This window comes from Streptomyces mirabilis (assembly GCF_018310535.1).
GTDB lineage: Bacteria > Actinomycetota > Actinomycetes > Streptomycetales > Streptomycetaceae > Streptomyces.
In genome coordinates this window covers 1,719,897-2,181,269 of record NZ_CP074102.1, presented here as the reverse complement: position 1 = coordinate 2,181,269, position 461,373 = coordinate 1,719,897, and the positions used below count along the sequence as shown (strand labels likewise).

The following is a 461,373-nucleotide window of genomic DNA, read 5'->3' as shown; positions in this document are numbered from 1 at the left end:
GGGCTTCCTCCCCCGCCGGCGGGGGAGATCGTCGATCGCCCACTGCTGGAGGGCCTTGCGCAGCCACTGCTGGGAGATGTCCTCGAAGTGGAGAAATCCCCTGCCCAGCCCGAAGGCGGCGCCGTCCCAGGTGTCCTTGTGCCGTTCGGTCTCGGGCGACAAGCCGAAGCGGCCGAGGTGCTTGAGGAAGCCGACTGCCATCCGCTTGCCGCTCATCGTCATCGTTCCGGGATCGAGGTCCTTGATCGAAGGGAGCTGCTGGGAGCGGACGGCATCGACGAGCGGACGAAGTTCCTGATCCTTCTGTTTGACTCCCTTGGCGTTGCGGTCATGCAGGCAGTAGAGAACCTCGGCGATCACCTGGTCGGGCAGACCGCGCAGGCTCACGACGCCGTGCTCGACCACTGCCGGTGCGGTCCGGTGCCAGAGTTCCTCGTCCTCCAGCCGGCCGGTGCGGCGCAAGATGTTGCGTGTCTGGCGGTGCGGCGGGCAGTATTCGCCGTTGCCGCGGTCCCGGTAGCAGGCCGCCACCACGCAGGGCCCGAGGCTCTCGAACGGCTGCAGGCCCGGCAGCAGCAGGAACTCCTCGATCGTCACGCGGTGGATCTTCTGCTGCTGGTAGCAGTGCGCATCGCAGAGGGCGATGCGCGTCGTCCTGCGCGGCCGGGCGCATCCTGGCACCAGGCAGGGCTGGGTGCCGATCGACCGCCAGTTGTGCTTGGCCGTGGCCACGAATTCCTCGAGTGACTGCCCCGACTCCTTCTTTCTCCGGTCGCAGCCTCGGCAAAGGGCCCGCTCACGAGAGGTGTAGGACATCTTGTCGCAGCCCTTAACGGGGCAGATTGGGGCACCAAGGAGCGCGTGGGAGCGCGGGAAGGTGATGATCCGAACGGAAGGATCCCAGCCGATGAGCTGGAGAAACTCCTGCGTCACCTTTCTCATCAGAGCTTCTTCGGGCGCCGGCTCCGGCTCCGGCAGGGCGACAGTCGCTGTGGTCACCGGCCCCCCTCCAGGAACTCGCGCGGCGAGGGAACCCGCTCGACCGCCTCCCGGAGCCTCGACGGCTTGGGGTGCAGATAGGGGCGGGCCGACTCCGGGCTCTTCTGACCCAAGAGGGCCTGCACCTCGTCCAAGCTGCCGCCGGCATCGGCCACGTTGCTGGCCATCGCATGCCGGCCCATGCGCGGCGTGACCACCCGGCCCAGCCCTGCCCGGCGGGACAAGGACTCGCAGAGCTCACCGATCGCATCCGTGGTGATCGGTGAGCCATAGGGCGGGCGGAAGAGATTGACGAGCAGGAAGTCGCTGCCGCCCGAGCCCAGCACCTCGTGCCGTTCCAAGGCGTACTGGTCGAACGCCATCACCACCAGGTGGTCCACCGGCATGGCCCACGACTTCTTGGACTTCGACCAGGCGCCGTTCTCGTTCTGCCGACGCGTGACGTGAACGTGGGCGCCCTCGACCGAGCACCCCAGGGCCCGGGAGTCCATCATCAGATGAGGATCGTTGCGGTGCAGGCCGGCGACCTGACCCGGCCGCAGACCGACACGGGTCAGGAGCAGCAGCGTCAGCCGGTCGCGGGCAGAACGACAGGATAGGAACATCGCCACGACCTCCTCGTCGCTGGCCCGGTCGATGTCCGTCTCCGGCTCCTGGACCCGGTGCCTGGCCCGCATCCGATGGCGCATGCCCCCGCTCTCCGGTCGGGCCGCCGCCGGCAGGTCCACGGCGTCGCCGATCTCGTAGAGCTGTTCCAGCACCCAACCGGGGGCCGCTTTGTTCGCCAACGCATGGAGGAGGAACATCCGCACCGCGGTGAGCACCTTGTTGATCCGGATCTCACCGCGTACCGGCTTGGATCCCGGACCCGGCACCACGACCCGACGTGAACCGCCCCTGCCTGGCGTCCACTTGAGCCAGATCATGAACAGCCCCATGTCTCGGGCCGCGGTCCGCCAGTCGCGCCGGGTGAGCAGGCACCACAGCAGAAACAGGCAGATGCCCTCCGCGTACGCCTTCGTCGTCGTCTCCGCACGACCACGCGCCAAGCGCAGTTCCTGCAGGAAGCGATCCGGCTCCTCGACGACGCCCAAGTCGTCGTCCACGACAGTCCAGTACCGGGTGCCCGACGGGAGCACCACAGGGAATGCACGCACTTCTTCCCCTAACTCCATGACTCGATCTGCACGACCAGCCACAGAGCCACACCCCCCGAGAACTGTCGCAGCACCCTCAACGAGAGGGCCACGCACGACGTCACACCACCGCTGGGGAACCCCCAGAGAACGCCGCGCTCACCCGGGGGACCGTGGTCGTCGAGGCCGCGTACCGCAGTGGCGCGCTGGTCACGGCGCGGGCGGCGCAGCGGCTGGGGCGGTTCGCGATGGGGGTGCCGGGCCCCGTCACCAGCGGGCTGTCGGCCGGGGTGCACGAGCTGCTGCGCGGGGAAGCGGTCCTGGTCACGGACGCCGCGGACGTCGCCGAACTGGTGGGCGACATGGGTGAGCTGGCCCCGGACCGGCGCGGGCCCGTGCTGCCGCGCGACCTGCTGGATCCGGGGGCCGGACGTGTGCTGGCCGCGCTGCCGGCACGCGGTCTGGCGGGGGCGGAGGACATCGCCCGCGGGGCGGGGACCACCACGGACGACGCGGTCGGGAGGCTGTACGAACTCCGATCACTTGGTTTCGTCGAACGACACGGCGACGGCTGGAAGTTGACACGCCAGGCAATGATCTCGGGTCCGCGTTGATCGTCGCGGGTGCTGACCGAGCGTGTTCGGCCGTCCGGGCGAACGCCGACAGCCTTGGCAATTCCCGCAGTTGATGTCTCTCAATGATCACGGAGGGCGACGAACGTGCCCCCGAGGGACGCACAGCGGAACGTATCTGCGCACGGCTGATCCGCTCAGCTTCGCGCACTGCGACGCCCCAGTCACGCTACGCTCACGTGAATTCCGACGCAGGACAGGCAACTCGACATCAGCGCGACAGCTCACCCAGGTACCCCCAGTTCACGGCAGAACGGCACAAGGCGACGAATGCCCCAGCACACCTCCGGGTCCGATCGGGCGGCGATCCCCCCAGCCGCCCGCGACGGCGGTAGCGTGCGCCCGCCCGCTCCCTCGACGCTCGACGAGCTGTGGCGGTCGTACAAGGCGACGGGGGACGAGCGGCTGCGCGAGCAGTTGATCCTGCACTACTCGCCGCTGGTGAAGTACGTCGCGGGGCGGGTGAGCGTGGGTCTGCCGGCCAATGTGGAGCAGGCCGACTTCGTCTCGTCGGGGGTGTTCGGGCTGATCGACGCGATCGAGAAGTTCGACATCGAGCGGGAGATCAAGTTCGAGACGTACGCGATCACGCGGATCCGGGGTGCGATGATCGACGAGTTGCGGGCGCTGGACTGGATCCCCCGGTCCGTGCGGCAGAAGGCACGCAATGTGGAGCGGGCGTACGCGACGCTCGAGGCGCGGCTGCGGCGGACGCCGTCGGAGGGAGAGGTGGCCTCCGAGATGGGGATCGGGGTGGAGGAACTCCACGCGGTCTTCAGCCAGTTGTCGCTGGCCAACGTGGTGGCGCTGGAGGAGTTGCTGCACGTCGGCGGTGAGGGCGGTGGCCGGCTGAGTCTGATGGACACGCTGGAGGACACCGCGGCGGACAATCCGGTGGAGGTCGCCGAGGACCGGGAGCTGCGGAGGTTTCTGGCACGGGCGATCAACACGCTGCCGGAGCGGGAGAAGACCGTGGTCACGCTCTACTACTACGAGGGTCTGACGCTCGCGGAGATCGGGAACGTGCTGGGAGTCACGGAGAGCCGGGTGAGCCAGATCCACACCAAATCGGTGCTGCAGTTGCGCGCCAAGCTGGCGAGTTTCGGGCGCTGACCTCGAGCGGGGCAAGCTGCTGAATCGTCCCTGCCTGGTCACTCTCCCTCGCTGGCGCGTTCCATTCGGGTGGTGGGAGTGACTGCCGTCCCGGGCGGTCCGTCCGTAAAGTGGAGGGCGTGCCAAGGATTCGAGCGGCCTCCGTGGCCGAGCACCGGTCGATGCAGCGAGCCGCCCTGCTGGACGCGGCCCGGTCCCTGCTGTCCGAGGGCGGGACGGAGGCGCTGACCTTCCCGGCCCTCGCCGAACGCACGGGGCTCGCGCGGTCCTCCGTGTACGAGTACTTCCGGTCCCGGGCGGCCGTGGTAGAAGAACTGTGCGAGGTGGACTTTCCGGTCTGGGCCGCGGAGGTCTCGGCGGCGATGGCCGCGGCGGACGGGCCCGAGGACAAGGTCGAGGCGTATGTCCGGCAGCAGTTGGCGCTGGTCGGGGACCGGCGGCACCGGGCTGTCGTGGCCATCTCCGCGAGTGAGCTCGATGCCGGGGCCCGGGAGAAGATCCGCGCGGCGCACGGCGGGCTGGTAGCGATGATCGGCGACGCGCTGCGGCAGATGGGCCACGCCGAGCCTCGGCTGGCCGCGATGCTCCTTCAGGGCGTGGTCGACGCGGCGGTCCGGAGGATCGAGCTGGGGGCCGCGGAAGAGCCTGGCGCGATCACGGATGCCGCGGTGGTGATGGCACTACGGGGCGTACGGGGCTGAGCCCCTGCACGCCTGGTGCCCGGCGGCGGGGCGGACGGCACGGCCCGGCAGTGTGTGAAGCGCCGCTCCCCCTTGCGGACGGAGACGCCTCTCCTGGGCCAGCCCATGCCGACCGGCGGGCAGCGCTTCGGGCGCCCGTCGCCCATGCCCACGCGAGGCTGACTCCGCGCGAGCCGTGCGCCCGGGCCTGAAGCGTGGCCGCGGGCGGTGGTTTCCTCGACTCTCACGGCAGGAGGCTCAGGGGCCCGGACGGCTGTCGCTGCGCGCTCGTCACCGGGAGCAGGCGGGACGGGCCCCTGTGCAGGAGCCAGGGCGGGAGCAGGGCCAGGGGGTTCAAGTAGGTTCTGTCTCTTCGCAGGCCCCAGTGCAGACATGACGTTCCGCAGTGGGCGTCGCCCGGTTCGAGCGTGCCCAGTACCTCGCCGGCGGCCACCTCGTCGCCCTGGTGCACCGTCACCCGTACGGGGGTGAAGGTCGTGCGCAGGGGCGGAGCGCCCGTGCCCGTCAGTTCGACGGCGACCACTCCACGGCCCGCGACCCGCCCCGCGAAGGAGACGCGGCCCGGCGCGACGGATCGGACCGGGGTGCCCGGGGGTGCCGCGAGATCCACCCCGCGATGGCCACGGGCGTACGGCGTCGCAGGCGGGTCCCAGCCCCGCAGGACCGAGGGGCGCAGACCCACCGGCCAGAGGCGGGCGAGCTGCGGAACCGTCGCGTCGGGGGCCGGTGGACCGGCGGGAGGCGGCGGCGCCGGACCGTTCGCCCGGGCCAGGGCTGAGGGGGTCAGCGCACCCAGCACGGTCACCGTCATTCCCAACAGCAACCCCAGCCACGTGCGCACACATCGTTTCGCTCGCATGCGAGAACGGTCCCGCATCTGACGGATCATGGCCGGGATCTGTGGACCACCGGCCGGTTGTGGACAGCGGCGTCACCCTGCACCTTCCGGGTCCCGTACACTTCTCGTGGCGATCCGGGTCACCGGGTCGACTTCGCACGCCCCGACACCCGGCCATCAAAAGCCGGTGTCAGCGCCCCTCGGTCCCTCGTGGCAAGGCGCATCGCGGGCGTCAGGCGCGAGTGCCGTCCGGCACACGCGGCACAACCGAGAACACCAAGGAGAACGGCCATGGCCGTCGTCACGATGCGGGAGCTGCTGGAAAGCGGCGTCCACTTCGGTCACCAGACCCGTCGCTGGAACCCGAAGATGAAGCGCTTCATCTTCACGGAGCGCAACGGCATCTACATCATCGACCTGCTCCAGTCGCTGTCGTACATCGACCGCGCCTACGAGTTCGTCAAGGAGACCGTCGCCCACGGCGGCACGGTCATGTTCGTCGGCACGAAGAAGCAGGCGCAGGAGGCCATCGCCGAGCAGGCCACCCGTGTCGGCATGCCCTACGTCAACCAGCGCTGGCTGGGCGGCATGCTCACCAACTTCTCCACCGTCTACAAGCGTCTGCAGCGCCTCAAGGAGCTCGAGCAGATCGACTTCGAGGACGTCGCCGCTTCCGGTCTCACCAAGAAGGAGCTTCTCGTGCTCTCGCGCGAGAAGGCCAAGCTGGAGAAGACCCTCGGTGGTATCCGCGAGATGCAGAAGGTGCCCAGCGCCGTCTGGATCGTGGACACCAAGAAGGAGCACATCGCGGTCGGCGAGGCCCGGAAGCTCAACATCCCGGTCGTCGCCATCCTCGACACCAACTGTGACCCCGACGAGGTCGACTACAAGATCCCGGGCAACGACGACGCGATCCGCTCCGTCACCCTGCTCACCCGCGTGATCGCCGACGCCGTCGCCGAGGGCCTCATCTCCCGCTCCGGTGCCGGCAAGGCCGAGGGTGACAAGGCCGCGGGCGAGCCGCTCGCCGCGTGGGAGCGCGACCTGCTCGAGGGCGAGAAGAAGGCCGACGACGCCGAGGTCCAGACCTCCGCCGAGACGGAGAAGGTCGCCGACGCCGAGCAGGCCGAGGTTGTCGCCGAGGCCGAGGCCGAGGCCGAGGCCGTTGTCGATGCCCCGGCCGCCGAGGCCCCCGTCGCCGAGGCCCCGGCCGCGGACGCCGAGCAGGCCTGACCCCTCACCCCTTCGGGTCACGAACGGCGGGGGCACACCGAGCCCCCGCCGTTCGGCCCGTAGATCTTCAGACTTCGAGAGAGATTCCAGGAATCATGGCGAACTACACCGCCGCCGACGTCAAGAAGCTCCGTGAGCTCACCGGCGCCGGCATGATGGACTGCAAGAAGGCGCTGGACGAGGCCGACGGCAACGTCGACAAGGCCGTCGAGGCGCTGCGCATCAAGGGCCAGAAGGGCGTCGCCAAGCGCGAAGGCCGCTCCGCCGAGAACGGCGCCGTGGTCTCCATCATCGCTGACGACAACACCTCCGGTGTCCTGGTCGAGCTGAAGTGCGAGACGGACTTCGTCGCCAAGGGTGAGAAGTTCCAGACCGTCGCCAACGAGATCGCCCAGCACGTCGTCAAGACCTCCCCGGCCGACCTCGAGGCGCTCCTCGGCTCCGAGATCGAGCCCGGCAAGACGGTTCAGGCGTTCGTCGACGAGGCCAACGCCAACCTGGGCGAGAAGATCGTCCTGGACCGCTTCGCCCAGTTCTCCGGCGCCTACGTGACTGCGTACATGCACCGCACCATGCCCGACCTGCCCCCGCAGATCGGTGTCCTGGTCGAGCTGGACAAGGCCGACGCCGACCTCGCCAAGGGTGTCGCGCAGCACATCGCCGCCTTCGCGCCGAAGTACCTCTCCAAGGAGGACGTCCCGGCCGAGGTCGTCGAGTCCGAGCGCCGCGTCGCCGAGGAGACCACCCGCGCCGAGGGCAAGCCCGAGGCGGCCCTCCCGAAGATCGTCGAGGGTCGCGTCAACGGCTTCTTCAAGGAGGCCACCCTCCTCGGTCAGCCGTACGCGCTCGACAACAAGAAGTCCGTCCAGAAGGTCCTGGACGAGGCCGGTGTCACCCTGAAGCGCTTCGTGCGCATCAAGGTCGGCATCTGAGTCCGTACCGCGATCGACGCGCGACCCCTATAGGGTCGGCAGCAGTCGTCCGCGTACGCCGACACGCGCGCGTGCGTGACGGACGACAGCAGATCTGACGAGGAGGCCATTGCCGCGTATGGGAGACAACACCCCACCGGCAATGGCCTTCTTCGTATGTGCACCATGAGGAGATCTCCATGACCACCACCCAGGCCGACAAGGGCGAGAAGACCGACGACGGCAAAGGCGCGGGCCGCTTTCTGCTGAAGCTTTCCGGCGAGGCGTTCGCCGGCGGCGGCGGACTGGGCGTCGACCCCGACGTGGTGCACAAGATCGCCCGCGAGATCGCGGCCGTCGTGCGCGACGGCGCCCAGATCGCCGTCGTCATCGGCGGCGGCAACTTCTTCCGCGGCGCCGAGCTCCAGCAGCGCGGCATGGACCGGGCCCGCTCCGACTACATGGGGATGCTCGGCACGGTCATGAACTGCCTCGCCCTCCAGGACTTCCTGGAGAAGGAGGGCATCGACAGCCGCGTGCAGACCGCCATCACCATGGGCCAGGTCGCCGAGCCGTACATCCCGCTGCGTGCCGTACGGCACCTGGAGAAGGGCCGTGTGGTCATCTTCGGCGCCGGTATGGGCATGCCGTACTTCTCCACCGACACCACCGCCGCCCAGCGTGCCCTGGAGATCGACGCCGAGGCCCTGCTGATGGGCAAGAACGGCGTGGACGGGGTCTACGACTCCGACCCCAAGACCAACCCCGAGGCCGTCAAGTTCGACTCGCTCGGCTACGGCGAGGTCATCACGCGCGACCTCAAGGTCGCCGACATGACCGCCATCACGCTGTGCCGCGACAACAAGCTGCCGATCCTGGTCTTCGAGCTCCTGGCGGAGGGCAATATCGCGCGGGCCGTCAAGGGTGAGAAGATCGGCACACTCGTGGGTGACCAAAGCGGCCGGGCCTGACCGGGACCGACCTCGGCCGGGGACAAGCCCGGGCCGAGGATGGACCCTGACCGGGGGATGGACAATGTCCTGCCGGTCCGGAACCGTGCAGGAATAAGACGCGACGCAGCCGGCCGCCACCCCGACGAGGAGCAGCTGCCGGGCCTACTCAAGACACGCAGGAGCAAGTGGTGATCGAAGAGACCCTCCTCGAGGCCGAGGAGAAGATGGAGAAGGCCGTCGTGGTCGCCAAGGAGGACTTCGCCGCGATCCGCACCGGCCGTGCGCACCCGGCGATGTTCAACAAGATCGTGGCCGACTACTACGGCGCGCTGACGCCGATCAACCAGCTGGCCTCGTTCTCGGTGCCGGAGCCGCGCATGGCCGTGGTGACCCCGTTCGACAAGAGCGCGATGCGCAACATCGAGCAGGCGATCCGCGACTCCGACCTGGGCGTCAACCCGAGCAACGACGGCAACATCATCCGGGTGGTGTTCCCCGAGCTGACCGAGGAGCGCCGCAAGGACTACATCAAGGTCGCCAAGACCAAGGGCGAGGACGCCAAGGTGTCCATCCGCTCGGTCCGCCGCAAGGCCAAGGACGCCATCGACAAGCTGATCAAGGACGGCGAGGTCGGCGAGGACGAGGGCCGCCGCGCGGAGAAGGAGCTCGACGACACCACCGCGAAGTACGTCGCACAGGTGGACGAGCTCCTGAAGCACAAGGAAGCGGAGCTGCTCGAGGTCTGATGAACGACTCTTCCTGGGGGGCGCCGCCACAAGCCGGGTACTGGGGGCCGTCCGAGCAGGGGCCTGTCCAGGGGGCAGCCCCGGCGGGTCCCGCATACGATGCGCATAACGCGCAGCAGACTCGCCCCATGCCCATCGTGCCCGACGTACCCGCACACGGCGGAGACCAGGATGACGACCGGGGGGCCGCTCGGCTGAGTGGCCCCCTGTTCCGCGACGACACCCCGTCGGCGGGATCCCTCGGGACCCCGTCGCAGAAGCCGCAGGAGCCCATGCCCAGCCCCGTCCCACAGCCCGCCCCCGCACCGCAGAAGAAGAGTGCGGGACGCGATCTGGGTGCCGCGATAGGGGTCGGCGTCGGGCTCGGTGCGGTGATCGTCGCGTCGTTGTTCGTCGTCAAGGCCGTGTTCGTCGGGGTCATAGCGGTCGCCGTGGTGGTGGGCCTGTGGGAGCTCACGTCACGGCTCGAGGAACGCAAGGGCATCAAGGCGCCGCTCGTCCCGCTGGCGGTGGGCGGTGCGGCGATGGTCGTCTCCGGTTATGTCCGGGGCGCCGAGGGCGCATGGGTGGCGATGGCGCTCACCGCGCTGGCGGTCCTGGCCTGGCGGATGACGGAACCGCCCGAGGGCTATCTCAAGGACGTCACGGCGGGCGTCTTCGCGGCCTTCTACGTGCCGTTCCTGGCGACGTTCGTGGCCATGATGCTGACCGCCGACGACGGTCCGCGCCGCGTCCTGACGTTCCTGCTGCTGACGGTCGTCAGCGACACGGGCGCGTACGCGATCGGCTGGCGCTTCGGCAAGCACAAGCTGGCGCCGCGTATCAGCCCCGGCAAGACCCGTGAGGGCCTGTTCGGAGCGGTCACCTTCGCGATGGTCGGGGGCGCTCTGTGCATGCAGTACCTGATCGAGGACGGCACGTGGTGGCAGGGGCTGATCCTGGGCTTCGCGGTCGCGGCCACCGCCACGCTCGGCGACCTCGGCGAGTCCATGATCAAGCGGGACCTGGGCATCAAGGACATGGGCACCCTGCTACCGGGCCACGGCGGCATCATGGACCGGCTGGACTCGCTGCTGCCGACGGCGCCGGTGGTCTGGCTACTGCTGGTGCTCTTCGTGGGATCCGGCTGACCTGCACACATGTCAGTGAGGGGCTCGTCGTCCACCGGGCGGCGGGCCCCTTTTCGCAGCGTGGCCGACGGGTCGGCGTCAGTGGTGGCCCAGTCCACCGCTGCCGAACGAGCCGCTCCCGCCGTCGTGCCAGCGCTCTCGCTTCTGCGACGGGCTCGTGCGGGTCGACATGTGGGTCAGCTCGTACGGGGTGAGAGCGTGCTGGCCCTTGGCCACCTTGGGTATCTCGGCGGGCTCCCGGATCTCCCGCATCTCGCGGACCGGGCCGCCCTGCGGCATGTGCGGCTGTTCCTCGGCGCGGGGCAGACGCGGTGCGCGGGTCCGCATACGGCAGCTCAGCCAGAAGCTGCCGGCCAGGAGCGTGATGAGTGCCACGGCGATCAGGAACAGCGCGAGGCTGATCAGACCGCTGGGCTCCGCCAAATACATCGATGCATTACTCATATCAGGCAAATACCCGCAAATTACCCATCGAACCGGCCGCTCCGACCACACCGAACGCCGACGGAACCGTCGACGGTCACCCCGGAAACTCGGGCCGCGCGGCACCCCCATCGATCTGCGACACCGATATGGCCATGCCTGGGTCCGGAGGACTGGCAGCCGTCGGATGCGAACAGGCAACTCACCTGCACACTTCCCGCCGAAGCGCAATCCAAAAGGGCGCCGTCAGCGTACTGATATAGAGAGCCTCAACCTGGGGGTACGCCCGGGTCGGCTGGTTCCCGTGCAGCGGGGATCTTGGCTGCAAGACGTGATCCTCGTATGTACGAGGCGATGCCTGCGACCGCGCCGCTCCTCCCTTGCGGCTGTGGCTATCCGTCTCGTCCCGCTGAGAGTTGCGCGAGACGATGGAAGGAAAGGTGCATCCATCATGCGAGCACAACGTGCGAGGCGTCTCGCCGCAGTGTCCGCGGCCGGCATTCTGATGGCCGGCGGCGCTGCGATCGGAGCAGCAAGCACGGCCGCAGCAGCAGCCCCTGCCGTGCACACCCATGTGACCACCGACTCGTGCGGCGACCGCGGTGACTGGGGCGGAGGCTGCTTCGATCAACACTTCGACCACAACGGGTTCCGCTTTGACCACAACGGGTTCCGCTTCGATCAACGCTTCGACCACAACGGGTTCCGCTTCGATCACCGCTTCGACGACCACGGGTTCTTCCTCAACCGCGGAGGCGTCCTGATCTTCGTGCTCTAGCACTCCCTTCGAGTCCCCAACCAGGCCATCTCATACCAATGACCTGACCTGCATGAACGCGGCCGAGGTCAGGTTGGGATCTTGTCCTGACCTGGTTGGGACGAAGAGGCCGTGGTCTCAATTGGGGCCCGCCATTGGGGCCCGCCACACATTCCGGGTCGGTCTGTCGACGTCCGTCGAGGTCCGGCAGGCCCGCTGACCAGGCATGTGAGCCTCAAGGCGAACGTCAGCGGACGCCCCCGGACCAAGATCGGACAACTCGTAATGTGAACAGCTACGGGGGTTTGTCGCTGCCTATGCCTACTTCGAGCAGCCAGTCGGGTATCTGCGGTCGTACCTGCTCGCCGTGTCGCCGCTCGGCCTCCCGCTGTTCGATGTCGGCGATGCGTCGCTGTACCCGCGTGAGGGAGAGGATCAGCCACGTTTCCCTTAGCCGGCAGGGTGTGTGCGCCGGGCCGTCCCTGGGCCGTCCGAGGAGGGCCCATGACGACCAGAGACGACCAATGACGATCACCCTGCACGGCTCGCGGCCCAGTTCACGCAATTCGATCTGCGACACTGGTATGGCCATGCCTAAGCCCGGAGAACTCACATTCGTCGCCCCCCGCGGAGCCAAGAAGCCGCCGCGGCACCTCGCCGACCTCACGCCCGCCGAGCGCAAAGAGGCGGTTGCCGCGATCGGTGAGAAGCCGTTTCGCGCCAAGCAGCTCTCGCAGCACTACTTCGCGCGGTTCGCGCACGACCCCGCGGAGTGGACGGACATCCCGGCCGCCGCGCGCGGCAAGCTCCAGGAGGCGCTGCTTCCCGAGCTGATGACGGTCGTGCGGCATCTGTCGACCGACCAGGACACCACCCGCAAGACCCTGTGGCGCCTGTTCGACGGCACGCTCGTAGAGTCCGTGCTGATGCGCTACCCGGACCGGGTGACCATGTGCATCAGCTCGCAGGCGGGCTGCGGGATGAACTGCCCGTTCTGCGCCACCGGACAGGCCGGGCTGGACCGGAACCTGTCCACGGGCGAGATCGTGCACCAGATCGTGGACGGGATGCGGGCCCTCCGGGACGGCGAGATCCCGGGCGGTCCGGCGCGGCTGAGCAACATCGTCTTCATGGGCATGGGCGAGCCGCTCGCCAACTACAAGCGGGTCGTGGGCGCCATCCGCGCGCTCACCGACCCCGAGCCGGACGGGCTCGGGCTCTCGCAGCGCGGGATCACCGTGTCGACGGTCGGGCTGGTGCCCGCCATCCACCGGTTCTCCGACGAGGGCTTCAAGTGCCGTCTCGCCATCTCGCTGCACGCCCCTGACGACGAGCTGCGCGACGCCCTCGTCCCCGTCAACACGCGGTGGAAGGTGCGCGAGGTGCTCGACGCCGGTTGGGAGTACGCGGCCAAGTCCGGACGCCGGCTGTCCATCGAGTACGCCCTCATCCGGGACATCAACGACCAGGCATGGCGTGGTGACAGGCTCGGGCGGCTGCTCAAGGGCAAGCCCGTGCACGTCAACCTCATCCCGCTGAACCCGACGCCGGGCTCGAAGTGGACCGCCTCGCGGCCCGAGGACGAGAAGGCGTTCGTCGAGGCGATCGCGGCTCACGGGGTGCCGGTGACCGTCCGGGACACCCGGGGCCAGGAGATCGACGGGGCATGCGGACAGCTGGCCGCGACCGAGCGATAGTCTGATCGGCGGCAGTGCCCGGCGGTGCCCTTTTCAGTCGGTGCCGGCTAGTGCCGGCCACTGTCAGTCAATGCAATTTCATATTCCGACATCTTCATATTCCGACAGGGGAGCGCCACAGCGCTGAGAGTGCGGTAGCCGGAGCACCGGTGGGCCGCAGACCCTCTGAACCTTGCCCAGGTCATTCTGGGTAGGAAGTTCGGGCATCACTCAAGCTGTTGCGCCCTGCCCGGGAACCTTCCGAGGATCCCGGGCAGGGCCGCGTCTCTTCCTGGTCATCCCAGGAGGAATTCAGTGATCACCAAGAGGACGACCACGGCCATCGTCATCGGGCTGGGCCTCGTCACGCTGTCCGCGTGCGGGTCCTCCGACAGCGGCGGCGCCGGGGACTCCAAGACCGTCACGCTCGTCAGCCACGACTCGTGGGCCGTGTCGAAGAGCGTGCTGCAGGACTTCGAGAAGCAGTCAGGGTACAAGGTCAGGGTCCTCAAGGACGGCGACGCCGGGCAGGCCGTCAACAAGGCCATCCTCACCAAGGACAACCCGCAGGGCGACGTCTTCTTCGGCGTCGACAACACCCTGCTGTCCCGTGCGCTCGACAACGGGCTGTTCCAGTCGTACGAGGCCAAGGGCTCCGACCAGATCGTCCAGCAGTACCGGATCGACCAGGACAAGCACCGGGTCACGCCCATCGACTCCGGTGACATCTGCGTCAACTACGACAAGGCCTACTTCAGCAAGCACAAGCTGGCCCCGCCCACCTCGTTCGACGACCTGATCAAGCCCGCGTACAAGAACCTCCTCGTCACCGAGAACGCGTCCACGTCCTCGCCCGGCCTCGGCTTCCTGCTCGGGACCGCCGCGAAGTACGGCGACGACGGGTGGCAGGACTACTGGAAGAAGCTCAGGGCCAACGGCGTGAAGGTGGTCGACGGCTGGGAGCAGGCCTACAACGACGAATTCTCCGGGTCCGCGGGAGGCAAGAAGGCCAAGGCCGACCGGCCGCTGGTCGTCTCGTACGCCTCCTCCCCGCCCGCCGAGGTGATCTACGCCGACCCGAAGCCGAAGACCGCGCCGACCGGGGTCGCGAGCGGCACCTGCTTCCGCCAGGTCGAGTACGCGGGGCTGCTGAACAACGCGAAGAACACCAAGGGCGGCAAGGCGCTCCTCGACTTCCTCATCAGCGTCGAATTCCAGGACGACATGCCGCTGAACATGTTCGTGTACCCGGTCCGCGAGACCGCCCGGGTGCCCGAGGAGTTCGTGAAGTTCGGCCCGCAGGCCGAGCACCCCGAGACCCTGGCCCCCGCCAAGATCGCCGACAACCGTGACCAGTGGGTCAAGTCGTGGACCTCGCTCGTACTGAAGTAGCGCCTCGAAGGAGCCGCAAGGAGAGCGCGACGCGGATCGGGCTGATGGCCCTGCCCGTCGCGTTCTTCGCCGTCTTCTTCGCCTACCCCGTCGCCGCGATCGTCGCCCGCGGCCTCAAGATCGACGGGGTCTGGCGGTTCGGACGGATCGGTGAGGTGCTCGCGCAGTCCGACATCCGGCACGTCCTGTGGTTCACCACCTGGCAGGCGCTCGCCTCCACGGCGCTCACGCTGCTGATCGCGCTCCCCGGCGCGTATGTCTTCGCGCGCTTCGACTTCAGGGGCAAGCAGGTGCTGCGGGCGGTGGTGACGGTCCCGTTCGTGCTGCCGACGGTCGTGGTCGGTACGGCGTTCCTGGCCCTGGTGGGCCGGGGCGGACTCCTCGACCAGCTGTGGGGCGTACGGCTGGACACCACCGTCTGGGCGATTCTGCTCGCGCACGTCTTCTTCAACTACGCGGTGGTCGTACGGACCGTCGGCGGGCTCTGGTCGCAGCTCGACCCGCGTCAGGAGGAGGCCGCGCGGATGCTGGGTGCCTCCCGGTTCGCGGCCTGGCGCAAGGTGACGCTGCCGGCGCTGAGCCCGGCCGTGGCCGCCGCAGCGCTGATGGTCTTCCTCTTCACCTTCACCTCGTTCGGTGTGGTGCAGATCCTCGGCGGGCCGACCTTCTCCACCCTCGAGGTCGAGATCTACCGGCAGACCTCGGAGATCTTCGACCTCGCGACCGCGGCGGTGCTGACGATCGTCCAGTTCGTGGCGGTCGGCGCGATCCTCGCCGTGCACGCCTGGACCGTACGCCGCCGGGAGACCGCCCTGCGCCTGGTGGCTCCGGAGGTGACCGTGCGCCGACCCCGCGGGGCCGGGCAGTGGGCGCTGTTGGGCGGGGTCCTGGCGAGCATCCTCGTTCTTCTCGTCCTGCCGCTCGGGGTACTGGTCCAGCGGTCCCTGGACGTACCCGGCGGCTACGGATTCGCGTACTACAAGGCGTTGACCTCGGCCGACAGCGGCATCTTCCTGGTGGCGCCGATCGCGGCGATCGGCAACTCGCTGGAGTACGCGCTGGCCGCCACCGCCATCGCCGTCGTGATCGGCGGTCTGGCGGCCGCCGCGCTCACCCGGCGGACCGGGCGTCTCGTACGGGGCTTCGACGCGTTGCTGATGCTGCCGCTCGGCGTGTCCGCCGTGACCGTCGGGTTCGGCTTCCTGATCGCGCTCGACGAACCGCCGCTGGATCTGCGTTCCTCCTGGATCCTGGTGCCGCTCGCGCAGGCGCTGGTGGGCGTCCCCTTCGTCGTACGCACCATGCTGCCGGTGCTGCGGGCGGTGGACGGACGGCTCCGGGAGGCCGCCGCCGTCCTCGGAGCGTCGCCCTGGCGGGTGTGGCGGGAGGTCGACCTGCCGATGGTGCGGCGGGCGCTGCTGATCGCGGCGGGGTTCGCCTTCGCCGTGTCGTTGGGCGAGTTCGGGGCGACGGTCTTCATCGCGCGGCCTGACAACCCCACCCTGCCGGTTGCCGTGGCCCGGCTGCTCGGGCGTGCCGGTGACCTCAACTACGGCCAGGCGATGGCCCTTTCGACGATCTTGATGGTGGTGTGCGCGGTGGCCCTGTTGCTGTTGGAGCGCATCCGCACCGACCGGACGGGGGAGTTCTGATGGCGCGACTCGCGAAGCAAGCGACACAGGCGGCGGAGGCGGCAGAGCCGGCGCAGAAGACGCGGGAGGCGCGGGAGCGGATGCCGACGGAGCATTCCCGCGCGCGGAACGCCCTGCTGAGGGTCGAGGCCGCGACCGTACGCTTCGGCGGTCGGCCGGTACTCGACGCCGTCGGCCTCGACGTCGCCGAGCACGAGATCGTGTGTGTGCTCGGACCGAGCGGCAGCGGCAAGTCCACGCTGCTGCGCGCGGTGGCCGGACTGCAGTCGCTCGACGCGGGCCGCGTGCTCCTGGCGGGACGCGACCAGGCCGGGGTGCCCGCGCACAAGCGGGGCGTCGGGCTGATGTTCCAGGACCACCAGCTCTTCCCGCAGCGGGACGTGGGCGGCAATGTCGCCTTCGGGCTGCGCATGCACGGCGCGTCGAAGGACCAACAGGCCGCACGGGTCCAGGAGCTGCTGGAGCTGGTCGGGCTGCCCGGGGCCCAGGCGCGCGCTGTCGCCGCCCTCTCGGGTGGTGAGCAGCAGCGGGTCGCGCTGGCCCGTGCACTCGCCCCGCGCCCCCGGCTGCTGATGCTCGACGAGCCGCTCGGCCAGCTGGACCGCTCGCTGCGGGAGCGGCTCGTCGTGGAACTCCGGCAGCTCTTCGGCGAGTTGGGCACGACCGTGCTCGCCGTCACCCACGACCAGGGCGAGGCCTTCGCGCTCGCCGACCGGGTCGTGGTGATGCGCGAGGGAAGGATCGCCCAGTCCGGCACGCCACTTGAGGTCTGGACGCACCCGGCGGACGAGTTCGTGGCCCGTTTCCTCGGCTTCGACAACGTGGTCGCGGCGACGGTGCGCGATCGGCTCGCGGACACCCCGTGGGGGAAGGTCCCGGTGCCGGAGGGTACCGCGCAGGGCCCCGGCACCCTCCTCGTACGGCCCGCGGGCGTGCGGCTGGTCGCCCCCGCGGACGGGCTGCGCTGCACCGTGGCCGCACGCACCTTCCGGGGCACCCACGTCGCCGTACAGCTGAAGCCGGAAGGCGCGCCGCCCATCGAGGCGGCGTGCGCGCTGCGGGAGGCGCCCGCGCCTGGCGACGAGGTCGGCGTGGCATTCGAGGCAGCTGAAATCGTGGTGCTCGGGGAGCCGTCGGCGCCATAGGGTGCGGATCATGACGCCACTCGCACATGACCGCTACTGCGACGCGATCGAAGTGGAGGTGCGGCGACTGAGGGACGTGGTGACGTCCGGGGCCGACCTGTCCGCGACCGTGCCGACCTGCCCGGACTGGTCGCTGGAGCGGCTCGTGCGGCACACGGGCGGGGCGCTGCGCTGGGTCGAGCTCATCGTCCGCACGAAGGCGCAGGAGAACGTCCACGACGAGCGGGTGCCGCTCCTTGAGGGACCCGCCGCCGAGGGCGACCCCGCCGCGCTGGACGCCTGGCTCGCCGAGACCGGCGAGATGCTCGTCGCCGCGCTGCGCGAGGCGGGGCCCGACACCAAGGTGTGGGCCTGGGCCGGGGACCTCAGCTCCGGCTTCTGGGCCCGCCGGATGACGCACGAGCTGGTGATCCACCGCGCCGACGCGACGCTGGCGGCCGGGCTGCCGTACGAGGTGGCGCCCGATGTGGCCGCGGACGCGATCGACGAGTGGCTGGGGATCATCGAGTTCGTGCAGCGGACGCGGCCGCACGATGCCGCCGCGGCCGAACTGCGCGGACCGGGCCGCAGCATCCACCTGCACGCCACCGACACCCCGCCCGAACTCGACGCCGAGTGGGTCGTCGAGCTCACCGAGGAGGGCGTCACCTGGCGCCGGGACCACGAGAAGGCGACCGTCGCGCTGCGCGGCCCGCTCACCGACATCCTGCTTGCCTTCTACCGCCGACTGCCGCTGGACGACGGGCGGTTGGAGGTGCTGGGGGAGCGGGAGCTACTGGACTTCTGGCTGGAGCGGGCGACCTTCGGCTAGCCGGCGCACCCGGACAGGCGTGTGGCCCGCCCCCTTCGAGAGGGACGGGCCACACGTTTCACGCGGACGTACGGTGTGCGGTTCAGCTCGACTTCGAGGCGCCGCGGCGACGCATGCCGAAGAACACCGCTCCGCCGCCGACCAGCACGAGGGCACCGGCGATACCGGCGATCATCGGCGTGTTGGAGTTCGCACCGGTCTCGGCGAGGTTGGAGCTACCGGCCGCGGGGGACGGGGCGTTGTCGCCCGGCGTCGCGGGGGCGGCGCTGCTCTCCGACTCCGACGGGTTCGCGGAAGGCGTCCCCGAGGAAGCGGGCGAGGACGGGGTCTTCGACGGCTTCGGGGTCTCCGAGGCCGACGGCGAGGGCGACTCGGTCGCGCAGGCCGTGGACGGAGCGGTCACGTTCTCCTTGATGTCCGCGTCGACCTGGTTACCGGCCTTGACGTGGACGCGGTACGTGGCGTTCGGCTTCCAGTCCTCGGCGAAGGTGATGGTGACGCCTTGGCGCGAGCCCTGGACTTCCTGCTCGCCGACCTTCTTCGCGTCGGCGCCATTGGACTCCAGGAACACGGAGACGGTCGCCTTGGCGCCGGAAGCATCCACGTCCGTGACGGAGATGATGCCCTTGGTGCCGTCGCACTTGGCTTCGGCGGAGAACTCACTGATGTTGCAAGCAAGGGCGTTGCCGGCGGCACCGAGCGCGAGCGCGGCGGTGGCGGAGGCAACACCGAGGATTCGCACGGAACGTGCGGTACGGCGAGATATGGACACGATTGCCCTTCACAGAATGCGCAACTGCGGGGGGTTTAAGGGGGGTTCTGCTGTGTCAACAGGGCCCCCTCGGGCCCCACAGGTTTATAAGTGCCGCCTAAGGGCTGTCAATGCATATGCCCTGCCGTGCCGTCGGCTTTGCCTTGTCATTAACCGCCGAGGCGTTTGAGCGCCTCCGGCGCCTCCTGGATCCGGTCCACCAGTGCGATCCGGGACTCCATCGACCGTTCACGGGCAAGGGATTGGAGAAGGGGCCAAGTGGGGTGTTTTTCGGTCCAATGCGCACGGTTCACAAGAACCATGGGGGTGGGCTCACCGCGCGACTCGTAGTAGTTCGGGGTCGCGTTGTCGAAGATCTCCTGTACGGTCCCGGCGGCGCCCGGCAGGAAGACGACACCCGCGTTCGAACGGGCCAACAGCCCGTCCTCCCGGGTCGCGTTGGCGAAGTACTTGGCAATGTGGGCGGCGAAGGCGTTCGGCGGTTCGTGGCCGTAGAACCAGGTCGGGATGCCGACGGAGGGGCCGCCGCCCGGCCAGCGCTCGCGCACGGCGAAGGCGGCGCGCGCCCAGTCGCCGATGGAGGGGGTGAACGACGGTGCCTCGGCGAGGAGCCGGAGCGCCTCGGTGAGCATCTCGTCGTCGAACGGGGCGGCGTACGCGCCGAGGTTCGCGGCCTCCATCGCGCCGGGGCCGCCGCCGGTGGCGACCGTGAGCCCGGCACGCGCCAGTTCGCGCCCCAGGCGTGCGGCGCCCTCGTAGGCCTCCGTGCCGCGTGCCATCGCGTGACCGCCCATCACGCCCACGACTCGGGTGCCGACGAGGAGTTCGTCGAGCGCGTCCGACACCGAGTCGTCGTGGATCGCGCGCAGCATCGACGCGAAGATGTCGCCGTCGGCCTTGGTCTGCTGGAACCAGACGTACGCGCGGGCGTCCGGGGTCGCCTCGTAACCCGTGTCGAGCGACGCGAAGAGTTCGTCCGGGGAGTAGAGCGACCCGCGGTAGGGGTCGAAGGGCAGTCCGGGTATGGGCGGAAAGACGAGCGCGCCGGTGGCCCGTACCCGTGCAGCCGCCTCGGGGTCCATCGGGCAGCCGAGGAAGACGGCTCCCGCGGTGTCCACGGCGAGCAGGGCATCCGTACGGTCCGTCAGATCCACGGCCTGGACGCGGAACCGGGCGAGCGAGCCGTACTCCGAGACGACCTTGTCGAACTCGGCGAGGGACTCGATCTCGTGGTCATGGGCGGCGTGAAGGGGAGTTGGCTGCACGCGGCCATGCTAGGGGTGGGTCCTTCGGCGGTGGGCGGCGGTCTCCCCTCCTGGAGCGAGGCTCCCACCTTTGAGGGGGACACATGCGTGGGTGTCCCCCCTCCGGGGGGGCTCAGCTCTGGACCGCGGCCGGGTCCATCCACATGACTTCCCAGGTGTGGCCGTCCAGGTCGTCGAAGGTGCGGCCGTACATGAAGCCGTGGTCCTGGGCCTCCCGGGTCCCCGAGCCGCCCGCCGCGAGGGCCTTGTCGCAGAGCTCGTCGACCTTCTCGCGGCTCTCGGCGCTCAGACACAGCAGCACCTCGCTGGTCTTCGTCGGGTCCGCGATCTCCTTCTTCGTGAAGTCCGTGTAGCGCTGCTTGCTCAGCAGCATCGCGATGATCGTGTCGCTGATGACGACACAGGCGCAGTCGTCCGTCGTGAACTGCGGGTTGATCGTGTAGCCGAGCTCGGTGAAGAACTTCTTCGAGGTGTCGACGTCGTTCACGGCGAGGTTCACGAAGATCATCTGCTGGTACATGAGGGGTCTCTCCCGGTGAGGGTGAAGTGATGCGGTGCCGTTCGCAGAGGTAGACCGCTCCTCCGCGCGGAACTCATCGCTCGCCGGGAAAGAAATGGGAAGGAGGCGGGAAGGAAGGGGGAAGGAAACGCGTACGCGTGCTCAGCGCACCAGCGGCACCGCCGCCAGTTCCGCGACCACCCAGGTCAGCGGGCCGAACGTGGCGAGCAGCGCGCCCGCGCGGAGCAGCGCGGCGCCCCTCAGCACCGTGGTCGGTGCCCCCATGCGCAGCAGCGCCGCCGTGGTGTCGGCGCGCGCGTGCTTGGCTTCGATCGCCGACGTCAGCAGGGTCGCGACGGTGCACCCGGCCACGAGCAGCGCTCCGAGCGTGCTGAGCGGACCGAACGAGGGCCGCGCCCCCGAGTACACCGTCGCCATGGCGTACGCGCCGGACGCGACCGCGCATACCACGCCGAGCGGGCGCCCGATGCGCCGGGCCTCCTCCTGCAGGACGCGCCCGGCGAGCAGCCGCAGCACGCCGGGGCGTACGGCCTGGAGCAGCCGCCCGCACAGGTGCGTGATCGCGGGGGCGGCCAGCATCAGCCCGAGCGCGGTCAGGGACCAGCCGCCGAACACCCGGGCGGGGCCGCCCGTGAAACGGCCAGGCAGCGCCAGGCCGGGTCCCGAACGGCTCGCGTACGCCTCCACGGCAAGGCCCGCCGCGAGGACGGCGGTGCCCCAGGGCAGTCCCCCGGGGGTGGGCAGCGGAGGGGCGGGCTGCTGCGGATCCAGCGGGCGCCCTGGCTGGTCGGCGTACGGGCCGGACTTGGCGCGTGTACGGGACGGCTCATGGGGGGAGTCGCCGTCGGCGCCCGGCCGTCGGGGACGGGTCGGCCGGGGACTCCGCGGTCGCAGCGCCACCGCGCTCGCCAGGGAGGCGGCCAGCGGGACCAGCAGCAGCAGGGTCACGGCCGCGGGCAGCGGCAGCGGGTAGTCGGCGGCGAGGAAGGCCGCCTCGCCGCCGTCGAAGGACATGCCGGGCAGGTCGCCGCGCAGGTGCAGGAAGACGAGCAGCGCGAGCATCGAGCCGAGCGTGGTCGACAGGGCGGTGGTGACCGCCGAGATCGCCATCAGCCGGCCGGGGCCGAGTCCGATCGCCGCGAGCCCGGGGCGTGGCCGGGTCCCCGGGTCCGTACGGGCGACCGCGACCGCGAAGTGCACGGTGGCGGCGGCGGGCGCGAGGCACCACAGGAGCCGCAGCAGCGCGCCGGCCGAGGGGTCCGGGTGCGCCAGCGCGTACCCCAGCGTGCACAGCAGCAGGAAGCCGGTGCCCGCCGAGGCGGCGACGACAAGAAGTCTGCGCAGCTGGACGAGGGAGTGGGCCCCGCGGGCTAGACGGAGAGCGAGCACGCGGCCCGGCCTTCCGCCTCGACGACCGGGGGCAGGTGGAGGGTGTTCACGCGCCGTCCGTCGAGCAGCGACACGGTGCGGTCGGCGAGGGCCGCGGTGTCCGCGTAGTGCGTGGCGAGGACGACCGTGATGCCGTGGGAGCGGGCCGCCGAGGTGAGGGTGCGCAGGACGTGGGCGCCGTCGGCGCGGTGCAGCGGGGCGGACGGTTCGTCGGCGAAGAGCACCTTGGGGGAGAGGGCGAGCGCCCGGGCGATGGCGACGCGCTGCCGCTCGGTCTGGAGCAGGGCGTGCGGGCGTTTGCGGGCGCAGTCGCGGATGTCGAGGCGTTCCAGCCACTCGAGGGCGGCGGTCTTGGCGGCCCGGCGGCCACAGCCACGCAGCATCAGGGGCAGCGCCGCGTTCTCCCAGGCGTTCAGTTCCGGTACGAGGACGGGCGTGGGGTCGATCCAGCCGAAGCGGTCGCGGCGCAGCCGTTCGCGGGTGACGGGGTCCATGGTGTGCACCGGCGTGCTGTTGAACCAGACCTCGCCCTGCTGGGGCAGCAGCTGCCCCGACAGACACCGGAGCAGGGTCGTCTTGCCGCTGCCGCGTGGGCCGCCGACGGCGAGGATCTCGCCGTCGCGGATGCCGAGCGAGACACCGCTGAGCGCGGGCGAGCCGTTGTGCTTGACGTGCAGGGCGCGTGCCCAGAGCACGTCGTTGTCCGGCGGGGCCACCATCGCGTACACCTCGTTCAGATCAGATTTGCGCTGCCAATCCCCCGGACGAGGGAACGAAGGCAGGGCCGATCGGTCACTGGGCACGCTAGGGAGTCGGGGCCGCCAGGCCGGACAGCACGCGGCCCCGAGGCGCCCATTCTCACTCGAACGGGCGCCACCGGGGCCGTTGTTGATCATCCCGGAGGAAGATCAGAGCTTTGTCCACGCCTCCGTCAGCACCTGACGGACGATCCCCTCGATCTCGTCGAAGGTCGACTGGTCGGAGATCAGCGGCGGCGACAGCTGGATGACCGGGTCACCGCGGTCGTCGGCGCGGCAGTAGAGGCCGTACTCGAAGAGCTTCTTGGAGACGAAGCCGTAGAGCACGCGCTCCGACTCCTCGTCCGTGAAGGTCTCCTTGGTGGCCTTGTCCTTCACCAGCTCGATGCCGTAGAAGAAGCCGTTGCCGCGGACGTCACCGACGATCGGCAGGTCGTGCAGCTTCTGCAGGGTCTGCAGGAAGTTGGCCTCGTTGTCGAGCACGTGCTGGTTGAGGCCCTCACGCTCGAAGATGTCGAGGTTGGTGAGCGCCACGGCCGCGGAGACCGGGTGGCCGCCGAAGGTGTAGCCGTGCAGGAAGGTGTTGTCGCCCTTGTAGAACGGCTCGGCGATCCGGTCCGAGACGATGGCGGCACCGATGGGGGAGTAGCCCGAGGTCATGCCCTTGGCGCAGGTGATGATGTCCGGGACGTAGCCGAACTTGTCACAGGCGAACATCGTGCCGAGGCGGCCGAAGGCGCAGATGACCTCGTCGGAGACGAGCAGCACGTCGTACTTGTCGCAGATCTCGCGCACGCGCTGGAAGTAGCCGGGCGGCGGCGGGAAGCAGCCGCCGGCGTTCTGCACCGGCTCCAGGAAGACCGCGGCGACGGTCTCCGGGCCCTCGAACAGGATCTCCTGCTCGATCTGGTCGGCGGCCCAGCGGCCGAAGGCCTCCGGGTCGTCGCCGTGGATCGGGGCGCGGTAGATGTTCGTGTTCGGCACCTTGTGCGCGCCCGGGACGAGCGGCTCGAAGGGGGCCTTCAGAGCCGGCAGGCCCGTGATGGACAGGGCGCCCTGCGGGGTGCCGTGGTAGGCGACCGCACGCGAGATGACCTTGTACTTCGTGTAGTTGCCGGTGAGCTTGTGGTACTGCTTGGCGAGCTTCCACGCGGTCTCGACGGCCTCGCCACCGCCGGTGGTGAAGAAGACCTTGTTCAGGTCGCCCGGAGCGTAGTGCGCGAGGCGCTCGGCGAGCTCGACGGCCTTGGGGTGGGCGTAGGACCACACCGGGAAGAAGGCCAGCTCCTGCGCCTGCTTGAACGCCGTCTCCGCGAGCTCGGTGCGGCCGTGGCCCGCCTGGACCACGAACAGGCCCGCGAGACCGTCGAGGTAGCGCTTGCCCTTGTCGTCGTAGATGTAGGTGCCCTCACCACGGACGATGGTGGGAACGGGCGCGTTCTCGTACGAGGACATGCGGGTGAAGTGCATCCACAAGTGGTCGTACGCGGTCTTGCTCAGGTCCTGTGTGCTCACGGCTATCGGGTTCCCCACATGTAGGTCTGCTTCTTGAGCTTCAGATAGACGAAGCTCTCGGTGGAGCGCACCCCGGGCAGGGCCCGGATGCGTTTGTTGATGACGTCCAGCAGGTGGTCGTCGTCCTCGCAGACGATCTCCGCGAGGATGTCGAACGAGCCCGCGGTCATCACCACGTACTCGACTTCCGACATGGCGGTCAGCGCGTCGGCCACCGGATCGAGGTCGCCCTCGACATTGACGCCGACCATCGCCTGCCTGCGGAAGCCCACGGTGAGCGGGTCCGTGACGGCGACGATCTGCATCACGCCCTGGTCGAGCAGCTTCTGGACGCGCTGACGCACGGCCGCCTCGGACAGGCCGACGGCCTTGCCGATCGCGGCGTACGGACGGCGTCCGTCCTGCTGGAGCTGCTCGATGATGGCGAGGGATACGGAGTCCAGCTGGGGACTGCCGTTCCTGGACTCGCGGGTGGAGTCCCTGGGGTCTGCGCTTCGACTGGCCACGAGCTCACTGTGCACGACGTCTCGACGGTTCCGCAAGGCCGTAGCGATGAAATTCGTTGTTTACGAGGTCGTAGCTTGCGGATTTCGCAGTCAAGGGGTGACCGGGGGTGTTGAAAACGTGGGCCCACGGATTAGGGTGGGTGTCTCAGCGATTGGACACCTGAACTTGGAGGGCCGGCAGTGAGCACCGAGCTGCGTCGTCTGCGCAATTACATCGACGGTGAGTTCCGGGACGCCGCCGACGGGCGGACCACCGAGGTCGTCAATCCCGCGACCGGCGAGGCGTACGCGAGCGCGCCGCTGTCCGGTCAGGCCGACGTGGACGCCGCCATGGCGGCCGCCGCGGCGGCCTTCCCGGCTTGGCGCGACCAGACCCCGGCCGAGCGTCAGAAGGCCCTCCTGAAGATCGCGGACGCGTTCGAGGAGCGGGCCGAGGAACTGATCGCCGCCGAGGTCGAGAACACCGGCAAGCCGATCGGGCTGACCCGGTCCGAGGAAATCCCGCCCATGGTCGACCAGATCCGCTTCTTCGCGGGCGCGGCGCGGATGCTCGAGGGCCGCTCGGCCGGCGAGTACATGGAGGGGATGACCTCCATCATCCGCCGCGAGCCGATCGGTGTCTGCGCGCAGGTCGCGCCGTGGAACTACCCGATGATGATGGCGGTGTGGAAGTTCGCCCCGGCGCTCGCGGCGGGCAACACGGTCGTCCTGAAGCCCTCGGACACCACCCCCGCCTCCACCGTTCTGATCGCCGACATCATCGGCGGCATCCTGCCCAAGGGCGTCTTCAACGTCATCTGCGGCGACCGCGAGACCGGCCGCGCGATGGTCGAGCACCCGACCCCGGCGATGGCCTCCATCACGGGCTCCGTACGCGCGGGTATGTCCGTCGCCGAGTCGGCGTCCAAGGACCTCAAGCGGGTCCACCTGGAGCTGGGCGGCAAGGCCCCGGTCGTGGTCTTCGAGGACACCGACATCGCCAAGGCCGTCGAGGACATCTCGGTCGCGGGCTTCTTCAACGCGGGCCAGGACTGTACGGCCGCCACCCGCGTCCTCGTCCAGGAGTCCATCCACGACGAGTTCGTCGCCGCACTCGCCAAGGCCGCCGCCGAGACGAAGACCGGCCAGCCGGACGACGAGGACGTGCTCTACGGCCCGCTCAACAACCCGAACCAGCTCAAGCAGGTCGCCGGGTTCATCGAGCGCCTGCCCGCGCACGCCAAGGTCGAGGCGGGCGGCCAGCAGGTCGGCGACAAGGGCTACTTCTACGCCGCGACCGTCGTCTCCGGCCTCAAGCAGGACGACGAGATCATCCAGAACGAGGTCTTCGGGCCGGTCATCACCGTCCAGTCCTTCACGGACGAGGCCCAGGCCATCGAGTGGGCCAACGGCGTCGACTACGCCCTCGCCTCCTCGGTCTGGACGAAGGACCACGGCCGCGCGATGCGCCTGTCGAAGTCCCTCGACTTCGGCTGCGTGTGGATCAACACCCACATCCCGCTGGTCGCCGAGATGCCGCACGGCGGCTTCAAGAAATCCGGCTACGGCAAGGACCTGTCGGCGTACGGCTTCGACGACTACACGCGGATCAAGCACGTGATGACGTCGCTGGACGCGTAGTTCGTACGGTGTGAACCGTGCGGCCCCGGACGGAAGTTGATCCCGTCCGGGGCCGCGGTGTTCCCCCCTCGCGATGGTCAGGCGTGCCGACTGCCGCTGGTCGTGAGTGACGGGAGGCCCGGGTCACCGGGGGTTCCGGGCTCGATGCGCAGGGACCTGCCCGGGCCCGTGCCCGCTCCCTTGCCCGGTTCGGGCAGCGGCGGCAGGCCGGAGGGGTCCGGGAAGGTGATGCCGGCCTTCTTCAGGATCGGCGCGCAGGTGTTCAGGGCGCCCTTGTAGGCATCCGACGTGGGGTCGAGGTCTTTGCCGGTCACCTTCACGTCCAGCCGTGCGTGTCCGCTTCCGTCCTCGGACGCGTGGAATCCGGGGAAGTACTTCTGCCCCTCCCCGTCCTCCTGGTGGTGGGGCGGTGGTGCTGACGGGATCCAGAGAAGCGGGAGCGCGGTTACGGCACGGGAACGGCGGTGCTTATGACGGTGTAACCGCCCGCTCGCCACACTGACCGGCATGCGTGTGCTGGTGGTCGAGGACCACGAAGAGCTCGCCGAGACCGTGGCCGCCGGGCTGCGCCGTGAGGTGGCCGTGCGAGGCAGCCCTACGAGGTAGCCGCACCAGGCAACTGCCCGGTAACCAGGCGATCGACAGGGTGTCGGGTCGGCGTGCGACCGCTCGACGCAGCGTCCATTGTCCGCGCGGAGTCGCAGCAGGCATGCTGCCGGGGTGCCAGAGATTCGGAAGACCTCGCCCCGCTCCCGCCGGTCCCTGTTGCGCGTCCTGGGCGGGGGTGCGGCGCTCGGGGCCCTCGCGGGCTGCGGGGTGCCCGCCGCGTACGTGTCACCCGGTGACCGCGCCGGAGCCGACATCTCGGCCCGCGACAAGCGGCTGACCTGGGCGAACTGGCCGCTCTACATAGACACCGACGACAAGGACCACACGAAGCGGCCCACGCTGGACGCCTTCCGCAAGCGCACCGGGATCTCCGTCGACTACATCGAGGAGATCAACGACAACGACGAGTTCTTCGGCAAGATCAGCCCGTCCCTGATGAACCACCAGCGGACCGGCCGCGACCTGATCGTCATCAGCGACTGGATGTGCGCGCGCTTCGTCCGGCTCGGCTGGGTGCAGGAGATGGACCGCGCCAGGCAGCCGAACGTCGCCATATACCTCGACCCGCTGCTGAGCCGGCCCGCGTTCGACCCGGGCCGCAAGTCCACCGTGCCGTGGCAGTCCGGTATCACCGGCATCGCGTACAACCGCCGCAAGCTCGGCCGCGAGATCAACCACGTCTCGGACCTGTGGGCCCCCGACCTCAAGGGCAGGGTCACCCTGCTCTCCGGCCTCGACGAGGCGTTCGCGCTGCTCATGCAAGGCAACGGCGTCGACATCACCCGGTGGAAGGCCGACGACTTCCACAAGATCTGCGACCAGGTCGAGAAGTATGTGCACAGCGGCCAGATCCGCCGCTTCACGGGCAACGACTACACCAAGGACCTGGTCAGCGGTGACGTACTGGCCTGCCAGGCGTACTCGGGCGACGTGATCCAACTCCAGGCGGACAACCCGGACATCCGCTTCGTCGTCCCCGAGGAGGGCGCCGAGCTGTGGTCCGACTCGCTGATGATCCCCAACCTGGCCCGCCACAAGGCCAACGCCGAGAAGCTCGTCGACTACTACTACGAGCCCGAGGTCGCCGCCGAACTGGCGTCCTGGGTCAACTACGTCTGCCCGGTCCCGGCAGCCCAGCACGTCCTCGCCTCCTCCAAGGACGAGGACACCGCCGCCCTCGCCGAGAACCCGCTGATCTTCCCGAACGCCACCATGCGGAAGCGGCTGGCGATCGCGCGCGACATCACGTCCACGGAACGCACGGAGTTCGCCAAGCGCTGGAACACGATCGCGGGCCTCTGACGGCCCTGCGACGGACGACGCTCCGATCCGGAGCCAGGCCTGGTGGAACGCCATGCGCGCCGGCAGGCCGCTCACCTCGTCCGAGGTGGCGTCGCGCAGCTCCGCTATGCGCTCTGCTCACCGCTGGTGATTGCGGTGTCCGGCTGGTGGTCCTGGTCGTCCTGGTCGAGGGTGGCGGCCCAGCTGGCGAGGAGTTTGAGGCTGTCGTGGGACGGGGTGCCGGGCTCGGCGCTGAGCGCGGTGAGGGTGAGGCCGGGGTCGGTCGGGATGGGCATGGCCTCGAAGGGGAGGGAGAGTTCGCCGACCGCGGGGTGGTGGAAGCGCTTGACGCCGGTCTGGTGCAGTCGCACGTCGTGGGCGGCCCACAGGGTACGGAACTTCTCGCTGCGGGTGGAGAGTTCACCGACGAGGTCGGTCAGGTCCCGGTTGTACGGGTCGCGTCCCGCCTCGGTGCGCAGCAGCGCCACCGCTCCGGCGGCCTGGGCCTCCAGCCGGGGCAGGAAGTCGGCCGCGCCGGGGTTGAGGAACTCGTACCGGGCGAGGTTCACGGGCCGGGCCGGGTCGGCGAACACCGGGTCGTACAGTGCGCGGCCCAGCCGGTTGGTGGCCAGGATGTCCAGGCGGCCGTTGCGGATGAAGGCGGGTGCCTCGGTCATCGCGTCGAGCAGGTGCTGCAGGGCGGGCCGGATCGGCTGCGGGGTCCGGCGGCGGGGTGCGCGGCGGGTGGTGTTGGCGGTGCGGGCCAGGTCGTCGAGGTGGGCGCGCTCGGCTTCGTCGAGCTGGAGGGCGCGGGCGAGGGAGTCGAGGACGGTCTCGGAGACGCCGGAAAGGTTGCCGCGCTCCAGGCGGGCGTAGTACTCGGCGCTGACGCCGGCGAGCAGCGCGACTTCTTCCCTGCGCAGCCCCTTGACGCGCCGGTTGCCGCTGTAGGCGGGCAGCCCCGCCTGCTGGGGCGTGATCTTGGCACGACGGCTGGTCAGGAACTCGCGCACCTCGCTTCGGTTGTCCATGGCTTCGAGGCTACGTCGGCTTTCTCGGCGGTGTCTCCGGCGGTGGGGTGTACTGCCAGTACACGTATCAACGAGTTCTTCCACGCGCGTGTGACCCGCGGTTCCATCGGTTGTGGCGCGATCGGCGCCAGGCCGACCGGCCCGGTCGGCCGGAGCGTCGTCCGGGTGGCGGCGGCCGTGCCTTGCGGGCGGAATGAAACCCCGGCGCGGTGTCGCCCACCCGTCTGACGGCGTGCCGATGAGCGCCGTCGCGCACCGTGGAAAGGACAGGAACGATGACGGAGAAGACCCGGCCGGGCCCGCGGGAGCTGTTCGGGGACGTCGCTCCCGCGCTGGCCGCCTACAGCGAGGACGTGCTGTTCGGGCAGGCGTGGAAGAGCCCGGAGCTGTCGCCGAGGGACCGCAGCCTGGTGACCGTGGCCAGCCTCATCACCAGTGGCAGCAGCGAGCAGCTCACCTTCCACCTCCCCTTGGCCAAGCAGAACGGCGTGACCGAGGCGGAACTCATCGAGACGATCACCCACATGGCGTTCTACGCCGGATGGCCCAAGGCGATGTCCGCCCTGACGGTGGCCCGGGAGCTGTTCCGCTCGTCCTGACCCCGTCCCACCACCTGCGGGACCTCGTTCTCGTCACCCACTCACGGCCGCCCTGCGGCGGCCGACGCAAGGAGTACCACCATGGAGATCCTCAAGCAGCCGGCGACCATGAAGCTGCCCGCGCAGATGTTCACCGGCGACGCCTGGGCGGACGTGATCCACCGGGGCGAGGAGCCCTCCCGGGCGCGGGCCAACATGGTCCGCTTCGCCCCCGGTGCCCGCACCGCCTGGCACAGCCACGGCCTGGGCCAGACCCTGCACGTCGTGTCCGGAGTCGCCCTGATCGGTACCCGGGACGGCGTGATCATCGAGGCCCACCCGGGCGACACCATCGGTTGCCCGCCCGGCGAGGAGCACTGGCACGGGGCGACCCCGGACCAGTTCATGGAGCACCTCGCGCTGTGGGAGGGCGACGAGGTCAACTGGCTGGAGCACGTCACCGACGCCGAGTACGACGGCCCGCGCACCAGCACCCGTACCTCGCACTGACCACAGCTGACAGGAGCGCAAGCGTCAGCAGCGACCGGGGACGGCACACCCCACACGGTGGCGGTGATCACGCTCGCGGGAGATCGCCGAGCGGAACCGCCACGTGCCTCCTCGACAACGCCGTGGCTGCCGAACCGATGCTTCCCCGACCCGAAGAACCTCGCCCCCGCCGACGCGGTGATCCGGACGGTCGCCGCCTGTGTGTGCGGCTCCGACCTGTGGGACCACCGTGGCATCAACGAGGTCGCCCAGCCCACACCGATCGGCCACGAGTACGTCGGCGTGGTCGAGGAGACCGGCTCGGAGGTGCGGGACATCGAGCCGGGGCAGTTCGTCATCGGCTCCTTCTTCGCCTCCGACAACACCTGCCCCGTGTGCCACGCCGGCTACCAGACCTCGTGCCCGCACAAGGAGTTCGTGGGCGGCTGCCAGGCCGAGTACATCCGTATCCCGCTCGCCGACGGCACCCTGGTCGCCCTCCAGGACGCCGCCGACGACCTGGTCCGCCCGCTGTCGACATCGCCCTCGACCTGGTTTCGGGGGAAGGAGATTTCCTCGGCCCTGTGAGCCCCGCTTGCGTGACCGCCGATGACCTGATCGAGGTGCAGACCTTGTCGGTCAGGATTCCCGCGCGGGCCGCCCTGGACCTTCTTGAAGGCGACCTTGGCGTCCGGGTGCCCGAACTGCTGAGCAGTGTTCGCCTCGACATCGACAGGGTCGGGGCCCTGGTCACACCGGTACGGCGTGGGTGAGGTCCGCGCTCGTCGGCGGAGGCGCCGAGCAACGCCGTCGGTGCCCGCCGGAACGGGCTCCGACGGCTTTGCCAGCTCTTTACAACCCGCTCTCCCGCTGCCTCGTCTCTTCGCACGATCCGTAACTCAGCCCGCCGGGTCACCGGGCGGGCGGACCGACGAAAGAGAGCGATTCATGCGCCGAACTGTCCTCAGCACCATGGCACTCGCGTGCACCGCCGTGCTGGCGAGCACGGTGCCCGCGTTCGCCAGTGGGGCGAGCCCGGTCCCGACGGTCCGTCCGACCGCCACCGCCGCCCCCTCCCAGGCGCCGACCGGCAGCGCCACCCCGAGCGCCGCCCCGAGCGCGGTGCCGACCACCCGCCCTGCCTCCGGCACCCCGTCCCCGGTTCCGAGCGTCGGCACGCCGACCCGGGCGCCGTCCCCGGGCCAGGTCGCCGTCGTGCCGAAGGGAGCGCCCGACACCGGTGTGGCGCCCACGGCGTCGAAGTCCGGAGGCCAGGGCGGCCTGATCGGCGGGGGTGCCGCCGCGGCGTTCGTCATGGGTGGCGCGGCGGTCTTCGTCGTACGTCGCCGGCGGGCGACCGGGGAATGACCTCGCTCTCCAGGCGCGCCTTCGTCACCGCGGCGACGGCCTCGCTGCTCGTGAGCTGCGGCGGCCACGGAACCGACTCGACCGCACCCGAACAGCCCGGGAGCACGCCGGTGCCCTCGCGGACCTCCGCCAAGGCCCCGCAACACCTCGGGCGTTCGGTCCCGGTCGGGTTGCGGATCCCGGCCATCGGGGTCGACACCCCGGTCATGCAGCTGGGGCTGGCCGCGGACGGCAGCGTCCAGGTGCCCCCGATCACGGCGCACGACCGGGCGGGCTGGTACCGGAACTCGCCGACGCCGGGGCAGACCGGTCCGTCGGTGATCCTCGGCCATGTCACGGTCGGCGCCTACGGGGACGGAGTCTTCCGTCGTCTCGCGCAGTTGCGGAAGGGCGACCGGATCACGGCGCGTCTGGAGAACGGCACGACGGCGGCGTTCACCGTCACCACCGTACGGACGGTCGCCAAGGCCGACTTCCCGTCGGACGAGGTGTACGGGGACGTGGACCGTCCCGAGCTGCGGCTCGTCACGTGCGGAGGAGCCCGTACCGGTACGGGCTACCTCGACAACGTGATCGTCTTCGCCGCGCTGAGTTCAGCGGCGCCCTGACCCGCCGGGACCGAGTCCGGGCCGATGGAACGTACGCCGTCGGCCCGGGCTCTTCCCCCACGAGTGCCCGCACGACACGGATGCCCGCACGACACGAGTGCCCGCACGACGTCACGACCATGGAGAGCTTTGAAACGGTCCCGCGAGAAGGCCGCGTCCGAGCTGTTCGCCGCCCTCTATCCGCGCCTCGCCGGCTGGTGCCGCCGTCTCGTCGACGACGACGAGACGGCCCACGAGATCGCCTCGGAGGCGTTCACCCGGCTCTGGGCCCGCTGGACCTCCGTGGCGGAGCCCCGGGGCTTCCTCTACGTCACCGCGGCCAACCTCGTCCGGGACCACTGGCGCAAGCTGGAGCGCGAACGCAGGGCCGTACACCGTGCCACCGCCGAGGCCGCCGTCCGCCCCCACACCGAACAGTCCGACCCGTCCGTACGCCTGCTCGTGCAGTCGCTGCCGGAACGACTGCGCGTCCCGATCCTCCTGCACTACTACGCTGACATGCCGATCCGGGAGGTGTCCGTGCTGACCGGACGCAAGGAAGGAACCATCAAGGCCGACCTCCACGCGGCCCGCGAACTGCTCCGCGCCCACCTGAGGAGAAGCCTTGATCACACACTCTGACGAGGGTCCGGACTTCGAACCCGACGACCCGCTCGCCGTCATCCTGCGGCCCGCCTCCGACTACCTCGGCCCGCCTACCGGCCGCTACGAGGCGATCCGCCGCGGCGCGGCCCGCCGTCGGCTGCTGCGTGCCGCGGTCGGGGTCGGGTCGGTGTGCGCCGTCGCCGCCCTCGTCGCGCTGCCGGTCCGCCTGTCGACGTCCCAGGCACCCGCGTCCCCGACGGTCCCGCTCGCCCCGCCGCCCTCCGAGGGTCGTCCTTCGTCCGTGCCCCCCAGCCCGTCGGCGTCCCCCGTGCCCGTCACCCCCAGTCGCACCCCGGGGAGCCGGACGGCCAGTCCCACCCCCGGGAGCCGGACGGCCGGCCCCACCCAGACGGCCCGGACGACCGGCCGCGTCACGACCCAACCGGCCGTCCCCACCCCGGCACCGTCGTCGACACCGACCACGCCCGTCGCCCAGCCGTCGATCGCGCCGAGCGGCTCTCCCCGCCATTGACCGGACGCCCCTCACTCCGTTGACTAATCAATGGAGTGTCGATACAGGGTGTTAATTTGGAGAAATGGCTCTGCGCAACGCGGTGATGGCCGCGCTTCTGGAGGGCGAGGCGTCCGGATACGACCTCGCGAAGGGGTTCGAGGCCTCGGTCGCCAACTTCTGGATGGCCACCCCCCAGCAGATCTACCGCGAGCTGGAGCGCATGGACGGCGAAGGGCTCATCTCCGCCCGCGTCGTACAGCAGGAACGTCGGCCCAACAAGCGGCTCTTCTCGCTCACCGAGGCCGGACTTGACGCGATGCGCGCCTACACGGCCGAAGTCCCCAGCAAGCCGACGGCGATCCGGGACGAGCTGATGGTCAAGGTGAGTTGCGTCGACATCGGGGACGCCGAAGCCGTACGGGCCGGGGTCGTCGAGCGTGTGGAGCGGGCCGGCGCCAAGCTGGCCCGCTACCGGCGCGCGCAGGAGCGCATGCTGGCCGGCCGCAGCGAGGAGGAGTACCTGGCCACCGTCGAACGTGTGGGCCCCTATCTCACCCTGCTCGGCGGCATGGCCTTGGAGCAGGCGAACCTCCAGTGGGGCGAGACGGTCCTGAGGAGACTCGACCAGCGGGCCGAGGCCCTCGGCGCCCGGGCTCGCGGCTGACGCTCCGGGTATCCCGTGCCCGTTCTGGGCGGGGTCAGCGGCCCGGATCGTAGGCGAGTTGCTTGACCAGGCGCAGGGTCAGGGCGGTTTCGACGGCCTGGACGCCGTCCAGGGCGCCGATCTTCTCGCTCAGATACGTGTACAGCTCCGCGCTGTTGCGGTAGACGGTCGAGGCGACGATGTTGGCCTGGCCCGTGGTCGCCGCGGCGAAGCGCACCTCGGGATGCGCGGCGAGCGCCCGTCCGACATCGGCGAGTGCGGCCGGCGCCACGGTGAGCCACAGCATGGCCTCCACGTCGTGGCCGAGGGGTTCCTGGTCGAACTGGACGTCGAAGTAGAGCACCCCGGTGGCCCGCATGCGCTCCAGACGCCGCTTGACCACGGACTCCGACTGACCGGTGGCCGCCTGGAGTTCGGTGAGCGTGGCGCGCCCGTCCCGGACGAGTACAGCCAGCAGCGCCTCGTCGGCCGCCTCCAGCGTGAGGGCGTCGGTGACCGGCTCGACCGGCGGTGGGCGCAGGGCCGCCTGCTGGTCGGGGGCGAGTCCGTTGGCCTTGTTGAGCCAGTCCAGCTGTCCGCCGTAGAACGAGTGCAGCACGCAGTGGGCGCTGACCGAGACCACACGGGGGGTGCGCTGCAACCGGTCGAAGAGCAGTTCGTCCCGGGCCTGCCGGCTGCGCGGCTTCATCGCGCACATCACCTCGGTGCCGCCGGAGATCAGCGAGACGTACGAGGTGTCGGGGCGCCGGGCGAGTGCGCCCGCCAACTGTTCGGCCACGTCCGGGGTGCAGCGCAGCCGGACGATCCAGTTGGTGCGGCCGAGTCGGCTCTCGTCGATCACGCCGAGCACCCGCAGGCGTGCCGTGGTGCGCAACCGCCGCATGCGCCGGGCGACGGTCTGGTCGGAGACCCCGAGCACCTCCGCGATCCGGATGAGCGGCGCCCGTCCGTCGATCTGGAGGCACTGGAGCAGTTTCAGGTCGAGTGGGTCGAGCGCGCGGGACGGCATCGACTCCGCCTCCTCTCGCTCCATGTGGACTCCCGGAGTCAATGATCGAGCACGACGGCGAGGCCCGGGACCTGTGTGGTCCCGGGCCTCGCACGGGCGCCCGTTCCGTCCCCACGAAAGGGCGCTCTCAGGGCCTGTCCGGCGGACCATGCCGCAGACGCGCCCTGGTGCCGGGGTCAGCCGCGCTGCCCCAGCAGGGGCTCCGCCGCCCCGGTCTCCTGCGGCGCCGCCGGGGCGGCGCCGGATCCGGCCACCGGCCTGGTGGCCGGCTGCCGCGGGCTGCGCAGCAGGACGGCACCGACCGCCGCGGCGACCAGGGTCAGCACCGCGGCGATGATCAGGCACAGGTGGAGGCCGTCGAGGAAGGCCTCGGACAGGGCGCCCAGGGCACGGCCCCGGTCGGCGCCCAGGTTCATGCTCGCGACCGCGCCCAGGCCGTTCGCGTCCACCGCGGAGGTGACGCTCCGTACCGTCGTCGCGGGCAGACCGACGTCGGTGAGGTGGCCCGGCAGGGTTTGCACGGCCTTGGTGGACAGCACGGCGCCGAGGACGGCCGGGCCGAGCGCGCCGCCGACCTGCCGGAACGCGCTGTTCCCGGCGGCCGCCATACCGGCCTGGCGCAGCGGTACGGAGGCGACGGCCGCTGCCGTCATGGGAGTGATGACGAAGCCCAGGCCGAGGCCCAGCAGGGCCAGCCGCCAGGCCAGCGAACCGAACGAGGTACCGGCGTCGATGGACGTCAGCGACAGCAGCGAGGCCGCGGTCACCAGCAGCCCGCCGGTGATCAGGACGCGGGGCGACACCTTGTGCATCAGCCGTCCGGCCGGTGCCCCGACGAGGATGCACATCAGCGTGACCATCAGCATCCGGGCCGCCGCCTCCAGGGTGCTGAGCTGCTGCACCATGCCGAAGTAGAGGCTGAGGGCGAAGAAGAAGCCGATGAGGCCCAGGAAGCTGATCATGGCGACGAGCGTCGTGGCGGTGAAGGCGGGGCTGCGGAAGAGCGTCAGGTCCAGCATCGGGCTGTCACTGCGCCGCTCCACCAGGACGAACGCGACGGCCGCGACCGCCGCCGCCACCAGGGCCACGATCACCTTCACGTCGGTGAAGGAGCCGGCGCCGCCCTCGATGACGCCGTAGACCAGCGCGGTGATCGCCACCGCGGCGGTGATCTGGCCGGGCCAGTCCAGACGTCGTGAGCCGGGGGCGCGCGAGTCGGTCACCAGCCGGGCCGCGAAGGCCATCGCGAGGAGCGAGGCCGGGACGGGCAGCAGATAGATCCAGCGCCAGGAGAAGTGCTCCAGTATCAGTCCCGCGATCACCGGGCCGACGGCCAGCGCCGCCATCAGGGCGGTGGCCCACAACCCGACGAACTTGCCGCGCTCGCGGTGGTCGGGCACCGCGTGGCTGATCAGCGCCAGCGTCGTGGGCAGCAGCGCGGCGGCGCCCAGACCGGCGAAGGCCTGGCCCACCCAGAGGACCTCGACCGACCGCGCGCACAGCGCGATCGCCGCACCCACCGCGCTGAACGCGAGACCCGCCTGGAAGACCTTCTTGCGGCCGTGGACGTCGCCGAAGACACCGGCGGTCAGAATCAGCGCGGCCATGGGCAGCACGAACGCGTCCGAGACCCAGGACAGTTGGGCGGTCGACGTGTGCAGCGCCCGCTGGATGGTCGGCAGGCTCACCGAGACGGTGGTCACCGGAAGATACGCGACGAACACGCCCACGCAGGCCATGACGAGCGTGGCCGCCCGCCGTTCCCGCGGCTCGTTCGCCGTTGTCGTGACGTTCACGGAACTCTCTCTCCCCCCGCGGCGCACCGCACCGCGATCGCTTGATACGGCGCTCACCTTCGGGGCCGGCTGCGGGCCGGGGCCAGCCACGGCGGGGGAAACCTGGAAATTCGACATTCCGGACCCGGTTTCGCGGGATTTCCGTGATTGCTGTCAGGAGGTGTGAGGCCGCCGACCCGGCGACCCGCACGGCGGATAGGTTCGCGGGTATGACGACGACATCGCAAGAAGCCTTCCTGCGGGCCTTCCACGCCGAGCGGCCGGCGGTGACGGTGGACGCGTTCGCCGGTGGCCGTGCGCCGGACGGCCGGTCCAGCTACGAGATCTTGTGCGACCGGGTCGCCGGACACGGTCGGGTGCTGGATCTCGGTTGCGGCGACGGCCTGTTGCTCGAACTGCTCGCCCGGACCGAGGGACGGCGGCCGGCCGGGGTGGACCTCTCCCCGGAAGCCCTGGCGCTGGCGCGACGCCGACCGCTGCCCGCCGGGACGACGCTGTCGGAGAGCCGGGCCCAGCACCTTCCCTTCGCCGACGACACCTTCGACGCCTGCGTCTCCCACATGGCGCTGATGCTGATGGGCGAGGTGGAACAGGTGGCCGCGGAATTGGCCCGGGTGTTGCGCCCCGGGGGCATGCTGGCGTGCGTGATCGGCGGCGGCGCCGTGGGCGGTGAGGCGTACGAGCTGTTCGTCGGGCTGTTGCGGTCCGCGGTCGAGACGGCTCCCGCCGGGCAGCGCATCCCCGCCCTCGGGGACCGCAGGACCCGCAGCCGTGCGGGGCTCGACAGCGTCCTCGCGCCGGTCGGATTCGCCCCGGTCGACTGGGAGACCGTCCCCATCGACCTGAGCGGTCCGGTGGAACAGGTGTGGGAAGCCCTGGCGGGTGTCTATGACGTCGGCCCACTCGACGCGGCCACCGTGGAGTCCCTGCGTGCGGCCTTCCTCACCGGGGCGAAGAAGCTCACGGCGCAAAACGGGGTCGTCCCGTGCGGGATGAACGTGCATCTCGTGACGACGAACCTGACGACTACTTGAGTGCCGCCATCGCGATGCGCAGGGCGACCGGGTTCATCTCCTCGCCCTTCGCGTCCGTGGCGTTGACCGAGTAGACGAGCGTGCGGGAGAGATCGCGGGTGGCCGCCATGACCGCCGTGTATCCGTACCGCCCGCCCGACTTGAGCCAGTAGACCCGCCCGCCGTACTCGAAGCGCTCGAGCCCGGCGCTCATGGTGGCCCCGTCGATGCGCGACGGAACCGTGAACATCTCCTTCAGCTGTGGCTCCGGGACCAGGTCGCCACGGAAGAGGTGGGTGGTCAGCCGCTCAAGGTCCGCCGTCGTGGAGATCATGTCGCCCGCCGCCCAGCGGTCCGCCTGGTTCCACTCGGTCACGTCGACGAACTCCGTCGTGCCGTCCGCCCGCTTCACTGCCTGGTAGCCGAAGTTGTGCGGCCCCCGGATGCGCGGATCGGTACCGGGGAAGTACGTGTGCAGCATCCCGGCGGGCCGCAGCACGCGCCGGGCGGCCTCGGAGGCGTACGAGTGCCCTGTGACCTTCTCGATCAGCATGCCGAGGATCGTGTAGTTGATGTTCAGGTAGTGCTGCCGCTTGCCGGGGCAGAACTCCGGCCCCTTCGCCACCGCGGAGGCGACGACCTGCCTGGGCGTGAGCGTGTCGAAGCGGTGTGCGTACGCGTCCGCGAAGGAGTCGCCGAAGCCGTCACCCGCCTGGATCCCGCTGGTGTGGTTCAGCAACTGGCGTACGGAGACGGGCTTGAAGGCGGGCGACAGCAGCCCGGGGAGATAGCGCTGCGCGGGCGCGCCCAGATCGACCCTGCCCTCGGCCGCGAGTTGCAGCACGACCGCCGCCGTGACCACCTTCGTCGTCGAACCGGCCCGGAAGAGCGCGTCCGGGTCCGCCGCGCGGCCGCTCGCCAGGTCGTGCACTCCGCCGCTCCCGAGCCAGCGGCCGTCGGTGCCCCCGACGCGTACGAGCGCGGCCGTCGCGTCGGCGTCCGGCAGCCCCGCGAGCGCGGCGCGCAGGGCGCCGGCGTCCGGTCCGGTCGTGACCGTGGCCGCCGTGGCCGTCCGTGGCGGGGTGGAGGATGCGGCGACGGCGGGCACGGCCAGCGGGCCGGCCGTCAGGCCCAGCACGAGGGCGGTGGCGACGGCGGTGACGGTTCGGGGGCGGGCGGGCATCTGCGGCTCCTGGTGTGGACGGGACGGTGAGATCATCCTGCGGTCGCCCACCCGTTCCCGGATCCTCCCCGAGGACGGCCCGGCCCCTGGCGCCGACCCGGTTCAACTGCCTTGCCCCATAAGGGTGTTGTGGGGGATAGCCCTTAGGTGGGGTGCGGCGAACGTTTCGTTGGCCGGGAAGGGAAAAAAACTGTTATCGCGGAGGGCGGCCCTCCGTCTCCTGTGTGTCAGGACCCGACGAACGGCTGTGATCTGCGGCATAGCGCGCGGACAGGCTTGCCGGGGTGGGGGATCCTGCACTCCCGCCCGTGTGTGCCAAGTGGCAGGGGCGGTCACCGTGACACCGGAGGGGACGTACGTGGACGGGCGGCAGTGGCGCTCCATCATCGCGGCCGCGCAGGCCGGCGACCGGCGCGCACTCGACGAACTCGTCGCGGGCTGGCTCCCGCTCGTCTACAACATCGTCGGCCGCGCCCTGAACGGTCACGCGGACGTCGACGACGTCGTGCAGGAGACCATGCTGCGCGCCGTCGGCAACCTCGGCGCGCTGCGCGACCCGGACAGCTTCCGGTCCTGGCTGGTCGCCATCACCATGCGGCAGATACGGGAGCGCTCGCGCCGCCGGACGGCCGAGCCGCTGGCCGACGGCGCCGGCGAACAGGCCGCCGACTTCGCCGAACTGACCGTGCTGCGACTTCAGTTGGAGGGGCAGCGGCGCGAGGTCGCGGAGGCGGTGCGCTGGCTCGACGACGAGGACCGCCAGTTGCTCTCGCTGTGGTGGCTGGAGGTCGCGGGCGAACTCACCCGGCGCGAGCTGGCGGCGGCGGTCGGGATCAGCAGGCAGCACGCGGCGGTGCGGGTGCAGCGGATGAAGCAGCGGCTGGAGACCGCACGGGACATCGTGCGGGCGCTCGACGGCGACCACCCCGGCGCGGGCAACTCCCCCTGCCCCGACCTGCGGTTGGTGACCGCCCGCTGGGACGGACGGCCCGACTCGGTGTGGCGCAAGCGGGTGGCCCGGCACATCCGGGGCTGCGCGTACTGCTCGGGCGCCCGCGAGGCCGTCGTACCGGCCGAACGCCTCCTCGTCGGGATCGCCCTCGTCCCGCTGCCGGTCGGTTTCACGCTGTCGCTCGCGCTCGGCGGCAAGACGGCGGTCGCCGCCACCTCCGTCGGTTGGTCCGCCAAGCTCCTCGGCCTGCTCACCAAGCCCGCCGTCGCCGTCACGGCCGGCGCCACTCTCGCGGCGGGCGGCCTGTACGTCGTCACCCGGACGCCCGACGACCCGCCCCCGGCCCTCGCCGCGCCCACGGCGGCGAGCACCGCACGCCCACCGTCGGGACGTACGGGCGAGCCGTCCGCCTCCCCGGCCCCCTCACCGTCCCCCTCCGCCTCCCCGTCACCGTCTCCGTCGCCCTCGAAGACCCGCGTCCAGCTCTACGGCACCGTCGTCGACGCCGTCGACAGCGCGCCCGCCGCCAGCGCGCTCCCGGCGGCGCTGCCCCGGCGCGCCGAGAAGGGTGTCACCGCCACCGGCGCGCCCGCCACGGGCCTCACCCATCGCGGGGAGACGGTCACCCTCAGCGGGCAGGGCTACTTCCGGGTCCGCTGGCAGGTCCTGCCCCAGCAGCGCACCGGCGCGCTGCTCATGCCGACCTGGACCGGGCTGAGCGGCAAGCTCTTCCACGTCGCCTCGGGCGGCGGTCACCGCATGGACGACGTGCAGTCGGGCTCGACGGACGGCACGACCTGGATGGGCGGCCCGTCCGTGGGCTACGCCGTCCTGCCCTCCGGCACCCAACAGATGTGGCAGAACGAGTACTTCTGGATCGACGGCACCGTCACCCTCCACCAGAACGAGGGCCCCGCCGACTACAACCTCTTCGTCCAGACCTCGACCTGGGACAAGGTGACCGAGGACGTCCGCACCGGCCCCGCCCAGGGCGTGATCCGCTACGGCCTCGTCCGTGACAACGGCAAGGACACCGCCCCGGTGCCGCAGTACCTGACCCGCTCGACCCCCGCCGACCCGGCGACGGTGAGCCGGCGCTCGCAGGTCACTTCCTGACTCCCTCTCCGGCTCACCGCGGCACGCCGACTCAGGCCTTGCGCAGCGCGCACAGCGCGTCGATGCGGTTCGTGGTGATCGAATCCACCCCCATGTCCAACAGCCGGCGCATGGAACGGCGGGTGTCGGGTGTCCAGACGGAGAGCAGATGGCCGCCGCGGTGGACGCGGGCCGTGAGGGCGCGGTCGACCAGGCTGAATCGGTAGTTGATCCAGCGCGGCCGTACGGCTTCGAGGAGGGCCGGGCGCGGCGGTGCGAGACTCGTCCAGGTCAGCGCGATCTCGGCGGCGGGGTCGGTGGCGCGCACCGCCAGCATGGCCGGGGCGCCCGCGCAGTAGTACACCCGGTCCTGGGCCCCGCACTCCCGGATGACGTCGATGATCCTGCGTACGGCAGCGCCGTCGGGCTCTCCCGGCAGATCGACCAGGACCCGGCTGTCCTTGGTCGCCTCGAGGGCCTCCGCGAGCGTCGGCACCCCGCCGCCCGTGAGCCCTCGCACCTCGTCCGAGGAGAGCGACCTGAGCGGCCGCTCCAGCTCCCACAGCCGTTTCAGCGTCTCGTCGTGCAGCAGCACGGGCACCTTGTCGCGGGTCAGCCGTACGTCGATCTCGACCGCGTCCGCGCCCAGTTGGAGCGCGGAACGCAGCGAGTCGAGGGTGTTCTCGCGGACGCGATAGGGGTCGCCGCGGTGGGCCACGGCAGTCACGGTGCGCATGGGCCCATTGTGCTGGTCGCTCAGGGTGTGAGCCACGCCGAGGCGTAGGTGTCGATCTCCTCGGCGAGGCGCGTCTTGCCGGCCGGGTCGAGGAAGGACGCCTCCACCGCGTTCTTGGCGAGCGCGGCGAGGCCGAGTTCGTCGAGGTCGAGGAGACGGGCGGCGACCGCGTACTCGTTGTTGAGGTCGGTGCCGAACATCGGCGGGTCGTCGGAGTTGATCGTGACGAGGACCCCGGCCCGGGTGAACTCCTTTATGGGGTGCTCGTCGAGGGTGCGGACCGCGCGGGTGGCGATGTTGGAGGTCGGGCAGACCTCCAGCGCGATGCGGTGCTCGGCGAGGTGGGCGAGCAGCTTCGGGTCCTGCGCGGAGCTGGTGCCGTGTCCGATGCGCTCGGCGCGCAGTTCGTTCAGCGCGTCCCAGACGGTCTCCGGCCCGGTCGTCTCACCCGCGTGCGGCACCGAGCGCAGTCCGGCCGCGATCGCCTGGTCGAAGTACGGCTTGAACTGCGGCCGCGGTACGCCGATTTCGGGGCCGCCGAGCCCGAAGGAGACCAGCCCCTCCGGCCGCAGCCGGTCGTCGGTCGCGAGCCGCAGGGTCTCCTCGGCCGACTCGAGCCCCGCCTCGCCGGGAATGTCGAAGCACCAGCGCAGGACCACCCCGAACTCGGCCTCCGCCGCCTTGCGGGCGTCCTCGATGGCGTCCATGAAGGCACGCTCGTCGATGCCGCGGCGGGTGGAGGACCACGGGGTGATGGTCAGCTCGGCGTAACGGACCTGCTGCCGGGCCATGTCCCGGGCGACCTCGTACGTCAGCAGGCGTACGTCCTCGGGTGTGCGGATCAGGTCGACGACGGACAGGTACACCTGGATGAAGTGGGCGAAGTCCGTGAACGTGAAGTAGTCCGCGAGGGCCTCGGGGTCCGTCGGCACCTGGGAGTCGGGGTGGCGGGCGGCGAGGGCGGAGACGATGCGGGGGGAGGCGGATCCGACGTGGTGCACGTGCAGTTCGGCCTTGGGCAGTCCGGCGATGAAGGTGTGCAGGTCGCGGACGCCCTCGCGGGTGCTGAGCTGGTCGGTCAAGGATTCCTCCCCGGAACGGCGCCCCCGGACCGTGGTCGGGGGACGCGGGTGATCGGCTGATCGGTGATTCGAGGATCATCGTAGGCCGCCACTCACGGGGTGAACCTTCGGGCCGTAGCATGACGGCAGGTACGACAGAGGAGGGGACCTCACGCATGTCCGAGGACGCGCAGGCGCCACAGGTGCCGCAGGACGCCGCCGCGACCCCGTGGGCGTCCCCGGACCGGTCGGCTCCGCCGCCGACGCAGATCGACGTGCCGTTGGCCGTCGGTTCCGAGGACGCGATACCCGGCGGGAACCCCCCGCCGGGTTCCCCGCCCGGCGGCCCCCTGGACAACGGCGCCGCCAGCCCGCGACCCGAGCCGAACCCCTGGGCCCCGCCCGCGGACCAGGCACCCTCCCGCGCGCCCGGTGCTCCCACACCCCCCTCGGTGCACAACCAGCCGACGGTCGTCGCCCTCCCCGGGCCGGGCACCCCGAGCCACCCCCAGTCCCCGCCCCAGTCCTGGGACAACCCCTTCGCGTCCCCCCAGCCCGCCCCCGGAGAGCCGGTCCCCCCGCCGCCCATCGCTCCCGAGGGCCCCGGCCAGGTCCCGTACGGCTACGGATACGGCTACCCGGCCTACCCCGCGCCGGGAGCCGGCTACCCGGGCGCCCCCGGCTACGGCTGGCCGATGATGCACCCGGTGCCGAGCAACGGCATGGGCACCGCCGGGCTGGTGCTCGGCATCATCTCGGCCGTCGTCTTCTGTCTGTGGCCGGTCGCGATCATCCTGGGGATCCTCGCGGTGACCTTCGGCGTGCTGGGGCGACGCAAGGCGCGCCGCGGCGAGGCGAACAACCCCGGTCAGGCGCTGGCCGGGATCATCTGCGGAGCCGTCGGCATCGCGCTCGGCATCGCGATGATCGTGGTCTTCTTCGTCCTCCCGGACGACAGCGGTGACAGCGACCCGTTCAGCGGAGACGACGGCTACTCCACTTCACTCGTCGTGCCGCACCTCGGCTAGATCACCAACCGCTCCCGCGCCTGACCTAGTTCTCCCGGAGGAGCCGCTCCCGCGCCTCCATCAAGGCGAATCCCAGCAGGTTCGGGCCCCGCCACCGCTCGGGATCCGCCGCCCGCTCGTCGTCCGCCGCGAGTCCTATGCCCCAGACCCGGTCCATCGGGCTGGCCTCGACCAGCACCCGTGCACCGGTGCCCAGCAGGAACGCGCGCAGCTCGGGGTGGGCGGCGAACTTGTGCACGCTGCCCTCGACGACGATCCCGAAGCGCTCCCGCTCCCATAGCGCCTCGTCGAAGCCGCGCACGAGCCGCCCCGTCTTCTTGGCGAGCGCGGGGCTGGACGCCTCGATCGCGCGCCGCTCCGCCTCCGCGTCGCCGAAGAGCCGTGCCTTGCCCGCCATCATCCAGTGCTCGGCGGTCGCGTAGGAGACACCGTCCACCTCGAACGGTGACGGCCACCACTGGCTCAGACAGCTCGCACTCACCTGACCGTCCGGCCGCGGGCGGTGGCCCCAGAAGTGCAGGTACTTGACTCTCGCCCCCGAGCGGACCGCGCTGACCAGCGCTTCCCAAGAATCGATCTTCGCCATGCACGCCACTTTGGCACGCACCACTGACATTCCGTCCCGCCTTTTCCATGGGGACTCGACACCTGGTCGACAGATTCCGTCGCGTAACCAAAAGGCAACAACGGAATCACTTGTTGGAGTCCCTTTGCTCTGTCAGGATCGGCACTCAAATCGAGCTGGAGCTACGCCCACCCCCGCGGCAGTGGGGAGAACGGCGGAGGAGAGCGACATGCACAATCCGGGCCATCGCTTCCAGGCGCAGGACCGTTTCGCGGAAGGCGCGCAGTACATCGCGGGCCGACTGACCAAGGGCACTTCGGGCCGTACGCACGCGGTCGTCGACCCCGCCACCGGCGACGAGGTCTACACGTTCGAGCTGGCGAGCACCGTCGACGTGGACGCGGCCGTCGCCGCCGCCCGTGAGGCGTTCCCCGGCTGGGCGGGCGCCACTCCCGGCGAGCGCTCCGACGCCCTGCACCGCTTCGCCGCCGTGCTCGCCGACCGCGCCGAGGAGTTCGCCCGGGCGGAGTCGCTCCAGTGCGGAAAGCCCCTCAAGCTGACCCGCGAGTTCGACGTGCCCGGCACCATCGACAACACCGCCTTCTTCGCGGGCGCGGCCCGGCATCTGCAGGGGCAGTCGGCGGGCGAGTACTCCGGCGACCACACCTCGTACGTACGCCGCGAGCCCATCGGTGTCGTCGGCTCCATCGCGCCCTGGAACTACCCCCTCCAGATGGCCGCCTGGAAGATCCTCCCGGCGATCGCCGCGGGCAACACGATCGTGCTGAAGCCCGCCGAGCTGACCCCGCTGACCTCGCTGCTCTTCGCCATGGCCGCCACCGAGGCGGGCATCCCGGACGGCGTGATCAACATCGTGACGGGGGCCGGCAAGGACGCCGGTGAGCACCTCGTCGGCCACCCCGACGTGGCGATGACCTCCTTCACCGGGTCCACCGCGGTCGGCAAACGCGTCGCCGAGATCGCCACCTCGACCGTCAAGCGGCTCCATCTGGAACTGGGCGGCAAGGCCCCGTTCGTGGTCTTCGACGACGCGGACCTGGACGCCGCCGTGAACGGCGCGGTCGCGGGCTCGCTCATCAACACCGGGCAGGACTGCACGGCCGCCACGCGCGCGTATGTGCAAAGGCCCCTCTACGAAGAGTTCGTGTCCAGGACGGCCGCCCTGATGGCGAGCGTCCGCCTCGGCGACCCGTTCGCCTCCGGCACCGACCTCGGCCCGCTGATCTCGCACGCCCAGCGCGACCGCGTGGCCGGATTCGTCGACCGGGCCCGCGGCTACGCGCGTGTGGTGACCGGCGGAGAGATCCCCGCAGAGCTCAAGGACGGCGCCTACTACCGGCCCACGCTCGTCGCCGACGCTCCCCAGGACAGCGAGATCGTCCAGTCCGAGATCTTCGGTCCCGTCCTGGTGGTGCTCCCCTTCGACAGCGACGACGAGGGAATCAGGCTCGCCAACGACACTCCGTACGGTCTCGCCGCCTCCGCGTGGAGCCGGGACGTGTACCGGGCCAACCGTGCGACCCGCGAGATCAAGGCGGGCTGCGTGTGGGTCAACGACCACATTCCGATCATCAGCGAGATGCCGCACGGCGGCTACAAGGCGTCCGGCTTCGGCAAGGACATGTCGGCGTACTCGTTCGAGGAGTACACCCAGATCAAGCACGTCATGTTCGACAACACCGCGGTCGCCAGGAAGGACTGGCACCGCACGATCTTCGGGGACCGGCCCTAGTCGATCCGGAGCCGGCCGCGCGTCGGCTTCCGACTATCGCCGAGTGGCAGACCAGGCCGAGAGACCACGGCCGCGACCCTTCCGAAAGGGCATCACGAGCATGGAGCAGTACGAGCCGGACCGCCTCTCCCCGGCCCAAGTGGCCGCCATGCGGCGCAGTTTCAGGAATGGCAGGGCCGCGCTCAGCCGCCGCTCGCTGCTGCGCGCCTCCGCGGGCGGCGCGCTCGCCGTCGGCGGGCTCGGCGCGCTGAGCGGCTGCGGGATCCCGGCCGCGGGCAAGACCCAGGGCGGCGTCTCCGCCGACGACCACTCGGCCAAGGAGAAGGTCATCGACTTCTCCAACTGGCCCGAGTACATCGACGTGGACGACAGCGGCAAGCACCGTCCCACGCTCGACGCCTTCGCCAAGCGGACCGGTATCCAGGTCAAGTACACCGAGGACATCAACGACAACGACGAGTTCTTCGGCAAGGTCCAGCCGCAGCTCGCCGCGGGTCAGGACACCGGCCGCGACCTCATAGTGGTCACCGACTGGCTGGCCGCCCGCATGATCCGTCTGGGCTACGTCCAGAAACTGGACGCGTCCAACCTGCCGCACGCCTTCGCCAACCTGTCGGACCAGTTCCGCAGCCCCGACTGGGACCCCGGCCGGGCGTACTCGTACCCGTGGCAGGGCATCTCGACCGTCATCGCATACAACAAGAAAGCGCTCGACGGCGTCGAAGTGAAGTCGGTCTCCGACCTGCTCGACAACCCCAAACTCAAGGGCCGCGTCGGCTTCCTGACCGAGATGCGCGACAGCATCGGCATGACCATGCTCGACATGGGCAAGGACCCGGCGAAGTTCACCGACGACGACTACGACGCGGTGATCGCCCGCCTCCAGAAGGCCGTCGACAAGGGCCAGATCCGCCGCTTCACGGGCAACGACTACACGTCGGACCTCACCAAGGGCGACTTCGCCGCATGCGTCGCCTGGGCCGGTGACATCGTCCAGCTCCAGGCGGACAGCCCTGACGTCGGTTATGTGATCCCGGACAGCGGCTACATGACGTCGACCGACAACATGCTGATCCCCAACAAGGCGCGCCACAAGACGAACGCCGAGCGGCTCATCGACTACTACTACGAGCTCGAACCGGCCGCCGAACTCGCCGCCTACATCAACTACGTGAGCCCGGTCGCGGGAGTGCAGCCCTATCTCGCCAAGATCGACAAGTCGGCGGCGGACAACCCGCTGATCATTCCCGACAAGGCCATGCAGGCCAAGTCCCACGCCTTCCGCTCACTGAGCTCGAAGGAAGAGACGGCCTACCAGCAGAAGTTCGCGAAGCTCACAGGGGCGTGACGCCTCCGGCGGCCGAGCGGTCGCGACCCGCGCGGCGACCGCGTCCCCGCCTGGAACCAAAGACGACCCCGACATCCAGGGACCACACCATGACGACAGACAACGGCGGCGACGTCCGCCTCTCCGGGATCAGCAAGACGTACGGCTCCTTCACGGCCGTCCACCCGCTCGACCTGACCGTCCCCGAGGGCTCCTTCTTCGCTCTCCTCGGGGCGTCGGGCTGCGGCAAGACCACCACCCTGCGGATGATCGCGGGCCTGGAGGAACCTTCCTCCGGCACCGTCTTCCTCGGCGACCAGGAAGTGACCCACCTGCCCCCGTACAAGCGGCCGGTGAACACCGTCTTCCAGTCCTACGCCCTCTTCCCGCACCTCGACATCTTCGAGAACGTCGCCTTCGGCCTGCGCCGGCGCGGCATCAAGTCGGTGAAGAAGCAGGTCGAGGACATGCTGGAGCTCGTCCAGCTCGGCGAGCAGGCCCGCAAGAAGCCGCACCAGCTCTCCGGCGGCCAGCAGCAGCGCGTCGCCGTGGCCCGCGCCCTGATCAACCACCCCAAGGTGCTGCTCCTCGACGAACCGCTCGGCGCCCTCGACCTCAAGCTGCGCCGTCAGATGCAGCTGGAGCTCAAGCGCATCCAGACCGAGGTCGGCATCACCTTCGTGCACGTCACGCACGACCAGGAGGAGGCCATGACGATGGCCGACACGGTCGCCGTGATGAACGCGGGCCGCGTCGAGCAACTCGGCGCCCCCGCCGACCTCTACGAGAACCCGCAGACCACGTTCGTCGCCAACTTCCTCGGCACCTCGAACCTCATCGAGGCCGCCGTCGACAGCAAGAGCGGCGACGACATCGTCCTGGCGGCGGGCGGCGGCAAGCTGCTTCTGCCGCAGTCGCGATGTTCGGCGCCCACGACGACCGGCGGCAAGGTCCTGGTCGGAGTCCGCCCCGAGAAGATATCGCTCACGCACGTCGACGACGCGGGTCAGATCCCGGACGGCCGGAACCGGATCACCGGCAGGATCGCCGACTCCAGCTTCATCGGCGTCTCCACGCAGTACGTCATCGACAGTGCCGTCTGCCCCGAGTTCGAGGTCTACTCCCAGAACATCGACCGCGACGCCCGGCTCGCCCCCGGCGCCGAGGTGGTCCTGCACTGGAGCCCGGCGCACACCTTCGGTCTCGACGCGGCGCAGGACATCGACGCCGGCGTCGAGACCGTCGAGGAGGAGGCCGCCTGATGGCCAGCGTCACCGAGGCGCCACTCCTCGCGCCGCAGCCCGACAAGAAGCCGCCCCGCAAGCGCGGCCGCCTCGTCCCGTACTGGCTGCTCCTGCCCGGCATCCTCTGGCTGCTGATCTTCTTCGCGCTGCCGATGGTCTACCAGGCCTCCACGTCCGTGCAGACGGGCTCCCTGGAGGAGGGCTTCAAGGTCACCTGGCACTTCCAGACGTACTGGAACGCGCTGTCCGACTACTGGCCCCAGTTCCTGCGCTCGGTGCTGTACGCGGGCGCCGCGACGATCCTGTGCCTGGTGCTCGGCTACCCGCTGGCGTATCTGATCGCCTTCCGCGCGGGCCGCTGGCGCAATGTCGTGCTGATCCTGGTCATCGCGCCGTTCTTCACCAGCTTCCTGATCCGCACGCTCGCCTGGAAGACGATCCTCGCGGACGGCGGCCCGGTCGTCGGCGCACTCAACACCCTGCACGTCCTGGACGTCACCAACTGGCTCGGCTTCACCTCCGGCGACCGCGTCCTGGCCACACCACTCGCGGTGGTCTGCGGCCTCACGTACAACTTCCTGCCCTTCATGATCCTGCCGCTCTACACCTCGCTGGAGCGCATCGACGGACGCCTCCACGAGGCGGCGGGCGACCTGTACGCGAAGCCGTTCACGACCTTCCGCAAGGTCACCTTCCCGCTGTCGATGCCCGGCGTGGTCTCCGGCACGCTGCTGACCTTCATCCCGGCCAGCGGTGACTACGTGAACGCCGACCTGCTCGGCTCCACGGACACCCGGATGGTCGGCAACGTCATCCAGACGCAGTTCCTGCGGATCCTCGACTATCCGACGGCCGCCGCGCTCTCGTTCATCCTCATGGCCGCGATCCTCATCATGGTCACCCTCTACATCCGCAAGTCCGGGACGGAGGATCTGGTCTAAATGGCCTTCGTACGCTGGTTCAAGCGGAATCTCGTCGTCATCGGTGGACTGCTGACGCTGGGATATCTGCTGCTGCCCAATGTCATCGTCACGGTGTTCTCCTTCAACAAACCGAAGGGGCGCTTCAACTACGAGTGGCAGCAGTTCTCCCTGGACGCCTGGCGCGACCCGTGCGGCGTCGCCGACATGTGCGGCTCGCTCTCGATCAGCCTCCAGATCGCCGTCTGGGCGACCATCGGGGCCACGATCCTCGGCACGATGATCGCCTTCGCTCTCGTGCGCTACCGCTTCCGGGCGCGCGGCGCGGTGAACTCGCTGATCTTCCTGCCGATGGCGATGCCCGAGGTCGTCATGGCCGCCTCGCTGCTCACCCTCTTCCTCAACCTGGGTGCTCAGCTGGGTTTCTGGACGATCCTGATAGCCCACATCATGTTCTGCCTCAGCTTCGTCGTGACGGCCGTCAAGGCGCGTGTGATGTCGATGGACCCGCGCCTGGAGCAGGCGGCACAGGACCTCTACGCCGGCCCGGTGCAGACGTTCCTGCGCGTCACCCTGCCCATCGCGGCCCCCGGAATCGCGGCGGGCGCGCTACTCGCCTTCGCGCTCTCCTTCGACGACTTCATCATCACCAACTTCAACGCGGGCTCGACCGTCACCTTCCCCATGTTCGTGTGGGGTTCGGCGCAGCGCGGAACACCCGTTCAGATCAATGTCATCGGTACGACCATGTTCATCGTCGCCGTACTGTTCGTCCTGGCCGGAATGGTCATCAGCAACCGCCGCAACAAGCAAAAGGCATAGTAAAAGGCATCGCGGAAGGCATAACCCACAGAGAAGTTTCGGTGGGTAATTCAGCTGTAGGGAGTTGAAATCATGGCCCCAAGCGCCATGACCCGTTGGACCACGTCTCTTTCCGAAGCCCAGCCGGTTCCGTACTGGCTGGACGACCCCGGCAAGCCCCACCCCGAGCCCGCTCTCACCGGCGCCGAGACCTGCGACCTGCTCGTCGTCGGCGGTGGCTACAGCGGACTGTGGACCGCGCTCATCGCCAAGGAGCGCGACCCGCAGCGTGAGGTGGTGCTCCTGGAGGGCCGCGAGGTGGGCTGGGCCGCCTCGGGCCGCAACGGCGGCTTCTGCGCCGCGTCCCTGACCCACGGCCTGGCCAACGGACTCACTCGCTGGCCGGACGAGATCAGGAAGCTGGAGGAGCTGGGCGCCCGCAACCTCGACGAGATCGAGGCGGCCGTCGCCCGCTACTCCCTCGACTGCGACTTCGAGCGCTCCGGCGAGATCGACGTCGCCACCGAGCCGCACCAGGCGGCCGAACTGCGCGAATGGCACGAGGAGCTGCGGGACCGGGGCCTGGCGGACGGCATCGAGTTCCTGGACGCCGACGCGGTCCGCGAACAGGTCGACTCGCCGACCTTCCTCGCGGGTCTGCACGACCGCCGCGGCGTCGCCATGCTCCACCCCGCCAAACTCGCCTGGGGCCTGAAGCGGGCCTGCCTGCGGCTCGGGGTGCGGGTGCACGAGCACACGCCCGCGCTCGCCCTGAAGGCGTACGGCGCCGGCATGGCCGTACGCACCCCGTACGGTTCCGTCCGCGCCCGCAAGGTGGCACTCGCCACCAACATCTTCCCGAACCTGGTCAAGCGGGTGCGCGCGTACACCGTCCCGGTCTACGACTACGCGCTGATGACCGAACCCCTGACCGCCGACCAGCTGGCGTCCGTCGGCTGGAAGAACCGGCAGGGCCTCGGGGACTCGGCGAACCAGTTCCACTACTTCCGGCTCTCCGCCGACAACCGCATCCTGTGGGGCGGTTACGACGCGATCTACCCGTACGGCGGCCGGGTGCGCGCCGAGTACGACGACCGCCCGGAGACGTACGCGAAGCTCGCCGGGCACTTCTTCACCTGCTTCCCGCAGCTGGAGGGAGTCCGCTTCACCCACGCCTGGGGCGGCGCGATCGACACCTGCTCGCGCTTCTCGGCCTTCTTCGGCACGGCGCACCAGGGGAGGGTCGCCTACGCGGCCGGGTACACGGGTCTGGGCGTGGGCGCGACCCGGTTCGGCGCGGACGTGATGCTCGACCTGCTGGCGGGGGAGCGCACCGAGCGCACGGAACTGGAGATGGTCCGCAAGAAGCCCCTGCCGTTCCCGCCCGAGCCCTTCGCCTGGACGGGCATCGCGCTCACCAAGTGGTCGCTGGCGCGGGCGGACGCCCACGGCGGGCGGCGCAATCTCTGGCTGAAGACGATGGACAAGCTGGGACTGGGCTTCGACAGCTGAGCCGTGCCGGCGGGGCGTGCGCCGCGGTGGCTGATCCACAGACGTGCGCCCAGCTCATCCACTGTGATCCGGTTCACCACCAACAAGTGGCGGAACCCGCGTAATGCCCGGCCCGAACCTCCCTCCTCTCTGTGACGCGACCAGCGTCGACACGAGGAGGGGGGTTCCGCCATGACAGGGGCCGAGACGGCGGTCGAGTGGCTGGCATCCGTTGCGCCGGATCCCGAGGCCTGCCGCCGGGAATGGGAGCGCAATCCGCAGGGGGTCGCGCTGCTGCCGGCCGGCAGGCTCTGGGACGTACTGATCCTGCCGGGCGAGCTCGGCTATCCCACGCTCGACGTGCTGATCCGGGTGATCGACCAACTCGGTCCGGTGCTCGTCGACTTCGGCGACGCCCGGACGGGTTTCTTCGTGCCGCCCGGCACCGCGGCGCGCTGGCTCGGCACGGGGGTGCGCACGGCGGGGCGCGGTACGTGGATCGTGGTGCCGTACCCGGGACGGACCACCGGCGGGGTCCGCTGGCTGATCCCGCCGGACGGCACCGGGACGCTCACCGATCCGGCGCTGCTGGAACTGGCCATGCACGAGGCGGCGGCGGGCATCGCCGGAAACGAGGATCGATAGCCGCCACGGGGACGGCCCCCGGTAACGGCCAAAGGTCTTGACAACAGGATTGGTCTGGACCAAGTTGGGCCCGCTCCACCCTCCTGAATTCCCCCATGCCCGGAGGCAGTTGTGGATCGCACCGAACGCACCAGACCGTCCACGCGTCAGAGGCTGCTCGCCGTGTGCACGGCCACCGTTCTGGCCGTACCCGGCCTCGCCGCACTCTCTTCGGCCGCCCGCGCGGCCGACGCGGACCTGGTCAGGAACGGCGGATTCGAGGCGGGCCTCGACGGCTGGACCTGTACGGCGGGCGCCGTCGTCAACTCACCTGTACGGAGCGGCAGTTCGGCGTTGCGGGCGACCCCGGCCGGCAGCGACTACGCGCAGTGCTCCCAGACGGTGACCGTCAAACCCGACTCCCAGTACACCCTCGCCGGATACGTCCGGGGCAGTTACGTCTACCTCGGCGCGAGCGGCACCGGCACCACCGACGTCTCCACCTGGACCCAGTCCGCCCCCGACTGGCAGCAGCTCACCACCACCTTCCGCACCGGCCCGTCCACCACCAAGGTCACCCTCTACACCCACGGTTGGTACGGCACCGGCGCGTACTACGCCGACGACGTCTCCCTCGTCGGCCCCGGCGCCGATCCGGGACAGCCCCCGGCCGCGCCCACCGGCCTGGCCGTCGGCACGGTCACGTCCTCCACCGTCGCCCTGTCCTGGTCACCGGTCACCGGCGCGACGGGCTACGCCGTCTACCGCGACGGGGTGAAGGTCCAGACGGCCACCGACACCTCGACCACCGTGAGCGGCCTCGCGCCCTCGACGGCGTACGCCTTCCAGGTCGCGGCGGTGAACGACGCGGGGGAGTCGGCGAAGTCGGCGACGGCCACGGCGACGACGTCCACGGGCTCGGGAGGCTCCACCGGGCACGCCCTGGTCGGCTACCTCCACGCGAGCTTCGCCAACGGCTCCGGCTACACCCGCATGGCCGACGTCCCCGACAGCTGGGACATCATCGACCTGGCCTTCGGTGAGCCGACCTCCACCACCTCCGGCGACATCCGTTTCACCCGCTGCCCCGTCACCGAGTGCCCGACCGCCGAGAGCGACGCCGACTTCAAGGCCGCGATCAAGGCCAAGCAGGCCGCGGGCAAGAAGGTGCTGATCTCGATCGGCGGCCAGAACGGGCAGGTGCAGTTGACGACGACGGCCGCCCGCGACACCTTCGTGTCCTCCGTCTCGAAGATCATCGACACCTACGGCCTGGACGGCCTGGACATCGACTTCGAGGGCCATTCGCTCTCCCTGGACGCGAACGACACCAACTTCAAGAGCCCGACCACACCGGTGATCGTGAACCTGATCTCGGCCCTGAAGACCCTGAAGGCCAAGTACGGCGCCAAGTTCGTCCTGACGATGGCCCCGGAGACCTTCTTCGTCCAGCTCGGCTACCAGTACTACGGCACGGGCAAGTGGGGCGGCCAGGACCCGCGGGCCGGCGCCTACCTCCCCGTCATCTACGCCCTGCGCGACGACCTGACCCTTCTGCACGTCCAGGACTACAACTCCGGGTCGATCATGGGCCTCGACAACCAGTACCACTCCATGGGCGGCGCCGACTTCCACATCGCGATGACCGACATGCTGCTGACCGGCTTCCCGGTCGCGGGCGACGCGAACAACGTCTTCCCGCCCCTGCGGCCGGACCAGGTGGCGATCGGCATGCCGGCGTCGACGAACGCGGGCAACGGTTACGTCGCGCCGTCCGAGGTCACCAAGACCCTGGACTGCCTGACCAAGAAGACCAACTGCGGCTCGTACGCCACGCACGGCACCTGGCCGGGGCTGCGCGGCCTGATGACGTGGTCGATCAACTGGGACCGCTTCGGAAGCTGGGAGTTCCAGCGGACGTTCGACGGCTATTTCGGCTGACGGCCGTTTCGGCCGAGGAAGAGCCGGAGCAAGAGCAGCAGCACCGCGCAGAGGCACCAACTGGCCGCCACGTCCAGCGGCCAGTGGTAGCCCCGCCGGACCAGGCCGAAGGCGACTCCCAGGTTCAGGGCGAGACAGCCGACGAGCAGAGCGCGGCGGGCCCCGGCCCCCCGCAGCCACGGAATCAGCACCAGGGCCGCACCGCCGTACGCGATGACGGCGGTGGCGGTGTGGCCCGAGGGATAGAAGCCCGTGCCAGGGCCCATGACCGGCGGGCCCGGCCGGGCGACCAGCTCTTTCAAAGGCACGATCAATGCCGGAACGACCGCCATCAAGGCCGCCGCCGCGAGGGACGGCAGCCACCAGTGCTCCCGCCCGGCCGCGCGGGCCCGCCACGCCACGTACCCGAGCACGACGGCCAGGACCGGCACCGCGACCGTGACATTGCCCAGGTCGGCCAGCAGTTCGGAGACGCGGTCGGGGTGGACGAGACGGCCGCTGAGGCGTTCGTCCGCGCGGGCGAGGGGGCCGTGGGCCGCGACCTGCCAGGTGATCAGCGCGAAGAGGAGGGCCGGAAGCCCGAGGAAGCCGAGAAGTCCGGAACGCCCGAGGAGGAAGGTCGGCCGCCCCGGAACAGGGGGGGTAGTTCCGAGGCGGCCGTCCAGATCGGGTCGTCGCGCGCCCCGGGGGGTTTGGGGCGTGCGACTGTCCGATCGGTGAGGAGATCCGGAGCCGGAAGCTCCGGGTGTGTGCGCGAGGGCACGACCAGGGCGAAGCTGGGGAGGCCTCGACCCGGTGTCACCCACAGTCCCCTGTGGGCGGGGTGTATCTCTCATCTGGGTAGAACCTACGGCAGGGGATCCGGCTCCGACAGGCGGAATCGCGTCCCGTCATGCACCTCGCACACGTTCTTCACACGCTCTGACCCCGGTCGCCGCAGCCCCGGAACCAAGCGGAGTCCGCTCGGGGCGGCCGTCCTGGTTCCGGGGCTGCGGCGGGTGGGGCGTCAGATACGGGCGAAGGCCTGCTCGATGATGTCGAGGCCCTCGTTCAGCAGGTCCTCACCGATGACCAGCGGCGGCAGGAAGCGGAGGACATTGCCGTAGGTGCCACAGGTCAGGACCAGCAGGCCCTCCTGGTGGCAGGCCTTGGCGAGCGCGGCGGTCGCCTCCGCGTTGGGCTCCTTGGTGGCGCGGTCCTTGACCAGCTCGATGGCGATCATGCCGCCACGGCCGCGGACGTCGCCGATGACGTCGAACTTCTCGGCCATCGCGCCGAGGCGGGCCTTCATGACGGCCTCGATGTTCTTCGCCTTGGCGTTGAGGTCGAGCTCCTTCATCGTCTCGATCGCGCCGAGCGCGCCCGCGCAGGCCACGGGGTTGCCGCCGTAGGTGCCGCCCAGGCCACCCGCGTGCGCGGCGTCCATGATCTCGGCGCGGCCGGTCACGGCGGCGAGCGGCAGACCGCCCGCGATGCCCTTGGCCGTGGTGATCAGGTCCGGGACGATGCCCTCGTCCTCGCACGCGAACCACTGGCCAGTGCGGCAGAAGCCGGACTGGATCTCGTCCGCGACGAAGACGATGCCGTTGTCCTTGGCGAACTTGCTGATGGCGGGAAGGAAGCCCTTCGCGGGCTCGATGAAGCCGCCCTCGCCGAGCACCGGCTCGATGATGATCGCGGCGACGTTATCGGCGCCGATCTGCTTGTTGATCATGTCGATCGCCTGGGCGGAGGCCTCGGCGCCGGCGTTCTCCGGGCCGGTCAGCCAGCGGTAGCCGTACGCCACCGGCACCCGGTAGACCTCGGGCGCGAACGGGCCGAAGCCGTGCTTGTACGGCATGTTCTTGGCGGTCAGCGCCATCGTGAGGTTCGTACGGCCGTGGTAGCCGTGGTCGAAGACGACGACGGCCTGGCGCTTGGTGTACGCACGGGCGATCTTGACGGCGTTCTCGACGGCCTCGGCGCCCGAGTTGAACAGGGCGGACTTCTTGACGTGGTCACCCGGCGTGAGCTCGGCCAGCGCCTCGGCGACGGCGACGTAGCCCTCGTACGGCGTGACCATGAAACAGGTGTGGGTGAAGTCCTGGAGCTGCGCGGAGGCCCGGCGTACGACGGCCTCGGCGCTCGCGCCGACGGAGGTCACGGCGATTCCGGAGCCGAAGTCGATCAGACGGTTGCCGTCGACGTCCTCGATGATGCCGCCGCCGGCGCGCGTGGTGAAGACAGGGAGCACCGAACCCACACCGGCCGCGACCGCGGCGGTGCGTCGGGCCTGCAGTTCCTGCGACTTCGGGCCGGGGATGGCGGTGACGACGCGGCGCTCCTGCGGAAGTGCGGTCATGAGGGGCTCCCTGATGATCTTGCGAACCGGACGGCCCCGCGGCGGACGGGGTGCGCCGGGCGGGGTGTTTTCGGACTCTTGACTTCTTTCTTCGCAGGCTAGGGCCGGGAACGGAGGGTCGGCATGCTCCATGTGGGCGTTGTCGGAGGAATCCGTTGTCCGCGGTGGACATAGAGGGGCGGGAGGCTGATGGTCCCGGTCCGCCACCGCTCCGCCCGGGGAAGGCGCGGACCCGGCCGCGTAAACGGTGAACTCCCCCCGCGGGGGCACTAGATTGACTCGCGGACGAAGCACGGCGCGGCTGGTCAGGGGGCAGGGCGATGGACAGCGACGGGACGCAGGACGCGCGGGGCGGGCATACCGGTGCCGTGCCGGGGCCCGCCGTGCCGCCGCCACCCGGGCCTCCGCCACCTGGAGTACCCCCCGTACCGAGGGGAACGCCGCCGCGGCCCACGGGTCTGCCGTCCGTGCCGGAGCAGTCCCCGGCCCCCCGGCCCACCGTCGCGGACTGGCTCAACAAGCCGCGACCCGCCGCTGGACCCGGGATCTGGCGGTACGGATACCGGGTGCGTCACCCGTCGAAGGGGCGGGAGCGGCTCTCGCCGGTCACGATCGTCGGGCTCGCGGTCCCGCTCGTGGTGGCACTGGTCGTCTGGTCGCTGTGGCGCCACGGCAGCGTCCCCTACATGTGGGTCGTGCTGAAGGTGTTCACACCGGACGACTGGTGGTGGAGCGGCACCACCTCGCCCAAGGTGTGGCAGGGGGCGGAGGCCGTCGAGGTCTACAACGGGGTCTTCTTCGGCGTGCTGGTCTACACCATGGGCCGGCTGGGGAGCTGGCCCGAGGTCGTCCGCCACTACGTCACCGCCCGGCCCCAGCCCCTGCGCGCCGCCCTCGCCGCGCTGGGCGCACTGATCGCCCTGACGTTCGTCTTCCCGAACGCCTTCCCCGGAGTCGGCTGGGACGCCCTGCCGGTCGTCGCCCCGCTGTTCTCCCTCGTGGCCCTGGTCTCCGGCGGCTATGACCTGTTCCAGTCGCAGCTGATCACCGACGGGCTCTACACGCTGATCACCCTGCTCGTGGTGTGGCCGTTCGCCCGTATCGGCGCCTGGCGGAGATACGCCAGGGAGTGGCTCGCCGCCCGAGCCGCGCGCAACGAGGCACAGGAGGCCGGCAGCGCGAAGTTCGCGCCGGACCTGCCCGCCGCCCAGTGGCCCGAACTCCGTGACGCCGGACAGCACGAGGCGGCGGAGCTGCTCACCGCCGAAGTGCTCGGCGGTCGGATGAACGACGTGGACTGCGCCCGGGTGCGGCGCGCGTGGACCACGGCGAAATGGGACGCCACGCGCCTGGCCGCCTTCGTCGACACCGTGCTACGACGGGGCGGGGCGGCCTGGACGCATCCCTCCGGGGCCCGGGACCTGCCCGCCCGCACCGCGGCGCACGACGTGCTCGCGGGGCAGGTGCGCATCGGGCGGTGGACGACCGGGGACCGTACCCCGGAGGCCTACGACGGCGGGGGCGCGGCCCTCGACCCGGAGGCCCTGGGCACCTCCCTGCTCGCCGTCGGGCCGTCCGGCTCCGGGAAGACCCGGCACCTGGTCGGCCCCGTCGTCGAGTCGCTCGCCCTGCAGGCGCTCACCGGGCGGTGCGCCGTCGTCGCGGTCGCCGCCGCCGGGACGCCGCTCGGCCCGGACTCGGCCTTCGACGTCGTGGTGAAGATCGGCGACCCCGCCTCCGTCCACGACCTCGATCTGTACGCGGACTCCGACGACCCCGACGAAGCGGCCTCCTTCCTCGCCGAAGGGCTGGCCGGGGACCTCGACGCGGTGGCCGGCCAGCGGGCCACCACCGCGCTCGCCCAACTCCTCGGCCCCTACCGGGCCGTGCACGGCACGTTCCCGCCCATGTCCGTCCTGCGGGAACTCCTGGAAGGCGTACCGGCGGCCCTGACCGCCCTGCACCAAGCCCTCTCGGGACCGCAGCACGCCGGAATGCGCCGCGAACTGGAAGCCCGCATGAGGCAGGTCGGCAGCCCGTCCGACGCGGGCCCGGCGCTCGCCGACCGGCTGGCGCTCCTGGACCGGCCGGCATTCGCCGACTTCTTCGGCGCGGGCGGCACCACCCGCGCCTTCTCGCTGCGCGCCGTGGCCCACCATCCGCTGCGGGTGCGCATCGACCTGCCCGAGCACGGACACGAGGAGGCCGCCCGGCTGCTCGCCCGGCTCGTACTGGCCCAGTTCACCGCCGTCGTACGAGGCGGCGAGCGCCCGCACTTCGCCTGCCTGGTCCTCGACGACGCCACCGGAACGCTGACGCCCGACTCCGTACGCCGCATCCAGCGCCTGCGCTCCCAGAACGCGGGGGTGGTGCTCGCCCTGCGCACGATCGGCGACATCCCCGAGGCGCTGCACGGGCCGCTGTACGGCGCCGTGGGCTGTCGGATGGCGTTCTCCGGCGTCACGACCTGGGACGGCAGCCGCTTCGCCCACGCCTGGGGCACGGAGTGGGTCGAAACCCGCGACGTGGCCAAGCACACCGTCTTCGCGGATCAGCCGATGACCCGGGCCATCCACGCCCTGCGCAAGCTGGTCACCGGAAAGGCCGTCACCACGGACGCGGTGACCATAAGGAAGGTCGAGCGGGAGCGGTGGTCGGCGTCCGAGCTGGCGCACGAGGTGCCGCCGGGGCACGCGGTACTGTCGCTCACCACGGTGGGGGGAGAGCACGCGCCGCCGTTGCTGGTGGATCTGCGGAGCTAGGGCCTCCGGACACAAGGTCACCGGCGGACCGTACGGTGAGGCAGAATCGACATAGGTCGTTCATACGTTGCGGCCAAAAGATCACACCGTCCGTGACCGTCGAAGATCCTGTGAAGACCTGAAGGTCCCATGCGCCCCACGCTCGCCTCGATCGTCCACCACTCCGCGCTCAAACTGACCGTGCGGGCGGGCGAGGACCGTCTGGACGTACCCGTCCGCTGGGCCCACGTCAGCGAGCTCGCCGACCCCGTGCCGTACATGGAGGGCGGGGAACTGCTGCTGATCACCGCGCTCCAGCTGGACGCGGAGGATCCGGACGTCATGCGGCGCTATGTGAAGCGGCTGGTGGGAGCCGGAGTCGTCGGGCTCGGCTTCGCCGTCGGGGTCAACTACGACGAGATCCCGAAGGCCCTGGTCGACGCGGCGGAGGAAGAGGGCCTGCCGCTCCTGGAGGTCCCCCGCCGCACCCCCTTCCTGGCCATCAGCAAGGCGGTGTCGGCCGCGATCGCCGCGGACCAGTACCGGGCCGTGACGGCGGGCTTCGCCGCGCAGCGCGAACTGACGAAGCAGGCCCTGAACGACGGCCCCGAGGGGCTGCTGTCGGCGCTCGCAGGACAGGTGGACGGCTGGGCGGCCCTGTACGACGCGTCCGGCGCCGTCGTCGCCACCGCGCCCGAGTGGGCCGGGCGGCGGGCCGCGCGGCTCACCCCCGACGTGGAACGGCTGCGGGAGCGCCCCGCGCCCGCCAGCTCCGTCGTCGGCGGCGAGGACCGCGTGGAACTCCACTCCCTCGGCACCGGCCGCCGCCCCCGCGCCGCGCTCGCCGTCGGAACGGCCGCCGCCCTCGGCACCGCCGAGCGCTACGCCGTGCACTCCGCGATCGCACTGCTGACCCTCACCACCGAACGCTCACGGTCGCTGCACGCCGGCGAACAGCGCATCGGGGCGGCGGTGCTGCGCATGCTGCTCGCCGGGCAGCCCGAGCACGCGCGGACCGTGGCCGGAGACCTCTACGGGGAACTGCTCGACGCGCCCTTCCGGCTGATCCTCGCCGAGTCGGCGTCCGCTTCGGCGGCGCGGGCGCACGCGGACGGGCACGCGCGCGTGGCCGCCGCGAAACCGTCCAAGGCCCCCGTCGTGGTGCCGGACCCGACGAACGGCGACCCGCTCGGCGGGCTCGCCGAGATCGTCGAGTCGGCCGCCGCCCGCTCCGGCGAGTCCGTGCTCGTCGTGCCCGACGGGGAGCGGCTGGTCGTGCTCGCCGTGGACGGAGGCGCGGCGGTGACGGCGTGCGGGGAGTACGCGGCCGCGCTGGACGCCGCGCGGATCGCTACCCGGGAGCAGCCCGTCGGCGACGAGGACGAACTGGTCGTCGGGTTGTCGGCGCCCGCCGGGCCGATCGCCGCGGCCGCCGCATACAAGCAGGCCGAGCAGGCGCTGTCCGTGGCCCGGCGGCGGGGGCGGTCGCTGGTCGAGCACGAGGAGCTGGCCGCGGGGTCCGTGCTGCCGTTGCTCGCCGATGATGCGGTGCGGGCGTTCGCGGACGGGTTGCTCCGCCCGCTGCACGAGCACGACGCCACCGGGCGGGGGGATCTGGTCGCCTCGCTGCGGGCGTGGCTGTCCCGGCACGGCCAGTGGGACGCCGCCGCCGCCGACCTGGGTGTGCACCGGCACACCCTGCGTTACCGGATGCGACGCGTCGAGGAGATCCTCGGCCGCTCCCTCGACGACCCCGACGTCCGCATGGAACTGTGGCTGGCGCTGAAGGCGACGGCGGCGGCGGGGGAGTAGGAACGCCGGGTGAGTTCTTCGTCCGCGGGTCGGCGGGGGTTGCCCGCGCAGTTCCCCGCGCCTCTGAAGGGGCGCGGGGAACTGCGCGGTCTTTCGGGGGTCCGGGGGCGGAGCCCCCGTGGGATGGGACGGGTAGGGGCGGCGGGGGCGAGGGAAACCCGGCGGTCACCTCGATCGTGCCAAAGCGGAGTGCCACGACCCGGTACTGCTACGTCCCGGACAAACGACCTCCCGCCGCCCCGGCCCTACCGTGGACCACGAACGCCAAGGACTCCTCAACCTCGGAAGGGCCGGGAATCGACATGACTTCCACCCACGCCTTCTGGCTCGCCGGCCGCCAGGCCACCGGTGAGACCACCTTCGATGTCACCTCGCCGTGGGACGGCCGGGTCGTCGGTCAGGTCAGCGTCCCGACCGAGGCACAGGTCGAGGAGGCCGTCGCCGCCGCGTACGCCGTACGCGACGAGTTCGCCGCCACCCCCGCCCACGTCCGCGCCGCCGCCCTCGACCACGTGAGCAAGCGCCTGGTCGAGCGCACCGAGGAGATCGCGCAGCTCATCTCCGCCGAGAACGGCAAGCCGATCAAGTGGGCCCGCGGCGAGGTCGGCCGCGCGGTGTCCGTCTTCCGGTTCGCCGCCGAGGAGGCCCGCCGCTTCAACGGCGGCGAGGCCCAGCGCCTCGACACCGACCTCGGCGGCCAGGGCCGCCTGGCCCTCACCCGCCGCTTCCCGAAGGGCGTCGTCCTCGGCATCGCGCCCTTCAACTTCCCTCTCAACCTGTGCGCCCACAAGATCGCCCCGGCCATCGCCGCCGGCGCGCCGATCATCCTGAAGCCGGCGCCCGCGACCCCGCTCTCCGGCCTGATCATCGGTGACCTGCTCGCCGAGACGGAGCTGCCGGCCGGCTCCTGGTCGATCCTCCCGGTCTCCAACGACCGGATGCCCGCCCTCGTCCAGGACGAGCGGCTCCCGGTCATCTCCTTCACCGGGTCCGAGAAGGTCGGCTACGCGATCATGGACTCGGTGCCGCGCAAGCACTGCACCCTGGAACTCGGCGGCAACGGCGCGGCCGTCGTCCTCGGCGACTGGGCGAGCGACGAGGACCTGGACTGGGCCGCGACCCGCATCGCCACCTTCTCCAACTACCAGGGCGGCCAGTCCTGCATCTCCGTGCAGCGCGTGATCGCGGACGCGTCGGTGTACGAGCGGCTGCTGCCGCGCATCGTCGCCGCCGTCGAGGCCCAGGTCACCGGCGACCCGTCCGACGACAAGACGGACGTCGGCCCGCTGGTCAGCGAGGACGCCGCCCAGCGCGTGGAGTCCTGGGTCGACGAGGCCGTCCGGTCCGGCGCCACCCTCCTCACCGGCGGCAAGCGCGACGGTGCCTCCTACGCGCCGACCGTGCTCGCCGACGTACCGGCCGAGGCGACGATCTCCTGCGAGGAGGTCTTCGGACCGGTCCTCACCGTGCGCAGGGTGGACGGGGAGGCGGAGGCCTTCGCCGCCGTCAACGACTCCAAGTACGGCCTCCAGGCAGGCGTGTTCACGCACGACCTGCAGGTCGCCTTCCGCGCCCACCGCGCGCTGGAGGTCGGTGGCGTGGTCGTCGGCGACGTGCCGTCCTACCGTGCCGACCAGATGCCCTACGGCGGTGTGAAGCAGTCCGGTGTCGGCCGCGAGGGCGTCAAGTTCGCGATGGACGACTACACGTACGAGCGGGTCCTCGTGCTGACGGGCCTCGCGCTCTAAGGAGCACGAGAGTTTCAGAGGCGCGACAGTCGACGGCCGGAACCCACTGTGCGGGGGTTCCGGCCGTCGGCGTCGGCATCCTCATCCGCCCGGCACAGCAGACCGTCGGCTACCGAGGCGTCACGGTGAAGCGGTGAGCACCGGCGTGCAGAGCGGTGAGCGTCACGTAGCCGTCGACGACCTTCACGTCACCACGTGCGGCGCGGTGTCCGTCCCACACCTTGTCCCCGTTGACGCGCACCACCACGTCCTTGGCCGGTTGGGGGAGGACGACCACACCGACGGTGTGCTTCGGAGCGTGGACGGTCAGATCGAACCGTGCGCGGGAGTTGGTCCACGCGACCCCCAGCGGACCGTGCGGGGTGGGCAGTTCACCTTGCGCCCAGGCAACGCTCCCCAGGTGGGGACGCACCTCCCACTCGGTGTATCCCGGCGAGGTCGGCCGGCCGCCCAGGAGCTCGTGCGTCAGAGCCGGCAGAACTCCCGTCGACCACCCGTGGGCCATGCTGGTGAAACCGCCCTCGTAGAGCGACCCGTTGGGACCGATGCCCTCCCAGTTGGTGACGCCCGGGTCATGGCTGTCCATCCAGCCGTAGGTGCGCCGGATCTGGTCCAGTGCGGAGTCCGCGTGCCCGGTGAGGAAGCGGGCGACGATCTCCGGGTATGAGGTGAACGCGTACACGCGCTGCGAGGCGCCACCGAAAATGGTGTCGTTGTCCATGAACGCATTGCCGTAACGCAGCTGCGTGGTGGCATCGAGATGTGCGAGAGCGCTGGTGGCACGCTCGGAGTCGGCGACCCCCGCGGTGATGGCGATGGCATTGCCGTCCTGGGCGTGCCGGACCGGGCCGGTCGCGGAGTCGAGGTAGGCGCCCGCCGACTCGTCCCACAGATGGGTGTTGACCGCCTGGGTGACGTCGTCGGCGCGTCGCGCCCATCGTGTCGCGTCCGCGTCGTGCCCGAGCCACCGTGCCAGGCGCGCCGCGTCGTTGAGGGCCTGGACGTAGAGAGCGTTGTAGTAGGTGATCCGGCCGGTGCGGTCCAGGAAGGCGTAGTCGCCGTAGCCCGCGGTGTCGTTGAGTCCCTTGCTGAGCAGTCCGGCCGTGTCGGTGACGCCGGGATACCACGCGTCCAGGACCTTCAGCAGGTTCGGGTAGTAGTGGGCGGCGTAGGCCCGGTCCCCGGTGTACAGGACGTAGTCCCAGCTGCAGGTCACCCACCACAGGGGATAGTCGAACAGGTGAAGGTCGTAATGGGCGATGGATGCCGGGGGGATCCAGCCGTCGGCCCGCTGGTGGTCGGCGAGGTCCGCCAGGACGTTGCGCGCCGCGACCGCGGCGTCGTCGTGCGTGAGGTAAAGGGTCCGCGCGGACACCGCGAGGTCGCCGACGTAGGGGTCGCGGTCCCGCTTGGCGCCGTCCTGCAGAACCAGCCTTCCCTCGAGCGACTCGCTCCAGGCGTTGCGAGGATCGACGTCGTCACGGCGGAACGTGTCGGTGACGAGCTCGTTGGTGTACGACGCGCCGTACCAGTAGCGGTTCAAGTCCTCCTCGGAGCACTCGAACCAGCCACGGTAGGTATCCGGTGTCCCCAGATAGGCGCTGAACTCCAGGGCGACGGAATCGACCGCGACCGTGCCCCAGGGCTGCGCCGCGGGGGCGTCGGTGGTCAGGGCGTCCAGAGTGATCTTCAGGTACCGGAATCCGTGCAGTCCGTCCGCGTAGACCTTGTCCCCGGCCTGGAAGCCCTTGCGGTCGAGCCAGTCGGCGCCCTGGGCGGGAACGGCGAACTGGTCGGTTCCCTGGCCCGCTCCGCCGGCCTGGTCGGAGCGCGTGAAGTCGGAGCGGTCGCTCAAGAACTGCTTCGTCTCCGAAAACGCCAGGCGCACCCCAGGAGAGTTGTCGGAGGCCGAGGCGAAGCGGAGACGCGGATACCCCACGACGACCTTGCCGAAGTCGAGGGTCACACTCGGCGCGGCAACCACCGCGATCGGCTCGGGCCACACCTCGTTGACACGGGTGAAAGCGCCGTGTGGCGTGTCCTGGACCGCGGTCACCGTGATACGGATCCGGGTGGTGGTCACCGCCGCCGCGAACGGCACCGCACACTGGACGACATCGTTGTCTGCGATCGTGGCGACGGTCCGCCACTGCTCGTCCTGCCAGGCCTCGACAGTGAAATCGGTCGGCACGCCATCGCTGTTGGAGACGAGTGTGAGACCGGACAGCTCCTTCGGCGCAGGCAGCGTGATGGTCAGCGTGTCGGGTCCGGCGGCAATCGTGTCGTCGTTCCAGAACGTGTCCGGGTCTCCGTCGATGGCGTTGTCGGCCACGTAGGTGCGCGGCTTGCCGTCGTTGCCGTTGTTGCCGGCGTGTGCGGAGGACGCCTCGGCAACCGTTCCCTCGGGCCAGCTGGGCGGGACCGCCGGCTTCTCACGGTGCAGGACGGTCGCGGCCCCGCCCGCTCGCAGCAGGGCGTCGGGCCGTCGTACATCGCCGGTGGTGGCGATGACGTGGACCGGCCGCACGGTGGGGGAGGAGGGCGCCTGCACGTAGCGGTGCCAGGATCTGCTCCCCCCGGCTGCCCCGGGCGTGTCTTTTCCCAGGGGAGTCGCGCCGACTGACGCGGCCGCCGTTCCGGAAACAGTGACGGACAGTGCCACGGCACTGGCTCCCGCCACCACCACTGCGCGCCGGCCGGGGCCTGGCTGCGAAGCCTGCTCGTCACTCGGGCTCATGTTGCCTCATCTCTCATATTGATTGAAACGATTCAATCCCGGGGGGTGACGTGAAGCTATCGCAGGGCGTTCCCGCCGTACAGAGGTTGCACAGGGCGGGCCGCTCTCCGTGTAGGAATGGGTGGAAATGACCTGCCACCGCCCTGCGGAAGCCGCTGTGCGGCGTCGTCCAGGGCGGTGGTGAACAACCCCTTCCCCGCGCCCGCCACGCCCGCTGCCGCCGCGAGCCGGACATTCGCCACGGCCGGTGCGATGACATGGAATACCGGATCACGGGCCGCCGCGGCGCGGACACTCAAACGTTTCACGGGCTCGCTGGAACCGCGGTCGGCGGACGTTCCCCCTCCCCGCACGAAGGGCCCGGCACCGATGCCTTCCGGTGCCGGGCCCCTGGTGGTCGGCCTGTCCGGACCCTCAACCGGAGAAGTCGACCCGCGCGAGCCGCAGTGGGCCGCGCAGCCTGAGACGCAGGTGGTGCACACCGTCGGCCGCGAACTCGGCGCCGGTGGTGGTGTAGTCGTACGGGCCCTTCGTCCCGGCGAAGGTGACCGTCGCGAGTGACGGGCCCCTGTCCAGCGACACCTCGACGACTCCTTCGCCGGATGCCTCGACATCGACCCGCGTGACACCGCTTCCGAAGTCGCAGTCGCGGTAGGCGAGTTCGCTCGTCGCGTCGGCCCTCGGCGTCACCGCGTCGCCCGACACCTTCGTACGGTCGACGATCTCGATGTCCCGCTGTTCGTCGAAGTCGACTGCGTTCAGGCCGAGTTCGCTCACCGGGCGGGGGGCGGCGGGCTCGCCGGCGAGGTCGGTCGTGGTGCGCAGACGGATGTCCTCGCTGGATGCGCCCGCGAGGAGTTCGTACGCGCCCGGCTCCAGACGGGGCCTGCCGACCGCCACGTCCCAGAACTCCAGTGCGGAGAAGGGGAGTTCGAAGGTCAGCCGCTCCGAGGTGCCGGGGGCGAGGTGGAGGCGCCGGTGGGCCAGCAGCTCGCGGCGGGGGCGCGGCACCGACGGGTCCACGGCGCGCGCGTAGACCTGGGCCACCTCGTCCGCGGGCGCCTCGCCCGTGTTGGTGACCGTGAAGGAGACCTTCAGTGCGGCTTGCGCCTCGGTGACCTCCAGATCCTCGTACGCGAACGTCGTGTACGCGAGACCGTGGCCGAACGGGAACAGTGGGGTGCCCTCGAAGTACAGATACGTCTGGCGGCCGCCGATCACGTCGTAGTCGAGCAGGTCGGGCAGGTCCGTGTCGGAGGCGTACCAGGTCTGCGGGAGGCGGCCCGCGGGGGAGACGTCGCCGGCCAGGACGCGGGCCAGGGCGGTGCCCGCCGCCTGGCCGCCGTGGGCGGTCCACAGGACGGCGGGGAGGTCGGTGGGGTCCACCGCGTAGGGGTACGCCGAGACCAGGGCGAGGACGGTGTCCGGGTTCGCGGCGCGGGCGGCGCGCAGCAGGCGCTCCTGGTGGGCGGGGAGCCGGAGGGTGGTGCGGTCCTGCGTCTCGCGGCCGTTGATGTGCGGGTCGTTGCCCGCCACGACCACGACGACGTCGGCCGCCTGGGCCACGCGGGCCACGGCGTCCTCGCCGCGCTCGGTGAACTCCAGCTCGAAAATCTCCGGGGCGTCGTCGGCAACCCTGACGCCGTCGGCGGCGACGGAGAGGTGTCCACCCGTCCCGACATGCCTCAGGAGGTGGCCGCTCCCATGGGATCCGGAGCGGGAACCCGCCGGTTCGAGGCGGAACGTCTCCTGGACGACCCAGCCGCCCGGCTGGTCGGCGGACGCGCGGAGGTAGCCGTCCTCGGCCGAGAGGTAGCGGCCGTCGGGAGCCCGCAGGGTCAGCAGCCCCTCGCCCCAGTCGATCAGCGCGAGGTCGGTGCCGGTGGCGTCGGTGGTGAGGGGCGGCAGGTCCGTGCGGCCCGCGAGCAGGGCCGGGTCCAGCGCGCCCTCGGCGCCGCGCACCTCGTCGTCCGCGTCCCCGGCGAGGGGCACCGACAGATACGAACCGGAGGAGGTCCTCAGGCGTACGCGGTCCACGCCCTCGGCGAAGTCGACGTGCTCGGCGCCGAAGCGCTCGTACAGGCCCTCCAGCGGTGTGGAGCGCTGGATGAGTGTGCCGCTGTACCAGTCGAGCTTGCACTCGTCGGCGAGGAGGCCCACGACGGCGACGCGCACGCCCGGGCGCAGTGGCAGCAGGCCGTCGTTCTTGAGGAGGACGATTGCCTGCTCGGCCGCTTCCCGGGCGAGCGCGCGGTGGGCCGGGGTGTCGAAGTCCGAGACGCCGGCATGGGGGTCCGTGTGCGGGTCGAACTCGCCGAGCCGGAAGCGGATCGCGAGCTGGCGGCGGACGGCCGCGTCGATGTCCGCCTCGCTCAACAGGCCCTTCTCCAAGGCCCCTCGGACCCGGTCCACGATCTTCGAACCGTCCGTGCCGTGGTCCGTGAAGCTGTCGACCCCGGCGAGGATCGCGGCGGCGGTCGCCTCCTCGTGGGTGTCGAAGTAGTGCTCGGAGTCGACCAGGTTGGAGGGGGCACCCGCGTCGGAGCACACCAGGAGGTCCTGGTCCGTCCAGGTACGCAGGTGTTCCCGGAGGTATGGGGAGACGTGGTTGGGGCGGCCGTTGACCAGGTTGTACGCCGGCATCACGCCCGCCACCGCGCCCGCCTCGACGGTCGCGCGGAAGGCCCGCAGGTCGTACTCGTGCAGCACGCGCGGGCGGACCGAGGAGGAGGTGGTGTCCCTGGCCGTCTCGTTGTTGTGGGCGAGCCAGTGCTTGAGGACGGGGGCCGTGCGCCAGTGGTCGGGGTGGTCGCCGCGCAGACCCCGGGTGTACGCCGTGGCGATCGCGGAGGTGAGCTTCGGGTCCTCCGAGTAGCCCTCCTCGTTGCGGCCCCACAGCGGGTGGCGCAGCAGATTGACCGTGGGGGACCAGACGTTGAGGCCCACCCGGTCGTCGCGGGCACGCATCGCGCGGACCTCGGTCGAGACCGCCTCGCCGACGCGGCGTACGAGTTCGTCGTTCCAGGTCGCGCCGAGGCCGACGGCCTGGGGGAAGACCGTCGCCGGGCCCATCCAGGCCACACCGTGCAGCGCTTCCTGGCCGGTGCGGAACGCGGCCACCCCGAGCCGTTCCACGGCGGGCGCGAACTGGTGCAGGAACGCGATGCGCTCGTCGAGCGTGAGCCGCGCCAGCAGATCGTCGATGCGCTTCGCGAACGGCAGCCGCGGATCGCGAAAAGGCGGCGTAGGCGGCGTTTGTGCGGTCACGTGGTGATCCCTTTGCGGTGGAGCGACGGGGTGCTTTCGAAGCGCTTCGATGCTCGATCGCCCGAGGGGCGGGTGTCAAGACACCTCGACGCAACAACTCCGTTTCCTCATTGGCATTTCAAGCGCCGGATGAGTCCGGTCCAGTCCTCCACACCTCCGAGGAATCTTGGAATCGGCTCTTGTGCACCCCCAGGTGTTCACTTAACCTCGCAGCAACATCGAAGCGCTTCGACTAGTGGGGCGGCTCCCTCGGGAGCACGCAGTCCTCCACGCAGTCCTCCGAGGACCGCTTCGGCTCAGCCAGTTCCACTCAAGACACCGCAGCCGACGGCTCCACCGCCGGGTGTCCTGCTGTGCGCCATGAAGGGTTGACGCAATGACGCCGAACGCCGCCACCTCCGCCACCTCCGCTCCCAGCCGGAGAAGCTTCCTCGCCTCCACGGCGGTCGCCGCCGCGGCGGTCGCGGGAGGGATGCCGCTGCTCGCCGCCTGCGGCGGCTCGGACAGCGGCTCGGGCGGGGGCACGTCGGCGGGCAAGAACGCCAAGAAGCTGCTGCCGGCCTACGTCGCGACCAATGTGGTGACCCCTGACATCGCCGCCAAGAACGGCTCCGCGGTCGGCTTCACCAGCAAGCTCGACATCGCGTCCCTGAAGACCTCGGTGCCGAAGAAGCTCGGCAAGGGCGGCAAGGTCAGCATCATGTCGCCGTTCTGGGGTTCCCCGCCGAAGGGGGACAACGCCTACTACAAGGCGATGAACGACCTGATCGGTGTCGACGTCCAGTGGCAGAACCAGGACGGCAACACCTACGACCAGAAGCTCGGCGCGGTCCTGGCCTCCAGTGACATCCCGGACGTCGTGGTCATCCCCGGCTGGAACATGGGCGGCAAGATACCCAGCGCCATCATCGGCAAGTTCGCGGACCTCGGCCCGTACCTCTCCGGGGACGCGATCAAGGAGTACCCGAACCTCGCGGCGATTCCGACGGACGCCTGGCAGCGCTCCCTCTTCGGCGGCAAACTGCGCGGCCTGCCGCAGCCGGCTCCGTACGTCACCGGCATCGTGCCCCTGTACCGCAAGGACATCTTCGACAAGGAGGGGTACGAAATCCCCACCTCGGCCGACGAGTTCACGGCGCTGTGCAAGGAGATCACCAACGCCAAGGCCAAACGGTGGGCCTGCCTCGACATGAAGTGGACCGCCTTCCAGTCCTTCGGTGTGCTCTCGGGCAGTGAGAAGCCGCTCGGCTGGAACCTCGTCGACGGCAAGATGGTCTACCGCATCGAGACCCAGGAGTACCTCGAAGCGCTGGAGTGGACCCGCAAGCTGTTCGCCGCCGGATACGTCCACCCGGACGCCAAGCTGGGCAAGAGCGCGGCCACCGACCCGGGCCCCAAGTTCGCGGCCGGCGAGTTCCTCATCTACGCCCAGAACATCTCGCAGTGGTGGAGCCGCACCGCCGAACAGGCCACCCAGAACCCGGACTACAAGATCTGGGGCATGGACATCTTCGGCCACGACGGCGGTGCCCCGACCCTCTGGGCCGAGCAGCCGGCCGGCATCTTCGCCTTCGTCAGCAAGAAGGCCTCCGAGTCCGTGATCCGTGACGTGCTCGCCGTCGCGAACGTCACCGCCGCGCCGTACGGCACCAAGGAGTACATGCTCACCAACTACGGAGTCGAGGGCACCCACTACACCGTCAAGAACGGCGTTCCCACCAAGACCGACCAGGGCAACAACGAGGTCATCAACGCCTACGTCATGGTCGCGAGCCCCACCGCGACCATCGCCCACCCCGACTTCCCCGAGGTCGCCAAGGCACAGGTCGAGTGGCAGCAGCGGATGGGCGCCTTCACCAAGAAGTCCTCCTTCTACGGCATGCAGATCACCGAGCCCTCCCGCTACACCAACCTCTCCAACGACTTCGAGCAGCTGGAGGACGACATCGTCCGCGGCCGCAAGAAGATCAGCGACATGCAGCAGGCCGTCTCCGACTGGAAGAGCAAGGGCGGCGACAAACTGCGCGACTGGTACAAGAAGCTGCTCGACGAGAACGGCTCGGCGACGAGCTGACCGGGCACCGAGGCAAGGAGAACGGCCGTGTCCCACAGCACGGTGCCTCGGAGCGGGACCGAGGCCGACACGACAGGGAAGACCCCGGTGGCGTCCGGCGGCGCCACCGGTTCCCGGGAGAAACGCCCCTCCGGGAAGGTGAGCCTGCGGCTCAGGTTCAGACGCGACCGCGTCCTGCTCCTGATGACGCTGCCGGCGGTCCTGCTGGTCCTGCTCTTCAACTATGTGCCGATCCTCGGCAACATCGTCGCCTTCCAGGACTACGACCCGTACATCAGCGACAACGGCATCGTCTCCATGCTGCACAGCCCCTGGGTGGGCATCGAGAACTTCCAGCGGGTCTTCGCGGACTCGGCGTTCTGGAGTGCCGTGCAGAACACCCTCGTGCTGTTCTTCCTCCAGCTCGCCTTGTACTTCCCGATCCCGATCGTGCTCGCGCTGCTCATCAACAGCGTGGTCAGGCCCAGGGTCCGGGCGCTCTCGCAGGCCATCCTCTACCTGCCGCACTTCTTCTCCTGGGTGCTGGTCATCGCCGTCTTCCAGCAGCTCTTCGGCGGCGCCGGAATTCTCTCGCAGCTGCTGCGGCAGCACGGGTACGACGGTCTCGACATCATGACCGACCCCCACACCTTCAAGTTCCTGATCACCGCGGAGAGCGTGTGGAAGGACGCCGGTTGGGGGATCATCGTCTTCCTCGCCGCGCTGTCCTCGGTCAGCCCGGACCTGTACGAGGCCGCCGCGATGGACGGCGCGGGTCGCTGGCGCCGCATGTGGCACGTCACGCTGCCCGCGCTGCGCCCGGTGATCGCCCTGCTGTTGGTGCTCCGCGTCGGTGACGCCCTCACCGTCGGCTTCGAACAGATCCTGCTCCAGCGCGACGCCGTCGGACCAGGAGCGGCGGAGGTCCTCGACACCTTCGTCTGGTGGAACGGCGTCCGCAACCAGGACTTCGGCTACGCGGCGGCCGCCGGACTGATCAAGGGCGTGGTCAGCCTCGGCCTGGTCCTCGCCGCGAACAAGGTGGCCCATCTCATGGGCGAGCAGGGGGTGTACAAGAAGTGACCGCCGTCATCGACAAACCCGTGCGCGGCCCCGGCCGCCTGGCCGCGCCGCCCCGGCCGGTGTGGGAGGAGGAGCCCAGCAAGGCAGGCCTCGCGGGCAAGGGACTCGTGCTGAGCCTCGCCTGCCTGGGGATCTTCTTCCCGCTGTGGATCGTCATCGTCACCAGCCTCTCCTCACGGAAGACCATCGACGAGGCCGGCGGCCTGGTGATGGTGCCCAAGGGCATCACCTTCGTCGCCTACAAGGAACTCCTCAGCGGCGGCCAGGTCACCCGCGCCTCGGTCATCAGCATCCTGATCACCCTCGTCGGCACGCTGTTCTCCATGGCGGTGTCCGTCCTGTGCGCCTACGGCCTCTCCCGCATCGGCTCGCTCGGCCACCGCTGGATCCTGATGACGCTGCTGGCGACCATGTTCTTCAGCGCCGGTCTCATCCCGACCTATCTGCTGGTGCAGTCGCTGGGCCTGACCGACAGCTATCTCGCGCTGATCCTCCCGAGCGCGATCAGCGTCTTCAACATCCTGGTGCTGCGCGGCTTCTTCATGGGCATCTCACAGGAACTCATTGACAGCGCCCGCATCGACGGCGCCGGTGACCTCCGCATTCTGTTGCGGATCGTCATGCCGCTCTCCCGCGCCGTCCTCGCGGTGATCACCCTCTTCTACGCCGTCGGGTACTGGAGCGCCTGGTTCAACGCCTCGCTCTACCTCAACGACCAGGACATGATGCCGCTGCAGAACGTCATGATCCAGCTCGTGCAGAAGCAGGAGGCCCCGGTGGGCCTCGGCCAGGCCATCAAGACCGGCCAACTGTCGGGCCTGGCCGTGCAGATGGCGGTCATGGTGATGGCGTTGCTGCCGGTGGCTGTGTTGTCGCCGTTCGTGCAGCGGCATTTCAAGAAGGGCATGTTGACGGGCGCGGTGAAGGGCTGACCGGCGCCTGTTGAAGAGGACTCTCCGGTTGTTCGGCGACCGCGGGTCGTCCGTGGCCGGCCGCGCCCACGCGGCGGGGCCGCATATCGATACAGCCCCGCGCCCCTCAGGTAACTCCCCTGACCGTCTCTCCGTAGAACGAGGTATGTCATGCACGCGTCCCGACTGAGCCGCCGGGCCGTTCTCGCCGGGAGTGCCGCCACCGCGCTCACCACCGTGGCGCTCCCCCAGGGCCGCGCGCACGCCGCCGAGGCCACCGCCGCCACCCCCTCCTACCGCTGGCGCAACGCCGTCATCGGCGGTACCGGGTTCATCACCGGGGTGCTGTTCCACCCGGCCGTACGAGGGCTCGCCTACGCCCGGACCGATATCGGCGGCGCCTACCGCTGGGACGAGCGCACCGCCCGCTGGACCCCGCTCATCGACCACCTCGGCTGGGACGACTGGAACCTGCTCGGTGTCGAGTCGCTCGCGGTCGACCCCGCGCACCCGGACCGGCTCTACCTCGCCCTCGGCACCTACGCCCAGTCGTGGGCCGGCAACGGCGCGGTCCTGCGCTCCTACGACCGCGGCGCCACCTGGACCCGCAGCGACCTGGACGTGAAGCTCGGCGCCAACGAGGACGGGCGAGGGGCCGGGGAGCGGCTCCTCGTCGACCCGCGCGACGGCGACACCCTGTGGCTGGGGACCAGACACGACGGGCTGCTCAAGTCCACCGACCGGGGCGCCACCTGGGCAGGCGTGAGTACCTTCCCGGCGAAGGCGAACTCCGCCGGGCAGGGCATCACGTTCCTCGTCGCGGCCGGGCGCGCCGTCTACGCCGGCTGGGGCGACGGCGACGGCACCACGGACACGGCGAACCTGTACCGCACCTCCGACGGCACGACCTGGGAGGCCGTCCCGGGGCAGCCGTCCGGCACCGCCGCCAAGGTCCCGCTCCGCGCCGCGTACGACCGGCACACCCGCGAGCTGTACGTGACGTACGGCGACGCGCCCGGCCCAGGCGGCCAGTCCGACGGCAGCGTGCACAAGCTGCGCACGGCGACCGGGAAGTGGACCGAGGTCACTCCGGTGAAGCCGGGTGGCACGACGGCTGGGGGCACCGCCCACGCGTTGAGCAGTGGGGGAGGCTCGGCGGACACCTTCGCCTACGGCGGTGTCGCCGTCGACGCCCGCCGCGCGGGCACCGTCGTCGTCTCCACCAACAACCGGTGGGCCGACGGCGACACCGTGTTCCGGTCCACCGACGGTGGCCGTACCTGGGCGTCCCTGAAGGACGTGGCTGTCTTCGACGTGTCCGAGACTCCTTTCCTCGACTGGGGAGACGACCAGCCGAAGTTCGGCTGGTGGATCCAGGCGCTCGCCCTCGACCCGTACGACTCGAAGCACCTCGTGTACGGGACCGGCGCGACCCTCTACGGCACCCGCGACCTCAGACGCTGGGCGCCGCGGATCCGTGGTCTGGAGGAGGCGGCCGTGCGCCGGCTGATCTCGCCTCCGGCCGGGGAGGCGCATCTGATCAGCGGACTCGGGGACATCGGCGTGATGTACCACGAGCGGCTCACGGCGTCTCCGTCACGCGGCATGGCGACGAATCCCGTGTTCGGGTCGGCGACGGGACTCGCGCAGGCCGCGGCCAAGCCGTCGTACGTCGTCCGGACGGGCTGGGGCGACCACGGCAACGGCGCGTATTCCCACGACGGCGGGCGGACCTGGGCGCCCTTCACGGCCCAGCCCGACATCGCCACGAACGCACCGGGGCCGATCGCCACCAGCGCCGACGGCAGTACGCTGCTGTGGTCCTTCGTGCACTGGGACGGCACGAAGTACGCAGCCCACCGCTCGGCGGACAACGGCGCGACCTGGTCCGAGGTCTCCTCCTTCCCGAAGGGCGCCACGCCGGTCGCCGACCCGGCCGACCCGACGCTCTTCTACGCGTACGACACCGACACAGGAACGCTATACGCCAGCACTGACAGTGGCCGTTCCTTCACCGCCCGTGCCGGTGGACTGCCCTCCGGGGACGACCAGTTCCAGCTGGCAGCCGCACCCGGGCGCAGCGGTGACCTGTGGCTGAGCGTGAAGTGGAACGGGCTCTACCGGTCCACCGACGGTGGCGTCACCTTCGCCAAGGTCGCCAGCTGCTGGGCCTCGTACACCCTCGGTTTCGGAAAGGCGGCCGACGGCGCCGACTACCCGGCCGTCTATCAGGTCGGCTCCACGGAGACGATCACCGCCGTCTACCGCTCCGACGACGCGGCCGAGACCTGGGTGCGGATCAACGACGACGCCCACCAGTGGGGCTGGATCGGCGAGGTCATCACCGGAGACCCGCGTGTGTACGGCCGTGTGTACCTCGGTACGAACGGGCGCGGCATCCAGTACGGGGAGCAGGTCTGATGCCGACGCTCGCTGACGCCACCCGCGGCCGCGTCCTCTTCGGCGGCGACTACAACCCCGAGCAGTGGCCGGAGGAGCTCTGGCAGGAGGACGTACGGCTCATGAAGGAGGCCGGCGTCAACTCCGTCACCGTCGGCGTCTTCTCCTGGGCCAAGCTCGAACCGGCACCCGGCGCAAGGGAGTTCGGCTGGCTCGACCGGCTCATGGACCTGATGCACGACAACGGCATCGGAGTCATCCTCGCCACCCCCACCTCCTCGCCCCCGCCCTGGATGGGCCGGCTCCACCCGGAGACCCTGCCCCGCGACGCGGACGGCCGTGTCGAGTGGTGGGGCGGCCGCCAGCACTTCGCCCACTCCAGCGCCGTCTACCGGCGCCACGCCGCCGCCATCACCGAGGACCTCGCCGCCCGCTACGGCGGCCATCCCGCCCTCACGATGTGGCACATCAACAACGAGTACTGCACCTACGACTGGGGCGACGAGGCGGCGGCCGCCTTCCGACGCTGGCTCCAGGGCAAGTACGACACGCTCGACGCCCTCAACACCGCCTGGGGCACCGCCTTCTGGAGCCAGGGCTACGACGCCTGGGAAGGCGTCCTCCCGCCGCGCCACGCCCACTACATGAACAATCCGACCCAGGTCCTCGACTTCAAGCGCTTCACCTCCGACGCCCTCCTGGAGTGCTACCTCGCCGAACGCGACATCGTCGCCCGGCACACCCCGCACGTCCCCGTGACCACCAACTTCATGCCGTTCTGGCAGGGCCAGGACGCCTGGGCGTGGGCCGAGCGGGAGGACGTGGTCTCCGTCGACATCTATCCGGACCCGCGCGACCCGCTCGGCGCCCAGTACGGCGCGCTCATCCACGACATGACCCGCTCGCAGGCCCGCGGCGGACCCTGGATGGTCATGGAGCAGGCGGCGGGGCCCGTGAACTGGCGTGGTGTGAACCACCCGAAGCCCCACGGGCTCAACCGGCTCTGGTCCCTCCAGGCCGTCGCCCGCGGCGCGGACGCCGTCTGCTATTTCCAGTGGCGGCAGTCCCGGCAGGGCGCCGAGAAGTTCCACTCCGGGATGGTCGGCCACGCGGGGGAGCGAGGCCGCACCTTCCAGGAGGTCAAGCGGATCGGGGCCGAACTCGCCCTGCTGAGCGCCAAGGTGACGGATACACGGGTCGTCGGCGCCGATGTCGCCGTACTGCTGGACTGGAACGCCTGGTGGGCGAGTCAGCAGGACGGGCGGCTGTCCTGCGAGGTCGACCACCAGAGCGTCGTACGCGCCTGGCACCGCGCGCTCTGGGAGGCGAACATCACCGCCTCCTTCGCCCACCCCGAGCACGACCTGTCCGCGTACAAGCTGGTCGTCGTCCCTCAGCTGTATCTGCTGACGGACAGGGCGATCGACAACCTCGTGGGGTACGTACGCGGCGGTGGCACCCTCGTCTCCGGCTTCCTGACCGGCGTCGCCGACCAGGACGACCGGGTGCGGCCCGGAGGCATGGACGAGCGGCTGCGCGAACTCTTCGGCATCCGCACCCTGCACGAGTGGTGGCCGCTGGACGCCGACGAGAAGGTCGAGGCCGAGGGCTTCCGGGGCACGCTGTGGTCCGAGGAGATCGAGGCCCAGGACGACACCTACGTGATCGTCCCGTACAAGGGCGGTGAGCTGGACGGTCTTCCGGCCGTACTGCGCAAGGGCCGCGCCTGGTACCTGTCCACCCTCCCCGAGCCCGAGGCGCTGTGGCCGCTGCTCGCCGGGATCGCCGAGGACGCGGGAGTACGGCCGCCGCTCGACCACCTCCCGGTGGACGTGGAGGCGGTACGCCGGGGCGAACTCCTCTTCCTGCTCCACCACGGGCGGGACTCGGTGACCGTGCCGGTGCCGGGACGCCATCGCGACCTGCTGACCGGCCAGGACGTCGTCGATGCCGTGGAGCTGGGGCGGTACGGGGTCGTCGTACTGGAGGCAGCGCCATGAACGAGCCCGTGAGCGGCTCCACGGACTCTCCCGTCCACGGCTCCACCGACGCTCCCGTCCACGGCACCTGGGAGCCCGCCCCCGCCGCCCGCTGGGAGGACGCCTTCTTGAGCGGGAACGGCCGACACGGCGCCATGGTGTTCGGTGATCCGAACGACGACCGGGTCATCGTCAACCACCACTCCCTGGTCCGCCCGAACGGCAGTGAGGACGCCCGGCCGCCCGAGCTGGCCGAACGGCTGAAGAGCGTCCAGGACCGGTTACTGGCCGGTGACGTCGACGCCGGGGAGGATTTCACCGACGGGCGACCGCTGCTGTGGGTGCAGCCCTTCCACCCGGCCTTCCAGGTGCGGCTGCGCCGGGCTCCACGGGAGTCGCGCGCGTACCGGCGCGAGGTCGACTTCACCACCGGTGTCGTCCGCGCCGAGTGCGGGGACCGGCGCAGCGAGGTCTTCGTGTCGCGCGCGGACGACGTCATCGTCCAGCACGTGACCGAGGCCGACCTCACCGTTAACGTGACGCTCGACCACCGACTGCCGGGCGCCCCACCGGACGTGACGGCAGGTCACAGTTCCGTCCTCACCGCCGAGGGCGCTCTCCTCACCCTGCGGGCCCGCTATCCGGGCAGCGAGCGGGCGTACACCGGGGTGACGCTCGCCGTGGTCACCGGTGGCCGGACGCTCACCGCACCGCCCGGGATACGGGTCGAGGGCGCGCGTTCGGTGCTGCTGCTCACGCGGGTACGGCGGCACAAGGGGGAGTGGGACACGCTCGCCGAGGCCCGTGAGCTGCGTGCCCTGCTGCCCGACGGCGAGGAGGACGCGTACGACCGTCTCCTCACCCGGCACACCGCCCTGCACCGACCCGCCTACCTGCGGGCGGGCTTGGAGCTGGACGCCGACCCGGCCGAACGGGCGCTCCCCGGCTCGGAGTTGGTCCGCCGTCCGAAGAGCCCCGCCCTGCTCGAACGGCTCTTCGCGGCCGGTCGTCACCACCTGCTGTCCGCCGCCGGAATGCTGCCGCCACGGCTGACCGGGCTGTGGACCGGCGACTGGGACACCGCCTGGTCGGGAGCCTTCACCACCGATGCCAACGTCAATCTCCAGACGGCGTCGGCCGCCGCCGCGGCGCTCCCGGAGGTGTCCGAGGCCCATGCCGCTCTGATCCACGGCCAGTTGCCGCACTGGCGCGACAACGCCCGGGCGATCTTCGGCACCCGGGGTGTCGTCGCCCCCGCGCACACCGACGGCGAGTCCGGGCACATCTACCACCTCAGCCGCGAGTACCCGCTGCACGTGTGGACCGCGGGCGCCGACTGGCTGCTGAAGCCCCTCGTGGACCACGACGAGACGCGCGGCGCACGCGACCCGCGCCTGTCCGCCGCGCTCGCCGAAGTGGCTTACTTCTACGAGGACTTCCTCACCCGGACCGACGAGAACGGCCACGTCGTGATCGTGCCGTCGTACTCGCCGGAGAACCGGCCCGCCACCGCGCGCTGGATCACGCTCAACGCCGCCATGGACCTCTCCGCGGCGCGCCACGCCCTCCGCACGGCCGCCGACCATCACCCCGGACCCGACGCCGAGCGCTGGCGCGCGCTCGCCGACCGGCTGCCGCCGCACCGCGTCAACGCCGACGGGGCACTCGCCGAGTGGGCCTGGCCCGGCCTCGACGACACCTACGACCACCGGCACCTCAGCCACCTCTACGGCGTCTGGCCGCTCGACGAGATCAACCCGTACGACACCCCCGAGCTCGCCGCGGCGGCACACCGCGCCCTCGTACTGCGCGGCGCCGAGAACGACTCCGCGCACGGCCACCTGCACCACGCCCTGGTGGCGGCCCGGCTGCGGGACGCCCAGCGGGTGGCGGGAGCCCTCGACAACGTCCTGGCCGGGGACTTCTTCCATGTCTCCCTGATGAGCGGCCACTACCCGAACCGGCACGTCTACAACGCGGACGCCGCCCACACGCTCCCCGCCGTGCTCATCGAGATGCTCGTCCAGTCCACGCCCGGACGGCTGGTCCTCTTCCCCGCGCTCCCCACGGCGTACCCGAGCGGCCGGCTCCACGGCATCCGCACCCGGTTCGGCGCCGAGGTCGACCTGACCTGGAGTCCCGAGGAGCGCTCGGCCGTCATCCGCCCCACCCGCACCACGCGGATCGATCTCAGGACTTCCGCCGGCGCGCGACCGCTCTCCCTGAGCGCCGGAGAAGACTGCGTCCTCACCCTGGGGCCGCAGTAGCACCCGCAGTTCCCCCCACCCATGGAAGGGACACCATGGCAACACGGACACTCGGCAGGGCCGCCAAGGCCCTGCTGGCCCCCGCGCTCGCGCTCGGCGCCACCGTCGGCCTCGCCTCCGCCCCCGCCCAGGCGGCCGTCTGGAGCTCCTGCGAGCAGTACGGGAACACCAGCCTCAACGGGTACACGCTCTACAACAACATCTGGGGCTCCGGCGCGGGAAGCCAGTGCATCTGGGCCAACTCCGGTACCAACTGGGGTGTTTGGGCCAACCACCCCAACACCGGTGGCATCAAGTCGTACCCGAACGCCAAGAAGGTGATCAACAAGTCGATCACCTCGCTCGGCTCGCTCAGCAGCGGCTACAACGTCACGGTCCCGTCGTCCGGCGCGTACAACACGTCGTACGACATCTGGGACACCGGCTACAAGTACGAGGTCATGCTCTGGGTGAACAAGACCGGAGCCGTCGGCCCGCTCGGCACCTCGCAGGGCACCCTCACCCTCGGCGGCCACACCTGGACCGTCTACAAGGGCAACAACGGATCCAACGACGTCTTCTCCTTCGTGCGCACCTCGAACTCCACCTCCGGCACCGTCGACGTCCTGCCGATCCTCAAGTGGATCAAGGACACCAAGGGATGGTTCGGCAACGTGACCATCGGCGACCTGCAGTTCGGCTTCGAGATAACGTCCTCGTCCGGCGGTCTGGACTTCGCTACCAACAGCCTGTCGGTCAGCAGTAGTTGACCGACGCTCCAGGAGGCATCAGCGGCCCGGTCCCCGCGTCGCGAGGGGGCCGGGCCGTCGCGATACGAGCCGCGCGGCACCGGCACACCCGGTGCCGGCCAGCGCGAAGCCCAACACGCTGGGGTTCAGGTAGTCGGGAACGGCGTCGGTGACATAGCTGTCCCCGTCCCCCGTCTCGCAGACGAACCGGAGGGGCAGATAGCGCACCGTGTAGTCCACGATGCCGGGGTCCTGCGCCCACTCCTCCCAGCCCGGTGTACGACACGGCCGCAGCGGTGCCGAGTCGGCGCCGTTCTCCTCCGCGTCCATGACCGCGCCGACCAGATGGAGCAGGCCCCACACGTACAGAACGGCCGTGGCGGCCCCCATGAGGGCGGCGACAACGCGGAGCCACACCACGCGGTCGGCCTGCCGCAGGCCGATCCGGCCGAGGGTGCCGAAGCAGTACCCGACGAAGGCGAAGGCCGCGACCAGGCTCCCCGGGACGAGCGGCAGGAGCAGGTACACCATCCGGTGACTTCAGCAGCCCAAGATCGCCTCGGCTGTGATGGAGGCCATAGTTCCGGCAACAGTAGCGTCACAGATCATGCGGGGGAGGCTCGCCCGGCCTCCCCCGCACGCGCGCGGCTACTCCGCCACAGGCAGCCGCGCCCCGTCCCGCAGGAACAGCGGGATGCGATCCAGAGGGGCGTCGACGGTGACGGCCGCGCCGCCCTCGTACGTCTCACCGGTCCACGCGTCGGTCCACCAGGCGCCCGCCGGAAGGTACGCCGTACGCACTGTCGCGCCCGCCGTGAGCACGGGCGCGACCAGGAGGTCGGAGCCGAAGAGGTAGGAGTCGTCGACCGACCAGGCCGCGTGGTCCTCGGGGAACTCGAGGAACAGCGGGCGCATCACCGGCAGCCCCTCCTCGTGGGCCTCCCGCATGACAGCCAGCACATAGGGCTTCAGACGCTCGCGCAGCCGCAGATACTTCTCCAGGATCGCGCCGGCCTCCTCGCCGTACGACCAGACCTCGTTCGGGCCACCGGTCATGTCGGGGCCCAGCGGCATACCGGGGTCGCGGAAGCCGTGCAGGCGCATCAGCGGGGAGAGCGCGCCGAACTGGAACCAGCGGACCATCACCTCGCGGTACGCCGGGTCGTCGGGGTCGCCGCCGTGGAAGCCGCCGATGTCGGTGTTCCACCAGGGGATGCCGGAGAGCGCGGTGTTGAGGCCCGCGGCGATCTGGCGGCGCAGGGTCGCGAAGTCGGTGCCGATGTCGCCGGACCACAGGGCGGCGCCGTAGCGCTGACTGCCCGCCCACGCCGAGCGGTTGAGAGTGACGACCTCGGTCTCGCCGACAGCGAGCATGCCCTCGTAGAAGGTGCGGGCGTTCTCACGGGGGTAGAGGTTGCCGACCTCCAGACCCGGGCCCGCGTGGTAGCGCAGGTTCTCCTGGAAGCCCGGCTTCAGCTCCGGCTCGCAGGCGTCCAGCCAGAAGGCCGAAATACCGTACGGGTCAAGGTAGTTGTCCTTCACGCGCGACCACAGGAAGTCACGGGCCTCGGGGTTCGTCGCGTCGTAGAAGGCCACCTGGACGGTGGAGGCGACCTCTTTGTCGGGCCAGTCGGCGTGGGCCATCGGGCCGTACTCGGTGCCGATGAAGTAGCCGCGCTGCTCCATGAGCGGGTGGTTCTCGGAGAGCGGGGAGACCGACGGCCAGACGGACACGACCAGCTTGACGCCGAGTTCGGCGAGCTCGCGCTGCATCGCCGCCGGGTCCGGCCACTCCGCCGGGTCGAACTTCCAGTCGCCCAGGTGGGTCCAGTGGAAGAAGTCGCAGACGATGGCGGACAGGGGCAGTCCCCGTCGCTTGTACTCCCGTGCCACGTCGAGGAGTTCGTCCTGCGTGCGGTAGCGCAGCTTGCACTGCCAGAAGCCGGCCGCCCACTCGGGCAGCATCGGCGTACGGCCGGTGGCGGCGCTGTAGCGGCGCTGGGCGTCGGCCGGGGTGCCCGCGGTGATCCAGTAGTCGAGCTGGCGGGCCGAGTCGGCGACCCAGCGGGTGCCGTTGCCCGCGAGCTCGACCCGGCCGATCGCGGGGGAGTTCCACAGGAACGTGTACCCGCGGCTGGACGTGAGCACCGGGACGGTGACCTCGGCGTTGCGCTGGACCAGGTCCAGGACCGCGCCCTTCTGGTCGAACAGTCCGTGCTGGTGCTGGCCGAGGCCGTACAGCTTCTCGCCCTCGTAGGCGGCGAAGCGCTGTTCCAGGCGGTGGCGGCCGTTTCCCGTCGGGGTGTACAGGCGCGGGCCGGGCCACCAGAAGTGAGCGCGCTCCTCGGCGAGGAGTTCCGTGCCGTCGGCCGTGCGGAGGAAGCGGAGCAGGCCCTCGGCGCCGACCTCGACGGTCAGTGCGCCGACCGTCAACCGGCCCTCACCGTCCTGGATCTTGACGGTGCTCTCGGTCACCTGCGGCTCGTCGAGGAGCGCGCCGGGGAGGCCTTCGAGTACGGGGCCGCCCAGGCGTGCGCGGACCCGGACCGCGTCCGGGCCCCAGGGCTCGATACGGACGGTCTCCTGACGGCCGCTCCACTCCAGCGCGCCGTCCCGCTCACGGAACGTGCCGACGGTCGGGGAGGACTGCGCGAGGCTGACCGCGCCTGACTGGGTCTGGGTTTCGGCAGGCTGATTCACGGGGGCGCTCCTGAAGGAATGCAGACATGAGGAATGCAGACATGCAGACATGGGGGTGCCCGGCGAGGAGGGCACAACGCTGGGGCAGTGCGGTGTGATGCGGTGCGGTGAAGGGGGTGGGACGGGGAGTGGCGTGGCCGGGCCCCGGTCAGGCGGCGGTCGGCGCCGGGCCCGTGCTGGCCCGTACCGTCAACTCGGGTGCGATGAGCACGACTTCGTCCTTGCCGTGCCCTTCCAACTTGGCGATCAGATGCTCCACGGCGAGCCGGCCCATCTCCTGCGCAGGGATGGCGACCGAGGTCAGCCGCACCGAGGCCTGTGTCGCGACCTGGTCCGGGCAGATCGCGATCACCGACATGTCCTCGGGGACGGCCCGGCCCTGCTGGCGCAACAGCGCGAGCAGCGGTTCGACCGCGGACTCGTTCTGCACGACGAAGCCCGTGGTGCCGGGGCGCTCGTCGAGGATGCGGGCGAGGGTCAGGGCCATCGCGTCGTACCCTCCCTCGCAGGGGCGGTGCAGCACGCGCAGGCCCAACTCCCTCGAACGGGACCGGAGCCCGTCGAGGGTGCGCTCGGCGAAGCCGGTGTGCCGCTCGTAGACCGCGGGGGCCTCGCCGATGACAGCGATGTCACGGTGGCCCAGCAGCGCGAGGTGCTCGGCGCACAGCGCGCCCGTCGCGCCGAAGTCGAGATCGACGCAGGTCAGGCCGGAGGTGTCGGCGGGCAGGCCGATCAGTACGGAGGGCTGGTCCGTCTGGCGCAGCAGCGGGAGCCGTTCGTCGTCGAGCTCCACGTCCATCAGGATCATCGCGTCGGCGAGCCCGCTGCCGGTGACGCGGCGCACGGCGTCGGGACCCTCCTCGCCGGTGAGCAGGAGCACGTCGTAGCCGTGCGTGCGGGCGTGGGTCGCCACCGCGATGGCGATCTCCATCATCACGGGTACGTACATGTCGGTACGGAGCGGAACCATCAGCGCGATGATGTTGGACCGGCTGCTCGCCAGGGCCCGGGCGCCCGCGTTCGGGTGGTAGCCGAGCTCCTGGATGCTCTGCTCGACCCGGTGCCGGGTGCTCGCGGAGATGGACCGCTTGCCGCTGAGGACATAGCTCACCGTGCTCGCCGAGACTCCGGCGTGCTGGGCGACCTCGGCGAGGGTGACCATCCAGCTCTCCAAGCATTGTGTGAAGCGCTTCGACAGTGCGCATTGCGGACAAGGGCGTGTGAGGGTGGCTCGACAGTAGCTCGACGGGTGGTGGGTGTCCATAGGTTGTCGAAGCGCTTCGACTGGATTCTTGCGGTGCGGGTCGGGAGTCGTGGTCGTGCCGCGCGACGGCATGTTCGCCGTGCCGTGCTCGGGCGTGTTTCCAGTGTCGTGCGCCGGTAGGTTTCGCGCGCCGGACTTCGCCGTGCGGCGGCAACCTTTCGAGCGCCGGTGGTCACTGAGAAGGCGTACGCAGACCGTTTTCCGGAAGGACCTTCGATGCAACACCGCCGACCGCGCCTGTCCAAGAAGGCGAAGACGATGCTCGCGGGAACGGTGGCGCTCGCGGCCGCCGCGGGTGTCACCGTCGCCCAGGCGGGCGAGGCCAGCAAGAAGTGCGGCGCCTTCGACACCGTCACGATGGGCAAGTACTACGTCAACAACAATCTCTGGGGGCAGGACGACGGCACGGGCACCCAGTGCGTCTGGGACACCTCGCGCTCCGGCGACTCCATCGGCTGGGGCACGACCTACACCTGGACCAGCAAGACCGGCAAGGAGAACAGCGTCAAGTCGTACGCCAGTACCGTGCTCGGCTGGCACTGGGGCTGGAAGACCGACAAGGCGGCCACCGAACTGCCCGTCCGGGTCGGCGACCGCAAGCCGGTCAGGACCAGCTGGGAGTTTTCGGTCAGTTCCAACCCCGGCACCATGAACGTCGCGTACGACCTGTGGCTGCACGCCAAGAACAACGCGGACTGGCAGGACCAGCCCACCGACGAAATCATGGTCTGGCTCAACCGGCAGGGCGGTGCGGGCCCCCTCGGCACCAAGTACGGCAGCGTGAGCCTCGACGGCGCCATGTGGGACATCTACCAGGGCGACATCGGCTGGAAGGTGTACTCCTTCGTCCGCCGCACCAACACCACCAAGGCCTCCCTCGACCTCGACGACTTCACTCAGGCCCTGGTCCGCCGCAAGCTGCTCGGCAACGACAAGTACCTCTCCGGCGTCGAGTCGGGCAGCGAGGTCTTCCGCGGTTCGGGACGGCTGGACACCAAGGCGTACTCCGTCGACATCGGCTGACATCCACCGACATCGGCCGGCATCGGCCCAAACCCATGGGGTACACGTTCACGCGAATGCGCGCGAGGACTGGTGGGCTCACCCGTATTCGGGTAAATACGATCGAGTAGAACCGATCGGTAACGAAGGTCCCCAAGATCCCTATGCGCGGCGAGGTGAGCCTCATGTCCGCAACACCCCACCAGCCCACCGTCACTGAACGTGAGGCACGTCAGGTCGCGGAGGCGGCCCGCGAACAGGACTGGCGCAAGCCCAGCTTCGCCAAGGAACTGTTCCTCGGCCGCTTCCGCCTCGACCTGATCCACCCGCACCCCATGCCCGCCGAGGACGACGTACAGCGCGGCGAGGAGTTCCTCGCCAAGCTGCGCGACTTCTGCGAGACGAAGATCGACCCGGCCCGTATCGAGCGCGAGGCACAGATCCCGGACGAGGTCATCGACGGCCTCAAGGACCTCGGCGCCCTCGGCATGAAGATCGACACCAAGTACGGAGGCCTCGGCCTCACCCAGGTGTACTACAACAAGGCGCTCGCCCTCGTCGGCTCCGCGAACCCGGCGATCGGCGCCCTGCTGTCCGCGCACCAGTCGATCGGCGTACCGCAGCCGCTGAAGCTCTTCGGCACCCAGGAGCAGAAGGACGTCTTCCTGCCGCGCTGCGCCCGCACCGACATCTCGGCCTTCCTCCTCACGGAGCCGGACGTCGGCTCCGACCCGGCGCGGCTCGCCACGACCGCCGTACCGGACGGCGACGAGTACGTCCTCGACGGGGTGAAGCTCTGGACGACCAACGGCGTCGTCGCCGACCTGCTCGTCGTCATGGCGCGCGTCCCGAAGTCCGAGGGCCACAAGGGCGGCATCACGGCGTTCGTGGTGGAGGCCGGCTCCGAGGGCGTCACCGTCGAGAACCGCAACGCCTTCATGGGCCTGCGCGGCCTGGAGAACGGCGTCACCCGCTTCCACCAGGTCCGCGTCCCGGCCGCGAACCGGATCGGCCCGGAGGGTGCGGGCCTGAAGATCGCCCTCACCACCCTCAACACCGGCCGCCTCTCACTGCCCGCCATGTGCGTCGGCGCGGGCAAGTGGTGTCTGAAGATCGCCCGCGAATGGTCGGCGGCCCGCGAGCAGTGGGGCAAGCCGGTCGCCTTCCACGAGGCCGTCGGCTCCAAGATCTCCTTCATCGCGGCCACCACCTTCGCCCTCGAAGCCGTCGTCGACCTGTCCTCCCAGATGGCCGACGAGAACCGCAACGACATCCGCATCGAGGCCGCCCTCGCCAAGCTGTACGGCTCCGAGATGGGCTGCCTGATGGCCGACGAACTGGTCCAGATCCGCGGTGGCCGCGGCTTCGAGACCGCCGAGTCGCTGGCGGCGCGCGGCGAGCGGGCGGTGCCCGCCGAGCAGATCCTGCGCGACCTGCGCATCAACCGGATCTTCGAGGGCTCCACGGAGATCATGCACCTGCTGATCGCCCGCGAGGCCGTCGACGCCCACCTGTCGGTCGCCGGTGACCTCATCGACCCCGACAAGTCCCTCTCGGACAAGGCGAAGGCAGGCGCGAACGCGGGTGTCTTCTACGCCAAGTGGCTGCCGAAACTGGTCGCGGGCCCGGGTCAGCTCCCGCGCTCGTACGGCGAGTTCAACCGGCACGTGGATCTCTCCCCGCATCTGCGCTACGTCGAGCGCAACGCCCGCAAGCTCGCCCGCTCCACCTTCTACGCCATGTCCCGCTGGCAGGGTCGGATGGAGACCAAGCAGGGCTTCCTGGGCCGGATCGTCGACATCGGCGCCGAGCTCTTCGCGATGAGCGCGGCCTGCGTCCGCGCCGAACATCTGCGCCTCACCGGGCAGCACGGCCGCGAGGCCTACCAGCTCGCCGACGCCTTCTGCCGTCAGTCCCGCATCCGCGTCGACGAACTCTTCGGCCGCCTGTGGAGCAACACCGACGACCTCGACCGCAAGGTCGTCAAGGGCGTACTGGCGGGTACGTACGAGTGGCTGGAGCAGGGCGTGATCGATCCGTCCGGGGAAGGCCCCTGGATCGCCGACGCGACACCCGGCCCGAGCCGGAAGGAAAACGTCCACCGCCCCATTCGCTGACCTTTTCCCCAGGAATTCACTGCCGTCCCGGTTCGCCATTCCGACGCTTGCCGCACCGAATATGTGCGTCGACAATGAGGAGAATGGCGAACGGGGACGGCAGATGCGCCAAGGAATCGGGGAAGAACACGGTCACGGCCTTTCCGCGCAGCTGACGCGCGCCCGCGCCGAGGCCCGGCGTCAGCTCGACGAACCGGATCTCGTACGGGCCCTGCGGACCGTCCGCAAAGAGGTGCGTCCGCTGGCGCAGAAGCTGCGCGAAGCCGCGCCCGAGACCTTCGAGGCGCACCGCGACGCCCTCGCGGTTCTCCTCAACGACTGCGCGCTCGCCCTGGTCGACACGGAGCCGCGCCCGCCGGTGCCCTCCTTCGACGCCGTACGGATCCGGCGCATCGACCTCCGTGACGTCGACGGTCTGCTGGACGCCGGACGGCCGGGGGAACGGCCCGTCATCCAGCAACTCTTCCGCAGCGCACTCGACGTGGTCGACGATCCCGTCCTGCGCGAGGTGATCACAGCGAATCAGCAGGGCGTCCACATTCTGCAACGAGCCAATCACTGGATTCGGATGCTCGTGGACGCCGTTTAGTTCTGGGGGAATTCCTATGCCGGGCAAAGGTCTGGACGTCATCACCGGCAGGATCATGCGGGCCGGCGAGGGCCGTGTGCTGCGCAGGCTCCAGCGCGTCGTCGATCAGGTCAACTCCTTGGACGAGGAGTTCAGGGCCTTGTCGGACGAGGAACTCCAGTCCCTCACCCCGGAGTTCAAGCAGCGCCACGCCGACGGCGAGAGCCTGGACGACCTGCTGCCGGAGGCCTTCGCCGCGATGCGCGAGGCGGCCCGGCGCACCCTGGGCATGCGCCACTTCGACGTCCAGGTGATGGGTGGCGCGGCGCTGCACCTCGGCGACATCGCGGAGATGCAGACGGGGGAGGGCAAGACCCTCGTCGCCACCCTCCCCGTCTATCTGAACGCCCTGTCAGGCAAGGGAGTCCACCTCGTCACGGTCAACGACTACCTCGCCGAGCGCGACGCCGAGTGGATGGGCCGGGCCTACCGCTTCCTGGGCCTGACCGTCGGTGTCATCAAGTCCGAGTCGACGCCCGCCGCGCGCCGCGCCCAGTACGCCTGCGACATCACCTACGGCACCAACACCGAGTTCGGCTTCGACTACCTGCGCGACAACATGGCCTGGTCGAGGGACGAACTCGTGCAGCGCGGCCACCACTTCGCGATCGTCGACGAGGCCGACTCCATCCTCATCGACGAGGCCCGCACCCCGCTGATCATCTCCGGTCCCGCCGACCAGCCCACCCGGTGGTACGAGGCCTTCGCGGGGCTCGTACGACGGATGAAGGGCGTCCGCGTCCAGGAGGAGCTCTTCACCCGGCCGGCCGAGAAGGAGGAACTGGCGGCGCTGCGGGCCACGTACGACTACGAGTACGACCCCAAGAAGCGCACCGTCGCGATCCTGGACCGGGGCGTCGAGTACCTCCAGGACCAGCTCGGCATCGAGAGTCTGTACGAGTCCGACCACACCTCCCTCATCGGGCACCTCAACAACGCCCTGAAGGCCAAGGAGCACTTCAAGAGGGACAAGGACTACGTGGTCGTGGACGGCGAGGTGCTGATCGTCGACGAGCACACCGGCCGTATCCTCGCGGGCCGCCGCTACAACGAGGGGCTGCACCAGGCGATCGAGGCGAAGGAAGGGGTGACGATCAAGGACGAGAACCAGACCCTCGCCACGATCACCCTGCAGAACTTCTTCCGTCTCTACGAGAAGCTCGCCGGCATGACCGGCACGGCGATGACGGAGGCGGCCGAGTTCCACCAGATCTACCAGCTCCAGGTCGTGCCGATCCCGACCAACCGGCCCCCGAAGCGCGCCGACGACCCCGACCAGATCTACCGCACCGTGGACGCCAAGTACGCCGCGATCGTGGCGGACATCGCCGAGCGGCACGCCCAGGGGCAGCCGGTCCTCGTCGGCACCACGTCGGTGGAGAAGTCCGAACTGCTCTCCGCGCTGCTCAGGAAGCGCGGTGTCCGGCACGAGGTGCTCAACGCCAAGAACCACCAGCGCGAGGCCCAGATCGTGGCCCAGGCGGGCCGCAAGGGCGCCGTCACCGTCGCCACCAACATGGCGGGCCGCGGTACCGACATCATGCTCGGCGGCAATCCCGAGTCCCTCATAGCCGCCGAGCTGGAGAAGCGCGAACTCACCGAGGAGGAGCACCCCGACGCCTGCCGCGAGGTGCGCGAGCGCGTCACCGCCGAGGTCGGGGCGGCGTACGAGGAGGTCAAGGAGCTCGGCGGGCTCTATGTGCTGGGCACCGAACGCCACGAGTCCCGCCGTATCGACAACCAACTGCGCGGCCGCTCCGGACGCCAGGGCGACAACGGCGCCTCCCGCTTCTACCTCTCCCTGGAGGACGACCTGATGCGCCTGTTCCGCGCCCAGGTTGTGGACCGCGTGATGTCCATGGCGAACGTCCCCGACGACATCCCCATCGAGAACAAGATGGTCACCCGCGCCATCGCCTCCGCCCAGGCCCAGGTCGAGCAGCAGCACTTCGAGTCCCGCAAGGACGTCCTGAAGTTCGACGAGGTGCTCAACCGGCAGCGCACCCTCATCTACGCCGAGCGCCGCCGCGTCCTGGCGGGGGAGGACCTGCGCGAACAGCTCCTGCACTTCATGGACGACACCGTGCGGGCGTACATCGAACAGGAGACCAGCGAGGGCTTCCCCGAGGAATGGGACCTGGAGCGGCTGTGGGGCGCCTTCAAACAGCTCTATCCGGTACGGGTCACGATCGAGGACCTGGAGGAGGCGGCCGGCGAACGCGCCGACCTCACCGCCGACGACCTGACCGAGGCCATGACCCGGGACATCCACGACCGCTACGAGGACCGCGAGACCGAACTCGGCGCCGACGCCCTGCGCGACCTCGAACGCCTCGTCGTCCTCAACGTCCTCGACCGCAAATGGCGCGAGCACCTCTACGAGATGGACTACCTCCGCGACGGCATCGGTCTGCGCTGGACGCTCGGCCGGGAACCCATCGTCGAGTACGAGCGCGAGGGCTTCGACATGTACGGCGCGATGACCGACGCCATCAAGGAGGAGTCCGTCGGCTACGTCTTCAACCTGGACGCCTCCGGCGGTGCGCCCGGGACCCTCGAACGCCGCGACCGGGTCGAGGACCTGCACTTCACGGCCCCCACCATGGACACGGCGGAGGGCGTGGTCGAGGGCGACTTCGCCCCGGCGGACGCCGACGCGCCCGCGACCGCGCCCGCGACTGCTCCCGCGGCAGCCCCCGCGGCAGCCCCCGCGCCCGCCGCCGCGCCGTCACGCGGCGGCTCGCGCCCCGGCAGGTCCAAGGCGCGGCGCCGCCGCAAGCGGTGAGGACGCGGGGGCCGGCAGGGGAGGCAGGGGCTAGCAGTACTTGTCGCTGGGGTCCCGCGTCGTCCACGAGCACGCGTCGACCTTGCCGCCGTTCGCCTTGGTGAGCGTGGCGGTGTCGCTGGTGTTGTTCCAGACGTACGCGCGGCGGTTCTGGTACTTGTCCCCCGCGGTGTCCCTACCGCTGCCCGTGTGCACCTTCATGGTCTTGTGCGCCCCGATCTTCACGTTCGGGAAGGTGTACCTGTGGTTCGAGACGTCCTTCAGGATCCAGCCCTTGAGTGAGATCGCCGCCGAACTGGTGTTCTTGATCTGCACCCACTCGGCGTTGAGGCTCGCGTTGGAGCGGTTGTCCGAACCGGGGCTGTCGAACCAGACGTGGTAGATGGTCACACCGCCGGCCGCCTGCGCCGGCGTGCTGAGAAGAAACGTGCCTGTCAGTGCCACGGCGCCCGCGAGCGCGGGCAGGGCAGCGCGTATCCGCATGAGAACCCCCCAGGGTGTCGCCCCCCGGCCGGTCGTCCACCGGCCAGTGAGAGTGACGACGTGCATGAAGTGCTATCACATGATCTTCACGCTGGTTTCACAAAGGGCGATTTCACTTCCTCCGGTACGTCGGGGTGCTAATGGGGTCAGAAGAGAGGAGAAGCGAGGAGAAGAGGGGAGCCCTGTCCTGTGTGGGTCGCGCAGCGGCCACAATGGGGGGATGAGCGACAGTCCAGCCCCCCTCGCTGATCCGCATCTCGTCTTCGACCCCGTGGACGGAGTCCGGGATGTCGTGATCCTCGGCTCCACCGGCTCGATCGGCACCCAGGCCATCGACCTCGTGCTGCGCAACCCCGACCGGTTCCGGGTCACCGCGCTCTCCGCCGCCGGCGGCAGGGTCGGGCTGCTCGCGGAGCAGGCCCACCGGCTGCGCGTACGCACGGTCGCGGTCGCGCGCGAGGACGTCGTACCGGCGCTGCGGGAGGCGCTCACGGCCGAGTACGCACCCGGTGAGACCCTTCCCGAGATCCTGGCCGGCGCGGACGCCGCCACCCGGCTCGCCGCCTCCGACTGCCACACCGTCCTCAACGGCATCACCGGCTCCATCGGCCTCGCCCCCACCCTCGCCGCCCTGGAAGCGGGCCGCACCCTCGCGCTCGCCAACAAGGAATCGCTCATCGTCGGCGGCCCGCTGGTGAAGGCGCTGGCCAAGCCCGGCCAGATCATCCCGGTCGACTCCGAGCACGCGGCGCTCTTCCAGGCACTGGCGGCCGGTACGCGCGCCGATGTGCGCAAGCTGGTCGTGACCGCCTCCGGCGGACCCTTCCGGGGGCGTACGAAGGCGGAGCTGGCGAACGTCACTCCCGCCGAGGCCCTCGCGCACCCGACCTGGGCCATGGGCCCGGTGATCACCATCAACTCCGCGACCTTGGTCAACAAGGGGCTGGAAGTCATCGAGGCGCACCTCCTCTACGACATTCCCTTCGATCGCATTGAGGTGGTCGTGCACCCGCAGTCGTATGTCCACTCGATGGTTGAGTACACGGACGGATCGACACTGGCCCAGGCGACGCCCCCCGACATGCGGGGACCGATCGCCATCGGTCTCGGCTGGCCCGAACGCGTCCCGGACGCGGCGCCCGCCTTCGACTGGACCAAGGCGTCGAGCTGGGAGTTCTTCCCGCTCGACAACGACGCGTTCCCCTCCGTCGGGCTCGCCCGGCACGTGGGGCAGCTCGCGGGCACGGCCCCGGCGGTGTTCAATGCCGCCAACGAGGAGTGCGTGGACGCGTTCCTGAACGGCGCCCTGCCGTTCAACGGGATCATGGAGACCGTCACCCGGGTGGTTGAGGAACACGGCACACCCGGAACGGGAACTTCCCTGACCGTGGCGGACGTCCTCGAAGCGGAGACCTGGGCACGCGCCCGGGCCCGTGAACTGACCGCACAGACGGCACGGACAGCACCAATGGCACAGACGACAACCGCGGAGGCTCGTGCATGACGACCCTGATGATGATCCTCGGCATAGTCGTCTTCGCGGTCGGCCTGCTCATCTCGATCGCCTGGCACGAGCTGGGACATCTGTCGACGGCCAAGCTCTTCGGCATCCGTGTGCCGCAGTACATGGTCGGCTTCGGGCCGACCATCTGGTCGCGGAAGAAGGGCGACACCGAGTACGGGGTGAAGGCGGTCCCGCTCGGCGGCTACATCCGCATGATCGGGATGTTCCCGCCCGGCCCGGACGGCCGTATCGAGGCGCGCTCCACCTCCCCCTTCCGGGGCATGATCGAGGACGCCAGGTCGGCCGCCTTCGAGGAGCTCCAGCCCGGCGACGAGACCCGCCTCTTCTACACGCGCAAGCCGTGGAAGCGCGTGATCGTGATGTTCGCGGGCCCGTTCATGAACCTCGTCCTGGCCGTCGCGATCTTCCTCGGCGTGATGATGACGTTCGGGGTGCAGACCCAGACCACCACGGTCGGCAAGGTCTCGGACTGTGTCATCCAGCAGAGCGAGAACCGGTCGAAGTGCGCGGCGAGCGACCAGGCCGCGCCCGCCAAGGCCGCCGGGCTCAAGGGCGGCGACAAGATCGTCGCGTTCAACGGCAAGGCGATCGACGACTGGGCGGCGCTGCAGTCCGACATCCGCTCCAACCCCGGCAAGGACGTCACGCTCACCGTCGAGCGCAAGGGTCAGAAGGTCGACCTGACGGCTCACCTGATCAAGAACCAGGTCAGCAAGACCGACGGCAACGGCGGCTATGTCGAGGGCAAGTACGTGTACGCCGGCTTCCTCGGCTTCACGCCCGCCTCCGGCATCGTCCAGCAGTCGTTCGGCCAGTCCGTGAACCGCATGGGCGACATGATGCAGAACGGCGTCGAGTCGCTCGTCTCGCTGCCCGGCAAGATCCCCGACCTGTGGAACGCGGCCTTCGGCGACGGCCCGCGCAAGGCGGACTCCCCGATGGGCGTGGTCGGCGCGGCACGTATCGGCGGTGATGTCTTCACCCTCGACATCCCGGCATCGCAGCAGGTCGCGATGATGCTGCTGCTGGTCGCGGGGTTCAACCTCTCCCTGTTCCTGTTCAACATGCTTCCGCTGCTCCCGCTCGACGGCGGGCACATCGCGGGCGCGCTGTGGGAGTCGCTGCGGCGGAACGCGGCGAAGGTGCTGAGGCGGCCGGACCCGGGCCCGTTCGACGTGGCGAAGCTGATGCCGGTGGCCTATGTGGTGGCTGGAATCTTCGTCTGCTTCACGATCCTCGTCCTGATCGCGGACGTTGTTAACCCGGTGAAAATCTCCTAGGCGGTCTCTTGGCAGGACACCGTTCGTGGCGGCCGGGCACCCTGGGTGTCCGGCCGCCATCCGTTGGGTGGGTTTAGGGGCGTGATGTGCCCGGGCGTGCGCCGGTGCCGTAATCTCGGAGCCTGGAGCCCACGATTCCGGGACCTTGATCCACAACTTGGGGTTGCACAGCAGATGACTGCGATTTCTCTCGGCATGCCGTCCGTTCCGACCAAGCTCGCCGAGCGTCGGAAGAGCCGGCAGATCCAGGTCGGAACCGTGGCCGTGGGTGGAGACGCACCCGTCTCGGTGCAGTCGATGACGACCACGCGTACGTCGGACATCGGCGCCACGCTGCAGCAGATCGCCGAGCTGACGGCCTCCGGCTGCCAGATCGTACGGGTGGCGTGCCCGACCCAGGACGACGCCGACGCCCTCGCCACGATCGCCCGCAAGTCGCAGATCCCGGTCATCGCGGACATCCACTTCCAGCCGAAGTACGTCTTCGCGGCGATCAACGCGGGCTGCGCGGCCGTCCGTGTGAACCCCGGCAACATCAAGCAGTTCGACGACCAGGTCAAGGAGATCGCGCGGGCCGCGAAGGACACCGGCACCCCGATCCGGATCGGCGTCAACGCGGGCTCGCTCGACAAGCGGCTCCTCCAGAAGTACGGCAAGGCGACCCCCGAGGCGCTCGTCGAGTCCGCCCTCTGGGAGGCGTCCCTCTTCGAGGAGCACGACTTCCGGGACATCAAGATCTCGGTCAAGCACAACGACCCGGTGGTCATGGTCAACGCGTACCGCCAGCTGGCGGCGGCGTGCGACTACCCCCTGCACCTCGGTGTGACGGAGGCGGGTCCCGCCTTCCAGGGCACGATCAAGTCGGCGGTGGCGTTCGGAGCGCTGCTCTCCGAGGGCATCGGCGACACGATCCGGGTGTCCCTTTCGGCGCCGCCCGCCGAGGAGGTCAAGGTCGGTCTCCAGATCCTGGAGTCGCTGAACCTCAAGCAGCGGGGCCTGGAGATCGTGTCCTGCCCGTCCTGCGGGCGTGCCCAGGTCGACGTGTACAAGTTGGCGGAAGAGGTCACCGCCGGTCTGACGGGCATGGAGGTCCCCCTCCGCGTCGCCGTCATGGGCTGCGTCGTGAACGGTCCGGGCGAGGCCCGCGAGGCCGACCTCGGCGTCGCCTCCGGCAACGGCAAGGGGCAGATCTTCGTCAAGGGCGAGGTCATCAAGACGGTCCCCGAGTCGAAGATCGTCGAGACGCTCATCGAGGAAGCGATGAAGCTTGCCGAGCAGATGGAGGCCGACGGGATCGCCTCCGGCGAGCCCTCGGTGTCGGTAGCGGGCTGACCCACGGGCGGCACCGTTCGAGCAGGGGCCCATCATCCCCAGGGGCTCTGCCCCTTCAACCCCGCCAGGGGCGCTGCGCCCCCTGGCCCCCGCATCGGCCTGAAACGGCCTCGTCCTCAAACGCCGGACGGGCTGAATGGTGCGGGCCGGGGTGGGTGGCGGGCGGGCCTCGCTCTCGAACGCCGGGCGACCCGGGGCTTTTAGGGGCGCGGGGAACCGCGCGCCCGGCCCCCGCCGGCCGTCAGCCGAAGAACTTCGGGCGGCCGGGGGATGTGGGGCGCAGCCCCGCCCCAGGGGTGCGAGGAACGGCGCGACCGGCCCCCACGCACCGCAGACAAACGACCCCGGACGAACGGGGATCCGGGACGGAGCCCCGGTCCAGGGGGCGCGGGGAACTGCGCGCACCGCGCCCACCGGTCCGCGGCCGAAGCCCCGGCCGGTACAAGGGGCGGCGAGGCACAACCTCGCCAGGTACAGTGCGGAGATCAGCAGACCGTATGGTGAGGCCCCCGCACGTGTTGACCCAGACCACCACCAGGGTCCTCGAACCGAGTGACCTGGACGCCGCGCTCGCCGTCCTCGACCGCGACCCGGTCGCGAACGCGTTCGTCGCGTCGCGGGTACAGGTCGCGGGCCTCGACCCCTGGCGGCTCGGCGGCGAGATGTGGGGCTGGTACGAGGACGGCATGCTGCGGTCCCTCTGCTACGCGGGCGCCAACCTGGTCCCGATCTGCGCCACCCCCCGCGCCGTCCGCGGCTTCGCCGACCGGGCGAGAAGGGCCGGCCGCCGCTGTTCCTCGATCGTCGGCCCCGTCGAGGCCACCGCCCAGCTGTGGCGGCTGCTCGAACCCAGCTGGGGCCCGGCCCGCGAGGTCCGCGCCCACCAGCCCCTGATGGTCACCGACCGGCTCCCCGCCGACATCGCCCCGGATCCGTACGTCCGCCGCATCCGCAAGGACGAGATGGAAACGATCATGCCGGCGTGCGTGGCGATGTTCACCGAGGAGGTGGGCGTCTCACCGCTCGCCGGTGACGGCGGCCTGCTCTACCAGGCGCGGGTGGCCGAACTCGTCGGCACCGGCCGTTCGTTCGCCCGTCTCGACCAGAACGGCAAGGTCGTCTTCAAGGCCGAGATCGGCGCCGCCACCCGGCAGGCCTGCCAGGTCCAGGGTGTGTGGGTCGCCCCCGAGTACCGGGGGCAGGGGCTGGCGGCCCCGGGCATGGCGGCGGTCATGCGCTACGCCCTCGCCGACGTCGCCCCGCTCGTCAGCCTCTACGTCAACGACTTCAACACCCCGGCCCGGGCGACGTACCACCGTGTCGGCTTCCAGGAGATCGGCGCGTTCATGAGCGTGCTGTTCTAGCGCTCGCAGGGCCGCGGGGAACTCCTTGACCGGCGCCAGACCGGTTCTCGACCGGCCCCCGGCCGGGCCGCATCGGACACAACCTCCCGTAGTCCCGGCGCAATCCGGCGAAGCGCCCCGGTAGTCTCCCCGGCATGCTGCGCTTTCCCGGTCAGGGCCCCCGCAACCCCGACGACGTGGTCGTCGGCCCGCTGGATCTCGCGGCGCGCGTCGACGAGGCGCTCGCCGTGCAGGCCCTCGCCTTCGGGCTCGGCGCCGACGAGATCGCCGTACGCCGCCAGATCGTGCTGCGTCACCTCACCTACCCCGGAGCCCGCGCACTCGGCGCGACGACGGTCGACGGACGGCTCGTCGGCTTCGTCTACGGCATGCCCAACGACCGCACCCACTGGTGGTCCACCGTCGTGGAACCGTATCTGCGCGCCCAGGGACGCGACGCCTGGCTCGACCACTCCTTCGTGATCACCGAGCTGCACGTCCACCCGCACTACCAGAACCACGGCCTGGGCCGGTCCCTGATCACCGGCATCACGGACAGCGCCACCGAACCCCGCTCGATCCTCTCCGCCATCGACACCGACAGCCCGGCCCGCGGCCTGTACCGCTCCCTCGGGTACGAGGACCTCGCGCGGCAGGTTCTCTTCCCCAGCGCACCCAAGCCGTACGCCGTCATGGGCGCCCCGCTGCCCCTGCGCAGGCGCTGAGCGCCTGGGCCTGCCCTCCGGCCGGGGGACCAACCGATTTCCACCGGGATGGGCCGCCCGGCTAACCTCCTAGCCATCACCCTTACGCAGCAGGAGTCGAGAACCATGGCCCAGGTCCAGCGCATGTCCCGTTTGATGGTCAAGACACTGCGTGACGACCCGGCGGACGCCGAGACGCTCAGCCACAAGCTGCTCGTCCGCGCCGGCTACGTACGCCGCAACTCCGCCGGCATCTGGACCTGGCTGCCGCTCGGCAAGAAGGTCCTCGACAACATCTCCCGGGTGGTGCGCGAGGAGATGGACGCCATCGGGGCGCAGGAGGTCCTCCTGCCGGCCCTGCTCCCGAAGGAGCCCTACGAGGCCTCCGCCCGCTGGGAGGAGTACGGCGACCTCCTCTTCCGCCTGAAGGACCGCAAGGGCGGTGAGTACCTGCTCGGCCCGACCCACGAGGAGATCTTCACGCTCGTCGTGAAGGACCAGGTCGCGTCCTACAAGGACCTGCCGGTCATGCTGTACCAGATCCAGACGAAGTACCGCGACGAGGCCCGCCCGCGCTCCGGCGTGCTGCGCGGCCGCGAGTTCCAGATGAAGGACTCGTACTCCTTCGACACGACGGACGAGGGCCTCGCGGAGTCGTACGCGCTGCACCGCGCCGCCTACCAGAAGATCTTCGCCCGCCTGGGCCTGGACTACCGCATCGTGTCGGCCGTCTCGGGCGCCATGGGCGGCTCGGCGTCGGAGGAGTTCCTCGCGCCCGCCGCGGCCGGTGAGGACACGTTCGTGGACTGCCCGTCCTGCGACTACGCGGCCAACACGGAGGCCGTCACCTTCGCCCTGAAGCCGGTGGACGGTTCCGGCGTCGGCCCGGTCGAGGAGCTGGACACCCCCGACACCCCCACCATCGAGACGCTCGCCGAGCACCTCGGCGTCCCGGCTTCCGCCACCCTCAAGAACCTCCTGGTCAAGGTCGACGGCGAGATCGTGGCCGTAGGCGTCCCCGGCAACCGCGAGGTCGACCTCGGCAAGCTGGGCGAGCACCTCGCCCCTGCCGTCGTCGAACTCGTCACCGCCGAGGACTTCGAGGGCCGCGGTGACCTCGTCCGCGGTTACGTCGGCCCGCAGGGCCTGGAGAAGGTCCGCTACATCGCCGACCCGCGGGTGGCCCCCGGCACGGCCTGGATCACCGGCGCCAACAAGGTCAACACGCACGCGAAGAACGTCGTGGCCGGCCGCGACTTCGAGGTCGACGACTACCTGGACGTCGTCGTGGTGGAAGAGGGCGACCCGTGCCCCAAGTGCGGCACCGGCCTCAAGCTGGACCGCGCCATCGAGATCGGCCACATCTTCCAGCTCGGCCGCAAGTACGCCGACACCTTCCAGCTCGACGTCCTCGGCCAGCAGGGCAAGCCGGTCCGCGTGACCATGGGCTCGTACGGCATCGGCGTCTCCCGCGCGGTCGCGGCGCTCGCCGAGCAGTCGGCCGACGGGCAGGGGCTGTGCTGGCCCAAGGAGATCGCTCCCGCCGACGTCCACGTCGTCGCCGCCGGCAAGGCTCTGCAGACCGAGCTCGCCCTCGACGTGTCCGAGAAGCTCGGCGCGGCGGGCGTACGCGTCCTCGTGGACGACCGCGCCGGGGTCTCCCCGGGCGTGAAGTTCACGGACGCCGAGCTCATCGGCGTACCGAAGATCCTGGTGGCCGGGCGCCGCTCGGCCGAGGGCGTCCTCGAGCTGAAGGACCGCCGCACCGGCGAGCGCGAGGAGCTGACCGTGGACGAGGCGATCGCTCGCCTGGCGGCCGAGTAACAGAACCGGCCGAGTAGCCGAACTGCTTGAAGTCTGTAATTAAAGACGTCTCTCAGAGACTTCTTCCGAGGCGTACGGGTGCCTCACAGACTTCTCTCAGGCTGTTCCCCGACCGTAGGACGTGACAGAGCGTCATTCGGAGGGGAGCAGCCATGACAGGCAGCGAGCGGGGGGCCGCCGCGGCGGTCCGCAGAGGAGCGCGGCGCACGGCGGCCGCCGCGGCGGCGGTCACGCTGGCGGCGGCAGCCGGGGTCTTCGCCCTGGTCGGCACGATGCAGGCGGACGCGGACGCGGACACGGCTGCGAGCGGCACGACGAGTACGACGAGTACGACGAGTACGACGAGTGCGACGAGTACGGAGTCGTCCGGTTCGGGGTCGTCCGGTTCGGGGTCGTCGACCACGGGCAGCGACAGCGATTCGAGCGGCAGTGCGGACTCGACCCTTCAGGCCCCCTCGGACAACCCCACCTCCTCCAGCGGCGGCTCCGCCGACTCCACCTCGGGGGCGTCGTGATGGCCACGCTCACCCGCCGCACCACGGCCGCCGCCGACTGGCGCGCCCTCGGCACCAGCGTCCGCCTGGTCACCACCGACCCGGCCCTGCTGGACTCCTGCAACCTGCTGCTCGCCCGGCACCTCGCCGAGGTCGACGCCGCGTGCAGCCGGTTCCGTCAGGACTCGGAACTGGTGGCCCTCGACCACGCACAGGGCCGCCCGGTCAGGGTCAGCCCGCTGCTCGGCGAGGCGCTGGCCGTCGCCCTGCGCGCCGCCGCCGCGACCGACGGGGCCGTCGATCCCACGGTCGGCTCGGCCATCGGCGCTCTCGGCTACGACCGCGACTTCCGGCTGGTCCAGGAGGACGACCGCCCGGTCCGGCTCACCGTCCGCCCGGTCCCGGGCTGGCGCGCGGTGACCCTGGACCGCGCGACCGACACGGTCACCGTCCCGGCCGGGGTCCACCTCGACCTGGGCGCCACGGCCAAGGCCTGGGCCGCCGACAAGGCCGCCGCCCTGCTCGCCGAGGCGGCGGGCTGCGGAGTCCTGGTGAGCCTGGGCGGCGACACGGCCGTGGCCGGCGAACCCCCGGCAGGCGGCTGGCGCATCCGCGTCCAGGACGCCACGGGCGCGGTCGAGGAGACACCCGCGCCGGGGACGTACGCCACGGTCGCCATCCGGAGCGGCGGCCTCGCGACCTCCGGCACCACCACCCGCCGCTGGCGCCGGGGCGCCCACGACCTCCACCACATCGTCGACCCGTACACCGGCCTGCCCGCCGAGACCCCCTGGCGCACGGTCTCCGTGGCCGCCGCGACCTGCGCCGACGCCAACGCGGCCGGCACGGCGGCCCTGGTCAAGGGCGCGGGCGCGGAACGGTGGCTGGCAAGGCTCGGCCTGCCCGCACGTCTGGTGGCCAAGGACGGCACGGTGGTGACGACTCCGGGCTGGCCGACTTCCGACCAGACCCGGCCCGGACCCGAGGCCGCCGCATGAGCGACTCCTCCCTCCTCTGGTACGCCAACAGAGCCACCGGAGCGGTCAGCCTGGTCCTGTTCACCGTCGTCGTACTCCTGGGCATCGCCGTACGTCTGCGCGGCAGACTCCCCGGCCTCCCGAGATTCGGGACGGTCCAGCTGCACCGCGCCCTCTCCCTCTCCGCAACCGTCTTCCTGGCCCTGCACATCACGGCCGCGGTCGTCGACAGCTATGTGAGCATCAGCCTCCTCGATGTCCTCGTCCCGTTCGCCTCCACCTACCAACCCCTCTGGCTGGGCCTCGGCACAGTGGCCCTCGATCTGATGGTGGCGGTACTGATCACCAGCCTGCTCCGCGCCCGCGTCGGGCACCGCGCCTGGCGCGCCGTCCACTGGCTGGCCTATGCCTCCTGGCCGATCGCGCTCATCCACGGCATCGGCATCGGCACGGACACCGGCGCCGGCTGGATGCTGTGGCTGACGATCTCCTGTGTGGCCGCGGTCCTCACGGCCTTCGGCATCCGCGTCGCCCACGCGGCCCGAGCCTCCGGGCGAACCCCCTCCACCCTGCTCCGTACGGCCGAAGCCCGTACGCCCGAAGGAGCCCGCCCATGACCACGACCATGACCACGACCACGACCGCGACCACGACCGCGACCGCGACGACGACCATGGCCACCACCTTTACGGACATCTACATGCCACCTCGCCTGCTCGCCCCCGGTAGCGCCCCGGCCGGCTTCACCACCCACGAGCAGCGCTACGGCCCGGTCGTGCACGGAGACCCGGCCCAACTGCTGCGCACGGTCGCCGAGTCCGGGCTCACCGGCCGCGGCGGCGCCGCATTCCCCACGTACCGCAAGCTGGTCTCGGTCGCCGAGGCGGGCCGCCGCACCGGTCGCACCCCGGTCGTCGTCGCCAACGGCGCGGAGGGCGAGCCCGCGAGCGCGAAGGACAGGACACTGCTGTGGCTGTCGCCCCATCTCGTCCTGGACGGGCTGCAGTTGGCGGCCGAGGCGGTCGGCGCGGGGGAGGCGTACCTCGCGGTCGAGGACCACGCCACGCCCCTCGAAGCGGCGCTCGCCGAGCGACGGGACCCGCTGCGGGTACGCACGGTACGCGTCCCGAAGCGCTTCCTGTCCGGCCAGTCCTCGGCCCTCACCCAGTACGTCTCCGGACACGCGGCCCTCCCGCGCCACCAGCGGCCCCCGGTGCGTGAACAGGGCGTGCACCGCGCGCCGACGCTCGTCCAGAACGTCGAGACGCTCGCCCACCTCGCCCTGATCGCCCGCTACGGCGCCGACTGGTTCCGCTCGGTGGGCACCCCGGCCGAGCCGGGCAGCGCCCTGTGCACGGTGCATGTGCCCGGCCGCGAGGTACGGGTCGTCGAAGCCCCCTTCGGGATGCCGCTGCACCGTCTCCTCCCGCTGGACGGCATCGGCGCGGTCCTGGTCGGCGGCTACCACGGCACCTGGCTCCCGGCCGCCGAGGCCGCGACCCGCACGCTGACCGTCGCCGACCTCGGCGCGGGCGTGCTCGCCGCGCTGCCCACAGGCCGCTGCGGTCTCGCCGAGACCGCCCGTGTGCTGCGCCACCTGGCCCTCGAGTCGGCGGGCCAGTGCGGACCTTGCCTCAACGGTCTGCCCCGTATCGCCGCCGCCTTCCAGACCCTGGCCGCACCCGGTCCGCAGGGCGGCACCCGCGACGACATCGCCCGCCTGGCCGGACTCGTCGAGGGCCGCGGCGCCTGCCACCACCCCGACGGCACGGTCCGCCTGGTGCGCAGCGCGCTCACGACCTTCGCCGCCGAACTCGACGCGCACGCCGCGGGCCACTGCACGGCGACCGACCACACCCCGCTGCTGCCCGTCCCCGCGAACAGGAACTGACATGGCCCGCCACGCCCACCGCACCGACCGTGCGGACCGCACGCACCGCCTGGATGTCGACTGGACCGCCTGCCAGGGCCACGGCCTGTGCGCGGAACTCCTCCCCGAACACATCACGCTCGACGAGTGGGGCTACCCGCTCCTGGGCGAGGCCCCCCTTCCATCCACCACCCTGAAACGCGCCCGCAGAGCCGCCGCCGACTGCCCGGTACTGGCCCTCGAACTCGCCACCACACAGGGAAGTCAGGGCTAGACAGGGGCGGTCAGAGCCAGCCCGCGAACTCCAGCAGCAGCTCCGCGTCCTGCGGACGCCCGACCCGCCCCGCCCGTACGCCGGACTCGACCGCCCGGAACAACGTCCAGCCCCGCAGCCGCTCCTGGTCCACCTCCAGGGACTCGGCGAGCCGCTTGACCCGTCGCCGTGTGATCGACGATCCGGAAGGGGACGCGATCAGGTCCTCCACCCGGTCCCGGACCAGCCGGGCCAGGTCGAAGGCGCACTCGCCGACCACCGGGTCCGGGCCCACGGCCAGCCAGGGCATGCGCTCACCGGCGAGCACCTTGCTCTGCCGGAAGGTGCCGTGCAGCAACCGCTCCTCGGGCAGGCCGGCGAGGAGCTCCTCGCGAGCCGCGAGCGCCGCGTCGACCAGGGGCGCGACCTCGGTGTCGGCGCTCGCCGCCGCCCGCATCGCCTCGGCCTGCCGCCCGGTCCGCTCGGCGACGGTCTCGAAGACATGGGTGGCGGGCGGTTCGACCCACAGCCGCCGCAGCGTCCCGGCCGCCTCCAGCAGAGCCTTCGCCTCCGGCAGCGAACGCACGGACAGATCGGGACGCAGGCGCTCCAACAGCAGTACGCCGTGGGTGTCGCCCTGCGCGTCGGCGGGGTTGAGGAGCTGTACGGCGCCGCGTCCGTCCCAGTGGGCGAGCGCGGCCCGCTCGCTCTCCGGACGGGCCCGCGGCGGCGCCAGCTTCAGCACGGCGGGCGTCCCGTCGGCCCGCCGGACGAGCAGGACAAGGCTGCTGCGGCCGCCGGGTGCCTGCACCCGCTCCACGGTCAACTCGCGTAGATCGACCGCCTGTTGCGCCAGCACGGGCAGCTTGTCCAGCCACTCGCCCGTCCCGTCGGACCCGCCGGAGCCGTTGGACCCGCTCCGCTGCGTCTCGCCGAGTGCCCGTACCAGGCGCCGCGGCGGTTCGAAGGCCATGCGCGAGTCCATTGCGCGAGGTGTTCCTTTCCAGCTGGTCCAAGTCGTCCAGGTCGTCTCGTCCGGGCCGTCAGGGGCGCGTCACGAGGGCGACGGCGTTGCCGCGGCAGGGGTGGCCGAGGGGGCCGCCCGCTCGGCGAGACCAGGGAAGGCTACGCTCTCCCCGCGCCAGCGCACCGCCCGCACCGCCGCCTCCCGCAGCGCCTCGGCGGCCGTGCGCCGCCGATCGCCCGAGGAGGCGCGTACGAGATCGGAGTACGCCCCGGCGACGCGGTCCTCCAAGTCGGCCGCGAGCTGCACGGCCGCGGCGGAGTCCTTCACGGCGAACGGCAGCGCGTACGCCGCCGCGGAGACCTCCGGCCTGCCGCCCAGGTCCCGTACGGCGCGCGCGAGTTCGTCGCGCCGGGCCCGATGGGCGTCGTACGCCGAGCGGGCCTCGCCCCGGCGTCCCTTGTCGATCCTGCCGCCGACGACTCCGTACCCGTAGACGACGGCGTGCTCGGCGGCGAGCGCGGCCTGCAACGCGCCGAGTTCGGCTCGCTCGGCCTCCTTGGTGCTCTTTGTGTCCTCGGTCGTGCTCACTTGGCACCCTCCGTCAGCAGGAACGCGTGTGCGGCGCCGGCCGCGGCCACCGAGGCCAGCAGCCTGGCCAGCTCGCCCGGGACCGTCAGCAGGGCCTTCGTCCGCTGGTCGGCCAAGGTGCGCTCGGCGGTGGCGAGGTCGGCGAGGGCGTCCTTCTCCTGGGCGGGCACGGCGGGGGAGGGGCTGGGGTGCGCCGAGGCGGAAGCCGACGGCGAGCCGGTGGCGGAGGGCCGGCTGCCGGCGGTTCCGCTGCTCCCGAACGCCTTCGCGTGCCGTACGACCTCCGCCCGCAGCGGCTTCAGCCGGGCCGCCAGTGGGGGATGGGCGGTGATCACGGCGGCGTAGCGTGCCGCGAGCGACTCGCTGTCGCGGGCCGCACGCGCGCGCGCACGGTCCGCGGCCGAGGGAGTCTCGACCGTGGTGTCGGTGGACGACTCGGGGGCGGAACAGCCCACGAGCACGAAGGTGCCCGCGGCGGAGGCGAACAGGCTCCTTCGGCGCGGCCCCGAGGGGGAGCGCGGCGGCAGGGTGAACGGCACGGCAGACGTCCTCGGAAGGCTCGTACGAAAGGGAGGGCGGCACGCCCGTGATCACGGTACCCGTGCCCCACCCGATCACCCCCCAGGGGCTCGCCACCGCGGCTCAGCCCCCCCGGGGGCGGGGGACGGTGGACGGCAACACCCTCTGCGACCGGATACCCTTTGACCAGACACACGACCAACCCACAACAGCACACGCGGCCGAGGAGTCACCCGGATGAGCACCACCCAGAGCGAGAGGCTGCGAGTACTGCTGGAACCGCTCGTCAGCTCTCAGGGCCTCGACCTCGAAGAGGTCGAAGTGGACTCGGTCGGACGTAAGCGTGTGCTGCGTGTTGTCGTCGATTCGGACGAAGGCGCCGATCTGGACGCGATCGCCGATGTGAGCCGCGCGCTCTCGGTGAAGCTCGACGAGACGGACGCGATGGGCGAGGGCGAGTACACCCTCGAGGTCGGAACCCCCGGTGCCGAGCGCGAGCTCAAGGAGCACCGTCACTACGTACGCGCCACGGACCGCCTGGTGAAGTTCCAGCTGGGGGACGGCGACGAGTTGGTCGCGAGAATCCTCGGCGTGGACGAAGAAGGAGTCGATGTCGAGGTGCCGGGCGTGAAGGGGCGCAAGCCCACCGCCAAGCGGCTCGCCTTCCAGGACATCGCCAAGGCCCGCGTCCAGGTCGAGTTCAACCGTAAGAACAAGAACGAAGAGAACGCAGAGGAGGCGTAGCCGTGGACATCGACATGAGTGCCCTGCGGGGCTTGGTACGGGAGAAGGAGATCTCCTTCGACCTGCTGGTCGGGGCGATCGAGTCGGCCCTCCTCATCGCCTACCACCGCACCGAGGGAAGCCGCCGCCACGCGCGCGTCAAGCTCGACCGGGAGACCGGCCATGTGACCGTGTGGGCGAAGGAGGACCCCGAGGACCTGGAGGAGGGGCAGGAGGTACGCGAGTTCGACGACACCCCGTCGGGGTTCGGCCGGATCGCCGCGACCACCGCCAAGCAGGTCATCCTGCAGCGCCTGCGGGACGCCGAGGACGACGCGACGCTCGGTGAGTACGCCGGGCGTGAGGGCGACATCGTCACGGGTGTCGTACAGCAGGGGCGCGACCCCAAGAACGTGCTCGTCGACATCGGCAAGCTGGAGGCCATCCTGCCGGTGCAGGAGCAGGTCCCGGGAGAGACGTATCAGCACGGGCTGCGGCTGCGCTCGTACGTCGTTCGGGTGGCGAAGGGCGTGCGCGGTCCGTCCGTCACCCTGTCGCGTACGCACCCCAATCTGGTGAAGAAGCTCTTCGCGCTGGAGGTCCCGGAGATCGCCGACGGTTCCGTCGAGATCTCCGCGATCGCACGCGAGGCCGGTCACCGTACGAAGATCGCCGTCCGGTCCACCCGTTCGGGTCTGAACGCCAAGGGCGCCTGCATCGGCCCCATGGGCGGCCGGGTGCGCAACGTGATGGCCGAGCTGAACGGCGAGAAGATCGACATCGTCGACTGGTCGGACGACCCGGCCGAGATGGTGGCGAACGCGCTCTCCCCGGCCCGCGTCTCGAAGGTCGAGGTCGTGGACCTCGCGGCCCGCTCCGCCCGCGTGACCGTCCCGGACTACCAGCTGTCGCTGGCGATCGGCAAGGAGGGCCAGAACGCCCGCCTCGCGGCCCGCCTCACCGGCTGGCGCATCGACATCCGTCCGGACACCGAGCAGCCGTCCGACGAGACAGCTCGGCGCGGCGCGGACCAGCACCGGGAATAGTTCTGAGCCGCAAGTGGCTTAGATCACGACAACAACCGTTCGATTCTTGCCCCAAAGGGGTGAGGTCGGTGCGGGGAGGTAGACTTAAGAGTGTCTGGCCGGACGCGAGCCCGCGCATGCCCTGAACGCACCTGTGTGGGGTGCCGGGAGCGAGCGGCCAAGACTGATCTGCTGCGGATCGTGGCGGTCGAGGGCGAATGTGTCCCCGATCATCGCGGTACGCTGCCCGGCCGGGGCGCATATGTGCACCCCGCCCTGGTCTGTTTCGACCTGGCGGTACGCCGCCGGGCGTTCCCGCGGGCGCTGCGTGCCCCGGGACCGCTCGACACAGCGGCGTTGCGCCTCTGCGTCGAGCAGGCAACACCGTAAGGAGCGTCGTACGGAACCCCCGTGCGGCCCTGGTACCCCGCGAGTTGGAAGTAGGTCGAGATTGCGATGAGCACTCGATGAGCACGCGATGAGTACGCCCATGAAGTAGCGACGGTCCGGACGCAACCCGGACCTAAAAGGAGCGAAGTGGCTAAGGTCCGGGTATACGAACTCGCCAAGGAGTTCGGGGTTGAGAGCAAGGTCGTCATGGCCAAGCTCCAAGAGCTCGGTGAATTCGTCCGTTCGGCGTCCTCGACGATCGAGGCGCCCGTTGTACGCAAACTGACTGACGCCCTCCAGCAGGGCAGCGGTGGCGGCAAGCCCGCCTCCGCCCGTAAGGCTGCCCCGGCGAAGCCGGGTGCCCCCTCTCCGGCGCAGGCTGCCCGTCCGGCCGCCCCGCGCCCGCCGGCCCCGAAGCCGGCCGTGGCCGAGCGCCCCGCTGCGCCGGTCACTCCGGCTGCGTCGGCTGCTCCGGTCACTCCGGCTGCACCGGGTCCGCGCCCGACCCCGGGTCCCAAGCCCGCACCGAAGCCCGCTCCGGCGGCTCCGGCTCCGGTCGCGGCCGAGTTCACCGCGCCCCCGTCGGCTCCCGCGGCTCCCGCCGCAGGTCCCCGTCCGGGCGCCCCGCGTCCCGGTGGCCAGGCCCCGCGTCCCGGCGGTGCCCGTCCGGCCGGTGGTCCCGGCCAGGGTGGTCAGGGTCGCGGCGACCGTCCCGAGCGCGGCGACCGTCAGGGCGCCCCGCGTCCCGGCGGCCAGGCCCCGCGTCCCGGTGCTCGTCCGGCCGGCCCGCGTCCGGGCAACAACCCGTTCACCTCTGGTGGCTCCACCGGCATGGCGCGCCCGCAGGCGCCCCGTCCGGGCGGTGCCCCGCGCCCCGGTGGCGACCGTCCCGGCGGCGCTCCGCGTCCGCAGGGCGCGGGTCAGGACCGTGGTCCCCGTCCCCAGGGCGGTCCCGGCGGCGCTCCGCGTCCGCAGGGCGGTCCGGGCGGTGCCCGTCCGACTCCGGGTGGCATGCCTCGTCCGCAGGGCGGCGCTCCGCGTCCCGGCGGTGGCCCCGCCGGTAACCGTCCCAACCCCGGCATGATGCCGCAGCGTCCCGCTGCGGGCAGTCCCCGTCCCGGTGGTGGCCCCGGTGGCCGCGGTCCCGGTGGCGGCGGCGGTCGTCCCGGTGGTCCCGGTGGCGGCGGCGGTCGTCCGGGCGGCGGCGGCTTCGCCGGTCGTCCCGGTGGCGGCGGTGGCGGCTTCGCGGGTCGTCCCGCTGGTCCCGGCGGTGGCGGCGGTGGCGGTTTCGCCGGTCGTCCCGGTGGTCCCGGCGGTGGCGGCGGTGGCCGTCCCGGCTTCGGCGGTCGTCCCGGTGGTCCGGGTGGCCGTGGTGGCACGCAGGGTGCGTTCGGCCGTCCCGGCGGTCCGGCGCGTCGTGGTCGCAAGTCGAAGCGGCAGAGGCGCCAGGAGTACGAGGCCATGCAGGCCCCGTCGGTCGGCGGCGTGATGCTGCCTCGCGGCAACGGACAGTCCGTCCGCCTGTCGCGCGGTGCGTCCCTCACCGACTTCGCGGAGAAGATCGGCGCCAACCCGGCGTCGCTCGTCGGCGTGATGATGAACCTCGGCGAGATGGTCACTGCCACGCAGTCCGTCTCCGACGAGACGCTGAAGCTCCTCGCGGACGAGATGAACTTCGTCCTCGAGATCGTCAGCCCCGAGGAGGAGGACCGCGAGCTGCTCGAGTCCTTCGACATCGAGTTCGGCGAGGACGAGGGTGGCGAGGAGTTCCTCGTCGCACGTCCGCCGGTCGTGACCGTCATGGGTCACGTCGACCACGGTAAGACCCGCCTCCTCGACACCATCCGCAAGACGAACGTCGTCGCGGGCGAGGCCGGCGGTATCACGCAGCACATCGGTGCGTACCAGGTCACGACCCAGGTCAACGAAGAAGAGCGCAAGATCACCTTCATCGACACCCCGGGTCACGAGGCGTTCACCGCCATGCGTGCCCGTGGTGCGAAGTCGACCGACATCGCGATCCTCGTGGTGGCGGCCAACGACGGTGTGATGCCCCAGACGATCGAGGCGCTGAACCACGCCAAGGCGGCCGACGTGCCGATCGTGGTCGCGGTCAACAAGATCGACGTCGAGGGTGCCGACCCGACCAAGGTGCGCGGTCAGCTCACCGAGTTCGGTCTGGTGGCCGAGGAGTACGGCGGCGACACGATGTTCGTCGACATCTCCGCCAAGCAGGGCCTCAACATCGAGGAGCTGCTGGAGGCCGTGGTCCTGACCGCGGACGCCTCGCTCGACCTGCGGGCCAACCCGGAGCAGGACGCGCAGGGCATCGCGATCGAGTCCCACCTCGACCGTGGCCGCGGCGCCGTCGCGACCGTCCTGGTCCAGCGAGGCACCCTGCGGGTCGGCGACACCATGGTGGTCGGCGACGCGTACGGCCGTGTCCGCGCGATGCTCGACGACAAGGGCGAGAACGTGGAAGAGGCGGGTCCCTCGACCCCGGTCCTCGTCCTCGGTCTCACCAACGTCCCGGGCGCCGGCGACAACTTCCTGGTTGTCGACGAGGACCGCACGGCGCGTCAGATCGCCGAGAAGCGCGCGGCGCGTGAGCGCAACGCCAACTTCGCCCGCCGGGGTGTCCGGTTCTCCCTGGAGAACCTGGACGAGGCCCTCAAGGCCGGTCTGGTGCAGGAACTCAACCTCATCATCAAGGGCGACGCGTCCGGTTCGGTGGAGGCTCTCGAGTCCTCGCTGCTCCAGCTCGACGTCGGCGACGAGGTCGACATCCGTGTCCTGCACCGCGGTGTGGGTGCGGTCACCGAGTCGGACATCAACCTGGCGACCGGCTCCGACGCGATCGTCATCGGCTTCAACGTCCGCGCTGCGGGCCGCGCGGCGCAGATGGCGGAGCGCGAGGGCGTCGACGTCCGGTACTACTCGGTGATCTACCAGGCCATCGAGGAGATCGAGGCGGCCCTCAAGGGCATGCTCAAGCCGGAGTACGAGGAGGTCGAGCTCGGCACGGCGGAGATCCGCGAGGTCTTCAAGTCGTCCAAGCTGGGCAACATCGCCGGTGTCCTGGTCCGCTCGGGCGAGGTCAAGCGCAACACCAAGGCGCGCCTCGTCCGCGACGGCAAGGTCATCGCGGAGAACCTCAACATCTCCGGTCTGCGTCGCTTCAAGGACGACGTCACCGAGATCCGCGAAGGCTTCGAGGGTGGTATCAACCTCGGAAACTTCAACGACATCAAGGTCGACGACGTCATCGCGACGTACGAGATGCGCGAGAAGCCGCGGTCGTAACGCAGTGGCTTGAGCTGGCCGACGGTGAGAAGTCACCGTCGGCCAGCTTGCCGTTTAAAAGATCGCGCAGTTCCCCGCGCCCCTTTCAGGGACGCGGGGAACTGCGCGAACGGCCCCCACCGGTGCGGGGGCGGAAACTCCGTCGAGCGAGCCAGGGGTTCGTTGTACGGTTCTGATGTCCCTGCCAAGCGCATTGGCAGGCCATCTACCCCGTACCGGCGGGACATCCGGTTACACATGTATGTGGGGACGCTGTCCTTCGATCTGCTCCTCGGCGATGTGCACTCGCTCAAGGAGAAACGCTCTCTAGTCCGGCCGATCGTCGCTGAACTCCAGCGGAAGTACGCGGTGAGCGTGGCGGAGACGGGCAACCAGGACCTTCATCGCAGGGCCGAGATCGGCCTGGCGATGGTCTCCGGAGACACCGAGCACCTCACCGACGTACTGGACCGGTGCGAGCGGCTCGTCGCGGCGCGACCGGAGGTGGAGCTGCTGTCGGTACGGCGCAGACTTCATACAGACGAAGACTGACGGAACAAGCAAGGCGAAGAAGGAGACGGACCAGTGGCCGACAACGCGCGTGCCAAGAGGCTGGCGGACCTCATCCGAGAGGTGGTGGCCCAGAAGCTGCAGCGTGGGATCAAGGACCCGCGGCTCGGCACCCATGTCACCATCACGGACACCCGGGTCACCGGGGACCTCCGGGAGGCGACCGTCTTCTACACGGTCTACGGGGACGACGAGGAGCGCGCGGCCGCGGCCGCGGGCCTGGAGAGCGCCAAGGGCGTGCTCCGCTCGGCGGTCGGCGCGGCGGCGGGCGTGAAGTTCACGCCGACGCTGACCTTCGTCGCGGACGCCCTGCCGGACACCGCCAAGACGATCGAGGACCTGCTCGACAAGGCGCGGGCCTCGGACGCGAAGGTGCGCGAGGTCTCGGCCGGTGCCACCTTCGCCGGTGACGCGGACCCGTACAAGAAGCCGGGCGAGGACGACGAGACGGACGGCGACGCCGCGGAATGACGCAGAAGACCAAGACGCCCGACGGGCTTGTCATCGTCGACAAGCCGTCGGGCTTCACTTCGCACGACGTGGTCGCCAAGATGCGCGGGATCGCCAGGACCCGCCGCGTCGGACATGCCGGCACCCTCGACCCCATGGCGACGGGTGTGCTCGTCCTCGGCGTCGAGAAGGCGACCAAGCTCCTCGGGCACCTCGCGCTCACCGAGAAGGAGTACCTGGGGACGATCCGGCTCGGCCAGGACACGCTGACCGACGACGCCGAGGGCGACATCACCTCGTCCACCGACGCCTCCAGGGTGACCAGGGAGGCCATCGACGCCGGGATCGCCAAGCTCACCGGCCGGATCATGCAGGTGCCGTCCAAGGTCAGTGCCATCAAGATCGACGGCGTGCGCTCGTACAAGCGGGCACGCGAAGGCGAGGACTTCGAGATCCCGGCCCGCCCGGTGACGGTCTCCTCGTTCGCGGTGTACGACATCCGGGACGCCGTGGCCGAGGACGGCACGCCGGTGCTCGACCTGGTCGTCTCCGTGGTCTGCTCGTCCGGGACGTACATCCGGGCGCTCGCCCGGGACCTGGGCGCGGACCTGGGGGTCGGCGGTCACCTCACCGCCCTGCGCCGCACCCGCGTCGGCCCGTACAAGCTCGACTCCGCGCGCACCCTCGACCAGCTCCAGGAGGAGCTGACCGTGATGCCGATCGCCGAGGCCGCCGCGGCCGCGTTCCCGCGCTGGGACGTGGACACCAAGCGGGCCCGGCTGCTGCTCAACGGCGTACGCCTGGAGATCCCCGAGGAGTACGCGGGGGTCGGCGCGGTGGCCGTGTTCGACGCCGAGGGCCAGTTCCTCGCGCTGGTGGAGGAACAGAAGGGCAAGGCGAAGAGCCTCGCCGTGTTCGGCTGAGGCCGACGCCTGTTCGTGCTCGGGCACCTGCCCGTGGAGCGGCGGTCACGGGGTTTCGTGCCCGCCGCTCCACGGTCCCCCCTCGGTTCCCCCACCCAAGGGTGTATCCATCCGCTCTGCCCTATTCACCCCTTCGGGCAGGCGCTCGGAGTGAACCGAGGGAGCGGAAGGGGGCGCGTTTCTCGCGTGATCTGTCCCGCTGATCATTTGGCGCCTACCGTCGGAAGAAGGAGCACGGCGGGGAGGTTCGAGCATGGCGGGACGGGGCCCGCGGGCCGGGAACGAGCAGACACCGGACGACGCCCGCGGCGCGCGGGACGAGATCCTGGTGCGCGTCTGCGACCTGGCCGGACGTCCGCGCGGCGTGGGTTTCGTCGCCGACCACCACGGCACGGTGATCACCAGCCACGAGGCCGTCGACGGTCTGGCCCGCCTCGTGCTGCACGCCCCCGGCGACCGCAGCTGTGTGGTGACCGCCGACGCCGTGACCCCGCTCCCCGAAACCGATCTGGCGCTCGTACGCACCGAGGGCCTCGGCCTCGACCCGCTCCCCGTCACCGTGCGCGAGAGGGTCGAGACCGGCACGTATGTCAGGATCCCCGCGGGCGGCTGGCGCGAGGCCCGGGTGCTGGGCAGCACCACCGTGACGTACGCGGCGACCGATCGCTTCCATCGCCTCGACGAGGCACTGGAGTTGGCGATCGGCACGGCCGGCGCGGACGCGCTCCGGCTGGGCGGCGGGGCGGCCGGGGGACCGGTCCTCGACGCCTCGACCGGGGCGGTGATCGGGGTGCTCGGCACCGCGCTGCACACCGAGCACCGGGCGGCGGGTTTCGCGGTCCTCCTGCACACTCCCGGCGACGCGGGTCCGCTCGCCGAACTCCTCGACCGCAACGCCACCACGGTCCCCGCGTACGGGGCCGATCTCAATCCGGCAGGCGTACTCGAACTCACGGCGACCTCGGTGGGCTCGGACGGCCCCGGGGCCGCGACCTCGCCGGGCACCGGCGGCGCGGCGCCCGCCACCGTGGAACGGGCCGCCGTCGTACGGGAGTTCGCGTCCTTCGAGAGCGGCCCGGCCGCCGTCCTCGGACTCGTCGGCCCACCCGGCAGCGGCCGTACGACGGAACTCGCGGCGCTCGCCGCCCGCCGCACCCGCGGCGCCGCGCCGGCCCCCACGCTCTGGCTGCGCGGCGCCGACCTCCTCGCCACGGACACCTCCGTCGCCGACGCGGCCACCCGGGCGCTGGAGCGGGCGGGGCGGATCGTGGCGGCCCCGGAGGAGGGGGCGCGCCGGGAGCCTGGGGTGCTGCCGCCCGGCGGGTACGACGGAGAGCTCGGCGACATCGGTCCCGACCGGCTGGCCCGGGCCGCCGGACGGCCACTGCTGTTCCTCCTCGACGGACCGGAGGAGATGCCGCCCGACCTCGCCCGCCGGTTGCCCGAGTGGACCGCGGGCACGGCCGAGTGGTTGCGGGCGAGCGGGGCGCGGCTCGTCGTCGCCTGCCGCGCCGAGTACTGGGAGCAGGCGGGGGTCCAGTTCCCGGCGGAGTCGCTGCACCGGGCCGGTACCGACCCGGAGCCGTCGCTTCCACCCTGCGTCCGGCTGGGCGGGCTGACCGAGGACGAGGCGCGGCGGGTCCGTGCGCGGGCCGGGATCCCCGAGGGTGCGCTGGCGGCCGACGAGGCGCGGCATCCGCTGACGTTGCGGCTGCTGGCGGAGGTGCGCGCCGCGCTGCCTGACGCGCCGACCCGGCCACTCGACCGGGACGAGGTCTTCGCCGCCCATCTGGACCTGATGTGCCTGCGCGTCGCGCTCCGGCTCGCGTCGGCGAACGGGCTGCGCGGCACGGCCGTACGAAGGCTCGCCGCCCAGGTCTCCGGCCAGGTGCACGAGGCCGCGCGGCGCTGCCTGGGGCCCGGCCAGGGCCAGCTGGACCGCACGTCCTTCGAGGCCGTCTTCCCCTGGGGTCCCACCCCGGGGCGTATCACCGGCTGGGCCTCCGCCGTCCTCACCGAGGGCCTCCTGGTCCCCGCCGGGAGCGGCTACCGGTTCGCCCACGAGGAGTTCGCCGACTGGATCCAGGGCACCCACCTGGATGTGGACCCGGCCCTGCACGCCCTGGTCCACCGGCGCCGCGAAGCCTGGCGTACCGAGCGGGTACCGGCCCAGCGGACGCCCACACACCCATCCGCCCAGAGCCGTTCCGTGCCCGTCCCGCGCCACCGCATCGGCCCCGTCGTACAGGCCCTACTCCTGCTGGCCCGGCACCAGGGCGCCGGTGCGCTGGCCCGCCGCCTCGAAGACCTCGTCGAGGCCGTCGACGACCTGCTGGCGGAGGAATCCGCCCGGACTGGGGACGCCACCCCGACCGGAGACGGTGCCCCGACCGGAGACGGCACCTGGTGGGCCACCCACCTCCTCGCCGATGTCCTGGTGCGCGTACCCGACGCGACCCCGTACGCCGGGGTGCTCCGGCTGCTCGCCGAGCGGATCGTGGCGTGGCGGACCGAAGGCCGGGGTGTGCCGGCGGAATTCGGGCCCTCCTTCTGGGAGGCGCTGCCGCTGCCGGAGGCGGAGCGGTTCGATCTGCTCAGGCGCCTGGTCGTCGCGGACGGGGCGCCGCGTCAGGCGAGCCCGGCCGAGGGGTCCCGCACCGCCTCCGGCGCCCACCGCCGCCGTCCCCCGGAGGCCCCGCGCTACCTGGACGCCGTCGCCCGACTCCTCGCAGCCGACCCCACCGCCGTACAACCCCACCTCACCCCCTGGTTCGACGACGACCGGCCGCTGCCCGCGACGCCCCACGCGACCGTGGCGACCGCCGCGCAGGCCCTGCTGTACGCGCACCGGCGGCGCGCCCTGGACGACCTCGCGGAGGCCCTGGTCGACCGCGCCCACCAGCGCGGGGACGAACTGCTGGCCGCGCTCGCCGAGGAGGAACCCTCGGCCGTGTGCCGGGCGGTGGACCGGTGGGCGCACGACGAGCGCCCGGCCCGGCGGGTGGCGGCGATGGCGTACGGGCTGCGCGCCGCGCCGCATGTGCGCACCGAGGCCGACCGCGAGCTGCTGCGCTACGCGGCGCTGACCCTGCTCGCCAGCCCCGCCGACCGCACGCTGCACGGTGGCGCGCTCGGCCTGCTCGTACGGGACCCGTGGACGCGGGCCCGGTACCTGCCGCAGGCGCTGGAGCGCTTCGCCGCGGGCGATCCGCGGCTGCCCGCCGCTGCGCTGGTCGCCGCCCTGAACACGCATCCCGACCCGGTGCTCGAAGCCTTTCGGGTCCGGCTGCGACAGCCGGGCGCGGACACCTCGGAGGCGCTGCGCACGCTCGCCGACGTCACCACGCCCGCGCTCGCCCGCCGTGTCGGCGTGCTGGTCAGGGAAGTGGTGGAGCTGTGCCCCGAGGCCGCCGCGCACGTGGCCGCCTACGTCGATCGGCGCCTCGAACACGGATTCGCGGCACGATCCGTCCTTTTCCCGCTGGTCACGGGTCTGCTGGTCGGCTGCCCGGCTCCGGTGCGGGCGGCCCTCGCGGCCGTCCTGGCGGCGCCGGGCAGCCGGGACTGCGGCCCGTTGCGGCGCGAGCTGCTGGACCTGCTGCTCGCGCACGAGCAGGACCCGGCCGTCCTCGACACCCTGCTGCGGGCCGCCGCGGACGGCGCGGCCCGCCGGGGCGAGGAACCCACCCGTGAGTTGGTGCACCGCACGGGCCTGCTCCTCGTCCGCACCCCGGCCGGAGCCACCGGATTCGACCGCGGTCTGGTCGAGCTGGCCCGTCAGGTCCCCGGCTTCGCGACCCTGGTGGCACGCTGGCTGACCGGCTCCCCCGACGAGTGGGCCGGGGTGGTCGGCCCGAGCACCCGCCGCGTGATCGAGAACCTCGCCGGGGTACGGGTTCCGGCCTGAACCGTGCGCGATGCGTCACACCCCGATGCCGATGCGAACCGAGCGCACTCGGCATGGCACCCTTAGAGCTGCGAATGAGGCAATGACGGACACGGGTTCGACAAGGAGCGGTCACAGTGCAGCGCTGGCGTGGCTTGGAGGACATCCCCGAGGACTGGGGGCGCAGCGTCGTCACCATCGGTTCCTACGACGGGGTGCACCGCGGACACCAGCTGATCATCAAGCATGCCGTGGACCGCGCCCGTGAGCTGGGCGTTCCCTCCGTCATGGTGACCTTCGACCCGCACCCCAGCGAGGTCGTGCGCCCCGGCAGCCACCCCCCGCTGCTCGCCCCGCACCACCGCCGCGCCGAGCTGTGCGCCGAGCTGGGTGTGGACGCGCTGCTCATCCTCCCCTTCACCACCGAGTTCTCGAAGCTGTCGCCCGCCGACTTCGTGGTGAAGGTCCTCGTCGACAAGCTGCACGCCAAGGCCGTCGTCGAGGGCCCGAACTTCCGTTTCGGCCACAAGGCCGCCGGCAATGTCGACTTCCTGCGCGAGCAGGGCAAGACGTACGACTTCGACGTCGAGGTGGTGGAGCTGTACGTGAGCGGTTCCGCCGGGGGCGGCGAGCCCTTCTCCTCGACCCTGACTCGGCGGCTGGTCGCCGAGGGCGATGTCGAGGGCGCGCGCGAGATCCTGGGCCGCCCGCACCGCGTCGAGGGGATCGTCGTCCGCGGCGCCCAGCGCGGCCGCGAGCTCGGCTTCCCCACCGCCAACGTCGAGACCCTCCCGCACACCGCGATCCCCGCCGACGGCGTCTACGCCGGCTGGCTGCACGTCGGGGGCGAGGCGATGCCCGCCGCGATCTCCGTCGGTACGAACCCGCAGTTCGACGGCACCGAGCGCACGGTGGAGGCGTACGCCATCGACCGCGTCGGCCTCGACCTGTACGGCCTGCATGTCGCCGTCGACTTCCTCGCCTACGTCCGCGGCATGGCCAAGTTCGACTCCATCGAGGCGCTGCTGGAAGCCATCGCGGACGATGTGAAGCGCTCGCGCGAGCTGATCGAGGCGTACGAAGGGGAGTGACTCCGTCGTACGCGGCAGGGGCGCCGGTGCTTTCAAAGGCACCGAGCGCCCCTTTTCACGTACTGAGTGCCCAGCTACACGCCATCTGCCTCACGTACTGAGTGCCCAGCCGCACGCCACCTGCTTCACGTATCGAGCCGTGCCCAGTGGCATGCCACCTGCGCTTCGCCGCTGCCGTTCAGTACCTCCAGGTCCTCGCCCCGGCACGCGTCCGCGACGCCGGCCCGTTCGGCCTCTCCGCTCGCCAGGATCTGGCAGCGTGCGTGGAAGCGGCAGCCGGCGGGGATGCGGGAGGGGTCCGGGGGTTCGCCGGTGAGGACCACCGGGTCGCCCGGGGCCTCCGGGAGGACGGACAACAGGGCCTGGGTGTACGGATGCCGGGGCGCGGTCAGGACCTTCTCCACCTCACCGGTCTCCACGATCCGGCCCAGGTACATCACCGCGACCCGGTCGGCGATGTTCCATGCCAGCCCCAGGTCGTGGGTCACCACCAGGGCGGACAGGCCGAGTTCGGTGCGCAGCCGCAGGAGCAGGGCGAGGATCTCGCCGCGTACCGACGCGTCGAGGGAGGCCACCGGCTCGTCGGCGACGATGAGTTCGGGCTCCAGGACCAGCGCGCCCGCGATGACGACGCGCTGGCGCTGGCCGCCGGACAGCTCGTGCGGGTAGCGCAGGAAGAAGCGCTCCGGCGGGCGCAGACCGGCCCGGGAGAGGGCTTCGGCGACCGCCGCCCGCTCGTCGCCGCCGTACCTGTGGATGCGCAGTCCCTCGGCCACCGCGTCGTACACCGTGTGCCGGGGGTTGAGCGAGCCGCTGGGATCCTGCAGGACCAGCTGGACGCGCTTGCGGTAGGCCTTGAGGGCGCGTGCGGAGTAGTCGAGCGGCCTTCCGTCGAAGGTGACGCGACCGTCCGTCGGCGGGACCAGACCGAGCAGGGAGCGGGCCAACGTCGTCTTGCCGCAGCCCGACTCACCGACCAGGGCGACGATCTCGCCGGGGCGGATGTCGAGGTCGACCCCGTCCACGGCACGCGCGCGGGCGGCGCCGTGACGTCCGGGGAAGGCGATGTGCAGGCCCTCGGCCCGGAGCAGAGGAGCCGCGGTCACCGGGGGCACAGGGGTGGTGGTCATGGGGCGCTGCTCCTGGCTTCTTCGGCCGGGGTGCCCGGCTCGGGGACGGTCGCGCCGACGTGCACACAGGCGGCCCAGCGCCCCGCACCCGCCTCCCGCAGTGCCTGATCCTCGCTCGCGCAGCTGTCCAGCGCCACCGCACACCGAGGGTGGAACGTACAGCCGGACGGCAGCGCCGACGGGTCCGGTGGATCGCCCGGCAGCCCGCGCGGCGCGAACCGCGAGGCGGCGTCGCCGATGCGCGGGAACGCCGCCGACAGTGCCTTGCCGTACGGGTGCCGGGCCGCCTCGTACACGTGCCGGGCCGGGCCCTCCTCGACGACACGGCCCGCGTACATCACCGCGAGCCGGTCGCAGGTGTCGGCCAGCACCGCGAGGTCGTGACTGATCATGACCAGGCCCAACTCCTGTTCGGCGACGAGCTGTTCGATCAGACGCAGGATCTGGGCCTGGATCATCACGTCGAGGGCCGTCGTCGGTTCGTCGGCGATGACGAGCCGGGGGTCGCAGGCCAGGGCCATGGCGATCATGACGCGTTGGCGCTGCCCGCCGGACAGCTCGTGCGGGTAGGCGCTCGCGCGGGCGGCGGGCAGACCCACGTGCTCCAGCAGCTCGCCGGTCTTCTTCTTCGCGCCCGCCGGGGTCGCCTTCTTGTGGAGCAGGATCGGCTCGGCGATCTGGTCGCCGATACGGTGCACGGCGTTGAGGGAGTGCATCGCGCCCTGGAAGACGATCGAGGCGCCCGCCCAGCGGACCGCCCGTACCCGGCCCCACTTCATCGTCAGCACGTCCTCGCCGTCGAGCAGGATCTCCCCGCTCGTACGGGTGCCCGTGGGCAGCAGCCGCAGCAGTGCGAGCGCCAGCGTGGACTTGCCGCAGCCGGACTCGCCCGCGATACCGAGCTTCTGGCCCGCGTCGAGGGAGAGGTCCACGCCGCGCACCGCGGCCGCCCCGCCCGCGTACGTCACCTCGAGGTTCCTGACCTCCAGCAGACGCCGCTTCGCCGGAGTGCTCATCGGGTCACCCCCAGCTTGGGGTTGAGGACCGACTCGACCGCGCGTCCGCACAGCGTGAACGCCAGCGCCACCACCGCGATCGCGACCCCCGGCGGTACCAGGTACCACCACTTGCCCGCGCTGACCGCGCCCGCCTCCCGCGCGTCCTGGAGCAGCCCGCCCCAGGACACGACCGTCGGATCGCCGAGCCCGAGAAAGGCGAGGGTCGCCTCGGCGAGGATCGCGGAGGAGATGATCAGGGTGGTCTGCGCCAGCACCAGCGGCATCACATTGGGCAGCACGTGCCGGGACATGATGTGCCAGTGCCCGCCGCCGAGCGCCTTCGCACGCTCGATGTAGGGCCGCGACTCCACGGCGAGGGTCTGCGCCCGCACCAGCCGGGCCGTCGTCGGCCAGGTGGTGACGCCGATCGCCAGGATGATCGTGCCGATGGAACGCGACATCACGGTCATCAGCGCGATCGCGAGCACCAGCGTCGGCATCACCAGGAACCAGTCCGTGATCCGCATGATCACGGTCGAGTACCAGCCGCGGAAGTGGCCCGCGGTGATCCCGATGAGCGCACCGATCGCGACGGAGAGCACGGCCGCGAGCAGCCCGACGAGCAGCGAGACCCGGGCACCCCACACCACGAGCCCGAGCAGATTGCGCCCGAACTGGTCGGTGCCGAGCGGGAATCGGGCACTGGGGCTCTCCATGGGGCCGCCAGGCGCGTCGGTCACGCTCTGCACGTCGGAGCCGACGGTCAGCGGCGCGGTCAGGGCGATCAGCGCGAAGAGGGAGAGGGCGGCCAGTCCGAAGACGCCCGCCCGGTGGGTGCGGTACTGCCGCCAGAAGCGGGCGGCGGAGTGGCGGCGGCGCTGCCAGGCGAGGGTGCGAGGGCCCTTCGCCGTGGTCGCAGCGGCGTTCTCGGCCGCCGTGGATTCGGTTGTCATCGGCCCACCCGTGGGTCCAGCAGCGGATAGATCAGATCGGCCAGGGTGTTCATCACGATCACCGCCGAGGCGAAGACGAAGAACAGCCCCTGGACCAGCGGCAGATCGGGCACGCTCAGCGCCTGGTAGAAGAGCCCGCCCAGGCCCGGCCAGGAGAAGACGGTCTCGACGAGGATCACTCCCGCGACCGTCCGGCCGAGGTTGATGAAGATGAGGGTGACGGTCGGCAGCAGCGCGTTCGGCACGGCATGCCGACGGCGGACGAGATCGTCTCTCAGGCCCTTCGCGCGCGCCGTCGTCAGATAGTCGCTGCCCATCTCGTCGAGCAGCGCCGAGCGGGTGACCAGCAGGGTCTGCCCGTACTCGACGGCGACCAGCGTCACCACCGGCAGGATCAGATGGTGGGCGACATCGAGAACGTACGCGAAGCCCTCCTTGCCCCCCGACTCCATGCCGCCGGTCGGGAACAGGCCCGGGATCGGGCCCATGCCCACCGAGAAGACGATGATGAGCAGCAGGCCGAGCCAGAAGGACGGGATCGAGTACAACGTCAGGGCCAGACCGGTGTTGAGGCGGTCGCTCGTGCCGCCGTTGCGCCAGGCGGAGCGGGTGCCGATGAAGATGCCGAGTGCGGTGTAGAGCACGAACGCCGTGCCGGTGAGCAGGAGGGTGTTCGGCAGCGCTTCGGAGATCTTGTCGATGACGGGGGCCCGGAACTGGTACGAGGTGCCCAGGTCGCCGGTGAGCGCCTTGCCGCAGTAGTCGGTGAACTGCTGCCACAGCGGCAGGTCGAGCCCGAACTCCTCGCGGTAGTGGGCGAGTTGCTCGGCGGATACCTGACGGCCGCCCGTCATGTACTTCACCGGATCGCCGGGGATGAGCCGGAAGAGGAAGAAGCTGGTGACGAGGACGGCCAGCAGCGAGACGGCCGCGCCGCCCAACTTGCCCGCCACATACCGTAGATACGCGGTGGTGGTGCGCGCCCGTGGCCCGCGGACCGACGGCCCGGCCAGGGCCGGACCGTCGGTCGCCTCGACCAGCGAGGGTGTTGCCTCAGCGGTCATGAACTACTCATTCGCTCGTACGTTCATGGGGTGCCCGTGGGGGTCGGGGGACGGGTGACAGGGGAGGTCTACTCGCGGTCCTCGGCCGTGGCACGGCGCCGCATCGCGAAGAACGCCCCGACGCCCGCGAGAACGACGACGCCCGCGACGATGCCGATGATGACGCCCGTCGAGCTCGAACCGTCGGAGGACGCACCGGAGGCGTCGGCCGGAACCGCCGACCACCAGCTCCAGTAACCGTCCTGGCCGTAGATGTTGCCCGCGGCCCTGGGCATTGTCTCGATCGACTTGATCTGGTCGGTGCGGTAGGCCTCGACCGCGTTCGGGTACGCCATGACGTTCATGTACCCGGTCTCGTAGAGCCGCGACTCCATCTGCTTGACGATGTCCGCCCGCTTGGCGGTGTCGTACTCGGCGAGCTGCTGGTCGTACAGCTCGTCGTACTTCTTGTCGCAGATGAAGTTGTCCGTGGCGCCCGTGTCCTTGGGAGTGGCGGGCAGCGCCCCGCAGGTGTGGATGGACAGCACGAAGTCGGGGTCCGGGTTGACGGACCAGCCGTCGAAGGCCAGATCGTACTTGCCGGCCAGCCAGGGGTCGGTCACGTTGTCGAGGCAGTTGAGGGTGACGCCGATGCCCAGCTTGCCGAACCACTCCTTCACGTACTGTCCGACCGCCTTGTCGTTCGGGTCGGTGGCGTGACAGAGGATCCGGTAATCGATCGGCTTGCCGTTCTTCTCGACGCGCTTGCCGTCGGCATTCTTCTTGTAGCCCGCCGCGTCGAGGAGCTGGGCCGCCTTGGCCGGGTCGTACGCGCGCTCCTGGCCCGCCGACGGCTTCCAGTAGTACGTGGAGAAGCGCGGCGGGATGTATCCCTCGCCCTCGACGGCGTGGCCCTGGAAGACCTTGTCGATGAGGGTCTTCCGGTCGATCGCCATGAAGAGCGCCTGGCGCACCTTCTGGTTCAGCAGCGACTCGGCGCCGTCACCGAAGTGCTTGCCGTCCTTGGACTGGGCGCCGGGGTTCGTGGCGAGGGCGTAGAAGCGACGGCCCGGAGCGTCGTTGACCTTGATGTTCGGCTCGCCCTTGAGGGACGCAGCCTGGGCGGGGGTCAGCGCGGGGGAGCCCGCGACGAAGGAGACCTCGCCCTTGCGCAGGGCGGCCACCGCGGCGTCCTGGTCCTTGAAGTACTTGAAGACCAGCTCGTCGAACTTGGGGGCGCCGCGCCAGAAGGTCTTGTTCGGCTTCAGCCGCACATAGCTGTCGGCCTTGTAGTCGGTCAGGACGAACGGCCCGTTGCCGACGATCGGGAAGCTCTGGTCGTTGTTGAACTTCGAGAAGTCCTTGACCTTCTCCCAGATGTGCTGGGGGACGATCGGCACATCGAGCGCGCCCATCGTGGCCTGCGGCTTCTTCAGCTCGATGACGAGCTGGGTGGGGCTCGGGGCGGTGACCTTCCTGAAGTTGGTGACGAAGCTTCCGTTGGCGGTGGCCGCGCCCTGGTCCGTCATCATCTTGTTGAACGTCCACGCCGCGTCCGCGGCGGTGGCCTGCTGACCGTCCGACCACTTGGAGTTCGAGCGGATCGTGTAGGTCCAGGTGAGCTTGTCGGCGGACGGCTCCCACTTGGTGGCCAGGCCCGGGACGGTGTGGTTGTCCGCGGGGTCGTAGTTGGTCAGGTACTCGTACATGAGCCGGTGGATGCTCGTACTGAGCAGGCGCGAGGCCAGGAAGGGGCTCAGCGAGTCGACGCTCTGCGCGACCGCGACGGTGAGGACTTTCTTGCTCTCCTTGGCCTGCTGGCTCCCCTTGGCCTGGGCCTGTTGCGGGGCCGGGTTGAGCGGGGTCGCGAGACCGGCGGAGAGGGTGAGCGCGGCGGCGGCTGCGGCGGCGAGGAGCCGGGGGCGCAGACGTCCTCTGTTGGGCTGATCGTGTCTGTTCATGGGTCGGTGACCTCGCGTCATCGCTCGCACAGGGATGGCTGGTTGACCTACTGGATCAGGGTGATCGGGGGACGCCGGCGGGATTGATGTGTGTGTCTATCAGCGGCGGTCTCGGCGCGTCAACGGCGCGTGAACCCCGTGTGGCCTGCGGAAATAACGAGTTGGCGCGGATTTTTCGCTCATTGGTTCAGACCGGTGAAGCCCTCCTGGCCAGGGGGTGACGCCCTGTTGCGTGCCTGGACACGCGAAAGCCCGCACCCTGGGGGAAGGGCGCGGGCCTCGGCGAGAAACGGTGCCCTTGAAGGGCCCGATCGGGTTACCGATGTCCGGTTGTCGACGTCTGGCGTCGATGGCCGGTTACTGCTGTGGGGGTGCGGGCGGGGGAGGGGTCTGAGAGGGCTGGCCCTGGTACGGCGGGTAGGGCTGACCCGGCTGACCCGGCTGACCCGGCTGACCCGGCTGACCCGGCTGGCCGGGCTGGAACTGCTGGCCCGGCTGCGGATAGGCCTGGCCGGGCTGTGGGGGTCCCGCGTACGGCTGGCCCGGCTGCTGGGGATAAGGCTGCTGCCCCGGCATCGGCGCTCCAGGCACTCCCTGCGGGTAGGGGTACTGACCCGGCATCGGCGGGGCGGCCACCGGCGGCGGGTTGCCGTCGTTCGTCCACAGCCCGTGCGACTGCTGGTGCCGGACGATGTCCTCGGCGACCAGCGCGGACAGGTTGAAGTACGCCTCCCGCACCTTGGGCCGCATCATGTCGAGGTCGACCTCGGCACCCGCGGCCAGGTGCTCGTCGAAGGGCACGACCACGACACCACGGCAGCGCGTCTCGAAGTGGCCGACGATGTCCTCCACCTTGATCATCTTTCCGGTCTCGCGGACACCGGAGATGACGGTGATGGAACGCGACACCAGTTCCGCGTACCCGTGCGCCGACAGCCAGTCCAGCGTCGTACTGGCGCTGCTGGCACCGTCGACGGACGGAGTGGAGATGATGATGAGCTGGTCGGCGAGGTCGAGCACCCCACGCATGGCGCTGTACAGCAGACCGGTGCCCGAGTCGGTCAGGATGATCGGGTACTGCTTGCCCAGGACGTCGATCGCGCGCCGGTAGTCCTCGTCGTTGAAGGTCGTGGAGACGGCCGGGTCGACGTCGTTGGCGATGATCTCCAGACCGGAGGCGGCCTGTGAGGTGAACCGCCGGATGTCCATGTACGAGTTCAGGTACGGGATCGCCTGCACGAGGTCACGGATGGTGGCCCCGGTCTCGCGGCGCACCCGGCGCCCGAGCGTGCCCGCGTCCGGGTTGGCGTCGATCGCGAGGATCTTGTCCTGCCGCTCGGTGGCGAGCGTGGAGCCGAGCGCGGTGGTGGTCGTCGTCTTGCCGACACCGCCCTTGAGGCTGATGACGGCGATCCGGTAGCACGACAGCACCGGCGTCCGGATCAGCTCCAACTTCCGCTGCCGCTCGGCCTCTTCCTTCTTCCCGCCGAGCTTGAACCGCGAGGAGCCGCCGGAGGGGCGACCGCTCTTGGCCTTCTGCTTCTTGTTGTTGAGCAGCCGGTCGGAGGACAACTCCACCGCGGCCGTGTACCCGAGCGGGGCGGCGGCCGGGTTGGTGGGCTGACGCTGGTCGTGCTGGATGGGCTGCGGCCAGGCGGTTCCGGTACGGGGGTCCACCGGCGGCTGGGGCTGCGCCTGCTGGGCCTCCGGCTGCGGTCCCGGGTGGGGCTGCTGCGGGAAGCCGTAGCTGCCCTGCTGGGGCGCGTTCGGAGCCGGGGGCTGGGGGAAGCCGTAGCCCGACTGCGGGCCGGGGGCCTGCGGTGCGGGGGGCTGGGGCGGGTTGGCCCGCGGCGCGTCGGTCTGTGGCGCGGCGGCCTGCGGTGGGGTCGGCTGGGGAGCGGGGGCGCCCGTCTGCGGGAACCCGTAGCCGCTCTGCTGCGGTCCCGGCTGGGACGGGACGGGGGCGCCCGTCTGCGGGAACCCGTAACCGGTCGGCGGGGCCGGGGGGTTGGGCGCGGCGGGAGCCGGGATCCCGGGGTGCGGGAAGCCGTAACCGTCCTGCGGCGCGGGCGGGGCGGGCGGCGCGGGAGTGTCGGCGACCGGCGGGGCCACGGGGCCCGGCGCGGGCGGCGTGCCCTGCGGATGCCATGCGGCGGGCGCGGGCTGCGGAGCCTGCGGCTGGAACGGCGGCTGCGGCTGGGCGACCGGCGGTTGCGGCGGGACCGCCGGCTGGGCGGGCGGCGGTCCCGGGTGGGGCTGCTGCTGGGACTGCTGATGGGGGAAGCCGTAGCCACCTTGCTGGGGCGGCACGGTCGGCTGTCCCTGCGCGGCGGTGGGCTGCGGCGGGACGGGGGCCTGTCCCTGCGCGGCCGTCGGTTGCGGCTGCTGAGGGGGCCCGGGCTGCGGTGGCACGACCGGCTGGGGCGAGGGCCACTGGGCCGCGGGGGCCGGGGCGGCGGGCTGGTAGGCGGGCGGCAGCGGCGGCAGTCCGCTCTGCGGCATCGGCGGGGGAGCCCAGGCGGTCGCGGCGGCCTGCGCGTCCTGCGCTATGTCGGTCCCGGCGTTCGGCGAGGTGTCCTGGGGCCAGTCGTCGAAGACATCGGCCTCCTGCGCCGCCGCGTCCGGGGTTACGGGGGCCTCGGGAGCGGAGTCCTGAGGCGCGGTCTCCGCCGTCGCGGCAGCAACGAGCCGCTCGCCCTCCGCGTCAGCGGCACCCTCGGTACCCACGGCACCCTCGACGTCGCCGTCCGAGGCACCCGCGGGCTCCTTGAAGCCACCGTCGGCTGCTGCCGCCGCTGCGGCGTCCTCGGAGTCGTCGTCGCCCGCGTCGGCCGGTACCTCCGAGGCCTCGGCCTCACCGAGCGGTCCGTCTTCACCACCGGTCGGGTCCGTCTTGTCGGCCCCGACGTCCGTGGACTCCTGCCCGTGTCCCGCGGCGGACTCAGTGGCGTCGGAGCCGTCGCCCGCAGGGGCGGTGCCGGAGCCGTCGTGCTCGCTCGTGCCCGCGTTCGCGCCTTCCGTCGACGGGGGCACCTCCCCGCCTGCCGCGGCCTCACCGGAGGCAGGGGCAAACTGCTGCTCCCCGACCGGCACGGCGGGCGCGCTCAGTTCGAAGTCACCGCCGGTCGTGTCCTCGCCTTCCGGTCGGTCACCGACCGACTCGCCCTCGGCGCCGGCGGTGTCCCCGGCCGGGCCGGCGGCCGTTTCCTCGGCGGCTCGGGCCGCGGCCTCCCGCTCAGCGAAGTCACGCTTGAGCGCGGCAGCGGAGAACCTCATGGTCGCGCCGCTCTCGATGTCACCGCTCCCGAGACCGGCCTCGTCGGCCGGTACGGTCGGCGGCGTCCAGGCAGGCTGCGATCCGGACGCGGGCACGGCCGGAGACACCGGCGCTGCCGGCGGAACGGGCGCTGCCGGCGGAACCGGTGCGGCCGGGTCGAACGACACCGGCGCAGCGGACGGCGCGGGAGGAGCCGGGGGAGGTGGAGTCGGCGAGGTCTGGGCCGAATGGCCCGACGCGTTCTGCGTGTACCAGGCGGGCGGCGCGTAGTCGATGGTGAACTCGCCCGTCGCCTCGACGGCGGACTCCGCGTCGGACTGGTCATCGCCGGGTGTGGCCCAGCCCCCGCGGATCCCGTCCCGATCGCTGTTCACAATTCCTCCTGGTGTGGTCAAGCACCCTCAATGCCGTGCTGACGCGACCGTTCGCTTCGCGTCTCACTTCGCGTCTGTTCGTGCGAAGCGCGGGCGGGTCCGTCGACGGGTGGGTCGAGGGATACGGGTCGCGCCCGGTCCCAGCCTAATCACCACGAGCGCCACGACGGCAGGCCCGTCCGCCCCTCCGCACGGGTCCGCTCCGTCACACCTTGCCCAGAAGCGGCGTACGCACGCGTCAAGGGAGTAAACAAAACGGGCAATCGTGGTGAACAAGCCGGGCGCGACAAGGGGGAAATCATTCCCAAAGGTCCAATTGCGGACCGATGTTGAGTCGGTGATGCCCGGGGGCGCCGGGTCAGTCCATCCTGCGCGGCGTACCGAACAATCCGGTCTCGGCGTCCGTGGGCTGAGTCATCACGTACTGCCGGTCGCGGTCGGCGCACCAGAGCGTGACCCCGTCGGCGAGCGTGGGCAGCGAGTCCACATCGCCTCGGGGCAGCGCCAACGCCCGCCCGATTTCAGCGGCTTCGTCCGGTGAGACCCGCTGCACGCCGACGAGCCGCGCCTGCCGCAGCAACCGGGGGGCCACCGGGCTGAGATACGGCAACAGCGTCAGCACCGACTGCCAGGGGCCGGAGACCACACGCCCGCGCGGCGGCCGCATCCCGCAGTCGCGCACCACCAACACCGGGTTGCCGGCCGAGGAGCCCTGCGGGGGAACCCGCCCCACGTCGTGCACGCTCATGCCGTTCTGCCCGCCGCCCATGGCGTGCACCATCTGCATCCAGGCCGGCGCCCGTCCCGTCTCCACGGCGACGCGCGCCCCCGTGGCCGCCGCTCTCAGCGCGAGCACCTGCGCGGTCCAGAGACCGCCGATCAGGACGACGTCGTACGGCGTCGGCCGGTTGAGCCCCAGCACGGCGGGCTGCCCCTCGGCGTCCACCCCGATGACGACCCCGTCGTCCCCGATGGGCAGCGCGAGCGAGTCGACCTCTTCCACGGACAGCGAGTGCCGCCCGTGCCGGGGCCCGATCAGCCCGAACCCGCTGCGCAGACGCCCACGCCCACGCTCCGCGAGCGAGTCCGGGGAGCCGGCCGATGCGGCCCCCGAAGCTCCACGAGCTCCCGGATCCCCCGAAGCCCCGGACGGCCCCGAAGCCCCGAACCCACCCGGATTCCCGTTCCCGTACGCCCCCGAGGCGGTGGCTCCACCTGTGGTCATGGCCATCAGCGAACACCCCCGAGAGGCAGCGTGGCGAGCACACCGGGCAGCTGCTCGCGATCGAGCCGGGCCAGCCCCGTGCCGGCCTGGCGGGCGGCGTGCTCCAACGAGCGGCGCGCCGCGACCAGTTCGTCGTCGCTGCGGCCGGTCACCCGCATATGCCCGCACAGCGACACTTCTTGGCGCTCCCCGCGCCGCAGCGTCAGGCTGAAGGTGGTGGCCAGCGCGGGCACGGCCGTGAGCAGCGCGACGAGTTGCGGCAGGGAAGGTCCACCGCCACCGCCCAGTTGGGGCCAGCGCCGCACCCAGTACGTCGTGTGTCTGCGGTTGTCGCAGCGCCAGCTGCGGCCGGACTCCTCGGTCCGCCGCGCGGGCAGGTCGGTGCGTCCCGCCTCGGCCGTCACCAGAGGGTTGGCACACGCCGAGGTCGCCACCGCCGCCGTCAACTCCTCCTCATTGAGCACCGTGGTACGAAAACCCGCCCCCGTGAGCCGACTCGCGAGATGGTCCGCGGCGCGCACGACGCACTTCTGCGCCCCGACGAGTCCACCCCCGCGCGCGGCCACCGCCTCCGGGCACAGCTCCGGATCGAGCTTCAACGCGATCCAGGTGATGCGCACGGCGGGCGCTCCGGTCTGCTCCTGCAGCGGCGCGTAGTTGCTGACGGCCACGGACTGCTGCGGTAGGTGCAACGCGGGCGCGGGCTGCGTGTGCAGCACGATCTGTGCCGACTCCAGATGGATGTCGTCCACGTCCAGCGTGTCCCGCACCAGCCCGAGCGGGAGCGGCTGACGGCTCCGCTCGGCGCGCAGCGCGGTCGCGTCGGCCTCCACCTGAAGGACGGCGGTCACGAACGTACCGTCCCCGATCACGCCGACGGGCCGCCGGTCCTGCGCGCTGTAGGCGGAGGTCCGCAGGCCCGGATCGCACTCCACGGCGGGGGCGAGACCGGGCTCCGTCCCGGGCGGTATCGGCGTACTCACCGCGCGCCGCTGCCGCGCCCGCAACGCCCGTGCCGTGGCGAGCCATTCGGGCAACGAGCGGCCCCGGCGCCGTATGAAGGCGAGGAGGACGAGTGCGACCGCGACGACAGCGGCCGGCATCAGCGCGAACGGACCGACGATCCACCCGACGAGCAGCGCGGCGGCGGCGATTTCCAGCAGAACGATCCGTTGCAACCGGAACGACCCCGACTGCCCGGGACGCACCTTGAGATGCAGCGCCCCCGTCTGCCCCTGAGCCCTCGCGGGCGGCGCGGACCGCTGCGACCGGGGTGCCGAGGAGCCTTGCTCCCGCGACCGGTCACGCGACCGGAACCGCGTTCCGGAAGCCATCACTGCATCCCCCCGTTTTCCTTACAACTCATTGGAACAACGCCACCACACAGGGCCCTTGAAGGCCCCGATACCCTACCCGCTCCACAGGACCGATCCCTTACCAGGCATAGTAGGGGGCCGGTCTGACAACGGAGGGCGGGGGACGGTGTACCCCCGAGCGCCGCCAGGCGATACACGGGGAGAATCAGGCACACATGGCATCTCGGCGGGACCAGCTCAACGCCTACACCTTCGCGAAGCGACGCATGCTCGCGTCCTTCGTCCAGTCGTCTCCCGACGGTTCGGAGGAAGGGGCGCCGCGTCCGTTGCGGGCCGTGCTGCCGGGCACCCTCGTCGGCGTGATCATCATGGCCGCGTTCGGGGCGTGGGGGATGTTCAAACCGACCGCCCCGCAGGGCTGGGACGCCGTCGGCGAGAAGGTGATCATCGCCAGCAAGTCCACCACCCGATACGTGGTCCTCAAGACCGACGGCAAGGTCCAACTGCACCCGGTCCTCAACATGGCGTCCGCGAAGCTCCTGCTCAAGACGGGCAAGGGCGACGTCGTCACCGTCGACGAGTCCATCCTCGACAGGGGCACCATCCCGCGCGGGGTCACCATCGGCATCCCCTACGCCCCCGACCGGCTTCCCGCCGCCTCCGAGGCGGGCTCCACGAAGCGCTGGGCCGTCTGCGAACGCCCGAGCGCGGGCGGCAGGTCCATCCAGAAGGCCGCGTTCGTCCTGGCCTCACGCGACATGGACAAGACCGAGGGAAGCAAGCAGAAGCTGCGGGGCGGCGAACTGCTGTACGTCGTAGGCCCGGACAAGACCCGCTACATCGTCGACGCGAGCGGCACGTCGTACGAGGTCGACAAGAACGACGAGTTGCTGCTGCGCACGCTCGTCGGCTCCGGCCGCGAACCACAGCGGGTGTCCAAGGAGTGGCTGGAGACCCTGCACCCGGGCGACCCCATCACCTTCCCGAAGGTCGTGGGGCAGATCGGCACCGCCGCCGGTGTCCAGGGCAGCCTGTCCGACGAGGCGAACAAGGTCGGCATGGTGCTCAAGGCACCCAACGGTGCGACCGAGCAGTACTACGTCGTGGAGCAGGGAAAGGTGGCTCCTGTCTCGGACTTCACCGCCAAGCTGCTTCTGAACAGCAGCGACCTGGTCAGCCTCGGCCAGGCCGGCAAGGCTCTCGACGTCAGTGCCGGAGCCTTCGTTCCCAATGCGGCCGGGTTCGCGACGGACCACACCTGGCCGAGCCGCATGCCCGTTCCCGTCAACGAGGCGGACGCATCGGACGGGCACCGCAACACCGTCTGCAACGTCCTGCGCGACGTCGACAAGGCCAAGGGCGGGACGACGCTGAGCACTTGGGCGGGCACGGACTTCCCTGCCACCCTCCCGACCGGTTCCTCCAGCGCGTACGTCACTCCTGGCTCCGGTCAGCTCTACCGCCAGTTCCAGGGCGAGGAGACAACGGCGGGTGGTGTCTTCCTGGTCACCGACACCGGCCTGCGCTATGCGATGCAGTCCAACGACGACAGCGCCACGAGTGACGCGGGCATCGGCACTACTGCCAAGGAGCGCAAGCAACTCGAGCAGGAAGCCCGCCTGGCCCAGATCAGCCTCGGCTACTCCGACGTGGACCCGGCGCCCATCCCGGCCGCCTGGTCCAAGTTCCTGCCCACCGGCCCCCGTCTGTCGACATCGGCGGCACGCCAGCCGCAGGGTTCGTAAGGGGGAGTCCATGTCGTACGCACCGGCCGCAAGGCCTCTTCGTACCGTGGTCGTCATGGCCGCGACGATGCTCGCTTCCACTGCCACCGTCGCCCTCGCGCCGCTCGCGTCCGCGGACACGTCCACGGACCAGTGCACCTTCCCGAACAAGAAGTACGCGGGCCGCCCTTGGGCGCTGCAACGCGTCCTGCTGGACGAACTGTGGAGCCAGTCAAAGGGCAAGGGCGTACGGGTGGCCGTGATCGACACGGGCGTGGACGTGAAGAACCCGCAGCTCACCCACGCCGTGGACACGGCGGCAGGTCTCAACCTCCTCCCGAAGAAACTGAAGGACGACAACGGAGACCCGATCGCACGCGGCAAGGAGAACGGCACGACGGACACGGTCGGCCACGGCACCCGCGTGGCGGGCATCATCGCGGCCCGGCCCCTCTCCGGCACCGGATTCGTGGGCCTGGCTCCCGAGTCGACGATCATCCCCATCCAGCAGAACGACGCCGAGGGCCACGGCACGGCGGAAACGCTCGCCACGGCCATCCGGGACGCGATCCGGGCCAAGGCCAACGTCATCAACATCTCCCAGGACACCTCGAACGCGGTGGAACCGGCCCCGGACCTGAAACGGGCGGTGGACGAGGCACTGGCCGCCGACATCGTGGTCGTCGCGTCGGCGGGCAACGACGGCCTGGGCGGCAACGACAAGGACACCTACCCGGCCTCGTACCCCGGCGTCCTGGCGGTCGCCGCCTCGGACCGCAACAACGAACGCGCTTCCTTCTCGCAGTCCGGCGACTTCGTGGGCGTGGCGGCTCCCGGCGTGGACATGATCTCCACCGTCCCCAAGGGCGGCCACTGCTCCGACAACGGCACCAGCTTCTCGGCCCCGTACGTCGCCGGAGTCGCCGCTCTGATCAAGGCGAAGCACCACGACTGGACCCAACAGCAGATCGTGGCCCAGATCGAACAGACCGCGGAGCGCTCGGTGGCGGGCCATGACCGCCTGGTCGGCTGGGGAGTGGTCGATCCGGTCCGCGCCCTGACGGAGGACGACCGTCCCATCGAATCCCCCAACCCTGACGAGGGTCTCTCGAAGGCCGAGGCCCCGACCCCGGCAAAACTGCAACTGGGCGAAACCCCGGACGAACGGAACGCACGACTGGCCACCTACGTGGCTGTGGGGGCGGCGGTTCTGCTGGCGGGGCTCAGCGGGGTGGCGGTGGCGGTGCGGGACGCGCGGCGGAGGAAGCGGCGGGTGGCGGGGGCGGAGTGACGGCCTGGGGTACATGGCTGTTCTCAACACCTCCGATGCCCGGCCACTGATCTGTCGGACATCCATCGCGGTCATCGAAAGGAACTCTCCGCGTGAGCTTCGGCCCACCTCCTTCCATGTACACACACTCCGCTCTGACAGCGGACGGCATACGAAAGAAACGCCGCAGGAGACTCTTCGGCGGGGTGGCAGTCCTGCTGATCGGGGCGCTGTGCGCGGGCAGTTGGCTCCTCTGGCACGGTGACGACGACTCGGCCGTGGCAGCCGGCAAACCGACGGCCAGCGCCGAACAGGGCCCGCTCGACATCCGGGAGACGGTCGAGAGCCGCCCCGCGAACGCGGCCGGACGCATGGCCTTCAGGTTCTCCGCCGACGACATGGCGCCCGGCGAGTCGCACATGATGCCGGGCATGTGGGCGACGGACAAGATCCTCGCCAAGGGCATCAACAGAACCCTCGTGGGCTTCAAGATCGGCAAGGATGCCACCACGGGCGACGAAAGCTGGCGCATCAGACTCGCCGGACCGATCTGCGGTACGACGCGTCATGTGACCGTTGGGGACCGCACGGCGGTCCTGTTCCGGTCCGGTGTCGACACCCACGCACCGTGCGATCACGTGGCCTTCGTCGACCTCGACACGGGCAAGAAGCTTTGGGAGGCCCGGTTCTCCAAGGTGAACGCCCTCTACGACACGCCGAGTGTGACCATGACGCGTGCCACGGTCGCTGTGGCGTGGGGCAAGGGCTCGCAGGCGTATGACATGGACCAGGGAAAACTCCTCTGGACGAGTACCCCTCCCCCTAAGTGCAAGGACGGGGGCCTGGCCGGCGGACGTGCCCTGCTCATCCGGACCGACTGCTTCGACGAGAAGAGCCTCGCCGGATCGTATCGGGTCCGGAAGGTCGACCCCCGCACAGGCAAGGTCAAATGGACCTATCAGGTCGCCAAGGGCGTCCAGAGCGTCTACCTGGTGTCCGCCGAACCCGCCGTCCTCGCCGTGGCGGCGGGCGACGTCGAGATCACCGACCTGATCTCCCTCGACGAACACGGCAAGTACCGCGTCACGATTCGCGTCGAAGGGGGCCACTACGTCGCCGACTGTGTCGATGACGAGGAGGACGGGGCGGTGGACAACTGCCCGACGATCGTGGTCGGAGACGGTCAGGTCTTCCTGACGAGCAGGGAGGACCCCGACGGAACCATCGTGAACAACTCCAACTGGATCATCGGATTCGACCTCGCGACAGGGAAGACGGTCAAGAAGTTCGAATCAGGTCATGACCAATTGCTGCATCCCCTGCGGATGAGCGGTGACCAGCTCCTTGCACTTCGCGAGAGCAGCGACCACATCACGCCCATGGGACTCGTCAGCCTGAACCCGCGAACCGGCAAGGAAACCCCGTACCTCTACTTCGATCTGCCCTCCGAAGCCTGGACGCTCACAGACCCGACACTGAACGACATCATCGTGCAGAACGGACGGATCTTCTTCGGCACGAAGCAGGCGAGCGGGCCGAGCAATGCCAAGGAGAAGGCCTGGGAGTGGCTGGTTCTTGGGGTGGGGAGTGCGGGGTAGATCGTCGAACGGGTGCCCGTCCCTTGCGAGTTCGCAATGGCTACACAGCAACGCCGAATGAGTAGGAGTACTCAGGTCCGTCGCCCTGTGGGCCACGTAGTGTCGAGTGGCGGCACGGGCTCAGGCGAGCGCGAGGGCGCGGTGAAGAAGCAGTGAAGCTTCGCTGAGTGGTAGCACAGCTGTTGCATATAGCAGTTGGGGCTGTCATAGGAAACGACTAGAGTGATGTCGTTGCGGATATGAACGCTTGAGGGGTGCAGTCGCCCGGAGCGGGCGACAAAACGGGGAGGGAAGGCGTCATGCTTCCTGCGGACATGACAGGTGGGGCGTCGCCAAGCACAGCTGCGGACCTGAAGGTCGGCGCCGGCGTGCTGATGACGTTCAAGCAGCGCATCGACAAGCTCTTGTCCGAGTTCGAGGACTCGGCGGGCAGCGCGTCCAAGGTGGGTGCGCACCGCCTCTCGCGCACTTCTCTCAGCGGGCACGGCAGCCCCTTCCATGAGGCTGACGCCCTGTTCACTCAGTACGAACAGGTTCACGAGCACATCACGCAGCTCTCCAAGACGCTGGGGCTCCAGATCGAGGCCATGGGCATCGCGACGCAAGGCGCGCAGAACGGCTTCGACAGCCTCGATGACGACCAGCGCCGCCGTTTCTGGGAGATCCAGATCGAGACCGACCGCCTGTACAGCGAAGCCCAGCAGGAGAAGTCCGGCGAGGGCGAGAAGAAGCTGAGCGACGCGAAGAAGTCCACGAAGGGACTCCAGTAGTGAGCGGGGACGACAAGGCGCCGAAGGAGCTGACTGACCAGCAGCGCGTCGACGTTCAGGTCGGCCAGGTCGACGCGCTGTCCGGGGTGTCGAACGTGATGCACGACGCGTTCGGATTCAAGCGCGTCCGCCTGCTGACGTACGGGAAGGTCACGGACTTCGAGGACCACCAGCTCAACGCCATGATCGACCTGGTCCATCAGGCGAACCCCGCCGACCTGGAGCATGCCGGCGTGACGTTGGCGAAGGCGAGCAAGGCGATCAACGAAGCCGCCGCGGAGCTCCGACGTCACCTCCAGCATGCGGGTGAGGACTGGCAGGGCGAGGCCGGCAAGGCGTTCCAGAAGTGGGGAGAGGGCCTCGCCACGCACACCGAGAGCCTGGCCACGTACGCCGACGGCGCCGGGGTGCAGGTCACGGCTGCCGCGACGGGGCTCGCATCCGTGCGCGGCTCGCTGCCGTCCCGGGACACCCGCCCTGCCCTCGACCAGAAGAAGCCGGAGCAGCTCCCGGTGCTCCAGCAGTTCGAGGGCAACAAGCAGTATGCCGAGGCGGTCCAGGTCGAGAAGGACCGGCAAGAGGCGATCAACCAGATGAATCGCCTTGCCTCCTTCTACTCGGTGTCCGGGTCGGAGCTGGCGAAGCTGCAGAAGCAGGACCCGCCGGTATTTGAGGCGATGCCTTCTGTGGGGGTGCCGGACCCGTACGGGTCCCACAGTGACGGCGCCGATGGTTCCACAGGTAACTCCAACCCGGGTTCAGCCCACCGAGCAGTTGCCAGTGCGAGTGGAGGCGGCCACCTCGGCATGTCAGGCGACGCTTCTGGAAACAGAGTTCTGGCTTCAGGACATCCGGGTGCAGACGCGAACGTCGAACTGCATCGGCCCACTGTCGGTACAGAGATCAACAGCGTTGGCACGCTGCCGCCGGAAGCCGCGAAGCCGACACCTGTGACTCCCACTCCGTCTGTGACGGGACCCAACGGACCTTCCGGGGCGATGGCCCCTCCCATGGGCATGGGCACCGGTACGGTACCTCCCGCCTTCGGCGGCCCGGTCGCGCGCGCCGTCGGACTTGGCGGAGCAGCGGGCGGCAGGACTCCCGGTTCGGCTCAAGGGCGGGTTACCACCTCTGAGGGAACCACTGCCGGAGGCCGCACAGGACGCGGCCCCGCGGGACCGATCGGCCGCGCTTCGGCGGTTGGCCAGCAGGCTGCTCGTGGGCCTGCATCTGCGACGGGCAGGTCGCCCATGGGGCGGGGTGTCACCGGCGGCATGCCCAGAAGCGCGGGTACGACTGGTTCACGCACCGGCGGCACGCCGGGCGGGCGTGTGGGCGGCGTGCCCGGTCAGCCTGCGGCACGGACCGGCCCCGGAGCCACGGGCGCTGCGCGTACGGGCGGCGTGGTCGGTGGCAGGCCCACTTCTGAAGTCGGCCCGAGTGCGACTGGCGCCAGGGTTCCACGCGGCACGGTCATCGGCGGCGAGGGCGCAACCGGCGCTCGCACAACGGGTGAAAGGCCGGGGCAGCGCGGAGTGATCGGTGCGAACAACCCGGTGCCGGGCACGGGGCAGGGACAGTCGCAGCGCCGGTCTCCAGGTAATGCGGACAGTGTGGTCGGCGCGCCCTCGAGTCGGGCCGGCGGCAGGGGCAACGGAGCCGCGTCCGGTGGTTCTGGCCTGGTGTCCGGTTCCGCGGAGGGCCGCAGCCCTGATCGTGCAGCCGGCGGGAGAACGCAGCGTCAGCAGCACTCTGCCGAGGACAAGAAGAGCTCACGTGATGACGCGCGGCGCGGCGATGCGCCGTCGGCGACCGACTGACCGAAACGACCGAGGACGTACAGAAGCATGAAGTCAGGGACTGGCGTACGCCGTATGCGGGCCGCGCTGTGGGCGAGGCGTGCCCGGAGACATGTGACCACCGTGGGCGCGACGCTGGGTGCTTTGGCCGTCATGTCTGCTGGGCCGGCCCCTGCCGCGGCTGCCGACGACATCCAGTCGCAGCAGTGGTACTTGGACGCGATGAACGCCCAGGGACTGTGGAAAGTCAGCACGGGCAAGGGAATCTCGGTCGCCGTTGTCGACACTGGCGTGAACCCGGACACGAACGCGTTGAAGGGCCAGGTGCTACCCGGAGTCGACGTCACGGGAACCACAGGCGACGAAACGGACGACTACGAAGGCCACGGCACGTCGATGGCCGAGCTGATCGCAGGGACGGGCAGTGGGGGCGGACTCAAAGGGGTCGCACCCGGAGCCAAGATCATCCCGATTCGCACGGTACTCAGCGGTATCGGCAAGAAGGGCGAGAAGCAGGGCGACACTTCCGCGAAGGCCATCCGGGCCGCTGCCGATTCTGACGCGAAGATCATCAGCATGTCGTTCGGTACGGATTTCCCGATCGATGGCGGACTTGAAGCCGTGCAGTATGCGCAGAGCAAGGGGAAACTGCTCATCGCCGGTGTGGGTAACGGTGCCGAAGACGCGAACTACATCGGTTATCCCGCCAAGTACCCCGGAGTGGTCGGAGTGTCGGCGATCAACGAGAACGGTGAAGTAGCCAAGTTCTCGGAGAACGGCGCGTACGTGGACCTGGCCTCGCCAGGCGTGGACGTACCGACCTGGTGTGACAAGACCTTCAAGTCCTACTGCCCCCAGAGCAATGGCACCAGCCAAGCCACCGCCATCACCTCCGGCGCCGCCGCCCTCATCTGGGCCGCCCACCCCAAGTGGACTGCCAACCAGGTCCTCCGCGTGATGATCGACACCGCCGGCCGGGACTGGCCGAAGAGCACCCCGAGCCGGTACCTCGGGTACGGCACGATCCGCCCGGCGCAGGTTCTCCTGAAGGGCAAGGGGGATCCCGGAGCCGCCGACGTCGACCCCGTCACGAACAAGAAGACGCCCGGCCTGTCCGCCGGCACCGGCGCCTCGCCCTCCGCTTCCGCATCAACCTCGTCACAAGCCTCGAACTCCACTTCAGGCGGCCAGACTTCAGCGGCAGGATCGAGCTCGGATTCGTCCGGCAACACCACGCTGTGGGTCGCTCTTGGAGCCGCGGCGGCGGTCGTGGTGATCGGCGGTGGGGCCTTCGCGGTGATTCGCTCACGGCGAGGCGTATGACCGTCATGGCCCACCACCCGTGATGGACAACGGGTCGCGCAAGGAACGAGCGCCTCACCACCCGGTGTAGCGCCAGGAAGACAAATCCTTCTCACGAAAGGCAGTGCCGAGATGGCTGACGGCCGCAAGCTAGACGACGCACACGTACAAAAACTCCAGACGAACGTCATCGACCGGTACGACAACGTCAAGAACCACCTTCAGAAGCTCCAGGGATGCATCGACATGATCGAGGCCAACTGGACGGGCTTCGGCGCCAACGCGTTCAAGACCAAGCAGCACGAAATCAACGAGCACATGGCCGGGATCGGGCGCATGCTCGACGACTTCCTGAACGGAATCCAGCTCACCAAGCAGGACAAGAACAAGCTCGAGGACGAACTCCACTCCACGATCTCCAGCATCGAAGTGGACGCCGGTGCGAAGACCTCGGCGCTCAACCTTTACTGACCGGCACCGAGTCGCGCCCCCGGACCGTGAGGTCCTTCTCACATCGTCAAGGAGATGAGGAAACATGACCGGCACGCCACACCTCCAGGATCTTGCCGTCAAGTACGGCGTCCTGGACGCGCTCGCCACTGAACTCGGCGGCCTGGCCAAGCAACTCGAGAGCGATCTCACCCAGTTGAAGCAGGGCGTCCACAACGCGGCAGAGGGCTGGGCCGGCGACGCCTATGACGCCTTCCAGCGGAAGTCGAAGGAGTGGGACAACCACACCAGCGCCATCCATCAGGCGCTGCTCTCCATCACGCAAAAGGTGCACCAGGCCGGCGGTGACTACCGCGGCGGCGACAAGAAGGCGGCCAGCTTCTTCGAGTGAGACGGGCTGGCTGGAGGCACCGGGGGTGGGCACGCACGGGAGGTGCCCACCCCGCGCTGCGTCACCGAGGCCCCTTCCAGACAAGCCGTCACCTTCGAAACGTCATGAGGATCCACACGTGGCTTGGGACGAGTGGGAGCAACTGAAGAAGCAAGCCGCCGAGCGCGCCGAACCCGGCCCGGACCATGTGACCGACGCCATGCGGGAAGGCACCGCCGAAGAGCCCGGGGACGCCCGGCGGCAGCCGGAGGCGCGCCTCACGGGCGACTCCCCGGAGGCCGAGGCAGCCACCGGACCCGTCCACTCCGACGCGGTCGAACCCGACGGATTCGGGGCAGCGCGGCGGATGGACCGGATCAGGCACACGATCGACCGCTTCCGGGACACCACGGTCCTGGTCCCCCTCGTTCCGCTCGACGGCGGCGGCCGGGGATTCCTGGCTGCCGACTTCGGCGGCGTGCGGTGGATCCATGTCTTCACCGACGAGTTGGCCGCCGCCAGGTTCGACAAGGCGCAGGACGCCCCGACGGGCCGCCGAGACTTCATGGCGGTGCGGGGGTGGCGCCTGCTGGACGTGGTGATCCCGGCAATGGGCGTGCCGTGCGGTGTCGCCCTGGACGTAGGCAGCGGCGACGACGGCGTGCTCCTGCCGCCGGCGGTGGGGATCGTGCCGGACGCGGCGGCGGTGGACGCGGAAGCGAACGGAAACGGTGAACGACCGTGGTGAACAACGGCGCCGGCAAGGACATCAAGGCGACCGGGCTGGACGAGATCGCGCAGGGCATCACACTGACCCTGAGCGAGCTCAAGGGACTGGGCGTCGACAGCGCGGCCGGGTTCGGCCGAGGCTTCTCCAACCTGGAACTGTCCGGGCTGGAAGTGGGCCACGACGGGCTGACATCGGCCTTCAAGTCGTTCTGCGAGCGTTGGGAATGGGGTGTGCGGGCGTTGGTGGGCGAGGGCAACTACTTCGCCCAGGCCGTGGATCTTTCGGCCGGCACCTTGTACGAGACTGACCAGTACGTCGAGGGCACGCTGAAGATCGGCGCGAACTCGCTGATGGGCAACCCGAACGCCTCCGAGGACGAGATCTCGCAGATGAGCTGGGGCGAGCTGGCCCAGAACAACGCGCTCGCGCACGCCGACTACAGCAAGGAGTCCTTCGATCGGGCCCTGCAGAACAGCGAGCAGGGCTGGAAGGACGCCGGCCGGGACGTGATGACCTCGCACACGCTGGGGCCGATGGGACTGAACCCTGAGAACCTGCACGGCGCGTTCGGGGTGAGCGACAGCGAGTACAACCAGGTGCTGGACGACACCTTCGGTCCGTCGCCCGAGGAACGGGCCCAGGCGGCGGCTCAGCAGCAGGCACAGCAGGGCGGGAGCGGCGGCTGATGGGGCTCGGGGATCTGGTCAACGCCGGGCTGGGCAAGCTCGAGGACGGCGTCGACGCGGGCAAGAAGCTCGTCGGTGAGGGCGTCGAGTGGGGCGCCCACAAGGTCGGAGACGGTCTGGAGGCCGTCGGAGCCGACGGCTGGGCCGACAAGGTCGAGGACATCGGCGACAACATCGCCTCCGACCTGGGCGCGAGCGTCGGAGAGCAGCAGCTCGGCCAGACCGACCAGGCGAACGAGCTGGTGCACGGCGATCCGGCGTCCATCCGGGCCGCCGCTAAGCACCTGACGGGCTTCCACACCGCCTTCGACTCGGTCGGCCAGGGAATGCGCTCGCTGGACTCCTCGCACTGGAAGGGCGAGTCCGCCGACACCTTCCGCGAGAAGTTCGCCATGCATCCCCCCAAGTGGCTGCACGCCGCGGACGCCTGCGAGGCCGCAGGCAAGGCGCTGGACAGCTACGCGGACACGGTCAAGTGGGCGCAGGGTCAGGCCCAGGACGCCATCGACCTGTACAAGAAGGGCAAGAAGGCCTCCGAGCAGGCGGTGGAGGCGTACAACAAGCGCGTCGACGCGTACAACGCCGCAATCAAGGCGGACAAGGACCCCGGGCCGCCCCTGGAGCAGTTCAAGGACCCCGGCCGCAGCGATATCCAGAGCGCCCGCCAGATCCTGGCGGACGCGCGCCGCCAGCGGGACGAAGCCGGTCGTGTCGCCACGCAGGCGATCACCGCGGCCTTGAAGCACGCCCCGGCCGAGCCGCCGCCGCTCGACAGGCTGGAGTCCGACGCGCTCGACGGCTACGGCGCGCTCAACACCGAGGTCCTCCACTTCACAGGCGGAGTGATCAAGGGGAGCGCGGGACTGATCAACTTCGTCCGCGGCCTGAACCCCGAAGACCCTTACAACATCACTCATCCTGCCGATTACCTGCAGCACGTCAGCATGACTTTGTCGGGTCTGGTCTCGACGGCCGCGCACCCGGAGCGCGTTCCCGAAGCCCTCATCGACAGCTTCAAGAAGGACCCCTCGGAAGCCCTCGGCAGGCTCGTTCCTCAGCTCATCGGCACCGACGGCGCGGGGCTGGCGGTAGGCGGCCTGCGGACCGCGGTCAGGGAGGGGGTGGAGACCGGTGCGGCGAACATGGCCACCAACGGGCTGAAGTACGGCGACGAACTCGCCGCCGCGCCGAAGGACTGGAGCAATCTCGCCCGCAGCACGGACCATGTGTCCGAGAAGGCGATCCACGCCGACTCGGTGGATCCGAAACTCGCCCAGGAATTCACTGACGATCAGTTTCCCTGGCTCAAGGACGTCAATAACACGGGACATCCCGGCTACACCCAGAACTGCAGTCACAATGTGGATGCCGTGAACAGGAATCTGGACGGCGAACAGGTCAGCGCGGCCCCGAAGCAGAGTCCCGATCACGTGCCGCCGGAGGTGCTCGGGCTCAAGGACAGGCCCAAGGGCCACTACGACATGGTCAAGAGCTACGATGACATCATTCGCGACCTGCAGGCCAGGGGCGAGGGTTCGAGGAGCGTCATGTACATCAGCCGCTCCGATGGTTCGGCGCATGTGTTCAACGCGGTGAACACCCCGCACGGAGTGGTTTTCCTCGACGGCCAGTCCGGGACCCTGGGAGTACTCGAAAAGAATGTGTCGTCGATCGGCCATATTCCATATCGCGACGGAGTCAAGTAAATGTTGAGCAAGTCCGAAGCAGTCGAATTGGCCGCCGTATTCGTCAAGGCGATGTATCCGGACAAGGTGGCTTCCTTGGTGATGCTCCCGGACAAGTGCGAGGAGTACGGCTTCGGCTGGGCCATTCGGTTCGACTGGAAGGAGCACCTCGAGACGGGGAATCCCGTGGATGCGCCGTTCACCTCCGTCGTCGTCGTGCCACACCATGGTGAGGCGGCGCATTGGCCGCCGACCGCACTTCCAGTGGCCGAGTACATGCGCCGACGCGAGGTGGGCGACTGGCCGAACGCCGACCGGCGCTCCGGGGGCTACTGACATGGACCGCCCCGACCAGCGGGCCGCGGCCTGGCTGGCCCACACCTACCGCGGCCTCGTCGAACTGTCCGTCCCCCATCCGGTGCACGAGACCTCCACCGCCTGGATGTTCGCCTGCCGCACCCTGAACCAGCCGGGCTACCCCGCCACGCCCATGCTGGCGGCCTCGGTCGTGGTCCCGAAGGACGGGAGTTCGCCGTTCCACCCGTCGGCCAGCGATCCCCTCGCGGACCTGGACCCGGCCGGCCAGCAGAAAGCGGCCGCGAGGGTCGCCGACCAGGCCCGCAGGATCAACGCGCGCGGTTGCGTGGTGACCGTGCACTCCGCCATTGACGGCGCTCAGTCGACCCCGTTGCCCTGGCAGCCGTCCGACGAGGCCCCCGGCTGGTGGGCCAGGCTCACGCGGCGCTACTTCCCGGCCTTCGAGCAGGTGGCAGTGAGCGACTGGGACTCGGTGATCAGGGCGGTGGCCGAACCGGGCCCGGACACCCGAGGTCTGGTCTGGGTCCGCCGGGAACTGGGCGGCGCCGAGGCGACCGGCAATCTGCTGTACGCGCACAACCACAAGGGCCAGGTCGTGTTCCTGGACGCCCAGGTAGGGGGTCTGGCCAAGCTCGAGCGGTCCGCGCTGCGCGAGTTGGTCCTCATGCGAGCCGTGCCTCGGGCACACCCCCCGCGCCGGCCCTGGGAAGCGGAGGCATACGACTACCCGTCCGCGCTCCGCAAGGCGCAGCTCTGGCTGCACCAGGCATATCACGGAGAAGTCGAACTGGTCGATCCCGCACCGCAGGACGAGATCCGGCGCGGCTGGGTCTTCGCGTGCAACACAAAACGCTATCTGCGCGACGGACGCCGGCAGGACGCCATGCTCGACGCCGCGCTGGTCGTACCCAGGGAAGCTGCTGCTCCGTTCGGCCTTCCCAACTCAGACCCATGGACCTGGCTGCAACGCTGGGATGCCGGCGAGACTCCCGGATCCGCGGGATTCCCCGTCTCGCCGCCTCCCGGTTACGCGGCATGGTTCGAACCCACGCTGTCCGGCCTGGGGCCCGTGCTCTCCGCGACCGAACACGCGGACTGGGCAACGGTGATGGACGAACTCTCGGGTTTCCCGGTCGAAGCCCGAGCCGTGATCTGGGTCCGTCGAGTCGACGCGCGCGGCCGGGAGTCCGTCGGCCGGCTGCTGAACGCGGTGCACACGGCGCAGGGCGTGATGCTGGTCGACGGTTCCACGGATTCTGCCGTGGCGTTCGACCAGGTCGGAATCCGTGGTCTGCACGTCATCCGTTATCGCTGACGCCCACAGCGGCACCCACGGGCGCTCACACGGACACAGCCGAGATGGGTCCTTTGGCCACGGCGAATTACTGTGACCTGCAGTGACACCCAGGTGAGTGAGTCTTGACGTCGTCGGCCTGCACCCGGCCATGGTGCGGCGGCGCCTTCCTGACCTGTGCCCGTGCGAACGGTGGAAGCTCGGTAGGGCCGCCCAGGAGGTTCCCGCTCGACGGGGACACCAGGTCGTAGTCGTCGTCGACGACGTACACCGTCAGACCTCGCCACCAGCCGCCCTCCCGCAGCTCCTGTGCGGTGACGTCAGCCGTGGGGGCGCGGCGCTGCATAGCGCTGTGCTACTTGCACCCCTGCTTCTCCATGGCCTTCGGGAAATAAGAGCGGAGGAAGGAGCGCAGGGCATTGCGCCGTTCCGAAGTCTTCTCGGGAACGTTCTTCTGAAGCTGGATCAGTACGGCGAACTTTTGCCGCTTTCCCTTGTAGGTGCAGCTGGCGACCGCCATCGCTCCGCGGTCGGCGATCACGGCCTCGTCGCCGATGTCGGCAGTGGCGGGATTCCCAAGGCGTACGAGTGCCTGATCCTGGACCTTGATGGGATCGATGTCGCCGGCAACGACATCTCCCGAGAGATAGACGACCAGGTTCTGGTCCACCAGTAGACGGCAACGTGGACTCTCCGGGCCGGCGTCGTATGACTTTTGGGTGATTTTCTTCCCGTTCGGCAGGAGGGGAGACAGCGAGTCGGAATCGACGGTCACACCGCATGCCTTGTCCGGGACCGCGTAGTCGCGAGATCCCGAACAAGCTGTCGCCGCCAGAAGGACTACGGTCACAGCGGCAGCGGCACTTCGCGTACGGCGCCGCGATCCTCCCGTATGTACCGCGAGCCGACCCGGAAGCAGAGAAGTACCGTTGTTCACTGGTCGCCTGCCAGTCCCTGAGCACGGCCATTGCCGTCGAAGGCGGCGCCGTTGATCTCGGATGTGATCGTGTATCTGTTGTTGTTGTCGTGGTTCGGGTTGGCGTCCATCCACAGGTCGGCCAGTTTCTGCAGTTGGTTCTCCCGTGCGGTGAAGACTTCGCCGTTCTGTCGGGCCGTCTCCTCGTTGATGCGTGCTTGCTCGTCCAATTGCCATTGGTAGGCAAGGGCGTCGACGCCTCGCTGCGCGGCATCACCGACAACCGGGATGAAGTTCACGGCACCACCGAAGCCGTGATACAGCCACTTGGCGTCCCATGAAGGGTCGTGCTTGTCTGTCTTCAAGGCCTGATAGCGGGCTTCTTCGAGGAAGCCGACGGTGTGCCCTGCCCGGAGCAGCGTTTCCTTCGGATCGCTCGGATGGTCCGCGTAGATGTCGCGCACCATCTCCCGGTTCAGGCCGTCGTTGAGTATGCCGTAGGCGTTCTGATCACGTGACACCTGCTTTGTCACTTCCAACAGCTGATGTCGATCGAGCTGTCTTGGGTCGCTGTGATCGTCTGCGAGGGAACTTGCGGTGTGATTGACCTCGTCGCCGTAGTTCACCAGCACTTTGGCCATGTCATCACGCATCTCGGGAGCGAAGTCGTCGCCCACACCCGAGATGATCTTCAGTGAGCGATCGAGGACGTGCCGGTTCTCGGCCGTGTGCTCCACGGGAACGGCGTGGGGGTCGTTGGGGTTGACGCCCGTGGTCGCGGCGACGAGGGCATTCCCTGTCGCGTCACGCGACTGGTTTCCGTCGTGGCTGTTCAGCGGGGTGTCGTCGAATGTGGGGCGATCCTTGAGGACCCATTCAGCGTTGTCCTGGGGCTCGGTCCTGTTGAAGAAGTCGGTGGCGGCGTCGGGGCTGTTCGAGAGAGCTGTCATGAATCCGGTCATAGGATCCCGGCCGAACTCGTCGCCCATGAAGTTCGTCTTGGGCATGGGAGGTCCGCCCACGCCACCGTTCCAGTAGTGGTCCGGCAGCTTCATCTTCTTCTCGGTTGACACCAGGGCGTCACCGTACTTGTTCAAGAACGCGTCATTGTAATCCCCGACCCGCATAAGGTTGCTCATCAGCTGGAAACCGTAGACCTGTGTTCCACGGGTCTGGATGGGATCGTCACCCAGCTGGACCATGTCGTTCTCCCAGTGCCGCATCGCAGGGGAATCCGACTGTGTCGCTCCTGCGAGAGTGAGACTGAGATTCTTTTGGAACTCGCCGAGCTGATCGAGGCGCGCCCGCTGCAGATCGCCGCCGTCCGAGGGGTCGGAGAGGTCGGCCCAGAAATCCAACGTCCCTTTCGGGCCGAGGGTGGTGGCGAACCTCTCCTGAAAGAGAGGGTCGTTCTTGTAGCCGGCGAGATTCCGGTTGAGTTCATCAAATTCCTGGGGAGACATTGAATCTCCCTTGTTCTTGATGAGGTTCGCGTACTTCTCGGCGTCCTCCAGGGCCTTGGTCGCAGAATCCCTGTCGCCGTACGAGGCGCCGGAGAACCCGTACTCGGCCTGCTCGACGATTGCGCGAAGCGCCTCGGACGCGGTCTCGTCGCTGTGCGTGGCTCTGCCGAGAATGCGCTGGACGTCATCGCGCAGCTCGGTCACATCCTGTTCGCTGTGATCAGGGACCGTGGTTCCCTTGGCAGCGCGATCGGGATGGATGTTCATGGTGACGGTGAAGGAGCCGTTGCCGGTGTCCATCACTGTCAGGTTCTTCTTGAGCCCGCGTGATAACGCCTCGTTGAGCTGCTCGTGGTAGCTGACGAGCTCCTCGTGGGTGTCCTTGAGGATGTTACGGATGGTGCTGGCCTCGGTGTGGGCGTCAGTGAACTCGCCCGCCGTCTTGGTGATGAACTCGCGCGAAACAGTGGCGTTCACGCCGGCCCAATTGGCTTTGTCCGCAAGGCCTTTGAGTCCTTCACGAGCGTTCTTCTCAAGGGTCTCCAGGTTCCCCACAACCCGAGTCCAGTCGGCTATGGCAGTACCGAGCGACGCGAAGCTCCCGAAACGGAGCGTATCCAGATCCATCAGTGACCCTTCCCCCCGTCGAAGCCCTTGTCGAGCGTGGAGATGCTGCTGATCTGGCCGCCGATGTAGTACTCGTCGCCCTGATGGGCCTTCTTCGTGAAGTCCATATGGTTGGAGATATGGGCACACGCGTCGAGGAGCGACGTCAGTTGTTCTTCCCAGCGGCTCTGTACGCGGTCGACTGCCCCACCCAGTTTGAATCCCTGGGTCTTGAGATCCGACGCCGCAGTCTGGCTGCTGGACCAGGCGTCACGCCCATAACGGCCCAAGTCTTCCCACAGCTTGAAGGCCCGGTCGCCGATCGCGGCGAGATCCTTTTGGTCAACGGTCAGATCACCCTGCGGGGTGCTGCCACCGCCACCGTCGGCCGGCAGCTGATTGAGTTGCATGTGCGCGGACGGTTTCTGCGCTGCCTGGTTCTTCAGCTGCTCCCATTCGTCCCAAGCCACGTCCGAATCCTCCCCGTTGCTTCCCGTGAACGCGGCCGTCGGACCGACTGCCGCCGGGCTACTTCAACGTACCAATGGAACAGATGTGTCGCCTCAGAGCTGTCGAGTGCGAAGACTTTCGCGTGTACTTCATCAGTACTCCACACTCATCAACCCGGTCTGAACCAACGGCTTTCCCCGCCTACGAGAGACAAAGACGCCCCGCCCCGCAGGCATCGCCCGAGGCCGCACCCCGCCCAGGACGTCGCCCTCGCCCGGATCGCCGGCGAGCACCACACCCTGCGCACCCAGCTCCCTCATCCGCTGCATGAACGGCTCGTACGCAGCGCGCCCCGCGCCGGCACTCGACCGGGCGATGATGAACCGCACGCCCACATCCCGTGCGAACGGAAGCAGTTCTGTCAGACCGCCCAGCGGGTTCCCGCTCGACGTGGACACGAGGTCGTAGTCGTCGACCACGACGTACACCGTCGGGCCGCGCCACCAGCTCCGCTCCCGTAGCTGCTGTGCGGTCACGTCCGCCGTGGGTGTCCGGCGTTGCATCAGCTCCGCCAGCGCGCTCATGTGGTGGTCCATGGCGTTGGACATGGGGATGTATTCGGCGAGGTGCGTGGACGGTGTGACGTCCAGCAGTGAGCGCCGGTTGTCGACCACGAACAGCTTGCAGTCGTCGCCCGAGTAGCGCTCGGTCAGCTGCTTGATCAGCAGGCGCAGCAGGTTCGACTTGCCCGACTCGCTCTCTCCGAAGACGAGGAAGAACGGGTCCTGCTCGAAGTCGACGAAGACGGGTTCGAGGTTGTCCTCGTCGAGCGCGAAGGCCACGCCGCGCTGCGGGGAATGGTCGCCCGGAGGCAGCTGCTGCGCCGGGAACTCGCGCGGGAGCAGCCGGACTTCGGGGGCGCCGGGCGCCTGCCAGTGGCGGGACACCTCCGTCGCCAGCGCCGCCGTCGCGTCGGCGAGGTCCGTGTCCGACGTCAGACCGTCGATGCGCGGAACGGCGCCCATGAAGTGCAGCTTCCCCGGCGCCTGGCCGCGGCCGGGCACGCCCGTGGGGACGTTCACCGCCACCTTGCGGTCCAGCTCGGAGTCCATCGTGTCGCCGAGGCGCAGCTCCAGGCGGTTCATCAGGTGGTCCTTGAGGTTCGCCCGGACCTCCATCGACCTGGACGCGGTCAGGACGAGGTGGATGCCGTAGCCGAGGCCCCGTGCGGCGATGTCCAGGACGACGCCCTCCACGGCCTCGTAGTCCGCACGGAAGTTGCCCCAGCCGTCGATGACCAGGAAGACGTCACCCCACGGCTGGTCGGTCACGGAGATCTGGCCGCGCGCCCGCTTCGTGCGGAACTCGGCGATCGACGAGATGCCGGAGGAGCGGAAGTACTCCTCGCGGCGCGTCATGACGCCGTACACCTCGGCGACCGTACGCCGCACCTTCTCCGGGTCGAGGCGCGAGGCCACCCCGCCGACGTGCGGCAGTCCGGCCACGGCCGCCATGCCGCCACCGCCGAAGTCGAGGCCGTAGAACTGCACCTCGTGCGGGGTGTGGGTGAGGGCGAAGGAGGCGATCAGGCTGCGCAGCAGCGTCGACTTGCCGGACTGCGGGCCGCCGACGATCTGCATATGGCCGGCCGCGCCCGAGAAGTCGACCCACAGCGGGTCGCGACGCTGCTCGTACGGCTTGTCGACGAGACCGACGGGTACGACGAGCCGTCCTGCCCCCTCGTAGCCGGGCTGGGTGAGCCCGCGCCCCTGCACCGCGGCCAGTCCCGGGAGCAGCCCGTCCAGTGACGGCGGGCTGTCCAGCGGCGGCAGCCACACCTGATGAGCCGCCGGGCCCTGCGCCTCCAGACGGCGCACGATCACGTCGAGCACGGTGTCGGCCAGGGCGTCGTCCGTCTCCGGCGTCTCCTCGCGCTGCTGGGGCACCGCGACGTACCGCACCGGCACCTCCGCCGCGGTGAACAGCACCGGCCGCCGGTCCACCGGCAGCGCGCCGCCGAGCGAGGACCGGGTCGGACCCGTGCGGTACACCCCGGAGACGTACGCCGCCTTGAAACGCACCATCTCGTCGGTGCCGAACTTCAGGAAGCCGGAACCGGGCACGTTCGGCAGTTCGTACGCGTCGGGGACGCCCAGTGCCGCACGCGACTCGGCGGCGGAGAACGTCCGCAGGCCGATCCGGTACGAGAGGTACGTCTCCAGACCGCGCAGTCGGCCCTCCTCCAAGCGCTGCGAGGCCAGCAGCAGATGCACGCCCAGCGAACGGCCGATGCGGCCGATCTGCACGAACATCTCGATGAAGTCCGGCTTGGCGGTCAGCAGCTCACTGAACTCGTCGATCACCAGGACGAGGGACGGGATCGGCTGGAGCGGTGCCCCGGCCGCCCGCGCCTTCTCGTAGTCGTGGATGTTCGCGTAGTTGCCCGCGTCGCGCAGCATCTCCTGGCGGCGGTTGAGCTCACCGCGGATGGAGTCGCCCATGCGGTCGACCAGCGTCAGGTCGTCCGCCAGGTTGGTGATCACGGCTGCCACGTGGGGCATCTGCGCCATCCCGGCAAAGGTGGCACCACCCTTGAAGTCCGCGAGGACGAAGTTCAGCGTCTCCGACGAGTGCGTCACTGCCAGACCCAGCACCAGCGTGCGCAGCAGCTCGGACTTGCCCGAACCCGTCGCGCCCACGCACAGCCCGTGCGGGCCCATGCCCTCCTGCGCGGCCTCCTTGAGGTCCAGCATTACGGGCCGCCCGTCCTCGCCGACACCGATCGGCACGCGCAGCCGTTCGGCGAGCGAACGCGCCCGCCAGGTGCGCTTGGTGTCCACCGAGGCCGCGTCTCCGAGGTTCAGCAGATCCGTGAACTCCAGGTTGGCGAGCAGCGGTTCGTCGTCGTCTCCGCCCGAGGCCACGCGCAGCGGCGCCAGCTGCCGCGCCAGCGCCTCCGCGGACTCGTACGAGAGGGCGTCCGGTGTGCCCTCGTAGACGATGCCGTGCCCGGACTCCAGATGCAGCGCGTGCGGCTGCACGACGATGGAGAGGTCACCGCGGGCTCCGGACAAGTCGCCGGGGACGACCTCGACGACCGTCACCCCCTGCAGTCCCTCGGGGGTGGCCAGGACGGAGTCCGGCGGCAGCGACAGGCCATCGAGTACGACGACGATGTGCGGTTCGTCCGGGAGCGGAGCGGCGTTCGGATGGAAGCGCGGGCGCCCTGTCAGCCGGGTGGCCAGCAGCTGTTCCAGCTCGCGCGAGTCACTGCCGATCAGCCGGCGGCTGCCCGCGCCGTCCACCGCGTCGGAGAGCTGCACGTGCGGCAGCCACTTGGCCCACTCCCAGTGCGAGAGCTCCTCACGCCCGGCGGCGACCACGATGGTCAGGTCCTCGGGCGAGTGCAGCGAGGCCAGGGAACCTGTCAGAGCGCGCGCCGAGGCACGCACGGACTGCGGTTCACCACTGACCGTGACGTGGTAGAAGGCGCGCAGCGAGACTGCCATCGGCAGCGCGTCCAGGACGCCGTGGGTGGCCACGAAACGCTGCATCGCGCCTGCGGTCAGCGGCTCCAGCTGTTCGACCGGACCTGTCTCGGGGGAGACCAGCGGGGTGGCCAGCGACTGCGGACCGAGGCCGATGCGCACCTGGGCGAAGTCCTCGTCCCCCGGCCGCCGTTCCCACACCCGGCTGCCCTCGGCGACCAGCGCCCACAGCTGCTCGGGGGAGGGGTGCAGGTAGTACTGGGCGTCGCGCTGCGCCTTCCCCGTGTCCAGGGCCGTGCGTCGGGTCTGCGACAAATAGCTCAGATAGTCGCGGCGCATGTCCGCGAGCTGGCCCTGGGAGCCGCGACGGAAGCGGACCACCATCGCGATGGACATGGCCACCGTCGACGCGATCATCACCATGCCCATGATCTTCATGAACGGCTGCCCGTTCGTGAAGAAGAAGACCACCGAGCCGCCCATGCCGAGCGTCGGCAGCAGCTGCATGAGGACGCTTTCCTGATGCCCGCGCGGAAGCTCCGGCGGTGGCTGCAGGACGACCTCTTCCGTGGGCACTTCGGACGGCAGCGCCCGAGGTGGGCGCTTGACGATGATTTGGCTCACTGCTCACCAATTCCCTTGCCGGCCCCAGGGTCTTCCGCCCGCCGCCCCGTGTCAGGCGGACGCAGGCCGCCGCGTGATCCTACTGACTTACTACTGACTTCATGGGAGACGGGTGGGCGGTAGGGTGCCGGATGTTCGCCTGAGCACACGCGAACAGGGCTGGAAAAACAGGGCATTCCGTGCGATGTGGTGGTGTGCGGAACCCAAGAACCCGCCGCACGGACCTCTTTCCGCCGCCTTGCCGCACCGTTGGCCGAGTGGTCCGGACAAAGAGACGCAGGACCTTCACACCGTGGCCCCAGAACCATCGCAGTCGCGGCGCCGTCGCGGCCGCGGAACCGACGCAGACGCAAGAGCATGACCGAGATCCCAGACGCAGGACCATCATTGAGGGGGAGCAGCAGGTGAGCATGACGGCCTCCGCGACAACCACCGGAGCCGGAGGGCCGGGACCCGGAGCCCCTCACGGGGCGGGCACGGGCCTCGGCTTCTGCCGGGTCACCATCGTCGCGCCCGACAGCCGGATCGACGTGGCGCTGCCCGACGACATCCCGGTCGCCGACATCTATCCGGAGATCCTCAGGCTCTCCCAGCAGAGTCCCGCCCAGGGCGCTCCGGTCGGTTACCACCTCGTACGCCGCGACGGCGCGGTCCTCGACAGCTCGCGGTCGTTCGCCGCGCAGCGGATTCTCGACGGCGAACTCCTCACCCTGCGCCCCTTCTCCGAGTCGCTGCCCCCCGCCGTCTTCGACGACGTGTCAGAGGCGGTCGCATCCGCGGTCACCCGTGAACGCACTCTGTGGAGCGGCGACCTGACGCGCGCCGCGGGGCTCGTCGGCGGCGGTGTCCTGCCGACGCTGCTCGCCTTCGTTGCCTGGACCGCCGATCCGCGCCACGACATGCACAGCCTGCCCGGCATCCTCGCGGGCGTCACCGGTGTACTCCTCGTCGTCCTTGCCGCGATCCGTGCACGGATCTACGACGACCGGGCCTCCGCCGTCGCGCTGGGACTCGGCGCGCTCTCGAACGTGGGCGTGGCAGGCTCCGGGCTGCTGTCACTGGCGGGCGGCGAGGGCATCGGCAAGCTGCAGTTCCTGCTCGCCTGCGCCGCGGTGCTGGTGGCCTCGGTGGTCCTCACCCTGTGCTCGCCGCGTGGGGACGGCCCGTTCGTCGCCTTCGTGTTCGCCTCTGCCGTCGCCCTGGTCGTGGTGTTCGTGGCACTGCTCGTGCACTGGACGCCCACCGAGATCGCCGCGCTGTGCGCGCCCGTCGCCGTGGGAGCGCTGGCCTTCCTGCCGGGCATGTCCATGCGCTTCGCCCGGCTGCCGATCGGCTTCGACCCGCCGAACGCCGCTCCGCGCAGCGCGTACGGTGCCGATCCCGCCCCGCCGGAGCCGGTCGACGCCGAACGCATCGAGGCGCAGGCCCGCCGCGGCCACGAACTCCTCGTCGGGCTGGTGGGCGGCTGCGCGCTGCTGGCCGTCGGCGCCTCGGCGGTGCTCGGCTTCTCCGACAACGTCTGGGGGCAGCTGCTCGCCTTCGCCACCGGCGTCGCCATGCTGATGCGCGCCCACCTCTTCCGGTACACCACCCAGGTCGCGCCCGTCCTGGCCGCAGGTCTCGGCGCCCTCGTCCTGCTCGGCCTCGGCCTGGCGCTCAACCCGCCGCACGCTCTGGTGCGCGACGCCCTCACCGGCGACCGTGCGGACCTCGACATCCGCACGATCTGGCTCGTCGCGGCGATCGCGGCGGCGGCAGCGCTGGTCACCGCACTCGGCCTGATCCTGCCGCGCGGCGGCCTCACCCCGTTCTGGGGCCGCTTCCTGGAAATCGCCGAAGGCTTCGTACTGCTCACCCTGATTCCGCTGGCCCTCGCCGTCTTCGACGTGTACGGCGCAGCCCGGTCCATGACCAGCTGATCACCGAGCCGAGAACGGGGAGGGCGGTCGGCTCACAAGCCGACCGCCCTCCCCGTCTTCGTCCCTGAGCACATCGCCTACTGCGTCGCGAGCCCCCCGTTGTGCGGCGCCGGCTCCAGATCGAACTCCCCGTCCCGCGCCCCCAGCACAAAGGCCCGCCACTCCGCCTCCGTGTACCGCAGGACCGTCTCCGGGTCGAGGGACGAACGCATGGCCACCGCGCCCTCGGGCAGGTACGCGATCTCGACCCGCTCCTCGTGTTCCTCCGTGCCCGGCGCGCTGTGCCATTCGACGTCGGAGATGTCCAGGGCGTAGAGCTCGTCCTTCTCCCGCTCCTTGCGCGCCTTGACGTCGGCGTCCGTCTCCGCCGCGATGTCCTTGTCCGCTACGCCCGCTGCGTCCGCTGCCTCGGCCATGTTCAAGCGGCCCCTTCCCCACGTACGAATGACCTGTGCGGTCACCCTAGTGGCCACGTCCGCGTCACCAGGCAGGTTCGGGGACCCGGACAGACGCATCCGGCCAGGCTGGTACGCTGTGTGACGGCCGTTTGTGTACGCACCCCCGGAGCCCATCGCTCTGGAGGCCGCGCCCAGCGGATCCCCGCCTCCCGAGTAACGGAAGCTCCCCTGAGATGTGGACCAGGGGCACTCGGTGGCTACTCAGAGACTACGAGGAGTACGCGTGTCGCTCGACGCCGCTACGAAGAAGCAGATCATCAGCGAGTTCGGTCAGAAGGAGGGCGACACCGGCTCCCCCGAGGTCCAGGTCGCCATGCTCTCGCGCCGCATCTCGGACCTGACCGAGCACCTCAAGACCCACAAGCACGACCACCACTCCCGTCGTGGTCTGCTGATCCTGGTCGGTCAGCGCCGCCGGCTGCTGCAGTACCTGGCCAAGAAGGACATCCAGCGCTTCCGTGCGCTGGTCGACCGCCTGGGCATCCGCCGCGGTGCGGCGGGCGCCAAGTAAGACGCCGTGAAGGGAGCGGTTCCCACCTCTTGGGAGCCGCTCCTTTTGCTGTACGTGCCGCTGCCGTGAGCATTGCCGCAAGCACTGCCGTACGTCTCTGTACGTGCGGAGTGTCACCGACGCTTTGTAGTGTGGTAGCACAACGCAATACGCAGGACACAGCACGTACGACACAGCGTGATGACTCCGTACCCGCCGGGTAGGGACCGTCACGTCAACGAACGAGGAGACGCGCACCGCACCGCCGCCGGTCCTCGGTAGTGGCCCCCGGGGAATGAGATCCCGGGTGCTTCGATCGAAGACCGGCCCGCACCAGACGGAGCGCCTCTCCGCCACCGTCCCCCTGCCACACGGGCAGGACGGGACGAAGACGAGGAGAAAACGCTAGTGGAGAACGAGACCCACTACGCCGAGGCCGTTATCGACAACGGTTCCTTCGGCACCCGCACCATCCGCTTCGAGACGGGCCGCCTGGCCAAGCAGGCCGCCGGCTCCGCCGTGGCGTACCTGGACGACGACACCATGGTGCTGTCGGCCACCAGTGCTTCCAAGAAGCCCAAGGACAATCTCGACTTCTTCCCCCTCACGGTGGACGTCGAGGAGCGGATGTACGCCGCCGGCAAGATCCCCGGCAGCTTCTTCCGCCGCGAAGGCCGTCCCTCCGAGGACGCCGTCCTCACCTGCCGTCTGATCGACCGCCCGCTGCGCCCGTCCTTCAAGAAGGGCCTGCGCAACGAGATCCAGGTCGTCGCCACGATCATGGCCCTCAACCCCGACCACCTGTACGACGTCGTGGCGATCAACGCCGCCTCCGCGTCCACACAGCTGGCCGGTCTGCCCTTCTCCGGGCCGGTCGGCGGCGTCCGCGTCGCGCTGATCAACGGCCAGTGGGTCGCGTTCCCGACGCACACCGAGCTCGAGGACGCCGTCTTCGACATGGTCGTCGCCGGTCGCGTCCTGGAGGACGGCGACGTCGCGATCATGATGGTCGAGGCCGAGGCCACTGACAAGACCATCCAGCTGGTCAAGGGTGGCGCCGAGGCGCCGACCGAGGAGGTCGTGGCCTCCGGCCTCGACGCCGCGAAGCCCTTCATCAAGGTCCTGTGCAAGGCGCAGTCGGACCTCGCCGCGAAGGCCGCGAAGCCGACCGCCGAGTTCCCGATCTTCCTCGACTACGAGGACGACGTCCTCGAGGCCCTGACCGCCGCGGTCAAGAGCGAGCTCGCCCAGGCGCTCACCATCGCCGGCAAGCAGGACCGCGAGGCCGAGCTGGACCGCGTCAAGGAGATCGCCGCCGAGAAGCTGCTCCCGCAGTTCGAGGGTCGCGAGAAGGAGATCTCCGCCGCGTACCGCGCGCTGACCAAGAAGCTGGTCCGCGAGCGCGTCATCAAGGACAAGGTCCGTATCGACGGCCGCGGCGTCACGGACATCCGTACGCTCGCCGCCGAGGTCGAGGCCATCCCGCGCGTGCACGGCTCGGCGCTGTTCGAGCGTGGCGAGACCCAGATCCTGGGCGTCACCACCCTCAACATGCTCCGCATGGAGCAGCAGCTGGACACCCTCTCCCCGGTGACCCGCAAGCGCTACATGCACAACTACAACTTCCCGCCGTACTCCGTCGGTGAGACGGGCCGCGTGGGCTCCCCGAAGCGCCGCGAGATCGGCCACGGCGCGCTCGCCGAGCGCGCGATCGTGCCGGTCCTGCCGACCCGCGAGGAGTTCCCCTACGCGATCCGTCAGGTGTCCGAGGCCCTCGGCTCCAACGGCTCGACCTCCATGGGCTCGGTCTGCGCCTCCACCATGTCGCTGCTGAACGCCGGTGTGCCGCTGAAGGCCCCCGTCGCCGGTATCGCCATGGGTCTGATCTCCCAGGAGATCGAGGGCCAGACGCACTACGTCGCCCTCACCGACATCCTCGGTGCGGAGGACGCCTTCGGCGACATGGACTTCAAGGTCGCCGGCACCAAGGAGTTCGTGACCGCCCTCCAGCTCGACACCAAGCTGGACGGCATCCCGGCCTCCGTCCTGGCCGCGGCCCTCAAGCAGGCCCGTGACGCCCGCCTCCACATCCTCGACGTGATGATGGAAGCGATCGACACGCCGGACGAGATGTCCCCGAACGCCCCGCGGATCATCACCGTCAAGATCCCCGTGGACAAGATCGGTGAGGTCATCGGCCCCAAGGGCAAGATGATCAACCAGATCCAGGAGGACACCGGCGCCGAGATCACGATCGAGGACGACGGCACCATCTACATCGGTGCCGCCGACGGCCCGGCCGCCGAGGCCGCCCGTGCCACGATCAACGGCATCGCCAACCCGACCATGCCGGAGGTCGGCGAGCGCTACCTGGGCACCGTCGTGAAGACGACGACCTTCGGCGCGTTCGTGTCGCTGCTCCCGGGCAAGGACGGTCTGCTGCACATCTCGCAGATCCGCAAGCTCGCCGGCGGCAAGCGCGTGGAGAACGTCGAGGACGTCCTCGGTGTGGGCCAGAAGGTCCAGGTCGAGATCGCCGAGATCGACTCCCGCGGCAAGCTCTCCCTCATCCCCGTGATCGAGGGCGAAGGCGACGACGACAAGAAGGACGACACCGACCAGTGACGTCTCGTAGCTCCACGGCGACGGCCCGCACCTCTTCGGAGGCGCGGGCCGTCGCCCGTACCCAAACCCTCATCAAGGGCGAGAACGGCATCGGTACGGTCCGTAAGACCACCCTCCCCGGCGGCCTGCGCATCGTCACCGAGACCCTCCCCTCCGTACGCTCGGCCACCTTCGGGATCTGGGCGCACGTCGGCTCCCGCGACGAGACGCCGACGCTGAACGGCGCCACGCACTACCTGGAGCACCTGCTCTTCAAGGGCACCTCCCGGCGCAGCGCCCTGGACATCTCCTCCGCCATCGACGCGGTCGGCGGCGAGATGAACGCGTTCACGGCCAAGGAGTACACGTGCTACTACGCGCGCGTGCTCGACACCGACCTCCCGCTCGCCATCGACGTCGTGTGCGACATGCTCACCGGCTCGCTGATCGAGCAGGGCGACGTGGACGCCGAGCGCGGTGTGATCCTCGAAGAGATCGCGATGACCGAGGACGACCCGGGCGACTGTGTGCACGACCTGTTCGCGCACACCATGCTCGGCGACACCCCCCTCGGCCGCCCGGTCCTCGGCACGGTCGACACGGTCAACGCGCTCGGCGCCGACCGCATCCGCCGCTTCTACAAGAAGCACTACGACCCGACGCACCTCGTGGTCGCCTGCGCGGGCAACGTCGACCACAACAAGGTCGTACGCCAGGTCCGCGCCGCTTTCGAGAAGGCCGGCGCCCTCAAGGAGAGCGCCGCCGAGCCGATCGCCCCGCGCGACGGCCGCCGTGCCATTCGCACCGCGGGCCGCGTCGAGCTCCTCGGCCGCAAGACCGAGCAGGCCCACGTCGTCCTCGGCATGCCGGGCCTCGCCCGCACCGACGAGCGCCGCTGGGCCCTGGGCGTCCTGAACACCGCCCTGGGCGGTGGCATGTCCTCCCGCCTCTTCCAGGAGGTCCGCGAGAAGCGCGGCCTGGCCTACAGCGTGTACTCGTACACCTCGGGCTTCGCCGACTGCGGCCTCTTCGGCGTGTACGCGGGCTGCAGGCCGAGCCAGGTCCACGACGTGCTCAAGATCTGCCGCGACGAACTCGACCACGTCGCCGAGCACGGCCTCTCGGACGACGAGATCGGGCGCGCCATCGGTCAGCTCCAGGGCTCCACCGTCCTCGGCCTGGAGGACACCGGCGCGCTGATGAACCGTATCGGCAAGAGCGAGCTGTGCTGGGGCGAGCAGATGTCCGTCGACGACATGCTGGTCCGGATAGCGTCGGTCACCCCGGACGAGGTCCGTTCGGTCGCCCGCGACATCCTGGGACAGCGGCCCTCGCTGTCTGTCATCGGCCCGCTCAAGGACAAGCAGGCCTCCCGTCTGCACGACGCGGTCGCGTAATTCCCGTCTCGGTAAGGAACGAAGCAATGAGCAAGCTGCGCGTGGCGGTCCTCGGTGCCAAGGGCCGGATCGGGGCCGAGGCGGTACGAGCCGTCGAGGCCGCCGAGGACCTGGAGCTGGTGGCCGCGCTGGGCCGCGGCGACGGGCTGGAGGCGCTGGTCGCCAGCGGCACCCAGGTGGTGGTCGAACTGACGACCCCGGCCTCGGTGATGGCCAACCTCGACTTCTGCATCCGGCACGGCATCCACGCCGTGGTCGGCACGACCGGCTGGACCGACGAGCGGCTCGCGCAGCTCAACACCGCACTGACCGCGTCCCCGGAGACGGGCGTGCTCATCGCGCCCAACTTCTCCATCGGGGCCGTACTGACCATGAAGTTCGCCGAGGTCGCCGCGCCGTACTTCGAGTCCGTCGAGGTCGTCGAGCTGCACCACCCGAACAAGGTGGACGCCCCCAGCGGCACCGCCACGCGCACCGCCCAGCTCATCGCCGCGGCCCGGGAGCGCGCGGGCAGCGCCCCGCAGCCGGACGCCACGGCGACTGCCCTGGACGGCGCCCGCGGCGCGAACGTCGACGGCGTCCCGGTGCACGCGGTCCGCCTGCGCGGGCTCCTCGCCCACCAGGAGGTCCTGCTCGGTGGCGAGGGCGAGACCCTCACCATCCGCCACGACTCCCTCCACCACAGCAGCTTCATGCCGGGCATTTTGCTCGGCGTCCGCCGCGTGGTGACCGCCCCGGGCCTCACCTTCGGCCTGGAACACTTCCTGGACCTCGGCTGAGCCGAGGGACGTACAACAGATAGCCGGCAGACATGCGTGCGAAGATCACCTACGCCGTCACGGCAGCCGTCCTGGTCGTCTATTTCGTCCTGGTCGGCAGCCGAGGCGTGCTGCTCATCGAGAACGGCACCCTGATCACCGTCACCTTCGGTGTCGCGGTGCTGATCCTGCCGGTCATCGGCATCTGGTTCCTGTGGAAGAACACCCAGTTCGTCCGCAAGGCCAACCGGCTCGCCGCCGAGCTCGACGCCGAGGGCGGCCTGCCCGTGGACGAGTTGAAGCGCACCCCAGGCGGCCGTATCGACCGTGACTCGGCCGACGAGGTCTTCGCCAGGCGCAAGGCCGAGACCGAGGACGCCCCGGACGACTGGCGCAGCTGGTTCCGTCTCGCGGTCGCCTACCACGACGCCCGCGACACCCCGCGCGCCCGCAAGGCGATGCAGCGGGCGATCGCCCTGCGCGAGGGCAGGCCCCCCGCCGAGGCCTGAGAGCCACGGCGCACACGAGAAGTGCGACGAGCGGCACGGCGGAGAAGGACGTCGAAGGGGCCGGCCCGCGGAGTGCGGACCGGCCCCTTCGCCCTGCTGCGGCGGCCTACCACGTCGCCTTGCTACGACCGCTGGGGCTCAATCCCGCCGGTACTCGTCGGCCCACACCTCGACGGCGTCCGCCGCTCGGTCGAAGGCCTCCGTGCGCGCCAGGAAGTCGGAGTTGTGCGAGGTGAGCAGCGGCGGCAGGCTGTCCGCCGCACGACCCTTTCGTACGAGGATCAGCGCCTGTCCCTGCACGGTGCGCGGCAGCCCGAGCCAGCGCACCGGCTGCTGGACGGTGCGTACGGCGACGACCTGCTCCCAGGACGCCGTACTCGTGCTCAGGAAGCCCACGCGGCGCAGCCCCCGCGCACTCACCCAGACGCCCATCCGCAGCAGCCGCAACGCGCTCAGGATGACGAGCACGGAGCCACCGAAGCAGAGCAGGGCGGCGGAGCGGCTCCCCGTGAGCGCGACGAGCACGGCCGCGACGAGCACGTAGGACGCGAGCAGCAGCACGAGCGCGGCGAGGGCCACCCGCCACGGCCCGGGCCGGTAGGGGCGCCGCCAGCGGCCGCGGTCGTCGAAGGGCAGGGCGAGTTCGTCCGCCACCTCGTCAAAGTCACGGTCCGCCGTCAGGAAGGGCAGGGGCACGACTGATCCTCACTCAATCCACGCATGGGCTGTGCCCGGTGAGGCTATCGAGCGGGGTCCCCGCTCACCACCCTTGGGGGGCCATGGGGGTGCCCCCATGCCCTCTGGGCAGCGGGGGAGGGTCAGCGGCCGTTGGAGGCTTCGGAATGCTGGGTCGTCGCGGACGACTGGTCGAGCGACAGGGCCGGCATCCCGACGATCAGCGCGCCCACCAGCCCGGCGACCACGGTGAGGCCCAGGAGCCAGCGGCCGAATATCTCGCCGGCCGACGAGCGTCGGCGGGGTGGGGGAGCGACATTGCTGCGGAACTGGTCGGCTTCTGCGATGAAGGCGAACGGTACGGGCTCGCGCCGACGGAACATGGGGGTTGCTTCTCCTCTGGAGGCTCGAACGAATCGCTGTCACCGATACAGACGAGCGAACGCCCCAAGAGGTGCCCGGAATCACCGAATTCGCTGAAGTTCGCCGACGAATGTCGCGGCACGGCACCGAACGCCCCGTTGTCAGTGGCGGCCCGTAGAGTGGGCGCCGCCCGAGAGATGTGATGGGAAGGACCCTCCGCACCGTGACCGACACCCCCGCCGACGACCTCAAGCCCAGTTTCCGCAGCGATGTCACCGTCGAGCTGGTCAAGCACACCGCGTCCGACTCGGACGTGCTGTTCGCCGCCCGCGTCTCGACCCTCGGTGAGCAGTCCCTCGACGAGCTCCAGAAGGACCCGGAGCGCTCCAAGGGCCTGCTGAACTACCTGATGCGGGACCGGCACGGCAGCCCCTTCGAGCACAACTCGATGACCTTCTTCATCAGCGCCCCGATCTTCGTCTTCCGCGAGTTCATGCGGCACCGCGTGGGCTGGTCGTACAACGAGGAGTCGGGCAGGTACAGGGAGCTCGAGCCGGTCTTCTACGTCCCGGACGAGTCCCGCAAGCTGGTCCAGGAGGGCCGCCCCGGCAAGTACGTCTTCGTCGAGGGCACCCAGGCGCAGCAGGAGCTCACGGGCCGCGTGATGGAGGACTCCTACCGACAGGCGTACGAGGCGTACCAGGAGATGCTGGCCGCCGGTGTGGCCCGCGAGGTGGCCCGCGCCGTCCTCCCCGTCGGCCTCTTCTCCTCGATGTACGCCACCTGCAACGCACGCTCCCTGATGCACTTCCTCGGTCTGCGCACCCAGCACGAGCTCGCCAAGGTCCCGTCCTTCCCGCAGCGGGAGATCGAGATGGTCGGCGAGAAGATGGAGGCGGAGTGGGCCAAGCTCATGCCGCTCACCTACGCGGCCTTCAATGCCAACGGGCGCGTGGCGCCGTAACGCGCTCCCGCGCGCCGTTCGGCACAGATGTGCGGATCAACCGAGCGAGGTGTCCGTATTGCGGCATTTCGAGAAGTTCATCTAGCCTGATCAAACGGACCCGGCACTGCTTGAACCCCCGAGCAGGCAGTGCCGGGCTCCGCATTTGTCACGCTTTGTTGTGTCCCCCGAGGGCAGACCACGCCTTGAGCAGCGAGTAGCGTGTTACCCATGGCTCCGACCTCCACTCCGCAGACCCCCTTCGGGCGGGTCCTCACCGCCATGGTCACGCCCTTCACGGCGGACGGCGCACTCGACCTCGACGGCGCACAGCGGCTCGCCACCCACCTGGTGGACGCAGGCAACGACGGCCTGATCATCAACGGCACCACCGGTGAGTCACCGACCACCAGTGACGTGGAGAAATCGGATCTCGTACGAGCCGTACTCGAGGCGGTCGGCGACCGTGCCCACATCGTCGCGGGCGTCGGCACGAACGACACCCACCACAGCATCGAGCTCGCCCGCGCCGCCGAGAAGGCCGGCGCGCACGGCCTGCTGACCGTGACGCCGTACTACAACAAGCCCCCACAGGAGGGCCTGTACCGTCACTTCTCGGCCATCGCCGACGCGACCGAGCTGCCCGTGATGCTGTACGACATCCCCGGCCGCAGCGGCGTACCGATCAGCACCGAAACGCTCGTGCGGCTGGCCGAGCACCCGCGTATCGTCGCGAACAAGGACGCCAAGGGAGACCTCGGCCGAGCCAGCTGGGCCATCGCCCGCTCCGGACTCGCCTGGTACTCCGGCGACGACATGCTGAACCTCCCGCTGCTCTCCGTGGGCGCGGTCGGCTTCGTCTCCGTCGTCGGCCACGTCGTCACCCCGGAGCTGCGGTCCATGCTGGACGCGTACGTCTCGGGAGACGTGCAGAAGGCCACCGAGATCCACCAGAAACTGCTCCCCGTCTTCACCGGCATGTTCCGCACCCAGGGCGTCATGACGACGAAGGCCGCGCTCGCCCTCCAGGGCCTGCCCGCCGGACCGCTGCGCGCCCCGATGGTCGAGCTGTCGCCCGAGGAGACCGCCCAGCTCAAGATCGATCTTGCCGCCGGCGGGGTAGAACTCTAAATACAGACTTCACAACTGAATATGCACGACAACGCAGGCCAGGGGCCTGCACCCCACACAGACAACTGCTACTGCACGAACGTCATGCGCGCCACGTGCCTTGCCAGGTACGTGGCGCGTGTGGTGAGGAGAGTCTTTTGAGTCATCCGCATCCTGAACTTGGCCCGCCGCCGAAGCTCCCCCAGGGAGGTCTGCGGGTCACCCCGCTCGGTGGCCTTGGCGAAATCGGCCGGAACATGACGGTCTTCGAGTACGACGGCCGACTGCTGATCGTCGACTGCGGAGTGCTCTTCCCCGAGGAGGAGCAGCCCGGAATCGACCTGATCCTGCCGGACTTCACGTCCATCAGGGACCGCCTCGACGACATCGAGGGCATCGTCCTCACACATGGCCACGAGGACCACATCGGCGCTGTCCCGTTCCTCCTGCGCGAGAAGCCGGACATTCCGCTGATCGGCTCCAAGCTGACCCTCGCCCTCATCGAGGCGAAGCTCCAGGAGCACCGCATCCGCCCGTACACCCTCGAAGTCGCGGAGGGCCACCGCGAGCGCATCGGCCCGTTCGACTGCGAGTTCGTGGCGGTCAACCACTCCATCCCGGACGCCCTCGCAGTCGCCATCCGCACCCCTGCGGGCATGGTCGTCCACACCGGCGACTTCAAGATGGACCAGCTCCCGCTGGACAACCGCCTCACCGACCTGCACGCGTTCGCACGTCTGAGCGAGGAAGGCATCGACCTTCTCCTCTCCGACTCCACGAACGCCGAGGTTCCGGGCTTCGTCCCGCCCGAGCGCGACATCTCGAACGCGCTGCGCACGGTCTTCGCCAGCGCCCGCAAGCGGATCATCGTGGCGAGCTTCGCCAGCCACGTTCACCGCATTCAGCAGATCCTGGACGCGGCCCACGAGTACGGCCGCCGGGTCGCCTTCGTCGGCCGCTCGATGGTCCGCAACATGGGCATCGCACGCGACCTGGGCTATCTGAAGGTCCCGCCGGGCCTCGTGGTGGACGTCAAGACGCTCGACGACCTCCCGGACCACGAGATCGTCCTCGTGTGCACGGGCTCGCAGGGCGAGCCGATGGCGGCCCTGTCGAGGATGGCCAACCGGGACCACCAGATCCGGATCGTCCAGGGCGACACGGTGATCCTGGCCTCGTCGCTCATCCCGGGCAACGAGAACGCGGTCTACCGCGTCATCAACGGTCTCACTCGCTGGGGCGCCAACGTCGTCCACAAGGGCAACGCCAAGGTGCACGTCTCCGGCCACGCCTCCGCGGGCGAGCTGCTGTACTTCTACAACATCTGCAAGCCGCGGAACCTGATGCCGGTCCACGGTGAATGGCGCCACCTGCGCGCCAACGCCGAGCTCGGCGCCCTCACCGGCATCCCGCACGACCGCATCGTGATCGCCGAGGACGGAATCGTCGTCGACCTCATCGAGGGCAAGGCCAAGATCTCCGGCAAGGTCCAGGCGGGTTACGTGTACGTCGACGGCCTCTCGGTCGGTGACGTGGGCGAGCCGGCGCTCAAGGACCGCAAGATCCTCGGAGACGAGGGCATCATCTCGGTCTTCGTGGTGATCGACTCGAGTACGGGCAAGATCACCGCCGGCCCCCACGTCCACGCGCGTGGTTCGGGCATCGACGACTCCGCCTTCGCGGACGTCATCCCGAAGGTCACGGAAGTCCTGGAGCGCTCGGCCCAGGACGGCGTGGTCGAGCCCCACCAGATGCAGCAACTCATCCGCCGCACGCTGGGCAAGTGGGTCTCGGACAACTACCGCCGCCGCCCGATGATCCTGCCCGTCGTCGTCGAGGTCTGACCCCTCGCACGCGCCAACTCCGGAGCGGGGCCCCTCGATTTGCATCGGGGCGCCCCGCTCCAGTACGTTTACGGCTCCGCCTGAACGGGAACCCGGCACGACCGTGTGCCAGGAACCATCCCGAGCGGGACGGAAATTCTGACTCAGAATCTCTGATAAAGTCGGAACCGCCGGAAAGGGAAACGCGAGAGCGGGAACCTGGAAAGCACCGAGGAAATCGGATCGGGAAACGGTCTGATAGAGTCGGAAACGCAAGAACAAAGCAAGACAGCAAGACCGAAGGGAAGCGCCCGGAGGAAAGCCCGAGAGGGTGAGTACAAAGGAAGCGTCCGTTCCTTGAGAACTCAACAGCGTGCCAAAAATCAACGCCAGATATGTTGATACCCCGTCTCCGGCCGATCGGCTGGGACGAGGTTCCTTTGAAAAAGTCCTGCCGGGCACTGTCCGGTAGGCGCACAGCGAGGACGCTGTGAACCGAGGGGATTATTCCTCTCCTTGGTTCCGCTCTCGTGGTGTCGTCCCGATTACGGGAAAACATTCACGGAGAGTTTGATCCTGGCTCAGGACGAACGCTGGCGGCGTGCTTAACACATGCAAGTCGAACGATGAAGCCCTTCGGGGTGGATTAGTGGCGAACGGGTGAGTAACACGTGGGCAATCTGCCCTTCACTCTGGGACAAGCCCTGGAAACGGGGTCTAATACCGGATAACACCTGCCCGGGCATCCGGGTGGGTTAAAAGCTCCGGCGGTGAAGGATGAGCCCGCGGCCTATCAGCTTGTTGGTGAGGTAGTGGCTCACCAAGGCGACGACGGGTAGCCGGCCTGAGAGGGCGACCGGCCACACTGGGACTGAGACACGGCCCAGACTCCTACGGGAGGCAGCAGTGGGGAATATTGCACAATGGGCGAAAGCCTGATGCAGCGACGCCGCGTGAGGGATGACGGCCTTCGGGTTGTAAACCTCTTTCAGCAGGGAAGAAGCGAAAGTGACGGTACCTGCAGAAGAAGCGCCGGCTAACTACGTGCCAGCAGCCGCGGTAATACGTAGGGCGCAAGCGTTGTCCGGAATTATTGGGCGTAAAGAGCTCGTAGGCGGCTTGTCACGTCGGGTGTGAAAGCCCGGGGCTTAACCCCGGGTCTGCATTCGATACGGGCTAGCTAGAGTGTGGTAGGGGAGATCGGAATTCCTGGTGTAGCGGTGAAATGCGCAGATATCAGGAGGAACACCGGTGGCGAAGGCGGATCTCTGGGCCATTACTGACGCTGAGGAGCGAAAGCGTGGGGAGCGAACAGGATTAGATACCCTGGTAGTCCACGCCGTAAACGGTGGGAACTAGGTGTTGGCGACATTCCACGTCGTCGGTGCCGCAGCTAACGCATTAAGTTCCCCGCCTGGGGAGTACGGCCGCAAGGCTAAAACTCAAAGGAATTGACGGGGGCCCGCACAAGCAGCGGAGCATGTGGCTTAATTCGACGCAACGCGAAGAACCTTACCAAGGCTTGACATACACCGGAAACGGCCAGAGATGGTCGCCCCCTTGTGGTCGGTGTACAGGTGGTGCATGGCTGTCGTCAGCTCGTGTCGTGAGATGTTGGGTTAAGTCCCGCAACGAGCGCAACCCTTGTTCTGTGTTGCCAGCATGCCCTTCGGGGTGATGGGGACTCACAGGAGACTGCCGGGGTCAACTCGGAGGAAGGTGGGGACGACGTCAAGTCATCATGCCCCTTATGTCTTGGGCTGCACACGTGCTACAATGGCAGGTACAATGAGCTGCGAAGCCGTGAGGCGGAGCGAATCTCAAAAAGCCTGTCTCAGTTCGGATTGGGGTCTGCAACTCGACCCCATGAAGTCGGAGTTGCTAGTAATCGCAGATCAGCATTGCTGCGGTGAATACGTTCCCGGGCCTTGTACACACCGCCCGTCACGTCACGAAAGTCGGTAACACCCGAAGCCGGTGGCCCAACCCCTTGTGGGAGGGAGCTGTCGAAGGTGGGACTGGCGATTGGGACGAAGTCGTAACAAGGTAGCCGTACCGGAAGGTGCGGCTGGATCACCTCCTTTCTAAGGAGCATCTAGGCCGCCAAGCTTGCTTGGTGGTCCAGGGCCATTACGTCGGCACACGTTCGACGGTGGTTGCTCATGGGTGGAACGTTGATTATTCGGCATCTTCAGTCATCTCAGGCTGTGAGTACTGCTCTTCGGGGCGTGGAAAGCTGATCATGAGTGGCGGGGGTGTCGGGCACGCTGTTGGGTGTCTGAGGGTACGGCCGATTGTTGGCTGCCTTCAGTGCCGGCCCCAGTGAACTCCGGTGGTAACCGGGGGTGATGGGTGGTTGGTCGTTGTTTGAGAACTGCACAGTGGACGCGAGCATCTGTGGCCAAGTTTTTAAGGGCGCACGGTGGATGCCTTGGCACCAGGAACCGATGAAGGACGTGGGAGGCCACGATAGTCCCCGGGGAGTCGTCAACCAGGCTTTGATCCGGGGGTTTCCGAATGGGGAAACCCGGCAGTCGTCATGGGCTGTCACCCTTGCCTGAACACATAGGGCAAGTGGAGGGAACGCGGGGAAGTGAAACATCTCAGTACCCGCAGGAAGAGAAAACAACCGTGATTCCGGGAGTAGTGGCGAGCGAAACTGGATGAGGCCAAACCATATGCGTGTGAGACCCGGCAGGGGTTGCGTATGTGGGGTTGTGGGATTTCTCTTTCACGGTCTGCCGGCCGTGAGACGAGTCAGAAACCGTTGATGTAGGCGAAGGACATGCGAAAGGTCCGGCGTAGAGGGTAAGACCCCCGTAGTCGAAACGTCAACGGCTCGTTTGAGAAACACCCAAGTAGCACGGGGCCCGAGAAATCCCGTGTGAATCTGGCGGGACCACCCGCTAAGCCTAAATATTCCCTGGTGACCGATAGCGGATAGTACCGTGAGGGAATGGTGAAAAGTACCGCGGGAGCGGAGTGAAATAGTACCTGAAACCGTGTGCCTACAAGCCGTGGGAGCGTCGCGCATTGAGTTTACTCAGTGCGTCGTGACTGCGTGCCTTTTGAAGAATGAGCCTGCGAGTTTGCGGTGTGTTGCGAGGTTAACCCGTGTGGGGAAGCCGTAGCGAAAGCGAGTCCGAATAGGGCGACATAGTAGCGCGCTCAAGACCCGAAGCGGAGTGATCTAGCCATGGGCAGGTTGAAGCGGCTGTAAGAGGTCGTGGAGGACCGAACCCACCAGGGTTGAAAACCTGGGGGATGACCTGTGGTTAGGGGTGAAAGGCCAATCAAACTCCGTGATAGCTGGTTCTCCCCGAAATGCATTTAGGTGCAGCGTCGTGTGTTTCTTGCCGGAGGTAGAGCACTGGATAGGCGATGGGCCCTACCGGGTTACTGACCTTAGCCAAACTCCGAATGCCGGTAAGTGAGAGCGCGGCAGTGAGACTGTGGGGGATAAGCTCCATGGTCGAGAGGGAAACAGCCCAGAGCATCGACTAAGGCCCCTAAGCGTACGCTAAGTGGGAAAGGATGTGGAGTCGCAGAGACAACCAGGAGGTTGGCTTAGAAGCAGCCACCCTTGAAAGAGTGCGTAATAGCTCACTGGTCTAGTGATTCCGCGCCGACAATGTAGCGGGGCTCAAGCGTACCGCCGAAGTCGTGTCATTGCAGCAATACGCCCAACGGCGGCTGTGATGGGTAGGGGAGCGTCGTGTGCCGGGTGAAGCCGCGCCGGAAGGCAGTGGTGGACGGTTCACGAGTGAGAATGCAGGCATGAGTAGCGATACACACGTGAGAAACGTGTGCGCCGATTGACTAAGGGTTCCTGGGTCAAGCTGATCTGCCCAGGGTAAGTCGGGACCTAAGGCGAGGCCGACAGGCGTAGTCGATGGATAACCGGTTGATATTCCGGTACCCGCTGTGAAGCGTCAAACATTGAACCAGGCGATGCTAAGTCCGTGAAGCCGCCCCGGAGCCTTCGGGCAAAGGGGAGTGGTGGAGCCGACGGACCAGACCTGCAGTAGGTGAGTGATGGGGTGACGCAGGAAGGTAGTCCATCCCGGGCGGTGGTTGTCCCGGGGTAAGGGTGTAGGACGTCAGGTAGGTAAATCCGCCTGGCACATAGTCTGAGACCTGATGCCGAGCCGATTGTGGTGAAGTGGATGATCCTATGCTGTCGAGAAAAGCCTCTAGCGAGTTTCATGGCGGCCCGTACCCTAAACCGACTCAGGTGGTCAGGTAGAGAATACCGAGGCGTTCGGGTGAACTATGGTTAAGGAACTCGGCAAAATGCCCCCGTAACTTCGGGAGAAGGGGGGCCATCACCGGTGATGAGTCTTGCACTCTGAGCTGGGGGTGGCCGCAGAGACCAGCGAGAAGCGACTGTTTACTAAAAACACAGGTCCGTGCGAAGCCGTAAGGCGATGTATACGGACTGACGCCTGCCCGGTGCTGGAACGTTAAGGGGACCGGTTAGTCACTCTTCGGGGTGGCGAAGCTGAGAACTTAAGCGCCAGTAAACGGCGGTGGTAACTATAACCATCCTAAGGTAGCGAAATTCCTTGTCGGGTAAGTTCCGACCTGCACGAATGGCGTAACGACTTCTCGACTGTCTCAACCATAGGCCCGGTGAAATTGCACTACGAGTAAAGATGCTCGTTTCGCGCAGCAGGACGGAAAGACCCCGGGACCTTTACTACAGTTTGATATTGGTGTTCGGTTCGGCTTGTGTAGGATAGGTGGGAGACTTTGAAGCGGCAGCGCCAGCTGTTGTGGAGTCGTCGTTGAAATACCACTCTGGTCGTGCTGGATGTCTAACCTGGGTCCGTGATCCGGATCAGGGACAGTGTCTGATGGGTAGTTTAACTGGGGCGGTTGCCTCCTAAAGAGTAACGGAGGCGCCCAAAGGTTCCCTCAGCCTGGTTGGTAATCAGGTGTTGAGTGTAAGTGCACAAGGGAGCTTGACTGTGAGACCGACGGGTCGAGCAGGGACGAAAGTCGGGACTAGTGATCCGGCGGTGGCTTGTGGAAGCGCCGTCGCTCAACGGATAAAAGGTACCCCGGGGATAACAGGCTGATCTTCCCCAAGAGTCCATATCGACGGGATGGTTTGGCACCTCGATGTCGGCTCGTCGCATCCTGGGGCTGGAGTCGGTCCCAAGGGTTGGGCTGTTCGCCCATTAAAGCGGTACGCGAGCTGGGTTTAGAACGTCGTGAGACAGTTCGGTCCCTATCCGCTGTGCGCGTAGGAATATTGAGAAGGGCTGTCCCTAGTACGAGAGGACCGGGACGGACGAACCTCTGGTGTGCCAGTTGTCCTGCCAAGGGCATGGCTGGTTGGCTACGTTCGGGAGGGATAACCGCTGAAAGCATCTAAGCGGGAAGCCTGCTTCGAGATGAGTATTCCCACCCCCTTGAGGGGTTAAGGCTCCCAGTAGACGACTGGGTTGATAGGCCGGATCTGGAAGGCGGGTAACCGCTGGAGGTGACCGGTACTAATAGGCCGAGGGCTTGTCCTCAGTTGCTCGCGTCCACTGTGTTGGTTCTGAAACCACGAACAACCCCATTCCCAGGGCCACTGGGCATGGTGCGGTAGTGACAGTTTCATAGTGTTTCGGTGGTCATAGCGTGAGGGAAACGCCCGGTTACATTCCGAACCCGGAAGCTAAGCCTCACAGCGCCGATGGTACTGCAGGGGGGACCCTGTGGGAGAGTAGGACGCCGCCGAACTCATATTAAAGGAGCTGGTCCCCGAACTTCGGTTCGGGGACCAGCTCTTTTTTGTTGTCCGACACTTTGCGTTCACTTTGCGCGACAAGCATCCGCGGCATGGGTACTGCTGCAATGCTCAGGGCCGCGGGCGTCGGAGTCGGCGACGAGGTCATCGTGCCGGCGTTCGGGAACGTCGAGGTCGCGGAGGCCGCGACCCAGGTCGGTGCGTCGGCCGTCTTCGCCGACATAGACCCGGTGACGTACTGCCTCGAGGCCGGCGCTGTCGAGGCGGCCGTGACCCCGCGGTCGACCGCCATAGTCGTCGTACACCGCTTCGGTCGGTCGGCCGACATGGCGCGGCTGCGGGACGTCGGGCAGCGACGCGGGCTCCTGGTGCTGGAACTGGGCGAGTCCGAGGCGCCGTACGACGAGATCGCGCAGCGCAGGGAGCGGGCCGCCTATCTCGACGGGCGGCTGAGCGGAGTGCGTACGCCGGACGGCGGCGACGGGCACACATATCAGCAGTACGTCGTGCGCGTGCCCGGCAATGGCCGGCCGGACCGGGACGCCTTCGCGCGGGCCGTACGGGCCAAGGGGGTTGAGTGCCGGGTTCCGGTGAAGACGCCTGTGCACCGGCTGCCCGGGTTCCGCCGGGACGTGCACCTTCCGGAGACGGAGCGGGCCGCCGACGAGACCCTCGCGCTGCCCGTGGACGCGTCGTTGACGAGGCGGGAGATGCAGCGGATCGTCTCCGCGTGCAATGCGCTCGGGGGATTGCTGCAGCCGGCCTTCTGATCCGGCGGGACTGGTTGGGAGCACGCTCCTGTTCGGGGTATGATCTATTTTGTTGCCGCGAGGGAAACCTCGAAAAGGCGACTGGCCCCCCTAGCTCAGTCGGCAGAGCGTCTCCATGGTAAGGAGAAGGTCAACGGTTCGATTCCGTTGGGGGGCTCCAGCAGAAAAGGCCTCCGCCCTTACGGGCGGGGGCCTTTCTCATATCCCGGAGGCGGCTCCCCGGAGCCGGGCCCGACCTCAGTCCCGCTGGAGGCCCGGCACCCGCATCGCCAGAATCGCCATGTCGTCGGACGGGGCGTCGGAGGCGAAGCGTTCGACCGCGCGCATGACGCGGGCGGCCACCGCTCCCGCCGTGAGGCCCGTGCACGTGGTGAGGACGTCCGTGAGGCCGTCGTCGCCCAACATGCGGGTGCCCTCGCGGCGTTCGGTGACGCCGTCCGTCACGCACAACAGTACGTCGCCCGGGTCGAGGGTGATGGTCTGCTCGTACAGCTCCAGGTCCTCCATGACGCCGAGGAGGGGCTGCGGTTCGGCGGCCGCCTCGACGGTGCCGTCCTGGCGCAGGCGGAGCGGGAGCGGGTGGCCCGCGCAGACCACCTTCAGCATGGCGCTGCCGTCCTCCTGGGGCCACAACTCGCCGTACAGCAGGGTCAGGAAGCGGCTGCGGGCGCCCTCGTCCAGGATCGCGGAGTTCAGGCGCTCCAGGACCGCAGGGCCGCCGAAGCCCTCGCGGGCCAGGAGGCGCAGGGCGTGCCGGGCGAGGCCCGTGACCGCCGCCGCCTCCGGACCCGTACCGCAGACGTCGCCGATGGCGAAGCCGTAGACGCCGTCACGAATCGGGAAGAGGTCGTAGAAGTCGCCGCCGACCTCGTTGCCCTCGCCGGCCGCGCGGTAGATGACCTCGACCTCGACGCCGTCGATGTGCGGCAGGTCGGGCGGCAGGAGGCTGCGCTGGAGGGACTGGCTGATGGCCGTGCGCTCCGAGTACAGGCGGGCGTTGTCGAGGGCCAGAGCGGCCCTGCGGGACAGGTCCTCGGCCAGTTCCAGGATTTCCTGGCGGAAGTGTTCGTCGGAGGGCTTGCCGAGCGTCAGCATGCCGATGACGCGGTTGCGGGCCACCAGGGGCAGGACGACGGTCTCCCCGCCGACCGCCGCGGCCGTCGCCAGGGTCGTACCGATGCCGGAGGTGACCGAGGCGGGCTCGCCGAGGCCCAGGCTGCGCATGGAGGTGCGCAGGGCCGCCTGGTGGGCCGCCTCGCCCGGGGCCGCCCAGACGCGGGCGCCGGGGGTGGGGACCGGGTCCGGCGGAGCGATCTTCGAGAGCAGGGCCTTGAGGCCGTCGATGCGTTCCTCGTCCTCGTGCAGGACGTACGAGAGGTACGGGTCCGAGGCCTGGTCGGCGATCGTGTAGACCGCGCACCAGGTGGCGAGGGTCGGGACCGTCATCTGGGCCATGAGGGCGAGTGTCTGGTCGCGGTCCAGGGTGCCGGCGAGGAGGTCGGAGGCCTCGACGAGGAAGCTCAGCGAGCCGCGGCGCAGGCGTTCCAGCTCGCCCAGGCGGGCCGATTCCACCGCGAGCGCGATGCGGTCGGCGGCGAACTGGAGGCGCAGGGCCTCCTCGTTGGAGTAGCGGGCGGGTCCCTCGGCCGCGACACCGAGGGAGCCGGTGAGGCGGCCCTCGACCTTCAGCGGGACCGTGACGACCGAGCGCATGCCGGTGCCGGCCAGCAGCGGTACGGCGCCGGGGACGACCGTCAGGTCCTCGTGGACGGCGGGCATACGGGCCGAGCCGTAACGGCCGGGGCCCGCCTCGACGGGGACACGGGCGAAGCGCTGGCGGGCGGAGGGCAGGCCCGTCGAGGCTCGTACCTCCAACTCCGTCTCGTCGTCGGTCGCAAGGAGCAGGAAGGCGGAGTCGCCGTCGAGCATGTCGCGGGCGCGCTCCACCGTGCGCTGGAGGAGGCCGTCCAGGTCGTCCGGGGCGGGGGAGCCGATGAAGACCTCGAAGGGGTCCGTGGCCTGGCCCTCGGAGCTGGTCGTCGTGTCGGTGGCCGACACCCGCAACGGGGTCTGCAGGACGGCGCGTTCATGGTCGCGTACGAGGAGGCAGACCGTGGAGGGTTCGCCACCGGTGTCACGGACGCGGAGGTGGGAGGCGTAGACCGGGGTCACGCGGCCGCTCGCGCCCCGGAGCCCGTAACTGCCCTCCCAGCGCGAGAGTTGGAGGGCCTCGACGATGCCGGTGCTGGTGCCCGGGGTGTGGGGCCACGCCGCGAGGTCGGTGAGGGGCTTGCCGATGACCTGCTCGGCGGCGTACCCGAAGAGGTCCTCCGCGTCCTCGTTCCACGCCGAGATGGCGCCGACGCGGTCGATCTGGATCACCGCGACGCGGACGCGGCCGTCGGCGAGCGGAAGGAGGTCGGCGGGGAGTGCGGGGCCCGCTGTGCGGGTGCCGACCGGGCGATCGGGGAGGTCGAGGTGGAACCAGACCTGCTTGTGGGTGGGGGAGTAGTCGACGCCCCAGCGGCCGGCCAGGGCGGCGCACAACTGGAGTCCGCGCCCGCCCTCGCGGTCGGGGCTGCCCATATTCACAGCCGTCACCTGGAGTGGAATCTCACGTTCCGGGTAGCGGTCCGCCACCTCGATGCGTACGCCTCCGTCGCTGCGCAGACACAGGACGTCCGCGGAGGTGCCCGCATGCACGACAGCGTTGGTGACGAGTTCGCTGGTCAGGACGACTGCGTCGTCGACGATGTCGGCGAAGCCCCAGCCTTGGAGGGTGTCGCGAACGAAGGATCTGGCGGTCGCGACCGATCGCCCGACGGGATCGAAACTGGCGGCCGCGCGCGCGGTGATCACAGCACTCCTCGTCCGGTTGTCGGCGTGCGGGGCTCCGTGGCCGACCCGCTCCTGCCGGGGCAGTGCCTGGTTCCCCGTCGGCCGAGGATCCTGGGGCTGTCCCCCAGGATGCAGTCCGGTGGTCATGGTGCGGTGCCCCTCCGATGCCTGCCCGCTCGTTCTTGTGCCACCGCCCAGGCCGGACAAACCGGTGTGGCTGGACAGCCGCATGCAAGGTTACTTACCTTCGCCGTCCATGCGGATGCCGGTCACCAGTGTTTCCGTCGGGAGAGGGGCAGAGTTTCCGTTCGGACAGGTGCCTGTGTTTCCGTCCTGAGGAGACTGTGCCTGCCTCCGGGCGGTGTGCGGACGATGTGCGAAGCTGCCGAACTGTTATGGCCTGGTTCAGCCGGGGTGAAACACTGGGCAAGCTCCAGTGAGAAGGTCGGACAGGCCGAGTGCCTGCCGGTTCGCCGAGCAAGTAGTACCTGAGCATGAGCAGTAGTACCCGAGCAAGCAGTACCCGAGTACGCCGAGCAGTAATGGTCGACCCTTGCGGGAGGGACACAGTGGAGTCTGGCGCAGCGACGCGGGGCGGTAAGACGCGCGCAGAAGACGGACAGTCCCTGAACAACCGGCGCACACCACGCAATGGCACCACCGAGGTGGATACGGCTGCCCTGAACAGGCTGTTGACGGCCCTGGTGTCGATGCGGGACGGAAATTTCCGCAAGCGCCTCACGGTCTCCGGTGATGGCGTGATGTCGGAGATCGCGGCTGTCTTCAACGAGGTGGCGGACCGGAATCTGCATCTGACGGGTGAGCTGTCGCGGGTGCGGCGGGTGGTCGGACGTGAGGGAAAGCTCACGGAACGGCTGGAGTCGGGCGCCTGCGAGGGTTCCTGGGGTGCCGCGATCGACGCGTCGAACGCGCTCGTCGACGACCTCGTACGACCGGTCTCCGAGGTCGGCCGGGTGCTGTCCGCGGTGGCGGAGGGTGATCTGTCGCCGCGTATGGAGCTGCGGGCGCAGGCGGCGGACGGCAACGGGCATCCGCTGCGCGGGGAGTTCCTGAAGGTCGGACGGACGGTCAACAACCTGGTCGACCAGCTGTCGACGTTCACCGACGAGGTCACGCGGGTGGCCAGTGAGGTGGGCACCGAGGGCAAGCTGGGCGGGCAGGCCCGGGTGCGCGGGATGTCCGGTTCGTGGAAGGACCTCACGGATTCGGTCAACACCATGGCGTACCGGCTGACGGCTCAGGTACGTGACATCGCTCTCGTGACGACGGCGGTCGCGAAGGGCGACTTGTCCCGGAAGGTCACGGTTCATGTGGCCGGCGAGATGCTGGAGCTGAAGAACACCGTCAACACGATGGTGGACCAGCTGTCGTCGTTCTCCTCCGAGGTGACGCGAGTCGCCCGCGAGGTGGGCACCGAGGGCGAGCTCGGCGGCCAGGCGCAGGTGCCCGGTGTGGCCGGTGTGTGGAAGGACCTCACCGATTCGGTGAACCTGATGGCCGGCAACCTTACGGCCCAGGTGCGCGGGATCGCGCAGGTGACGACGGCGGTCGCGAGCGGTGACCTGTCGCAGAAGGTGACCGTCTCCGCGCGCGGAGAGGTCGCGCAGCTCGCCGAGACGATCAACCAGATGACCGAGACGCTGCGGACGTTCGCGGACGAGGTCACGCGTGTGGCCAACGAGGTCGGTGGCGAGGGGCGGCTCGGCGGTCAGGCGAACGTGCCGGGCGCGGCGGGGACGTGGAAGGACCTGACGGACTCCGTCAACACGGTGTTCCGGAACCTCACGACCCAGGTGCGGGACATCGCCGCGGTGACGACGGCGGTGGCCAACGGTGATCTGTCGCAGAAGGTCACCGTCGACGTGGCCGGCGAGATGCTGGAGCTGAAGAACACCGTCAACACGATGGTCGACCAGTTGTCGTCGTTCGGTGTCGAGGTCACGCGCGTGGCGCGCGAGGTCGGTGTCGAGGGTGAACTGGGCGGCCAGGCACAGGTGCCGGGTGTGGCCGGTACGTGGAAGGATCTCACCGACTCCGTCAACACGGCGTTCCGGAACCTGACGGGTCAGGTCCGCAACATCGCGCAGGTGACGACGGCGGTCGCGAACGGTGACCTCTCTCAGAAGGTGACGGTCGACGTCTCCGGAGAGATGCTCCAGCTGAAGAACACCGTGAACACGATGGTGGACCAGCTGTCCTCGTTCGCCGACCAGGTGACGCGGATGGCCCGGGACGTGGGCACGGAGGGCCGCCTCGGCGGTCAGGCCCGCGTGGACGGCGTGTCCGGTACGTGGAAGGAACTCACCGACTCCGTCAACTTCATGGCGGGGAACCTGACCTCGCAGGTACGGCAGATCGCCCAGGTCACCACGGCGGTGGCGCGGGGTGACCTGTCGCAGAAGATCGACGTGGACGCGCGCGGCGAGATCCTGGAGCTGAAGAACACCATCAACACGATGGTCGACCAGCTCTCCGCCTTCGCGGACCAGGTGACGCGGGTGGCCCGTGAGGTGGGTACGGAGGGCCGTCTCGGCGGTCAGGCGCAGGTGCCCGGCGTCGCCGGTGTGTGGCGCGACCTGACGGACTCCGTGAACGGCATGGCCGGCAACCTCACCGCCCAGGTGCGCAACATCGCGCAGGTCGCGACCGCGGTGGCGCGGGGTGACCTGTCGCAGAAGATCGACGTGGACGCGCGCGGCGAGATCCTGGAGCTGAAGAACACCCTCAACACGATGGTGGACCAGCTCTCGAACTTCGCCGAGCAGGTGACGCGGGTGGCCCGCGAGGTGGGCACGGAGGGCATGCTCGGCGGTCAGGCCGAGGTGCAGGGTGTCTCCGGCACCTGGAAGGACCTCACGCAGTCCGTGAACTTCATGGCGAACAACCTGACCATCCAGGTCCGTAACATCGCCGAGGTCACGACGGCGGTCGCCATGGGAGACCTGTCGAAGAAGATCACCGTCGACGCCAAGGGCGAGATCCTCGAACTCGTCACCACCGTGAACACGATGGTGGACCAGCTGTCGTCCTTCGCCGAGCAGGTGACCCGGGTGGCCCGCGAGGTGGGCACCGAGGGCATCCTGGGCGGCCAGGCGCACGCGTCGGGCGTCACGGGCATCTGGAAGGACCTCACCGACAACGTCAACCTGATGGCCAACAACCTGACCATGCAGGTGCGCAACATCTCCCAGGTCGCCGCCGCCGTCGCCAACGGCGATCTGACCCGTACGGTGACGATCGAGGCGCGCGGCGAGGTCGCACAGCTCGCCGACACCTTCAACACCATGGTGAAGACGCTGAGTTCGTTCGCCGACCAGGTCACCAAGGTGGCCCGCGAGGTGGGCACGGACGGCATCCTCGGCGGGCAGGCGCACGTCCCGGGTGTGGCCGGTACGTGGAAGGACCTCACGGAGTCCGTGAACGGGATGGCGTCCAACCTGACCGGCCAGGTGCGCAACATCGCGATGGTCACCACGGCCATCGCCAAGGGCGACCTCACCAAGAAGATCGACATCGACGCGCGCGGCGAGATCCTGGAGCTGAAGACCACCATCAACACGATGGTCGACCAGCTGTCGTCCTTCGCGGAGGAGGTCACCCGAGTCGCCCGCGAGGTGGGTACGGAGGGGCAACTGGGCGGCCAGGCACGCGTGCGTGACGTCGGCGGCACCTGGCGCGACCTCACCGAGTCGGTGAACGAGATGGCCGGGAACCTGACCCGGCAGGTGCGTGCCATCGCGCGCGTGGCGACCGCGGTGACCCGCGGCGACCTGAACCTGAAGATCGACGTGGACGCCTCGGGCGAGATCCAGGAACTTCAGGACTACATCAACAAGATGATCGCCAACCTGCGCGACACCACCATCGCCAACAAGGAGCAGGACTGGCTCAAGGGCAACCTCGCCCGTATCTCCGCGCTGATGCAGGGGCGCCGTGACCTCGACGACGTGGCCTCGCTGATCATGAGTGAGCTGACGCCGGTGGTCTCCGCCCAGCACGGCGCGTTCTTCCTCTCCATGCCGCTGGTCGACGGCAAGGAGGCGGGCAACGACGAGGACGCGTACGAGCTGCGCATGCTCGGCTCGTACGGCTACTCGATGGGCTCCATGCCGACGTCGTTCCGGCCCGGTGAGGCGCTGATCGGGACGGCCGCGCAGGAGAAGCGCACGATCCTGGTGGAGAACGCGCCGAGCGGCTATCTGAAGATCTCGTCCGGGCTCGGCGAGGCGCCCCCGGCGCAGGTGATCGTGCTTCCGGTGCTCTTCGAGGGGACCGTACTGGGTGTGATCGAGCTGGCGTCCTTCACGCCGTTCACGCAGATCCAGAAGGACTTCCTGAACCAGATCGCCGAGATGATCGCGACGAGCGTCAACACCATCTCCGTCAACACCAAGACGGAGGTGCTGCTCAAGCAGTCGCAGGAGCTGACCGAGCAACTCCAGGAGCGGTCGGCGGAGTTGGAGAACCGGCAGAAGGCCCTCCAGGACTCCAACGCCCAGCTGGAGGAGAAGGCCGAACAGCTCGCTCAGCAGAACCGCGACATCGAGGTCAAGAACACCGAGATCGAGGAGGCGCGGCAGGTCCTGGAGGAGCGTGCCGAGCAGCTCGCGGTCTCCATGCGCTACAAGAGCGAGTTCTTGGCGAACATGTCGCACGAGCTGCGGACGCCGCTCAACTCCCTGCTGATCCTCGCGAAGTTGCTCGCCGACAACGCCGAGTCGAACCTGACTCCCAAGCAGGTCGAGTTCGCGGAAACGATCCACGGAGCGGGTTCCGACCTGCTCCAGCTGATCAACGACATCCTCGATCTGTCGAAGGTCGAGGCGGGCAAGATGGACGTGTCGCCGACCCGCATCGCGCTGGTCCAACTCGTCGACTACGTAGAGGCCACTTTCCGTCCGCTGACCGCGGAGAAGGGCCTCGACTTCTCCGTCCGGGTGTCGCCGGAACTGCCCGCCACGCTGCACACCGACGAGCAGCGCCTCCTTCAGGTGCTGCGCAACCTGCTCTCCAACGCGGTGAAGTTCACCGACTCCGGAGCGGTCGAATTGGTGATCCGGCCCGCCGGCGCGGATGTCCCGGTGGCGATCCGGGAGCAGCTCCTGGAGGCGGGTTCGCTGCGGGACGCGGACGCCGGTCTGATCGCGTTCTCGGTGACCGACACCGGCATCGGGATCGCCGCCAGCAAGATGCGGGTGATTTTCGAGGCCTTCAAGCAGGCGGACGGCACGACGAGCAGGAAGTACGGCGGTACGGGTCTGGGGCTGTCCATCTCCCGGGAGATCGCGCGTCTGCTGGGCGGTGAGATCCACGCCCAGAGTGAGCCGGGACGCGGTTCGACGTTCACGCTGTATTTGCCGCTGCACCCGAGCGAACTGCCCCCGCAGGGCTACGGGCAGCTCGCGCCCGCCCTGGAGGCCGGGGAACTGCTCGCCTCGGAGGCGGAGCTGTCCGGGGCCGGCATCGAGACGCCGGCCGAGGTGAAGTCGTATCAGGAGACGCAGAACGGGCCCGCCGCGCTCTTCAGGCGGCGCCGCAGGGCGCTGCCCGCGACCGAGCAGCGCCCGGGGCTGCCGGGGCCGAACGGGGCCGCGGGTGCCTCTCAGGAGCAGTGGGCGGCCGGCGGCCAGCAGGAGGCGGCGCAGCCGCGCCGAGGCATCCGGTTCGAGGGCGAGAAGGTGCTGATCGTCGACGACGACATCCGCAACGTGTTCGCGCTCACCAGCGTCCTGGAGCAGCACGGCCTGTCGGTGCTGTACGCCGAGAACGGCCGTGAGGGCATCGAGGTGCTGGAGCAGCACGACGACGTGACGGTCGTCCTGATGGACATCATGATGCCCGAGATGGACGGCTACGCCACGACGACGGCGATTCGCCGGATGCCGCAGTTCGCCGGGCTGCCGATCATCGCGCTCACGGCGAAGGCGATGAAGGGCGATCGGGAGAAGGCCATCGAGTCCGGCGCGTCCGACTACGTCACCAAGCCGGTCGATCCCGACCATCTGCTCTCCGTGATGGAGCAGTGGATGCGCGAGGAGTGAGCGGGATGGGTGTCGCCGGGTGGTGTCGGCGACCGGGAAGCCCGGCTGTGCGCGCCGAGTCGGCGGCACGGGGCGCCCGACGTCGTATAACTGACGGTGGTCGAAGCCGTGTAGAAGTGCGGGATTCGGGGAACCTTCTGGTCTCCCGCTACGTTTCTGCTACGTGCACAGTGACATCGCGGTGACAGGGTGTGGCGACAGGCGGGGTGCGGCTACCATGACCGGCACAAGGACGGGCGACGCAAGGGAGTCGTCCCCTGGGGCGGCGCCCGGTGCACTGCCGGGGCGAGGAGGGCGGGCCATGGTGCAGAAGGCCAAGATCCTTCTGGTCGATGACCGGCCGGAGAATCTGCTGGCGCTGGAGGCGATCCTCTCCGCGCTCGATCAGACACTGGTACGGGCATCGTCCGGAGAGGAAGCGCTCAAAGCGCTACTGACCGACGACTTCGCGGTCATTCTGCTGGACGTCCAGATGCCTGGAATGGACGGTTTCGAAACCGCGGCGCACATCAAGCGGCGAGAACGGACCCGGGACATCCCGATCATCTTTCTCACCGCGATCAACCACGGCCCGCACCACACTTTCCGGGGGTACGCGGCGGGTGCGGTGGACTACATCTCCAAGCCGTTCGACCCATGGGTGCTGCGCGCGAAGGTCTCGGTCTTCGTCGAGCTCTACATGAAGAACTGCCAACTGCGCGAGCAGGCGGCGCTGCTGCGGCTCCAGCTGGAGGGTGGCGGCAAGACGGCGCTCGGCTCGGCCAAGGAGCCGGCCGGTCTCCTCGCCGAACTCTCCGCGCGGCTCGCGGCCGTTGAGGAGCAGGCCGAGGCGCTGTCCAAACAGCTCGACGACGACTCGGCGGACGCGGCGGCGGTGGCGACCGCGGCCCATCTCGAACGCAAACTCACGGGACTGCGCCGGGCGCTGGACGCGTTGGAGCCGGGCACGGGAAGCGGCGCACCGTCGGTGCCGTCGCAGAACTGACCCTCGATCAGTCCGTCGTTCGCGGTGAGCGCGCGTCAGTTCTGGTCCCTGGTACGGGCGACACGAACGGGTGAAGCAGTAGGCACACGTGTCCGCTGTCGTCTCCACCGGTAACCTCACACTCATGGCCTCACGTCAGTCCGCAGCCAAGAAGCCGCCCGCGAAGAAGGCGGCCGCTCCGACGAAGGCTCCGGCGAAGAAGGCCCCCGCGAAAAAGGCAGCCGCCAAGAAGGCGCCCGCCAAGAAGGTCGCGGCGAAGAAGGCCCCACCCGCGCCGGCGCCCAACCCCACCGGGGGTGTGTACAAGCTTGTACGCGCCGTGTGGCTGGGTCTCGCGCACGCCGTCGGCGCGATGTTCCGCGGCATAGGACGGGGTGCGAAGGGGCTCGACCCGGCGCACCGCAAGGACGGACTCGCGCTGCTGCTGATCGGGATCGCGCTGATCGTCGCGGCGGGCACGTGGTCCAACCTGCACGGGCCCGTCGGCGACCTCGTCGAGATGCTGGTGACGGGTGCCTTCGGCCGCCTCGACCTGCTGGTGCCGATACTGCTCGCGGTCATCGCCGCCCGCTTCATCCTGCATCCCGAGAAGCCGGAGGCCAACGGGCGCATCGTGATCGGCCTGTCCGCGCTCGTCATCGGCGTGCTCGGCCAGGTCCACATCGCCTGCGGGGCGCCCGCGCGCAGCGACGGCATGCAGGCGATAAGGGACGCCGGCGGGCTCATCGGCTGGGGGGCGTCGACGCCGCTGACGTACATGATGGGCGACGTCCTCGCGGTGCCGCTGCTCGTGCTGCTCACGATCTTCGGCCTGCTGGTCGTCACGGCGACCCCCGTCAACGCGATCCCGCATCGGCTGCGGCTGCTCGGGCAGAAGCTGGGCGTCGTCCAGGCCGACCCCGACGAGGAGGCCTTCGGCGAGGACGACGAGCGCTACGACGAGCAGTGGCGTGAGGCGCTTCCCGCCCGCTCCCGGCGGCGTTCACGTGCTCCTGAGGGATACGACGCGGAGAGCGCCGAGGAGGAGGCGCTCACCAAGCGCCGCGGCCGTCCTCGGCGCCCCGGTGTGCAGCAGCCCGACCTGAACCGGCCCATGGACGCGGTGGACGTCGCCGCGGCTGCCGCGGCCGCGCTCGACGGCGCCGTGCTGCACGGGATGCCGCCCTCCCCGCTGGTCGCCGATCTGACGCAGGGCGTCACGGCGGAGCGTGACGGTTACGAGGAGACGACTCCGGTGCCGGCCGCGCGCGCCAGGGTCGTCCCGGGCGCCAAGCGGCCCAAGCAGGAGGCCCTGGCCGTCGAGTCCGTCGTGCCCGACCTCACCAAGTCCGCGCCCGACGCGCCCCGTGACCTGCCCCCGCGTGCCGAGCAGCTCCAGCTGTCCGGCGACATCACCTACTCCCTGCCGTCGCTCGACCTTCTGGAGCGCGGCGGGCCCGGCAAGACGCGCAGCGCCGCCAATGACGCCGTGGTCGCCTCGCTCCAGAACGTCTTCATGGAGTTCAAGGTCGACGCCGCAGTCACCGGCTTCACGCGTGGTCCGACGGTCACGCGCTACGAGGTCGAGCTCGGCCCCGCCGTGAAGGTCGAGCGGATCACGGCGCTCACCAAGAACATCGCGTACGCCGTGGCCAGCCCCGACGTGCGGATCATCAGTCCGATCCCCGGCAAGTCGGCGGTCGGCATCGAGATCCCCAACACCGACCGCGAGATGGTCAACCTCGGTGACGTGCTGCGCCTCGCGGACGCGGCCGAGGACGACCACCCGATGCTGGTCGCGCTCGGCAAGGACGTCGAGGGCGGCTATGTGATGGCCAACCTGGCGAAGATGCCGCACATGCTCGTCGCCGGAGCCACCGGTTCCGGTAAATCCTCCTGCATTAACTGCCTGATTACGTCCGTCATGGTCCGGGCGACCCCCGAGGACGTCCGGATGGTCCTTGTCGACCCCAAGCGGGTCGAGCTGACCGCGTACGAGGGCATCCCACACCTGATCACGCCGATCATCACCAACCCGAAGCGGGCCGCCGAGGCGCTGCAGTGGGTCGTACGGGAGATGGATCTGCGCTACGACGACCTCGCGGCGTTCGGCTACCGGCACATCGACGACTTCAACGAGGCCATCAGGAACGGCAAGGTGAAGCTGCCCGAGGGCAGTGAGCGCGAGCTGACGCCGTACCCGTATCTGCTCGTGATCGTCGACGAGCTCGCCGACCTGATGATGGTCGCCCCGCGCGATGTCGAGGACGCGATCGTGCGCATCACGCAGCTCGCGCGTGCGGCCGGCATCCACCTGGTGCTCGCCACCCAGCGGCCGTCCGTGGACGTCGTCACCGGTCTGATCAAGGCGAACGTGCCGTCCCGGCTCGCCTTCGCCACGTCGTCGCTGGCGGACTCGCGCGTCATCCTCGACCAGCCGGGTGCCGAGAAGCTGATCGGCAAGGGCGACGGGCTCTTCCTGCCGATGGGGGCCAACAAGCCCACCCGTATGCAGGGCGCCTTCGTCACCGAGGACGAGGTCGCGGCCATCGTGCAGCACTGCAAGGACCAGATGGCGCCGGTCTTCCGGGACGACGTCACCGTGGGCACCAAGCAGAAGAAGGAGATCGACGAGGACATCGGCGACGACCTCGACCTGCTGTGCGCCGCCGCCGAACTGGTCGTCACCTCGCAGTTCGGGTCCACCTCGATGCTCCAGCGCAAGCTGCGGGTCGGCTTCGCCAAGGCCGGGCGGCTGATGGACCTCATGGAGTCCCGCGGCATCGTCGGGCCCAGCGAAGGTTCCAAGGCGCGTGACGTTCTTGTGAAGGCCGACGAGCTGGATGGAGTGCTCGCCGTGATTCGTGGGGAAGCTGAAGCGTAGAGCTTTTGGCGGAGGAAAACGGGACAGGTCGGTCACCGTACGGGTGAGATCTCGACGGCTCGGTCATGGCGCGGACGGTTCGTTCCGTGACACGGGGATATTCGAACGTGACTTACCCGTAAGGGAAAGACGGGCAACCGTTTCCCTTCGTCGTACGTCAAGTTGAGCGAGGGGACAGGTCCTTGCCCCAACATCAGGATGACCGGCCATTCTGATGGCGTACAAAGTCCCACCGCCCGGTTGCCCCACCCTTTCGTACCCCCCCTAAACTGAACCTCCAGCACAGGTGGCTACACGCTCGAAAGGCGCCCCCGTGTCCATCGGCAACTTCCCTGACGGCAACTCCCCCGAAGACGAGCGCCCGTTCGAAGAGCACCGCGAAGAAGGCCTCTCGGTCGGTCGTGCCCTGCGGCAGGCCCGCATCGAGGCAGGACTGACCGTTGACGACGTCAGCAACGCCACCCGGGTCCGTATCGCCATCGTGCACGCGATCGAGCAGGACGACTTCGCCCCCTGCGGCGGTGACGTGTACGCGCGCGGTCACATCCGGACGCTGGCCCGGGCCGTGCGCCTCGATCCGGATCCGCTGCTCGCCCGCTACGACGCCGAACACGGCGGGCGACCCGCGCCGACCCCCGCCGCCCCGCTGTTCGAGGCGGAACGTATCCGTCCCGAACGCCGCGGGCCGAACTGGACCGCCGCCATGGTCGCGGCGATCGTCGCCGTGATCGGCTTCGTCGGCTTCACCGTGGTCAAGGGCAGCGGTGGGAGCGACGCGAAGTCGTCGGTCGCCGAGGGCTCCACACCGACCGCCAGTACGTCCACCACCTCGGCCAGCCCCAAGATCAGCAAGCCCGCCGACCCGAAGCCCGAGCCCTCCGACAGCGCCATCGCGGCGGCCCCGCAGGACAAGGTGACCGTCCAGGTGAGCGCCCCGGACGGGCGCAGTTGGATCTCCGCCAAGGACCACAACGGCCGGCTCCTCTTCGACGGTCTGCTCAAGCAGGGCGAGTCCAAGACCTTCCAGGACAAGACGAAGATCGACCTGGTCCTCGGCGACGCGGGCGCCATCAAGCTGTACGTGAACGGCAAGAAGATCGACGACCAGTTCCAGCCCGGCCAGGTCGAGCGACTGACGTACACGAAGGGCGACCCCGTCGTCGGATGACTTCGGACGGCCGTGAGGGTCGCACAACGGGCTCACAAAGTGGGCGCACAAAGGGCTCACCGCTCAGGCGGGTACGGGGTTGGCCAAGATCGGCCAACCCCGTCGACGTGGGCTGTCAGTGAGACAAAGTAGTCTTGAGCCCATGCCTGAACGCCGTACCGTCGCACTCGTCACCCTTGGCTGCGCCCGTAACGAGGTGGACTCGGAGGAGCTCGCAGGCCGCTTGGAGGCGGACGGCTGGCAACTCGTGGAGGACGCCGAAGAAGCGGACGTCGCCGTCGTCAACACCTGCGGCTTCGTCGAAGCCGCCAAGAAGGACTCCGTCGACGCCCTCCTGGAAGCCAATGACCTCAAGGGGCATGGCAGAACCCAGGCCGTCGTGGCGGTGGGCTGCATGGCCGAGCGGTACGGCAAGGAGCTCGCCGAGGCCCTCCCCGAGGCCGACGGCGTACTCGGCTTCGACGACTACGCGGACATCTCCGACCGCCTCCAGACCATCCTGAACGGCGGCATCCACGCCTCCCACACCCCCCGCGACCGGCGCAAGCTGCTGCCGATCAGCCCCGCCGAGCGGCAGAGCGCGGGCGAGGAGGTGGCCCTTCCCGGCCACGGCGCCCCCTCGGACCTCCCGGAGGGCGTCGCCCCGGTCTCCGGCCCGCGTGCGCCCCTGCGCCGCCGCCTGGACGGCGCTCCGGTCGCCTCGGTGAAGCTCGCCTCCGGCTGCGACCGGCGCTGCTCCTTCTGCGCCATCCCGTCCTTCCGCGGTTCCTTCATCTCGCGCCGCCCCAGCGACGTGCTGAACGAGACCCGCTGGCTGGCCGAGCAGGGCGTCAAGGAGATCATGCTGGTCTCTGAGAACAACACCTCGTACGGCAAGGACCTGGGCGACATCCGCCTCCTGGAGACCATGCTCCCCGAGCTCGCCGAGATCGACGGCATCGAGCGCGTGCGTGTGAGCTACCTCCAGCCCGCCGAGATGCGCCCCGGGCTCATCGACGTGCTGACCTCCACGCCGAACATCGCGCCCTACTTCGACCTGTCCTTCCAGCACTCCGCGCCGGACGTGCTGCGCGCGATGCGACGCTTCGGCGACACGGACCGCTTCCTGGAGCTGCTCGACACCATCCGTTCCAAGGCCCCGCAGGCCGGCGTGCGGTCCAACTTCATCGTGGGCTTCCCCGGCGAGACCGAGGCCGACCTCGCGGAGCTGGAGCGCTTCCTCACGGGTGCGCGCCTCGACGCCATCGGCGTCTTCGGGTACTCCGACGAGGACGGCACCGAGGCGGCGACGTACGAGAACAAGCTCGACCAGGACGTGGTCGACGAGCGCCTCGCGCGCGTGTCCAGGCTCGCCGAGGAGCTGGTCGCGCAGCGCGCCGAGGAGCGCGTCGGTGAGACCGTGCATGTGCTCGTCGAGTCGGTCGGCTCCGTCGACGGGGAGGAGTGGGGTGCGGTCGGCCGTGCCGCGCACCAGGCGCCCGAGACCGACGGCCAGGTGCAGTTCACGAGCGGCGAAGGTCTGACGGTCGGCCGTATCGTCGAGGCCAAGGTGGTCGGGACGGAAGGTGTCGACCTGGTGGCCGAGCCGCTCCTGGGCTCGCTCCCGTGTACTGAGGAGGCGGCCAGATGACCGGAGCCCCGGCGTCCGCGGCGGGCGGCTCCCCCGGCGCGAATGGCACGGCGGGCGCTCCCGGCGTTCCCGGGGGCTCCAAGCCGGCCCGGGGCGGGAAGCTGGGCGCCGTGGCCGTCAATCAGGCCAGCCTCTGGAACATCGCGAACATCCTGACCATGATCCGGCTCGTCCTGGTGCCGGGCTTCGTGGCGCTGATGCTGGCCGACGGCGGGTACGACCCCGCGTGGCGCGCCTGGGCCTGGGCGGCCTTCGCCGTCGCCATGATCACCGACATCTTCGACGGGCACCTGGCGCGCACGTACGACCTGGTCACCGACTTCGGGAAGATCGCCGACCCCATCGCCGACAAGGCGATCATGGGCGCGGCACTGGTCTGCCTGTCCTACCTCGGTGATCTGCCGTGGTGGGTGACGGGAGTGATCCTCGGGCGCGAGCTCGGGATCACCCTGATGCGCTTCCTGGTGATCCGCTACGGAGTCATCCCGGCCAGCCGTGGCGGCAAGCTGAAGACCCTCGCGCAGGGCACCGCGGTCGGGATGTACGTCCTGGCGCTGACGGGCCCCCTGGCCACCCTGAGGTTCTGGGTGATGGCCGTGGCGGTCGTCCTGACGGTCGTCACCGGGCTCGACTACGTAAGACAGGCCATTGTGCTGCGCAGGAGCGGAATCGCCGAGCGGCAGGCGGCGGCCGAGGAGGCGGAGCGGTGAGTTCTACGGCCGCCGAAGTGCTGCGACTACTCACGGTGAGAGGCGAGACGCTCGCCGTCGCGGAGTCGCTCACCGGTGGTCTGGTGGCGGCGGAGATCACCGCGACGCCCGGGGCCTCCCAGGCCTTCCGGGGCTCCGTGACGGCGTACGCCACCGAACTCAAGCACGACCTGCTGGGTGTCGACGCCACTCTGTTGGCCGAGCGCGGTGCGGTGGATCCGCAGGTCGCGGCCCAGATGGCGGCAGGTGTGCGCAAGGCGCTCGGCGCGGACTGGGGGATCGCGACCACCGGTGTCGCGGGACCCGAACCCCAGGACGGGCAGCCGGTCGGGACGGTTTTCGTGGCTGTCGACGGGCCGTCCCGAGCATCTTTTCATGCTGCCGGCGGCGGGAAAGTGATACCGCTGCGGTTGAACGGCGACCGGGCGGAAATCCGTATGGAGAGTGTACGGAGCGTACTCGCACTGCTCCTGAAGGAGCTGGCGGGCGAACAGACCGGGAATGAGCGGGCACAGGATACGGAACAGAACGGGGGGTTTTGATGTTTGCAGCCCTGAGTGAACACGACATCGCTCCCCGCACGGCCGCGGCGCAAGGCGGTACGGTGGGGCGTGAAGGATGCGGCTACGCGGTCCGAGGAGGGAGCCACCGATGATTCTGCTCCGTCGCCTGCTTGGTGACGTGCTGCGTCGGCAGCGCCAGCGCCAGGGCCGTACTCTGCGCGAAGTCTCCTCGTCCGCCCGAGTTTCACTCGGCTATCTCTCCGAGGTGGAGCGGGGGCAGAAGGAGGCATCCTCCGAGCTGCTCTCCGCCATCTGCGACGCGCTGGACGTACGGATGTCCGAGCTCATGCGGGAAGTGAGCGACGAACTCGCTCTCGCCGAGCTGGCCCAGTCTGCAGCGGCCACCGAGCCGGTGCCCACACCGGTGCGCCGTCCGATGCTGAATTCCGTATCGGTCACCGGCGTACCACCGGAACGGGTCACCATCAAGGCGCCAGCCGAGGCGGTCGACGTCGTCGCCGCCTGACGCTCACGAGTTCGCGCTCATGAGCTGAGCATGCTTGCGAAAGCCCCGGCCGGGGCTGCTCCAGGGGAATCCTGGAGCGGGTTCGGCCGGGGCTTTCGCTGTCTCCGGGGCCGCTTCCTCCAGGTGACCTGAATTGTGCGTATATGCCATGGTTGATGAGGTCGTGATGGATGAGGCCGTCGTTGATGAGGTCGAGTGGATCGGAGAATCCCGATGTACGTCGTGAAGAGCCCGTTGTCAGACGCGGATCTCAAGACCGTGTCCGGCGCCCTCCAGGGAGCGCTGGTCGACCTGGTGGATCTCTCCTTGGTGGCGAAGCAGGTCCACTGGAACGTGGTCGGACCGCGCTTCCGCTCCATCCACCTCCAGCTCGACGAGGTCGTGGACACCGCGCGGCTGCACTCCGACACAGTGGCGGAGCGCGCCTCGACGCTCGGAGTCCCGCCCGACGGGCGGGCCGCGACCGTGGCCACCACCAGCGGTATCGGTGTGACGCCCGAGGGCTGGATCAAGGACACCGACGCCGTGAGGGAGCTCGTGGACGCGCTGAGCGCGGTGATCAGCCGGATGCGGGTGCGGGTGGACGCGACGGGCGAAGCCGATCCGGTGAGCCAGGACATCTTCATCCAGATCACCGCCGACCTCGAGAAGCATCACTGGATGTTCCAGGCGGAGAACGGGTGACGCCCGGAGGTGGGCGGCTCGCGGTGGTGACCGCCGGGCGCCCCGAGGCGGCCCGGGGGCGCCGTGGCCGGCTTCGGATGTGCCGTGGGTGCGCCTCTGTGCCGTTGGTGCGCCCTGCCGGTGGGTGAGAGCGCGGGTCTAGCTTCGGGCTGGAGGTGGACACCATGGCAGGGCGGATAGCGCGCTGGGGGGCTGCGCTGGGGTTCGGAGCGCTGTGGTGGTGGGGCGTCCTCCGGCTCGCGCTGGCGCCCGATGCCGGGGCGCTGGAGGGGGCGGTCGCGGCCGGGGGGTGGGGGTTGAGCCTGCTGCCGGTGCACTGTGTGCCGAAGGCGGGGGGCGTGCGCGCAGGCGCCGGGGCGCGCAGGCGCCAGGAGGGATGGCTACGGCGTGGGACGCGTGGGGGGCGCGAGCCGGGGGCTTCGTAGGGGCGGGGCGCTCGGTGGAGAGGGTGGGGGACGGGTACGGCGCGCTTGGGGGCACGTGGTGCCTGGGGCCCGGCACGGGAGGGAGGCTGGGCTCAGAGGGGGCGGATGCCCCGGGGTGCATGCCGGAGGCGTCGACGTGGGGGTGCTGCTGGGGGTTGCTGGGGGGCTACCAGGGCATTGCTACGCCGCCGTTCGGGCGCAGGATCTGCCCCGTCGTGAACGCCGCGGCGTCGGAGGCCAGATGCAGCACGGCGTGGGCGATGTCCTCGGGTTCGCCGACCCGGCCGAGCGGCGACAGCCGGGCCATGACCGCTTCGGTGCGCGCCTGGAGGTCCCCGTGACGGTCGGTCATCGGCGTACGCGTCCAGCCGGGCGCGACCGCGTTGACACGGATGCCGTGCGGGCCGACCTCGGTCGCAAGGGTCTTCGTCAACTGCACGACGGCCGCCTTCGACGCGCCGTAGCAGAGCAGGCCGGGACCGCCGGTGTCGATGGCGCCCGACGCCATCGTGATGATGCTCCCCCGTACGCTCTTCGCGATCATGAGGCGGGCGGCCTCCTGGCAGGCGTACAGCACGCCCTTGAAATTGACGCCCAGCACGCGGTCGAGGTCCTCGTCCCGGGTCTCCAGGACCGGGCTGCTGTGCATGATCCCGGCGACCGCCGCCATGACGTCGAGCCGTTCGCAGGACGTGACGGCCTGTCGGAGCTGCGCACGGTCGCTGACGTCGAGCGGATGTGTGTGGGCCGTGCCGCCCCGGGCCTTGATGAGGGTCGCCGTCTCGTGCAGGCCCTGCGGGTCCCGGTCCGCGCAGTGGACGGCGGCCCCCGCCTCCGCCAGCAGGACGGCTGACGCGCGGCCGATCCCGCTGGCGGCGCCGGTGACGAATGCGGTGCGTCCGGTGAGGTCGTACGCCTTGACGGGCATGAAGGGACGGTACGAGGGTTTCTGACGGATCGTCAATTAGTCGTACGGTGGGGAGTTGTACGGGAGGGACCGGCGCCCGGGGAACGGGATGCGGCTCGGGGTCGGAGTCGGGCCCGTCTGGCAGGCCGGGCACCAGTACGTGGGGCGCTCTCGGGAGCCGTCGCCCTGGTCGGCCCGGCGGATCGAGGTGCCACAGCGCAGGCAGGGGCGGGGTGCGCGGCCGTACACGAAGAGGTTCTGGTCGCGGCGGCCGGTGGTGATGCGGGTCGGGCGGTCGCGGTTGGCCTCCAGGAGCCTCTTGGCCAGGGCCGGGAGCTCGGCGGCGCGGTCGGTGGGAAGCTCACCGATGGGCAGCCAGGGGGTGACCCGGAGGAGGAAGCACAGCTCGCTCTTGTAGACATTGCCGATCCCGGCGAGGTTGCGCTGGTCGAGGAGGGCCTCGCCGAGGGGGCGGGCAGGGTCTTGGAGGAGGTTCTCCAAGGCGCTGTCGGGGTTCCAGTCCGGGCCGAGGAGGTCGGGGCCGAGGTGGCCGACGGCGCGGTCCTCGTCCGCGGTGCGGAGCAACTCCAGGACGGGGAGCCGGTAGCCGACGGCCGTGCGGTCCGCGGTGCCGAGGACCGCCCGGATCTGGTGGGCGGGGCCGCCGCTCCAGCGCCGGCCGTTCGCGTACACCTTCCAGGAGCCGTCCATGCGCAGATGCGAGTGCAGGGTCAGGCCGCCCTCGATCCGGGTGAGGAGGTGCTTGCCGCGCGGGGTGACGTCCAGGACGGTGCGGCCGGTGAGGTCGGCGGTGGCGTACTTGGGCACCCGCAGGTCGGAGCGGGTCAGCACCTCGCCCGCGAGGGCGGTGTGCAGCCGCCTCGCGGCTTGCCAGACGGTGTCTCCTTCGGGCATGGGTTCCAGGGTGGCACGGGATGGGACGGGATGGGATGGGTGCGGCGGGGTGGGGTGGGATGCGGGTACGTGGGGTGCGTGTGGGTGGGGTACTCAGGCGCGCAGGCGCAGGCCACGGGGGGTCGCGATGAAGCCGGCGCCTTCCAGGAGGGTGCCGAACGGGGATGTCAGGGCGGAGGCGCCGTTGATGCGCTCCACCGTGACCGTGCCGAGGGAGCCCGCGCGGGCGGCCGCGGCGAGGGCTTCGGCGGCGGCACGCAGACGGGCGTCCTCCATGACCGAGCCGTCCGGGTCCGAGGGCCAGGCGAGCAGGGTCTTGCCGCCGCGCTCCATGTACAGCGTCAGCTCGCCGTCGACGAGCACCACCAGGGAGCCCGCCTTACGGCCCGGCTTGTGCCCGGCGCCGGTGGGCGGCTCGGGCCAGGAAAGGGCCGCGCCGTACGCGTTCGCGGGGTCGGCGGCGGCCAGGACCACGGCCTGGGGGGTGGCCCGGGACGAGGAACGGGCGCGGAACCGGTTGGGGGAGAGCGCGGGGTCGCTCGCGAAGCTGTGGTCGTCGGCGAAGGCGGAGTCCTCGGCCTCGGGGAAACCCAGGGGGCTCGTCGCGTCGAGGTCGAGGTCGTCGGGGAAGGCGTGGGTGCGCGCGGGGTCGTGGCCGTCGGCGAAGCCGTTCGTGCGGGGGCGGCCGGGGGTGTCCGGGAAACCGGTCGGCCCCGGGAAGGTGTCCTGGGGGTCCTGGGCGATCAGGGATTCGCCCCGGTCCCGTGCGTTCGCCGCCGCGCGCAGGCGGTCCACCGCTCCGTCCATCGCGAACTGGGCGGCACCCAGTCCTTCCACCACGTAACCCCGGCGGGCCTGGCCGCTGTCCTCGAACGCGGACAGGATGCGGTACACGGCGGAGAAGCCGCCCTCGACGCCTTCCGCGGCGACGGCGCCCCGGGTCACCACGCCGTGCCGGTCGAGCAGTGTGCGGGCCAGGGCGTGGGCGCGCACGGTGGCGTCGGGCTCACGGGCGGGCAGCAGCGACCAGCGGCCGGCCACCGTCGGCGGGCCCGTACGGGACTGGGGGCGTGCGGCGCCGGTCAGGGATCCGTAGCGGCCGCGCGGGACCGTGCGCTTGGCGCGGTGCGCCGTGGACCCGGCGGTGCGACCCGAGCCCAGGAGCGCGCGCATCGGTGCGAGCGTGTCGTTCGTGAGCCGACCGGACCAGGCCAGGTCCCAGATCGTGTCGGCGAGTTGGGGATCGGTGGCGTCGGGGTGGGTGGTGGCGCGGACCTGGTCGGCGATCTGACGGAAGAACAGGCCATAACCCCCCGAGAGGGCGTCCAGCACCGACTGGTGCAGGGCGGTCAGCTCCAGGGGGTGCGGGTCCGGGAGGAGCAGCGGGGCCGCGTCCGCCAGATAGAGCGAGACCCAGCCGTCCTTGCCGGGCAGCGACCCGGCCCCGGCCCAGACCACCTCTCCGGCGGCCGTGAGTTCGTCGAGCAGCGCGGGGGCGTAACCGGAGACGCGGGAGGGCAGGACCAGCTTCTCCAGGGCGGAGGCGGGCACCGAGGCACCCTGCAACTGCTCGACGGCGCGCACCAGTCCGTCGATGCCGCGCAGCCCGTGCCCGCTGTCGACGTGCTGCCACTGCGGCAGGAACTGCGCGAGCGCGGCGGGCGGCACCGGCTCCAACTCGTGGCGCAGGGCCGCGAGCGAACGGCGCCGCAGTCTGCGCAGCACGGCCGCGTCGCACCACTCCTGGCCGATGCCCGCCGGATGGAACTCCCCCTGGACGACACGGCCGTTCCCCGCGAGGCGTTGCAGCGCTCCGTCCGTGACGGCCGTGCCGAGACCGAAGCGGGCGGCGGCGGTGGTGGAGGTGAACGGGCCGTGGGTGCGTGCGTAGCGCGCGAGGAGGTCGCCGAGCGGGTCCTTGACCGGCTCCGTGAAGGCCTCGGGGACGCCGACGGGCAGCGCCGTGCCCAAAGCGTCCCGCAGGCGGCCGGCGTCCTCGATGGCCGCCCAGTGCTCGGAGCCGGCGATACGGACCTTGATGGCTCGGCGGGTGGCGGCCAGCTCCTTGGCCCACCGCGGTTCGGCGCCGCGCTCGGCCAAGTCGGCGTCCGTGAGCGGGCCCAACAGACGCAGCAGGTCGGCGACGCCTTCGGCGTCCTTGACGCGGCGGTCCTCGGTGAGCCACTGGAGCTCCCGCTCCAGCTCGGCCAGGACCTCGGCGTCGAGCAGCTCGCGCAGCTCGGCCTGGCCCAGGAGCTCGGCCAACAGGCGGGAGTCCAGCGACAGGGCGGCGGCGCGCCGCTCGGCGAGCGGGGAGTCGCCCTCGTACAGGAACTGGGCGACGTATCCGAACAGGAGGGAGCGGGCGAAGGGGGAGGGCTCGGGCGTGGTGACCTCGACGAGCCGCACCTTGCGTGACTCGATGTCGCCCATCAGCTCGGTGAGCCCGGGGACGTCGAAGACGTCCTGGAGGCATTCGCGGACCGCCTCCAGGACGATCGGGAACGATCCGAACTCGCTGGCAACCTGGAGCAGTTGGGCGGCGCGCTGTCGCTGTTGCCACAGCGGGGTGCGCTTTCCCGGGCTGCGGCGCGGCAGCAGCAGCGCGCGGGCCGCGCACTCGCGGAACCGGGCCGCGAACAGTGCCGAGCCGCCCACCTGGTCGGTGACGATCTGGTCGACCTCGCCCTTGTCGAAGGCGACGTCCGCCGCGCCGACGGGCGCCTGCTCCGCGTCGTACTCCGTGCCCAGATTCATGGGCTCCTGGTCGAGCAGGTCCAGGCTCATCACGTCGGCGTCGGGCAGGCGCAGCACGATGCCGTCGTCGGCGTGCATGACCTGGGCGTCCATGCCGTAGCGCTCGGAGAGCCGGGCGCCCAGCGCGAGCGCCCAGGGGGCGTGCACCTGGGCGCCGAAGGGGGAGTGCACGACCACCCGCCAGTCGCCCAGCTCGTCACGGAACCGCTCGACGACGATCGTGCGGTCGTCCGGGACGTGCCCGCACGCCTCGCGCTGTTCGCTGAGGTACGACAGCACGTTGTCGGCGGCCCAGGCGTCCAGTCCTGCGGCCAGCAGCCGTAGGCGGGCGTCGTCCTTGGGGAGTGAGCCCACCTCGCGGAGGAACGCGCCGACCGCCCGGCCGAGCTCGAGCGGGCGGCCGAGCTGGTCGCCCTTCCAGAAGGGGAGCCGGCCCGGGACGCCGGGGGCGGGGGAGACGAGGACGCGGTCGCGGGTGATGTCCTCGATGCGCCAGGAACTCGTGCCGAGTGTGAAGACGTCCCCGACGCGGGACTCGTAGACCATCTCCTCGTCGAGCTCACCGACCCGGCCGCCGCCCTTCTTGGGGTCGGATCCCGCGAGGAAGACCCCGAACAGCCCGCGGTCGGGGATGGTCCCGCCGGAGGTGACGGCGAGGCGCTGAGCGCCGGGACGGCCCGTGATCGTACCCGCGACGCGGTCCCACACCACGCGGGGCCTGAGCTCCGCGAAGGCGTCGGACGGATAGCGGCCCGCGAGCATGTCGAGCACGGCGGTGAACGCCGACTCGGGCAGCGAGGCGAAGGGCGCCGCCCGGCGGACCGTGGCGAGCAGGTCGTCGACCTGCCAGGTGTCGAGTGCGGTCATGGCGACGAGCTGCTGCGCCAGTACGTCCAAGGGGTTGGCGGGGACCCGCAGGGACTCGATGGAGCCAGTGCGCATCCGCTCGGTGACCACCGCCGCCTGGACCAGGTCGCCGCGGTACTTGGGGAAGACGACGCCGGTGGACACCGCGCCGACCTGGTGGCCCGCGCGGCCCACGCGCTGGAGGCCGGAGGCGACGGACGGCGGGGATTCGACCTGGACGACGAGGTCGACCGCGCCCATGTCGATACCGAGCTCGAGGCTGGAGGTGGCGACCACGGCGGGCAGGCGTCCTGCCTTCAGGTCCTCCTCGACCAGGGCCCGCTGCTCCTTGGAGACGGAGCCGTGGTGGGCCCGCGCGATGACGGGCGGCGCCCCCTGGGCCGCGCCGGAGCCCCCCATCAGCTGGGCCGGGGCGTGCGCCTCCGCCAGGGGCTCGCCCGTCGCCCGCTCGTACGCGATCTCGTTCAGCCGGTTGCACAGGCGCTCCGCCAGGCGGCGGGAGTTGGCGAACACGATCGTGGAGCGGTGGGACTGGACGAGGTCGGCGATCCGCTCCTCGACATGCGGCCAGATGGAGGGCTTCTCCGCACCCTCGCTGCCGTCGGCGACCGGGGAGCCGCCGAGCTCGCCCAGGTCCTCGACCGGGACGACCACGGAGAGGTCGAATTCCTTGCCCGACGGCGGTTGGACGATCTCCACCTTGCGGCGGGGCGAGAGATAGCGGGCCACCTCGTCCACCGGACGCACCGTCGCGGAGAGGCCGATGCGGCGCGCGGGCCTGGGCAGCAGCTCGTCGAGGCGCTCCAGGGTGAGCGCGAGATGGGCGCCGCGCTTGGTGCCCGCGACCGCGTGCACCTCGTCCAGGATCACCGTCTCGATACCGGTCAGCGCGTCGCGCGTCGCCGATGTCAGCATCAGGAACAGTGACTCGGGGGTCGTGATCAGGATGTCCGGCGGGCGGGTGGCCAGCGCGCGGCGCTCTGCGGGCGGAGTGTCGCCGGAGCGGATGCCGACCTTCACCTCGGGCTCGGGCAGCCCGAGGCGCACCGACTCCTGACGGATACCGGTGAGCGGGCTGCGCAGATTCCGCTCCACGTCCACCGCGAGGGCCTTGAGCGGTGATACGTACAGCACCCGGCAGCGCTTCCTGGGGTCGGCCGGGGGCGGGGTCGAGGCCAGTTGGTCGAGCGCGGCGAGGAACGCGGCCAGGGTCTTGCCGGAGCCGGTCGGTGCGACCACCAGCACGTCCGAGCCCTCGCCGATGGCCTTCCACGCGCCGGCCTGGGCCGCGGTGGGCGCGGAGAAGGCCCCCGTGAACCAGCCGCGGGTCGCGGGGGAGAAGCCGTCCAGGGCTCGGTGTGCGGAGCTGACCATGCGTCCATCCTGCACCCGGCCACTGACAATCGCCCCGACCTGCGGAAATGTGGGCGGTGGGGCGCTTACGGCTCCGTGGGGGCGGGGCCGCGCCGGGGGTATCCGTCCTCGGTCGGGCGCGGAATCGGTCGATCACCGACTTGGCGGCGTTGACGCGTCAGCCGCTGCGGGCGGGCACCCCCGACACGGCCCCTCGCCGCCGTGGGCGGCCGACAGTGCGTGGGGGTGCGCCATCCGAGCCGGTTGCCCGCGGTGCCATGGCGGAGAATGAGTGGGTGGCAGGTTCGGGGCAGGAGCGGGCGCGGCACTGGCAGTACGCGGAGCTGCCGGGAGTCGATCTGCTGCGGGCGCGGTTCGTCGAGAAGATCTTTGTGCGGCACACCCACGAGAACTTCGTGATCGCCGCCATCTCCGACGGTGTCGAGGTCTTCCACCACGGCGGCGCCGACCAGTACGCGGGTCCGGGCGCGCTCGCGCTGGTCAACCCCGACACCCCGCACACGGGCCGGGCGGGTGTTCCCGAGGGCTGGCGGTACGGGGCGGTGTACCCCTCGCCCGAGCTGGTGGCGGAGATCGCCGCGGAGACCACCACGATTCGTGGAACGCCTGGATTCGTCAGCCCGGTGCTCGACGATCCGTACACGGCCGGTCTGGTTCACGAAGTGCTTCGGGCCGCGGAGGAGGGCAACGCGCTCGCGGCCGACACGCTGCTACGGGTCGCGGTGACCCGGCTGCTGCGCCTGAACGGCGGTCTTCTGCCGCAGCGGGGCGTGCACACCGCGGGCGCCCGTGTCGCCGCTCGCGCGCGTGCCGTGCTGGAGGAGCGGATGGCCGAGCCTCCGACCCTGGAACGGCTCGCCGCCGACCTCGGCACCAGCCCGTTCGCCCTGCTGCGCGCGTTCCGCGACACCTACGGCATGCCGCCCCACACCTGGCTGACCGACGCCCGGGTACGCCGGGCACGCCGCCTTCTGGACGCCGGTTCCGCGCCCGCCGAAGCGGCCGTCGCCGTCGGCTTCACCGACCAGCCCCACCTCAACCGTCACTTCACCCGGATCGTGGGCGTGCCTCCGGGCGCCTACCAGCGCGAGCGCAAGAACGTACAAGACGCCGACGGGCGGCCGTACCTACAGTCCAGGGTGTGGCAGAACAGACAGCTCTCGCAGACATACGCAGTGAAGAAGGCGGCGGAAAACCCGACGGGGCCGTCGTCCGGGACGCCCTGGGAGTCGGGGTCGCCGTCGGACTGTCCGGTTTCGCCTTCGGAGTGACCTCGGCAGGCAGCGGGCTCACCGTCCTGCAGACCTGCGCGCTCAGCCTCCTGGTGTTCACCGGCGCCTCGCAGTTCGCGCTCGTGGGCGCGCTCGCAGGCGGCGGCAACCCGCTCACGGCGGCCGCGGGCGCGTTCTTCCTCGGGGTACGCAACGCGTTCTACGGACTGCGTCTGTCACAACTGCTGGCCCTCCCGCGCGCGGTGCGCCCGTTCGCCGCGCAGTGGGTCATCGACGAGACCACGGCCGTCGCGCTCGCCCAGCCCACCCGCCGCAGTGTCCGGATCGGCTTCACCGTCACCGGGCTCACCCTGTACGTGCTGTGGAACCTCACCACGCTGCTGGGCGCCGTCGGGGCCGAGGCCATCGGGGACACCGACGCGTGGGGGCTGGACGCCGCCGGGCCCGCCGTCTTCCTCGCACTGCTCGCGCCGATGCTGAAGACCACCACGGAGCGCGCGGTGGCCGGTGCCGCGGTCCTTCTGGGGCTCGGTCTGCTGCCCGTGCTGCCCGCCGGAGTCCCCGTCCTGGTGGCGGCGCTGGCCGCTCCCGCCGCCCTCTACGTAGAGGGGCGACGCGCTCCGAAGTCCGCCGGCCGTACGAAGGCCGACAACGACGCACCAAGGGAAGACCGTTGAACATCTGGATCGCGATCGGCGCGACCGCCGTCGGCTGCTACGCCGTCAAGCTCATCGGCCTGCTGGTCCCCGTCGGCGTCCTGGAGCGGCCGCTCGTCAAGCGCCTCGCCGCCCTGCTGCCCGTCGCCCTGCTGGCCGCGCTCACGGCTCAGCAGACCTTCGCCGACGGGCGCGTCCTGGTCGTGGACGCGAAGGTCGCAGGACTCGCCGCGGCCGCCGTCGCCCTGCTCCTGCGCGCCCCCTTCCTGCTCGTGGTCGGCGCGGCCGTGGTCGTGACGGCGGGAGTGCGGGCGCTGACAGGCTGACGCCCGGTACGCGGACGGCCCGCACACGTGTGTGCGGGCCGGGAACCGTCGGGATCGCTCAGCCGATGGGCCGACCGTACGCCCGTAGGGTGCGCAGGGCCTCGATCGTCACCATGGGGCGGCACTCCAGGGCGGTACCCGGTGCCCACTGGCGCCAGCGGATCGGCCAGCCGCCGTCCTCCCGCTGCTCGCCCGCCAGGAAGTCGAGCGAGCGCGCCATCTCCTCGTCGGTGAACCATGCGCGCGCGAGTGACCCCGGGGTCTTCGCGTAGTCGTGCGGGAAGTGGTGCTCGTCCGGCGCGTATCCGGGCGCCACCGGAAACGCCTCCAGGCGCGCCGGGTCCAGTGCCGCGAGCCGGTGCTCGCGCACCAGGCGGCCCAGCCGGTCGGCGGCGGCCTCCGCGCGCGGGCGGTCGGGGGCGGAGTCCAGGAAGGCCACGGCCGCCTCGACCTCGTACGGGTGGGACTTGTCCAGGGACTCGACCGCCCGCCAGCAGAAGTCGGTGGCCCGGAACAGCCAGGCGTGCCACACCTCGTTGCGGTGCAGCAGGCCCACCACGGGCCCGGTGGCGAGGAGTTCACTCGGCGGGTCGTCGACGATCGGCACGAAAGGAGCGTGCGGATAGCCACGCTGACTGGGATGGACCGCCGGCAGTGCGCCGTCCGCCGTCGACACCGAGGTCAGATAGCGGCACATGCGCTCCACGCGCTGTCCGCCGCACCGCCCGATCGAGTCGAGGACGCGCAGCGCGTGCCCGGTGTGCAGCGGCTGGCTGACCGGACCGCGCAGATCGGGTTCGAGCGCGTGACCGTATCCCTCGTCGTCGTTGCGGTAGGCGGCCAGTGCGGTCTCCACCGCGTCGGCGGCGCCGACGTCGCTGTTCAGGAAGTGGTACGCGAAACGGCGCTGTTCCAGCACGCGTGCGGTGAGCCAGATGAAGTGCTCGGCGCGCGAGAGCGGGGTGTGCGCCGGGGGCGTCGGGGGGAGTGGGGATGCTCCTGATTCGGCCATGTCTCAGACCGTAGGACGGAAAGCGGTCTCGGCAAGGGGTCCCGGCCCGGGCCCACTCTCAGGGGCGGGATACTGGAGTCATGCGGTTGACGGTCTTCTGGCAGCGGATGGCGGATCACTTCGGTGAGGCGTACGCCGACACCTTCGCGCGCGATCATGTGATGACGGAGCTCGGCGGACGGACCGTGCACCAGGCGCTGAACGCCGGCTGGGAGGCCAAGGACGTGTGGCGCGTGGTGTGCGCGACCATGAACGTTCCGTACGAAAACCGCTGACGGACCCCGAAGATCCGGGGCCGGTCACCGATTGTCGGTGGAGTGGGCGAGACTTGCCCCGTGGCCCCGACAGACGAGACCGCGCAGGTCGCCCAGCAGACATCCCCCTTCGGCACGACGCCGCCCACTCCGCCCCCGGGCGGGGACGCCTCCGGGCAGGGCGCGCGCATGCCGCGCTGGCTGCCGCGCGCGATGGTGCTCGCGCTCACCCTCGTCGCCCTGTTCCAACTGGGCAGTTGGGCGTTCCACCAGCTCATCGGACTGCTGATCAACATTCTGATCGCGTTCTTCCTGGCGCTGGCCATCGAGCCCGCGGTGAGCTGGATGGCCTCGTACGGTATGCGCCGGGGGCTGGCCGCCTTCCTCGTCTTCTTCGGTCTGCTGATCGTGACGGCCGGATTCATCACGCTGCTCGGCTCGATGCTCGCGGGTCAGATCATCAAGATGATCGAGGGCTTCCCCGAGTACCTGGACTCGGTGATCAACTGGATCAACTCGACCTTCCACACCCACGTGAGACGGGTGGACGTCCAGGACAGCCTGGTGCACTCCGACTGGCTGCGGAAGTACGTGCAGAACAGCGCGACCGGCGTCCTGGACGTGTCCGCGCAGGTGCTGGGCGGTCTTTTCAAGCTGCTGACGATCACGCTGTTCTCGTTCTACTTCGCGGCCGACGGGCCCCGGTTGCGGCGTGCGTTGTGCTCCGTGCTGCCGCCCGCGCGACAGGCAGAGGTGTTGCGCGCGTGGGAGATAGCCGTCGACAAGACAGGCGGCTATCTGTACTCACGCGGTCTGATGGCGCTGATCTCCGGCATCGCGCACTACATCCTGCTGCAGGCCCTCGGCGTGCCCTACGCGCCCGTGCTCGCCGTCTGGGTGGGTCTGGTCTCGCAATTCATCCCCACCATCGGTACGTATCTCGCGGGCGCCCTGCCGATGCTGATCGCCTTCACCGTCAACCCCTGGTACGCGCTGTGGGTGCTGATCTTCGTCGTGGTCTACCAGCAGTTCGAGAACTACGTACTGCAGCCCAAGCTGACCGCCAAGACCGTGGACATCCACCCCGCGGTCGCCTTCGGCTCGGTCATCGCGGGCACCGCGCTCCTCGGGGCCGTCGGCGCACTGATCGCCATCCCCGCGGTCGCCACCCTTCAGGCCTTCCTGGGGGCCTATGTGAAGCGGTACGACGTCACGGACGATCCCCGGGTGCACGGCCACCGGACCAGGAGGTCGCCCTCCTTCCGCGCCCGTCTGCGGGGGCTGCTCGGCCGATGAGGCCGATGATTCACCAGGTGAGGGCCGCCCACACCCCGGCGCCCAGGACCGCCGCCGCGTAGCAGCCGACCGCCGTGTGGACGACCCGCTGCCGTGTCCGGTCGCTCCATGGCGTGTGCGACAGCAGCCAGGCCAGCGCGGGCAGGACCAGCACGGCGTGCAGGCTCACCCCGTGCAGTGGCTTGAGCGGGGCCGTCGAGTGGTACGCCGCCTCCTGGTGACCGGTGCGGGTGAGGACGACCCCGCGCGCGATCATCGCGGCGCCCGACGCCAGCGCGACGAGCAGGATCGCGAACCCGGAGCGCAGCGCGAGCGGCATCCCCAGGGGGCCCGTGGGCCGGTTCCGGAACGAGGCCACCGAGAACACGGTGAGCAGCACCACGAGGACCCCGCCGCCCACCGCGAGCGTCATCGACACCGCCGTGTCGAAGCCGGTCTCCATGTTGAGATGCGAGGGCACCCGGCGCCACGCCTGAAGGGTGATCCCGCCCACCTCCACGACACAGTCGGCGGCGAACACGACGAGCAGCGCCGAGCGCAGACGCGCTCCGACCCGCAGATACGACGTGACCCACGTGATCGCGATCAGCGTCAGCCCGAAGGAGAGCCCGAACGTGACGGGCTTGCGCCAGGAGACGGGCCCGTCCCAGGGGCCGCCGTCCACGGCGAAGACGACCAGATGCGCCAGCCCGGAGAGCACCAGCACGGCGCCGGTCGCGTGGCAGAGCCGCTCGGCGGGACGCACTCCGCGCCACGCCCCGCGCCACACGGGGTGCGCCGGAGACGGTCGTGCCGGTGGGGCGACGGTGGTGGTCACGGCGGGAGCGGGGGTTCTGCTGCGGCTCTCCATGAGGTTCAAGCTTCGGCGGCCAGGGCCCTGAGGTCGTCGTACGGCCGAAGACTTCGCTGGTACGCCCCGTGGAGTAGGCGGGCATCCCGGCCGTTGTCGGTCCGCGAACGTAGGCTCGGAGGTGTCGCGGTGCGCTTGACACCAAAATCGAACATCCATTCTTATGGAATCTCCGGCGAGGCTCTCGGCGGGGATTTCGGCAGGGTTTTCACAGAGATGTACCCGAGTTATCCACAGGCTGGACGGGCGTCGGGGCGCATTGTCAGTGGCAGGCGTTAGCGTCTTTGACGTGAAGCGATCGACTCAAGCAAACCGGGTGGAACCCATGGCAGGTACGGACCGCGAGAAGGCGCTCGACGCCGCGCTCGCACAGATTGAACGGCAATTCGGCAAGGGCGCGGTGATGCGCCTGGGCGAGCGGCCGAACGAGCCCATCGAGGTCATCCCCACCGGGTCGACCGCGCTCGACGTGGCCCTCGGTGTCGGCGGCCTGCCGCGCGGCCGAGTGGTGGAGGTGTACGGCCCGGAATCCTCCGGTAAGACGACGCTGACGCTGCACGCGGTGGCGAACGCGCAGAAGGCCGGCGGCCAGGTGGCCTTCGTGGACGCCGAGCACGCCCTCGACCCCGAGTACGCGAAGAAGCTCGGTGTCGACATCGACAACCTGATCCTCTCCCAGCCGGACAACGGCGAGCAGGCGCTGGAAATCGTGGACATGCTCGTCCGCTCCGGCGCGCTCGACCTGATCGTCATCGACTCCGTCGCCGCCCTGGTGCCGCGCGCGGAGATCGAGGGCGAGATGGGCGACTCCCACGTGGGTCTGCAGGCCCGTCTGATGAGCCAGGCCCTGCGAAAGATCACCAGCGCGCTCAACCAGTCGAAGACCACCGCGATCTTCATCAACCAGCTGCGCGAGAAGATCGGCGTGATGTTCGGCTCCCCGGAGACCACGACGGGTGGCCGGGCGCTGAAGTTCTACGCCTCGGTGCGACTCGACATCCGCCGCATCGAGACGCTGAAGGACGGCACCGACGCGGTCGGCAACCGCACCCGCGTCAAGGTCGTCAAGAACAAGGTCGCGCCCCCCTTCAAGCAGGCCGAGTTCGACATCCTCTACGGGCACGGCATCAGCCGCGAGGGCGGCCTGATCGACATGGGCGTGGAGCACGGCTTCGTCCGCAAGGCCGGCGCCTGGTACACGTACGAGGGCGACCAGCTCGGCCAGGGCAAGGAGAACGCGCGCAACTTCCTGAAGGACAACCCCGACCTCGCCAACGAGATCGAGAAGAAGATCCTGGAGAAGCTGGGCGTCGGTGTGAGGCCGGTGGAGCCCACCGCCGAGCCGGGCGCGGACGCGGCGGTCTCGACCGCCTCGGACGAGTCCGCGAAGACGGTGCCCGCTCCGGCGGCCAAGGCCACCAAGTCCAAGGCCGCGGCGGCCAAGAGCTAGTCCATGACGCGACGAACCGACTGGGCCGAGTACGCCTACCCCGTCCCCCCGCGGGGGCAGGGGCACGGGGGGAACGGCGACTCGGCCGGAGACGGTGAAAGAGCGCACGGCGGGGACGGGCCGTACGGGGACGAGACGTACGGCGGCTCCTCCAGGTACTCCGGTGACACGTATGGCTCCGAGGGGTTCCACAGCGGGGATCCGTACGGCAGTGACGGTCCGGCGGGCGACGGCGAAGGCGACGGCCTGACGGACGGTCACGGTTCTCCAGGCGCTGCATCGCGCCGTGGCGGTGGGCGGCGCGGCGACGGGGGGCCGCGAGGTGGACGAGGGCGTCGGAGGCGTGGCGGTTTCGGTGAGCCGTCCGACGACCCACAGGACGGAGGCACTCCTTCCTCGTCGAGGGCCGAGGAGGGGGAGCCCCCAGGGGACCCGGCTGAGCGGGCGCGGGCGATCTGTCTGGGCCTGCTCACCGGGACCCCGCGCACGCGGAAACAGCTAGCGGACGCGTTGCGCAAGCGTGAGATCCCCGACGATGTGGCGGACGAGGTGCTGTCACGGTTCGAGGAGGTCGGGCTGATCAACGACGGTGCCTTCGCGGACGCCTGGGTGGAGTCCCGGCACCACGGCCGGGGTCTGGCCCGGCGGGCGCTCGCCCGGGAGCTGCGGACCAAGGGCGTGGACTCGACGCTGATCGACGAGGCCGTCGGGCAGCTCGACTCCGAGCAGGAAGAGACGACGGCGCGCGAGCTCGTCGCGCGCAAGCTTCGCTCCACGCGCGGCCTCGACCGCGACAAACGGTTGCGGCGCCTCGCGGGCATGCTCGCCCGCAAGGGCTACTCCGAGGGGATGGCGCTGCGCGTGGTTCGCCAGGCGCTGGAGGAAGAGGGGGAGGACACGGAGGGCTTGGGGGACGAGGGGTTCTGAGCCTTGGGGTGGGGGCCGGGGGCCACGGGGGCGGGCCTGGGCCTGAGGTTCTGAACTCGCTGTACGCCTGTGGGCGGCCTGACGGTTGGGCTCAGGGGGACACGGGGACTGAACCCGATCCCGACTCGGATTTAGACTCCGGCCACTGTCCAACTCCCCTTCGTGAGGGTGGGGTTATCCCCCGGAGGGAGACGCCGGGTTGCCGCAATGCACAGGTGTCTGTGCACAGAGGACTGTGTACGCATGGCACAGGAACCCGGCGCGGAACCCATGGCGAGGCGGGGCGAGGAGACTTCGGGCGGCTCCACCGAGCTCTCCGACCTCGCCACGCTCAAGGCCCTCGCGCAGCCCCGTCGGCAGCGCATGCTTCAGCACCTGAGCGTGCACGGCCCCGCCACCTCGGCGACGCTGGCCCGGGCGCTCGGGCTCAACACCGGAGCCACCAGCTACCACCTGCGTGAGCTCGCTCGGTACGGCTTCGTGGAAGAAGTGGACCGACCGGCGGAGGCGGGCGGCCATGGCAGGGAGCGCTGGTGGCGGGCCGTCCCCGGCGACCGCCGCTTCCCGCCGCGCAGTCGGCAGAGTCCCGAGATGCGGCTCGTCATGGACGAGCTGAACCACCACGCGTACGCCGCCGACCTCGAACTCTTCGAGCAGATGCAACTGCAGATGCAGCGGCTGCGGACGCAGGGGGTGGACGGGGAGGCGGGCGAAACCGATCCCTGGGTCGACGCCTTCCCCTACTCGCGCGGCAGCATCCGGCTGACGCTCCCCGAACTCCGCGCGTTCTTCGAGGAGTACATCGCACTCCTCAACCGCTACAAGCGCCCCGAGGCCGACACCCCGCCCGGCGCCCGCACCGTGCTCACCCGCTTCCTGGCCTTCCCTGCCCCCGTCACCGTGCACGAAGCCGCACCCGATGCCGCACCCGAGAACCGCCCGGCACCCCACGACAGACCAGGGAGCGAACCCTCATGATGCTGCGTTACGCCCTGCGGACCGTCCGAGCCCGCAAAGGTGGCTTCGTCGGTGCTTTCTTCGCCTTGATGTGCGCGGCCGCTCTCATCACCGCCTGCGGCACCCTCCTGGAGACGGGCCTGCGCGGCACGATCGCCACCGAACGGTATGCCGCGACGCCCGTCGTGGTCTCCGCCGACCAGAACGTCCACCAGACCACCGTCAAGCACAAGAAGGGCAAGAGCAAGGTCAAACACAAGGCCAAGTCGATCGCCGAACGGGCCTGGCTCCCGGGCGACCTCGCCACCGAGCTCCGCAAGGCGCCCGGCGTACGTGAGGTCATCCCCGAACTGACCTTCCTGGCCCAGCCCTTGGCACCCGGCGGGGCCGTCGACAAGGACCGGCCCGCCTACGGGCACGCCTGGGACTCCGCCGCGCTGACCCCGTACACCCTCACCACCGGCACCGCCCCCAAGGCCGACGGTGATCTCGTCATCGACCGCCGTCTCGCCGAGCGCGCCCACCTCGAGCCCGGCGACCGGCTCACCGTCCAGTCGACGCAGAGCCCGCGGACCTACCGGGTGACCGGAATAGCCGCCCCCGCCCAGGAGGTGCGGCACCAGACCGCCCTCTTCTTCTCCACCGCCGAGGCCCGCCGCCTCGCCGCCCACCCCGGACAGGTCACCACCTTCGGGGTGCTTCCCACCAAGGGCACGGACGCGGCCGTGCTGAAGCGATCGGTCAGCACGGCGCTGCTCGGAGCCAGGGCGCCGTACGGTACGGCCGCGCAGGTCAGCGCCGGCGACGGCCGAGGGCCCGTGGAGTTCCTGGACGCGACCGCCGCGCGTACGAAGCTGGTCAGCATGGGCGGTGCGATGGGCGGCACCTCACTGCTCGTGGCCGTCCTCGTGGTGGTCGGGACCTTCGCGCTCTCCGTGCAGCAGCGCCATCGCGAACTCGCCCTGCTGCGCGCCGTCGCCGCCACGCCGGGGCAGATCCGGGCGCTCCTCGGCCGTGAGGCACTGATCGTCGGGGCCGCCGCGGGTACCATCGGCGCGCTCGCGGGGCTGCCGCTGGGCAGTTGGCTGCACGGCCGGTTCGTGGCGATGGGCGCCGTGCCGGCCACGCTTCAGCACACCGTCAGCGTCTTCCCGCCGCTCGCCGGGCTCGCCGCGACACTGCTCGGTGCCTGGGCCGCCGCCCGTATCTCCTCGCGTCGGATCGCCCGGATCCGCCCGGCCGAGGCGCTCGCCGAAGCCGGGGCCGAGCGCACCCGCCCGGCGTGGGGACGGATCCTCGCGGGTCTCGCCCTGCTCGCCGGCGGTGCCGTCCTTGTCGCCGTGCTCAGTGTCCTGCGCACGGAACCCGCCTCGACTCCCGTGACCTTCCTGGCCGTCGTGGTCCTCGCCTCCTCCGTCGCGCTGCTCGGTCCGCTGCTGGTCAGGGCGGCCGTAGCCGTGCTCGGAGGCCCGCTCGCGCTGACCGGGCCCAGCAGCCGACTGGCGCGTGCCAACCTCCGTGGCCATGCTGCCCGGATGGCCTCCGTCGTCAACCCTCTGACCCTCCTCATCGGCATGACCTGCACAGTTCTCTTCGTCCAGCCGACCCTGGGCAACGCGGCCCGTACCCAGGCCCGCGAGGGCATCCGCGCCGACTGGGTGGTGGCCGCCCAGGGCCCCGGCGTCCCGGCCGAGGCCGCACGACGGCTGCGTACGCAGCACGACACCGTCACCGAAGTGGTCCGTACGACCGTCCGTGTGGGACTCGACAAGTACGCGGCGCAGGGCGTCACACCCAGGGGCCTCACCCGCACCTGGGATCCGGACGTCACCGCCGGCTCCCTGAAGAAGCTCACCGAGGAGACCGTCGCCGTCAGCGAACTCGCCGCCGACCAGCTCCACCTGAAGCCCGGCAGCCCCCTGAAACTCACGCTTGGCGACGGAACACCCGCCACGCCGACCGTCGTGGCCGTCTACGCCAAGGGCCTCGGTTTCGGCGACCTCACTTTCGCCCATGACCTGGTCGCCCGCCATGTGGACAACCCGCTCGCGACCTCCGTCCTCGTCAGCACCGCCCGTACACAGACACAACTCGCTACCACCCTCCGTGAGTTCCCGGGGATCCACGTCCTCGCCCCGGCCGCCGCCGACTCGATCCAGGCCGCACGGCAGCAGGCGAACGCCGAGGTCAACTACCTCGCCATGGGACTCGTCCTGGCCTTCACCGCCATCGCCGTCGTCAACACGCTGGCCATGTCGGTCTCGGAGCGTGTCCGTGAGTTCGCGCTGCTGCGCCTCGCCGGGGCGACCCGGCGCCAGGTGCTGGTGATGCTGCGCACGGAGGCGCTCTCGGTCCTGCTGCTCGCCACCGCGCTCGGCAGCGGAATCGCGCTCGCCGTCCTGACCGCGTTCAGCGTCGGCATGACGGGCCGGGCGGCTCCGGCGGTCACACCCCTGGTGTACGTCACCGTGGTCGCGCTCGCCGGGCTGCTCGCGCTCGTCGCCACCGCGCTGTCGGGCCGGGTGGCGTTGCGGGTGCGCCCGGTCACGGTGGCCACGGCCAAGGAGTAGGGGGCGGTACGCAAAGGCGTAAGGGGCGGAACGCAATGGTGGGCGCCCCTTACATCAGGGGCGCCCACCACCTACGTACGCCGCAGGGCGACAGTGAGCCGGGAGCTAGGCGGTCACCGGGAAACCGGCCGCCTTCCACGCCTGGAAGCCGCCGACCAGGTCGGTTGCCCGGTGCAGTCCGAGCTGCTGGAGGGAGACGGCGGCGAGGCTGGACGCGTACCCCTCGTTGCAGACCACCACGACCCGCAGATCATGGCTCGTGGCCTCGGGGGCGCGGTGGCTGCCCTGGGGGTCGAGCCGCCACTCCAGTTCGTTGCGCTCGACGACGAGGGCGCCGGGGATCAGTCCGTCGCGCTCGCGCAGGGCGGCGTACCGGATGTCGACGAGGAGGGCTTCGCCGCCCTGTGCGGCGGAGTACGCCTCCTCGGCCTCCACCCGGTCGAGTCCCTCGCGGACCCGTTCCAGCAACGTGTCGATGCCCACCGGGCGGGGTGTGCTCACTGCCAGTCCTCCGGACGCTCGACGTGCTCCAGGCGCAGCACCTGCCCCGTGCGGCTGTAGCGGCGGATCCGGGGCAGGGGCGGGTAGTAGGCGTGGACGGAGATCGCGTGCTCCTCGGTGGACTCGTTGAGCACCTCATGCACGTGGTGGCGGCCGAAGGAGCGGCCCTTGCCGGCCGGCAACCGACGTTCGCGGTCGACGTCCTCGGAGAGTTCGAGGGTCTTCCAGCCGTCGGTGGGCAGGCGGGCGGCGAGCGAGTACTCCTTGAGCTCGCCCGCGGCGGCGACGAAGGCGCCGACCGAGTCGGCGTGGTCGTGCCAGCCGGTGCCGGTGCCGGGGGGCCAGCCGATGAGCCAGGCCTCGCTGCCGCCGGGGCCTTCCAGGCGCACCCAGGTGCGGCCCTCGGGGTCGAGGGGGAGAGATGCGATCAGTTCGGTGTCGGCGGCGGTGCGGCGCACGAAGTCGAGCAGGTCGGCCTGGGTGGGGGCCTGGACCGGTGCGGTGGGGGAAGGCGTGCTGGAGGGGGTGGACACAGACACGGGTACCGTCCTGGGCGTTCGCGTGGGTGCGCGCGGCAGCCGACAGCGAGGGGCGGCGCGCAGGGAGAGAAGAGCTGCGAATTCAGCAGGACGGGCGACACACGCAGCCCGCATAGCGGACGAGGTCCATATGGACCCTCCGCCACAGGCGCACACAGGTGTCGGTCACGATCCGGAGTACACCATGGGGCTCTGGGCCGGTCAACTCACTGTCACTATGTGGACCGTCCGGTGACCGAGGGTGTCGCGATGGCCGTGGCTCCGCCCCCCGGACGAGTTCGGCGATCTGAACCTGGTGGTCCGGGGCCGGCCGGACCACCAGGGTCGTCAGGTCGTACTCGACGCCGTCTCCGCTTCCGCCTCCGCCGTGGCGGGGCCGCCCAGTGTCGCCTCGGCCGCCGCGTACAGGTCGGCCGGACGCACCCCGCTCAGCGCGGTGACCAGGTGGCCGTCGGGGCGTACCAGAAGCACGGTGTGTGCCGCCGCGCCGGGATAGCTCTCGGCGACCAGCAGCTCGGCGCGGTGCGGCAGCGCGGTCACGGCGGCCGCGAGCCGTGGCATGATCCCGGCCGTCACCCAGTGCTTGCGCGCCCACACGCCCGTGCCCGGAGCGATCAGCACGACGAGCAGCACCCCGCGACCGAGCCGTTCACGCAGCTGTACGAACGAGCCGTCCTCCGCGGTCACGCGCACGTCGACGACCGGCGCACCGGGCGTCGTGTCCACCGGGGTCTCCGACTCGGTGTGCGCGGGCGCGAGCGGCGAGTCGGCGTACGCCCCCGGCGCACCCAGCGGGCCGCGTCCCAGATGGCCGTCCGTGAGCAGCGCGTCGTGGCCACGGGCCGACCCGGGGACGTACGAGCGCAGGCCTCCGCCGCTGCGCAGCAGTGGCAGCGCCTGGTCGGCGGCGCGCAGTCGGGCGGCGACGACGGCCCGCCGCTCCGCCTGGTAGCTGTCGAGCAGCGCCTCGTGCGGGCCGTGGTGCCAGGCGAGCGCCAGCTTCCAGGCGAGGTTGTCGGCGTCCCGCAGGCCCTCGTCCAGGCCCTGGGTGCCGAGCGTGCCGAGCAGGTGCGCGGCGTCCCCGGCGAGGAAGACCCGGCCGGCCCGCCAGCGGCGGGCGAGGCGGTGGTGGATGGTGTGGACTCCGGTGTCGAGCAGCTCGTACGGGGGTGTGGAGCCGGCGTTCCAGCCCGCGAGGGTCTCGCGGATGCGTGCCACCAGCAGGTCGGGGGTGACCAGGTCCTTGCCGGGCGGCAGCAGCCAGTCCAGCCGCCACACGTCGTCGGCGAGGGGACGCGCGGTCACCTCCCCGATCGAGGGGCCCGACGTCCGCCACGGCGGCATCCGGTGCAGCAATGCCTGGCCGGGCCAGGGAAGTTCCGTACGCAGCGCTGCCACGGCGTGTCGTTCGACGGCGGTACGTCCGGGGAAGCGGATGTCCTGGAGCTTGCGCACGGTCGAGCGCGGTCCGTCGCAGCCGATCAGGTAACTGCCGCGCCACCAGGTGCCGTTGGGGCCGCGGGTGTGCGCCGTGACGCCCGAGGACTCCTGCTCGATCGAGTCGAGGCGGCTGCCCACGGCGACCTTGATAAGCCGTTCGTGGATGATGGCCTCGCGCAGAGCGCCGGTCAGCGCGTGCTGGGCGAGGTGCAGCGGGGCGGGCACGTCGGCACCCTCGGGGTCCTGCGCGTCCGCGGTCGGACCGAGCCCGGCGTTTTTCAGGCTCTGCGCGCTCCCTTTCGGATCCCGCGCGCTCCTCCCGGAGCGCTGGGCGCCACTCCCCGAGCCGTGCGCGCCGCTCCCGAAGGCCCGCGCGCCGCTTACCTCGCCGTGCGTGCCGGCTCCCGAGACGTGCGCCCCCGAGCCGTGCGTCGCGCCCCCAAGGCCTTGCGTATCGGCGTCGAAGTCCGGCGAGTCGGTGCCCGATGCCCCGGCAGCGAAGTTGATCTCGCGCATCACCTGCTTGCGCCGCATCGACCGCCATCCGGCCCAACGGAAACCGGCATCGGTGAGGGGCAGGCCCGTCAGTCGCTCGACGAACGCGGCCGTGTCCTCGCGCAGCACCACCGTCCGCGCGAGCCGTTGTTCGTCCTTGCCCGGCCCCTCGTCGAGGACCACGGAGGGGACCTCCTGGCGAGCCAGCGCAAGGGCCAGCGTGAGGCCCACGGGCCCCGCGCCGACGATGATCACCGGGTCCACGGCGCGCGGCCCCCTGCCCGGAGCGGCGTCCTGAGGAACGTTCGGAAACAGGCAGTTGGAGCGGGGTGCACGATCACAGAACGTATGCAACCCATTGCCGGTGCTTGCGTCAAGTGACGGGGGCAGTGGTGATCACGCCACTGCCCCCGTTGACGCCGACGCAGGGTGAGGACCCGTCAGATGCTGCCGCCCGCGCCGCCCGCGCCGGTCGACTCCGTGCCCCCGACCGCGGCCGGCGCAAGCACCACGCCCGTCGACTTCTTGCCGCGCCGCAGTCGTCCCTCCAGCCAACTCGCGAAGCTCGTGAGGCTGAAGTTGATCGCGATGTAGATCAGGGCCACCACGGTGAAGCTGGCGATGGTGTTCGCGCCGTAGTACGCGCTCATCGGGCCGACGGAGGCGAGCAGCTCGGGGAAGGTGAGGACCGCGCCGCCGAGCGCGGTGTCCTTCACGATCACGACGAGCTGGCTGACGATCGCCGGCAGCATCGCGGTGACCGCCTGCGGCAGCAGGATGAACCGCATGACCTGGTTCTTGCGCAGACCGACGGCCATGGCCGCCTCGGACTGCCCCTTGGGCAGCGACAGGATGCCCGCGCGGACGATCTCCGCGAGGACCGAGGAGTTGTAGAGCACCAGTCCCGTGAAGACCGCGTAGAGCGGACGGTCGTCCGAGCTGATGTTCGTGTACTCGGAGTACGCGGCGAGAGCGAAGATCATGAGGACCAGCACCGGGATGGCGCGGAAGAACTCCACGATCGCGGCCGCGGGTATCCGGATCCAGGCGTGGTCGGAGAGCCGGGCGATGCCGAAGACGGCACCGAGCGGCAGGGCGATGATCATGGCCAGGGCCGCGGCCTTCAGGGTGTTCAGCAGTCCCGGCCAGAGGTACGTGCTCCACGCCTCGCCGTGGACGAAGGGTTTCCACTTCTCCCAGGCAAGCTGGTCCTTGTCGTTGAGGCTGGTGATCACCCACCACAACAGGGCCGCGAAGGCGACCAGGAACAGCGCCGAGTAGAGGATGTTGCGCCGCTTGGCGCGGGGGCCCTGGGCGTCGTACAGGACGGACGTCATCGCTTCACCGCCACCTTCTTGCCCACCCAGCCGAGGAGGAGGCCGGTCGGCAGTGTCAGACACATGAACCCGAAGGCGAAGACGGCGGAGATCGCGATGAGTTGGGCCTCGTTCTCGATCATGGACTTCATCAGGGTGGCCGCTTCGGCGACACCGATCGCGGCCGCCACCGTGGTGTTCTTCGTCAGGGCGATCAGCACGTTCGTCAGTGGGCCGACGACCGAACGGAACGCCTGGGGAAGCACGATCAGGGTGAGGACCTGGGTGAAGTTCAGGCCGATGGCGCGGGCCGCCTCCGCCTGCCCGACGGGCACGGTGTTGATGCCGGAGCGCAGCGCCTCGCAGACGAAGGCCGAGGTGTAGGCGATCAGACCGAGCACGGCCAGCCGGAAGTTGATCGTCTCGAACTTGTCCGCGCCGAGACTCACCTGCAGGGTCTGGTTGAGGCCCAGCGAGGTGAACAGGATGATCACGGTCAGCGGGATGTTCCGCACGATGTTGACGTAGGCGGTGCCGAATCCGCGCATGAGAGGCACCGGACCGACCCGCATGGCGGCCAGCAGGGTTCCCCATATCAGGGAGCCGACGGCTGAGAGGACGGTGAGCTTCACCGTCATCCAGAACGCTCCCAGCAGGTCGTAACCTTGAAGAAAGTCGAACACGATTTCCCGCGCTTCCGCGTGTGGTGATGCCCGGGTGCGCCGCCCCCCGAGGGCGGCGCACCGGCGGGCCCTACATCAGCTGACGATGTTGCCGATCTTCGGAGCGGGCTCGTTCTTGTATTGCGCCGGACCGAAGTTCTTGTCCACGGCCTTCTTCCAGGAACCGTCGGAGACCATCGCCTCGAGAGCAGTGTTGATCTTGGCCTTGAGGTCGCTGCCCTTCTTGACGCCGATGCCGTAGTTCTCGTTGGTCATCTTGAAGCCGCCGAGCTTGAACTTGCCCTTGAAGGCGGCCTGCGAGGCATAGCCGGCGAGGATCGAGTCGTCCGTCGTCAGGGCGTCGATCGCCTTGTTCTGCAGCCCCGTCAGGCAGGCCGAGTACGTCGGGTACTGCTGGAGCTGGGCCTTGGGCGCCAGCTTGTCGTGCACGTTCTGAGCCGAGGTCGAACCGACCACGGAACACAGCTTCTTGCTGTTGAGGTCCGACGGCGACTTGATGGCGGTGTCGTCGGACCGGATCAGCACGTCCTGGTGGGCGAGCAGGTAGGGACCGGCGAAGTCGACCTTCTTCTCGCGTTCCGGGGTGATCGAGTAGGAGGCGGCGATGAAGTCGACGTCACCGCGCGAGAGCGCGTTCTCGCGGTCGGCGCTCTTCGTCTCCTTCCACTGGATCTGGTCGGGCTTGTAGCCGAGCTTCCCGGCGACGTACGTGGCGACGTCGACGTCGAAGCCCGCGTAACCCTGCGGGGTCTTCTGGCCGATGCCCGGCTGGTCGAACTTGATGCCGACGGTGATCTTGCCGCCGCCACTGCCCGAGGAGCCGCTGTCCTTCTTGTTGTCGGAGCCGCACGCCGTGGCGGTCACGGCGAGCGCGAGCACGACGGCCGAGGCGGCGGTGACCTTGCGGAGCTTCATGGTGAACATCCTTTGGCTGGGGAGGAGATGCAGGTCTTCAGGCATGGGCTTCAGTGATGAAGGTCAGTGCTGAACGTCAGTGCTGAACGTCAGTGCTGAACGTCGGTTCAGGAACGAACTTCAGTGATGACGAAGCGCAGGCCGTCAGTGGTGAAGGATCTTCGACAGGAAGTCCTTGGCGCGGTCGCTGCGGGGATTGCTGAAGAACTGGTCCGGCACGGCCTCTTCGACGATGCGACCGTCGGCCATGAAGACCACCCGGTTGGCAGCCGAACGAGCGAAGCCCATCTCGTGGGTGACGACGATCATCGTCATGCCGTCGCTCGCGAGCTGCTGCATGACCTCCAGGACCTCGTTGATCATCTCGGGGTCGAGTGCCGAGGTCGGCTCGTCGAAGAGCATGACCTTGGGGTCCATCGCCAGCGCCCGCGCGATCGCGACCCGCTGCTGCTGACCGCCCGACAACTGCGCGGGGTACTTGTCCGCCTGGGTGCCCACGCCCACCCGGTCGAGCAGTCCGCGCGCCTTCTCCTCGGCCGCCTTCTTGTCGGCCTTGCGGACCTTGATCTGACCCAGCATCACGTTCTCGAGCACCGTCTTGTGCGCGAAGAGGTTGAAGGACTGGAAGACCATGCCCACGTCGGCCCGCAGCCGGGCCAGTGCCTTGCCCTCGTCGGGCAGCGGCTTGCCGTCGATCGTGATGTCGCCCGAATCGATCGTCTCCAGGCGGTTGATGGTGCGGCACAGGGTGGACTTCCCGGACCCGGAGGGCCCGATGACCACGACGACTTCGCCACGTGCGATCGTCAGGTCGATGTCCTGGAGCACGTGCAACGCGCCGAAGTGCTTGTTGACGCTCTTCAGGACGACCAGGTCCTCGGTCGCGGCCACGGCATCCTTGGCCACCGATACTTCGGTCATCGCTCTGGGGCTCCGTCCTCCTCGGTTTCGGTGGACAGTAGTGACCCCGTGCGACCAGCGTCATTACATCTGAGGGGAACTTGAGCATCACGATCCGGTAGCAATCGGACACGTGTCGTAGCAGCTGTTGCGCGACCGCGTACCGGCCGCGTACCGGCTGGGTAACGGAAGTCCTCCGCGACCCGAAGCCTCTTGACGCCGTCGTGATCCATCGGCGTGACTTCCTTGGTGCACACGCGTGTGCGCCGCGATCCAACAGGATCGGACCGTACGACCGATGAACCGGAGGGGGCCGGAGTGAGACTGCTGCTCGTCGAGGACGACAACCACGTCGCGGCTGCCCTGTCCGCGGTGCTGGCGCGACACGGCTTCGACGTCACGCACGCCCGCAGCGGTGAGGAGGCCCTGCAGGCGCTGGTTCCGGAAAGCGACGGCTTCGGTGTGGTCCTGCTCGACCTGGGCCTGCCCGACCAGGACGGCTACGAGGTCTGCGGCAAGATCCGCAAACGCACCAGCACTCCGGTGATCATGGTCACCGCCCGCTCCGACGTACGGTCCCGGATCCACGGCCTCAACCTCGGCGCCGACGACTACGTGGTGAAGCCCTACGACACCGGAGAACTGCTCGCCCGTATCCACGCCGTCAGTCGGCGCAGCGTCCCCGACGACGCCGCCGGTTCCGGCGACACCGCGCTGCGGCTCGGGCCGGTCCGCATCGAACTGCCCACCCGCCAGGTCAGCGTCGACGGTTCGGTCGTCCAACTGACCCGCAAGGAGTTCGACCTGCTCGCGCTGCTCGCCCAGCGGCCCGGGGTGGTCTTCCGCCGGGAGCAGATCATCAGCGAGGTGTGGCGCACCAGTTGGGAGGGGACCGGGCGCACCCTGGAGGTGCATGTCGCGTCCCTGCGTTCCAAGCTGCGCATGCCGGCGCTGATCGAGACCGTGCGCGGCGTGGGGTACCGGCTCGTCGCTCCCGCGGCGTAGCGTGCACCGGTGCGCACCCGCCTCCTTCCGCTGCTCATCGTTCTGATGGCAGCCGTGCTGCTCGCGCTCGGCATCCCGCTCGCCGTGAGTGTCGCGGCCGCCGAGCAACAGCGTGTGGTCGTCGACCGCATCGACGACACGGCACGCTTCGCCGCCCTCGCGCAGTTCGTCACCGAGCAGCCGGCCGGCGGCTCCCGAGTGGGCACGACGGACGAGCGCGGGGAGACCCTGCGCAAGGAACTCGTCGCGTACTACGAGGTGTACGGCATTCGTGTCGGCGTCTTCTACCGCGACCTGGCCCCCATGGCCAACGCGCCCGAGAACTGGTACGTGGTCGGGAAGGGCGAGGGACGCGACGCCTTCAACGAGGCGCTCCTGGGCCGCCGCAGCCACGACCCGGAGCAGGTCTGGCCGTGGCAGCGCGACCGGCTCGTCGTCGCGTCCCCGGTCATCCGGGACGGTGACGTCATCGCGGTCGTGGTCACCGACTCGCCCACCGGACAGATGCGTTCGAAGATCCTGCACGGCTGGGTGATCATCGGCGCGGGCGAGGTCGCCGCGATGCTCCTCGCCCTCGGCGCGGCGCTGCGGCTGACCGGCTGGGTGCTCAGGCCCGTACGCGTCCTCGACGCCACCACCCACGACATCGCGACCGGGCGGCTGAAGTCGCGGGTCGCGGTCGCGGGCGGTCCGCCGGAACTCAGGCGCCTGGCCCGGTCGTTCAACGAGATGGCGGACAACGTCGAAGACGTCCTGGAGCAGCAGCGCGCCTTCGTCGCCGACGCCTCGCACCAGTTGCGCAACCCGCTCTCGGCGCTGCTGCTGCGCATCGAACTGCTCGCGCTCGAACTGCCGGAGGACAATGAGGAGATCGCGTCGGTCCGCACCGAGGGCAAGCGCCTCGCCGAGGTCCTGGACGACCTGCTCGACCTGGCGCTCGCCGAGCACGCCGAGGCGGACCTGCGGCTGACCGACATCGGTGAGCTGGCGGCCGAGCGCGTCGCGTCCTGGTCACCACTGGCCGACAGCAGGGGAGTACGCCTGACGGGGACCTGCCCGGCCACCACCGCCTGGGCCGACCCGGTCACCCTGTCCAGTGCCCTGGACGCGGTGATCGACAACGCGCTGAAGTTCACGCCCGAGGGCGAGGACGTCGAGGTGACGGTCGCGTCGAACGGCGAGGTCTCGACGGTGGTCGTCACCGACCGCGGTCCGGGCCTCAGCGACGAGGAACTGGCCCGCATCGGCGACCGCTTCTGGCGCAGCGCGGGGCACCAGAACATCAAGGGCTCGGGCCTGGGCCTGTCCATCTCGCGGGTGCTGCTCTCGGCGGGTGGCGGGTCCATCGCGTACGCCCGTCACGAGCCGCACGGCCTCAGGGTGACGGTGACGGTGCCGAGGTCGCGGCCCGAGTCGTGAGCGGGGCGGCCACGGCCGGGGGCTGTGGCCGGGAGGCGGCCCGCGCTACGGCTTGACCGAGCGGTAGTAGCGCCGGGCGCCCTCGTGCAGGGGCAGTGGGTCCGTGTAGATGGCCGTGCGCAGGTCCACCAGCTGGGCCGCGTGCACCTGACGGCCGATGCGGTCGCGGCTGTTGATCACCGTACGGGTGAGCTCCTCGGTGAGCCGGGCGTCCGAGTCCTCCCGGGTGATCAGGAAGTTCGCCACCGCCAGCGTCTGCACGGACGAGCCCTGCTGGGCCTCGGGGTAGGCGTCGGCGGGCATCACCGCGGACCGGTAGTAGCGGGCTGCGCCGCCCTGCTCGTGCAGCTTCGCGACGAGGTCGCCGGTGATCGGCACCAGCCTGACGGCGAAGCTCTTCGAGAGCTGCTGCACCGCGCTCGTCGGCAGGCCGCCCGACCAGAAGAAGGCGTCGATCTTGTGCTGTTCGAGCAGGTCCGGCATGGTGCCGATGCCGTCCGGGAACGGCTTGATGTCCTTCGCGGAGTCGAGCCCGGCAGCCTGCAGAACATGCTCCGCTATCAGCCGTACCCCGGAACCGTCCGGCCCCACGGCGACCCTCTTGCCCCGCAGGTCCGCCACCGACTGGACGGTTGAGTCGCGCGGGACGACCAGGTGCACATAGTCGTCGTACAGCCGGGCGCAGCCGCGCAGTTGGCCCGCTCCCGGCTTGTTCTCCAGGATGTACGTCTCCACCGCGTCGGCCGCCGCGATGGTGAAGTCGGCCTGGCCCGTGGCCACCCGGCGGACGTTCTCCTGCGAGCCGTCGCTGTTCTTCAGCCGGACGTCCAGGCGCGGCATGTCCTTGGCGAGCGCGGTCTGCAGCAGCATGCCGTACTTCTGGTACACCCCGGTCGGGGTGCCCGTGCTGAACGTGATCCTGCCGCCCGGCGACTCCTCGCCCAGCGGCAGCAGCCACCACAACAGCAGCCCGAACACCACGAGCGCGGCGGCCGAGCCGAACAGCGCGCGGCGCCGGTCGATACGGGGGAGTGCCAGGACCATGCGCGCGATCCTGCCAGCCGGGGTGCCGTCCTGACCAGGGCGGGGCCGAGAGGAGGCCGGGAGGGGGCCGGTAGGGGCCCGTAGGGGTGCGACATCGGGCCGGCGGGGGTGGGGCATCGGCTCGGTAGGGTCGGCGGATGCAGACCTCGCCCGACTCCCCGGTCACTTCTTCCCAGTCTCCCGTTCCCTCCCCCGCTTCTCCCTCCCCGGCGTCCCTGGTCCGTGAGTTCCACCTCGCCTTCGGGCTCGACGCGCGCAGCACGCCGACGGAGGTCTCCCCGGCGCTGGCCGCCCGCCGAGGTGAACTGCTCGCCGAGGAGGCCGCCGAAGTCGCCGAGGTCTCGGTCTCGGGCCCGTTGGACCGGCTGGCGCACGAGCTGGCCGACGTCGTGTACGTGGCGTACGGCACCGCGCTCGTCCACGGCATCGACCTCGACGCGTTGATCGCCGAGGTCCACCGCTCCAACATGACGAAGCTGGGCCCCGACGGCCGCGTCGCCCGCCGGGCCGACGGCAAGGTGCTCAAGGGGGAGCACTACCGGGCGCCGGACGTGTCGGAGGTACTGCGGGAGCAGGGGTGGAGGGGCGCGGACGCGTAGGCCCCTCTGCTCGATCGGCCCGGCTCAGTCCCCGACGGCGGTCTGCTGCCGGGCCTCACCCTCCGCCTCGGGCTGTGCCGGTTCCGCCCCCTCGGTCCGTGCCCGTTCCGCCCCCTCGGGCCGTGCCGCGTGGCCCCGGCGCTCGGGGAAGCCGAACCGGGCCGTGAGCCGTTCGGCCAGCGGCTGGGTGGAGCGGGCGGTGAGCGGGCCGAGTACGACCAGGACCAGCACGTACGCCGTGGCCAGCGGGCCGAGTGAGGGCTCGATGCCGGCCGTGACCGCGAGCCCTGCGATGACGATGGAGAACTCGCCGCGTGCGACCAGCGCGCCGCCCGCCCGCCATCGCCCGCCGACGGAGATACCGGCCCGGCGTGCCGCCCAGTACCCGGTGGCGATCTTCGTCAGCGCCGTGACGACGGCCAGCGCGAGCGCGGGCGGCAGCACCGGCGGGATGCTCGCCGGGTCGGTGTGCAGTCCGAAGAAGACGAAGAAGATCGCCGCGAAGAGGTCCCGCAACGGGCTGAGCAGCGTGTGCGCGCCCTCCGCGACCTCCCCGGACAGGGCGATGCCGACCAGGAACGCCCCGACGGCGGCGGAGACCTGGAGCTGCTGCGCGATGCCCGCGACGAGGATCGTCAGGCCCAGCACGACGAGCAGCAGCTTCTCGGGGTCGTCGCTGGAGACGAAGCGGGAGATGACACGGCCGTAGCGGACGGCCACGAACAGGACGAGTCCGGCGGCTCCCAGGGCGATCGCGAGCGTCACACTGCCCGCGGCCAGCCCGACCCCGGCCACCAGCGCGGTGACGATGGGCAGGTAGACCGCCATCGCCAGGTCCTCCAGGACGAGGATGCTGAGGATCACCGGTGTCTCCCGGTTGCCCACCCGCCCCAAGTCGCCCAGCACCTTGGCGATGACACCGGACGAGGAGATCCAGGTGACGCCCGCCAGGACCACGGCGGCCACCGGACCCCAGCCGAGCAGCAGCGCGGCGGCCGCGCCGGGCAGGGCGTTGAGGGTGCAGTCGACCAGGCCCGAGGGGTAGTGGGCCTTGAGGTTGGAGACCAGATCGCTGGCCGTGTACTCCAGGCCGAGCATCAGCAGCAGCAGGATGACGCCGATCTCGGCGCCGGTGGCGACGAACTCCTCGCTCGCGCCGAGCGGGAGCAGCCCGCCCTCGCCGAAGGCGAGACCGGCCAGCAGATACAGCGGGATGGGGGAGAACCGCAACCGGGCGGCGGCGCGCCCGAGCAGCCCGAGACACAGGATGATGGCGCCGAACTCGATCAGCAGAACAGCAGAGTGCACGCGCTCACTCCCGTCCGAGTATCGCCGCGGCGCCGTCGACGCCTTCGCGGGTGCCGACGACGATCAGGGTGTCCCCGCCCGCCAGCCGGAAGTCCGGGGTCGGGGAGGGGATGGCCTCGGCGCGGCGCAGCACCGCCACCACGGACGCGCCGGTCTCGGTCCGCATCCGGGTCTCGCCCAGCACCCGGCCGTTCCAGTGGGACGTCGCGGCGATCTCGATGCGCTCGGCGATCAGCCCGAGGTCGGTGGTGTAGAGCAGGCTCGGGCTGTGGTGGGAGGGCTTCAGCGCGTCGATCAGCGAGGCCGCCTCGCCGCTCGTCAGCCGCAGCGACTGGGCGCAGGAGTCGGGGTCGTCGGCGCGGTACACGCTCACGGTACGGGCGCCGTCGCGGTGCGCCACCACCGACAGGTGGCGCTGTTCGCGCGTCATGAGGTCGTACTGGACCCCGATGCCCGGCAGTGGCGTCGCCCGAAGGCGTGGCGTGGACATGATCTCCCCTTGTTCATCGAGTCACGGTCCTGCGTTCCCGTGCAAAACGGTCATGCTGCCATCCCCCGTACCGTGGCGACATGGGTGTTGGCACGGATGGACACGACCGCTCGACAGGCGCGAAGCTGACCGGGACAGCGGCGTCGCCGCAGCTCGGAAGGGCCGGGAGGACAGGAAGGGACGGACAGAAGAACGTGTCGCTGTTCCGGCGGATCTTCCTGCTCAATGCCGCGGGCCTGACCGTGGCCACCGCGCTGCTGCTGGGCCCGGTCACCGTGTCGACGCCGATACTTCCGGGCGAGGTGCTGGTCGTCGTCGCGGGGCTCGCGGTGTTGCTCGTCGTCAACGCGCTCGTGCTGCGGATAGGACTGGCCCCCCTGCAACGGCTCGGCCGGGCCATGGCCACCGCCGACCTGCTGCATCCCGGGGCACGGGCACCCGTGACCGGCCCCGCGGAGGTCGCCGGGCTGATCACCACGTACAACACCATGCTCGACCGGCTGGAGACCGAGCGCGCCACCAGTTCGGCCCGCGCGCTCTGCGCGCAGGAGGGCGAGCGCCGACGCATCTCCCAGGAGCTCCACGACGAGGTGGGCCAGACTCTGACCGCCGTGCTGCTGCAGCTCAAACGGGTCGCCGACCAGGTGCCCGGGGAGCTGCGGGAGGAGGTACGGCAGGCGCAGGAGGCGACCCGCGGCAGCCTGGACGAGATCCGCCGCATCGCCCGTCGGCTGCGCCCCGGTGTCCTGGAGGAACTCGGGCTGCACAGCGCGCTGCGGTCGCTGGCGGCCGAGTTCACCACGCACGGCCTGTCCGTACGCCATCACCTCGACGGAGATCTGCCGCCGCTGACGGAGGAGACGGAACTCGTGGTCTACCGGGTGGCTCAGGAAGGGCTCACCAACACGGCCCGGCACGCGGGCGCCGATCGCGCCGAACTGCGGTTGCGGCGGGTCGTCGGCGTGGACGGCGGCGACGGCGTCGAGCTCCTCGTACGGGACAACGGAAAGGGCCCCGGCCGGCTGCGGGAAGGGGCGGGGATCAGCGGTATGCGGGAGCGGGCCCTGCTGATCGGCGCCGCGCTCGCGGTCGGTGCCGGGCCGGGGGTGGGCACCGACGTACGGCTGCGCATCTCGACGAAGACCGGCGCAGCGAAGACCGGCGCAGCGAAGACCGGCGCAGCGAAGTCCGGCGCAGCGAAGTCCGGCGCAGCGAAGTCCGGCGCAGCGAAGTCCGGCGCACCGAACACCGGCGCACCGAACACCGGCGCACCGAACACCGGCGCACCGAACACCGGCGTGCCGCCGCAGCTCCGTGCCGCGACCGCATTCGAGGGAGACCGATGACGTCCGTGCCGCCCATGTCGTCCGTGCCGACCGTGCCCGACCGGCAGTCCGGCGGGGGTCGGCCCACCCGGGTTCTGCTCGCCGACGACCACACGCTCGTGCGCCGTGGCGTACGGCTCATCCTGGACGGCGAACCGGACCTGAGCGTCGTGGCCGAGGCCGGGGACGGGGCCGAAGCGGTCGCGCGGGCCCGCGACACGGACGTGGACCTCGCCGTCCTCGACATCGCGATGCCCCGGATGACCGGGCTCCAGGCGGCCCGCGAGCTCTCCCGCCGTCTTCCGGACCTGCGCATCCTCATCCTGACGATGTACGACAACGAGCAGTACTTCTTCGAGGCGCTCAAGGCCGGGGCCTGCGGTTACGTGCTGAAGTCGGTCGCCGACCGCGACCTGGTCGAGGCGTGCCGGGCGGCGATGCGCGACGAGCCGTTCATCTATCCCGGCGCCGAGACCGCGCTCGTACGCACCTACCTGGAGCGGATGCGACGCGGCGAGGGACTGCCCGTGCGGACCGTCACCGACCGCGAGGAGGAGGTGCTCAAGCTGGTCGCCGAGGGCCATAAGACGAAGGAGATCGCCGGACTGCTCTACATCAGTGCCAAGACCGTGGAGAGCCATCGGGCGAATCTGCTGCAGAAGCTCGGCCTGCGCGACCGCCTCGAACTCACCCGGTACGCGATCAGGGCCGGACTCATCGAACCGTGAAAGGGCCGACCCATGCCCGGGTCGGCCCCCTCGTCGCGGTGTCGGCGGGTCACTTCACCGTCACGAGGACGGTCGGCGAGACGATCTTGCCCGCCATGACCCGGAGCTGCTCCTTGCCCTTGTTGTTGAACTTGGTGACCAGGGAGTAGCTGCTGCCGTTCTTGAGCACGGTGCTGGACTTCAGAGCGGTCCACTTACCGTTGTGCATGTGCAGCAGTACCACCTTGGAGCCGACCTTCACTCCCTTGGCGCGTCCGGTGAGCGTCACCGACTGCCCGGCGTGCACCTGGGCCTTGCTCACCCTGGCGGTGATCGAGCCGTTGGCCATGCCCATGCCGGTCCTGGTGGGCATGGGCATGCCGGTCCTGGTGGGCTTGGCGGTGCCGGTCATGTGCGGCTTGGCGGTGCCGGTCATGTGCGGCATCATGCTGCCGTTCATGCTCGGCTTCGGGCTCGGTGAGGCCGCGCTCGGGGACGCGGCGAAGGCGCCCGCTGTCCCGGCCGACAGCAGAGTGACGGAGAGCGCGCCGGCGCCGATCGCCTTGGCGCAGCGGCTGCGGAGTGTGGAATTCACGTGTGACTCCTGACGTGACGGGTCCCCCCACAAACGGATCACGCCCATATGGGCGAAATGTTCGCTTTTGAGGTTATCCACGTCATTGCCGAGCCTGCGACCGGACGAAGGCTCCACCCTCGTGCGAAAAGCGTCGAAAACCACCATCATTCGACAAAAACGCCTGGTCGGCGGGGTTGCGGAGGGTTATCAAGTTCTTACCCAACGTCCACGGCGGTCGTTGGAAGGGGACGGTCCGCCGCACGCCGCGGCCGGCAGCCTGCGCGGTCGGCGAAGAGGAGGATCCGGGACGGGGTCGACGCCGAGGTCCCTCGGCCAGTAGGCGTGGGCCGGCCAGTGAGCGCGGGTCGACCAGCGGGAGTGGGTCGGCGTCACGACGCTGATCACGCACGTCCCGGTTGCCGGTTCGCCGCGGATGCACCCGAGGGGTCAACCGCGGCGAACCGGCGCCTGGTCAGCCGTCGATGCGGTGCTGGGTCCAGAACGAGGTCAGGTCCGTGGTCGTGGCGGCCTGGGCGGCCGCCTTGAACTCGGCCGTGGTCGAGACGCCGTACCAGTGCGAAGTGGCGTAGTCCTTCAGCAACTTGGCCATGGTGGTGTCACCGAGGACGCGCCGCAGATCGTGCAGGGCGCACTTGCCGTATCCGTAGACGACGGTGGAGTACCGGGACGAGTGGGCGTCCCAGTAGGCCATCGAGTTGGTGATCTTCTCCGCCGTCGAGGCCCAGGAGACGCTGTTCCAGCAGTTCGTGCCGGTACTGCCCAGCGCCAGGTCGGTGGCGTAGTCGGTGAACGCCTCGTCCAGCCACGGGCTGTTGTACTCGTCGTCGCCGACGATCCCGTAGAACCACTGGTGCCCGATCTCATGGGTGAGCGCCGTGGTGGAGACCAGGTCGAGGACGAACCCCGGGTACTCCATGCCGCCGAACCAGAAGTTGTTGTCGATCACGGCGTCCAACTCGCCGTACGGGTAGGCGCCGAAGCGGCCCGCATGGGCGTCCACCGCGGTCTTCGCGGTGGTGAGCATGGACTGTGCGCTGGACGAACTGATCCCCGAGACCGAGTAGATGTTGATCGGGGTGCCCGCCGTCGACGTACCCGAGATCTTGGTGAACGGGCCCGCCGCCCACGCGAAGTCACGGACCTTGGAGGCGGTGGCCGTGGTGACCGTGCGTCCGCTGGAGCCGGGGGTGTCCACCGAGGTGCCCGTGGCCGGGACCAGCAGGGTGGTCGGGTGGTCGAGGGTCACCTTGAAGTCGGCGGCCAGGGAGTAGAACGACTCGCCGTTGTTGGTGTACGGGTCCAGGTGCCAGCCCGAGCCGTCCTTGATGGCGAGGACCGGCAGCGCGTTGCCGATCATGCTGAACGCGCCGTCGTAGCCGAAGCGGTCGGCGCCGCTGGGGACGGTGATCCCCAGGTCGAAGCCGATCGTGGCCGACTGGCCCTGCGCCAGCGGGGTCGGGAGGGCGATCTGCAGAGCGGTGCAGCCGACCGACAGGGCGCCCGCGGTGCCCCCGGTGACGTTGCTGACCGTGATCGGCATCGCGGAGCAGGTGCCGTGGTAGTTGTCCCACAGCCTCAGGTACACCTCGCTGAGCGCGGTGGAGGAGGCGTTGGTGAACGTCGCGCTCTCGTGGCCGGTCCAGCCCGTGCCGCTCGTGTTGCTGCTCAGGTTGACGGTGTACGAGGGGGCGGCCGGCGTGCGCGTGGAGTCCGCCGGCGGGGTCGTGCCGCCGGAGGTGTCGAGGGCGATGTCGTCGAGGACGAAGCTCGTCTGGAGGCTGGAGTCCTCGGTCCCGGTGAAGGCGAGGCTCACGGTCTGGCCCGCGAACGCCGACACGTCGAACGACTTCTGTACGTAGCCGGTGGCCTTGTTGAGGTTCGAGTACGTCGCCAGTGTCGTACTGCCGATCTTCGCCGTCAGCTTGTCGTACGCGGTCGACGAGGTCGTCTCGGCGGTGTCGATGTGCAGCCAGAAGGTGAGCGTGGCGCTGCTGCACCCGGACGGGATCGTGACGCTCTGCGAGAGGGTGTCGGTGTGCGTACTGCCCACACCGTTCAGCCAGGCGAAGCTGGAGCCGCCGTGGGCGCTCTGACCGGAACGGCTGGTGATCACGGTCGACGCCGACTGGGTCCAGGGCGAAGTCCCGCTCTCGAAACCACCGTTGGTGACCACCTGGGCCGGAGTGCATGCGGCGGCCAGTGGTGCGGTGGGCGGCGCGGCTGCCGCCGGGGTGACGGGGAGCAGGGCGGCGGCCAACGCGGCGATGCCCAGTGCGCTCGCGGCGAGGGCCTTGTGGGGGGTCGGTCTCACACGAAACTCCTTTGAGGCGGCCGGGATTCCGGCCTGCTCGGTGACCGCCCTGACGGCCTGGGTGCGCCGGGGGCAGCCGGGGGCTGCGCGCATCGCTTGCGCGATCGCTGGGGTGAGATTTCCGTTGCGTCTCCCCGTGGTCAGGGCGACGGCTGCGGGAAGCCTGGCAGATTTGACCGGGGCATGCCATCAGTGGCGGGTAAAAGTGTTCGCTGACCTCAAGCGTTCGGGCTCCGGCCGCGGCCGCGGCCGTGGTCGGTACGAGTCGGTCGAACCCGGCGATCAGTGGTCCGGGAGCGCGGCGTGCGGGCCGAGCTGCCGGGCGCAGGCGTCCTGGGCCGGGGCGGACAGCAGGTCGCCCGCTCCGGCCAACAGCCGGTACAGGGCCGGGCCGTACCGCTCGGCCAGTTCCTCGTTGTGGGCCAGTACGTCGAGTTCGTCGGCGGCGGTGATCTCCAAGAAAGCTCGCAGGTCGTCGTCCGTGGGAATGTGCTCGCGGCCGGTGAAGCGATCACGGAAGACGACGGGCCGATCGCGCCCGATCCGGGGCAGGACGGTGCCGCGGTCGCAGCTCGCGTACAGGTACACCAGCGCCTCGGCCCGGTCGCCGATCAGCTCCGCCAGGGTCGCCCGCTCGGCGACCGGCAGCAGGTACGGGTCGAAGCCGTCGGTCCCGTACGCGGCATGGCACAGCCCCGCCGCCTGGATCGCGGGGTCGCCGCCCCAGTCGGCCAGGAGCCGCCGGACACGGCCGAGATGCTCCAGCAGTGTGCCGCCCGGATGCGGCATCTCGGCGGTTCCCCGCGCACGCAGGAAGGCTTCGGCACGCGACCACCGGGATGCGTCACCGTCGCCGGTCGCTTCGGGTACTTCGGGTACTCCCAGTACTTCTGGTACTTCGGTCACTTCAGCCCCCTCGGGATGGGGATTCAATGTCTCGGCAGGCCACTGAGAGACTCCCACCATGGAGACGACTGCGGGGGCGGACCGGATACGGCCGGGGCGGGCGCTGCCCGGGAACGGGGCGCGCCGAGGTCCGGACCCTTCCATGGAATGGGCGCTGCGCTCCGCGGAGCAGGCGGATGTCGAGGTGATCGCCGAGCTGCGGGCGACGGTGATGCGCCCGGACCTGGAGCGGCTGGGCCGGTTCGACGAGCGCCGGGTCCGCCGGCGGCTGCGGGAATCCTTCTCCCCGGGGCACACGTCGGTCGTCATCGCCGACGGCGACTTCGCGGGCTGCGTCACGCTGAGGCCGGCCGAGGTCGGGCTGTGGCTGGAGCACTTCTATCTCGTCCCGGGCTTGCAGGGCCGGGGGCTCGGTTCGGCCGTCCTGAGCACCCTGCTGGACCGCACCGACGCCGACGGCATGCCCGTCCGTCTGAATGTGCTGCAGGGCAGCGCCGCCCGGCGACTGTACGAGCGCCACGGGTTCACCGTGGAGGTTCAGGACCCGATCGACGTCTTCATGGTGCGACGACCGGGTGCGGGCATCCTCGGCCCGTGAGGGAAGAGGTCTGCTCCTAGGCCGCGTTGCGCCAGACCTTCACGTCCAAGGTGGCGTACGTCGTCCCGGACGAACCCCGATACGTCACGAGCCCCACGTGCCCCGTCCCGCTGACCACGCACATCTGCTGGCCGACGGTGAGGTCCTTGACCCAGATGTAGCTCTTGTAGCCGGTCGCCGCCTTGCACGCGTCGAGGCTCCCCAGCCGCCCCACGGGCAGCAGGGCGAGAGAGCTGCCGGAGTCGGTGCCGGGGGCGAGGACCGCCCCCGAGGAGTAGACGGCGTACGTCAGATCCTCGTCGGAGGTCCCGGTGTCCGCCTTGGACCGCACCGGAGTGTCCGCGAGATACAGGTCGTGGCTCGCGGTCATCCGGATCCCGGCGTACGTCACCGATACGGGGGCCGTCGGAGCCGCGGGCTTGCTGGATGCGGCGGTCGGGGGAGCCGAAGTCGCGGTCCGCGTGGGCGTCGGGGGCCCCGAAGGGCTGGGCGGCAGAGCGGACCCGGCCGTCTTGGGCTTCTTCGAGGCCCGGGGGGACGGGGAGCCGGACGCCGACGGCGAAGCCTCGGCGGCCGTGGCCGACTGCGACGCGGCCACGTCCTGCGCCCGGCTGTCGTTCTTGTCGCCGTTCCCCGGGACGAGCAGCAGCGCGGCGGCCGCGCCACCGGCGACGAGTACGAGCGCGGCTGCCGCCAACACCCAGCCCCGGGCCTTGCGGCCCTTGCCGCCCGTGCCCACCGCGGAGGTCCGGGCGGCGTCCGGCTCCTGCGGCTGCGGCCAGGGATGCGGGGCGTACGGACCCGGCGCGGCCCCTGGCCCCATCACGAAGGGCCCGGGCAGCGCGGCGTGGGACGGTGTGGCCTGGGACGGCGCGGTGGGGGAGTAGGCCATCGGAGGCCCGAAAGCGCCGGGACCGGCCGGACTGGCGGGACCGACCGGACTGGCGGGACCGGCCGGTCCGAAGGCGCCGGATCCAGCGGGTCCGAAAGCCCCCGACGCTCCGGACGCCCCCGAAGCCCCCGACGCTCCGGATGCCCCCGAAGCTCCGGAAGCGTGGGTGTCCGGAACCGCCTCCGCCCGGGCCCGATCCGCGCCTTCGGTCCGGGCCGCGATACCCGCCGCCAGTTCGCCCGACAGCCACGCCCCGGACGCGGACCGCGCTTCGGCACCGAGCTCCGCCTGGATCGTCTGGACGGAGCGCATGACCTCCTCGGCGGAAGGCCGCTCGGCGGCGGGCTTGCGCAGACACCGTGCCACCAGCTCCCGTATCTCCACCGGTACGCGGCTGAGATCGGGCTCCTCGTGCACCACCCGGTAGAGCACCGCGTGCGGATCCCCGTCCCCGAAGGCGCCGCCGCCCGTCGCCGCGAACACCGCGGTCTGCCCCAGCGCGAACACGTCGGCCGACGGCATGGCATCCCCGCCGAGCACCTGCTCCGGCGCCATGTAGGCGACGGTTCCGAGGGCGGTGCCGCTCATCGTCACCGACGTGGCGTCCGCGGCCCGCGCGACACCGAAGTCGATGACCCGCGGGCCGTCCGCGGCGAGCAGCACGTTCGACGGCTTGAGGTCCCGGTGCACGATGCCCTCGCGGTGCACCGCCTGCAGGGCCTCCGCGACACCGGCGATCAGCCGCAGCACGGTGTCGACGGGCAGCGGACCGTGATCGCGTACCGCGTCGGCGAGGGAAGGCCCCGGCACATAGGCGGTCGCACACCACGGCATCGATCCACCGGTGTCGCTGTCCACGACCGGAGCCGTGTAGAGCCCGTGCACCCGGCTCGCGGCGGCCACCTCGGCCTGGAACCGCTTGCGGAACTCGGCGTTCTCGGCCAGCTCCGGCCGGATCACCTTGACCGCGACGGCCCGCCCGCCCGGCGTGTGCGAGAGATAGACCCGTCCCATGCCCCCGGACCCGAGCCGTGCCACCAGGCGGTAGCCGCCGACGACCCGAGGATCGCCGTCCTCCAGAGGCTGGAAACTCCCCGCATCGGCCCCACCGTCGCTCAACACGTCCCACTCCACCCCGAGATCCGTTCTGTGGTGCCCCATTGCATCACGGGCCCCCTCGGCCCGGTGGGGACGGTTGCCGACCTCGTGGTCGGGCCAGGCCCGCTCCTCGAAACCCTCGGGCGGGGGCTCTCCCGAAACCGCCTACCCTTGAGCCATGACCAGCAGCAGCGACCGGAGTCAGGCAGTGGACGTTCAGGAGCCCAAGACCTATGAGGTGCGCACCTACGGGTGCCAGATGAACGTCCACGACTCCGAACGGCTCTCCGGGCTTCTCGAAGGCGCCGGTTACGTGCGCGCGCCCGAGGGGTCCGACGGTGACGCGGACGTCGTCGTCTTCAACACCTGCGCCGTCCGGGAGAACGCCGACAACAGGCTGTACGGCAACCTCGGCCGCCTCGCGCCGATGAAGACGAAGCGCCCCGGGATGCAGATCGCCGTCGGCGGCTGCCTGGCCCAGAAGGACCGCGACACCATCGTGAAGAAGGCGCCCTGGGTGGACGTCGTCTTCGGTACGCACAACATCGGCAAGCTGCCGGTCCTCCTGGAGCGCGCCCGCGTACAGGAAGAGGCGCAGGTCGAGATCGCCGAGTCGCTGGAGGCGTTCCCCTCCACGCTGCCGACCCGCCGCGAGAGCGCGTACGCGGCCTGGGTCTCCATCTCCGTGGGCTGCAACAACACCTGCACCTTCTGCATCGTCCCGGCGCTGCGCGGCAAGGAGAAGGACCGCAGGACCGGCGACATCCTCGCCGAGATCGAGGCACTGGTCGGCGAGGGCGTCTCCGAGATCACACTGCTCGGGCAGAACGTCAACGCGTACGGCAGCGACATCGGCGACCGCGAGGCGTTCAGCAAGCTGCTGCGGGCCTGCGGGCAGATCGAGGGCCTGGAGCGGGTCCGGTTCACCTCCCCGCACCCCCGTGACTTCACCGACGACGTCATCGCCGCCATGGCCGAGACGCCGAACGTGATGCCACAGCTGCACATGCCGCTGCAGTCCGGTTCGGACCCGGTCCTGAAGGCGATGCGCCGGTCCTACCGACAGGACCGCTACCTCGGGATCATCGAGAAGGTGCGCGCAGCGATTCCGCACGCCGCCATCACCACCGACATCATCGTGGGCTTCCCCGGAGAGACCGAGGAGGACTTCGAGCAGACCATGCACGTGGCGCGGGAGGCGCGCTTCTCGGCGGCGTTCACGTTCCAGTACTCCAAGCGCCCCGGCACCCCGGCCGCCACCATGGAGAACCAGATCCCCAAGGAGGTCGTCCAGGCGCGCTACGAGCGTCTTGTCGCCCTCCAGGAGGAGATCTCCTGGGACGAGAACAAGAAGCAGGTCGGCCGCACCCTGGAGCTGATGGTCGCCGAGGGCGAGGGCCGCAAGGACGGCGCCACCCACCGCCTCTCCGGCCGTGCCCCCGACAACCGCCTGGTCCACTTCACCAAGCCCGACCAGGAAGTACGCCCCGGTGACGTGGTCACCGTCGAGATCACCTACGCCGCCCCGCACCACCTGCTCGCCGAGGGCGCCGTCCTGGACGTGCGCCGCACGCGCGCGGGGGACGCCTGGGAGAAGCGCAACGTGGCCGAGGCGCCGAAGCCCGCCGGTGTGATGCTGGGGCTGCCGAGGATCGGTGCCCCGGAGCCGCTGCCGGTCGCCACCGGCAGCGGGTGCGGCTGCGACTGACCCCGGGCGGGGCTCCGGGAGCGGCCGGGCGGGGTTACGCTGCCGATCATGCTTGTAGCCGCCGCAGTCTGCCCCTGTCCGCCGCTGCTCGTCCCCGAGGTCGCCGCCGGTGCGGCACCGGAACTGACTGCCGCGCGCGCGGCCTGCACGGACGCTCTGGGGGTGCTGGCCGCCTCGCGCCCCGACCTGCTGGTCGTCGTCGGGCCCGCCGAACAGAGCGGGCGCGGGCCGTTTCCGGAGGGGGCGCCGGGCTCGTTCCGCGGGTTCGGTGTGGAGCTCGACGTACGCCTCGGGGGAGGGGTGTCGCTTGCCGGGGCGCCGGAGCGCCCGCTTCCGCCCTCGCTTGCCGTCGCCGCCTGGCTGCTGGAGCGCACAGGCTGGTCCGACGCCCCCGTCGAAGGCCTCGGTGTGGGCGAACCTCTCGAGGCGGAGCGCTGTGTCCGGGCCGGGGCGGGGATCGTCGCGCGGGCCGACAGGGTGGCCCTGTTGGTGATGGGCGACGCCAGCGCGTGCCGGACGCTCAAGGCACCCGGCTACCTCGACGAACGCGCGGCGGGCTTCGACGCGGAGGTCGCGCGGGCGCTGGGCGCGGCGGACGTGGCGGCCCTGAAGGCGCTGGACGCCGAGCTGGCGTACGAACTGAAGGTCTCCGGGCGGGCCCCTTGGCAGGTCCTCGCGGGCGCGGCCGAGGGTGCGGACCTGGGCGGCGCCCTGCTGTACGAGGACGCGCCGTACGGGGTGGGGTACGTGGTGGCGGCCTGGTCCTAGGCTCCGAGGGCTCCGCCAGGGAAAGCCGCCGGCCGACAGAGTCGAGCCCCGATGCGGCGGCCCGGACACGGCGGACGGCCGGGAGCCCGGTGTGCTCCGCGGCCGTCCGCCGATGCATGATGCGTGCCGATATGTGTCGATATGTGCCCGTCAGGACGCCGGAGGCGGTGGGGGCATGTCCGGCGGCGGCGTGGCGCCGTCGGTTTCCTTGTGTGCGAGTCGGTCCATGGCGCCCTTCGCCTTGCCCGTGCCCGTCTGGATCTTGTCGCTGTACTTGCCCTTGGTCTTTTCGTCGACCACCTTCGCGGCCTTGTCGAGACCGTGGGTGACCTTGTCCCCGTGCTGTTGCGCGAGGTCCGAGACCTTGTCCTTGGCGGGTGCCAGCTTGGCTTTCAAATTGTCCAGGAGACTCATGGTCCACCTTCCCTCGCGGGACAGTTACGTGCGGGCGCCTTCGCCGGCCTCGTTGTCCGCGGCCTTCTCTGCGGTCTGCTGCTGGGGGATCTCGACATCGTCCGACGCGGCGGACCCCGTGGGCTCGGTCGCGGCGGCCCTGTCTTCGCCCGCGGAGTCGGCCGGGCTCGCGGAGCCTTCGGACTTCTCGGGCGAACCCTTCGCCTCCTCCGTCACCTCCGCCTCGGTATCGGCCGTTTGTGTGTCGGCCTCCACCGCGGCGGTTGACGCCTCCTCCGTAGCCTTCGACCTTCCAAGAAGTCGTGCAAAAACGCCCATATCCACTCCATACGTTACTCGTGAGGGCGAAATCCCGCGTCACCCGGTGCGTCCCATTGCGTCGCACGGGTCACCGGCTCTCGAAAACCGGCGGCTGGAACCTCGCAACAGGCAACGACCCCGGGCCCGTGGCGTCACGTAGCTCGTTCGAGGAGAGGCCCCGAGGTTTGCGAGACTGTGGCGGTGAGTAGCGCACCCCCCGCCCCCCGGGTCATCGCCGTCGTAGGGCCGACCGCCGCTGGAAAGTCCGATCTGGGCGTTTACCTCGCCCAACGGCTCGGTGGTGAGGTCGTCAACGCCGACTCCATGCAGTTGTACCGAGGGATGGACATCGGTACCGCCAAGCTGACGACGCAGGAGCGCGGCGGGATCCCGCACCATCTCCTGGACATCTGGGACGTGACCGTCACGGCCAGCGTCGCCGAGTACCAGCGGCTCGCCCGCGCCCACATCGACGCGCTGCTCGCCGAGGGCCGCTGGCCGATCCTGGTGGGCGGCTCCGGGCTGTACGTCCGTGGGGCCGTCGACAATCTGGAGTTCCCCGGCACCGACCCCGAGGTGCGGGCCCGGCTGGAGGAGGAGCTCACGCTGCGTGGCTCCGGAGCGCTGCACGCGCGTCTGGCCATGGCCGATCCGGAGGCCGCGCACGCGATCCTGCCCAGCAACGGCCGCCGTATCGTCCGCGCCCTCGAGGTCATCGAGATCACCGGAAAGCCCTTCACCGCCAACCTTCCCGGTCACGACTCCGTCTACGACACCCTGCAGATCGGCGTCGACGTCACGCGCCCCGAGCTCGACGACCGCATCGCGCGCCGCGTCGACCGTATGTGGGAGGCGGGGCTCGTCGACGAGGTGCGTGCGCTGGAGGCGCACGGACTGCGTGAGGGGCGTACGGCGTCGCGTGCGCTCGGGTACCAGCAGGTGCTCGCGGCGCTCGCCGGGGAGTGCACCGACGCCGAGGCGCGCGCCGAGACCGTACGCGCCACCAAACGCTTCGCGCGGCGTCAGGACTCCTGGTTCCGGCGCGATCCCCGGGTGCACTGGCTGAGCGGCGCTGCGGCGGATCTCACAGAACTCCCGCAGCTCGCCCTGGCGTTGGTCGAACGACCGGTCACAGCCTGATCACGTCATGGCATCGGGACGCTCCGGCCGCCGTCCGGGCCTTCGGCGCCGTGCCATCATCGAGCTTCGATCGACCAAGTGGAGTCCGAGTTGGGAGGGCGCGTGGCGATGGAGGCCGGCCCTCGCGACACCGCACAGGACGCGGAGCACGACACCGCGCAGGCGCAGCAGAAGCCGCTGGAACCGTTGGATCGTCAGGACCTCGTCGGAGATCGACCGGGCCCTGACGGGGACCGGCTGGGCGGCGACGGTGAGCGGCTGAGTGCCGACGGTGCTCCGCTGAGCTCCGACGGGCCCGACGAGCCTTCCGGCGGCGTGAGCGCCGACGGGCCGGCACCGGACGAGATGGTGCCGCCCGAGGTCGAGGTCGAGCTGCGCCCGCAGCGTCGACTGCGGATCTGGCAGCTCGCGCCGATCGTGATCCTGGCCGCGACGGGCTCCCTGATGTTCGCCTTCCCGCTGGCCTTCGAGTTCGGTGACGGCGGCGCGGTGGTCGCCATGCTCGGCCTGCTGATCTGCTCGTGCGCCGCGGGCTGGGGCATGATGGCGGCCCGCCGGGTCGGCTACGTCTGGCCGGGTCTGCCGCCGCGGGGCTCCGGCCGCCGTCTGGACTGGCGTGTCGTGCTCGCGTACGTCGTGGTGGTCGCGGCGGTGGCGGTACTGGCCGTCTGGCGCGTCGCCCGCCTCCGCTGAGGTCCGCCGTCACCTGGGTCCCCTGCCGGGACCGGGGTGTCGGACCGACCCCGTAGGATCGAGGAATGAGCACGCGGATCGCCTTCCTCAAGGGTCACGGGACCGAGAACGACTTCGTGATCCTCCCGGACCCGGAGAACGCCATCGACCTGCCCCCGACCGCCGTGGCCGCCCTGTGCGACCGCCGCGCGGGCATCGGCGGCGACGGTCTGCTGCATGTCGTTCGGTCCGCCGCGCACCCCGAGGCCGAGGAGATGGCGGCCGAAGCGGAGTGGTTCATGGACTACCGCAACGGCGACGGCTCCGTCGCGGAGATGTGCGGCAACGGAGTGCGGGTGTTCGCGCGCTACCTCCAGCGCGCCGGACATGTGGCCGAGGGAGACATCGCGGTCGCCACGCGTGGGGGCGTGAAGAGCGTGCACCTCGCCAAGGACGGCGGCATCACCGTCGGCATGGGCAAGGCGGTCCTCCCCGAAGGGGACGTCACCGTGAGCGTCGGCGAGCGCAGCTGGCCCGCGCGCAACGTCAACATGGGCAACCCGCACGCCGTCGCCTTCGTGGACGACCTCGCGCACGCCGGCAACCTGTTCACGCCGCCGCCGTTCGCTCCGGCCGCGGCCTACCCGGACGGGGTGAACGTCGAATTCGTTGTCGACCGGGGGCCGCACCACGTCGCCGTGCGCGTCCACGAGCGCGGCTCCGGGGAGACCCGCTCGTGCGGGACGGGCGCGTGCGCCGTGGCCGTCGCGGCGGCCCGCCGCGACGGAGCCGACCCGGCCGTGACGGGGACGCCGTCGACGTACACCGTCGACGTGCCCGGTGGCCGCCTGGTGATCACCGAGCGCCCGGACGGCGAGATCGAGATGACGGGCCCCGCGGTGATCGTCGCCGAGGGCGAGCTCGACGCGGAGTGGCTGGACACCGTCCGGTTCTGAACGGACGTCCCGGACGATGTCGTAACCCCCGTTCCTTCCAGATCCTCGCGTCCGTAAACCCCCTGAACGTTCGCTCGAATGGGTGATCCGTTTCACGCTCGGCGAGAGGCGGTCAGCCGGGCGTGGTGGGCTCGGTAGCATCAAGCACCGGCCCGGACGGGGGAATCGGGACCAACCCCTGAGCCGTGTACGCCATGGGGCACCCCGTCCGCCGGTCTACGCAGCCGGAGGTGCCCATGAGTGCGGAGGCGACGAACCCCGCGACGCCAGCCCCTGCAACGCCCTCCCCCGGGCTCTCGGCTTCTCCCCCACTCTCGACTCCGCTCGAGCGGGGGGACCCCCATGAGCAGGGGGTACCCCCATCGCACCGCAGGAAGAGCCGTCCTCGGATCGATCTGCGCCGCCTCGGCCGCGCCGCGCTGCTCGGTACGACGTCCCGCGACCGGCTGCCCGACGCGATCGGCCACGTGGCCGAGGCACACCGCGCCCACCACCCCGACGCGAACCTGGAACCGCTGCGCCGGGCCTACGTACTGGCGGAGTCCTCGCACCGCGGCCAGATGCGCAAAAGCGGTGAGCCGTACATCACCCATCCGCTCGCCGTGACCCTGATCCTCGCCGAACTCGGCGCGGAGACCACGACGTTGACCGCCTCCCTGCTCCACGACACCGTCGAGGACACGGAAGTGACGCTCGACCAGGTACGCGATGAGTTCGGCGACGAGGTCTGCTATCTCGTCGACGGCGTCACCAAGCTGGAAAAGGTGGACTACGGGGCGGCCGCCGAGCCCGAGACCTTCCGCAAGATGCTCGTCGCCACCGGCAACGACGTCCGCGTGATGTCGATCAAACTCGCCGACCGGCTGCACAACATGCGCACGCTCGGCGTCATGCGCCCCGAGAAACAGGCGCGCATCGCCAAGGTCACCAGGGACGTGCTGATCCCGCTCGCCGAACGGCTCGGAGTCCAGGCGCTCAAGACCGAGCTCGAGGACCTCGTCTTCGCGATCCTGCACCCCGAGGAGTACGAGCACACCAGGGAACTGATCGTCGACAACGCGTCGCGCGCGAGCGACCCGCTCGCCGAGATCGCCGAGGAGGTCCGCACGGTCCTGCGCGAGGCCGGGATCCAGGCCGAAGTCCTCATAAGGCCACGGCACTTCGTCTCGGTGCACCGCGTGTCACGCAAACGCGGCCCCATGCGCGGCGCCGACTTCGGACGTCTCCTGGTGCTCGTGAACGAGGACGCCGACTGCTACGGCGTCCTCGGCGAACTGCACACCTGTCTCACCCCGGTCGTCTCGGAGTTCAAGGACTTCATCGCGGTTCCCAAGTTCAACCTGTACCAGTCGCTGCACACGGCCGTGGCGAGCGGTGACGGCGAGATCGCCGAAGTCCTCATCCGCACCCACCAGATGCACAAGGTCGCCGAGGCCGGGGTCATCGCACTCGGCAATCCCTACGCCCCTCCTTCGGAGGAGCAGTCGGACGAGCAGTCCGAGGGCCGGCCGGGCGGCGGCGGACGCCCGGTGGACGGCGAGCGGGTGGACCCCACCCGCCCCGGCTGGCTCTCCCGGCTCCTCGACTGGCAGGAGGGCGCCCCGGACCCGGACACGTTCTGGTCCACGCTGCGCGAAGACCTCGCCCAGGACCGCGAGATCACCGTCTTCCGCGCCGACGGCGGCTCGTTGGGCCTTCCGGAGGGCGCCAGTTGCGTGGACGCCGCGTACGCGCAGTACGGCGAGGACGCGCACGCCTGCATCGGCGCCCGCGTCAACGGCCGCCTGGCGACGCTCAGTACGGTCCTGAAGGACGGCGACACCGTGCAGCTCCTCATGGGCCAGGACCCCGCCTCGGAGCCCTCCAGAGAGTGGCTGGAGCACGCGCACACGCCCGCCGCGCGGATCGCCATCCAGCGCTGGCTGGCCGCACATCCCTCGCCCGTCGACACGGAAGACCTGGCGGCCAGGGAAGCCCCGGAAACCCACCAGACCCCGGCCGCGGCCCTCAGGCCGTCCGCCGAGGCACCCACGGCCCGCCCCACGGACGCATCCGCCGCCCGCCCCACCGACGCCCCTGCCGCCCGCCCCGCCGCCGCGAACGCCGTCGTCGACCAGCCCGGCGCCTCCGTACGCCTCGCGGGCTGCTGTACGCCCGTACCGCCCGACGAGGTGACCGGCTTCGCCGTACGCGGGGGAGTGGTGACCGTCCACCGCGTGGAGTGCGCCGGAGTGGCGCGCATGAAGAGCTCGGGGCGCGCGGAGGTGGAAGTGCGCTGGGGCGACACCACCGAGTGCCGGGTCACGCTGGTCGCCGAGTCCTTCGGACGCCCGCATCTGCTCGCCGACCTCACCGAAGCCATCGCCCTGGAGGGCGTCGCGATCGTCTCGGCGACCGTCGAACCCCCCAGCCAGCAGCGCGTACGCCACACGTACACGCTCCAACTCCCGGACGCGGCCCACCTTCCCAGGCTGATGCGCGCGATGCGGAACGTGCCGGGCGTGTACGACGTGAGCCGGGCGCAGCACGCGGCGGCTGCCACGCCGTAGCACCCGATCGGGTGGGTCCGGCGCGAGTCGTCCTCGTGGGGCGGGTGCGCGCTGGTAGCCGTGGTCCATGCTGCTCACCCCCCGCACCAGGAACCGTCGTATCCAGGGGGCGCTCCTCGCCTCCGCCGTCTCGGTCTGTCTCGTCGCCGCGAGCGCCCCGTCCCCGGCCACGCCCCTCGGTATCGGTGACCGCCTCTTCCCGTACCTTGGCAATCCCGGGTACGACGTCAAGTCGTACGACCTCTCCTTCACCTACCCCGGCGTCAACGACAAGTCGCTGGCGGCCGTCACCACGATCGACGCCGTGACGTCCGAGCGGCTTGAGCGCGTCAATCTGGACTACACCCACGGCAAGGTGGAGTCGGTCGAGGTCAACGGTGCGCCGGCGACGTTCACGAACGGCGGGGAGGACCTGGTGGTGACGCCCAGGGATCCGGTGCCCGCGGGCGGCTGGATGCGGATCACCGTGCGGCACTCGAGCGACCCGGTCACCACCGGCAACGGGGACGGCGGCTGGGTGCGGACGAAGGACGGCCTCGCCATGGCCAACCAGGCCGACGCCGCGCACATGGTCTTCCCGTGCAACGACCACCCCTCGGACAAGGCGATGTTCACCATCCACGTCACCGCGCCCGACGGGTACACGGCCGTGGCCAACGGACTGCCCAACGGGGTCGACCGCGCCGGCAAGTCCACCACGTGGACGTACCGCACCGCGCACCCCATGGCCACCGAACTCACCCAGGTGTCCATCGGCCGCTCCAGCGTGCTGTACCGCCAGGGTCCCCGCGGCCTACCGGTCCGCGACGTCGTGCCGACCAAGGACCGCGAGCTGCTCGAACCGTGGCTCAAGAAGACGCCCGACCAGATCGCCTGGATGGAGAGCAAGGTCGGCCCGTACCCCTTCGAGACCTACGGGCTGCTGATGGCCGAGGCGCAGACCGGTTTCGAGCTGGAGACGCAGACACTCTCTCTCTTCGAGAGAGGCCTCTTCACGGAGCCCGCGCTGCCGAAGTGGTACGTCGAGTCGATCATGGTGCACGAGCTGTCGCACCAGTGGTTCGGCGACAGCGTCAGCCCCCGCGCCTGGTCCGACGTGTGGCTCAACGAGGGACACGCGACCTGGTACGAGGCCTTGTACGCCGAGGAGAAGGCGGACAAGCCCATGGAGACCCGCATGAAGGCGGCCTACCGTGCCTCCGACTCCTGGCGGGCCGCCGGAGGGCCGCCCGCGGCGCCCAAGGCGCCCTCCCCGGGGCAGAAGATCAGCATCTTCCGGCCGAGCGTCTACGACGGGGCCGCGCTCGCCCTGTACGCGCTGCGTCAGGAGATCGGACCCCCCGCCTTCGAGCGCCTGGAGCGCGCCTGGGTCGCCGTTCACCGGGACGGCACGGCCACGACCGCGGACTTCGAGCGGCTCGCGTCCGCGCTCGCGAACCGTGACCTGAGCGGGTTCTTCCAGGCCTGGCTCTACGGCACGAAGACGCCGCCGATGCCCGGGCACCCGGACTGGAAGAGCGACGCCCCGAAGGCACGCAAGGGCGCCTGAGAACTCGGATGACGAGACGGGACGTGCCGTGCGACCATCATCAGGTCGGCGGCGCGGCCCCGCGGAGGGTTGGCCCGGCGGAATCCGGGAATCTCCCGGTGGTCCCGGACGTTCTTCCTTGTGACGGGCGGTGTCCGTCGCCGAGCAGGCTTCACCAGTGACGCCATCGATACCACCAGTGACGTATCGGTGTTCCCATCGACGTAAGGATCCAATGACCTCCTCTTCTTCCCCTTCCCAGGACGCGCAGAGCCTCGCGCAGAACTACCCCGAAGGTCTTCGGGCCGATGCCCTGATGGAAGAGGACGTCGCCTGGAGCCACGAGATCGACGGAGAGCGGGACGGCGAGCAGTTCGATCGCTCCGAGCGCGCGGCCCTGCGCCGTGTGGCGGGCCTCTCCACCGAGCTCGAGGACGTCACCGAGGTCGAGTACCGACAGCTCCGTCTGGAGCGGGTCGTCCTCGTCGGTGTGTGGACCACGGGAACGATTCAGGACGCGGACAACTCGCTCGCCGAGCTGGCAGCCCTCGCGGAGACCGCGGGCGCGCTCGTGCTCGACGGCGTCGTCCAGCGCCGGGACAAGCCCGACGCGGCCACGTACATCGGATCCGGCAAGGCCAACGAGCTGCGGGACATCGTCCTGGAGTCCGGCGCCGACACCGTGATCTGCGACGGTGAGCTGAGCCCCGGCCAGCTGATCCACCTCGAAGACGTCGTCAAGGTCAAGGTCATCGACCGTACGGCCCTGATCCTCGACATCTTCGCCCAGCACGCCAAGTCCCGAGAGGGCAAGGCGCAGGTCGCGCTCGCGCAGATGCAGTACATGCTGCCGAGGCTGCGCGGCTGGGGTCAGTCGCTGTCCCGTCAGATGGGCGGCGGCAAGGGCGGCGGCCTCGCCACCCGTGGTCCCGGTGAGACCAAGATCGAGACGGACCGGCGTCGTATCCGCGAGAAGATGGCGAAGATGCGCCGGGAGATCGCGGACATGAAGACCGGCCGCGAGATCAAGCGCCAGGAGCGCCGCAGGAACAAGGTGCCCTCGGTTGCCATCGCCGGGTACACCAACGCGGGCAAGTCCTCCCTGCTCAACCGCCTCACCGGCGCGGGCGTGCTCGTCGAGAACGCGCTGTTCGCGACCCTCGACCCGACCGTGCGTCGGGCCGAGACCCCGAGCGGGCGGCTGTACACCCTGGCCGACACGGTCGGGTTCGTACGCCACCTGCCGCACCACCTCGTCGAGGCGTTCCGCTCCACGATGGAGGAGGTCGGCGACTCCGACCTGATCCTGCACGTGGTGGACGGCTCGCACCCGGCGCCGGAGGAGCAACTGGCAGCTGTGCGCGAGGTCATCCGCGACGTCGGTGCGACCGACGTGCCCGAGATCGTGGTGATCAACAAGGCGGACGCGGCCGACCCGCTGGTCCTCCAGCGGCTGATGCGGATCGAGAAGCGTTCCATCGCGGTCTCGGCCCGCACCGGGATGAACATCGACCAGCTGCTCGCGCTCATCGACAACGAGCTGCCCCGCCCCTCGGTCGAGATCGAGGCGCTCGTGCCGTACACGCACGGCAGGCTGGTCGCGCGCGCCCACTCCGAGGGCGAGGTGATCTCCGAGGAGCACACCCCGGAGGGCACCCTGCTCAAGGTGCGGGTGCACGAGGAACTGGCGGCGGACCTTATGCCGTACGTTCCGGCGCCCGTCGCGCTCTAACCCTCTCGTTGCCGCCCGCAGCGACGTACGAAGGCCCGCCCCCTCTCGCAGGGGGCGGGCCTTCGCCACTGTGGCCGGGCGATTGAGGACGAACGCCGGTGGAGCGGTGAAGGTTTCTGTGCACCACCCCACCGGCGCCCGTGCGGCCCGTGTGCGAGCCCTGTCAGGCCCGTCGGGTTACCGGCCCGCGCATCGTCGTCTCACTGGCTCGCGAACTTCTTGCTCACCGAGTCGTACACACCCTTGGCGACCGAACCCAGGTGCGGACCCGCCAGCCAGCCCGCGCTGACCGGGCCGATCGAGGTGTTGGACACCAGGGCGGGCTTGCCGTCCGACCCGGTCGCCACCCAGCCGCCGCCGGACGAACCACCGGTCATGGTGCACCCGATGCGGTACATCGTCGGGTCCGCCTTGGCGATCGACAGCCGGCCGGGCCTGTCGGTGCACTGGTAGAGCTTCTGCCCGTCGAACGGCGCCGCCGCAGGGTAACCGGTCGCCGTGATGCTCGCGACCTTGGGCACGGCCGGGGCGTTGAAGTTCACCGGGAGCGCCGAACCGACCGTCTCCTCGAGGGACTTGCCGTTGCTGCCCTTCTCCGGCGTCACATGCAGGACCGCGTAGTCGTACGACGCGCCCTGGCCGCCGGTGGAGCCGCCCTGCGCGATCCACTGGTCCGAGGTCTGCGCCCAGTCGCTCCACCAGACGCCGTAAGGAGCGACGTCCGTCCTGGCGGCGTTCTGCAACTGCGCGGACGTCCTGCCGGCGTTGTTGTACGAGGGTACGAAGGCGATGTTGCGGTACCAGCCGCCCTTCTTGCCGGCGTGCACACAGTGGCCCGCGGTCCACACGAGGTTCGACTTGCCCGGGTGCGCGGGGTCCTCGACCACGGTCGCCGAGCAGACCATCGTGCCCTCGGGAGAGTCGAAGAACACCTTGCCCGCCTCGGGCACGCTGTCGTGGTAGGCGGCGCTCACGGCCTTCGCCGCCACGGGCGCCGGAGTGGCGTCGGTGACGCCCTGGTCACCGGAGAGGTCGTTCTCGTCGACGCCCTTGTTCTTGTCCGGGTCGTCGGCGCCGCGCATCCGGTCCGGGTTCCACAGCCCCTTGATGATGGGGTTGACGAAGTCGTTGGCCTCGCGCAGCCAGTCGTCCTTGTTCCAGTTCTTCCAGGCGCCGTTCTTCCACTTGTCGATGTCGATCCCGTGCTCTTTGAGCTTGTTCTTGATGTCGTCCGGGACCTTGATCTTGTCGTCGCCGCTCTGGGACGCCGACGCGCCGGCCTGGCCGCTCGCGTTGCTGTCGCCCGAGTTGCAGCCGGTGGCGGTCAGCGCCAGCGCCGCCGTCAGGCCGACGGCGGCCAGCACGGGGGAGGTTCTGCGGCGCGCGCTCCTGCCTCGACGAGCGGCGAAGGGCGGGCGTATGGATCGCATGGTGTAACTCCCCCTGGACGTAAGAGAACCTGTCAGGATCCGTCGATCCGGAGTCCCTCGGGTACGGGACACAGGTGCATCGTTCGGTGTCTCTGAACGGCACCACACACTATGCGCTCGCTGTGGGGGACATCCTCCGGAACGGCAACGGTTTCGCTACGGGCTGCCTGATCCGGCCGGCATCCAGGGATGTGATCACCCATGGCCGAGATCTACTTTCGCGAGGGGCCTGCACGGGGGCTGGGCGGCAGCCGCCGTAGGAAACCTGTAGAGCGGCTCGCCAGGATCGTTGGGACAGCAGTTCCGTACGCGTTTGTGAGGTGTACACCGTGCCGAATCCGTTCGAGAACGACGACGCGTCCTACTTCGTCCTCGTGAATGACGAGGGTCAGCACTCGCTGTGGCCGGCGTTCGCGGAGATCCCGGCCGGGTGGAAGGCGGTACACGGCGAGGACACACGCGCCGCATGCCTGGAGTACGTGGAGCAGCACTGGACCGACATGCGTCCGCTCAGCCTGGTCCGCGCCATGGCCGGCGACGCGTCCTGACCCGTACACCGAGGGGGCCGTGGTGGCTTGGACCACCACGGCCCCCTCGGCGTATCGGCGTACGGGCACACGGGTGCGGCCTCCTTCCAGGCTCCGTGGAGGCAGGGACCCGGAAGGAGGCCGCGGATCGGCGTCAGGCGGCCTCGCGGGGCAGCTCCTCGTACGCCGCCAGCAGGTACTTGGCGAGCTGCGCGATCGTCGGGTGGTCCCACACGGCCGTGGGATCGACGCTGATCGCGAGCCGGTCCTCGACATCGGCGGCGAAGGCCACCACCGCTATGGAGTCCAGACCGTACTCGCCGAGTTCCCGGTGCGGGTCGACCGGCTCCTGCTGGTCGGGCAGGTACTGGCCGAGGCGTTCCAGGAGCCAGTTCTCCATCTCCTCGAGGTCGGCCGGGGCGAAAGCGTGGATGTCCATCTGATTGCTCCTCAAGTGTCGCGGGGTTCTTGGCGGGTCGGGTGCGGTCAGCGGTACGGACGTGCGGACAGCCCGAAGCTCACCGAGCGGTCCGCGCGGTCCAGCAGCTCCTCCACGAGCGGGCCCTCCGTCTCGGCGGGCACGTCGTCGGACCGTCCGGCGCCCATGCCCCCGAGCCGGGTGAGCGCGGCCACCAGCCACTCGGGCCGGGCGAGGAAGCCGCCCTCCGGGGCATGCCGGGCCACACCGACGCACGCGGCGGCGGCCAGGGCGGTGGCGTATCGGGATGCCAGGTCGCGCACCTCGACGGGGGCGGCGATCGACAGATCCTGCGGGCCGAGGCTCGCGCACGCGTCGGCGACCGCCGCCAGGCCGCGTGCGTGGCTCTCGACCAGCGGGCGTACCGGCTCCGGCAGGTCGTCGTCGAGAGCGGCGGCGAGCGAGGGGGCGACCGAATCCCGCCCGCCCGTCATGAGCCGCAGCCCGGCGAGGTCCAGGGGCGGGAGCTCGGCGTCCGGGGTGAACAGCGCCGCCGGGGCCGGTGCGGCGTTGCGCCACGCGCGGCGGGCGAGGACCGGCAGCTGCGGAAGCATCGCGGACAGGCAGGCGGCGCGGGCGATGTGCCCGAAGCCGATCGGCCTGATGTCCCGCGCTGTTTTCTGGAACACCGCGTGCTCGCCGTCCCGGCGGTAGAACTCCGCACCCATCACCAGCGACAGCTGCTCCAGGGTGTCGAGCAGCACGCCCGCCAGGAGGTACTTCACGGCGGGCGCGTACAGGCTGCCGGACTCCGGCAGCAGGTGCAGCGACCGGGCGGCGACCTGGGCCAACGCCTCGCACAACAGGAGGTCGGTGAACGCGTTGGCGAGCGTCGTGCGCACCATCGGGATGTCCGCGACGGCCCGGCCGTAGAGCCGGCGCCGGCGTACGTGGTGCAGGGTGACGCGGAGCGCGGTGTCGAGCATCGCGGTACTCATCGCCGGGAGGGCGACTCGGGTCAGCTGGAAGGCACGGGCCGTCGTCTCCAGGCCGGTGCCGGGGGCTCCGAGCAGTGCGTCGGTGCCGACCGGGCAGTCGTCCACCGTGATCCCGCCGAGGCGCACGCCGCGCATCCCGACCGAGCGGAACCGCGGCAGGAACCTGACCCGGCCGGGGTCGAGTTCGGTCACCGGCACGAACAGCTGCGAGCAGGAGCGCGGGCCGCCGCCGGGGTCGGTCCGGGCCAGGAACACCACGGCGTCGGCGCGGTCCAGATTGGAGATCGTCTCCTTGCGGCCCTTCAGCACCAGTCCGCCCTCGGCGCGCCGGGCGGCGAACTCGACGGAACCGACGTCGTTGCCGTGGGCGAGCTCGTGGAAGGCACAGGAGATCTTGCCGCCGGCCAGCAGTAGCTCGGCCGCGGCGCGGCGTTGGGTGGGCGAACCGGCGGTCCACACGTTGACCGAGCCGATCAGCGAGCTGGAGCAGTGGCCGAGGCCGAGACTGGGGTCGCGCCGGTACACCGACCGCATCAGCTCGACCAGGTGGTCAACCCGCTCGAACCGGCCGCCGAGCCAGTCGGGTACGAACTCGGCGAGAATCCCGTACTCGTCCAGCAGGGCGGCACCGGCGGCGGGGGTCTCCTCGCGCTCGTCCGCGGCGACGACAGCGTCGAATCCCACCGGGTTGGCGGGATCCCAGGGGTCCCCGAGCCGCTCCTCCAGCGTGTCCATGCGGGTACGGATATCGGTCATGCCGGCACCCCCGCGGGTCTGCCGAGGAGTCCCACCCGGTCGCCCTCCGGGGTCAGCAGCAGGCTGCCGAGCCGGTTGAAGACGGCGGACGCCTCCGGGGGCCGCACGCCGAGTCCTTCGAGGACCAGGGCGAGACAGCCCGCCAGCCAGCCGCCGTCGCGCCACCAGCCGTGGTCGTGGTGCTGCGGGTTCGCCGCCCACAGCGCGAGGGCCGCGGCTCCGGCGAAGCACCATTCGTAGCGTTCCGCCATGCGCATGGCTGCCGTGGTCGGCGAGCCGGTGGTGGCGCCGACGCCGGCGATACGCGCGTCCAGGTCGGCGTACGCGTCGAGCAGCCGCGCGGCCAGGGAGGCCGTGCCGTCCGGCATGTCCGCCGAGAGCCGGGCCACGAGACCGCCCAGCCCGCCCAGGATCGAGTCGCCCCGCGCCAGCACACCGAGCCGCAGGGGATCGAGGGCGGCCGGCTCGTGGTCCTCACGCAGCCACTCGTGCGCCGGGAGGCCGGCCGGCGCGACAGGACGGCGACCCGGCCGGAGCAGGGGAAGGGTCGCGGCGAGCGCGCTGCGGTTGACCCAGGTGCTGCCGTCGAAGACGGAGACGATCTGGTGGTCCCGCTCGATCTTGGCGAAGCCTCCGTAGCCCTCCACCCCGGTCAGGAAGCTGCGTGCGCCCAGCAGTTCGCCGATGAGCCGGAGCTGGCCCTGGACGAGCGTCGGCACCAGGGCCTTGGTGACCGCGGAGACGACGCTCAGCTCCTGCGGGATCTCGTGGGCAGCCCGGGCCGCGGTGAAGGCGACGGCCTCGGCCAGTAGTTGGCGGGCCACCGCGCGGCCGGTGACGGCGCGGGCGTGCGGCAGGTCGCTGAGGGGACGGCCGTGCAGCCGGCGCTCGCCCAGGAAGTTCCTGATGATCCGCAGGCTGTGGTCGCCCGCGCCCAGTGAAAGCGCGACACAGGTGACCCGGGTCAGTTGCAGGGTCTTCAGCACGAGTTCCAGGCCGCCACCGACGGTGCCCACGAGCGAGTGGGAGGGGACCCGGGCGTCGACGAACTCGATCCCGCTGATGTCGGCGCCGCGGATGCCGTGGGTCGGCATCTTGGGCAGGTGCCGTACGGATCCGGGAGCGGTGGCCCGCTTGTCCACGAGGAAGAGGCTGAAACCACGCGGGCCGCCGGCCGGGTCGGTGCGCGCCAGCACGCTGACGAAGCGGCCGCGGGTCGCGTTGTTCACCGGCCACTTGCGGCCGGACAGCCGCCAGCCCGAGCCGTTGCGGGTCGCCGTGAGCGTGCCGGCGAGGAGGTCGCTGCCTGCGTCGGGCTCGGTGAGACCCCAGGCGACGGCCTCCCCCGCCAGGACGTGCCGGGCCAGCAGAGACATGGGCCCGCCGTCCCCGGCTGCCCACACGGACGCGGCGCCGAGGAAGGTCTTGCCGTGCGCGACCGCGACGGTCATGTCCCGCGCCGCCACCGTGCGCAGCAAGGTGTGCACGTCCTCCAGGCGGGCCAGTCGCCCGCCGTACCGGGTGGGCACGTAGTAGGCGGGCAGACCCCACCCGTCGAGTGCGGCGCACGCCTCGGCCGGGAAGGACTCCGCTTCGTCGTGCGCGGTCAGCAGCGTCGGCTCGAAGGCGCCCCCCGGCCGTGACCAGCGCTCGACCTCCCCGGCGAACTCCAGTGTGCTCACTTCGCTCCCCCTGTTGCGGACATGACCGCGTCGGGCTGCGGCCGGTAGCCGTCCGCCCACAGCGGCTCCAGCTCGCCGCGCAGGTACAGCGAGCGCATCGCGGACCGCTGGACCTTGCCGCTCGTGGTGCGCCGCACTCCACCGCGTCGCATGAGCAGCACCGAGTGGGCGCGCAACCCGAACTCGCGGGCGACGGTGCTGCGCATCTGTGCCGCGAGCACGGCCAGCTCCCCTTCCGGGGACCGGCGGCGCACCTCGTGGATCACCACCAGGTGGCCGTCCTCGCCGTCGGGCGTGGGCACCGAGACGACCGAGCCCACCGTGTCGCGCAACGGCTCGTGGTGCAGGCGCAGTTCGTGCTCGATGTCGTGCGGATAGATGTTCCGGCCGCGGATGATCATCATCTCCTTGATGCGGCCGGTCACATACAGTTCCCCGTCGACCAGTACGCCGAGGTCCCCGGTACGCAGGAAGCCGCTCTCCGCGCCCAGCCGCTGGCCGAAGGTGGCGGCGGTCGCCTCCTCATTGCGCCAGTACCCCTGGACGACCGACCGGCCGCGCAGCCAGATCTCCCCGACCCGCCCGGACGGCAGCCCCTTGCGGGAGCCGGGATCGACGATCCGGACCTCCAGGTCGCGGGGCACGCCCAGGCTGACGAGGGCCCGGCCGTTGCCGTCGGCGGCCGGCTCCACCCGGTTGCGCTCCAGCGCCTCGGGGTCGCAGCGCAGGACGACGGGACGGCGGTCCGGGGACGTGGACACGAGCAGGGTCGCCTCGGCCATGCCGAACGAGGGCGCGAAGCGCTCCGGCCGGAACCCGGCGGCCGCGAACCGCTGCGCGAAGGCGTCCAGCACCCCGGCGTTGACCGGCTCCGAACCGCTGCCGGCGTACGTCCAGCGGGACAGGTCGAGGCCGCCGAGGTCGTCGTTCGCCATCCGGGTGAGGCACAGCTCGTAGGCGAAGTTCGGCGCCGGGGACAGGGCGAGGTCGAAGCGGTCGACCAGCTCCAGCCAGGCGCGCGGCCGGCGCAGGAAGGCGGCGGGGGACATCAGGGCGGTGCCGAAGCCGGCGAGCAGAGGCGTGAGGATGATCCCCATCAGGCCCATGTCGTGGTAGTTGGGCAGCCAGCCGCCGTACATCTGCCCCTCGCGCGGCGGGAAGGCCTCCGAGGTGCTTGCCGCGTTCGCCAGCAGGTTGCCGTGGGTGACCACGCTGCCCTTGGGGTCGTTGGTCGAACCAGACGTGTACTGGAGCACGGCCAGGGTCTGCTGGTCGGCGGGGAAGATCTCGAAGTCCGCGGCGTGGCGGGTGAGGTCGATGGGCAGGGAGAGCACCGGCACGCCGAATCCCTGCTGCTCCGCCCAGGCGAGGACCACGTCGCGTTCGTCGGGCGTGGTCAGTACGCAGCCGACGTCGGCGTCGTGGGCGATGCCGAGCACCCGCCGCTGGTCCTGCTTGTAGCGGCCGGGCATCGAGGAGGGCACCGCGACCATCCCGGCGTAGAGACAGCCGACGGCGGCGGCGATGAACTCCGCGGAGGTCGGATGGAGCAGCAGGACGCGGGAGCCCACCGGGCAGGTCCGGCGCAGTTCCTGCGCGAACACGCGTGCAGCCTGGTCCAGTTGGGCGTAGGTGAGCCACTGGGCGGACTCGGGTTCCACGGGATCGCCGACGATCGCGACCGCCGGCCGGTCGCCGAGTTCGCGTGCGTGCCGCTCGAAGATCTCGGACACGCTGGTCGCACCGACAAGGTCAACCATGCTTCGTGTACTCCTGTGTCGAGGGGTCGGGGCCCTGCCGGTCCGGCTCACGAAGCGCGCGGGGTGGCGGGACGGCGGTCGGGCAGCCACGGAACGAGGGCGTCGAGGACGGGTTGTTCGTCCGCGAGGTAGAAGTGGCCCCCGGGGAAGGCGCGGACGCCGAAGGCGCCGCTCGCGCAGGCCCGCCACTGCTTCAGGTCCTCGGGGCTCACGTCGGGGTCCGCCGTGCCGCCGAGGACGAGCAGCGGAGCGCGCACGGGCACCGGCGGTGTGCGCAGGTAGCGGGAGACGAGCCGGAAGTCGGCGCGGATCGCGGGCAGGACGAGTTCCAGCAGCTCGGGCGCGGCCAGCAGTTCGCCGAACGAGTCGTTGATGCGGCGCAGTTCGTCGATCAGGTCGGCGTCGCTCAGCTCGTGCCGGTCGTGCTCCTCCCGGTGGTTCGGGGCACGCGATCCGGACACGGCCAGCAGATCGACCACGCGCCCGTGCCGGCGCTCGAGCTCGAGTGTCACCTCGTAGGCCACGACGGCGCCCATGCTGTGCCCGAACAGCGCCAGCGGCTCGGACAGGAAGGGTTCGAGGGCGTCCGCGACGGGCTTCACCAGCTCCGTCATCGACGTGGCCGCGGGTTCCCCGAGCCGGTCCTGGCGGCCGGGGTACTGCACCGCGTGCACCTCGACATCGTCCGGCAGGGACGCGGGCCAGTCCCGGTAGGCATGCGCGGTGCCTCCGGCGTGCGGGGCGCACACGAGCCGGCACCGCGGCCGGCCCACCCGGTTGCACGCCCTCAGCCACCGCGACTGCGTCCGCAGATCCGGAACGGTCACTGTCATCGCCTCCCATCGCGCTTGTCGCCAAGCACAATGAGCGGCACTATCCGCCTTCTATAAGCTGCGGTTCCGCTTGTCTATAAGTCCAGGTCGACTCGTCCATGAGGCCCGGCGGACACCGCGAAGGGCCCGGGGGAAGCCCCGGGCCCTTCGCGGTGTCCGGCCGGTCTATGCGGCCTCCCGGCGCATCGTGCGCCAGGTGACGGCCACGCTCGCGACGATCGCGAGGACGATCGAGCCGAAGACCACCGAGGCGACCATGGACGGGTTCAGACGCAGGCTGACGTCGGTGGCCGTCGCCTGGGACAGCCCGGACGCCATGCCGGCCAGCGGGCCCAGGGTGACCAGGACTCCGAGCGCCGCACCGATGGTCGCGACGAGGGAGCTCTCGGCGACGGAGAACACCAGCAGCTGCCGTACCGTACCGCCGGCCGATTTCATGACGGAGAAGTCGCGGCGACGGCTGTGCGCGGACATGCCCATGCTGTTGGCCACGGCTATGCCGCTGTAACCGACGGCGATGACGATCAGCATGGTGGCGAGGCTGTCGGTCAGCTTCGCGTCGGTGTTGTAGTCGTCGAGCGCGTACTGCATCGCGTCGTGCACGGCCGTGCCGGGGAGGGCGGTGGCGGTGGTCTTCGACTTGGCCGGGACGAAGATGTCGTCGGTGAGCGCGGCCGGGTCGTGCAGGCGCACCAGCGACCGGGCCACCACGAAGTCACCGCGGGCGGGGTCGTCCGCGAGGACCTGCGCGATGCGCAGCTTGACCGTCGTCCCGTCGGCGAACCGCATGTCGTGCTCGTCGCCGGCCTTGACGCCCAGGAAGGCCGCCATGCGCTTGCCGAGCACCGCCTGACCCGGCTTGTCCCAGCGCGGGTCGCGCGAGCCGAGCGCGTCGATGACGCTGAGGTCGCCGCCCTTGTCGCGGACGAAGGCGCGGGTGGGCAGCGCGGCCTTGCCCACCGGGTTGGCGGCGACCACCTCGTCGGTGTTGCCCGGGGTGCCGTCCGGCGTCACGATCACCTGGCCCGCGAGCTTGACCGCGTCGCCCGCCGGGTAGGCCACCCGCATGGTCTCCACCATGCCGCTGAGCAGGACGGCGAAGCCGACGGCGGCGATCACCGGGGCGGCGAGGGAGGCGGCCCGGCGCGAGTTTGCGCGTAGCTCCGCCCGGACCAGCAGCGGGGTGGCCGAGCCGGCCCGTTTGAACGGCTCGGTGAGCAGGCGTCCGACGGGCCCGACGAACACCGGTGCCAGCAGTGCCGCGGCCACGATGAGCACCATGGTGGCGAAGATCGCCATGTTGATCCGGCTGTCGGCGCCGACCGATGCGGTGACGATCGCGAGCACCACGCCGAGGCCGAGCACGGTCAGGCCGCCGATCCAGCGCGCGCGGCTCATGCTCCCCTGGTTCGCCCGGCTGTCCAGCAGGGCGTCGATCGGTGCCACCTTGGCGGCCATCCGGCTGGCCGACCAGGCTCCGACGACGCTGACGCCGACCCCGATCGCGGCGGCCGTGAACAGCGGCCACATCGCCACGCGCAGCTTCAACTCCGGCGGTGTGACGTCGAGTCCCTTGAGGATGTCGCGCAGCAGCGGCGCGGCGGCGATGCCCGCCAGGCAGCCGGCCACCGAGCCGAGCAGGCCGATGACGCCGGCCTCGCCGAGGACCATCCGGCGCACCTGGCGCGGGGTCGCGCCGATCATCCGCAGCAGGCCGATCTCCCGCCGCCGCAGACCCGTGGCCAGGACGAGCATGGAGGCGACCACGAAGACGGTGGTGAACAGGCCGAGTGCGGCCATGGCGCTGATGAGCTGTGTGCCGAGGAACCGCTTGTGCTCCACGTACTTCGGCTGGAGCGTCGAGCGGCCGTCACCGGTGACCACGGTGCCCTTGGTGCCGACGACGTCCTCGGCCTTGGCCTTGACGGTGCCGACGGAGGCGTCCTTGCCGGTGAGGACGGCGATGGCGCCGACGCCGGGCTGGTGCCGTGCGGCGAAGTCGTCGGTGAAGTAGTAGCCCGGTCCGTCGACGGTGCCGACGACGCGGAACTCGGTGCGGCCGGCGGTGATGTTCACGGTGAGGGTACTGCCCGTGGCCACCCCGAGGGAGCGGTCCACCACGACCTCGCGGTCCGTGGCCGGGGCCCGTCCGGAGACGAGCTTGTACGGGGCCAGCCGCACGCTCGACCAGCCGTGGCCGGCCTCGTCGGCGCCCTCGTCCTCCACCGGCTCGCCGCCGCGGAACGCCTGCGCGTAGAAGGAGCGGTCGACGACCACGGAGTCCACGCCGGGCACCTTGCGCAGCCCGTCGACGATCGGCTCTGCCTCGCCGCGGCTCCAGGGCACCCGGTCCTTGGGACTGCCGTCCTCGTCCACGGCCTGCTTGGGGACGGCGAGCGCGGGCGCGGCCGCCAGACGGGACTGGACCTTGGGAAGGGACGAGTCGTAGATGATCAGCGTCGTCGTGATGAGGGCGACGCCGACCAGTACGGCCGCGAAGGCCGCGAGGAAGCTGCTCCAGCGCTCCCGGACGTTGGCGAAGACGAGCATCACGCCTCCAGCCGTGCCATGTGGGCGGCGATCGAGGCGGCGTTGCGGGTGTCGGATTCGCGGCTGAGGCTGATCCGGTCCGTGACGCGGCCGTCCTTGAGGAACACGACGACGTCGGCGACCGCGGCGGCCACCGGGTCGTGGGTGACCATGAGGGTGGTCTGGCTCTCCTTGTCGACCAGCATGCGCATCATCCGCAGCACCTCGCGCGAGGTGACGGTGTCCAGGGCGCCGGTGGGCTCGTCGGCGAACAGGACGTCCGGCCGGGTCACCAGGGCCCGGGCAAGGGCGACCCGCTGCTGCTGACCACCGGACAGTTCGCTCGGGCGGTGGCTCGCGCGCTCCGACAGCCCGACCGCGGCCAGCGCGCCGGCGACCTGCTCGCGATTGACCCGTCGCCCGGCGAATCGCGAGGGCAGTTCGACGTTCTGCGCCGCGGTCAGTGACTCCACGAGATTGAAGGCCTGGAACACAAAGCCGATGTGGTCGCGCCGCAATTTCGTGCGCTCCCGCTCGTTCATCTGCCCGATGTCGACCCCGGCCACCATCACCCGGCCGTCGGTGGGCCGGTCCAGACCGGCCGCGCACTGCAGCAGCGTGGATTTCCCGGAGCCGGACGGCCCCATGATGGCGGTGAACGTTCCCCGGGGAAAGCCAATGGAAACGCCGTCCAGTGCAGTGACGGAGCGGTCGCCGGCTCCGTAGACCTTACGAACGGTGTAGAGCTGGACCGCATCGGATGCGGGCGCCTGCCTGGTAGTGGTCATGATGACGATTCCACCGGAGGGACCCCCACCGGCGCACTGACCTGCGCTCTACTCCGCAAGTAGAGCTAGCTCTACCCTAATTGAACAGATGTCTGGGATACCGTGCTCACATGCGTCCCAGAACGGCTTGGCAGGCAATGGCTCAGCGCCCACTGAGCTTCTTGACCTCCAGCTGGCCATGGCGCTCCCTGGCCTATTTGGCCTCCGGCGTCATGGTCGGCGCGGCCGCTGTGGCCGTCCTCGTCACCGGGCTCGTGGCCGGTCTGGTCCTGCTGGTGGTCCTGGTCGGCGTGGCCCCGCTCGTGGGGGCCGTCCTGTCCTCGATCACCGTGGCGACGGTCGAGCGGCGGCGGCTGCGCCTGGTCGACCTGGACGCCATGCCGAACCCGCACCGTCCGCCCGCCGAACCCGGCCTGCGGGCCTGGGTCTCGACCCGGCTGACCGAACAGGTCACCTGGCGCGAGCTGCTGTTCACGCTCATCTCCGCGGCGGCGCTGTGGTGGCTGGACCTGCTGGTTCTGGTGTTCTGCTTCGGCCTGCCCGCCCTGCTGTTCAAGTCGCTCGAGGACGGCTCCACATGGCCGTGGGCGGTCTTCGGCACGATCGTGCTGCTGGCCTCGCCCTACACCGTGACGTCCTGGGCCGGGGCACGTGCCGCGCTCGCCCGGACCTTCCTGGCCCCGCGTGACGAGGAGCTCGGGGAGTCGCTGCGGGAGGTGCAGGCCGCGCGGGTGCGGCTCATCGACTCCTTCGACGCCGAGCGCGTGCGCATCGAGCGGGACCTGCACGACGGAGCCCAACAACGCTTGGTGTCACTCGGGATGACGCTCGGTCTGATGCGTCTCGACATCCCCGAGGGGTCGCCGCTCGGCGCGCAGCTCACCGCGGCCGAGCAGCAGCTCTCCGCCGCCCACCAGGAGTTGCGCAGTCTCATCCGGGGGCTCAACCCCCCGGTGCTCGCCGATCACGGCCTGGTCGCCGCCGTCCAGGACCACGCCAGTCGTTTCCCCATTCCGGTCACCGTCGATCTCCAGCTGCCGGGGCGGCTGCCGAGGCAGCTGGAGACCAACGTGTACTACCTGATCAACGAGGCCATGACGAACATCGCGCGACACAGCGGCGCCAAATGCGCCAAGGTGCACGGCCGTTACCACTCGGACCTGCTGATTCTGGAGATCACGGACGACGGTCACGGCGGTGCGGATCCGGGCGCGGGCACCGGTCTGACCGGACTCGCGGACCGGCTCACCGCGCTGGACGGGCGTATGCGGGTGTCCAGCCCGGTCGGGGGCCCGACCCTGCTCCACGTGGAGGTCCCATGCCACTTCGCGTGATCGTCGCGGAGGACGCGGTCCTGTTGCGCGAGGGACTGGTCAGCCTGTTGCAGCGGTTCGGCCACGAGACGCTCGCCGCCGTCGGTGACGCGGACGCGCTCGTCGAGGCGGTCCACCGGCACCGGCCGGATCTGGTCATCACGGACGTGCGGATGCCGCCGGGCAACGCCGACGACGGTCTGCGTGCGGCCGTCGCCCTGCGGGAGGACCACGCCGGGCTGCCGGTCCTGGTGCTCAGCCAGTACGTCGAGCGGTCGTACGCCATGCGGTTGCTCGACTCGTGGAACGGCACCGCGGTCGGCTACCTGCTGAAGGAGCGGGTGGGCGCGGTCACCGACTTCATGGCGGCCCTGGACCGCGTGGCGACGGGTGGGACCGTGGTGGACCCCGAGGTGATCCACCAACTGGTCAGTCTGCGCCCCGATCCGCTGGAGCGCCTCACCGCCCGGGAAAAGGAGGTTCTCAGCCTGATGGCCGAAGGTTGCGCCAACGCGAACATGGCGGCTCGTTTGTTCATCAGCGAGGCCGCGGTGAACAAGCACATTGGTAATATCTTTAACAAGCTAGATCTTCCGGTGGACATGGACGGACATCGCCGCGTCCTTGCGGTGTTGGCTTTTCTGAGAGCCTGAACCGTTCGCCGTTCAACGGTTTCGAGCGCTGCGTCGAAAGGGGGAAGTGAGAAGGGAACAAGAGCCCACCGATTCCAAGAACCCGGGTGCGTGCCAGCCGCCCGGATCGATGGACACAGTTGTGCTTGAACATGCACGGGGGAACTGATTTGAGGATGAAAAGCAGGAAAACAGGAAAAGAATCGGCCAAGATATACGGCCTCGGTCGAGAGCGTTCAGGGTGCGGAAAGTCCCACCCTTTCCTCGGCCTCATTCCACCCATTCCGGACGGCCCTTCCGCCGTCCCAGGGCAAGATTCCAGCCAATATCCGGCTCTCTCCGACCGGACGGTCGCCCGGTGCCGCTGTACGCGCCGGCGCGGACACCAGCACTCCGCGTCACACCGTCCGGGGCTCCGCGGGCCGTGGCTCATCGCACGGCCATCTCGCGCGCTCCCCTGAACCGCCCCCGGAAGCGATCCCGTCGTCGGCGTCATCGCCCACGCGTCCGTCGTACTTCCGCGTTCAGGCATGCCTTCTCGGCTCGCGCACTTCCCTGTGGGGGGCGACCGATCGCGCTCGCGCAGAGCGCTTTCCCGCGCCCTGGCCGACGCATGCCCCGAGCAGCACCCGCCACTAGCCACAAGGATCCACACGGATGGAATTTCGTCTTCTGGGCCCGGTCGAGGTCCTCTCCCACGGCACTCCCGTCAGACTCTCCGGCACCAAGATCCACACCGTGCTCAGCACCCTGCTCCTGGCCCGCGGCCGGTCGGTGACCTACGAGCAGCTCAGCGCACGCCTGTGGGGCTGGTCCCCGCCCTCATCGATGCACGCACAGATCTATACGTACATACACAAGCTCCGAAAGAGCCTGGGCGACGAGGTGCGGCTGACCCGGCAGCACCGCGGCTACCAGCTCGACATCGACGACTCGGCGCTCGATCTGCTTCAGTTCGAAAACCTCGTCGAGGCCGGGCGGCGCGCGCTCGACCACGGCGACCACCGCACGGCGGGGGCCAAGTTCAAGGCCGGTCTCGAGCTCTGGCGCGGCACGGCGCTGGCCAACGTCACCGAACACCTCGCCGAGCTCGAACGGCCGGCTCTGGAGGAGGCGTTCGTCGCGGCGACCGAGCAGCGGATCGCCGCGGAACTGGCGGTCGGTGAACAGGCCAGACTCATACCCGAGTTGATGGCCCTGGTCAGCCAGCACCCGCTGCGCGAACGCTTCCGCGCCCAGCTCGTCGTCGCGCTCGGCCGCAGCAACCGCCAGGCCGACGCGCTCCTCACCTTCCACGAGGGACGCAAGCTGCTCTCGGAACAGCTGGGGGTGGACCCCGGCCCGGAGCTGTCCGAGGCGTATCAGTCGGTCCTCGACGACTACACCGAGCCGCCCGCCGACTCCACACCCGTGATGATCACGCAGGCGCAGCCGAGGCGGACGGCGGCCGTGCTGCTGCCGCCCGACATCACCCCCCTCGTCGGGCGTACGGCCGAACTCGTGGCAGTGGAGGGCGGGGTGGCCGCCGCCGCGGAACTGTCGACCCGCTCGGCACCGGTGCGCATTCTCATCACGGGGCCGGTGGGGTCCGGCAAGACGGCGCTCGCGGTCCGGGCCGCCCACAACTGCGCGGAGATGTTCCCGGACGGTGTGCTGTTCGCCCGGACCCGACAGGCGGACGGGACCGTACGCCGACCCGAGAGCGTTCTGAGCCAGTTGCTCAACGGCCTCGGCCAGGACACGTGCCCCGACGGCCAACTGCACGAACTGGTGCGGCTGTACCGGCTCGCCTCGCACGGACGGCGCGTACTGATCGTCCTTGACGACGTTGTCACAGGCATGGACGTCGAGCAGTTCGTCCCGAACAGCCCGCACGCGGCGGTCGTCATGACCAGCCGCAGCCGGCTGCCTTCCGTGACCTACGGTGACACCGTGTCCCTGGGGCCGCTCTTCACGAAGGACGGGGTGGAACTCCTCGCCGCCATCGGGGGAGAGGAGACGGTGCTGAAGGACCCGCCGGCGGCTCGTGCGGTCGTCGAGTTCTGCGACGGCCTTCCGCTGGCGCTGCGCCTCGTCGGGGCGCGGCTGGCCGCCCGGCCGCTGTGGACGATCGGCGACCTCGCCTCGCGGCTGTCCAACCCCTACCGTCGTCTGGACGAACTGGCGTACGGCACCCAGAGCATCCGCGGGACCCTCATGACGGCGATGGAGCAACTCCCCGAAGAGGCACGCGCGCTGCTGCCGAGGCTCGGTCGTATCGCAGAGCCGGAGTTCGGCGCGGATGCGCTCGCCGACCGGACGGCGCTGGAGCCGGTCGTCGAGGAGCGGCTGGAGAAGCTGGCCGACGCCTGGTTCATCGTGCCGTCCTCGGTCGACGACCACGGCCGGCTGCGCTTCCGGTTCGCCTCGCTGACCCGGCTGATCGCCACCGAGATGGTGGCCGAGGCGGACTGCGGGGACCTGGAGTCCGACGCCGGCGGGACCGCGCTGTCCGCGGCGGCCTGCGCCGGAGCGGACCACTGATGCTGCTGGGCCGCGCGGACCACGCGCCGACCCGGCGGACATCGCGGCGACATGAGACACGCGCCCGGGACCGGGGGCCGCCCGGAGCGCGCCGTCCGTCTCACACCCTGCCCGTCCCCCCGGTGTGCCGTCCCGAGACGGCACACCGGGGGGCGCCCCCGTTCAGTCGGACATCGCCACCAGGATGCGGCGGGTGCCCTCGAACGGCCGGCGGCCGTGCGCGGTCAGCACGTTGTCGATCAGCAGGACGTCACCGGCCCGCCAGTCGACGTCCACGGCGGCCTCCAGCCCGCGGTCGCGGATCTGGACGACGTACTCGTCCGGAATCGGGCTGCCGTCCGCGAAGGTGACGTACTGCGGGAACTCCTCGGGCGAGAGGATCTCGTACAGCTCCTTGGAGGTCTCGTCGCCGAGCCCGGCCGGATGCCACTGGTCGGCCTGGTTGAACCACACCTCGGCGCCCGTCACCGGATGCCGGGTGACCGCCCGGCGCAGCTGGGTGATCCGGATGCCGTCAGTCCCCCACTCCCACTCCGCTTCCGAGGCGGTCAGGAACTCCTCCACCGACCGGCGGTCGTCCGTCTCGAACGTGTCCTGCCAGCTCTTGCCGAGCCCGTAGCCGTCGTGGAGGTTCTGCACGTAGCGCACCCCGCCGGTGAACGCCTCGCGCACCTCCTGGTCGAGGGAGGACAGCCACAGTTCGCAGTCCACCACCGGGGTCGCGCCTCCGCTCTCGGCGGCCTTCTCGCAGTAGAACGCGAGCCGGGCCGGCCAACGGCGGGCGTAGTTCAGCTCGTTGTGCATCGAGATGGTGAAGCGCTGCGGATACTCGGTGGAAGTGTAGAGGTTGCCGCGTACCCGGGTGCGAGGCGAGTTTCCGTGCACGTAGGGCAGGCGGTTGGGCAGCAGCCGACCCAGCACCGGCTCGATGGACTCCGGGGTGACGCCGAAGCCCCGGAAGACCAGCGCCTTGCGCTCGGTGAGCAGTGTGGTGAGCTCCTCGGCGCCCAGTCCGGTGAGCCAGTCGGCCAGGTCGGGGGCGGCGACGTCCGCGCTGGTGATCTCATACGGGGCCCAGTCCCGCTCTGCCCGGAGTGCGGTGGTCATATGTGTCTCCTGTCTGTCCTGTCGCTGTGTGCGGATACGGCTCACCGGGCGGCGATCTCGTGCAGCTTGCCGAGCTTGTCGATGCCGTCGAGGACGGCCCGGGACTCCACGCCGAAGTCGACGAGGCAGCCGATCTCGTCGACCCCCAGGGCGCGGATGTGCGGGAGCAGTTCGGCGGCACGCTCGACGCTGCCGAACAGACCCCCGGTGTCGAAGTAGCGGTCGAAGGCACGGGCGGCCAGGTAGTCCATGTCGGCCGCGTTCAGCTGGGCCAGGTCGACGTCCTTGCCCAGGAACGACTTGGCGGTCAGGTTCGCCGAGCTCTTCAGATAGGCGGTGAAGGGTCCGCGCACCAGTTCGCGCACCCGCTCCAGGTCGTCGCCCAGCAGGGTGTGCAGCATCAGCACCACGTGACCGGTCCAGCCGTCGTGCTCGGCCGCCGCGACCCGGCGGTACTCGGCGATCTTCCCGGCGACCTCCTCCAGGCTCTGGCCCAGCAGGTGGGTGAGCACGCCCGCCCGCATCCGGGCCGCCGCACGGAAGGTGTCCACACCGCCGGCCGAGGTCAGCCAGATCGGCAGTTCGCTCTGCACGGCCGGCGGGTAGGCCCGGATCTCCACCGCCCGGCCGAGGCCGTCCTCGGCGGCCATCGGCTCCCCGCGCCACAGCCGCCGTACCTGCTCGGCGGTGTCCCGTACCAGCGTGCGACGCTCCGCGTAGCTCTCCGGCCGCAGGGCGAAGTCGACGGCGTTCCAGCCAGAGGCGAAGGCGACGCCGACCCGGCCGCCCGACAGGTTGTCGACGACCGACCACTCCTCGGCGATCCGCGCCGGGTGGTGGAGCGGGGCCACCACGCTGCCGGCCCGGATGCCGATCCGCTGGGTGCAGGTGGCCAGCGCCGCGCCGAGCACGGAGGGGTTGGGGTAGGCGCCGCCGAACGGATCGAAGTGCCGTTCCGGGGTCCACACCGCGGCGAGCCCCGCCCGGTCGGCGAGTTTCGCGCCCTCGATCAGCAGCTGGTAGCGGCCCCCGTCACCGGCTTCCGTGCTGTCGTGGGCGAAGTAGAACAGACTCAGGTCCATGAAACGGTCCTTCGGGTCGGGTCAGACAGAGGTCGGGTCGGCCGCCTCCGCGGCGGGCGCGACAGGGGTGTCGGTGACAAGCCGGGCCCGGCGCATGGCCGGGACCAGGAGGGCCGCCAGCGCGACGAGGGCCATGCCCCCGGCGCTCAGGAGAATGGCGGTCGGTCCGTCGAACCGGTCGATGAGCGAGCTGAAGGCGAGTGCGCCCGCGGTGGATCCGGCCGCGGTGACGAGCCCGGCGACCGCCGCCACCCGGCCCTGCATCTCGTGCGGCGTCATGGTCATCTGGTAGACGGCCGCGGCGACGCCGAAGACAGCACCGATCAGGTTCATGGCGCCGAACAGCACGCCCAGGCCGACGGGGCTGGAGACCACGTACATGCCGGCCATCAGCAGCGCCCAGACCGCGAAGCCGCCGCAGAGCAGTGCCGGCAGGGGTACACGGCGCGTCCACCAGCGGGCGGTGAGCGCCCCGAGCAACCCGCCGCAGCCACTGATGCCGAGCAGCAGGCCGACCGTGGACTCGTCGTGGCCCTGCTCCTTGACCAGGACGACGACCAGGGCCAGCGAAACCACCTGGAGGAAGCCGCCGGCCACCGCGGTCAGCGGGATCGCCACGCGTAGGAACGGCTGCCGGCGCACCCACACCAGCCCGTCGGCGAGGTCCCGGCGGACCAGGCGGCGCTGTGCGGCGCGGGGCGGACGGCAATCGGCCCGGATGAACCGTATGTTGACCGCGGCGACGGCCGCCCCGACGGCGCCGGCGAGGTACGGGCTCCACCGCGCCCAGGAGAACAGGACGGTGCCCAGCGGCCCGCCCAGCAGGCCCGCGCTCCGGCCGCGCGCCTCGTTCTGCGCCATCGCCGCGGTCAGCTGCGCCGCCGGCACGATGGTGAGCACCGAGGCACGCTCGGCGAGACCGGCGACGATGGCGAGGCTGACGTCCGCGGCGATCAGCGCGAGCAGCCACGGGATGCCGAGGCTCCCCAGCAGTACCGCCGCCGCCACGACCGCGAGCACCGTCGCCCGGCCCACCGCGCAGATCTCCATCACCCGACGCCGGTCCCACCGGTCGACCAGCACGCCCGCCGGGAGTTGCAGGACCGCGTAGGGCACCACGGCCGCCATCGAGGCGAGGCCCGCCGCCCGCGCCGAACCTCCGGAGACGTCCAGCGCAAGCAGCGGATAGCAGGCACCGCTCAGGCGGGAGCCGAAGAACTGCAGCCAGTTGCCGGTCCACAGGAGCAGGAAGTCCCGGTTGCGGCGCAGCGGCACCACCTCGGTGGATTCGCCGGCGGATGGGTCGACGGCCGTCATGCGCCGAGCCTGCGCCGGTTGTCTACAGCGTTCCTACGCACCTCTATGCCGAGGCTACCCACGACGCTCACCGGCGCTCAGCACCCGTCCGATCTCCGCGATCGCGGACGGCAGCGTGAGCATCTGCTCGTGCTCGGCGTCCACGGTGTGCTCCACGATGCGCCCGCCGACGTACGGCTGCCACGTCCGGGCGTCACCGGCCACCCGGCCGCCGGGCGCGGCGGAGACGAAGAGCAGGTCCCCGTCGAAGACGGCAGGCCGGTACGCGCGCATCATCCGTACGTTGTCCACGAAGGTGTCGATCATCCGGACGAGTTGGGCGTCGTCGAGGTCGACCACGGACGGGTTCTCCCGGCGCAGGAACGCCAGGTACGGCTCGACCGGCAGCTCACCGCGGGCGAGGGCGGCCGGGTCGAAGTCGAAGCCGACCGCGCGCATCTGCGCCGCGACGACCTCCTCGCGACTGGGCGGCACGGCGTCCGCCGGCTCGGGGTGGGCGTCCAGGACGGCGAGCAGGTCCACGGTGACGCCCTGTTCGGCGAGCCGCACCGCGACCGCGTGCGCGACATGGCCGCCGAAGGACCAGCCGAGCAGCCGGCAGGGGCCCGCCGGGACGATCGCGCGGATCTGCCGCACGTAGTCGTCGGCCATCTCCTCCACGGTCGCCGGCCTGCCCTGCGCATCGGCGAGACCTCGGGCCTGGAGGCCGTAGACCGGCTGCCCGGGATGGAGATGGGTGAGCAGGGCCGCGTAGCACCAGGCGGCGCCGGACGCCGGGTGGAGGCAGAACAGCGGCGGTTGCGTGCCGCGCGTGCGCAGGGGCAGCAAGGACCGCATCGTGCCGACGTCGTCCCCGCCGTCCGTGAGCCGGGCGGCCAGCTCGGCCGGGGTCGGCGCGTCGAAGAGCATCCGGACGGTCACCGGTGCCTGGAGCGCCGCCCGCAGACGGGCGACCAGACTCGCCGCCAGCATCGAATGCCCGCCGCGCTCGAAGAAGTTGTCGTCCGCGCTCACCGACGGGACACGCAGCACCTCGGCGAACAGGCCGCAGACGATCTCCTCCTCCGCCCCGCGCGGCGGGCGGCCCGCCCGGTGGGTGTCGTGGGCGGGGGCGGGCAGCGCGCGCCGGTCCAGCTTGCCGGTGGCGGTGAGCGGCAGGGTGTCGAGGACGACGACCGCGGCCGGCACCATGTACTCGGGCAGGGTGCGCCTGAGCCGCTCCCGCAGCACCGCCGGGTCGCACTCGGCGCCGGGCGCGGGAACCACGTAGCCGACGATCCGCTGGTCCCCGGGCTGGTCCTCGCGGACCACGACCGCCGCTCGGGCCACCTCGGGTGCCGCGGACAGGGAGTGCTGGATCTCGCCGAGCTCGACCCGCTGGCCACGGATCTTCACCTGGTCGTCGGCTCGGCCGAGGAACTCCAGCGCGCCGTGTTCGTTCCAGCGGGCCAGGTCGCCGGCGCGGTACAGACGGGCACCGGGCGGGCCGAACGGGTCCGCCAGGAAGCGCTGCGCGGTCGGACCGGGCCGGCCGTGGTAGCCGCGCGCCAGGCCGGCACCGCCGATGTACAGCTCGCCCGGGTCGCCCTGGGCCACCGGACGCAGCCGGTCGTCGAGCACGAGCAGCCGGGTGTTGTCGAGCGGTACGCCGATGGGGGCGTCGTCCGCCCAGTCGGCCACGGCGTCCGGCAGGGTCCAGGCGGAGACGACGTGGGTCTCGGCGGGACCGTAGTGGTTGTGGAGCCGGGTGCCGGGGTGGGCGGCGAAGAACGCGCGCACGTGGGGGCGCAGGGTGAGTCCTTCGCCGGCCTGGGCGACCGTGCGCAGCGTTCCCAGGTCCGTGCCGTTGTCGGCGGCGGCCTCCAGTACCGCGTCGATGACGAGGTTCGGCGCGAGCAGGTCCGTCACCCGCGTCTCGGCCAGCCACTCGGCGAGGGCCACCGGGTCGCGGCGGACGTCCTCGGGGCAGACCACGAGGGTGTCGCCGTGGAGCAGGGCGGCGAGCACCTCCTGGACGGAGACGTCGAAGCCGACCGCGGAGAACTGGGCGATCCTGCTCGGGCCCGCCGAGGGCAGCGTGCGCGCGTGCCAGGTCATCAGGTTGCGCATCGCGCGTTGGGTCATCACGACCCCCTTGGGCCGGCCGGTGGACCCGGAGGTGTAGATCACGTAGGCGGGGCTGTCCGGGGTGGCGCGCCGCCGGGGACGGGGGGTGGTCGCGGGACCGTCGGCGGCCGAGGCCGCCGGAGCGGAGGTGACCTCGAGAATCCGTGCGTCGGTCGCGGGCAGCGTCGCGCGTAGCGCGCCGTCCGTGACGATCGCCGTCGGCCGCAGGTCGGCCAGCATGACGGCGACGCGTCCGGCGGGCAGGGCGCTGTCGAGCGGCAGATACGCCGCGCCGCACTTGAGGGTGGCCACCAGGGCCACCAGGAGGTCGGCCGAGCGCGGCAACAGCACCCCCACGTAGTGCTCGGGGCCGGCGCCGGCCGCCCGCAACCGCGCGGCGAGCGCGTCGGCCCGTTCGTCCAGCTCGCGGTAGGTGACGGTGGTGCCGTCGGCGACCGCGGCGGCCCGGTCGGGGGTGTGCGCCGCCTGGTCCTCGAAGAGCTCGGCGAGCGTGTGGTCGGCGAGTATGCCGTGCGGTCCCTGGCCGAGCGTGACCGCTCGCGCGGCCAGGTCCGGGCCGGTGGTCGGGAGTTCGTCGACCGGTGTCGTCGGCTCCTCGACCGCCGCTTCCAGCAGGGTGGTGAGTTGGTCGACGATGCGCCGGGCGCGGAGGGCGTCGTACGCGTCCGTGCTGAACAGCAGCTGACCGGCGATGCCGGCCGGGGCGCCGTCGTCGTCGCGCCGCCCGAACAGGGAGAAGGACAGGTCCAGCCGGGCGGTGCCGGTCTGCAGGCGTTCCTCGGCCAGCCGCAGTCCGTCGACGCCGGTCACGGCCCGGGTGCCGACGCGCTGGTCCTGCCAGATCAGTTCGACCTGGTAGAGGGGGTGGCGCGACATGGACCGGCCTGGGTTGACCACCTCGACCAGCCGCTCGAAGGGCAGGTCCTGGTGCGAGTACGCCGCGAGGTCGGTCTCCCGTACCCGGTCGACGAGTTCGGCGAAGGTCGGCGCGCCGGAGACGTCGGTGCGCAGTACCAGGGTGTTCACGAAGAAGCCGACGAGTTGTGACAGCGCGTCGTCGGTGCGGCCGGCGACGATCGTGCCGATGGGGATGTCGTCGCCCGCTCCGCCGCGCCGCAGCACGACGGCGAGGGCGGCCTGGATCACCATGAAGGGCGTGGCATGGGCGGCCGCGGCCAGCCGGGTGATCCGCCCGTGCAGCGCGGTGGGGATCTCGAAGGGGATCACCTCGCCGCGGTGGGTCGGCACGTCGGGACGCGGACGCCGGCCGGCCAGGGCCAGTTCCTCGGGAACGCCCGCGAGTGTCTTCGTCCAGTGCGCGAGCTGCCGGCTGATCAGGCTGTCCGGGTCGTCCTCGGTGCCGAGCAGGTCGCGCTGCCAGAGCGTGAAGTCGGCGTACTGGACGGGCAGCGGCGACCAGTCGGGGGCCCGGCCGGCGGCGCGGGCCCGGTAGGCCTCGACGAGGTCCTCGGTGACCTGCCGCAGCGACCAGCCGTCCCCCGCGATGTGATGGATCACCAGCAGGACGACCTGTTCGTCGCCGCCCGGCCGCAGCAGCCAGGCGCGCACGGGGATCTCCGTGGCCAGGTCGAAGGTGCGCAGCACCGCAGCGGCCGTGTCGCGCCGCACGTCCGTGGTCTCCAGCACGGTGAGCGGCACGCGCGCGTCGTCCCGCACCACCTGGTACGGGCCGTCGTCGTCCGCGCCGATGACGGTGCGCAGGCTCTCGTGCCGGGCCGCGAGGTCCCGCAGCGCGGCGTCGAGCGCGGCCACGTCGATGTCACCGGTCAGCCGCAGCGCGGTCGGGATGTTGTACGTCGGGGTGGGGCCGTCGAGCTGGTCGAGGAACCAGAGCCGCTGCTGGGCGAAGGAGAGCGGGACACGGTCCGGCCGTAGCCGTGCCACCAGGGCGGGCCGGGCGGCCCCGGAGGTGTCGAGGGCGTCCGCGAGCCCGGCCACCGTCGGGGTGTCGAACAGCCGGCGCACCGTCACCTCGGTCCGCAGGACCGCGCGGATCCGGCTGACCAGCGCGGTGGCGAGGAGCGAGTGGCCGCCGAGGTCGAAGAAGTTGTCGTCGATGCCGAGGTGGGGGATGCCGAGTGTGTCGGCGAAGAGGTCGCGTAGGAGTTCTTCGTGGGGGGTGCGGGGGTCGCGGCTGTTTTCTGCGGTGGTGTAGACGGGTGCGGGGAGGGCTTTGCGGTCGAGTTTTCCGGAGGGGGTGAGTGGGAGGGTGTCGAGGGGGATGACGGCGGAGGGGATCATGTAGTCGGGCAGGGTGTGGGAGGTGTGTGTGCGGAGTGTGGTGGTGTCGGTGGTGGGGTCGGTGACGACGTAGGCGATGAGTCGTTTGTCGCCGGGTGTGTCTTCGCGGACGGTGACGGCGGCTCGTCGTACGTGTGGGTGTGTGAGGAGTGCGGTTTCGATTTCGCCTGGTTCGATGCGGAAGCCGCGGATTTTGGTTTGGTCGTCGGTGCGGCCGAGGTAGTCGAGGTGTCCGTCGGTGCGTCGTTGTGCGATGTCTCCGGTGCGGTACATGCGGGATCCTGTGGGGCCGAAGGGGTCGGCCACGAACCGGGATGCTGTGAGGCCTGGGCGTGCGTGGTATCCGCGTGCCACTCCGGTGCCGGCGACGTACAGCTCCCCGGGCACCCCCACCGGCAGCATCTGGAGCCGGGCGTCCAGCACGTACACGGATGTGTTGGCCAGCGGACCGCCGATGTCGGGCGCCTCGCCCTCGGTCACCTCCGAGGCGGTCGACCACACCGTCGTCTCCGTCGGGCCGTACAGGTTGTTCACGCTCACCGCCGCGGCGGTGAGCGTGTCCGCGAGATCCGGCGGCAGCGCCTCCCCGCCGACAAGGACCCGCACGTCGCGCACCGCGGTGGGGTCGGTGTCGAGCAGGCTCCGCCACAGCCCCGGCGTCGCCTGCATCAGCAGGGAGCCGGGCCGGTCGCGCTCGGCCCGCACGAGAACAGCGAGCCGGGCCGGATCGAGGACGGTGTCCCGGGCCACGAGCACCACGGTGGCGCCGGTCACCAGGGGCAGGAACAGCTCCAGCACCGAGATGTCGAAGCCGATGGTCGTCACGGCGGCGAGCCGGTCGCCGTTCCCGATGGCACACCGCTCGGCCATGGAGTGCAGGAAGTTGGTCACCGCGGCCCGCGGGACGACGACACCCTTGGGCCGTCCCGTCGAGCCGGAGGTGTAGATCACGTACGCCGCCGCCGTGCCCGGTACGGCGACCGTGGCGTCCGTGGCGGGGTGGCGGGAGACGTCCGTCTCGTCGATGTACAGGCGGGGCAGGCCGGTGCCCGCGGCCGGGTCGGTCGAGCGGCTGGTGAGGAGCAGGGTGGGGGCAGCGTCGGTGAGCATGAACGCGGTGCGGTCGGCGGGGTGGTCGGGGTCGAGGGGGATGTAGGCGGCTCCGGTGCGGAGTGTGGCGAGGAGGGCGACCACGAGGTCGGTGGAGCGTGGCAGGGACACCGCGACGAATGATTCGGGGCCTACTCCGCGGGTGCGCAGTTCGTGGGCGAGCCGGTTGGCGGCCGTGTCGAGTTCGCCGAAGGTGAGTGCCTCGTCGCCGGTCTCCACCGCGGTCGCGTCCGGCGAGCGCCGCACCGCCTCGGCCACCCACTCCACGAAGGTGCCCTCCGGCAGCGTCTCCGGGGTGGCGGTTCCGGAGGCGACCAGGGCGACGGCCTCCTTCTCGGTGGTGAGCCGCAGTGTGGCGACGGGGGTGTCGGGGTCGGCGACGGCCTGTTCCAGCAGCCGGACGAACCACTCGGCGAACCGTTCGGCGGTCCCGCGGTCGAAGAGGTCCTCCGCGAACTCCAGCGCGCCCACCAGACCGGCCGGTGCGCCCTCGCCGCCACGCCGTTCGGTGAGGGTGAAGGTGAGGTCGACCTTGGCTCCGCCGGCGGGAGCGGGGACGGCCCGCGCGTCGAGGCCGCCCAGCGGCAGTGATCCGCCGTCCGTGGCGGGGGTGTTGTCCCACATCAGCATGGTCTGGAAGAGGGGGTGGCGGACCATGGAGCGGGACGGGTTGACCGCTTCCACCACGCGTTCGAAGGGCACGTCCTGGTGGGCGAATGCCGCGAGGTCCGTCTCGCGTATCCGGTCCAGCAGTTCGGCGAAGGACGGATCGCCCGACACGTCGGTGCGCAGGACCAGTGTGTTGACGAAGAACCCCACGAGTTCTTCCAGCGCGTCGTCCGTGCGGCCCGCGACCGGGGATCCGAGCGGGATGTCGTCGCCCGCGCCCAGCCGGTGCAACAGCACGGCCACCGCCGCCTGCATCACCATGAACACACTCACCCGGTGTGCGGCCGCCAACTCGGCTATGGCGGTGTGCAGTTCGGGAGAGACCGTGAGCGGTACCCGGTCGCCGCGGTAGGAGGCGGCCGCCGGACGTGACCGGTCGGCCGGCAGTGCCAGCTCCTGCGGTACTCCTTCCAGGGCCGTCTTCCAGAATTCCAGCTGTCGGACCAGTTCGGCCTTCTCGTCGCTCTCGTCGCCGAGCAGGTCGCGCTGCCACAGCGCGAAGTCCGCGTACTGCACGGGCAGTTGCGTCCACGCGGGTGCGGCCCCGCCCACCCGCGCCCCGTACGCCACGGCCACGTCCCGCACCAACACCGGCAACGACCAGCCGTCGCCGGCGATGTGGTGGAGCAGGATCAGCAGCGCGTGCTCGCTCTCACCGAGCTCGAACAGCGTGACGCGGAGAGGGATCCCCTGGGCGAGGTCGAACCCGTGGGCGGTCGCGGCCGCGATCCGTTCGGGCAGCTCCTCCTCCGTGCACGGCACGCGGTGGATCTCCGGCCGCACGTCGTCGAGGATCACCTGATGCGGTCCTTCGGCGTCCTCGGCGAACACGGTCCGCAGACTCTCGTGCCGTGCCACCACGTCCGCCAGCGCCTGCCGCAGCGCCACGACGTCCAGCTCACCGGAAAGCCGCAGCGCGTTGGCCAGGTTGTAGGTGGGGCTCGGGCCGTCCATCTGGTGCAGGAACCACAGGCGTTGCTGGGCGTACGACAGCGGCAGCCGCTCGGGCCGCGGCATCTGCCGTACCGCGTCGCGGGCGCCGTCCGCCTCCCTGAGCAGGGCGGCGACTCCGGCGACCGTGGGCGTCTCGAACAGCCGGCGCACGGAGATCTCCACGCCGAGCGTCGACCGGATCCTGCTCGCCAGCCGGGTGGCGAGCAGGGAGTGGCCGCCCCGGTCGAAGAAGTCGTCGTCGATGCCGACCGCGGGCACCCGCAGCACCTCGGCGAACAGGCCGCACAGGATCTCCTCCTGCGGGGAGCGGGGCGCCCGCCCCGGCGCCGGCGCGTGGTGGTCCGGAGCGGGCAGGGCGCGCCGGTCGAGCTTGCCGTTGGGCGTCAGGGGCAGGTCGGGGAGCGGCACGATCGCGGACGGCACCAGGTGGTCGGGCAGCGACGCGGAGAGACGGGTGCGCAGGCGGGCCGGGTCCAGGTCCGCACCGGGCGCGGGCACGGCGTAGGCGACCAGCCGCTTGTCGCCCGGCGCGTCCTCGCGGACCACGACCGCGCAGCGCCGCACCTCGGGCAGCCCGGCGAGCGCGGCTTCGACCTCCCCGGGTTCGATCCGGAAGCCGCGGATCTTCACCTGGTCGTCGGACCGGCCGACGTATTCGAGGAGGCCCGACCGGGTCCAGCGGACGAGGTCGCCGGTGCGGTACATGCGCGTCCCGGGCGGCCCGTACGGGTCGGCGACGAACCGCTCCGAGGTCAGACCGGGGCGCGCGTGATAGCCGCGGGCGAGGTTGTCGCCGGCCAGGTGCAGTTCGCCGGTCACGCCGGGCGCGACGGGCAGCAGCCCGGTGTCCAGTACGTAGACGCGGGTGTTGTCGATCGGCAGGCCGATCGGCGCGGTGCCGGGCCAGTCGGCCACGTCGGCCGGGAGCGTCCAGCCGGTGACGACGTGCGTCTCGGCCGGACCGTAGTGGTTGTGCAGGCGGGTCGCCGTGGCGCCGTGGTGGGCGCGCACCGGCTCGCTCAGTGTGAGGGCCTCGCCGGCCTGGACGAGGTGCCGCAGCACGGACAGGTCGGCGCCGCACTCGCGCGCGGCCTCCAGCACGCCGTCGATGACCAGGTTGGGCGCGTACAGCTCGGCCACGCGCTCCCGCTCGAGCCAGCGGGCGAGGGCGACGGGGTCGCGGCGCACGTCCTCCGGGCACACGGCGAGAGTGCGGCCGGTGAGCAGGGCGAAGAGCATCTCCTGGACCGACACGTCGAAGCCGACGGCGGTGAACTGGGCGACGACGGTGCCGTGTTCACCGGGCACGGCCCGCTCGTGCCAGGCGAGCAGGTTGGTCAGGGCGCGGCCGGGCATCAGGATGCCCTTGGGCCGGCCGGTGGAGCCCGAGGTGTAGATGACGTACGCGGGGTGTTCAGGCCGGACGGGGCGTACGGCGCGCACGGGGGCCGCGGCCGGGGGCGGCTCCTCGTCGAGGAGGAACCGGTCGACGCCGTCGAGGGGCAGTTCGGCCGCGAGGGCGGAGGTGGTGACGACTACCCGCGGTGCCGTGTCGGCGAGCATCAGGCCGATCCGTTCGGCCGGGTAGTACGGGTCGACCGGTACATAGGCGGCGCCCGTCTTCAGTACGGCGACGAGCGTGACGACCAGGTCCGCGCCGCGGGGCAGCGCGACCGCCACGAACTCCTCGGGGGCGGCGCCGCGGCGGATCAGCTCGGCCGCGAGCGCTTCCGCCGCAGTGTCGACCTGACGGAAGGTCAGGCTTGTGCCGTCCGCCGTCACGGCGACCCCGTCCGGGGTCCGGGCGGCCTGCGCGGCGAACGCTTCGGCGAGCGAGACCGCCTCGCGCGGCAGCGCGGTCTCGTTCACCGCGGTCAGCAGCAGGGCGCGCTCGGCCTCGTCCAGCACGTCGATCCGGTGCACCGGCCGCTCGGCGTCGACGGCGACGGCGCGCAGGACCCGCAGCAGGCAGGCGGCGAACCGGTCGGCGGTGGAGTCGTCGAACAGGTCGGTGCTGTACTCCAGGCGCACCGAGAGCCCGTCGGGTGCGCCGCGCTCCGCGCGCAGGTCGGCGAAGGCGAACAGCAGGTCGAAGGTGGCGACGCCGGTGCCGACCTCCTGGACGCGCATACGCAGCCCCGGCAGGTCCACCGCGTTCCAGCCGGCTGTCTGATGACCGGCGTTGTTCCAGGTCACCATCGTCTGGAACAGAGGGTGCCGGGCCATCGAGCGGTCCGGGTTGAGCTCCTCGACCAGCCGCTCGAACGGCACGTCCTGGTGGGCGTACGCGGCCAGGGAGGTCTCCCGGACGCGGGCCAGCACCTCGGTGAACGTGGGGTCGCCCGACAGGTCGGTGCGCAGGACGAGCGTGTTGACGAAGAACCCGACAAGTCCCTCGAGGACCTCGTTCGTGCGGCCCGCGCTGGGTGTGCCGAGCGGGATGTCCTGACCGGCTCCGATCCGGGACAGACTGACGGCGAGCGCCGCCTGCACGACCATGAACAGGCTCGCCCGGTGCTGCTGGGCGAGGGCCTCCAGCGCGGCGTGGAGCTCCGCCGGCACCTCGAACCGGATCTCCGCGCCCCGGCCGGTGGGCGTGTGCGGGCGGGGCCGGTCGGCAGGCAGCGTCAGTTCCTCGGGGAGGCCGGCGAGTGCGGTGCGCCAGTGGTCGAGCTGGCGGGCCAGCTCGCTGGAGGGGTCGTCGGCGGTGCCGAGCACGTCCTGCTGCCACAGCGTGTAGTCGGCGTACTGGACGGTGAGCGGCCGCCAGGCGGGCGCGGCCCCGCCGCTGCGCGCGGCGTACGCGGTCGCCAGGTCCTGGACGAGCAGTGGCATCGACCAGCCGCCGTCGCCCGCGATGTGGTGCATCACGAGGAGCAGCACGTGCTCGTGCGGCGCGAGGGCGAACAGATGGGCCCGCAGCGGGATGTCGGTGGCGAGGTCGAAACCGGTGCGGGCTGCGGCGGCGAGCCGTGCGTCGAGGTCGTCCGCGGTGGCGTCCTCGACACCGAGGGACGGTGCCAGGGGCTCCAGGATGCGCTGGTAGGGGCCTTCGGCGTCCTCGGCGAAGACCGTGCGCAGGGTCTCGTGGCGCGCCACGACGTCGGCGAGCGCCGTCCTCAGGGCGGCTGGGTCGAGAGTGCCGGTGAGGCGCAGCGCGACGGGCACGTTGTACGTGGGGCTCAGCCGGTCCTCGAACTGATTGAGGAACCAAAGCCGTTGCTGGGCGAAGGAGGCGGGCAGCCGGTCGGGGCGTCGGCCCGCCACGAGCGGGGCGCGCTTGGTGCCCGCCGCGTCCAGCCGGGCCGCGAGCCCGGCCACGGTGGGCATCTCGAACAGCGTGCTGATCGGCAGTTCGACGTCGAGCACCGACCGCACCCGGCTGACAAGCCGCATCGCGGCCAGCGAGTGTCCGCCGGCGGCGAAGAAGTCGTCGTCGATGAAGATCTGCGGCCGGTTGAGGATCTCCGCGAACAGGCCGCACAGGATCTCCTCCTGCGGCGAGCGGGGCAGCCGGCCGGTGGCCTCCGGGCTGTCGGTGGGCTCGGGCAGCGCCTTGCGGTCGAGCTTGCCGTTGGCGGTCAGCGGCAGTTCGTCGAGCAGGACGAACACGGTGGGCACCATGTACTCGGGCAGCGCCGCGGACAGGTGGCCGCGCAGCACCGAGGGGTGGGTGTCACCCACGACGTGGGCGACCAGCCGCTGTTCGCCCGAGGCGTCCGGGCGCACGGTCACGGCGGCCGCGGCGACGTCCGGGTGGGTGCCGAGGACGGCCTCGATCTCACCCGTCTCGATGCGGAAGCCGCGCAGCTTGACCTGGTGGTCGCCGCGTCCGACGTACGACAGGTCGCCGTCGGCGGTCCGGCGGACCATGTCACCGGTGCGGTACATGAGGGAGCCCCGGGCGCCGTACGGGTCGGCGACGAAGCGCTCGGCGGTGCGGGCCGACTGCCCGAGGTAGCCGCGGGCCAGACCGTCGCCCGCGATGTACAGCTCTCCGGTGACGCCCGGCGGGACCGGGCGCAGCGCGTCGTCGAGGACGTGCAGGCGAGTGTTGTCGATCGGGCGGCCGATGTGCGGCAGCGCCCGGTCCACGGGTGCCGCGGTCGACCAGATCGTCGTCTCGGTCGGGCCGTACACGTTGAGGACGCCCGCGGCGTGCGCGGTGAGGGTGGCGGCGAGTGCCGGGGGCAGGGCCTCGCCGCCGACCAGGACGCGTACGCCGGTCAGGAAGGACGCGTCCCGTCCCACGGCGGCCTGCCACAGCGTGGGGGTGGCCTGCATGACCGTGATGCCGTGCTCGGTGACGGCGGTGCGCAGCGTCTCGGCGTCGCGGACGGTCTCGCGCGAGGCGACGACGACGGTGGCGCCGGTGGCCAGCGGCAGGTAGAGCTCCAGGCCGGCGATGTCGAATCCGACGGTGGTGACGGCGAGCAGCCGGTCGGCCGGGCTCATCGCGCACTGGTCGGCCATCGCACGCAGGAAGTTGTCCAGCGCCGACCGGCGGACGACCACGCCCTTGGGCACGCCCGTCGAGCCGGAGGTGTAGATGACGTAGGCGGCGCTCTCGCCGGGCACCCGGCGGGGCAGGTCAGAGCCGTCGTGGGCGGCGAGGTCGGTCTCCTCGACCAGGAGGGCCGGGATGGCGTCGGCGGGCAGCCGCGCCAGCAGGTCCCCTGTCGTGACGAGGGCGACCGGGGCGGCTTCGGACAGCATGCGGCGCACCCGGTCGGCCGGGAATTCGGTGTCGACGGGGAGGTAGGCGGCCCCCGACTTCTGCACGGCCAGCAGGGTGGTGACGAGGTCCGCGGTGCGTGGCAGCGCCACGGCCACGAACCGGTCCGCAGCCGCGCCGCGTTCCAGCAGCAGCCGGGCGAACGCGTTGGCGCGTGCGTTCAGTTCGGCGTACGTGAGGCGGACGCCGTCGGCCTGGACGGCCGGGGCGTGCGGGTGTTCGGCGGCGTACCGCTCGAACCGGTCGAGGAACCACCGGTCCTGCGCCGGCCGCTCGGTGGCGTTCCAGTCGGTCAGTACCGCGTGGCGTTCCTCGTCCAGCAGCACGTCCACGGCGCCGACGGGTCGGCCGGGTTCGGCGACCAGGCGGTGCAGCACCGTCACGAAGCGCTCCACGAGCCGCTCGGCCGTGGGCCGTTCGAAGAGGTCGGTGGCGTATTCGAGGATGCCGGTCATGCCCTCGGCGCCGCCGTCCCGCGCCATGTGCTCGCGCAGGTTGAAGGCGAGGTCGAACTTGGCCGCGCCGCTGCCGACACCGTGTGTGGTGACAGTGAGGTCGTGCAGCAGCGCGACGGCGTCCTGGGAGCCCTGACCGTTGGTGTTGTTGAAGGCGAGCAGCGTCTGGAACAGGGGCGAGCGGGACAGCGACCGCACCGGGTTGAGCACCTCGACGAGCCGTTCGAAGGGCAGGTCCTGGTGGGCGTAGGCGGCGAGGTCGGTCTCCCGGACCCGGCCGAGGAGTTCCTCGAAGGTCGGGTCGCCGCTGACGTCGGTGCGCAGGACGAGGGTGTTGACGAAGTCGCCGACGAGGTCGTCCAGGGCCTCGTCGAGCCGGCCGGCGACGGGGGTGCCGAGGGGGATGTCGTCTCCCGCGCCGAGCCGCGACAGGAGCACCGCGAGCGCGGCCTGCACCACCATGAAAACGGTGACGTTCGCCTCCCGCGCCCGGTCCGCGATCGCCCGGTGCAGGGACGCCGGTATCCGGATCACGACGTTGTCGCCCCGGTAGGAGGCGGCGGGCGGACGCGGGTGGTCGGTGGGCAGCGGGACCTCCTCGGGCAGGTCCGCGAGCGCGGCCTGCCAGAAGGCGAGCTGGCGGGCGGCCCGGCTGGTCCCGTCCTCCTCCGCGCCGAGCAGTTCGCGCTGCCAGAGCGCGTAGTCGGCGTACTGGACGGGCAGGTCGTGCCAGACCGGGGCGCGCCCCGCCGCGCGGGCCGTGTAGGCGAGGGTCAGATCGCGGGTGAGCAATGGCGTCGACCAGCCGTCGCCGGCGATGTGGTGCAGCAGGACGAGCAGTTCGTGCCGGTCCTCGGCCAGTTCGAACAGGCAGAGCCGGATGGGCAGGTCGCGGGCGAGGTCGAAGGGGTGGCGGGCGTGCTCGGCCAGGGTGGCGTCGAGCTGCTCCTCGGTGCAGCGGACCAGCACCAACTCGGGTGTGGCGTCGTGCAGTACGACCTGGTGGGCGCCGTTCTCGTCCTCGGCGACGACGGTGCGCAGGCTCTCGTGCCGTGCGACGACGTCCGCGTACGCGGCGCTCAGCGCCACCCGGTCGAGGGGACCGTCCAGGCGCAGGGCGGAGGCCAGGTTGTAGACCGGGCTGGGCCCCTCCAGGCGGTGCAGGAACCACAGGCGCTGCTGGGCGTACGACAGGGGTATCCGCTCGGGCCGCTCGCGGGCGTCGAGCGGCGGCCGGACCTCGCCGGTGCCGGTCAGGGACCGGGCGAGCGCGGCCGGTGTCGGGTTCTGGAAGAGCTGCTTGACGGCCAGTTCCACGCCAAGGGCCGTACGCAGCCTGCTGACCAGCCGGATCGCGAGCAGGGAGTGGCCGCCCAGGGCGAAGAAGTCGTCGTCCGCGCCGACGGCGGACCGGCCGAGGACGTCGGCGAACAGCTCTCGGATCAGCTCCTCCCGAGGGTCGCGGGGGGCTCGCCGCACGGGAAGCGCGTAGGCGTTCTCGTCGGGCGCGGGCAGGGCCCGGCGGTCGGTCTTGCCGTTGGGGGTCAGCGGCAGGGCGGCCAGTGGGACGACGGCCGACGGCACCATGTACTCGGGCAGCGCACCGGCCAGGCGCTCACGCAGCGCGTCCGTGTCGACGTCCTCGGGCGTCACGTAGGCCACCAGCCGCTGGTCGCCCGGGCGGTCCTCGCGGGCGACGACGACGGTGCGGGTGACCCCCGGGAAGCCGGCGGCGACCGCCTCGATCTCGCCGGGCTCCACACGGAAGCCGCGCAGTTTGATCTGGGCGTCGGCGCGGCCGGCGTACTCGAGGTTGCCGTCCGGACGCCAGCGGGCGAGGTCGCCGGTGCGGTACATCCGCTCGCCCGCGGCGCCGTAGGGATCGGCGACGAAGCGTTCGGCGGTGAGTCCGGGGCGGTTCGCGTAGCCGCGGGCGAGCACCACGCCGGCGACGTACAGCTCGCCGGTGACACCGGGGGCGACCGGGCGCAGCGCACCGTCCAGGACGTAGGTCCGGGTGTTCGGGAAGGGGCGACCCACCGGGACCGGGCCGTCGGGCAGGTCGCTGCCCGGCTCCACCCGGTGCTCCAGGCAGTTGACGGTGGCTTCGGTCGGCCCGTAGGCATTGATCACGAGGGCCTCGGGGTGGGCGGCCCGCCAGCCGCGGACGGCCTCGCCGCGCAGGGCTTCGCCGCCGAGGATCAGGGTGCCGGACGGCGACACCGTGTCCGGCAGCGTGCCGAGCAGCTCCAGGTGACTGGGGGTGCCCTTGAGGAAGGTGGGGCGGGGGCCGCCGGTGGCGTCGGGCAGCTCCGCCAGGTGGACGCAGCCGCCGGAGACCAGGGGGGTGTACAGACCGGTCACGGTCAGGTCGAAGGCGACCGACGAGTGCGCGAGCGCGAGTCCGGTGGCGTCGGGGTAGGCGTCGCGGGCGCGGCTGAGGTAGGCGCCGACCGAGCGGTGCTCGACGACGACGCCCTTGGGCCGGCCGGTCGAGCCCGAGGTGAAGATCAGGTACGCGGGGTCGTGCGGATGCGGGCCGGCCGTGTACGAGTCGGCCTCGCCGTCGGTGACGGCGAGCGTGTCGACGGCGGGCGGGGCGGTGCCGGGCTCGGCGATGACCAGGACGGCCGCGCTGTCGGCCAGGACGGCGGCGACGCGCTCGGCGGGGTGGTCCGGGTCGACGGGCACGTAGGCGCCGCCGGACTTGGCGACTCCGAGCAGGGCGACCGCCAGGTCGAGGCCGCGTGGCAGCATCACCGCGACGTGCCGGCCGGGACCGACGCCCCGGCGGACGAGTTCGCGGGCCAGGAAGCTCGCGCGGGCGTCCAGTTCACGGTAGGTGAGCACGCGCCCGCCGGCCCGCACGGCCGGCGCCTCGGGTGTCCGGCGGGCCTGCTCGGTGAACAGCTCGGGCAGAGTCGCGCCGTCGAGCTCCCCTGCGGGGCCGGTGGCGTACGCCATGACGCGCTCGCGGTCCTCGGGGCCGGTCAGGTCGATCCGTCCGACCGGCAGCTCCGGCCGGTGGATCAGCGCGTCCAGCACCCGGCGGAAGCGGGCGACGACGGCGGCGACGGCCGTCTCGTCGAACAGGTCGCGCTGGTGGAATAGTTTGAAGCGCAGGCAGTCCTGCGGCATCCCGACAAGACTGAGCGGGAAGTGGTTGGCGGAGTGGCTCTCGGCGCCGACCACCTGGATCTCGTCGGTACCGGAGGAGACACGGGGGGCCTCCTCGAACGGGAAGTTCTCGAAGACGACCGAGGTGTCGAAGAGCGGGCCGAGACCTGCCCGGTGCTGGATCTCCAGCAGCCCCACATGCTGATGCGCCATCAGCTCGGCCTGGGCGGTGTGCACGTGGCGCAGCAGCTCGGTGCCGGTCGCCTCCGGGCGCAGCCGCACCCGCAGCGGCAGCGTGTTGATGAACAGGCCGACCATGGACTCGATGCCGGGCAGTTCGGCGGGCCGGCCGTTGACGGTCACACCGAACACCACGTCGTCGCTGCCGGTGAGCCCGGACAGCACCAGCGACCAGGCGGTCTGGACCACGGTGTTGACCGTGACACCGGCGGCCCGGGCGCCGGCCGTGAGCGCGTCGGTGTCCTGCGGGGAGAGCCCGAACTCGTGGCGTCCGGGGTCCTGCGGCGTGTGGTCGGTGCCGGGCGCGACGCATGTCGGGGCGGCGAGACCGCCGAGCATGCCGTCCCAGGCGGACCGGGTCGCGTCGGCGTCCTGCCGGGCGAGCCACTCCAAGTAGGTCCGGTAGGGCACGACCGGCGACAGCTGCCGAGAGTCGGCGTCCGTGACGTACAGGGTGTGGAACTCCTTGAGCAGGATGGGCAGCGACCAGCCGTCGAGCACCGTGTGGTGGATGGTGAGCACGAGACGGTGGCTGAGCTCGCCGAGCCGGATGAGCGTGAACCGGATCAGCGGCGGGCGTCCGATGTCGAAGCGCCGTTCACGGTCGGCGAGCGTGACGCGGCGCGCCTCGGCGTCCGCCTGATCGGCGTCCCGACCGGAGAGGTCCACCTCGGTCCAGGGCAGCCGGTACCGGGCCGCGACGACCTGGACCCAGTCGCCGCTCGACCGCTGCCGGAACGCCACGCGAAGGCTGGCATGCCGCTGTAGGAGGACCTCGGCGGCCCGCCGGGCCCGGTCCTGGTCCAGTGGCCCGGCCAGGTGGAACGTCGACTGCACCGTGTAGATGTCCGGTGTCGCCTCGTCGAAGACGCTGTGGAACAGCAGGCCACTCTGGAGCGGGGAGAGGGGCAGGATGTCGTCTACCGTACGGGTGGTTCGCGCCACGTCAGTTCTCCCAGTCCGATGCCAGTTCGTCTTCGAACTCTTCAATTTCGGTCTGTGTGATCTCTATAAGCCCCACGTCATGGGGGGTGAGACCGCCCGCGTCGGGACGTTGCGCGTAGTCGGCCAGGGCGTCGAGGGCGGCGAACCAGCCGTCCGCCAGCCGCGCCACATCGGCTTCCTCCAGCACGCCCGAGGCCCAGGTCCAGGTAGCGCCGAGGCGGGGCCCGTCGTCGGTCTCCTCGACGTGGGCGTTGATCTCGACGACGTGCGCCAGCGGGGTGTGCGGGTCCTCGCCGGCCGGGCGGGGCATCTCGGTGGCGACCGACCAGTCGCCGGTGTCGGAGGCGACGAACCGGCCGAGGTAGTTGAAGCCGATCTCGGCCTGGCCCAGTCCCTCGAACGCGGCGGCGGTCTCCGGCAGCAGGTAGCGCAGCCGGCCGTAGCCGAGACCGTTGTCGGGGACACCACGCAGTTGTTCCTTGACCCGCTTGAGGACGGACCCGGTGGCCTCCGTCCCGGCGAACGCCTCCTGGACGCCGATCCCGCCGGTGTCCAGCAGCACCGGGTAGAGCGCGGTGAACCAGCCGGTGGTGTGCGACAGGTCCACCGCCGGGTCGGCCTCGGCGCGGCCGTGGCTCTCCACGTCGACCAGGACCGGCGTGTGCGGATCGTCGCGCCACCGGGCGACGGCGAGCGTCAGACCGGCCAGCAGGACGTCGTCGACGCCGGCCGCGACCACGGACGGCGCCGTGGTGAGGAGGTGCCGGGTCGTCCGGGTGGACAGGGTGCGCCGCAGTCGGCCCGCCGTCCTCAGCAGGTCGGTGGCGGGGTCGAGGCGGCGCGTGCCGAGCCGGGCGCGGCCCTCGCGCAGCACACCCGTCCAGTGGTCGAGTTCGGCCGCGGTGTCGGGCGCGCCGGCCCGGTCGAGGGCCCGCCGCGCCCAGCGGCGCAGCGCGGTGCCGCCGCCGGCGAGCCGCGGCGTCCGTCCGGACCGGACGGCCTGCCACGCCTGGAACAGGTCGGGCAGCAGGATGCGCCAGGACACACCGTCGATCGCGAGATGGTTGACGGCGACGAGCACCAGTCCGGGGCGAGCGCCCCGGTCGAACCAGACGATCTGCACCATCGTGCCGTCGCGGGGCGCGAGCCGGTCCACGGCGGCGTCCGCGTGCTCGCGCACCGCCTCGGTCAGCGTGGTGTCGTCGAGGTCCGAGACGTCCACGCGGACCACGCAGTCCTCGGCCCGTACGGCGTCCGGGTCGGGGACGGTGCAGGTCCAGGTCGTGGCGTCGCCCGGGTCGGCCACGTCCACGCGCAGGCGCAGGCTGTCATGGCGGCGCAGCAGGGCGTCGAGGACGGCGCGCAGCTTCGGCAGGTCGAGGTCGGCGGGTGCCCACAGGACCGTGGTCTGGTTGAAGTGGTCCACCGGTACGCGCCGTTCGGCGAGCCAGTGCATCATCGGCGGCGCCGGGAGGTCGCCGACCGCTTCGGCCGGGTCGTCCCCTGCGGCATCGGAGGCCGAGGCCGCGACGCGGGCCAGCTCGGCCACCGTGCGGTGCGTGAACACGTCGGTGCCGGTGATCTGCAGGCCCTCCCGGCGGGCGGCGCTGACCAGCTGGATCGCCATGATGCTGTCGCCGCCCAGGTCGAAGAAGGCGCTGTCGGCGTCGACCTGGTCCGCGGGCAGTCCGACGACCTTCGCGAAGAGCCGTACGAGGATCCCTTCCTCCCGGGTCCGCGGGGCCCGGCCGCCGGTCCCGGTGCCGAATTCGGGCGCGGGCAGCGCGGCGCGGTCGAGCTTGCCGATCGGGGTGAGCGGCAGTTCGGTCAGTTCGACGACGGCGGTCGGCACCATGTGGTCCGGCAGGGTCCGGCCCAGGTGCGTGCGGACGTGGGCGCGGTCGTAGCCCTCGCCGGGCACCGTGTATCCCACGAGGCGCTTCTCACCGGGCCGGTCCTCGCGGACGACCACGGCGCAGGCGGTCACCCCGGGGGCGGCGCCCAGCGCGGCCTCGATCTCACCGGGCTCGATCCGGAAGCCGCGCACCTTGACCTGCTCGTCCGCCCGGCCCATGAACTCGACCTGGCCGTCCGCGGTCCACCGGGCGAGATCGCCGGTGCGGTACATGCGGGTGCCGGCCCTGTACGGATCGGCCACGAAGCGTTCGGCGCTCAGGCCGGGGCTGCCCCAGTAGCAGCGGGCGATGCCGTGCCCGGCGACATAGAGCTCACCGGTGATGCCGGGCGGCACCGGCTTCAGAGTGTCGTCGAGGACGTAGTGCCGCATGTTGTCCATGGAGCGGCCGATCGGCACGCTGTGCGTCCAGCGGTCCGCGGTGGCGGGGTCGACCGGGTGCGACAGCGCCATGACGGTCGCTTCGGTCGGGCCGTAGGCGTTGACGATCCGTACACCGGGCGCGTGTTCGAGGACGCGCCGTACGGCGGTGGCGGAGACCACGTCGCCGCCGGTGGCGACCTGCCGTACCGCGGCGAAGCACTGCGGAAGTTCCTGGGCCATGACCCGGAACAGGCCGGCCGTCAGGAACAGCGAGGTCACCCCGGTGTCCTCGATCAGTGCGCGCAGGGACTCCACGTCGAGGTCACCGGGCGGGGCGATCACCACGCAGCCGCCACGCAGCAGCGGAACCCAGAACTCGAGGATCGACGCGTCCCAGGCGTGCGGCGAGTGCAGCGGGACCCGGTCGACGACGCCGTCCCAGCAGCGGTCGGCGGCGAGCACCGCGATGTCGCCGTGACTGATCGCGACGCCCTTCGGCAGGCCGCTGGAGCCGGAGGTGAAGATGACGTACGCCAGTCGCTGGGCCGTCACCGTCACCTCCGGGTCGGTGGCGGGCAGCGCCGCGGAGTCCTCCTCCGCCACGATCACCTCGGCACCGGTGTCCAGGCCCTCGGCCCGGTTCCGGCATGCCTCGTCGACCAGCAGGAAGGGGGCGTCGACCCGCTCCAGCAGCCATTCCAGCCTGCTGTCCGGGTTCGTCGGGCTCAGCGGCACATACCCGGCACCCGACTTGACGATGGCGAGCAGGGTGACGGCCAGCGTGTCCGAGCGTTCCATCAGCACGCCGACACGTGCTTCCGGGGTGACCCCGCGCCGCAGCAGATCGTGCGCCAGCCGGTTGGCCCGCGCGTTCAGTTCGGCGTACGTGAGGGTCGTGTCCCCGAAGGTCACGGCGGGGGCGTCGGGCTGCTCGGCCACCTGCCGGGCGAACAGTTCGGGCAGCGATGCGACGGTGACGGGCCGGGTGGTGTCCAGCCAGCTGCCGAGGATCCGCTCGCGCTCGTCGCCGACGAGGAGGTCGAAGTCGGACACCGCCGACTCGGGCCGGGCCGTGGCCGCGTCGAGCAGGGCGACCAGGCGGCGGGCCAGGAGGTCCACCGTCTCCGGGTCGAGCATGTCGGCGCTGTACTCGACCGAGCCCGTCCAGCCGGCCGGGGTGTCACCGGCCGCGACCCGTTCCGTGAGCGTGACGGTGAGGTCGAACTTCGCCACGCCCAGGTCGACATGACCGGGAGTGACGGTGAGGCCGGGCATCGTGGCCGCCTCCGCGAGGGCGGTGCCGCCGGCGCTGTCGAGGTTGAGCGCGACCTGGAAGAGGGGGTGGCGGGCGGCGGAGCGTTGGGGGCGTAGGGCTTCTACGAGTCGTTCGAAGGGGATGTCCTGGTGGGCGTATGCGGCGAGGTCTGTTTCTTTGACGCGGTTGATGAGTTCGGTGAAGGAGGGGTCGCCTGAGAGGTCGGTGCGCAGGACGACGGTGTTGACGAAGAATCCGACGGTGTCGGCGAGTTTTTCGTCTGTTCGTCCGGCTGTGGGTGAGCCGATGGGTATGTCTGTTCCGGCGCCGAGGCGGGAGAGGAGTGTGGCGAGTGCGGCTTGTACGACCATGAAGGGGGTGGCGCGGAGTTGGCGTGCGAGTGCGGTGGCCTGTTGGTGTACTGCGTCGGGTATGTGGAAGTGGTGGCGTCCGGCGCGGTGGGGGCCGGTTGGGGGGCGGGGCCGGTCGACCGGGAGTGTCAGTTCGTGGGGGGCGCCGGTGAGTGTTGAGCGCCAGAATTCCAGTTGCCTGGACAGGGGTGAGTCGGGGTCTGTGTCGTCGCCGAGGGTTTCGCGTTGCCAGAGTGCGAAGTCGGCGTACTGGAGGGGTGGTTGGGTCCATCGGGGTTCGGTGTCGGTGGTTCGTGCCCGGTATGCGGTTGCCAGGTCGCGTGCGAGTACGGGCATGGAGGCGCCGTCGCCGGCGATGTGGTGCACCACGACCAGCAGGACGTGTTCCTCGGGTCCGAGCGCGAACAGCCACGCCCGCACCGGCATGTCCACCACCAGGTCGAAGGGGCGGCCGACGGCGTCGCGGATCGCGGTGTCCAGTTCCGCCGCGGTGACCGGCACGGTACGGACGGGTACCGACGTCTCCACGACGCGCTGGCAGGGACCGTCCTCGTGCTCGGCGACCAGGGTGCGAAGGCTCTCGTGCCGTGTCACCAGGTCACCGATCGCGGCGCTCAGCGCCCCGGTGTCCAGTGGTCCGCTCAGGCGCAGCGCCATCGGGATGTTGTACGCGGAGTTGGGTCCGTCGAACCGGCTCAGGAACCACAGCCGTTGCTGGGCGTAGGACAGCGGCAGCCGCTCCGGGCGCGGGCGGACGGTCACACCGTCCCCGGCCCGCGGCGCACCGCCCGGCCCGCGCCGCGCCAGCTCCCGCACCGACGGCGCCTCGAACAGGTCCCGGATGCCCACCTCGGCTCCCAGCACCGTCTGGACGCGCGCCACCAGGCGCATCGCCAGCAGGGAGTGGCCGCCCAGGTCGAAGAAGGAGTCGTCCACGCCGACCCGGGGCACCCCGAGTACGTCCGCGAACACTCCGCACAGCAGCTCCTCGACCGGCGACGACGCCCCCCGGCCACCCGTCGGCCGCACCTCCGGGGCCGGCAGCGCACTCCGGTCCAGCTTGCCGTTCGCGGTCAGCGGCAACCGGTCCAGTACCACCACCGCCGACGGCACCATGTGATCCGGCAGCACGCCGCGCAGCCGCGCCCGCAGTCGCTCCGGATCCGGTGCCGCGGCCTTGGCGGGGACGGCGTAGGCGACCAGGCGCCGGTCGCCCGGCCGGTCCTCCCGCACGACCACCGCGGCGGCCGCGACCTCGTCGGCGCCCACGAGAACGGCCTCGATCTCGCCGGGCTCGATCCGGAAGCCGCGCAGCTTCACCTGCCGGTCGGCGCGACCGACGTAGACCAGGGTGCCGTCCTCCCGGCGGCGGGCCAGGTCACCCGTGCGGTACACGCGGGCGCCGGGCGCGCCGAACGGGTCGGCGACGAACCGCTCCGCCGTGAGCGCCGGCAGGCCGAGATAGCCGCGGGCCAGTCCGTCGCCGGAGACGTACAACTCCCCGACGACGCCCGGCGCAACGGGCTGCAGGTGCGCGTCCAGCAGATGAACCCGGGTGTTCGGCAGCGGCGTGCCGATCGGCGGGACGCCCGGCCCGCTCAGCGGGGCGCTCATGGTGGCGCACACGGTCGTCTCGGTCGGCCCGTAGGCGTTGATCATGCGACGGCCGGCCGACCAGAGCTCGGCCACGTGGGGCGGGCACTGCTCGCCCGCGACGGCGAGGCTGCGCAGGCCCGGCAGCGCGTCCGGGGAGAGTTCCTGGAGGGCCGCGGGGGGCAGCGTGGCATGCGTGACGCGCTGCTCGGCCACCGTGCGCACCAGGGGTTCGCCCGGCAGCAGCCGTTCACGCGACGCCAGCACGAGGCAGGCACCCGACAACAGGGTGACGACGACCTCGGAGACGGTCGCGTCGAAGCTCGGCGAGGCGAACTGGAGCACCCGGGCGCCGGCGTCCACGTCGAACGCGGCGCGCTGGGCGCGGGCGAGTCCGGGGATGCCCGCGTGTGAGACGACGACGCCCTTGGGCCGGCCGGTGGAGCCGGAGGTGTAGATGACGTAGGCGGCCTGGTCGGGGCGGATCCGACGGTCCGGGACGGGCCCGTCCGCCGTCAGGTCGAGGTCCTCGACGTCCAGACGCGTGACCGCCGTCGGCGGCAGCTCCACGGCGCTGGAGGTGACGACCACGTCCGGGGCCGCGTCGGCGAGCATGTGAGCGATGCGCTCGGCAGGATAGTCCGGGTCGACCGGCACGAAGGCGCCGCCGGCGAGGGCGACCGCGTGCAGGGCCACGATCAGGTCGAGGGAGCGCGGCAGTACGACGGCCACGCGGCGTTCCGTATCGACGCCGGCCTCGGCCAGGATCCGCGCGAACGCGGCCGACCGCCGGGCCAGTTCCCGGAAGGTCAGGCCGGTCGTCCCGTCCACCACCGCCTCCGCGTCCGGGGTGCGGCGCACCTGCTCGGCGAACAGCTCCGGCCACAGGCCGGCCGGCCGCTCGGCGGCGGGGCCGTGACCGAGCGTCAGCAGGGCGGCGCGCTCGGCGGCGTCGTGCGCACTGACCCGGCCGACCGGGAGGGCGGGCTCGGTGACCACGGTGTGCAGGAGGCGGCGGAACCAGTCGGCGACCAGGTCCGCGCGCTCGGCGGTGAGCACGGTCGGGCGGTAGTGCAGACGTCCCTGCAGGCCGCCGCCGGGTGCCGGGCGCGCCTCGAGGGCGAGCGCGTAGTGGGTGACCGAGTGGTGGTCGACGGTGCCCACGTCCAGCCCGGCGCGACGCGCGGACTCGCTCAGCGCGTCGATGTCGAGCGGATAGTTCTCGAACACCATCGAGGTGTCGAACAGGTCGCCGAGCCCGGCGTCCCGCTGGATCCCGGCCAGTCCCAGGTGATGGTGCTCGACCAGGTTCGCCTGCTCCAGTTGCAGCCGCCGGGCGAAGTCAGCCACCGGCTCGCCGGCTCGCAGTACGGCGCGCAGCGGCAGGGTGTTGACGAACAGCCCGACCATGTCGTCCGCTCCGGGCAGATCGGCGGGGCGGCCGCTGACGGTGACACCGGTCACCACGTCGTCGCGTCCGGTCAGCCGTGCCACCAGCAGCAGCCAGGCGACCTGGACGACGGTGTTGACGGTGACGCCGAACCGCCGTGCCGCCGCCTCCAGGTCGTCGGAGTCGACGGTGAAGTCGAGCCGGCCCGGCTCGCGGTGGTCCACCGCGCGGCCCTCGTCGAGAAGGGTGCCGGCGTCGAGGCCGGTGAGCGCGTCACGCCAGGCGTCGACCGCCGCCTGCCGGTCCTGACGGCCCAGCCAGGCGAGGTACTCGCCGTAGGGCCGGGGCTCGGGCAGCGCCTCACCCCGGTAACGGGAGATCAGCTCGCCCAGCAGGACCGGCAGCGACCAGCCGTCGCGCACGATGTGGTGAGAGGTGACGACAAGGGTGTGGCAATCGTCCCGGGTGACCAGGGTGAAACGGACGAGCGGCGGCGCGGCGACGTCGAAGCCGCGGCGGCGGTCCGCCTCGAGCAGCCCGGCGAGACCGTCGTCCGTGCCGCGCAGGTCGGTCTCCGTCCAGTCCAGCGGCGGGTTCGCGGTGATGACCTGAACGGCGCTGCCGGCGCCGGTGCGCCGGAAGGCGGCCCGCAGCGCGGTGTGTCGGCGCTGTACCTCGGCCGCGGCCTCCCGCAGTGCGGCGCGGTCCAGCCGGCCGTGGAAGTCGACGCGCAGCTGAGACACGTACGGATCGGTGCCCGCGCCGCGGTTCAGGTGGTGGAAGAGCAGGCCTTCCTGCAACGGGGCCAGGGGCAGCAGGTCCGCCACATCGGCGTCGGACTCCAGTTCGCGGATCTCGTCCTGGGACAGGGCGATCATCAGGTCCGACGGCGTCCGGCCGCCCGCGCCGGGTCGTGCGGCGTGCGCGGCCAGCCCGCGCAGGGCCTCGAACCACAGCGTGGCGAGCCGCCGCGCGTCGTCGTCGTCGACGAGCTCGCGGGCCCACGTCCAGTTGGCGACCAGCTCGGGTCCGTCCGGGCCCGCCTGGGCGGCCGCGTTCAGCTCGACGACGTGCGAGAGCGGCACGTCCGGAGCCTCGTCGGCACCGATGACGTCCAGCTCCCAGCCGTCACCGAGCGCGCCGCCGAGAGCGAGCCGGCCCATGTAGTTGAACCCGATCTGCGCCTCGGGAAGGCCGGCGAACAGCGGCACCGTGCCGGGTGCCACATGGCGGGCGATGCCGTGGCCGACGCCTTCGCGGGGTGTCGAGCGCAGCTGTTCCTTGACGGCGCGCAGCGCGTCGCCGGCCGCGTCGGTCCCCTCGGCCACGGCAGCGTGGTCCGCCGGACCGGCGTCCAGGCGCACCGGGTGGGCGACGGTGAACCAGCCGACGGTGCGGGACAGATCGCTGCCGGGCAGCAGGTGTTCGGCGCGTCCGTGACCCTCGACGTTCACCAGCAGTCCCGACCGGTCGCCGCGCCACCGCGGTACGGCGACGGCGAGCGCGGTCAGCAGTACGTCGTCGACGGTGGCGTGGAAGGCCGTGGCCACCTGGCCGAGCAGCGCCTCGGTCACGTCGGCGGGCAGTCGGAGAGTCAGCCGGCCACCGGTGCGGCGCAGGTCCTTCGCCGGGTCGAGGGGCCGGGAACCGAGCAGCGGGTCATCGCCGTCGAGCAGGTCCCGCCACCACTCGGCGTCGTCCGCGGGCAGCCGTACGAAGGCGGCCGCCCACTGGGCGAAGGAGGTGGAAACGGCGGGCAGGCGTACAGTCCGGCCCGCCCTGACGGCCTGCCACGCCTGGCTGAGGTCGGGCAGGAGGATGCGCCACGACACGCCGTCCACCGCGAGGTGGTGGATGACGAGCAGCAGCCGCCCGGGCCGTTCAGGACCGCGGTCGAACCACACCGCACGCAGCACCTGGCCGGCGGCGGGGTCCAGTTCGTCGCGGGCGACCGCCGCCCGGGCGGTGACGAGCGCGGCGAGTTCGTCGTCGGTGTGCCGGGCGGCGTCGACGCGCCGCAGGCAGTGCGCCGCGTCCACGGACTCGGCGATCTCCAGCTCATGCGCGCCGATGGTGCGCATCCGCAGCATGTCGTGCCGGTCGAGCACGGCCTGAAGGGCGGCGACGAGGTCGGCCTCGGCCGTCGGCGGTGTCCGCAGCACGACCGACTGGTGGTACTGCGCGACCCTCCCGCCACGGTCCACGAGCCGTCGCATCAGCGGCAGGAACGGCACCCGGTGAGGCGCCGGGGCAGCCGCCGGCGCCGGTGCCGGGGCGGTTTCGCCGAGCGCGTCGGCCAACCGCGCGACGGTGCGGTGCTCGAACACGTGCCGGGCCGAGAACCGGATGCCCGCGGCGCGGCCACGTCCGACGAGCTGGATGGACATGATGCTGTCGCCGCCGAGGGCGAAGAAGTCGTCGTCGATGCCGACGTCCTCCTTGCCGAGCACGTCGCGAAACAGCGCCAGCAACTGCTCCTCGGCGGGGGTGCGCGGCGCGCGCGCCGGGGCGGTGGCGGCGAACGTGGGCTCCGGCAGCGCGGCGCGGTCGACCTTGCCGTTCGGGGTGAGCGGCACCTCGTCCAGCAGGACGAAGGCGGCGGGCACCATGTACTCGGGCAGTACCGTGCGCAGGTGGGTCTCGACGGCTGCGGTGTCGAGGGGGCCGTCCGCCACCAGGTAGCAGACGAGCCGGCGCTCACCGTCGCCGCCCCGCACGGCCGCGACGGCGCGGGCGACACCGGGGAGCCGGGCCGCCGCCGACTCGATCTCGCCGAGTTCGATGCGGAAGCCGCGCACCTTGACCTGGTCGTCGACTCGGCCCACATAGGCGAGAGCGCCGTCGGCCCGCTGCCGCACCAGGTCGCCGGTGCGGTACATACGGGTGCCCTCGGCGCCGAACGGGTCGGCGACGAACCGCTCCGCGCTGAGCCCGGGCAGGCCGAGGTAGCCGCGGGCCAGTCCCTCGCCCGCGATGTACAGCTCGCCGCGCGCGCCGGCCGGGACCGGGCGCAGGCCGCTGTCCAGGACGTAGGCGCGGGCGTAGTCGAAGGGGCGGCCGATGGGCACCGGGCCGTCGGCCAGCGGGGCGCCCGGCGGCACCCGGAACTCCAGGCAGTTGACGGTGGCCTCGGTCGGCCCGTACGCGTTGATCACGGTCGCGTCGGGGTGGGCCGCCCGCCAGGAGCGCAGCATCTCGCCGCGCAGCGCCTCTCCGCCGAGCACCAGGGTCCCCGACGGGGAGACCTCGTGCGGCAGTGTGTCGAGCAGGCTCAGGTGGCTCGGGGTGCCCTTCAGGAACGTGGGCCGCTCGCCGCCGACCGCGTCGGGCAGTTCGGCGATGTGTACGCAGCCGCCCGCCACCAGCGGTGCGTACAGGCAGGTGACGGTCAGGTCGAAGGAGACGGAGGTGTGGGCGAGCGCCGATCCCGCCGCGTCCGGGTAGGCCGTGCGAGCACGCCGTAGATAGGCGCCGAGGGCCCGGTGTTCGACGACGACGCCTTTGGGCCTGCCGGTCGACCCGGATGTGAAGATCACGTACGCGGGATCGTGCGGGCGCGGATTGCGGCCGGCCGCGTCGGCCTCCGCGTCGCCGACCGTCAGGGTGGGGATGCCCTCCGGTACGGGCCCGTCCGCGTGGGCGATGGCCAGGCGGGGTGCGCTGTCGGCGATGATCGTCGCGATGCGCTCCGCCGGGTAGGCCGGATCGACCGGCACATAGGCGGCGCCCGCCTTCAGCACGCCCAGCAGGGCGACGGGCAGCTCGACCGAGCGGTGCAGGGCCACCGCGATCAGCTGTCCGGGCCCGGCGCCCCGCGCGATCAGCTCGCGCGCGAGAGCGTTCGACCGGCGGTCCAGCTGACGGTAGGTGAGGCGGCGCCCGTCCGCGACGACGGCGGGGGCGTCCGGGGTGCGCAGCACCTGAGCGGCGAACAGCTCCGGCAGCGAGGCGGCCGGCTCGGTCTGCTCGACGGGCGGGTTCCAGTCCAGGAGCCGGCGGCGGCGGTCGCCGTCGCGCCGGGTGTCCAGGCGGGCGAGCGGCAGCCGCGGCGCCGAGGTCATGGTGCGCAGCACGTCCAGCAGGTCGTCCGCGGCCGCCCGGACCGTCTCCTCGTCAACGAGTTGCGGCTGGTGCCGGACGCGGAAGAGCATCTCGTCGCCCGGCTCGACCACGATGCTGATCGCGAAGTGGCTGCCGTCGGTGACCCGGGCGCCGGTCAGTTCGAGCGCGCCGTCCTGGGCCACGGCCTCGATGGCGGCCCGGTCGATCGGGTAGTTCTCGAAGCTGAGCAGCGTGTCGAACAGGTCGCCGAGTCCGACCTCGCGCTGGATGTCGGCGAGTGCCACGTGGTGGTGGTCCAGCAGCGCGGACTGCTCCCGACCGAGTCGGCCGACGAGTTCCGCGAGGCTCTCGCGCGGGTCGAGCCGCACCGACAGCGGGACCGTGTTGATGAACAGGCCGACCATGTCCGCGGATCCCGGCAGATCGACCGGGCGGCCCGCCACGGTGACCCCGAACAGGGTGTCGTCCCGGCCGGTGAGCCGGCGCAGCACGGTCGCCCAGGCGGCCTGGACCATGGTGTTCACGGTGACGCCACGGGCACGGGCCGCCGCCACCAGGGCCGCCGTCTCGGCGCGGTCGAACACATAGGCGTGGCGCACCGGCTCGACGACCTGGGTGGTGCGCTCGGCGGCGACGTGCATCGGCTCGGTGACGTCGGCGAACGCGGTGCGCCAAGCCTCCACCGAGGCCCGGGTGTCGGTGGACGCGAGCCAGGCCAGGTAGTCGCGGTAGGGCGGGGCGGGCTCGAGCGGTGCCGCTCCGGCGTACGCGCCGAGCAGGTCACGTACGACGATCGGCAGCGACCAGCCGTCCACGACGATGTGGTGCATCGTCAGGACGAGCGTGCAGGAGCCGGACGGCCGCCGCAGGACGGCCGCGCGCAGCAGCGGGGGTGTGGACAGGTCGAAGCGGGTCGCCCTGTCCTCGTCCAGGAAGGCGGCGACGGCGGCGTCGTCCGGCACATCGGCCTCGCGCACAGGTACCTCGGGCGCCTCGTGCACGCACTGGACCGGCCGCTGCGAGGCGGCGGTGCGGAAGCCGGCCCGCAGCGCCTCGTGCCGGCCGAGCACGCGGGCGAACGCCTCCCGGAGCCGCGCCGGGTCCAGGGCGCCCGCGAAGTCGAGCACCAGCTGGAGGGTGTAGGGGTCGCTTTCGGCGTCGTCGTAGGTGTGGAGGAAGAGCAGCCCCTCCTGGTTCGGGGCCGGCGGCAGGACGTCGGTGACGCCCGGCTCGGCGAGCAGCCCGTTCAGCTCCCCCTCGGGCAGCGGCGCGACGGACCGCAGTGGACGAGGCTCCTCCTGGTGTCCGCGGACCTCGGCGAGTCCGGCGACGGTACGCCGGTCGAACACGTCCCGGAAGCCGAAGGTGAGACCGGCGGCGCGGGCCCGGCTCAGCAGTCGGAACCCGAGGACGCTGTCACCACCGAGGGAGAAGAAGTCGTCGTCGATGCCCACCCGTTCGACGCCCAGCAGCTCGGCGAAGATGCCGCACAGCAGCTCCTCGTCCGCCGTCCGCGGCCGACGGCCGGCCGCGGACGGGCCCACGGGCACGGGCAGCGCCCGGCGGTCCACCGCGCCGGACCGTCCGACCGGCATCGTGTCCATGCCGACCACCACGGACGGCACCATGTAGCCGGGCAGCGACTGCGCGGCGAATCCGCGCACCTCGGCCGCGTCGGTGCCGTCGCGCAGCACGACGTAGCCGACCAGACGGCGCTCGCCGGGCAGGTCCTCGCGAACGGTGGCGGCCGCGCGCACCACGCCGGGGTGGGCGGACAGCGCCGACTCGACAGCCGCCAGGCCGAACCGGAAGCCGTGGAGTTCGACCCGGTCGTCCCGGTCCTTGTGCGCCTGCGGGGCCGGGGCGGCCGGCTGCGGGCCGATGTCGCCGACCAGGGTGCCGGGGGCGGTGGCGGCACGTGCGAGCACCTCTGCGAACCGGTCGAGCAGCTCGGCCGCCGCCGCCACGGCGAACTGCCCCGGGCGGCAGGCGAGCCGGGCCAGCAGGCGCTCGCCGGGCACCGCGGAGAGGGTCAGCGGATAGTGGGTCGCGTCGGTCAGGTCGGCGTCGGCGAGGGCGAGTCCGGTGGCGTCCGCGGCGGCGTTGATCGCGTCGCGGTCCACCGGGTAGTTCTCGAAGATGACGAGCGTGTCGAACAGGTTCGGGACACCGGCCGCGCGCTGGATGTCGACCAGGGGCAGATGCTGGTGGGCCAGCAGGTCGGCCTGACCGTCCTGGATGTCGCGGGCCAGTTCGGCGAGTGTCCTCGCCGTGTCGGGGCGGGCGCGCAGCGGCACGGTGTTGATGAACAGGCCGGCCATGTCCTCGACGCCGAGCAGTTCGGCCGGGCGTCCGGCCACCGTGATGCCGAAGAGCACGTCGTCGCGTCCGGTGAGGGTACGCAGCGCCACCGCCCAGGCGGCCTGCACCAGGCTGTTGACGGTCACGCCGAGTTCGCGGGCGCGCGACTCCAGCAGCCGGGTCGTCCCGGCGTCCAGCTCGCGCTCGAGGCGGACCGGGACCGTCTGGGCGGGCTGCTCGACGGGTGCGGCGACGAGCGTGGGCCGTGCGTCGGCCAGCGCCCGCGACCACGCGGCGAGGGACTCCTCCCGGTCGCGGCCGGCCAGCCAGACGAGGTGGTCGCGGTACGGGCGCGGATCGGGGCCCGGGGACGTGCCCCGGTAGGCGCGCAGCGTCTCCCGGATCACGATCGGCACCGACCAGCCGTCGAGCACCAGGTGATGGCAGGTCAGCAGGATCCGGTGACCGTCGTCGAGGCGCAGCAGCGCGGCGCGCAGGAGGGGCGCGGTGGCGAGGTCGAACGGCTCGTCACGCTCGGTGCGCGCGGCGCGGTCCGCCTCGTCCTCGCGGCCGCGCAGGTCGTACGTGCGCCACGGCACCGTGCACGCGCGGCGTACCGCGAGCACCGGCCGGCGCAGGCCCTCGTGCAGGACGGCGGAGCGCAGCACGGGGTGCCGGGCGAGCACCGTGTCGAGCGCGGCGCGCAGCCGGTCGGCGTCGAGGTCGCCGTGCAGGTCGAGCCGCAACTGGACCGTGTACACGTCGCGGTCGCCGGTCGCGAACGCGCTGTGCACCAGCAGGCCTTCCTGCAGCGGTGTCAGCGGCAGCACCTGCTCGGTGTCCGGGTCGGCGAGCAGCGTCGCCAGCTCTTCGGCGGGCAGCGGGTCGGGCAACGGCGATGCGTGAGCCGGGCCGTCCGGCGCCCCCGTGCCGCAGGCCGGGGCGAGGCGGGCCACCGTGCGCGCCCGGAACAGGTCCCGGACGGGCACCGTGAGTCCTGCCCGGGCGGCTTGGGCGACGACCCGGGTGGCCGACAGCGAGTTGCCGCCGAGGGTGAAGAAGTCGTCGTCGATGGTGACGGCGTCGATGTCGAGCACCTCGGCGTACAGACGGCACAGGTGTTCCTCGACCGGGGTTCGGGGAGCGCGGCCGTCCGGGGCGGCGACCCGGACCGGGGCCGGGAGGGCGCGCCGGTCGAGTTTGCCGTTGGGGGTGAGCGGCAGCGCGTCCAGGGCGACGACCGCGCCGGGCACCATGTACTCGGGCAGTCGGTCGGCCAGGTGGCCGCGCAGTTCCGGTGAGTCGCCCTGCGCGGACACGACGTAGGCGACCAGGCGCCGGTCCCCGGGCCGGTCCTCGCGCAGCACCACAGCGGCGCGTTCGACCGGTGGGTGGGCGAGCAACGCCGCCTCGATGTCGCCGAGTTCGATGCGGAAGCCGCGCACCTTGACCTGGTGGTCGACGCGGGACAGGAAGGTGATGCCGCCGTCCTTGCCGAGGCGTACGAGGTCGCCGGTCCGGTAGAGGCGGCCCGGCCCGTACGGGTTCGCGACGAAGCGTTCGGCCGTCAGCCCGGGCCGGCCGTGGTAGCCGCGGGCCACTCCCTCGCCGGCGATGTACAGCTCGCCGCCGAGTCCCTCGGGCACCGGGTGCAGGGCCGAGTCGAGCACGTACACCTGAGTGTTGAGGATCGGCTTCCCGAGGGTGACCGGTCCCCCGTCGACGGGTGCGGTCATCGACCACACGGTGGTCTCGGTGGGGCCGTACATGTTGGTGACGGAGGTGGCGTGCCCGGCGAGGAGGGCGGCGAGCGGCTGCGGCAGCGCCTCGCCGCCGGTGAGCACGCGGACGCCGGCGAAGACGTGCGGCCGGTCCTCCACGAGCGCCTGCCACAGGCTCGGCGTGGCCTGCATGACGGTGACGCGCTCCCGTTCGACGAGTGTGCGCAGCGCGTCCGGATCGAGTACGTCGTCCCGGCTCGCCAGCACCACGCGCGCGCCGGTGAGCAGGGGCAGGAAGATCTCCAGGACGGCGATGTCGAAGCTCACCGTGGTCACGGCGAGCAGGGCGTCGTCCGGCCGCAGCGGTACGGCCGCCCGCATGGCCTGGAGGAAGTTGTCCATCGCGGCGCGTTCCAGGACGACGCCCTTGGGCCGGCCGGTCGAGCCGGAGGTGTAGATGACGTACGCCGTCGTGGTGCCGGTCTGCGGGCGGCCGAGCGGTGTGGCGTCCCCGTCGGTCAGGTCGATTTCGTCGAGCAGGACCGCCGGTGTTCCGGCGGGCCGCGGGGGCCAGTCGCCGGTGGTGACGAGCAGGTCGGGGCGGGCGTCCGCCAGGACCATGGTGATCCGCTCGGCGGGGTGGTCCGGGTCGACCGGGAGGTAGGCGCCGCCGGTCTTGAGCACCGCGAGCAGGGTGACGACGAGATCGGCGGTGCGGGGCAGCGCGACGGCGACCAGCCGCTCGGGGCCGATGCCGCGCGCCGCCATCAGCCGCGCCAGGCGGTTGGCCCGCGCGTCCAGTTCGGCGTACGTCAGCACCTCGTCGGCGCGCAGGGCGACGGCGTCGGGTGTCTCGGCCGCCCGCTGCTCGAACAGGTCCACGAGGTGCCCCTGCACGGGGCCCGCGGTGTCGTTGGGCCGGTCGGCGAGCTCTGTGCGCGTCGCGTGGTCCAGCAGCGCCGCACGGCCGAGCGGCGCGTCGGGCGCCTCGGCGAGCGCGCCGAGCAGGGTGAGGAAGCGCCGCTGGTGGGCGAGCAGCTCGGACGCGGTGTACAGGTCGGGGTTGGCGGCGAACTCCAGCCGTACGGTGCCCTCCGTGGCCGGGTCGCCGTACGTGGCGAGGGCGAAGTCGGCGACGGGGCCGTTGGACAACTGGTGTCCTGTCGCGGTGACGTCGCCGAAGCGCACGCGGGTGCCGAACGACATCGCGTTGACGAGCGTGCCGAACAGGGCGCCGCCGGTGCCGGTGAGGTCCAGGTCCTCGTGCAGGTCCTCACGGCGGAACCGCTGGGCCCGCAGCAGGTCGCCGAGGTGGGCGCGGACCTGGCCGACCAGGGCGGAGAACGTGTCGTCGGGGCGGATGCGCAGGCGCAGCGGCAGGTCGTTGGCGAGCATCGCCGGAGTGTTCAGGGCGGCCGGCGAGCGCCGCGCCGCCACCGGGATGCCGAGGACCACGTCCGGCACGGACAGGAGCCGCTGCTGGTAGACGGAGGTGGCGGCCGCCACCACGGAGGGCCAGTGCCCGGCCTGCGTCAGCGCGGACGTCAGATCCTCGGGCAGGTCGGCGTGGTGCCGCAGGGCGCGTGCCGCGGGGCTCGCCACGCCCTCGGCGAGCGACTGGCGTTCCTCCACGTCGCGGAGCCGGTCCAGCAGGAACCGGCGGTCGTTCTCCCGCTGCGACGAGGTGCGGTACGCCGTCTCCTCCGCCCCGAGGTCGGTGAGGCGGTGGTAACGGCAGGGCGGGACGCTCGCGCCGACGAGCAGCGCGGAGTAGATCTCGGCGAGCCGGGAGATGTACCGGGTCTGGCCGAACCCGTCCAGCACGATGTGGTGGTAGCGGAAGTAGAGCAGATGCCGCCGGTCGCTCAGCCGGAGCAGCGCGTGCCGGAACAGCGGGCCCGCCGCGAGGTCCGGCACGGTGGCGAGGTCGCGGTCCATCCACGCGCGCGCCGCCGCCTGCGGGTCGGGCTCGGCGCGCAGGTCGAGCGTGTCGAGCAGGGGCACGGCGCCGTCCACGCGGGAGCGGATCACCGAGAAGACCTCGCCGTCGTCGCCGAACCCGGCGCGCAGCGTGTCGGCCTCGGCCACGGCGAGCGTGACGGCGTGGCGCAGCACCTCGGTGTCGAACGGCCCGGAGTCGTAGTACACGGCGCACTGGTACAGCGGGCTCTCGGGCTCCATCCGCTGCGCCACCCACACGCCGAGCTGCGCGGCGGTGACCGGCAGGCGGACGTCGCTGTGAACCTCGGAAAGTGCCAACCGACTCACGCTCCCAGAACGGTGGTGCGGCTCTCGGTCGCACGCTGACCGCACCGCTGACGTACGTGGCAGATGCGCAGCCACCCGTGCTCGTGCTCGTGGTGGCGCCGTGCGGAGACTCACCGCGAGACCTATCGCGCTCCTATAGCCGTCCGGGTGAGGGGAGTTATAGGTGGGACATAGTGAGGCCGCCCACGGTGGGCGCATGGACACTCCGGTCGGGCACGGCTCCCGCATCGCTTCGCGGCCTTCGCAGACCGACATCGACGAGAGGGAGTTCCGGCGGACGCTGGGTCAGTTCTGCACCGGCGTCGCGGTCATCACCACGGTGGACGGCGAACCGGTGGGCTTCACCTGTCAGTCGCTCACCTCGCTGTCCCTCGATCCTCCGCTGGTCACGTTCGCCGTGGCCAACGGGTCCCGCAGTCTGCCCCGGCTGCTGCGCACCGGTGTGTTCAGCGCGAACGTCCTGTGCGCGGATCAGGAGCCCCTCGGCAGGCGGTTCGGCGCGCCGCACCCGGACAGGTTCGCCGGCGTGGACTGGCTGCCCGCTCCCGTCACGGGGACCCCGCAGCTGGCCGGCGCGCTCGCGTGGGTGGAGGCGCTCGTGTCGGACGCGGTGCCGGCGGGCGATCACACCATCGTGATCGGCCGCGTGGTCGGTGTCCGGCGCGGCGGTGGCGATCCGCTGCTCTACTTCGGCGGCGAGTTCCGTGTCGGCGGGGTCGGCTCGACGCAGTGACACCCGGTTCATCACCGCCCGGTCGCCCCGGCTTCGAACCGGCCCCGTACCCGCATCCCTGGATGGGTCCCGTTCCGCATCGGTCTCCGCGTCGCCGGGCGACCGCGCGCCCCTCGTGAGTGACGACAAACGGGCCGGGCACGCCCAAGGATCTTCGACTCACCCGCTTCCCCGAGCGAGTCGCGTCGTTGGTACGTACGGGGGACCTGCCGCCTGCGCTCAGAGCCCCCTGCCAACTCGCCTCTGGACAGCGGGAGGACCTGAAGTCGTGGCCGTGACCGAGTCTGCGGTGGTACCGGTGGGGCGCGAGCCCGAGGAGACACGGGAGGGCGTGTCCGGGACGGGGCAAGAGGGGCCGGACGGAGTGCCCGTGGCGTCCGAGCGGGCGCGGGAGAGGGTGCCCGGGGCGGCCGAGAGGGCGCGAGAGACGGTGCCCGGAGTGTCCGAGGGGGCGCGCGCGGCGCACGAGGGGATTCTGCGGCGCCAGTCGGCGCGCGAGTCGGCGGCCCGCACCTACGCGCGCGCCCTGCCGATCGTCCCCGTGCGGGCGCGGGGGTTGACCATCGAGGGCGCGGACGGGCGCCGTTACCTCGACTGCCTCTCCGGCGCGGGCACACTGGCCCTGGGACACAACCACCCGGTGGTGCTGGAAGCGATCAGGAAAGTCCTCGACTCCGGGGCGCCACTGCACGTCCTCGACCTGGCCACACCCGTCAAGGACGCCTTCACCACCGAGCTGTTCCGCACGCTGCCCCCGGAGTTCGCCGCCCGCGCGCGGGTGCAGTTCTGCGGACCCGCCGGGACGGACGCCGTCGAGGCCGCGTTCAAACTGGTGCGCGCGGCGACCGGACGCACCGGGATGCTCGCGTTCACCGGTGCCTATCACGGGATGACCGCGGGGGCGCTCGAAGCATCCGGGGGCGCGACCGAGGTACGGGTCGCGCGCCTGCCCTACCCCCAGGACTACCGCTGCCCGTTCGGCATCGGCGGTGAGCGCGGTGCCGAACTCGCCGCGCGCTGGACCGAGTCCCTGCTCGACGACACCAAGTCCGGCGTGCCGCACCCCGCCGGGATGATCCTCGAACCCGTCCAGGGCGAGGGCGGGGTGATTCCCGCGCCCGACGACTGGATGCGCCGGATGCGCGAGATCACCGCGGCGCGCTCCATTCCCCTGATCGCGGACGAGGTCCAGACCGGCGTCGGGCGCACCGGCGCCTTCTGGGCCGTGGAACACAGCGGGATCACCCCGGACGTGATGGTCCTGTCCAAGGCCATCGGCGGCAGTCTGCCGCTGGCCGTCGTCGTCTACCGCGACGACCTCGACGTCTGGCAACCGGGCGCCCACGCCGGCACGTTCCGCGGCAACCAGCTGGCCATGGCCGCGGGCACGGCGACCCTCGCGTACGTCCGCGAGAACGGACTGGCCGAGCGCGCGGCGACCCTGGGCTCCCGCATGCTCACTCAACTCCGCCGACTCGCCGAGGAGTTTCCCTGCATCGGTGACGTACGGGGCCGCGGGCTGATGATCGGCGTCGAGCTGGTGGATCCCGAGACACCCCCGGGCACCACCACCGACGGCCCCCGGGCCGCCGCCCCCGAACTCGCCGCCGCCGTACAGCGCGAGTGCCTGCGCCGCGGTCTGATCGTGGAGCTGGGCGGGCGTCGCGCCAGCGTGGTGCGACTCCTCCCGCCCTTGACGATCAGCGACGAACAGGCGACCGCGGTGCTCGACCGACTGGCGGACGCGGTGGCGACGGTGGCGCGAGCGGGACTGGACGGGCCGGCCGGGCACGGCCGGGGTTCCGTGTCCGGTGAGCACGCCGGATAGGACCCGCAACCGCCGCGGGCCGCCCGCACGGCGCCCCCTCGACGGGCCCCCGCCGCGGACGGGACGCGGACCTCACTCGGACCACCCCACTCGCACCACCCCACTCGCACCACCCCCTCGCGCCGAACCACCGCCCACCCGCCCGGACCGACCAGGAACGCCCCACGCCCCACGCCCCACGCACGCCAGTACCGCCCCGGTTCGTCGCCGCACGGACCTGAACGACCCCGAGGAACTCTCTTGAACGCCACCCCCGCCCCCGACGGCCGTCCCGACACCTACGAGCGAGCGGCCTGTGGCACGCAGACCCCGCCGGTTTCGGGGGCAGACTCGGTCCCCCGGCAGAAGGGAGGGGCCCGGGAGACCGAGCGGCTGCGCGGCGCCACCGCCGATCTGCTGGAGCACCCCGCCGCCCACACCGCGGCCCAGGCGGCGGCGGTCGAGAACCTGCTGCGCTGCTGGGTACGGGAGAACAACCTGCCCGCCCCCACCGACGGCACCCTCCGTATCCCCCTCCCGGCCAGCGGCACGTCCCTCCTGACGCCGGTCCACCACTGGTCCCCGACCGGCTGGCACCGCTTCGGCCTCCCGCACCTCGCCGACGCTCCCGAGGGGGCACCGTCGGCCGACGCCGTCACCGTGGCGGCGCTGCTCGCGCGCCAGGCGGCGACGGGCGACGGGACGACGAGCACGGCCGAGGCGACGTCGACGCCCGTTTCCGAATCCGGCCCCGCCGGGGACGGCGCCGACCTGGTCGGCCGTGTCGCCGACTCGGTGCGGCGGACCGTCGTGTTCATCAACGACCGCAGGCAACGGCCCGCCGACACCCCCGACTTCTTCCTCGCCGCCGAACAAGCACTGGTGCTGGGGCACCCGTGGCACCCCACCCCGAAGAGTCGGGAAGGGCTCTCCGAGGCCGAAGTTCGTTTGTACTCGCCCGAGTTGCGCGGCTCCTTCCCCCTGCACTGGATGGCGGTCGCCCCCTCGGTCCTGGCCGCCGACTCGGCATGGACGGAGCGCGGCCGGCCCGTCCCCGCGCAACAGCTCACCGCGCGGTTGGCCGGATCCGGGCTGCCCCTGCCCGACGGGTACGCCGCCCTGCCGCTGCACCCCTGGCAGCTGGCCGACGTCCGGCACCGACCCGAGACCGCGGCCCTGCTCGACGCCGGACTGCTCCGGGACCTCGGCCCGCACGGCTCCGCCTGGCACCCGACCTCCTCCGTCCGCACCCTCTACCGCTCCGGCGCCCCCGCCATGCTCAAGCTGTCGCTGGGTCTGCGCATCACCAACTCCCGCCGTGAGAACCTCCGCAAGGAGCTCCACCGCGGCGTGGAGGTCCACCGTCTGCTGCGCAGCGGCCTGTCCAAGCAGTGGCAGTCCGCCCACCCGGGCTTCGACATCGTCCGCGACCCGGCCTGGCTCGCCGTCGACGCCCCGGACGGCACCCCCCTGACCGGGCTCGACGTGATGATCCGCCACAACCCGTTCGGGCCGACCGACGACGCCGTCTGTGTCGCGGGGCTCGTCTCTCCCCGGCCCCACGCCCGACCCGGCGCACGCGGCGGATCCGAGGACCGGCCCGTGATGCGGTCCCGGCTCGCCGAGATCGTCACCCGCCTCGCCGGACGCACCAGCAGGCCCCGTGGCGCCGTCGCCGCCGAGTGGTTCCTGCGCTACCTGGAGTACGTCGTACGCCCTGTGCTCTGGCTCGACAGCGAGGCGGGGATCGCGCTGGAAGCACACCAGCAGAACACCCTGCTCCTGCTGGACCCCGAAGGCTGGCCCACGGGCGGCCGCTACCGCGACAACCAGGGCTTCTACTTCCGAGCGTCCCGGCGCGCCGAACTGGACGCCCGGCTGCCCGGCATCGGCGAACGCAGCGACACCTTCGTCTCCGACGAGGTCACCGACGAACGCTTCGCCTACTACCTGGCGATCAACAACGTGCTCGGCCTCATCGGCGCGTTCGGCTCCCAGCACCTCGCCGACGAACACCTGCTGCTCGCCGCTTTCCGCCGCTTCCTCACCGATGTGGCCTGCGGCCCGGCCCGACTGCGTACGCCCCTGCCCGCCCACCTCCTCGACTCGCCCGTCCTGCGCTGCAAGGCCAACCTGCTGACCCGGCTGCACGGCCTCGACGAACTCGTCGGCCCGGTCGACACCCAGTCCGTCTACGTCACCCTCGCCAACCCCCTCCATTGCTGACGAAGTCGCCCTCGCCGACCCCCTCCATTCCTGACGAAGTCGCCCTCGCCGACCCCCTCCATTCCTGACGAAGTCATCCTCGCCGACCCCCTCCATTCCTGAGGAACATGCCCCACCCCGTCTCCTGAGAGGAGCGTCGCCGTGCCTCCCACCGATGCGAGCACCGACGCCGGTACCGCCCCCGTCACCGACCTCGGCGCCGACCCGGGCCCCGGGCCGGGCACGGACAACGAGGACACCCTCGACCTCCGCCTGCCCGACGAGCTGCTCGCGCTCCTCGGCTCCGAGGTCGAGTCGGCCGGGGGAGACGACCTGCTCGACCGCATCGGTGGCTGGGGCCCGATCGCCACTCCCGTGGGCGCCTTCCACCTGGTCCCCGTCCGCGTGGAGCGTGATCTCCCGCTCGTCTCCCGCTGGATGAACGACCCCGCCGTCGCGGAGTTCTGGGAGCTGGCAGGACCCGAGTCGGTCGCCGAAGAACATCTGTGCCGCCAGCTCGACGGCGACGGCCGCAGTGTGCCCTGCCTCGGCGTGCTGGACGGCACCCCGATGAGCTACTGGGAGATCTACCGCGCGGACCTCGACCTCGTGGCCCGCCACTATCCCGCCCGCCCGCACGACACCGGCCTTCACCTCCTCGTCGGCGGTGTCGCCAACCGAGGACGAGGCCTCGGATCCGCCCTGCTCCGAGCCGTCGCCGACCTCGTACTGGACAAGCGTCCGGCCTGCGCCCGCGTCGTCGCGGAACCCGACCTCCGCAACACTCCCTCCGTCTCCGCCTTCCTGAGCGCGGGCTTCCGGTTCTCCGCCGAGGTCGATCTGCCCGGCAAACGGGCAGCCCTCATGGTCCGGGACCGGAGTCTGCGCGATCTGTTGTAGCGCCCTGCCCTCACCGCACCGCTCGTTCCGATCCGGTTCCCTGTCAAGGAGTCCCCGTGCCGCATCCATCCGCCACCCCGGCCTCCGGAGAGCTGCCCGCCTTGTACGACCCGCCCGAGCTGCGCAAAGACCGATGGGACCAGGTCGGCCGCCGACTGCTCGCGAAGATGATCGGCGAGTTCGCCCACGAGGAGATCGTCAGACCGGAACCGGAATCGGAATCGGAGCCGGAACCAGAGCCGGAGCCGGGTTCGGAGGCTCAGCGGGGCGCGGAGGGAAAAGTGGCCCCCCTCCGCAGTGAGCACGATCCGGCGACCGGCCTCGACTCCTCCGCCGGAGCGGCCTCCTCGCGACCCTCACCAAACCCCGCCTCCGCCCACCAGGGCATCCCGCACCAGGACACCCCGTACCGGAACACCCCGCACGAGAACACCGGGCACACCGGCACCCTCCGCCCCTACGCCCTGCGTCTCGACGCCGGCGGCAGCCTCTCCTTCCGCGCCCGCCGGGCCTCGTACGACAGCTGGCGTGTCGACCCCGCCTCGCTCACCCTCACCGAGGAGGGAGCGGAGCCGTGCCCCTTCACCGACCCGCTCGGCTTCCTCACCCGGGCCCGCGGCACACTGGAGATCGACGGCGCGACGCTCGGCCACGTGGTCCGTGAACTGAGCACGACGCTCGCCGCGGACGCCCGCCTCGACCGCGACGCCCATACGGCGGCCGAACTGGCCGACCTCGGCTACGCCGAACTGGAGGGCCACCAGACCGGCCACCCCTGGATCGTGCTGAACAAGGGCCGCCTCGGCTTCTCCGCGACGGACGCCGCCGACTGGGCGCCGGAGGCCCGAAGGGCGACGCCGATTCCCTGGATCGCGGTGCACACCACGCTCGCCACCTACCGAGGCGTCCCGAGCCTCCACTCCGCCGAACAGCTCTACGCGCGCGAACTCGCCCCCGCCACGAGGGAGTCCTTCGACGGGGTACTACGCGCGCGTGGGCTCACTCCGGAGTCGTACCTCTATCTGCCCGTGCACCCCTGGCAGTGGGACGACGTCGTGCTGCCGCTGTTCGCGCCCTCCGTAGCCGCGGGAGCGATCGTGCCGCTGCCCTCCGACGGCGACCTGCGGCTCCCGCAGCAGTCGATCCGTACGTTCCTCAATGTCTCGCACCCGGACCGGCACACGGTGAAACTGCCGCTGTCCGTGCTCAACACCCTTGTCTGGCGCGGCCTGCCGACGGAACGCACGCTCGCGGCGCCCGCCGTCACCGCCTGGATGCACGCCCTGAGAGACGCCGACCCGTTTCTGCGGGACACCTGTGGAGTGATCCTGCTCGGCGAGGTCGCCTCGGTGACGGTGAACCACCCCGTGTACGACGCCCTCCCCGAAGTGCCCTATCAGTACAAGGAGTTGCTCGGCGCGATCTGGCGCGAGCCGGTCTCCCGCCATCTGGCCCCCAGTGAACGCGCGCGCACGCTGGCCGCGCTCCTGCACACCGACCCGGACGGCCGCGCCTTCACGGCGGAGCTCGTCGCCCGCTCGGGCCTCGCCCCCAACGTCTGGCTGTGCCGCCTCTTCGCCGCGCTCCTGCCGCCGCTGCTGCACTTCCTCTATCGGTACGGCACCGTGTTCAGCCCCCATGGAGAGAACGCGATCGTCGTCTTCGACGACCACGACGTCCCCGTCCGACTCGCGGTGAAGGACTTCGTGGACGACGTCAACGTGAGCGCGGACCCCCTGCCCGAGCACGCGACCATGCCGGACGACGTACGGAACGTACTGCTGACCGAGCCGCCGGCGTTCCTGACCCAGTTCATCCACTCCGGGCTCTTCGTGGGGGTCTTCCGCTACCTCGCACCGCTCTGCGAGGAACAACTGGGCGTTCCTGAGGCCGAGTTCTGGTCGCTCGTCCGGGCGGAGATCGTCCGCCACCAGGCGCGCTTTCCCGAGCTCAAGGAGCGCTACGAGATGTTCGACCTGCTCACTCCGCGTATCGAGCGCCTGTGCCTCAACCGCAACCGACTGCACCTCGACGGCTACCGTGACCGCCCCGAGCGCCCGCACGCCGCGGTGCACGGCACGGTCCCGAACCCCCTCCACCGGCCTTGATCATCCGGCCCGTACTCGTTCTCGTCTTGATCGCGTCCGTCGGCCGGGCCTTGATCGCCCGATTGTCAGTGGCGCCCCGTAGGCTGGCAACGCTATGACAGAGCCCTCACTCCCCGAACTCCTGCATGCTGCCGTCACTGCCGTCGGCGGTACGGAGCGCCCTGGCCAGGTGACCATGGCCGAAGCCGTCGCGGGTGCCATCGACGACAGCTCCCACCTGCTGGTCCAGGCGGGCACCGGCACCGGAAAGTCGCTCGGCTACCTCGTGCCCGCGCTCGCCCACGGGGAGCGGGTCGTCGTGGCGACCGCCACCCTGGCGCTCCAGCGGCAGCTCGTGGAGCGCGACCTTCCGCGGACCGTCGACGCGCTGCACCCGCTGCTGCGCCGCCGCCCGGAGTTCGCGATGCTCAAGGGCCGGTCGAACTACCTGTGTCTGCACCGGCTGCACGAGGGCGTGCCGCAGGACGAGGAGGACGGCCTCTTCGACCAGTTCGAGGCGGCCGCGCCCACCAGCAAGCTGGGCCAGGACCTGCTGCGACTGCGGGACTGGTCGGACGAGACCGAGACCGGCGACCGCGACGACCTCACGCCCGGCGTCTCCGACCGCGCGTGGGCTCAGGTGTCCGTTTCGTCCCGTGAGTGCCTGGGCGCCACCAAATGCGCCTATGGAGCGGAGTGCTTCGCCGAGATGGCCCGCGAGCGTGCCAAGCTCGCCGAGGTCGTCGTCACCAATCACGCGCTGCTCGCGATCGACGCCATCGAGGGCGCGCCGGTCCTCCCGCAGCACGAGGTGCTGATCGTCGACGAGGCCCATGAGCTGGTCTCCCGGGTCACCGGTGTCGCCACCGGCGAGCTCACCCCCGGCCAGGTCAACCGCGCGGTGCGCCGCGCCGCGAAGCTCGTCAACGAGAAGGCGGCCGATCAGCTCCAGACCGCCGCCGAGGGCTTCGAGCGGCTGATGGAGCTCGCGCTCCCGGGCCGCCTGGAGGAGCTCCCGGAGGATCTCGGATATGCGCTGATGGCACTGCGCGACGCCGCTCGTACGGTGATCTCGGCGATCGGCTCCACCCGCGACAAGTCCGTCCAGGACGAGGACTCCGTCCGCAAGCAGGCTCTCGCCTCGGTGGAGTCGGTGCACGAGGTGGCGGAGCGGATCGCCAACGGCTCCGAGTGGGACGTCGTCTGGTACGAGCGCCACGACCGCTTCGGCGCGTCGCTCCGCGTCGCCCCCATGTCCGTCTCCGGCCTCCTCAGGGAGAAGCTCTTCGCGGACCGCTCCGTCGTCCTGACGTCCGCCACCCTGAAGTTGGGCGGCGACTTCAACGGAGTGGGGGCGTCGCTGGGACTCGCCCCGGAGGGCACCGAGGGCGACGACCTCCCGCAGTGGAAGGGCGTCGACGTAGGCTCGCCCTTCGACTACCCCAAGCAGGGCATTCTGTACGTGGCCAAGCACCTGTCCCGCCCCGCGCGCGACGGCGACCGTGCGGACATGCTGGACGAGCTCACCGAGCTGATCCAGGCCGCGGGCGGCCGCACGCTGGGGTTGTTCTCCTCGATGCGGGCCGCCCAGCTCGCGGCGGAGGAGCTGCGCTCGCGCATCCCCGAGTACCCCATCCTGCTGCAGGGCGAGGAGACGCTCGGCGAGCTCATCAAGAACTTCGCGGCCGACCCCAGGACCTGCCTCTTCGGCACCCTCTCGCTCTGGCAGGGCGTCGACGTCCCGGGGCCCAGCTGCCAGCTCGTCGTCATGGACAAGATCCCCTTCCCGCGCCCCGACGACCCGCTGATGAGCGCCCGCCAGAAGGCTGTCGAGGAGAACGGCGGCAATGGCTTCATGGCCGTCGCAGCGACCCACGCGGCGCTGCTGATGGCCCAGGGCGCCGGCCGCCTCGTACGGGCCACCGGTGACCGCGGGGTGGTGGCCGTACTGGACCAGCGCCTCGCGACGGCGCGCTACGGCAGTTACCTCAAGGCGTCCCTCCCCGACTTCTGGTACACCACGGACCGCAACCAGGTACGCAGGTCGCTCACCGCGATCGACGCGGCGGCCAGGAAGGCCGAGGAGACGGTGGAGGCGGGGGAGACGGTGGAGGCGGAGGAGGCGTAGATCTTCCCCGCGGGGGGCTGACGCGGGGGGCTGAGGGGACCCGCGCCCTCGGCCCGAGGCGGGCCTGCCGGGTGCCCCTACGGGCGGAGTCGCTCCGCCTCGGATGCCCCTCCGGCCAAACAACACCACCCGCACGGCCACACCCGAGCCCCGCGAAGATGCCCGCCCTGCGAGCGCTCCAGGTGTCGTGCCTGCTCTCGGACTCGGGATCTCCGCCCCGGTCCCGCCGTTGATCCTCCCGGCACCCGCGCATGTGGCCCGGGGCCCGCGCATGTGGCCCAGGGCCCGCGCATGTCGCCCAGGGCCCGCGCATGTCGCCCAGGGCCCGCGCATGTCGCCCGGCGTCTGCGCATGCCGTCCGGGCATCTGCGCATGTGGCCCCGGGCCCGCGTATGTCGCTCGGCGCATGCGCATGTGGCCAGGCGCGCGCGTCTGCGCATGTTGCGCGGGGCCCGCGCATGCCGTCCGACGCCTGCGCACATCGCTCGGCGCCCGCGCATATCCCTCGGGTCCTGTGGACGATCCTCCCGCCCCCGGCGAGCAAGACCCCTTCAGGGGCGCGTACTCGTCGGGGCGGACCATCTCTGGACGTCGCGCACGCTGCCCCGCCTGACCCCCGGAGGGCAACGCACAGGGCCCCGGAACCGGCGCAGGTGGTCCCGGGGCCCGGTCAAGGGCGGGGCGGGGGTGTCCCGCCCGGCGTGTGCTGTCACACGCGCCGCAGCACCGCCACCACCTTGCCCAGGATGGTCGCCTCGTCGCCGGGAATCGGCTGGTACGCGGCGTTGTGCGGGAGGAGCCACACATGGCCGTCCTCGCGCTTGAACCGCTTCACCGTGGCCTCGCCGTCCAGCATCGCGGCCACGATGTCGCCGTTCTCCGCGACCGGCTGGCGCCGGACCGTCACCCAGTCCCCGTCGCAGATGGCGGCCTCGATCATCGAGTCACCGACGACCTTCAGGACGAACAGCTCGCCGTCACCGACCAGCTGCCGGGGGAGGGGGAAGACGTCCTCCACCGACTCCTCGGCCAGGATCGGGCCACCGGCGGCGATACGGCCGACGAGTGGGACGTACGACGCGGCTGGCTTGCCCGCCGTGTCCGTGGGCTGCGCCGAGGACTGGTCGGAGCCCCGGACCTCGTACGCCCGCGGGCGGTGCGGATCGCGGCGCAGGAAGCCCTTGCGTTCCAGTGCCATCAGCTGGTGGGCGACCGACGAGGTGCTGGAGAGGCCGACCGCCTGTCCGATCTCCCGCATCGACGGCGGGTAGCCGCGCCGCTGCACGGAGTCCCGGATGACCTCGATCACCCGGCGCTGCCTGTCGGTGAGTCCCGAGCTGTCGGCGCGGATGCCTGGAGGTCGCCCTGGCAGGGAGCGCTTGGGCCCCTCATGATTCGTGGCTTCGTTCATCGCATGCACCGGCTCGAGTCGGCCCTGGGAGCGGTCCTGGGCAGTGATGGTGGCACTGTCTGCGGTGGTGGTCACGTCGGCCCCTCTCGATGGTCTCCCTGCTGGACAACGGTAGTTGCTTTCGAAAGGTTGCGCCAAACACACGTTCGAGTGAAAAATCGCGGATTGCCTGTCGTGATCACGTGTCTGGGTGTATAGCCAACGCTTCATCCGGCGGACATAAGGGCTCATTGCTGTACTCTTCACCGCCGGGGCGATGACCGTGCCGACAGATGTGGGCCGCGGCCCAGTCTGCCATCCGGCACCCCGTAAGTCGGGTACCGGCCCCCTTTCCGCGCGCTGACCACGGTATCTCCGCGTGTCCGGGATCGGTATGACCGCGCGGCACATGCCATTACGTGTGCGACACGCGTGTCCTGGGTGAATTTAGGGGTCGATCCCCACATCTAGTGGTTGGATTGCTGCAGCAGCCCAGAAGTTGTGGTCCCCCGGGTCTTCGAGCCTCCGGTCATCGCCTATGCTTGGGGCTGCTTCGAGGGGCCCGAGAGGTCTCGCGAGGTCTATGAGTCGTGCTGTGAAGGAGGGTTGGAGCCATGCACTGCCCCTTCTGCAGGCACCCCGACAGCCGTGTCGTCGACAGCCGTACGACCGATGACGGCACGTCGATCCGCAGGCGCCGCCAGTGCCCCGACTGCTCCCGTCGTTTCACGACGGTGGAGACGTGCTCGCTGATGGTGGTCAAGCGGTCCGGCGTCACCGAACCCTTCAGTCGTACCAAGGTCATCAACGGCGTGCGCAAGGCGTGCCAGGGGCGGCCGGTCACCGAGGACGCGCTCGCCCAGCTCGGCCAGCGTGTCGAGGAGGCGGTGCGGGCCACCGGGAGCGCCGAGCTGACCACCCATGACGTGGGTCTGGCCATACTCGGCCCGTTGCAGGAACTCGACCTCGTCGCCTATCTGCGGTTCGCGTCCGTGTACCGGGCGTTCGACTCGCTCGAGGACTTCGAGGCCGCCATCGTGGAACTCAGGGAAGAGACGAGGCAGCGCCCCGCCGCGGACGAGGAAGACGCGGGCGAGGCGGATGCCGGCGTGGCAGCCGCGGACGCGGAGCGTCCGGAAAGCGACCGCGGGTCCGGAGGGACCGTCCAGGTCCCCGTGCCCGCCAACGCCGCCGACTGACGGAAGGGCCGACTCGGATCGGCCCCCATCGGTGGCGACCAAAGACCTGTTGCGGGCGGCCGCGTAGCGGCGCGCGCAGCACCAGACACACACCGTGCCATGGGAAGAACGTGGCACTTCAGGGCGTTTTAGCCCGATACAGGGAGGCGGCATGACAGAGACGGCGAGCGGTCCGGCACGAGGTTCCCGCGCCAAGGGCACCAAGGCCAGCAAGGGACTGCGCATCGAGCGCATCCACACCACCCCCGGCGTGCACCCGTACGACGAGGTGGAGTGGGAGCGCCGTGACGTCGTCATGACCAACTGGCGCGACGGCTCGATCAATTTCGAGCAGCGTGGCGTCGAGTTCCCCGGCTTCTGGTCGGTGAACGCGGTCAACATCGTCACCAGCAAGTACTTCCGTGGTGCCGTGGGCACCCCGCAGCGCGAGGTGAGCCTCAGGCAGCTCATCGACCGCATCGTGAAGACGTACCGGAAGGCCGGCGAGGACTACAAGTACTTCGCCTCGCCCGCCGACGCCGAGATCTTCGAGCACGAGCTGGCGTACGCCCTCCTGCACCAGATCTTCAGCTTCAACAGCCCGGTCTGGTTCAACGTCGGGACGCCTCAGCCCCAGCAGGTCTCGGCCTGCTTCATCCTTTCCGTCGACGACTCCATGGAGTCGATCCTCGACTGGTACAAGGAAGAGGGCATGATCTTCAAGGGCGGCTCCGGCGCCGGCCTGAACCTCTCCCGTATCCGCTCATCCAAGGAGCTCCTCTCCTCGGGTGGCAACGCCTCGGGTCCCGTCTCCTTCATGCGCGGTGCCGACGCCTCCGCAGGAACGATCAAGTCGGGCGGCGCCACGCGCCGCGCGGCCAAGATGGTCATCCTCGACGTCGACCACCCCGACATCGAGGACTTCATCGAGACCAAGGTCAAGGAGGAGGAGAAGATCCGCGCCCTCCGTGACGCGGGCTTCGACATGGACCTGGGCGGCGACGACATCACGTCCGTCCAGTACCAGAACGCCAACAACTCGGTCCGTGTGAACGACACGTTCATGAAGGCGGTCGAGGAGGGCGGCAAGTTCGGTCTCACCTCCCGTATGACCGGCGAGGTCATCGAGGAGGTCGACGCCAAGACGCTCTTCCGCAAGATGGCCGAGGCCGCCTGGGCCTGCGCCGACCCGGGCATCCAGTACGACGACACGATCAACCACTGGCACACGTGCCCGGAGTCCGGTCGTATCAACGGCTCGAACCCGTGCAGCGAGTACATGCACCTGGACAACACGTCCTGCAACCTCGCCTCGCTGAACCTGATGAAGTTCCTCAAGGACGACGGCAAGGGCCACCAGTCCTTCGAGGTCGAGCGCTTCGCCAAGGTCGTCGAGCTGGTCATCACCGCGATGGACATCTCCATCTGCTTCGCGGACTTCCCGACCCAGAAGATCGGCGAGAACACCCGCGCCTTCCGTCAGCTGGGCATCGGCTACGCCAACCTGGGCGCCCTCCTGATGGCGACCGGCCACGCGTACGACTCCGACGGCGGTCGCGCCCTCGCCGGTGCCATCACCTCGCTGATGACCGGCACCTCGTACCGGCGTTCCGCCGAGCTCGCCGCGGTCGTCGGCCCGTACGACGGCTACGCCCGCAACGCGCAGCCGCACCAGCGCGTCATGAAGCAGCACTCCGACGCCAACGCCGTGGCCGTCCGTGTGGACGACCTCGACACGCCGATCTGGGCCGCCGCCACGGAGGCCTGGCAGGACGTGCTGCACCTCGGTGAGAAGAACGGCTTCCGCAACGCGCAGGCCTCGGTCATCGCCCCGACCGGCACCATCGGTCTCGCGATGTCCTGCGACACCACCGGCCTCGAGCCCGACCTCGCGCTGGTCAAGTTCAAGAAACTGGTCGGCGGCGGCTCGATGCAGATCGTCAACGGCACCGTTCCGCAGGCCCTGCGCCGCCTGGGCTACCAGGAGGAGCAGATCGAGGCGATCGTCGCCCACATCGCCGAGAACGGCAATGTCGTCGACGCCCCGAGCCTCAAGCACGAGCACTACGAGGTCTTCGACTGCGCCATGGGCGAGCGCTCCATCTCCGCGATGGGCCACGTCCGCATGATGGCCGCGATCCAGCCCTGGATCTCCGGCGCGCTTTCCAAGACGGTCAACCTGCCGGAGACGGCGACCGTCGAGGACGTCGAAGAGGTCTACTTCGAGGCGTGGAAGATGGGCGTCAAGGCGCTCGCGATCTACCGCGACAACTGCAAGGTCGGCCAGCCCCTCTCCGCCAAGACCAAGGAGAAGGAGAAGGCCGAGGTCACCGCCAAGGCCGAGGCGACCATCCGCGAGACGGTCCAGAAGGTCGTCGAGTACCGCCCGGTCCGCAAGCGCCTCCCCAAGGGCCGTCCCGGCATCACCACCTCCTTCACGGTGGGCGGCGCCGAGGGCTACATGACCGCCAACTCCTACCCGGACGACGGTCTCGGCGAGGTCTTCCTGAAGATGTCGAAGCAGGGCTCCACCCTCGCGGGCATGATGGACGCCTTCTCGATCGCGGTCTCCGTGGGTCTGCAGTACGGCGTGCCCCTGGAGACGTACGTCTCGAAGTTCACGAACATGCGCTTCGAGCCGGCCGGCATGACGGACGACCCGGACGTGCGGATGGCGCAGTCGATCGTCGACTACATCTTCCGTCGCCTGGCGCTGGACTTCCTGCCCTTCGAGACGCGCTCCGCGCTCGGCATCCACTCCGCCGAGGAGCGTCAGCGTCACCTGGAGACCGGTTCGTACGAGCCGTCCGACGACGAGGTGGACGTCGAGGGTCTGGCCCAGTCCGCGCCCCGCGCGCAGGAGCTGAAGGCCGTCGCCACCCCGAAGGCCGAGGTCGAGGCGGCGAAGCCCGCCCCGAAGCAGGCCCACACCAGTGCCGAACTGGTGGAGATGCAGCTGGGCATCCAGGCGGACGCCCCCCTGTGCTTCTCCTGCGGTACGAGGATGCAGCGGGCCGGTTCCTGCTACATCTGCGAGGGCTGCGGCTCGACCAGCGGTTGCAGCTGACCTGAAGCCCTGAAGGGCGGCACGACCACCGGTCGTGCCGCCCTTCGGCGTTTTCTCGCTCCTATGGAGAAGGCTGTTTCAGACGTGTCCTACGGAGAGGGCTGTTTCAGGCGTCGTGGCGCGTGCCCATGACGCGCGGGAACTCCGCCGGGTCGGTGTCGTAGCCGTGGATCCCCGGATGGAAGGTCCACTCTCCGGAGGCGTCGCGTACGAACTCGCCGACGGTCGCGGCCGTCGCCCCCAGGACGCCGCCGAAGTTGTCCTCCGCCAGCACGGTGTAGCCCTCCCGCATGCGCAGGCCCGGGTTGAGGACGCCCACGAACGACTTGTGGCCGGAACGCTGCTGGATGAGTACGCCCACCACCACACGCGTGTAGCCGCTGTTGAGGCGGTCGAGTTCCAGCGTCATGACCTCGTCCCAGCCGAAGCCCTTGCCGTCCTTGCTGTCCCGGTTCAGGTAGATGGTGCCGTCCGGCGAGCGGCTGTCGAAGTGCACCACATAGGCGGGACTTCCGTACGGATCGGCGGCCACGTACGTCGCCGCGATGATGTCGAGGTCGGTCGCGGGCTCGCCGACGGGACTCGGGTCCCATTTCACCGCGAGCTCGACCTTGCGGATGCCCTTGTTGAGACCGGTCATTGGATCTCCCCCTCCCCGTCCCCATCTTCTTCAGCCCCCAACTGCTCTGTTGTCAAGGCCTGTTGTCCATCGTGCCACGCGCGCGGGGGCGCTCGCGCGGGTGCACTCTGCCGGAGCGTGACCGGCGCCACGCTCCGTGGCCTTACGATGGCGCGGTGCTGGTCAAGTGGATTCGCTGCACCGTGGTGGACCGCCGCGGTTTCGAGCGGGGGCAGCGAAAGTGGGCGGGGCTGCTGGGTGAGCCGGGATTCCGGGGGCAGGGCGGGGGCTGGAGCCGGGGGCGGCCCGGGGTGGCGCACATCTTCGCCTTCTGGGAGAGCCGTGCCTTCTACGACTCCTTCATGGCCCGTTCTCACGACCGGCTCGCGGCTGCCCAGTCGGGGACCTTCAAGGACTCGCAGGCCAAACTCTTCGATCACCGGTTCGATGTGAAGACCGGCTTCGAGCCGCGCTTCACGGACGCCGACCTGTTGCGGGTTGCCCACTGCCGCATCCACGAGGAACGGGCCGAACACTTCGCGCTGATGCAGGAGAAGGTCTGGAACCCCGCGATGGCGGGCTCGCCCGGCATGGTGCGGGGCCTGTTCGGTGAGGCCCCGGGCCATGAGTTCCTGATCCTGTCCATGTGGCAGTCGGCCGCCGAACACGGTAAATACCGGGCCGAGCGCGTGGAACGGCTCGCGCTGCGTGCCCAGACGGAGGCCGATGTCGCGGCCCTGACCGGCGACATAGTGGCGCTGGAGCCCTCGTGGACGGTCTGACCGGAGTGCCGTCCGCGGGTGTGATCTGCGCGGAGAACATGTGACCTACGCCGTATGGAGCCCGTACGAGTGCTCGATCGGCCGTCAGCCGTTTTAGGGTCTTGGCATGGTTCGACCACGGCGTATCGTCCTTGTCCGGCACGGCGAGTCAGCGGGCAACGCCGATGACACCGTTTATGAACGCGAGCCCGACCACGCTCTGGCGCTCACCGAGAAGGGGTGGCAGCAGGCGGAGGAGACGGGAAAACGGTTGCGGGAAGTCTTCGGGCGAGAGCGCGTAAGCGTTTACGTGTCTCCGTACCGCCGTACGCACGAGACGCTCCGCGCCTTCCACCTGGACCCCGGGCTCATACGGGTGCGCGAGGAGCCTCGGCTGCGCGAGCAGGACTGGGGCAACTGGCAGGACCGCGACGACGTACGCCTCCAGAAGGCCTACCGGGACGCGTACGGGCACTTCTTCTACCGCTTCGCGCAGGGCGAGTCCGGCGCTGACGTCTACGACCGGGTCGGCGGCTTCCTGGAGAGCCTCTACCGGAGCTTCGAGGCCCCCGACCACCCGACGAACGTGCTCCTGGTGACCCACGGTCTTGCCATGCGCCTGTTCTGCATGCGCTGGTTCCACTGGACGGTCGCGGAGTTCGAATCGCTGTCGAATCCGGGGAACGCCGAGATGCGGATGCTCGTCCTCGGTGACGACGGGAGGTACACGCTTGACCGTCCGTTCGAACGCTGGTGTGAACCCGAGTCGTACGGGGACGCCGGGATAGAGTGGCAGGGCGATGACCTCTGATTCCTCTCCCGGCGGACGCCTGGACCGCGCCCTGGCCAGCCTGCGTGGACTCGCGGTGGGGGACGCGCTGGGCTCGCGGTTCTTCGTGCCCGTGAACTACCCGCTGCTCAAGCGACGCGAGCTGCCGTCCGGCCCCTGGCAGTGGACGGACGACACCGAAATGGCCTCCTCCGTAGTGGCCGTTCTGGCCCGGCACCGCCGCATCGACCAGGACGCGCTGGCCGGCTCCTTCGCCGAGCACCACGACGTCGACCGGGGCTATGGCCCCGCGGTCAACCGGCTGCTGCGGCAGATCCAGGAGGGGGGCGACTGGCGGGAGCTGGCGTCCGCCCTCTTCAAGGGACAGGGCTCGTGGGGCAACGGCGCCGCGATGCGGATCGCCCCCCTGGGGGCCTGGTACGCGGATGACCCGGAGCAGGCGGTCCACCAGGCGGAGATCTCGGCATACACCACCCACCAGCACCGCGAGGCCGTCGTGGGCGCCATGGCCGTCGCCGCGGCCGCCGCCCTGGCGGCCGACCCGGCGAGCCCGCCGAGTGCCGAGGCGCTGCTCGACGGCGTCGTCGCGCTCGTCCCGCGCAGCGCTGTGGGAGCCGGTCTGCGGCGCGCTCGCGACATGCTCGACTACGGGGACACCGCGACGGTCGCCGCCGTACTGGGCTGTGGGCGGCGTACGACGGCGCACGACACGGTGCCCTTCGCACTCTGGTCCGCGGCCCGGGCCCTGGGTGACTACGAAGAGGGCTTCTGGTCGACCGCCCAGGTGGGCGGCGACATGGACACGACCTGCGCCATCGTCGGCGGTGTGATCGCCGCGGGCAAGGCGGGGGCGCCGCCGGGGGAGTGGGTGGAGCGGACGGAGAGCCTGCCGGGTTGGGTGCGGGCGGGGGCTTAGGCCGCGGGGACGGTTCGTGACGCCGGGGAGTCCCTGCGCAACGCGGTGCTCCGGCAGGGGCCGGGTGGGCCTCACGCGGCACGGGTACGGCTCCGGGCGTCCGGCGGCTCGTGGTGGCGCGTCGCATGGGGTTGGTCGTCGGCGCCGTACAGCGGTGGCCTGCCGGGCCGCCTGCGATGCCGTACACCGGCCTGACGGTCCTTCCTCGCCGCCGTACAGCTGACCGCGAGGCCCGGACCCCGTGCCGTACGTCCTCAAGGCCCGCCCCGGTGCCGTACAACTGCCTGCAAGGCTGGGCCCCGGGGTGCCGTCCCGCCGCGTATGACCGGACCGCGGTCCGAGCTGTCTGTTGCTCGGACCGGGGCCCGGCCCCTCCGCAGCCCCCGCCTCAGCCTCCGGCGGGCCCCGCCGTGCCCGCGAGGGCCTCCAGGTCGCTCTTGCGGACCCGGATCACGAGTGCGGCCGTGGCCAGGGCCAGTACCGCCATCGCGACGGCCGGGACGAAGGCGGTCGAGATGCCCTGGGCGAGCACGTCGTGGCCCCACGGAGCGGGCAGCTGGTGGGTCTTGGCGAACTCCGCCTTCTGCTCGGGCGAGGCGTTCGCCAGGAACTTCGGCAGCTGTTTCTCCGCCTCGTCCCGGCTGGCCGAGCCGAAGACCGTGGTCAGGATGGACAGACCGAGCGAACCGCCCACCTGCTGGGTGACGTTGAGGAGTCCGGACGCGGCGCCCGCTTCGTGCTGGGCGACACCGGAGACCGCGGTCAGGGTCAGTGTCACGAAGTTCAGGCCCATACCGAAGGCGAAGAGCAGCATCGGGCCGAGCACCCCGCCGACGTACGTGCTGTCGGGGCTCATGAAGGTCAGCCAGCCGAGCCCGAGCGCGACGAGGGCGGAGCCGACGACCATGAACGGCTTGGGCCCGAGGACCGGCAGGAACCGCTGCGACAGCCCTGCTCCGATGCCGATCGCCGCCGTCACGGGCAGGAACGCCAGACCGGCCTGGATCGGGCTGTAGCCCAGTACGTTCTGCACGAACAGGACGATGAAGAAGAACATCCCGAACATCGCCGCGGCCAGACTGAGCATGATCATGTATGTGCCGGAGCGGTTGCGGTCGCCGAACATCTTCAGCGGGGTGATCGGTTCCTTCGCCCGGGTCTCGATGAACGCGAAGCCCAGCAACAGGACCAGCGCCGTGGCGAAGGACCCGATCGTGAGGCTGTCGCGCCAGCCCTCCTCCGAGGCGCGGATGAACCCGTACACCAGCGAGGCCATACCGGCCGTCGAGGTGAGCGCGCCCGCGACGTCGAAGCGCCCCGGATGGCGCTCGGACTCGTTGATGTACATCGGGGCGAGCACGGTGATCAGCACACCGATGGGCACGTTCACGAAGAGCACCCAGCGCCAGTCGAGCCACTCGGTGAGCATGCCGCCCGCCAGGAGCCCGATGGCGCCGCCGCCCGCGGAGACCGCGGCGAAGACGGCGAAGGCCCGGTTCCGTGCCGGGCCCTCGGGGAAGGTGGTGGTGATGAGTGCCAGCGCGGTGGGCGACGCTATCGCGCCACCCACGCCCTGGAGGGCTCGCGCGGCCAGCAACTGCCAGGGTTCCTGGGCGAGTCCACCGAGCAGCGAGGCGAGCGTGAACAGCATGATGCCGGTCATGAAGACCCGGCGCCGACCGAGGATGTCACCCGCGCGGCCGCCGAGCAGGAGCAGGCCACCGAAGGTGAGGGTGTACGCGCTGATCACCCAGGTCAGGTCGGTCGTGCTGAATTTGAGCGCGTCTTGAATGTGCGGGAGGGCGATGTTCACAATCGTCGAGTCGAGGACCACCATGAGTTGGCAGGCCGCGATGACGGCGAGTGCGATGCCGGGATGCCCCTCCCGGCGGGCCGCTCCTGGCTTTGATTCCTGGATCAACTGAGAGGTTTGAGAGGTTGTCACTATGGGTCCCCCACAAGTGCGTTAGTGAACGCTCGCGTTCACTGTTGCGTCAACGGTAGTGAGTCCCCGACAGTGAACGCAAGCGTTCACTGAAGTCGCCGCCGTGTGTCGCCACTTGACCGCTCGCCCTCCCCGAACTCCCCGCTCCCCCATGCACAACGGAGACACTCAGATGGTTACTTCGCGTTGGACGGCCGCTCCCGCTCAGGCGGCCTCCCTGCGTCGACGCGGTGCCGTGCTCGAACGCGCGATCCTCGACGCCGCGCTCGAGCAGCTCAGCACGGTCGGCTGGAACGGCCTCACGATGGAGGGCGTCGCCGCCCGGGCCCAGACCGGCAAGGCCGCGGTCTACCGCCGCTGGCCGTCCAAGGAGGACCTCGTCGCGGACGCGCTGAAGGCCGGACTGCCGAGCCTGACGCAGGCCCCCGACCTCGGAAGCGTCCGGGACGACCTGCTGGAACTGTGCCGACAGGTACGTGAGGCGATGTACTCGCAGCCCGGATTCGCACTGCGCTCAGTGCTTCACGAATGCGATGTGGCGCAGGCGGAACGCTTTCAGAGTCTGATCATCGGAGGGGTCGTCGAGCCGACCAAGCATCTGCTGCGAGAGATCGTTCACCGCGGAATCGAGCGGGAAGAGGTCCGACCGGACGCCGCGAACGCCTACGTCTTCGACGTCATTCCGGCGATGATGATGTATCGCTCAAAGGTGTGCGCGAGCGAATGGAGTGAGCGCGATCTGGAGGAGATGATCGATCAGCTGATGGTCCCGCTGCTGCGACGGACGGGGGCTGATCCGCGGGCGGCCGGGGCCTGAATCCGTGGATCGTAGGGTGACTGGTTCGTGTCGGTACCGGGGCTGGGGTCGCTCAGGGAAACCTGGGTGTCGCGAGGGGTTCGGGGCGGCGTAGGCTGAGGTCGCCATGCCGTACGAACCACCTACTCACACCGTCGAGCGCTCCCTCCGCGCCACGACCGGAGCGAAGATCATTGCCGGTGTCGACGAGGTGGGCCGCGGTGCGTGGGCCGGCCCGGTCACCGTCTGCGCCGCCGTCACGGGACTGCGCCGTCCGCCCGAGGGCCTCACCGACTCCAAACTCCTCACCGTCAAACGCCGTACCGTGATGGCCGCGGAGCTGGAGAAATGGGTGACGTCGTACGCCCTGGGGCATGCCTCCCCCGAGGAGATCGACGACCTGGGGATGACGGCCGCGCTGCGCCTGGCCGCGGTGCGGGCCCTGGAGGCCTTGCCCGTCCGCCCCGACGCGGTCATCCTCGATGGGAAGCACGACTACCTCGGGTCGCCGTGGCGGGTTCGCACGGTGATCAAGGGTGACCAGTCCTGCGTGGCCGTCGCGGCGGCCTCGGTGATCGCCAAGGTTCAGCGCGACAAAATGATGGCCGAACTGGGTGTCGACCATGCAGACTTCGGTTTTGCGGCCAACGCCGGGTATCCGTCTCCGGTGCACAAGGCCGCACTGGAGGAACGGGGCCCCACTCCGTACCACCGGCTGTCATGGGCGTATCTTGATGCGCTGCCCCAGTGGCGGCACCTCAAGAAGGTCCGCAGCTGGGCGGACGGAAGCGGTCCGGAGATCGAAGGTCAGCTCGGCTTCGATTTCTGACGGTTCCGCTCGCACTCATGTGCCACCCGCCGACGCGAGTCGCACCGGCGTTTGATAAATATCAGCTCATGCCTCTCATTCCCGAGGAGCCTCAGATTCACGAGAGTGCCCAGGGTCCCCGCGCGACTCCGGCCAGTGGCCGCACCGCGCCGACCCCCCGTCCCGTACCCGGTCCCCGTCCCGCGGCTCCGCCGCGTCCCGGACGTCCGGGACCTGTCCGGCCGATGCCGGCCCAACGCACCCCGCGTGAGCCGGTCGTGGCCACGCCGGGGTCATCCGCCCCGGCGGCCGCGCCCGCTGCCGCCACCCCACAGATCCAGCTGATCCCGGCCTCGGCCGAGGGCGCGCTGGACGCCGCCGAAGAAGCGGTCGACCTGCTGTTGGAGTCGGGCCGAGCCCCCGGTGAGGTGCTGGTGATCACCACCGGCGAACCGCACCCGTGGGCCGCGCACGAACTCTCCTTCGGCGAAGCCGCCTACTGGGCGCAGCACGACGCGGGCGACGACGTCTTCTACGCCGACGCCTCCGCCGCGGGCCGGGCCGCGTCCCGTCCCGTGGTCGTGGTCGCCGTCAACGGCGGTTCCGACGCTGCCGCCGCCACCGCCCTGCCCCTGGCCCTCGGCCGGGCCGGCGCCCTGTTGATCGTCTGCGGCGACCCGCAGCAGATCAACTCGGTGCTGGGCGCCGGAGTCTGAACGAATCCCGGACACCGTCCGGGATTCGCTCGGGCAGCGGTCGGGGTGATGTCTCGGGCGTGATGGTGGTGCCACCACGGCGCCACCTGTACGGCGGTCGTTTCGTCGTGCCTGGAGCTTGTGTGCCCGAGGACCGCGCGCGTGTAGTGCGTGTGCACGGAGTCCGTGTGCCTGCAGTCCCGCGGACGGCCACCAGGCCGTCCGGCGATGGCGTACACCGAAGAGACACCCCGCCCACGGAGACGCCCACCGCCGCCACCATGGCCTCGGAAAGCAAGCGGTCACTACGGGCGTTCCGGAGGTGCGCGTACACCGCTGGATCGGGCGCAAGCGCTACGGCACTGCCCCCGCCCGTCCCGCGCGCCGCGGGGGCCACCACGGCGCGGGCGGACGTACCCGGGCCGCGGGGACGAGTGCCCCTCAGGGGCCCCAAGGCGGGCCGGTACCTGGGCGGGCGCCGACGCCGCGCGGCCGCGGCAGACTCAGCGGGCGGCCGCCCGGCGCAGCACCTCCGACGCGGCGCCCCCGGTCCGTGGGAGCGGCGGTGGTGCCTCGGTCAGGGCGAAGGACTCAGGTGGGGAGTCCGCGCTCGGACGGCGTCCGCCACGGCCCTCGCCGAGTACCTGCCAGCCGTCGTGCGTCAGCGTGATGTACGCCCCGCAGCGCAGCCCGTGCAGGGTGCAGGCGTCCCGCAGCCCCCACATCCACGCCCCGTCCTCCTCGGTCCAACGTGCGTCGCCCTCGCGGCAGTAGAGCAGCACCGCCGTGCGTACCGGGGTGCGGCGCCGCAGGTCGTGCGGGATCACCCGGCGCAGCTGCGCCAGCAGGGAGTTGCGGAACATCCAGCCGTCGGCCGGAGCCGACCGCCGGGTGAACGAGGCGCTCGCCCGCAGCCGCTCGTCCGCGTCGAGGACGGCCACGATGGCGGTCGTGGGTCTCGGCCGGTGCCGTGCGTGCAATCCGCTGACGACCTCCCGGGGATTGCGCAGCAGCGGAATCCCCGCAGCGGCCCATTCGGCGGGTTCGAGCATACGGGTCAGTGGGTTGGCGGAAGCGGCGGACAGATCGGCTGACGTCGACATGGATGCCGCCGAGGACGGAGCGAATCCGAAGGTCACGGTCCTCCCTTCGGCTACGCGCCCACACAGCGGGCGGGGTCGGACTTGGGGGAGCGCACGCCGCAGCAGAGCCCTACCGGATCACGGGCGAGCCGTACGGGGAGCGGACCTCAATTCTTCCTGCCGAACTTGGTTGCGGCAACGAGCAATTGGGGCCACCGACCGTTTTCCGGCTATACGTCGTGTATATCCCTGCCCGCTGTTCTTGATGGCGACACATGGTTCACGCCTGTACGGCCAGGACCAGCGGCAACACCCCCTGCGCCCCGGATCGTCGCAGCATGCGCGCGGCGACCGCGAGCGTCCAGCCCGTCTCGGTGGCGTCGTCCACGAGCAGCACGGGACCGCCTGCTTCCTTGAGGGCGGCCGCCAGCGCGGGCGGCACGGCCAGTGCCCCGTCGAGTGCCTTGAGCCGCTGGGCGCTGTTGCTCCGGTGGACCTGTGAGACGGCCTCGCCCACGTACTCCACGGACCCCAGCAGCGGCAGTCGGCCGACCTCCGCGATCCGCGCGCCCAGCGACTGGATCAACTGTGGACGCCGGCGCGAGGCCATGGTGACGACGCCGACCGGGCGCGGCTGCGCGTCGGGCCGCCCGGAGGCCCAGCCGCCGGGCCCCTTCGCCCAGTCGGTCAGGACGCCGACCACGGCCTTCGCCACATCGTCCGGCACGGGTCCGTCCGGTGCCTGGGGTGTGAGCATCGGCCGCAGCCGGTTGCCCCAGCCGATGTCCGAGAGCCGCCCCAAGGCGCGCCCCGGTGCGGCCTGTTCGCCCGCCGGGATTCGCCCCTTCAGGTCGACGCCGACGGCCGGCAGGCCCGTCGGCCACATCTTGCGGGGGTCGACGTCGACACCGGCGCGGCCCAGCTCGCCGTTGGCCGCGTCGAGCGCGGTGGGGGACACGGACGCCTCGAACCGGGCTCCCGCACAGCTGTCGCAGCGCCCGCACGGCTTCGCCAGCTCGTCGTCGAGCTGGCGCCGCAGAAACTCCATCCGGCAGCCGGTGGTCGACACGTAGTCGCGCATCGCCTGCTGCTCGGCGGCCCGCTGCTTGGCGACCCAGGCATAGCGCTCGGTGTCGTACGTCCAGGGCATGCCCGTGGAGATCCAGCCGCCCTGGACGCGCCGCACCGCGCCGTCCACGTCGAGCACCTTGAGCATCGTCTCCAGACGGGACCTGCGCAGCTCCACCAGGGGTTCGAGGGCGGGCAGCGAGAGCGGCCTTTCGGCGCGGGCCAGGACATCCAGGGTCCGGCGCACCTGCTCCTCCGGAGGGAAGGCGATCGACGCGAAGTACTCCCAGATCGCCTGGTCCTCCTTGCCCGGCAGGAGGAGCACCTCGGCATGCTTCACCCCGCGGCCCGCTCGCCCCACCTGCTGGTAGTACGCGATGGGGGAGGAGGGGGAGCCCAGGTGCACCACGAATCCGAGGTCGGGCTTGTCGAAGCCCATGCCCAGCGCGGATGTGGCGACCAGGGCCTTGACGCGGTTGGCGAGGAGGTCCTCCTCGGCCTGCTGGCGGTCCGCGTTCTCCGTCTTTCCGGTGTACGAGGCGACGGTGTGCCCGCTCTGGCGCAGGAACGCGGTGACCTCCTCGGCGGCGGCCACGGTGAGCGTGTAGATGATGCCCGAGCCCGGCAGGTCGCTCAGGTGCTCGGCGAGCCAGGCCATCCGGTGGGCGGCGTCCGGCAGCCGCAGCACGCCGAGACTCAGGCTCTCCCGGTCCAGCGGACCGCGCAGGACGAGCGCGTCGGTGCTGGCGCCGGTGCCCAGCTGCTCGGCCACATCGGCCGTCACGCGGGCGTTGGCGGTCGCGGTGGTGGCCAGGACGGGGACGCCCGGCGGGAGATCGGCGAGCATCGTGCGCAGCCTGCGGTAGTCCGGCCGGAAGTCGTGCCCCCAGTCGGAGATGCAGTGTGCCTCGTCGACCACGAGCAGGCCGGTCGCAGCGGCGAGCTTGGGCAGCACCTGATCGCGGAAGTCGGGATTGTTGAGCCGCTCAGGGCTCACCAGGAGCACGTCGACCTCGCTAGCGGCCACTTCGGCCTGGATCGTCTCCCACTCCTCCGTGTTCGACGAGTTGATGCTCCGAGCGTGGATACCGGCGCGGGCGGCCGCCTCCACCTGGTTGCGCATGAGGGCGAGGAGCGGCGAGACGATGACCGTGGGCCCGGCGCCCCGCTCGCGCAGCAGCGCGGTGGCGACGAAGTACACGGCGGACTTGCCCCAGCCCGTGCGCTGCACGACGAGGGCTCTGCGCTTGTCGGCCACCAGGGCCTCGATGGCGCGCCACTGGTCCTCGCGCAGCCGGGCCTCGCCCGCCGGGGCGCCGACGAGGCGGGCGAGTACGGCATCGGCCGCGCCGCGCAGGTCGGCGTTGGGTGGGTCCGTGTTGGTCGGGGGGCGTGGGTCGTCGTTGCTCATGGCCCCATGCAACCCGATGGGTCGGACATCGCGCGAACGAGGCCGCCGGGTTGTGGACAAGTCATGTCGTGGTCATGGCCAGGGTTATCCACAGGGCAAAGCGGAATTTCAAGATCCGCGGGATGGTCACGGCATGACGAATCACAGCGAAGCCGCCGGCACGTCCGGTGACAATGACATCAGCGGGCGCGGTCGGCACGGGGGAGACGGCGCGGGCCACGCGCCGCGGCGCAGCGGGCGGGGCGAGCACGATGGGCACGACCTGCCCGGGCAGCACCAGGTGACCCTGCGCACACCGGCCGAACTGGCCGATGCCCTGCCCTACCTGCTCGGATACCGGCCCGAGGACAGCATCGTGCTGGTCGCCCTGCACGACGGAGAGAGGCGCGGCCGTTTCGGGGGGCGGGCACGGCTCGGCATCCCGGCCCACGCGGACGACTGGCCGTCCGTCGCCGCTCAGCTCGCACAAGGACTGGTGACGGGAAGCGAGCGCAGAGGGGCCCGGCCCGAGAGCATGGTCGCCTACCTCTGCCAGGAGCCGGAGACCGGAGGGTCGGGACGGGACGTCATGGAACGTCTGCGGCCGCTCGCGCAGTTTCTGCGCACGGCCTGCGGTCGCCTCGACGTCCCCGTCGTCGAGGCCCTGTGCATCTCCGGCGGCCGCTTCTGGTCGTACTGCTGCCCCGGCCAGGGGTGTTGTTCGTCCGAGGGGCATCCGATGGGACTGCCCGGCACCTCAGTCCTTGCCGCCGCCGCGACTTACGCCGGCCTCCAAGTGCGCGGATCGCTGAGGGAATTCATCGCCCGGTTCATTTCGTGGGAAGGCGCGGCCGCAGGTGAGCAGCAGGCCGCGCTCGACACGGCGAGCATGGCCCTGGTTCCCAGGATCCTCGACGGCGAGGGCCGTGCGGAGGTGGCCGAGGAGACCCTCGGACTGGCCCGGCAGATCATGAAGCGGTTCGCCGACGCTCCACCCGTATCCGGCACGCGCCCGGCGGACCTCCGCGACGACGGCCTTCTGGAGCACGACGAGGCCGCCACCCTGATCCTCGGACTTCAGGACCGCGCAACCCGCGACCGCGCCGCCGAGTGGATGGAGGGTGACGAGGCCGGCCCGGCCCTGCGCCTCTGGCGGGCGCTGGCCCGCCGCTGCGTCGGCCCCTACGGCGAGCATGCGGCGGCACCCCTCACCCTCGCCGGGTGGGTCGCCTGGTCGACCGGTGACGAACTGGAGGCTCGCGAGGCCCTGGCCATGGCACTCGGTGCCGATCCCGACTACCTCTTCGCCCGTCTCCTGCACCAGGCGTGCAACGAGGGCCTCAACCCGGAGTCGATCCGCCGCTGCCTGCGCGCGGAGCGCACCGGCCGGACAGGGGCGGAAGCGGAACTGCCGGCGGGTCCCGATCGCTCGGCACCGCGCGACGACGCCGAGTCGCCGGGCACCTCGAACCGACGCCGGCGCAGGGCACGCACGGCGGGGATCGGGGCACCGCGCGGAAGCGGGCGTCACCCCGGGGCGGGTAGCCGGCGTCGGCCCGCTGATGAGGCCGTGCCCGGCGGGGAGGGGCCGGGGCGCGGGCCTGAGTCGACGAGCGAAAGGGCACGTGCCCGTCGCAAGGGCGGTCGGCGGGCTGTGGGGGAGGAGACGTGAGCGTGGGGAGCTGGGCGGATCGACGATTATCGGTTCGGGTGACACGGCCCCCGGCACCGGATGACATCCACTCGACGCGGCGGCACGCCCCGGCCCGCGCGGCACGAGCGGGCCGGGGCGCGCCCGCGATCTCCAAGCCCGAACCCCTGGCCCCCACCGTCCCCGTATCAGCCGCCCGCGGCACGCCCCACCGGCCATCCCACCGCCATTCGGTCGGCTTGCCCGGCCCAGGGCGTGACTCCGGACAGGGCCGTTCCGTTCACCTGCGTGGCGGTACCCGTGGCCGGGCCGCGCCGCCGAACGCCCTCGCCCCTCCGGATCCCCCCACCCGGCGCCGAGCGTGCCCCAGGCGCACTGACCAAGGAAGCCGCATGCCCCTGCCCATTCCACCCTCCGATCCCGACGGCGCCCTCCCGCCGGTGCGCGGGCCCGCTCAGGCCTTCCCACGTCGCGCCGGTTCGCAGGTGCCCTTCGCGGGAGTCGAGAGCGCTTTGAGCCCCTTCGCGGGGCCGGGCGGTCCGACGGCTCGTCACACCCCGCTTCCTGGGCCGCGCCGGACCACGGACCTGCCGCCCGTGCACAACGCCCTGATCTGCGTCGCGCTGCCGGGACTGGCGATCTCCACGGACCAGGGGCAGCTGACCGGCCGCGGGCTGGAGGGGTTCTACCGCGCGGGCCGCCGGATGCTGTCCCGCTGCCAGGTTCGAGTGGCAGGGCGCGAACCACTGGCCGTACAGGCCCGGATGGTCGCCGCGGACCGGGCCCGCTTCGTCGGGACGGTGCGCGCCTCCGCCGACGGCGGCCCGGATCCCGACGTGGTCGTGGAGCGGACGCGCGACGCGGACGGCACGGAGCGGATCACTCTGCGCAGCGCCTCCCCCCGCGCCCTGCGCGTGCCCGTCGAGGTCGCCCTCGGTACGGATCTCGCGGAGCTCGGCTCCGTCGCCTCGGGCCGAGCCGGGCCCGAACTGCCCGCCAGCGTCCACGACTCGGGCCTGCGATGGTCCTGTGCCACCGGGAGCTCGATCGTCGCCGCCGACCCACCGCCCGCCGACGCCCTGGCCTCCGCGGGCCTGCTCCGCTGGGAGCTCGAACTGCCACCCGGTGGCACCCGGAGCGTGGAGCTGCGGGTGCGACCGGGCGGTGCGGGGCCGGCCAGAGCCGTCGGCCGCGGCGCCACGAGCCCGTTCACCGCCGCCCGGGCCACCGGTGACGACCCCAGGGTCCAGGCGTTTATGGACACCTGCGTCGAGGACCTCCAGGCGCTACTGCTGCGCGATGCCGCCCACCCGTCGGACACGTACCTCGCGGCGGGGGCGCCGTGGCGATGCGGCCTGGCGCCGGCCGAGGCACTGGTCGCGGCCCGGATGACACTGCCACTCGGCACCCGGCTCGCCGTGGGCACGCTGCGGACCCTCGCCCGCACCCAAATCGCGGGCCCGGGAGCGCAGTCCGGCCTGATCCCCGGCCCGCGCCGGGACGCGGGCCCGCACCTGCCTCCGAGCTGCACGGCCACCGAGGCGACCCTGCTGTTCCCCGTACTGCTCGCGGAGGCCCGGCGCTGGGGACTTCCGGAGCAGGAGACCGAGGAACTGCTGCCCGCGGCCGAGCGGTGCCTCGCCTGGCTGCGGACCACCGTCGGTGACGGCACCTATCTGCCCGACCCGCACCCCGGCGGGCCGTTCCGCTGCGAGACGCAGGCGCATGCCCACCGCGCGGCGCTGCTGGGCGCCGATCTGCTCGACGCGCACGGACGGCCGGGTGGCGAGGGACTGGTGCAGTGGGCCCAGGAGATGCGGACCGAGTTCCGCGGGGACTTCTGGGCCGAGGACCGGGGAGGTGGCAGACCGGCGGCCGCCCGGGCCCCGGACGGGCGGCTCGTACCCCACCTCGGCGCGAGCACCGCCCACCTCCTCGACACGGGACTGCTCGGCTCCGGCATGTTCGCCCCGGGCCTGCTCGACAAGGTGCAGACCGAGCAGCTCGCACGGCTGCTCGGCGGCCCGGCCATGGACTCCGGCTGGGGTCTGCGCAGCCTGGGCGCCAAGGAGACGGCGTACAACCCCTTCGGACACCGCGGCGGCGCCGTGCGCGTCCAGGAGACCGCGATCGCCGTCACCGGTCTGGTCACCGCGGGCTACGAGAAGGAGGCGAGCGCTCTGTTCCGGGGCCTGCTGGCGGCGGCCGAGACCTTCGGACACCGGCTGCCCGAGATGTATGCGGGAGAGCAGCGCACGGAAGGCGGTGCCCCGCTCCCGCACCCCGCCGCCTGTCGGCCTGCGGCCACGGCGGCGGCCGCCGGGGTGCTGCTCCTCACCTCCCTCGCGGGCATCCGCCCCGACGCCCCGGCCAGGACGGTGACGCTGCGCCCGGTCAGTAGTGCGCCGCTGGGCGAGATCGGACTGACGGGACTGCGGATCGCGGGCGCCCCGTTCTCCGTGCGTGTCAGCAGACTCGGTCTCGCGATGGTGGAGGAGGCGGCCGGCGGACTGCAGTTGGGGGTGTGACCTTGCGCGACGCGGCCTCGAGCGGCGACCGGCAGCGGCCGGTGGGACCCGTACAGGACGTAAGTGGATCATCAGCGGAAGCGACTGGCGAAGGGCGTGTTTATCGTCAGGCAGACGACTATGATCGCGGCATGCCCTACGACCCGTCGGCCTTTCCGCCCTTTGCCGTGACCGTGGACCTGGTCGTGCTGACCGTGCGTCGCCATGCCCTGTGTGCGCTGGCGGTACGGAGGGGGGAACAGCCTTTCCAGGGACGGTGGGCGCTTCCGGGCGGCTTCGTACGGCCCGACGAGGACCTGGCACAGGCGGCCGCGCGAGAGCTGGTCGAGGAGACCGGGCTGCGCGCCCACGACCCGTCGGCCCCGGCACAGGACAACGGCGCGCACCTGGAACAGCTGGCGACCTACGGTGACCCCAAGCGCGACCCGCGGATGAGGGTGGTCAGCGTCGCCCATCTCGCGCTGGCCCCCGATCTGCCCGCGCCCAGGGCCGGAGGCGACGCCAACAGCGCGCGCTGGGCGCCCGTGGAGGAGTTGCTGCAGCAGGGCGGTTACGGCCGCGACGGAGAGCAGGCGGCCCCCCTCGCCTTCGACCACGCCCAGATCCTCTCGGACGGGGTGGAACGCGCCCGGTCCAAGATCGAGTACTCGTCGTTGGCCACCGCCTTCTGCCCGTCCGAGTTCACCGTCGGAGAGCTGCGCCGCGTGTACGAGGCTGTGTGGGGGGTGGCACTCGACCCGCGCAATTTCCACCGCAAGGTGACGGGCACTCCGGGGTTCCTCGTGCCCACGGGCGGTACGACCACGCGCCAGGGCGGCCGACCCGCGCAGCTGTTCCGCGCCGGCGGTGCCACATTGCTCAATCCGCCGATGCTGCGCCCCGAGGTCTGACGAGGGCGGATCGACTCACAGGGGCGTGTCGCCCCGAAAGAGTGGGGAGAGCTGCCTCGAATGAGCCGCAAGATGCCCGAAAAACCGTAAATGTCACGCTATCTTGCTGTGAGTGATCCAGGCCATCGGATTGACCAGCAACCCCCGCAAGGAGCTTCCCCCCGCCGTCGACGACGTGTCCTTCGAGGCGCGCTCGGGCCGCGTCACAGCGCTCCTCGGAGCCCCGGGCGCGGGCAAGACGACGGCGCTGAGGCTCATGCTCGAACTCCAGCGGGGACGCGGAACCACCTACTTCAGAGGCCGTCCATTGCACCGGATCGCCCATCCCTCGCGTGAGGTCGGTGTGCTCCTGGGCGAGGTGCCGGGCCATCCCGCGCGTACGGTCCGCGGGCAGCTCGGCATGGTGTGCGCGGCCGTCGGTGTCCCGATTCGGCGCGTCGACGAAGTGATCGAAGCCGTCGGGCTCGCGAGCCTGCGCGACGAGCGCCTGGGCACCTTGTCGCACGGCATGGACCGCCGCCTGGGCCTGGCCTGTGCGCTGCTGTCCGATCCGCACACCCTCGTCCTCGACGATCCCGCCGGCGGTCTCTCCATCACCGAAGGTCGCTGGCTGCACGGGATTCTGCGGGCGCACGCGGCCCACGGCGGCACCGTTCTGTTCAGCACGGACGACCCCAAGGAAGCCGCTCGGACGGCCGACCAGGTCATCACGCTGGAGGGAGGCCGGCTCGTCGCCGACCAGGAAGCCGCGGACTTCGCCCGCACCCGGCTCCGTCCCCGGGTCGCCGTCCGCAGTCCGCACGCCGTCCGCCTCGGCGCCCTGCTCACCAAGGAGGCCCGCGCCGCGCAGCGTTCAGTCGAGGTCGTGCGCGAGGACGGCAACCGGCTCTCGGTGTACGGCAGCACCTGCGCCGACATCGGCGAGACCGCCTTCCGGCACGGCATCCTCGTACACCAACTCGCCGACGAGACAGGCGACATGGGGCCACATGCCACGCTCCCTGCCGAGGGCCTCGCCCCCGCGACCGTCGGCACCATGACCTCTGCCCTCATGACCTCTGCCTCCGAGACCTCCACCTCCACGGTCGATGCCCCCGCGACCGGCGAATCCGCCACCGCCGTAGCCGGGACCGGTGCGGACACGGCCGACGAGCCGGGGCCGGCCGAGTCGCGGACCCCTCCGGCTGCTTCGCTGGGCGCGCGGGACCTGCCCCAGCTCCCGCCCCTCATCGCCGTACGCCAGGCCCCGAACCCTTTGCGTCCGTTGCGCTACGAACTGCGGCGCGCCACCGGAGTGGGCACCGGCTACCTCACCGCGATCGCCGTGCTGGTCACCTCCGCCCTGCTGTCCGTAATCCTGGCCAGAATCGGTCACACACCCCAACCGCGGCTCCTGGCCGCCTGGCCGCGGGAATGCCCTCTGCCGCCCGCGGCGCTCGGTGCGGGACTGCTCGGGGCGCTCGCCTTCGGCGAGGAGTTCCGCCACCCCGCCCTGGCCGCGGACCGCGGCACCGTCCCCCGCCGCCTGGGACTGCTCGCCGCCAAACTCCTCGTCGCCTCGGTCACCGCGCTGGCGCTGGCTGTCCTCACGGTGGGCTGCGACCTCGAAATGCTCTATCTCGTCTACGGACGAGAGCTCGTCGGAGTTCCCGCGGACTGGCTTTCGCTGAGCGCGAGTTGGATCGGCCTCACGGTGGGCTGTGCCTGGGCGGGAGTGCTGGCGGCGGGCATCTTCCGGTCCACCACCGCCGGGCTTGCGGCGGTGCTCGCCGTCCCGGTCGTGGTCGTACCACTCGTACAAAAGACCTTGGCGGGACCGTCCGTGCGGAAGGCGGCCGGGTTTTCCGAGCGACTGCGCGAGCTCCTGCTGATGCAATGGCCGTTCGGGGGGGAGCGCTATATCGCGGCAGGGGCGCGCCTTGTCGCCCAACCCGTGGGTGGTGCCCTGATGTTGTCGCTGACCGCTCTGCTCTGCGCGTATCTGCTCACGACCCTGCGAAGCAGGGTGCGATGACGACCGTCCTTACCCTTCCGTTCCCGCCGTGCGCACAACTCCCCGGAGAACGCCCATTTCTTTCCGATAAGGCGTCAATTGCGACGCGGTGAGCGATCACCCTTTCGTGTGCTTTTCACCAAAGACCTCAAGGGAGTTGGAGACAGCGCCGACAAATGATCCGTGAGTACCCTTGCGCACACCATGATGACCGCCGCCCGCTCCTCAGACTCCGGCCTGGCCGGCCCGGGCGGACTAGACCGCTACCCCTACGCCGAGGGCCCTGGTGCCGAACGCGTCGGCGCCTCCGCGTGGGAGGGCGCGGACCCGGAACTGGGCCGCGTCGGCCGGCGCGCCGCGGGCAGCCGCGGACGCGGACTGCACGGCCAACTCGTCCAGCAGCTGGGTCAGATGATCGTCTCCGGCGACCTGGGCGCGGACCGCCCGCTCGTCCCCGAGGAGATCGGACAGCGGTTCGAGGTCTCCCGTACCGTCGTCCGTGAGTCGCTCCGCGTCCTGGAGGCGAAGGGGCTGGTCAGCGCCCGCCCCAACGTCGGTACGCGCGTGCGCCCCGTCAGTGACTGGAATCTTCTCGACCCGGACATCATCGAATGGCGGGCCTTCGGGCCGCAGCGCGACGACCAGCGGCGCGAGCTGAGCGAGCTGCGCTGGACGATCGAGCCGCTCGCCGCGCGTCTGGCCGCCGGGCACGGGCGCGAGGAGGTCCAGCAGCGCCTCGGAGACATGGTCGAGATCATGGGCCATGCCATGGCGCAGGGTGACTCGCTCACCTTCTCGCGGGCCGACGCGGAGTTCCATTCGCTGCTCATCCAGGTATCGGGCAATCGCATGCTGGAGCACCTTTCCGGGATCGTCTCGGCCGCGCTCCAGGTCTCCGGCGGCCCCGTCACCGGCTGCGACCGACCGAACGAGACCTCCTTGACGCACCACGGCCGGATCGTCGACGCCCTGGCCGAGGCCGACGGCGCGGCGGCCGAGGCGGCCATGCGGCAGTTGCTCGCCGTTCACCCCGAGGTGGAGCGCGTGGTGCCCGCGCCGCGCGAGCACTGATCGCGCCCCGAGAGCGGCGCGGTCGGGGGGCGTGTGCCCTCTCGTGGCATCGCTTGGTCGGCGGAACATCCCCCGCCGGACCCCGTCGGATCCTTCCGGGATCCGGCGGGATCCGGCGATGTGATGAAGGTGATCAAGCCATCGGCTGAGGTGATGAACCCATCGGTTTGAGGTGATGAGTCCATCGGCTGACCTCCTCTGACCGTATCTGGCCGCTTTTGGGCACTTACGGGGTGTGACTCGGGCCACGCAGATTGGGCGTAACGCTCTTCGGAACTGCGCGATGACCTAAGAGGTGACAGCCGAGGAGGGAATACGGACGCCGTTTACGGCGCTGTGCATCCTCCCGGCTCCCGCCCGCGCCGTCGACCCATCCCCAAGTCGGCGGTCGTCGGCTCCTGTCCGCAGTGGACGGGGCCGGAAGCCGTTTTCCAACGTTCCGAGAGGTTGTTCGTGTCGGCCAGCACATCCCGTACGCTCCCGCCGGAGATCGCCGAGTCCGTCTCTGTCATGGCGCTCATTGAGCGGGGAAAGGCTGAGGGGCAGATCGCCGGCGATGACGTGCGTCGGGCCTTCGAAGCTGACCAGATTCCGGCCACTCAGTGGAAGAACGTACTGCGCAGCCTCAACCAGATCCTCGAGGAAGAGGGTGTGACGCTGATGGTCAGTGCCGCGGAGCCCAAGCGCACCCGAAAGAGCGTCGCAGCGAAGAGTCCGGCCAAGCGCACCGCCACCAAGACGGTCGCGGCGAAGACGGTGACCACCAAGAAGGTCGCCGCCACAGCCGCCCCGGCAGTGCCCGTGGCCGACGATCCGGCTGAGGACGCGTCCGCCAAGAAGGTCGCCGCCAAGAAGACGGTCGCCAAGAAGGCCGTCGCGAAGAAGACGGTCGCCAAGAAGGCCGTCGCGAAGAAGACCACCGCCAAGAAGGACGACGCCGAGCTCATCGACGACGAGGCGGTCGAGGAGACCCCGGGCAAGCCCGGTGCCGAGGAGCCCGCCGAGGACGGCGCCCAGGGCTTCGTCCTGTCCGACGAGGACGAGGACGACGCGCCCGCGCAGCAGGTCGCCGCGGCCGGCGCCACCGCCGACCCGGTCAAGGACTACCTCAAGCAGATCGGCAAGGTCCCCCTGCTCAACGCCGAGCAGGAGGTCGAGCTCGCCAAGCGCATCGAGGCCGGTCTGTTCGCAGAGGACAAGCTGGCCAACGCGGACAAGCTCGCCCCCAAGCTCAAGCGCGAGCTGGAGATCATCGCCGAGGACGGCCGTCGCGCCAAGAACCACCTCCTGGAGGCCAACCTCCGTCTGGTGGTCTCCCTGGCCAAGCGCTACACCGGCCGCGGCATGCTCTTCCTGGACCTCATCCAGGAGGGCAACCTCGGTCTGATCCGCGCGGTCGAGAAGTTCGACTACACCAAGGGCTACAAGTTCTCCACGTACGCCACCTGGTGGATCCGTCAGGCGATCACCCGCGCCATGGCCGACCAGGCCCGCACCATCCGTATCCCGGTGCACATGGTCGAGGTCATCAACAAGCTCGCGCGCGTGCAGCGTCAGATGCTCCAGGATCTGGGCCGCGAGCCCACCCCGGAGGAGCTGGCGAAGGAACTCGACATGACCCCTGAGAAGGTCATCGAGGTCCAGAAGTACGGCCGCGAGCCCATCTCGCTGCACACTCCGCTGGGCGAGGACGGTGACAGCGAGTTCGGTGACCTCATCGAGGACTCCGAGGCCGTCGTCCCGGCCGACGCGGTCAGCTTCACGCTCCTCCAGGAGCAGCTGCACTCCGTCCTCGACACCCTGTCCGAGCGCGAGGCGGGCGTCGTCTCCATGCGTTTCGGTCTCACCGACGGTCAGCCGAAGACCCTCGACGAGATCGGCAAGGTGTACGGCGTCACGCGTGAGCGGATCCGTCAGATCGAGTCCAAGACGATGTCGAAGCTGCGTCACCCGTCGCGTTCGCAGGTGCTGCGCGACTACCTCGACTAGGTCTCGACCGTACTGTCGCCGAGGGCCCGACTCCCGATGGGGAGCCGGGCCCTCGGCGCATGCATGGAGTGCGCGCCGCCGCTTGCTGGATCACTCTGGGTGTTCCATGACCATCCCAGAGTGAGGAACGCGCATGCACCGTCCTTTCGCCCCAGTACTGGCCCTCGCGGCCGCCGCGGCCCTCATACCGCTGGCATCCCCCGCCCCGGCCGCGACCGACGACGTCGTCATCGGGGGCCATCCGGTCGACATCGCTCAGAGTCCGTGGACGGTGGCACTGTCCAGCCGTGACCGGTTCGGAGGTACGCGGGCCGGGCAGTTCTGCGGCGGCGTGGTGATCGGCCCGTCGCTCGTGCTGACCGCGGCCCACTGCATGAGTCCGCTCGTGCTGGGGGCGCCACCGAAGCAGATCCACGACTTGAAGATCATCGTGGACCGTACCGACCTGCTGTCCGGCAAGGGCAAGGAGATCCCGGTGCGCGAGACCTGGGTCAACCCGCAGTACGACGCCACCACGAACGCCGGGGACTTCGCCGTGATCACCCTCGCCTCCCCGCTGCCCCAGAGCTCGGTCATCCGTATGGCCCCCTCGGGGGATCCCGCGTACGCGCCCGGCACGGCCGCCGCGGTCTACGGCTGGGGCGATACGTCAGGCATCGGCAATTACCCGCTCAGTCTGCGGTCCGCGAGCGTGAACGTACTGTCCGACTCGGTCTGTGAGCGGGCGTATCCGGGGAGTGAGGAAGGGGCTTATCGAGCCGCTTCCATGGTGTGTGCCGGGGAGGTCGCGGGTGGGCGGGATGCCTGCCAGGGGGACAGCGGTGGCCCGCTCGTCGCCCAGGGACGACTGATCGGCCTCGTGTCCTGGGGTAGCGGCTGCGGGCAGGCGGGAAGCCCCGGGGTCTACACGCGGGTCTCAGACGTCGTCAGGGCGCTCGATACGAGCCGCTGAGGCCGCACGGGCGGAAGCGGTACGGAACGCAGCGGATCGCGGGACACGGGGCGCCGGGGTGGGGTGAATCGGTGGCGCGTGGAGGGTACGCGGGCGCGGTTCGGGCCAGTGGCGTGTGGAGGAGCGCCGGAGCGATAGGGGCCGGTGGCGCGTAGAGGTGCCCAGCAAGGGCGCGCACCGGTGGCGCATTGAAGTGCGTGAGCGCGGTCCGCGTCGCGGCCGCACGGAACCGTGCGGCCGCTCCGGGCGGTGGCGCACTGCACCGCCGGGAGGCGGTACGCATACGGGCGGTCACCCCGAGTAGCAGGGGTGACCGCCCGTACACCGGCCTATTGCCAGAGCTGGCTCGTCGTCGTTGACGCGAAGTGTCAGCGCTCTTCGTCGTTGGACGTTGCCGGGACCGACGTCAGTCGCTCCGTCTCGTCCTGTATCTCAGCGGCGATCTTCTTGAGTTCCGGCTCAAACTTGCGTCCGTGGTGGGCGCAGAAGAGCAGTTCACCGCCGCTGAGGAGGACGACGCGCAGATATGCCTGGGCGCCGCAACGGTCGCAGCGGTCAGCGGCCGTCAGCGGGCTCGCGGGGGTCAGAACAGTAGTCACGTCGCCTCTTCTCTAGCTCGACGAGCTGTCGTACCAGGGTCAACATCCAACCAGGCCGAAAACGTTCCCGCTCGTGGCTTTTCCTCGAAAAATTCTTCCGGGGCGGCTGTCTGCTGCCGGGTGGCGGCGAATGAGCCGTATTACGTGTCTTTGTGTCTTACGGGTTCGCGCTGTCTGTCAGGGTCAAGTCCTCCCCGGCTGGCTTGCCGGTTGTTCATGAGGACGTGCCCGGAGCCTAAATGGTTCATGCCTCGAAGGGAACGTGATATGTACTTCACTCCATCGAGGGATCGAACACCCATGCGAGCCTGGACTAGTCTGAGTTCATGCGAGGGTGGCGTTACAACGGCTCTACCAGGCCTCGGTACCCTCTGAGCGGAGACCGAAGCCGGCCCCTTACCCAAAAGGGTCCCATCTGAAATTCAGCGAGGAGCGAACCGCGTGACCGCCGACACGTCCGTGCCGTCCACAGCGTTGCTGACCGGAGCAGACCGGGACGGTTCCAACTACACCGCGCGGCACCTGCTCGTCCTCGAGGGGCTCGAGGCCGTACGCAAGCGCCCCGGCATGTACATCGGCTCGACCGACAGCCGCGGTCTTATGCACTGCCTGTGGGAGATCATCGACAACTCCGTGGACGAGGCCCTCGGGGGCTACTGTGACCACATTGAGGTGATCCTGCACGACGACGCCTCGGTGGAGGTGCGAGACAACGGCCGCGGCATCCCGGTCGACGTGGAGCCCAAGACCGGCATGTCGGGCGTCGAGGTCGTGATGACCAAGCTGCACGCGGGCGGCAAGTTCGGAGGCGGCTCGTACGCGGCCTCCGGCGGTCTGCACGGCGTGGGCGCCTCCGTGGTGAACGCGCTCTCCGCCCGTCTGGACGTCGAGGTGGACCGCGGTGGCCACACCCATGCCGTGAGTTTCCGTCGCGGCACTCCGGGAGCGTTCAAGGCGGACGGTCCCGAGGCCGCCTTCGACGCGACCAGCGGGCTGCGCAAGCTGAAGCGGATCCCCAAGACACGCACCGGCACGCGCGTGCGCTACTGGGCCGACCGCCAGATCTTCCTCAAGGACGCCAAGCTCTCCCTGGAGAACCTGCACCAGCGCGCCCGCCAGACCGCGTTCCTGGTGCCCGGCCTGACCATCGTCGTCCGTGACGAATACGGGCTCGGAGAGGGCGGCAGCAAGGGTGAGGAGTCCTTCCGCTTCGACGGCGGCATCAGCGAGTTCTGCGAGTACCTGGCCATCGACAAGCCCGTCTGCGACGTCCTCCGCTTCTCCGGGCAGGGCACCTTCAAGGAGACCGTCCCGGTCCTCGACGACCACGGGCAGATGACGCCCACCGAGGTCACCCGTGAGCTCGGCGTCGACGTGGCGTTGCGCTGGGGTACCGGCTACGACACGAACCTCAAGTCGTTCGTGAACATCATCGCCACGCCCAAGGGCGGCACCCACGTCGCCGGCTTCGAACAGGCCGTCGCCAAGACGATGAACGAGGTGCTGCGGGCCAAGAAGCTGCTGCGGGTCGCCGAGGACGACATCGTCAAGGACGACGCCCTGGAGGGCCTGACCGCCGTCGTCACCGTGCGCCTCGCGGAGCCGCAGTTCGAGGGCCAGACCAAGGAGGTCCTCGGCACCTCGGCGGCCCGCCGGATCGTGACGAACGTGGTCTCCAACGAACTCAAGGCCTTCCTGACCACCACGAAGCGGGACGCGGCCGCGCAGGCCCGGGTCGTGATGGAGAAGGCCGTCGCCGCCGCGCGTACGCGGATCGCGGCCCGCCAGCACAAGGACGCGCAGCGTCGGAAGACCGCCCTCGAGTCCTCCTCGCTGCCCGCCAAGCTCGCGGACTGCCGCAGCGACGACGTCGAGCGCAGCGAGCTGTTCATCGTCGAGGGAGACTCCGCGCTCGGCACCGCCAAGCTGGCCAGGAACTCCGAGTTCCAGGCGCTGCTGCCGATTCGCGGCAAGATCCTCAACGTCCAGAAGGCGTCCGTCACGGACATGCTCAAGAACGCCGAGTGCGGCGCGATCATCCAGGTCATAGGGGCCGGGTCGGGGCGGACGTTCGACATCGACGCGGCGCGGTACGGGAAGATCATCCTGCTCGTCGACGCCGACGTCGACGGGGCGCACATCCGGATTCTGCTGCTGACGCTGTTCCAGCGGTACATGCGGCCGATGGTCGAGGCGGGGCGGGTGTTCGCGGCGGTGCCGCCGCTGCACCGCATCGAGCTGAGCCAGCCCAAGAAGGGCCAGGACAAGTACGTCTACACGTACTCGGACCGTGAGCTGCGCGAGACGCTGCTGGAGCTGCAGCGCAAGAACGTGCGCTACAAGGACTCGATCCAGCGTTACAAGGGTCTTGGCGAGATGGACGCCGATCAGCTGGCGGAGACGACGATGGACCCGCGCCACCGGACGCTGCGGCGGATCAACATCTCCGACCTGGAGGCGTCCGAGCAGGTGTTTGACCTGCTGATGGGGAACGATGTCGCTCCTCGTAAGGAGTTCATCTCCAGCTCTGCGGCGACGCTGGATAGGTCGCGTATCGACGCGTAGGCGCTGCGCTGGTCGGTGCCGGTGCCGGTGCCGGTGCCGGTGCCGGTGCCGGGTGTTTGTGGTGGGTCGGGGCCGTGGCGGTGCGTCGAGCCCGTCGCCGCTGGATCAGGCGTGGGCCGGGTATGGGAGCCGCTGCTCGATCCGGGCGTAAGCGACGGGCTTGCGACGCACCGCCACGGCCCCTTCCGTGGGAGGGCCGGCTGCGGGTGGGTGGAGGCTGGTCGCGCAGTTCCCGCGCCCCTCAAGGGGCGCTGCGCGCATTTTCAGCAGTCCGGCGTTCGAGGACGAAGCCGTTCAGGCCGATGCGGGGGTGTGGGGGCGGAGCCCCCGAGTGGGGATGATGGGGGTCCCCCCTGCTCGAGCGAAGCCGAGAGCTTGGGGGAGGGTAGGGGCGGCGAGGGCGAGAACCGCGGTTGGTGGGTGCGGGCCGTGGGGGCTCCACCCGTGGGTGGAGGGGTGAGGTGGGTGCGGATCCACCCACGATCCACCCCGGCTCCGATCTGCTGAGCTGCCGATTTCCGTAGCGTCGAAGGCGTCGACAGCGCTTGCTGTCGGCACCCGCTCTTCCTCGCCCACGGAGGTCGTGATGTCCGGGCTCGTCAATGCCTTGGTGATCCTCGCCGTAGTCGTGCTGGTCGTCGCGCGCCAATTCCGTACGCGCAGGATCAGCACGGACAGGCGGTGGTGGATCGTGCCCGCGGTCCTGGCCGTGATCGCTCTGCGGGAGCCGGGCCTGATCGACATCCACCATCGGACCGAGGCGATTCTGCTGCTGGGGGCAGAGCTGTTCATCGGGCTGGCCACCGGAGCCGCGTGGGGGTGGACGACACGGATATGGGCGGAGCCGGACGGCTCGGTGTGGAGCAAGAGCACCAAGGCCAGCGCGGCCGTCTGGGGTGTGGGCATAGCCCTGCGGCTGGGACTGTTCGGAATCGGCACCTTGTTGGGCGTCCATCAGGACAGCTCCGCCCTGCTGCTCGCCCTCGCGGCCACTCTGCTGGTCCGCTCCGGGATCCTGGCCTGGCGCTCTCGGTCTCTGCACCCGACCGTCGTGCAGGCGACGGCGTACGGTGACGACGTGCCCCAGGGCTCGTGGAAGGAGCGCGTGTGACGGAGAACGCTTTGAAGCGCTGGCCCTCCCGCGAGGCGCTGTCCCGAGCCGGAGTGGCCAAGCCCAGGCGCGCGCTCGCCTGGGCCGCGCGCCTCTTCGCCCTCGGCCTGCTCCTGTGGACGACCTTCACGAGCGGCCATCTGGGCGCCTGGAAGATCACGGCGGGCGTTTTGGGGGTCCTCGTCTGCGGGCTGGCGGCGTGGGCCTTCTGGCGGACGACGCTCGAACACCGTCTGCTGCCGTCTCTGGCGCTGCTCGCCCTGCTGCTCGTGATCGCGACGGTGGGAGTGAGCACGGGCTTCCGGGTGCCGGCCATCGTCCTGTGGTGCGGGTGCGCCATCAGCGCCATAGAGAGGCTGCCTCTCGCGGCGGCACTGCCTGCCACCTCCTTGGCACTGAGCGCGTTCGCGGCGGTCAACAACGACGTCTGGCTGACCACGGCGGCCACCGCCGGGGGTCTCGCCCTGGCCGGATACGTGCTGCGCCTCGACGCGGAGGCCCGCGGCAGTGCCCAGCGGTTGCTCGCTCAGGAGCGGGCGGCTCGTGTGGCCGAGGCGGAGTCCGCGGCGCTCGCGGAGCGGGCCAGGATCGCGCGGGAGATCCATGACGTCCTGGCGCACAGTCTCTCGGCGCAGATGGTGCATCTGGAGGCGGCCCGGCTGCTGATCGAGCGGGGCGCCGACCGGGAGCAGATCATCGAGCGGGTGGTGGCGGCACGTGGGATGGCCCGTGAAGGGCTTGCCGAGACCCGGCAGGCGCTCTCCGCCCTTCGGGGGGAGATGTCCCCGGTGGAGGACTTCCTGAGCGAACTGGTCGCCACGGTGGACGGCGCCGACATCACCGTTGCGGGTGAACGGCAGCCGCTGCCCGCCGAGGCCTCGCAAGCGGTGCGCAGGGTGGCGCAGGAAGCCCTGACGAACGTCCGCAAGCATGCGCCGGGCGCCAAGGTCCATATGCGGCTCGAGTACGGCGAGCACGAAGTGACCCTGGGCGTACGGGACTCGGGAGGACCGCCGGGCGAACTCAGCGGTGCGGGGGCCGGGTACGGTCTGCTGGGCATGCGGGAGCGTGCCGAGCTGCTGGGTGGCTCGTTGGAGGCCGGGCCGGACGAGGAGGGGTTCGTGGTGACGCTGAGGGTGCCCGTATGACGGAGGAGGAGACCAGGAAGCCGGCTCGGGTCGTGGTGGCGGACGACCAGACCGTGGTGCGCGAAGGCATTGTGATGCTGCTGGGCCTGCTGCCGGGGATCGACGTCGTGGGTGCGGCCGGGGACGGCCACGAGGCCGTGGCACTTGTGGCCGAGCTCGCCCCGGACGTCGTGCTGATGGACCTGCGCATGCCGCGCTGCGACGGCGTCGAGGCGACCCGGCGCATTCGCGCCGAGCACCCGGGGACGCAGGTCGTCGTGCTCACCACGTACGCGGACGACGAGTCGCTGTTCCCCGCGCTCAGAGCGGGAGCCCGTGGCTATCTCACCAAGGACGCGGGTGGCGACGAGATCGTGCGCGCGGTGGAAAGCGTGCTGTCGGGGGACGCGGGACTCTCGCCGAGCATTCAACGGCGATTGTTGGAGCGGCTGTCGGAACCGGCGCCCGCGGCCGATGTGCCCGTGGAGCCGCCCGATGGGCTCACCACGCGGGAGACCGAGGTGCTGCTGCTGATCGCCGACGGCCTCACCAATCAGGAGATCGCCCGCAGGCTGCACGTCTCCACGGCCACTGTGAAGACCCACATCAACAACCTCTTCGCCAAGACGGGCCTCAAGGATCGTGCTCAGGCAGTGCGTTATGCCTTTGGGAAGGGTCTCGTACGGCCACCGACGGGATGAGTCACCTGATGGGGTGAAGAGCGCGGAGAGAAGAGTCCGGGATCTTCCCGATCTGTCCATCCTTGGGCACGCGGCCGAAAAAGGGTCGCGGACAAGGAGAGTTCGGTGGAGAAGCACGACGGTCGCGATACCGGGGAGGTCCGGTTCGATGACCCCTGGTACGACGCGCTCGCGTCCGGCTGGGGTGAGTTGGACGGCACGGGCGCGCCCGCTCCTGCCGTGCCGTCCGCGCGCCCGGAGCACGAAGGGCTCACGGGCAGGACGGCCGACGTCTATCTGGAGGTGCAGCGCAGTGCGGCCTTCCAGGAGGTGCGCAGCCGGTACCGGAGGTTCGTGGTGCCGGGCGTTGCCGCGTTCTTCACCTGGTACGTGGGCTATGTGGTGACGGCGACGACGGCGCCCGGGTTCATGGCCAGGCCCGTCGCCGGCGCGGTGAACGTGGCGATGGTGGCGGGGCTCGGGCAGTTCCTCAGCACGTTTCTGTTCACGTGGGCGTACGCGCGGCATGCGCGGCTGCGCAGGGACCGGGCCGCGCTCGATCTGCGCTGGGACACCCAGGAGCTGACCCGGAGCGTCAGAGGTGGTGAGCGGTGACCGGCAGCCATCAGACGCTGGCGTTGCTGCTGTTCAGCGCATTCGTGGCGGTGACGCTGGGGATCACGACGTGGGTGAGTCGCAACCGGCACGGGTCGGCCGAGGAGTTCTATGCCGGCGGCCGGTTGTTCTCGCCGATGGAGAATGGTTTTGCCATTTCGGGTGACTACATGTCGGCGGCGTCGTTCCTGGGGGTCACGGGGCTCATCTCGCTCTACGGCTACGACGGGCTGCTGTACGTCGTCGGGTTTCTCGTCGCCTGGCTGGTCGTCCTGTTCCTGGTCGCCGAACTGGTGCGCAACTGCGGGCGGTTCACTCTCGCCGACGTCGTCGCGGCCCGGATGAACGAACGGCCGGTGCGGATCGCGGCGGGAACCTCTTCGGTGACCGTGTCCGTTCTGTATCTGGTGGCGCAGATGGTGGGGGCGGGCAGCCTGGTCGCGCTACTGCTGGGAGGCTCGAGCGAGGCGGCGCGGAACTGGACGGTGATCGGTGTCGGCGCACTCATGGTGATCTATGTGTCGCTGGGAGGGATGCGGGCCACCACGTGGATTCAGATCGTCAAGGCGGTCCTGTTGCTGAGCGGTTCCATCGCCTTGACCGTGCTCGTCCTGGTGAGGTTCCACGGGGACGTGAATGAGTTGCTGCGTTCCGCGGCGGAGCGCAGCGGGCATGGTGACGCGTTTCTCGCACCCGGGTTGAAATACGGCGGGGACTGGACGGCGCGCTTCGACTTCATCAGCCTGGGGCTCGCGCTGGTGCTCGGTACGGCCGGGCTGCCGCACATCCTGGCGCGTTTCTACACCGTGCCCACGGCACGGGCCGCGCGGCGCTCGGTGGTCTGGTCGATCGGGCTCATAGGGGGTTTCTACCTGATGACGATCGTGCTGGGCTTCGGCGCGGCGGCGATCGTCGGCCCGGAGGCGGTGCGGGGAGCGAACGCGGCGGGCAACACGGCGGTTCCGCTGCTCGCGCTTGATCTGGGCGGCGGTGCGAACTCCGCGGGAGGAACGGTTCTCTTTGCTGTCGTCGCGGCCATTGCCTTCGCAACGATCCTCGCGGTCGTCGCCGGGATCACCCTGGCGTCCTCGGCGTCCGTGGCCCACGACCTCTATGCCTCGCTGCGCCGCCGGCATGTGAAGCCCCGCAGCGAGGTCACCGTGGCGCGTACGGCGGCGGTGGGGATCGGGGTGGTCGCGATCGCGCTCGGGCTGCTGGCCCGCGACCTGAACGTGGCCTTCCTGGTGGGCCTTGCCTTCGCGGTCGCCGCCTCCGCGAACCTGCCGGTGCTGTTGTACTCGCTGTTCTGGCGGAGTTTCACGACCCGCGGTGCCGTGTGGGCCGTATACGGCGGATTGGTGCCCGCGCTGTTGCTCGTCCTGCTGTCGCCGGTGGTGTCGGGGAGTCCCGATTCGCTGTTCCCGAGCGTGGACTTCCAGTACTTCCCGTTGCAGAACCCCGGCCTGGTGTCGATTCCGCTCGGCTTCCTGTCGGGCTGGCTGGGCACGGTCACGTCCGCGGAGCCGCCGGACGAGGCCAAGCACGCGGAGACCGAGGTGCGGTCGCTGACAGGTGCTGGGGCGGTCTGAGGCAGCTCCGGTGAGTGCCCGGGGGGCGCCTTCAGCTAGCGGGGGCGCCCCCAGCGACGTACGGCCCAGCGGCGTACGTCGTGCGCCGGGGTGATCCAAACGGCAAGCCCTAGGGCGCCACCCAGGCGTACCGGTGTTCCGGGCGGCCCGTGTCGCCGTACCTGAGCGAGAGGCGCAGCCGTCCGGCCTGTTCGAGGTGGCGCAGATAGCGCTGGGCGGTGGAGCGGCTGAGCCCGGTCTCGGCCGCGACCTCGTGGGCCGACAGCGGCTGGTTCGCACGGTGGAGGACACCGCAGATCAGGTCCGTGGTGGGTTCCGAGTGGCCGCTGGGCAGCCCCGGCGACGACGGGACGGGCGTGGTGCGCAGGGCGCTGAAGATCCGGTCGACCTGCTCCTGACCCGCCACGCCGCGCCCGCCGACCCGGTCGACGGTGCGCCGCAGGGCCGCGTACGAGTCGAGGCGGGTGCGCAGCGCGGCGAAGGTGAACGGCTTGACCAGATAGTGCAGGGCGCCCAGGCGCATCGCGGCCTGCACGGTCGTCACATCGCTGGCCGCGGTGATCATGATGACGTCGGTACCGTGGCCGCGTTCGCGCATGCGGTGCACCAGTTCGAGGCCCGTCTGGTCGGGCAGATAGTGGTCGAGCAGTACCAGGTCGACGGGCGCGCGCTCCACGGCGGCCAGGGCCTGGGCAGCGCTGTGCGCGCGGGCGGCCACCCGGAATCCGGGAACCTTCCCCACGTACTTCGCGTTGATCTCAGCGACGCGGAAGTCGTCGTCCACGACCAGGACGTCAATCATCGGGCCTCTTTCTCTCAAGGCCTGGCGAGCGTTAAGCCCGTGTTTCGGCTCCGCTGTTGTAGCGCGAGCAAAACGAGCACAACAGACTCTTGCAAGCATAAGAAGGCCTTGCGCCCAGAAGACTGATGCTGTGGCCCGCGCCACATCTACGGTCCCGGGCCATGAGCGCAGACACCAGCCCCGCCATTGAGCTGCGGGGCGCGAGCAAGATCTTCAAGACCCCGTCAGGGGGTCTTCACACGGCGGTCAGGGAGCTCGATCTGACCATCGGCCGTGGCGAGTTCGTGGCCGTCGTCGGCCCCACCGGCTGCGGGAAGTCCACCACCCTGACCCTGGTGAGCGGTCTGGAGGAGCCCACCGAGGGCGAGGTCCTGGTGGCCGGCGAGCCGGTCGCGGGCGTGGGCGACAAGGTCGGCTTCGTCTTCCAGCAGGACGCCACCTTCCCCTGGCGCACGGTCCTGTCCAACGTCATGGCCGGCCCGCGTTTTCGCGGTGTTCCCAAGACGGAGGCCAAGCAGCGGGCCCGCGAATGGCTGGCCAGGGTCGGACTGTCGGCCTTCGAGGACCGCTACCCGCACCAGCTCTCCGGCGGTCAGCGCAAGCGCGTCGCCCTCGCCGCGACCTTCGTCAACGACCCCGAGATCCTGCTGATGGACGAGCCGTTCTCGGCGCTCGACGTGCAGACCAGGGCCCTGATGTCGGACGAGCTGCTGGAGCTGTGGGAGGGCACGGGAGCCTCGGTCGTCTTCGTCACCCACGACCTGGAGGAGTCCATCGCGCTCGCCGACAAGGTCGTCGTGATGACCGCGGGCCCCGCCACCGTGAAGCAGGTCTTCGACATCGATCTGCCGAGGCCGCGCAAGGTCGAATCGGTGCGCCTGGAGCCACGGTTCATCGAGATCTACCGCGAGATCTGGGAGTCCCTCGGTGAAGAGGTCCGCATCACCCGAGAGAGGGGCGCCGCGAATGTCGCCTGACGTCATGCCCGAGACCGTCGTCGCGGCGACCGCCACCGAGCCCGCCAAGCCGGGACGCGCCCACTCCCGTGCCCGTGCGGCCCGCAGACGCAGGATCATCGTCGCCGCCGTCCGTGCGGTGCTCCTGGTCGCCGTGCTCGGCCTGTGGGAGGTGTTCGCACGCGCCAAGATCATCGACCCGTTCAACTTCTCCATGCCGTCGAAGATCTGGGACCAGGTCTACACCTGGGTGACCCACGGGACGGCGCTCGGCTCACTCGGCGAGCAGATCTGGTACACGCTCCACGAGGCACTGCTCGGCTGGGTCATCGGAGTCGTGGCCGGCGTGGTCTTCGGTATCGCGCTGGGACGCATCGCCTTCCTCGCCGATGTCCTTGGTCCATACATCAAGGTGCTCAACTCCATACCCAGGATCGTCCTCGCGCCGATCTTCGTGATCTGGTTCGGGCTCGGACCGGCCTCCAAGGTCGCCTCGGCCGTGGTCCTGGTCTTCTTCCCGGTTTTCTTCAATGCGTTCCAGGGCGCCCGTGAGGTCGACCGCAACCTCGTCGCCAACGCCCGGATCCTGGGGGCGAGCGACCGCCGGGTGACGCTTCAGGTCGTCATCCCCTCGGCCACCTCGTGGATCTTCACCAGCCTTCATGTCAGCTTCGGCTTCGCCCTCATCGGTGCGATCGTCGGCGAGTACATCGGCGCCACCAAGGGCATCGGTCTGCTCGTCGCCCAGTCCCAGGGCACCTTCAACGCGGCCGGTGTGTACGCCGCGATGGTCATCCTCGCCGTCGTCGCCCTGCTGGCCGAAGGGCTGCTCACCTTCGCCGAGCGCCGCATCTTCCGCTGGAAGCCGTCCGACTCCGAGAGCTGATCGGCAGACAACACCCGCCCAGGGAGCCGGATTTCCTCTCAGAGCTCTCCAAGGTCCCCGATTTCCTTTCGGCGCTCTCCAGGGTGCCCCTTTTCCGCTCAACGCTCCCCAAGGCACCCCTTTTCCCGCATTGCATTCTCACAAGGACGTGACCCATCATGCGCAAGACCGCCAGATACTCCGCGCTGGCAGCCGCCGGTCTGCTCGCCCTCTCCTCGCTCACCGCCTGCGCCAACGACGCGGCCTCCACCACCGCCGACTCCGGCAGCAACGGGGGCGGAGGCAAGGGGGAGCACGTCAAGATCATGGTCGGTGGCCTGGACAAGGTCATCTACATGCCGGCGATGCTCACGCAGCGGCTCGGCTACTTCAACGACGAGGGTTTGAATGTCGAACTCCTGAGTGAGCCGGCCGGTGTGCAGGCGGAGACCGCACTCGTGTCCGGGCAGGTCCAGGGAGCCGTCGGCTTCTACGACCACACCCTCGACCTGCAGACCAAGGGCAAGGCCGTGGAGTCCGTCGTGCAGTTCTCGCACGCGCCCGGCGAGGTGGAGATCGTCTCCAACAAGCGCGCGGACGACATCACCTCGCCCAAGGACTTCAAGGGCAAGAAGCTCGGCGTCACCGGGCTCGGTTCCTCCACCGACTTCCTCACCAAGTACCTCGCGGTCAAGAACGGTGTGAAGGTCAGCGAGTTCGCGCCGGTCGCCGTGGGTGCCGGTCCGACCTTCGTCTCGGCGCTCCAGAAGGGGGCCATCGACGGCGGCATGACGACGGACCCGACCGTCGCCACGGTCCTGCAGAAGGGCCTCGGCAAGGTGCTCATCGACATGCGCACGCCGAGTGGATCGCAGGAGGCGCTCGGCGGCCCGTATCCCTCGTCCAGCCTCTACATGCAGACGGACTGGGTGAACAGCCACAAGGAGACGGTCCAGAAGCTGGCCAACGCCTTCGTGAAGACCCTCAAGTGGATGTCCACGCACAGCGCCTCCGAGATCGCCGCCAAGATGCCCGCCGACTACTCCCAGGGCAACAAGACGCTCTACGCGACCGCCATCCAGAGCACGCTGCCGATGTTCACCAAGGACGGCGTGATGCCCGCAGACGGCCCCGAGACCGTCGAGAAGGTGCTCAAGGCGTTCAACCCCAACATCAAGAACGCCAAGGTGGACCTGAGCAAGACGTACACCACGGAGTTCGTGAAGAAGGCCGTCACTGGCTGAGGCAGAAGGCCACCAAGGCCACCACTGGCGGAGAAGCGAAGGCCGCCACCGGCCCAGAGCGGGGCGCGGCCTCTTCCCCCGCCCCGTGGCCGCGTCTTCAGGATCTTCCCCTCTTCGGTCGTGCCCTCAGGCGCGGGTCGCCCAGACGTAGCGATGCTCCGGGCGGCCCGCGTCGCCGTATTTGAGGGTCAGCCTGGCCCGTCCCGTGCGCTCCAGGAGCTTCAGATAGCGCTGGGCGGTCTGCCGGCTCAGTCCGGTCTCCTCGGCGATCTCCTGGGCCGACAGCGGCCCCTCAGCGGTCACCAGGGCCCTCCGGACGAGCTCCGCGGTCGGGGGAGAGTGTCCTTTGGGCAGGTTCGGCTCCGCACTCGCCGACAGGGCGCCGAAAATCCGGTCCACCTGGGCCTGCTCGGCCTCGCCGCCGCCGTCGAGCGTGCGGCGCAGATCCGCGTAAGCCTCCAGCTTGGCGCGCAGGCCCGCGAAGGCGAACGGCTTGACCAGGTACTGGAGGGCGCCCTGCCGCATGGCCGCCTGGACGGTCGAGATGTCGCGGGCCGCGGTCACCATGATGACGTCGGTCTGGTGGCCACGCCGCCGCATCTCCTGGACGACCGCGAGGCCCGTCTCGTCGGGCAGGTAGTGGTCCATCAGGACCAGGTCCAGGTGGGGCAGCGTCTCCATCCGGTGCAGCGCCTCGGCGGCGCTGTGCGCCTCGCCGGCGACACGGAAGCCGGGCACCTTGCCGACGTACGCGGCGTTGACCCGCGCAACCCGCGTGTCGTCGTCCACGACCAGGACCTCGATCATCGCGACTCCTCCTCGGCGGTCGTGGTGCCCATGCTGTCCTGGGAGAACGCGTCCGGCTGTCGTACGAGTTCCGGTGCGGGCCCGCGGCCGGGTTCGCCCTCCGGGCCCGGCACGAGACCTTCCGTCGGCACGAGACCTTCCGTCGGCCCGAGACCTTCCGTCGGCCCGAGACCGGCCTCCGTGAGCGCTTCCGGCAGGACGACCGTGAACTCCGCGCCCCCTCCGTCGGCCTCCGCCGCCTCCGCACTGCCTCCTTGCCGCTCAGCGAGCCGACGCACCAGGGAGAGCCCGAGTCCGCGTTTGCCGTGCGCGGGTGGCTTCTTGGTGGACCACCCGTCGGTGAAGATCAGCTCCCGCCGCTCCGCCGGAATTCCCGGCCCGGTGTCCCGTACGCGCAGCACGGCCGTGCGTCCCTCGGCGCGCAATTCGACCTCCACACGCGCGTGCGGGGTGCCCGCGACGGCGTCGAGTGCGTTGTCGACCAGATTACCCACGACGGTGACCAGCCCCCGCGGGTCGACCAGCCGGTCGGGCAGCCGGGTCCCGTCCGCGACCCAGAGAGCCACCCCGCGCTCGGCCGCCACCGTGGCCTTGCCGACCAGCAGGGCGGCCAGCAACGGATCGTGGATCTTTTCGGTGACCTGCTCCGCGGTGACCCTGTGGTCGCCGACCACCTCGCCGACGAACTCCACGGCGTCGTCGTACATCTCCAGTTCGAGCAGCCCCAGCACCGTGTGCATCCGGTTGGCGTGCTCGTGGTCCTGCGCGCGCAGGGCGTCGATCAGACCGCGGGTCGAGTCGAGTTCACGGCCCAGCTGCTCCAGTTCCGTGCGGTCGCGCAGGGTGGCCACGGCGCCGCCGTCGTCGGTCGGCATGCGGTTGGCGACCAGGACGCGCTGACCACGCACCGTCAGCAGATCCGTGCCAGTGACCCGTCCGGCCAGCACATCGGTCGTGCGGCCCGGCCCGAGCGCGTCGTCGAGCGGCTGCCCGATGGCCTCCGCGTCCAGCCCGAGCAGGCGCTGCGCCTCGTCGTTGAGGAGCCGTACGCGGCCGACACGGTCCAGGGCGATGACGCCCTCCCGAATGCCGTGCAGCATCGCCTCGCGCTCCGCGAGCAACGCCGAGATGTCGGAGAAGGCCAGGTCACGGGTCTGCCGCTGGACCCGTCGGGAGAGCAGGTACGCGGCGAATGCGCCGACGGCCAGAGCCCCGCCCGCGTACGCGAGGAGTCCCGGGATCGCGTGGATCAGCCGGGCGCGCACACTGTCGTACTTGATGCCCACCGAGACCGCGCCGATGATGTGCCCGTCTGCGTCGCGCAGCGGTACCTTGCCGCGGGCCGAGCGCCCCAGCGTGCCGGTGTCGATCTCCATGACGTCCTTGCCGGCCAGGGCCTGGCTGGGGTTGGTCGAGACGACCCCGCCGATCTGTGAGGTGTCCTTGTGCGACCAGCGCACCCAGTGCGTGTTCATCACCACGACGTAGTCGGCCCCGCTGGCCTTGCGGATCCGTTCCGCGGCGACCTGTACGGGGCCCTTCACGGACGGCAGGGTCGTCTGCATGTCCCTGGCGATCTGCGGCTGTGCGGCCGTGGTCTGCGCGATCGCGAGCGCCCGGCGCATGGCCTCGTCGTCGAGCTGGGCGCTGAGCGGGGCGAGGAACAGCCCCGTCGCGAGCACGGCGACCCCGGCGGCTATCGCCACCTGCATCAGCAGTACCTGCGAGAACGCCCGCCGCGGCAGACCGAGGCGCAGTCGTCGTGCGGGGGGAGTGGGGCTCATACCCATGACGGTACGGGGGAGCGCGCGCCGGGCCGAAGGGAGTGTGGCGTGGATCTCTCGCGTGGCGTGTGGGGAAGCCGTGGTCGGCGGGTACGGGCCGGCCCGCTCAGGAGTCTTGGTCAGCAGGCTACGGGGATCGCGGCCCGGGGCATCTCCCGTACGGCGACCACGTCCATCCGGGCCGGGGAGCCCAGCGCCGAGCCGCAGCTCTCCGGGCGGGGCGGCAGTGAGGCGCCCTGCGCGACGATGACGCGCCACAGGCGCCCGTCGGTGTGGGCGACGGTCACCTCCCAGCGCGGCGCCACGCCGTCCGTGCGGACGACGCCGAGGGCTTCCGCGGCGTGCTCTCCGCAGGCCCTGCGCACGGCCAGCTCCGCCGCCTGCCCGGGCCGCTCCCACGCCGAGTTGCCGCGGCAGCCCTCCGTGACGACGCGGCCCTCCCGCACGCCCTGGAGGATCTCCTTGACCGCGTGGGCCTCGGCCCGCCCATAGGCGTATCCGAACGGCAGGACGAGCAGGGTCGGCGAGAAGCGGTGACCGCCGAGGTGGGTGACCTCCCACGCGCCCGCCACGCCAGAGGCGGCGAGTTCCGCCGCGAGGGGCCGGCCCAGGAGGGCGCAGCAGCGGTCGCGCTTGCCGTTGGTGCAGACGAGCGCGAGCGGGTCGCCCGTGTGGCGCCGACCCTGGAGAGCCGCGTCGAAGGTGCGGGGGTCTCCCTTGCCGAGCGCGGTGAAGTCCAGGTCGAGCAACCGCTCAGGAGCGCACGTCGTGGCGCTGTGCAGCCATACGTTGCCCGGGGTGGTGTGAGCCGCGTACACCTGGCGCTCGGCGGGCGTACCGCAGTCGGCGTGCCGCCCGGGGCGGCGGATGAGCGCGATCCGCACCCCGGTGTCCTGGGCTGCGGCTTCGAGCGCGCGGCCGAGTGCCGGGTCCAGGTGGCTCGACGTGAGCGCCTTGGCACCCCAGGGGCCCGGCTGTTCGAGGAGCAGCCATGTCCTCGCGGTCGCCGCGGTCCCCGCGAGGGGCTCGTCGAGGTCCCGGGACGCGGTCGTGCACGTACTCACAGAGGTGAGCCTAACCTGACTTCGCCCGGGGCGACTTCCGACCGTGCGTATGGGGGCGCACTTTGGGCGCATTCGGAGCGCTGTGGGGCGCTCCGGGGCTCACTCGGGGAGTGGCTGCGGCGGCCGCGCTCCTACGTAGTGGCCGCTCGGGCGCATGCGCAGCGGGCGTTCCTCGTACTCCTCCAGGGTGTGGGCGATCCATCCCGCTGTTCGGGCGACGGCGAAAACAGTCTCCCCGGCGGAGGCGGACATGCCGGAGGAGACCGTGAGGACGGCCAGCGCCAGGTCGACGTTGGCGTGCAGGGGAGTGTGCCGGGCGGTGGTGGTCACGATGTCCTGGGCCGCCGCCAGGGCGGGCGCCGCGCCTGGGACCTCCTCCAGGAGGGCGAACAGGGCACGCGCGCGTGGGTCCTCGCCGGTGTAGAGCCGGTGGCCGAGCCCGGGGACGCGGCGTCCGGCGCGCAGCTCGTCGGCGACCACGGGGGCCGCGGTGCCCCGGTCGAGGACGTCGAGGAGCAGCCGGTGGGCGAGGCCGCTGGCCGCGCCGTGCAGAGGGCCTTCGAGCACACCGAGGCCCGCCGAGACGGCGGCATACGGGTGTGCCCGTGCCGAGGCGGCGACCCGCACCGCGAGAGTCGAGGCGGCCAGGTCGTGGTCGACGAGCAGGCCGAGTGCCGTGTCCAGCACTCGAAGTGACGCCTGGTCGGGAGTCCGGCCGGTGAGGCGTCCCCACAGCCGGTGAGCCAGCGGGCCTTCGTCGCGGTGGTCGCGACGCAGGGGCGGGAGGGCGGCGACGAGGGTGGGGATGAGGGTGCGCGCGGTGCCGAGGACGGCGCTCTCCGAGAGGTCGAAGCGCAGTGGATCGGCGGCCGAGGCGGCGATCGCGGCGACCCGGAGCCGGTCCGTGGGACCGCTGTGCTCGGGCAGCGCGTCCACGGCGCGGCGAGCGGCGGTGACGGACGTCTCCGGGGCGGTGAACGTGACGCCGGGGCGCAGCTCTCCGGTCCACAGCCATTCGGCGATCTCTTCGTAGGAGTGACGCGCGGCCAGTTCGGTCGCGTCGACGCCTCGGTAGTAGTACCGGTCCTTGTCGATGAGAGTGATGCGGGTACGGACGGACAGCTCGCCGCCTGTGCTCGAACTCCCGCTGGAGTCACGCCTGTTGCGCCGAGCGAGCGCCTCCACGTCCTTGGCGTCGAAGGTGCTGCCGCGACCTCCGGGGTCGCGTCGGCTGCTGAGCTGACCGCGGCTCACATATGCGTACACGGTCTCGGGCTTCACGCCGAGCAGCTCGGCGGCCTCCCTGGTGCTGAGCCGCCGGCCTCCGCGGCCTCCAGGTCCTTCGTGTGTCGACCCTGCCGGTTCCTGATCCCTCATGGACGCCACCGTATCCGTGTATCGGCATATTGATCCAATCAATATTGACACGGATCCAGTCAAGCATGGACAGTCGAATCAAGTTCAGGGAGGAAAGCATGCCGATCAACCGGGCCGCTACCGCACCGTCCATCACCCCTGTCGACGTACCGAGAGGACTCTCGGGTGTCGTCGTCACCGACACCGCGCTGGGTGACGTCAGGGGGCGGGAGGGCTTCTACCACTACCGCCAGTACTCGGCCGTCGAGCTCGCGCAGACCCGCGGGTTCGAGGATGTCTGGCATCTACTGGTCCACGGTGAACTGCCGGACGTGGCGCGCGGTGCCGCCTTCGCCGCGCGGACCGCGGCACTGCGTGGGCTGCCGGACGAGGTGCGCACGGCGCTGCCGGCGATCGCCGCGGCGACCGGACCGTCCGGACCGCTCGCGGGACTGCGGACCGCGTTGTCGCTGCTCGGCGCGTCGTTGGGGTTCCGGCCGGTGTACGACATCGACGTCGACCGGCGTCGCGCGGACACGCTCGCGGCGTGCGCGGCCGTGCCGACACTGCTCACCGCGCTGTATCGGCTCGGGCGGGGGCTGGAGCCGGTGGAACCGCGTGACGACCTGCCGTACGCCGCGAACTACCTCTACATGCTGACGGGCTCGGAGCCGGACCCTGCTCGGGCCCGGGCGGTGGAGCAGTACTTGATATCAACCATTGATCACGGATTCAATGCGTCAACCTTTACCGCGCGGGTGGTCGCGTCGACCGGGGCGGACGTGGCCGCGTGCCTGGTGGGTGCGGTCGGGGCGCTGTCGGGCCCGCTGCACGGCGGTGCGCCGAGCCGGGCCCTGGACACCCTCGATGCGATCGGCACTTCCGACCGCATCGACCCCTGGATCCGTGAACGAGTCCTCGCGGGCGATCGCATCATGGGCTTCGGACACGCGGTGTACCGCACCGAGGACCCCCGCTCCCGCATGCTCCGCGGTATCGCCCAGCAGTTCGGTGGTTCTCTGGTCGATTTCGCCGTCGAGGTCGAACACCGGGTGGAGGCGATCCTGGCCGAGCTGAAGCCCGGCCGCGAACTCCACACCAACGTGGAGTTCTACGCGGGCGTGGTCATGGAACTGTGCGGTCTCCCGCGGGAGATGTTCACCCCCACCTTCGCCGCGGCCCGCGTCGTCGGCTGGAGCGCCAACGTCCTGGAACAGGCGGAGGACCCGAAGATCATCCGTCCGGCGGCACGGTATGTGGGGCCGGTTCCGCCGGTGCCGGTGCCGGAACCGGCGGAACCGGTGGCCGGCTGACGCGATCCAGTGTCGTGACACGTGAAGGGCCCGGCATCACGTCGATGCCGGGCCTGGACGTCGTGGCCCAAGGGGTACCGGGCGGAACTCCGACCTTCGGCTGCCCGCGATCGGTTCCTGGAGCCGTGCCTGGATCAATCCCTGGATCGATTCCTGGCGGCGGTGACGTCAAGCATCAGGGATGTCCTTCTTCGCGCGGAGCAGGGTCTCGCGCGTGATGATGACGATCCGCTCATAGTCGGCTCGTGCGGCGTCGGGCGGAAGCTCGGGGTCGAGTTCCTTGGTGGCCTCGCGCCCAATGACAGCGAAGCTGCCGTCACTGAGTTCGAAGATGTCGGGGCACGACTGACCAGTGGCGCTGCCGCGCTCGCGTGGTGTAGCCCCGACACGTCGCACGATTTTCACGGAGTGGTACCAACCTTATGGCTCGGACTGATGGGTGCCTCCGAGCTGTGGGGTCCTCGGAGCGTGCCTGTCTCCGAGCGGAGATGTTCGTCGGAGGCAGCAAGGTGTCTCCGAGCGCAGGGGTGTTCGTCGGAGTGGAGTGGCCGGAAATCTGGCCAGGCGACAACATAGCGGCTTCTGTTGCCCATGGTGCGCAAAGCAACGACAAGCAGTCGGCGATTTCTGCATCTCCTCTTGACGACACCTGGCATTGGGGTGATGGGTGCGCATCGGGGCTACGGTCGGCGCACCTCCCGCGCGCGGGGTGTCCGGGCCGCGTCGCCGCCGGATGCGTGGTGGCCTCCGGAGCTATGGCCGACGCCGGAACACCTTTTCCACGGTGCTGCAGATGCGTGCCAGGACGCGATACGCGTAGCCCCGTTGGTCGGCGTCGGGGGCTCAGGCAGGCGACCGGTACGGCTCCGAGCGCAGAGATGTTCGTCGGAGTGGCCGGATGTCTGGCCGGGCGACAATATGGCGGCTTCTGTTGCCCATGGTGCGCAAAGCAACAGCAAACGGTCGAGTGTAGGTCTGCGCCTCCCTTGAAGGGGGTGCGAGGGTCGTGTGCGGGGCGCGCGAGGGTGGCGGACGGCGCCAGCGGTCACGGCGATTCTTCGTCGGGCTCTCCCACGACCCACCATTCGTCGGTGTCGGAATCAGTCTGATCCTGTATCAGGCTGTCCATCATCCGGCCCAGTTCGGCCTCTTCGGAGGAGTCGGGCAGGCTCTTGCGGTGGTGCTCCGTCGCCACCCAGTACGCCCGGAAGATCTGGTTCTGGCACATGATGCGGAAGTGGCCGTGCAGCTCCGCACGCGTCAGGGCCCCGATCCGGTGGAAGTACAGGGCGTTGATGTAGAGCGCGTTGGCGAAGAGGTACTGCCGCTGCTCCTCGGAGGTGATCTCCGTCTCGTACGTGTTCAGGACCGCGGCGAGGGCGGGATCGTCCATGGCCTTGCACAGTAGATCGAAATGGAGCCGGTGCTGCTCGGTGAGCACGGCGCGCCTGCGCTGCCGTGAGCTGCGTTCCGCGACGGCGTTGGCCGCGAGGGCGAGCTTGGCCCAGGCATCTGAGCCAAGCCTCCGTATCGCGGAATTCTGTGTGGCCATGTCAACCCCCGAATCAGGCGACCGTTCCGCCGGTCGTCGGTTGTGGGGCGACAGGGAGCGGACCGGCGAGCGGTGGGCGGCGCGCTTGCCGTCTCCCAGTTTTGCCGAGCGGCTCTGATCGGCGGGGAGGCGGAGAGGAGGCGCACGGAGGGAAGTGCGGGTCGCGTGTACCGGCGCCATGCCCAACGTGTGCCCCGCGAGCGCCGCTAACAATCGTTCACTTCGCGGGGATTCCTCCCACTCGTATCCTTGGTCGGCAGCCATTCTCCGTACGAGCGCCGGTCCACGAGCCGTCCTCGTCCAAGAGCCGGTTCATGAGCCGGTGCACGCGTCGGTGTGAAAGAGGTCGCCCGTTGAGCCAGCCCAGCCCGCAGCAGGTCCCGGTCGTCGTCCTCGCCGGGTTTCTCGGCTCGGGCAAGACCACCCTGCTCAACCACCTCCTGCACCGCAGCGGAGGCAGCCGCATCGGCGCCGTCGTCAACGACTTCGGGGCGATCGAGATCGACGCGATGGCCGTGGCCGGGGTGCTGGGGGACTCCACCGTCTCGCTGGGGAACGGATGCCTGTGCTGCGCCGTCGACGCCAGTGAGCTCGACGAGTATCTCGAGCGGCTGACCCGTCCCTCGGCCCGTGTCGACGTCATCGTCATCGAGGCGAGCGGCCTCGCCGAGCCCCAGGAGCTCGTGCGGATGGTGCTGGCCAGTGAGCATCCGCGGATCGTCTACGGCGGGCTCGTCGAGGTGGTCGACGCGGCCGAGTTCGACGGTACGCGCGAGAGGCATCCCGAGATCGACCGGCATCTCGCCCTCGCCGATCTCGTCGTCGTCAACAAGATCGACCGCGCCGACGACGGCGAGCGCGTGCTGCGCGCCGTACGCGAACTCGTCGACCGGGCCGCCGTCGTGCCCGCCACCTACGGCCGCGTCGACCCCGAGTTCCTCTTCGACTGCAGGCCGAGCGAGGAGCGCATCGGGCAGCTGTCCTTCGACGACCTCCACCGGCACAACGAGAGCGACCCCCAGGGGCGCCACCACCACCTGCACTCCGCCTACGAATCCCTCTCCTTCAGCTCCGAAGTGCCGCTCGGTCCGCGGGAGTTGATGGACTTCCTCGACAGCAGGCCCGAGGGGCTCTACCGCATCAAGGGCTATGTCGATTTCGGCGTCCAGGACCGGGACAACCGGTACGCCGTGCATGCCGTCGGGCGGTTTCTGCGCTTCTACCCGGAGCCCTGGGCCTCCGCCGAGGCGCGGATCACCCAGCTCGTGCTGATCGGCTCCGGCATCGACACCGCGGCACTGACCAAGGAGTTGGAGGCGTGCAAAGAGGACGCCCCACACGCCGACGAACACAGCATGTGGGGCGTCCTCCGCTACGTGCAGGACAGACACGTCCAGGACCGCTACATCCAGGACAGCCACGTACAGGACGAGGAGCCCGACGGTCTCGAAGAGACCGGTTGATCTACACCGGGCCCGCCACCACCGACACCGTCTTCGCCAGCGACACTCCCGAGCCGTCACGGCGCGGGTCGATCTCCGGCAGCTCGGCCGGTGTGCCGTTCTTCTGCGCGGCGCGCGCCGGAACCGCGCCCGCCCAGGCCAGCGAGAGGCAGTCCTCGCCCTTCAGGAACCGCTGGCAGCGCACGCCACCCGTGGCGCGGCCCTTGCGCGGGTACTGGTCGAAGGGCGTCAGCTTGGCCGTGGTCTGGACGGAGTCGTCCAGCGTGCCGCGCGAGCCCGCCACCGTGAAGACCACCGCGTCCACCGCAGGGTCGACCGCGGTGAAGGAGATCACCTTCGCGCCCTCGGTGAGCTTGATGCCCGTCATGCCGCCGGCCGCCCGGCCCTGCGGGCGGACCTGCGAGGCCTGGTAGCGCAGCAGCTGGGCGTCGTCGGTGATGAAGACCAGGTCCTCCTCGCCGGTGCGCAGCTCGACCGCTCCGACGATTTTGTCGCCGTCCTTGAGGGTGATGACCTCCAACTCCTCCTTGTTCGAGGGGTAGTCGGGGACCACACGCTTCACGACGCCCTGTTCGGTGCCGATCGCCAGGCCGGGCGAGGACTCGTCGAGGGTCGTCAGACAGACCACCGTGTCGTCCGGCTCCAGGGAGGACAGGAACTCCGCGATCGGCGCGCCTCCGGAGAGGTTGGGCGCCGACGCCGTCTCCGGTAGTTGTGGCAGGTCGATCACGTTCAGCCGGAGCAGGCGGCCCGAGGACGTGACCGCCCCGATCTCGCCGCGGGCCGTCGCCGGCACCGCGGAGACGATCAGATCGTGCTTGGTGCGCTTGGCGTCCTCGGCCTCCCCGAAGGGGTCGCCATTGGCCGTACGTGCCAGCAGACCCGTCGAGGACAGCAGCACCCGGCACGGGTCGTCGGCCACCTGGAGCGAGACCGTCGCGGTGGGGGTGCCCGCGGACTCCAGAAGCACCGTGCGCCGGTCGGTGCCGAACTTCTTGGCGACCGCGGCCAGTTCTCCGGAGACCAGTTTGCGCAGCTCGGCGTCCGAGTCCAGGATGCCGGTCAGCTCGTCGATCTCGCCGTTGAGCCGGTCGCGCTCCGACTCCAGCTCGATGCGGTCGAACCGGGTCAGGCGGCGCAGCGGCGTGTCCAGGATGTACTGCGTCTGGATCTCGGAGAGGGAGAAGTGCTCGATCAGGCGCTCCTTCGCCTGCGCCGAGTTGTCGCTGGAGCGGATGAGGCGGATGACCTCGTCGATGTCCAGGAGGGCGACGAGGAGGCCCTCGACCAGGTGGAGACGGTCGCGCTTCTTGCTGCGGCGGAACTCACTGCGGCGGCGCACCACGTTGAAGCGGTGGTCGAGATAGACCTCGAGGAGCTCCTTGAGGCCCAGGGTGAGCGGCTGACCGTCCACCAGCGCCACGTTGTTGATGCCGAAGGACTCCTCCATCGGCGTCAGCTTGTAGAGCTGCTCCAGGACCGCTTCCGGCACGAAGCCGTTCTTGATCTCGATGACCAGGCGCAGTCCGTGCGAACGGTCGGTGAGGTCCTTCACATCGGCGATGCCCTGGAGCTTCTTGGCGTTGACCAGGTCCTTGATCTTGGTGATCACCTTCTCCGGGCCGACGGTGAAGGGCAGTTCGGTGACGACGAGGCCCTTACGGCGCGCTGTGACGTCCTCCACCGACACCGTGGCGCGGATCTTGAAGGTGCCGCGGCCCGACTCGTAGGCGTCCCTGATCCCGGTCAGGCCGACGATCCGGCCGCCCGTGGGCAGATCGGGACCCGGTACGTACTTCATCAGCGTGTCCAGGTCGGCGCCCGGATAGCGGATCAGGTGACGGGCGGCCGCGATGACCTCGCCGAGGTTGTGCGGCGGCATGTTCGTCGCCATACCGACGGCGATCCCGGACGAGCCGTTGACCAGCAGGTTCGGGTACGCCGCCGGGAGGACGTCGGGCTCCTGCTCCTGACCGTCGTAGTTCGGCGCGAAATCGACCGTGTCCTCGTCGATGGACTCGGTCATCAGTGACGTGGCGTCGGCCATCCGGCACTCGGTGTAACGCATGGCGGCCGGCGGGTCGTCGTTGCCGAGCGAGCCGAAGTTGCCGTGGCCGTCGACCAGCGGCAGGCGCATGGAGAAGGGCTGGGCCAGCCGCACCAGCGCGTCGTAGATCGACGCGTCGCCGTGCGGGTGGAGCTTACCCATGACCTCGCCGACGACACGGGCGCACTTCACATAGCCGCGGTCGGGGCGCAGCCCCATCTCGTTCATCTGGTACACGATGCGGCGGTGCACGGGCTTGAGGCCGTCACGGGCATCCGGCAGGGCTCGCGAATAGATGACCGAGTACGCGTATTCGAGGAAGGAGCCCTGCATCTCGTCCACGACGTCGATGTCGAGGATCTTCTCCTCGTACGAGTCTTCGGGCGGCGGGGTCTTCGTGCTGCGGCGGGCCATCGCTGCTGCGGCTCCTTCACAGTCTCTGCCGGGGCATGAACGGGTTCTGACGCGCACCATTGTGGACCGCCGCACTGACAACGCGGACCGCGACCCGTCCGTAGAGGCTCCACGGCGCCCCGTTCCGATCGCTCACGGTGAACGGAAGTCCGGCCTCCCACCTCAGGAATTCTCGCTCTCGGCGTACGAGGTGCGGGAACTTCGCCACCTGTCGGCGCGCTTGCATACAGTGGCAGGACCGGCAGGAATTCTGCAGTTTCCGCGATCGAAGGGACGTACATGCCCATGGGTCACACGGCCACAGCTGAGGCAGGCTCCGGCGGCCTGACAGCGACCGAGCACCGCCTGGCCAACGGCCTGCGCGTGGTGCTCTCCAAGGACCACCTGACCCCGGTCGCGGCGGTGTGCCTCTGGTACGACGTCGGCTCACGGCACGAGGTCAAGGGCCGTACCGGCCTTGCTCACCTTTTCGAGCACCTGATGTTCCAGGGCTCCGGCCAGGTGAAGGGCAACGGCCATTTCGAACTGGTGCAGGGCGCGGGCGGCTCCCTCAACGGAACGACCAGCTTCGAGCGCACCAACTACTTCGAGACGATGCCCGCCCACCAGCTGGAGCTCGCCCTCTGGCTGGAGGCCGACCGCATGGGCTCGCTGCTGGCCGCGCTCGACGACGAGTCCATGGAGAACCAGCGGGACGTCGTCAAGAACGAGCGCCGCCAGCGGTACGACAACGTGCCCTACGGCACCGCCTTCGAGAAGCTGACCGGGCTCGCCTACCCCGAGGGCCACCCGTACCACCACACCCCGATCGGGTCGATGGCGGACCTGGACGCGGCGACCCTGGAGGACGCCCGCGCCTTCTTCCGCACCTACTACGCGCCGAACAACGCGGTGCTCTCCGTGGTCGGGGACATCGACCCGGAGCAGACGCTCGCCTGGATCGAGAAGTACTTCGGCTCCATCCCCGGGCACGACGGCAAGCCCGCTCCGCGCGACGGCTCGCTGCCCGAGGTCATCGGCGAGCAGCTGCGCGAGGTCGTCGAGGAGGAGGTCCCGGCGCGCGCCCTGATGGCCGCCTACCGGCTCCCGGAGGACGGCACGCGCGCGGCCGACGCGGCCGACGTGGCGCTCACCATCCTCGGCGGCGGCGAGTCGTCCCGGCTCTACAACCGGCTCGTACGCCGCGACCGCACCGCCGTCGCGGCCGGGTTCGGCCTGCTGCGGCTCGCCGGAGCGCCCTCCCTGGGCTGGCTGGACGTGAAGACGTCCGGTGACGTCGAGGTCCCGGTGATCGAGTCCGCCGTCGACGAGGAGCTCGCCCGGTTCGCCGAGGAGGGCCCCACGGACGAGGAGATGGAGCGCGCCCAGGCCCAGTTGGAGCGCGAGTGGCTGGACCGGCTCGGTACGGTCGCGGGCCGCGCCGACGAACTGTGCCGGTACGCCGTCCTGTTCGGCGACCCGCAGCTCGCCCTGACGGCCGTACAGCGCGTCCTGGACATCACGGCCGCGGAGGTCCAGGAGGTCGCCAAGTCCCGCCTGCGCCCCGACAACCGCGCGGTGCTCGTGTACGAGCCGGTCGCTGCCGACACCACCGAAGAGGACGAGGAGGCGGCGAAGTGACCGAGCTCGCCACCATGGACTTCCACCCGCAGCCCCAGGCGGGTCAGCCCAAGCCCTGGGCCTTCCCGGCGCCCGAGCGCGGCACGCTGGACAACGGCCTGACCGTGCTGCGCTGCCACCGCCCCGGCCAGCAGGTCGTCGCCGTCGAGGTGCTGCTCGCCGCGCCGCTGGAGGCCGAGCCCGCGGGCCTCGACGGCGTCGCCACGATCATGGCGCGCGCCTTCTCCGAGGGCACCGACAAGCTTTCCGCCGAGGAGTTCGCCTCCGAGCTGGAGCGCTGCGGCGCCACCCTGGACGCGCACGCCGACCACCCCGGCGTGCGGCTGTCGCTCGAAGTGCCCGTCTCGCGCCTGCCCAAGGCGCTCGGGCTGCTCGCCGACGCCCTGCGGGCACCGGCGTTCGCGGACAGCGAGGTCGAGCGGCTGGTGCGCAACCGGCTCGACGAGATCCCGCACGAGACGGCCAACCCGGCACGGCGTGCCGCCAAGGAGCTCTCCAAGGAGCTGTTCCCGGCGACCTCGCGCATGTCGCGCCCGCGCCAGGGCACCGAGGAGACCGTCCAGAAGATCGACTCGGCGGCCGTACGCGCCTTCTTCGACAAGCACGTACGTCCCGCCACGGCCGCCGCCGTGATCGTCGGCGACCTGACGGGCGTCGACCTCGACGCGCTGCTCGCCGAGACGCTCGGCGACTGGACCGGCTCGTCCGCCGAGCCGCGCCCCGTGCCGCCGGTGACCGCCGACGACACCGGCCGTGTGATCATCGTGGACCGCCCCGGCGCGGTCCAGACGCAGCTGCTCATCGGCCGCGTCGGCGCCGACCGGCACGACCGTGTGTGGCCCGCCCAGGTGCTCGGTACGTACTGCCTCGGCGGCACCCTCACCTCGCGCCTGGACCGCGTCCTGCGCGAGGAAAAGGGCTACACCTACGGTGTGCGGGCGTTCGGCCAGGTCCTGCGTGCCGCCCCGGACGGAACCGGTATCGCGATGCTCGCCATCAGCGGCTCCGTGGACACCCCGAACACCGGCCCGGCGCTCGACGACCTCTGGAAGGTGCTGCGCACCCTCGCCGCCGAGGGCCTGACGGACGCCGAGCGCGACATCGCCGTACAGAACCTGGTGGGGGTGGCGCCCCTCAAGTTCGAGACCGCGGCGGCCGTCGCGGGCACGCTCGCGGACCAGGTCGAGCAGTACCTGCCGGACGACTATCAGGCGACGCTGTACCAGCAGCTCGCCGCGACCGGCACGGTGGAGGCCACCGCGGCCGCCGTGAGCGCCTTCCCGGTGGACCGTCTGGTGACCGTCCTTGTCGGCGACGCCGCGCACATCCAGGAGCCCGTCAAGGCCCTCGGAATCGGTGAAGTGACCGTCGTTTCGGCGGAGTAGGGGTTCAGCGGAGCAGCGGCCCAGTAGAAGCCGGCTGGACGCCGAGCCGCACGCGGAGCGGAAGAGCGTGACTCCGTAGGGCCCGGGTGACTGAAGAGTCGCCCGGGCCCCTTTTTGCTCGGATTTCCGCTCGGATTTCGCTTGGACTTCATCCCCAAGATGTCCGTATTGGTAGGGAGGTTGCCCGTCTGCCCTGTGGCATGCACTACAAAAACCGTGATCCGTTTGTTGATTGAAAGACGCCCCGTCTAGCGTCGGGGCGGCTGTTCGTCAGGCAGTGCGCCGCGCCCGCGGCACCGGACAGTCATCGCCGAGTCCCCGTACGGCGCGAGCCAGGGGAGCCGGGGACCCATACGTAGTCCCTGGGGTGAATCGGACGCCCTCCCTGGAGGGGGTCCGTAGGAGACCTTCCTGCTCCGAACCCGTCAGCTAACCCGGTAGGCGAGAGGGAAGGAAAGGATCAGCCCCTACATGGCGTTCACCTGTGGCCCCGGGAAACACCGCCGTCCGAGCCGCGTGAAGCGCTCCACCACGAACGCCGTCGGCGTCGCCGCGCTCACCACCACCGGTGTCATCGGAACCCTGGCCGCCCCGGCGCTCGCCGCGGACGCCTCCGTCGAGCAGTCCGGGCTGACCCAGGCCGTCACCCTCGGCGACAGGGTCGCCGCCCAGATCGACGCGCAGGCCGCCGCCCAGCAGCGCGCCGCCGACGAGGCAGCCGCGCGCAAGAAGGCCGAAGAGGCCGCGCGCAAGAAGGCCGCCGAGGAGGCGAAGAAGGAGCGCGAGGCCAAGGAGCGTGCCGCCCGCGCCGCCGAGCGCAAGCGCCTCAACACCTTCGTCCTGCCGATCACGGGCTCGTACATCTCCACCGGCTACAAGACCGGCGGCAGCCTCTGGTCCTCCGGCAGCCACACCGGCGTCGACTTCCACGCCGCCTCCGGGACCTCGGTCCACGCGGTCGGCTCCGGCACGGTCGTCACGGCCGGCTGGGGTGGTGCCTACGGCAACCAGATCGTCCTGAAGATGCACGACGGCACCTACACGATGTACGGCCACCTGTCGTCCATCGGCGTCTCCGTGGGGCAGACGGTCACCCCGGGCCAGCAGATCGGCCTCTCCGGCTCCACCGGGAACACCACCGGGCCGCACCTCCACTTCGAGGCCCGCACGACGGCGGAGTACGGCTCCGACATGGACCCGGTCGCCTACCTCCGCTCGCACGGCGTGAACGTCTGACGCTCGCACGGCGTGATCCTCTGCCGTTCGGACGGCGTGATCCTCGGCCGCTCGCGCACCGTGAACGACCGACGACCGGCGTCAACACTTCCGAAGCCCCGGCTCCCCTCAGCCGGGGCTTCGTCGTTTCGAACGACTGTCTGTCCAAAAAATATCCATGGATTCCGGCCCGCCATCGGAAATTCCGGCTCTCTGCAATAGAGTCGCTGAACAAGCGTCAATCGACCGCGTTTCGCGGGGATTAAGGCGGAGGTCCGGTCATGCGCATTCCCGCGCACTCGGTATGCACGGCGATCCGTGACGACATCGTCGCGGGTGTCTACGAGCGCGGCAGCCGGCTCACCGAGGAACTGCTCGCGCGCCGCTACGGCGTCTCGCGGGTCCCCGTGCGCGAGGCCCTGCGCACGCTGGAGGCCGAGGGCTTCGTCGTCACCCGTCGGCACGCGGGCGCGTGCGTCGCCGAGCCCACCGAGCAGGAGGCCGCGGACCTGCTGGAGATGCGCATGCTCCTGGAGCCGCTGGGCGCCGCGAGGGCCGCGCAGCGGCGCACCGAGGCCCACCTCAAGGTGCTTCGAGGCCTGGTCAGGCTGGGGCAGGAGCGGGCCAGGAGGGGGAACAGCGAGGATCTGCGCTCGCTCGGCGGCTGGTTCCACGAGACCCTCGCGCAGGCCTCCGGGAGCCCCGCGCTGACCTCCACGCTGGCCCAGCTGCGGCACAAGATCGCCTGGATGTACGCGGTCGAGGCGCCGGCCAATCCGGCGGAGTCCTGGGCGGAGCACGGCGGGATCGTGGACGCGGTGGCGCGCGGCGACAGTGAGCGGGCGCGGGCCGTCACGGCGCTGCACACCGAGCGCGCGACGGTCGCGCACCGGCTGCGTTTTCCCGGCGGGGGAGATCGGCCGGAGCGTGTGAGGACTTCGCAACATCCCGTAAACATGACGGGCGTGCGTCATTAACACCGGCACCGTATACAAAGAGAGGTAATTCGCGGGGGATTATTTCTGCTGCCCGTAATTGGGAAAAGCGAAGGGCCCGCCCGATGTTTTCAGGCGAGCCCTTCGAATGTGTGCGGGGCGGGGTCTTTTGGTGCGAAGACCACTCCCGCCATCAATTGAGGAACCCCGCTCGGGGGCTCTTTCTCAGACGGTCTCGGGGAGCTCCTCGAGACCCTCCGCCACCAGCTTCGCCAGCCGGTCGAGCGCGGCGTCCGCACCCTCGGCGTCCGAGGCGAGGACGATCTCCTCGCCGCCCTGGGCGCCCAGGCCGAGGACCGCTAGCATGGAGGCCGCGTTGACGGGGTTGCCCTCCGCCTTGGCGATCGTCACGGGGATACCGGAGGCCGTGGCCGCCCGGACGAAGATGGAGGCGGGACGGGCGTGGAGGCCCTCGGCCCAGCCGACGTTGACGCGGCGCTCAGCCATGTGATGCTGCCCTTCAGGTGTTCAGGGTTGTCTAGACCAGTGTTCCACAACGTGAAGCGAGCCCGGGGCAGGGTGCTGTTCCTGTCCCGGACTCCGCGTCGGATCCCGGCCTGGATCCGACTTCGGTGCCCCTAGCCTGCCTCGCGCCGTTGTCGGACGCGAGCCGTACTCTGGGGCCCATGCAGACCTCGTCGGACCGGCACGAGTACCCCTCCCACTGGGAGGCCGACGTGGTGCTGCGCGACGGCGGCACCGCCCGCATCAGGCCCATCACCGTCGACGACGCCGAGCGGCTGGTGAGCTTCTACGAGCAGGTATCGGACGAGTCGAAGTACTACCGCTTCTTCGCGCCCTACCCGCGCCTGTCCGCCAAGGATGTCCACCGCTTCACGCACCACGACTTTGTGGACAGGGTGGGGCTCGCGGCCACGGTCGGCGGCGAGTTCATCGCCACCGTACGCTATGACCGTATTAATGCCGATGGTCGGGCCGCCTCCGCGCCCGCCGACGAGGCCGAGGTCGCCTTCCTCGTGCAGGACGCCCACCAGGGCCGCGGCGTTGCCTCGGCCCTCCTGGAGCACATCGCGGCCGTCGCCAGGGAGCGGGACATCCGCCGTTTCGCCGCCGAGGTGCTGCCCGCCAACACCAAGATGATCAAGGTGTTCACGGACGCCGGATACCAGCAGAAGCGGCACTTCGAGGACGGCGTCGTACGCCTGGAGTTCGACCTCGAACCCACCGACCGCTCGCTCGCCGTGCAGCGCGCGCGGGAGCAGCGCGCCGAGGCGCGGTCCGTGCAGCGACTGCTCGCGCCCGGCTCGGTCGCCGTCATCGGAGCGGGCCGCGCCCCCGGCGGGGTGGGACGCAGCGTCCTCGACAACCTGCGCGAGGCCGGGTTCACCGGGCGCCTGTACGCCGTGAACAAGGCACTCCAGGAGAAGGAGCTCGACGGCGTCCCGGCCCACCGCTCCGTCCGTGACATCGCCGAACCCGTCGACCTAGCGGTCGTCGCCGTGCCCGCGCCGTTCGTCCCCGAAGTAGTCGCGGAGTGCGGCGAGCACGGGGTGCAGGGCCTCGTGGTCGTCTCCGCCGGGTACGCCGAGAGCGGCCCCGCCGGACGCGAGCGTCAGCGTGCACTCGTCCGCCAGGCCCGTACGTACGGGATGCGCATCATCGGACCGAACGCCTTCGGGGTCATCAACACCTCCCCCGAGGTGCGCCTCAACGCCTCGCTCGCGCCCGAGATGCCGCGCCCCGGGCGGATAGGCCTGTTCGCCCAGTCCGGCGCGATCGGGATCGCCCTGCTCTCCCGGCTGCACCGGCGCGGCGGCGGCGTCACCGGCGTGACCGGAGTGTCCACCTTCGTCTCCTCCGGGAACCGGGCGGACGTGTCCGGCAACGACGTACTCCAGTACTGGTATGACGACCCGGACACCGACGTCGCCCTGATGTACCTCGAATCCATCGGCAACCCGCGCAAGTTCACCCGGCTCGCCCGGCGGACGGCGGCGGCCAAGCCGCTGGTCGTGGTCCAGGGCGCACGGCACGCCGCCGCTCCCCAGGGGCATGCCGTACGGGCCACCCGGCTGCCGCACGCCACCGTGTCCGCGCTGCTGCGGCAGGCCGGGGTGATCCGGGTCGACACGATCACCGAGCTGGTCGACGCGGGGCTCCTGCTGGCCCGCCAGCCGCTCCCCGCAGGACCCCGGGTGGCGATCCTCGGCAACTCGGAGTCCCTGGGGCTGCTGACGTTCGACGCGTGCCTCGCCGAAGGACTGCGACCGCTTCCTCCGCTGGATCTGACCACGGCGGCTTCGGCGGAGGACTTCCACAGGGCGCTGACGAAAGCCCTCGCCGATGACAGGTGCGACGCCGTGGTGGTGACCGCCATACCGGCGGTGGGGGAGACGTCGGCCCAGGACGCGGCCCTGGCTCAGGCCCTGCGCTCGGCCTCGGCCTCGGCCCCGGCGAAGCCGGTGCTCGTGGTGCACGTCGAGCTCGGTGGGCTCGCGGAGGCCCTGTCGGCGGCGGCCAGCACCGCACCACAGGCGGCGTCCACGGCACCCGGTGCTCGGGCACCCCGCCCCGCCGAACGCCCGGCCACCGTGGTGAGCGGTCCCCCGGAGGCGAGCCCCCGGCTCATCCCGGCCTACCCGGCCGCCGAGCGCGCCGTCCGCGCCCTCGGCGAGGCCGTGAAGTACGCCCAGTGGCGGCGCGAGGCGGCCGACCCCGGAAAGGTCCCCGAGTACGAGGACATAGACGAGAAGGGCGCCGCCGAGCAGATCGACGAGCTGCTCTCCCGGGGCTCGGGACTGACGCTCGGCCCCGAGGACGCCTGCGTGCTGCTCGGGCGGTACGGCATCGATGTACACCGGGCTCTGCCGGCGCCGACACCCGACGAGGCCGCCGCGGCCGCGCGCACCCTCGGCTACCCCGTGGCCCTCAAGACCACCGCCCCGCACCTGAGACACCGCGCCGACCTGGGCGGCGTACGCCTGGATCTGACGGACGAGGCGCAACTGAGGTGGGCGTACACGGAGTTGACCGACCTCTTCGGAACGCCGGAGGTGCTGCGCCCGGTCGTGCAGAGCATGGCGCCGCGCGGGGTCGACACGGTCGTACGGGCCGTCATCGACCCGGCGGCCGGAGCGGTGCTCTCGTTCGGCCTGGCCGGAGCCGCGTCTGAGCTGCTCGGGGACACGGCACACCGGCTGGTTCCGGTCACCGACCGGGACGCGAGCTCATTGGTCCGGTCGATCCGGACGGCGCCGCTCCTGTTCGGCTGGCGTGGCTCGGCGCCGGTCGACACCGTGGCCCTCGAAGAGCTGATGCTGCGCGTCTCGCGGCTGGTCGACGACCACCCGGAGGTCGTCGCCGTCTCCCTGGAGCCGGTGGTGGTCGCTCCGCGCGGCCTGAGCGTGCTCGGCGCCACCGTGCGGCTGGCCCGCGCCCCCGTCCGCGACGACCTCGGTCCCCGCACGCTTCCCGTCGTCTGAGCCGTACGGGTCCCGTCGTCCGAGCCGTTCCGGCGCCCGCCGCCGTCGACGATTCGTTCTGATCCGTCCACGACAGACACCCGCGACCGGTGCCTCGCAGTCGGTGGGCCACCGTAGGATGGACGTCATGGCCAAGACCAGTACGACGACCCAGGGGCTGCGAGCGGCGATCGAGCGCAGCGGCTACTACCCGGCCCTCGTGGCCGAGGCGGTGGAGGCCGCGATCGGCGGCGAGACCATCCGGTCGTACCTGGTCCACCAGGAGACGACGTTCGACGCCAACGAGGTGCGCCGGCACGTGACCGTGCTCGTCCTCACCGGCAACCGTTTCATCGTGAGCCACACCGACGAGCAGAACGCGGACACGACCTCGCCGACGCCGTACGCCACGACCTCGACCGAGTCCGTGAAACTCGGCCGGATCTCGTCGGTCGTCGTCAGCCGGGTCGTCGCCAACCCCGAGTCGTACACACCGGGCACGCTGCCCCGCGAGGTCGTCCTGACCATCGGCTGGGGCGCGGTCTCCCGCATCGACCTGGAGCCCGCGGCCTGCGGCGATCCCAACTGCGAGGCGGACCACGGCTACACGGGCAACTCGACGGCGGACGACCTGAGCCTGCGCGTCAGCGAGGCCGGGGACGGCCCGGAGACGGTGCGCCAGGCCCTCGCCTTCGCGCAGTCCCTCTCCGAGGCGACCGCGGACATCACCCGCTGATGGCGCTGCCCACCTGGGACCACCCGGAACCGCTGGCCATCGACTCCGCGCCCGTCCCCGAGTACGGCGCGGGCTCGCTCGCCGATCTGCTGCCCACGCTCGCCGCCGGCATGGGCGTCCCCGGCATGACCACCGCCATACCGGAGCTGACCGAGGCCGACCGGAACTGCGTCTTCCTGATCGACGGTCTCGGCTGGGAGCAGCTGAAGGCGCACCCGGACGAGGCCCCCTTCATGAGCTCCCTCCTCGGGAGCTCGCGCGGTGGCACCGGCCGCCCGATCACCGCGGGCTACCCGGCGACCACCGCGAGTTCCCTGGCCTCCGTCGGCACGGGCCTGCCGCCCGGCGCGCACGGCCTGCCCGGCTATACCGTGCGCAACCCGAGGACCGGCGAGCTGATGAACCAGCTGCGCTGGAGTCCCTGGACGGAACCCCGCGCCTGGCAGCCGTACCCCACCGTCTTCCAGCTCGCGGACGCGGCGGGTGTGCACACGGCCCAGGTCTCGTCCCCGACCTTCCAGAACACCCCGCTCACGAAGATCGCCCTGAGCGGCGGAACGTTCCACGGGCGGCTGTCCGGCGAGGAGCGCATGGACCTCGCGGCCGAACAACTGGCCGCCGGTGACCGCTCGTTGGTGTACACCTACTACGCCGAGGTGGACGGCAAGGGCCACCGCTTCGGCGTCGACTCGGACCCCTGGCGCGGCCAGCTGATGTACGTCGACCGCCTGGTCCAGCGCCTCGCTGAGCAACTGCCGCCGCGCGCGGCGCTGTACATCACCGCCGACCACGGCATGATCGACATCCCCTTCGACGAGCAGCACCGCATCGACTTCGACGAGGACTGGGAGCTGCGCGCGGGAGTCGCCCTGCTGGGCGGCGAAGCCCGGGCCCGGCACGTGTACGCCGTCCCGGGTGCCGAGGCGGACGTCCTGACCTGCTGGCGCGAGGTGCTCGGCGAGCAGTTCTGGGTGGCTTCGCGCGACGAGGCGATCGCGGCGGGCTGGTTCGGGCCGCAGGTCGACGAACGGGTGTACGCCCGGATCGGCGACGTCGTGGCGGCGGCCTGCGACGACGTCCTGATCGTCGCGACCGAGCGGGAGCCGAAGGAGTCGGCGATGGTCGGCAACCACGGTTCGATGGCACCGGTGGAGCAGCACGTTCCGCTCCTGGAAGTACGTACCTGACCCCTCCCCGCCCGTTCCCCTCCGCCCGTCTCCCTTCTTGTCGAAAGGTGCTCAACTCCCCATGCCCGAGCTGGTGTTCTTCTCCGGAACGATGGACTGCGGGAAGTCGACGCTGGCTCTCCAGATCGAGCACAACCGCTCGGCCCGGGGCCTGCAGGGCATGATCTTCACGCGCGACGACCGCGCGGGAGAGGGCAAGCTCTCCTCGCGCCTCGGCCTGGTCACGGACGCCGTGGAGGTCGCGGACGACCAGGACCTGTACGCGTACCTCGTCGTCCACCTCTCCCAGGGCGGCCGGGCGGACTACGTGATCGCGGACGAGGCCCAGTTCCTGGCCCCCGGACAGATAGACCAACTGGCCCGGGTGGTCGACGACCTGGGCATCGACGTCTTCGCCTTCGGCATCACCACCGACTTCCGCTCCAAGCTCTTCCCGGGCTCCCAGCGCCTCGTGGAGCTCGCCGACCGGGTCGAGGTCCTCCAGGTCGAGGCCCTGTGCTGGTGTGGCGCCCGCGCCACCCACAACGCCCGCACGATAGGCGGCGAAATGGTCGTCGAGGGCGCCCAGGTGGTCGTCGGCGACGTCAATCAGGCGGAGGACATCGGCTACGAGGTCCTGTGCCGTCGACACCACCGGCGCCGGATGACGGCGGCGACGGCCCGCGCGGGCGCCCTCTCGCCCGACGTACTGCCGATCGCCTCCGCCTGACTCTCAGCGCTCGGCGTGGATCATCGCTCGGTGCGGATCACCGAGAACACCGCGCCCTCCGGGTCCGCCACCGTGGCCACCCGCCCGTAGGGCGAGTCGTGGGCCGCCTTGAGAAGGTGTCCGCCGAGGTCGGTGGCCTGGGCGACGGCCTCGTCCACGTCCGAGACCTCGAAGTACGTCAGCCAGTGCGGGCCGCGGTCGCGGGGCAGGCCGTGGCCGACGCCGTGCACGCCGGCCACCGGGCGGCCGTCGATGTGCAGGGTCATGTAGTCGAAGTCGGCCGAGACGACAGGCTCCGGCTCGTGTCCGAAGACCCCCTGGTAGAACTTGACGACGCTCTCGGTGTCGCGGGTCACCAACTCGATCCAGGCGGGGGTGCCGTGCACCCCGTGGAGCGCCGTGCCCAGATGGGCCGCCGCCTGCCAGACCCCGAAGACGGCGCCCGTGGGGTCCGAGGCGATCAGCAGCCGCCCGGCCTCTCCGGCGTCCAGGGGACCCACGCCCACGGTGCCGCCGCAGTGCCGTACCGACTCGGCGGTGTGGTTCACGTCCGCCGAGGCGAAATACGGCGTCCAGGCGATCGGCAGATGCCGGTCGGGTGGCATCTGTCCGATTCCCGCCACCTCGTGGCCGTCGAGCAGGGCCCGCGCATACGGGCCGAGCTGCCGCGGGCCCGGCTGGAACTCCCAGCCGAACAGCTCTCCGTAGAACTCCTGGGTCGTGGCCATCCCGTGCACCATCAGGCTCACCCAGCAGGGCACGCCGGGTGCGTGCCGAGCGTTCGTGGTGCCGTTCGGGCCGGCCGACTCCCGTGCCTCGGTCATCGTCACTCTCTTCTCGGCCCCTCGCGGTGGCCGTTCACCTTCCGCCTACCAACCGCGTACCGCAATCGCGCGCGTGCACGCCCCGTGCCGATGCTCGCACCACCCGTCACCCTGCGCGCCCCGGCGGCGTCATCGTGTAGCGGTCCACTGCCGGAGAATGCCCGATGTGCCGTTTCCCATCCGTTTCCGCGCGATTGCCGGGGGGTGTCCATCGGCTGTACAGCATGTGCCCGATCCCGTACGCCCGGTGATCGGACCTGTCCGGCCGAGCAGAGTAGCCGGACCTGGACGCCGGGGCCACCCCGTACGCAAGGATGGTGGCTATGAACGCCATCATCTCCGCATCCGAACTCGCGAGCGACCTGGCGGGACCGAACCCGCCGGTCGTGCTCGACATCCGCTGGCAGCTCTCCACGGCGACGGCCGCCGGGGCCGCCCCCTTCGACGGCCGGGCCGCGTACGCGGCAGGGCACATCCCCGGCGCGGTCTTCGTCGACCTGGATGCCGAACTGGCCGGGGAGCCGGGCGCGGGCGGCCGTCATCCGCTGCCCGACCTGGAGGTCTTCGGCGAGGCGATGCGGGCCGCCGGGGTGTCCGCGGACCGGGATGTCGTCGTGTACGACGGTGGCGTGGGGTGGGCCGCCGCGCGGGCCTGGTGGCTGCTGGGCTGGACGGGTCATCCGTCGGTGCGCGTGCTCGACGGCGGGCTGGTCGCCTGGAGCGGGCCGGTGTCCTCGGAGATCCCCGAGCCCGCCCCCGGAACCTTCGAGCCGGCCGCGGGCGCCCGGCCGCTGCTGGACGCGGACGGGGCCGCCGCGCTCGCCCGCACGGGGCTGCTGCTCGACGCCCGAGCCGGTGAGCGCTATCGGGGCGAGGTCGAGCCGATCGACCCCGTGGGCGGGCACATCCCGGGCGCGGTCTCGGCGCCGACCACGGAGAACGTCACGGAGACCGGCGAGTTCCGGCCATCGGGCGAGCTCGCGGAGCGCTTCAAGTCCCTCGGTGTGACCGGCACTTCGGAGGTCGGCGTCTACTGCGGTTCGGGCGTCTCCGCCGCCCACGAGGTGCTGGCGCTCGCCGTCGCGGGCATCCCGGCCGCGCTGTACGTGGGTTCCTGGTCGGAGTGGTCGCGGGACGGCAGCCGTCCGGTCGCGGTGGGCCCCGACCCTCAGTAACGGCAAAGGGGCCCGCTCCAGCGTGGCGCGGGCCCCGATGTCGTACAACTGACTAGTCCTGCTTCTTCCGTCGCGTCCCGAAGACGATCTCGTCCCAGCTCGGGACCGCCGCTCTGCGGCCCGGTCGGACGCCGTCGGCCTCGGCCTGGCGGTCGGTCGCGCCGACGAGACGGTCGCGGTGGCTGCCGACCGAGCGGGGCATGAGCACGTCCGCGTAGGCGGAACCGGCACCGGCCGAGGCCGCGGGGGCCGGGGGCTCCTCCGCCTCGGGCTCGGTGGGCGGCTCCTCCGTCGCCGGGAGCTCCGTGGTGGCGGGCCGCTCGGGCACCACCATGTCGCCCCGGAAGCTGGGCACCGCTTCCAGGAGGCTGGTGAGCGAGTCGCGGTCGCTCACGCTCTCCTCGACCGGCTCGGGGGAGGGCCCGGGCAGGCTCGGGCGCTCCATCTGCCGGTCCAGGGCGCGGTCCAGCGGGCGGTCGCGCGGCAGCCGTGCGATACGCGGGACGAACGGGAAGCTCGGCTCGGGCGCCGCGAGGTCGTCGGACTCGCCGATCAGCGAGCGTGCCTCGTCATCGACGGCCTGGACGAGCCGCCGGGGCGGGTCGTACGTCCAGCTCGCCGAGTGCGGCTCGCCCGCGACCCGGTAGACCAACAGCACTTCCCACGTGCCGTCGTCACGACGCCATGAGTCCCACTGGACGGTGTCCTTCTCGGCACCCCGGATCAGCAGCCGTTCCTGAACGGCCTCACCGAGCTGGGGTCCGGCGTTCTCACCGGGGCGACGGACAGGAGTCTTCCGGGCACGCTCGGCCATGAAGGCACGCTCGGCGAGCACGGGGCCCTCGAAGCGACGCACCCGGTCGACGGGGATTCCCGCGAGCTGGGCGACTTCCTCCGCGGAGGCGCCGGCACGTATCCGCGCCTGGATGTCTCGGGGGCGGAGATGACTCTCCACCTCGATCTCGATCTGGCCGAGGCGGGGACGGTCGCCGCGAACAGCGGCGCGCAGACGCTCGTCAATCGGAAGCGTGTACTCCGTGCTGTCCGCAGCCTTCAGCACCAGCCGTGTGCCGTCGTTAGAGACGGCCACGACACGCAGTTCGGGCATGGGGACCTCCCGGGTGGTGCCTGCCGACGTCACGTGCGTCGCTGCTTCCGCTAGTCGAGTGTGGCCTGCCCGGGTGCAGCCTGCCACAACCTTGCCGAGTTGCCCGGCGTGTCGGGCGCGGGCCCGGGGTCGCCGTTATGGCACGGTTACCTATTCGCAACGCTAAGTGACGAACTCCATCACCCTGTGCAACGAGCCCCCTCCCGGCGGTCCTGTCAGGCCCCGGACACCCTGGCGGGAGTCCGGACCCAGGGCTCGCAACAGTACTCCATTCGGGCCATGTGCGTGGATCGGCACGCCGCCCAACTTCTAGTGAGGGGTGGTAGTTGGCCGTCCACTGTGCCGTATTCGTGACCTTGAAACGTGTCGTACTTCACGTAATCGCCAGAAACGGAACTAAACGTTTCGCCCGTCCGTCCCTTTCTCGTGCAAGCGGTCGAGAAGTACGGGAAAGGCAGGCAAGGTCCGGGGATGCGTGAGAAGTCGGATGCCGGCGAGGAACAGAGCGCGAAGGAGGGGGCGCCGAGGAGGAGGCGGGTGGACCTGAGCCTTCCGCAAGTGGCGGGCAGCGCCGTGGCCGCGGTGGTGGCGGCCAAACTCGCCTCCTACTTCGGGGTGTACGGGACGATCCTGGGCGCCGGAGTGGTCAGCGCGATCGCCACCTGTGGAGGCACCGTCTTCCAGCACTTCTTCAAGCGCACCGGCGAACAGCTCCGCGATGTCACGGTCCAGGCGAAGCCGAGGGCCCAGCAGGCTCCGGTACCGGGGGCGTTCACCGAGGGCACCGTCTATCGCGCCCGGGTCAAGAGCTGGAAGCGGCCGGTGGTCGCGGCGGCGCTCGTCTTCGGCGTCACGATGGCGGGGATCACGACGTACGAGCTGGTGTCGGGGCAGAGCTTCAGCGGCGCCGGCACGAGCACCACCGTCGGTGACGCCCTCAAGGGCAGCGGCTCCGGCTCCCGGTCGAAGCCCGGTACGACGCCTTCGAGTCCGACGAGCGGATCCTCTTCGAGGGAGCCGTCGGCCACCGACAGCACTCCCGGAACCGAAGGCGGGTTCGGCACCGACGCCACTCAGGGTGACGGCCGTGCCACATCCCCTGCTCCGACGCCGAGTTCCGGTGCCGCTTCGCAGGCGCCGGCCGACACCCCGGCGCCCACGGACGGTTCGCCTACGAGCCCAGCACCCGACGCAAGTAGTCGTTCCCAAAGCGCCGATCCGGGTCAAGACGGTCCCTCAGCGCCGTGAACTCGCCGAAGCGCGGATACACCTTCGAGAAGTACTCCGCGTCACGGGTGTGCACCTTGCCCCAGTGCGGGCGGCCCTCGTGCGCCGTGAAGATCCGCTCGGCCGCGGTGAAGTACGCCTGATAGGGCGTACCCCTGAACATGTGGACGGCGATGTAGGCGCTCTCCCGGCCGGACGCCGTGGAGAGCGCGATGTCGTCCGCGGGGGCCGTGCGCACCTCGACGGGGAAGCTGACCCGCAGGGACGAGCGGTCGACCATCGTCTTCAGCTCGCGCAGCGTCTCGACGAGCGCCTCGCGCGAAACGGCGTACTCCATCTCCACGAAGCGCACCCGGCGCGGAGAAGTGAAGACCTTGTAGGGAATGTCGGTGTAGGTCCGCGCGGACAGCGCGCGGCTGGAGATCTTCGCGATCGTCGGGATGGTGGCGGGCGCGGCGCGGCCGACCAGATTGGCCACCTGGAATACCCCGTTGGAGAGGAACTCGTCCTCGATCCAGCCGCCGATCTGCCCGATCGGCTTCTCGGGGCCGGCGCTGCGGTTGTTGCGCTTGGTGTTGCAGTTGCCGGTGTGCGGGAACCAGTAGAACTCGAAGTGCTCGTTCTCGGTGAAGAGTTCGTCGAAGTCGGCGGTGACCTTGTCGAAGGTCATCGGCTCCTCGCGAGCCGTGAGCAGAAAAATGGGCTCTACGGAGAAGGTGATCGCGGTGACGATCCCCAGGGCGCCGATGCCCACCCGGGCCGCCGCGAAGACATCGGGGTTCTTCTCCTCGGAACAGGTGAGGAGCGAACCGTCCGCGGTGACCAGTTCAAGTCCCTTGATCTGCGCGGCGATCGAGGCCGAGTCGCGGCCCGTGCCGTGCGTTCCGGTGCTGGTCGCGCCCGAGACCGTCTGCTCCATGATGTCGCCCATGTTCGTGAGCGACAGCCCCTCGCGCGCGAGAGCCACATTGAGACGCTTGAGCGGGGTGCCCGCCTCGACGGTGACGGTCCCGGCCTCGCGGTCGATGTTGCGGATGCCGGTCAACAGTTGAGGGCGGATCAACACGCCGTCGGTCGCGGCGGCCGCAGTGAAGGAGTGCCCGGTGCCGACGGCCTTGACCCGCAGACCGTCGTCGGCCGCCTTGCGTACGGCCGCGGAGAGCTCCTCGACCGAAGCGGGGGTGACCTCCCGTACGGGGCGGGCGGTGACGTTCCCCGCCCAGTTACGCCACGTGCCGCTCTTCCCGCTCAGTGTGGTGCTCATGGGTCCCCTCCCGCTGCGGAACCGGCCTGCTGAGCCGGCGATACCCGAGGAATCCGACCGCGACCGCGACGGCTCCGGACACCGCCGGAACCCCGTACCCGGCCTTCGCACCGGCGGTGTCGATCACCCAGCCGGCCACGGAGGAGCCGAGCGCGACCCCGACCGCGAGTCCGGTGCTCACCCAGGTCATGCCCTCGGTCAGTTTCGCGCGTGGTACGTGCTGTTCGATGAGGGACATCGTCGTGATCATCGTGGGAGCGATGGACAGGCCCGCAACGAACAGCGCCACGGCCAGAAACGGCAAGTTTCCGACCAGTAGCAGGGGGATCATACTCACGGCCATGGCGCATATGCCCAGCAGCCACCGACGTTCGGGCGCCCCCTTGAAGTGCAGCAGTCCGAACACGGCTCCCGCCGCGCAGGAACCCGCCGCATACAGGGCCAGAACCACGCTCGCGGCACCCTTGTGGCCCTGCTCCTCCGCGAAGGCCACGGTGACCACGTCCACGGCCCCGAAGATCGCTCCGGTCGCCACGAACGTGGCCACCAGGACCTGGAGTCCGGCCGCGCGCAGCGCCGAACCGCTGCTGTGGTGCTCACGCGGGTGCGGCACGGGCTCGGTCGCGCGCTGGGAGGTCAACCAGAAGACGCCCGCCGCCAGGAAGCAGGCGGCGAGCAGGGGGCCGGCCTCCGGGAACCACACCGTGGACAGGCCGATGGAGATGATCGGCCCGAAGATGAAGCAGATCTCGTCCACCACGGACTCGAAGGAGTACGCGGTGTGCAACTGCGGGGTGCCCCCGTAGAGAGCCGCCCAGCGGGACCGGATCATCGCGCCGATGCTCGGGACGCAGCCGATCCCGGCCGCGCAGAGGAACAGCACCCAGTCCGGCCACTCGAAGTGCGCGGCCAGCAGCAGCCCGGCGGCCGCCGCGAGCGCGAACAGGGTGACGGGGCGCAGCACCCGCCGCTGGCCGTGCCGGTCCACCATCCGGGAGACCTGCGGGCCCATCACCGCGGCCGCGAGCGCCATGGTCGCCGACAGCGCGCCCGCGAGCCCGTACCGCCCGGTGAGCTGGGAGATCATCGTCACCACGCCGATGCCCATCATCGACAGCGGCATCCGGCCGAGGAAGCCCGCGGCGGAGAAGCCCTTGGAGCCGGGGGCGGCGAACAGGGCGCGGTACGGGCTGGGCACGAGGGGTCTCCGGTGGGCTCGGCCCGGCCACACGGTCACCGCGTGCGGTCGGACTCCGGTAAGGCGTGTAGATGGCCGATACAGCTTACGGGTTAGGGGACCCTAATGCACTCCCTCGGGTACTCCCCGGTTCCGCTTGTCTTGTGGCTGTTGTCCGGCCGTCAGTGACGGATGGCAGGATCGGACGCATGCCAGATGTGCTCGATGCCACCCCCTACGACGCCCTGCTCCTGCTCTCGTTCGGCGGCCCCGAAGGCCCGGACGACGTGGTTCCGTTCCTGGAGAACGTGACGCGGGGGAGAGGCATCCCCAAGGAACGGCTGAAGGAAGTGGGGCGGCACTACTTCCTGTTCGGCGGGGTCAGCCCGATCAACGGCCAGAACCGTGCCCTGCTCGACGCCCTCCGCAAGGACTTCGCGGACCACGGCCTGGACCTGCCCGTCTACTGGGGCAACCGCAACTGGGCGCCGTACCTCACCGACACCCTGCGCGAGATGATCGCCGACGGCCGCCGCCGTGTCCTCGTCCTCGCCACCAGCGCGTACGCCTCGTACTCGGGCTGCCGGCAGTACCGCGAGGACCTCGCCGGCGCCCTGGCGACCCTGGAGGCCGAGGGACTGGAGCTGCCGAAGATCGACAAGCTGCGGCACTACTTCAACCACCCCGGCTTCGTGGAGCCCATGATCGAGGGCGTCCTGAAGTCCCTCGCCGAGCTCCCCGAGGACGTACGGGCGGGCGCGCACCTCGCCTTCACCACGCACTCCATCCCCACCGCGGCCGCCGACACCTCCGGCCCGGCCGAGGACCACGGCGACGGCGGCGCCTACGTCAGGCAGCACCTGGACGTGGCGAAGCTGATCGCGGACGCCGTGCGCGAGCAGACCGGGATCGAGCACCCCTGGCAGCTCGTGTACCAGTCGCGCTCCGGAGCCCCGCACATCCCGTGGCTCGAGCCCGACATCTGCGACCACCTGGAGGAGCTCCACGGGGCCGGGGTCCCGGCCGTCGTGATGGCCCCCATCGGGTTCGTCTCGGACCACATGGAGGTGCTGTACGACCTCGACACGGAGGCGACGGCCAAGGCGGAGGAGCTGGGGCTGCCCGTGCGCCGCTCGGCCACCGTGGGCGCCGACCCCCGCTTCGCCGCGGCGATCCGCGGCCTCGTCCTGGAGCGCGCCGCGACAGAGAACGGGTCGCAGGTGACACCCTGCGCCCTGGGCGCGCTCGGCGCGAGCCACGGCCTGTGCCCTGTGGGCTGCTGCCCGGCCCGCGCCCCCAAGCCCGCCGCCGCGGGCGCCGACAGCCCGTACGCCTGAGGAGCCCCTTGATCGAGCCCCTGCACACCGAACTGCTCCAGCTCGCCCACGACGCCGCCCGCCGCGCCGGTGAGCTGCTGCGGGACGGCCGCCCGGCGGACCTCACGGTCGCCGCCACCAAGTCCAGCCCGATCGACGTCGTCACCGAGATGGACATCGCCGCCGAGAAGCTGATCACCGACCTGATCTCCCAGCACCGCCCCCGCGACGGCTTCCTCGGCGAGGAGGGCGCCTCCAGCGAGGGCACCAGCGGCATCCGCTGGGTCGTCGACCCGCTCGACGGCACGGTGAACTACCTCTACGGACTGCCGACCTGGGCGGTGTCCATCGCGGCCGAACAGAACGGCGAGACCGTCGTCGGGGTCGTCGCGGCACCGATGCGCGGCGAGACCTACAGCGCCGTGCGCGGCCGGGGCGCCCGGGCCACCGGGGCCTGGGTCGGCGAGCGCCGGCTGGCCTGCCGCCCGTCGCCGCCCCTGGACCAGGCCCTGGTCTCGACCGGCTTCAACTACGTGACCGAGGTCAAGGTCCACCAGGCCGAGGTCGCCCACCGGCTGATCCCCCTGCTGCGTGACATCCGGCGCAGCGGTTCGGCGGCCGTCGACCTGTGCGACGTCGCCGCGGGCCGCCTCGACGGCTACTACGAGCGCGGTCTGCACCCCTGGGACCTCGCGGCCGGCGACCTGATCGCCCGTGAGGCGGGCGCCCTGACCGGTGGACGCCCCGGAGAGCGCCCCGCGGGCGATCTGGCGGTCGCGGCCTCCCCGGGCGTCTTCGAGCCCCTCCAGCGGCTTCTGGAGGAGTTCGGCGCCTGGCACGACTGACGACACCCGCCGTTCTCGGTACGTACAGCACTCGCTGTTCCCGGTGCGTACAGCGACTACGGAATTCGGTACGCACAACAACGGAGCGGGGCCCCGGCACTGGATCGATGCCGGGGCCCCGCTCTGGTACGAACTGCTCAGACGCGCGACGCGCCGACCTCCACACCGTGCTCGGCGGCAAGGCGGCGCAGGTCCTCGAGCTCGGCCTGCTCGACCTCCGCGAGGAAGTCGTCGCCTGTTTCGCGAGCCCGCGTCAGGTCGGACTCGGTCGCCCTTATGCGCTGCAGAAGTCCTGCGGTGAATGCGTCCATGCTGCGCCCCCTCGTCCTGGGTCGTGGGTCGGTGGCACGGGGGTGTGCCGTTGGGAAGGGGCGATCACGTCTCCAGAGGGTGCCCAGCGCTGCCCGGGCTGGGCGGCGACGGTGCCGGACACCCACGTCCGCTCTGCGGAAGCGGTTGGACGTACCACAAGGTGGCTTGCCACATGCAGAGCGTGATCGCGGGGTGTAAAGCCGTCCTCCCCCCGCTCCCTTCCGTGGAAACCTCAACCCGACGAGAAAATCTCGCATTCCCGGGGCCCGAGACCGTCGTACCGGGCGCCTCTCACCCGTCTTACAGCCGGTTTATGGCCGAAAAGGGCAGGATGGAGGCCTTACCCGTGACAGACCCCCCTGCCCGCGTGTGCCGAAGAGGCGCTACGCGGGTGGACAGAGGAAGGACAAGCGACGTGCGCGTACTCGTCGTCGAGGACGAGCAGCTGCTCGCCGATGCGGTGGCCACCGGACTGCGCCGGGAGGCCATGGCCGTCGACGTCGTGTACGACGGTGCGGCCGCCCTGGAGCGCATCGGCGTCAACGACTACGACGTGGTCGTCCTCGACCGCGACCTCCCGCTCGTGCACGGCGACGACGTCTGCCGCAAGATCGTCGAGCTCGGCATGCCCACGCGCGTGCTGATGCTGACCGCGTCCGGCGACGTCAGCGACCGTGTCGAGGGCCTCGAGATCGGCGCCGACGACTACCTCCCCAAGCCGTTCGCGTTCAGCGAGCTGACGGCACGCGTGCGTGCTCTCGGGCGTCGTACGAGTGTGCCGCTGCCGCCCGTCCTGGAGCGCGCAGGGATCAAGCTCGACCCCAACCGGCGCGAGGTCTTCCGCGACGGCAAGGAGGTCCAGCTCGCGCCCAAGGAGTTCGCCGTCCTGGAGGTGCTGCTGCGCAGCGAGGGCGCCGTCGTCTCCGCCGAACAGCTCCTGGAGAAGGCCTGGGACGAGAACACGGACCCCTTCACCAACGTCGTCCGCGTCACCGTCATGACCTTGCGCCGCAAGCTCGGGGAACCTCCGGTCATCGTCACCGTGCCCGGCTCCGGCTACCGGATCTGATCCGCGGTGGCCACGACTCCCGCGCCCCCCACGGCGCCTCCGAAGCCCACGTGGGACCCCAGGAGGGCGGAGCCCCCGTTCCCCTGGCTGCGCCCGACGATCCGCATACGGCTCACGCTGCTGTACGGCGGCATGTTCCTGATCGCCGGCATCATGCTGCTGTCGATCATCTATTTGCTCGCGGCGCAGGCGCTGAACACGGGTGCCGAGCCGCTCTTCAAGATCGTCAGCGGTACGGCGATCAAGGTGAGCAGCGACAACTGCCCCGCCGTCCAGGCGGGCAACCTGTCACTCGACGAGTTCAACGTCGCGATCAGCAACTGCATCGACCACCAGCGTCAGACGGCCCTGGACGACCTGCTCAGCCGCTCCCTGCTCGCCCTGCTCGGCCTCGCGATCATCGCCTTCGCCTTCGGCTACGCGATGGCAGGCCGCGTCCTGTCGCCGCTCGGCCGGATCACCCGCACCGCGCGCGCGGTGGCGGGTTCGGACCTGTCCCGGCGGATCGAGCTGGACGGCCCCGACGACGAGCTGAAGGAGCTGGCGGACACCTTCGACGACATGCTGGAGCGGCTGCAGCGGGCCTTCACCGCCCAGCAGCGGTTCGTCGGCAACGCCTCGCACGAACTGCGCACCCCGCTCGCGATCAACCGCACGCTCCTCGAAGTACACCTGTCCGACCCTGGAGCCCCGGTGGAGCTCCAGCAGCTGGGCAAGACACTGCTCGCGACCAACGAGCGCAGCGAGCAGCTCGTCGAGGGCCTGCTGCTGCTCGCCCGCAGCGACAACCAGATCGTCGAGCGCAAGCCCGTGGACCTCGCCGAGGTCGCCACACAGGCCGTCGACCAGGTGCACGCCGAGGCCGCGGCCAAGGGGGTGGCGATCCGAGGGGAGCGCGCCGCGGCGGTCGTCCAGGGCAACGGCGTCCTGCTGGAGCGGATCGCCCTGAACCTCGTCCAGAACGCGGTGCGGTACAACGTGCCGGAGGACGGCTGGGTCGAGGTCACGACGCAGGTCCAGCACGGGCAGGCGGTACTGGTGGTCACGAACACGGGTCCGGTGGTTCCCGCGTACGAGATCGACAATCTTTTTGAGCCTTTCCGGCGGCTGCGCACGGAGCGCACGGGCAGCGACAAGGGCGTGGGTCTAGGCCTTTCCATCGCCCGGTCGGTGGCCCGCGCACACGGGGGCCATATCGCGGCAGAGCCGCGCGAGGGGGGTGGACTCGTGATGCGCGTCACCCTGCCTATCTGAGAACATGTCCCGGACACGCGACGATGTTCGCTTTGCGCGGAATCTTCTGGTCGCCCATCTGGGAGGCTCGTGTGTGATCGATCACAAGGGCGAATATCTGGCCATCTACTCTCCGTGGTCACGCAGGCTGCCGTAAAGCCGGGAAAATCCGGGTTTTCGGGGGTCTAGATCACGGGAAGTACACGGTGGGACGCCTTTGAAGTGGGCCCTTCGGACCGTGTACGGTCCGCATCGCCATCCAAGCCGATCACTCATGAGGAGTCCGGTTGGGTGTCGATTGAGTAACAGACCTTGATGTGAGGCAAAATCTCCGCCTCAGGTCGGGCACAAGTCCGGCCTCTCACGCGTTACGTGCGCTGAGACACCGCAGACACCCAGAGGGGGAGAGCGACATGGCAACGGATTACGACACCCCACGCAAGACCGACGACGACGTCGACTCGGACAGCCTTGAAGAACTGAAGGCTCGCCGGAACGACAAGTCGACGTCGTCGGTCGACGTAGACGAGTTCGAGGCCGCAGAAGGCCTGGAGCTGCCCGGAGCCGACCTCTCGAACGAGGAGCTGGCCGTCCGGGTGCTGCCCAAGCAGCAGGACGAGTTCACTTGCATGAGCTGCTTCCTGGTGCACCACCGCAGCCAGCTGGCCCGCGAGAAGAACGGTCAGCCGATCTGCCGCGACTGCGACTGAGGCAGGGTCGGCCGTGACTGGCTCGACCCCACCTTGGAAGCGCCGCTTCCCTTCACGGGCAGCGGACGAAGGGCCCTCAGACGGCCCTGAAGGCGTGCGTGACGACGAGCGGGGCTCTTCCCGACCAGGATCAGCCTCGCTCGAGCGGGCGCCCGCCACAGCGCCTACAGGCGCTTTTGCGCGGGCCGGCGAGGTGATGCCGGCCGACGATCCGGAACCGTCCGACGAGTCGGTTCCGGCGGACGTCGCCGTCCCCGCCACCGGCCGCCGTGCGGCCGGCATTCGGGACGGGGTGAGAAAGGGCGTCCAGAAGGGCGGCAGCAGGGCCAAGGCGGGCCTGTCCCACCTCGCCGACCGGATCATCGAGATCGCGCCGCGCGTTCCCGTACGGGACCTCGCGAGCCTCCGCAGGCAGTTCCCGGGACTCACCCCCGAACAGCTCGCGGACAAGCTCGTCGCGGGTGCGGCCAATGCGACGTCCACGGTGGGCGCCGGGATCGGTGCTGCCGCGATGCTGCCGGTGCCGCCCGCGATGCCGACCGAGCTCGCCGCCGAGATCACCGGCGTCGCCGCGATCGAGTTGAAGCTCATCGCCGAGCTTCATGAGGTCTACGGCCTGCGGCCGCCGGGCAATCTCAAACAGCGCAGTACGGGGTATCTGAACTCCTGGTCCTCCGAGCGCGGGATCGACGTGACCAAACCGTCGACGATCAACGCCGCTTTGGGCGGCCAGATGAAGCGTGAGCTGCGCCAGCAGATCATGAAACGCATGGTCCGGGATCTGCCGAACCTGATGCCGTTCATGGTGGGCGCTGCGGTGGGGGCGGTCATGAACCGCCGGGACACCAAGCGCCTGGCGGCACGTATCCGCAAGGACCTGCGCAAGTCCCAGGTGCCGTGGGACGCGCTCGCGGAGCTGCCGCCCCTGGAGAAGCCGGCGGATCCCCTGCGGATGGGGGAGATCCCCAAGGAACTGGGGCACTGAGCCCCGCCTGACACCGGCCGCCCGCCGAGTTGAGATGAGCGGTCGGGCGGGGGCACCGGCTCGTGGTGGGCCGGGAGCACTGGGTGCGGAGGCGCACTGTCCGTGGAGCGGTGTGCGCCGGTGGGTAACCGCTACGCGAAGGCGCACCGTCGCGCGCCGTGGTGGTTCGGGGCGCGCCTTCGTCGCAGGTGGCACTTTCGTAGAGGGACCGTTCCCCGGGCCGCGCTCCGGAGCCGCGCCCCGAAGTTGTCCCCCGAAGCCGCGCCTCTGATTCCGGAGGCCCTACGCCGCGGCCCGAGCCGCCTCGAGCGCCGCGATCAGGCGCTCCGGCTCCCTCGTCGACAGGTACAGGTACGGCGTGGGGTCGGCCGGGTCGGTGACCTGGACGCGGAGGGCCGTGGGGATGTACGCCCGCAGGAGCATGAAGGCGCGCGGGTCCGCCTTGTACGTGCGCCAGGCGCGCGCCTCCTCCTGGTCCATGATCTCCGCGTCGCCCAGGGCCGCGACCGGGATCTTCGCCTCGCCCGCGATCAGGGAGTCACCGACGACCCGGATGCGGATCGACCCGTACGCGCTCGCCACGACAGCCGAGACCGCGGTGCCGCCGACCAGCGCGCCCAGCAGCGGCAGCGTGCCGAAGGGGAGGAAGACCAGGGCCATCGCTATCCCGACAAGGAAGCAGATCGCCCACCAGCTGCGGGGGGCGGTGAGGCGTTCTTCGTACGGGGAGGCGGAGAGCTGCATGAAGCCAAGCTTGGCACGGTGCGAAGACTTGGTGGACGCGCGGGTAAGGTCTGCGGCTGTGAGTCGTACTTCCGCAGCTCTGAAGCCTTCCGCCGATGCCGTCGCGCCGGTGCGGCATCCCGACGCGCCCGCCCCCGGCGAGCTCCTCGGCGCCCACTACGAACAGTGTTTCGGGTGTGGCGGGGACCAGTCGCACGGACTGCACCTGGAGGCCCGCGCAGGAGAGGGCGTCACCGTCACGGCGGAGTTCACGGTACGGCCTGCCCACCAGGGCGCCCCGGGGCTCGCCCACGGCGGAGTGCTCGCCACCGCCCTCGACGAGACGCTCGGCTCGCTGAACTGGCTGCTGCGCACCATCGCGGTCACCGGCCGCCTGGAGACCGACTTCGTGCTGCCCGTCCCCGTGGACACGGTGCTGTACCTGGAGGCCGAGGTCACGGCGGTGGCCGGCCGCAAGATCTACTCGACCGCCACCGGGCGGATCGGTGGCCCCGACGGGCCCGTCGCCGTTCGCGCGGACGCCCTCTTCGTCGAGGTCAAGGTCGACCACTTCATCGACAACGGCCGCCCGGAGGAGATCCGGGCCGCCATGAACGAACCGGACCAGATCCGCCGTGTCCGTGCCTTCGAGGTGAACCCGTGACCCGCGAGCCCCGTCAAGAACTCGCCGTGCTGATCCGCCGCGTCGACCCGGACGTACCGCTTCCCGAGTACGCGCAGCCCGGTGACGCGGGAGCCGATCTGCGCACCACCGAGAGCCGTGAACTGAAGCCGGGCGAACGCGCCGTACTGCCCACGGGTGTGTCCATCGCGCTGCCCGAGGGGTACGCGGCCTTCGTGCACCCGCGTTCCGGGCTCGCCGCCCGCTGCGGTGTCGCCCTGGTGAATGCCCCGGGGACGGTTGATGCCGGGTACCGTGGGGAGATCAAGGTGATCGTGGTGAATCTCGACCCGCACGAGTCGGTGCGGTTCGAGCGCTTCGACCGGATTGCTCAACTGGTCGTCCAGCAGGTCGAGAAGGTCCGCTTCCAGGAGGTCGCGGAACTTCCCGACTCGGCGCGGGCCGCAGGGGGCTTCGGGTCCACCGGCGGTCATGCCGCCGTGGGCGGCACAACGGGTGGGAATCGATACGCTTCGGTCGTATCCGACCGGGAAGGACAGTGACGTGTTCGGACGTCGCAAGAAGGGCAGTGCCGCCGAGGACGCGGCGGGCGAGGCCGAGCAGGTCGTCGACAGTGTCGACACTGAGGCGGACGAGGCGGACCGGGAGCGCGTGAGGCTCGAGCCGGAGCCGCGGCCCGACGGACCCTGGGACGACTCGGAGGTGCGGGACCCCGCCGAGGGCCGCGTGGACCTGGGTGGTCTCTTCGTGCCCGGAGTCGACGGCATGGAGCTGCGGGTCGAGGTCGCGGGCGACGCGATCGTCGCGGCCACCGTCGTCCTCAAGGACAGCGCCATCCAGCTGCAGGCCTTCGCCGCTCCCAAGCGTGAGGGCATCTGGGGCGAGGTGCGCGAAGAGATCGCCTCCGGCATCACCCAGCAGGGCGGTGTCATCGACGAGGTCGAGGGCCCCCTGGGCTGGGAGCTGCGGGCGCAGGTGCCGGTGCAGCTGCCGGACGGCACGGGTGGTTTCCAGGTCGTGCGGTTCGTCGGCGTGGACGGCCCCCGCTGGTTCCTGCGCGGAGTGATCTCCGGGCAGGGCGCCGTGCAGCCGCAGGCCGCGGGCCTGCTGGAGCAGATCTTCCGGGACACGGTCGTCGTACGCGGTGAGGGTCCGATGGCCCCGCGCGACCCGATCGTCCTGAAGCTGCCGAACGACGCGCAGATGGTGCCCGAGGGTGTCCAGCAGGAGGAGCAGAGCGGTTCCCGCTTCTCCGGAGGCATGGGACAGCTGCAGCGCGGACCGGAGATCACCGAGGTCCGCTAGGGCCTGGCCGGCGGACGCTCCGAGGGCAGAACGGCCATACGGCTTCAAAGGGCCGCACCCCTCGACGGGTGCGGCCCTTTCGCGTGTGCAATCCCTTGACGGACAGTTGGTCTGTACCTATGGTCTCGGCCCAACGCCTATGTTCATACAGGCGTTCATCGTTCACATACGAGAACGGATGGCCCCCCACCATGCGCCGTACCGCACTCCTCGCCACCGTCACCGCCCTCGTCGCGGGCGCCCTCGCCTGGCCCGCCGCCCGACAGGCCGACGCCGCCCCCGTGACCTTCGCGCACCCCGGAGTCACGGTCTCCAGGAGCCAGCTGGACTTCGCCCGCACCAAGGTCAACGCCGGGGCCCAGCCCTGGAAGGCCGCGTACGACCAGATGATGGCGAGCAAGTACGCCGACCTGAACCGCGTCCCGAAGCCCCGCGCGACCGTGGAGTGCGGCTCCTACTCCAACCCCAACAACGGCTGCACGGACGAGCGCGAGGACGCGATAGCCGCGTACACCGACGCCCTCGCCTGGTACATCACCCGCGACGACCGGTACGCGCAGAAGTCCATCGCCCTGATGGACGCCTGGTCGGCCGTGATCAAGGAGCACACCAACAGCAACGCGCCCCTGCAGACCGGCTGGGCCGGCTCCTCCTGGCCCAAGGCCGCCGAGCTCATCAAGTACACCTACACCGGCACCTGGGCCAACTCCGGCCGCTTCGCGACCATGCTGCGCACCGTCTACCTCCCCGAGGTCATCAACGGCTCGAACTCCAACGGGAACTGGGAACTGTCGATGATGGAGGCCGCCGTCGGCATCTCCGTCTTCCTCGAGGACCGGACGTCGTACGACAAGGCCATGGCGAAGTTCCGGACCCGTACGGCCGCGTACGTCTATCTCTCCTCCGACGGCGCGCTGCCCAAGACCGTGCCGAGCCAGAACCTCGACACCACCGCGAAGATCGTCAACTACTGGCAGGGGCAGTCCACCTTCGTCACCGGGCTCACTCAGGAGACCTGCCGCGACTTCACGCACACCGGGTACGGCATCTCGGCCATCTCGCACATCGCCGAGACCAGCCGGATCCAGGGCGAGGACCTGTACGGCACCGACGTCGGCGAGCGGCTGCGGCAGGCGCTCGGATTCCAGGCGAAGTACCAGCTGGGCGAGGCGGTGCCGAGCTGGCTGTGCGGCGGTTCCCTCACCCTCGGGCTGGGTCCCGTGACCGAGACCGGCTACAACGCCCTGCACAACCGCCTGGGCATCGCCATGACCAACACCCAGAAGCTGACCGAGCAGAACCGGCCGTCCGGCAGTAACAACCTCTTCGTCGCCTGGGAGACTCTCACCGACGGGGACAACCCCAACTGACGCCCTCTCCGGCCGGGCGCCCCGGTGGCGACACCGGGGCACCCGAACGGCGGGGGAGGGAATCGCCCGGCTGACCGGGGAGGGACATGAGCCAGGTCGAGGTCGCCACGAAGACCATGGTGCGCGTCGAGAACGTGCATCGCTGGTACGGCGGTGGAGCCGCCGTCGTACCCGCCCTGCGCGGCGTCTCCTTCGATGTGCCACGCGGCGAACTCGTCGCCCTCACCGGCTGCCCCGGGTCCGGCAGGACCACGCTTCTCAACATGGTCGGCGGGCTCGACGAACCGGACGCGGGGCGGATCACCGTTGACGGGCTCGCACTGGACAGGCTCGGCGAGGACGGCCTGCTGGAACTGCGCCGGGACCGGATCGGCTTCGTCTTCCAGCCCCTCGGGCTCATCCCGCTGCTCACGGTCGCCGAGAACGTCGGTGTGCCGCTGCGGCTGCGCGGGGTCGCGCAGCACGTGCGCGAGGAGCGGATCGCACGGCTGCTCTCGCTCGTCGGGCTCACCGACCACGCGGCGCGCCGGCCCGGGGAGCTCACCGGCGGGCAGCAACAGCGCGTGGCGATTGCGCGCGCCCTCGCGGGCGAACCCGCGCTCCTCGTCGCCGACGAGTTCGCGGCCGGGCTCGACCCCGGGACCGGCCGTGCCCTGATGGAGCTGCTGCACGTGATCGTCCGCGGCGAACAGGTGACGGCCCTGATCGCCCCCTCCAGGGCGACCCCGCTCGACCCGGCCGATCGGATCCTGGAGCTGCGCGACGGAGGAATCGTCGAGCACTGAGCCGACCGCCGGGCCCAACAGGGCCCGGACCAGCGCATCAGGGTTGTGCCGACCGGCGCATCAGGGTTGCGTCAAAGACGGCCGTCGGCCGACTCCCCACCCCATTTGTCGAGATTGTTGGCCGTAAGGTCGACGCTGCGTATACAGCGGTGACAGGAAGACAATGGGGCCATGGGACGCGGCAAGCTTCGGATCTACCTCGGTGCGGCACCGGGGGTCGGCAAGACGTACGCGATGCTCTCCGAGGCGCACCGCCGCGTGGAGCGGGGCACCGACTGTGTCGTCGCCTTCGTACAGCACCACAACCGGCCGCGCACCGAGGTGATGCTGCACGGCCTGGAGCAGGTTCCGCGCAAACAGCTCGACTACCGGGGCTCCGTCTTCACCGAGATGGACGTGGACGCCGTACTGCTCCGCGCCCCGGCCGTCGCCCTGGTGGACGAACTCGCGCACACCAATGTCCCCGGCTCCCGCAACGCCAAGCGCTGGCAGGACGTCGAGGAACTCCTCGCCGCCGGGATCGATGTCGTCTCCACCGTCAACATCCAGCACCTTGAGTCGCTGGGTGACGTCGTGGAGTCCATCACGGGCGTACGGCAGCGCGAGACCGTACCCGACGAGGTTGTACGGCGGGCCGACCAGATCGAACTGGTCGACATGTCGCCCCAGGCGCTGCGTCGCCGTATGGCGCACGGCAACATCTACAAGTCCGACAAGGTCGACGCGGCCCTGTCCAACTACTTCCGGCCCGGCAACCTCACCGCCCTGCGTGAACTCGCCCTGCTGTGGGTGGCCGACCGGGTCGACGAGTACCTGACCGAGTACCGCAGCGAGCACCGGGTCTCGAAGATCTGGGGGTCGCGCGAGCGGATCGTGGTCGGGCTGACCGGGGGTCCCGAGGGGCGCACGCTGATCCGCCGGGCCGCCCGGCTCGCGGAGAAGGGCGCGGGCGGCGAGGTCATGGCCGTCTACATAGCCCGCAGCGACGGACTGACCTCCGCCTCGCCCAAGGAACTCGCCGTCCAGCGCACCCTGGCCGAGGACCTCGGCGGCACCTTCCACCATGTCGTCGGGGACGACATACCGGTCGCGCTGCTCGACTTCGCGCGCGGGGTGAACGCCACCCAGATCGTGCTCGGCTCCTCGCGCCGCAAGACCTGGCAGTACGTCTTCGGGCCCGGCGTCGGTGCCACCGTCGCCCGCGAGTCGGGTCCCGACCTGGACGTCCACATCGTCACCCACGACGAGGTCGCCAAGGGACGCGGACTGCCGGTCGCCCGGGGCGCGCGGCTCGGCCGCTCCCGGATCATCTGGGGCTGGCTGGTCGGCGTGGGCGGCCCGGTGGTGCTGGCTCTGCTGCTGAACACCATCGACCTCGGCCTCGCCAACGACATGCTGCTGTTCCTGACGGTGACGGTCGCGGCGGCGCTGCTCGGCGGACTCTTCCCGGCCCTTGCCTCGGCGGCCTTCGGCTCGCTGCTGCTGAACTACTACTACACGCCGCCGCTGCACCGGCTGACGATCGCCGACCCGAAGAACATCGTCGCCATCGCGATCTTCGTCGGGGTCGCGGTGTCGGTGGCCTCCGTCGTGGACCTCGCCGCCCGGCGTACGCACCAGGCGGCCCGGCTGCGCGCCGAGTCGGAGATCCTCTCCTTCCTCGCGGGCAGTGTGCTGCGCGGCGAGACCAGCCTGGAGGCCCTGCTGGAACGGGTCCGGGAGACCTTCGGCATGGAGTCGGTCGCCCTGCTGGAGCGAGCCGGCGAGGTCGACCCGTGGACGTGCGCGGGCAGCGTGGGCCCCCAGTCACCGAAGCGCCCCGAGGACGCGGACGTGGACATGCCGGTCGGCGACCACATGGCGCTCGCGCTCTCCGGACGCGTGCTGCCCGCCTCCGACCGCCGGGTGCTCGCCGCCTTCGCCGCCCAGGCCGCAGTCGTCCTGGACCGCCAGCGCCTCCAGCACGAGGCCGACCAGGCCAAGGAGCTGGCCGAGGGCAACCGCATCCGTACCGCGCTGCTCGCCGCCGTCAGCCACGACCTGCGTACCCCGCTGGCCGCGATCAAGGCCGCCGTGTCCTCGCTGCGGTCCGACGACGTGGCCTGGTCGGAGGAGGACCAGGCGGAGCTCCTGGAGGCGATCGAGGAGGGCGCCGACCGGCTCGACCACCTGGTGGGCAACCTGCTCGACATGTCCCGCCTGCAGACCGGCACGGTCACCCCGCTGATCCGCGAGATCGACCTCGACGAGGTGGTCCCGATGGCGCTGGGCGGCGTACCCGAGGGCAGTGCCGAGCTGGACATCCCCGAGACACTGCCCATGGTCGCCGTCGACCCCGGTCTGCTGGAACGCTCGGTCGCCAACCTCGTCGAGAACGCCGTCAAGTACAGCCCCGCCGACGAACCGGTCCTGGTGTCCGCGAGCGCCATGGCGAACCGGGTGGAGGTACGGGTGGTGGATCGCGGCCCCGGCGTCCCGGACGAGGCCAAGGACCGAATTTTCGCGCCCTTCCAGCGCTACGGCGACGCTCCCCGCGGCGCGGGCGTCGGCCTCGGCCTCGCGGTCGCCCGCGGCTTCGCCGAGGCGATGGGCGGCACACTGAACGCCGAGGACACGCCTGGCGGCGGACTCACCATGGTGCTCACGGTTCGGGCGGTGGACAGGCTGCCCGACCTGGCCACGGCAACAGCAGAAAGGCAGGCTTCATGACCAGGGTGCTCGTGGTCGATGACGAGCCGCAGATCGTACGTGCCCTCGTGATCAACCTGAAGGCACGGCACTACGAGGTCGACGCGGCCGCCGACGGCGCCGGCGCGCTCCAGCTCGCCGCCGCCCGCCATCCCGACGTCGTCGTCCTCGATCTCGGGCTGCCCGACATGGACGGCGTAGAGGTGATCAAGGGGCTGCGCGGCTGGACCCGGGTGCCGATCCTGGTGCTCTCGGCCCGGCACTCCTCGGACGAGAAGGTCGAGGCGCTCGACGCGGGCGCCGACGACTACGTCACCAAGCCCTTCGGCATGGACGAACTGCTGGCCCGGCTGCGCGCCGCCGTGCGCCGCGCGGAGCCGACCGGGGGCGGCGAGGACGACGTCGTCGTCGACACCGAGGACTTCACGGTCGATCTGGCCGCCAAGAAGGTCAACCGGGAGGGACGGGACGTACGGCTCACCCCCACGGAGTGGCACCTGCTGGAGGTGCTGGTGCGCAACACCGGCCGCCTGGTCAGCCAGAAGCAGCTGCTCCAGGAGGTGTGGGGACCGTCGTACGGCACTGAGACGAACTACCTGCGGGTCTACATGGCACAGCTGCGCCGCAAGCTGGAGGTGGACCCCTCGCATCCTCGGCACTTCATCACGGAGCCGGGGATGGGATACCGGTTCGAGAAGTAGTCCTTGCGGGAACGGGTACAGGGGGAGCAGGGATGCAGGAAGGGCACGGGTGCGCGAAAGAGCACTGGAGGGCGCACACGTTCAACCGACGTCAGTGCTCCCCGGTACGCTTTCGGATATGAGTGCTGTTCCTCGTTCCGAAAAGCCGGCGGGCCGGTTCCGGCGCATGATCGACCGGCTCTCCTCGTCCCAGGAGGACCTGGAGTCCGAGGAGCTGCGCGAGGACTCCGAAACCGCGGGCTGTACGCGGATCGGTGACTGCCACGACCGACAGATCGTCACGGTTACTGGTACCTTGCGCACGGTCACTCTGCGCCCACGGGCCGGAGTCCCGGCCCTGGAGGCCGAGCTGTTCGACGGTTCGGCCGCCCTGGACGTGGTCTGGCTCGGCAGACGCTCCATCGTGGGCATAGAACCGGGACGCAAGTTGATCGCCTCGGGCCGGATTTCGATGAGCCGGGGCCGTAGGGTGCTGTTCAATCCGAAGTACGAACTCAGACCCCTTGGACGGGAGTAGCCGGTGACGTCGCTCGACAAGCCGACCGAAGACGCCCAGGACGCCCAGCAGGATGCGCGGGCGGTGACCGAGGCCGCACTCTTCGAGGCGTTCGGCGGCGTGCGGGGCATGGTCGAGACGGTGGTGCCCGGCCTGCTCTTCGTCACCATCTTCACGATCAACAAGAACCTGCACTGGTCGGCGATCGCCGCCCTCGCGGTGTCCCTGCTGCTGGTCGTGGTCCGCCTCGCGATGCGGGACACCGTCAAGCACGCCTTCAGCGGCGTCTTCGGCGTCGCGTTCGGTGTGGTCTTCGCGATGATGACGGGCAACGCCAAGGACTTCTATCTGCCGGGCATGCTCTACACGCTCGGCCTGGCCGTCGCGTACATCGTGACGACCCTCGCGGGCGTGCCTCTGATCGGTCTGATCCTCGGCCCGGTCTTCAAGGAGAACCTCTCCTGGCGCACCCGCAACCCGGGCCGCAAGAAGGCGTACGCGAAGGCCAGTTGGGCCTGGGGCCTGATTCTGCTCGCCAAGTGCGCGATCCTCTTCCCGCTCTACTGGTGGGCCAACACCGCGCAACTGGGCTGGGTCCTGATCGCGTTGAAGATCCCGCCCTTCCTGCTTGCCGTCTGGCTCACCTGGGTGTTCCTGGCAAAGGCCCCTGCCCCCATCGACGTGTTCGCCGAGATGGAGGCGGAGGAGCAGGCCGAGAAGGAGCGCAAGGCCGCCCTCGCGAACGAGTCCGGTGACGAGGCCACGGCCGGCCGTCACCGCCGCGACGCGTAGCGGTTTCCCGTACGAGGTAATTCCCGCTACCACGTAGTTCCCCGTACGACGCAGGGGGCGCCCGGAGATCTCCGGGCGCCCCCTGCGTCGTATCGCAGCTGTCGGAGCCGACTAGCTCGTCGCGTCGTCGCGGCGGACCGAGAGCAGGTCCTCGAGCTGTTCCTCGCGGGCCTGGGCGGCGACGAAGAGGAGCTCGTCGCCCGCCTCCAGGGAGTCCTCCCGGGAGGGCGTGAGGACGCGGGTGCCACGGATGATCGTGACCAGGGAGGTGTCCTCGGGCCACTCCACGTCGCCGACCTGCGTGCCGGCCAGGGCCGACTCCGGCGGGAGGGTCAGCTCGACCAGGTTGGCGTCGCCGTGGCTGAAGCGCAGCAGCCGGACCAGGTCGCCGACGCTCACCGCCTCCTCGACCAGGGCCGACATCAGACGCGGGGTGGAGACCGCCACGTCCACGCCCCAGGCCTCGTTGAACAGCCACTCGTTCTTGGGGTTGTTCACACGGGCGACGACGCGCGGGACACCGTACTCGGTCTTCGCGAGCAGTGAGACGACCAGGTTGACCTTGTCGTCACCGGTGGCCGCGATGACCACGTTGCAGCGCTGCAGCGCCGCCTCGTCCAGCGAGGTGATCTCGCAGGCGTCGGCGAGCAGCCACTCCGCCTGCGGGACGCGCTCGACCGAGATGGCGGTCGGCGCCTTGTCGATCAGCAGAATCTCGTGCCCGTTCTCCAGGAGCTCGCCCGCGATGGAGCGACCGACGGCACCGGCACCGGCAATGGCGACCCTCATCAGTGACCGCTCTCCTCTTCGGGGCCCTCGGCGAACGACGCCTCGACCTTCTCGACGTCGTTCGTGCGCATCATCACGTGCACGAGGTCGCCCTCCTGCAGCACCGTCTGCGAGGTGGGCAGGATCGCCTCGCCCAGCCGCGTGAGGAAGGCCACACGCACCCCGGTCTCGTCCTGGAGGCGGCTGATCTTGTGGCCGACCCAGGCGGCGGAGGCGTGTACCTCGGCGAGCTGCACCCCGCCGGTGGGGTCGCGCCACAGCGGCTCGGCACCCGAGGGGAGCAGCCGCCGCAGCATCTGGTCGGCCGTCCAGCGGACGGTGGCGACGGTCGGGATGCCCAGGCGCTGGTAGACCTCGGCGCGGCGCGGGTCGTAGATCCGCGCCGCGACGTTCTCGATGCCGAACATCTCGCGGGCCACCCGGGCGGCGATGATGTTCGAGTTGTCACCGCTGGAAACGGCGGCGAAGGCGCCGGCCTCCTCGATACCCGCTTCGCGCAGGGTGTCCTGGTCGAAGCCGACTCCGGTGACACGACGGCCGCCGAAGCCGGAGCCCAGTCGTCGGAAGGCGGTGGGGTCCTGATCGATCACAGCGACCGTGTGCCCCTGTTGCTCCAGGGTCTGGGCCAGAGCGGAACCCACTCTTCCGCAGCCCATGATGACGATGTGCACGACCGTCCTTCCGAATGTAAATGGTTACGGCTCAGGCTAAACAGGGTCTCAGACCGCCGCCCAAGCTACACACGCGCGGTCGATCAGGGGCACCCCTGTGCACGTTCGCCTGCGCGTTCCCGGCGATCAGCGGCGATTGAAGCTGCGCACGCTGAGAAGAGTCAGGATTCCGAGGCAGACGAGTCCTGCGGTGGCGCCGATGAGCTCAGCGGTCGCGTGCATGGAACCTCCATAGTGGGATAAACAGGGGCTTTGTCATATAGACATGCGGAAGTGCGGGGCCGCGGAATCCGCAACGGGGCCCCTCCCCGTTTTCACTCGGAGAGCAGATGTCGAGCGGCGGGTGGGCGACCCCCCGTTCGAACGCTTACGATCCTCTGCGTGTCCAAACTGACCGACGTGCCCAAACGGATCCTGATCGGGCGCGCACTGCGCAGTGATCGGCTCGGGGAAACCCTCCTGCCGAAGCGCATCGCACTCCCCGTCTTCGCATCCGACCCGCTCTCCTCCGTGGCCTACGCACCCGGGGAAGTGCTTCTGGTCCTCTCCATCGCGGGCGTGTCGGCCTACCACTTCAGCCCCTGGATCGCGCTCGCGGTCGTCGTGCTGATGTTCACGGTGGTCGCTTCCTACCGACAGAACGTGCACGCCTACCCCAGTGGTGGCGGCGACTACGAGGTGGCCAACACCAACCTCGGCCCCAGGGCCGGCCTCACCGTCGCCAGCGCGCTGCTCGTCGACTACGTCCTCACCGTCGCCGTGTCGATCTCGTCCGGCATCGAGAACCTCGGCTCCGCCATCCCCTTCGTCGTCGAGCACAAGGTGCTGTGCGCCGTCGTCGTCATCGTGCTGCTCACGCTGATGAACCTGCGCGGAGTGAAGGAGTCCGGAAAGCTCTTCGCGATTCCGACGTACGTCTTCGTCGCGGGCGTCTTCATCATGATCGCGTGGGGCGCCTTCCGTGGGCTCGTCCTGAACGACACCATGCGCGCCCCGACCGCCGACTACCACATCAAGGCCGAGCACCAGGGGCTCGCGGGCTTCGCGCTCGTCTTCCTGCTGCTGCGCGCCTTCTCCTCCGGCTGCGCGGCGCTCACCGGCGTCGAGGCCATCTCCAACGGCGTCCCCGCCTTCCGCAAACCCAAGTCGAAGAACGCCGCGACCACTCTCGCGGCGATGGGCCTGCTGGCCGTCACCATGTTCTGCGGCATCATCGCCCTGGCCATGTCGACCAAGGTCCGGATGGCCGAGAACCCAGCCACCGACCTGATCCACAACGGCGTCCCGATCGGCTCCGGCTACGTCCAGAACCCGGTGATCTCTCAGGTCGCCGAGGCGGTCTTCGGCAAGGGCAGCTTCCTGTTCATCGTGCTCGCCGCCGCCACCGCGCTGGTCCTGTTCCTCGCGGCCAACACCGCGTACAACGGCTTCCCGCTGCTCGGCTCGATCCTCGCCCAGGACCGCTATCTGCCGCGCCAGCTGCACACCCGCGGCGACCGCCTCGCCTTCTCGAACGGCATCGTCCTGCTCGCGGGCGCGGCCACGCTCCTGGTCGTCATCTACGGCGCCGACTCGACCCGGCTGATCCAGCTCTACATCGTCGGCGTCTTCGTCTCCTTCACGCTCAGCCAGACCGGCATGGTCCGGCACTGGAACCGCCACCTGCGCACCGAGAAGGACCCGGCCAAGCGCAGCCACATGTTCCGCTCTCGCGCGATCAACGCCTTCGGCGCCTTCTTCACCGGCCTGGTGCTGGTCGTCGTCCTCGTCACCAAGTTCACGCACGGCGCCTGGGTCGCCCTGCTCGGCATGGTGATCTTCTACGCGACGATGAGCGCGATCCGTAAGCACTACGACCGCGTCGCCGAGGAGATCGCCGCCCCCGAGGGGCCCTCCGACGACAGTGTCCGCCCCTCCCGGGTCCACTCGGTGGTCCTGATCTCCAAGATCCACCGCCCGACCCTGCGGGCCCTCGCCTACGCCAAGCTGATGCGCTCCGACACCCTCGAGGCGCTCAGCGTCAACGTCGACCCGGCCGAGACCAAGGCACTGCGCGAGGAGTGGGAGCGGCGCGGCATCGACGTACCGCTGAAGGTCCTCGACTCGCCGTACCGCGAGATCACCCGGCCCGTCATCGAGTACGTGAAGGGCCTGCGCCGGGAGTCCCCGCGCGACGCGGTCTCGGTCATCATCCCCGAGTACGTGGTCGGCCACTGGTACGAGCATCTGCTGCACAACCAGAGCGCGCTGCGGCTCAAGGGCCGGCTGCTGTTCACACCCGGTGTGATGGTCACCTCGGTGCCCTACCAGCTGGAGTCCTCGGAGGTCGCGAGGAACCGGGCCCGTAAGCGGCAGGAGTGGAACGCGCCGGGTGCGGTGCGCCGGGGTCCGGCGGAGGAGCGCCCGAAGGAGTCCTCGAACGCCAAGGGCTGACGGCCTTGCGACCGCAGGGGCCGACGGCCTTGTGGTGAGCGGCCGGGCAACGTCCACGTAGACTGGTGGGCTGTTGTCCGGCCGTTCGCGGTTCCGCGACCCCTTCCTCATCCCCTTTCGCATCTGGAGTCACCCCGCCATGCAGGCAGAACCGAAGAAATCGCTGGTGGGGGAGGAGTACGAGGTCGAGATCGGCCCCGTGGCCCATGGCGGGCACTGCATCGCCCGTTCGGCCGAGGGCCAGGTCCTCTTCGTCCGGCACGCCCTGCCCGGCGAGCGCGTCGTCGCGCGTGTCACGGAGGGCGAGGAGGGCGCGCGCTTCCTGCGCGCGGACGCGGTGACGATCCTCTCGGCGTCCAAGGACCGCGTCGAAGCCCCCTGCCCCTACGCGGGACCCGGCCGCTGCGGCGGCTGCGACTGGCAGCACGCCAAGCCGGGCGCGCAGCGCCGCCTCAAGGGCGAGGTCATCGCCGAGCAGCTGCAGCGGCTCGCGGGCCTCACGCCCGAGGAGGCGGGCTGGGACGGCACGGTGATGCCCGCCGAGGGCGACAAGCTGCCCGCCGGCGAGGTCCCGGCCTGGCGCACGCGTGTGCAGTACGCCGTGGACGCGGACGGCAACGCCGGACTGCGCCGCCACCGCTCGCACGAGGTCGAGCCGATCGAGCACTGCATGATCGCGGCGCCGGGCGTGAGCGAACTCGGTATCGAGGAGCGCGACTGGTCCGGCATGGCCTCGGTCGACGCGATCGCCGCGACCGGCTCCCAGGACCGCATGGTCATCCTGGAGCCCCGCCCCGGCGCCCGACTGCCCCTCGTGGAGCTCGACAAGCCCGTCTCCGTGATGCGCGTCGAGGAGCACGACGGCGGCATCCACCGCGTCCACGGCCGCGCGTTCGTGCGCGAGCGGGCCGACGGCCGTACGTACCGTGTCGGCAGCGGCGGCTTCTGGCAGGTCCACCCGATGGCGGCCGACACCCTGGTCAAGGCCGTCATGCAGGGCCTGATGCCGCGCAAGGGCGAGATGGCGCTCGACCTGTACTGCGGCGTCGGCCTCTTCGCGGGCGCCCTCGCGGACCGCCTCGGCGACAAGGGCGCGGTCCTCGGCATCGAGTCCGGCAAGCGCGCGGTCGAGGACGCCCGGCACAACCTCACCGCCTTCGAGCGGGTCCGCATCGAACAGGGCAAGGTCGAGTCGGTCCTCCCGCGCACCGGCATCACCGAGGTCGACCTGATCGTCCTCGACCCGCCCCGCGCCGGCGCCGGCAAGAAGACGGTCGAGCAACTCTCGTCCCTGGGCGCCCGCCGCATCGCGTACGTCGCCTGCGACCCGGCGGCGCTCGCCCGCGACCTCGGGTACTTCCGCGACGGCGGGTACAAGGTACGGACGCTGCGGGCGTTCGATCTCTTCCCGATGACGCATCATGTGGAGTGCGTCGCCATTCTTGAGCCGGTCCGACAGGCCGTCTGACCTGTGGCTTCTCGGGAATGGGCATAGGTTCGACCTGTTTCCGGTGGATGCAACAGGTGGATGCGGAGAACCATCCAGAAGCAAAATTCGAGGAGTGTTGACACGCGGACTTTCCGACGGCGGTTTGCCGCGACCGCGTTGTTGGTTAGGGTGCCAAGTGGACGGCGGGGGGCTCGTTGGTGGGGAGTTGGCACCAGAAGGCATGTCGGCGGGCGGCAGCGGGCAGTTCTCGGGGGCGCGGCATCGCCGTAGCGGCGGGTGACATGGCGTCGGCCCCGACGGGAGGGGGAAGGTGCATCGCATCTGCCGGATGGTCTGCGACGGTGTGCGGGCTTCCGCTGGGGTTGTGGCGGCAGCCGGCGACCAGAGCCCGAGACGCGATGCGCGCGGCGCGGGCGGTCGTGGCCGCGACCACGCCGTTTCCGGCCTGCCCGCGGGAGCCGAGGTACTGACGGGACACATAGGCCGTGGCGTGGCCGGACTTACGGTCACTGGAGTCGTCCGGAAACAACGCCCCGCCGTCGTGGGGCGCGGTCGCCGGCGCGGGCATGAGCAAAGCACCTCAGGTCGACCGGACGCGGTGGGCGTGTGACCGGCCGGTCGGCGCCCGCGGTGCTGCCCCCATCGCTGCGCGTGCGGCTCGGGCCGATTGCGGCCCTCGCCGCGCTGGTGGTCGTCGCGCTCGGGGCCCTGTATGCCGACGACAGCAGGCCCAGCATGGTGGACGCGCGGATCTCGGCGGCGGTGGACGGTGTGCGGCCGCCGTGGCGGCACGTCGCTCTGGTCATGGACTTCTTGGGGGAGCCCGTGGGGGCGGCGACGTTGGTCGTGGCCGCCGTGACGGGCTGCCTGCTGCTTCGGCGTCCTCGCGCGGCGGTGCTCGTCGTGGCCGGCGTCGGCATGGCCGTGGGGACGGCGACGCTGCTCAAGTCCCTGGTGGGACGCACCATCCACGACGGGAACCTGTCCTACCCGAGCGGGCACACCGCCTTCGCCACCGCGCTCGCCCTCGTGGTGGCGTTGCTCGCGACCGGCCGGCTCGGCCTCGGCAGGACGGCCGACACGATACTCGTGCTCGCCGCGGCGCTGGTTGCCGGCGCCGTCATGGGCTGGGCGCAGGTCGCCCTGGGCGCGCACTACCCGACCGACGTCCTCGGCGGCTGGTGCACCGCGCTGGCGGTGATACCGGCGACCGCGTGGCTGGTCGACCGGATGGCTGACCGGCTGGTCGATCGGATGGCCGACGCCGGTCGGCGGGAGCGTCTCTGACGTCACGTCACGCCCGGCGGCGGAATACGGGCTTCACCGGTCGTCCGGCCAGCCAGGGGGTGGGGTCAGCGGCGTCCAGTGCCTTCCGGTACACCGCACATGCCTGGGCCACCACGTCGACGGTGTGATCGATGTCGGCGTCGTCGAGCGCGCTGCTCACCACGAACGACGGGGCCAGCACCCCGCCCGCGAGGAGTCGGCGCAGGAACAGGGTGCGGTACCGCTGCGACGGCCGCAGGTTCTCGTCGAGGGTGGCGAAGACCAGGTTGCTGGCCCGGCCCCGGACGACGACGTGGTCGCCGACGCCCATGGCGGCCGCGGCGTCGCGGACACCGGCGGTCAGCCGCTCGCCCAGGGCGTGCAGCCGCGCGGTGACGCCCTCCTCGATGTAGGTGGTCTGCACGGCCATCGCTGCTGCCAGGGAGTGTGTTTCCGCACCGTGCGTGGTGGACAGCAGGAACACCCGGTCTCCGGAGTGACGCAGCCCGCCCCGCTCCATCAGATCGCGCCGCCCGGCCAGCGCGGAGACGGCGAATCCGTTGCCCAGCGCCTTGCCGAACGTGGAGAGGTCGGGGACGACGCCGTACAGGCCCTGGGCGCCCGCCTCGGACCAGCGGAAGCCGGTGATCATCTCATCGAAGATCAGTACGCAGCCGTGCCGGTCGGCCAGCTCGCGCAGGCCGGCGAGGTACCCGGGCGGCGGCTCGGTGTGGGTGGCGGGTTCCAGGATCAGGCAGGCGACCTCGTCCTGGTACCGGGTGAGCAGCTCCTGCGTGGCGGCCAGGTCCCCGTAAGGGAACGCCACGGTGAGCTCGTTGGTCGCCGCCGGAATGCCGGCGGACATCTGCGTGGTGCCGATGAACCAGTCGTCGACGGAGAAGAACGGATGGTCGGCGCAGATGGCCACCCGCGGGCGCCCGGTGGCGGCGCGGGCGAGGCGCACCGCGGCGGTGGTGGCGTCGGAGCCGTTCTTCGCGAACTTCACCATCTCGGCCGTCGGCACCGTGGCCAGGAAGCGTTCCGCGGCTTCGACCTCCACGATGGACGGCCGGACGAAGTTGCTGCCGCGGTCGAGTTCCCGCCGCACCGCCTCGATCACGCGTGGGTGGGCGTGGCCGAGGCTGACCGACCGCAGGCCGGAGCCGTACTCGACGTAGCGGTTGCCGTCGATGTCCCACACGTGGGCACCGCGGCCGTGGCTGATGACCGGGGCCAGGTTCTCGGGGTACTGGTCGTCGCCCTTGGCGTAGGTGTGCGCGCCCCCGGGGATCATGGCGTGCAGCCGCTCGTTCGCCACCCGCGAGCGGGGCAGAAGGAGTTCTTCGGTGTCTTCGGTGGGCACGCCGACCTCAACTTTCCTTGTGCTGCAGGACCTTGGCGAGGCTCGGCGCCTCCCGGTCCCGCTGGGACATCGATGTGACCGGCAGCGGCCAGGGGATGGCGAGCTCGGGGTCGTCGAAGGCGATCGTCACGTCCTCGGCCGGATCGTGCGGGCGGTCGATCCGGTACGAGGTGTCGGCGGTCTCGGTCAGCGCCTGGAAGCCGTGCGCGCACCCCGCCGGGATGTACAAGGTCACCTGCGTCTCGCCGGACAGCTCGAAGAAGGCCCGGTTCCGGTATGTCGGCGAGTCCGGCCGCAGGTCCACGACGACGTCGAAGATCCTCCCGTACGAGCACCGCACCAGCTTGGCCTCGCCTGCGCCGGAGCGCAGGTGCAGGCCGCGCAGCACGCCCCGGACCGAGCGGGACAGGCTGTCCTGGACGAAGGCGTCCGGGTCGAGGCCCACCGAGCGGACCACGTCGGCGTCGAACGTGCGGCAGAAGAAGCCGCGCTCGTCGGCGTACGGCGTCGGCTCGAAGAGGTACGCGCCGGTGATCTCCGGGACTTCGGTCGCCTTCATGGAGCCTTCCGCAAGGTGTGGGCGTGGTCGGTCGCCGGGAACAGGGCCGCGGTCAAGGAGTTGAACTGGTGCTCGAGTTGCCGGGCGGCGGCCAGGTTCCGCTCGGTGAGGGTCTGCCGCAGCTCGGCCGAACGCTTCTCCAGCGCACGGAACTGCTCGAGCAGTCGGTCGGCGTCGACCTCGCGCGCCGGGTGGCAGTACGCGCCGAGGCCCATCTCCGCCATGAGCGCGTCGCTCTTCGCCGCGTAGCAGAGAGCGAGCACCGGCGTACCGGTCTTCAGCGCGCAGATCAGGTTGTGGTAACGGATCGCCACCACGGTGTCGGCAGCCGCCATCTCCTTCATCAGGTCGGCCAGTGAGGACGGCTCGGCAGCGGTGACCAGCGGTGAATCCACCGCGTCGAGGATCGAGGCGACCACCGACGCGTCGCACTCGTCACCGGTGAGCAGCCGGACAGCCCTGCCCTCCTCGACCAGCGCGCGGACGAACCGGACCGTCCCGTCGAGGTAGCGCCGGTATATCTCCTCGGCCCGGGCGCGATCGTCGTTGCCGCCGTGGAAGTCCATGACGCCGACGCAGACAGGGCCCGGCGGGGCCGAGGGCGCGCTCGCCCGTGGCGTCGGCAGGGCGAACGCGAGGTCCGGGTAGACCTCGTCGCGCGCGGTGTCCACGCCCATCGCCCGCATCGCGTCGCGGGACTGGGCGTCCCGGTACGACCGGTACGCGGCCAGCCGCCCCGACCAGCGCACCAGGGCCCGGGTGGGCCGGTTGCCGATCTCGGCGGCGCCGACGCTGACCAGCGCGACCCGGGTGCGCAGCAGCCGGCCGCTCGCGCAGAGCAGGAACAGCGAGTACGGAAAGCCCCACGGCCGCAGCGGCAGTGTGGCCTCCAGGACGCCCATGCCCGGCACGATCACCACGTCGTGCCGGCGCACCCAGGCGGCGGTGCGGAAGACGTCGACGAGTTTGCCGAGCCCCTTGGCCGCGATCGCGCCCGCACGTGACGCGGTCCGGTACTCGGCGCGGTTCCAGTGCATCCGTGTGGCGGGGATCCCGAACCGGGCCGTCACGGCCTCGGGCCCGCCGCACAGGGCGTCCACGACCGCCTCCGGGTGGTCGGCGCGGAGGTATCCGAGGACGGCTTCGAGCGAGCCGTCGTTGCCGAGGTTGCCGGAGCCGAGCAGGCCGAACACCCCGACGCGCACCGGAGTTCGGTCGGCGGACGTCATGCGTGCCTCCCCTCACGACCGGCGACGAGGGCGTCGACGGAGACCGTGAGCTGGGCCGGGTCGACGGGGGCGCGGTCCTCGACCCGCTCGCCGGCGCCGGGCCGGACCCGGCTGGTCATCCACGCGGCCAGGTGGCGGTAGCACGCGCGCCGGTCGGCCGGGGACAGCGGCGCCCGCCGGATCGCCGAGGCGAAGCCCCAGACGTACTCGGCGAGCAGCCGGGGCGTCGGGTGCAGCGGGCCTGCCCGGCGCGGGTCCAGGTTGACGCACCGGGAGCGCTTTGAAGGGTTCGCCCGCTCGGCGCGCGTGGGGTGGTCGCGGCGGAAGTACAGCAGCTCCGGCACCTGGTGGAAGGGCCCGTGCAGGGTGATCTCGGCGACGAAGGTGCGGTCCGCGTGGTGGTAGCTGTCGAGCGGCCTCACCCGGCGCAGCATGTCGGCCCGCATCACCCCGTAGAAGTCGTCGCCTCCCGGCTCGAACAACAGACTGCGGAAGCGCTCCGGCGCGTGCGGGGAGTCGGTGGCGAGCGTGTACTCGTAGGGCACCGTCACCTGGCCGTCGCCGTCGATGACCGCCTGGTCGGTGTGTGCGAGGATCACGTCCGGCCGCTCGTCCAGGGCTTCCACGCAGCGCCGCAGCAGGTCGCGGCCGTAGAGGTCGTCGTGCGAGGCCCACTTGAACAGTTCGCCGCGGGACTCGGCGAACACATGGTTGTGGTTCGGCGTGGCGCCGATGTTCCGGGGCAGCCGGAGGTACCGGATGCGGGAGTCCTGCGCGGCGTACTTGCGGCAGATGTCCTCGGTCCCGTCGGTCGAGGCGTTGTCGGAGACGACCAGTTCGAAGTCCTCGTAGGTCTGGCCGAGCAGGGCGTCGAACGACTCGGCCAGGTACTCCTCGCCGTTGTACACGGGCAGGCCGATGCTCAGCCTCGGTCGGTCGGTCATGAGGTCCTCACTTCGGGGATGGGATCGCGGTGGCGCTCGCGCAGGGCGGAGCGCAGTTGCAGCCACCACACGACCGAGCCGCTGATGGTCGCGGCGGCGACGCCCCAGGCCGAGCCGGCCGTGCCGGCGAGGGCCGCCCCGCCGAGCCCGCCGCCGACGTAGCAGGCGGAGGCGAACAGCTGGCAGCGCAGGCTGCGCCGGGCCGCGCCGAGCGCGCGCAGCCCGGCCGCCGCGCCGGTGCCGAGGCCCGCTCCCGCGACGCTGAGGGTGATCTGCACGATGAGGTGTGAGGAGGAGTGCCAGACGTCGCCGAGCGCCAGCTCGCCGAGCCGGCCCGGCATCAGCAGCAGCGCCGAGCCCCAGAGCAGTGCTCCGGCGGCCTGCCCCCCGCCGAGGAGGAGACAGAACCTGCCCAGTTGACGCGGGGCCTGCCGCAGCACCCGTGCCGCCTCCGGGACGGTGACCAGCGAAAGCCCCATCAGTACGGCGAGGAACGGGCCGAGCAGGAGCTCGGCGCCCCGCACCGCGCCCACCGCGCTCACTCCGACGATCGCGCCGAGCCCGTACGCCCGCAGCTGGCTCGCGCCGCTGAGGCTGACGTTCTCGACCAGATACCGGTAGCCGAGATCACGCTGTTCGCGCAGCCACCCGCGTGCCTGTGCCGTCCGGGGCCGGATGCCGGACTGGACGCAGCCGTACCCCGCCGCCACCGTGGCGGACGCGCCCCAGGCGAGCACGAAGGCGGCCACGCTGCCCACATGGGCCGCCACCACCATGGCCGGGACGAGCGCGATGCCCCACACGACATCGTTGACGAACGCCTTCCGCCCGTTGCCGGCGGCGAAGAACGAGAACCGCCAGGCGTCCTGGAGCAGCAGCCCCGGCAACATGACACCGAGGGCGGCGAACGCGGGCCCCACCCGGCCGCCGAGGCCGAGCCCGGCCACCAGACACACCACTCCGAGGGCCGTACCGACGCCGAGTGCGGTACCCGTCGAGCGGGCCACCGCCCCGCGCCAGGACTCCTCCGGCACCCCGCTGAAGCGCACCACGAGTGGGTCGGTGGCAAGGCCGCGGGAGACGTTGAGCACCACGCCGTACGTCACCCAGGCGAGGCTGAACACACCGAACGCGGTCACCCCCAGCGAGCGGGCCACGTAGATGCCCACCGCGAAGTTGCTCACGCTGGAGGCCGCCTGGTCGGCCAGTCCCCAGGAGAGCCGGCCGACGAGGGCCCGCTTGGCGGATCGGGCCGGTGGCGCCGTTGTCTGCGGATTCTCCCCCTCGGTGGTCATCGGCGTCATGTCTTGATCAGCCCGGCCTCGTGCAGAGCACCGGCCGCGCCGGCGACGGTGTCGAACGGGAGCCCGGACCGCTCGGCGACGTCCAGCAGACTGTGCTCGCCGTCGGAGAGGTTGAGCACCCAGAGCATGGCCATCTGGGCCTGCTTGGTGTCACTGCGGCCACCGAGCGCGTCGTACAACCCGCGCCGGCCCAGCTGCGGTTCGCCGTAGGGGCTGAGGTTGAGGTACCGCCGGTTGCGGTCGAGGACCGCGAACGCCTCGCGGCAGACCGCGAGGGTGTCCGCCATCGCCGTCGGGGAGACGAAGTCCAGGTTGTCCGCCGAGGTGTGGTACTCGGGGTAGCCCGCGTACGGGGTCCGGGTGAGCGAGCCCACGCCCAGATTGAACCCGGGCGAGCAGAACTGCCGCTCGTCGTAGCCGTACGGAGTGAACTCGTTGACGCGGTGCGGGCGTTCGGATGCGGCCAGCACGTGCCGCATCACCCGGTCGATCTCCGCGTCGCCGCGCCTGCTCTGCTTGTACGTCACCTGTCCCGGGTCTCCGGCGCAGGCCAGCACGAGGCCGTGCTTGACCCGTTCGATCCGCTCCGCGTTTCGGGCCAGCCAGGTGATCGCCCCGATGGTGCCGGGCGCGAACAGGAACCGGTAGGTGTAGTACGGCTGCTCCTCCGCCAGCGCTCGCGCCAGGAACGTCGCCACCGCGATGCCGGCCAGGTTGTCGTTGGCCAGCGACGGGTGGCAGACGTGGCAGGAGACGATCACCTCGTCGGCGACCTGCCCGGGGACCACGTGCTCGGCGTAGGTGAGGTGGCCATCGGCGAGTGTGGAGTCGATGCGCACCTCGTACTCGCCGTCCGGCAGCGCGTCCAAGGTCTCCTGGGCCAGGCAGAACCCCCATTCCGGCTTGTAGTAGCTGGTGCGGTACGGCACCCAGGCCGGGTGGTCCGGCAGGGTGTGCAGATGTCCGCGCAGCTCGGCCAGCGGCATGGTCGCAGCCACCGGCACGCTGTAGCCGAGCACGTGCAGGCTGGACGCGGCGAAGTCGACGACCCGGTTGCCGGCGGTGTTGGCGATGTACGCGTCCCGGATGTTCCACTCCTGCGGCACCGTCCAGTCGAGCACCTGAGTCCCCGTCGGCACCTCGTGCACCTGCAGCGGGACGTACTCGCCGACGATCTCCAGAGTGGCGCGCACACCGTCGCCGGTGATGCTCCGGCACAGCGGGTACAACCGTTCCACCAGCGTGTGCATCTCTTCGCCGGCCGTGGTCATCGGCGCCACCGCAGGGTGTCGTCGACGGCGCCGGCTTCGGTCGCCGCGCGCAGCACGGCCAGCCGGGTGAAGCGTCGCTCGAAGTCCTCCCGGGTCAGTCCGTGTTTCCTGTAGGCGTCGGCGAGTTCGAGCGCACCCTGCTTCACCGTCCACTCGCAGTCGAAGCCGGGCAGCGCGGCGCGGAACCGGGAGAAATCCACCCGGTACGACCGCGGATCGGCACCGGTCTCTCCGGTGATCACCACCTTCGCGCCGGCTACCGCCTCGGCGACCTGCTCGGCGATCTCGGCGACCGTGACGTTGTTGATCTCGCTGCCGATGTTGAACGCCCGGTCGTGCACGGCTTCGCGCGGCGCGGTCAGCGCGGCCGCGAAGGCCCGTGCGATGTCGGCCGCGTGCACCAGCGGGCGCCAGGGGGTGCCGTCGGAGAGCACAAGGACCTCGCCGGACAAAAGGGCGTGCCCCACCAGGTTGTTCAGCACGATGTCGGCGCGCAGCCGGGGCGAGTAGCCGAAGGCGGTGGCGTTGCGCATGAACACCGGGCTGAAGTCGCCGTCGGCCAGCGCGTGCAGGTCGTCCTCCACCCGCACCTTGGACTCCGCGTACGGCGTCACCGGTCGCAGCGGGGCGTCCTCGGTCACCAGGTCGCCGCCGCCTGCGGCGCCGTAGACCGAGCAGGTCGACGCGTACAGGAAGCGCCGCACTCCGGCGTCGCGGGCCAGCCGGGCCAGCCGCACGGACGCGTGGTGGTTGATGTCGTAGGTGAGCTCCGGCGCCAGCGATCCCAGCGGGTCGTTGGACAGCGCGGCCAGGTGGATCACGGCATCCACCCCGGCCACGTGCTCGGCCGTGACGTCGCGCAGGTCCACCCGCGGCCCCGGCGGGTCCGCGGGCTGCGGGCCCAGCACGCAGTCGGCGAACAGGCCGGCGTCAAGACCGACGACCTCGTGCCCGGCGGCCGCGAGGACCGGGGCCATCACGGTGCCCAGATAGCCCTGGTGTCCGGTCAGCAGTACGCGCAAGGTTCAATCCCCCAGGTCGAGAGTGAGTTTGGTGACGGCGAACGCCTCGGCGTAGCGCGCGTGGCTTTCGATGCCGCGGATCCGGGCCAGCCCGAGGAAGGCTTCCCGGTCGTACCAGGGCCGGTGCCGCTGCGAGGGGTAGTGCTCCTGCAGCAGCCGCACCTTCTGTTCGGCGATCTCCGGGGACAGCGGCTGGTACGCCACCGGACGGCCGAGATCGCCGTCCCACTTGACGATCTCGTAGCGGAGCACGAGGTGGTCGCGGAACGCGGTGGACACCAGCTTCGCCAGGCCGCGGTGATCCTGGTGCGCGTCATCGGTGCGCGGGGCCAGTACGAGATCGGGCTCGGTCTGCGCGCGCAGCTCCTCGACCGCGGCCTTGGCCTCCTCCCAGTGCGCGGGCAGCCGGCCGTCCGGCAGCTTGAGCACGGTCAGCCGCAGGTCGGCGCCCGGGCAGAAGGCGGCGAGCGCGGCCCGCTCCTCCTGCTCCCGCTCGCTGCCGCCGCCGGAGAGCACCAGCGCGTCGACACGGATACCCGGTCGGGCCTGGCACAGCGTCAGCAGCGTGCCGCCGGCGCCGATGGCGATATCGTCGCAGTGCGCGCCCACCGCGACGATCCGGTCAAGGGGTCCGGCCCCGAGCCGGATCACGCTCCGACTCCGGCACTGTTCCGCTCCCACACGGCCCACGGACGGTCGCCCCGGGCGTAGGAGTCGTCGAGCGCGGCCCGCTCCTTCACGGTGTCGGTCGGCTTCCAGAAGCCGCGGTGCTGGTGCGCCACCAGCCGCCCGCGCTTGGCCAGTTGGGCACATCCGTCGGCGACCAGGTCCCCGTTCTCCGGTATGTGGTCGAAGACCTCCTGGCGGAGCACGAAGTAGCCGCCGTTCTCCCACAGCGGCAGTTCGCTCACCGCGGTGATGCCCCCCACCAGGCCGTCCTCGCCCAGCTCCACGCAGTGGAACGAGGACTGCGGCGGCACCACCATCATCGACGCACCGGCGTCGCGCCGGGCGAACCGGTCGATCATCTCCGGCAGTGGGGCATCGGTGAGCACATCGGCGTAGTTGGCGAGGAACATCTCGTCGCCGTCCAGATGGTGCCGCACCCGGCGCAGCCGCTCCCCGATCGGCGACTCGATGCCGGTCTGCGCGAACGTGATCGTCCAGTCCGCGATGTCGGTGGACAGCAGCTCGGTCCGACCGCCCCGCAGCACGAAGTCGTTGGACGCCGTCTCCTCGTAGTTGAGGAAGAAGTTCTTGATGTGGTGAGCCCCGTACCCGAGACACAGGATGAACTCCGTGTGCCCGAAGTGCGCGTAGTAGCGCATGACGTGCCAGATCAGCGGTCGCGGCCCGACCATCGCCATCGGCTTGGGCACGTCGTCGGAGGCTCCGTTGCGCATGCGCATCCCGTAACCGCCGCAGAACAGAACGACCTTCATGACTTGACCTCGACAATGCTCAGTTCCGGGATCGGAAAGACCAGCCGGCCGCCCCAGTCGTGCACGAAGGACAGTTGCTCGACCAGCTCGGCCCGCAGGTTCCATGGGAGGACGAGGACGTAGTCCGGCTTGTCGGCGGCTATCTGCTCGGGCGGCAGGATCGGGATGCGGGTGCCCGGGGTGAACCTGCCGTGCTTGTAGGGGTTGCGGTCGACCGTGTACGCGAGCAGGTCGGGCCGGATGCCGCAGTGGTTGAGCAGGGTGTTGCCCTTGCCAGGGGCGCCGTAGCCGACGACCGTCTCGCCGCGCTCGGCCGCGTCGATGAGGAACCGCAGCAGGTCCCGGCGCACCTTGGCCACCCGGGCGGAGAACTCGGTGTACCCGGACAGCTCCTGCAGTCCGGCGGCCTTCTCCCGGTCCAGCACGTCGGCCACCCGCCGGGTCGGCTCGCCGGCCACCTCGGCCGGCCGGGCCCACAGCCGGATCGAGCCGCCGTGCGTAGGGAGCAACTCGACGTCCACGAGCGCGAGTCCGCCGCTCGCGAGGGCTCGGGTCGCGGACGCCACCGTGTAGTACTGGAAGTGCTCGTGGTAGATCGTGTCGTACTGGTTCTCCTCGATCAGGGTCAGCAGGTGTTGCACCTCGATGGAGACCCAGCCGTCGTCGGCGACCAGGGCGCGCAGCCCCTGGGTGAACCCGACCACGTCGGGGATGTGCGCGTACACGTTGTTGGCCACGACCAGGTCCGCCGGGCCGTGCTCGGCGCGGACGGCCGAGCCCGTGTCCGGGGACAGGAACTCCGTGAGCGTGGGCACACCCGCGTCCCGTGCCGCGGCGCCGACGTTCACCGACGGCTCGATGCCGAGGCAGCGGATCCCGCGGTCGACCACGTGCCTCAGCAGGTACCCGTCGTTGCTCGCCACCTCGACCACGAAGGCGTCGGTGCCGAGACCCAGCCGCTGTACGGCGTCGGCGACGAACGTGCGCGCGTGCTCCACCCAGGAGGTAGAGAACGAGGAGAAGTACGCGTACTCCTTGAACGTCTCCTCCGGCGTGATCAGCGGCGGGATCTGCGCGAGCCAGCAGTCGGTGCAGACCCGCAGGTGCAGCGGGTACGCCGGCTCCGGCTGGTCCAGTTGGTCCGCGGCGAGAAAGCTCTCACACGGTGGCGTCGCCCCAAGATCGACGACGCTCACCAGAGCTTCCGAGCCGCAGAGTCGGCATCGTGTCATCTGCTGTCCCCATCCCCCCTGCTCGCGCGGGTGTCCCCACCGCGAGCCATTGCTGACCGACCCGCGATGGCGGTGCGGTACTCCTCCAACAGGCGCTCCAGGCCGACGGCCGGGCTGAAGTCCTGCTCGTAACGGCGCCGGGCCGCCTGGCCCATCTCCCGGTTGCGGGCCGACTCGGCCGTGATCCGGCGCAGGCAGGACGCGAGTGATGCGGACTCGCCCGGCAGGTGCAGAAGCCCGGTCACCCCGTCCTCGACGAGTTCGACGAAGGCGCCGTGACCGGCGGCGACGACCGGGACCCCGGCCGCCATCGCCTCCACGACCACCAGGCCGAACGCCTCCAGCCACGTCGAGGGAGCCACCACGGCGACCGACCGCGCGATGGCCTCCCGGCACTCCGCCGTGTCGTAAAGGCCGACGTACCGGACGTCGTCCCGGCCCGCCGCCCAGGCGGTCACCTCCGGCTCCAGCGGCCCCGTACCGGCGATCACGAGCGGGACGCCCACTCCGCCGTCGGCGGCGAGTTCGTCCCACGCGGCCATGAGCAGCCGCACGCCCTTGGCCTCCGCGAGCCGGCCGAGATAGAGCAGATGCTCGCCTGCGCCCGCTCGGCAGGCGCCCGGTTCGGGCACGAAGTTGTGCTTCACCGCCAGTCGCTCGGGTGGCATGCCGGCCCGCACCAGGACGTCGCGCTGCGCCGCGGAGATGCAGAAGAACCGCTCCACGCCGGACCACCACCGGCGCCGGTTGACCGACATGCTGACCGCGAGCGGCACCGTCGCGAGGCGGGAGTTCCGGTAGCAGCCGTGCCGGACGGCGGGCAGCGGCGCGGATCCGACGCACTCGGTGCACGGCCGGCCGTCCCGCTGCAGCGTGCCGGGCGGGCAGACCTGGGTGTAGTTGTGCAGCGTGGCGACGGCGGGCACACCGGCGTCGGCACAGGCGGCGAGCACCGCGGGCGACAGGAGCGGGAAGACGTTGTGGACGTGCACCACGTCCGGCCGCTCGGTGCGCAGAAGGGCGGCGAGCTCCGTGCGCACCGCCGGGTTCCACGGCACGAGGAGCGGCACCGCGACCTTGCCGAGGAGGGAACGGGAGCCGATGTCGTCGCTGCGCCGCTCGAACACCTCGACCCGGTGGCCGGCCGCACGCAGCAGCGCCACCTCCTGGTCGACGACCTTGTTCTCCCCGCTCGGCTGCGCGGAGGCGTAGCGGTTGTGCACCACGAGGACGTGCATGCTCAGGTCACCTCCGATCTACGGGCCCAGCGCGGGATGTGTCGTCGAGGGACTTCGGGCATCGGGAGGGCAGCGGCCTCGGCGGGTGCCGCCAGCAGCGCGGCGGCCAGGGCCAGATGAAGCAGATACGGCGAGGCGTCGCCGAGACCGGCCTCGGTGTACGACGCGATGGCGCAGTAGCTGATCAGGAAGATCGCGCAGGCCCTCTGCAGCGACGGTGGCCGCAGCAGCGCGACGCCGCCCAGCACGATGATGATCGCCGCGACGAGGGTGACGCCGATCAGACCCTGCTCGTTGTAGACGGCCAGCCAGCTGTTGTCGATCGGCAGCCCGCCGAACGACTTGTCGCCCAGGCCCACGCCGAACACCTGCTCCGAGGTCGACCGGGGTGCGGCCAGCAGGGCGTTCCAGACCTTGGCCCGGCCGGTGAGACTGGAGAAGTTCTCCTGGCTCTGTCCGCGCAGGAACCACGACTGCAGCGCGGAGGCGAACCCGACCGCGGCCACCACGGCGCACAGCACCGCCCAGGTGAAGAACCGGCGGGCCGCGGCGCTGGTCAGGATGAGCGAGCAGATCGCCAGGGCCAGTCCGATGAACAGGCCGAGCGTGGCCGTCCGGGTATGGGTCAGCGCGAGCAGCACGAAGGACGGCACGATGACCGCCACGGCGCTGGCCCTGTCGGTCCGGCGGCCCAGGACGAGCAGCACGGTGAGCCCGATGATCACCGCCGCGTACTGCCCGATCTGCGGCGGGGTGAGCGGCCACAGCGCGCCGACGAGGCGTCCGCCGTAGAGGCCGGGCAGGGCCGCGCCCGGTGAGACGACCAGGCCGGCGGCCACCGACGCGAGCACCGCGAAGTACATCCGGATGTGGTGGCGGACGAACGTCAGGCTGCCGTCCCACCAGCGGCTGAGCAGCCACAGTGTGCCGATGAAGAGAGCCAGCCGGAAGCAGCGGAACAACGCGCCGAGCCCGGACTCCAGGCTCGCGCTGGAGATCACGCTCGACACCAGCAGCAGGGTGAGCAGGAGCACGTAGGCGCTGGGCCGGATGCGCAGCCGTTGGTTGACCGCGAGCGCCAGCGTGAACGCGGCGACCAGCGAGCCCATGGTGACCATCTGGATGAGGGAGCGGGGCAGCGGGACGATGGTCTTGGCGCCGGCGGAGCCGAGCGTGTTGAGGACCAGCAGCCCCCATACGATCCCGACGATCCTCGGTGTGCCGGCCGGGCGCGCTTCGGCGCCGGGTCGCGTTCCCGCCGTGTCCGGTCCGCCCGGCAGGCCACCGCGCGTCAGGTCGCCGCCCATCTCAACCACCGGCCTGTAGGTCGAGGGTGCTGCCCTTGTCCTGCAGGTACGGCGTCGCCTGCCACTGCCCGAAGTCGAGCACCCGGCTCTGGTCCTGGGCGACGAACTTCCATGGCCCGACGTAGGTGTTGTCGTGCCAGCGGTTGTGCTGCTTCTCGGTGATCGCGTCGGCCACGCCCTCGCCCTGGTACGGCGACCAGTCCGGATAGGTGCCGTAGTTGGACAGCACCGCCATGCGGTCGCACTTCTCCGCGCACTTGACGACGGACTCGTCGAGCACGAAGCGGTTGCCGTGGATGTCGACCCGCTGGGTCTTCCACCGGCAGTCGGAGTAGAGGGGTGCCTTGGCGATGGCCGGCTTCGCGCAGCTGGCGGTCTTCTTCACCAGCAGGGTGCAGTCACCGGACGAGGTGTTGGCCGGGCTGTTGCAGAACCGGTCGGCGTTCTCCCAGAGGGTGATCCCGTTCCAGTTGTCCTCCAGCACGTTCCGGTAGATCTCGATCTTGTCGGTGCGGGCCGGGACCCGTGGTTCGCCCCCGGACTCGGACAGGTAGACGGTCGCGTACGGGAAGTTGTCGCCGCTGTCGGCCGCCTTGCGGCCCTCGACCCAGTTGTTCCGCCGGATCGTGTTGTCCCGGATGACCGCGTTGTAGCTGGTCTCGTAGATCAGTGCGGCACCGTCGTTGGCCTCGATCACGTTGTTCTCGATGCGGAAGTCGTTGTTGTCGGTGTCCGCCCACAGCCCGGGTCCGCGGTTGTCGTGCACCCAGTTGCCGCTCACGTCGGCGCCGTTGACGGCCCAGAACTTGATGCCTCCGGTGCAGCCGCAGCCCTTCCGCCGCCGCTCCCAGTCGCCGGTGTTGTTGCCCACGATCTCGTTGCCCTCGACGACCAGGCCGGTGATGCGGCCGTTGCCCTTGTACGCGTTCATGCCGTACTGGCCGTTGTCGCGCAGGCAGTTGGCGCGGACCTGCTGGCGGGCACCGGCCATCAGCCCGGCGCCGGAGTTGTCCTGGATCGTCGTGTGTTCGATCACCCACCCGTCGGCCGAGTCGTGGTTGACGACGCCTTCGTCCTGCGGCGCGACGAAACCCTGCACGGTCAGATAGCGGATGGTGACATCGCGGGCGGTACCGGCGAACGCGTACTGGTTCTTCTTCCGGCCGTCGAGCACCGCGCCCGGCGCACCCAGGTAGTGGTCCCCCTTCTTGGGGATGACCTGGGCGTAGCGGTCCGGGTCGAGCCTGTGCCTGCCAGGTCGAAGCCAGAACGTGGTGTTCGGGGGGCTGCTCTTGGTCTTCGCGGCCAGGTCACCGACCACCGCGGGGTCGACGGTCACCGCGCCTGCCGGCGCCTTCGCCGGCCCGGCCGCGGGGTGGGCGCACACCCGGGCCACGGATCGGGCCGCGGACGCGGCGGATGCAGATGCGGATGGCGCGGCCTTCGGGTCCGCCTCGGCTCCCGACGTGCTCTCACAGCCGGTCGTCGTCAGCAGGGCCAGCGCCAGCGGTGCCGCCGCCAACGCCCAGTGCCGCCTCTTGATCCCCACGCGCCCCCCTAGCCGTGGAACCTGAGCACGGTGGTGAACCCGTCCGTGCCGTCGGCGAAGCCGGTGCCGACCAGCGTGGTGGTGGGTTCTTTGCGCCCGAATCCCGCGGAGTACCAGCCCAGCGGCGGTTCGGTCTCGCCGCGGTGCGCCTGCCAGGACAACTGCCCGGGCAGGTCCAGCACGGCGGAACGCCCCTCACCGTCCCGGATCCAGGTGAGCACTGCCCGGTGCCCCACCAGGTCCGCGGCGACGGCAGGGCCGAGGTGGAACGCCAGGCGCACGGCCCGGCGCGGGCCGCGCACCTCGTCGACCACCCGCAGCTCCTGGCTCGCGGCCGTCAGCTCCACCCGGCGGCGGTGCACGGAGCCCTGGTAGCCGTCGTGCTCGGCACACCAGCGGGCCACCCCCTCGCCGGACGCGTCCGCGACCAGGACACGGCTGCGGGCATGCCGGGTCCACAGGAACGGGCCGCCGGAGACGGACTGGTCACCGCCGTCCAGTTGGACGGTGTTGTGGCCGAGGGTGGACCGGAAGTACTGCCGCCACTCGGGCTGCCCGTGGTAGCAGTACGTCCCCGGGTCGGCGAGCACGTCGACCCCGTCGTGCCGGACCTCCACGGACAGCGCGTCCGCGTGGGCGTGCGCGGCGATGGACAGGAAGCCGTGCGGACCTCCGTCGCAGCGGGCCCAGATCTCCCCCGGACCGCGCAGGACGGTGAGCCCCGCGTCGGCGAAGTGGGTCGGTCGGCTTGCCGGGCGGGTCACGGCCGATGCGGTTCCGCTTTCCGGGTACGGCCGGATGAGCGCGGCCAGCAGCGGGGTACGCACATCGGCCCCGGTCACCGTCGGCCACCAGGCGAGCCGGCCGAACACGGCGTCGCCGGTGGCCAGCAGCGAGGCCCAGCGGTCGGTGCCCGCGCCGTCCACCACCAGACCGTGTCCGTCGTCCGCGTCCCCCTGACGCGGCGGCCGCAGCCGGTTGTCCACGACGGCCGCGAGCGCGTCCGTCATCCGCAGCAGTACCAGCCGGATCGACTCGGGGACCGGCACGTCGGCGGCATCCGCCTCGGCCACCGCGGCCAGCCCGAGCTCCAGCACAAGTCCGTGGTACTCGGTGGCCAGCTCACGGTTGAGGCCGGAGTCGAAGGTGTTGCTGTGCAGCTGCCGCTCCAGCGACCGCAGCGCGCCGGCTCGCCAACGCGCCGAGGAGGGGAACCAGTCGAACGCGCAGGCCGCGGCGAACTGCCCGGCGGTCTCGGCGATGACGTGGTTGTTCGCCGAGGACCCCCGGCTGGGGAAGGCGGCCAGCCAGCGCTGGTGGTGCCAGATCTGGTTCAGCGCCACCGGGTTGCCCTCGAACAGCCCGGTCGCGCCCGGCCAGCCGTCGAGCAGCCGCCGGATCCACACCCAGGACAGCAGCCGGATGCCCAGCTCGATGCCGCTGATCCAGTGCACACCGCGCAGCGGTGGGTTGGCCGCCCACCACGACCGCAGATGCTCGGCGACGCGCTCGGCGTACCGCTCGTCCCCGGTGACCGCGTAGGCGGCGGCGAGCACGGTGAGGTACTGATGCCGGGACAGCTCCCAGATCTGTTTGATGTCCCCGACCACGTCCTCGTTCCGGTACGGCACGTCGAAGGCGTAGCCCCACGGAGCCCGGCGCCCGGTCTTCGGGTCGCACCACCAGTCCGGGTCGTCCAGGTCGTCTCGGACCACCCCGAAGAACTCGGCGTGCCCGTACATCAGCCGGTCCGCCTCGGCGACGAGCCGTTTCGCGGCGTCCGGTGGCACCGCGGCGACCGTTCCCGCGGGCAGGACCGCGGTGAACCGGGCGCCGGTCACGCTCGGGCAGTCCGGCCGCGCCGACCGCCACCGCCGCCTGCGTACGGCGTCCCCCGCCCGGCCCGCGACCTCCCGCGGTCCCATCCGGGACAGCCGCCGCAGGTACCAGCCCGCGCTCATGGTCATCGCGTCCCCGCCAACGCCACCGGCACACCGCCGGCCAGGCCGGTCTGCACGGCGAGGGTGGCCGAGGTGGTGGCGACCAACGACTCCAGCGGCACCGGCATCGGCCCACCGGTCCGCACGGCCTTGATGAACGCGGCCAGCTCGGCGGACTGGCCCTTGTCCCGGGCCTTGGGCAGCCGCGAACTGACCCATTTCTTACGGCCGTAGACCGAGGCACGGACGAAGTCGTCGAGCCGCAGCACCTTGCCGTCCGCGACCAGGTCCAGCGTCTCCTTGGGGAAGCCGGGTGCGCCCGTGGTGACGTAGCTGATGGTGGCGGTGGACCCGTCCGGGTAGCGCAGGAGGACCTGCAGGTCCTCGTTGCCGGGCGCGGCTGTCGCGTACACCGATATCGGGTCGGCCTCCAGCAGCCAGCTCGCCGTGTCGATGAAGTGTCCGCCCTCGCCGGCGAACCGCGAGCCCTCGGTGCCCTGTCGCAGGTACCAGCTGCCGTGCTGCAGCCGGCCCGCGTTGACCAGGTAGCGGAGGCTCGCCGGACCGGTCCGGGCACCGAACCGCTTCCTGCTCTCCTGCAGCAGCGGCGCGAACCGGCGGTTGAAGCCCACCTGCAGCCGGTCGTTGCCGGACTCCTCCACCGCCGCGAGTACGCCGGCCAGCTCGTCCTCGGTGAGGGCCAGGGGCTTCTCCACGAACACGGTCTTGCCTGCCAGCAGTGCTCTGCGGGTCAGTTCGGCGTGCGAGCTGTGCCGGGTGACCACGAACACCGCGTCGATGGATTTGTCGCCGAGCACGGCGTCGAGATCGGTGGTCGCCTCGGCGAAGCCGAACTTCCGCTGCGCGTTGGCCGCAGACAGCGCCGTGGTGGTGACGACTGTCGACAGCTCGACGCCCTCACGCTGTGCCAGGTGCGGCAGCAGCATCGACGTCGCGTAGTTTCCCGCGCCGACGAACGCGAGGCGCACCGGCGTCCTGTCGGCCCGGGCCCGGGTGGACGCTCCGCCGCCGGATCGCTTCACCGCGGGCACGACGATCGCCGGGGTCCCCGCCTCCTCCGCCTCCGCCTCGGGTTCGGGGTACCGGAACAGCACGGCCACGGCCTTGAGGTCGCCGTCCTTCAGCCGCCGGTACGTGTCGACGGCGTCATCGAAGTCTGCGATGTGGGAGACCAGGGGCTCCACGTCGACGCTGCCGCGGGCGAGGAGATCGAGGAAGCACGCCAGGTTGCGGCGCTCGGTCCAGCGCACGTAGCCGATCGGGTAGTCCCGCCCCTCGAGCTCGTACTCCGGGTCGTAGCGCCCGGGGCCGTACGAGCGCGAGAAGCGGACGTCGAGCTCTTTCTCGTAGTACGCGTTCCACGGCAGGTCCAGGCGGCACTTGCCGATGTCGACGACCCGGCCGCGGTCCCGGCAGAGGTGGGCGGCCAGCTCGACGGGCTGGTTGCTGCTGCCGCCGGCGGCCAGGTACACCTGGTCCACGCCGTGACCGCCGGTGAGTTCGGCGACGGCGGCTTCCACGGCCGCGGACGCGGGATCGCCGCAGGCCGCGGCGCCCAGGCGCTCGGCGAGTTCGCAACGCACCGGGTCGGGGTCGGCTCCGACCACGCGGACTCCCGCGGCGGCGAGCAGCTGCACCACCAGCTGCCCGATCAGCCCGAGGCCGATGACCAGCGCCACCTCGCCGAGCTGCGGTTCGCCCTGGCGGACGCCCTGCATCGCGATCGACCCGACGGTGCCGAAGGCCGCGTGCCGCGGGGCGAGGCCGTCGGGGACCGGGGCGTAGAGGTTCTTCGGCACCCAGTTCAGCTCGGCGTGCAGCGCGTGCTCGTTGCCGGCGCAGGCCACGAGGTCGCCGGCCTTCACGTCCTCGATCCCGGCACCGACCTGCTCGACCACCCCGCACAGCGAGTAGCCCAGCGGCGTGTAGGAGTCCAGCTTGCCCATCACCTTGCGGTAGGTGGCGGGCACCCCGTTGGTGGCGACGCTCTGCATGACCTTGGCCACCTGGTCCGGCCGGGAGCGGGCCTTGCCCAGCATCGACATGCCGGCCTCGGAGACCTTCATGAGCTCGGTCCCGGTGGAGATCAGTGAGAAGGCGCTGCGGACCAGCACACCGCCCGGCTTGCACCCCGGCGTCGGAACGTCGAGCACCGCCAGCTCGCCGCTCTTGTAGTTCTGTACGACCTGCTTCACCCGAGAACTCCTGATTCCTAAGCCGTCAACCGAGTGCTCTGGCCGGACCCGGAGGTCGCGTCGCGATACCAGTACTCGAGGGTCAGTACGTGCCACAGATGTTTGGAGAAGTCCCGCTGCCCGGCGGCGTCCTCGGCGACCATGCGTGCCAGCGCGTCGCGGCGCAGGAACCCGGAACTGACGAGCAGGCCGTCGTTCACCACCTCGCGCACCAGCGGTGCCAGGTCCCGGCTCATCCAGGCGCGCAGCGGGGCGCTGAACAGGCCCTTGGGCCGGTAGACGATCTCCCGGGGCAGGACCGAGGTGGCCGCCTCCTTGAGGACGGCCTTGCCCTGTCGTCCGACGATCTTGCGATCACCGGGCACGGCGAACGCCGCCTTGACCACCTCGACGTCCACATACGGCACCCGTACCTCGGTCGACGCGGCCATGCTCGACCGGTCCGTGTAAGCGAGGTTCAGGCCCGGCAGGAACATCCGGGCGTCGGTCAGGCACATGCGGTTGACGAAGTCGTCGAGGTCGTTGTCCTGGTAGACGTCCGCGTGTTCGGTCAGCACGTCGTCGACGGTCCCGGCCAGGTCGGGATCGAGAAGGGCGAGCAGCTCGTCCTGGTCGTACATGGTGTAGCTGCGCCGGAACGCGGTCTCCTCCGGCAGATCGGAGAAGGAGAGGAACCGCTTCGCGAAGCGCACCGACCGGTACCCCCGGCGGGCCGTGGCGACCGGCAGCCGGTCCACCACTCCGGACACCCCGCGGCGCAGTGGCCGCGGGACGCGCTGGTAGCGCAGCGCGAGCAGGTTGGCCAGGTGCTTGCGGTACCCCGCGAACAGCTCGTCGGCCCCCATCCCCGAGAGCATCACCTTGACCCCGGCCTCCCGGGCGGCCGTGCAGATCAGGTACGTGTTGATCGCGGCGGGGTCGCCGATCGGCTCGTCCAGGCTGTACGTCATCTGCGGCAGCAGGTCGAGCACGTTCGGGGCGATCTCGATCTCGTGCAGGTCGACGCCGAACTGCTCGGCGACCTGCCGGGCGTAGCGCAGGTCGTCCGGCATCGCCTCGAATCTGGCGTCCTCGGCGCGGAAGCCGATCGTGTAGGCGGAGATCCCGGGTTGGTGGCGGGCCGCCAGCGCGGTCAGGTAGCTGGAGTCGAGGCCGCCGGAGAGGAAGGTCGCCACGGGTACGTCGGAGAGCAGGTGGCGCCGGGTCGACTCCTCGACGACGGCGGCCAGGTCCGGCCGCTCACCGGCCAGGGCTCGGTCCCGGCCCTCGGCGGCGACGTCCTTCAGGTTCCAGAACCGGCCGCGCTCCACCCGGCCGTCGGGCCGGCACCGCAGCCAGCTCCCCGGGGGCAGCTTCTCCGCTTCGCGGAACGCGCAGCGCGAGTCCGGCACCCAGTAGTACAGCAGTGAGGCCACCAGCGCCGCTTGGTCCACCTCCAGCGACCCGCCGGTCGCGGCGGCGAGCGCCTTGAGCTCGGAGGCGAACATCAGGCCCCCGCCGCGCCGGAGCAGGAACAGCGGCTTGATGCCGAGCTGGTCGCGGGCGAGCACCAGGTCACCGGTGCGTTCGTCGAAGATGCCGAACGCGAACATGCCGCGCAGCCGGGACAGGCAGTCCGTGCCCCAGCGCCGCCAGGCCTCAAGTACTACCTCGGTGTCGGAAGTACCGCGGAAGCGCACCCCGGTGGCCGCCAGCTCGGCGCGCAGCTCGGGCGCGTTGTACAGCTCGCCGTTGTACGTCAGGGCGAGGCCGTCCGAGACCATCGGCTGGGCGCCGGTCTCGGACAGGTCGATGATGGCCAGCCGGCGGTGCCCGAGCTGTACTTCGCCGTCACCGACGGGGTGACCGTAGCGGCCCGCGCCGTCCGGGCCGCGGTGGGCGAGGGTGTCGGTGAGCCGGTCGGTCACGGCCTTTCCGTCCGGCCATCGGTAAGTGCCTGCGATGCCACACATGTCCTACCTCACCTCCTGGTCGTCGTCCGGGACCCGTGCGGCCCGTATCGGCTGCCGGTCCGCGCGCCGCCGGCCCGTGCCGTTCTGCAGGACCGGCCGCTCGCTCCGGCCACGCAGCGCGGTGTGCAGTCCGTCCCACAGCGTGCCGTCGGTCCGGTCCCGCGGATCGGGGTCGATCAGCACCACACCGATCACCGGAATGCGCTGGTCCGCGAGCTGCCGCGCCACGGTGTGCAGCCAGGCGGCGCTGCCGTGCCCGGCACGCACGACGAGCACGGTCTGGGTTCCGAGGTACTGGAGGTCGGTCCACGCCGTGCCGGGCGCCACCGAGCCGACGCCGATCCGCTGGTCCTGGGGCGACACGGCCGCGGCGTGTTCACCGCCGACCACCGTGGGGTCTCCTGGCTTCGGGCGGCGGCGGGCGAGCTGCGGGCCGGGGAGACCGTCGACGACGACCACCGGCCCGTCCTCCGCCAGCGCCCGGGCGAGGCCGAGGGCGATCACGGTCGTGCTGCGCGCGCAGCCCAGTTCCAGCAGAGACAGCGGTTCCGCGGAGCCGCGCGCGGTGCGGGCCAGCGTCGTGGTGAGCCGTTCGCGTGCCACCCGGGTCCGCCGGCGCTGCCACAGCCTGCCGGAACGGCGGGGCAGCTCCGCGATGACCGAGGCGCCGAGGTTCCCCGCGATGTCCCGGCGCAGCACGGGGCGGTCCGCCACCACCACGCCGACCGCGGCCAGCGCGAGCCCGAGGAAGAGCCCGAGGACAAGTCCGATCACTCCGTTGGTGACGACGGCCTTGGGCAGGGAGTGCCGCACCGCGCGCGGAGCGTCCACGATCTGTGTGCCGGCGACGAGCTGGGGCGCGCCGACGCGCGCCTCCTCGGCGCGTTGGCCGAAGTCGGAGATCTGCGAGGTGAGTTCGGCCCGCCGGGCGAAGAGCGACTCGATGTTCGCCGCGTCCTTGGGGTCGGTGTCGGGCGACCGGCCGCCGATCTCCTTGTTCACGTCGGCGAGCTCCGCCTGCATGCGGTCACGCTGGTCGAGCAGGCCCTGGGCGTTGGCGTTGGCGATGCCCTGTATGCGCTTGGCGTGGTCCGCGACGAACGCTTCGGCCAGTGCCTTGGCCCGGGCCACCGCTTCCGCGTCGGTCTTGCCTGTCACATCGATCTGGAGGACGTTGTTGGTCAGTCCGGTGCCCCGGTAGTCCCGCATGAAGTCCTCTGGATTTTCCGAGGACTTGAGGATCCGGAGGGCCTGGCCGGCGATCCGCGACGTCACCAGCAGCTGGGCGTCGGTGCGGATCAGCGTTCCGGTGTCGTTGGGCTGGTCCTCCTGATGCGCGACCAGCACCTTGGTCACGGCGGCCGGTGCCGGCGGCAGCAGGACCGCCACGGCCGCGCCGATCAGCAGTCCGAGCAGCGCCATGGCGCCCCACAGGCGGCGGCGTCTGCGCACCGCGACCACCAGCGCCTGCAGGTCGAGGAGCGGAGTGGCGGCCGACGACTCCGAAGTCGTGCTCGTCGTCACGCTGAGTCTCCTGTCGCGTGGCCGTGAACCGCGAGCGCCAGGGTGGCCTCGTCAGAAGGGCGGTCGGCAGTCCGCGCCGGGCGGGGGCGGACCGTGCCGGCGACGACGACGCCGACGAGCTCGTGCCCGCCGTCCGCACACGCCTCGGCGATGCCGGCGAGTTCCCTGGCGGTCCAGCTCCCCGCGCTGAGGACGGCCAGGGCACCGGACTCGGTGTCGCGGTCCGGCACGATCGGCCGGTCCACCGAGACCTCCACCACCCGCAGCAGCGGATCACTGGTGGCCTCGGCGGCGAGCTGCCCGGCGGCCAGCCGGGCGACCTCGTCGCCTTCCGGTACGACGACCAGCAGCCGCCGGGGGGCGGGCAGTTGGTCCCGGAGGCGGGCGCACACCCGCCGGTAGCGGATCCGCCTCTCGGCCTCGTCGCCGGACCGCTGCGGGGTCGGTATGTCCCATCGGGTGTCGATGCCGAGAAGCCGGCGGAGCCGGGTCCGTGAGCCACGGCCTTCGGGGCGGTGCCCGCGCCGTTCACCGGGCACGTCGACGGTGCCGAGGAACGGCGAGCCGAGCGCCGCGGCGATCTCCGGGTCGGTGCGCAGCCGGCGGCTCACGCGTGCGGCGGCGAGATGGCCGACGACCGCGAGCAGGAAGAACAGCAGCGCCCCGGCGGCGATGAGCTGTGTTCTCGTCGGGGCTGCCGCGCCGGTCGGCCGGGGCGCCGGCCCCATGACGACCAAGCTGGCCTTGGCGGTCGCCGGGTTGGCCTCCTCCAGCTTCTTCATGGCGTCCTGCAGCCCGGTGCGCAGACCCTCAAGCTCGGTGCGGGCCTGCACACCCTCCACGGTCTGCCCCGGATCGGCCGCTTTGGCCAGGTCGGTGATACGGCGGTTGGTCTCCGCCACCTGCTTCCGCAGCGCCTCTGTCGCCGTATCCGCCTCGGGGTCGGTGCTGCCGCCCGCGATGCGTACGGCGAAGGTGACGAACTGCTGGGCCACCTGGTCGGAGAGCCGTTGCGCGCGCTCCGGGGTGTCGGCCGTACCCGAGATCTTGATGATGTTCCCGTCGTCGGCCTTGGCGCTCACCTGATCCCGCAGGTCGGCGCCGCTGACGCCCTTCCAGCCGAGCGTGGCGGCCACGCGGTCGACCACCGTCGAACTGGTCGCGATGTCCACCTGGGTCAGCAGTTCGCGCTCTTCCCACTGACCCGGCAGCAGCACCGATGCCTCTGCCGTGTAGCGCGGCGGCAACAGCAGCACCGAGGTGCCGTAGCCGAAGAGCGCACCCACTACGGCGAGTACGGCGAGAAGCCGCCACCGCCGACGGAGAATCCGTCCGATCGTGACCAGGCGGATCGTGTCATCACTCAATGGTGCGGCCTCTTCCCCGTACGGACCGGCCCACGTGCCGACACCGGGGCATGGTCCCGGCAGGCGGCGGCATAGGCGGCGAGCAGCGACGCTTGCGAGTTCCGCCAGGAGAGCGGGCCGCTGATCCGCTCCTGGCCGATCCTGCCCATCCGGGCCCGCTTCTGCGGATCGTCGAGGAGCAGCGCGATGAGCTTGGCGAACTGGGCCTCGTCGTCGTCGGGCGCGTAGAGGGCGGCGTCACCGGCGGAGACGCGCGCCTCCCGGAGGTCGAACGAGACGATCGGCCGTCCCATCGCCATGTACTCCAGGACCTTGTTCATGGTCGACACGTCGTTGAGCGGATTGCGCGGGTCGGGGGAAAGGCACACGTCCGCGGTGCACAGGTAGCGCACCAGGTCGGCGTCCGGGATGCGCCCGGTGAACTGCACCTGCTCGGAGAGACCGAGCCGCCGGGACAGCTCCACCATCGCGTCGAAGGCATCGCCGCCGCCGACGAAGACCGCGTGCCAGTCGGTCCGCCCGAGCTCGTCGCGCAGCTTCGCGAGGGCCCGCAAGGCGTAGTCGACGCCGTCCTGAGGACCCATGACGCCGAGGTAGCACAGCAGATGAGGCTTGCCGCGCTTCAACTCCGGCTCCGGCGGCACCGGTTGGAACCGGTCGGTCGCGGGCGCGCTGCGCACCACGAAGACGTCCTCCGGCCGCCTGCCGCCACGACGCAGCGCTACGTCCCGATAGCTCTCGTTCGTGGCGAGCACGATGTCCGCGGCCCGGTAGGTCCGCCTCTCCAGCGCGCACACGGCGCGGTAGAGCAGGTCTTCGCCGCGGTCGAACCGGGAGAGGTACAGCTCGGGTACCAGGTCGTGCTGGTCGAAGACGAACCGCGCACCGCGCCGCTTCATCCACAGTGCCGGCAGGAACAACAGGTCGGGCGGGTTGCAGGCGTGGACCACGTCGACCGGGCCGACCCTGCGGGCCAGCCGGACCGTGTGCCACAACGCCGATCCGTACTCCCGCAGGTAGCCGGCCGGCCCTCCGGTGGCCGCGCGCAGCGGATAGCGGTGGATCCGCACCCCGTCGATCACGGCCTCCGGCTCCGTGTCCCGCTTCGCCCCCCGGGGACAGATGACGTGCACCTCCCAGCCCGCGTCGCGCAGCGTCGTGCACTCCTGCCACACCCGCCGGTCGAACGGCACCGACAGGTTCTCCACCAGAATCAGCGCGCGCCGGCCCTGCCCGTCGCCGCTGCTCGCGTTACCAGGCAAGGCCCATGTACCCCGGTTCGGCCCGGCGCGCCTCGGCGTCGGGAAGGTGGATGAGGTCGACGATCACCGGTCCGCCCGCGTGGGGCAGCGCCGCCAGCACGGCCGGATCCCTGGTCCCGACCAGGCACACCTCGGCGTGGTCGAGCACCTCGTCGACGGAGTCCGCGAGCAGTTGCGCGAGATGCGGCAGCCGGCTCTCGATGTACTCGCGGTTCGCGCCGAGCAGCCGGGAGAGGCTCACATTGGCGTCGTAGATCTTGAGGTCGTAGCCCTTGCCGAAGAGCCTCTCCGCCAGCTCGACGAGCGGGCTCTCCCGGAGGTCGTCGGTGCCGGGTTTGAAGGACAGTCCGAACAGGCCCACCCGGCGCTTGCCAGTGCGCTCGACCAGGTCCACCGCGCGTTGCAGATGGTCGGAGTTGGAGGCCAGCACGTGGGAGAGGATGGGCACCGAGACGTCGGCCCGCTGCGCCGCGTGGACCAGGCTGCGCAGGTCCTTGGGCAGGCAGGAGCCGCCGAAGGCGAAGCCGGGCCGCAGGTAGGCGGGGCTGATGTTCAGCTTGCGGTCGGCCAGGAACACGTCCATCACCTGGTGCGAGTCCACCCCGAGCGCCTGGCACACCGCGCCCAGCTCGTTCGCGAAGCCGATCTTGAGTCCGTGGAACGCGTTGTCCGCGTATTTGATCGCCTCGGCCGTCGGGACCGGCACCCGGAACACCTCGCCGGGCAAGCCGTCGTACAGCGCCATCACCGCATCGCCGCTTGCCGCATCGAGCTCGCCGATGACGGTCTTGGGCGGGTCGAAGAAGTCCCGCACGCTCGTGCCCTCGCGCAGGAACTCCGGGTTGACCGCGACCCCGATGTCCACCCCGGCCGTGCCGCCGACGTACTTCTCCAGGATCGGTACCAGCAGGTTCAGGCAGGTGCCCGGGAGCATGGTGCTGCGGAACACGACGGTGTGCCGCCCACCCCGCTCGGCCAGCGCGGCGCCGATCTGCTCGGTGACCCGCTCCAAGTACGTGGTGCACAGGCTGCCGTTGGGCTCCGACGGCGTGCCCACGCAGACCAGCGACACCTCGCTGCCCATGATCGCCTCGCGGACGTCGGCGGTAGCGCGTAGCGCTCCGGTCCGCACGACCTCGGCGATGAGCTCGCCGATACGTTCCTCGACCACCGGGGCCTTGCCGTCGTTGACCAGGTCGACCTTCACCTGGTTGACGTCCACCCCGATGACCTCGTGACCCATGCTGGCCAGGCACGCGGCCGACACGCAGCCCACGTAACCGAGACCGAAAACGCTGACTCTCATGACCCGTTCCTCCCCCCGAGCAGGCCTTCCCGGCCTGCGGTCCGCGCGCCGGCCGGACGGCGACACCTGCGCATCAGTAGGCCCCCTGCCCATAGAGCACCGCACGCAGCGTCTTCCACAAGATCACTGTGTCCAGGGCGAGCGACCAGTCCTCCACGTACCGCAGGTCCAGCCGAACCGCCTCCTCCCACGACAGGTCGCTGCGTCCGCTGATCTGCCACAGGCCGGTGAGTCCGGGCTTGACCAGCAGACGCCGCCGGATGTCCGGGCCGTACGCAGCGGACTCCTCCGGCAACGGAGGCCGCGGACCGACGAGCGACATCGATCCGGTGAGCACGTTGAAAAGCTGCGGGAGCTCGTCGATCGAGTACCGGCGCAGCACTGCTCCCACCCGGGTCACCCGCGGATCCCGGCGGAGCTTGAACAGCAGGCCGGCGCCTTCGTTGCGGTCGGCCAGCTCGGCACGTGCCCCGTCAGCCCCGGCGACCATGGTGCGGAACTTGAGAATGGTGAACTCGCGGCCGTCCTTGCCGACCCTGCGCTGGCGGTAGAACGCCCCACCCCGACTGTCCACCAGCACGAGCAGCCCGACGAACACCATCAGCGGCGCGAACAGCATCAGCAGGATCGCTGCGCCCATCCGGTCGACGACCCCTTTGATCGCCCGGCGGCCCCCGGTGAAGGTCGGCATGCTGACCCGCAGCAGCGGGATCCCGAGCACCGCGTCGATGTGCAGCCGCGGGCCGGCCACCTCCATCAGCACGGGGGCCACGACCATCTCGGCGTCGCTGCCTTCGAGGTTCCAGGCCAGCCGCTGCAGCCGGTCCGGTGACCAGTGCGGGTCCGGTGTGATCGCGACGACACGGTAGCCGTCGCGGTGGACGTGGCCCGCGACGTCCGCCAGTCGGCCGACGACCCGCACTCCGTCCAGTTGGTCACCGTCGAACCCGAGACCGTCCGTCGTGCACACCGCATCCACCCGCCAGCCGAGGTGCGGGAACTTACGGGTTCGGGTGATCAGGTCGCGCACGGTGGCCGGGCTCCCGGCAGCGAGCACCGGTCTCAGGCACCTGCCTTCCTTGCGCTGTTTGTGCAGCCAGAGGCGGAGCAGATACCGCTCGGTCATGGTGACGAGCGCGATGGCGGGGACCGCGACGAAGATCCAGAGCTTGATGTTGCGCGAGGTCAGAGCGATCCCACCGAGCGCCAGGACGACCGTTGCCGTGAACAGTGAGCGTCCGAGCCGACGGAATTCCTCGGCGCCCTGGCCGAGCACGGCCGGAGCCCACGACCGGCTCACCGCAAGCGTCCCCAGCACCAGCAGCTCGGTGCCGAATGCGAGAATCCCCCACTTCTCGTGCCAGTTGGCCGCGTCCCGGGCCCCGAAGAAGTTACCGATCGCCGCCACCACGAAGGCGGTGGCCACGGTATCGCTGGTGATCACGGCACGGCGGTACCGCTGCTCCCATTCGATCGCGGGCTGTCTGATTGCGCCGTTCGCCAGACGCTCGCGCGCCGACGGAAACGGGCCGACTAGTCCCCCTTGCGGCACAGAACCCCCCAGGTCCCCAGTGACTCGACGTGTTCGCCCAACACTGTTCCTCGCCCCGGGAGGCCCCCGCCCCCCGCGCCGCGCTGTTCCTCCCCGCGGGAGGCCCCCGCCCCCCGCATGACATCCCGGCTATTTCAGAGCTACTTGAACAACCCACCCTGGCGGCAGCGGACTCGCATGTCCTGCCAGACTCTCGAGGCGCACGGGACCCGTCGCAACCTCGGGCGCTCCCCGCACCCAAGGCCCCCGCTCGGGCTCCAAGAATTGATCACCCCCACGTCTGGCGCCGGGGACGCGACTGCTGGCTTTCGGTAGCGCCGGACCTATAGATCATTATTGGTCGCCTCGTGTCCGAACGGCTGAAGCATGGTCAATCTAGACCATCGGGGCCAGTATGAAGAGAGGGATGTATGTAATTTGTGCTCGAGTTGTGAGGCTGGATGCACCGATTGGTTACCGCCTATGGGTGCCTTGACGCCACCGCGCGCTCCAGCAGCTCGCCCGGCCCCCGGGCGCGGCTTCTGCGCGGTAGTGATCGGCGAGCTGCAGCGGGCCCTCCGCGGCGCCCGGTTCGGGAACAACTTCCCGCTGTTCGTGCACTACGGCGTGCCCCTGTGGGTGCCCGAGGTGGGCGGGGCGATCGACCCGGACAGCGAGGCGCATGACTGGTCAACAGACGCAGGGCCGCCCCTCCGAGCGAGTCGTCCTGATCCTCCGGCTCCGCTTCGGCGAGTGTGAAGGTGCCTTCGTGCCGCAAGGACAGGACTCGATTGCGCTCATCGACGACGACCGCGCCCGTCGTCACGAGGGGGCAGCGCCGGCTGTGGCGCAGGTCCCGCGCTGTGCGTGGTCGCGGGCGGCGGCGTAGGTGGGCATCAACGCCATCTGCTCGTCAGGGTGTTCGTAGATGTAGTGGGACAGCTCCCGGACCATCTGGTCCTCCCGGACACTCGCGGGGCACCGAGCCCGTGGCGTTGCGTGTAGATCCACAGAAGCCTTCGCGTGACGTCTGCGGCATCCCGGAGGTAGACGAAGGCGCCGAACGACGGGGTCTCCGCGGTCGGACGGCTCTGCAAGTCGAGGAGCCGGTACCCCTCGCGGAACAGCTCCCGTAGTCCTCGTCCCCGTCCGCCCCGGATCCTCACCGAGCAGAAGGTTGAGGTGCCCGACGATCTCCGGCAGGGAGGTGTCAACTTGCCCGGCGTTCACCCCAGGGATTCGATGGCTGCCATGACGAGTTCGGGTGCCGCCGGGCCGTAGACGGCTAGTTCGGCCAGATCCGTGAACGTCCGGGCATACATGGCAAGTTCATGCTTCTGCGTGACGGCGAGGTGGGCCGAGACGAGTTCGACGTGGACCGTGTGGCCGTCATACAGGAAGAAGCCTTCGACGGGCCAGAGGCTTGAACGGTCGGCGTCCTCAGGAATGATGCCGATGCTCACCGAAGGCAGCGCCATGGCGCTGAGCAGATAGCCGAGTTGGCCGGCCATCATGTCCGCTCCGCCTATGTGCTTTCGGAGTGCTCCCTGCTTCCAGCAGGATCGCGAACGTGTGGTTGCCGTACACGATCTGCTGCTTCTCCACACGCACCTCGACGGCCGCCGCCACGTCGTCACCTGCTGGTGCCCCTCCTCGCACTCCTCGAGGAGCGCTCGGTGACCAGGTCGGCGGAACGGGTCGGGCTGTCGCAGCCCGCCATGAGCCACGCCCTGACCAGGATGCGGCGTCTGCTGGGCGACGAGCTCGTCGTCCGGCAGGGCAGCGGCGTCACGCTCACCCCGGCGACGGTGAGGGCACCCCGGCTTCGGGGCTGGACCGGCTGGCCTCGGTCAACCTCATTCCCGCCGGCCGGCCACGGGGCGACCCAGCTGCTGCCAGGGTGAGTGAGCGGTCGGTAGGACGCTGGCGTCGGCAGTGGCGGGAGCAGGGCGAGGAAGGTGTCCGGTCGAACGAGGAGTGGCTGACCGTCTTCCACTTTCCCGCCCACGCAGCCGACCTCAACCCACAGGAAGGTATCTGGTCACTGGTGAAACGGACCATCGGCAACCTCGCCGCCACGAACCTCCACCAGCTCGCCACCGCAGTGGAACACAGCCTCAAGAAGACCCAGTACCGTCCGCACTTCATCGACGGCTGCCTCGCGGGCACCGGCCTGGCCATGGACAGCTGACCCAACCAAGCCGACATCACGTATTCAAGTTCAGTAGCGTTTCACGGCGGTGTAGGTCAGGTGGGTCACCCGGGACGATGCGTCCGTGCGGGTCTGGTTCAGCGCGAGGCGGGCGGGGTCCACGCGGTCGAACAGGCGGATACCGGTGCCGAACAGCACGGGCGCGAGCGTAATCGAGAACTCGTCGATCAGGCCGCTGTCCAGGTACTCCTGGATCGTCTCGGCGCCCCCGGCGATGCGCACGTCGCGGTCGCCGGCGGCCTCGCGGGCCTGGAGCAGCGCGCTCTCGATGCCGTCGTTGACGAAGTGGAAGGTGGTGCCGCCCGGCCGCTCCCACGGGTCACGCTTGGTGTGGGTGACGACGAACACCGGGGTGTGGAACGGCGCCTCCTCCGGCCATGCCAGCTCGCCGCCGTCGAACATGCGCTTGCCCATGACGCTCGCGCCGGTGCGCTCGTACGTCGCCCGTGCGATGTCGTTGTCGAGTCCTTCCTCGCCGCCCTCACCGAGCTTGAGGTTCTCCCGGAACCACCGCTGCGGGAACAGCCACGCCTGCAGCTCCGACCACTTCGTCATCCAGCGCTGGACCCTCGGGTCGTTCTGGCCTTCGGGCGAGAAGACGTCCTCGACGGGCACGGCCTCCGGCGCCATGAAGCCGTCCAGTGACATCGTCACACTGAAGAACACCTTCCCGGCCATCAGCGCACCGTCCCTTCCTGCCCGGTCTCCTGCTCGGTCATGGTCTCGCCGGCGGTCGCCGGCCCGCGGCCCGTGGACCGCTCGCGGGCGACCTCCGTGACGTAGGCCGCCAGGTTGCGCAGCGTCTGCTCGCCGCCCTCGATCGCGTGGTACTTCTCCACGGCTTCGTCGCGGAGTTCCTTGGTGGGGAACACCGTGCGCATCACGATCCGGGTCTGCTCGCCGGCCGGCTCGAAGGTCAGGACCGACTCGAAGGCGTTCGGGTCGTCGCGGGACTCGCCGTGCAGCAGCGCGATCCGCTCCGGCGGGACGATCTCCCGCCAGGTGATCCACTCCTGGTAGTCGGTCCCGTCCGGCCCGTGCATCACGAAGTCCCACGCCCCGCCGACGCGGAACTCGAAGGACCGCGTCGTGGTGGTGAAGCCCTCCGGTCCCCACCACCGCGACAGGTGCCCAACCCGCGTGAACGCCTCGAACACCAGCTCCCGCGGGGCGCCGATCACCCGGGAGATCACGACCTCGCGGTCCGCGGACGTGTGCGCAGCCTCGCCGCCGCTACTGGTCGTCGCCATCGTGTGGTCCCTCCTGCCTTGCCTGCTTCAACTCCTGCACGTACTCGTCCAGCCGGTCGAAGCTCTCGCTCCAGAACCGCTCGAAGCCGCCCACCCACTCGTGGACCGGCCGCAGCCCGCGGGCGTCCAGGCCGTACAGCCGCTGCCTGCCCGCCCCGCGGACCCGCACCAGCCCGACCTCCCGGAGGACCCGCAGGTGCTTGGACGCCTGGGGCTGGGTCATCCCCAGGTCCCGCGCCAGGTCGGTCACCGGCCGCTCGCCGCCCCGCAGCAGTAGCAGGATCTCCCGCCGCTGCGGTTCGGCGATCGCGTTGAACGCGTCCGAGGTCGTCGCCGCTCGCGCCATGGCGCCATCGTATGCCTATATCGGAATGTGTCAACGCCCCGTCGCCCGGCCGCATCACAGGAGGGGCTGTGTGACGAATGACGGGCTGGAACTGTCAGGCCGGTGGAAGACCTCGCAACGGCCGGGTGCCTGAAGATTCTCCCTACGCCCGTGACTCCTGCCGCCTCTCCATGCCACTGATCTGGCGCTTGCCGGTCAGGGGGCCTCTGGCGTTGGCCCCTCGATTCCACGGGTGAGAGCAGGACATCGGCCCGGTGCCGGTCCTCGCGCTGGTCGCGCAGGGCTCGGTCGACCGCACGGAGTCGGGCGAGGGCGGTCGGCTCGCGGTCCTCCACGTCGTAGGTCACCGGCAGGGTGACCAGATCCAGGCACTCGGTGAGCAGTCGCCGGGTGGCGTCGCCGGGGTGGGGGCCGCGAACGCGGTGGTCAGGTAATGCCGACGCGGGCCTCCAGGGGCTCGTCGAGGACGTGGAGATCGCGCAGGCCGGTGAGCACGTCGTCCCCGGGGGTGCGGCACAGCACCGCGCACATCTCCAGCCGGAAGTCCCGGACCTCGTCGGCGCGGAGCCCACCAGGGCGTACCGCGGGTGTGTCGGGAACACGGGCGGAGTCCTCGGCGGAAGCGGATTCTTTCGGCAGCTGGAATTCGGCCCCGACCAGCTTCCGGCCGGCCGGGGCGAACCGGAGGACGTCCGGGCTGTCCTACAGCCAGTCCCGGTTGCCGAAGGCGTCCGCGAGGAACCGCTCACGTTCCTTCGCGTCCGCGTAGTGCGCCACGTCCACAGAGTTGCTTGTGAAGCGGGGGGTGATGTGCAGCGGATCGTCCGTCACCGTCGCCCGGTACTCGTTGTCGAAGGTCAGTTTCATGGTCTGTGCTGCCTCATGTGATCTGTACGCGGTCCCACCCCGGCGTTGTCAGTGGTGACCACTAGTTTGGAGTCACTGGAAGACGGCCGAACCGGCCGACCGGGCCTTTGGGGAGGGGTGTGCTGTGTCCGCTGCGCAGGCACGACAGTCGGGGAACACGACGTATCTGGAGCTGTCCCAGGAAAGCGGCGGTGCCCACAAGTTCTACGAGGTGACGGTCGAGGGGACCACCGTCTCCGTGCGGTACGGACGGATCGGTGTGGACGGGCAGCGTCAGACCTCCGCGTTCCCGACCGTGGAGAAGGCGAACGCGGCGGCGGCGAAGAAGATAGCGGAGAAGGTGCGAAAGGGGTACGCACCCGCCGTTCGAGGGCAGCGCGCGGCCCGGCCCGTGACGCACCGTCAGGTGACGTCGGCCCCGTCCACGGCGCGGGCGACGGCCCCGGTGCTGTGGCGGTTCCGTACGGGCGCCTCGGCGTTCGGCATCCATGTCGACGAGGACCGCTGCTGGGTCGGCAACCAGCACGGCAGCGTCTACAACCTGAGCCACGACGGTGAGGTGTTGGCTCACTACTCCCTGCCGGACGGTGTGAAGTGCCTGGTGGCGGACGACTTCTGGATCTACGCGGGCTGTGACGACGGCCGGGTGTACGACCTCTCCTCGAAGGTGCCGTTCGCGGCCTACGAGATAGCGGCCGAAGTGGACATCTTCTGGCTGGACATCCACGCGGGCGTGCTGAACGTCTCCGACCGCAACGGCGGTCTGACGGTCATCGACCACGAGGACGAGCTCCAGTGGTCGCGCAACTCGTCCGGGGACAACGCGTGGATGGTGCGGGCCGACGACCATGCCGTGTACCACGGGCACAGCCGCGGTGTGACGGCCTACGCGGCGGACGGCACCAGCCAGCTCTGGCACACCGCGACCAGCGGCAATGTGCTCTTCGGATGGCAGGAGGAGAACGCGGTCTACGCAGGGACGGGACGGCGGGTCGTCCAGCGGCTCGCCAAGTCCGACGGGCGGATCGAGGCCTCCTACGCGTGCGACGCCGCGGTGTACTCGTGTGCCACGTCCCCCGGCGGGCGGTACGTCTTCGCGGGCGACTCCGCCTCCTCCGTCTACTGCTTCACCGCCGACGGCACCCGGCTGTGGAAGCTCGGCACGGGCGGCGGCTCGGCGCTGTCCATGCAGTACCACGACGAAAGGCTGTACATCGTCTCCACGGACGGCTCGCTCGCCTGCATCGACGCGAGCGAGGCCGCGATCAACGCCGCCCAGTCGGGCACCGTCCCGGTCGCCGCGGACATCAAACTGGCGGCCGCCCTGCCGACGTACGCACCGCTGACCACCGCCGCCTCCGTGGCCACGGTCAGCGCCGTCCCCGCACCGGGGAGCGGGGTCGTCGTGGAGTGCACTCAGGAAGGAGGCCGAGTGCGCGTGCACGTGGTCTCCGAAGGCTACGAGCCGAGTTGGAACGTCCAGTTCCCGCGTGCGATACGCCAGCCCGGCGCCCGCTATGTGGTGGACGCGCTGCACTCCTCATCGGGTGGTTTCTACCGGGTGCGTGGAGAGATCAGGCGTCTGGTGTGAGGGGCGGGCGTCATTTCGGGAGACCGCGGCGGCGGCGGTTGTAGGTGCTCATGGCCGCCAGTACGCCGATGACCCAGGCGGCGGAGGTGCCCAGGACGAACGCCCAGAAGCCGAAGCCGCCGTCCTGCTTGTCGCTCACCGACCAGAGCAGGAGGGCTGCCGGTCCGCCCGCGAGCAGTGGGCCCAGGAGCCACCAGATCAGGTAGGTGCGGGCTATCTCGCGGCCTTCGAGGGGGGTCTCCTCGTGTACGGTGTACTGGGTGACCGATCTGCTGCCGTTGCCGGTGGCCTTGAACACCGTGCTGCCGACGGTCAGGCGGTGGCGGCGCAGCGGGATGACCGGCATGTCGAACAGGACCGCCCACTGGGTGGCGTGGTGACTGCCGTCGCGGTTCCGATTGCCGTACCCGAGGTACTTGGTTCCGATTCCATTCCAGGTCGACATCTTCTACGACTGCCTCCGCCGGGCCACGGACAGCCCGATCACGCCGGCAAGGACCAGCGTTCTCCAGAGGGTCGAGCCCGTGCCCGTCTCTCGTGCCCGGCCCATGCCGCCTCCGCCCTGTCCGTGGGCAGCGTGCGCCGCCCGGTGCTCAGCTCGTGATTTTTCCGGCCGCACGCTCTGAAGTCGTCCGTGGAACTACGTAGATCGCTTACTTAAACGGGGTGTCAAGGGGTGTGGGGGTGCCTGCGGTGCCCCACCGAACTGGCGCGTTCGCGCATGCCGATGACGCCGAAGCCACTGCCCGGGGCCGGCAGCGCGGGAGCCTTGTCGTCGTCGTCGGCGCCGCCGTCGATCGTGATCCGCACCTTGTCCTTCGAGTACGAGAGAAGTACGCGCGCCTCCTTCACGGCGGCGTGTTTGGTGACGTTGGTGAGCGCCTCCCGGACGATCCGGAAGGCGGTCAGGTCCACGCTCGGGGCCAGCGGTCGTACCTCGCCCTCGGTGGTGACGACGACGTCGAGCCCCGTGGAGGCGAACGCGGCGGTCAGTTCGGAGAGCCGGCCGAGTCCGGGGGACGGTTCCAGGGGCGTGTCGGGATCGTTGGCCTGGCGCAACAGGCCGACGGTGGCCTTGAGTTCACGTAGCGCCGAGGAGGTGATGTCGGCGAGGTCGCCCAGGATCCGCCGCGTCTGGTCGGGGTGGCTGCGGGCGAGGTGCGCGGCGGTCCCGGCCAGGGCGTTGGCCGGGAGCGAGGTGGTGGGCGACGACGTCGTAGAGGTCGCGCGCGATAGCCCGCCCCGGTGCCGGTGTTGACGCAGGCGGCGGTCACCGCGACAACCGTACGGGGGTGACAGCGACGCCACCACAGGGTGGCGCAGGCGACGCCCTCGAGGAGGACGGCCGGCCACCACTCGATCCGCTCGCCGGAGGGCTTCGAACTGCTCCATTCGCTGCCCACCACGGAGAGCGCGAAGACCGCCGGGATGACCATCGCGTTGACGGCGCGGGGATGGTCCTTGGCGAACCGCTGCCAGTTGGTGATCATCGGGAGGGCTTCCTGTCGGGTGTGGCGGCCCTGGTGGGTGACGTCGCCGGCGAACGGCCCGGAGGGCCGCCCGTGTTCGGCGCGGGTGGCCTTCCGGCGTGTGGGACGGTCAGACGGGGGCTGGTTCCTGTGTGGCCGGGTCGTCGTGTGCTGGGGCGGCGGCGGACTGGTGGGTGAGCGCTTCGCCTTCCACGTCGACCTTGGGCAGGATCCGGTCCAGTCGGCGCGGCATCCACCAGGCGGCCTTGCCGAGCAGGGCCAGGACGGCTGGTACGAAGGCCATGCGGACGATGAACGCGTCGAACATGACGGCGATCGCGAGGCCGAAGCCGATCATCTTGATCATCGACTCGCCGGCGCCGATGAACCCGGAGAACACGGCCATCATGATCAGCGCGGCGGCGGCCACGACGCGGGCGCTGTGGCGGAAGCCGTTCTGGATGGCGTGGCTGGGGCTGTCGCCGTGGACGTATGCCTCTCGCATCCGGGCGACGAGGAACACCTCGTAGTCCATTGCGAGGCCGAAGACGATGCCCACCAGGAAGATCGGCATCATGCTCATGATCGGACCGGTGGTCTCGACGCCGAGGAGCGAGGCCAGCCAGCCCCACTGGAAGACCGCGACGACGGAGCCGAGGGCGGCGAGCACCGAGAGGAGGAAGCCGACGGCCGCTTTGATCGGGACCAGGATCGAGCGGAAGACCACCATCAGGAGGAGGATGGCCAGGCCGACGACCACGATCAGGTAGGGGAGCAGGGCGTTCTGGGTCTTGTCCGCCATGTCGATGTTCAGGGCGGTGGTGCCGGTGATCTCGAACTCGGCGCGGGTCGAGGCCTCGGTGGCGGGGCGCTCGTTGCGGATGGTCTTGACGAGGTCCTGGGTCTTTTTGTCCGTGGGTGCGGTGGAGGGGACGGCGGAGAAGACCGCGGTGTCACCCGCGGTGTTGAAGCGTGCGGGGGAGACGGACACGACCCCGTCGGTGGCCTTGATCTTCTTCTCGATGGTCGTGACCGCGGTCTTGGGGTTCGCGGCGCCCTTGGCGTCCACGACGATGGTCAGGGGGCCGTTGAAGCCGGGGCCGAAGCCCTTGGCGAGGTCGTCGTAGGCGCGGCGCTCGGTCGTCGAGGTGGGCTTGGCTTCGGCGCCGGGCATGCCCAGCTGGAGGTCCATGACGGGTACGGCGAGCGTTCCCAGGCCCATGACCGACAGCAGGAGCACCGGGAGGGGGCGGCGCAGGACGAAGCGTGCCCAGCGGCTGCCGCCGTTGTTCTCGCCGCCTTCCTTGATCTCTCCGGTCTTGCGGGAGCGGCGGGAGAGTACGGCGTTGGGCCAGAAGCCGAGGAGGGCCGGGACCAGTGTCAGCGCGATGAAGACGCCGACCATGACGGCTCCGGCGGCGGCGAGGCCCATTTTGGTGAGCATGGGGATGCCGACGACGGAGAGGCCGGCGAGGGCGATGACGACGGTGAGGCCGGCGAAGACGACGGCGGATCCCGCGGTGCCGGTGGCGAGGCCCGCGGCTTCTTGCGGGGTGTGGCCCTTGGCGCGTTCCTCGCGGTAGCGGGAGACGATGAAGACGGCGTAGTCGATCCCGCAGGCGAGGCCGAGCATGGTGGCGAGCGTGCCCGTGGTCGAGGAGAGGCCGAACGCGCTGGACAGGGCCATGATCGCGGCCATCGAGACGCCCACACCGATGATCGCGGTGAGCAGCGGCAGCCCGGCGGCGGCCATCGAACCGAAGGTGATCAGCAGGACCAGCGCGGCGATCGCGATACCGATCGCCTCGGCGGAGCCGCCCGCGGCGGGCTGGGTCGCCAGCGCGTCACCGCCGACCTCGACCGTCAGACCCGCGTGCTTGGCCTGCGCTATCGCGTCCTTCAGGGAGTTCTTGCTGGCGTCCGTGAGGTCGTCGGCTTTCACCTTGTAAGAGACGGTGGCGTACGCCGTCGTCGCGTCCTTGCTGATCGCGTTCGCCTGGAACGGGCTGACCGCGCTCGCGACCTGCGAGCCGTCGGCCGCCTCGTCCACCAGCTTGTCGATGGTCTTCTTGTTCTCCGCGGCGGTGATCTTCTGTCCGTCGGGGGCCACGAAGACGATCCGGGCGTTCGCCCCGTCGGCCTTCGCCCCGGGGAAGCGCTGCTCCATGAGGTCGAACGCCTTCTGGGACTCGATCCCCGGCATGGAGTTCGAAGCGTCGGGGGCGGCGGGTGCCTTGGCGGCGCCGAAGCCGACAGCGGCCAGGACGGCCATCCATATGAGGGCGACGTACCAGCGCCGCCGGAAGGCCGTACGGCCCAGTCGATAGAGGAAAGTAGCCACGGGCTGAGGTCTCCACTCGTCCGATCTCGGGAACCCCATCAGGTTCCCCGTGGCAGACCCCTCCCGTCGTCGTGCACGTGCCGACATTTCCGACTACTGAGAACGCAGTACGCCGCTTCCGGATCATCCTCCTGACGTCTACCGCCGGCCGCGGAGAACCGCGACCGGCGGCGTACACCAGGGGGGCCTAGCGGGTGCTTGCCGGGGCCTTCAGGTGCAGATCCGTGCTGGACAGCGTCATCGGCGTGGCCGATACGGCCCGCAGCCGGATGCGTACTCCGGCGCGGGGGAGGGTGAACCTGCCGGAGGGCGGCAGGAGCTCGTAGCTGGCCGAGGAGTGCCGGCCGAGTGTGGCGGGGCCGGACTTGATGGACCAGTAGCGGCCCATGCCCTGGCCCGTGGTCAGGGTGAAGTGCGGGGTGAGGGCCGAGTCGCCGAGGTTGGTGACGCGGACGGTGAGCGCGGTCACGGCCTTGGCGGTGGTGGTCCGGCTCTCGCCGAGCAGCCGCATCTTCAGGGGCGGTGAGCCCGTCACCGCCAGGGTCGACGCGACCAGGGCGGGGGCGATCAGCAGCACGCCCGTGGCGACGCGCGCCCGCTGCCGGTGCGGGCCGCGCAGGAAGGCGGGCCGGGGCTGCCACGCCGTGGTGAAGGCCGACGGCGGCGCGGTCACGGCGGCGGCCAGCCAGAGCGGCGTCATCATCAGGTAGTAGCCGTCCTGCGAACGCGTCGCCAGGAAGAACGCGCACCACGGCAGGACCACCGCGGCCGGTCCCAGCCGTCGCACGAAGAACACGAACAGACCGAGCAGCCCCGCGGCCAGCAGCATGCTCGCGTGCGAGTACCAGGACAGCCGGTCGCTGCCGTCGGTGAAGTACAGCGAGATGCCGACCAGGCCCTGGCCGTGCAGGTTCGCCTTCTGGGTGAGCGGGAGCGCGATCCCGGCGAGCCAGCTGCGTGGCTCGCTCACGATGAAGTACGCGTTGATCAGCAGCCAGGTCAGGGCGGCCACCCCCGCGATCCGGCCCACGGCGGCCGCCGCCGCACGCGCTCCGAGATCGCCGCGGCGCAGGGCGTACACCCCGGCCAGCAGGAACGGAGTGAGGAACCACGGCAGCTGCTGCGAGGCGCAGGCCGCGCCCAGGCACGCCGCCCGCGCCCAGTCGCTCCACCCGCCGTAGCCCATCCGCGGCCAGCCCACCACCACCGGGATGAGGAAGGCGCAGGCGACGATCGCCGGATAGCCGAGCCGGGCGTACGCGGGCAGCAGGCCGAGGCCGAGGCAGACCAGCGTGGCCGCGGACCGCCACTGTGTGGGCAGCATCCGCCACATCACGATCGTGGCCACGATCAGGGCGCCCGTGGCGGTCAGGACTGCGGGGGTGGCCCCGTGCCCGACCCACAGCAGCGGCGCGGTGAGCAGCAGGGGCAGCGGCGGATAGCCGTACGTGTAGTCGTACCCGCCGGTCATCGTCGGGGTGAGGGCGACCCCGTGCTGCCCGAAGAGCCAGGGCCACGGCTGGTCGTAGACCTGGTGCCCGGCGACGAACTCGCGGGCGGCCTGCGCGGTGAGGACGGACTCGTCACCGCCGCCGTGGTAGATGGCGAACCCGCACACCGCGAGCATGACGGCCGTCACCAGGACCACCAGGTCGAGGCGGGCCAGCGAGCGACTCCGACGCACGGTCAGCGTCAGGACGCCCGTCACCAGGATCGAGGCGTAGCAGACCGAGATCACCGCCGCGACGGCGAGCCGGTGGCTCGCGGCCGCCGTCCACATCGGGCGCGTACCGATGAAGAGGCTGACGTCGGCGAGCAGGGTCAGGACGCGGTGCCACTGCGCGGGCGTCTCGTCGGGCGACGCCTTCGTGAGGGCCTTCTGGCCGGTGGTCGACGGCCTCATTTCTGCCAAGTACACGGGATTGGACGGTAATTCCCGCAGATGAAGGCCGTGATGCCGGACGTGAAGAGTCCGGTATGAGGGCGGTAAGAAGAGTGTTTACGGCCGATGTGGGTGCGTGTCGTATGGGGGCGTCTCATATAAGGGCGTCTCATGCTTCGACGGGGCATATGGGGGTGTCTCAGGCGTTGGAGAGGGACACCTCGGTGGACTTGATGAGCGCCACGACCGTCGATCCGGCCGCCAGGCCCAGCTCCGTCACCGCGTCCTTGGTGATCGCGGAGGTCAGCTCGCCGCCCGGGACCTCGACCTTGACGCGGGCCATGGCCCCGCCCGTGGAGACCTCCGTCACCGTGCCGGGGAACTGGTTGCGGATGCTCACCCCGTCGACCGGCCCGGTGGCCAGGGACACCTCCGTCGACTTGACCAGGGCGCGGACCGTGGACCCCGCTGCGAGACCCAGGTCCTCGACCGCGTCCGCGGTGATGGCCGCGGTGAGGTCCTGGCCACCGTCGAGACGGACCTTGACCGTCGCCATCACCTCGCCCGGGGTGACGGAGGTGACGGTTCCGGGGAGCTGGTTGCGGATGCTCAGGCTCACTAGTACGCCTCAATGTGCGGTGCGGAGGGGCAACGGATGTCGGTGCGGTGGGAATAGTTGAGTTTCGCCAATTATGTGCAGCTCGCGACCCTCGGTGGGCTCACCACACCCCGTGTCTCCCGTGTCTCAGTACACGTCCCGTACGTACCGCTTCTCCGCCGCCAGCTGTTTGACGTACGCGATGGCCTCCGCCTCGCCCAGACCGCCGTGCGAGACGGCGATGTCCCGCAGTGCCCGGTCGACGTCCTTGGCCATCCGCGAGGCGTCTCCGCACACATAGAAGCGGGCGCCGTCCTGGAGCCAGTGCCACAGCTCGGGCCCGTGCTCACGCATCCGGTCCTGGACGTAGACCTTGGCGCGCTGGTCGCGCGAGAACGCCGTGTCGAGCCGGGTGAGTGAGCCGTCGTCGAGCAGTCCGGTCAGCTCGTCCTCGTAGTAGAAGTCGGTGGCGCGGTGCTGCTCGCCGAAGAACAGCCAGTTCGGCGCCCGATGGCCGAGCGCCCGGCGCTCCTCCAGGAAGCCGACGAACGGCGCGACTCCGGTACCGGGCCCCACCATCACCATGGGTGTCGTCGCGTCCGCCGGGGGCCTGAAGTGCGGCGACCGCTGCACGAAGACCGGGACCTCCGCGTCCGGCTCGGCATCGGCGAGGAAGGGCGAACACACCCCGCCCCTCGGCCGGCCGCCCGGATTCTCGTACCGCACCACCGAGACGGTCAGCGAGACGAGGTACGGGTCGACGAGTGGACTCGACGAGATCGAGTACAGGCGGGGCTGCAACCGCTTGAACACCTCGGCCCACTCCGCCGCCGACGCGCGCACCGGATGCTCGGCCACCACGTCCACGGCCTGCCGCCCCCAGGACCAGCGTGCCAGCTCTCCCTTGTTGTCCGGACGCAGCAGCTTCCTCAACTCGCGGCCATCACGCGTCCGTTCGACGACGAAGCGCAGCAGGTCCGGCGTGATCCGCGTGATGTCGAAATGCCGAAGCAGAGCCTCGCCGAAGGAGACCCCACCAACACCCGTCACTTCGACGTCCGTTGAACGCTCGACCCCGATCGTCTCCAGCCATTCGGCAACCAGGCCGGGTGAGTTGACGGGCCGTACGCCGAGCGCATCCCCCGCCTCGTACGGCAGCGGGCTCTCGCTGTCCCGGGTGTCGAAGGTGAACCGGCGCACTTCCTTGCCGGCGCCGGGCAGGCTGAGCAGCCGGTTGCCGGTGAGTCGGGCGGTGGCGGCGGCCGGCGCGGGCTTGGCGGGCTTGGCGGTCCGGGGCGCCTCGGGTGCCCTGGGCGCCTCGGGTGTCTCGGGCCGCCCGCCGAGCGCGGTGAGGATCAGCTCCAGCCAGGCGCCCGCGTTCGGCTCGTAGTCCGGTTCGCAGTCCGTACGGGGAGCCAGGCGTACGGCGCCCAACTCGTCCAGGCGCGCGTCCAGCCGGCGCCCGTGCCCGCAGAAGTCGTCGTACGAGGAGTCGCCGAAGGCCAGCACGGCATAACGCACGCCGTCCAGCCGTGGGGCCTCCTGCCCGGACAGGGTGTCCCACAGTCCGGACCCGTTGTCGGGCGCGTCACCGTCCCCGAAGGTGCTGGTGATGAAGAGCAGATCGGCGCTGCGGGCGAGCGCGCCGACGTCCGCCTCGTCCATGCCGACCAGTCGCGCCCGGTGCCCGGTGGCGGCGAGCCGCTCGGCGGTGGCCGTCGCGAACTCCTCCGCGTTCCCGGTCTGCGAGGCCCACAGCACCACCACCTCACGGCCCGCGGACTCCGGCGCCGGAGCCGCCGGGGGCGCGGAGCGCGAGTACATCCCGGCGAGCACGCCGTTCACCCAGAGGGCGTGCTCGGGGCCGAAGGGGGCGTCCGGGGGGAGGACGGGCACGCCCGGGAGCCCGGAGGAGAGCCCGGCGAGAAAGCCGCTGAGGTACTGGCGTTCGACGGAGGAGAGCACGGGCGGGGGAGCGAGCTCCAGGCCGAAGCCTCCGGGTGACGCGCCGACGCTTCCGGGCGTCGTGCCGAAGCCTCCGGGCGTCGTTTCGACTGGGCCGGGCGCCCTCGGCCCGTCCGGCGTCTTCGGAAGAGCCCTTCGGGCGGCAACGCGCGCCAGCGACACCGCACACACCTTGAACTCCGGCTGGAACGAAACCGGATCCACCGCGTCACTGGTCACCGCGTTGATGCTCAGGTACTCCCCGAACAGGTCGTTCCAGTGAAAGGGCGCGAACACGCACCCCACCCGCACCCGGTCCGTCACCACCGCCGGCAACACCGCCCGCCCCCGCCGGGAGGCGACCTCCACCGAGTCACCCTCCACGACCCCGAGCGCGGCCGCGTCCTGCGGATGCAGCTCCACGAACGGCCCCGGATCGAGCTTGTTGAGCTTCGCCACCTTCCCCGTCTTGGTCAGCGTGTGCCACTGGTGCTGCAGACGCCCGGTGTTGAGCACGAACGGAAAGTCGTCGTCGGGCATCTCGGCGGGCGGCAGATGGGGCCGTGCGTAGAAGACGGCCCGCCCGCTCGCGGTGGGGAACGACAGGTCACCGTCGCCCCCCTTCTCCACGTACCGGATCGGATTCCGCGCGGGCCCGTCCTCCCGCGCGACGGGCCACTGCACGGGCCCGCCCCGCAGCCGCTCGTAGGAGGCACCCCGCAGATCCCACCCCGTCTTCGGGTTCCACGCCTCCTTGATCTCCTCGAAGATCTGCTCGGCACTGTCGTACGAGAACTCCTTCTCGTACCCCATGGCGCGGGCGACGGCCGCGATGATCCGCCAGTCCGCCCGCGCCTCCCCGGGCGGGTCGACTACGGACCGTGCCAGGGTCAACGTCCGCTCGCTGTTGACCAGGACGCCCTCGGCCTCCGTCCACAGCGCGCCGGGGAGCACGACATCGGCGTACGCGTTGGTCTCGGTCTCGGCGAAGACGTCCTGGGTGACGACGAAGTCGGCGGCTTCGAGCCCTTCGATGACGGTCCGGCGGTTGGCGACCGAGGCGACGGGATTGGTGCAGATGATCCAGCAGGCCTTGATGTCCCCCTCGGCCATCTTCCGGAACATCTCGACGGTGCCCTGCCCCACCCCGTCCTTCCGGATGCTCCCGACCGGCAGCCCCCACAACTCCTCGACGAAGGCACGCTCCTCGTCCACCAGCACCGATCGCTGTCCGGGCAGCCCGGGACCCATGTATCCCATCTCGCGCCCGCCCATGGCGTTGGGCTGCCCGGTGAGGGAGAAGGGCCCGCTGCCGGGCCGGCAGATGGCGCCCGTGGCGAGGTGGAGATTGACGAGCGCGTTGGTGTTCCAGGTGCCGTGCGTGGACTGGTTGAGCCCCATGGTCCAGCAGCTCGTCCACTCCCCGGCCTCACCGATCAGCCGCGCCGCCGCCCGGATGTCGTCCTCCGGGATGCCGGTGATCTCGGCGACGGCCGCGGGCGGATGGTCGGCGAGGAACGCGGGCATCGCCTCCCAGCCCTCGGTGTGCCGGGCGATGAAGTCCGGGTCCGTGTAGCCGCCTTCGTGCAGCAGGTGCAGCAGTCCGTTGAGCAGCGCGAGGTCGGTCCCGGGCCTGATCTGCAGAAACAGATCGGCCTTCGCCGCCGTCGCGGTGCGCCGCGGATCGACGACGATCAGCTTGGCCCCGGCCTTCACACGCTCCATGAGCCGCAGGAAGAGGATCGGATGGCAGTCGGCCATGTTGGACCCGATGACGAGGAACACGTCCGCCCGGTCGAGATCGTCGTACGATCCCGGCGGTCCGTCGGCGCCGAGCGACAGCTTGTAGCCGGTGCCCGCGCTCGCCATGCACAGCCGTGAGTTCGACTCGATCTGGTTCGTCCGTACGAAGCCCTTGGCCAGCTTGTTGGCCAGGTACTGCGCTTCTAGGGTCATCTGCCCGGAGACGTAGAAGGCGACGGCGTCCGGGCCGTGCTCGTCGATGATCGCGCGCAGGCGCCGGGCGGTCTCGGCGAGGGCCGTGTCGACGGGGACGGGCCGCGGCTCCTCGCCGCGGTCCTCCCGCACGAGCGCGGTGGTCAGCCGGCCGGGCGCGGCGAGCATGTCGGCCGTGGTCGCGCCCTTGGTGCACAGCCGACCGGAGTTGGCGGGGTGCTCCTTGTCCCCGGACGCCTTCAGGACCGTACGCCGTCCGTCCGGCCCCCGGCCGATGTCGAGGACCATGCCGCAGCCCACACCGCAGTACGAGCAGACGGTCCGGACCTGCTCCGGGCGGGGGGTCGTGGTCATGCCGACGACAGTACGAATTGCCCGTTACGCGGATGTCACATGGTCTGATCTTGGAGGGTTACGCCCGCTGCACAACCGGCCGGCGGGCGATGTGAGGGTGTCGCGGACCGTGTCGCTGTTGGGCCGAACGGGTGACCATGCGTAAGAATTGGCCGGTGCAGACAATGAGTGCGAGCCAGGACGGGGTGGGCCAGTGAACAGCCACGACGTCACCGACGAGCAGTGGGAAGGGCTCGCCCAGGTCGTTCCGCTGCGGGGCCGGGACGCCTGGCCCTCGGCGGTGAATCACCGGTCGATACCCGAGGCCGTGACCGAGGCGCGGCGCCGCTTCGTGGTCCTGCGGGTCAATGTGTTCGCGGATGCCCGCGACGTCGCCGAGACGCTGATGTCGGGCATCCCGGTCCTGCTTGACCTGACCAGTGCGGAGACCGAGGTCGCCAAGCGGGTGCTGGACTTCAGCACGGGGGTGGTCTTCGGTCTGGCGAGCGGCATGCACCGGGTCGACCGCAACGTGTTCCTGCTGACACCGCGTGGGACCGAGGTGCGAGGGCTGATGGAAGGGGCGGGGGTTCCTGGGATCTGATCAGGGGCGACCAGGACCGGCCCCCGCGCGCGGGCGCGCGCCGGTCCCCCGATCGTAGGAAGGCCACCGGGCTGTAACGGTTCGCCTGCGGTTCGCCCGGCAGGGGGCGCTTACCGTCCACATATGACCGTGTCATCTCTGGCGGCCCCCGCCCAGGCCGAGGCGCGCCCCGACCGGCCCGGCGCCACCGAACTCAGGCTCGCCGCCTTCGCGGCACACCGGCGCGCCCGGTTCCCGCTCGGCCCCCTCACTCTCTTCACCGGGCCCAGCGGCAGCGGCAAGACCGGTGCCCTGCGGGCGTACGAGGCACTGGCGCGGCTCGGCGGCGGCGCCGCGCTGGGCGAAGTGTTCCCCGACCCGTCCTCCTGCGTCCCCGAACGCGCCCGGCCCGACGCCCAGCGACGGCGCGGCTTCCGCATCGGCTGCACGGTCGACGGCCCCGAAGGACCCGTACGGCTCGATGTCGCCGTACAGGCCGAGCCCGAACTGCGCATCGTCGGCGAGCGGTTGACCGCGGGCGGCCTGACTCTCCTGGAGACCGCGCTACGGGACCCGGGCCGCCGGGTCGTCCAGGCGGCCTGGTACACGGCGGGCTCGTCGGCGGTGACCCGGGGCCCCCTTCCCGACGACCGCCTCGGCACCGCGCTCCTGCCACTGCGCGTGGCCGGCCGGACGGACGGCGAACGGCGGGTCCTCGCCGCGGCCGAGCAGATGGTGGTCGCCCTGCGGTCCGTGTACGCCTGCGACCCGAGCCCCCGACGGATGCGCGCCGCCACCCCGCTCGGCGCGGGACGGCTGCTCCGGGGCTGCGACAACCTCGCCGAAGTGCTGTGGCGTACCCGATCGGAGTGCGGCCACCGCTACGCGCACCTGGTCACGGCGGTACGGGATGGCTGCGCGGGCCCGGTCACGGACGTCCTGGCCGAGCCGCTCGGCGACGGCACGGTGCGCGCGCTCCTCGACCGCGGGGACGGCGTCCGTACGCACCTGGGGCTGCTCGGGGACGGCGAGTTGAGGTATCTGGCACTGGCCCTGGTACTGCTCACCGGGCCCGGCGTGCTGGAGGTCGACCCGGCGGGGGAGGTCCCGGCCGCGCTGCAGACGCTGACGGTGCTGGCCGACGGCCTCGACCGGGGGCTGGACATGCGGCAGGCCGGGGAGTTGGTGCGGCTGGCGGCGCGGATGTGCGAGCGGGGGCACATCCGGCTGGTGGGTGCGGTGGGCGATGTCGTCCGGGTGTGCGAGGTGCCGGGGGTCACGGTGGTAGACCTGACGCCGTGAGTGAAAGTGAACTGGACGTGGCGAAGTTGCAGCGCAGGCTGGCCGAGTTCGCGGCCGCGCGGAACTGGCAGCAGTACCACACGCCGAAGAACCTGGTCGCCGCGCTCAGCGTGGAGGCGTCCGAGCTGGTCGAGATCTTCCAGTGGCTGACGCCCGAGGAGTCGGCGCGGGTCATGGACGACGCGGACACCGCGCACCGCGTCACGGACGAGGTGGCGGACGTGCTGGCGTACCTGCTCCAGCTGTGCGAGGTGCTCGGCATCGACGCGCTGGCGGCGCTCGACGCGAAGATCGACCGGAATGAGCGGAGGTTTCCGGTGGGGGAGGGGGCGTAGGGGGCGGGCCGGGGAAGTGGCGAGTCCGACGGTCACTCTCCGGGGTCGTTGAGTTGTCCACATTCAACTTCGTGTCCACAGATTTCGGTCTTCCTCTGGCTTTTCGTCTCGCGGGCTCTCACTCTGGGTAGTGGACAGGGGAGTTCGGGCAGACGTGCGACGAGCACGTCGGGACAGACGGGGGCAGCGCATGGACGCGGTGCGGCTCATCGGGGCGAGCAGGCGTGCCCTCGCGGGGAGCGGGGACACGGTCGAAGTGATCGCGGAGGCGTGGCAGGCGCAGGCCCTGGCCCAGGCCATAGGGAGTCGCTTCGCCGTCTCGGGGCCGCCGGAACTCCGGGGCGAGGCGCTTGGACTGACGGAGCTGGCGGGCCGGGGCTGCGGTGTGCTGAACGCGCCGCCGCTCGACATGGCCGACTTACGCGCCGCTCAGCTCACCGAGTTGGGTGATGCGCGAGAGTCCCTGCTGTGCCTCGGGGGTCTTCTTGGCGAGGTCGGTATCGCTCTCGTCGGTATCGCCTGCGCGGCGGACGAACAGGGGACGTACTGGCAGTGCATGGAGGCGATCGACGCGGCGGACGAGTCCCGGGACCGGGTCCTGGAGATGCTGAGACGGTTGGCGGCGCGGGATCAGGGGGTGGTGGAGCGGGGGTGGGCGACGGGGTAGGCGCGGGCCGGGCGCGCAGTTCCCCGCGCCCCTGAAGGGGCGGCCCCCAGGCGGGGCGTCGCCATGAGCCGGGCGGTCCGGCTCCGCCCGAGCCCGACGATCACCACCTATCCGGGTCACTGCCACGAACCCGCGCCGCACAAGGGGGCGACGGATTTCGCCCGCCGGGGCCCGAGGAACGCGACCTCAGTCGAGCTGCGGCATGACCTCCGCGGCGATCAACTCCAGGTGGTCCAGGTCATCGAGGTCCAGCATCTGCATGTACATGCGCTGCGACCCGACGGCCTGATACTGGGCGATCCTCTCGACGACCTCCGCCGGGGAGCCCGCGAGCCCGTTCGCCTTGAGCTCGTCGACGTCCCGCCCGATGGCGTCCGCGCGCCGCTTCACCTCGGCGTCGTTCCTGCCGACACAGGCGACGAGCGCGTTCGAGTACACAAGGTCGTCCCCCTTGCGCCCGGCCCGCTCGGCCGCCGCCCGCACCCGCTGGAACTGCTGCTCCGTGTCCCCGAGGGAGGCGAAAGGAATGTTGAACTCGTCGGCGTACCGCGCCGTCAGCTCGGGCGTCCGCTTGGCACCGTGCCCGCCGATCAGGACCGGCACCTTGGGCTGCGCGGGCTTGGGAAGCGCGGGGGAGTCCTTGAGCTGGTAGTACTTCCCCTCGTAGGTGAACCGTTCACCGACGGGCGTCGCCCACAGTCCCGTGACGACGGCGAGTTGTTCCTCCAGCCGCCCGAACTTCTCCTTGGGGAACGGAATCCCGTAGGCCTCGTGCTCGGCCTCGTACCAGCCGGAGCCCAGACCGAGTTCCACCCGTCCGCCCGACATCTGGTCGACCTGCGCGACCTGGATGGCGAGGACGCCGGGGAGGCGGAAGGTACCGGCCGTCATGAGCGTGCCGAGGCGGATCCGGTTCGTCTCGCGGGCGAGGCCGGCCAGTGTGATCCAGGCGTCGGTGGGCCCGGGGAGCCCGTCGACGGATCCCATGTGCAGGTAATGGTCAGAACGGAAGAAGGCTCCGTAGTTGAGGTCTTCGGCGGCCTTGGCGACGCGGAGCAGCGTCTCGTAGGTCGCTCCCTGCTGCGGTTCTGTGAAGACTCGAAGATCCATGCATCCATCATGCACCGGTCACATCAGCCGACCCAGCCGGAACCGCTGCCACGGAGCTCGGCGGGAAAATTCTCGGGTCCCCCTGGGGCGTTCGCTATACGTTGGGGCGGGCGCGCCGACGACAGGCCGGGAGTAGTGATCCCCCGGCGCGTTCTCCCCCCGCTGTGGTTCACCGGCGCTCGGCGCATGTGAGGTATTCACAGCTCAGAAGATGTTTCGAGGCAGATTCCAGTGTTCCTGACGATCAGTACCACCGGTACCCCAGAGCGCCCCGCCACCGACCTCGGCTTCCTGCTGCACAAGCATCCCGACAAGGCGCAGGTGTTCTCGACCTCCTACGGCACGGCGCACGTCCTCTACCCCGAGGCGTCCGTCGAGCGGTGCACGGCCGCGCTGTTGCTGGAGGTCGACGCGGTGGCGCTGGTCCGGCGCGGCAAGGGCAAGGGCCGCGGCGGCGCACCCGACGCCGCGCTCGCGCAGTACGTCAACGACCGCCCGTACGCCGCCTCGTCCCTGCTCGCCGTGGCGCTGAGCGCGGTCTTCTCCAGCGCTATGAAGGGCCAGTGCGCCGCGAAGCCGTACCTGCCCGCCCGGCCGCTGCCACTCCGGATCGAGGTACCCGCGCTTCCCGCCAGGGGCGGCGCCGACCTCGTACGCAAGCTGTTCGAGCCGCTCGGGTGGACGGTGGCGGTCGAGGCCGTGGCGCTGGACGCGAAGTTCCCCGAGTGGGGCGACTCCCGCTACGTACGCCTGGAACTGGAGGCATCGGGCCTGACGCTCGCCGAAGCCCTGCGCCACCTCTACGTGCTGCTTCCGGTGCTCGACGACGCCAAGCACTACTGGGTGTCGTCCGACGAGGTCGACAAGCTGCTGCGGGCGGGCGAGGGCTGGCTGCCGGACCACCCCGAGCAGAAGCTGATCGCCGACCGGTACCTCTCGCGCCGCTGGTCGCTGACGCGGGAGGCGATGGAGCGGCTGGAGCTCGTACGGCTCGCCGAGGCCGACGACACCGAGGTCGAGGAGATCGACAACGCGGTCGACGAGGAGGCGGACACGGAGGAGAAGCCGATCCCGCTCGCCGTCCAGCGCCGGGACGCGATCCTCGCCGCGCTGCACGCGTCCGGCGCGGCCCGCGTGCTCGACCTCGGCTGCGGTCAGGGTCAGTTGGTGCAGGCGCTGCTCAAGGACGTGCGGTTCACCGAGATCGTCGGTGTCGATGTGTCGATGCGCGCGCTCACCATCGCCTCGCGGCGGCTCAAGCTGGACCGGATGGGCGAGCGGCAGGCCGCCCGCGTGCGGCTCTTCCAGGGCTCGCTCGCGTACACCGACAACCGTCTCAAGGGGTACGACGCCGCCGTGCTCAGCGAGGTCGTCGAGCACCTCGACCTGCCCCGGCTGCCCGCCCTGGAGTACGCCGTCTTCGGCTCGGCCCGGCCGCGTACGGTCCTGGTGACGACGCCGAACGTCGAGTACAACGTCCGCTGGGAGACCCTCCCGGCCGGACGCTCCCGCCATGGCGACCACCGGTTCGAGTGGACCCGGGAGGAGTTCCGGACCTGGGCCCACCAGGTGGCCGCGCGGCACGGATACGAGGTGGAGTTCACGCCCGTCGGCCCCGACGACCCGGAGGTCGGTCCGCCGACCCAGATGGCGGTCTTCACCCTCGCCACCGCCACCCCGACCACCACGAAGGAGGAGAAGGCCGCATGACCGGCAACGACACCACCCAGGGGCGCACCCTGCCCGTCACCGACCTCTCCCTCGTCGTCCTGATCGGCGCGTCCGGCTCAGGCAAGTCCACCTTCGCCCACCGGCACTTCAAACCGACCGAGGTCATCTCCAGCGACTTCTGCCGCGGCTTGGTCGCCGACGACGAGAACGACCAGAGCGCCAGCGGCGACGCCTTCGACGTCCTCCACTACATCGCGGGCAAGCGGCTCGCGGCCGGCCGGCGCACCGTCGTGGACGCCACGAACGTCCAGCAGGAGAGCCGCCGCCAGCTGATCGAACTCGCCAAGAAGCACGACGTGCTGCCCATCGCGATCGTGCTCGACGTGCCGGAGGAGGTGTGCGCCGAACGCAACGCCTCCCGCACCGACCGTGCCGACATGCCGCGCCGCGTCATCCAGCGCCATATCCGCGAACTCCGCCGGTCCCTGCGGCACTTGGAGCGCGAGGGATTCCGCAAGGTGCATGTCCTGCGGGGTGTGGCGGAGATCGAGAGCGCCGAGGTGAGGACGGAGAAGCGGTTCAACGACCTGACCCACCTCACCGGACCCTTCGACATCATCGGCGACATCCACGGCTGCGCCTCGGAGCTGGACTCCCTGCTCGGCAAGCTCGGTTACGCCGACGGCGCGCACCCGGGGGGCCGTACGGCCGTCTTCGTCGGCGACCTCGTCGACCGCGGCCCGGACACCCCCGGAGTTCTGCGCCGCGTGATGTCCATGGTCGCGGCCGGCAACGCGCTGTGCGTGCCGGGCAACCACGAGAACAAACTCGGCCGTTACCTCAAGGGCCGCAAGGTCCAGCACTCCCACGGGCTGGCCGAGACCATCGAGCAGCTGGACGGCGAGAGCGAGGAATTCAGCGCGCGGGTGCGGGAGTTCGTCGACGGGCTGGTCAGTCACTACGTCCTGGACGGCGGGCGGCTCGTCGTCTGCCACGCCGGACTGCCCGAGAAGTACCACGGCCGTACGTCGGGCCGGGTGCGCTCGCACGCGCTGTACGGCGACACGACCGGGGAGACGGACGAGTTCGGCCTGCCGGTGCGCTACCCGTGGGCGGAGGACTACCGGGGCCGGGCAGCCGTCGTCTACGGTCACACCCCGGTCCCCACGGCCACCTGGCTGAACAACACCATCTGCCTCGACACCGGTGCCGTGTTCGGCGGCAAGCTCACCGCGCTGCGCTGGCCGGAGCGCGAGCTCGTCGACGTACCGGCCGAACGGGTCTGGTACGAGCCGGCGAAGCCGCTGGCCTCCGAGGCGCCCGGCGGCCACGAGGGCCGTCCGCTGGACCTCGCCGACGTGCACGGACGGCGGGCCGTCGAGACGCGGTACGCCGGGCGGGTGGCGGTGCGTGAGGAGAACGCGGCGGCGGCCCTGGAGGTCATGAGCCGGTTCGCGGTCGACCCGCGCCTGCTGCCCTACCTCCCCCCGACGATGGCGCCCACGGCTACCTCACAGGTGGAGGGCTACCTCGAACACCCCGCCGAGGCCTTCGCCCAGTACAAGGAGGACGGCGTCGCCCGCGTCGTGTGCGAGGAGAAGCACATGGGGTCGCGGGCGGTGGCGCTGGTCTGCCGGGAAGCGGGGGTGGCGCGGGAGCGGTTCGGCGTCGCGGAGGGGCCCACGGGGGCGCTGTGCACCCGTACCGGCCGGCCCTTCTTCGACGACTTTGCCGTCACCGAGGAGATCCTCGGGCGACTGCGGGAAGCCGTGACGGCTGCCGGTCTGTGGGAGGAACTGGGCACGGACTGGCTGCTGCTCGACGCCGAGTTGATGCCGTGGTCGCTCAAGGCGTCCGGGTTGCTGCGCAGCCAGTACGCGGCGGTCGGTGCCGCGGCCGGGGCCGCGTTCCCGGGGGCGCTGGCCGCGCTCGAAGGGGCCGCGGAGCGTGGGGTCGACGTCCGGGAGCTGCTCGGCAGGCAGCGGGAGCGGGCCGCCGACGCGGCCGCGTTCACCGAGGCGTACCGGCGGTACTGCTGGCCGACGGACGGGCTGGAGGGGGTGCGGCTGGCTCCCTTCCAGATCCTCGCCGTCCAGGGCCGTAGTCTCGCCGCGGTGCCGCACGACGAGCAGCTCGCGCTCATCGACCGGCTGGTCGAGCACGACGGGAGTGGGCTGCTGCAGACGACTCGGCGGTTGTTCGTGGACCCCGGGGACGCGGAGTCCGTGCGGGGCGGGGTGGACTGGTGGCTGGAGATGACCGGGCGTGGGGGTGAGGGCATGGTCGTCAAGCCGGTCGGGGCGGTGGTGCGGGGTGGGCAGGGACGTCTTGTCCAGCCCGGCATCAAGTGCCGGGGCCGTGAGTATCTGCGGATCATCTACGGTCCGGAGTACACGCGTCCTGAGAACCTCGCCCGGCTGCGGGGGCGGTTCCTGAACCACAAGCGGTCGCTTGCGCTTCGGGAGTACGCGCTCGGGTTGGAGGCGTTGGACCGGCTGGCGGAGGGGGAGCCGTTGTGGCGGGTGCATGAGGCGGTGTTCGGGGTGCTGGCGCTGGAGTCCGAACCGGTGGACCCACGTCTGTAGCGTTTTTCGCCCCCGCCGCCCCTACCCGTTCCATCCCGAACCTGGGGGCTTCGCCCCCAGACCCCCGGGGTGCCTTCTTCGGCTGCGGGTGGGTGGGGGCTGGTCGCGCAGTTCCCCGCGCCCCTGAAGGATTCAGCCCACCAGACGCAACCTCACCCCCGCCACCCCCACCCGTACCGTCTGCCCCCACACCAACTCCACCGCATCGCCCTCCATGCCGTCCCCGAACGCGATGAGGCGGTCGGACTCGACGGTGAGGGAGAGGCGGGCGGAGGCGGTGAGGGTGCCGGAGACGAGGGACGTGCCGGTGGCCGGAGACGGCCAGGCCTCGCGGACGAACCAGAGCAGGCGTTCCTCCGCGGGCCCGGGCAGCGGCAGCTCACCGCCCCGTTCCTGCCACACCGAGCGGAGCCAGCCGCTGGCGCCCGTCCCGGTGCCGACCAGGACCCCGGAGGAGGCCTGGGGCTCGACGGCACCCCCGTACTCGTCGAGCCCCAGCCGATAGCGGGCCGTCTGATGGCTCGCGGTTCCGAGATAGATCTCGTTGAGTGCGAGGAGCCGCTGCGTGTCGTCCGCGACCGCCTCGACCATGGTCAGCTCGTCGGCCCGGCCCCCGCGCGCCGAGGCGAGCAGCGCGCCCGCGTCGCGCGGCCGGTGCCGCACGAGCACCCCCGGATTCCGTCCGGGGTCGGTGTCGATCCCCACCACCGGCTGACCGGTCAGGTACTTGGCCACGTTTGCCACCAACCCGTCCTGCCCGACGACGACCACCACGTCCTCCGGAGCGAAGAGGAAGCGGTCCAGGTCGCCCCGCTCGACGCGCGCCTGACGCCACGTCAGCGGCACCGCGGACACCACCTCCGCCAGCGCCTCCCGCGCTCTGCGGTGCCGCTGTGCCACCTCCTCGATGTCCCGCCCCCGGGAGGAGAGGAAGAACGCCGCCTGCCCGTGCGTCCCGTGGCGGGCCACCAGTTCCTCGTACTCCGTGGTGCGATGGACGAGGACGACACGGGGCGCGAGACTCACAGCTCCGGCCCCCCGGCGGCCCCGTTGCCCAGCCGCGCGAGCAGGCCCGTCAGGACGTCCGGCGACACCGTGACACTGTCGATGCGCGGCAGGTTCTCGGCGAGCCGGGTGCCCGTCAGGGCGTGCAGCGTGGCGACGTCCACGTCCCCGTGGACCCGCAGCCAGGCGGCCTGCGCCGCGGCCCGCGCCTCGCCGACCTCGCGCGCGGCCGTGGCCTCGGCCTTGGCGAGCTGCACCACCCGGGTGCCCTCCGCCTCCGCGAGCCGCACGGTCCGCGCCGCCTCCGCCCCGGCCCGCACGGCGTCCGCCGCCGCGTGCTCCTCCGCCTCGCGCCGCGCGTTGGTGCCGCGCTGGTCGACCAACTGCTCCTCGCGCCGGGCGAGTTCGATCTGACTGGCGAGCTCGTTCTCGGCGATCGCCCGTTCCCGCTCGACGGCGACGGCCCGGCGTTCGTACGTCGCCTTGTCCGCCTCCTGCTGGATCTGCTCGCGGGCGGGAGTGCGCAGCGCCCGCTCCACCTCGGGTTCCGGGCGCAACGCGACGACCCGTACGGCCACGACCTCGATCCCCGTCGCGGGCAGCCGGGGTTCGGCGGCGAGCCCGCCCGCGATCCGCTCCCGTACCGACGCGACGCCGTCCACCAGGGCCGCCGCCAGCGACGTACGGGCCAGTACGTCCAGCGCGTGCTGCTGGGCCGTTTCGGTCAGCAGCGAGCCCAGCTGTTCGAGGGGCGCGCCGCGCCAGGAGCCGGTGTCGGGGTCGACGGAGAAGTCGAGCCGTGCGGCCGCGACCCCGGGATCGACGATCCGGTACGTGACGGTCGCCTGCACCGCGACGTCCTGGAAGTCGGACGTACGGGCGTGGAAGGTCATCGCCAACTCGCGGTCGTCGACCGGGACTTCGGAGAGCGTGGCGGTCAGGGAGCGGTACCAGAAGCTGAGTCCGGGGCCGTCGTGCACCAGCCGGCCCGACCGGTGGTGCCGGACATGGGCGGTCGGCGCCCCGCGCAGATGGCGCCAGCCGAGACGCCGGGTGATGTCGGCCATGGGTACCCCCTCGCCGCCGGGCGATCCCGGCGACCCGCTGTGATGCGCTTTTGTCGTCGCAGTGACGATAACGAAGAGGCATCCTTATCGTCAAGGGGACGAAATCAACTCGCCCGTCTCCCGTCGATCCACGGGTGAACAGGCGTCCGGATGGTCAGGATGGAGGCATGGGATTCCACGTCGACTCCGAGGCCGGGCGGCTGCGCCGCGTCATCCTGCACAGACCCGACCTCGAGCTCAAGAGGCTCACCCCCAGCAACAAGGACGCGCTGCTCTTCGACGACGTGCTGTGGGTGCGCCGGGCCCGGGCGGAGCACGACGGGTTCGCGGACGTGTTGCGCGACCGCGGGGTCACCGTCCACCTCTTCGGGGACCTGCTCACCGAGGCCCTGGAGATTCCGGCGGCCAGATCGCTCGTCCTGGACCGGGTCTTCGACGAGAAGGAGTACGGGCCGCTCGCCACCGACCACCTCCGGGCGGCCTTCGAGACCCTGCCCGCCCCGGAACTGGCGGCCGCGCTGGTCGGCGGGATGACCAAGCGGGAGTTCCTGGACGCGCACCTGGAACCGACCTCCGTGCGCTTCCACGTCATGGACCTCGACGACTTCCTCCTCGGCCCGCTCCCCAATCACCTCTTCACCCGGGACACCTCCGCCTGGATCTACGACGGGGTCTCCATCAACGCCATGCGCTGGCCCGCGCGGCAGCGGGAGACCGTGCACTTCGAGGCGATCTACCGGCATCATCCGCTCTTCCGCGACGAGGGCTTCAATGTCTGGTCGGAGGGGCAGGCGGACTATCCCTCCACCATTGAGGGCGGTGACGTGCTCGTCATCGGCAACGGCGCGGTGCTCATCGGCATGAGCGAGCGGACGACGCCGCAGGCCGTCGAGATGCTCGCGCACAAGCTGTTCGCCGCCGGGTCGGCCCGCACGATCGTGGCGCTCGACATGCCCAAGCGGCGGGCCCTCATGCACCTCGACACCGTGATGACGATGGTCGACGGCGACACCTTCACCCAGTACGCGGGGCTCGGCATGCTCCGCTCGTACACCATCGAACCGGGCTCGGGGGACAAGGAGCTGAAGGTCACCGACCATCCGCCGGAGCACATGCACCGGGCGATCGCGGCGGCGCTGGGGCTGAGCGAGATCCGGGTGCTGACCGCGACGCAGGATGTGCATGCGGCGGAGCGGGAGCAGTGGGACGACGGGTGCAATGTCCTCGCGGTGGAGCCTGGGGTCGTCGTCGCTTATGAGCGGAACGTGACCACCAATACGCATCTGCGGAAGCAGGGTATTGAGGTGATCGAGATTCCGGGGAGTGAGCTGGGGCGGGGGCGGGGTGGGCCTCGGTGCATGAGCTGTCCGGTGGAGAGGGATGGGGTGGGGGTTTGATGCGGGGTGCGGGGTGCGGGGTGCGGGTTGTGGGTGTGGCTGGGCGCGCCCACGCGGCGGGGCCGCACGATGTGACGGTCCCACGCCCCTTTCGGGGCGCTGACCTCTAGGTCCCCGGAGAAGTGACGTATAGAAATGTGAAGGATCGTATAGACTTCCAATCGTTCCCTTGTTCGCGCCGTCCCCGTACCTCTGGAGCGCCCCCATGGCGACAGTCCCGACCGCCCTCGCCGGACGCCACTTCCTCAAGGAGCTGGACTTCACCGAGGAGGAGTTCCGCGGCCTGATCGAGCTGGCCGCCGAGCTCAAGGCGGCCAAGAAGGCCGGGGCCGAGACGCAGTACCTGCGGGGCAGGAACATCGCGCTGATCTTCGAGAAGACCTCGACCCGAACACGCTGCGCGTTCGAGGTCGCCGCCGCGGACCAGGGCGCCTCGACGACGTATCTGGACCCGTCCGGTTCGCAGATAGGCCACAAGGAGTCCGTGAAGGACACCGCGCGTGTGCTCGGCCGGATGTTCGACGCGATCGAGTACCGGGGTGACAGCCAGGCCTCCGTCGAGGAGCTGGCCGCGTACGCCTCAGTGCCCGTCTACAACGGTCTGACCGACGACTGGCACCCCACCCAGATGCTCGCCGACGTGCTCACCATGACCGAGCACTGCGACAAGCCGCTCGGTGAGATCGCCTTCGCCTACCTGGGTGACGCCCGTTTCAACATGGGCAACTCCTACCTGGTCACCGGCGCGCTCCTCGGCATGGACGTCCGGATCGTCGCCCCGCAGGCCTACTGGCCCGCCGAGGAGATCGTCGCCGAGGCCCGCAAGCTCGCCGAGAGCAACGGAGGGCGTATCACCCTCACCGAGCACCTCGGCGAGGGCGTCCACGGCGCCGACTTCGTCGCCACCGACGTCTGGGTCTCGATGGGCGAGCCCAAGGAGGTGTGGGACGAACGCATCGCGGCGCTGTCCCCGTATGCCGTGACCATGGACGTGCTGCGCGCCACCGGCAACCCGGACGTGAAGTTCCTGCACTGCCTGCCGGCCTTCCACGACCTGGGCACCAAGGTCGGCCGCGAGATCCACGAGACCCACGGCCTCGACTCGCTGGAGGTCACCGACGAGGTGTTCGAGTCGGCGCACTCGGTCGTCTTCGACGAGGCCGAGAACCGGCTGCACACCATCAAGGCGATCATGGTCGCCACCCTGGGCCGACCTGGAATCCCCGAGGTCCTGGCCTGACGGAGGTCCCCGCAGGCCTTATCCTGACCGGCGGTCCGGAGCCACCCCTTCCGCGACCACCGCGCGACCGACCCCGTCGCACCCCGCACCACCGGAAATGAGCACCACCCGCATGTCCGCTCCACGCATCAAGTCCCCCCAGCTGCTGATGGCCGAATCAGGCGCCGACCGCGAAGGCCATGGCCTCAAGCGGACCATGGGCCTCTTCCAGCTCATCTGCTTCGGCGTCGGCGCGATCGTCGGCACCGGAATCTTCGTCGGACTCTCCGACTCGGTCGCGCAGGCCGGACCCGCCGTGGTCGTGTCGTTCATCCTCGCGGCGATCACCTGCGTCTTCACCGCGTTCTCCTTCGCCGAACTCGGCGGCGCGATCCCGGTCTCCGGATCCTCGTACTCCTTCGCCTACGCGGGACTGGGCGAGGGCACGGCCTTCCTCGTCGGCTGGTGTCTGCTCCTGGAGTACGGCGTCTCCGTGTCGGCCGTGGCGGTCGGCTGGAGCCAGTACGTCAACGAACTGCTGCACAGCCTCACGGGCGTGCAGCTGCCCGCCGCGCTCTCGGCCGGTCCGTCCGACGGCGGGATCGTCAACCTTCCCGCGGTCATCGTGATCGCGCTGGCCTCGGTCCTGCTGATCCGCGGGGTGCGCGAGAGCGCGCGGGCGACCGCGGCCATGGCCGTGCTGAAGCTCGTCGTGCTCGTCGCCTTCTGCGCGATCGGGTTCAGCGCCTTCAAGCACGGCAACCTCACGCCGTTCTCCCCGGCCGGGCTCGGCGGGATCGGCGCGGGCACCACGGCGGCCTTCTTCTCGTACATCGGTTTCGACGCGATCACCACGGCCGGCGAGGAGGCCAAGGACCCCCGCCGCAACATCCCGATCGCCATTCTGGTCTGCATCGGTCTGGTCACCCTGCTGTACTGCGCGGTGGCTCTCGCGGCGATCGGCGCCGTCGGCGGCGACGCGGTCGCCGGGCGGCCCGCCGCGCTGTCGTACGTCGTCAACGTGGTCACCGGCTCCACGGTCGGCGCCGGGGTCGTCGCATTCGGAGCGGTCGTCGCCATCGCCTCGGTCGTGCTCGCGGTGATGTACGGACAGACCCGCATCCTCATGTCCATGTCCCGCGACGGGCTCGTGCCGCGCGTCTTCGAGAAGATCTCGCCGAGGACCTCGACACCGGTCGCGGGAACCCTGATCGTCGCGATCGTCTTCGCCGTCCCGGCGGCCTTCGCCCCGCTGGACGCCGTCGTCAACCTGACGACGATCGGCACGCTCGCCACCATGGCCGCCGTCAATGTCGCGGTGATCGCGCTGCGGCGCCGGGAACCCGGTCTTGCCAGGACGTTCCGGGTGCCGCTCTACCCCGTGGTGCCGCTGCTCGGCATCGGCTTCTGTCTGTATCTGATGTACGAGACGGGCTGGACGACCTGGATCCAGTTCGTGTGCTTCCTGGCGGCCGGCTTCCTCGTGTACGTGCTCTACGGGCGCCGCAACTCCCGGCTGGCCGCGGCCGGGGCCGCTCCCGGGGCCGTTCCCGGCGCCGGGGTCACGCCGGACGCCGCTGAGCGGGCACCACAGGCAGTCTGAACCAGACCGCCTTGCCGGAGCCGGTGGGCCGGTGACCGCAGGAGGAGCTGAGGGTGCGGATCAGGAGGAGGCCGCGCCCGTGCTCCTGCCAGGGGTCGGGCTCACCGGGCGGCTCCGGGACCGTGAGGTTGCCGGGCGGCGCCGGGTCCGTGTCGTGCACCTCGACCTGGCAGCCGGTCGGCATCAGCTCCACGACCAGCTCTATGGGACCGTCCCCCGAGGTGTGCTCCACGGCGTTGGCGACCAGCTCCGCGGTGAGCAGTTCCGCGGTGTCGCTGTCGGCCGCGTGCTTCAGCTCGGCCAGCGCCGTGCGGACCAGGGCACGGGCGACCGGCACGGCCGCGGAGGTGTGCGGCAGCGCGATGCGCCAGGAGGCGGGGGCGGGGGTGTCGTGCAAGGTGGGTCCGTTCATGGAGCAGGCTGTCCTGCTTTCAATGTGAGGAATGGTACGGCGCGGCCGGACGGAGGCGTCAGGCGGGCGCTTTCCAGGACATTCGGTGGGCGCCCTCCCAGGACGTTCGGCTCGGCATGAGGCCCCGTACCCGGCTCAACGCCCCGTCTCCCGCGAGGTGCTCCCGCCGTTACGGGGTTATCGAGAACCCGTGACTCGGTGACGGGAAACGGTCACTTCACGACCGGGTTATTGCGTGGTCGTGACGACAGTCACAGATTGGTGATAACTTCGTGGAGTAACGACGACCGCTGTCCAGCGCCCTGGGGCGCGGACCGCCGCCCCCGTCCGAGGAGGCCGCCCGTCATGAGTCCCTTCACCGGCTCCGCCGCCCGCACCTCCGACTGGCAGCACCTGAGGTGCGAGGTCACCGACGGGGTCGCCACGGTCACCCTGGCCCGCCCCGAGAAACTCAACGCCCTCACCTTCGGCGCCTACGCCGACCTGCGTGATCTGCTCGCCGAGCTCTCCCGTGAGCGGTCGGTGCGGGCGCTGGTGCTGGCGGGGGAGGGGCGCGGTTTCTGCTCCGGCGGCGACGTCGACGAGATCATCGGCGCGACCCTGTCCATGGACACCGCCCAGCTCCTCGACTTCAACCGGATGACCGGGCAGGTCGTGCGGGCCGTACGGGAATGCCCGTTCCCGGTGATCGCGGCGGTGCACGGGGTCGCGGCGGGCGCCGGAGCCGTTCTCGCCCTGGCCGCCGACTTCCGGGTGGCCGACCCGAGCGCCCGGTTCGCCTTCCTCTTCACCCGCGTCGGACTGTCCGGCGGCGACATGGGCGCCGCCTATCTGCTGCCCAGGGTCGTCGGGCTCGGCCACGCGACCCGGCTGCTGATGCTCGGCGAACCGGTGCGCGCGCCCGAGGCCGAGCGGATCGGCCTGATCAGTGAGCTGGCCGACGAGGGCAGCGCGGACGAGGCCGCCCAGCGGCTGGCCCGCCGCCTGGCCGAGGGCCCGGCCCTCGCGTACGCCCAGACCAAGGCCCTGCTCACCGCCGAACTGGACATGCCCCTCGCCGCCTCCGTCGAGCTCGACGCCTCGACCCAGGCCCTTCTGATGACCGGCGAGGACTACGCCGAGTTCCATGCGGCGTTCACGGAGAAGCGCGCGCCGAAGTGGCGGGGGCGATAGCCGTGGCGACGCGGACGTGCGCGTCTGTGCGTGTCGCAGTCATCGGCGGCGGCCCCGGCGGGCTGTACGCCGCCGCGCTCCTCAAGCGCCTCGACCCGGGCCGCGAGGTCACCGTCTGGGAGCGCAACGCCCCCGACGACACCTTCGGCTTCGGTGTCGTGCTCTCCGACGAGACGCTCGGCGGGATCGAGCACGCCGACCCGGTCGTGTACGCGGCGCTCCAGGACGAGTTCGTGCGCTGGGACGACATCGACATCGTGCACCGGGGCGTGCGCAGCACCTCCGGAGGCCACGGCTTCGCGGCGCTCGGCCGGCGCCGACTCCTGGAGATCCTGCACGAGCGCTGCCGCTCGCTCGGCGTCGAGCTGCGCTTCCGGGCCGAGGCCCCGCCGGTCGCCGAGCTGATGACGGCGTACGACCTGGTCATCGCCGCCGACGGGGTGCACAGCCCGACCCGGGCGGCATACGCGCAGGTGTTCGGACCGTCGGTCGAGGAGCACCGGTGCCGTTACATCTGGCTCGCCGCCGACTTCGCCTTCGACTCCTTCCGCTTCGAGATCGCCGAGACCGAACACGGCGTGATGCAGCTGCACGGCTACCCGTACGCGGCCGACGCCTCCACCGTCATCGTCGAGATGCGCGAAGAGGTGTGGCGGGCGGCCGGTTTCGCGGACCTCGACGAGCAGGAGTCCGTCGAGGCCTGCGGCAAGATCTTCACCGACGCGCTCGGCGGGCGGCAGCTGCGGTCCAACAAGTCGATGTGGACCACCTTCCGCACGGTGGTCAACGACCGCTGGTCCCACGGCAATCTGGTCCTCCTCGGCGACGCCGCGCACACCGCCCACTTCTCCATCGGCTCCGGCACCAAGCTCGCCGTCGAGGACGCGCTCGCGCTGGCCGCCTGCCTGGAGGAGCGGCCCACTCTCGACGAGGCACTCGCCGCGTACGAGGAGGAGCGGCGCCCTGTCGTCGCGTCCACCCAGCGGGCCGCGAGGGCCAGCCTGGAGTGGTTCGAGAACCTGGGGCTGTATCTCCACCAGCCCGCCCGCCAGTTCGCGTTCAACCTCCTCACCCGCAGCCGCCGCGTCACGCACGACAACCTGCGGCTGCGCGACGCGCTCTTCACGGCGGCGGTCGAGCGCGAGTTCGGCTGCCCGCCCGGCACACCGCCGATGTTCACCCCGTTCCGGCTGCGCGGTCTGACCCTGCGCAACCGGGTCGTGGTCTCACCGATGGACATGTACGCGGCCGTGGACGGCGTCCCCGGCGACTTCCACCTCGTCCACCTGGGCGGACGGGCGCTCGGCGGCGCCGGCCTGGTGATGACCGAGATGGTGTGCGTGAGCGCCGAGGGCCGCATCACCCCCGGCTGCACGGGCCTCTACTCACACCGGCAGGCCGAGTCCTGGCGGCGGATCATTCGCTTCGTGCACGCCCAGGCACCCGGCACCGCGATCGGCGTCCAGCTCGGCCACTCCGGCCGCAAGGGTTCCACGAAGCTGATGTGGGAGGGCATCGACGAGCCCCTGGAGGAGGGCAACTGGCCGCTCGTGGCCGCCTCCCCCATCCCGTACGGACCGCGCAGCCAGACCCCCCGGCAGCTGTCCCGCGCCCAGCTCACCGACATCCGTGAGCAGTTCGCCGCAGCCGCATGGCGTGCCGCCCGCTGCGGCTTCGACCTCCTCGAACTGCACTGCGCCCACGGCTACCTGCTCTCCGGCTTCCTCTCACCGCTCACCAACCGGCGCACCGACGCCTACGGCGGCTCGCTGGAACGCAGACTGCGCTTCCCGCTGGAGGTGTTCGACGCCGTACGGGCCGTGTGGCCGGAGGAGCGGCCCATGACCGTCCGTATCTCCGCGACCGACTGGGCCGAGGGCGGCAACACCGGGGACGAGGGCGTGGCGATCGCCCGGGCCTTCGCGGCGCACGGCGCCGACGCGGTCGATGTGTCGACCGGGCAGGTGGTCGCCGACGAACAGCCCGAGTACGGCCGCTCGTACCAGACCCCGTTCGCCGACCGGATCCGCCACGAGACCGGCCTCCCCGTGATCGCCGTCGGCGCGATCTCCTCCTGGGACGACGTCAACTCCCTGATCCTGGCCGGGCGTACGGACCTGTGCGCACTCGCCCGGCCGCATCTCTACGACCCGCACTGGACGTTGCACGCGGCGGCCGAGCAGGGGTACGAGGGTCCGGGCGTCACCTGGCCCAAGCCCTACCGCGCGGGCAGCCGCCGCCCGCAGACCGGACGCACCGACGCCCCCAAGCCCCGGCTTTCACTGGGTACTTGAGGGCGGCCGAAGGGCGGCCCTTGACGTCCTAGGCGTCCTGGGCGGAGAGGTCGGCCATGCCCGCCGTCAGTGTCGAGCCGTCCGCCGGGTCGACGAGGAGGAACGCGCCGGTGCGGCGTACGTCCGCGTAGTCGTCGAGCGCGAGCGGCCCGGCGGTGCGCAGGGTGATCCGGCCGAGGTCGTTCGCGGTCAACTCGCCCGCCCCGCCGAGGTCCTTGACGATCGCCTTCACGGTCCGCGTCGTGTGCTTGACCAGCACCCGGTCGCCGACCCTGAGCGCCCGGTCGGCCAGGTGGCAGACGGCCGCCCGGACGTCCTGTGTGAGTGCGGGCGCGTCCGGTCCGGCGGTGATCATGTCGCCGCGTGAGACATCGCGCTGGTCGGCCAGGCGCAGGGTCAGCGACTGCGGCGCGTACGCGAGGCCGGCGTCCCTGCCGAGCACGTCGATGCCGACGATCTCGGAGGTCTCACCGGAGGGGTGGACGGTGACCCGGTCCCCGACCCGCAGTGTCCCGGACACCAACTGGCCGGCGTAGTGGCGCACTTCGCCGTGCCGGATCACGTACTGGACCGGGAGGCGCGCCGGAGCGGACATGGGCTCGGCACCCACCGGCACGGTCTCCAGGAACTCCAGGAGCGCCGGACCCTCGTACCAGTCCATGTGCGCCGAACGCTCCACCACGTTGTCACCGGCGAGCGCCGAGACCGGGATCGCGCGTCGCGGCTGTCGGCGTACGGGGCGATGACGGGCACCACGGCGAGGACGCCGTTGCGCGCGAGCACCTCGGCGACCAGGCCGATGCGCTGCACGTTGGTGTTGCGGTCCTCGCGCGAGAAGCCGAGACCCGCGGAGAGGAACCGGCGGATCTCGTCGCCGTCGAGGACCTCCACCCGGTGCCCCTCCGTCTTCAGGCGGGTACCGAGTATCCGGGCGATGGTCGTCTTGCCCGCGCTCGGCAGGCCCGTGAGCCAGACGGTGGCTCCCTGAGCCCTTGCCGTGGTGGTCATACGTGCGGTCCTCTTCCTGTCCTGGCGTGCGGCTCCCGACGCTAGGTAAGAAACATGAGAAGAGGGACGGAAGAGGCTGAGGGTTCCCTTAGCGCCTCATGATGTAACCGAGGTCACATGTCAGTGGGTTCGGTGAAGCTCGCCCCCGTGTCCCGCAGCCGCTCGTGCAGCGCCCGGAACACGGCGGCCGAGCGGGCGCCCGGCCAGTCCTCGGGCAGCAGCGCGGCGGGCAGCCCCGGGTCGGCGTACGGGAGGTGGCGCCAGGTGTCCAGGGCGAGCAGATAGTCGCGGTACGCCTCCTCGGGCGGGGTGTCCGCGCGCCGCCGCCAGTCGTGCAGCACGGCCGCGTGCTGGTCGAGGAAGGCCTCGTGCTGCTTGGCGATCGCCGCCAGGTCCCACCAGCGCGCGACGGCGTCCGCCGTCGCCGCGAAGCCGAGGTGCTCCCCGCGGAACAGCTCCACGTAAGGGTCGAGCCGCAGCCGCGCCAGAGTGTGCCGGGTCTCCTCGTAGAGTCGCGCGGGGGCGAGCCAGACGCCGGGGGCCGCCGTCCCGAAGCCGAGACCGGCGAGGCGTGAGCGCAGTACGTGCCGCTTCTGCCGCTCGGACTCCGGCACGGAGAAGACGGCGAGCACCCAGCCCTCGTCCTCGGGGGGCGCCGTCGCGTACACCCGCCGGTCGCCGTCCTGCAGGAGTTGGCATGCGTCCGGCGACAGCGCGTACCCCGCGCCGCCCGCCGCCGTACGGGCCGGTTCGAGCAGTCCGCGGCGCTTGAGCCGGGACACCGACGAGCGTACGGAGGGCGCGTCGACGCCGACCGCGGCGAGGAGCCGGATCAACTCGGCCACCGGCACGGGGCCGGGCATGAAACGGCCGTACGCGCCGTAGAACGTGACGATGAGGGACCGGGGGGCGTGCTGCTCTGACACGTTGATCACTCTAGTGCGCGAAGATCACTTGGGGCCGCCGCCGGTGGACAACTCACCCTCCGGCGCGGGCGACGACGGGGTCTCCCCGCTCGCCGACGGAGCGTCCGTACGCAGCCGGAAGCGTTGCAGCTTTCCCGTCGCCGTGCGCGGCAGGGAGTCCAGGAAGACGAACTCGCGGGGGCACTTGTACGGCGCCAGCTCGG

General features: G+C 70.6%; 346 protein-coding genes, 1 tRNA gene, 3 rRNA genes, 7 pseudogenes and 1 riboswitch (2 of these 358 running past the window's edge). Of the genes and pseudogenes, 209 read left to right on the top strand and 148 right to left on the bottom strand.

From position 1 onward, the window contains the following. Together SMIR_RS43410 and SMIR_RS09400 are read right to left on the bottom strand one after the other, a co-directional pair. Positions 1-732: the start of a tyrosine-type recombinase/integrase gene (locus tag SMIR_RS43410; RefSeq protein WP_249938407.1), read on the bottom strand. Its footprint begins 1,479 nt before the window's first position; the window shows 732 of its 2,211 coding nt (coding positions 1-732); its start codon is at positions 730-732; the stop codon falls past the left edge of the window. A 263-nt stretch (positions 733-995) separates the two neighbouring features. Continuing rightward, complete coding sequence (locus SMIR_RS09400; protein WP_249938406.1) at positions 996-2,156, bottom strand: tyrosine-type recombinase/integrase; 1,161 nt, start codon at positions 2,154-2,156, stop codon at positions 996-998. 131 nt (positions 2,157-2,287) lie between these two features. Here SMIR_RS09400 and SMIR_RS09395 point away from each other — a divergent pair. From SMIR_RS09395 to SMIR_RS09385, 3 genes and pseudogenes are all read left to right on the top strand, one after another. Continuing rightward, positions 2,288-2,749 (top strand): annotated as a pseudogene (locus tag SMIR_RS09395) (DNA-processing protein DprA); the annotation flags it as partial. Between the two features lie 288 nt (positions 2,750-3,037). Further along, positions 3,038-3,880, top strand: a complete 843-nt coding sequence (gene whiG / locus SMIR_RS09390) for an RNA polymerase sigma factor WhiG (protein ID WP_067371119.1) — start codon at positions 3,038-3,040, stop codon at positions 3,878-3,880. Positions 3,881-4,023: 143 nt separating this feature from the next. Beyond that, entirely contained in the window at positions 4,024-4,581 is a 558-nt protein-coding gene (locus SMIR_RS09385) for a TetR/AcrR family transcriptional regulator (RefSeq protein WP_101400918.1), read from the top strand. A 223-nt stretch (positions 4,582-4,804) separates the two neighbouring features. Here the strand turns inward: SMIR_RS09385 and SMIR_RS09380 are convergent, their stop codons facing one another. After that, positions 4,805-5,440 carry a murein hydrolase activator EnvC family protein gene (locus SMIR_RS09380; protein WP_248003147.1) on the bottom strand — a complete coding sequence of 212 codons (636 nt, stop codon included), beginning with the start codon at positions 5,438-5,440 and terminating at the stop codon, positions 4,805-4,807. A gap of 270 nt (positions 5,441-5,710) precedes the next feature. Here SMIR_RS09380 and rpsB point away from each other — a divergent pair, with 270 nt between their 5' ends. From rpsB to SMIR_RS09355, 5 genes are all read left to right on the top strand, one after another. Then, entirely contained in the window at positions 5,711-6,652 is a 942-nt protein-coding gene (gene rpsB, locus SMIR_RS09375; RefSeq protein WP_168496065.1) for a 30S ribosomal protein S2, read from the top strand. 95 nt (positions 6,653-6,747) lie between these two features. Continuing rightward, positions 6,748-7,584 (top strand): translation elongation factor Ts, encoded by an 837-nt coding sequence (gene tsf, locus SMIR_RS09370; RefSeq protein ID WP_168496067.1) that lies wholly within the window; start codon positions 6,748-6,750, stop codon positions 7,582-7,584. Between the two features lie 179 nt (positions 7,585-7,763). Beyond that, positions 7,764-8,534 (top strand): UMP kinase, encoded by a 771-nt coding sequence (pyrH, locus tag SMIR_RS09365; protein ID WP_101400921.1) that lies wholly within the window; start codon positions 7,764-7,766, stop codon positions 8,532-8,534. Positions 8,535-8,704: 170 nt separating this feature from the next. Then, positions 8,705-9,262 (top strand): ribosome recycling factor, encoded by a 558-nt coding sequence (gene frr / locus SMIR_RS09360; RefSeq protein WP_054235439.1) that lies wholly within the window; start codon positions 8,705-8,707, stop codon positions 9,260-9,262. Beyond that, positions 9,262-10,392 (top strand): phosphatidate cytidylyltransferase, encoded by a 1,131-nt coding sequence (locus SMIR_RS09355; protein ID WP_212726873.1) that lies wholly within the window; start codon positions 9,262-9,264, stop codon positions 10,390-10,392. Before frr ends, SMIR_RS09355 begins: the two co-directional genes overlap by 1 nt. Before the next feature lie 78 nt (positions 10,393-10,470). Here SMIR_RS09355 and SMIR_RS09350 read toward each other — a convergent pair whose 3' ends face one another. Next, positions 10,471-10,836: a DUF6479 family protein gene (locus SMIR_RS09350; RefSeq protein WP_211118822.1), complete on the bottom strand. Its 366-nt coding sequence runs from the start codon at positions 10,834-10,836 to the stop codon at positions 10,471-10,473. Between the two features lie 430 nt (positions 10,837-11,266). On the opposite strand from SMIR_RS09350, the gene SMIR_RS09345 reads away from it, so the two are divergent. Then, on the top strand, positions 11,267-11,593 hold the full coding sequence (locus SMIR_RS09345; RefSeq protein WP_168496071.1) for a hypothetical protein: 327 nt from the start codon (positions 11,267-11,269) through the stop codon (positions 11,591-11,593). Positions 11,594-11,867: 274 nt separating this feature from the next. Here SMIR_RS09345 and SMIR_RS09340 read toward each other — a convergent pair whose 3' ends face one another. Further along, positions 11,868-12,152 (bottom strand): hypothetical protein, encoded by a 285-nt coding sequence (locus SMIR_RS09340; protein ID WP_212726872.1) that lies wholly within the window; start codon positions 12,150-12,152, stop codon positions 11,868-11,870. 10 nt (positions 12,153-12,162) lie between these two features. Between SMIR_RS09340 and rlmN the strand changes: the two genes are divergently transcribed. The 5 genes from rlmN (at position 12,163) to SMIR_RS09315 (ending at position 18,248) form a co-directional block, all read left to right on the top strand. After that, on the top strand, positions 12,163-13,269 hold the full coding sequence (gene rlmN, locus SMIR_RS09335; RefSeq protein WP_212726871.1) for a dual-specificity RNA methyltransferase RlmN: 1,107 nt from the start codon (positions 12,163-12,165) through the stop codon (positions 13,267-13,269). Between the two features lie 297 nt (positions 13,270-13,566). After that, positions 13,567-14,640 (top strand): thiamine ABC transporter substrate-binding protein, encoded by a 1,074-nt coding sequence (locus SMIR_RS09330; protein WP_211119072.1) that lies wholly within the window; start codon positions 13,567-13,569, stop codon positions 14,638-14,640. Continuing rightward, positions 14,616-16,292 carry an ABC transporter permease gene (locus SMIR_RS09325; protein ID WP_212726870.1) on the top strand — a complete coding sequence of 559 codons (1,677 nt, stop codon included), beginning with the start codon at positions 14,616-14,618 and terminating at the stop codon, positions 16,290-16,292. The genes SMIR_RS09330 and SMIR_RS09325 overlap by 25 nt, the downstream gene beginning before the upstream one ends. Positions 16,293-16,372: 80 nt before the next feature. Continuing rightward, the gene (locus SMIR_RS09320; protein WP_212728338.1) at positions 16,373-17,437 is read left to right on the top strand and encodes an ABC transporter ATP-binding protein; all 1,065 of its coding nucleotides are present in this window, start codon (positions 16,373-16,375) and stop codon (positions 17,435-17,437) included. Between the two features lie 10 nt (positions 17,438-17,447). Next, complete coding sequence (locus SMIR_RS09315) at positions 17,448-18,248, top strand: maleylpyruvate isomerase family mycothiol-dependent enzyme (RefSeq protein ID WP_168496081.1); 801 nt, start codon at positions 17,448-17,450, stop codon at positions 18,246-18,248. A gap of 82 nt (positions 18,249-18,330) precedes the next feature. On the opposite strand, the gene SMIR_RS09310 is transcribed toward SMIR_RS09315, so the two are convergent. The 7 genes from SMIR_RS09310 to SMIR_RS09280 all read right to left on the bottom strand — a co-directional run bounded on the left by SMIR_RS09310 (position 18,331) and on the right by SMIR_RS09280 (position 24,988). After that, on the bottom strand, positions 18,331-19,020 hold the full coding sequence (locus tag SMIR_RS09310) for an LAETG motif-containing sortase-dependent surface protein (RefSeq protein ID WP_168496083.1): 690 nt from the start codon (positions 19,018-19,020) through the stop codon (positions 18,331-18,333). A gap of 149 nt (positions 19,021-19,169) precedes the next feature. Continuing rightward, positions 19,170-20,285, bottom strand: a complete 1,116-nt coding sequence (locus tag SMIR_RS09305) for an LOG family protein (protein WP_168496085.1) — start codon at positions 20,283-20,285, stop codon at positions 19,170-19,172. A 112-nt stretch (positions 20,286-20,397) separates the two neighbouring features. Beyond that, a complete protein-coding gene (locus SMIR_RS09300; RefSeq protein WP_168496087.1) occupies positions 20,398-20,805 on the bottom strand; it encodes a VOC family protein in 408 nt (135 codons plus the stop codon). Positions 20,806-20,946: 141 nt separating this feature from the next. Next, positions 20,947-22,194 (bottom strand): hypothetical protein, encoded by a 1,248-nt coding sequence (locus SMIR_RS09295; RefSeq protein ID WP_168496089.1) that lies wholly within the window; start codon positions 22,192-22,194, stop codon positions 20,947-20,949. Then, on the bottom strand, positions 22,176-22,913 hold the full coding sequence (locus SMIR_RS09290) for an ABC transporter ATP-binding protein (protein WP_168496091.1): 738 nt from the start codon (positions 22,911-22,913) through the stop codon (positions 22,176-22,178). The genes SMIR_RS09295 and SMIR_RS09290 overlap by 19 nt, the downstream gene beginning before the upstream one ends. Before the next feature lie 189 nt (positions 22,914-23,102). Next, positions 23,103-24,485 carry an aspartate aminotransferase family protein gene (locus SMIR_RS09285; protein ID WP_101400932.1) on the bottom strand — a complete coding sequence of 461 codons (1,383 nt, stop codon included), beginning with the start codon at positions 24,483-24,485 and terminating at the stop codon, positions 23,103-23,105. Then, positions 24,470-24,988 (bottom strand): Lrp/AsnC family transcriptional regulator, encoded by a 519-nt coding sequence (locus SMIR_RS09280; RefSeq protein ID WP_054235338.1) that lies wholly within the window; start codon positions 24,986-24,988, stop codon positions 24,470-24,472. Before SMIR_RS09280 ends, SMIR_RS09285 begins: the two co-directional genes overlap by 16 nt. 165 nt (positions 24,989-25,153) lie before the next feature. Between SMIR_RS09280 and SMIR_RS09275 the strand changes: the two genes are divergently transcribed. Further along, positions 25,154-26,593 carry a gamma-aminobutyraldehyde dehydrogenase gene (locus SMIR_RS09275; RefSeq protein WP_168496093.1) on the top strand — a complete coding sequence of 480 codons (1,440 nt, stop codon included), beginning with the start codon at positions 25,154-25,156 and terminating at the stop codon, positions 26,591-26,593. A gap of 77 nt (positions 26,594-26,670) precedes the next feature. Here SMIR_RS09275 and SMIR_RS09270 read toward each other — a convergent pair whose 3' ends face one another. Further along, positions 26,671-26,907 (bottom strand): hypothetical protein, encoded by a 237-nt coding sequence (locus SMIR_RS09270; protein ID WP_168496095.1) that lies wholly within the window; start codon positions 26,905-26,907, stop codon positions 26,671-26,673. Positions 26,908-27,100: 193 nt separating this feature from the next. Here SMIR_RS09270 and SMIR_RS09265 point away from each other — a divergent pair. Both SMIR_RS09265 and SMIR_RS09260 read left to right on the top strand, forming a co-directional pair. Beyond that, positions 27,101-27,169, top strand: a pseudogene (locus tag SMIR_RS09265) (response regulator transcription factor); the annotation flags it as partial. Between the two features lie 144 nt (positions 27,170-27,313). Next, positions 27,314-28,504, top strand: a complete 1,191-nt coding sequence (locus SMIR_RS09260) for a polyamine ABC transporter substrate-binding protein (protein WP_168496097.1) — start codon at positions 27,314-27,316, stop codon at positions 28,502-28,504. A gap of 104 nt (positions 28,505-28,608) precedes the next feature. On the opposite strand, the gene SMIR_RS09255 is transcribed toward SMIR_RS09260, so the two are convergent. Then, entirely contained in the window at positions 28,609-29,514 is a 906-nt protein-coding gene (locus SMIR_RS09255) for a helix-turn-helix transcriptional regulator (RefSeq protein WP_212726869.1), read from the bottom strand. Between the two features lie 275 nt (positions 29,515-29,789). Here SMIR_RS09255 and SMIR_RS09250 point away from each other — a divergent pair, with 275 nt between their 5' ends. The 9 genes and pseudogenes from SMIR_RS09250 (at position 29,790) to SMIR_RS09210 (ending at position 34,320) form a co-directional block, all read left to right on the top strand. Then, positions 29,790-30,113, top strand: coding sequence for a carboxymuconolactone decarboxylase family protein (locus SMIR_RS09250; protein ID WP_168496101.1), 324 nt, complete (start codon positions 29,790-29,792; stop codon positions 30,111-30,113). An 81-nt stretch (positions 30,114-30,194) separates the two neighbouring features. Then, on the top strand, positions 30,195-30,602 hold the full coding sequence (locus SMIR_RS09245; RefSeq protein ID WP_168496103.1) for a (R)-mandelonitrile lyase: 408 nt from the start codon (positions 30,195-30,197) through the stop codon (positions 30,600-30,602). A gap of 126 nt (positions 30,603-30,728) precedes the next feature. Next, a pseudogene (locus SMIR_RS09240) lies at positions 30,729-31,112 on the top strand (alcohol dehydrogenase catalytic domain-containing protein); the annotation flags it as partial. Positions 31,113-31,180: 68 nt separating this feature from the next. Beyond that, on the top strand, positions 31,181-31,354 hold the full coding sequence (locus SMIR_RS09235; protein ID WP_212726868.1) for a DUF6308 family protein: 174 nt from the start codon (positions 31,181-31,183) through the stop codon (positions 31,352-31,354). A gap of 175 nt (positions 31,355-31,529) precedes the next feature. Further along, entirely contained in the window at positions 31,530-31,949 is a 420-nt protein-coding gene (locus SMIR_RS09230) for a Tat pathway signal sequence domain protein (protein WP_168496105.1), read from the top strand. Then, positions 31,946-32,557, top strand: a complete 612-nt coding sequence (locus SMIR_RS09225; RefSeq protein ID WP_212726867.1) for a class F sortase — start codon at positions 31,946-31,948, stop codon at positions 32,555-32,557. The genes SMIR_RS09230 and SMIR_RS09225 overlap by 4 nt, the downstream gene beginning before the upstream one ends. 129 nt (positions 32,558-32,686) lie before the next feature. Then, complete coding sequence (locus SMIR_RS09220) at positions 32,687-33,178, top strand: RNA polymerase sigma factor (RefSeq protein ID WP_054235333.1); 492 nt, start codon at positions 32,687-32,689, stop codon at positions 33,176-33,178. After that, positions 33,162-33,674, top strand: a complete 513-nt coding sequence (locus tag SMIR_RS09215; RefSeq protein ID WP_211118823.1) for a hypothetical protein — start codon at positions 33,162-33,164, stop codon at positions 33,672-33,674. Before SMIR_RS09220 ends, SMIR_RS09215 begins: the two co-directional genes overlap by 17 nt. A gap of 64 nt (positions 33,675-33,738) precedes the next feature. Next, positions 33,739-34,320 carry a PadR family transcriptional regulator gene (locus SMIR_RS09210; RefSeq protein ID WP_212726866.1) on the top strand — a complete coding sequence of 194 codons (582 nt, stop codon included), beginning with the start codon at positions 33,739-33,741 and terminating at the stop codon, positions 34,318-34,320. A gap of 34 nt (positions 34,321-34,354) precedes the next feature. Here the strand turns inward: SMIR_RS09210 and SMIR_RS09205 are convergent, their stop codons facing one another. Then, positions 34,355-35,353 (bottom strand): Lrp/AsnC family transcriptional regulator, encoded by a 999-nt coding sequence (locus SMIR_RS09205; RefSeq protein ID WP_248003149.1) that lies wholly within the window; start codon positions 35,351-35,353, stop codon positions 34,355-34,357. A gap of 152 nt (positions 35,354-35,505) precedes the next feature. Then, complete coding sequence (locus SMIR_RS09200) at positions 35,506-37,125, bottom strand: MFS transporter (RefSeq protein ID WP_249938405.1); 1,620 nt, start codon at positions 37,123-37,125, stop codon at positions 35,506-35,508. A gap of 209 nt (positions 37,126-37,334) precedes the next feature. Here SMIR_RS09200 and SMIR_RS09195 point away from each other — a divergent pair, with 209 nt between their 5' ends. Further along, positions 37,335-38,159 (top strand): class I SAM-dependent methyltransferase, encoded by an 825-nt coding sequence (locus SMIR_RS09195; RefSeq protein ID WP_168496111.1) that lies wholly within the window; start codon positions 37,335-37,337, stop codon positions 38,157-38,159. Here SMIR_RS09195 and SMIR_RS09190 read toward each other — a convergent pair. Next, positions 38,152-39,321, bottom strand: coding sequence for a serine hydrolase domain-containing protein (locus SMIR_RS09190; RefSeq protein ID WP_212726865.1), 1,170 nt, complete (start codon positions 39,319-39,321; stop codon positions 38,152-38,154). The genes SMIR_RS09195 and SMIR_RS09190 overlap by 8 nt on opposite strands. A 337-nt stretch (positions 39,322-39,658) precedes the next feature. Between SMIR_RS09190 and SMIR_RS09185 the strand changes: the two genes are divergently transcribed. Continuing rightward, positions 39,659-41,389 carry a sigma-70 family RNA polymerase sigma factor gene (locus tag SMIR_RS09185; protein WP_249938404.1) on the top strand — a complete coding sequence of 577 codons (1,731 nt, stop codon included), beginning with the start codon at positions 39,659-39,661 and terminating at the stop codon, positions 41,387-41,389. A 31-nt stretch (positions 41,390-41,420) separates the two neighbouring features. Here the strand turns inward: SMIR_RS09185 and SMIR_RS09180 are convergent, their stop codons facing one another. Both SMIR_RS09180 and SMIR_RS09175 read right to left on the bottom strand, forming a co-directional pair. Next, a complete protein-coding gene (locus tag SMIR_RS09180) occupies positions 41,421-42,104 on the bottom strand; it encodes a glycerophosphodiester phosphodiesterase (RefSeq protein ID WP_168496115.1) in 684 nt (227 codons plus the stop codon). Between the two features lie 20 nt (positions 42,105-42,124). Further along, a pseudogene (locus tag SMIR_RS09175) lies at positions 42,125-43,278 on the bottom strand (adenosine deaminase). Between the two features lie 63 nt (positions 43,279-43,341). Here SMIR_RS09175 and SMIR_RS09170 point away from each other — a divergent pair. Beyond that, positions 43,342-44,193, top strand: coding sequence for a DUF4190 domain-containing protein (locus SMIR_RS09170; protein ID WP_212726864.1), 852 nt, complete (start codon positions 43,342-43,344; stop codon positions 44,191-44,193). Between the two features lie 25 nt (positions 44,194-44,218). Here SMIR_RS09170 and ybiA read toward each other — a convergent pair whose 3' ends face one another. Then, positions 44,219-44,809, bottom strand: coding sequence for a riboflavin biosynthesis intermediates N-glycosidase (gene ybiA / locus SMIR_RS09165; RefSeq protein WP_168496120.1), 591 nt, complete (start codon positions 44,807-44,809; stop codon positions 44,219-44,221). A 178-nt stretch (positions 44,810-44,987) separates the two neighbouring features. On the opposite strand from ybiA, the gene SMIR_RS09160 reads away from it, so the two are divergent. The 8 genes from SMIR_RS09160 to SMIR_RS09125 all read left to right on the top strand — a co-directional run bounded on the left by SMIR_RS09160 (position 44,988) and on the right by SMIR_RS09125 (position 54,859). Next, on the top strand, positions 44,988-46,511 hold the full coding sequence (locus tag SMIR_RS09160; protein WP_168496122.1) for a gamma-aminobutyraldehyde dehydrogenase: 1,524 nt from the start codon (positions 44,988-44,990) through the stop codon (positions 46,509-46,511). Positions 46,512-46,611: 100 nt separating this feature from the next. Next, on the top strand, positions 46,612-47,859 hold the full coding sequence (locus SMIR_RS09155; protein ID WP_168496124.1) for a polyamine ABC transporter substrate-binding protein: 1,248 nt from the start codon (positions 46,612-46,614) through the stop codon (positions 47,857-47,859). 89 nt (positions 47,860-47,948) lie between these two features. Beyond that, positions 47,949-49,100 (top strand): ABC transporter ATP-binding protein, encoded by a 1,152-nt coding sequence (locus SMIR_RS09150; RefSeq protein WP_168496126.1) that lies wholly within the window; start codon positions 47,949-47,951, stop codon positions 49,098-49,100. After that, positions 49,100-50,023: an ABC transporter permease gene (locus SMIR_RS09145; RefSeq protein ID WP_168496128.1), complete on the top strand. Its 924-nt coding sequence runs from the start codon at positions 49,100-49,102 to the stop codon at positions 50,021-50,023. Before SMIR_RS09150 ends, SMIR_RS09145 begins: the two co-directional genes overlap by 1 nt. Then, on the top strand, positions 50,024-50,824 hold the full coding sequence (locus tag SMIR_RS09140) for an ABC transporter permease (RefSeq protein ID WP_168496130.1): 801 nt from the start codon (positions 50,024-50,026) through the stop codon (positions 50,822-50,824). 72 nt (positions 50,825-50,896) lie between these two features. After that, positions 50,897-52,315 carry an NAD(P)/FAD-dependent oxidoreductase gene (locus tag SMIR_RS09135; RefSeq protein ID WP_168496132.1) on the top strand — a complete coding sequence of 473 codons (1,419 nt, stop codon included), beginning with the start codon at positions 50,897-50,899 and terminating at the stop codon, positions 52,313-52,315. A gap of 171 nt (positions 52,316-52,486) precedes the next feature. Next, a complete protein-coding gene (locus SMIR_RS09130) occupies positions 52,487-52,939 on the top strand; it encodes a bifunctional DNA primase/polymerase (protein ID WP_168496134.1) in 453 nt (150 codons plus the stop codon). A 111-nt stretch (positions 52,940-53,050) separates the two neighbouring features. Continuing rightward, positions 53,051-54,859, top strand: coding sequence for a chitinase (locus SMIR_RS09125; protein ID WP_168496136.1), 1,809 nt, complete (start codon positions 53,051-53,053; stop codon positions 54,857-54,859). Here SMIR_RS09125 and SMIR_RS09120 read toward each other — a convergent pair. After that, on the bottom strand, positions 54,847-55,665 hold the full coding sequence (locus tag SMIR_RS09120; RefSeq protein WP_248003153.1) for a phosphatase PAP2 family protein: 819 nt from the start codon (positions 55,663-55,665) through the stop codon (positions 54,847-54,849). The two genes, SMIR_RS09125 and SMIR_RS09120, sit on opposite strands and share 13 nt — an antisense overlap. A 200-nt stretch (positions 55,666-55,865) precedes the next feature. Then, a complete protein-coding gene (gabT, locus tag SMIR_RS09115; RefSeq protein WP_168496140.1) occupies positions 55,866-57,200 on the bottom strand; it encodes a 4-aminobutyrate--2-oxoglutarate transaminase in 1,335 nt (444 codons plus the stop codon). 320 nt (positions 57,201-57,520) lie between these two features. Here gabT and SMIR_RS09110 point away from each other — a divergent pair, with 320 nt between their 5' ends. From SMIR_RS09110 to SMIR_RS09100, 3 genes are all read left to right on the top strand, one after another. Further along, positions 57,521-59,962, top strand: coding sequence for an ATP/GTP-binding protein (locus SMIR_RS09110; protein WP_168496142.1), 2,442 nt, complete (start codon positions 57,521-57,523; stop codon positions 59,960-59,962). Positions 59,963-60,091: 129 nt separating this feature from the next. Next, on the top strand, positions 60,092-61,753 hold the full coding sequence (locus SMIR_RS09105) for a PucR family transcriptional regulator (protein ID WP_212726863.1): 1,662 nt from the start codon (positions 60,092-60,094) through the stop codon (positions 61,751-61,753). 302 nt (positions 61,754-62,055) lie between these two features. After that, entirely contained in the window at positions 62,056-63,501 is a 1,446-nt protein-coding gene (locus SMIR_RS09100; protein WP_168496146.1) for an aldehyde dehydrogenase family protein, read from the top strand. A 109-nt stretch (positions 63,502-63,610) separates the two neighbouring features. Here SMIR_RS09100 and SMIR_RS09095 read toward each other — a convergent pair whose 3' ends face one another. Next, complete coding sequence (locus tag SMIR_RS09095) at positions 63,611-66,052, bottom strand: alpha-L-rhamnosidase-related protein (protein WP_249938403.1); 2,442 nt, start codon at positions 66,050-66,052, stop codon at positions 63,611-63,613. Positions 66,053-66,652: 600 nt separating this feature from the next. Next, positions 66,653-69,505, bottom strand: a complete 2,853-nt coding sequence (locus SMIR_RS09090) for a glycoside hydrolase family 3 C-terminal domain-containing protein (RefSeq protein WP_212726861.1) — start codon at positions 69,503-69,505, stop codon at positions 66,653-66,655. 376 nt (positions 69,506-69,881) lie between these two features. On the opposite strand from SMIR_RS09090, the gene SMIR_RS09085 reads away from it, so the two are divergent. The 7 genes from SMIR_RS09085 to SMIR_RS09055 all read left to right on the top strand — a co-directional run bounded on the left by SMIR_RS09085 (position 69,882) and on the right by SMIR_RS09055 (position 80,947). Next, complete coding sequence (locus SMIR_RS09085; RefSeq protein WP_168496152.1) at positions 69,882-71,579, top strand: extracellular solute-binding protein; 1,698 nt, start codon at positions 69,882-69,884, stop codon at positions 71,577-71,579. A 27-nt stretch (positions 71,580-71,606) separates the two neighbouring features. Then, positions 71,607-72,641, top strand: coding sequence for an ABC transporter permease (locus SMIR_RS09080; protein ID WP_168496154.1), 1,035 nt, complete (start codon positions 71,607-71,609; stop codon positions 72,639-72,641). Continuing rightward, positions 72,638-73,573 (top strand): carbohydrate ABC transporter permease, encoded by a 936-nt coding sequence (locus tag SMIR_RS09075; RefSeq protein ID WP_212726860.1) that lies wholly within the window; start codon positions 72,638-72,640, stop codon positions 73,571-73,573. Before SMIR_RS09080 ends, SMIR_RS09075 begins: the two co-directional genes overlap by 4 nt. 150 nt (positions 73,574-73,723) lie before the next feature. Further along, complete coding sequence (locus tag SMIR_RS09070; protein WP_168496158.1) at positions 73,724-75,973, top strand: sialidase family protein; 2,250 nt, start codon at positions 73,724-73,726, stop codon at positions 75,971-75,973. Next, the gene (locus tag SMIR_RS09065; protein WP_168496160.1) at positions 75,973-77,952 is read left to right on the top strand and encodes a beta-galactosidase; all 1,980 of its coding nucleotides are present in this window, start codon (positions 75,973-75,975) and stop codon (positions 77,950-77,952) included. The genes SMIR_RS09070 and SMIR_RS09065 overlap by 1 nt, the downstream gene beginning before the upstream one ends. Continuing rightward, positions 77,949-80,198 carry a glycosyl hydrolase family 95 catalytic domain-containing protein gene (locus SMIR_RS09060; RefSeq protein ID WP_168496162.1) on the top strand — a complete coding sequence of 750 codons (2,250 nt, stop codon included), beginning with the start codon at positions 77,949-77,951 and terminating at the stop codon, positions 80,196-80,198. The genes SMIR_RS09065 and SMIR_RS09060 overlap by 4 nt, the downstream gene beginning before the upstream one ends. Positions 80,199-80,233: 35 nt before the next feature. Next, a complete protein-coding gene (locus SMIR_RS09055) occupies positions 80,234-80,947 on the top strand; it encodes a glycoside hydrolase family 12 protein (protein ID WP_168496164.1) in 714 nt (237 codons plus the stop codon). Positions 80,948-80,965: 18 nt separating this feature from the next. Here SMIR_RS09055 and SMIR_RS09050 read toward each other — a convergent pair whose 3' ends face one another. The 3 genes from SMIR_RS09050 to SMIR_RS09040 all read right to left on the bottom strand — a co-directional run bounded on the left by SMIR_RS09050 (position 80,966) and on the right by SMIR_RS09040 (position 84,788). Beyond that, positions 80,966-81,457, bottom strand: coding sequence for a hypothetical protein (locus SMIR_RS09050; protein WP_168496166.1), 492 nt, complete (start codon positions 81,455-81,457; stop codon positions 80,966-80,968). A gap of 117 nt (positions 81,458-81,574) precedes the next feature. Beyond that, positions 81,575-83,626 (bottom strand): glycoside hydrolase family 31 protein, encoded by a 2,052-nt coding sequence (locus tag SMIR_RS09045; protein ID WP_212726859.1) that lies wholly within the window; start codon positions 83,624-83,626, stop codon positions 81,575-81,577. A gap of 148 nt (positions 83,627-83,774) precedes the next feature. Then, positions 83,775-84,788, bottom strand: a complete 1,014-nt coding sequence (locus SMIR_RS09040; RefSeq protein ID WP_168496170.1) for a LacI family DNA-binding transcriptional regulator — start codon at positions 84,786-84,788, stop codon at positions 83,775-83,777. Between the two features lie 318 nt (positions 84,789-85,106). Between SMIR_RS09040 and SMIR_RS09035 the strand changes: the two genes are divergently transcribed. The 4 genes from SMIR_RS09035 to secA all read left to right on the top strand — a co-directional run bounded on the left by SMIR_RS09035 (position 85,107) and on the right by secA (position 91,422). Further along, positions 85,107-85,913 carry a GH12 family glycosyl hydrolase domain-containing protein gene (locus SMIR_RS09035; protein WP_168496172.1) on the top strand — a complete coding sequence of 269 codons (807 nt, stop codon included), beginning with the start codon at positions 85,107-85,109 and terminating at the stop codon, positions 85,911-85,913. Positions 85,914-86,077: 164 nt separating this feature from the next. After that, positions 86,078-88,009, top strand: coding sequence for an acyl-CoA dehydrogenase family protein (locus SMIR_RS09030; RefSeq protein ID WP_212726858.1), 1,932 nt, complete (start codon positions 86,078-86,080; stop codon positions 88,007-88,009). A gap of 103 nt (positions 88,010-88,112) precedes the next feature. Beyond that, entirely contained in the window at positions 88,113-88,598 is a 486-nt protein-coding gene (locus tag SMIR_RS09025; protein ID WP_168496176.1) for a hypothetical protein, read from the top strand. A 16-nt stretch (positions 88,599-88,614) separates the two neighbouring features. Next, positions 88,615-91,422: a preprotein translocase subunit SecA gene (gene secA / locus SMIR_RS09020; protein ID WP_212726857.1), complete on the top strand. Its 2,808-nt coding sequence runs from the start codon at positions 88,615-88,617 to the stop codon at positions 91,420-91,422. A gap of 30 nt (positions 91,423-91,452) precedes the next feature. Here the strand turns inward: secA and SMIR_RS09015 are convergent, their stop codons facing one another. Further along, positions 91,453-91,905, bottom strand: coding sequence for a lamin tail domain-containing protein (locus tag SMIR_RS09015; RefSeq protein WP_168496180.1), 453 nt, complete (start codon positions 91,903-91,905; stop codon positions 91,453-91,455). Positions 91,906-92,125: 220 nt separating this feature from the next. Here SMIR_RS09015 and dxr point away from each other — a divergent pair, with 220 nt between their 5' ends. From dxr to SMIR_RS08960, 11 genes are all read left to right on the top strand, one after another. After that, complete coding sequence (gene dxr / locus SMIR_RS09010; RefSeq protein WP_168496182.1) at positions 92,126-93,409, top strand: 1-deoxy-D-xylulose-5-phosphate reductoisomerase; 1,284 nt, start codon at positions 92,126-92,128, stop codon at positions 93,407-93,409. Continuing rightward, a complete protein-coding gene (locus tag SMIR_RS09005; protein ID WP_168496184.1) occupies positions 93,406-94,710 on the top strand; it encodes a M50 family metallopeptidase in 1,305 nt (434 codons plus the stop codon). The genes dxr and SMIR_RS09005 overlap by 4 nt, the downstream gene beginning before the upstream one ends. 174 nt (positions 94,711-94,884) lie before the next feature. Further along, the gene (gene ispG, locus SMIR_RS09000) at positions 94,885-96,042 is read left to right on the top strand and encodes a flavodoxin-dependent (E)-4-hydroxy-3-methylbut-2-enyl-diphosphate synthase (protein WP_095852303.1); all 1,158 of its coding nucleotides are present in this window, start codon (positions 94,885-94,887) and stop codon (positions 96,040-96,042) included. 515 nt (positions 96,043-96,557) lie between these two features. Further along, positions 96,558-97,406: a GNAT family N-acetyltransferase gene (locus SMIR_RS08995; RefSeq protein ID WP_075031337.1), complete on the top strand. Its 849-nt coding sequence runs from the start codon at positions 96,558-96,560 to the stop codon at positions 97,404-97,406. 134 nt (positions 97,407-97,540) lie between these two features. Next, the gene (locus SMIR_RS08990; RefSeq protein ID WP_101400976.1) at positions 97,541-98,110 is read left to right on the top strand and encodes a GNAT family N-acetyltransferase; all 570 of its coding nucleotides are present in this window, start codon (positions 97,541-97,543) and stop codon (positions 98,108-98,110) included. A 105-nt stretch (positions 98,111-98,215) separates the two neighbouring features. Further along, entirely contained in the window at positions 98,216-99,913 is a 1,698-nt protein-coding gene (locus SMIR_RS08985) for a proline--tRNA ligase (RefSeq protein ID WP_168496186.1), read from the top strand. 152 nt (positions 99,914-100,065) lie between these two features. Beyond that, positions 100,066-100,428: a hypothetical protein gene (locus tag SMIR_RS08980; RefSeq protein ID WP_212726856.1), complete on the top strand. Its 363-nt coding sequence runs from the start codon at positions 100,066-100,068 to the stop codon at positions 100,426-100,428. Next, positions 100,428-101,405, top strand: coding sequence for an FAD:protein FMN transferase (locus SMIR_RS08975; RefSeq protein ID WP_212726855.1), 978 nt, complete (start codon positions 100,428-100,430; stop codon positions 101,403-101,405). The genes SMIR_RS08980 and SMIR_RS08975 overlap by 1 nt, the downstream gene beginning before the upstream one ends. Beyond that, positions 101,402-102,001, top strand: coding sequence for a ferric reductase-like transmembrane domain-containing protein (locus SMIR_RS08970; RefSeq protein WP_212726854.1), 600 nt, complete (start codon positions 101,402-101,404; stop codon positions 101,999-102,001). Before SMIR_RS08975 ends, SMIR_RS08970 begins: the two co-directional genes overlap by 4 nt. Next, positions 101,998-103,275, top strand: coding sequence for an NADH-ubiquinone oxidoreductase-F iron-sulfur binding region domain-containing protein (locus SMIR_RS08965; RefSeq protein ID WP_249938402.1), 1,278 nt, complete (start codon positions 101,998-102,000; stop codon positions 103,273-103,275). The genes SMIR_RS08970 and SMIR_RS08965 overlap by 4 nt, the downstream gene beginning before the upstream one ends. A gap of 1 nt (position 103,276) precedes the next feature. Beyond that, complete coding sequence (locus SMIR_RS08960) at positions 103,277-103,528, top strand: ferredoxin (RefSeq protein ID WP_168496192.1); 252 nt, start codon at positions 103,277-103,279, stop codon at positions 103,526-103,528. 10 nt (positions 103,529-103,538) lie between these two features. Here SMIR_RS08960 and SMIR_RS08955 read toward each other — a convergent pair whose 3' ends face one another. The 3 genes from SMIR_RS08955 to SMIR_RS08945 all read right to left on the bottom strand — a co-directional run bounded on the left by SMIR_RS08955 (position 103,539) and on the right by SMIR_RS08945 (position 105,601). Further along, entirely contained in the window at positions 103,539-104,480 is a 942-nt protein-coding gene (locus SMIR_RS08955; RefSeq protein ID WP_168501330.1) for an aminoglycoside phosphotransferase family protein, read from the bottom strand. Positions 104,481-104,561: 81 nt separating this feature from the next. Continuing rightward, positions 104,562-105,062 carry a ferritin-like domain-containing protein gene (locus tag SMIR_RS08950; protein ID WP_168496194.1) on the bottom strand — a complete coding sequence of 167 codons (501 nt, stop codon included), beginning with the start codon at positions 105,060-105,062 and terminating at the stop codon, positions 104,562-104,564. Beyond that, positions 105,059-105,601 (bottom strand): hypothetical protein, encoded by a 543-nt coding sequence (locus tag SMIR_RS08945; RefSeq protein WP_168496196.1) that lies wholly within the window; start codon positions 105,599-105,601, stop codon positions 105,059-105,061. The genes SMIR_RS08950 and SMIR_RS08945 overlap by 4 nt, the downstream gene beginning before the upstream one ends. A 217-nt stretch (positions 105,602-105,818) precedes the next feature. Between SMIR_RS08945 and rimP the strand changes: the two genes are divergently transcribed. From rimP to SMIR_RS08900, 9 genes are all read left to right on the top strand, one after another. After that, positions 105,819-106,325 carry a ribosome maturation factor RimP gene (gene rimP / locus SMIR_RS08940; protein WP_168496198.1) on the top strand — a complete coding sequence of 169 codons (507 nt, stop codon included), beginning with the start codon at positions 105,819-105,821 and terminating at the stop codon, positions 106,323-106,325. A gap of 2 nt (positions 106,326-106,327) precedes the next feature. Next, positions 106,328-107,350, top strand: coding sequence for a transcription termination factor NusA (nusA, locus tag SMIR_RS08935; RefSeq protein ID WP_168496200.1), 1,023 nt, complete (start codon positions 106,328-106,330; stop codon positions 107,348-107,350). A gap of 90 nt (positions 107,351-107,440) precedes the next feature. Continuing rightward, positions 107,441-107,719, top strand: coding sequence for a YlxR family protein (locus SMIR_RS08930; protein ID WP_101400982.1), 279 nt, complete (start codon positions 107,441-107,443; stop codon positions 107,717-107,719). Between the two features lie 147 nt (positions 107,720-107,866). Then, positions 107,867-111,022: a translation initiation factor IF-2 gene (infB, locus tag SMIR_RS08925; RefSeq protein WP_212726853.1), complete on the top strand. Its 3,156-nt coding sequence runs from the start codon at positions 107,867-107,869 to the stop codon at positions 111,020-111,022. Positions 111,023-111,259: 237 nt separating this feature from the next. Then, entirely contained in the window at positions 111,260-111,553 is a 294-nt protein-coding gene (locus tag SMIR_RS08920; RefSeq protein ID WP_067371255.1) for a DUF503 domain-containing protein, read from the top strand. A gap of 33 nt (positions 111,554-111,586) precedes the next feature. After that, on the top strand, positions 111,587-112,042 hold the full coding sequence (gene rbfA, locus SMIR_RS08915) for a 30S ribosome-binding factor RbfA (protein ID WP_054232827.1): 456 nt from the start codon (positions 111,587-111,589) through the stop codon (positions 112,040-112,042). Continuing rightward, positions 112,039-112,944, top strand: coding sequence for a tRNA pseudouridine(55) synthase TruB (gene truB, locus SMIR_RS08910; RefSeq protein ID WP_168496202.1), 906 nt, complete (start codon positions 112,039-112,041; stop codon positions 112,942-112,944). Before rbfA ends, truB begins: the two co-directional genes overlap by 4 nt. Positions 112,945-113,197: 253 nt before the next feature. Then, positions 113,198-116,851, top strand: coding sequence for a trypsin-like peptidase domain-containing protein (locus tag SMIR_RS08905; RefSeq protein WP_212726852.1), 3,654 nt, complete (start codon positions 113,198-113,200; stop codon positions 116,849-116,851). A gap of 116 nt (positions 116,852-116,967) precedes the next feature. Then, positions 116,968-117,921: a bifunctional riboflavin kinase/FAD synthetase gene (locus tag SMIR_RS08900; protein ID WP_168496204.1), complete on the top strand. Its 954-nt coding sequence runs from the start codon at positions 116,968-116,970 to the stop codon at positions 117,919-117,921. Between the two features lie 125 nt (positions 117,922-118,046). Here the strand turns inward: SMIR_RS08900 and SMIR_RS08895 are convergent, their stop codons facing one another. The 8 genes from SMIR_RS08895 to eccE all read right to left on the bottom strand — a co-directional run bounded on the left by SMIR_RS08895 (position 118,047) and on the right by eccE (position 130,216). Then, positions 118,047-119,051 carry an ABC transporter ATP-binding protein gene (locus tag SMIR_RS08895; RefSeq protein ID WP_168496206.1) on the bottom strand — a complete coding sequence of 335 codons (1,005 nt, stop codon included), beginning with the start codon at positions 119,049-119,051 and terminating at the stop codon, positions 118,047-118,049. Continuing rightward, a complete protein-coding gene (locus SMIR_RS08890) occupies positions 119,048-120,067 on the bottom strand; it encodes an ABC transporter ATP-binding protein (RefSeq protein ID WP_168496208.1) in 1,020 nt (339 codons plus the stop codon). The genes SMIR_RS08895 and SMIR_RS08890 overlap by 4 nt, the downstream gene beginning before the upstream one ends. Continuing rightward, entirely contained in the window at positions 120,064-121,002 is a 939-nt protein-coding gene (locus SMIR_RS08885) for an ABC transporter permease (protein ID WP_212726851.1), read from the bottom strand. Before SMIR_RS08885 ends, SMIR_RS08890 begins: the two co-directional genes overlap by 4 nt. Further along, positions 120,999-122,066 carry an ABC transporter permease gene (locus SMIR_RS08880; RefSeq protein ID WP_212726850.1) on the bottom strand — a complete coding sequence of 356 codons (1,068 nt, stop codon included), beginning with the start codon at positions 122,064-122,066 and terminating at the stop codon, positions 120,999-121,001. The genes SMIR_RS08885 and SMIR_RS08880 overlap by 4 nt, the downstream gene beginning before the upstream one ends. Before the next feature lie 68 nt (positions 122,067-122,134). Beyond that, positions 122,135-124,006 carry an ABC transporter substrate-binding protein gene (locus SMIR_RS08875; RefSeq protein ID WP_168496212.1) on the bottom strand — a complete coding sequence of 624 codons (1,872 nt, stop codon included), beginning with the start codon at positions 124,004-124,006 and terminating at the stop codon, positions 122,135-122,137. 357 nt (positions 124,007-124,363) lie between these two features. Then, complete coding sequence (locus SMIR_RS08870; RefSeq protein ID WP_212726849.1) at positions 124,364-127,657, bottom strand: SCO5717 family growth-regulating ATPase; 3,294 nt, start codon at positions 127,655-127,657, stop codon at positions 124,364-124,366. A gap of 358 nt (positions 127,658-128,015) precedes the next feature. Beyond that, entirely contained in the window at positions 128,016-128,882 is an 867-nt protein-coding gene (locus SMIR_RS08865) for a hypothetical protein (RefSeq protein WP_422664415.1), read from the bottom strand. 5 nt (positions 128,883-128,887) lie between these two features. Continuing rightward, entirely contained in the window at positions 128,888-130,216 is a 1,329-nt protein-coding gene (gene eccE / locus SMIR_RS08860; RefSeq protein WP_212726848.1) for a type VII secretion protein EccE, read from the bottom strand. Positions 130,217-130,413: 197 nt separating this feature from the next. Here eccE and eccB point away from each other — a divergent pair, with 197 nt between their 5' ends. From eccB to SMIR_RS08795, 13 genes are all read left to right on the top strand, one after another. Continuing rightward, positions 130,414-131,943 carry a type VII secretion protein EccB gene (eccB, locus tag SMIR_RS08855; protein WP_212726847.1) on the top strand — a complete coding sequence of 510 codons (1,530 nt, stop codon included), beginning with the start codon at positions 130,414-130,416 and terminating at the stop codon, positions 131,941-131,943. Between the two features lie 55 nt (positions 131,944-131,998). After that, positions 131,999-133,213, top strand: coding sequence for a type VII secretion-associated serine protease mycosin (gene mycP / locus SMIR_RS08850; RefSeq protein WP_348774744.1), 1,215 nt, complete (start codon positions 131,999-132,001; stop codon positions 133,211-133,213). A gap of 185 nt (positions 133,214-133,398) precedes the next feature. Further along, positions 133,399-134,790 carry a BamB-related PQQ repeat family beta-propellar protein gene (locus tag SMIR_RS08845; RefSeq protein WP_248003158.1) on the top strand — a complete coding sequence of 464 codons (1,392 nt, stop codon included), beginning with the start codon at positions 133,399-133,401 and terminating at the stop codon, positions 134,788-134,790. Positions 134,791-135,044: 254 nt separating this feature from the next. Continuing rightward, positions 135,045-135,560: a DUF2563 family protein gene (locus tag SMIR_RS08840; protein WP_212726846.1), complete on the top strand. Its 516-nt coding sequence runs from the start codon at positions 135,045-135,047 to the stop codon at positions 135,558-135,560. Continuing rightward, on the top strand, positions 135,560-137,380 hold the full coding sequence (locus SMIR_RS08835; protein ID WP_212726845.1) for a WXG100 family type VII secretion target: 1,821 nt from the start codon (positions 135,560-135,562) through the stop codon (positions 137,378-137,380). The genes SMIR_RS08840 and SMIR_RS08835 overlap by 1 nt, the downstream gene beginning before the upstream one ends. Before the next feature lie 93 nt (positions 137,381-137,473). After that, complete coding sequence (locus tag SMIR_RS08830; protein ID WP_348774745.1) at positions 137,474-138,682, top strand: S8 family serine peptidase; 1,209 nt, start codon at positions 137,474-137,476, stop codon at positions 138,680-138,682. 111 nt (positions 138,683-138,793) lie between these two features. Beyond that, complete coding sequence (locus SMIR_RS08825; protein WP_168496228.1) at positions 138,794-139,132, top strand: WXG100 family type VII secretion target; 339 nt, start codon at positions 138,794-138,796, stop codon at positions 139,130-139,132. Between the two features lie 64 nt (positions 139,133-139,196). After that, entirely contained in the window at positions 139,197-139,502 is a 306-nt protein-coding gene (locus SMIR_RS08820; RefSeq protein ID WP_168496230.1) for a WXG100 family type VII secretion target, read from the top strand. A gap of 118 nt (positions 139,503-139,620) precedes the next feature. Further along, the gene (locus SMIR_RS08815; protein WP_168496232.1) at positions 139,621-140,229 is read left to right on the top strand and encodes a hypothetical protein; all 609 of its coding nucleotides are present in this window, start codon (positions 139,621-139,623) and stop codon (positions 140,227-140,229) included. Further along, complete coding sequence (locus SMIR_RS08810) at positions 140,223-140,897, top strand: hypothetical protein (protein WP_348774746.1); 675 nt, start codon at positions 140,223-140,225, stop codon at positions 140,895-140,897. Before SMIR_RS08815 ends, SMIR_RS08810 begins: the two co-directional genes overlap by 7 nt. Next, a complete protein-coding gene (locus SMIR_RS08805) occupies positions 140,897-142,603 on the top strand; it encodes a putative T7SS-secreted protein (protein WP_168496234.1) in 1,707 nt (568 codons plus the stop codon). Before SMIR_RS08810 ends, SMIR_RS08805 begins: the two co-directional genes overlap by 1 nt. Then, positions 142,604-142,918 (top strand): serine protease, encoded by a 315-nt coding sequence (locus SMIR_RS08800; protein ID WP_168496236.1) that lies wholly within the window; start codon positions 142,604-142,606, stop codon positions 142,916-142,918. It abuts the gene before it with no gap. A 1-nt stretch (position 142,919) separates the two neighbouring features. Beyond that, positions 142,920-144,215 (top strand): YrhB domain-containing protein, encoded by a 1,296-nt coding sequence (locus tag SMIR_RS08795; protein WP_168496238.1) that lies wholly within the window; start codon positions 142,920-142,922, stop codon positions 144,213-144,215. 334 nt (positions 144,216-144,549) lie between these two features. Here the strand turns inward: SMIR_RS08795 and SMIR_RS43405 are convergent, their stop codons facing one another. The 4 genes from SMIR_RS43405 to eccCa form a co-directional block, all read right to left on the bottom strand. Further along, positions 144,550-144,864 (bottom strand): hypothetical protein, encoded by a 315-nt coding sequence (locus tag SMIR_RS43405; RefSeq protein ID WP_248003159.1) that lies wholly within the window; start codon positions 144,862-144,864, stop codon positions 144,550-144,552. Between the two features lie 263 nt (positions 144,865-145,127). Beyond that, entirely contained in the window at positions 145,128-147,200 is a 2,073-nt protein-coding gene (locus SMIR_RS08785) for a DUF6571 family protein (protein ID WP_212726844.1), read from the bottom strand. After that, entirely contained in the window at positions 147,200-147,649 is a 450-nt protein-coding gene (locus SMIR_RS08780) for a hypothetical protein (RefSeq protein WP_168496244.1), read from the bottom strand. The genes SMIR_RS08785 and SMIR_RS08780 overlap by 1 nt, the downstream gene beginning before the upstream one ends. A gap of 132 nt (positions 147,650-147,781) precedes the next feature. Then, the gene (gene eccCa, locus SMIR_RS08775; protein WP_212726843.1) at positions 147,782-151,741 is read right to left on the bottom strand and encodes a type VII secretion protein EccCa; all 3,960 of its coding nucleotides are present in this window, start codon (positions 151,739-151,741) and stop codon (positions 147,782-147,784) included. Positions 151,742-152,145: 404 nt separating this feature from the next. Between eccCa and eccD the strand changes: the two genes are divergently transcribed. Next, a complete protein-coding gene (eccD, locus tag SMIR_RS08770; RefSeq protein ID WP_168496248.1) occupies positions 152,146-153,660 on the top strand; it encodes a type VII secretion integral membrane protein EccD in 1,515 nt (504 codons plus the stop codon). Positions 153,661-153,737: 77 nt separating this feature from the next. On the opposite strand, the gene SMIR_RS08765 is transcribed toward eccD, so the two are convergent. Next, positions 153,738-154,076 carry a DUF397 domain-containing protein gene (locus SMIR_RS08765; RefSeq protein ID WP_168496250.1) on the bottom strand — a complete coding sequence of 113 codons (339 nt, stop codon included), beginning with the start codon at positions 154,074-154,076 and terminating at the stop codon, positions 153,738-153,740. 265 nt (positions 154,077-154,341) lie between these two features. On the opposite strand from SMIR_RS08765, the gene rpsO reads away from it, so the two are divergent. The 5 genes from rpsO (at position 154,342) to SMIR_RS08740 (ending at position 159,876) form a co-directional block, all read left to right on the top strand. After that, positions 154,342-154,629 carry a 30S ribosomal protein S15 gene (gene rpsO / locus SMIR_RS08760; RefSeq protein ID WP_037741887.1) on the top strand — a complete coding sequence of 96 codons (288 nt, stop codon included), beginning with the start codon at positions 154,342-154,344 and terminating at the stop codon, positions 154,627-154,629. A gap of 387 nt (positions 154,630-155,016) precedes the next feature. Beyond that, entirely contained in the window at positions 155,017-157,233 is a 2,217-nt protein-coding gene (locus SMIR_RS08755; RefSeq protein WP_168496252.1) for a polyribonucleotide nucleotidyltransferase, read from the top strand. Then, the gene (locus SMIR_RS08750) at positions 157,230-158,609 is read left to right on the top strand and encodes a M16 family metallopeptidase (protein WP_168496254.1); all 1,380 of its coding nucleotides are present in this window, start codon (positions 157,230-157,232) and stop codon (positions 158,607-158,609) included. Before SMIR_RS08755 ends, SMIR_RS08750 begins: the two co-directional genes overlap by 4 nt. Positions 158,610-158,635: 26 nt before the next feature. Further along, positions 158,636-159,388, top strand: a complete 753-nt coding sequence (gene dapB, locus SMIR_RS08745) for a 4-hydroxy-tetrahydrodipicolinate reductase (protein WP_168496256.1) — start codon at positions 158,636-158,638, stop codon at positions 159,386-159,388. Positions 159,389-159,420: 32 nt separating this feature from the next. Then, the gene (locus SMIR_RS08740) at positions 159,421-159,876 is read left to right on the top strand and encodes a tetratricopeptide repeat protein (RefSeq protein WP_168496258.1); all 456 of its coding nucleotides are present in this window, start codon (positions 159,421-159,423) and stop codon (positions 159,874-159,876) included. Between the two features lie 138 nt (positions 159,877-160,014). On the opposite strand, the gene SMIR_RS08735 is transcribed toward SMIR_RS08740, so the two are convergent. Together SMIR_RS08735 and SMIR_RS08730 are read right to left on the bottom strand one after the other, a co-directional pair. Next, positions 160,015-160,572: an SCO5741 family PH domain-containing membrane protein gene (locus SMIR_RS08735; protein ID WP_168496260.1), complete on the bottom strand. Its 558-nt coding sequence runs from the start codon at positions 160,570-160,572 to the stop codon at positions 160,015-160,017. A 122-nt stretch (positions 160,573-160,694) separates the two neighbouring features. Next, a complete protein-coding gene (locus tag SMIR_RS08730; protein ID WP_054232800.1) occupies positions 160,695-160,934 on the bottom strand; it encodes a hypothetical protein in 240 nt (79 codons plus the stop codon). A 203-nt stretch (positions 160,935-161,137) separates the two neighbouring features. Here SMIR_RS08730 and thyX point away from each other — a divergent pair, with 203 nt between their 5' ends. From thyX to SMIR_RS08690, 8 genes are all read left to right on the top strand, one after another. Further along, positions 161,138-161,878 carry an FAD-dependent thymidylate synthase gene (gene thyX, locus SMIR_RS08725; RefSeq protein ID WP_067371413.1) on the top strand — a complete coding sequence of 247 codons (741 nt, stop codon included), beginning with the start codon at positions 161,138-161,140 and terminating at the stop codon, positions 161,876-161,878. A 210-nt stretch (positions 161,879-162,088) separates the two neighbouring features. Then, positions 162,089-162,988, top strand: a complete 900-nt coding sequence (gene dapA / locus SMIR_RS08720) for a 4-hydroxy-tetrahydrodipicolinate synthase (RefSeq protein ID WP_168496262.1) — start codon at positions 162,089-162,091, stop codon at positions 162,986-162,988. Between the two features lie 137 nt (positions 162,989-163,125). Continuing rightward, entirely contained in the window at positions 163,126-164,811 is a 1,686-nt protein-coding gene (locus tag SMIR_RS08715; RefSeq protein ID WP_168496264.1) for a ribonuclease J, read from the top strand. A 537-nt stretch (positions 164,812-165,348) separates the two neighbouring features. Next, a 16S ribosomal RNA gene (locus SMIR_RS08710) occupies positions 165,349-166,874 on the top strand. A 315-nt stretch (positions 166,875-167,189) separates the two neighbouring features. Continuing rightward, a 23S ribosomal RNA gene (locus SMIR_RS08705) occupies positions 167,190-170,312 on the top strand. A 94-nt stretch (positions 170,313-170,406) separates the two neighbouring features. Continuing rightward, a 5S ribosomal RNA gene (rrf, locus tag SMIR_RS08700) occupies positions 170,407-170,523 on the top strand. The 16S, 23S and 5S rRNA genes sit together here, the layout of an rRNA operon. Positions 170,524-170,637: 114 nt before the next feature. Further along, entirely contained in the window at positions 170,638-171,300 is a 663-nt protein-coding gene (locus SMIR_RS08695) for a DegT/DnrJ/EryC1/StrS family aminotransferase (protein WP_212728333.1), read from the top strand. An 84-nt stretch (positions 171,301-171,384) separates the two neighbouring features. Continuing rightward, a tRNA-Thr gene (locus SMIR_RS08690) sits at positions 171,385-171,460 on the top strand. Between the two features lie 77 nt (positions 171,461-171,537). Here the strand turns inward: SMIR_RS08690 and SMIR_RS08685 are convergent. Next, complete coding sequence (locus tag SMIR_RS08685; RefSeq protein ID WP_168496266.1) at positions 171,538-174,285, bottom strand: SpoIIE family protein phosphatase; 2,748 nt, start codon at positions 174,283-174,285, stop codon at positions 171,538-171,540. A 422-nt stretch (positions 174,286-174,707) separates the two neighbouring features. On the opposite strand from SMIR_RS08685, the gene SMIR_RS08680 reads away from it, so the two are divergent. The 9 genes from SMIR_RS08680 (at position 174,708) to SMIR_RS08640 (ending at position 189,269) form a co-directional block, all read left to right on the top strand. Then, positions 174,708-180,200: a HAMP domain-containing protein gene (locus tag SMIR_RS08680; RefSeq protein ID WP_212726842.1), complete on the top strand. Its 5,493-nt coding sequence runs from the start codon at positions 174,708-174,710 to the stop codon at positions 180,198-180,200. Positions 180,201-180,501: 301 nt separating this feature from the next. Further along, positions 180,502-181,185 (top strand): response regulator, encoded by a 684-nt coding sequence (locus SMIR_RS08675; RefSeq protein ID WP_054228614.1) that lies wholly within the window; start codon positions 180,502-180,504, stop codon positions 181,183-181,185. Positions 181,186-181,309: 124 nt separating this feature from the next. Further along, positions 181,310-184,048, top strand: coding sequence for a DNA translocase FtsK (locus SMIR_RS08670; protein ID WP_212726841.1), 2,739 nt, complete (start codon positions 181,310-181,312; stop codon positions 184,046-184,048). A gap of 313 nt (positions 184,049-184,361) precedes the next feature. Beyond that, positions 184,362-185,216 carry a helix-turn-helix domain-containing protein gene (locus SMIR_RS08665; RefSeq protein WP_168496272.1) on the top strand — a complete coding sequence of 285 codons (855 nt, stop codon included), beginning with the start codon at positions 184,362-184,364 and terminating at the stop codon, positions 185,214-185,216. A gap of 142 nt (positions 185,217-185,358) precedes the next feature. Beyond that, on the top strand, positions 185,359-186,846 hold the full coding sequence (gene rimO / locus SMIR_RS08660; RefSeq protein WP_168496274.1) for a 30S ribosomal protein S12 methylthiotransferase RimO: 1,488 nt from the start codon (positions 185,359-185,361) through the stop codon (positions 186,844-186,846). Continuing rightward, positions 186,843-187,556, top strand: a complete 714-nt coding sequence (gene pgsA / locus SMIR_RS08655) for a CDP-diacylglycerol--glycerol-3-phosphate 3-phosphatidyltransferase (protein ID WP_168496276.1) — start codon at positions 186,843-186,845, stop codon at positions 187,554-187,556. The genes rimO and pgsA overlap by 4 nt, the downstream gene beginning before the upstream one ends. Then, a complete protein-coding gene (locus SMIR_RS08650) occupies positions 187,553-188,098 on the top strand; it encodes a CinA family protein (protein WP_168496278.1) in 546 nt (181 codons plus the stop codon). The genes pgsA and SMIR_RS08650 overlap by 4 nt, the downstream gene beginning before the upstream one ends. 109 nt (positions 188,099-188,207) lie before the next feature. Then, the gene (locus SMIR_RS08645; RefSeq protein WP_054228608.1) at positions 188,208-188,585 is read left to right on the top strand and encodes a helix-turn-helix domain-containing protein; all 378 of its coding nucleotides are present in this window, start codon (positions 188,208-188,210) and stop codon (positions 188,583-188,585) included. Between the two features lie 213 nt (positions 188,586-188,798). Beyond that, positions 188,799-189,269 (top strand): Dps family protein, encoded by a 471-nt coding sequence (locus SMIR_RS08640; protein WP_168496280.1) that lies wholly within the window; start codon positions 188,799-188,801, stop codon positions 189,267-189,269. 591 nt (positions 189,270-189,860) lie between these two features. Here the strand turns inward: SMIR_RS08640 and SMIR_RS08635 are convergent. The 3 genes from SMIR_RS08635 to SMIR_RS08625 form a co-directional block, all read right to left on the bottom strand. Continuing rightward, positions 189,861-190,622 (bottom strand): SDR family NAD(P)-dependent oxidoreductase, encoded by a 762-nt coding sequence (locus SMIR_RS08635; RefSeq protein WP_212726840.1) that lies wholly within the window; start codon positions 190,620-190,622, stop codon positions 189,861-189,863. A gap of 36 nt (positions 190,623-190,658) precedes the next feature. Next, on the bottom strand, positions 190,659-191,516 hold the full coding sequence (locus tag SMIR_RS08630) for an Fpg/Nei family DNA glycosylase (RefSeq protein WP_212726839.1): 858 nt from the start codon (positions 191,514-191,516) through the stop codon (positions 190,659-190,661). A 93-nt stretch (positions 191,517-191,609) separates the two neighbouring features. Continuing rightward, entirely contained in the window at positions 191,610-196,514 is a 4,905-nt protein-coding gene (locus SMIR_RS08625) for an ATP-dependent helicase (protein WP_168496286.1), read from the bottom strand. 275 nt (positions 196,515-196,789) lie between these two features. Between SMIR_RS08625 and SMIR_RS08620 the strand changes: the two genes are divergently transcribed. From SMIR_RS08620 to SMIR_RS08610, 3 genes are read left to right on the top strand one after another with little or no spacing between them, the layout of a single operon-like run. Beyond that, the gene (locus SMIR_RS08620; protein WP_248003711.1) at positions 196,790-197,785 is read left to right on the top strand and encodes an AraC family transcriptional regulator; all 996 of its coding nucleotides are present in this window, start codon (positions 196,790-196,792) and stop codon (positions 197,783-197,785) included. Further along, on the top strand, positions 197,683-198,423 hold the full coding sequence (locus SMIR_RS08615; protein ID WP_248003712.1) for an AzlC family ABC transporter permease: 741 nt from the start codon (positions 197,683-197,685) through the stop codon (positions 198,421-198,423). The genes SMIR_RS08620 and SMIR_RS08615 overlap by 103 nt, the downstream gene beginning before the upstream one ends. Then, on the top strand, positions 198,420-198,728 hold the full coding sequence (locus tag SMIR_RS08610; protein WP_067375155.1) for an AzlD domain-containing protein: 309 nt from the start codon (positions 198,420-198,422) through the stop codon (positions 198,726-198,728). Before SMIR_RS08615 ends, SMIR_RS08610 begins: the two co-directional genes overlap by 4 nt. A gap of 58 nt (positions 198,729-198,786) precedes the next feature. Here SMIR_RS08610 and SMIR_RS08605 read toward each other — a convergent pair whose 3' ends face one another. Continuing rightward, positions 198,787-199,740 carry a hypothetical protein gene (locus tag SMIR_RS08605; RefSeq protein ID WP_168496290.1) on the bottom strand — a complete coding sequence of 318 codons (954 nt, stop codon included), beginning with the start codon at positions 199,738-199,740 and terminating at the stop codon, positions 198,787-198,789. A gap of 80 nt (positions 199,741-199,820) precedes the next feature. Here SMIR_RS08605 and SMIR_RS08600 point away from each other — a divergent pair, with 80 nt between their 5' ends. Further along, positions 199,821-200,015, top strand: a complete 195-nt coding sequence (locus SMIR_RS08600) for a DUF3046 domain-containing protein (RefSeq protein ID WP_101401028.1) — start codon at positions 199,821-199,823, stop codon at positions 200,013-200,015. Between the two features lie 60 nt (positions 200,016-200,075). Then, entirely contained in the window at positions 200,076-201,290 is a 1,215-nt protein-coding gene (locus SMIR_RS08595; protein ID WP_101401029.1) for an AI-2E family transporter, read from the top strand. 10 nt (positions 201,291-201,300) lie between these two features. Here the strand turns inward: SMIR_RS08595 and SMIR_RS08590 are convergent, their stop codons facing one another. Then, positions 201,301-202,140, bottom strand: coding sequence for a hypothetical protein (locus SMIR_RS08590; RefSeq protein WP_422664414.1), 840 nt, complete (start codon positions 202,138-202,140; stop codon positions 201,301-201,303). Positions 202,141-202,465: 325 nt separating this feature from the next. Between SMIR_RS08590 and recA the strand changes: the two genes are divergently transcribed. The 4 genes from recA to SMIR_RS08570 all read left to right on the top strand — a co-directional run bounded on the left by recA (position 202,466) and on the right by SMIR_RS08570 (position 208,044). Beyond that, positions 202,466-203,590: a recombinase RecA gene (gene recA / locus SMIR_RS08585; protein WP_168496292.1), complete on the top strand. Its 1,125-nt coding sequence runs from the start codon at positions 202,466-202,468 to the stop codon at positions 203,588-203,590. Positions 203,591-203,593: 3 nt separating this feature from the next. Continuing rightward, complete coding sequence (gene recX, locus SMIR_RS08580) at positions 203,594-204,517, top strand: recombination regulator RecX (protein ID WP_212726838.1); 924 nt, start codon at positions 203,594-203,596, stop codon at positions 204,515-204,517. A gap of 243 nt (positions 204,518-204,760) precedes the next feature. Then, the gene (locus SMIR_RS08575) at positions 204,761-205,495 is read left to right on the top strand and encodes a helix-turn-helix domain-containing protein (protein ID WP_348774747.1); all 735 of its coding nucleotides are present in this window, start codon (positions 204,761-204,763) and stop codon (positions 205,493-205,495) included. Then, entirely contained in the window at positions 205,492-208,044 is a 2,553-nt protein-coding gene (locus SMIR_RS08570) for an ABC transporter permease (RefSeq protein ID WP_212726837.1), read from the top strand. Before SMIR_RS08575 ends, SMIR_RS08570 begins: the two co-directional genes overlap by 4 nt. 105 nt (positions 208,045-208,149) lie before the next feature. Here SMIR_RS08570 and SMIR_RS08565 read toward each other — a convergent pair whose 3' ends face one another. The 8 genes from SMIR_RS08565 to SMIR_RS08535 form a co-directional block, all read right to left on the bottom strand. Beyond that, a complete protein-coding gene (locus tag SMIR_RS08565; protein WP_422664413.1) occupies positions 208,150-208,545 on the bottom strand; it encodes a rhodanese-like domain-containing protein in 396 nt (131 codons plus the stop codon). After that, a complete protein-coding gene (locus tag SMIR_RS08560) occupies positions 208,542-209,078 on the bottom strand; it encodes a cupin domain-containing protein (RefSeq protein WP_422664514.1) in 537 nt (178 codons plus the stop codon). Before SMIR_RS08560 ends, SMIR_RS08565 begins: the two co-directional genes overlap by 4 nt. An 88-nt stretch (positions 209,079-209,166) precedes the next feature. Then, complete coding sequence (locus tag SMIR_RS44575; protein WP_309544753.1) at positions 209,167-209,238, bottom strand: putative leader peptide; 72 nt, start codon at positions 209,236-209,238, stop codon at positions 209,167-209,169. Positions 209,239-209,411: 173 nt separating this feature from the next. Continuing rightward, positions 209,412-211,283 (bottom strand): FAD-dependent monooxygenase, encoded by a 1,872-nt coding sequence (locus SMIR_RS08555; RefSeq protein WP_168496300.1) that lies wholly within the window; start codon positions 211,281-211,283, stop codon positions 209,412-209,414. 176 nt (positions 211,284-211,459) lie between these two features. Next, positions 211,460-212,356 (bottom strand): amino acid ABC transporter permease, encoded by an 897-nt coding sequence (locus SMIR_RS08550; RefSeq protein ID WP_168496302.1) that lies wholly within the window; start codon positions 212,354-212,356, stop codon positions 211,460-211,462. Continuing rightward, positions 212,353-213,018 (bottom strand): amino acid ABC transporter permease, encoded by a 666-nt coding sequence (locus SMIR_RS08545; protein WP_168496304.1) that lies wholly within the window; start codon positions 213,016-213,018, stop codon positions 212,353-212,355. Before SMIR_RS08545 ends, SMIR_RS08550 begins: the two co-directional genes overlap by 4 nt. A 75-nt stretch (positions 213,019-213,093) precedes the next feature. After that, on the bottom strand, positions 213,094-213,933 hold the full coding sequence (locus SMIR_RS08540) for a glutamate ABC transporter substrate-binding protein (RefSeq protein ID WP_168496306.1): 840 nt from the start codon (positions 213,931-213,933) through the stop codon (positions 213,094-213,096). Positions 213,934-214,077: 144 nt separating this feature from the next. Beyond that, positions 214,078-214,854, bottom strand: coding sequence for an amino acid ABC transporter ATP-binding protein (locus tag SMIR_RS08535; RefSeq protein WP_054229851.1), 777 nt, complete (start codon positions 214,852-214,854; stop codon positions 214,078-214,080). A gap of 297 nt (positions 214,855-215,151) precedes the next feature. Here SMIR_RS08535 and SMIR_RS08530 point away from each other — a divergent pair, with 297 nt between their 5' ends. Both SMIR_RS08530 and SMIR_RS08525 read left to right on the top strand, forming a co-directional pair. Next, positions 215,152-215,838, top strand: coding sequence for a response regulator transcription factor (locus SMIR_RS08530; protein WP_168496308.1), 687 nt, complete (start codon positions 215,152-215,154; stop codon positions 215,836-215,838). Positions 215,839-215,847: 9 nt separating this feature from the next. Next, a complete protein-coding gene (locus SMIR_RS08525) occupies positions 215,848-217,257 on the top strand; it encodes a sensor histidine kinase (RefSeq protein WP_168496310.1) in 1,410 nt (469 codons plus the stop codon). Positions 217,258-217,302: 45 nt separating this feature from the next. Here the strand turns inward: SMIR_RS08525 and SMIR_RS08520 are convergent, their stop codons facing one another. Next, positions 217,303-218,301, bottom strand: a complete 999-nt coding sequence (locus tag SMIR_RS08520) for a TAXI family TRAP transporter solute-binding subunit (RefSeq protein WP_168496312.1) — start codon at positions 218,299-218,301, stop codon at positions 217,303-217,305. A 137-nt stretch (positions 218,302-218,438) separates the two neighbouring features. On the opposite strand from SMIR_RS08520, the gene SMIR_RS08515 reads away from it, so the two are divergent. Further along, on the top strand, positions 218,439-218,900 hold the full coding sequence (locus tag SMIR_RS08515; protein ID WP_249938401.1) for a pyrophosphohydrolase domain-containing protein: 462 nt from the start codon (positions 218,439-218,441) through the stop codon (positions 218,898-218,900). 24 nt (positions 218,901-218,924) lie between these two features. Here the strand turns inward: SMIR_RS08515 and SMIR_RS08510 are convergent, their stop codons facing one another. Further along, entirely contained in the window at positions 218,925-220,208 is a 1,284-nt protein-coding gene (locus tag SMIR_RS08510; protein WP_212726836.1) for a cation:proton antiporter, read from the bottom strand. 4 nt (positions 220,209-220,212) lie between these two features. Continuing rightward, positions 220,213-220,698, bottom strand: coding sequence for a cation:proton antiporter regulatory subunit (locus tag SMIR_RS08505; protein WP_168496318.1), 486 nt, complete (start codon positions 220,696-220,698; stop codon positions 220,213-220,215). A gap of 80 nt (positions 220,699-220,778) precedes the next feature. On the opposite strand from SMIR_RS08505, the pseudogene SMIR_RS08500 reads away from it, so the two are divergent. Next, positions 220,779-221,855: pseudogene (locus SMIR_RS08500) on the top strand (HAMP domain-containing sensor histidine kinase); the annotation flags it as partial. Here SMIR_RS08500 and SMIR_RS44895 read toward each other — a convergent pair. Then, on the bottom strand, positions 221,740-222,027 hold the full coding sequence (locus tag SMIR_RS44895; RefSeq protein ID WP_422664513.1) for a pentapeptide repeat-containing protein: 288 nt from the start codon (positions 222,025-222,027) through the stop codon (positions 221,740-221,742). The pseudogene SMIR_RS08500 and the gene SMIR_RS44895 overlap by 116 nt on opposite strands. A 31-nt stretch (positions 222,028-222,058) precedes the next feature. Here SMIR_RS44895 and SMIR_RS08495 point away from each other — a divergent pair, with 31 nt between their 5' ends. After that, positions 222,059-222,751: a response regulator gene (locus SMIR_RS08495; protein ID WP_212728330.1), complete on the top strand. Its 693-nt coding sequence runs from the start codon at positions 222,059-222,061 to the stop codon at positions 222,749-222,751. 49 nt (positions 222,752-222,800) lie between these two features. On the opposite strand, the gene SMIR_RS08490 is transcribed toward SMIR_RS08495, so the two are convergent. The 3 genes from SMIR_RS08490 to SMIR_RS08480 form a co-directional block, all read right to left on the bottom strand. Further along, positions 222,801-223,325 (bottom strand): hypothetical protein, encoded by a 525-nt coding sequence (locus tag SMIR_RS08490; protein ID WP_168496322.1) that lies wholly within the window; start codon positions 223,323-223,325, stop codon positions 222,801-222,803. Between the two features lie 454 nt (positions 223,326-223,779). Beyond that, complete coding sequence (locus SMIR_RS08485; RefSeq protein WP_168496324.1) at positions 223,780-225,639, bottom strand: M1 family aminopeptidase; 1,860 nt, start codon at positions 225,637-225,639, stop codon at positions 223,780-223,782. A 282-nt stretch (positions 225,640-225,921) separates the two neighbouring features. Beyond that, positions 225,922-226,545 (bottom strand): DUF6817 domain-containing protein, encoded by a 624-nt coding sequence (locus tag SMIR_RS08480; protein WP_248003161.1) that lies wholly within the window; start codon positions 226,543-226,545, stop codon positions 225,922-225,924. A gap of 142 nt (positions 226,546-226,687) precedes the next feature. Here SMIR_RS08480 and SMIR_RS08475 point away from each other — a divergent pair, with 142 nt between their 5' ends. Further along, positions 226,688-227,143: a GNAT family N-acetyltransferase gene (locus tag SMIR_RS08475; protein WP_168501339.1), complete on the top strand. Its 456-nt coding sequence runs from the start codon at positions 226,688-226,690 to the stop codon at positions 227,141-227,143. Positions 227,144-227,159: 16 nt separating this feature from the next. Here the strand turns inward: SMIR_RS08475 and SMIR_RS08470 are convergent, their stop codons facing one another. Next, on the bottom strand, positions 227,160-229,157 hold the full coding sequence (locus SMIR_RS08470; protein WP_249938400.1) for a serine/threonine-protein kinase: 1,998 nt from the start codon (positions 229,155-229,157) through the stop codon (positions 227,160-227,162). A gap of 154 nt (positions 229,158-229,311) precedes the next feature. Between SMIR_RS08470 and miaB the strand changes: the two genes are divergently transcribed. Beyond that, entirely contained in the window at positions 229,312-230,841 is a 1,530-nt protein-coding gene (miaB, locus tag SMIR_RS08465) for a tRNA (N6-isopentenyl adenosine(37)-C2)-methylthiotransferase MiaB (RefSeq protein ID WP_168496330.1), read from the top strand. A 48-nt stretch (positions 230,842-230,889) separates the two neighbouring features. Further along, on the top strand, positions 230,890-231,609 hold the full coding sequence (locus tag SMIR_RS08460; RefSeq protein ID WP_168496332.1) for a class III extradiol dioxygenase subunit B-like domain-containing protein: 720 nt from the start codon (positions 230,890-230,892) through the stop codon (positions 231,607-231,609). A gap of 150 nt (positions 231,610-231,759) precedes the next feature. On the opposite strand, the gene SMIR_RS08455 is transcribed toward SMIR_RS08460, so the two are convergent. Then, positions 231,760-232,023, bottom strand: coding sequence for an antitoxin (locus SMIR_RS08455; RefSeq protein ID WP_101401052.1), 264 nt, complete (start codon positions 232,021-232,023; stop codon positions 231,760-231,762). A gap of 24 nt (positions 232,024-232,047) precedes the next feature. Next, on the bottom strand, positions 232,048-232,239 hold the full coding sequence (locus SMIR_RS08450) for a gliding motility protein (RefSeq protein WP_348774749.1): 192 nt from the start codon (positions 232,237-232,239) through the stop codon (positions 232,048-232,050). A gap of 285 nt (positions 232,240-232,524) precedes the next feature. Here SMIR_RS08450 and miaA point away from each other — a divergent pair, with 285 nt between their 5' ends. The 6 genes from miaA (at position 232,525) to hflX (ending at position 240,900) form a co-directional block, all read left to right on the top strand. After that, positions 232,525-233,463 carry a tRNA (adenosine(37)-N6)-dimethylallyltransferase MiaA gene (miaA, locus tag SMIR_RS08445; RefSeq protein ID WP_168496336.1) on the top strand — a complete coding sequence of 313 codons (939 nt, stop codon included), beginning with the start codon at positions 232,525-232,527 and terminating at the stop codon, positions 233,461-233,463. Between the two features lie 102 nt (positions 233,464-233,565). Beyond that, positions 233,566-234,156 carry a hypothetical protein gene (locus SMIR_RS08440; protein ID WP_168496338.1) on the top strand — a complete coding sequence of 197 codons (591 nt, stop codon included), beginning with the start codon at positions 233,566-233,568 and terminating at the stop codon, positions 234,154-234,156. Between the two features lie 65 nt (positions 234,157-234,221). Continuing rightward, positions 234,222-235,091 carry a diaminopimelate epimerase gene (gene dapF, locus SMIR_RS08435; RefSeq protein WP_168496340.1) on the top strand — a complete coding sequence of 290 codons (870 nt, stop codon included), beginning with the start codon at positions 234,222-234,224 and terminating at the stop codon, positions 235,089-235,091. Between the two features lie 236 nt (positions 235,092-235,327). Continuing rightward, positions 235,328-237,640, top strand: coding sequence for a RelA/SpoT family protein (locus SMIR_RS08430; protein WP_168496342.1), 2,313 nt, complete (start codon positions 235,328-235,330; stop codon positions 237,638-237,640). A gap of 67 nt (positions 237,641-237,707) precedes the next feature. Further along, positions 237,708-239,189 carry a M1 family metallopeptidase gene (locus tag SMIR_RS08425; protein WP_168496344.1) on the top strand — a complete coding sequence of 494 codons (1,482 nt, stop codon included), beginning with the start codon at positions 237,708-237,710 and terminating at the stop codon, positions 239,187-239,189. Between the two features lie 214 nt (positions 239,190-239,403). Then, a complete protein-coding gene (hflX, locus tag SMIR_RS08420) occupies positions 239,404-240,900 on the top strand; it encodes a GTPase HflX (RefSeq protein WP_168496346.1) in 1,497 nt (498 codons plus the stop codon). A 200-nt stretch (positions 240,901-241,100) separates the two neighbouring features. On the opposite strand, the gene SMIR_RS08415 is transcribed toward hflX, so the two are convergent. Continuing rightward, positions 241,101-242,330: a trypsin-like serine peptidase gene (locus SMIR_RS08415; RefSeq protein WP_212726833.1), complete on the bottom strand. Its 1,230-nt coding sequence runs from the start codon at positions 242,328-242,330 to the stop codon at positions 241,101-241,103. Between the two features lie 329 nt (positions 242,331-242,659). On the opposite strand from SMIR_RS08415, the gene SMIR_RS08410 reads away from it, so the two are divergent. Next, positions 242,660-242,878 carry an MbtH family protein gene (locus SMIR_RS08410; RefSeq protein ID WP_168496350.1) on the top strand — a complete coding sequence of 73 codons (219 nt, stop codon included), beginning with the start codon at positions 242,660-242,662 and terminating at the stop codon, positions 242,876-242,878. A 133-nt stretch (positions 242,879-243,011) separates the two neighbouring features. Here SMIR_RS08410 and SMIR_RS08405 read toward each other — a convergent pair whose 3' ends face one another. From SMIR_RS08405 to SMIR_RS08375, 7 genes are all read right to left on the bottom strand, one after another. Next, positions 243,012-243,296 (bottom strand): acyl carrier protein, encoded by a 285-nt coding sequence (locus tag SMIR_RS08405; RefSeq protein WP_168496352.1) that lies wholly within the window; start codon positions 243,294-243,296, stop codon positions 243,012-243,014. Positions 243,297-243,343: 47 nt separating this feature from the next. After that, positions 243,344-245,029 (bottom strand): acyl-CoA dehydrogenase family protein, encoded by a 1,686-nt coding sequence (locus SMIR_RS08400; RefSeq protein ID WP_212726832.1) that lies wholly within the window; start codon positions 245,027-245,029, stop codon positions 243,344-243,346. After that, positions 245,026-246,711, bottom strand: a complete 1,686-nt coding sequence (locus tag SMIR_RS08395) for an acyl-CoA dehydrogenase family protein (RefSeq protein WP_212726831.1) — start codon at positions 246,709-246,711, stop codon at positions 245,026-245,028. The genes SMIR_RS08400 and SMIR_RS08395 overlap by 4 nt, the downstream gene beginning before the upstream one ends. Continuing rightward, positions 246,708-248,471, bottom strand: coding sequence for a fatty acyl-AMP ligase (locus tag SMIR_RS08390; protein ID WP_168496360.1), 1,764 nt, complete (start codon positions 248,469-248,471; stop codon positions 246,708-246,710). The genes SMIR_RS08395 and SMIR_RS08390 overlap by 4 nt, the downstream gene beginning before the upstream one ends. 47 nt (positions 248,472-248,518) lie before the next feature. After that, on the bottom strand, positions 248,519-249,220 hold the full coding sequence (locus SMIR_RS08385; RefSeq protein ID WP_248003163.1) for a thioesterase II family protein: 702 nt from the start codon (positions 249,218-249,220) through the stop codon (positions 248,519-248,521). Between the two features lie 249 nt (positions 249,221-249,469). Continuing rightward, entirely contained in the window at positions 249,470-251,854 is a 2,385-nt protein-coding gene (locus tag SMIR_RS08380; protein WP_212726830.1) for an FtsX-like permease family protein, read from the bottom strand. Then, complete coding sequence (locus tag SMIR_RS08375; RefSeq protein ID WP_168496366.1) at positions 251,854-252,621, bottom strand: ABC transporter ATP-binding protein; 768 nt, start codon at positions 252,619-252,621, stop codon at positions 251,854-251,856. Before SMIR_RS08375 ends, SMIR_RS08380 begins: the two co-directional genes overlap by 1 nt. A 110-nt stretch (positions 252,622-252,731) precedes the next feature. On the opposite strand from SMIR_RS08375, the gene SMIR_RS08370 reads away from it, so the two are divergent. The 3 genes from SMIR_RS08370 to SMIR_RS08360 all read left to right on the top strand — a co-directional run bounded on the left by SMIR_RS08370 (position 252,732) and on the right by SMIR_RS08360 (position 257,089). Next, on the top strand, positions 252,732-253,955 hold the full coding sequence (locus SMIR_RS08370; RefSeq protein ID WP_168496368.1) for a sensor histidine kinase: 1,224 nt from the start codon (positions 252,732-252,734) through the stop codon (positions 253,953-253,955). Beyond that, positions 253,940-254,587: a response regulator gene (locus SMIR_RS08365; RefSeq protein WP_212726829.1), complete on the top strand. Its 648-nt coding sequence runs from the start codon at positions 253,940-253,942 to the stop codon at positions 254,585-254,587. The genes SMIR_RS08370 and SMIR_RS08365 overlap by 16 nt, the downstream gene beginning before the upstream one ends. 636 nt (positions 254,588-255,223) lie before the next feature. Next, entirely contained in the window at positions 255,224-257,089 is a 1,866-nt protein-coding gene (locus SMIR_RS08360) for an AfsR/SARP family transcriptional regulator (RefSeq protein WP_168496372.1), read from the top strand. 162 nt (positions 257,090-257,251) lie between these two features. On the opposite strand, the gene SMIR_RS08355 is transcribed toward SMIR_RS08360, so the two are convergent. The 5 genes from SMIR_RS08355 to SMIR_RS08335 are packed head-to-tail and all read right to left on the bottom strand — an operon-like array spanning position 257,252 to position 294,439. Then, entirely contained in the window at positions 257,252-258,196 is a 945-nt protein-coding gene (locus SMIR_RS08355) for a TauD/TfdA family dioxygenase (protein WP_168496373.1), read from the bottom strand. A gap of 41 nt (positions 258,197-258,237) precedes the next feature. Continuing rightward, positions 258,238-259,278, bottom strand: a complete 1,041-nt coding sequence (locus tag SMIR_RS08350) for a MupA/Atu3671 family FMN-dependent luciferase-like monooxygenase (protein ID WP_212726828.1) — start codon at positions 259,276-259,278, stop codon at positions 258,238-258,240. Positions 259,279-259,299: 21 nt separating this feature from the next. Then, complete coding sequence (locus SMIR_RS08345; RefSeq protein WP_212726827.1) at positions 259,300-260,595, bottom strand: MFS transporter; 1,296 nt, start codon at positions 260,593-260,595, stop codon at positions 259,300-259,302. Between the two features lie 54 nt (positions 260,596-260,649). Then, positions 260,650-277,209, bottom strand: a complete 16,560-nt coding sequence (locus SMIR_RS08340) for a non-ribosomal peptide synthetase (protein ID WP_212726826.1) — start codon at positions 277,207-277,209, stop codon at positions 260,650-260,652. Between the two features lies 1 nt (position 277,210). Further along, positions 277,211-294,439, bottom strand: coding sequence for a non-ribosomal peptide synthetase (locus tag SMIR_RS08335; RefSeq protein WP_212726825.1), 17,229 nt, complete (start codon positions 294,437-294,439; stop codon positions 277,211-277,213). A gap of 205 nt (positions 294,440-294,644) precedes the next feature. Between SMIR_RS08335 and SMIR_RS08330 the strand changes: the two genes are divergently transcribed. The 6 genes from SMIR_RS08330 (at position 294,645) to SMIR_RS08305 (ending at position 304,308) form a co-directional block, all read left to right on the top strand. After that, positions 294,645-295,181, top strand: coding sequence for a flavin reductase family protein (locus SMIR_RS08330; protein ID WP_212726824.1), 537 nt, complete (start codon positions 294,645-294,647; stop codon positions 295,179-295,181). A gap of 397 nt (positions 295,182-295,578) precedes the next feature. Then, positions 295,579-297,009, top strand: a complete 1,431-nt coding sequence (locus tag SMIR_RS08325; RefSeq protein ID WP_422664512.1) for a diaminobutyrate--2-oxoglutarate transaminase family protein — start codon at positions 295,579-295,581, stop codon at positions 297,007-297,009. Between the two features lie 240 nt (positions 297,010-297,249). Continuing rightward, positions 297,250-299,214 carry an IucA/IucC family protein gene (locus SMIR_RS08320; protein ID WP_168496391.1) on the top strand — a complete coding sequence of 655 codons (1,965 nt, stop codon included), beginning with the start codon at positions 297,250-297,252 and terminating at the stop codon, positions 299,212-299,214. Between the two features lie 141 nt (positions 299,215-299,355). After that, positions 299,356-300,093 (top strand): GNAT family N-acetyltransferase, encoded by a 738-nt coding sequence (locus SMIR_RS08315; protein ID WP_168496392.1) that lies wholly within the window; start codon positions 299,356-299,358, stop codon positions 300,091-300,093. A gap of 56 nt (positions 300,094-300,149) precedes the next feature. Beyond that, positions 300,150-302,201, top strand: a complete 2,052-nt coding sequence (locus SMIR_RS08310; RefSeq protein WP_422664412.1) for an IucA/IucC family protein — start codon at positions 300,150-300,152, stop codon at positions 302,199-302,201. Positions 302,202-302,295: 94 nt separating this feature from the next. Beyond that, positions 302,296-304,308, top strand: a complete 2,013-nt coding sequence (locus SMIR_RS08305) for an ATP-dependent DNA helicase (RefSeq protein WP_212726823.1) — start codon at positions 302,296-302,298, stop codon at positions 304,306-304,308. A gap of 709 nt (positions 304,309-305,017) precedes the next feature. Here the strand turns inward: SMIR_RS08305 and lexA are convergent. Then, positions 305,018-305,794 carry a transcriptional repressor LexA gene (gene lexA, locus SMIR_RS08300; protein ID WP_054229877.1) on the bottom strand — a complete coding sequence of 259 codons (777 nt, stop codon included), beginning with the start codon at positions 305,792-305,794 and terminating at the stop codon, positions 305,018-305,020. 518 nt (positions 305,795-306,312) lie between these two features. On the opposite strand from lexA, the gene nrdR reads away from it, so the two are divergent. Both nrdR and SMIR_RS08290 read left to right on the top strand, forming a co-directional pair. Continuing rightward, positions 306,313-306,897: a transcriptional regulator NrdR gene (gene nrdR, locus SMIR_RS08295; RefSeq protein ID WP_168496396.1), complete on the top strand. Its 585-nt coding sequence runs from the start codon at positions 306,313-306,315 to the stop codon at positions 306,895-306,897. 151 nt (positions 306,898-307,048) lie between these two features. Then, complete coding sequence (locus tag SMIR_RS08290) at positions 307,049-309,943, top strand: vitamin B12-dependent ribonucleotide reductase (RefSeq protein WP_168496398.1); 2,895 nt, start codon at positions 307,049-307,051, stop codon at positions 309,941-309,943. A gap of 106 nt (positions 309,944-310,049) precedes the next feature. On the opposite strand, the gene SMIR_RS08285 is transcribed toward SMIR_RS08290, so the two are convergent. Then, positions 310,050-310,583 carry a TerD family protein gene (locus tag SMIR_RS08285; protein WP_168496400.1) on the bottom strand — a complete coding sequence of 178 codons (534 nt, stop codon included), beginning with the start codon at positions 310,581-310,583 and terminating at the stop codon, positions 310,050-310,052. 155 nt (positions 310,584-310,738) lie between these two features. Here SMIR_RS08285 and SMIR_RS08280 point away from each other — a divergent pair, with 155 nt between their 5' ends. From SMIR_RS08280 to SMIR_RS08270, 3 genes are all read left to right on the top strand, one after another. Continuing rightward, complete coding sequence (locus tag SMIR_RS08280) at positions 310,739-311,344, top strand: YdbC family protein (protein WP_099920297.1); 606 nt, start codon at positions 310,739-310,741, stop codon at positions 311,342-311,344. 106 nt (positions 311,345-311,450) lie between these two features. Further along, positions 311,451-312,134, top strand: a complete 684-nt coding sequence (locus SMIR_RS08275; protein ID WP_101401069.1) for a histidine phosphatase family protein — start codon at positions 311,451-311,453, stop codon at positions 312,132-312,134. Further along, positions 312,124-313,029, top strand: coding sequence for an ADP-ribosylglycohydrolase family protein (locus SMIR_RS08270; RefSeq protein ID WP_101401070.1), 906 nt, complete (start codon positions 312,124-312,126; stop codon positions 313,027-313,029). The genes SMIR_RS08275 and SMIR_RS08270 overlap by 11 nt, the downstream gene beginning before the upstream one ends. A gap of 388 nt (positions 313,030-313,417) precedes the next feature. Here SMIR_RS08270 and SMIR_RS08265 read toward each other — a convergent pair whose 3' ends face one another. Further along, complete coding sequence (locus SMIR_RS08265; RefSeq protein ID WP_211118827.1) at positions 313,418-314,950, bottom strand: MFS transporter; 1,533 nt, start codon at positions 314,948-314,950, stop codon at positions 313,418-313,420. A gap of 196 nt (positions 314,951-315,146) precedes the next feature. Between SMIR_RS08265 and SMIR_RS08260 the strand changes: the two genes are divergently transcribed. From SMIR_RS08260 to SMIR_RS08250, 3 genes are all read left to right on the top strand, one after another. After that, the gene (locus tag SMIR_RS08260) at positions 315,147-315,791 is read left to right on the top strand and encodes a TetR/AcrR family transcriptional regulator (RefSeq protein ID WP_212726822.1); all 645 of its coding nucleotides are present in this window, start codon (positions 315,147-315,149) and stop codon (positions 315,789-315,791) included. A 106-nt stretch (positions 315,792-315,897) separates the two neighbouring features. Further along, complete coding sequence (rnhB, locus tag SMIR_RS08255; protein ID WP_054229885.1) at positions 315,898-316,599, top strand: ribonuclease HII; 702 nt, start codon at positions 315,898-315,900, stop codon at positions 316,597-316,599. A 68-nt stretch (positions 316,600-316,667) separates the two neighbouring features. Beyond that, complete coding sequence (locus SMIR_RS08250) at positions 316,668-317,294, top strand: hypothetical protein (RefSeq protein WP_168496406.1); 627 nt, start codon at positions 316,668-316,670, stop codon at positions 317,292-317,294. Positions 317,295-317,776: 482 nt separating this feature from the next. Here SMIR_RS08250 and SMIR_RS08245 read toward each other — a convergent pair whose 3' ends face one another. Further along, entirely contained in the window at positions 317,777-318,412 is a 636-nt protein-coding gene (locus SMIR_RS08245) for a hypothetical protein (protein WP_054229887.1), read from the bottom strand. A 223-nt stretch (positions 318,413-318,635) separates the two neighbouring features. Continuing rightward, positions 318,636-320,834 (bottom strand): RecQ family ATP-dependent DNA helicase, encoded by a 2,199-nt coding sequence (locus tag SMIR_RS08240; protein ID WP_168496408.1) that lies wholly within the window; start codon positions 320,832-320,834, stop codon positions 318,636-318,638. Positions 320,835-320,967: 133 nt separating this feature from the next. Here SMIR_RS08240 and SMIR_RS08235 point away from each other — a divergent pair, with 133 nt between their 5' ends. The 7 genes from SMIR_RS08235 (at position 320,968) to SMIR_RS08205 (ending at position 331,887) form a co-directional block, all read left to right on the top strand. Next, the gene (locus tag SMIR_RS08235) at positions 320,968-322,485 is read left to right on the top strand and encodes a DUF4192 domain-containing protein (RefSeq protein ID WP_212726821.1); all 1,518 of its coding nucleotides are present in this window, start codon (positions 320,968-320,970) and stop codon (positions 322,483-322,485) included. Between the two features lie 371 nt (positions 322,486-322,856). Beyond that, positions 322,857-324,992 carry a glycogen debranching N-terminal domain-containing protein gene (locus SMIR_RS08230; protein ID WP_249938399.1) on the top strand — a complete coding sequence of 712 codons (2,136 nt, stop codon included), beginning with the start codon at positions 322,857-322,859 and terminating at the stop codon, positions 324,990-324,992. Positions 324,993-325,123: 131 nt separating this feature from the next. Beyond that, positions 325,124-325,882 (top strand): NUDIX hydrolase, encoded by a 759-nt coding sequence (locus tag SMIR_RS08225; protein WP_054229890.1) that lies wholly within the window; start codon positions 325,124-325,126, stop codon positions 325,880-325,882. Positions 325,883-325,994: 112 nt separating this feature from the next. Continuing rightward, positions 325,995-327,896, top strand: a complete 1,902-nt coding sequence (locus SMIR_RS08220; RefSeq protein WP_168496410.1) for an ABC transporter ATP-binding protein — start codon at positions 325,995-325,997, stop codon at positions 327,894-327,896. A gap of 162 nt (positions 327,897-328,058) precedes the next feature. Then, a complete protein-coding gene (locus SMIR_RS08215; RefSeq protein ID WP_159064415.1) occupies positions 328,059-328,946 on the top strand; it encodes a FadR/GntR family transcriptional regulator in 888 nt (295 codons plus the stop codon). Positions 328,947-329,399: 453 nt separating this feature from the next. Next, positions 329,400-330,935, top strand: a complete 1,536-nt coding sequence (locus tag SMIR_RS08210) for an RNA polymerase sigma factor (protein ID WP_101403801.1) — start codon at positions 329,400-329,402, stop codon at positions 330,933-330,935. Between the two features lie 133 nt (positions 330,936-331,068). After that, entirely contained in the window at positions 331,069-331,887 is an 819-nt protein-coding gene (locus SMIR_RS08205) for a S1 family serine peptidase (RefSeq protein WP_168496412.1), read from the top strand. Positions 331,888-332,255: 368 nt separating this feature from the next. Here SMIR_RS08205 and SMIR_RS08200 read toward each other — a convergent pair whose 3' ends face one another. Next, a complete protein-coding gene (locus SMIR_RS08200) occupies positions 332,256-332,486 on the bottom strand; it encodes a DUF7455 domain-containing protein (protein WP_075030622.1) in 231 nt (76 codons plus the stop codon). Positions 332,487-332,927: 441 nt separating this feature from the next. Here SMIR_RS08200 and SMIR_RS08195 point away from each other — a divergent pair, with 441 nt between their 5' ends. From SMIR_RS08195 to SMIR_RS08170, 6 genes are all read left to right on the top strand, one after another. After that, positions 332,928-335,051, top strand: coding sequence for a DNA gyrase/topoisomerase IV subunit B (locus SMIR_RS08195; RefSeq protein ID WP_168496414.1), 2,124 nt, complete (start codon positions 332,928-332,930; stop codon positions 335,049-335,051). Positions 335,052-335,637: 586 nt separating this feature from the next. After that, positions 335,638-336,162, top strand: a complete 525-nt coding sequence (locus SMIR_RS08190) for a DUF1453 domain-containing protein (protein WP_168496416.1) — start codon at positions 335,638-335,640, stop codon at positions 336,160-336,162. Further along, complete coding sequence (locus tag SMIR_RS08185; RefSeq protein WP_168496418.1) at positions 336,159-337,310, top strand: sensor histidine kinase; 1,152 nt, start codon at positions 336,159-336,161, stop codon at positions 337,308-337,310. Before SMIR_RS08190 ends, SMIR_RS08185 begins: the two co-directional genes overlap by 4 nt. After that, entirely contained in the window at positions 337,307-337,990 is a 684-nt protein-coding gene (locus tag SMIR_RS08180) for a response regulator transcription factor (protein ID WP_168496420.1), read from the top strand. The genes SMIR_RS08185 and SMIR_RS08180 overlap by 4 nt, the downstream gene beginning before the upstream one ends. Before the next feature lie 105 nt (positions 337,991-338,095). Further along, positions 338,096-338,584 carry a DUF485 domain-containing protein gene (locus SMIR_RS08175; RefSeq protein ID WP_212726820.1) on the top strand — a complete coding sequence of 163 codons (489 nt, stop codon included), beginning with the start codon at positions 338,096-338,098 and terminating at the stop codon, positions 338,582-338,584. Continuing rightward, a complete protein-coding gene (locus SMIR_RS08170; RefSeq protein WP_168496422.1) occupies positions 338,581-340,173 on the top strand; it encodes a monocarboxylic acid transporter in 1,593 nt (530 codons plus the stop codon). Before SMIR_RS08175 ends, SMIR_RS08170 begins: the two co-directional genes overlap by 4 nt. Positions 340,174-340,282: 109 nt before the next feature. On the opposite strand, the gene SMIR_RS08165 is transcribed toward SMIR_RS08170, so the two are convergent. Further along, positions 340,283-340,975, bottom strand: a complete 693-nt coding sequence (locus tag SMIR_RS08165) for a response regulator (protein ID WP_168496424.1) — start codon at positions 340,973-340,975, stop codon at positions 340,283-340,285. Between the two features lie 161 nt (positions 340,976-341,136). Here SMIR_RS08165 and SMIR_RS08160 point away from each other — a divergent pair, with 161 nt between their 5' ends. The 3 genes from SMIR_RS08160 (at position 341,137) to SMIR_RS08150 (ending at position 344,040) form a co-directional block, all read left to right on the top strand. After that, positions 341,137-341,952 carry an ABC transporter ATP-binding protein gene (locus tag SMIR_RS08160; protein ID WP_054229902.1) on the top strand — a complete coding sequence of 272 codons (816 nt, stop codon included), beginning with the start codon at positions 341,137-341,139 and terminating at the stop codon, positions 341,950-341,952. Continuing rightward, entirely contained in the window at positions 341,942-342,817 is an 876-nt protein-coding gene (locus SMIR_RS08155; protein ID WP_168496426.1) for an ABC transporter permease, read from the top strand. The genes SMIR_RS08160 and SMIR_RS08155 overlap by 11 nt, the downstream gene beginning before the upstream one ends. 158 nt (positions 342,818-342,975) lie before the next feature. Continuing rightward, on the top strand, positions 342,976-344,040 hold the full coding sequence (locus SMIR_RS08150; protein ID WP_168496428.1) for an ABC transporter substrate-binding protein: 1,065 nt from the start codon (positions 342,976-342,978) through the stop codon (positions 344,038-344,040). Positions 344,041-344,166: 126 nt separating this feature from the next. Here SMIR_RS08150 and SMIR_RS08145 read toward each other — a convergent pair whose 3' ends face one another. From SMIR_RS08145 to SMIR_RS08130, 4 genes are all read right to left on the bottom strand, one after another. Continuing rightward, positions 344,167-344,847 (bottom strand): response regulator, encoded by a 681-nt coding sequence (locus SMIR_RS08145; RefSeq protein WP_168496430.1) that lies wholly within the window; start codon positions 344,845-344,847, stop codon positions 344,167-344,169. Further along, positions 344,844-346,631, bottom strand: a complete 1,788-nt coding sequence (locus SMIR_RS08140) for a sensor histidine kinase (RefSeq protein ID WP_168496432.1) — start codon at positions 346,629-346,631, stop codon at positions 344,844-344,846. The genes SMIR_RS08145 and SMIR_RS08140 overlap by 4 nt, the downstream gene beginning before the upstream one ends. 119 nt (positions 346,632-346,750) lie before the next feature. Continuing rightward, complete coding sequence (locus SMIR_RS08135) at positions 346,751-347,695, bottom strand: ferredoxin family protein (RefSeq protein WP_168496434.1); 945 nt, start codon at positions 347,693-347,695, stop codon at positions 346,751-346,753. A 99-nt stretch (positions 347,696-347,794) separates the two neighbouring features. After that, positions 347,795-349,072: a citrate synthase gene (locus tag SMIR_RS08130; protein ID WP_168496436.1), complete on the bottom strand. Its 1,278-nt coding sequence runs from the start codon at positions 349,070-349,072 to the stop codon at positions 347,795-347,797. A 98-nt stretch (positions 349,073-349,170) separates the two neighbouring features. Here SMIR_RS08130 and SMIR_RS08125 point away from each other — a divergent pair, with 98 nt between their 5' ends. Continuing rightward, positions 349,171-350,364, top strand: a complete 1,194-nt coding sequence (locus SMIR_RS08125; RefSeq protein WP_168496438.1) for a citrate synthase/methylcitrate synthase — start codon at positions 349,171-349,173, stop codon at positions 350,362-350,364. Between the two features lie 168 nt (positions 350,365-350,532). Here the strand turns inward: SMIR_RS08125 and SMIR_RS08120 are convergent, their stop codons facing one another. Together SMIR_RS08120 and SMIR_RS08115 are read right to left on the bottom strand one after the other, a co-directional pair. Continuing rightward, positions 350,533-350,769: a hypothetical protein gene (locus tag SMIR_RS08120; RefSeq protein WP_054229908.1), complete on the bottom strand. Its 237-nt coding sequence runs from the start codon at positions 350,767-350,769 to the stop codon at positions 350,533-350,535. Between the two features lie 640 nt (positions 350,770-351,409). Further along, on the bottom strand, positions 351,410-351,916 hold the full coding sequence (locus SMIR_RS08115) for a DUF6082 family protein (protein ID WP_168496440.1): 507 nt from the start codon (positions 351,914-351,916) through the stop codon (positions 351,410-351,412). 353 nt (positions 351,917-352,269) lie between these two features. Here SMIR_RS08115 and SMIR_RS08110 point away from each other — a divergent pair, with 353 nt between their 5' ends. Next, the gene (locus SMIR_RS08110) at positions 352,270-353,379 is read left to right on the top strand and encodes a CobW family GTP-binding protein (protein ID WP_168496442.1); all 1,110 of its coding nucleotides are present in this window, start codon (positions 352,270-352,272) and stop codon (positions 353,377-353,379) included. Between the two features lies 1 nt (position 353,380). Here the strand turns inward: SMIR_RS08110 and SMIR_RS08105 are convergent, their stop codons facing one another. Further along, positions 353,381-355,840: a DNA gyrase/topoisomerase IV subunit A gene (locus SMIR_RS08105; RefSeq protein ID WP_168496444.1), complete on the bottom strand. Its 2,460-nt coding sequence runs from the start codon at positions 355,838-355,840 to the stop codon at positions 353,381-353,383. A 279-nt stretch (positions 355,841-356,119) separates the two neighbouring features. Here SMIR_RS08105 and SMIR_RS08100 point away from each other — a divergent pair, with 279 nt between their 5' ends. From SMIR_RS08100 to SMIR_RS08085, 4 genes are all read left to right on the top strand, one after another. Next, positions 356,120-357,460: a M16 family metallopeptidase gene (locus SMIR_RS08100; protein WP_101401146.1), complete on the top strand. Its 1,341-nt coding sequence runs from the start codon at positions 356,120-356,122 to the stop codon at positions 357,458-357,460. Further along, positions 357,457-358,845, top strand: coding sequence for a M16 family metallopeptidase (locus SMIR_RS08095; RefSeq protein WP_168496446.1), 1,389 nt, complete (start codon positions 357,457-357,459; stop codon positions 358,843-358,845). The genes SMIR_RS08100 and SMIR_RS08095 overlap by 4 nt, the downstream gene beginning before the upstream one ends. A 298-nt stretch (positions 358,846-359,143) precedes the next feature. After that, positions 359,144-359,304: riboswitch (cyclic di-AMP (ydaO/yuaA leader) on the top strand. Positions 359,305-359,316: 12 nt separating this feature from the next. Beyond that, positions 359,317-360,081, top strand: a complete 765-nt coding sequence (locus SMIR_RS08090; RefSeq protein WP_212726819.1) for a M23 family metallopeptidase — start codon at positions 359,317-359,319, stop codon at positions 360,079-360,081. A gap of 260 nt (positions 360,082-360,341) precedes the next feature. Further along, a complete protein-coding gene (locus tag SMIR_RS08085; RefSeq protein ID WP_168496450.1) occupies positions 360,342-361,037 on the top strand; it encodes a GntR family transcriptional regulator in 696 nt (231 codons plus the stop codon). Positions 361,038-361,220: 183 nt separating this feature from the next. Here the strand turns inward: SMIR_RS08085 and SMIR_RS08080 are convergent, their stop codons facing one another. Then, the gene (locus SMIR_RS08080; RefSeq protein WP_054229914.1) at positions 361,221-361,502 is read right to left on the bottom strand and encodes an HPr family phosphocarrier protein; all 282 of its coding nucleotides are present in this window, start codon (positions 361,500-361,502) and stop codon (positions 361,221-361,223) included. A 179-nt stretch (positions 361,503-361,681) separates the two neighbouring features. Between SMIR_RS08080 and SMIR_RS08075 the strand changes: the two genes are divergently transcribed. From SMIR_RS08075 to SMIR_RS08060, 4 genes are all read left to right on the top strand, one after another. Then, a complete protein-coding gene (locus SMIR_RS08075) occupies positions 361,682-364,498 on the top strand; it encodes a bifunctional acetate--CoA ligase family protein/GNAT family N-acetyltransferase (protein WP_212726818.1) in 2,817 nt (938 codons plus the stop codon). Positions 364,499-364,625: 127 nt separating this feature from the next. Next, positions 364,626-365,213 carry a DUF5998 family protein gene (locus SMIR_RS08070; protein ID WP_211118828.1) on the top strand — a complete coding sequence of 196 codons (588 nt, stop codon included), beginning with the start codon at positions 364,626-364,628 and terminating at the stop codon, positions 365,211-365,213. Further along, positions 365,213-366,400, top strand: coding sequence for an alkaline phosphatase family protein (locus tag SMIR_RS08065; protein WP_054229917.1), 1,188 nt, complete (start codon positions 365,213-365,215; stop codon positions 366,398-366,400). Before SMIR_RS08070 ends, SMIR_RS08065 begins: the two co-directional genes overlap by 1 nt. Positions 366,401-366,461: 61 nt before the next feature. Beyond that, a complete protein-coding gene (locus SMIR_RS08060) occupies positions 366,462-367,109 on the top strand; it encodes a thymidine kinase (protein ID WP_101401153.1) in 648 nt (215 codons plus the stop codon). 20 nt (positions 367,110-367,129) lie between these two features. Here the strand turns inward: SMIR_RS08060 and SMIR_RS08055 are convergent, their stop codons facing one another. Continuing rightward, positions 367,130-367,933 carry a VOC family protein gene (locus SMIR_RS08055; protein WP_168496454.1) on the bottom strand — a complete coding sequence of 268 codons (804 nt, stop codon included), beginning with the start codon at positions 367,931-367,933 and terminating at the stop codon, positions 367,130-367,132. Positions 367,934-368,256: 323 nt separating this feature from the next. Here SMIR_RS08055 and SMIR_RS08050 point away from each other — a divergent pair, with 323 nt between their 5' ends. Then, positions 368,257-369,108, top strand: a complete 852-nt coding sequence (locus SMIR_RS08050; RefSeq protein WP_212726817.1) for a sulfurtransferase — start codon at positions 368,257-368,259, stop codon at positions 369,106-369,108. 52 nt (positions 369,109-369,160) lie between these two features. On the opposite strand, the gene sepH is transcribed toward SMIR_RS08050, so the two are convergent. Further along, entirely contained in the window at positions 369,161-370,216 is a 1,056-nt protein-coding gene (gene sepH, locus SMIR_RS08045; RefSeq protein ID WP_101401157.1) for a septation protein SepH, read from the bottom strand. 471 nt (positions 370,217-370,687) lie between these two features. Between sepH and SMIR_RS08040 the strand changes: the two genes are divergently transcribed. Further along, complete coding sequence (locus SMIR_RS08040; RefSeq protein WP_212726816.1) at positions 370,688-371,464, top strand: hypothetical protein; 777 nt, start codon at positions 370,688-370,690, stop codon at positions 371,462-371,464. On the opposite strand, the gene SMIR_RS08035 is transcribed toward SMIR_RS08040, so the two are convergent. Beyond that, positions 371,388-372,707 carry an FAD-linked oxidoreductase, L-gulonolactone oxidase family gene (locus tag SMIR_RS08035; protein ID WP_168496460.1) on the bottom strand — a complete coding sequence of 440 codons (1,320 nt, stop codon included), beginning with the start codon at positions 372,705-372,707 and terminating at the stop codon, positions 371,388-371,390. The genes SMIR_RS08040 and SMIR_RS08035 overlap by 77 nt on opposite strands. Further along, positions 372,667-373,905 (bottom strand): MFS transporter, encoded by a 1,239-nt coding sequence (locus SMIR_RS08030; protein ID WP_168496462.1) that lies wholly within the window; start codon positions 373,903-373,905, stop codon positions 372,667-372,669. The genes SMIR_RS08035 and SMIR_RS08030 overlap by 41 nt, the downstream gene beginning before the upstream one ends. 188 nt (positions 373,906-374,093) lie before the next feature. Here SMIR_RS08030 and SMIR_RS08025 point away from each other — a divergent pair, with 188 nt between their 5' ends. Next, complete coding sequence (locus tag SMIR_RS08025; protein WP_168496464.1) at positions 374,094-375,221, top strand: ferrochelatase; 1,128 nt, start codon at positions 374,094-374,096, stop codon at positions 375,219-375,221. Between the two features lie 8 nt (positions 375,222-375,229). After that, the gene (locus SMIR_RS08020) at positions 375,230-376,045 is read left to right on the top strand and encodes an inositol monophosphatase family protein (protein WP_212726815.1); all 816 of its coding nucleotides are present in this window, start codon (positions 375,230-375,232) and stop codon (positions 376,043-376,045) included. 137 nt (positions 376,046-376,182) lie between these two features. Here SMIR_RS08020 and SMIR_RS08015 read toward each other — a convergent pair whose 3' ends face one another. Then, on the bottom strand, positions 376,183-376,356 hold the full coding sequence (locus SMIR_RS08015) for a hypothetical protein (RefSeq protein ID WP_165854003.1): 174 nt from the start codon (positions 376,354-376,356) through the stop codon (positions 376,183-376,185). A 416-nt stretch (positions 376,357-376,772) separates the two neighbouring features. On the opposite strand from SMIR_RS08015, the gene SMIR_RS08010 reads away from it, so the two are divergent. The 4 genes from SMIR_RS08010 to SMIR_RS07995 all read left to right on the top strand — a co-directional run bounded on the left by SMIR_RS08010 (position 376,773) and on the right by SMIR_RS07995 (position 380,354). Then, positions 376,773-377,426, top strand: coding sequence for a response regulator transcription factor (locus SMIR_RS08010; protein ID WP_010983842.1), 654 nt, complete (start codon positions 376,773-376,775; stop codon positions 377,424-377,426). Between the two features lie 6 nt (positions 377,427-377,432). After that, positions 377,433-378,680 carry a sensor histidine kinase gene (locus SMIR_RS08005; RefSeq protein WP_101401163.1) on the top strand — a complete coding sequence of 416 codons (1,248 nt, stop codon included), beginning with the start codon at positions 377,433-377,435 and terminating at the stop codon, positions 378,678-378,680. A 392-nt stretch (positions 378,681-379,072) separates the two neighbouring features. Beyond that, positions 379,073-379,369, top strand: a complete 297-nt coding sequence (locus SMIR_RS08000; protein WP_003997302.1) for a DUF4193 domain-containing protein — start codon at positions 379,073-379,075, stop codon at positions 379,367-379,369. Positions 379,370-379,382: 13 nt separating this feature from the next. Next, on the top strand, positions 379,383-380,354 hold the full coding sequence (locus tag SMIR_RS07995) for a hypothetical protein (RefSeq protein ID WP_168496466.1): 972 nt from the start codon (positions 379,383-379,385) through the stop codon (positions 380,352-380,354). A gap of 282 nt (positions 380,355-380,636) precedes the next feature. On the opposite strand, the gene SMIR_RS07990 is transcribed toward SMIR_RS07995, so the two are convergent. Further along, positions 380,637-381,098, bottom strand: coding sequence for a DUF3093 domain-containing protein (locus tag SMIR_RS07990; protein ID WP_168496468.1), 462 nt, complete (start codon positions 381,096-381,098; stop codon positions 380,637-380,639). A gap of 58 nt (positions 381,099-381,156) precedes the next feature. On the opposite strand from SMIR_RS07990, the gene SMIR_RS07985 reads away from it, so the two are divergent. From SMIR_RS07985 to SMIR_RS07945, 9 genes are all read left to right on the top strand, one after another. Next, the gene (locus tag SMIR_RS07985) at positions 381,157-381,741 is read left to right on the top strand and encodes a PaaI family thioesterase (RefSeq protein WP_212726814.1); all 585 of its coding nucleotides are present in this window, start codon (positions 381,157-381,159) and stop codon (positions 381,739-381,741) included. Next, positions 381,738-382,262 (top strand): dUTP diphosphatase, encoded by a 525-nt coding sequence (gene dut, locus SMIR_RS07980; protein WP_095852176.1) that lies wholly within the window; start codon positions 381,738-381,740, stop codon positions 382,260-382,262. Before SMIR_RS07985 ends, dut begins: the two co-directional genes overlap by 4 nt. 1 nt (position 382,263) lies before the next feature. Then, positions 382,264-383,025: a DUF3710 domain-containing protein gene (locus tag SMIR_RS07975; protein ID WP_101401168.1), complete on the top strand. Its 762-nt coding sequence runs from the start codon at positions 382,264-382,266 to the stop codon at positions 383,023-383,025. A 191-nt stretch (positions 383,026-383,216) separates the two neighbouring features. Then, the gene (locus SMIR_RS07970) at positions 383,217-384,395 is read left to right on the top strand and encodes an alginate lyase family protein (protein WP_212726813.1); all 1,179 of its coding nucleotides are present in this window, start codon (positions 383,217-383,219) and stop codon (positions 384,393-384,395) included. Positions 384,396-384,481: 86 nt separating this feature from the next. Continuing rightward, positions 384,482-385,180, top strand: a complete 699-nt coding sequence (locus SMIR_RS07965) for an ABC transporter ATP-binding protein (protein ID WP_168496474.1) — start codon at positions 384,482-384,484, stop codon at positions 385,178-385,180. A gap of 171 nt (positions 385,181-385,351) precedes the next feature. Further along, positions 385,352-387,889, top strand: a complete 2,538-nt coding sequence (locus SMIR_RS07960; RefSeq protein WP_212726812.1) for an ATP-binding protein — start codon at positions 385,352-385,354, stop codon at positions 387,887-387,889. Further along, a complete protein-coding gene (locus SMIR_RS07955) occupies positions 387,886-388,569 on the top strand; it encodes a response regulator (RefSeq protein WP_054237129.1) in 684 nt (227 codons plus the stop codon). The genes SMIR_RS07960 and SMIR_RS07955 overlap by 4 nt, the downstream gene beginning before the upstream one ends. 118 nt (positions 388,570-388,687) lie before the next feature. Next, entirely contained in the window at positions 388,688-389,086 is a 399-nt protein-coding gene (locus SMIR_RS07950; protein WP_079090087.1) for an OB-fold nucleic acid binding domain-containing protein, read from the top strand. Between the two features lie 3 nt (positions 389,087-389,089). Then, positions 389,090-389,857: a DUF3159 domain-containing protein gene (locus SMIR_RS07945; RefSeq protein ID WP_168496478.1), complete on the top strand. Its 768-nt coding sequence runs from the start codon at positions 389,090-389,092 to the stop codon at positions 389,855-389,857. A gap of 111 nt (positions 389,858-389,968) precedes the next feature. Here the strand turns inward: SMIR_RS07945 and SMIR_RS07940 are convergent, their stop codons facing one another. Beyond that, the gene (locus SMIR_RS07940; protein ID WP_168496480.1) at positions 389,969-390,646 is read right to left on the bottom strand and encodes a potassium channel family protein; all 678 of its coding nucleotides are present in this window, start codon (positions 390,644-390,646) and stop codon (positions 389,969-389,971) included. Continuing rightward, positions 390,646-391,317 (bottom strand): potassium channel family protein, encoded by a 672-nt coding sequence (locus SMIR_RS07935; protein WP_168496482.1) that lies wholly within the window; start codon positions 391,315-391,317, stop codon positions 390,646-390,648. Before SMIR_RS07935 ends, SMIR_RS07940 begins: the two co-directional genes overlap by 1 nt. Positions 391,318-391,698: 381 nt before the next feature. Here SMIR_RS07935 and SMIR_RS07930 point away from each other — a divergent pair, with 381 nt between their 5' ends. Both SMIR_RS07930 and SMIR_RS07925 read left to right on the top strand, forming a co-directional pair. Then, positions 391,699-393,750: an APC family permease gene (locus tag SMIR_RS07930; RefSeq protein WP_168496485.1), complete on the top strand. Its 2,052-nt coding sequence runs from the start codon at positions 391,699-391,701 to the stop codon at positions 393,748-393,750. Positions 393,751-393,889: 139 nt separating this feature from the next. After that, a complete protein-coding gene (locus SMIR_RS07925) occupies positions 393,890-395,218 on the top strand; it encodes a class I SAM-dependent RNA methyltransferase (protein ID WP_212726811.1) in 1,329 nt (442 codons plus the stop codon). 145 nt (positions 395,219-395,363) lie between these two features. Here the strand turns inward: SMIR_RS07925 and SMIR_RS07920 are convergent, their stop codons facing one another. Then, entirely contained in the window at positions 395,364-395,768 is a 405-nt protein-coding gene (locus SMIR_RS07920; protein ID WP_168496489.1) for a transposase, read from the bottom strand. Positions 395,769-395,806: 38 nt separating this feature from the next. Between SMIR_RS07920 and SMIR_RS07915 the strand changes: the two genes are divergently transcribed. Further along, positions 395,807-396,487, top strand: coding sequence for a phosphatase PAP2 family protein (locus tag SMIR_RS07915; protein WP_212726810.1), 681 nt, complete (start codon positions 395,807-395,809; stop codon positions 396,485-396,487). Between the two features lie 7 nt (positions 396,488-396,494). On the opposite strand, the gene SMIR_RS07910 is transcribed toward SMIR_RS07915, so the two are convergent. From SMIR_RS07910 to SMIR_RS07805, 23 genes are all read right to left on the bottom strand, one after another. Further along, positions 396,495-397,829, bottom strand: a complete 1,335-nt coding sequence (locus tag SMIR_RS07910; RefSeq protein WP_212726809.1) for a glutamate-1-semialdehyde 2,1-aminomutase — start codon at positions 397,827-397,829, stop codon at positions 396,495-396,497. 7 nt (positions 397,830-397,836) lie between these two features. After that, positions 397,837-398,388, bottom strand: coding sequence for a dTDP-4-dehydrorhamnose 3,5-epimerase (rfbC, locus tag SMIR_RS07905; protein ID WP_168496495.1), 552 nt, complete (start codon positions 398,386-398,388; stop codon positions 397,837-397,839). Next, positions 398,385-399,617 carry a polysaccharide pyruvyl transferase family protein gene (locus SMIR_RS07900; protein WP_212726808.1) on the bottom strand — a complete coding sequence of 411 codons (1,233 nt, stop codon included), beginning with the start codon at positions 399,615-399,617 and terminating at the stop codon, positions 398,385-398,387. The genes rfbC and SMIR_RS07900 overlap by 4 nt, the downstream gene beginning before the upstream one ends. After that, positions 399,614-400,561 carry a glycosyltransferase family 2 protein gene (locus SMIR_RS07895; protein WP_168496499.1) on the bottom strand — a complete coding sequence of 316 codons (948 nt, stop codon included), beginning with the start codon at positions 400,559-400,561 and terminating at the stop codon, positions 399,614-399,616. Before SMIR_RS07895 ends, SMIR_RS07900 begins: the two co-directional genes overlap by 4 nt. Then, positions 400,558-401,865, bottom strand: coding sequence for an MATE family efflux transporter (locus tag SMIR_RS07890; protein WP_422664411.1), 1,308 nt, complete (start codon positions 401,863-401,865; stop codon positions 400,558-400,560). Before SMIR_RS07890 ends, SMIR_RS07895 begins: the two co-directional genes overlap by 4 nt. Next, on the bottom strand, positions 401,862-403,145 hold the full coding sequence (locus tag SMIR_RS07885) for a DUF4910 domain-containing protein (protein ID WP_168496501.1): 1,284 nt from the start codon (positions 403,143-403,145) through the stop codon (positions 401,862-401,864). Before SMIR_RS07885 ends, SMIR_RS07890 begins: the two co-directional genes overlap by 4 nt. Beyond that, complete coding sequence (locus SMIR_RS07880) at positions 403,133-404,158, bottom strand: NAD-dependent epimerase/dehydratase family protein (RefSeq protein WP_168496503.1); 1,026 nt, start codon at positions 404,156-404,158, stop codon at positions 403,133-403,135. The genes SMIR_RS07885 and SMIR_RS07880 overlap by 13 nt, the downstream gene beginning before the upstream one ends. Before the next feature lie 3 nt (positions 404,159-404,161). Continuing rightward, on the bottom strand, positions 404,162-404,809 hold the full coding sequence (locus SMIR_RS07875) for a PIG-L deacetylase family protein (protein WP_168496505.1): 648 nt from the start codon (positions 404,807-404,809) through the stop codon (positions 404,162-404,164). After that, positions 404,806-405,600, bottom strand: a complete 795-nt coding sequence (locus tag SMIR_RS07870) for a sugar phosphate nucleotidyltransferase (protein WP_168496507.1) — start codon at positions 405,598-405,600, stop codon at positions 404,806-404,808. The genes SMIR_RS07875 and SMIR_RS07870 overlap by 4 nt, the downstream gene beginning before the upstream one ends. Beyond that, positions 405,597-406,832: a class I SAM-dependent methyltransferase gene (locus tag SMIR_RS07865; protein ID WP_168496509.1), complete on the bottom strand. Its 1,236-nt coding sequence runs from the start codon at positions 406,830-406,832 to the stop codon at positions 405,597-405,599. The genes SMIR_RS07870 and SMIR_RS07865 overlap by 4 nt, the downstream gene beginning before the upstream one ends. Continuing rightward, on the bottom strand, positions 406,829-408,070 hold the full coding sequence (locus SMIR_RS07860) for a glycosyltransferase (protein ID WP_168496511.1): 1,242 nt from the start codon (positions 408,068-408,070) through the stop codon (positions 406,829-406,831). The genes SMIR_RS07865 and SMIR_RS07860 overlap by 4 nt, the downstream gene beginning before the upstream one ends. A gap of 2 nt (positions 408,071-408,072) precedes the next feature. Next, complete coding sequence (locus SMIR_RS07855) at positions 408,073-409,377, bottom strand: O-antigen ligase family protein (RefSeq protein ID WP_168496513.1); 1,305 nt, start codon at positions 409,375-409,377, stop codon at positions 408,073-408,075. Position 409,378: 1 nt separating this feature from the next. Then, positions 409,379-410,926, bottom strand: coding sequence for a right-handed parallel beta-helix repeat-containing protein (locus SMIR_RS07850; protein WP_168496515.1), 1,548 nt, complete (start codon positions 410,924-410,926; stop codon positions 409,379-409,381). Positions 410,927-410,934: 8 nt separating this feature from the next. Further along, positions 410,935-412,893: a heparinase II/III family protein gene (locus SMIR_RS07845; RefSeq protein WP_168496517.1), complete on the bottom strand. Its 1,959-nt coding sequence runs from the start codon at positions 412,891-412,893 to the stop codon at positions 410,935-410,937. Beyond that, on the bottom strand, positions 412,890-415,082 hold the full coding sequence (locus SMIR_RS07840; protein ID WP_212726807.1) for a bi-domain-containing oxidoreductase: 2,193 nt from the start codon (positions 415,080-415,082) through the stop codon (positions 412,890-412,892). Before SMIR_RS07840 ends, SMIR_RS07845 begins: the two co-directional genes overlap by 4 nt. Before the next feature lie 17 nt (positions 415,083-415,099). After that, positions 415,100-417,034 (bottom strand): asparagine synthase (glutamine-hydrolyzing), encoded by a 1,935-nt coding sequence (gene asnB, locus SMIR_RS07835; protein WP_212726806.1) that lies wholly within the window; start codon positions 417,032-417,034, stop codon positions 415,100-415,102. Between the two features lie 3 nt (positions 417,035-417,037). Beyond that, positions 417,038-418,558 carry a Wzz/FepE/Etk N-terminal domain-containing protein gene (locus SMIR_RS07830; RefSeq protein ID WP_168496523.1) on the bottom strand — a complete coding sequence of 507 codons (1,521 nt, stop codon included), beginning with the start codon at positions 418,556-418,558 and terminating at the stop codon, positions 417,038-417,040. Continuing rightward, positions 418,555-419,925: a Wzz/FepE/Etk N-terminal domain-containing protein gene (locus tag SMIR_RS07825; RefSeq protein ID WP_168496525.1), complete on the bottom strand. Its 1,371-nt coding sequence runs from the start codon at positions 419,923-419,925 to the stop codon at positions 418,555-418,557. The genes SMIR_RS07830 and SMIR_RS07825 overlap by 4 nt, the downstream gene beginning before the upstream one ends. Beyond that, positions 419,922-421,187: a glycosyltransferase family 4 protein gene (locus SMIR_RS07820; RefSeq protein WP_212726805.1), complete on the bottom strand. Its 1,266-nt coding sequence runs from the start codon at positions 421,185-421,187 to the stop codon at positions 419,922-419,924. The genes SMIR_RS07825 and SMIR_RS07820 overlap by 4 nt, the downstream gene beginning before the upstream one ends. After that, on the bottom strand, positions 421,177-422,493 hold the full coding sequence (locus SMIR_RS07815; protein WP_168496529.1) for a nucleotide sugar dehydrogenase: 1,317 nt from the start codon (positions 422,491-422,493) through the stop codon (positions 421,177-421,179). The genes SMIR_RS07820 and SMIR_RS07815 overlap by 11 nt, the downstream gene beginning before the upstream one ends. A gap of 73 nt (positions 422,494-422,566) precedes the next feature. Beyond that, positions 422,567-424,045 (bottom strand): sugar transferase, encoded by a 1,479-nt coding sequence (locus SMIR_RS07810; RefSeq protein WP_168496531.1) that lies wholly within the window; start codon positions 424,043-424,045, stop codon positions 422,567-422,569. Positions 424,046-424,846: 801 nt separating this feature from the next. Beyond that, on the bottom strand, positions 424,847-424,978 hold the full coding sequence (locus SMIR_RS44280) for a hypothetical protein (RefSeq protein WP_282190329.1): 132 nt from the start codon (positions 424,976-424,978) through the stop codon (positions 424,847-424,849). 272 nt (positions 424,979-425,250) lie between these two features. Beyond that, on the bottom strand, positions 425,251-425,661 hold the full coding sequence (locus SMIR_RS07805) for a Scr1 family TA system antitoxin-like transcriptional regulator (protein ID WP_349636897.1): 411 nt from the start codon (positions 425,659-425,661) through the stop codon (positions 425,251-425,253). On the opposite strand from SMIR_RS07805, the gene SMIR_RS44890 reads away from it, so the two are divergent. Further along, entirely contained in the window at positions 425,554-425,928 is a 375-nt protein-coding gene (locus SMIR_RS44890) for a helix-turn-helix domain-containing protein (RefSeq protein ID WP_422664410.1), read from the top strand. The genes SMIR_RS07805 and SMIR_RS44890 overlap by 108 nt on opposite strands. 56 nt (positions 425,929-425,984) lie before the next feature. Then, positions 425,985-426,215, top strand: a pseudogene (locus SMIR_RS07795) (IS630 family transposase); the annotation flags it as partial. A 30-nt stretch (positions 426,216-426,245) separates the two neighbouring features. Here SMIR_RS07795 and SMIR_RS07790 read toward each other — a convergent pair. Genes SMIR_RS07790 through SMIR_RS07780 form a run of 3 tightly spaced genes read right to left on the bottom strand, consistent with a single transcriptional unit; the run spans position 426,246 to position 427,832 of the window. Beyond that, positions 426,246-426,914: a dihydrofolate reductase family protein gene (locus SMIR_RS07790; protein WP_212726804.1), complete on the bottom strand. Its 669-nt coding sequence runs from the start codon at positions 426,912-426,914 to the stop codon at positions 426,246-426,248. Next, a complete protein-coding gene (locus SMIR_RS07785; protein ID WP_248003167.1) occupies positions 426,914-427,486 on the bottom strand; it encodes an SRPBCC family protein in 573 nt (190 codons plus the stop codon). The genes SMIR_RS07790 and SMIR_RS07785 overlap by 1 nt, the downstream gene beginning before the upstream one ends. Next, complete coding sequence (locus SMIR_RS07780) at positions 427,470-427,832, bottom strand: ArsR/SmtB family transcription factor (RefSeq protein WP_168496535.1); 363 nt, start codon at positions 427,830-427,832, stop codon at positions 427,470-427,472. The genes SMIR_RS07785 and SMIR_RS07780 overlap by 17 nt, the downstream gene beginning before the upstream one ends. Before the next feature lie 254 nt (positions 427,833-428,086). On the opposite strand from SMIR_RS07780, the gene SMIR_RS07775 reads away from it, so the two are divergent. After that, complete coding sequence (locus tag SMIR_RS07775; RefSeq protein WP_212726803.1) at positions 428,087-428,266, top strand: hypothetical protein; 180 nt, start codon at positions 428,087-428,089, stop codon at positions 428,264-428,266. A 268-nt stretch (positions 428,267-428,534) separates the two neighbouring features. On the opposite strand, the gene SMIR_RS07770 is transcribed toward SMIR_RS07775, so the two are convergent. Further along, a complete protein-coding gene (locus SMIR_RS07770) occupies positions 428,535-428,699 on the bottom strand; it encodes a hypothetical protein (protein ID WP_212726802.1) in 165 nt (54 codons plus the stop codon). Positions 428,700-428,823: 124 nt separating this feature from the next. On the opposite strand from SMIR_RS07770, the gene SMIR_RS07765 reads away from it, so the two are divergent. Next, positions 428,824-430,290: a WGR domain-containing protein gene (locus SMIR_RS07765; RefSeq protein ID WP_212726801.1), complete on the top strand. Its 1,467-nt coding sequence runs from the start codon at positions 428,824-428,826 to the stop codon at positions 430,288-430,290. A 10-nt stretch (positions 430,291-430,300) separates the two neighbouring features. On the opposite strand, the gene SMIR_RS07760 is transcribed toward SMIR_RS07765, so the two are convergent. The 6 genes and pseudogenes from SMIR_RS07760 to SMIR_RS07735 form a co-directional block, all read right to left on the bottom strand. Then, positions 430,301-430,735, bottom strand: a complete 435-nt coding sequence (locus SMIR_RS07760; protein WP_168496540.1) for a hypothetical protein — start codon at positions 430,733-430,735, stop codon at positions 430,301-430,303. A 251-nt stretch (positions 430,736-430,986) separates the two neighbouring features. After that, a pseudogene (locus SMIR_RS07755) lies at positions 430,987-431,524 on the bottom strand (sensor histidine kinase); the annotation flags it as partial. 365 nt (positions 431,525-431,889) lie between these two features. After that, entirely contained in the window at positions 431,890-434,100 is a 2,211-nt protein-coding gene (locus SMIR_RS07750) for an MMPL family transporter (protein ID WP_212726799.1), read from the bottom strand. A 187-nt stretch (positions 434,101-434,287) separates the two neighbouring features. Next, a complete protein-coding gene (locus SMIR_RS07745) occupies positions 434,288-436,003 on the bottom strand; it encodes a hypothetical protein (protein ID WP_212728325.1) in 1,716 nt (571 codons plus the stop codon). A gap of 178 nt (positions 436,004-436,181) precedes the next feature. Further along, positions 436,182-436,601, bottom strand: a complete 420-nt coding sequence (locus SMIR_RS07740) for a TOBE domain-containing protein (RefSeq protein ID WP_168496548.1) — start codon at positions 436,599-436,601, stop codon at positions 436,182-436,184. 126 nt (positions 436,602-436,727) lie between these two features. Next, entirely contained in the window at positions 436,728-440,834 is a 4,107-nt protein-coding gene (locus tag SMIR_RS07735; protein WP_212726798.1) for a bifunctional nitrate reductase/sulfite reductase flavoprotein subunit alpha, read from the bottom strand. A gap of 193 nt (positions 440,835-441,027) precedes the next feature. On the opposite strand from SMIR_RS07735, the gene SMIR_RS07730 reads away from it, so the two are divergent. The 4 genes from SMIR_RS07730 to SMIR_RS07715 all read left to right on the top strand — a co-directional run bounded on the left by SMIR_RS07730 (position 441,028) and on the right by SMIR_RS07715 (position 443,700). After that, positions 441,028-441,417 carry a cell division protein SepF gene (locus tag SMIR_RS07730; protein WP_054234050.1) on the top strand — a complete coding sequence of 130 codons (390 nt, stop codon included), beginning with the start codon at positions 441,028-441,030 and terminating at the stop codon, positions 441,415-441,417. Positions 441,418-441,540: 123 nt separating this feature from the next. Further along, positions 441,541-442,698 carry an AAA family ATPase gene (locus SMIR_RS07725; RefSeq protein WP_168496552.1) on the top strand — a complete coding sequence of 386 codons (1,158 nt, stop codon included), beginning with the start codon at positions 441,541-441,543 and terminating at the stop codon, positions 442,696-442,698. After that, positions 442,695-443,033, top strand: a complete 339-nt coding sequence (locus tag SMIR_RS07720) for a nucleotide pyrophosphohydrolase (protein ID WP_075030563.1) — start codon at positions 442,695-442,697, stop codon at positions 443,031-443,033. The genes SMIR_RS07725 and SMIR_RS07720 overlap by 4 nt, the downstream gene beginning before the upstream one ends. 190 nt (positions 443,034-443,223) lie before the next feature. Next, on the top strand, positions 443,224-443,700 hold the full coding sequence (locus SMIR_RS07715) for a DUF6099 family protein (protein ID WP_101401221.1): 477 nt from the start codon (positions 443,224-443,226) through the stop codon (positions 443,698-443,700). 186 nt (positions 443,701-443,886) lie between these two features. On the opposite strand, the gene SMIR_RS07710 is transcribed toward SMIR_RS07715, so the two are convergent. Further along, on the bottom strand, positions 443,887-444,810 hold the full coding sequence (locus SMIR_RS07710; protein ID WP_168496554.1) for an LLM class F420-dependent oxidoreductase: 924 nt from the start codon (positions 444,808-444,810) through the stop codon (positions 443,887-443,889). Between the two features lie 231 nt (positions 444,811-445,041). Here SMIR_RS07710 and SMIR_RS07705 point away from each other — a divergent pair, with 231 nt between their 5' ends. Together SMIR_RS07705 and SMIR_RS07700 are read left to right on the top strand one after the other, a co-directional pair. Further along, complete coding sequence (locus tag SMIR_RS07705) at positions 445,042-446,520, top strand: 3' terminal RNA ribose 2'-O-methyltransferase Hen1 (protein ID WP_212726797.1); 1,479 nt, start codon at positions 445,042-445,044, stop codon at positions 446,518-446,520. Further along, the gene (locus SMIR_RS07700; protein WP_212726796.1) at positions 446,517-449,066 is read left to right on the top strand and encodes a polynucleotide kinase-phosphatase; all 2,550 of its coding nucleotides are present in this window, start codon (positions 446,517-446,519) and stop codon (positions 449,064-449,066) included. The genes SMIR_RS07705 and SMIR_RS07700 overlap by 4 nt, the downstream gene beginning before the upstream one ends. Positions 449,067-449,198: 132 nt before the next feature. Here SMIR_RS07700 and SMIR_RS07695 read toward each other — a convergent pair whose 3' ends face one another. Both SMIR_RS07695 and SMIR_RS07690 read right to left on the bottom strand, forming a co-directional pair. After that, the gene (locus SMIR_RS07695) at positions 449,199-450,092 is read right to left on the bottom strand and encodes a hypothetical protein (RefSeq protein WP_168496560.1); all 894 of its coding nucleotides are present in this window, start codon (positions 450,090-450,092) and stop codon (positions 449,199-449,201) included. After that, a complete protein-coding gene (locus SMIR_RS07690) occupies positions 450,089-451,138 on the bottom strand; it encodes an SPFH domain-containing protein (protein ID WP_168496562.1) in 1,050 nt (349 codons plus the stop codon). The genes SMIR_RS07695 and SMIR_RS07690 overlap by 4 nt, the downstream gene beginning before the upstream one ends. A gap of 167 nt (positions 451,139-451,305) precedes the next feature. On the opposite strand from SMIR_RS07690, the gene SMIR_RS07685 reads away from it, so the two are divergent. From SMIR_RS07685 to SMIR_RS07675, 3 genes are all read left to right on the top strand, one after another. Further along, positions 451,306-452,535, top strand: a complete 1,230-nt coding sequence (locus SMIR_RS07685; RefSeq protein WP_168496564.1) for an arginine deiminase — start codon at positions 451,306-451,308, stop codon at positions 452,533-452,535. Positions 452,536-452,740: 205 nt separating this feature from the next. Then, entirely contained in the window at positions 452,741-453,775 is a 1,035-nt protein-coding gene (argF, locus tag SMIR_RS07680; protein WP_168496566.1) for an ornithine carbamoyltransferase, read from the top strand. 112 nt (positions 453,776-453,887) lie between these two features. Next, positions 453,888-455,357, top strand: coding sequence for an amino acid permease (locus tag SMIR_RS07675; protein WP_168496568.1), 1,470 nt, complete (start codon positions 453,888-453,890; stop codon positions 455,355-455,357). Here the strand turns inward: SMIR_RS07675 and SMIR_RS07670 are convergent. Further along, complete coding sequence (locus tag SMIR_RS07670; RefSeq protein WP_168496570.1) at positions 455,317-455,769, bottom strand: ATP-binding protein; 453 nt, start codon at positions 455,767-455,769, stop codon at positions 455,317-455,319. The genes SMIR_RS07675 and SMIR_RS07670 overlap by 41 nt on opposite strands. 345 nt (positions 455,770-456,114) lie before the next feature. Between SMIR_RS07670 and SMIR_RS07665 the strand changes: the two genes are divergently transcribed. Together SMIR_RS07665 and SMIR_RS07660 are read left to right on the top strand one after the other, a co-directional pair. After that, positions 456,115-456,942 carry an enoyl-CoA hydratase family protein gene (locus SMIR_RS07665; protein WP_168496572.1) on the top strand — a complete coding sequence of 276 codons (828 nt, stop codon included), beginning with the start codon at positions 456,115-456,117 and terminating at the stop codon, positions 456,940-456,942. 26 nt (positions 456,943-456,968) lie between these two features. Further along, on the top strand, positions 456,969-459,236 hold the full coding sequence (locus tag SMIR_RS07660; RefSeq protein ID WP_168496575.1) for a bifunctional salicylyl-CoA 5-hydroxylase/oxidoreductase: 2,268 nt from the start codon (positions 456,969-456,971) through the stop codon (positions 459,234-459,236). 28 nt (positions 459,237-459,264) lie between these two features. Here SMIR_RS07660 and SMIR_RS07655 read toward each other — a convergent pair whose 3' ends face one another. From SMIR_RS07655 to SMIR_RS07640, 4 genes are all read right to left on the bottom strand, one after another. Next, positions 459,265-459,897 carry an elongation factor 1-alpha C-terminal domain-related protein gene (locus SMIR_RS07655; RefSeq protein WP_248003168.1) on the bottom strand — a complete coding sequence of 211 codons (633 nt, stop codon included), beginning with the start codon at positions 459,895-459,897 and terminating at the stop codon, positions 459,265-459,267. Continuing rightward, complete coding sequence (locus SMIR_RS07650; RefSeq protein WP_248003169.1) at positions 459,795-460,244, bottom strand: adenylyl-sulfate kinase; 450 nt, start codon at positions 460,242-460,244, stop codon at positions 459,795-459,797. Before SMIR_RS07650 ends, SMIR_RS07655 begins: the two co-directional genes overlap by 103 nt. A gap of 113 nt (positions 460,245-460,357) precedes the next feature. Continuing rightward, the gene (locus SMIR_RS07645; protein ID WP_168496577.1) at positions 460,358-461,179 is read right to left on the bottom strand and encodes a PaaX family transcriptional regulator; all 822 of its coding nucleotides are present in this window, start codon (positions 461,177-461,179) and stop codon (positions 460,358-460,360) included. 15 nt (positions 461,180-461,194) lie between these two features. Then, positions 461,195-461,373, bottom strand: the end of a protein-coding gene (locus SMIR_RS07640; protein WP_168496579.1) for an AMP-binding protein. The gene runs 1,504 nt beyond the window's last position; 179 of the gene's 1,683 nt are visible here — the last part of the coding sequence; the start codon falls outside the window, past its right edge; its stop codon occupies positions 461,195-461,197.

Bases quoted from the DNA above. Each gene is read 5' to 3' on its own strand.
- whiG (WP_067371119.1), top strand. From the start codon at position 3,038: ATGCCCCAGCACACCTCCGGGTCCGATCGGGCGGCGATCCCCCCAGCC.
- SMIR_RS09380 (WP_248003147.1), bottom strand. From the start codon at position 5,440: ATGCGAGCGAAACGATGTGTGCGCACGTGGCTGGGGTTGCTGTTGGGA.
- rpsB (WP_168496065.1), top strand. From the start codon at position 5,711: ATGGCCGTCGTCACGATGCGGGAGCTGCTGGAAAGCGGCGTCCACTTC.
- tsf (WP_168496067.1), top strand. From the start codon at position 6,748: ATGGCGAACTACACCGCCGCCGACGTCAAGAAGCTCCGTGAGCTCACC.
- pyrH (WP_101400921.1), top strand. From the start codon at position 7,764: ATGACCACCACCCAGGCCGACAAGGGCGAGAAGACCGACGACGGCAAA.
- SMIR_RS09355 (WP_212726873.1), top strand. From the start codon at position 9,262: ATGAACGACTCTTCCTGGGGGGCGCCGCCACAAGCCGGGTACTGGGGG.
- SMIR_RS09350 (WP_211118822.1), bottom strand. From the start codon at position 10,836: ATGAGTAATGCATCGATGTATTTGGCGGAGCCCAGCGGTCTGATCAGC.
- SMIR_RS09345 (WP_168496071.1), top strand. From the start codon at position 11,267: ATGCGAGCACAACGTGCGAGGCGTCTCGCCGCAGTGTCCGCGGCCGGC.
- rlmN (WP_212726871.1), top strand. From the start codon at position 12,163: ATGCCTAAGCCCGGAGAACTCACATTCGTCGCCCCCCGCGGAGCCAAG.
- SMIR_RS09320 (WP_212728338.1), top strand. From the start codon at position 16,373: ATGCCGACGGAGCATTCCCGCGCGCGGAACGCCCTGCTGAGGGTCGAG.
- SMIR_RS09315 (WP_168496081.1), top strand. From the start codon at position 17,448: ATGACGCCACTCGCACATGACCGCTACTGCGACGCGATCGAAGTGGAG.
- SMIR_RS09300 (WP_168496087.1), bottom strand. From the start codon at position 20,805: ATGTACCAGCAGATGATCTTCGTGAACCTCGCCGTGAACGACGTCGAC.
- SMIR_RS09290 (WP_168496091.1), bottom strand. From the start codon at position 22,913: ATGGTGGCCCCGCCGGACAACGACGTGCTCTGGGCACGCGCCCTGCAC.
- SMIR_RS09255 (WP_212726869.1), bottom strand. From the start codon at position 29,514: ATGGACAACCGAAGCGAGGTGCGCGAGTTCCTGACCAGCCGTCGTGCC.
- SMIR_RS09250 (WP_168496101.1), top strand. From the start codon at position 29,790: ATGACGGAGAAGACCCGGCCGGGCCCGCGGGAGCTGTTCGGGGACGTC.
- SMIR_RS09245 (WP_168496103.1), top strand. From the start codon at position 30,195: ATGGAGATCCTCAAGCAGCCGGCGACCATGAAGCTGCCCGCGCAGATG.
- SMIR_RS09230 (WP_168496105.1), top strand. From the start codon at position 31,530: ATGCGCCGAACTGTCCTCAGCACCATGGCACTCGCGTGCACCGCCGTG.
- SMIR_RS09225 (WP_212726867.1), top strand. From the start codon at position 31,946: ATGACCTCGCTCTCCAGGCGCGCCTTCGTCACCGCGGCGACGGCCTCG.
- SMIR_RS09210 (WP_212726866.1), top strand. From the start codon at position 33,739: ATGGCTCTGCGCAACGCGGTGATGGCCGCGCTTCTGGAGGGCGAGGCG.
- SMIR_RS09205 (WP_248003149.1), bottom strand. From the start codon at position 35,353: ATGGAGCGAGAGGAGGCGGAGTCGATGCCGTCCCGCGCGCTCGACCCA.
- SMIR_RS09195 (WP_168496111.1), top strand. From the start codon at position 37,335: ATGACGACGACATCGCAAGAAGCCTTCCTGCGGGCCTTCCACGCCGAG.
- SMIR_RS09190 (WP_212726865.1), bottom strand. From the start codon at position 39,321: ATGCCCGCCCGCCCCCGAACCGTCACCGCCGTCGCCACCGCCCTCGTG.
- SMIR_RS09180 (WP_168496115.1), bottom strand. From the start codon at position 42,104: ATGCGCACCGTGACTGCCGTGGCCCACCGCGGCGACCCCTATCGCGTC.
- SMIR_RS09170 (WP_212726864.1), top strand. From the start codon at position 43,342: ATGTCCGAGGACGCGCAGGCGCCACAGGTGCCGCAGGACGCCGCCGCG.
- ybiA (WP_168496120.1), bottom strand. From the start codon at position 44,809: ATGTCAGTGGTGCGTGCCAAAGTGGCGTGCATGGCGAAGATCGATTCT.
- SMIR_RS09160 (WP_168496122.1), top strand. From the start codon at position 44,988: ATGCACAATCCGGGCCATCGCTTCCAGGCGCAGGACCGTTTCGCGGAA.
- SMIR_RS09155 (WP_168496124.1), top strand. From the start codon at position 46,612: ATGGAGCAGTACGAGCCGGACCGCCTCTCCCCGGCCCAAGTGGCCGCC.
- SMIR_RS09150 (WP_168496126.1), top strand. From the start codon at position 47,949: ATGACGACAGACAACGGCGGCGACGTCCGCCTCTCCGGGATCAGCAAG.
- SMIR_RS09145 (WP_168496128.1), top strand. From the start codon at position 49,100: ATGGCCAGCGTCACCGAGGCGCCACTCCTCGCGCCGCAGCCCGACAAG.
- SMIR_RS09140 (WP_168496130.1), top strand. From the start codon at position 50,024: ATGGCCTTCGTACGCTGGTTCAAGCGGAATCTCGTCGTCATCGGTGGA.
- SMIR_RS09135 (WP_168496132.1), top strand. From the start codon at position 50,897: ATGGCCCCAAGCGCCATGACCCGTTGGACCACGTCTCTTTCCGAAGCC.
- SMIR_RS09130 (WP_168496134.1), top strand. From the start codon at position 52,487: ATGACAGGGGCCGAGACGGCGGTCGAGTGGCTGGCATCCGTTGCGCCG.
- gabT (WP_168496140.1), bottom strand. From the start codon at position 57,200: ATGACCGCACTTCCGCAGGAGCGCCGCGTCGTCACCGCCATCCCCGGC.
- SMIR_RS09110 (WP_168496142.1), top strand. From the start codon at position 57,521: ATGGACAGCGACGGGACGCAGGACGCGCGGGGCGGGCATACCGGTGCC.
- SMIR_RS09105 (WP_212726863.1), top strand. From the start codon at position 60,092: ATGCGCCCCACGCTCGCCTCGATCGTCCACCACTCCGCGCTCAAACTG.
- SMIR_RS09100 (WP_168496146.1), top strand. From the start codon at position 62,056: ATGACTTCCACCCACGCCTTCTGGCTCGCCGGCCGCCAGGCCACCGGT.
- SMIR_RS09085 (WP_168496152.1), top strand. From the start codon at position 69,882: ATGACGCCGAACGCCGCCACCTCCGCCACCTCCGCTCCCAGCCGGAGA.
- SMIR_RS09070 (WP_168496158.1), top strand. From the start codon at position 73,724: ATGCACGCGTCCCGACTGAGCCGCCGGGCCGTTCTCGCCGGGAGTGCC.
- SMIR_RS09065 (WP_168496160.1), top strand. From the start codon at position 75,973: ATGCCGACGCTCGCTGACGCCACCCGCGGCCGCGTCCTCTTCGGCGGC.
- SMIR_RS09060 (WP_168496162.1), top strand. From the start codon at position 77,949: ATGAACGAGCCCGTGAGCGGCTCCACGGACTCTCCCGTCCACGGCTCC.
- SMIR_RS09055 (WP_168496164.1), top strand. From the start codon at position 80,234: ATGGCAACACGGACACTCGGCAGGGCCGCCAAGGCCCTGCTGGCCCCC.
- SMIR_RS09050 (WP_168496166.1), bottom strand. From the start codon at position 81,457: ATGGTGTACCTGCTCCTGCCGCTCGTCCCGGGGAGCCTGGTCGCGGCC.
- SMIR_RS09040 (WP_168496170.1), bottom strand. From the start codon at position 84,788: ATGGTCACCCTCGCCGAGGTCGCCCAGCACGCCGGAGTCTCGGCGAGC.
- SMIR_RS09035 (WP_168496172.1), top strand. From the start codon at position 85,107: ATGCAACACCGCCGACCGCGCCTGTCCAAGAAGGCGAAGACGATGCTC.
- SMIR_RS09030 (WP_212726858.1), top strand. From the start codon at position 86,078: ATGTCCGCAACACCCCACCAGCCCACCGTCACTGAACGTGAGGCACGT.
- SMIR_RS09025 (WP_168496176.1), top strand. From the start codon at position 88,113: ATGCGCCAAGGAATCGGGGAAGAACACGGTCACGGCCTTTCCGCGCAG.
- secA (WP_212726857.1), top strand. From the start codon at position 88,615: ATGCCGGGCAAAGGTCTGGACGTCATCACCGGCAGGATCATGCGGGCC.
- SMIR_RS09015 (WP_168496180.1), bottom strand. From the start codon at position 91,905: ATGCGGATACGCGCTGCCCTGCCCGCGCTCGCGGGCGCCGTGGCACTG.
- dxr (WP_168496182.1), top strand. From the start codon at position 92,126: ATGAGCGACAGTCCAGCCCCCCTCGCTGATCCGCATCTCGTCTTCGAC.
- SMIR_RS09005 (WP_168496184.1), top strand. From the start codon at position 93,406: ATGACGACCCTGATGATGATCCTCGGCATAGTCGTCTTCGCGGTCGGC.
- ispG (WP_095852303.1), top strand. From the start codon at position 94,885: ATGACTGCGATTTCTCTCGGCATGCCGTCCGTTCCGACCAAGCTCGCC.
- SMIR_RS08990 (WP_101400976.1), top strand. From the start codon at position 97,541: ATGCTGCGCTTTCCCGGTCAGGGCCCCCGCAACCCCGACGACGTGGTC.
- SMIR_RS08985 (WP_168496186.1), top strand. From the start codon at position 98,216: ATGGCCCAGGTCCAGCGCATGTCCCGTTTGATGGTCAAGACACTGCGT.
- SMIR_RS08980 (WP_212726856.1), top strand. From the start codon at position 100,066: ATGACAGGCAGCGAGCGGGGGGCCGCCGCGGCGGTCCGCAGAGGAGCG.
- SMIR_RS08975 (WP_212726855.1), top strand. From the start codon at position 100,428: ATGGCCACGCTCACCCGCCGCACCACGGCCGCCGCCGACTGGCGCGCC.
- SMIR_RS08970 (WP_212726854.1), top strand. From the start codon at position 101,402: ATGAGCGACTCCTCCCTCCTCTGGTACGCCAACAGAGCCACCGGAGCG.
- SMIR_RS08965 (WP_249938402.1), top strand. From the start codon at position 101,998: ATGACCACGACCATGACCACGACCACGACCGCGACCACGACCGCGACC.
- SMIR_RS08960 (WP_168496192.1), top strand. From the start codon at position 103,277: ATGGCCCGCCACGCCCACCGCACCGACCGTGCGGACCGCACGCACCGC.
- SMIR_RS08955 (WP_168501330.1), bottom strand. From the start codon at position 104,480: ATGGCCTTCGAACCGCCGCGGCGCCTGGTACGGGCACTCGGCGAGACG.
- rimP (WP_168496198.1), top strand. From the start codon at position 105,819: ATGAGCACCACCCAGAGCGAGAGGCTGCGAGTACTGCTGGAACCGCTC.
- SMIR_RS08920 (WP_067371255.1), top strand. From the start codon at position 111,260: ATGTATGTGGGGACGCTGTCCTTCGATCTGCTCCTCGGCGATGTGCAC.
- truB (WP_168496202.1), top strand. From the start codon at position 112,039: ATGACGCAGAAGACCAAGACGCCCGACGGGCTTGTCATCGTCGACAAG.
- SMIR_RS08905 (WP_212726852.1), top strand. From the start codon at position 113,198: ATGGCGGGACGGGGCCCGCGGGCCGGGAACGAGCAGACACCGGACGAC.
- SMIR_RS08895 (WP_168496206.1), bottom strand. From the start codon at position 119,051: ATGACCACCACCCCTGTGCCCCCGGTGACCGCGGCTCCTCTGCTCCGG.
- SMIR_RS08890 (WP_168496208.1), bottom strand. From the start codon at position 120,067: ATGAGCACTCCGGCGAAGCGGCGTCTGCTGGAGGTCAGGAACCTCGAG.
- SMIR_RS08885 (WP_212726851.1), bottom strand. From the start codon at position 121,002: ATGACAACCGAATCCACGGCGGCCGAGAACGCCGCTGCGACCACGGCG.
- SMIR_RS08880 (WP_212726850.1), bottom strand. From the start codon at position 122,066: ATGACCGCTGAGGCAACACCCTCGCTGGTCGAGGCGACCGACGGTCCG.
- SMIR_RS08875 (WP_168496212.1), bottom strand. From the start codon at position 124,006: ATGAACAGACACGATCAGCCCAACAGAGGACGTCTGCGCCCCCGGCTC.
- SMIR_RS08865 (WP_422664415.1), bottom strand. From the start codon at position 128,882: ATGACCACAGGTGGAGCCACCGCCTCGGGGGCGTACGGGAACGGGAAT.
- eccE (WP_212726848.1), bottom strand. From the start codon at position 130,216: ATGGCTTCCGGAACGCGGTTCCGGTCGCGTGACCGGTCGCGGGAGCAA.
- eccB (WP_212726847.1), top strand. From the start codon at position 130,414: ATGGCATCTCGGCGGGACCAGCTCAACGCCTACACCTTCGCGAAGCGA.
- mycP (WP_348774744.1), top strand. From the start codon at position 131,999: ATGGCCGCGACGATGCTCGCTTCCACTGCCACCGTCGCCCTCGCGCCG.
- SMIR_RS08825 (WP_168496228.1), top strand. From the start codon at position 138,794: ATGGCTGACGGCCGCAAGCTAGACGACGCACACGTACAAAAACTCCAG.
- SMIR_RS08820 (WP_168496230.1), top strand. From the start codon at position 139,197: ATGACCGGCACGCCACACCTCCAGGATCTTGCCGTCAAGTACGGCGTC.
- SMIR_RS08805 (WP_168496234.1), top strand. From the start codon at position 140,897: ATGGGGCTCGGGGATCTGGTCAACGCCGGGCTGGGCAAGCTCGAGGAC.
- SMIR_RS08800 (WP_168496236.1), top strand. From the start codon at position 142,604: ATGTTGAGCAAGTCCGAAGCAGTCGAATTGGCCGCCGTATTCGTCAAG.
- SMIR_RS08795 (WP_168496238.1), top strand. From the start codon at position 142,920: ATGGACCGCCCCGACCAGCGGGCCGCGGCCTGGCTGGCCCACACCTAC.
- SMIR_RS08785 (WP_212726844.1), bottom strand. From the start codon at position 147,200: ATGGATCTGGATACGCTCCGTTTCGGGAGCTTCGCGTCGCTCGGTACT.
- SMIR_RS08765 (WP_168496250.1), bottom strand. From the start codon at position 154,076: ATGGCCGAGGCAGCGGACGCAGCGGGCGTAGCGGACAAGGACATCGCG.
- dapB (WP_168496256.1), top strand. From the start codon at position 158,636: ATGAGCAAGCTGCGCGTGGCGGTCCTCGGTGCCAAGGGCCGGATCGGG.
- SMIR_RS08740 (WP_168496258.1), top strand. From the start codon at position 159,421: ATGCGTGCGAAGATCACCTACGCCGTCACGGCAGCCGTCCTGGTCGTC.
- SMIR_RS08730 (WP_054232800.1), bottom strand. From the start codon at position 160,934: ATGTTCCGTCGGCGCGAGCCCGTACCGTTCGCCTTCATCGCAGAAGCC.
- dapA (WP_168496262.1), top strand. From the start codon at position 162,089: ATGGCTCCGACCTCCACTCCGCAGACCCCCTTCGGGCGGGTCCTCACC.
- SMIR_RS08695 (WP_212728333.1), top strand. From the start codon at position 170,638: ATGCTCAGGGCCGCGGGCGTCGGAGTCGGCGACGAGGTCATCGTGCCG.
- SMIR_RS08685 (WP_168496266.1), bottom strand. From the start codon at position 174,285: ATGACCACCGGACTGCATCCTGGGGGACAGCCCCAGGATCCTCGGCCG.
- SMIR_RS08675 (WP_054228614.1), top strand. From the start codon at position 180,502: ATGGTGCAGAAGGCCAAGATCCTTCTGGTCGATGACCGGCCGGAGAAT.
- SMIR_RS08670 (WP_212726841.1), top strand. From the start codon at position 181,310: ATGGCCTCACGTCAGTCCGCAGCCAAGAAGCCGCCCGCGAAGAAGGCG.
- rimO (WP_168496274.1), top strand. From the start codon at position 185,359: ATGCCTGAACGCCGTACCGTCGCACTCGTCACCCTTGGCTGCGCCCGT.
- pgsA (WP_168496276.1), top strand. From the start codon at position 186,843: ATGACCGGAGCCCCGGCGTCCGCGGCGGGCGGCTCCCCCGGCGCGAAT.
- SMIR_RS08645 (WP_054228608.1), top strand. From the start codon at position 188,208: ATGATTCTGCTCCGTCGCCTGCTTGGTGACGTGCTGCGTCGGCAGCGC.
- SMIR_RS08640 (WP_168496280.1), top strand. From the start codon at position 188,799: ATGTACGTCGTGAAGAGCCCGTTGTCAGACGCGGATCTCAAGACCGTG.
- SMIR_RS08635 (WP_212726840.1), bottom strand. From the start codon at position 190,622: ATGCCCGTCAAGGCGTACGACCTCACCGGACGCACCGCATTCGTCACC.
- SMIR_RS08630 (WP_212726839.1), bottom strand. From the start codon at position 191,516: ATGCCCGAAGGAGACACCGTCTGGCAAGCCGCGAGGCGGCTGCACACC.
- SMIR_RS08625 (WP_168496286.1), bottom strand. From the start codon at position 196,514: ATGGTCAGCTCCGCACACCGAGCCCTGGACGGCTTCTCCCCCGCGACC.
- SMIR_RS08605 (WP_168496290.1), bottom strand. From the start codon at position 199,740: ATGGCCGAATCAGGAGCATCCCCACTCCCCCCGACGCCCCCGGCGCAC.
- SMIR_RS08600 (WP_101401028.1), top strand. From the start codon at position 199,821: ATGCGGTTGACGGTCTTCTGGCAGCGGATGGCGGATCACTTCGGTGAG.
- SMIR_RS08590 (WP_422664414.1), bottom strand. From the start codon at position 202,140: ATGGAGAGCCGCAGCAGAACCCCCGCTCCCGCCGTGACCACCACCGTC.
- recA (WP_168496292.1), top strand. From the start codon at position 202,466: ATGGCAGGTACGGACCGCGAGAAGGCGCTCGACGCCGCGCTCGCACAG.
- recX (WP_212726838.1), top strand. From the start codon at position 203,594: ATGACGCGACGAACCGACTGGGCCGAGTACGCCTACCCCGTCCCCCCG.
- SMIR_RS08575 (WP_348774747.1), top strand. From the start codon at position 204,761: ATGGCACAGGAACCCGGCGCGGAACCCATGGCGAGGCGGGGCGAGGAG.
- SMIR_RS08570 (WP_212726837.1), top strand. From the start codon at position 205,492: ATGATGCTGCGTTACGCCCTGCGGACCGTCCGAGCCCGCAAAGGTGGC.
- SMIR_RS08550 (WP_168496302.1), bottom strand. From the start codon at position 212,356: ATGACGTCCGTCCTGTACGACGCCCAGGGCCCCCGCGCCAAGCGGCGC.
- SMIR_RS08540 (WP_168496306.1), bottom strand. From the start codon at position 213,933: ATGAAGCTCCGCAAGGTCACCGCCGCCTCGGCCGTCGTGCTCGCGCTC.
- SMIR_RS08535 (WP_054229851.1), bottom strand. From the start codon at position 214,854: ATGACCGAAGTATCGGTGGCCAAGGATGCCGTGGCCGCGACCGAGGAC.
- SMIR_RS08520 (WP_168496312.1), bottom strand. From the start codon at position 218,301: ATGGTCCTGGCACTCCCCCGTATCGACCGGCGCCGCGCGCTGTTCGGC.
- SMIR_RS08515 (WP_249938401.1), top strand. From the start codon at position 218,439: ATGCAGACCTCGCCCGACTCCCCGGTCACTTCTTCCCAGTCTCCCGTT.
- SMIR_RS08505 (WP_168496318.1), bottom strand. From the start codon at position 220,698: ATGTCCACGCCACGCCTTCGGGCGACGCCACTGCCGGGCATCGGGGTC.
- SMIR_RS44895 (WP_422664513.1), bottom strand. From the start codon at position 222,027: ATGCGGTCGCGGCACGGAGCTGCGGCGGCACGCCGGTGTTCGGTGCGC.
- SMIR_RS08495 (WP_212728330.1), top strand. From the start codon at position 222,059: ATGTCGTCCGTGCCGACCGTGCCCGACCGGCAGTCCGGCGGGGGTCGG.
- SMIR_RS08475 (WP_168501339.1), top strand. From the start codon at position 226,688: ATGGAATGGGCGCTGCGCTCCGCGGAGCAGGCGGATGTCGAGGTGATC.
- miaB (WP_168496330.1), top strand. From the start codon at position 229,312: ATGACCAGCAGCAGCGACCGGAGTCAGGCAGTGGACGTTCAGGAGCCC.
- SMIR_RS08460 (WP_168496332.1), top strand. From the start codon at position 230,890: ATGCTTGTAGCCGCCGCAGTCTGCCCCTGTCCGCCGCTGCTCGTCCCC.
- SMIR_RS08455 (WP_101401052.1), bottom strand. From the start codon at position 232,023: ATGAGTCTCCTGGACAATTTGAAAGCCAAGCTGGCACCCGCCAAGGAC.
- dapF (WP_168496340.1), top strand. From the start codon at position 234,222: ATGAGCACGCGGATCGCCTTCCTCAAGGGTCACGGGACCGAGAACGAC.
- SMIR_RS08430 (WP_168496342.1), top strand. From the start codon at position 235,328: ATGAGTGCGGAGGCGACGAACCCCGCGACGCCAGCCCCTGCAACGCCC.
- SMIR_RS08425 (WP_168496344.1), top strand. From the start codon at position 237,708: ATGCTGCTCACCCCCCGCACCAGGAACCGTCGTATCCAGGGGGCGCTC.
- hflX (WP_168496346.1), top strand. From the start codon at position 239,404: ATGACCTCCTCTTCTTCCCCTTCCCAGGACGCGCAGAGCCTCGCGCAG.
- SMIR_RS08415 (WP_212726833.1), bottom strand. From the start codon at position 242,330: ATGCGATCCATACGCCCGCCCTTCGCCGCTCGTCGAGGCAGGAGCGCG.
- SMIR_RS08405 (WP_168496352.1), bottom strand. From the start codon at position 243,296: ATGGACATCCACGCTTTCGCCCCGGCCGACCTCGAGGAGATGGAGAAC.
- SMIR_RS08400 (WP_212726832.1), bottom strand. From the start codon at position 245,029: ATGACCGATATCCGTACCCGCATGGACACGCTGGAGGAGCGGCTCGGG.
- SMIR_RS08390 (WP_168496360.1), bottom strand. From the start codon at position 248,471: ATGGTTGACCTTGTCGGTGCGACCAGCGTGTCCGAGATCTTCGAGCGG.
- SMIR_RS08380 (WP_212726830.1), bottom strand. From the start codon at position 251,854: ATGCTCGTCTTCGCCAACGTCCGGGAGCGCTGGAGCAGCTTCCTCGCG.
- SMIR_RS08375 (WP_168496366.1), bottom strand. From the start codon at position 252,621: ATGACCACTACCAGGCAGGCGCCCGCATCCGATGCGGTCCAGCTCTAC.
- SMIR_RS08370 (WP_168496368.1), top strand. From the start codon at position 252,732: ATGCGTCCCAGAACGGCTTGGCAGGCAATGGCTCAGCGCCCACTGAGC.
- SMIR_RS08365 (WP_212726829.1), top strand. From the start codon at position 253,940: ATGCCACTTCGCGTGATCGTCGCGGAGGACGCGGTCCTGTTGCGCGAG.
- SMIR_RS08360 (WP_168496372.1), top strand. From the start codon at position 255,224: ATGGAATTTCGTCTTCTGGGCCCGGTCGAGGTCCTCTCCCACGGCACT.
- SMIR_RS08355 (WP_168496373.1), bottom strand. From the start codon at position 258,196: ATGACCACCGCACTCCGGGCAGAGCGGGACTGGGCCCCGTATGAGATC.
- SMIR_RS08350 (WP_212726828.1), bottom strand. From the start codon at position 259,278: ATGGACCTGAGTCTGTTCTACTTCGCCCACGACAGCACGGAAGCCGGT.
- SMIR_RS08345 (WP_212726827.1), bottom strand. From the start codon at position 260,595: ATGACGGCCGTCGACCCATCCGCCGGCGAATCCACCGAGGTGGTGCCG.
- SMIR_RS08330 (WP_212726824.1), top strand. From the start codon at position 294,645: ATGGACACTCCGGTCGGGCACGGCTCCCGCATCGCTTCGCGGCCTTCG.
- SMIR_RS08305 (WP_212726823.1), top strand. From the start codon at position 302,296: ATGACAGAGCCCTCACTCCCCGAACTCCTGCATGCTGCCGTCACTGCC.
- nrdR (WP_168496396.1), top strand. From the start codon at position 306,313: ATGCACTGCCCCTTCTGCAGGCACCCCGACAGCCGTGTCGTCGACAGC.
- SMIR_RS08290 (WP_168496398.1), top strand. From the start codon at position 307,049: ATGACAGAGACGGCGAGCGGTCCGGCACGAGGTTCCCGCGCCAAGGGC.
- SMIR_RS08285 (WP_168496400.1), bottom strand. From the start codon at position 310,583: ATGACCGGTCTCAACAAGGGCATCCGCAAGGTCGAGCTCGCGGTGAAA.
- SMIR_RS08275 (WP_101401069.1), top strand. From the start codon at position 311,451: ATGGTTCGACCACGGCGTATCGTCCTTGTCCGGCACGGCGAGTCAGCG.
- SMIR_RS08270 (WP_101401070.1), top strand. From the start codon at position 312,124: ATGACCTCTGATTCCTCTCCCGGCGGACGCCTGGACCGCGCCCTGGCC.
- SMIR_RS08260 (WP_212726822.1), top strand. From the start codon at position 315,147: ATGGTTACTTCGCGTTGGACGGCCGCTCCCGCTCAGGCGGCCTCCCTG.
- rnhB (WP_054229885.1), top strand. From the start codon at position 315,898: ATGCCGTACGAACCACCTACTCACACCGTCGAGCGCTCCCTCCGCGCC.
- SMIR_RS08250 (WP_168496406.1), top strand. From the start codon at position 316,668: ATGCCTCTCATTCCCGAGGAGCCTCAGATTCACGAGAGTGCCCAGGGT.
- SMIR_RS08240 (WP_168496408.1), bottom strand. From the start codon at position 320,834: ATGAGCAACGACGACCCACGCCCCCCGACCAACACGGACCCACCCAAC.
- SMIR_RS08235 (WP_212726821.1), top strand. From the start codon at position 320,968: ATGACGAATCACAGCGAAGCCGCCGGCACGTCCGGTGACAATGACATC.
- SMIR_RS08230 (WP_249938399.1), top strand. From the start codon at position 322,857: ATGCCCCTGCCCATTCCACCCTCCGATCCCGACGGCGCCCTCCCGCCG.
- SMIR_RS08225 (WP_054229890.1), top strand. From the start codon at position 325,124: ATGCCCTACGACCCGTCGGCCTTTCCGCCCTTTGCCGTGACCGTGGAC.
- SMIR_RS08205 (WP_168496412.1), top strand. From the start codon at position 331,069: ATGCACCGTCCTTTCGCCCCAGTACTGGCCCTCGCGGCCGCCGCGGCC.
- SMIR_RS08190 (WP_168496416.1), top strand. From the start codon at position 335,638: ATGTCCGGGCTCGTCAATGCCTTGGTGATCCTCGCCGTAGTCGTGCTG.
- SMIR_RS08180 (WP_168496420.1), top strand. From the start codon at position 337,307: ATGACGGAGGAGGAGACCAGGAAGCCGGCTCGGGTCGTGGTGGCGGAC.
- SMIR_RS08165 (WP_168496424.1), bottom strand. From the start codon at position 340,975: ATGATTGACGTCCTGGTCGTGGACGACGACTTCCGCGTCGCTGAGATC.
- SMIR_RS08160 (WP_054229902.1), top strand. From the start codon at position 341,137: ATGAGCGCAGACACCAGCCCCGCCATTGAGCTGCGGGGCGCGAGCAAG.
- SMIR_RS08155 (WP_168496426.1), top strand. From the start codon at position 341,942: ATGTCGCCTGACGTCATGCCCGAGACCGTCGTCGCGGCGACCGCCACC.
- SMIR_RS08150 (WP_168496428.1), top strand. From the start codon at position 342,976: ATGCGCAAGACCGCCAGATACTCCGCGCTGGCAGCCGCCGGTCTGCTC.
- SMIR_RS08145 (WP_168496430.1), bottom strand. From the start codon at position 344,847: ATGATCGAGGTCCTGGTCGTGGACGACGACACGCGGGTTGCGCGGGTC.
- SMIR_RS08140 (WP_168496432.1), bottom strand. From the start codon at position 346,631: ATGAGCCCCACTCCCCCCGCACGACGACTGCGCCTCGGTCTGCCGCGG.
- SMIR_RS08130 (WP_168496436.1), bottom strand. From the start codon at position 349,072: ATGAGGGATCAGGAACCGGCAGGGTCGACACACGAAGGACCTGGAGGC.
- SMIR_RS08125 (WP_168496438.1), top strand. From the start codon at position 349,171: ATGCCGATCAACCGGGCCGCTACCGCACCGTCCATCACCCCTGTCGAC.
- SMIR_RS08115 (WP_168496440.1), bottom strand. From the start codon at position 351,916: ATGGCCACACAGAATTCCGCGATACGGAGGCTTGGCTCAGATGCCTGG.
- SMIR_RS08105 (WP_168496444.1), bottom strand. From the start codon at position 355,840: ATGGCCCGCCGCAGCACGAAGACCCCGCCGCCCGAAGACTCGTACGAG.
- SMIR_RS08100 (WP_101401146.1), top strand. From the start codon at position 356,120: ATGCCCATGGGTCACACGGCCACAGCTGAGGCAGGCTCCGGCGGCCTG.
- SMIR_RS08090 (WP_212726819.1), top strand. From the start codon at position 359,317: ATGGCGTTCACCTGTGGCCCCGGGAAACACCGCCGTCCGAGCCGCGTG.
- SMIR_RS08085 (WP_168496450.1), top strand. From the start codon at position 360,342: ATGCGCATTCCCGCGCACTCGGTATGCACGGCGATCCGTGACGACATC.
- SMIR_RS08080 (WP_054229914.1), bottom strand. From the start codon at position 361,502: ATGGCTGAGCGCCGCGTCAACGTCGGCTGGGCCGAGGGCCTCCACGCC.
- SMIR_RS08075 (WP_212726818.1), top strand. From the start codon at position 361,682: ATGCAGACCTCGTCGGACCGGCACGAGTACCCCTCCCACTGGGAGGCC.
- SMIR_RS08070 (WP_211118828.1), top strand. From the start codon at position 364,626: ATGGCCAAGACCAGTACGACGACCCAGGGGCTGCGAGCGGCGATCGAG.
- SMIR_RS08065 (WP_054229917.1), top strand. From the start codon at position 365,213: ATGGCGCTGCCCACCTGGGACCACCCGGAACCGCTGGCCATCGACTCC.
- SMIR_RS08060 (WP_101401153.1), top strand. From the start codon at position 366,462: ATGCCCGAGCTGGTGTTCTTCTCCGGAACGATGGACTGCGGGAAGTCG.
- SMIR_RS08055 (WP_168496454.1), bottom strand. From the start codon at position 367,933: ATGACCGAGGCACGGGAGTCGGCCGGCCCGAACGGCACCACGAACGCT.
- SMIR_RS08050 (WP_212726817.1), top strand. From the start codon at position 368,257: ATGAACGCCATCATCTCCGCATCCGAACTCGCGAGCGACCTGGCGGGA.
- sepH (WP_101401157.1), bottom strand. From the start codon at position 370,216: ATGCCCGAACTGCGTGTCGTGGCCGTCTCTAACGACGGCACACGGCTG.
- SMIR_RS08040 (WP_212726816.1), top strand. From the start codon at position 370,688: ATGCGTGAGAAGTCGGATGCCGGCGAGGAACAGAGCGCGAAGGAGGGG.
- SMIR_RS08035 (WP_168496460.1), bottom strand. From the start codon at position 372,707: ATGAGCACCACACTGAGCGGGAAGAGCGGCACGTGGCGTAACTGGGCG.
- SMIR_RS08025 (WP_168496464.1), top strand. From the start codon at position 374,094: ATGCCAGATGTGCTCGATGCCACCCCCTACGACGCCCTGCTCCTGCTC.
- SMIR_RS08015 (WP_165854003.1), bottom strand. From the start codon at position 376,356: ATGGACGCATTCACCGCAGGACTTCTGCAGCGCATAAGGGCGACCGAG.
- SMIR_RS08000 (WP_003997302.1), top strand. From the start codon at position 379,073: ATGGCAACGGATTACGACACCCCACGCAAGACCGACGACGACGTCGAC.
- SMIR_RS07990 (WP_168496468.1), bottom strand. From the start codon at position 381,098: ATGCAGCTCTCCGCCTCCCCGTACGAAGAACGCCTCACCGCCCCCCGC.
- SMIR_RS07970 (WP_212726813.1), top strand. From the start codon at position 383,217: ATGCGCCGTACCGCACTCCTCGCCACCGTCACCGCCCTCGTCGCGGGC.
- SMIR_RS07965 (WP_168496474.1), top strand. From the start codon at position 384,482: ATGAGCCAGGTCGAGGTCGCCACGAAGACCATGGTGCGCGTCGAGAAC.
- SMIR_RS07960 (WP_212726812.1), top strand. From the start codon at position 385,352: ATGGGACGCGGCAAGCTTCGGATCTACCTCGGTGCGGCACCGGGGGTC.
- SMIR_RS07955 (WP_054237129.1), top strand. From the start codon at position 387,886: ATGACCAGGGTGCTCGTGGTCGATGACGAGCCGCAGATCGTACGTGCC.
- SMIR_RS07950 (WP_079090087.1), top strand. From the start codon at position 388,688: ATGAGTGCTGTTCCTCGTTCCGAAAAGCCGGCGGGCCGGTTCCGGCGC.
- SMIR_RS07940 (WP_168496480.1), bottom strand. From the start codon at position 390,646: ATGAGGGTCGCCATTGCCGGTGCCGGTGCCGTCGGTCGCTCCATCGCG.
- SMIR_RS07925 (WP_212726811.1), top strand. From the start codon at position 393,890: ATGCAGGCAGAACCGAAGAAATCGCTGGTGGGGGAGGAGTACGAGGTC.
- SMIR_RS07920 (WP_168496489.1), bottom strand. From the start codon at position 395,768: ATGCCCGCGCCGGCGACCGCGCCCCACGACGGCGGGGCGTTGTTTCCG.
- rfbC (WP_168496495.1), bottom strand. From the start codon at position 398,388: ATGAAGGCGACCGAAGTCCCGGAGATCACCGGCGCGTACCTCTTCGAG.
- SMIR_RS07900 (WP_212726808.1), bottom strand. From the start codon at position 399,617: ATGACGTCCGCCGACCGAACTCCGGTGCGCGTCGGGGTGTTCGGCCTG.
- SMIR_RS07895 (WP_168496499.1), bottom strand. From the start codon at position 400,561: ATGACCGACCGACCGAGGCTGAGCATCGGCCTGCCCGTGTACAACGGC.
- SMIR_RS07890 (WP_422664411.1), bottom strand. From the start codon at position 401,865: ATGACGCCGATGACCACCGAGGGGGAGAATCCGCAGACAACGGCGCCA.
- SMIR_RS07870 (WP_168496507.1), bottom strand. From the start codon at position 405,600: ATGAAGGTCGTTCTGTTCTGCGGCGGTTACGGGATGCGCATGCGCAAC.
- SMIR_RS07865 (WP_168496509.1), bottom strand. From the start codon at position 406,832: ATGACACGATGCCGACTCTGCGGCTCGGAAGCTCTGGTGAGCGTCGTC.
- SMIR_RS07860 (WP_168496511.1), bottom strand. From the start codon at position 408,070: ATGCACGTCCTCGTGGTGCACAACCGCTACGCCTCCGCGCAGCCGAGC.
- SMIR_RS07855 (WP_168496513.1), bottom strand. From the start codon at position 409,377: ATGGGCGGCGACCTGACGCGCGGTGGCCTGCCGGGCGGACCGGACACG.
- SMIR_RS07845 (WP_168496517.1), bottom strand. From the start codon at position 412,893: ATGACCATGAGCGCGGGCTGGTACCTGCGGCGGCTGTCCCGGATGGGA.
- asnB (WP_212726806.1), bottom strand. From the start codon at position 417,034: ATGTGTGGCATCGCAGGCACTTACCGATGGCCGGACGGAAAGGCCGTG.
- SMIR_RS07815 (WP_168496529.1), bottom strand. From the start codon at position 422,493: ATGAGAGTCAGCGTTTTCGGTCTCGGTTACGTGGGCTGCGTGTCGGCC.
- SMIR_RS44280 (WP_282190329.1), bottom strand. From the start codon at position 424,978: ATGGTCCGGGAGCTGTCCCACTACATCTACGAACACCCTGACGAGCAG.
- SMIR_RS07790 (WP_212726804.1), bottom strand. From the start codon at position 426,914: ATGGCCGGGAAGGTGTTCTTCAGTGTGACGATGTCACTGGACGGCTTC.
- SMIR_RS07785 (WP_248003167.1), bottom strand. From the start codon at position 427,486: ATGGCGACGACCAGTAGCGGCGGCGAGGCTGCGCACACGTCCGCGGAC.
- SMIR_RS07780 (WP_168496535.1), bottom strand. From the start codon at position 427,832: ATGGCGCGAGCGGCGACGACCTCGGACGCGTTCAACGCGATCGCCGAA.
- SMIR_RS07770 (WP_212726802.1), bottom strand. From the start codon at position 428,699: ATGAAACTGACCTTCGACAACGAGTACCGGGCGACGGTGACGGACGAT.
- SMIR_RS07760 (WP_168496540.1), bottom strand. From the start codon at position 430,735: ATGTCGACCTGGAATGGAATCGGAACCAAGTACCTCGGGTACGGCAAT.
- SMIR_RS07745 (WP_212728325.1), bottom strand. From the start codon at position 436,003: ATGAGGCCGTCGACCACCGGCCAGAAGGCCCTCACGAAGGCGTCGCCC.
- SMIR_RS07735 (WP_212726798.1), bottom strand. From the start codon at position 440,834: ATGACCACGACCCCCCGCCCGGAGCAGGTCCGGACCGTCTGCTCGTAC.
- SMIR_RS07725 (WP_168496552.1), top strand. From the start codon at position 441,541: ATGACCGTGTCATCTCTGGCGGCCCCCGCCCAGGCCGAGGCGCGCCCC.
- SMIR_RS07715 (WP_101401221.1), top strand. From the start codon at position 443,224: ATGGACGCGGTGCGGCTCATCGGGGCGAGCAGGCGTGCCCTCGCGGGG.
- SMIR_RS07710 (WP_168496554.1), bottom strand. From the start codon at position 444,810: ATGGATCTTCGAGTCTTCACAGAACCGCAGCAGGGAGCGACCTACGAG.
- SMIR_RS07700 (WP_212726796.1), top strand. From the start codon at position 446,517: ATGACCGGCAACGACACCACCCAGGGGCGCACCCTGCCCGTCACCGAC.
- SMIR_RS07690 (WP_168496562.1), bottom strand. From the start codon at position 451,138: ATGGCCGACATCACCCGGCGTCTCGGCTGGCGCCATCTGCGCGGGGCG.
- SMIR_RS07685 (WP_168496564.1), top strand. From the start codon at position 451,306: ATGGGATTCCACGTCGACTCCGAGGCCGGGCGGCTGCGCCGCGTCATC.
- argF (WP_168496566.1), top strand. From the start codon at position 452,741: ATGGCGACAGTCCCGACCGCCCTCGCCGGACGCCACTTCCTCAAGGAG.
- SMIR_RS07675 (WP_168496568.1), top strand. From the start codon at position 453,888: ATGTCCGCTCCACGCATCAAGTCCCCCCAGCTGCTGATGGCCGAATCA.
- SMIR_RS07670 (WP_168496570.1), bottom strand. From the start codon at position 455,769: ATGAACGGACCCACCTTGCACGACACCCCCGCCCCCGCCTCCTGGCGC.
- SMIR_RS07665 (WP_168496572.1), top strand. From the start codon at position 456,115: ATGAGTCCCTTCACCGGCTCCGCCGCCCGCACCTCCGACTGGCAGCAC.
- SMIR_RS07655 (WP_248003168.1), bottom strand. From the start codon at position 459,897: ATGGACTGGTACGAGGGTCCGGCGCTCCTGGAGTTCCTGGAGACCGTG.
- SMIR_RS07650 (WP_248003169.1), bottom strand. From the start codon at position 460,244: ATGACCACCACGGCAAGGGCTCAGGGAGCCACCGTCTGGCTCACGGGC.